The following is a 461373-nucleotide window of genomic DNA, read 5'->3' on the forward strand; positions in this document are numbered from 1 at the left end:
CCAGTTCCAGGCCGCCAAGGACGTCAACGAACAGGCCGCCTTGCAACTCTCGGCCACCGAACAGAACCTGATCCTGCAAAGTGCCGAAAGCTACTTCAACGTGCTGCGCAGCCAGGACAACCTGGCCTCGACCAAGGCCGAAGAAGCAGCGTTCAAACGCCAGCTCGACCAGTCCAACGAGCGCTTCGACGTCGGCCTGTCGGACAAGACCGATGTGCTGCAATCCCAGGCCAGTTACGACACGGCGCGGGCCAACCGGATTCTTGCTCAACGTCAGGTGGATGACGCGTTCGAAGCACTGATCACCCTGACCAACCGTCAGTACAACTCGATTCAGGGCATTGTCCACACCTTGCCGATCCTGCCGCCGGCGCCAAACGACGCCAAGGCTTGGGTCGATACCGCTGCCAAACAGAACCTGAACTTGCTGGCCAGCAACTACGCGGTGAGCGCCGCCGAAGAAACCCTCAAGCAGCGCAAGGCCGGGCATGCGCCCACTCTGGATGCAGTCGCGCAATACAAGAAAGGTGACAACGACGCCCTCGGCTTTACCAACCCGAGCGCGACCGGCGTGCGTTACGGCGGCGATGTGGAACAACGCACCGTCGGCCTGCAATTGAGCATTCCGATCTACAGCGGCGGGCTCACCAGCTCCCAGGTGCGTGAGTCTTATTCACGGCTGGATCAAACGGAACAACAACGTGAAGCCCTGCGTCGCCAGGTCGTGGAAAACACCCGCAACCTGCACCGCGCCGTCAACACCGACGTTGAGCAGGTGCAGGCACGTCGGCAGTCGATCATTTCCAACCAGAGTGCAGTGGAGGCAACCGAAATCGGTTATCAGGTGGGGACGCGCAACATCGTCGACGTACTCGATGCCCAGCGTCAGCTCTACACCTCGGTGCGCAACTACAACAACACGCGCTACGACTACATCCTCGACAATCTGCGCCTGAAGCAGGCCGCCGGCACTTTGAACCCGGGGGATTTGCAGGACCTGACGCGTTATCTCAAAGCCGACTACAACCCGGACAAGGACTTCTTGCCGCCGGATCTGGCGAAGGCTGCGGCGGAGCAGTTACGAGCTAATCCCGCTCATCAATAAAAGGTAAACCTGTGGAGAGGGAGCTTGCTCCCTCGCCACCATGGGTGGGTGACAAACTCAAGTCTTGTCGATCAACCGCCCCAACCCATCCAGCAAGCGCTGCAACGCGCCCTGATTGGTGCGCATCACCTTCAGCCCCGCCTCCGCCATCCGCTGTGCATCGCGCGGCAGTTCGAACAGCCGCTGCACCGCCAGCGCCAGACTTTCGGCATCATCGACTTCGGCCAACGCTCCGGCGCTGCGTAACTGCGCGGCGATTTCGAGGAAGTTGAACAGGTGCGGCCCGCTGAGCACCGGTTTGGCCAAGGCCGCCGGCTCCAGCAGGTTATGGCCGCCGTTGGGCACCAGGCTGCCACCGACGAAAGCACTGTCGGCCAAGGCGTAGAGAAACAGCAACTCGCCCATGGTGTCACCCAGCAGCACCGAAGTGTCTGCGGTCACCGGCTCGCCCGTCGAACGCCGCACCGTGGCGAAACCTTTTTGCCGGCACAACTCAAACACCGGGTTGAAGCGCTCCGGATGACGCGGTACCAGAATCAGCAAGGCATCGGGATGATTAGCCAGTAGCCGACGATGGGCATCGAGCACCACTTCGTCTTCACCTTCATGGGTACTCGCCGCGATCCACACCGGGCGCTCCTGCGCCTGCCATTGTCCGCGCAAGTCGACAGCACGCTGCAGCAATTGCGGGTCGATAGTCAGGTCGAACTTGATCGAGCCGGTCACTTCGACCGTTTCCGGGCGCGCACCCAAATCGCGGAAACGCTGCGCCTCGGCTTCGGTCTGCACCGCGAACAAACTCATCTCGGCGAGCATCGGTTGGGTCAGTTTATGGAAGCGACCATAGCCTTTGGCCGAGCGCTCAGACAGTCGCGCATTGGCCAGGGCCACGGGAATTCCACGTTTGGCGCACTGATGGATATGGTTGGGCCAGAGTTCGGTTTCCATGATCACTGCCAGTTTCGGCCGGGCCCGATCAAGGAATCGCGCCGCAGCGCAAGGCAAGTCATAAGGCAAATAGCAGTGCTGAATGCGCGGTTCGTTGGCAAACAGCGCCTGGATGCGCTCGGACCCGGTCGGGGTCATGCAGGTAACGGTAATCGGCAGCGTCGGATATCGCTGCAGCAAGGCACGGATCATCGGCGCCGCGGCGATGCTTTCGCCCACCGACACCGCATGCACCCAGAGGCCGTCCGGCTTCATCGCCGGCAGCGCGAGGGAGAAACGTTCGCCGATGCGTTTGGCGTATGCCGGCGCCTTGCGCGCCCGCAGCCAAAGCCGAATCGCTACCAATGGCAGCCCCAGGTAAAACAGCGCGGTGTAGAGAGTTCTATTCATGGCGGCGGAGTTTATCGGTTTTTTAGCCGATCGCCTGCAAGTGCACGGCAAAACGTTCCGCCAGCCAACGGGCTGCGGGGCCGAGAGGCTCGTCGCGGCGCCAGACCAGCTCCACAATCAATGCCGGCGGCGTCCATTCGCTGGTCAGTTCGACCATCAGATTCTTATACGCCGGGTACTGCACCACATGGCGCGGCAACCAGGCCCAGCCAAGGCCGCGCATCACCCATTCGGCCATCACATAGAAACTGTCGGCGCGCCAGACCTGCGGGCTGGCCGGCTCACTGCCGGGATAGACGCTGGACTGCGTGGACATCAGCAACTGTCGATGTTGCGCCAGTTGCTGGCAATCGACCCGCGTCTGCGGCGCCAATGGATGCCCCACGCCGCACACGGTGACCATTTCAACGCTGCCCAGCACCCGCCGTTCTAGGGCTTCGGGAATCTGCTCGTGATAGAACAGCAAGCCCAGGTCGGCCCGACGCTCTACCAGTTTGCGCGCGACGTCGCCCTGGGCGGCACTGGTCAGCTGCACTTCGAGACTGGGAAATTGTTCGGCCAGGGCTTCAAAGCTTTCAACCACTGCCTGATAAGGCATTGCCTCGTCCTGGGCCACCCGCAAACTCGCTTCCTGACCGCGCATCATCGCCAATGCCCGGCCGTTGAGGCGCTCACATTGGCGCAGCACTTCCCGCGCCTCTTCAAGCAGCGCGGTGCCGGCTTCGGTGAGTTTCGGCTGGCGACCACTGCTGCGATCGAACAGGCTGACGCCCAGGTCTTCTTCCAGCAGCGCAATCGAACTGCTGACCGCCGACTGCGCCTTGCGCTGATCCCGCGCCACCGCGGAAAAGGAACGCTGTTCCGCGACACTGACAAACAAGTGCAGCTGTTCCAGACTCCATTGCATGTTCATGGCTCAACCCATCTTCAGAACAGATAGGTAATGACTTTACCGCATCTGGCGGATCTCTAGAATGCCGACCTCAGAAGCAACACTTCATACGAGGATTGACCCATGACCGCTTACTACTATCTGGCCATCGCCATCTGCGCCGAAGTGATCGCCACCGTTTCGATGAAAGCGGTCAAGGGTATCAGCACGCCACTGCCGCTGCTGCTGGTCATCGTCGGTTACGGCATTGCTTTCGGGATGCTGACCCTGGTGGTGCGCAGCGTTCCGGTCGGCGTGGCCTACGCGGTGTGGGCCGGCATGGGCATCGTGATGGTCAGCGTCGCGGCGCTGTTTATCTACGGGCAGAAACTGGATGTGCCGGCAATGCTGGGGATGGCGTTGATTGTGCTGGGCGTCGTGGTTATTCAGCTGTTCTCCAAGACCGCGGGACATTAAAACCCGAAGCACCATTTACTGTGGGAGCACCGCACCGCCGCTCCCACAGGTTTTGCATCCGCTCTATTGATCACCAACAAATCTCCTGCGCATCGAGTCTGTATACTGCGCCCTCGTCTTGAACACTGAGGTCGCTGCATGCCATCCGTTATTTCCACCGACGTTCTGATTGTCGGCGCTGGTGTCGCCGGCCTGTGGCTGAATGCGCGCCTGCGCCGCCAGGGCTTTTCGACCGTGCTGGTGGAAAGCGCCAGTCTCGGTGGCGGGCAGAGCCTGAAGTCTCAGGGCATCATCCACGGCGGTGCCAAGTACGCGTTGCACGGTGCCCTGACCGGCGCCTCGGAAGCCATTGCCGACATGCCGCGTCGCTGGCGTGAAGCACTGGCCGGCGACGGCGAACTGGACCTGTCCGGCGTGCGCGTATTGTCCGATGCCCATTACCTCTGGTCCCCCGGCACCCTCGCTGGCAACCTCACCAGCTTTTTCGCCAGCAAAGCCGTGCGCGGGCGGGTCGATCAGGTCAAAGGTGATCAATTGCCGCCGGCGCTGCAAGACAAGCGCTTCAAGGGCAAGGTTTATCGACTGACGGAACTGGTGGTCGACGTGCCAAGCCTGATTCAGCGCCTGGCTGACCTGGCTGGCGACGGTCTGCTGGCCGGTCAACACATCGAACCGCTGCTGGAGAATGGCGAACTGGTCGGTTTGAAAGTCGACGAACGCGAAATCCGCGCCCAGCGCATCGTTCTCAGTGCCGGTGCCGGCACCGCTGACCTGCTGACCGCGCTGGGCCTGAGCCAACCGGCCATGCAGCGCCGCCCCCTGCACATGATCATCGTCAAAGGCCCGAGCCTCAAACCGCTGTACGCCCACTGCCTGGGCGGCGGGCCGAAGCCGCGCGTCACCGTGACCACTCACCCGGCCGCCGATGGCCAGTGGGTCTGGTACGTGGGAGGCGACATCGCCGAAGCCGAAGGCGTGGCCCGCGAGCCAGCCGCGCAAATTGCCGCTGCCCAGAAAGAACTTGGCCAACTGCTGCCGTGGATCGACCTGAGCACCGCACAGTGGGCGACCTTGCGGGTCGAACGCGCCGAGCCGCTGCAATCGGGCCTGACCCGCCCGGACAACGCCTTCCTCGCCGAGCAGAATCGTCTGCTGGTGGGCTGGCCGACCAAACTTGCCCTGGCACCGGACTTCGCCGACCGCGTCTTCGCCACACTGCAACGCGACGGTATTCAGCCGAGCCATCCGGCCCCGCTGCCGGAACTGCCGAAACCGCCGATAGGCGCCCCTGCCTGGGAGCAACTGCTGCCATGAGCCAACCGACCCTGCATGACCTGCATCGCCCGCTGGGCAGCACCGGCCTGCTGGTATCGCCCCTGGGCCTGGGCACAGTGAAACTTGGTCGCGATCAAGGGGTGAAATACCCCAACGGCTTTCAGATCCCCGGCGACGACGAAGCCCGCATGCTGCTCAAACTCGCGCGCGACCTGGGCATAAACCTGATCGACACCGCCCCGGCCTATGGCCGCAGCGAAGAGCGTCTCGGCCCGTTGCTGCGTGGGCAGCGTCAGGACTGGGTAATCGTCAGCAAGGTCGGTGAAGAGTTCGCCGACGGGCAGTCCCGCCATGATTTCAGCGCCGCGCATACCCGGTTCTCGGTGGAACGCAGCCTGCGACGTCTGGAAACGGATTTTATCGACCTGGTGCTGGTGCACTCCGACGGCAACGACCTGGCGATCCTTAACGACAGCGAGGTCTACGCCACCCTCGCGGAGCTCAAGACCGAAGGCAAGATTCGCGGCTTCGGCTTCTCCGGAAAAACCGTCGAAGGTGGTTTGAAGGCTCTGGAACAAGGTGATTGCGCGATGGTCACCTACAATCTGAACGAACAGAACGAGAAGGCAGTCATTGACTATGCTGCTGCTCACGGCAAAGCAATCCTGGTCAAGAAAGCCCTGGCCAGCGGCCACGTCTGCCTGAGCCCGGGCATTGATCCGGTGCGTGCCAGCTTCGAGTTGTTGTTTGAACACCCGGGTGTAGCCAGTGCTATTGTCGGGACCATCAATCCGCTGCACCTCGCCCATAACGTCGCGACCGTTGCCCAGGTCCTTCGTAGCCATTGATGCCGCCCACGCGGCCTTAAGCAGGAGCCGACATGCCGCGTACGCTGATCAGAAAGAACCCGAACAACTTCAAGACCCTGCCGCTGTTCGTCGAAGCCACACCCGAAGGCTTGAGTTATCAGAGCGTCGGGATGCCGTTGAATTTCTCCCAGACCCTGCAACGTCGTCGCCCGGTGACGGTAGCCGACAGCGAGCGGTTTGCCCTGGAGCTGGCGAACCTCGGGGTTTCGGTGCGCCTGACCCTGCATTGGCAGAGTCGCGATTACTGGGTGTTGGTGCGTCAGCGTCGACAAGACCGCGGCGATGTGGTGCTCAAGCTGATCTCCGGTTACGTGCCGGCCCATGAGCTGAACCTGCCGCTGCACACGGCAACCCAGGAAATTGCCGAAGAATGCCTGCTGGAAACGCCGGAAGGCTGGCTCAGCGGGCGCTTCAACGAAACCTGGCTGCCAGCGCCCTACTCGGCAGCCCTGCATTACCGCGAAGCCCTGCCGTTTCGCCTGACACCACTATCCGGCTCGGCGCGGCCGGTGCGCTGCGCGAACATGCCGCTGATCGAACGTCCCCGGGCCTACGTGCACTTGCCGACAGCATCGCTGCAATTGATCTACGATTTGCGCCTGGACGTGCCCAAGGAAGCCAAATCCCTGAGCCTGTTCCATGTCGACGAACGGCTGGAGGGCGATCAACTGGTGGCCCGGCTCGATCGCAAACGTCCCGATTTGTACCTGATGCCACTGCAGGACGGTCAGCCGATGGCTGAGCTCTATACCCTGAAAAAGGATCAACTGTACCCCGCGAGTACCCGCGGGCTGTATCTGGCGGAGAGTTTTGCCCGGCAGGAAGGCTGGCTGGTGAGGGATGAGCGGATTCGCTGGAAGGATTGGGTGCGGCAGCAGGGTTTGACCCCACCGGGGAAAGACTCGGGTTTAGCCCGGTTACGCGGGAAGGCGAAGCAACTGCTGAAAAGAATCGTGCCGCGTAAGAAAGTCAGCTCTTGAAGCATCACAAAAGCAAAAGATCGCAGCCTTCGGGCGCGTAGGAGCTGCCGAAGGCTGCGATCTTTTATGGCCTCACTCGGCCTGGCGAATCTTCTCGACAATCGCCGTGGTCGAGCTGTTTTCCACCAGCCCCAGTACTTTCACGGTCCCGCCGTAAGCGTTGACGATGTCCGCACCAACCACTTGGTCGATCCCGTAATCACCGCCCTTGACCAGTACGTCCGGCTTGAGCGCGCGCAGCAGGTTTTCCGGGGTGCCCTCTGAGAAGCTGATCACCCAATCCACGGCGCCTAAACCTGCCAGTACCGCCATGCGACGGTCGACGCTGTTGATCGGACGACCCGGCCCCTTCAAGCGGCTCACCGACGCATCGTCATTGACCGCCACGATCAGGCGATCACCTTGGGCGCGCGCCTGTTCGAGGTAAGTCACATGGCCGGCATGCAGGATGTCGAAGCAGCCGTTGGTGAACACGATCTTCTCTTTGTGTGCACGCGCGTCATCGACCGCCAACAGCAACTGCTCCAGGCCCAGCACACCGCGCTCAGAGCCCTCCTCGCGCTGAATCGCGCGACGCAGTTCCGGTGCGCTGATGGCCGCGGTACCGAGCTTGCCGACCACGATGCCCGCCGCCAGATTGGCCAGGGCCACCGCGTGGGGCAGCTCTTCGCCAGCGGCGATCGCCGCCGCCAGGGTAGAAATCACCGTGTCACCGGCGCCGGTCACGTCGAACACTTCACGGGCACGGGCCGGCAGGTGCAGCGCCGGATGATCCGGGCGCAGCAAGGTCATCCCGTGCTCGCCACGGGTTACCAGCAACGCACCGAGGTCGAGGTCATGCATCAGCTGCGCGCCCTTGCTCACCAGTTCGTGCTCATCGGCGCAACCGCCGACGATGGTCTCGAACTCGCTGAGGTTCGGGGTGATCAGGCTCGCGCCACGGTAGATCGAGAAATCCTTGCCCTTGGGATCGGCCAGCACCGGAATGCCACGGGCACGGGCGGCCTGGATCAGCACCTGATGGTTTTTCAACGCGCCTTTGCCGTAGTCGGACAGCACCAGCACCTTGATACCTTCGAGCAATTCGTCGACTTGCTCGCCCAGCGCCAGGGCGTCAGTTGCGAAAGACTCTTCGAAGTCGATACGCAGCAATTGCTGGTGACGGCTCATGACCCGCAGCTTGACGATGGTCGGCTGGTGCGCAATGCGCTGAAACAACGCCCGCACGCCTGCGCCCTTGAGGCTATTGGCCAGGCTGTCGGCGGCTTCGTCATCGCCAGTCACGCCGACCAGCGAGGCCGGCGCACCGAGCGCGGCAATGTTCAAGGCAACGTTGGCGGCACCGCCCGGGCGGTCCTCGATGTGCTCGACCTTGACTACCGGTACCGGCGCCTCAGGGGAGATCCGTGAGGTACCACCATGCCAGTAACGGTCGAGCATGACATCGCCGACCACCAAGACAGGGGCTTGATTGAATCGCGGCATGGACAACTTCATGGAGCAACCCACATACAAAATGAACAGGGGCGCGATATTAACACAGGGTTGGCGCTGGCTTGCGGGGCGGCTGCAACCGGATGAATCGACAGGGATTTCTGTTCATTTATTGAACAGAAATTGCGACAAACGATGGCAAGCGTCCTCAAGTTGCAGCGCCTGGGTATCAATCTCGCACTCCGCCGTCAGCGGTGCCTCATAAGGGCTGTCGATGCCGGTGAAGTTCTTGATCCGCCCTTGCCGGGCCGCTTGATACAAACCTTTTGGGTCCCGTTGTGCGCACACCGCGAAGGGCGTGCTCACATACACCTCGATGAAATCGCCCTCAGCGAACAACCGCCGGGCGGTATCACGCTCGGCGCGAAACGGCGAGATCGCCGCAACAATCACAATCAAACCAGCGTCGACCATCAGCCGTGCCACCTCGGCCATGCGCCGGATATTTTCCCGGCGACACTCAGCACTCATCCCCAAATCACGGCACAGCCCATTGCGCAGGTTGTCGCCATCGAGCAGGAACGTGTGCAGCCCGTGCTGATTGAGTTGCGACTCCAGCGCATTGGCCAGGGTCGACTTGCCCGCGCCTGACAGACCCGTCAGCCAGAGGCAACGCGGGTGCTGGGATTTGATTGCGGCGCGGTCGCGGTTCGACAGTGATAAATCGTAAGGCCTGATCTCTGGAACAGGCATCGACAGGGTCTCATTCATAACCGAGCATTTCGTAATCGCGCTGGTACACCCGTCGCACCAGCCGTCGGGTACGCACCGAGCAGAAATCGCGGGCAAGCATCGGACGCCGCTGTTGCGAGCCGTTGACGTGAGGTAACACTGCCGAGTGGCCTACTTGTTCGCAGATCAGGCGAAAATCCCGCTCCAGATGCTCCTGGTAGCCGATGAAATCCAGGGCCAAATGCCCCAGGGAGTCGGTCAGAAAATCCGTTTGCGCGGCAAAATGCATTTGTCGGCTGATCGTCTCCGAATGCAGCCAGCGAGCAACGAAATCATCGAAGTCGCGGTAGTGGCTGACCAGCCTCTGCGCCGCCTGGTCGCGCCGGCCCAACTCGTTGCCGCGCAAAAAAGCATAAGCCGAGTAGGCCCTTTCCAGCGGATCACGAACGAAGGCGAACTTGAAACTGGCGGCAAACTGCTCGGGAAATTGCTGCTCGTACCAATACAACGGCAAGTGCCCCGGGGTCCAGCCATCGAACATTGCCGCGCACACACTGCTCCCGGCACATTTGGGAACATGAATGAATAGGCAGGAATGCTGTTCGAAGGCCTTGGGAAACCCCAGATTGGCCGACATTGACTTGTTGACCACCTGACGGTCCACGACCGACAGGCGCCCCAGCAGAAAAGCCCGCTGCTGCTTGGGCAAGAGCTTCCAGAGATATCGTTGCAGCATGGCAGTACCCGCGCGAAAGGGCTGGCCCCCCTCGATTGTAGTCAACGTTCGTTCAGGAACCTTAACAAGCGCGTTGCCGAGATTTATTCCGGTTTGGTCAAGAAGCGTAAAGGTCTGGATACAATCCACCGGACGCGTTGCACGCCGGTGAACGCGAGGGTGAGCCAGGCTCACCCTCGCATCGAGTCAGGCGATGTTTTCAGTCGGGGCGTCGAGGCCCATGGCGTTCAAGCGGGCGTAGTAACCGTTCTGCGCCAGAAGCTCGGCATGGGTGCCGCGCTCGACGATCCGGCCCTGATCCATGACCAGAATCAGGTCAGCCTTCTCGATGGTCGACAACCGGTGAGCTATGACCAGCGTCGTGCGACCTTTCATGACTCGATCCAGCGCGCCTTGAATGTGCCGCTCAGACTCCGTATCGAGTGCCGACGTCGCTTCATCGAGAATCAGCAGTGGCGCGTTTTTCAGCAAGGCGCGGGCGATCGCCAGACGCTGTCGCTGACCGCCAGAGAGCAGCACACCATTCTCGCCGACGTCGGTGTCCAGCCCCCGCGGTAGCTGGGCGATAAAGTCCATGGCATAGGCGTCTTCGGCAGCTTTTTCGATATCCGCACGCGGCGCGCCGGCCAGATCACCGTAGGCGATGTTATTGGCAACCGTGTCATTGAACAGCGTGACGTGTTGCGTCACCTGGGCAACATGACGACGCAGATTGCGCAGGCGATAGTCTTCGATTTCCACGCCATCGAGCAGGATCTCGCCGGTTTCATGGTGATAGAAGCGTGGAATCAGGCTGGCCAGAGTCGACTTGCCGCTGCCGGAACGCCCCACCAGTGCGATCATTTGCCCTGGTGCCGCGGTGAAACTGATGTTTTTCAGTACTTCACGGTCGGCTCCCGGATAGGTGAAGCTCAGGTTGCGCACCTCCAGATGACCGCTGATCCGATCTTTCTCGACCGTACCCTTATCCACCTCCGGCTCGACATCCAGTTGCTCGAAAATGCTTTCGGCCCCGGCGACGCCTTTCTGGATCGTCGAACTGACTTCCGACAGCTGCCGAATCGGCTTGGGTAACAGGCCTGCGGCAGTAATGTATGCCACCAGGTCACCGGCGGTCGCATCGCCGCGCAGGAACAGCACCAGGAACATCAGCGCGGCCATGGCGCTGTAGATCACCAACTGCAGCATCGGTGTGTAGATTGCGCCGGTCTTGGTCATGCGCAACTGTTTGTCCGTGTTGCCCTGGCTGGCTTCGGCAAAGCGGCGTTCTTCATAGCTCTCGCCACCGAAACTGCGCACAACGCGATAACCCTGGATGGTCTCGGACGCGACGTGGGTCACGTCGCCCATGGCGACCTGGATCTTCTTGCTCTGCTTGCGGAATTTTTTGCTGGTGCTACCGACCATGATCGCGATGAGTGGCAAGATCGCCAGCATGACCAGCGTCAGCTTCCAGTTCATCCACAATAGGTAGGCAAACAGAAACACCACGGTCAGGCCTTCGCGGATCACCACCTTGATAGCGTCGGTGGCGGCTCCGGTAACCATGGTCACGTTGAAGGTGATACGTGAAATCAAATGCCCGGAGTTATGGGTGTCGAAATAACGGTTAGGTAGTACCAGCAACTTGTTGAACAGCTCGACGCGCAAGTCGTGCACCAACCCCAGCGAAACCTTCGCCAGATAGTAGTTGCCAAGAAACGAGCCCAGGCCTTGCCACGCGGCGATCAGAATGATCAGCAACGGCACGGCCATCAGTAGCTGCAAGTCCTTCAGATAAGGCACATTGGGGAAGAGCACTGCTTCCGGGTTGCTCAAGCCATCGACAAAATACTTGAGAATCCCGGCCAGCATGGGCTGCGTCGAAGCAAAAATCACGAAGCCGACGATACTGATGGCGAACATGCCCCAGTACGGGCGCACATACGACAGCAGGCGCAGGTAAATCTTCAAGCTCGACGGCGCAGGCGAATCAGGGCTAGTCATGAGAACCCGTTGTATGAGAAAAGAGCCCGCGAGTGTAACACAGGCCATTTTAGTCACTGAGCTGCGGTAACATTACCGGCTATCCATGCCTCACGGCGTCGAAACCTGGAGTATTGATGCAAGTGCTTGACCACCCCCGATACCTCGCCCTGCGCGAGGGAGCACAAGTCCTTGAAGCCGATGGCTCCGGGGACAAGGTTCTGCGGTTGACGGACGGCTCGATCCTCAAGCTGTTTCGTCGCAAGCGCCTGCTGACATCGGCTGCCTGGTACCCCTACGCCAAACGCTTTGCCGACAACTGCGACGCACTGCATGAGCGGCAGATTCCCTGCCCGTCGATACGTCAGGTCTACCGCATCCCCAGCATCGAGCGCGATGCCGTACATTACGACCCGTTACCGGGTCAGACCCTGCGCCAACTTCTGGATGCCCAGGACGATGCCGACCCACTGCGCGGTCAGCTGGGGGCCTTCATGGCCACCTTGCATGAGCGCGGGATCTACTTCCGTTCGGCGCACCTGGGCAATATAGTGCTCACGCCCGAGCATCAGCTGGGCCTGATCGATATTGCAGACATGCGGGTTTATCGCCGTCCGCTGCGCAAGAGCCTACGGCTGCGCAACTTCAAGCACATGGTGCGATACCCGCAAGACCGCCTATGGTTGCTCGACGGTCGCGGCGAAGTCTTCATGAAGAATTATGGCCAGACGCAGAGCACCTGCTCACCGGAAGAACTGAGCATCGCTCTGCAAAAATGATCCAGACACCTTCGTCCCTGAGGCTGGGACGAAGGTCAGGTATTACACTAGTGCCTGGCGCTGCGCCTGCAACGCACGAGAAAGGATCATCCCCGCCGGCAACAGCACCAATGGCCATAGCTCATCCGGATTGCCGATCAACAAGCTGCCGTCGAAGTTCAGCATCACCAGCGCACAGGCCAGGTACACGCCCCACTCATCACGCACACGCCAGGCCTGCCAAAGCGAGGCCGCCATCAGTGCGATGAACAACACCAGTGCGACTGCGCCGCTGTAAAGCCCCAGCGAGACGAAAATATTGTGCGGATGCTGGATCGGCATCCAGCCATCGAGTAGCTGAGTGGTTTGGAAGTCGATACCGCAACCCAGTACCCAGCCGCAATGGTGCCATTCGCCAACCATGACATCGAAAATCTCGATACGGTACGAATCGCCGCGTATCCACAGTGCCTGGTACCAGGCGTCGTTATGCACCGTCAGGAACAACAGCCCCATGAGCACCAGACCAATCGCCACGACGCCGCCGACCAGCCGCGGTTTTTGGTAAATACCGTAAAGCCCCCAGACACCCGCCAGGAACACCGCACCTACCAACGCAGTGCGTGCCTGCAGGATATAGACCACCGCGAACAACGAAAAAGCGACGGCCAGGCCAGCTTCGACGAACTTGCGTTCCCTGATCCAGAATGGCAACGCCAGCGCCAATGCGCACAACAGCCAGATACTGGCATATATAACGTTCTGCAAACGCGCAGGAAGCAATGCCACCCGACTGCCGACGGCATACTCACCGGTTACCCAGCTGTAGAGTGCGCAGGCGAAAATGTACACCGCCAGGATCCAGAACTGCGCACGAACAAACAGAGGGCTGCGGAAGAACTGGGGGTCAGTGAATGCGCCGAGCACCATGACGAACATCAGCACATAGAAAATGTGCTTGTAGAACTGCAAGTGTCCGGCAATCGCCGCAGGCACCAAAAACCACAGAAGAAATGCCAGCCAGCCCCACATCAACGGCTGCTTGAGCAAGCCATTACCGCGTTCCTTGATCAGGAAAAACAGGCCCGGCGATACCATCAGTCCGTAAAACAGGTTGTTGGTCCACTTCGACGACCAGCCCACTATGAAGCTCAACAGAAACAGACAGAGCATCGTTCCAAAATAAGACGTGACGGTGATCTTTCCAGGCTTCGCGCCGCTAAATTCCATGGAGCACCCAACCTGTTGCCAAACCGATAATAAGGGCTGCCATCAGCTTGAGCCGATCGAGACGTTTGCGCTTCAATTTGTTCACACGTTCCTGTGGAACCACCACATGCTCACCAAAGCCGGTGTGCAATACCGCGTCGTTTTCCAGAATCAACGCATAGCGGTTTTCCCCGGCATACAGACGCGACAAGTCTTTCTCACCGGACAACCCGGAATACGGTGCATGCAACAGGTAGTCCGCGCGACGGCGTAGCCCCGGGTTAAAGGAAAAACCCTGCCAGTCGGCCTTGTGCGAGCCCAGCATGTAGAAAGGAACGCCATGGCTGACTTTTCGTTCGCCCAGGAACACATAAGGGCTGTGAACCATCAGGTCATGATTGAAGCTGCGCAACCACACCTGCAGCGCCTGTGGATCTTCCTCCAACAGGCGTTGGGAATCTTCGATAAACCCTTCGCGATAAAAGTCCCAGTCGTCTTCGCAATGGAAGATCCATGACGTCTGTACCTGAGCATAGGCAGCATCGATGGATCGCAACTGACCCAGACGCGGATTGTTGATGAAGAACTGGGTGTGCGCCCTCCAGTGCTCCGGAATACAGGCCTCTACGGCACTGTCGCCGGAGTCCTCGGTAATGAACACTTTACGGATGGGAGCCGTGTTGAACCGATCAAGTGTCTCCAGTGTCCGCTTCAACAGATCGAAGCGGCCGCAACTGGTGATGACGATCGAAATGTCGCTAGTATCGCTGAACAGCATTTATTTACACCGCACCATTGATTGTTTAATCGCCCGGCTTCACAGCCCCAACGACAAGCGTAGTTTCTCTTTCCAGCTCAGCGGCACCCGCTCGCGCAACGGCGCACGCATGGCATCGACAATCGCATGCCCCATCGCCCGGAAGGTATAGCGCTGCTCTACCAGAGCCTGACCGGCCAACGAAATGGTCTCGGTCAGCTGCGAGGACGCGCGCAACACGGCGAGTTTCTCTCTGAGTTCGTCGCGTGTTCGATAGAGCACAATATTCTGCATATCAACAAAACCTAGCGCGCGATTCTCTGCTTCCCCTTGATCGTAAGCAAACAGCACGCAACCACAGGCCATGGCCTCGAAATTCTTGATCATGTATTCGCCCATGCCGACATCGGCACTCACGAAATAACGGATCCGGCTCAACGTCTCGCAGTACTCCTCACCCGATCTGGTGCGAGTGATCAGCAAGTTTTCGAGGTCGGCTACCGACTCGAGCATGGCCTTGCGACCGGCATACGCCACGCTATTGAGACTGCCAACGAAACCCAGCTCGATATCACGCTCACGTTGACGGTTTTGCAACAGCGCCTGATCGTAACCCTTGGGCACGAAATGCGCGTCAAAACCTTCATCACGCAAACGCTGGCTGATCATGAAACCTGAGCTGATCACCCGTACCCAAGGAAGCTTGCGGTAATGGGCACTGAATTTTCCGGTGTATTTGCACGGGATGTAATTCTGGTACGCATCGTGTTCAAGAATAACCAGATTGGGCAGGGTTTGTATGAACCTCACCTGTCTGATTTCTTTTTTGAAGCGCAGGAAAAACACGATCCGGTCATAAAGGGTCACATCGACATGCCTGCGAAAGTACCCACGCAAGTCGTCCTGCTCTGCACTGCTTAATTCACGCTTGTCGCACTCGCAATGCTCGGCGATCCCGTCATACAGTCGGTCAAGGATCGCTCGCTGCTCCTTCTGAACCAGAAACAGAACTTTCAATTGGACTCTCTCTTTCCAGACCGCTCTTGGACCCAAAACAACTCGTGGCGTCGCACTGTTTTACGGAAGAACTCGTTTTCGCCAAATGCCGGCCAGCGTCGGGCCGCCAGGCAACGTTGTATTGCCCGGCGAAGTAGACGCTTGAAGGGAGGCCGGGGCTGAAGGTCGTGCATCATGCCCAATGACATGGCCTTGTGCCACTGTTTTTCGGCGGACAAGCAAAGCGTCCAGGGCCGCAGCGGCTCATGCGTACCCATCTGCGGTGGCAGCGCTATGCCTGTACCGGCATCGCCCATTGGCCAACGATCGTTGTCGTGCAAATGATTGGCGTAATGCAACAACGTGTCGGGTTGCCAAGTCGTTCCGCTTAGTGCCTGCATCACTGCCTGCTGCGAGCACAGATGGTCTGGATGAGGGTCAAAGCGTGGATGCGGCAAGACAATGATCTGAGGTTCGATACGCTCGATCAACTCACGCAGATCCGCCAGCAGATTGTTCCAGGACGGCAGACCATCTACGTCACTGCCCAAGGCGAACGGATTGAACCGTCGAAAATATCGGGTATCGCCAAGCTGTGCCTCGCGGGACGCTACGGCCTCGGTCGGAGCTCTCTGCATGGCGGGCAATTGCAGGCAGAAGTACCCCAGTTGTATACAGCGCTCCTGAGGGACACCTCCCCACAATGGCACGCTTACACTGTCCCAGGCACGCAGTGAACCTTTCATCCGGGACGCTTCGACGTCATTGAGCCCCATCTGTCGATAGTGCCCGGCCTCGATTTCACCGGCGGTCAGGGTCACCACCCAACTTTGACTTGTGCTGCTGTACAGCCCGAATGCCGCCAGCTCAGCGTCGTCGGCGTGCGGGGCGATTACCATCACCCGTTGACGACTGTAATCCGGATGCTCAAACGCCCAAAGCACTGGCTCACCAAGCCATCGGCAGAAACGCCCGCGCAAACGTAATTCACCCTGTGACAGCACCCGTGCCTGGCCACTGAGATTGAGGTAACGCAAGCCGTTTACACCGCGCTCGAAGGTTTGCCGGTCGGGATTATCGCCTCCCAGCAACTCGACCACCGGATCGATAAAGCGCCCCAGCCAAGTACTTTTCACCCGCAGCGCCAGTACCAGCGTGGCGTCATCGACCAGCATGACGCCCTCATCCAGCCGCAGCCGTTCACCATCCAGATGGATCTTGGGCTGCGGGGTATACGGCGGGAAGCTGTATTGGTAATCGTCTTGGGGGGAATAAAACAGATGGTCGGCAAACCACGCCTCGTGGGCGATCCAGCCCAGCACCGCAAGCACCAGCGGCAGCCACCAGGCCACCAGCACGCCGATGGCGATCAGTAGTATCAACGCAATCAACAGGCCGATGCGTTTGTTGCGCCGATGGCGCTTGAGCAGTTGCTGTTTGCGGCTCATGGGTTGGCTCATACCGTGAAGACCGGCACAGAATTGCACCAACGGTCCTTGTACTCACGGTCGGTTCGACCAAAGGAAAACCGCAGGGGCTTATCCAACGCACGAGCATGTTCCCAGGCGCTTTGGGTGTTGAGGAAGCTCAGCACGCTGCCAGGGCTGAAATCGCGGGTCTCGGGATCGACACCGCCGTTGACGTATTCGACGCTGATCCATTCCGGCGCCTCGACGCGGTACACCAGTTGAGTCGCAATCGGTGCGTCGTTGAGGAAAATCACCGAACCGATCAGCAACTCGCGCAACAACTCGATCACCTCGCCCATGCGCTCGGCACCGGTGGCCGGAAAGCCCCAGCGACGCTGGAACAAGTCGCAATAGATCGCCGCCAGTTCACTGCTGGAAAACTCGGCAACCGGTCGCACCACACCGCCCGCCTCTTCCAGCAGGCGCAATTCGCGGCGCTGGTTGTAGCGAAACTTTTTCGACAGTTCTTCAGGTGTCCGGGCCAGGGCCAGTTGTTCGGCCTGCAGCTTGATACCGGTAAAACGACCTTCGCTCAGCGCCGACAGGTAACGCCCGCGATGGCGCAGTGGTGCCTGGGCATCAGCGGCGGCCGGCAGGATCAGTTCGGCATTGCCGAGGTCGAACAGGCCTTTTTTACCTGTGCGCTTGAGCACGTCCTTGGACAGCGCCAGGTCGCGCCCCCAGGTCGGGATGGCGGCTTTCACTTCGCCGCCCTGCTCCCAAGCCAGGTAGCGCACCGGAATGTCGGCCAACTGCGCCAGACGTTCGACCACCAGAGGATGAGTCGCGACGCTGCCGCCAAAACGTTGCCAGGCCTGGGCATAAGTCGAGGCGTCGACCTGCGCCCAGCCACGCTCGCGCCAGCCTTGAAGTCGGTTGAGCATCAGCTCCTCGGTGCCAGTTCGGTGACGTGCGGCAAATGCCAGAAAGCATCGCGCACCGCGCGATCGGAGAAGCGTTCACGCAAGCGCTCGAACATCAGCTCGGCGCACTGGCGGCGTTGTTGCTCGTCCATCGCGGCCAGATGTTGCAGCCCTTGAGCCAGGTGCCCGGCATCGCCCAGCGGAAACAGAATGCCCACGCCTTCGACCACTTCCCTGGCGCCCCCGCATGCGGTGGCGAGCAACGGCACACCGGCGGCCATGGCCTCCAGCAATACCATGCCGAACGGTTCGTGATCGGAACTCAAGGCAAATACATCAAAAGCGCGGAAGTAGCGACGCGCCTCGGGCACCTGGCCGAGGAACAACACGCGATCGCCGATACCCAGTTCACGCGCCAGGGCCTTGAGGTCCTGCTCCAGCCGACCGCTGCCCAGAATCACCAACTGACTGTTGGCCGGCAACCCCGGCAGTGCCGTGGCGAAACCATGCAGCAGCGTAGTCTGATCCTTGTCCGGATGCAGGCGCCCGACGTTGCCGACAATCCAGGCATCCATCGACAAGCCGAGGGTTTCCCGGGCTTCGCGAACCGACACTTGGCTGGTCTGCAACGCCTGCACATCAATCCGGTTATAGAGCGTCTGAATCCGCGCCTGCGGCCATTTCGGCAAGCAATGGCGCATGTCGTCACGCACCGCATCGGAGACGCCGAGCAGGCTCAGGCGCTTGCGGAAAATATGCGCGAACAGTTTGCGGGTACCGCGCTGGTAATCGCCAAACGCGTGATGCACACCAATGACCGGCAACGAAGTGCCGAGCAAGGCGATATAGGTCGGTTTGAAGCGGTGAGCGATGCAGAAACTGAAGTTGCGCGACGCGGCGATCTTGCGCAGGTCGCCGATGGCGCCCAGCTTCAGGCCACGAATGGCCTTGGAGCTGTACTCCATGAATAACACTTCGTCGGACGCGCAGCTCGCGGCGACTTCAACATCGGCAGCCCCGGTCAGAAACACCGTGGTCACGCGATAACCGGTCCCCGCGAACAGGCTGGCGTACTGCCGGGCGCAGTCCAGAAACGGCCCGTCATAGCCGTGACAGAACTGCAGCACATGGCGTTCAGCCGAGCGTGTCATAAGCGTCCGCGCCTTCTTTGACCACCAGAATGTCTTCCATGATCAGGTATTGCAGGTCGGAACCGAAGAACATGTTCAAGGCGTCGGTCGGCGAGCAGATCATCGGCTCGCCACGACGGTTGAGCGAAGTGTTCAGCGACACACCGTTGCCGGTCAGTACTTCAAGCGCCTTCATCATGTCGTAGTAACGCGGGTTGTATTCGCGCTTGAGCACCTGGGCCCGGGACGTGCCGTCTTCATGGACGACTTCCGGCACGCGGGTTTTCCACTCTTCAGCCACTTCGAAGGTGAAGGTCATGAACGGTGCCGGGTGATCGATCTTGATCATTTGCGGCGCAACGGTGTCGAGCATTGACGGGCAGAAAGGCCTCCAGCGCTCGCGAAACTTGATCTGATGGTTGATACGGTCCGCCACGCCGGCCACGCTCGGGCAGCCAATGATCGAACGACCGCCCAAGGCACGCGGGCCGAACTCCATGCGGCCCTGGAACCAGGCCACCGGGTTGCCATCGACCATGATCTTGGCGATCTGCTCCGGCATATTGTCGAGCTTGCGCCAGTTTGGCTTGTCGGCGTGACGGGCGCAGGCCGCGATCACGTCTTCGTTGCTGTAGGACGGACCGAGGTAGACATGCTCCATCTTCTCGACCGGCACACCACGGGCGTGAGACACGTAAGCTGCCGCACCCACCGCGGTACCGGCATCGCCAGACGCAGGCTGGACGAACAGCTCTTTGATGTCGTCGCGGGCAATGATCTTCTGGTTCAGCTTGACGTTCAACGCACAGCCACCGGCGAAGGCCAGCTTGCCGGTTTCCTTGAGCACATCGCCCAGGTAATGGTCGATCATCTGCAGCGCCAGTTTCTCGAACAGCGCTTGCATGCTTGCGGCGTAGTGAATGTAGGGCTCGTCGGCGATGTCGCCTTCGCGTTTCGGACCCAGCCACTCGATCAGCTTCGGCGAGAAGTAGAAACCCTTGCCCTTCTCTTTATAACGACGCAGGCCGATGACGTTGGCGTAGTCGGTGTTGATCACCAACTCACCGTTTTCGAACGAGGCCAGGCGGGAGAAATCGTATTTGCTGGCGTCGCCATACGGCGCCATGCCCATGACCTTGAATTCACCGTCGAGCATCTCGAAGCCGAGGAACTCGGTGATCGCGCCGTACAGGCCGCCGAGGGAGTCCGGATCGAAGAATTCCTTGATCTTGTGGATCTTGCCGTTTTCGCCATAACCGAAGAATGTCGTGGCGTATTCGCCCTTGCCATCGATCCCCAGGATCGCGGTTTTCTCTTTGAAACCGGAGCAGTGGTAGGCGCTGGAGGCGTGGGCCAAGTGGTGCTCGACCGGCTCGATCTTGATCTTTTTCGGATCGAAGCCCAATTGCTCGAGGCACCAGACAATCTTGTTGCGATAGCGCTTGTAGCGACGGTTACCCATCAGGATCGCGTCGAGGGCGCGGTCCGGGGCGTACCAGTAGCGTTTGGCGTAGTGCCAGCGAGCCTTGCCGAACAGGCTGATCGGCGCGAACGGAATAGCCACCACATCAACGTCGGATGGCTTGATGCCGGCCTGCTCGAGGCAGAATTTCGCCGATTCGTAAGGCATGCGGTTCTTTGCATGTTTATCGCGCACGAAACGCTCTTCTTCAGCCGCCGCGACCAGCTTGCCGTCGATGTACAAGGCTGCGGAAGGATCATGGCTAAGGGCGCCGGACAGGCCAAGAATCGTCAATGCCACAGGGGTCAAGCCTCTTTAGTCTGCATGCAGGCGCAACGCGCCTCAAAAATTAATGTGCCCTCGCAAGGGGCGAGAGACAGCTAAAGGGCGGGATTATAGCAAGGAATGTCAATCACACTGACATTGGATTGAATGTCCCAGCTCATGGTGACGGGAACGGTTTGCGCAAGGCTTGTCTGACAGAAATCGCCCCAAGCTTGCGATGGAATACCAGAGTCATCGATTTTGCATTGAAGTAGCGTTCTGCCTGATAGCAGTGGATTACAGTACCAACGCTGTTCAGCCTATGAAGCCGGTGCATCGTTTATGAATCATCGGCTCTTCTCATCCTCGACCCGGCCGCCAGTAAATCCTGATATTGCCATCCGTTGCTTGCCGGTAAATCGTGTATGGCAGGACAACGGTGTCCAGCGCACCCGACAAGGTCAAGTCCAGCAATACGAACGGCACCAGAATCCCCGTGGGATCGGGAGGCGCATGGAGGAGGCAAAAGTCGTGGGCCAAACCGCTGTAGGTACGGGGAATGGACTGACAGTAGGTCTTTTGCTTTCTGAGGCCGCGGGCGGCCTCTTCGTCATCCTGAAGCACTGTGACAGCGGTCCCGCAGCCGGATAGCGCCAGTGAAAAAGAGCTCAGCATCACAGCCATTTTTATCGTCAAAATCTGCCCTCCGAGAACGTCAGGCAAACTAGCATCGTGGCTATTCAGGGCACAGTTCATGGGCTCTGCAGATCATGTAGGACGATTCATAAGAACTTGTCCTCCAGATCTCGGGAGACTGATCTGGCGCCATCGCGGACAAGTCCGCTCCCACAGGTTCAGCGCTAACCTTGTGGGAGCGGGCTTGCCCGCGATAGGGTCGAAGACCCGATTCAAGCAGCGCCGGAGATATCTTTGGGCAGACGCTGATCAATCACTTGGTACAACGCACTGCTCTCGGGCCAGTTGCGCATGAACCGCGCCCGATCCCGCGCATACGCAGGGGCAAAGCTGCTGAGCGAACCATGCTGACACATCGAATCCAGGTCGATCAGCGCCCAGCGATCCTGTTGCCAGAACAGGTTGTGGCCCTTGAAGTCGCCATGGCTGATCCGCTCGGCAATCAGCTCGGCGAACAGGTAATCCAGAGCCTGCAGCTCAGCCTCGGGCGCGTCCCCGCTCTCCACGTACGGCGCAAAGCGCTCGATGATGTCTGGCCCCGGCAAATACTCGGTCACCAGGTACGCCCGGCTGCGCAGCCAGAGAAAACGCTTTTCCAGCAACGCCAATGGTTTTGGCGTGGCAATACCGAGGAACGCCAGGCGATTGCCTTCGCGCCAAGAGTGCCAGGCGCGGCTCGGGCGCCAAAAACGCTTGAGCCAGTGGGCAAAGCCTTTGATGTTGTAACGCTTGACCACCAACGTACGCCCGGCCACCTCGACCTTGCCAACGCTCGCCGCGCCGCCGGTCTTGTACAGATGCCCCTGATCGAGCAAGGCATCAGCCTGCGCCAGCACCGGCAGCATCGCGACTTCTTCCTCACGGCGAATCGCCCGCAAGCCGAACGCACCGCGCCGGACGCTGAACAGCGTGCATTCGCGGCCGACCTTGATCAGAAAGTCCTTCAAACGCCAGCGACGGACCTTATCGATCTGTTTTTGCAACGCCTCCATAGGCAACGCGTGTTCGCCGTTACTCAGCAGGTAATACACCAACAACTCTTCGGTGAAGGGTTCCAGCACTTTGGGCAACTGGGCGAAAAACACCCCGAGGTTCTCCAGGACTTTCTGTTGCGACAGCGGCTTGCCCGCCGTTTCGGCACAGATCCCGGCGCCATCGATCAAATACAACTGACCGCCATGGCGCAGCAGGTTGTCCAGGTGCAGGTCCTCCTGCCACAGACCTTTGCTGTGCAGTTGGCCGATGGCGCCCAACGCCTCGGCCAACACCGCGGATTGTTCATCCGCCAATGCGGGCAAGTGTTCGACCTGCTTCCAGGCATCCCCCAGACTCTCGGCGCCCTCAAGGAAATCGAACAACAGCCAGCCGCCCTCGCCGTCCTTGAGACCATCGGCCAATAACAATGGTGTGGTCAGCCCCTGAGCGGCAAGCAAGCGCACGCCGTCCAGTTCACGCTGAAAATGCCGCGCCGCTTTACCACCGACCAACAACTTGGCCAGCACCGGCCGGCCGCGCCAGACACCAGCCCCGACATAACGCTGCCCCGGCAACACCCGCAGCAGACTCAGCAGCTGCAACTCGGCAGGCCCCGCGGCATCGGCCAGAGGAATGCTCAGTGGCAGGTTCGGGCTGCGGCCGGCGTTTTTCAGTTCGGACAAACGCATCAACGCGCCTCCTTGTTACTGCGCCGCGCACTCAGACGCGATACCCAACGGCTCACCCGCGAACTGTTGAGCGGCTTATCCAGATAAACCGCCAACAACTCGCGCAGCTGACTTTCGCTCCATTCCGGCGCCCGACGCAGCAACGGCTCCAGGTCCTTGATCCGATCACGCCGGCCGAAAAACAGCGGCCGGGTTTTTTCCAGGTCAATCAATTGCGCCTGATAGCCGTCACCGGTGGCCTGAAGAAAAATGTGCTTGGGGTAGAAGCAACCGTGGACCTGACGCATACCGTGCAGGCGTCGCGCCAGTTGCCCACAAGCCTTGAGAATGGCCGAGTGCTGTGTCGCGCTCAGCTCTGACCAGCGCTGCAACAGCGAATCCAGATCATCCCAAGCGTCCAGCGCGCGGGTCAGCAGAATCGCCCGAACTTCGCCGTCGACCTTGCGCTCACCAAAAAATGCCGCCTGCAGCGCCGGAATACCCAGTGTCCGATAACGACTGATGTTGCGAAATTCACGGGCAAAACTTGGCTCGCCAAAGGGCGAATGCCGGGAGCGCGTCAGGTAGTTGCTCTGGCGCTTGAGGTAGTAGCCATGGCCGTCCAGATCCAGCCTGAACACACTGCTCCAGCCACCCCGGCCGGTGTTGGGCTCGTCCACCGCATCGAGCTGTTTGGCCCAAAGTGCGTCGAAGGTGCCGAGACCATGACGCTCGAACAGCGCACGGTCTTCAGCAGCCAGAAAATCAGTCATTCGCGTCCCTCAAAAAATCTCACCACGTGCCGAATACGTTTCTTGTCCGCGGCATTGAGCCGGGCGCATTGGCGGTATTGCAGGTAAAAGCGCAGGCGCTGGGTGGCCGACAGGTGATACTTGGCGACCTTGTCGAGGCAGGCCAGGTCTTTGGTGATACGGTATTTGAGCCAGAAGCCGCGCCAGAAATAGCCGTTGGGGCAATCGATCAGGAACAGCCGGGGCTCATCGTCGACCAACAGATTGCGCCACTTCAAATCGTTATGGGTAAAACGGTTGTCGTGCATGGTCCGGGTGTAACCGGCCAATTGGCGACTGACGGTGTCGACCCAGGCGCGGTCCGCCAGTTTCGGATCATGCCGGTTGGCCAGGGCCGACAAGTCTTCGGTATGCGACAGTTCGCGGGTGATCATCGCCCCACGGGCGTACGCCACGCCGTGCCGCTCCAGGCCCCAGGCCACCACTTCGGCGGTGGGAATGCCCCACTTGGCGAAACGCTTGAGGTTCTGCCACTCGGCTTTCACCCGGGGTGTACCCAAGTAGCGGCGCAGGCCTTTGCCGGCACTGACGTAACGTTTGACGTAATAGTTGACGCCGTTGCGCTGGACACGAATGACCTCGGACAGCGGATCACTGGTCAGTTGCTCGCCCGTGAGGGCAAAAACCGCATCAAGACTGCCAAAATCTTCTGCCAGGTCACTGTAGGCCGGCTCCAGTTTCCAACCCGACATCAGAGCGCATCCCCGTATCGCTGTTTACGCTCGTAGAGCTTGCTGGCCTTGCCCTCGAGCCACGCCAGCAACCCGGCTTCTTCAGCCAGAATCTGGCGCAGAGGCTGTTGGAAGTACCCCTTGAGGAAACGTAGTTTGTCGCGGCGGGTCAGGCCGATCTCCAGCGCCGAAAAATACAGCGCCGCCAGGTCCTTGTTGCGCCAGCGCTGGGTAATCGTCGGACGGGTCTGGGCGCGGTGAAGGTCGATCACCGACAACTTGAAATCATCGCAGGTCACCGGTTTATCGGTGTGCAGCAGGAAGTGGCAGATGTAGCAGTCGCGATGGTTGACCCCGGCGCGGTGCATCATGCCGGTCATGCGCGCGACTTCGGCGATCAGGGCGCGCTTGAGCTTTGGCTCCGGCGGGTGCTTGACCCAGTCGATGCTGAAATCTTCAAGGCTGATGGTGGGCGCCAGCTCTTCGGTGACGATGAACGAATGCTGGTCCGCCGGGTTACTGCCCTTTTCGCCGTAGGCGACAGCAGTCATGGTTGGGACACCGACTTCTTGCAGGCGCTGGATGGCCTTCCACTCCTGGCCCGCGCCAAGCACCGGCAGCTTGGCGGTCAGCAGGTTCTTGAAAATCTCGCCCCAGCCGATGCCCCGGTGGATCTTCACGAAGAACCCGTGGCCGTCCACTTCAGTTCGCAGTGTCCGGCGCGCTTCGAGCTCGCGGTACACCTCGCCCTTGAGGCCCTCGACTTCGGCGAACGGGTCGCGTCCGGCCCAGAGGCTCTTGAACGGTTCAGCCAGCATCAACTTCATTAAGCGTGCTCCGCCAGAATCACATCGGCCGCGTGCTGCGGCATGCTGTAGAGGTCGGCCGTCCCGGCGAAGGCCAGACCGTTGCGGCTCCAGGCCGCCCGTGCATCGGTGTCGTTCAACATGCCGGTCAGGTACTGAGCCAGTTGCGCCTGATCGAAGGGTTCGTCCAGCACCAGACCGGCGTCAGCCTCGGCGATGTAATGGGCGTAACCGCACACTGCGCTCACCAGCACCGGTAATCCGGCCACCAAAGCCTCAAGCAATACCGTCCCGGTATTTTCGTTGTACGCCGGGTGGATCAGCAGATCGGCACCGAGCAGGAAACGCGGGATATCGCTGCGGCCCTTGAGGAACTGCACGTTATCGCCGAGCCCCAAAGTGGCGCTCTGCAGTTGGAATACTTTGGGGTCGTCCTGGCCAATTACAAACAGCCGGGTGCGCTTTTTCAGCTCGGCGGGCAGCGCGGCCAGGGCCTTGAGACTACGGTCCACGCCTTTGGTCTTGAACCCGGAACCGATCTGTACCAACAGCAGCTCATCGTCTTTCAGGTTGAATTCGGCGCGGAACCCGGCGCGAATTTCATCGGCGTTCGCGGGGCGACGACGGTCCTGGGCGATGCCCGGTGGCAGCAGATGGAAACGTTCGATCGGCGTGTCGTAATGCTTGATGAACAGCGGCTGCTGGACTTCGGAAATCATCAGCACGTCGGTCTTGGCGTCCTTGGCGAACACCGCGCGTTCGTACTCGGCGAAGTGCCGGTAGCGGCCCCAACGACGGTACAGCGAGTTGCGCAGGTTTTGCGCCTTGTCTTCGAAGCAGCCGTCGGCGGCGTAGTAAACGTCCAGACCCGGCATTTTGTTGAAACCGATCAGACGGTCAACCGGACGCTTGGCCAGATCGGCTTCCATCCAGTCGGTGAGCTTCTCGTTGCGCCGATGATTGAAGAACGCCTTGACCGGCGCCACCAACACTTCGAAGCCCGGCGGGATGTCGCCTTCCCAGATCAACGTGTAGACACGAATTTGATGGCCGCGCTGCTGGCATTCAAGGGCGATGCGCATGAAGTCACGCTGCAAGCCGCCAAAAGGAAAGTACTTGTACAAGACAAATGCCAATTGCATCAGCGCAGCTCCTCAGCCAGTAACAACGTGCTCAGTCGGCTCGCGACACGCTCGGGATTCAGACGCGTGAAGCACAGGGGCCACTCGCGTTTCAGGTCAAACCGACGAGCATCGTCGGCCGTCGGTTGATAGGTGCATTTCTTTTGCAGGCACGGCGCACAAGGGAAGTCGCTGGCCATGTGAATCTGCGATTTGCCGTAGGCGCCGGTCAGGCCCGGATTGGTCGGGCCGAACAGCGACAAGGTCGGCACGTCCAGCGCTGCGGCCAGATGACCGAGACCGGTGTCCACCGCCACGCAGGCTTGCGCCCCGGCCAGGACTTTGCCAACACCCGCCAGGTTCAGCCTGGGCAGCACTTCGACGTGTTTCATGTCTTTGGCGATGCGCTCGGCGCGGGCCTTTTCGACCGGGTTGCCCCACGGCAGCTTCACCGCCACACCGAGATACCCCACTCGCTCGGCCAGCTCGCGCCAATAGGCTTCGGGCCAGTGCTTGGTGTCCCAGGTGGTGCCGTGGAGAAACACCACGTACGGATTTTTGCGCGGCAATTCCACCAGCCGCTCGACGTTCAGGCCGTAATCACCCAGGCCTTTAGGCAGGTCATAACCCAGTGCCACCGCGAACAGCTGACGCACTCGTTCAACCGCGTGCTGCCCACGGGCCACGGCCAGACGTCGGGAATAGAAGCGCGCGGCAATCGGTTCGCGGGCCGAGTTCTTGTCCAGCCCGGCCACCGGCGCTTTGGCATAGCGAGTCAGCAACGCACTTTTCAGCAGGCCCTGAGCGTCGATCACCAGGTCGTATTTCGTCGCGCGCACGCTTTGCTTGAAGCGCTTCCACTCGCCACTCTTGATGGTCTGCCAAATGTTCTTGCGCCAGCGACGGATCGCCACCGGAATCACCTTGCCCACGGCCGGGTGCCAGGTCGGGATCTCGGCGAAACCTTCTTCCACTACCCAGTCGAACTTGATGCCGGGGATCGCCCGTGCCGCGTCGGTCAACGCTGGCAACGCGTGAATCACGTCGCCCAGCGAAGAAGTCTTGATCAACAGTACCCGCAAACTATTTGACCTCGACCACAGTGCCCAGCAACCGCTGCAAGGCTTCGTTCACCGCTGCGGGCATGAGCTGGCGCAAGCAGTTGTAATGACCGAAACGGCAGGTGCGATCGAAGCATGGACTGCATTCGATACCCAGGCGCACGATCTCGACGTGCTCGGCCAGCGGCGGCGTGAAACCCGGCGACGTCGAGCCGTACACCGCCACCAACGGGCGGTTCAGCGCGGCGGCCACGTGCATCAGCCCGGAGTCGTTGGAGACCACCGCGTCGGCGCAGGACAGCAGATCGATGGCCTCGGCCAGGGACGTGCCGCCACTGAGGTTCACCGACTCTTCACGCAGCCCCGGAATCAGCCGCCCACGAATGTCTTCGCCCACCGCGTGATCGTTTTTCGAGCCGAACAACCAGACTTGCCAGCCTTCACGAATCTTCGCCTCGGCGACCTTGGCATAGTGCTCGGACGGCCAGCGCTTGGATTCGCCAAACTCGGCGCCGGGGCACAGCGCCAACACCGGGCGGTCGAGCGCCAGACCAAACTTGGCCAGCGCACCGTCGCGGGTCACCGGGTCGATCTGCAGGCTCGGTCGTGGATAAGGTTTCGCCAGCTCGATGCCAGGCTCAAAGGCCAGGGCCATGAAGCGCTCGATCATCAACGGATACCGCTCTTTGTCGAGCGTGCGCACGTCATTGAGCAGGCCGTAGCGGAACTCGCCACGCCAGCCGGTGCGCTTCGCAATGCCGGCAAAAAACGGCACCAGCGCCGATTTCAGGGAGTTGGGCAGCAGAATGGCCTGGTCGTACTGACCGGCCAGGGATTTACCGATGCGCCGACGCGTCGCCAACTCCAGCACGCCGTGGCCGAGCGGGAAGCTCAAGGCCTGGCGCACTTCGGGCATGCGCTCGAGGATCGGCCGGCTCCACTCGGGGGCCAGCACGTCGATTTCGCACTGCGGGTGGCGTTGTTTGAGACACTGAAAAAGTGTCTGCGCCATCACCATGTCACCGACCCAACTGGGCCCAACGATCAGAATTTTCATGTGGTTTCCAAAAACGAACCGGGGAGGCATACGCCTCCCCGCCTCGAGAATCCAGCACCTGCGGGGTGAACCGCCAGGTCATTTGGACGAGCCGGTTGGGGCTCGTCGGATAAATTTAATACACATCCATGTCAGTTAGCATAAATCTCTGTGGCGAGGGAGCTTGCTCCCTCGTCACAAAAGCCCGCCACACTCATGTCAGCTTAACCCCAACTCACGCCAGATCCGCATGACCTGCCGTCGTTCATCCACGAACTGGTCGCCCGGTATCACGCCGGCATCCTTCTGCAAGGCCTCCCGGTGAGCGGCGGAGCGGTAGGCTTTATAGGCCTCACGCAACAGGCTGGCGTCTTCGGCGGGTATCAACCCCTCCTCCTCCAGCCCTTCCAGAATGCGGATATTGTCGGTATAGCGCAGCAATGACGGATGTGTTTCAGACCACGCCAGAGCCGCGTATTGCACCATAAATTCAATATCGACGATACCTCCAGCGTCCTGCTTGAGATCGAACGGCGCCGTGGCCTCGAAGGCATTTGTCGCCATGCCCGCCGCCGTGCTCTTGCTGCCGAGATTATCGCGCATCTTGGCGCGCATCTCGCTGACCTCCTGGCGCAAGGTCGACAGATCCCGCGATTTGGCCAATACCGTCGCGCGAACCTTCTCGAATGCCTGACCTACATCCTGGCTACCCACCAGCACCCGCGCCCGCACCAGCGCCTGATGCTCCCAGGTCCAGGCCTCGTTCTCCTGATACCGGGCAAACGCCCCCAATGAACTCACCAGCAAACCGGAAGCACCGGACGGTCGCAGGCGCATGTCCACTTCATACAGCTGACCGGAGTTGGTCTGGGCCGTCAGCAAGTGAATGATCCGTTGCCCGAGCCGGGTAAAGAACTGCGCGCCGTCGATGGGTTTCGGGCCGTCGGTTTCCGCATGCGGATCCGCGTCATGGATGAACACAAGGTCCAGGTCCGAACTGTGCCCCAACTCCAGACCGCCGACTTTCCCGTAACCGACAATAATGAATCCAGGGTCGCACACGCTGCCGTCGGTGCGCAGCGGTGTACCGTACTTGGCCACTGTCTGGCGCCAGGCCAGGACCAGCACTTGTTCGAGGATCGCTTCGGCGAGCCAGGTCAGGTAATCGCTGACCTTCATCAATGGCAGGCTACCGGCGATTTCCGAAGCGGCGACGCGCAAGCGGTGCGCCAGCTTGAAATGCCGCAGGGCTTCCATTTGTTGTTCGAGATCGTCTTCGGGAATCCGCGTCAGGCGCTCGCGCAACTCGGCCGCCAGTTCCGGCGCCAGCGGCGGTTTGAACAACCGGCCTTCGTTGAGCAATTCGTCGAGCAGCAACGGAAAGCGCGTGATCTGTTCGGCAATCCACGGGCTTGCCGCGCACAGTGTCAGCAGACGGCGTAGCGCGCCGGGGTTTTCGGTCAGCAGCACCAGATAGGCGGAACGCCGCGCCACGGCCTCAACCAGCGGCAACACACGTTCCAGCACCAAATCGGGATTGGCGTGCTCCACGGCCTGAGCCAGCAAGCGCGGAATAAAAGCATCAAGGCGCTCCCGCCCCAGGCGCTGCATGGCACGCAATTGCGGGCTGCCGCGTAGACTGGCCAATGCTTTCAGCGCCTTGGCGGCATCGGCGAAACCGCCCTCTTCGAGTTGGCGGCACGCGGCTTCTTCGTCCTGGGCTTCTTCCCACAGCGGCAGCCATTCCCCACCGACCACCACTTCGCTCTCGGTGCCTTGCTCTTCGTCGGGATCGGCAATCACCTGACCGAAGTGCCAGGCCACCCGGCCACGCCAGTACATCAGTTGTTCGTGGAATGCCGTCCAGTTGGCAAACCCGAGCATGAAGGCAATGCGCGCCTGATCGTGTGCGCCGTCCGGCAACATCTGGGTCTGGCGGTCGGCAATCGCCTGAATCGCGTGCTCGGTGTAACGCAGGAATTCGTAGCCTTCGCGCAGCTCGCTGACCACCGCCGGCGGCAGGTAGCCCTGCCCCTCCAGAGTGCTCAGTACTTTTAATAGAGGACGTTGCTGCAGACTCAGGTCGCGACCACCGTGAATCAGCTGGAAGGCCTGGGCGATAAACTCGACTTCACGGATGCCGCCGGAGCCAAGCTTGATGTTGTCGGCCATACCCTTGCGCCGGACTTCCTGCTGGATCAACTGCTTCATGGTGCGCAGCGCTTCGATGGCCGAGAAGTCCAGGTAACGCCGGTAAACGAACGGCCGCAGCATCTCGAGCAACTGGGCGCCAGCCACTTGATCGCCAGCCACCACCCGCGCCTTGATCATCGCGTAGCGTTCCCAGTCGCGACCCTGATCCTGGTAATACTGTTCCAGCGCATTGAAGCTCAGCACCAGAGCGCCGGACGAACCGTAAGGCCGCAAGCGCATGTCGACGCGGAACACGAAACCGTCGACGGTCATCGGGTCCAGCGCTTTGATCAGACGCTGGCCGAGGCGAATGAAAAATTCCTGGTTATCCAGCGAGCGTTTCACGCCAACGGTTTCGCCGCCCTCGGGGTAGGCAAAGATCAGGTCGATGTCCGACGACAGGTTCAACTCCACCGCACCGAGCTTGCCCATGCCGAGGATGACCATCTGTTGCGGCTCGCCGCTGCGCCGCCCGGTGGGCACACCGAACTGCTGGCAATGCCGCGAGTACAACCACTGATAGGCCTGATCGATGCTGGCATCGGCCATGTCCGAGAGGTCGCGACACGTCTGGACCAGATCGGCCTGGCGAGTCAGGTCGCGCCAGATGATCCGCACCTGGTGACGATTACGCTGGCGGCGCAGGACACGACCAAGCTGGTCGTCAGTTTCGGCGGCGCTCACCGCCGTCGCAATCTGTGCGCACAACTCGCCTGGCGCCAAGGCACGGTCCAGTTCGCCGGACTGCACCAGTTCCAGCAACATCAAAGGGTCACGCAGACTGTGTTCAATCACAAAGTCGCTGGCAGCGGTGACGCGGGCAAATTGCGCCCAGCGCTCAGGCGTCCAGGCAGACAGGCCATGGTCGTCGGGAAGAACCCCGACAGTCGTGCGGAACGACTGCTCGGCGCGGGTGACAAACGGCAGGAGCCCATCGGGCAGTTCGGCAAGCGAAGGGAGGCTCATGGTCTATCCTTGATCGGCGTGTGAAGGGCTGCATGTAGTGATTCGTGAAAACACGCTACGTGAGTGACTGTCGAACAAAGGTTAGAAATAGCTGAAATTTCTTTATTTTTGGCAGCGGTCATCAAGCTTCCACCTTTTTCGATTGGCAAAAGACCAACCTTAACGATTATTCTCACAACGCAGCCGGAGGCCACAAGCCAATCATCTGTAGTTTTACTACTCGTCTATACATTCGAAAGGCTGAAATGCCCGAAGATTTGTAGTAAAACTACACGCCGCCGGAACAACCTATCGGCAATCCAAGAATTTATATCGTCTGCCCACAAGGCCAGTCGCAAACTCAGGCAACCGATTCTGGAAGCCTTTCCGCCCTGGAGCAAGCCATGCAAGACCTCGATCCCGTCGAAACCCAGGAATGGCTGGACGCCCTGGAATCGGTTCTCGACAAAGAAGGCGAAGACCGTGCTCACTATCTGATGACCCGTATGGGCGAACTCGCAACCCGTAGCGGTTCGCAATTGCCTTACGCCATCACCACGCCATACCGCAACACCATTCCCGTTACCCACGAAGCACGCATGCCTGGCGACCTGTTCATGGAACGCCGCATTCGCTCGCTGGTACGCTGGAACGCGATGGCCATGGTGATGCGCACGAACCTGAAAGATTCTGACCTGGGCGGTCACATCTCCAGCTTCGCCTCCAGCGCAACCCTGTACGACATCGGCTTCAACTACTTCTTCCAGGCCCCGACCGACGAACACGGCGGCGACCTGATCTACTTCCAGGGTCACACCTCGCCAGGCGTTTACGCCCGTGCGTTCATGGAAGGCCGCATCACCGAAGACCAGATGAACAACTTCCGCCAGGAAGTCGACGGTCAGGGCCTGTCGTCCTACCCTCACCCATGGCTGATGCCTGACTTCTGGCAGTTCCCGACCGTATCCATGGGCTTGGGTCCGATCCAGGCGATCTACCAGGCACGCTTCATGAAGTACCTGGAACACCGTGGCTTCATCCAGCCAGGCAAACAGAAAGTCTGGTGCTTCCTGGGCGACGGCGAGTGCGACGAGCCGGAATCCCTCGGTGCGATCTCCCTGGCCGGCCGCGAGAAGCTGGACAACCTGATCTTCGTCATCAACTGCAACCTGCAGCGCCTCGACGGCCCGGTTCGCGGCAACGGCAAGATCATCCAGGAACTCGAAGGCGTGTTCCGCGGTGCTCAGTGGAACGTGACCAAAGTCATCTGGGGCCGCTTCTGGGACCCACTGCTGGCCAAGGACGTCGACGGCATCCTGCAACGCCGCATGGACGAAGTCATCGACGGCGAGTACCAGAACTACAAAGCCAAAGACGGCGCGTTCGTGCGTGAACACTTCTTCAACACGCCAGAACTCAAGGCGATGGTTGCCGATCTGTCCGACGACGAGATCTGGAAACTCAACCGTGGCGGCCACGACCCGTACAAGGTCTACGCGGCGTACCACGAAGCGGTCAACCACAAAGAACAACCGACTGTCATCCTGGCCAAGACCATCAAAGGTTATGGCACCGGTGCCGGCGAAGCGAAAAACACTGCGCACAACACCAAGAAAGTCGATGTCGACAGCCTGAAGTTGTTCCGCGACCGTTTCGACATCCCGGTCAAGGACGACGAACTGGAAAACCTGCCGTTCTTCAAACCGGAAGAAGGCAGCGCCGAAGCCCGCTACCTGAGCGAGCGCCGTACCGCACTGGGCGGTTTCGTGCCTCAGCGTCGCGCCAAGAGCTTCAACATCCCGACCCCGCCACTGGATACCCTCAAGGCGATCCTGGACGGCTCGGGCGACCGTGAAATTTCCACCACCATGGCCTTCGTGCGGATCCTCGCGCAACTGGTCAAGGACAAGGAAATCGGCCCACGCATCGTACCGATCATCCCGGACGAAGCCCGTACCTTCGGTATGGAAGGCATGTTCCGTCAGTTGGGCATCTACTCGTCCGTCGGCCAGCTCTACGAGCCAGTCGATAAAGACCAGGTGATGTTCTACAAGGAAGACCAGAAGGGCCAGATCCTTGAAGAAGGCATCAACGAAGCGGGCGCCATGAGCTCCTTCATCGCTGCCGGTACTTCGTACTCCAGCCACAACCAGCCAATGCTGCCGTTCTACATCTTCTACTCGATGTTCGGCTTCCAGCGTATTGGCGACCTGGCCTGGGCCGCTGGCGACAGCCGTACCCGTGGCTTCCTGATCGGCGGCACCGCCGGCCGTACCACCCTGAACGGTGAAGGCCTGCAACACGAAGACGGTCACAGCCACCTGCTGGCTGCCACCATCCCGAACTGCCGCACCTACGATCCAACCTACGGCTACGAGCTGGCGGTGATCATTCAGGACGGTATGAAGAAGATGACCGAAGAGCAACAGGACGTCTTCTACTACATCACCGTAATGAACGAGTCCTACCAGCAGCCAGCCATGCCGGCCGGTGCCGAAGAAGGCATCAAAAAAGGCATGTACCTGCTCGAGGAAGACACCCGCGAAGCGGCGCACCACGTTCAGCTGATGGGCTCCGGCACCATCCTGCGTGAAGTCCGTGAAGCGGCGAAGATCCTGCGTGAAGAGTTCAACGTCGGCGCCGACGTATGGAGCGTTACCAGCTTCAACGAACTGCGTCGCGATGGCCTGGCCGTTGAACGCACTAACCGTCTGCACCCTGGCCAGAAGCCTAAGCTGAGCTATGTCGAAGAGTGCCTGAACGGCCGTAAAGGTCCGGTCATTGCGTCTACCGACTACATGAAGCTGTTCGCTGAACAAATTCGTCAGTGGGTCCCGTCCAAGGAATTCAAAGTCCTGGGCACCGACGGTTTCGGCCGCAGTGACAGCCGCAAGAAGCTGCGTCACTTCTTCGAAGTAGACCGTCATTTCGTGGTGTTGGCAGCCCTGGAAGCCTTGGCTGACCGTGGTGACATCGAACCTAAAGTGGTGGCTGAAGCCATCGCCAAGTTCGGTATCAACCCGGAAAAACGCAACCCACTGGACTGCTGAGGAGACACTCTGTGAGCGAACTCATTCGCGTACCTGACATCGGCAGCGGTGAAGGTGAAGTAATTGAACTGTTTGTGAAGGTCGGCGACCGTATCGAAGCCGACCAGAGCATCCTGACGCTGGAATCGGACAAGGCGAGCATGGAAGTGCCTGCGCCTAAGGCCGGTATCATCAAGAGCCTGAAAGTGAAGCTGGGCGATCGCCTGAAAGAAGGCGACGAACTGCTGGAACTGGAAGTCGAAGGTGCCGCTGCCCCAGCCTCTATACAGCCCCCTGCGGCGGCCGCTGCGCCAGCCAAAGCTGAAGCCAAACCGGCTGCCGCACCTGCGCCAACGGCTCCTGCTGCCGCGCCGGCGGCTGCCAGCATTCAGCAAGTGCACGTGCCGGACATCGGTTCGTCGGGCAAGGCCCAGATCATCGAGATCCAGGTCAAGGTCGGCGACACCGTCGAGGCTGATCAGTCGTTGATCACCCTGGAATCCGACAAGGCCAGCATGGAAATCCCTTCGCCCGCCGCTGGCGTGGTCAAGGCCATCAGCGTCAAGCTCAACGACGAAGTCGGCACGGGCGATCTGATTCTGGATCTGGAAGTGGCGGGTGCTGCGGCCCCTGCTGCTGCCGCTCCTGCCCAGGCTGCTGCGCCTGCTGCCGCAGCTCCTGCGCCAGCCGCCGCGGCGCCGGCTGCACCGGTTGCCGACAGCGTTCAGGACATTCATGTCCCGGACATCGGTTCGGCTGGCAAGGCCAAGATCATCGAAGTGCTGGTCAAGGCGGGCGACACCGTTGCCGCCGACCAGTCGCTGATCACCCTGGAATCCGACAAGGCGAGCATGGAAATTCCATCGCCGGCCGCTGGCGTGGTGGAAAGCGTTTCCATCAAGCTGGATGACGAAGTCGGTACCGGCGACCTGATCCTGAAGCTGAAAGTCAAAGGCGCGGCACCTGCTGCAGCCCCGGCTGCCGCTGCTGCGCCGAGTGCTCCAGCGCCTGCCGCTGCTGCTCCGGCTGCCGCCGCTCCTGCTGCTGCCCCGGCTGCTGCTCCTGCCAAGCCTGGCGCGAAAGTTCACGCCGGCCCTGCCGTGCGTCAACTGGCCCGCGAGTTCGGCGTCGAGCTGAGCGCTGTCGGCGCCAGCGGTCCGCACGGTCGCATCCTGAAGGAAGACGTTCAGGTTTACGTCAAAGCCATGATGCAGAAGGCCAAGGAAGCTCCGGCCGCTGCGGCTGGTGCAACCGGCGGCGCGGGCATCCCGCCAATTCCGGTCGTGGACTTCAGCCGCTTCGGCGAAATCGAAGAAGTGCCGATGACCCGCCTGATGCAGGTCGGCGCTGCCAACCTGCACCGCAGCTGGCTGAACGTGCCGCACGTGACGCAATTCGACTCGGCGGATATCACCGAGCTGGAAGCGTTCCGCAACGCCCAGAAAACCGTGGCCGAGAAGGCCGGCGTCAAGCTGACCATCCTGCCACTGCTGCTCAAGTCCTGCGCACACCTGCTCAAGGAACTGCCGGACTTCAACAGCTCGCTGGCACCAAGCGGCAAAGCGATCATCCGCAAGAAGTACGTGAACATCGGTTTCGCGGTCGATACCCCGGATGGCCTGCTGGTACCGGTCATCAAGAACGTCGACCAGAAGAGCCTCCTGCAACTGGCCGCCGAGGCTGCTTCCCTGGCTGAAAAGGCCCGGACCAAGAAGCTTTCGTCGGACGAGATGCAAGGCGCCTGCTTCACCATTTCCAGCCTCGGCCACATTGGCGGCACCGGCTTCACGCCGATCGTCAACGCGCCGGAAGTGGCGATCCTCGGTGTTTCCAAGGCAACCATCCAGCCAGTCTGGGACGGCAAAGCCTTCCAGCCGAAACTGATGCTGCCGCTGTCTCTGTCCTACGATCACCGTGTGATCAACGGCGCCGCTGCTGCACGCTTCACCAAGCGTCTGAGCGACCTGCTAGCAGACATCCGCACCATTCTGCTGTAACACCGGCCGGCCCTCCCTGACCGGAGGGCCAGTCGCGTTCCACGTTTTCCGAGCGCCACGCTCGTACCTCAACCCCGCCAATTTGGCGGGGCTTTTTTTGCCTGAAAAAAGCCCTCATCCGCACTTTATTCCTACATTCACGGCTTACGCCACCTACAACCCCAGTCCACTTCCGCCCGATATTTTTTTCCAGCCAATAACTAGGCTTAGTTTGGAGGTTTCATATAGAAACCTCGACGACTTAATCTGCTTAGTTAGCATTACTTCGAATGGATTCGAACATGTTCAAACCAACTGTCGGCCCAATTATCGGCCACACCACCACTCACCATGCGCGTATTTTCTTGCGCGGTGAATTACAGGGCGATGCCTTGGTATTTGCGGGCATCCGTTATCGACGCACCGGTGAGCCATACTGGTCCAAAGGAGTATTTGCAAAACTGTCCGCCTTGCGTGACATGTCCGATGTGATTGCACTCAACGATCTGGCCAGCGACACCGACTATGAATACCAGGCAGGCTGGTTCAGCCCCATGAGCCCAGTGCATACCGTGGAGACGGTTCAGGAACTGCCGCTGCAATGGCCGCGGGAGATTTACCGCTTGCGCACACAGTCCAGCAAAACCACCCAGCCGCGAGCCTATGTCATCGGCTCATGTCGTTACTTGCGATTGACCGCCGGCATTGCATTGGCCCCACAGTGGGGCGACCGGATTTTTGCCTCGATCAACAGCCTGGCGGAACGCGCCGAACCGCCCATCAGCGCCATGCTGATGACTGGCGACCAGATTTACGTCGATGACCTGAACCTTGTGGCCCCCGACCGGGAATACCAAGACATCCTCAAGAAGTACCGCACAGCCTTTTCGCAGCCTCATATTTCCAAGTTAATGTCGGGCATTGCGACTTATATGATCCTCGACGACCATGAAATTGAAGACAACTGGCCCGCGAATAAAAGCAAGGACGATGATCACTTATACAACAATGCCATTGCAGCGTATGAGTTATATCAAGCCAGTCACAGCCCCACGTATGAACTGCTGGCCAATGGGCAAGTAAGCAAAAGACTGGAACAGTATTGGTATCAGTTCTCCGAGGGTGATATCGAATGGTTTATCACCGACAGTCGAACCCGACGCAATCTGTCGGCCAGCGACCGGCGCATCCTTGATGAAGAACAGGAACAGGCGCTGCTCAAATGGCTGATCAATAGCCGGGCCCGGGTCAAATTCGTGGTCACCAGCGTCATGTTCTATCCCGACCGCAAACTTAACGGCGATGACGCCTGGAAAGCCTTCCCGGAGCAACGGCTACGGCTGCTGGAGACGATTCGTACACGCGGCATCAAGAACGTCTTGTTCATCTCCGGCGATGTTCACGGCTCCCTCACCAGTCGTCTGACCCACAGCGAAGACCCGGATTTTGAAGTCCACACCATCGTGTCTTCACCGCTGTGCAACAGCAAACTGCTGCCGTACGCCAAGGCATCGACCTTCATCCTCGAGCAGGCCCTGGCCCGAACAGCGGCGGGCGACTATCGGCATGAACTGACCAGCGAGGTGATCAGCCAGGACAACTTCGCGCATCTGATCGTCGAGGCCGAGCAGGTTCGCGTCAATTATCACGATCGGGATGGTAAGCCATTGCAGTCGATCAGCATCAAATTGCATTGATCCCTGGAAAAGATCGCAGCCTTCGGCAGCCCCTACGGGCTGCAATCTTTTGGCCCACAACATTACTTTTTGACGCCTCGCTGGAGAAAACTGTGCGCCTGCCGACATATTCTTATAGCACTTGGCCTTCATGTCTCTTGTCAGTCGGTGTCGCAATGATGCAACCTTGCTGCAGGCAACAGTAAAGAGGGCGAGAGCCCGGCGCGATCAGCATATTCGAAGCGAGTTTCCCTCAATGAAAAGCCAACCCGATGCCGCCAGCCGTATGGTGGCCGAGGTAGTGACGCAGTTGCCTGTGCCCTCGCGGCTCGGCATGCTGCGTTTCGAACGGCTGAATGAACCAAGCTGGGCGCTGCTGTTTCTCGATCCTAATTGCGAACGACAGTTCGGCCTGCCGGCGGTGGAGCTCTGTGCTCTGGTCGGTTCGCCGTACGCCAGCCTGATGGAGCCCGAAGCGCGCTATCAACTGCACGACACGATCCAGCAACAGCTCACCGAAAACCCGCATTACCTGATCCGCTACACCCTGCACACCGCCGCCGGCGTTCTGAGCCTGCTGGAACTGGGCGAAGCCTACAAACAACACAATCGACACCTGCTGCGCGGCTACCTGATGGTGGTGGACGGTCTGTTCGACGGCGAACCCTTACTGCCAGCGCTGGATCTGGAAACCCAGAACTCACGCCTGCAAATCGCCCTGGAACTCAATCAACGTGCCCAGCAGGAACAACTGCAGCACCTGGACCGGGTGCGTGCCCAGCAAGACCTGATCCTGCTGCTGACCCGCCAGCGCTACAGCACCAACAATTCCTTGCAAGAAGCCGCCGAACTGATCACCCGCAGCGCCTGCGACATCTATGAAATCGACTGCGCCAGCCTGTGGAACCTCGACGGCTCGCTACTGACGCCAATCTCGGCCTATCACCGTGCCACCCGCAATCACCAACTGCCGGAGCCCATCGACGCCAGTGGTTTTCCCGATTACCTCGACGCCTTGCACACTGGCCGCGCCATCGACGCCCACAACGCCATGCGCGACCCGCGCACCCGGGAAATCGCCGAGTACCTGCGCCCGCGCGACGTCAACGCCATGCTCGACGCCAGCATCCGTGTCGATGGCCAGGTGGTCGGCGTGCTCTGCCTGGAACAGATCGGGGCGACCCGCGCCTGGCAATCGGACGAAATCGCCTTTGCCGGCGAACTGGCGGATCAATTCGCCCAAGTCATCAACAACCACAACCGCCGTACCGCCACCAGCGCCCTGCACTTGTTCCAGCGTGCGGTGGAACAAAGCGCCAACGCCTTTCTGCTGGTCAATTGCGACGGCGTGGTGGAGTACGTCAACCCAAGCTTCACCGCGATCACCCAGTACACCACCGAGGAAGTCCACGGCCAGCGGCTGTCGGAACTGCCAGCCCTGGAAAACCTCAGCGAACTGCTGTTCGACGCTCCGTCGGCGCTGGCCAAGAGCAACAGCTGGCAGGGCGAATTCAAGAGCCGGCGTAAAAACCTCGAACCCTACTGGGGCCAGTTGTCGATTTCCAAGGTCTATGGCGACAACCGTGAGCTGACCCACTACATCGGCATCTACGAAGACATCACCCAGACCAAGCTCGCCCAGCAACGCATCGAGCGCCTGGCTTACACCGACAACCTGACCAACCTCGGCAACCGTCCGGCATTCATCCGCAACCTCGATGAACGCTTTGCCCGAGACAGCGATACGCCGATCAGCCTGCTGCTGGTGGACATCGACAACTTCAAGCGGATCAACGACAGCCTCGGCCACCAGACCGGCGACAAACTGTTGATCAGCCTGGCGCGGCGCCTGCGCAACAGCCTGAGTTCGAGCGGCAGTCTGGCGCGCTTCGCCAGTAACGAATTCGCGGTGCTGCTGGACGACACTGACCTCTCGGCGGGCCAGCTGGTTGCCAATCAATTGCTGGCAACCCTCGACAAACCGATGTTCGTCGACAACCAGTTGATCAGCGTCACCGGCTCCGTAGGCCTGGCCTGCGCGCCGCTACATGGTCGCGACCCACAGACGCTGATGCGCAACGCCGGCTTGGCGCTGCACAAGGCCAAGGCCAACGGCAAACATCAGGTGCAAGTGTTCACCGAAGCGCTGAACGCTGAAGCCAGCTACAAACTGTTCGTCGAAAACAACCTGCGCCGCGCCCTGACCCAGAACGAACTGGACGTGTTCTACCAGCCCAAGCTGTGCCTGCGCAGCGGTCGCTTGCTGGGGATGGAGGCGCTGCTGCGCTGGAACCATCCGGAAAAGGGCATGATCCGCCCGGACCAATTCATCAGCGTGGCCGAAGAAACCGGGCTGATCATCCCGATCGGTAAATGGATCGCCCGCCAGGCCTGCCGCATGAGCAAAGACCTGACCGCCGCTGGCCTGGGCAACCTGCAAGTGGCGATCAATCTGTCGCCCAAGCAGTTCTCCGACCCGGACCTGGTGGCGTCCATCGCCAACATCCTCAAAGAAGAAGCGCTGCCGGCGAACCTGCTGGAGCTGGAACTGACCGAAGGCCTGCTGCTGGAAGCCACCGAAGACACGCACTTGCAGCTCGATCAGCTCAAGCGTCTGGGCCTGACCCTGGCGATGGACGACTTCGGCACCGGTTACTCGTCGCTCAGCTACCTGAAAAAATTCCCGATCGACATCATCAAGATCGATCGAAGCTTCATCCACGAAATCCCGGACAACCAGGACGACATGGAAATCACCTCCGCCGTGATCGCCATGGCCCACAACCTGAAACTCAAGGTCGTGGCCGAAGGCATCGAGACGGCCGAGCAGTTGGCCTTCCTGCGCCGTCACCGCTGCGACGTCGGCCAGGGCTACCTGTTCGACCGTCCGATTCCGGGTTCGGAGCTGATCGAAAAGCTCAAACGCTACCCACGCGGCCCATTCGTCTGACAGCGACATCCCCTGTGGGAGCGACCTGTGGCGAGGGGGCTTGCCCCCGTTGGGCTGCGAAGCAGCCCCAAAATCTCTGATGTACCAAAGAGCTTGTGAGTGCTACGCACTCAAACGGGGCGGTGCGGTGTTCCGACAAGCCCCCTCGCCACAGGTCGCTCCCATAGAGGTAGTGCGTAACTGGACGGCATTGGGCAAACTGGCAGTCTGTATTTACATCTCAACCTGACTGAGAGGACTGATCATGGTTCTGCGCTCGGAAATTCTGGTGAACAAAAACGTGCTCCCGACTAAAGAACAAGCTCTGCCTGGCCGCGAAACCCCGATGACCGTACCGGAGAAACACTTCGTCCACGACGCCCCGCTGCTGGGCCCTTTCGCGATGGACGTGGATTTCGCGATCTTCGGCCTAGGCTGCTTCTGGGGCGCGGAGCGCAAGTTCTGGCAGCGTGAAGGCGTGGTCAGTACGGCGGTGGGTTACGCCGGCGGCTTTACGCCAAACCCGACGTATGAAGAAGTTTGCTCGGGCCTGACCGGCCACAGCGAAGTGGTACTGGTGGTCTACGAGCCGGCAAAAGTCAGCTACGAACAGCTGCTGAAGATGTTCTGGGAACTGCACAACCCGACCCAGGGCATGCGCCAGGGTAACGACATCGGCACCCAATACCGCTCGGTGATCTATGCCACCAACCCGACTCAACTGGCTGCAGCCAAGCACAGCAGGCAAATATTCCAGGCCGAGTTGACCAAGGCTGGCAAAGGCACCATCACCACCGAAATCGAAGAAGCGCCGACGTTCTACTTCGCCGAGACGTATCACCAGCAGTACCTGGCCAAGAACCCTGAAGGGTATTGCGGGATTGGCGGTACTGGCGTGACGTGCCCGATCTGATTTTCGGGCCCTGAAAAGCATCGCGGGCAAGCCCGCTCCCACAGGTTATGTGATCGGCATAAATCTCTGTGGGAGCGGGCTTGCCCGCGAAGGCGTCCGACTAGACGCCACACATGCAACTGATCAGCTCTCGGCGATCAACCAATCCATCTGCCACCCACCCTGGGTCTGCCCCAACTTCTTGGACAACCACGGCAGCAACTCACGCAATTCTTCCTCCAGCCCCCACGGCGGATTGGCAATCGCCAACCCCGAGCCGTTCAGGCTGTTCGGCGTATCCAGCGGATGCACCAACAACTCCACCCGCAACAACTTCGGCGCGCCCGAGCCGGCCAAGTCCTGATAAAACCGCCGCAACGCCCGCTGATCCTTCACCGGATACCAGATCGCCGCCACCGTCTGGCGCATCCGGCCAATCGCCTCTTTCAGCGACGCCGCACAGCGCTGCATCTCATCGAGCTGCTCGAACGGCGGATCAATCAACATCACCGCCCGCTTCTCCTGTACCGGCAACATTGCCCGCGGCACATGCCAGCCTTCGCCCAAGTGAACCTTCACCCGACGATCACCGGCCATGTTGTCCTTGAGCAGCAAGCCGTCTTCGGGGTGCTTCTCATTGAGCATCACCCGATCCTGCGGCCGCGTCAGGCGCCGCGCCAACTCCGGCGACCCCGGGTAATAGCGCAACTGGCCATCCGGGTTCATGTCGTGCAGCACCTTCATGTAATCGGCGGTCAGCGCCGGCAAATCCGGCTGATCCCACAACCGCGCGATGCCTTCCAGGTACTCACCGGTACGACTGGCCTGATCGCCCTGAAGGTCATACAGGCCAATACCGGCGTGAGTGTCGAGATAGGCAAACGGCTGCTCCTTGCGCGACATCAAGGCGATGAGGCGGGTCAAAGTCAGGTGTTTGAACACATCGGCGTGATTGCCGGCATGGAAGGCGTGACGATAATTCATGGCTGCTCCTGCGAAGGCCGGGAAGTTTACCTTGTACAGAGACGAACGTCAGGGGTTCGCGGCCGAGCGGGCAGTTGCAGCCCCACAATCCCTGTGGCGAGGGAGCTTGCTCCCGCTCGACTGCGAAGCAGTCGCCAAACCAAACCCCTCGGTACAACTGACAAAACCGGGTTGCAGGTTTTGGGGCCGCTACGCAGCCCAACGGGAGCAAGCTCCCTCGCCACAAAAGCTACTCGGCGCTAGTCCGAAGACCGAGCCCGCAACCGCCGCCCAATCACATCCAGCACATCACACCCATCGCGCAACGAAATGGCACAGAGCAAGGCAAAATCACTAAGAATGAAGGATTCGCACTCGACCGAACCGCGCATGGACATGTTTTCCAGTACCTGAGTAACGGCGCGAACTCGATAGCTGGCAGCGTCGGTCAAGATATCCAGCGGCGCGTGGGTATCGACGAACAGTGTGGGCATGTCGGTGCAGTTGCCGGTGAGCGCCATGAAGCGGTTTTCGGGATGGGGGATTGGTTTTTCGTAGGGTGGATCGGGTGTAAATGTTTTCATTTTTGATAGACCTTGGTGGATAAATTCAAGCTACCAACGGCCTTTCCTACGGGCTTGGGTGGCAGCGTACGCGAGAGTAGGAAACTGAGGATCCACCAGACTCAGCCACGCCGAAGCGTGTCCCGCGCACAGCCGCCATGAACGATCTTACGGACACGAATTAAGTGCCGCAATCAAACGACAGCGCTGACACGCGGTGAATCTCCAAGGGTTCCTACACCCTGTCACTGTGTTTTGCAGTGACAGCCAAAGATTATCCATGGAGTTCACTCCGCACCAGTTCATGAAAACCGCTACGACTTGAAGGAAACTTCCGACGACCTTGCCCAGAAATTTCGCTGCCTCCTCATGCCCCTCTCTGTCACCAAGTAGATTGGTCTTCAAGACGGGCCTTATGTAGGTCGTCTTTCCATTCTTCGATTGCCAACTTATATATATCTTCAAAAAAACCACGAGGATCGTCTATCTCTGTTTCATCCCAAGCCATAGACGTATTGGCGTCGTAGTCGCTTTCAAACTGAGTAGAAAAGTCAAAACTTTCCTGCATCAAGGCATCTTCGAGGATTTTAAACATAAAAAATCGGTGTCTATACGGCAGACACTCAAGATTACTTAACACAAACAACTTAATAATTTTTTCTCTATCAGACTTATCATTCGGATTATATACCCACAAAGCCTCGCCAAGGGTTTCCTCACGATCAAAAATAGAAATACCTCCCAACCAATACAACAGTGTCGGCTCGAAAGGAAGATCATACATAGGCCACTTTAACATTTTCACTTATCCTAATCTGGGAATGCAGTATAGGGTTTAACTACACCACCTTGACGAAACCTAACCTCTGAATAATTTAACTCATCTATATATTTCGGGTTTTGTAAATCCTTTTTATTAGGCTTATACCCTCTACCGCCACCCGGCATTTCTCTCCTTACAACGGGATCCCCTGATTGAGTAAAACCCGTGGGAGCTGGAGGCTTTCGACTCATTCTAGAAACAGCATCATTTATTGCATGCATCTGGAGCAACCAGCTTTTAAACTGGGAACTGGGGTTAATCTTCTCCTTTTTGCCTTTCTTTGTTGGGTGACTGCCATCAATAGATCTCTGCTTTAGCGCTTTGCCAGGTATTTCCGGATTATGTTTTGCCACGGTGTGCATGCCGTACTTTTTCTCAAACTCTATGACCCGCCTCTTAGCATTTGCTTCAGCCAACTCATCAATCCGCGCCCTCCGCTGATCACCTGTCAGCTTCGGCAGCGGCGGCTCACCCTCATCAACCCCAACGCCAGTCGTATCATCCGGTGCCCCACACCCCGGCTTATTCGGCGGCGGGCAATTCCCGCTCAACCCCAACGGATCAACCCACCCCGTCGGGTTCGGCGTGTACTGGTACTGGTTCAGCCCGCCCGCTAACTTGATCGGATCCGGCGTCAGATACCGACCAACCTCCGGATCATAGTATCGATGCCGGTTGTAGTGCAGGCCGCTCTCGGCGTCGAAGTATTGGCCCTGAAACCGTAACGGTTGTTCAAGTTGCTCGCCCCCGCCGAATGTTTGGCGCGTGACTTTGCCGTAGGCGTTGTACTTTGCCGACCAGACAATCTCGCCACCGAAATCCGTCAGTTCCTGCGGTGTACCGAGATGATCGAGTTGGTAGTAGAACGGGCAAGCCTTGCGCGGGCCTTTGCCGTCGAGCATGGCCAGCGGGCGGAAGCTGCCCGGTTCGTAGACGTAGCTGCGGTAATGCTCCTTGCAGCTTTCAGCGACGACTTGGTCGCCCTGCCAGAAGAACTCGGTGGTTTTGCCGTCGACGGTTTTGCTGATGCGGCGGCCGAAGGCATCGTAGCGGTAGCTTGAGCAACGACCGTCCGGCGTGGTGACGCCGATCAGCCGATGCTGGCAGTCATAGCGGTACTCGGTGACGAGTTTCTGCCCGGTGCCGCGACGTTCGCGGATGAGGTTGCCGAAGGCGTCGTAGTCGTAATGGCAGTCGCCTTGCATGAGCAGGCGATTACCCAGCACCTTCGCGGCGCCGGGGCGGTCCTGCATCAGCAGGTTGCCGGCCGGGTCGTGGGCGAAGGTTTCCGGTGGGTCGTCGCGGGTGTGGCGCACCCGCGTCAGGCGGTTGAGTGCGTCGTAGTAATAGTTGCGCTGGCCATGACGGCTGTCGGCGATGCTCGCCAGGTTGCCGTTGACGGCGTAGCTGTAGTGGCGCAAGTACAGCGGTTTGGTTGACTGGTTGATCGCGTGGGCTTGCAACCGGCCTTGTTCGTCGTAGTGGTACTGGCTGGTCAGCTGTCCTTGCTGGCGTTGCTGTTCGCGGCCGAAGACGAATTGGTGGCTGGTGAGCCGTGCGCCGTTAAGGTCGATAGCCGTGAGCGCGCCGCCCTTGGCGTGGTGGTAATCGAGTTTGCTGCCGTCCGGCAGGCGCAGGCGGTTGAGCTGGCCGCAGGCGTCGTAGCCATAGCGCAGGGTGCCCCAGCCCTGATGCTCGGTGATCAGCCGGTCCTGCTGGTCGTACTCGAACTCCAGCGGGTGATCGTGGCCGTCGTCGACGCCGGTCAGTCGGCCCAGCGAGTCGTAGCGGTATTCGACCTGGATGCCATCGGGCAACGTTTTGACCAGCAACCGTCCGGCCGAATCCCGCTCATAAGCCGTCACCAGCTGCGAGCCGTCGTCGCCGAACTCGGTTTTTTCCAGCAGGTGGCCATTGAGGTCGTAGACGTAGGCGGTGCGGCGGCCGTCGAAACCGGTTTCCTGTCGGATCAGGCCGTTGGGCGTGTAGTCCAGGCTATATTTTTCGCCGGACTCGTTTTCGATTTCCGTGAGCAGTAGCTGCGCGTTGTCGTAGCGGTATTGGAGCTGGGTGCCATCGGGGTTGATCCGGCGGCTGACCAGGTGCAAATCGTCGACGTATTCGTAACGGGTGACGCGGCCCAGTTCGTCGCGTTCGGCGGTGATCTTGCCGTAGGCGTTGTAGCTGAACGCGCGCGTGGCGCCGTTGGGTAGCGTCGTCTGGATCAGTCGGCCGACGGCGTCCCATTGGTACTGGGTGACCGCACCGTGTTCGTCCTGACGAGTAAGCTGCCGCCCCAGCACATCGTAGGAAAACCGCCGCTGACCACCGTCCGGCAAGGTTTCTTCGAGCAGTTGCCCCAAGCCATTCCAGACAAACACATGCCGGCTGGTGTCCGGGTAACGGATCGACAGCAACTGACCGTTGTCGTCGTAGTGATAATGGGTGACCTGGCCCTCCGGATCGGTCGCTTCGGTGACATCACCCTGGGCATTGCGCCGATATTTCCACACCGCTTTGCCGCAATAGCGCGCATACAGGAAACCGTTGCGGTATTCGTAGGACGTCGGTTCGTCTTCCGGCGGAATCAGCGCCACCAACCGTCCGACGTCGTCATAGCGGTATTCGGTGACAGCCCCCAACGGATCCTGCTCGGCGACCAACCGGCCCTGCTCGTCATAGGCCTTGAGGTGTTCGCCGCCGTCCAGTTCGACCTTGCGCACCAGTCGCGCTCGGTCGTCGTGGACGTAAACCTCTTCGCTGCCATCGATGTTCTGGACCGTGACGCTGCCCTGATCGTCCCAGACATAACGCGTGTCCATCTGCGCAAACGACGCCCAGTGCCGGATGCAACGCGCCGCCTTGCCAGACCGTTCCCACTCCCAGAAGAAACTCGCGCCACCGGCCAGTTGCCGCTGCAAAATTACGTGGTTGTCGTCGTAGTCGTAACGCTCGCTTTCGCCGGCGGCGTTGCTCGCTTCGATCAGTTGATCGCGTTCGTCGTAGTGGTAACTGACCAAGGTTTGTTCGGTGTGCCACGCCTCGGCGAGGGTCTGGGCCGGACGAAAACACTGGTAATCGACGGCGATCAGATGAGCGCGGTCATAACGCAACAGCAAGGCGCGGCCGGCACCGTTGTCGAGGCGCTGGATGCGTTCCTGGCGGTCGCGGGTGATGCGCAATCGGTTGTCGTACGCGTCGCTGATTGCCGTCAGCCGACCGCTATGAAAGTGGTAGAACCGCGTGTCGTCGCCAGCCTGGGCGAGGATCAGTTCCTCGGGGTCATCGCCGAGATAAATCGCCGCGCGCGACAGGCTGTTGTGGATCGCCGGGCGTTCGCTGCTCGGCAATGGAAACGTCGTGCGGCGGTTTTCGTGGTCGATCCAGATGACCGTGTCGCTGTCGATTTCCAGCCGATGGGCGAGCGAATGACTCCAGCCAAAGCCCAGGCCACAGTCGATCTCGGCGGCGCTGGTGCGGTAGAGCCGGGTGAAGTCGAACGGCAGGAGGCCGTCCAGCGAACCGTCGGTGAGGGTCAGCAGTTCTTCGCCGGTGACCATCGACACCGGGCAGCCGTTCTTGCAGGTGGACGGCACGCACGTGGCGCTGTCGCCGTTGGGATTTTTCGCCTGATCCGGGGAGTCGTCGTGGTGTTCGTCTTTTTTCAGCGTGGTATTGCGTTTGGCATCCCAGCGCAGTTGCATCCGACCTTTTTTCAGACCCGCTGCAATGCCACGGGCGGCGACTTTTTTGTAGCGGTCGACGTAGCTGATGAAGTTATTGATGATCGTGAACATCGCCTTCACGAGACGCAGAACGGCACTGAGCAACTGCGCGGCTCGATCAGCCAGACGCATCGTCAAATAGGCGATGCCGGCGCCCGCCCCGGCGAACGTCAGGACGAGGCCAATCAGGATGTCGATCAGCAACTGCACCACCACCATCGACACCGCTTCGGCGGTTTTGCCGGCGATTTCGCTCGGTGGCAGCATGTCCAGCCACAGGCTGGCGCAACGCACCAGCAGGCACAGCGCTGCTTCGTCACTGACTAGCAACTGCGCTTTTTCCATGACATCCGGTGCGGTTTTGGCGAGCTTCTCCAGCTCTGCGGCGCTTTCGCCCAACCGCTCTCCAAACTTCGCCGGATCCTTGAGAATGCCCGACAGCAGGCCGATGCTGTCCCACACGCCCTCGATCGCTGCCCAACTGCCCGCGAGCATTCCATTGCCTACAGCCACCGAAGACGATTGCGACCACTTCGGCTTGAACGTCTGCCATTCCTCACGCAGCCAGCTGTCGAGTTCCTTCGTCAGGCCATCGTAGGAAGAGAAAAGATCTTCAACGTGCTGCGCTGTGACTTCGTTGTGAATGTGAATGCGGTAGAACTTGCCGGGTGTACCGGTGAACTGTCCCTTACCGTGTTCATCGAGCGTGACCGGCGTCGACTCCCCGCTCTCCTGCGCAATCACATCGACCTGAATATTCCCCACGGGAATGTCATAAACCGATTCGAACTTGCTCTCGATCTCGAGCTTTCCGCCTTTCGGGCACTGGACGACGGTGGAGAAAAAATCATCGTCGCTGCTGCTGACTGCGGTGCTGGAGCTTCCGAACCGGATGATCCGTTCCATGCCCATCAGCGATGGCAGATCCACCACATGGCTGGCCTTGTCGGCGGCCTGGTTGAACCAGTGCTTGAGTTGTTCACGGTAGAGGGACAGGGTGTTCGGAAAACTGTCGAGCTCCTGCTCGATGCGCACAATCTGATCCATCAGTTCAGCTCCGCCATCAGGTAATCCACCAACGCTTGTTTCGGTGCATGGGGCAGGTCCGACGCCTCAAGAAAACTCGCGACCTTGTGCCGCAAAACACTTTCGGAAAACGCTTCAAACAGGTCTGGGCGGTCTTCGCTCAACCACTTCAGCAGGTTGTTGATGTGTGTTGTCGCGGACTCGGTGGCGAGGTGTTTGAGCAGCGATTCAGAAACTTCCCACCAAGGGAAAACCCTGGCGGTTTTAAGCGCACTGCCACCGACTTCAAAGGCTTGGCCATTGATCAGGCAGCGCCCGATCACCGGCATCAGTTGCGCGGCATCAACCTCGGCAGACTGCAGAATCGGCAGCCAATAACGCCCATCCCAATAGCGAAAAAACACCGCGTTGCCATTGGGCATCAGGACTTGTGTAAGGCTGCGCAAATGCTCGACCAGCGCGTCTTGAGTGGCAGAAGAAACCGCCAGCCAACCCCAATCGCGGGACTCAGCGGCGGCGACCCACTCCAGAAACTCACTGTCAGCGGCGACGATTCCGACATAGGGCATCACCGCTTCCCACTCGGCGTAGGCAGTGCCGGCCCAGATCGGGCTTGGCGCTTGTGCAGTGATCGAGCACTGCCAGGCTTTCAGCGGTTCAGCGGCACTGGCGCCGCTGAAAATCGCGAACAGTTGCTCCGACGGTTGCAGTGGCTGGCGTTCCAGCCAGGCGCGAGGGGACAGGACATCAGGCGGCACAGACACCGTCCTTGCAGCGCTCGCACTCTTCGCAGAACGGCGCGTCGCTTTGCAGGCTGAGAATCTGCGCGGCACTGAGCAGCGCCGCCGGGGCGGCTGCGAGTTTCAATGGCACATCCGGCAAGCTCGGTACTGAAGCCATGGCCGCCATCGGTGCGCCGCCGACCTGAATCGGCACGCTGCTGAAAATTCCGCCGGGGCCGATGCTGATCCACTGCCCGCCCGCCTGAATGGTCGCGCTGGCGCCGCCGTCGATGACCACTTGCTGGCCGGCGCTGACGTGGAATTGCTGACTGGCGTTGAGGGCCTGACTGGTCACGCGAATGTGTCGGTCACCGACCACCACCAGGTGATCGTCCCGCCGCACTTCGGTCTGGCGTTGAGCGTGGGTGATGCGCTTTTCGTCGGACTTCAACTCATGGCGGGCGGTGCCGGTGACGACGATGCTGCGCTGGTTATCGACCTGCACCTGTTGATCGTTCAGCACGTGCTGAGTCCAGTTTCGCTGGGCGCGCAGATAGATTTCCTCGGCGCCCTTACGATCCTCGATGCGCACTTCGTTGTAACCGCCGCCACCGGGACTGCTTTGGCTGCGGAAGATGCTGCGGGTCTTGTCGGCCGGCAGATCGAGGGGCACCGGCGTCGCAGCGTTGGGCAGACAACCCATCAGCAGCGGTTTGTCGGCATCGGCATCGATAAACCCCACCAACACTTCCATGCCGACGCGAGGAATCAACACGCTGCCGTAACGGTCGTGAGCCCAACCTGTGGCTACGCGCAGCCAGCAGCTGGAGTGTTCGTTGAGCTGACCGTCGCGGTCCCAGGCGAGCTGAACCTTGACCCGACCGTACTCGTCGCAATGGATTTCGCTGTCAGCCGGGCCGGTGACCACGGCGGGTTGATAGCCGAGCATCCGTGGTTTTTCCGGCCCCAGCGGTGGGCGAAAAGAAACGTCCCACGGCGTCGCCAGAAAGGTATTGCGGTAGCCCTGGAAATCATCCGGGCTGTCGCTGGTGGCCGACTCCTCCAGCACTTGCGGCTGACGGCCACGGTGTTCGATTTCGGTGATCAGCCACAGGTCATTCCACGTCTGACGCGGGTGTTCGGCCAGGTGTAGGAAATGCCCGCTGACCAAAGCGGATTCGTCACCTCGACCTTCGGCCTGACGGTAATCCGCGCCGTGCCGCTCCAGCGCTCGTTGAGTCAGGTGTTTGCCGTGTTCACGGTCAGTGAATTGGCCGGGGAAGTGGTAGTCCTCCAGCACTGGCCGCTGTTCGCTGTCGAGGCGGCTTTCGAGTTGCAAACGCGGTTTCTGGAAGTCGTAGTCCCGACGGGTGACTGCGGTGGTGCGGGTTTCCAGCCGTACATTGAAACGCTTGATCGCCGGTGCATCCGCGGCCATCCCGCTGCCCGGCAGATACAGCGTCGGCTCGGGCAGTCGGGGGAAAATTGTCTGGTCATCGCCAAACACCAGCAGATGCCCGTCGAGGCTGTGCTGAAAGTGGTAGTGGATGCCGACCTCGGCACACAAGCGCTGGATGAACGCCAGATCGCTTTCGGCGTATTGCACGCAGTACTCGCGATCGGGGTAGTCGCTGCCGAGCCGGAACTCGAAGGCATCGCGCTGGATGCCATGGTCTTTGAGGATTCGCGCGACGATCGCCGGCACGCTTTTATGCTGGAAAATCCGCTGATTGATACGCCGCCCGAGGTACGTCAGGCGCGGTACCAGACTGATCTGGTAGCCCGTCAGACGGTGTCCGGAATCGCTCTGGCCGACGCGAAAAATCTGACCATGAATACCGGAGCCTTGCGCATCGAAACTCAGAAACGCCTGACGATGCAGCAGGCTTTCGAGCTCTATGTCGGGCCGCTCGCTAACCAGTTCCAGGTCAAAACGGTAGGGTTGGCTGATGGCTTCCTTGCCCGTGAACTCAAGCACCTTGAGCTCATTCTGGACGCCGTCGAGGGTCAACGTGAAACGCGGTTGATTGGCAGGCGCGAACATCCGATGTGTCTCTGCAGAATGAAGGCGGGCGATTCTGCATGAGCGACAAGGGCTGTTGATGGAGGGACAGGGAAATCAGATTCTCCCTACTTTTTTAGGGATTTTTCCTTCAAAAATCGGAATAAAGCACTACAGACATTCCCTCAAAAGCGACCCCGCTCCCACAGAGGAACTTCGATGCTTCGCGCCTTGCGCCAAACGTAAAAGCGCAAAAAAAACGGCCCGCCTCCAAAAGGAAGCGGACCGTTTTCATGTTCAGCGAAAGGTCAGAGCATCAGCTCATCCCCCTCACTGGTTCAGGCGGAAATCCTTCTCGGCCGCGGCAAAGCGCAGCAACATGCCGCTGGTCGGCGCGCCCATTTTGCTGACGATGTAGATCGCCAGGCTGGCGAAGATGAACCCAGGAATGATTTCGTACAGGCCCAGCAGTTCGAAGTGTTTCCAGACGATCACAGTGATCGCGCCCACCAGGATGCCGGCCAGTGCGCCGTTGCGGGTCATGTTTTTCCAGATCACGGAGATCAGGACAACTGGACCGAACGCGGCACCGAAACCTGCCCAGGCGTAGCTGACCAGACCCAGTACACGGTTTTGCGGGTTAGCCGCCAGAGCGATAGCAATCAGCGCAACCAGCAGCACCATGGCACGGCCGACCCAGACCAGCTCAACCTGGGAAGCACTTTTACGCAGGAAGGTTTTGTAGAAGTCTTCGGTCAGGGCACTCGAGCACACCAGCAATTGGCAGCTCAGGGTACTCATCACCGCCGCCAGAATGGCCGACAGCAACACACCGGCAACCCACGGGTTGAACAGGATTTTCGCCAGTTCGATGAACACACGCTCGTGGTTTTCGCTCACCGGCAAGGCCAGGGCTGGGTTTGCCGAGAAGTAAGCGATGCCGAAGAATCCTACAGCGACGGTACCGCCCAGGCACAGGATCATCCAGGTCATGGAGATGCGACGAGCGTTGGCGATCGACTTGACCGAATCCGCCGCCATGAAACGCGCCAGGATGTGCGGCTGGCCGAAGTAGCCCAAGCCCCAGCCCATCAGCGAAATCACGCCAATGAAGGTGGTGTTTTTCAGCATGTCGAAGTTGCTTGGGTCTTGCGCTTCGATGGCCAGGAACGTGGTGTCGATGCCGCCAGTGGCCAGCAGCACGATGATCGGCGTCAGCAACAGGGCGAAGATCATCAGCGTGGCTTGTACGGTGTCGGTCCAGCTCACTGCCAGGAAACCGCCAACGAAGGTGTAGGCAATCGTCGCCGCAGCACCGGCCCACAGCGCTGTTTCGTAGGACATGCCGAAGGTGCTTTCGAACAGACGGGCACCAGCCACGATGCCGGACGCGCAGTAGATGGTGAAGAACACCAGGATCACGACCGCGGAGATGATCCGCAGCAGGCCGCTTTTATCTTCGAAACGACTGGAGAAGTAGTCCGGCAGGGTCAGTGCATCGCCGTTGTGCTCGGTCTGCACGCGCAGACGGCCGGCGACGAACAGCCAGTTCAGGTAAGCACCGACGATCAGGCCGATGGCAATCCAGCTTTCGGAAAGACCAGACATGTAGATAGCGCCCGGCAGGCCCATCAACAACCAGCCGCTCATGTCGGAAGCACCGGCAGAGAGTGCGGTCACGACGCTGCCCAGGCTACGACCGCCCAGAATGTAGTCAGAAAGGTTGTTGGTGGAGCGATAGGCCATGAAGCCGATCAGCACCATTGCTGCGATGTAGATCACGAACGTGATCAGGGTTGGATTGCTTACGCTCATTGAGTTACGCCCTGGCATTGTTTTTATGTAGCGGCGGCTGGTGAACTGCTCGCAAACGACGACGTTTGACAGACGATTCGGGGGCCCGCGCATTTATGACTGATGTTTCCCCAGGAAAGCCATCAGCCGGTGCACCGATCTTTTTGACCAGGTTGCACCTTGGCCGCGAATGCTATTCAACAAAGCAAATAAGGTGCAACCAGTTTCGCTCGAATAAGTTGCACCTAGTCGGATTTACCTGCAAACAGTCGGTTTTTGCTCCTTTTTAGGGCGTTTTCCGGATTGTGCTAGAAGCAAAAGCACCAAGCAGGCGCGGGATGGATGAACCAGAATTTATTTCCTGACGAGCTGCTTATTATTCCGGCAAAAAAAGGGTTGCACCCGGTTGCACCTCAACCAGCGCACAGCTAATCTTGCCGTCAGCTGATGCCACGCGGTCGTGGCAAACATGAGGATAAAAATATGGCTACCACCACCCTTGGGGTCAAACTTGACGACCCGACCCGCGAACGCCTCAAGGCCGCCGCGACCTCGATTGATCGCACGCCGCACTGGCTGATCAAGCAGGCAATTTTCAATTACCTGGAAAAACTCGAGGGTGGTGCAACCCTGTCCGAGCTGAATGGCTTGAACGGCAAGGAAGTTGACGAGGTGGGCGAGGTCCACGTCGATCACGCGCACCAGTGCTTCCTGGAATTCGCTGAAAGCATCCTGCCTCAATCGGTACTGCGCGCCTCGATCACTGCCGCTTACCGTCGTCCGGAACCTGAAGTGGTGCCGATGCTGATCGAACAGGCGCGCCTGCCGGCACCGATGGCCGAAGCGACCAACAAGCTCGCCGCCTCGATTGCCGAGAAACTGCGCAATCAGAAGAGCGCCGGCGGCCGTGCGGGGATTGTTCAGGGCCTGTTGCAGGAATTTTCCCTGTCGTCCCAGGAAGGCGTGGCGCTGATGTGCCTGGCCGAAGCGCTGCTGCGCATCCCGGACAAAGGCACCCGCGATGCCTTGATCCGCGACAAGATCAGCACCGGCAACTGGCAGCCACACTTGGGCAACAGCCCGTCGCTGTTCGTCAACGCCGCCACCTGGGGCTTGTTGCTGACCGGCAAACTGGTCGCCACCCACAACGAAGCCGGCCTGACCTCCTCCCTGAGCCGCATCATCGGCAAGAGCGGCGAGCCGATGATCCGCAAGGGCGTCGACATGGCCATGCGCCTGATGGGCGAACAGTTTGTCACCGGTGAAACCATCGCCGAAGCCCTGGCCAACGCGAGCAAGTTCGAAGCCAAAGGCTTCCGCTATTCCTACGACATGCTGGGTGAAGCCGCCCTCACCGAACATGACGCCCAGAAGTACCTCGCTTCGTACGAACAAGCCATCCACTCGATCGGTAAAGCCTCCCACGGTCGTGGGATTTATGAAGGCCCGGGCATTTCGATCAAGCTGTCGGCATTGCACCCGCGTTACAGCCGCGCCCAGTACGAGCGCGTGATGGAAGAGCTGTACCCGCGCCTGCTGTCGCTGACCCTGCTGGCCAAGCAATATGACATCGGCCTGAACATCGACGCCGAAGAAGCCGACCGCCTCGAGCTGTCGCTGGATCTGCTGGAGCGCCTGTGCTTCGAGCCGCAACTGACCGGCTGGAACGGCATCGGTTTCGTGATTCAGGCTTATCAGAAGCGTTGCCCGTATGTGATCGACTACGTGATCGACCTGGCGCGCCGCAGTCGTCATCGCCTGATGATCCGTCTGGTGAAAGGCGCGTACTGGGACAGCGAAATCAAGCGCGCCCAGGTCGAAGGCCTGGAAGGCTATCCGGTGTACACCCGCAAGGTGTACACCGACGTTTCCTACATCGCCTGCGCGCGCAAGTTGCTGTCGGTGCCGGAAGTCATCTACCCGCAGTTCGCCACGCACAACGCCCACACCTTGTCGGCCATCTACCACATCGCCGGTCAGAACTATTACCCCGGTCAGTACGAGTTCCAGTGCCTGCACGGCATGGGCGAACCGCTGTACGAACAGGTTGTAGGTAAAGTTTCCGAAGGCAAGCTGAACCGTCCATGCCGTGTGTACGCACCGGTCGGTACTCACGAAACACTGCTGGCGTACCTGGTACGTCGCCTGCTGGAAAACGGCGCGAACACTTCGTTCGTCAACCGCATCGCCGACCAGTCGATTTCGATCCAGGAGCTGGTGGCCGATCCAGTGGCCAGCATCGAGCAGATGGCGACGCTGGAAGGCGGCTTCGGCCTGCCGCACCCGCGCATCCCGCTGCCGCGTGACCTGTACGGTGCCGAGCGCGCCAACTCCAGCGGCATCGACATGGCCAACGAACATCGTCTGGCGTCGCTGTCCTGCGCTCTGCTCGCCACCGCTCATAACGACTGGAAAGCCGCGCCGATGCTCGGTTGCGCGTCCAGCACTGAAACCCCGGCGCCGGTGCTGAATCCATCGGATCTGCGTGACGTGGTGGGCCATGTGCAGGAAGCCACCGTCGAAGACGTCGACAACGCGATCCAATGCGCCCTGAACGCTGCACCAATCTGGCAGGCCACGCCGCCGGCCGAACGCGCCGCGATTCTGGAACGTGCCGCCGATTTGATGGAAGGCGAGATCCAGCCGCTGATGGGCCTGTTGGCTCGCGAAGCCGGCAAGACCTTCGCCAACGCCATCGCCGAAGTGCGTGAAGCCGTGGACTTCCTGCGTTATTACGCGGTGCAGGCACGCAACGATTTCACCAACGACGCCCACCGCCCGTTGGGCCCAGTGGTGTGCATCAGCCCGTGGAACTTCCCGCTGGCAATCTTCAGCGGCCAAGTGGCTGCTGCTTTGGCCGCCGGTAACCCGGTGCTGGCCAAGCCGGCCGAACAAACCCCGCTGGTCGCCGCTCAAGCCGTGCGCCTGCTGCTCGAAGCCGGGATTCCGGAAGGCGTGCTGCAACTGCTGCCGGGCCGTGGCGAAACCGTCGGTGCGCGCCTGGTCGGCGATGATCGGGTCAAGGGCGTGATGTTCACCGGCTCCACCGAAGTTGCGCGCCTGCTGCAACGCAACGTCGCCGGTCGCCTGGATGCCCAGGGCCGTCCGATTCCGCTGATCGCTGAAACCGGCGGCCAGAACGCGATGATCGTCGACTCTTCGGCACTGACCGAACAGGTAGTGATCGATGTGGTGTCGTCGGCCTTCGACAGCGCCGGTCAACGTTGCTCGGCACTGCGGGTGCTGTGCTTGCAGGAAGATTCCGCCGACCGTGTCATCGAAATGCTCAAGGGCGCCATGGCGGAATGCCGTCTCGGCAACCCGGAGCGCCTGTCCGTGGACATCGGCCCGGTGATCGACGCCGAAGCCAAGGCTGGCATCGAGAAGCACATCCAGGCCATGCGCGACAAAGGTCGTAATGTGTACCAGGTGGCGATTGCCAACAGCGAAGAAGTCAAACGCGGCACCTTCGTGATGCCGACCCTGATCGAACTGGAAAGCTTCGACGAGCTGCAACGGGAGATCTTCGGGCCGGTGCTGCACGTGGTGCGCTACAAGCGCAAAGACATCGACCAACTGATCGGCCAGATCAACGCGTCCGGCTACGGCCTGACCCTGGGCGTGCACACTCGCATCGACGAGACCATCGCCAAGGTGATCGACAACGTCAACGCCGGTAACGTCTACGTCAACCGCAACATCGTTGGTGCCGTGGTCGGCGTGCAACCGTTCGGCGGCGAAGGTCTGTCGGGTACCGGTCCGAAGGCCGGTGGCCCGCTGTACCTGTACCGTTTGCTGTCGACACGTCCTACCAATGCGATCGAACAATCCTTCGCGCGCGGCGACGCTATCGCCGCACCGGACGTGCGTCTGCGTGACGCCATGAGCAAACCGCTGACCGCGCTGCAAGCCTGGGCCGACAGCAACAAGCTCACGGACCTGAGCGCCCTGTGCGTACAGTTCGCGGCGCAATCGCAAAGCGGGATCACCCGCGTGCTGGCCGGCCCGACCGGCGAGCGCAACAGCTACGCCATCCTGCCGCGCGAACACGTGCTGTGCCTGGCGGACGTCGAAGGCGATCTGCTGACTCAACTGGCGGCGGTGTTGGCTGTCGGCGGCTCGGCGGTGTGGCCGGATGCTGAACCGGGCAAGGCGTTGTTCGCACGCCTGCCGAAGGAAATTCAGGCGCGGATCAAGCGGGTGGCCGACTGGACCAAGGACGAAGTGGTGTTCGATGCGGTTCTGCATCATGGCCATTCCGACCAGTTGCGTGCGGTGTGCCAGCAAGTGGCCAAGCGTGCCGGTGCGATTGTCGGGGTTCATGGGTTGTCCCAAGGCGAAACCAACATTGCGCTGGAACGTTTGGTGATCGAGCGGGCGTTGAGCGTGAACACCGCTGCGGCGGGTGGTAATGCCAGCCTGATGACCATCGGTTAAACCGCATCAAAACCAGGCACCCGCAATAGATGCCTGGTTCACCAAACCCTGTGGGAGCGAGCCTGCTCGCGATAGCGGTCTGTCAGCCGCATCTTTCTTGGATGTGCAGCCGTCATCGCGAGCAGGCTCGCTCCCACATTTGATTAGCGTTGCCCGCACCCCACCATCACCCTCATCAATCATCCTGTTCAACCTCTATTCCCCCGCCTAGACTCGGTCCATCCCAAATAAAGGTAGGCCGCCATGTCCGAGACGTTGCTCAGTTCCCGCAATCTGGCTTTCGAGCTGTATGAAGTCCTCGATGCCGAGGGCCTGACCCAGCGTGAACGTTTTGCCGAGCACAATCGCGAGACCTTCGATGCCGCCATCGGCACCGCCCGCAGCATCGCCGAAAAGTTCTTCGCCCCGCACAATCGTAAGGGTGACGAGAACGAGCCGCGCTATGAGGACGGTCAGGCGATTCTGATTCCGGAAGTGAAACCGGCGGTGGATGCCTTCCTCGAAGCCGGGTTCCTCAACGCCGCGCGCAGTTTCGATGCCGGCGGCATGCAACTTCCTACACTGCTGTCCCAGGCTTGCTTCGCGCATTTTCAGTCGGCCAACGCGGCGTCGACCTCCTACCCGTTCCTGACCATGGGCGCGGCCAACCTGATCGAAAGCTTCGGCACCGATGAGCAGAAGCAGCGTTTTCTGCAGCCGATGATCGACGGTCGCTTCTTCGGCACCATGGCGCTGACCGAGCCCCACGCCGGCTCGTCACTGTCGGATATTCGTACCCGCGCCGAGCCGGCGTCCGACGACACCTATCGACTCAAGGGCAACAAGATCTTCATCTCCGGCGGCGATCACCCGCTGTCGGAAAACATCGTGCACATGGTGCTGGCCAAGTTGCCGGACGCGCCGGCCGGGGTGAAGGGGATCTCGCTGTTTATCGTGCCCAAGTTTTTGGTCAACGATGACGGCAGTCTCGGCAAGCGCAACGATGTGCTGCTGGCCGGGCTGTTCCACAAGATGGGCTGGCGCGGCACCACCTCCACCGCGCTGAACTTTGGCGATAACGGCGAGTGCGTCGGCTATCTGGTGGGCAAGCCGCACCATGGCTTGAGCTACATGTTCCAGATGATGAACGAAGCGCGAATCGGCGTCGGCATGGGCGCGGTGATGCTGGGTTACGCCGGCTATCTGTATTCCCTGGAATACGCCCGCGAGCGTCCGCAAGGTCGGGTGCCGGACAGCAAGGATCCGACCATCGCACCGGTGGCAATCATTCAGCACGCCGACGTCAAACGCATGCTGCTGACCCAGAAAGCCTACGTCGAAGGCGCGTTCGACCTCGGCTTGTACGCGGCGCGGCTGTTCGACGACACCACGACCCTTGAGAGCGAGGCCGAGCGCAAACAGGCCCATGAGCTGCTGGATTTACTGACGCCGATCGTCAAATCCTGGCCCTCGGATTTTTGCCTGAAGGCCAACGAACTGGCGATCCAGATTCTCGGCGGTCACGGCTACACCCGTGAATACCCGGTGGAGCAGTATTACCGCGACAATCGCCTGAACCCGATCCATGAAGGCACCCACGGCATTCAGTCGCTGGACTTGCTGGGGCGCAAACTGGCGCAGAGCGGTGGCGCGGGACTCAAGCAACTGATCCGCCTGATCGCCGACACCGCCGAGCGGGCACAGGCGTACGAAACATTAAATGCATTGCGTGAACCACTGGAAAAACTGGTGGCTCGCCTGCAAACCGTGACCATCGGCCTGCTGACCGATCTGGCCCACGGCAAGGTCAACAGCAGCCTGGCGAACTCGGCGCTGTACCTGAAAGTGTTCGGTCATACGGTGATCGGCTGGCGCTGGCTGGAACAGGCAATTCGCGCCGAGGAAGGGTTGGCCAAGGGGAATGCGGCGGATGTGAGCTTCTATAAAGGCAAGCTGCAGGCGGCGCGGTATTTTCTGACGTGGGAAGTGCCGGGTTGCCACCATGAGCTGGCGATTCTGGAGGCGCGGGATGATGTGTGCCTGAGCATGCAGGATGAGTGGTTTTGATCGCAGCTTTGTGGCGAAGCTGACATCCAATCGCGGGCAAGCCCGCTCCCACAGGGATCTCTGTTGTTCACAGATAATGTGCTCAACACCTAAATCCTGTGGGAGTGGGCTTGCCCGCGATGGCGTCGGCACTGCCAACATAATTTTTAGCTGAGTTTGAAACGACTCATCTGCCGCGCCAAATCATCGGCCAGACGCTGCAACGTCTGACAGTCTTCACGACAAGCCCTGACTTCCCCCGCCGTGGCCCGCGCCAGATCGGAAATCCCCTGAACGTTGCGGTTGATCTCTTCCGTCACCGCCGACTGCTCTTCCGTCGCCGTGGCCACCTGATGATTCATGTCGCTGATGCGCTCGACCTGCCCGGTAATCGTCGTCAACGACACCCCGGTGCGTTGGCTCGACTCAACCCCCGTGCCGGTTGCCGATTGCCCGGCGTGCATTGAAGACACCGCGTTCTCCGCGCCCTGCTTAAGGCTGCCGATCATCTGCTGAATCTCGTCAGTGGACGACTGAGTCCGCCGCGCCAGGGTCCGCACTTCATCGGCCACCACCGCAAACCCGCGCCCCATGTCCCCGGCCCGCGCCGCTTCAATGGCAGCGTTGAGCGCCAGCAAATTGGTCTGCTCGGAAATCCCGCGAATCACCGCCAACACTTGATCGATGGACGCCACCTGATGGGCCAACTCGCCCACCGCTCCAGCGGCGACGCCAATTTCGTCGGACATGCTTTCGATGTGCCGGATCGACCCACCCACCACTTCCCGTGCCTGCAGCGCTTCATCCCGCGCGGTCTGCGAAGCGACCGCCGCATTGCCAGCGTTCTGCGCGATTTCCTGCACGGTCAGCCCCATCTCGTGAACGGCGGTGGCGACCATGTCGGTCATTTCCTGCTGACGCCCGGAACGCTCAGCGGTGTTGTCCACCACCCGCGCCACCTGACCGACCGCCGTGCGCAAACGCTCACTGGTGGTCAGCACTTCGCCGATCATGTCGCGCTGACTTTCCAGAAACCGATTGAAACCACGAGCCAGGTCTCCCAGCTCATCGGCGCGGCTGGAATCTAACCTGTGGGTCAAATCTCCACCACCGCTACCGATGGCAACCAACGCCGCTGTTACCTGACGAATCGGCCGCACCAATCCACGAGCCAGCAACACCACCAATAAAAGACAAACCAACGCCACCGCCAGACCAATGCCGCTGCTCATCCACATCGCGCGTCGGGCTTCGGCGTAGATCTGCGACTGCGGCACTTCGGCCACCAGGGTCCAGCCCAGATCACGCAGTGGCAGGCTCAAGGCCAGAAACTCTTCGCCATCGCGGGCAAAACTGCTGCTGGCAGACGCGGTGGAGGTAGAGAGCTGCCCCATCACCGCTTGCGCCGCCGAAGCGCCGATTTGCTCGACCAGCGTACGTTTGCCGCTGAACTGCGCCTCGGGATGAACCTGGATCAAACCGTCGGAACGCACGAGATAGACCTTGCCGCGCTCACCGAAGTTGAAGTGGTGGATCAGCTCCGACAGCTCTTTCATGCTCAGGCCCAGCCCGGCAACGCCCACGACTTTGCCGGCCTGCTCGACCTTGAGGTCGATGAACAGCGCCAACTCGCCAGTGGCGGTGTCATTGTCGATATTGAGGGTGCGCGGCTGATTGCTGTCGAGGAACGAGTAAAACCAGGCGTCGTTGGGATTGGAGCGGCTGAGCGTGCGGTCCAGGCCCTTTTCGGTGAAGTAATGGTTTGAAGCGGTGCCTATGATCAGCGCGGTAAAGGCTTTGTGCTCGGCACGGATGCCTTCCAGATAACTGACGAAGCCGACGGTTTGGGCGCTGTTTTCGCCCCCGGCCAGCCAGTCACGCACCATGCTGTTACTGGCAATGTCCTTGGCGGCGGTGAGGGGTTGAACGAGGATGCGTTCGATGTCGTTGCGCATCGCTTCGATGCTCGACGGCAGCGCCTGCTCGACCAGATAGCGCTGGGCGAGGCGGTTGACCACGAGGGTATAAATGCCAACCACGATCAGAATACTGACCAGCAGGGCGGCGCCCATGCTCAGAATCAACTGCCATTGAATACTGCGTCGCCAGAACTGCATGGAGCACCCCCAAAGAATAAAGGGCTGAAACACTGCAACAGCCATGCCGATTGTATACAACTAAATCGACAATTTATTCTTTGGTTGTGCGCAAAGCCGCTCAGGCCTGGTTGATCGTCTTGGCGATCACTTCAACCGTGGCGCTGACTTGCTCTTGGTAACGGTCGAGTTCCTGCTGGTGACGCTTTTGCATTTCGATCTGCTGCGAGCACAGATTCATCGCCGCCAGCACCAGCAAGCGGTCACCGATCAGCGTCGGGTATTTCTTTTTGGTCTCGGCCAGAGCGGCCTTCAACATTAAGGCGGCGTCCAGCAGGGTCTGCTCTTCCCCGGCCGGCGCCTTGATCGAATAGTCTTCACCCAGAATCGAGACGACTTTTACCCCTGCGGCGCCGTAACTCATGCGCTGACAGGGCCGGCGCTGACGCGCTCAACCAAGGCCTGAATGCGTGCAACGGTGGCGCCTTGTTTCTCTTCCTGTTCCATCAGGCTCAGTTGCAGGCTTTCATTTTCATCCTTGACCTGGGCCAGCTCCGCACTCAGGGATTGGTTGGTGCCGAGCAGAGCTTGGTTCTGTTGCACCAGGTCACTGACCAGTTGTTCCAATTGGCTTAGGGATGCTTCTAACATTTTGATTTTCCGGGCATTTTCGAAGGGCGCGTACGATAAAGAAAAGTCACTGTGGATGCCAGGGTTATGCAGGCGCAAGGCCTTGATTTTCCTGGCGGTCGACCTTCCTCGTGAGCTTTAGAGACTGTGATTGGCGGTTCTGGTTCCTGCACTTCGTCGTCGCGGCCCTTCTGCGACAAATGCGCACAGCGACTCAAGACTTTAGTCGTATGACCGATAAGTCATTCATACAACAGTCTCAGCCTCGCACGGAGGCGCTTTTTTCGGTGAACACCATGTCCCTACGAAATATGAATATCGCACCGCGGGCGTTCCTCGGTTTCACCCTGATTGGCGCCATGATGCTGATCCTGGGTGTGTTCGCCCTGAACCAGATGAGCAAAATCCGCGGCGCCGCCGAGGAGATCACCTCGAACAGCGTACCGAGCATCAAAAGCCTCGACGAATTCACCCAGCTGACCCTGCGCCTGCGCGTCCTGGCTTACCGCCTGTTGGTGAATCGCGAACCGGACGTCCAGCAGAAAACTATCGAGCTGCTGGAAACCCGAAACCAGCAGATTCGGGCGGCTCAGGCCGGCTACGAAAAACTGATCGCCAGCCCGCAGGAGCGTGCAGCCTATGATCAGTATGTGCAGTTGCTGGGGCAGTACCGCCAGATCGAAGACCGGATGAAGAGCCTGTCGCGCAACAATCAGATCGACGAACAGCGCACACTGGTCAATACCGATTTGCTGAACAACTCTGAAGCCATGAACACCGTGCTCAATCGCTTGCTGGAGATCAACACCCAGCAGACCATCGACACCAACCAACAAGCCGCCGACCAGTATTCCTCGGCGTTCAACCTGGTGGTGACCCTGTTGGTCATCGCCACCGGCCTGACCCTGCTGTTCGCCTGGCTGCTGACTAACAGCATCACCCAGCCGATCGCCAACGCCCTGAGCGCCGCCGAAGAAATCGCCGAAGGCAACCTGACGCGGCCGATCACCGTCGATGGCGAAGATGAAGCCGGTCGTCTGCTCGCCGCGATGGCGAAGATGCAGGAAAAACTGCGTGACACCCTGCAACGGATTTCCGGTTCGGCCACACAACTGGCCTCCGCCGCGGAAGAGCTCAACAGCGTCACCGACGAAAGCGCCCGTGGCCTGACCCAGCAGAACAACGAAATCGAACAGGCCGCCACCGCCGTCAACGAAATGACCAGCGCCGTGGAAGAAGTCGCTCGCAATGCCGTGAGCACTTCCGAAGCCTCGAAGAACGCCACCACTTCGGCGGGCGACGGCCGTGACCTGGTACAGGAAACCGTCAGCGCCATCGAACGCATGAGCGCCGACGTGCAGAGCACCGCCACCCTGATCGGCGATCTGGCTAACGAGTCGCGAGACATCGGCAAAGTGCTGGACGTGATTCGCGGCCTGGCCGACCAGACCAACCTGTTGGCGTTGAACGCTGCCATCGAAGCGGCCCGTGCCGGTGAAGCCGGTCGTGGTTTTGCGGTGGTCGCCGATGAGGTGCGTGCCCTGGCCCATCGCACCCAGCAGTCAACCAGCGAAATCGAACGCATGATCGGCAGCATCCAGAGCGGCACCGAACACGCCGTGGATTCGATGCGTAACAGCACCGAGCGTGCCGAGTCGACCTTGAACATCGCGCGTGGTGCCGGCCTGTCGCTGGACACCATCAACAGCGCCATCGTCGAAATCAACGAGCGCAACCTGGTGATCGCCAGCGCGGCCGAAGAGCAGGCGCAAGTGGCCCGTGAAGTGGACCGCAATCTGGTGAACATTCGCGATCTGTCGGTGCAATCGGCCACCGGTGCCAACCAGACGAGTGCGGCCAGCAACGAACTGTCGCGCCTGGCGCTGGACCTGAACAACATGGTTGGGCGGTTTAGCCTGTAACGGCTGCCCCCTGTGGCGAGGGGGCTTGCCCCCGTTCGGCTGCGAAGCAGTCGCAAATTAACCCACGCGTTGAACCTGGCGCACCGCAGCGCCGGCTTTGGGGTCGCTGCGCGACCCAACGGGGGCAAGCCCCCTCGCCACAGGGGATGATCGCCGTCAAAAGCTTTTTGACAGCATCACATTTCAACAGGTTAGAATCGCTGGCACGCGGACTGCATGGTCAGTGTGCGCCCGCCTTTACGCTTCTGGAGTACTGCCTTTGAATGCAACAACCATCAACAGCCTGTTCTTGATCGGCGCGTTGCTGGTAGGTGCGAGCATTCTGGTGAGCTCACTTTCATCGCGCCTCGGGATCCCGATTCTGGTGATCATCCTCGCGGTGGGCATGTCGGCCGGTGTCGACGGCGCCGGTATTATTTTCGATAACTACCCCACGGCCTATCTGGTCGGCAACCTCGCCCTGGCAGTGATCCTGCTCGACGGCGGTTTGCGCACCCGGGTGGCGAGTTTTCGCGTGGCGTTGTGGCCGGCGCTGTCGCTGGCCACGGTCGGCGTGTTGATCACCACCGGACTGACCGGCATGGCAGCGGCCTGGTTGTTCGACCTTAACCTGATTCAGGGCCTGCTGATCGGCGCCATCGTCGGCTCCACCGATGCCGCGGCCGTGTTCTCGCTGCTGGGCGGCAAAGGCCTGAACGAACGGGTGACCGCGAGCCTGGAGATCGAATCCGGCAGCAACGACCCGATGGCGGTGTTCCTCACCGTAACCTTGATCGACATGCTCGCCAGCGGCCAGACCGGCCTGCACTGGAGCCTGCTCGGGCACTTGCTGCGTGAGTTCGGTATCGGCGGCGTCATCGGCCTCGGCGGCGGTTGGCTGATGCTGCAACTGGTCAACCGTATCCACCTGGCCACCGGCCTTTATCCGATTCTGGTGATTGCTGGCGGCCTGGTGGTGTTCGCCCTGACCAACGCCCTGCACGGCAGCGGCTTTTTGGCGGTGTACCTGTGCGGTCTGGTGATCGGCAACCGCCCGGTGCGCAGCCGTCACGGCATTTTGCATATGCTCGACGGCATGGCCTGGCTGGCCCAGATCGGCATGTTCCTGGTGCTGGGGCTGCTGGTCACGCCCCATGACCTGCTGCCGATTGCTTTACCGGCGCTGGGCCTGGCGCTGTGGATGATTCTGTTTGCCCGCCCGCTGTCGGTGCTGGCTGGCCTGCTGCCTTTCAAGGCATTCCATGGACGCGAGAAGGCCTTCATTTCCTGGGTTGGCCTGCGTGGCGCCGTACCGATCATTCTGGCGGTGTTCCCGTTGATGGCAGGGCTGCCCAACGCGCAGCTGTATTTCAATCTGGCGTTCTTTATCGTGCTGGTGTCGCTGTTGGTGCAGGGCACAAGCCTGCCGTGGGTCGCCAAGCTTTTGAAAGTGACCGTCCCGCCGGAGCCCCTGCCGATCTCCCGATCGGCGCTGGAAGTGCATGTCACCAGCGAGTGGGAGCTGTTCGTGTATCGCCTCGGTGCCGAGAAATGGTGCATCGGCTCCCCCCTTCGCGAGCTGAAAATGCCCGAAGGCACCCGTATCGCAGCCCTGTTTCGTGGCCAGCAACTGCTCCATCCGTCGGGTAGTACGGTGCTCGAAGTCGATGATTTGCTCTGCGTGATCGGCCATGAACACAACCTTCCGGCCCTCGGAAAACTCTTCAGCCAGGCACCGCAACGGGGGCTGGATTTGCGTTTCTTCGGCGACTTCGTACTCGAAGGAGATGCCCAGCTGAGCGCGGTTGCTGCCCTGTACGGATTGAAAGTCGAGGGCATCGATCCGAACATGTCCCTGGGTCACTTCATTGCCCAGAAAGTGGGCGGCGCTCCAGTCGTCGGTGACCAGGTGGAGTGGAACAACACCCTCTGGACCGTCGCGGTCATGGAAGGGAACAAGATTGGTAAAGTAGGCGTCAGATTCCCCGAAGGAAGTCGCCCGGGTCCCGGCTTGTTCCTCTAAACTCCATCCTTCATCTCGTTTTCGATCGGTTTCTATGTCAACTCTGCGTACTTTTTTCATCATGGCCCTGCTGGGCTTGAGTCTATCCATCGGCACACTGCAAGCCGCCGAGCCGCCGTCCAGCGAAGCCGTGCAGGCGAGCCTGGACAAGATCGCCGACCGCAAACTGCCGGAGGCCGATCAGAAAGCCCTGCAAGCGGTCCTGCAGAGCACGCTCACCCAGCTCAACAACCGACGTGATTACGACCAGAAACTGATCAATCTCAAGCAACAGTTGGCCAACGCACCAAGACAGAACATCGAGAACCAGCGTGAACTGACCCGCCTCAAGGCCACCAAAGTGGTGCCGGTGGGGCAGCGCTATACCAAAGAGACGATTCAACTGCTCGAACAACTGTTGACCGAACGCTCGACTCAGCAAAGCGATCTGCAAAAAGCCCTGGCCGAAGCGAACAGCCTGATCATTACCGCCCAGACCCGCCCCGAGCGCGCCCAGGCCGAGATATCTGCCAGCCAGACGCGCATCCAGCAGATCAACAACATCCTCAAGCTCGGCAAGGACAGCGGCAAGACCCTGACCGCCGAGCAACGCGATCAACTCAACGCCGAACTCGCGGCCCTGAACGCCTTGATCCCGTTGCGGCGCCAGGAACTGGCCGGCAACAGCCAGTTGCAGGACTTGGGCAACAGCCAGCATGACTTGCTGTCGGAAAAATCCGATCGCCTGGATCAGGAGATCCAGGACCTGCAAACCTTGATCAACCAGAAACGTCTGGCCCAGTCGCAAGAGACAGTGACCCAGCAGTCCATCGAAGCGCAAAAGGCCGGCGGCAGCAGCCTGCTGGCCACGGAAAGCGCGGCCAACCTGAAACTCTCCGACTACTTGCTCAAAAGTACCGACCGCCTCAACGAAGTCACTCAACAGAACCTGCAGACCAAGCAGCAACTGGACAGCGTGACCCAGAGCGACTCGGCGCTGGACGAACAGATCAACGTGCTCAAGGGCAGCCTGCTGCTCTCCAAGATTCTCTACAAACAAAAGCAGGCTCTGCCACGTCTCAGGCTCGACCGCGACCTGGCCGACCAGATTGCAGACATTCGCCTGTATCAGTTCGAAGTCAGCCAGCAACGGGAACTGCTCAGCAACCCGATTACCTATGTCGACAACCTGCTGGCAACTCAACCGCCCGAGCAAGTCACCCCGCAACTGCGCAAGAGCCTGCTGGACCTGGCCACCACCCGCGCGGACCTGTTGGAGCGATTGAATCGCGAATTGAGCGCGGTGCTCAATGAATCCATCACGCTGCAACTCAATCAGAAACAACTGCTCAGCACCGCGCAAAGTCTGCGGGCGACGCTGGACGAGCAGATGTTCTGGATTCCCAGCAACAAGCCGCTGGATCTTGAATGGATGCACGGCGTGCCGGAACGCCTGCAACGCCAGGTCACTACCTTGCCGTGGGCTTCGAGCCTGAGCGAACTGACCGATGGCCTGACACAGCGACCGCTGCTGTTCCTGCCGCTGGCCTTGCTGATCGGCGCGCTGCTGTGGCGCCGCAAAAATCTCTATGCCCGCCTGAACAAAGTTCACCAGGACATCGGCCATTTCAAGCGCGACAGCCAGTGGCACACGCCGCAAGCGATTCTGATCAATATTCTGCTGGCGATGCCGGTTTCCCTGGGCCTGGCCTTGTGCGGTCTGGCGTTGCAGATCGACGCCCGCGGCCAGAACGCGAACATGGGTGCGGCGCTGTTGCAGATGGCCCAGGCCTGGCTGGTGTTCTACACCGCCTACCGCATCCTCGCGCCGGGTGGCGTGGCCGAACTGCATTTCCGCTGGGAAAAGCCCCAGGTCGAATTCCTTCAGGGCTGGATCCGCCGGCTCGGGCTGGTGGTGATGGCCCTGGTGACCGTGGTAGCGGTCGCCGAACTGCAACCGGCGGCGCTGGCCGATGACGTACTCGGCATGCCAGTGGTGCTGACCTGCTACGCCTTGATGGCCTGGCTGCTGAGCCGCCTGCTGGTCAGCAGCCCGACCCACGAAAACGCCTCGCTGTTCCGCAAGGCCGTGGGGGTCATGTTCACCGTTCTGCCGATCGCGCTGTTCGTCGCCGTATGCTTCGGCTATTACTACACCGCGCTGAAACTCAGCGACCGGTTGATCAACACCCTGTACTTGCTGATGTTCTGGCTGGTGATCGAAGCCACCTTCGTGCGTGGCCTCAGCGTTGCGGCACGGCGCCTGGCTTATCAGCGCGCCCTGGCCAAACGCCAGGCCGCCAAAGAGGCCGGCGATGGTGAAGCGGTGATCGAAGAACCGACCCTGGACATCGAGAAAGTCAACGAGCAGTCCCTTCGACTGATCCGTCTGGCGCTGCTCGGCGGTTTCATCGCGGCGCTGTACTGGGTCTGGTCGGACCTGATTTCGGTGTTCTCGTACCTGGACAACATCACCCTCTACGAATACACCAGCGGCACCGGCGCCAACATGAGCATGGTACCGATCAGCATCGGCGACATGCTTGGTGCATTGATCATCATCGGCATCACCTTCGCGCTGGCGCGCAACCTGCCAGGTCTGCTGGAAGTGTTTGTGCTGTCGAAGCTGAACCTGGCCCAAGGCAGTTCCTACGCCACCACCACCCTGCTGTCTTATGTGATCGCCGGCGTCGGTTTCGTCTCGACCCTGTCCACCCTCGGCGTGAGCTGGGACAAGTTGCAATGGCTGGTGGCGGCGCTGTCGGTGGGTCTCGGTTTCGGGATGCAGGAAATCTTCGCCAACTTCATCTCCGGCATCATGATCCTGTTCGAACGCCCGGTGCGGATCGGCGACACCATCACCATCGGCAACCTGTCGGGCACGGTGAGCAAGATCCGCATCCGCGCCACGACCATCACCGACTTCGACCGCAAGGACATCATCGTCCCGAACAAGACGTTCATCACCGGGCAACTGATCAACTGGTCGCTGACCGACACCATCACCCGGGTAACCCTCAAGCTCGGCGTCGACTACGGCTCGGACCTGGACCTGGTCAAAGAGCTGCTGCTCAAGGCGGCCCGCAATAACCCGCGCGTGCTGAAGGACCCGGAACCCCAGGTGTACTTCCTGAACTTCGGCGAAAGCACCCTCGACCACGAGTTGCGCATGCATGTGCGCGACCTCGGCGACCGTAACCCGGTGCTCGATGAGGTCAACCGCTTCATCAATCGCGAATTCAAGAAGCAGCACATCAACATCTCGTTCCGGCAGATGGAGGTCTATCTCAAAAACCTGCAGGGCCAGGAATACAAAATGGTCCCGGTTGAGCCGGAAACCAAAACCAATGTTCCGGTACCCACCAGCAAACCACGGCAAGAGCCACCGACTGTCGAACTCGACTAAGCGCGCTATCCCTAGCAGAATGCTCGGACATTCTGCTGGAGATGGCCGTTGAAAGCCCTCGACGAACTGACCTTCGACAATCGCTTCGCCCGCCTGGGCGACGCGTTCTCAAGCCATGTGCTGCCTGAGCCCATCGCGGCTCCACGACTGGTGGTCGCCAGCCCCGCCGCCATGGCGCTGCTGGACCTGGACCCGGCCGAGGCCGAAACGCCGGTGTTCGCCGAGCTGTTCGGCGGCCACAAGTTGTGGGCCGAAGCCGAGCCGCGGGCGATGGTCTATTCCGGGCATCAGTTCGGCTCCTATAACCCGCAGTTGGGCGACGGTCGCGGCCTGTTGCTGGGCGAGGTCTATAACGAAGCCGGCGAGCATTGGGACCTGCACCTCAAGGGGGCCGGTCAGACGCCTTACTCACGCATGGGCGATGGACGGGCGGTGCTGCGCTCGTCAATCCGCGAGTTTCTTGCCTCCGAAGCCCTGCATGCCCTGAACATTCCCACCACGCGCGCATTGTGCGTGATCGGCTCCGACACGCCGGTCTGGCGTGAGAAACAGGAACGCGCCGCCATGGTCCTGCGCCTGTCGCCGAGCCATGTGCGCTTCGGGCATTTCGAATTCTTCTACTACACCAAGCGCCCCGAGCAGCAGAAAGAACTCGGCGAGCACGTGCTGGCCATGCACTTCCCGCACTGCCTGGAGCAGCCGGAGCCGTACCTGGCGATGTTCCGCGAAATCGTCGAGCGTAATGCCGAACTGATCGCCAAATGGCAGGCCTACGGGTTCTGCCACGGCGTGATGAACACCGACAACATGTCGATCCTGGGCATCACTTTCGACTTCGGCCCGTTCGCCTTCCTCGACGACTTCGACGCCCACTTCATCTGCAACCACTCCGATGACCAGGGCCGCTACTCCTTCAGCAACCAGGTACCGATTGGCCAGTGGAACCTCAGCGCCCTCGCGCAGGCCCTGACGCCGTTCATCAGCGTCGAAGCCCTGCGCGAAACCCTCGGCCTGTACCTGCCACTGTTCCAGGCCCACTACCTGGACCTGATGCGCCGCCGCCTCGGTTTCACCACAGCTGAAGACGACGACCAGAAGCTGCTGGAGCAACTTCTGCAACTGATGCAGAACAGCGGCGTCGATTACAGCCTGTTCTTGCGCCGCCTGGGCGATGAGTCACCGGAACTGGCTGTCGCCCGGTTGCGCGATGACTTTGTCGACATCAAGGGCTTCGATGCGTGGGGCGAGCTTTACGCCGCCCGGGTTGCCCGTGAAGGCGTGATTGATCAGGAGCAGCGCCGCAAACGAATGCATGCGGTCAATCCGCTGTACATCCTGCGCAATTATCTGGCGCAAAAAGCCATCGATGCGGCGCAAAGCGGCGACTATTCAGAAGTTCGTCGCTTGCACGCGGTATTGAGCAATCCGTTCGAGGAGCAGCCTGGAATGGAGAGCTACGCCGAGCGGCCACCGGAATGGGGCAAACATCTGGAGATCAGCTGTTCGTCGTGAGTGAACGCGGCCCTCTGCACAACTGAAAAAGGTAAGGGCCCTGAAACCTATCTCCTTGATAAAGACCACCTTCGACTCCAGATCAGTTTCATGGACTGCCCAACTGAGAGCCAATCATGACCGACCCACTCCTCATCCCCTGCCCCCACTGCAACGGCCTGAACCGCATTCCCGCCGAGCGCCTCAACGATCATCCAAAGTGCGGCCGCTGCAAGGCTGAGGTCTTGTTGAGCCAGCCGTTCGAGTTGAAACAAGGCGATTACGCCAGTCAGATCAAGGGTGACCTGCCGTTGCTGGTGGATGTATGGGCGGATTGGTGTGGGCCATGCAAATCGTTTGCGCCGGTGTTCGAGCAGGCGGCGGGGCAGTTGGCGGGCAAGTGTCGGCTGGCCAAGCTGGACAGCGAGGCGAATCAGCAGTTGTCGGCGCAGTTGGGGATTCGCTCGATCCCGAGCCTGATTCTGTTCAAGAACGGCCGGGAAGTGGCTCGTCAGAGCGGGGCCTTCCCGTTACCGCAGTTGATGAACTGGTTGCGCAGTCAGGGGATCTGATAACGATCCCGAAATCCCTGAACAATGTAGAAGTCAGGCATTTTCCAGCAGAGCATGCAGATCGACGAATTGCTGGGTCAGTTTGTGCCGTGGGTCGAGGTGGATCAGCGGCGTGTTGGCCTGATGGGATTCGCGCATGCGCACCGAACTGGCCAGGTACACCGGTAGCACCGGCAGCCCTTCGGCGATCAGTTCGTCGAGGATTTGCTGCGGCAGACTGGCGCGGGCCTGGAACTGGTTGACGACGATGCCTTCGACTTCCAGCCCTTCATTGTGGTCGTCCTTCAACTCTTCGATTTCCGCCAACAGACCATACAGCGCCTGGCGCGAGAAGCTGTCGCAGTCGAAGGGGATCAGCACACGATCAGCGGCGATCAAGGCCGAGACGGCATAGAAATTCAGCGCTGGCGGGGTGTCGAGGTAGATCCGGTCGTAATCACCGTCCAGCTCATCGAGCAACTTACGCAGCTTGTTTATCTTGTGTTTGGCCTCAAGCTTGGGCTGTAAGTCTGCCAGCTCGGCGGTGGCAGTGATGACGTGAAGGTTGTCGAACGGAGTTTCGTAGATGTCGACCTGACCTTTCTTCGAGAACGGCCCGGACGACAAGGTCTGCTTGAAGAAGTCGGCGATACCCATCGGGATATCCTCACCGGTAAGCCCCGTCAGGTATTGAGTGGAGTTGGCCTGGGCATCGAGATCCACCAACAGCGTGCGATAGCCTTCGCTGGCGCTGACCGCCGCCAGATTGCAGGCAATACTTGATTTGCCCACGCCACCTTTCTGATTGAACACCACGCGCCGCATGTCTAAACCTCCGTGTATCAAAGAATGACCGAGTGTAGTAGTCCACATCGCTGCTTAGCTACCTCGCCAGCATCTAGACTACACAGTCATAGGCAAATCTCTGGCCGGAAAAGCTGCCAACTCGTCCATTGATAGCCGACAGTGCCGACAGACATGTCCGCCGCATTGAGGATAATGGCCAAACGACAGCCTTTCGCGAACCAGACGGTACATTTCGTTGCGCAAAATGTAACCAGTATTTGCTACACGCCCGCAGCACCGGGATAATGCGCGCCACTCGGCGTTAAGCGCCATGTCAGGTCAGCCGCGGTTTTGCGACTCACCACGTCAAGGAAGCCCGCAGGGGCGGGATGAATGTCTGTGATCAACTTCAACATCGCCCAATGGCGCGCGTGGGCCCCGGGGCTTGAAAGCGTGGATGATTGGCAGGCTTGGAGCCGACAACCGGTCGTGCTCGAGCCCAGCGATGCCGCCCCGGATGTGTCGTTCCTGCCGGCCATGCAGCGCCGGCGACTCAGCCGCCTGGCGCGGATGGCGTTCAGTGTCGGCTGGCCCTTGGCCGATGGTCGCCAGGACCTACCGCTGGTCTTTATTTCCCGCCACGGCGAAACACCGCGCACCTTCGAGATTCTCAGCGATCTGGCGACCGACCAACCGTTGTCGCCCACCCAGTTCAGCCTGTCGGTGCACAACGCGGTGATCGGCCTGTGGTCGATCATGCGCGGCGAAACCAGCGAAATGACCGCCCTCGCCGCCGCCGGCGATGGCCTTGAACACGGCATGCTGGAGGCCGCGACGCTGCTTGAGGAAGGCGCGCCCGCGGTACTGCTGATCGTCACCGAAGAGCAACCGCCCGCCGCCTACTCGACCTGGATCGATGATGTGCCTTTCCCTTACGCGATCGGCCTGCTGATTACCCCCGGTAATCAGTGGCAGCTGTCGCTGAACAGCACCTCGCAAGCGTTGTCCAACCCCCACTGGCCGCATGCACTGAATCTGATGCACACCCTGCTCGGCCAGCAGACTACCTGCCAACATGCCTGGAAAAATCGTGTATGGACCTGGCAACGCAACCCGTAACCGATAAAAACCGCGACGCCTACTACTGGCGCCTGCTGGCCACTGCCGCAAGCTTCACCCTGTTCGGGTTGAGCAGCCTGTGCCTGCGACTGGTGGTGTTCCCGCTGCTGAATTGCCTGCCGGGAGGCGTCCAGGCCCATCGTCTGCGAGCGCGGCAGACGGTCAGCCGGTGCTTCTGGTTTTTCATTCGTTTCATGGCGCGCAGCGGCGTGCTGACTTATGACATACAGGGGGCGGAAAAACTCGGACGGCCAGGCCAGATGATCGTCGCCAACCACCCTTCATTGATCGATGTGGTGTTTTTGATCGGTCTGGTGCGCCACGCCAATTGCGTGGTCAAGAAAAGCCTCTGGGAAAACCCGTTCACCCGCGGTCCGCTACGCTGTACCGAATACATCAGCAACGATGGCAGCATGGACATGCTCGACGCCGCTGCCGAGGCGCTGAAAAGCGGTCAGACCCTGATCATTTTCCCCGAGGGCACCCGGACCCAGCCCGGCCAACCGCCGGCCTTTCATCGGGGGGCGGCGGCAATCGCCCTGCGCGGTGCGAGAATCCTCACCCCGGTAATTATCAAGGTCAACCCGACCACATTGACCAAGGCCGAACCCTGGTATCGGATCCCCAAACGCCGCGTGCACTTCAGTTTCTGCGTCGGGGCCGATATAGACCCACAGGCCTTCGCTACGCAAGGACCTGCACCCCAGGCCTCGCGCAAGCTCAATGACTATTTGCACTCTTACTTTATCAAGGAGCTCGCCGAAGATGAGCGATCAGAACACCGTTAGCCTGATGCAGGAAATCAAAGAGCTGATCATCGAAGCCCTGGGCCTCGAAGACATCAGCGTCGACGACATCGGCGACGACCAGACGCTGTTCGGCGAAGGCCTGGGCCTGGATTCGGTAGACGCGCTGGAACTCGGCCTGGCGATCCAGAAAAAGTACGGCATCAAAATCGATGCCGACGCCAAAGACACCCGTAAACACTTCAGCAACGTGGCGAGCCTTGCGGCGTTCGTCAGTGCAACACAGGCAGCTTGAGACCGGACCATGCAAACTCGTGACGATATTTTCAACACCCTGCGCGATGCTCTGGTCGAACTCTTCGAGCTGGACCCCGAGCGCATCAGCCTGGAATCCAACCTGTACCAGGATCTGGAAATCGACAGCATCGATGCAGTCGACCTGATCGATCACATCAAACGCCAGACCGGCAAGAAAATCGCCGCCGAAGAATTCAAATCAGTGCGCACCGTCAGCGACGTGGTCGAGGCGGTCTACCGTCTGGTTCAACCCGCCGCATGAGCCGACTGATTGGCCTTGGCCTGCTGCTCGCAGGCCTGCTGTACCCCTTTGCGGTGTATTTCGGCATGGAGCATTTTGCCCCGTGGCAGTTCGGTCTGCTGCTGGGCAGCCTGTGGCTGGCGCGAGCGCTGACCGGCGAACGGCGCCCCGGCAGCCTGTGGATGTCCACGGCCGCCATCGCGTTCTGCCTGCTGCTGGCAGTGTTCGACAGCCCGGTGCTGCTGCGCTGGTACCCGGTGCTCATCAGCGCGTTCATGCTGGCGCTGTTCGGTCTTAGCCTGAAATACGGCCCGCCGATGGTCGAGCGCCTGGCCCGCCTGCGGGAACCGGAATTACCGCCCAGGGCCATTCGCTACACCCGCCAGGTGACAATTGCCTGGAGCGTGTTTTTTCTCTGCAACGGTTTGTGCGCCGCCGCCCTGACCCTTTGGGCGCCGCTGAGCTGGTGGATGTTGTACACCGGCCTGATCTCCTATGGATTGATCGGCCTGATGTTCGCCATTGAATGGCTCATACGACAACGGGTACGAGGCCACCCATGAATTGGATAAAACTTGAGCAACTGTTGCTCAAGGCTCAGCCGGAGCGTGCCGTGACGGCCGAACCGGCGTTGAATCACGCGCAATTGTGCGACCGGGCCCTGAGCCTGGCTGCCGGCCTGCACGCCCAGGGTGTGCAGCGCATCGCCGTACACCTTGAAGACGCCGCCGACCTGGCCATTGCCCTGCTCGGCGCCTGGCGTGCCGGGGTCAGCGTATTGCTGCCCGCCGACCTGCAAGCGCAGACGCGCCAGCGCTGGTCGACCGAGGTCGATCTGTGGCTGACCGATCAGGCCGACGATGCACACCTGAGCGATTATCGGCATCCGCCGCTGCCGGCCCACCCGCTGGACCTGGATCGTTGTCAGCTGAGCCTGTGCACCTCCGGCTCCAGTGGTGAACCCAAGCGCATTGACAAAACCCTGCGCCAACTGGCCAATGAAGTCGAAGCGCTGGAGCACCTGTGGGGCGCGGATCTGGGCGAAGCCTGCATCATTGGCAGCGTCGCCACCCAGCACATCTACGGGTTGCTGTTTCGGGTGCTGTGGCCGTTGTGCGCCGGGCGTTCGTTCGTGCGCAAGCAACTGGCTTTCCCGGAAGACTTGCAACGCGCCAGCCGTGAACACCCGGCCTTCGCCTGGGTCGCCAGCCCGGCATTGCTCAAGCGCATGGGCGACAACCTCGACTGGCCAGCGCTGAGCGCAGTGCGCCGAGTGTTCTCCTCCGGTGGCGCGTTACCCGCCGAAGCCTCGCAAAGCCTTTACGAACGCCTGCAACAATGGCCGACCGAGATCCTCGGCAGCTCGGAAACCGGCGGCATCGCCTGGCGTCAGGGCCAGGATCTCTGGCAGCCCTTCGCAGGCGTGGAGTTGAGCCAGGACAGCGATGGCGCGCTGCTGATTGCGTCGCCGTACTTGCCGGCCGGCTATATCGAACACACCGCCGATGCCGCGCGCATCGCCGCCGACGGCCGTTTCGAGCTGTTGGGGCGACTGGACCGGATCGTCAAACTGGAAGAAAAACGTATCTCGCTACCGATGCTCGAACACGCGTTGATGGCTCACGCCTGGGTCGCCGAAGCGCGCCTGGGTGTGGTTCAGGAAAATCGCGCCTCATTGGGCGCGCTGCTGGTGCTCAGCGAGCAAGGCCTGCATGCCTTGCGCAATCAGGGACGACGCAGCCTCACGCAAGCGTTGCGTCAGCATCTGAACCAGCATTGTGAAACGCTGGCCCTGCCACGACGCTGGCGCCTGTTGCGACAACTGCCGCTGAACGCGCAGGGCAAACTGCCCCAGGCAGAGGTTGAAGCCTTGCTGCTGGCGCCCCGCCCAAAGGTGCCGCAAGTGCTGGAGCAGGTCGAAGTCGAAGGTGAGTGGAACCTGCAATTGGCGGTCCCGCCAGACCTGGCGTACTTCAGCGGGCACTTTCCCCGGGCGCCGGTACTGCCCGGCGTGGTGCAGGTGGATTGGGCATTGAGCCTGGCCCAGCAATTGATGACCCTGCCAGCAAAATTCGCCGGCATGGAAGTGCTGAAATTCCAGCAACTGGTGCGCCCTGGCGATGAAATCCAGTTACACCTGCGCTTCGATCCGGCGCGCGGCAAATTGTATTTCGCCTATCGCAACGAAACCGCCACCTGCTCCAGCGGGCGGATTTTGCTGGAGGCTGCCAGCGATGCATAACCCCTGCGCCATAATCCCGGTCTACAACCATGAAACCGCCATCACTGCCGTGGTCGATGCGCTGCTTGCCTGCGACCTGCCCTGCATTCTGGTGGACGATGCCAGCAGCGCCGTCTGCGCCAAGGTACTCGACCAACTGGCCCTGCGCGACAGGGTTTATCTGATCCGGCTCACCGTCAATCAAGGCAAGGGTGGCGCGGTGATGACCGGACTGCGGGAAGCTTCGCGCCTGGGCTTCAGCCATGCCTTGCAGGTGGACGCCGACGGCCAGCACGACCTGCAAGACGTCAAAGTCTTCATCGAATACTCGCGCAACCATCCCGAGGCGGTGATCTGTGGCTATCCGCAATACGACGCCAGCGTGCCGAAAGGTCGTTTGTACGCGCGCTACCTGACTCACGTCATGGTCTGGATCAACACCCTGTCGCTGCAGATTCGCGACTCGATGTGCGGTTTCCGTGTCTATCCATTGCCACCGACCCTGGCACTGATCGACTCGGCCAGGATCGGCAAACGCATGGACTTCGACTCCGACATCCTGGTGCGCCTGGCCTGGCGCAATCTGCCGATGCAGTGGCTGAAAACCAGGGTCCATTACCCGCTGGATGGCGTTTCGCATTTCCGGCTGTTCTACGACAACGTACTGATTACGAGCATGCACACCCGGCTGTTCTTCGGCATGTTGCTGCGGGCACCGGTGATCCTCTGGCGACGGTGGCGGGCATGAACGGCAACGCAGACAAACAGCACTGGGCCGACCGCCAGGAACGCGGCAGTTTCTGGCTGATGAAGTTCACCGCATTCTGCGCAAAAGTGCTGGGCCGACGACTGTTGAGCCCGCTGCTGTACGGCATCGTGCTGTACTTTTTCCTGTTCGGGCGCAGCGCCCGCCAAAGCGCCTGGCAATATCAACAGCGGCTCGCCGACTGGAGCGGACGCAACGAATTGCGCCCGACCCATTGGCGGGTGTTCGGCCAGTTCATGGCCTTCGCCGACTCGATGCTCGACAAACTCGACGTGTGGAACGGCAAGCTGAGCATCGAGCAGATCGAAATCATCGACCCGGCGCTGCTGCGCAATAAACTGCGCGGCACACGCGGGCAAATGCTGGTGGGCGCGCACCTGGGCAATCTTGAAGTCTGCCGGGCACTGGCCGAAATCGGCGAGAAAGTCACCATGAACGTGCTGGTGCACACCAAGCACGCCGAACAGTTCAACCGTCTGCTGGGCGAAGCCGGGGCGACCAATCTGCGGCTGATTCAGGTCAGCGAGCTCGACCCGATGATCATGCTGCAACTGCATGAACGCCTGGAACGCGGCGAATGGCTGGCAATTGCCGGCGACCGTGTGCCGTTGCATGGCGGGCGCAGTGTGACGGTGGATTTTCTCGGCCATCAGGCAGCCTTCCCTCAAGGCCCTTGGCTATTGGCCGGTCTGCTGAAATGCCCGGTCAATCTGCTGCTGTGCCTGAAGAAGCCCACGGGCGACTATCGACTGACCCTCGAGCCGTTCACCGAGGCGGTGGCATGGAAACGCAGCGACCGCGAACAGGTCATTCATCAGTGGGCTTCACGCTACGCCGAACGCCTGGGTCACTATTGCCTCGAAGCGCCCCAACAATGGTTCAACTTTTACCCTTTCTGGAAGACCGATGACGACGCCAACGCTTGAGCCGGTAACCTTCGGCGAACTCCCATTGCGCATCGAAGACGTGCTGGCCCTGGCCAACCGTCAGGTGCCGACGCAGTTGCAGGGCGACCCCGAGTTTCGCCAGCGCATCGCCAAGGGTCCGCAATTCCTTGATTCCCTGCTGGACAAGGAAGGCGTGATCTATGGCGTGACCACCGGTTATGGCGACTCCTGTGTGGTGGCCGTGCCGCTGCACCACGTCGAGGCGTTGCCCCGTCATCTGTACACGTTCCACGGCTGCGGTCTGGGCAAACTGCTCGACGCCCAGGCTACCCGCGCGGTGCTGGCGGCGCGTTTGCAGTCACTGTGCCACGGCGTGTCCGGGGTGCGCGTGGAGTTGCTGGAGCGCCTGCAAGCGTTCCTTGAACACGACATCCTGCCGCTGATTCCGGAAGAAGGTTCCGTGGGCGCCAGCGGTGATCTGACGCCGCTGTCCTACGTCGCCGCGACTTTGTCCGGCGAGCGAGAAGTAATGTTCCGCGGCGAACGCCGGCAAGCGGCTGATGTGCACAAGGAACTGGGTTGGCAACCGCTGGTATTACGCCCCAAGGAAGCCTTGGCGCTGATGAACGGCACCGCCGTGATGACCGGCCTTGCGTGCCTGGCTTACGCCCGTGCCGACTACCTGCTGCAACTGGCTACGCGCATCACCGCGCTGAACGTGGTCGCTTTGCAGGGCAACCCGGAGCACTTCGACGAGCGTCTGTTCGCCGCCAAACCCCATCCCGGGCAGATGCAAGTTGCCGCTTGGTTGCGCAAGGATCTGGCGATCGACGCGCCGACCGCGCCGCTGCATCGCCTGCAAGACCGTTACTCCCTGCGTTGCGCGCCACACGTGCTCGGTGTGTTGGCCGACAGCCTGAACTGGCTGCGCTCGTTCATCGAGATCGAGCTCAACAGCGCCAACGACAACCCGATCATCGACGCCGAAGCCGAACGCGTGCTGCACGGTGGACACTTCTACGGCGGCCACATCGCGTTCGCCATGGACAGCCTGAAAAACCTGGTGGCCAACGTCGCTGACTTGCTCGACCGTCAGCTCGCGCTACTGGTGGACGAACGCTACAACCACGGTTTGCCGAGCAACCTGTCGGGCGCCCCCGCCGACCGAGCGATGCTCAACCACGGTTTCAAGGCGGTGCAGATCGGCACCAGCGCCTGGACCGCCGAAGCCCTGAAGAACACCATGCCAGCCAGCGTCTTCTCGCGCTCCACCGAGTGCCACAACCAGGACAAAGTCAGCATGGGCACCATTGCCGCCCGCGACGCCATCCGCGTGCTGGAGCTGACCGAACAGGTCGCCGCTGCCACGCTGCTGGCCGCCAATCAAGGCGTCTGGCTGCGCGGCCAGGCTGAAGACGCGCGTCCACTGCCACCGGCCTTGGCCGCGATGCACGAAGAATTGGCCAAAGACTTCCCGCCAGTCATCGAAGACCGTGCCCTGGAAGGCGAATTGCGCCTGTGCCTGCAACGCATCGCCGAGCAACACTGGAGGCTGCATGCGTAGCAAGGGAGTGCTTCACACCGATACGGAAATCCTCGTCCCGTTCTTTGACGTCGACACCATGAACGTGGTCTGGCACGGCCATTACGTCAAATACCTGGAAGTCGCCCGTTGTGCGCTGCTGGACAGGATCGGCCACAACTACGACGCCATGGTTGCGTCGGGTTACGCCTGGCCGGTGATCGACTTGCAATTGCGCTATGTGCGCGGCGCCGTGTTCGGCCAGAAGCTGAATGTGCGCGCCAGTCTGGTGGAGTGGGAAAACCGCCTGAAGATCAGTTATCTGATCAGCGATCTGAGCACCGGCGAACGCCTGACCCGCGCCTGTTCCGTGCAGGTCGCGGTCGACATGAGCAGCCGCGAAATGCAGTTGGCTTCACCCAAGGTGTTTACCGACGCGGTTGAAAGGGTGCTGTCATGAATGCAGTTTTCAAATACCTAGGCGCTTTCGCGTTGCTCGGGCTTTCATCATTGGCGCAGGCCTTCGATCTGCAGCAACTGAGCGATCAACTGGCCAAACCCGATGTGATCCACGGCAATTTCATCCAGGAAAAACACCTGCGCGCCCTACCCCAGCCGCTGACCAGCAAGGGCACCTTCGTTCTGGCGAAAAATCACGGCCTGCTCTGGCTGCTGAAAACGCCGCTGCAACAGGACTACCGCATCAGCGACAAGGGCATTGCCCGGCGGGATACCAGCGGTTGGCAAATGCTGCCGAACAAGAGTGCCGGCGCCGAACAGAACCGTTTGTTCCTCGCCGTGTTGCAAGGCGACAGCAGTGGCCTGCAACGGGATTTCGAGCTGTCGCTGAGCGGCGATGCCCAGAACTGGAAACTGACCCTGACCCCGCGCTCGATGCTGCTCAAGCAGGTGTTCAATCAGATCAACATTGACGGCGGCGAGCTGGTGCACAACATCGAGCTGCTCGAAACCCAGGGTGACCGAACCCTGTTGCGCATGCAGGACAGTACCAGCGCCCAACCTTTGAGCGATGCGGAGCAACATGACTTTGCCGAGTGAACGGATGCTGCCACGGCTGTTTCTGATCCTGCTGCTGGCGGTGCTCGCGCTCGCCGGTTGGCAGTGGCGCGACGGCGCTCCGCTGTCCGCCAACCTGATGGAACTGGTGCCAGGCAGCGCGCCGGACGCCCTGGAACTGCGCGCCGAACAACGCATGCAAGAACCGTTGAACCGGGAAATGCTGGTGCTGGTCGGCCATAAGGATCGCCAGCAAGCCATCGCCATGGCGCAAAAACTCGGTGAACAGTGGCAAGCCAGCGGTGTGTTCGAAAAGGTCAAATGGAACCTGCAAGCCGACTTGCCGGCACTGCGCACGCAATTGCTGCAAGGCCGACTGGCGATGCTGTCCGCAGCCGATCGCCAGCAACTCATCGAGCATCCAGACGCCTTTATCCAGCAACGGGTGCAAGCCCTGTTCGACCCGTTCAGCGGGTTCAGCCTGGTGCCGAGCCAGGATGACTGGCTTGGCTTGACCGGGCGCATCCAGAACAGCCAGCCACAGCGCGGTTCGGTGCAACTGGACATCGGGAGCGGCGCATTGGTCGCCGATGCCGATGGCAAGAGCTGGGTGATGCTGCGGGCGCGAACCGCCGGCAACGCGTTCGACATGAACCTGCCGCTGCAAGTGGCCGACCTGCTCCAGCACAGTCGCGAAGAAGCCGCCCAGGCGGATGTGCAACTGCTCGCCGCCAGCGGCCTGCTGTATGCCGCCAGCGGTCAACGGCAAGCCGCTCGTGAGATTACCTGGGTCGGTGGCGGCGCCACCATGGGGATTCTGTTGTTGCTGTTGCTGGCCTTCCGGCGTTGGCGGGTGTTGCTGGCGTTCGTTCCGGTGTTGGTGGGCATGCTGTTCGGCGCGGTGGCCTGCGTGGCGCTGTTCGGTCAGATGCATGTGATGACGCTGGTGCTGGGCTCAAGCCTGATCGGCGTGGCGGTGGATTACCCGCTGCATTACCTGTCCAAAAGCTGGAGCCTGAAACCCTGGCACAGCTGGCCGGCCTTGCGCCTGACCCTGCCGGGGCTGACGCTGAGCCTGATCACCAGTTGCATCGGCTACCTGGCACTGGCCTGGACGCCGTTCCCGGCCCTGACTCAAATTGCCGTGTTCTCCGCCGCCGGCCTGCTCGGCGCCTATCTGTCGGCGGTGTGCCTGCTGCCGGCGCTGCTCAAGGGCGTGCAGTTGCGTCCGGCGCAATGGCCGATGCGCATTGCCGAATTTTTGCTGAATCTGCGTGAAACAGTACTCAAATACGTTCGCACGCCAGTGCTGCTGGCGCTGCTGATCGCTTTCTGTGTCGGAGGGCTGTTGCAGCTGCAGACCAAAAACGACATTCGCCAATGGATCGGCACACCGCAGCAGTTGACCGACGAAGCCCAGGCCATCGCACGCATCACTGGCTATCAACCCACCAGCCAGTTCTTCCTGATACGCGCGGCCAATCAGCAGGAACTGCTCGAACGCCAGACGGCCCTGAACGAGCGCCTGGATCAGTTGGTCAACCTGGAGAAACTCCAGGGCTACCTGTCGCTCAACCAACTGGTCAGCCAGCCGAGCGAACAGCGCAAAGTGCGTGAAGCACTGAGCAAGCTGCCGCAGTTCTGGCAACCGTTGCTCGACCTTGGCGTGCCTGTTGACGCCTTGCAAGCCGAGTTGGCGAAGTTGCAGGCACTGCCCGTCGAAGACATCGACACAGCGTTGGCCGGCCCATTGGCCGAGCCCTATCGCACCCTGTGGCTGGGGCCTGCCGATGACGGCGTGGCCGCGATGGTCAGCCTGCAAGGCTTGAACAATCCCGCGCTGTTGCAGGTCCAGGCGCTGGACTTGCCGGGTGTGCAACTGGTCGACCGCCTCGGCGACCTGAACAAGGTGTTCGCCGCAACTCAAATCAGCGCCGCTGAATTGAAACTCGCCTCCTGCGTATTGATCGTGCTGGTGCTGATCCTGCCATTCGGTCTCGGCGGCGCGTTGCGAATCGTCTCCCTGCCACTGCTGGCGGCCCTGTGCAGCCTGGCAAGCCTCGGCTGGCTCGGTCAGCCGCTGACGCTGTTCAGCCTGTTCGGCCTGCTGCTGGTGACGGCCATCAGCGTCGACTACGCGATCCTCATGCGCGAACAGATCGGCGGCGCCGCGGCGAGCCTGTTGGGCACCATGCTGGCAGCCGCAACCACATGGTTGTCGTTTGGCCTGCTGGCAGTGTCCAGCACGCCGGCGGTGAGCAACTTCGGCCTGTCGGTGAGCCTCGGCCTGGCGTACAGCTTCATCCTGGCGCCGTGGGCCGGACGCCAAGCCCACGCCGCCCCGGTTGCGGAGCCTGCAGCGTGATGGTCGCGGCGTTTTGGCTGATGGCCCTGGTGTTGTTCGCCGTGGCCACCCGCGTAGGCCGACGTTTCGGTCTGATTCCGATCGTCAGCCAGTTATTGCTGGCAACCTTCGGCCTGCCGCTGCTGATGTACTTCTGGATCGAACCGGGCTGGCAATTGAGCGGTGCCGAACTGATCTCGCCGGGTTGGCTGAAAAACCTCTACAGCCTGAGCTTTGCCTTGCTGCTGGGGCACATCCTCAGCGACGTGATCGACCTGCGACTGGATCGCCAGAGCCTGAAAATCGCCCTGCCGAGTTTCTGCATTCCGTTTGCCTGCGGGCTGGCGACAGCGGTCTGGCTGCTGCCGCCGCAGCCGTGGATCAGTTCGTTGGCGGTCGGCCTGCTGTTCGCCATCACCGCGATTCCGGTGTTGTACCTGTACCTGCGACACATCAATTACCCGCCCGCCGCCACCCGGCGGCTGGTGCAGACCGCGATCCTGATCGACCTGACTTGCTGGACCCTGTTCGCGTTCGCCCAAGGCAGCCTGCATTTGAGCAGCCTGTTGCTGCCGCTCGCCGGTGCCTGCCTGCCGTTGTTGCTGCGACTGCTCGGTTTGCGCCAACCGTTGCTGTACTGCGGCTGCTTCTTCGCACTGCTGGTGGTCGCCGAACACTTCAAGCTCAATGCGCTGATTTTCGGCATCGGTTACCTGCTGTGCATGGCCGCGCTCAAGGTGCCATTGGTGCTGCCATTGCCGACGGCGTGGATGAGTCGCTTGCAGACCTGGATCGCCATCCCGCTGATCCTCACGTTCGGCATCGTGCAGATCAACGTGCACAGCGCCCTCGACAGCCTCGGCGGTATGCAACTGGTCGCCCTTTTGCTGTTGCCGATTGCCAGCAAACTGTTGGGCAACTGGCTGGGCCTGGGCTGGGCCGGTGTCTCGTTTGAAGGTGCCAGCCGCTGGCGGGAAAGCCTTTTACTGAATATCCGCGGCTTGAGCGAGATCGTCTTTCTCAACCTGCTGCTGCAACAACAACTCATCAGCCCGGCACTGTATTTCGCGCTGATGTTGATGGGCCTGATCGCAACCCTGCTGCCGGCACTCGCCGGCATGCACCGAATTCCTTTGAACATCGCCGCCCCGGCAAGGAGCTCCCGTGCCAACAGTTGAAATGGAACATCGTCAGGTGGTGGTGATCGGTGCCGGCCCCTCGGGGGCCATCGCCGCTGCGCTGCTCAAGCGCAAAGGTCATGATGTGCTGATGATCGAACGCCAGCATTTCCCACGGTTTTCCATCGGTGAAAGCCTGCTGTCCCACTGCCTGGATTTCGTCGAAGAAGCCGGCATGCTCGAGGCGGTAAACGCGGCCGGTTTCCAGTTGAAGAACGGTGCGGCATTCGCCTGGGGCGATCAGTACAGCACCTTCGATTTCGGCGAGACCTTCAGCAACGGCAAGCCGACCACTTTCCAGGTCCAGCGCGCCGACTTTGACAAGCTGCTGGCCGATCAGGCTGAGCTGCAAGGTGTCGATGTCCGCTACGGCGAGGCCATCGTCAGCGTCGATTTCAGCTTGGCGAAACCGCAGCTCGATGTGCTTCGCGAAGACGGCAGCCAATACCGCGTCGAGGCCGATTTCGTGCTCGATGCCAGCGGCTACGGTCGCGTGCTGCCGCGCTTGCTGGACCTTGAAGCACCGTCAAACTTTCCGGTGCGCCAGGCGGTATTCACCCACGTCGAAGACTGTATCGACAGCCCGGCTTTCGAACGGGAAAAAATCCTCATCACCACCCATCCGACCCAACGCGACATCTGGTTCTGGACCATTCCGTTCAGCAACGGCCGTTGCTCGGTGGGCGTGGTGGCGGCCGCCGAACACTTCGCAGGCCGCACTGAGAATCTGGACGATTGCCTGCGCGGCTTCATCAATGAAACCCCAAGCCTGGCCGGGGTGCTGAACAACGCCGTATGGGATACCCCAGCGCGGACCATCGGCGGCTATTCGGCCAACGTCAAAACCCTGCATGGCCCTGGCTTCGCCTTGTTGGGTAATGCCGCAGAATTTCTCGACCCGGTGTTCTCCTCCGGCGTGACTATCGCCATGCGCTCGGCGAGCATGGCCGCCGGCGTACTGCACCGCCAACTGCAAGGTGAAAGCGTCGACTGGCAAACCGAGTTCGCCGAACCGCTCAAGCGCGGCGTCGACACCTTCCGCTGCTACGTCGAAGGTTGGTACGCCGGGACCTTTCAGGATGTGATTTTCTATCAGGGCGGCACAGCAGATATCCGCCGCATGATCAGCTCGATCCTCGCCGGTTACGCCTGGGATGAACGCAACCCGTTCGTCAGCGAAGCCAAACGTCGACTGCGGATGATCTCGGACCTGTGCGCCGGGGATGCGACATGAGTTACTTGAGCGATAACTACGTCGAAGAAACCCGTTTCGGTTTCTGGTTCCTGCGCAGCCATACCTGGCAGCACCATGTATTGCGAGTGGCGATCAATGATTTACGTGGTCTGTTCAGCACACCGTTGCCCAGTCATCCGGTCTTGCTGGATGCCGGTTGCGGTCAGGGCAAGTCGTTCCAGTACCTGCGCCAGACCTTCGCGCCCAAGCATCTGATCGGGCTGGATGCCGACCCTCACAGCCTGAACCTGAGCGGCGAAGAAGCAGCCCGCCAGGGCATGGAGGTAGAGCTGATCGGCAGCGACTGCGCCAGCATCAACGTGCCGGACGCCAGCGTCGATTTGCTGTTCTGTCACCAGACCTTCCATCACCTGGTCGAGCAGGATCAGGCCCTGGCCGAGTTCTATCGGGTGCTCAAGCCGGGCGGCTATTTGCTGTTCGCCGAGTCCACCGAGGCTTACATTGATACGTGGGTGATTCGCTGGCTGTTCCGCCACCCGATGCACGTGCAAAAGAGCGCCGCTGGCTACCTGGAGATGATTCGTCGGCAGGGTTTTGAATTCGGCCCGCAGAACGTGTCTTACCCTTACTTGTGGTGGAGTCGCGCCAAGGATTTCGGCCTGCTCGAACGCTTCGGCCTGCGCCAGCCAAAACCCTTTGGCCAACGGGAAGAAACCCTGGTCAATGTGGTCGCGCGCAAGCCCCTTGAAGAGGGTGTCTGATGATCCGTTTGCTGCTTCTGGGTTGTGTCCTGTTGCTGAGCGCCTGCGCCAGCCAGACGCCGTTGCCCGAGCGAACCCCGAACCTGGCGTTGCCGCTGCAATTGCACATCGAACGGCAGATGGCCGAGCAGCGTCAGGACTGGCTGCTGGTGATCCAGCGTGAAGGCCCGGGCATTCGCTGGTCGATGATGGACCCGCTGGGGATTCCCGTGGCACGACAGAAACTGATCGATGGCCAATGGCAAGCTGACGGTCTGCTACCGCCCAATCCGGAAGCACGGGAGCTGTTCGCCGCCCTGTTGTTTGCATTGACCCCTGAAGGCGAATTGCACGGCAACTATCCCACCGCCCGGCAGCATGACGGACAACGGTCGTTGTCAGCGCGCTGGAACATCCGCTATTCACAACCAAATCTTTCGCAACCACCGAGCTTTGAATTGAACGTGTCCCAAGGCCCGCACTATCGCGTCACTCCGTTAGGCGAAAACACGCCATGACCGCTTACCTGAACGCTCTCGGGATAATCTGTGCCCTCGGCCGCGACAAGCAGGAAGTCGCCCGCAACCTGTTTGCCGGCGATTGCTCGGGCATGCGCAGCGAGGCCGGCTGGGTGATGGAACGCTCGTTGCCAGTGGCGGCGGTGCGCGGTGAACTGACGCCGATTCCGCCTGAGCTGGCTCATCAAAGCAGTCGCAACAATCAATTGCTGCTGGAGGCCGCGCTGCAAATTCGCCAAGACATCGAGCAGGCGATCCAGACCTATGGCCGTGACCGTATCGGCGTCGTTCTGGGCACCAGCACCTCGGGCATCGACGAGGCCAGCCGCGGCCTGGCCCATTACATCCGCGAACATCAGTTCCCCGCCGATTATGACTATCAGCAGCAGGAGCTCGGCGCACCGGCGACATTTCTCGCCGACTGGCTGCAATTGAGCGGTCCGGCCTATGTGATCTCCACCGCCTGCACCTCCAGTGCCCGGGCGCTGATGAGTGCCCAGCGACTGCTCGACCTGGGCATGTGCGATGCCGTGTTGTGCGGTGGAGTCGACAGCTTGTGCAAGCTGACCCTCAACGGTTTCTCGGCCCTGGAAGCCGTATCCGAACAGCGCTGCAACCCGTTTTCGGCAAACCGCAACGGCATCAATATCGGCGAAGCCGCGGTGCTGTTCCTGATGAGTAAAACCGCCGGTAACGGCCAGCCAATTGCCCTGCTCGGCAGTGGCGCCAGCTCCGATGCGCACCATATTTCCGCGCCGGAACCCACCGGCCGTGGCGCCCGGCAAGCGATGCACAAAGCCTTGAGCCGTGCAGGCCTGCAACCCCAACAGATCAGCTATCTGAACCTGCACGGCACCGCCACCCAACACAACGACGCCATGGAAAGCCTGGCCGTGACGGCTCTGTTTCCGCAAGGCGTACCCTGCTCGTCAACCAAACCGATGACCGGCCATACCCTCGGCGCGGCTGGTGCCCTGGAAGCGGCGTTCTGCTGGTTGAGCCTGAGCGCGGATAACCACGAGCATGCCCTGCCGCCTCATGTCTGGGATAGTCAGCCCGACCCCGAGTTGCCGGCGTTGCATTGGGTGACCCCGACCGACCACCTGACGTCCATTGCACGCCGCTACCTGATGAGTAATTCCTTTGCCTTTGGTGGCAATAACGTCAGCCTGATTATCGGAGACGCCCCATGATTGCCTGGCCGATCGCCGAACTGTTGCCCCATGCCGGCGACATGATCCTCATCGATCAGATCCTGTCGTTCGACGACGAGCAGATCTACACCCGACTCACCGTCAAGCCCGGCGGCCTGTTCAATCGCCCCGACGGCAGCCTGCCGGCCTGGGTCGGCATCGAGCTGATGGCCCAGAGCGTCGCCGCTTACGCCGGCTGCCATGCGCGCCAGAAAGGCAATGCGGTGGAACTGGGCTTCCTGCTCGGCAGCCGCAAATTCGAATGCAACGTAGAACACTTCCCTGCCGGCACCGAGCTGACCATCCATGGGATACGCTCGCTGGAAGACGACAACGGCATGGGCGTGTTCGAATGCCACATCACCGCCCCCGGCATCCACGCGACCGCCCGGCTGAACGTGTTCCGCCCGCCTCAAGCCGCTCAATATCTACATGAATCCCAAGGAGTCGAGTGATGACTGAATCCGTACTGGTCACCGGTTCCAGCCGTGGTATCGGCCGCGCTATCGCGTTGCGTCTGGCCCGGGCCGGGCATGACATCGTGCTGCACTGCCGCAGCGGCCTGGCGGACGCCGAAGCTGTCAAAACCGAAGTGCAAGCCTTGGGCCGTAACGCGCGCATCCTGCAATTCGACGTCAGCAACCGCGCCAGCTGCAAAGCCATCCTTGAAGCCGATGTCGAAGCCCATGGCGCTTATTACGGCGTAGTGCTCAACGCCGGCCTGACCCGCGACGGTGCTTTTCCGGCCCTGAGCGAGGACGATTGGGACGTGGTGATGCGCACCAACCTCGACGGTTTCTACAACGTGCTGCACCCGGTGATGATGCCGATGATCCGTCGTCGCGCCGCCGGGCGGATTGTCTGCATTACTTCGGTGTCCGGATTGATCGGCAATCGTGGACAGGTCAATTACAGCGCATCCAAGGCCGGTTTGATCGGCGCGGCCAAGGCGTTGGCGATTGAGCTGGGCAAGCGCAAAATCACAGTTAACTGTGTCGCACCCGGCCTGATCGACACGGCGATGCTCGATGAAAACGTGCCGGTGGAAGAACTGATGAAAATGATCCCCGCACAACGCATGGGCACCCCGGAAGAGGTGGCCAGCGCAGTGAATTTCCTGATGTCGGCGGAAGCCTCGTACATCACCCGCCAGGTTCTGGCCGTCAACGGAGGCCTGTGCTGATGAAGCGCGTCGTCGTCACCGGCATGGCCGGCATCACCTCACTGGGCAGCGACTGGGACACCATCGCCGGCAACTTCGCCGCCAACCGCAGCGGCATCCGTCGCATGCACGAGTGGGATCGCTTTACCGAACTCAATACCCGCCTGGCCGGCCCGATCGACGACTTCCAGGTGCCCGGCCACTGGACGCGCAAGCAACTGCGCAGCATGGGCCGGGTATCGCGGCTGGCCGTCGGCGCAGCGGAAAAAGCCCTGGAGGACGCCGGGCTGCTGGGTGATGAGTCGATCAAGGACGGGCGCATGGGCGTGTCCTGCGGCTCGTCCACCGGCAGCACCGACGAGATCAAGGCGTTCGGCAAAATGCTGCTCAATTCGGTGGCCGAAGGCCTGAACGCCAACTCCTACGTGCGGATGATGCCGCACACCACGGCAGCGAATATCAGCATCTTCTTCGGCCTCACTGGCCGACTGATCCCGACCTCCAGCGCCTGCACCAGCGGCAGCCAAGGCATCGGTTACGCCTACGAGTCGATCAAGTTCGGCCGCCTGCCGCTGATGCTCGCCGGCGGCGCCGAAGAGCTGTGCCCGACCGAGGCCATGGTGTTCGATGCGCTCTACGCGACCAGCCTGAAAAACGATGCCCCGCAAACCAGTCCACGACCTTACGACAGCGGCCGCGATGGCCTGGTCATTGGTGAAGGCGGCGGCATGCTGGTGCTCGAAGAACTCGAACACGCCCTGGCGCGTGGCGCCCGCATCCACGCCGAGATCGTCGGTTTCGGCAGCAACGCCGACGGCCAGCATGCCACCCGTCCCGAGCTGATCACCATGCGCAGGGCCATGGAGCTGGCTTTGGAAGACGCCGGGCTCGACCCAAGCGCCATCGGCTATGTAAATGGTCACGGCACGGCGACAGAACAGGGCGACATTGCCGAAACACTGGCGACCAACAGTTTGTTCGGCGAACACATGCCGATCAGCTCGCAGAAGAGCTTCCTAGGCCACACCCTGGGAGCCTGCGGCGCGCTGGAATCCTGGTTCAGCATCGAAATGATGAACCGCGACCTGTACGTGCACACCTTCAACCTCGATGAGGTCGATCCACAGTGCGGCAAGCTCGATTACCTGCGCGGTGAATTCCGGCAGATGAGCAACCAGTACGTGATGAACAACAACTTCGCTTTTGGTGGGGTCAACACCTCGTTGATCTTCCGCCGCTGGTCGTAAACGAAATACCAGGGTCAAGGAGACCAGCATGCCGGCGCCAACGCCGTGACCAACATCGTCAGCTTCTACAAGCGCAACGAGCGCAACGAGCGCAACGAGCGCAAGGATGCCAAGACCTATGAATGCCACGCAGGGGCGATCATGGCTGGGGTTGCGTTGAGGGGGGATTTGGCGAAGGTTTAGTAACTCAAGACTCGCCCCCTGTTCCGATCAGTCTGGTTCTACCTGAGGTGCACGAATCTTCCCTTCTAATACCGCTGGGCCCTCGAACTCTGTCTGCAGTAGCGCCAAAAACGCCTCCCGAGCAGGGTGTCGACCTGAGTTTTCATGCCAGTAAAACAGGTTGTCGATACTCGTCAGCTCCGGGAATTCGTATCCTTGCCAACCTGCAGTGTGGCGGTATTGCTCATAGATCCCGCGAGGTACCAGCGAAACGCCGGCACCGGCACTGACACAGCCAACTATGGCGCCATAGCTTGCGATGCTGACAATCGGCAACACCTGGTCATGGCGCAACAGCCATTGTTCGAGCGCGAAGCGGTATGGGCAGCCTGGAGGCCACATGAAAATCTCCTTGCCTTGCAGATCCGCCGCCGTGCGTAAAGGCCCATGGGATGCGGACGCGATGAGGATTAAATCTTCACGGTACACCACTGCACGCTTGAGCCCGGGGCGTTCAATGTTCACCGCCACGATCACCCCATCAAGTCGGTGATGCTGCGTATCATCCAGCAGTTGAGCCCAAGTGCCAGTGCTCAACTCCAGCGACACCTGCGGGTACAGCGCATGGTACTTGGCCAATAACCGGGGCAGCCGTCCCGTAGCACTAGACTCAATGGCGCCAATGCGCAGAGGGCCGCCAGGCGTATTGGTAGGCGCTACCGCGCGCCGGGCCTCATCAGCCAAACCCAGGATTTTCGTCGCGTAATCAAGAAATACCTCCCCGGCAGGAGTGATCCGCAGCCCTCGACCGTCGCGGAAAAACAGTGGCGTGCCAAGCTCCCGCTCCAAGGACTTGAGGCGTGCGGTGATATTGGACGGCACGCAGTGCAACAACTCGGCGGCGCGCGCGATGCTGCCAAGGTCGTAAACCGTCTTGAACATGCGCAGTTGGGACAATTCCATGACTCACCCAGAGTGAATGTTTAGATCAGTTTAAGTCACTTGTAGTGAGGTGACGTGTTTTTGATACTCCAATTAGCACGCATCGCGTGACGCCGTCGCCCTTTCATATCCCTTGATGAGCAGGAGTTTTTTATGGAGTTAGTTGAGCGAAAAATCCAGTCCCTCGCCGAAAGTGTGTTCACCCATAAAGCATTGAATAACGCGTTCTACCAACGATGGATGGGTGGCTCGCTCCCCCTCGCCGACGTTGAGGTGTTTGCTCGAAACTATCTGGCCCGTACCACGCAGACCTCTCGTATGGTTGCCCTGTCATTTATAGGCACTGACGACCTATACGCTCAGGTCGAAATCGTCAAAAACCTGTACTCCGAGATGGGCTACGGCAACCCGGAAAAGGCCCACCTTGCCCTGCTGGAAAGTTATTTGATTGACCTTCTCAGTCGTCTCGCTGATCGACCGTACAGCATGGATGAACTTATGTCCGTGCCTGTGCTTGAAAGCACTATTGCGTTCAGCCGCGAGCAGTTGAGTCTTTATACCGACGGTGGTGACAGCAATAATCCGCGCCACGTGCTCGGCACATTGTTGGCTCAGGAGTGGCTGGCCTATTCGATGCTCACCCGTTTGTACGAAGGAGCACGTAACTATCAGCACCTGTATGCCAATAACGACGACTTTCATGAGCACTGCGAGTATTTCTACATCCACATCGGGGATGCAGAAAAAGAACACAAGATCCAGGCCGTAAAAGCCGCCACCCAGGAATGCACCACCGACCAACACATAGAGGAAGTCAGCACGTCATTCAACCGCTTCCTGGTCATCACCGAGCAGTACTGGAACGGCATAGCCCATGCCATGCCCAGCATGCAAAATCGTGTTGCGTCCGGGATGACGATTTGATGAATACAAGGCCCAGCGTAAAAGTCGCTTTGGCGGCGGTTTTTGTAATCCTTTGCTGGGCCTATTCCCCCATTGGAATCCACATCGGGCTAAAGGCTTACGAGCCCGGTCATCTCGCGCTGGTGCGATTTCTCATCGCCTCAACGTTCATGGCCGGGGTCGCGTTGGTGGTGCGTATTTCCCTGCCCCGCCTTAAAGACCTGCCACTGCTGGCCGTGCTGGGATTCCTCGCCGTCAGCCTGCATCACATAGCCCTCAACTATGGCCAACAAGGCGTTAGCGCCGGGGCCGCCAGCGTACTGGCACAATCCACGCCGCTGTTCAGCACGCTATTGGCGCATTTCGCGTTCAAGGACCGGGTGAACGGCTGGCAATGGATCTGTGTGCTGTGCGGCCTACTCGGTGCCGCTGTGGTAGTCACCGGGGACCGTGGTTTTGGTGAGCTGGACGCGCACGGGCTGCTGATCCTGTTGGCGGCGCTGTCCTGGAGTCTGTATTTCGCCTTGCAAAAACGCCACTCCCAACGTTACGACGGGCTGACGATGGTGTGTTACACCATTTGGTCCGGCACGGTGCTGCTCCTTGTGTATGTCCCGGGCCTGTGGAGCGAAGCGCAAAACGCTTCAACTTCGGCCAACTTGGCGGTGCTCATTCTGGGCATCTTCCCCAGCGCCCTTGCGTACCTCGCCTGGGCATACGTACTGGCGCACAGCAATGTGAGCCGCGCCTCCATTTCGCTTTACCTGATACCGCCCACAGCGATGTTGATGGCCTCGTTGGTTCTGAGTGAACGCCCTTCGGCCATGGTCATCGTCGGAACGATCATTGTGCTGACGAGCGTACTCGCCCTCAATCTGGAACCATCGCAAGTCGCGGTTCCTGCCGACAAAGTTTGAACAGAGATCGTGACCACCTATGAATGATGCAGAAAATCCGACCCTGGCCTACGAACACCATGTGCTGATCTGCACCAACCTGCGCCCTGATGGTCGCCGTAGTTGCTCGGGCTCAGGCGCTCATGAATTGCTCAGCGCAGCAAAACGCAAGCTCGCCAAAATGGGTGCACCAGGAACATCGCGCGCCAACGCATCGGGCTGCCTTGGCCGCTGCGACCACGGCCCGGTCATGGTGATTTACCCAGCTAACCTGTGGTTCTCGTGCAAGACGCCGCAACAGGTTGAACGCATTCTCAATCAACACCTCTTCCGTCCCGATAAGCCGTTGTGACCCAAGTGGCCTAAGCAGGAATCCACGCCATGACCTGGACAGATGAAGACATGCGCATCGCCCAATGGATGTTGGCCGAATACCGTAAACAAGACTATCTACCGCAAGCCTTCGCCGTGCGGGAGATCCGTCTGATGTTCGGTGAAGCTCATGTGTACCAAAATCGCCACGGCAACTGGGCCGTGAACAAGCCGATCCTCGAAGCCTTTAAAGCACTGACTGCTGAGTACGTGGTATGGAGCCGAAGCTTTCAACGATGGAGGCAAAGAACCGCACAAGATCCGGTAGGCATACGCGTGAGCCGCTGACAGGATATCCCGACGGCAATCATCAGTCTGCATCAAACGACAAACAACGCTGTGACCAACATCGTCTGTTTCTACAAAAGCAATGAACGCAAGGATGCCAAGAAACAAAAGGAAAGCGGAGCATGTCATTTCGGAAACGTCCCACAGCCAGAGTTTTAGCTTCCCGGTAGGGTCCATGTTCCCCAGCGACATGTCGGGATTACCCCAAGGATGAGAACAACATGAATAACAAGGCAGTCATTGTTTTTAGTGGCGGACAAGACTCAACAACCTGTTTGATCCATGCATTGCAAACTTATGATGAAATACACTGCATTACGTTTGATTACGGTCAGCGCCATCGCGCAGAAATTGAAGTGGCGCAACAGCTTTCGGCAAAACTTGGTGTGACAGTGCACAAGGTGCTCGACGCTTCATTATTAAATGAGTTAGCGATCAGCAGCCTGACTCGCGACAACATTCCCGTCCCAACCACCGCCAGTTCAGGGGGGAGCCTGCCAAACACTTTCGTACCCGGTCGAAATATTCTTTTTTTAACGCTGGCTTCTATTTATGCCTATCAAGTTGGCGCCACATCTGTAATCACAGGTGTTTGTGAAACCGACTTTTCAGGCTATCCGGATTGCAGGGATGAATTCATCAAAGCGATGAATACAGCCGTTGAATTGGGGATGGACTATAAACTACGAATTGAAACACCGCTCATGTGGCTGAACAAGTCTGAAACTTGGGCTCTGGCCGATCATTATGGAAAGCTTGAATTGATTCAGCACCACACACTGACTTGCTACAACGGAGTAAAAGGCAGTGGATGTGGTGACTGTGAGGCGTGCAATCTTCGAGCAAAAGGCTTTAATGTGTATCTCGAAAACAAATCAACGGTGATGAAAAGCCTGAAGGAAAAACTGCAAATTAAATAGCGTTTAACCGTGCAGGGGGGAGCCTCATCCCCTGCCTTTTACGCAGCCTGTGTTCCAGCCACATACCTCTTAAACAAGGATCTTGCTCCATACGCAGGCAAAACGTTAAAAACAGCGAAACACATTTTTATGGCGATCTGGACATAAACGATATTAAGTAACTCCGCATTCGTCATGGTGCCGTAAAACGCAACAAAACAAAAAATAAAACTATCTATTATCACCGCAAAAAACGTACTTAAAAACACTCGCAAAAATAACAACCTTGCATTCGTAAGCTCCTTTATTTTGCTCAGCAAAAATGAATTTACATATTCAGAAAAAATAAAAGACACTGAGGATGCTATCAACACCGAGGACACGTGCGTCATGACCTCGCCGTAAGGCGCATCAAGCTTCCAACCTGACAAGCCAGGAAGATAGCTGGTCGCACTCAGCAAAACAGTAATGAGCGCATTACTTGCGAATGCAAACAATATGGCTTTTCTTGCCAATCTAAGACCATAAAACTCATTTAACATATCGACTATTAAAAATGTCAGCGGGTACAGAAAAACTCCAGGCGTCACGACAACACCAAGCAATCCAATATACACAAGCTTTGTCGCGGCAATATTAGTGAAGATATATAGTGCAAACAGCAGTAGATTGAGAGCGACATAAACCATCCACGACCTTTCATGCCGATCATTTACCTCATACGCTGTCAATGCAGCTCCGCCAGAATAAAACTTCCTGTACACCGACTTCATCTCTGACCTGCTTAAATCATCCAGTATTTCACTTTTCAATAAATCATCGAGCCTAACTTTGATGACCTTTCCCGTTGAGACAATCATGACAACGGCAAGTCCCTTACTATTCTCAAACCCTAACAGCTTATACTTTTTGTTTTCCGAAACACTATCCATTGAACCTCTCCCCCATTAACTCCCCAATTACAAGAACAACGTCAGAGCAACAGCAAGGTTCACTGGTTATGGACAACCGTTTCGTCGTCTTGTCGTACACCAATTTTTCTTTATTGCTACTCGGCAAGCCCTTTTTAACTATTAACAAATCCCCCGGATCATTTACACCGCTAATTTCATTTTCCAGAAGCACACCGATTAAATTGCAGGCCGTACCGAAGTAGTAAGTCAGCGGATGGGTTGCGACCAATTCGCCAATCCTCTTGCCAAGACTCTGCTCAAGCAAGCTCTCTTTAATAATAGGGACAGCTGCTGGGTTCATATTGCCTTGCAAAGATACGCTATTTTCTATGATTTCCTTTTCTTCAAAATCAACAGTTTCTATCTCTTTATAAGACACTCCAAAAAAATCAGAAATCTTGCGAATTGTAGATTGTTGAACATTCACCACCCTCCCTTCCAGGATATTGTATATCGTAGTTCGGGTTAGCCCACTTGCATTGCACAAGGACAGCTGCGTCTCCCCACGACTTTTTATCAAGTATTTAATATTATTCTTCAAGTTTTCTGTTTTTTCTTTCTTATACATTAAATATCAACCACTTATTGCCTGAGCCAACTGCACCCTTGCTGAAGCTACAGAGGCGCCGCTGTGAGATACCAGCATCCTACACCTCCAGGAGCTGTACAAAAATTAATGTCGCGAACTTGGCAAACAATCGTTAAATAATATTTCACTCCCGACTCTTGAAATGCCATCCCGTTGTTATTGATCACTCAACCTTGCGAAACTTCCCACATTCATTTCTTACAGCAAATCCCTACAGAATTTACTTGACAAGAAATGAATCATTTAATTGTGCAAATGTTCATTTATTTGATTAATTAAATAGAATTTTCTGGTAATAAATCTACCGCTCCACTCTCCTTTGCACGCCGCCAATCAATCTTGGCTTACTGCATGGGGTTAGTGGCTTCTTAAATCTTGAAGGGAATTCCAATATGAAAAAGATCCCCCCTACCCCCTCGGATTCGCAAAATTCATCATCCGACAACACCGTCGACTTACCCAAGCTCTCCGAAATCACCGAACGCCGCGTCAGCGCCCGCCTGCGCAATCCAGACCGTCCCGATCCTGTCAGCCACGTCTTCACCATCGTCCCCGATGCCGACACGGAATCCCTGCTCTGTCATGCCTGCGAAACCCTCGCATCGCTGAATGTCATGAGCACCGATCTGGCCGGCGAACTCGAAGGCTCGCGCCGCAATGTGGCGTTGGCAATCCAGCAACTGGCCGTGCTGGGGGAGTTATTGGTCAATCGGGTGCTAGACAAACTGGACCTGTCCGATGGGTCGGCAGCTCCCTCAAACAGCCAATGCTGAGTAGTACCGTTCTGTTACCAAATGGAGGTTTTTTGTCATGGATCGATACATGCCTATCACCGGCATCGACTGCACCATCGCATCGTTGGTGATCGACACCGAAGCACCGCTGGACGTGTTGCACGAAACCGCGGCCTACCGCATTCGCACCGCGACCCAACTGCTGGAAAATTTCGCGTCTAGCGAGGGCATTTACAGTGAGCTGGCGCGGGTGTTGGTGACGTCGTTGCGCGATGGCTGCGATTTGATGGATGTCATTGGTCGACGATTGCAGGTGCAGGTCTCGGTGTAGTGCCTGGTAAAGAAAAACGGGTGACCTCAGTGAGGTCACCCGTCGTTACCGCTTCAAAGGCTCAATCTTACGCGTCAACAACTCCACAAACGCCTTCGCCATCGGCGACTTTTGATCCTTGCGCTGCACCAGCCACACCGCCGACACTGCTTCCGGATCGAGCAACGGCCGATACACCACACCATCGATACGCATCCGCTGATACGACGCCGGCAACACCGACACCCCCAAACCCGCCGCCACCAGCCCGATGATGGTCATTGCCTCGCCAGCCTCCTGAGCAAAGTGCGGGCTGAAGCACGCGTCCCGCGCCAGGCTGAGCAGCTGTGCGTACAGACCGCTGCCATAGCTGCGTGGGAAAAAGACAAACGGTTCGAGGGCCAGGGCTGACAGGAACAGGCCTTCTTCGCTGCCATCCACCAGCGGATGCTTGGAACTGAGCACCGCCACCAATGGCTCGCGCATCAGTTCCACCACGCTGAGGGAGTCCGGCAAGCCCAACGGTCGCATGATGCCGACTTCGATCGACTCATCCACCAACGCATCGGCCACTTGCGTGCTGCTCATTTCCCGCAGATTCAGGTGCACCGCCGGGAAGCGCTGGCGAAACGAGAAAATTGCCTGGGGAATGGTCGAGTTGAACGGTGCCGACGAGGTGAAGCCGATCTTCAGTTCACCCAGTTCACCGAGTTGTGCCCGCCGTGCCACATCCGCCGCTTTGTCGACCTGTGCCAGCACCAGCCGCGCCTCTTCCAGAAACAACCGACCGGCCTCGCTGAGTTCGACCCGACGATTGGTCCGTTCGAACAGACGCGCCCCCACTTCCTGCTCCAGCGCCTGAATCTGCTGGCTCAGCGGCGGCTGCGAGATGCCCAGCACTTGGGCGGCGCGGCCAAAATGCAGCTCTTCGGCGACGGCGATGAAGTAGCGCAGGTGACGCAATTCCATGAAAACTCCATTAGGTCGTTAAACCTATCAAACAGGTCGAACAATATATTGGATAGAAACATTAGCCAGCTATATGATTTTTTCACTGCCTGATCGGCTGCACCCTCCGAGGTCCGAAGTGAAAACTGCTGTCGCCCCACTCGTCCATGAAACTCCGCCCGCCGCGCTGAATGATGTTGTCGCTGAACGAAACGACATTTACATCGAAAAAGGCACACCGATGTTCATGCGCACGGTGCTGGCGCTGTTCTGCGGCGGCTTCGCGACCTTTGCCCTGCTCTACTGCGTGCAGCCGATGATGCCGCTGCTGTCGCGAGAGTTTTCCATCAATGCGGCCCAGAGCAGCCTGATCCTGTCGGTCGCCACCGGCATGCTTGCCATCGGCTTGCTGATCACCGGCCCCATCTCCGATCGTATCGGACGCAAACCGGTGATGGTCGCCGCACTGTTCGCTGCCGCACTGTGCACCATCGCCAGCGCGATGATGCCGAGCTGGCAAGGCGTGCTGGTGATGCGGGCACTGGTGGGGCTGTCGTTGAGCGGTCTGGCGGCGGTGGCGATGACTTACTTGAGCGAAGAGATCCACCCGCAGCACATCGGCCTGGCCATGGGCTTGTACATCGGTGGCAACGCCATCGGCGGTATGTGTGGACGATTGATTGTCGGGGTGCTGATCGACTTTGTCAGCTGGCATACGGCAATGCTGGTCATCGGCGTCCTGGCGCTGGTTGCCGCAGCGGTGTTCTGGAAAATCCTTCCCGAGTCGCGCAACTTCCGCGCTCGTTCATTGCACCCGCGCAGCCTGCTCGACGGCTTCGCCATGCACTTTCGCGACGCCGGCCTGCCGCTGTTGTTTGTCGAAGCGTTCGTGCTGATGGGCGCGTTCGTTACCCTGTTCAACTACATCGGCTATCGCTTGCTGGCCGAGCCGTATCACATGGACCAGGCCTTTGTCGGGCTGCTCTCGGTGGTGTACCTGTCGGGCATCTACAGCTCGGCGAAGATCGGCGCCCTGGCCGACCAGCTCGGCCGGCGCAAAGTGCTCTGGGCAACCATTGTGGTGATGCTCGCAGGCCTTGCGTTGACGATGTTTACCCCGCTGCCGGTGGTGATCATCGGCATGCTGATCTTCACCTTTGGCTTCTTCGGCGCGCATTCGGTGGCCAGTAGCTGGATCGGCCGCCGGGCGGTCAAAGCCAAGGGCCAGGCATCATCTCTGTACCTGTTCAGCTATTACGCCGGCTCGAGTATCGCGGGTACGGCGGGCGGTGTGGCCTGGTACTTGGGTGGCTGGAGCGGGATCGGGCTGTTCATCAGCGGATTGCTGGTGATTGCACTGTTGGTGGCGTTGAAGCTGGCGAAGTTGCCGCCGTTGGAGAATTTGAAAGCCTGACGCACAACCCTGTGGAAGCGGGCTTGCCCGCGATAGCAATGGTCGGTCCAGCATATGTGTTGTATGAAATGACGCCATCGCGGGCAAGCCCGCTCCCACAATGAACTGCATCCACTTATCATTTTCTGAACCACACACAAAAACGCCCGGCAGATGCCGGGCGTTTTTGTTATTGGGCGACGATCACTCGTGATACTGCGCCGACAGCTCATGCACCGCGCGCAAGAAGGCGCCTGCGTGCTCCGGATCAACTTCCGGCGTAATGCCATGGCCGAGGTTGAACACGTGGCCGCTGCCCTTGCCGTAACTGGCGAGGATCCGACCGACTTCGGCGCGGATGGCTTCTGGCTTGGCGTAAAGCACGGTCGGGTCCATGTTGCCTTGCAGGGCGACTTTGTTGCCGACGCGTTGGCGGGCTTCGCCAATGTCGCAGGTCCAGTCCAGGCCCAGTGCATCAGCGCCGGCGTCGGCGATGCTTTCCAGCCACAGGCCGCCGTTCTTGGTGAACAGGATGACTGGCACTTTGCGGCCTTCATGTTCGCGGATCAGGCCGCTGACGATTTTGCGCATGTAGGCCAGGGAGAATTCCTGGTACGCCGCCGCCGAGAGATTACCGCCCCAGGTGTCGAAGATCTGCACCGCTTGCGCGCCGGCCATGATCTGGCCGTTGAGGTACGAAGTCACCGACTGCGCCAGCTTATCCAGCAGCAGGTGCATGGCTTGCGGGTTGTCGTAGAGCATGGCCTTGGTCTTGCGGAAGTCTTTCGACGAACCGCCTTCGACCATGTAGGTGGCCAGGGTCCATGGGCTGCCGGAGAATCCGATCAGCGGCACGCGGCCGTTCAGTTCGCGGCGGATGGTGCTGACTGCGTCCATGACGTAGCCGAGGTCTTTCTGTGGATCAGGAATCGGCAGGGCTTCGATGTCAGCCAGGGTGCTGACGACTTTTTTGAAGCGCGGACCTTCACCGGTCTCGAAGTACAGGCCTTGGCCCATCGCGTCGGGAATGGTGAGGATGTCGGAGAACAGGATCGCCGCGTCCAGTTGTGGATAGCGGTCGAGCGGTTGCATCGTGACTTCGCAAGCGAACTCCGGATTCATGCACAGGCTCATGAAGTCACCGGCGTGGGCACGGCTGGCGCGGTATTCCGGCAGGTAGCGGCCGGCCTGACGCATCATCCACACGGGGGTGACGTCTACGGGTTGCTTGAGCAGGGCGCGGAGGAAACGGTCGTTCTTCAGGGCAGTCATGTCGGCATCCGGAAAAAAAGTGCGGGCATTTTCTCAGAGCGCGACGCAAAAGGCACGGTAAGAGCCGTTCCTTTTGTCTATCGGGTCAATTTGTCGCGGCGAAAATGCAGTTTCGTCACACCGCAAAGCACTGTGGGAGCTGGCTTGCCTGCGATGCAGACAACTCGGTTTGTCAGGCTGACCGAGGTGATGCTATCGCTGGTAAGCCAGCTCCCACAGGTATTGCATTTCAATCAGGTGGAACGTGATCAGACGCCCAGGTAATCCAGGATCCCTTCAGCGGCATTGCGGCCTTCGAAGATCGCCGTCACCACCAGGTCGGAACCGCGCACCATGTCGCCACCGGCGAAAATTTTCGGGTTGCTGGTCTGGTGCTTGTACTGACCTTGTTCCGGGGCCACCACGCGGCCCTGGCTGTCGGTCTGGATGCTGAACTGCTCGAACCACGACGCCGGGCTTGGGCGGAAACCGAACGCGATGACCACGGCATCGGCCGGGATGATCTCTTCGGAACCCGGAATCGGCTCGGGGCTGCGACGACCACGGGCGTCCGGTTCGCCGAGACGGGTCTCGACTACCTTTACGCCTTCGACACGCTCTTCACCGACGATCGCGATCGGCTGGCGGTTGTAGAGGAATTTCACGCCTTCTTCCTTGGCATTCTTCACCTCTTTACGCGAGCCGGGCATGTTCGCTTCGTCACGACGATAGGCACAGGTCACCGACTTGGCGCCCTGACGAATCGAGGTACGGTTGCAGTCCATCGCCGTGTCGCCGCCGCCCAGTACCACCACTTTCTTGCCTTTCATGTCGACGAAATCTTCCGGCGACTTTTCAAAGCCCAGGTTGCGGTTGACGTTGGCGATCAGGAAGTCCAGCGCGTCATAGACGCCCGGCAGGTCTTCACCGGCAAAGCCGCCCTTCATGTAGGTGTAGGTGCCCATGCCCATGAACACGGCATCGTATTCTTCGAGCAGTTGCTCGATGGTCACGTCCTTGCCCACTTCGGTGTTCAGGCGAAACTCGATGCCCATGCCGGTGAAGACTTCGCGGCGATTGCTCAGCACGGTCTTTTCCAGCTTGAACTCGGGGATGCCGAAGGTCAGCAGGCCGCCAATTTCCGGGTTCTTGTCGAACACCACCGGGGTCACGCCACCGCGTACCAGCACGTCGGCACAGCCCAGGCCCGCAGGACCGGCGCCGATCACTGCGACACGCTTGCCGGTCGGCTTGACCTTGGACATGTCCGGGCGCCAGCCCATGGCGAACGCGGTGTCGGTGATGTACTTCTCGACCGAACCGATGGTCACCGCACCGAAACCGTCGTTGAGGGTGCAGGCACCCTCGCACAGACGATCCTGAGGACATACCCGGCCGCAGACTTCCGGCAAGGTGTTGGTCTGGTGCGACAGCTCGGCGGCCTGGAGGATGTTGCCCTCGGCCACCAATTTGAGCCAGTTGGGAATGAAGTTGTGCACCGGGCACTTCCATTCGCAATACGGGTTGCCGCAACCCAGGCAGCGGTGGGCCTGATCGGCCGACTGCTGGGGTTTGAACGGTTCGTAGATTTCCACGAACTCTTTCTTGCGTTGACGCAACAGTTTCTTCTTCGGATCCTTGCGCCCGACATCGATGAACTGGAAGTCGTTATTCAGACGTTCAGCCATTGTTAAAACCTCATCAAACTCTTCAGGCGCATATCACTGCGGGTTGGCACGGGTGCTGGAAAGCAACGATTTCAGGTTGGCAGCCTTGGGCTTGACCAGCCAGAAACGACGCAGATAGTCATCGAGGTTTTCAGCGAGGTTACGACCCCACTCGCTGTCGGTTTCCTCGACATATTCGTTCAGCACGCGTTGCAGGTGGCTGCGATAGGCTTCCATCGCCTCACCGCTGATCCGCTGGATTTCCACCAGTTCGTGGTTGACCCGGTCAACGAAGGTGTTGTCCTGGTCAAGCACGTAGGCGAAACCGCCGGTCATGCCTGAGCCGAAGTTGTAACCGGTCTTGCCTAGGACGCAGACGAAACCACCGGTCATGTATTCGCAGCAGTGATCGCCCGTGCCTTCCACCACAGTGTGAGCACCGGAGTTGCGCACCGCGAAACGCTCGCCCGCGGTGCCGGCGGCGAACAGCTTGCCGCCAGTGGCGCCGTACAGGCAGGTGTTACCGATGATGGCACTGTCCTGCGTCTTGTAGAGGCTGCCTTTCGGCGGAACGATGACCAATTTGCCGCCGGTCATGCCCTTGCCGACGTAGTCGTTGGCGTCGCCCTCCAGGTACATGTTCAGACCACCGGCGTTCCACACACCGAAGCTCTGACCCGCCGTGCCTTTGAAGCGGAAGGTGATCGGCGCATTGGCCATGCCCTGATTGCCGTGCTTGCGCGCGATTTCGCCGGAGATCCGCGCGCCGATGGAACGATCGCAGTTACAGATATCCAGGGCGAAATCGGCACCGCTCAGGTCGTTGATGGCCGAGGTGGCCATGTCGACCATTTTCTCGGCCAGCAGGCCTTTGTCGAACGGCGGGTTGCGGTCGACCTGACAGAATTGAGGCTTGTCTGCCGGGATGTGATCGCTGCCGAGCAACGGGGTCAGGTCCAGGTGGTGCTGCTTGGCGGTCTGGCCTTCGAGGACTTCCAGCAGATCGGTACGGCCGATCAGCTCTTCGAGGGAGCGCACACCCAGCTTGGCCAGCCACTCACGGGTTTCCTCGGCGACGTAGGTGAAGAAATTCACCACCATGTCGACGGTCCCGATGTAGTGATCCTTACGCAGCTTCTCGTTCTGAGTCGCGACGCCTGTGGCGCAGTTGTTCAGGTGGCAGATGCGCAAGTATTTGCAGCCCAGGGCGATCATTGGCGCGGTGCCGAAGCCGAAGCTTTCAGCGCCGAGGATCGCGGCCTTGATCACGTCGAGGCCGGTTTTCAGGCCGCCGTCGGTTTGTACCCGGACTTTGCCGCGCAGGTCGTTGCCACGCAGGGTCTGGTGGGTTTCGGCCAGGCCGAGCTCCCACGGCGCACCCGCGTATTTGATCGACGTCAGTGGCGATGCACCAGTGCCGCCGTCGTAACCGGAGATGGTGATCAAGTCCGCGTAGGCCTTGGCCACACCGGCGGCGATGGTGCCGACGCCTGCTTCAGCCACGAGTTTCACCGAAACCAGTGCCTTCGGGTTGACCTGTTTCAGGTCGAAAATCAGCTGCGACAAGTCTTCGATCGAATAGATGTCGTGGTGCGGCGGTGGCGAAATCAAGGTCACGCCAGGTACTGCATAACGCAGCTTGGCGATCAGACCGTTGACCTTGCCGCCTGGCAGTTGACCACCTTCGCCGGGCTTGGCGCCCTGGGCGACTTTGATCTGCAGCACTTCAGCGTTGACCAGGTATTCCGGGGTCACACCGAAACGGCCGGTCGCCACTTGCTTGATTTTCGAGCTCTTGATGGTGCCGTAGCGCGCCGGGTCTTCGCCGCCTTCGCCGGAGTTGGAACGCGCACCGAGGCGGTTCATGGCTTCAGCCAGGGCTTCGTGAGCTTCCGGCGACAGGGCGCCCAGCGAAATACCCGCGGAGTCGAAGCGCTTGAGCACCGATTCCAGCGGTTCGATCTCGCTGATGTCCAGCGGCGTGTCCAGGGTTTTGACCTTGAGCAGGTCGCGGATCATCGACACCGGGCGGTTATCCACCAGTGACGTGTATTCCTTGAATTTGGCGTAGTCGCCCTGCTGCACTGCGGCTTGCAAGGTGTTGACCACGTCCGGGTTGTAGGCGTGATATTCGCCACCGTGGACGAACTTCAACAGACCGCCCTGCTGGATCGGCTTGCGCGGGCTCCAGGCTTCGGCCGCCAAGGCTTTCTGCTCAGCTTCGATGTCGACGAAACGCGCACCCTTGATGCGGCTTGGCACGCCACGGAAGCTCAGTTCGCAGACTTCTTCGGAGAGGCCGATCGCTTCGAACAACTGCGCACCGCGATACGACGTGATGGTCGAAATGCCCATCTTCGACAGGATCTTGAGCAGGCCCTTGGTGATCCCTTTGCGGTAGTTCTTGAACACCTCATAGAGGTCGCCCAGCACTTCACCGGTGCGGATCAGGTCGCCCAGCACTTCGTAAGCCAGGAACGGATAAACCGCCGAAGCACCGAAGCCGATCAGCACCGCGAAGTGATGCGGGTCGCGAGCGGTAGCGGTTTCCACCAGGATGTTGGAGTCGCAACGCAGGCCTTTTTCGGTCAGGCGATGGTGTACCGCGCCGGTGGCGAGCGAAGCGTGAATCGGTAGCTTGCCCGGGGCGATATGACGGTCACTCAGCACGATCTGGGTGCGACCGGCGCGCACGGCTTCTTCAGCTTGATCGGCGACATTGCGCACTGCGGCTTCGAGGCCGACGCTCTCGTCGTAGTTGAGGTCGATGATCTGGCGTTCAAAGCCTGGACGATCGAGGTTCATCAGCGAGCGCCACTTGGCCGGCGAAACGACCGGCGAGCTGAGGATCACGCGCGAGGCGTGTTCCGGCGACTCCTGGAAGATGTTGCGCTCGGCGCCGAGGCAGACTTCCAGCGACATGACGATGGCTTCGCGCAGCGGGTCGATCGGCGGGTTGGTGACCTGCGCGAACTGCTGACGGAAATAGTCGTACGGCGTACGCACGCGCTGGGACAGCACGGCCATTGGCGTATCGTCGCCCATCGAGCCGACAGCTTCGTAGCCTTGCTCGCCGAGCGGACGCAGCACCTGGTCGCGCTCTTCGAACGTGACCTGGTACATCTTCATGTATTGCTTGAGCTGATCGACGTCGTAGAACGCCGAACCGTGGTCGTTGTCTTCCATGGTCGCCTGGATGCGCAGGGCATTCTTGCGCAGCCATTGCTTGTACGGATGACGGGACTTCAAGCGGTTGTCGATAGCGTCGGTGTCGAGGATCTGACCGGTTTCAGTATCCACGGCAAAGATCTGCCCCGGGCCAACACGCCCCTTGGCGATCACGTCTTCAGGCTGGTAGTTCCAGACACCGATTTCCGAGGCCAGGGTGATGAAACCGTTCTTGGTGGTGACCCAACGCGCCGGACGCAGACCGTTACGGTCGAGCAGGCACACCGCGTAACGACCATCGGTCATGACCACGCCGGCCGGGCCGTCCCACGGTTCCATGTGCATCGAGTTGTATTCGTAGAACGCACGCAGATCCGGGTCCATGGTTTCGACGTTCTGCCACGCAGGCGGAATGATCATCCGCACGCCACGGAACAGGTCGATGCCACCGGTGACCATCAGCTCGAGCATGTTGTCCATGCTGGAGGAGTCGGAACCGACACGGTTGACCAGCGGGCCGAGCTCTTCCAGATCCATCAGATCGTTGGTGAACTTGGTGCGACGAGCCACAGCCCAGTTGCGGTTGCCGGTGATGGTGTTGATCTCGCCGTTGTGGGCGAGAAAACGGAACGGCTGCGCCAGCGGCCATTTCGGCAGCGTGTTGGTCGAAAAGCGCTGGTGGAACACGCAGATCGAGGTTTGCAGGCGCTGATCGCTCAGGTCTGGATAGAAGGCGGTCAAGTCCGCCGGCATCATCAGGCCTTTATAAATAATGGTCTTGTGGGAAAAGCTGCAGATGTAGTGATCGACGTCGGCGGCGTTGGCCACGGACGAGCGACGACGAGCGCTGAACAGCTTGATCGCCATGTCCTGATCGCTCAGGCCTTCACCACCGATGAACACTTGCTCGATCAGCGGCAGGCGCTCAAGGGCCAGGCGGCCGAGTACGCTGGTGTCGATCGGCACTTTGCGCCAGCCGATCAGCGTGAGGCCTTCGGCCAGGATCTCGCGGTTCATGTTCTCGCGAGCGGCTTCGGCTTTCACCGGATCCTGGTTGAAGAAGACCATGCCCACGGCATATTGCTTGGGCAGTTCGACGCCGAAGGTTTCCTGGGCGATGGCACGCAGGAACACATCCGGCTTTTGAATCAGCAGACCGCAACCGTCACCGGTCTTGCCGTCGGCGTTGATCCCACCGCGGTGGGTCATGCAGGTCAGGGCCTCAATGGCCGTTTGCAAAAGGGTATGACTGGGCTCGCCCTGCATATGGGCTATCAGGCCAAAACCGCAGTTATCCTTGAATTCATCTGGTTGGTACAGACCTGCTTTCATAGACACTTTCTCACCAGGCTGCCTCTTACCGAGGCAAATTTCTTTTCAATTCAACCAGTTACCATCCACGCCGAACGTACGCCAGCTTTGCGGGGCAAAAGGGAGGTCATTGTACACACCGACACAGAGGCTCACAAATTTGACGACGAAATGTCGCAAATCTATGTCGCATTTGTGAAAGGTTTAAAGCGATATGCTGTGCTAGTCAAAACTTTTTTAATTTTGACCGCCGCGACTCAAAGACTACTGTGACGCAGACACCACAAGGCACGCGGCCTGTGGAGGCGGCATGCGCTTGTAGAAATTTTGAGGTGCTTGGAGAGGCGGCCTGGGTAAGGCCGCCGAATCTTCAGCGAGTTGTTGCCAGTTCCTGTTGGACGCTGGCGACAGTGCGAGGCCAAGGTTTACCAGCCTGAACCTTCGCTGGCAAGGCCTTGATGGCAGTAACGGCTGCATCGCGGTTGGCGAAACTACCGTAAGTGATGACGTAAAGCGGTTTGCCGTTGAGCACTTTCTTGAAGTAGCGGTACTCCCCGCCCTGCTCTTTGACGAAACTTTGCGCGGCCGATTCGGAGCTGGTGCCAAGGATTTGCACCACGTAGCTACCCGGTGCCTGGCCCGCGTACCAGTTGCCACCGGCGGCTTTGGCCACGGCAGCTGGCTTCTCGACAGGTTTGGCCACGACGGCTGGCTTGGCGGGCGCTGGAGCCGGTTTGGCCACAGGCGCAGGGGCTGGCTTGGCCACAGGCGCTACAGGCTTGGCAATCGCGACCTGAGTCGGGGCAGGTGTCGGTTTGGCGGCTGGTGCTGGCGCTGGCCCCGCTGGAACGCCAACCGGCGGCGCAGTGGTGGTCACGGTCGGCGGTGTGGCGCTGGAGCCTTCGACCGGCACGCCATCATCGCCTTCGGTAATGCCACCAGCCGCTTCGGCCAATGGACCACGCATCACCGGCTGCGAGTTACCGACCAGCGGTAATGGCATCGGTTGTGAGTTACCGGCGAACTCCACGGAGGGAGCGCCTGCACTGTTAGGTTTTGGCGTGCCCTGGCCCAGCGGCAGTTGCGCCTGTTCGTTGGCAGGTGCGCCGGTGGTCGGTGCTTTGTTGCGACCCGGCATCAACCAGGCGGCAGCTACCGCGACCACGACGACGGCGGAAATCGCCAATACGTGTTTCTTCGGCATGTTGAACCCCATACTTGGACGCTTGACCGCTGAGCGGCTGGCAATCATGGCTTCGATCATTGCATCGCGGGCGACCTGGTTGATTGCGCCAGGCCAACCGTCGGAGCTTTCGTGAATATCAGAGATCTGATCCGCAGTGAAAAGTTCGATTCCCCGGCCAGCGCCTTCGAGACGCTGATCCAGATATTCGCGGGTTTCTTCTTCGGTGTAGGGCTGTAACTCGATGACGTGAAAGCGCTCTTCCTCAAGGCTCAGCGCATCAAGTTGAGCGATCAGCGAGGACTCGCCGAACAGGAATACGTGCGGACGACCCTCCGGCGCGCCGGCAGCCAGGGCCAGCAAGGCTTCCAGAGCGGACTCGTCGAGTTGCTCGGCGTCATCCACCAGCAAATAGACTTCCTGCCCCGTAAGCGCAAGCTGCACCACTTGAGCCAGGATCGCACCGATCTCGGCCTGGGCAATATTCAGCGCCTGGGCCACTTGATTAAGCACCCCAGCCGCATCGCCGGCACCACGGGCGGAAACCACCACGCTCTGCACTGACTGTTTGTTGGTGCTGGCCACCAGGGCCTGACGCAACAGGGTTTTGCCACTGCCTTGCGGGCCGGTGACCACCAGCAACAGCTGACTGTAACGAGCCAGGTGGTGCAGCTGTCCCAGCACCGGCTTGCGCTGGGCCGGGAAGAATTTGAAGCCAGGCACCCGTGGAGCGAAAGGGTCATGACTTAACTGGTAATGGCCGAGGAAAGCCTCGTCGGCATGCAAACTAGTCATCGGGATCTTATTAACCTTTAAGCTGAGCCAGGGCGCGGTAATCCGCTCCCAGCGTGGCCTGTAAAACCTCTTTCGGATAATCGTCGGTCACCACTGCTTCGCCCATGTGGCGCAGCAGCACCAGGCGCAAACGACCGTCGATCACTTTCTTGTCAATTGCCATGTGTTCGAGAAAATCGGCTTCGGTCATCTCTTGCGGCGGGATGACCGGCAGACCGGCGCGCTGGAACAGGCGAATACCGCGATCACGTTCCTCTTCGCTGATCCAGCCCAGGCGCGCGGACATCTCCAGAGCCATTACGGTGCCAGCAGCGACTGCTTCACCATGTAGCCAGACACCATAGCCCATATGGGTTTCGATCGCGTGGCCGAAGGTGTGGCCGAGGTTGAGCGTGGCGCGCACGCCGGTCTCTTTCTCGTCGGCACCGACCACCGCAGCCTTGGCCGCGCAGGAACGTTCGATGGCGTAGGTCAGGGCGGCCTGGTCCAGGGCGCGCAGGCGATCGACGTTTTCTTCGAGCCAGGTCAGGAACGGCTCGTCGCAGATCAAACCGTACTTGATGACTTCCGCCAGCCCGGCAGACAGTTCGCGGGCCGGCAGGGTGTTGAGGGTGGCGGTATCGATCAGCACCACGTTGGGCTGATAGAAGGCGCCGACCATGTTCTTGCCCAACGGGTGATTGATCCCGGTCTTGCCACCCACCGAGGAATCGACTTGCGACAGCAACGTGGTCGGCACCTGGATGAAGTCGACGCCACGCTGGTAACAGGCGGCGGCAAAACCGGCCATGTCACCGATCACACCGCCACCGAGGGCGATCACCGTGGTGCGGCGATCGTGCCGCGCGGTCAGCAGACCGTCGAAAATCAGTTGCAGCGTTTCCCAGGTCTTGAAGGCCTCGCCGTCGGGCAGCACCACGGAAATGACCGAGAACTGCGCCAGACTACGGGTCAGACGCTCGAGGTAGAGCGGCGCGACAGTCTCGTTGGAAATGATCGCCACCTGCCGCCCGCGAATATGCGGGGCCAGCAGCTCAGGCTTGTCCAACAAACCTTCGCCAATATGAATCGGGTAGCTGCGCTCGCCTAGATCGACCTTGAGTGTCTGCATGTGTCCCCACAGTGAAGATGGAATCAGGCGTCCTGCCTTGAGTTTACGAATTCCATGGCGTCTGCTGGTGTGACGCCGTCCGGTAGCCATCCGCCACAAACTTGAGCGGCTGCGACAGGACGCCGAGGATAGCGCATTTCGCCCCGCGCATTAACGGGGCGGCAGCTGCTGCAAGCGCTCGAGAATATCGAGCACCACCATACGCGGTGGCCGCTCATCGGTTTCCACCACCAGATCGGCGATTTCCCGATACAGCGGATCACGGATCGCCAGCAAATCCCGCAGGGTCTTGGCCGGATCGGCGGTGCGCAACAGCGGCCGATTGCGATCGCGAGCCGTTCGGCCCACTTGCTGCTCGACAGACGCATGCAGATAGACCACCCGTCCACCGGCGTGCAGCGCCCGGCGATTGGCTTCACGCATCACCGCTCCGCCACCGGTCGCCAGCACCACGCCGTCGGACGCGCACAGCTCGGCAATCATCGCCTGCTCGCGATCACGAAAGCCCGGCTCGCCTTCCTTATCGAAAATCCACGGGATATTGGCGCCCGTGCGCAATTCAATTTCCTTATCGGAATCTTTGAACGGCAGGCGCAGCTCTTTGGCCAGCAACCGGCCGATGGTGCTTTTTCCAGCCCCCATCGGTCCAACAAGAATCAAATTTCGCACAGAATCAATGACTCACAGCAATCGCCTGATTGTTCATGATACGCGGAGTGAGAAATACCAGCAGCTCGGATTTTTTCTCCGAAACCACGTCACGCCGGAAAAGGCGGCCAAGATACGGCACATCACCGAGAAATGGCACCTTATCTACAACCTTGCTCTGAGTATTTGAGAAAACCCCACCAATCACGATGGTCTCGCCGTCGTTAACCAATACCTTGGCGTTGACTTCGTTTTTCTTGATCGGCGGTACATCCTGCACTTTGTTCAGGTAGTCCGGTTCGTCCTTGGTGACCTTGACCTCCATGATGATGCGGTTGTCCGGGGTGATCTGCGGCGTCACTTCCAGGGACAGCGAGGCCTCCTTGAAGGACACGGAAGTGGCACCGCTGGAGCTGGCTTCCTGATAGGGGATTTCGGTGCCCTTGAGGATTTTCGCGGTTTCCTTGTCGGACGTGACCACCTTGGGCTGCGAGACGATTTCCCCGTTGCCGGTTTTCTCCATGGCCGTCAGCTCAAGGTCTAGCAGCACATTGTCGGTAATGAAGGCGATGCCGATCCCTGAGGTGTTGGAGGAAGTGCCAAGGTCGACGAACGGCGAGTTGGTGCTGGTGCTGCCCGGCGTGCCGACGGTGGTCGAAGAGCCGTTGACCCCGGAGCCGTTCCAATTACCCTTCTGCACCGAACCGCCCCAGCGCACGCCGAGGCTTTTGTCGTAATCGACGTTGGCTTCGACAATGCGCGCCTCGATCATCACCTGACGCACCGGAATATCCAGTTGCGCCACGATGCGACGCAGTTCGTCGAGGCGGTCCTGGGTCTGGTAGGCAATGATGTTGTTGGTCCGCTCATCGACAGTGATTGAACCGCGCTCGTCGACTTTCGCCTCGGCACTGGTCACCGACTGGAACAGCTTGGCGATATCGGCAGCCTTGGCGTAGTTGACCTGCAACAGTTCGCGACGCAGAGGCGCCAGTTCGGCGATTTGCTTCTGCGACTCCAGCTCCTGACGTTCCCGGGCGGCGATTTCATCGGCCGGTGCCACCAGCAGCACATTGCCGATCTTGCGCTTATCCAGGCCTTTGGTTTTCAACACCAGATCCAGCGCCTGATCCCACGGCACATTCTGCAGACGCAACGTGATGCCGCCCTGCACCGTGTCACTGGCCACCAAATTGAGGTTGGTGAAATCGGCGATCAGTTGCAGCACCGAGCGCACATCGATGTCCTGGAAATTCAGCGAGAGTTTTTCGCCGCTGTAGGCAAAACGTTCGGCGTTACGTTTTTGCAAATCATTGACAGTCATCGGCCGGATGCTGATGGTCAGTTTGTTATCGGTCTGATAGGTCGAATAATCGAAGGCGCCGCTGGGCTCGATGCTGATAATGGCCCGGTCGCCTGCAGCGCTGGCGTTGACGAACTGCACCGGGGTAGCGAAATCCTTGACGTCGAGGCGCACGCGCAACCGTTCAGGCAATTGAGTCTTGGTGAAGCCGACGATGATCTTGCCATCACGCTCCAGGATGTCCGGGGCAATGGACGGATCCGACAGATCGATAACCACATTGCCCTCACCCTGGGTGCCGCGCTGGAAATCCACGCCACGGATGGCCTTGCCCACAGGAGCACTGACTCTGGCGGGCGTCGGCACCGCAGCGGCTGCGCGCGGCGCGCTGGCAATCGGTTTTGACGCCTTGTTGCCGGCCGCCTGCCCGACGACCACGAACAGATTATTGCCTTCGACGCGCGCGTTATACGGCGTCAATTGCGTCAGGTTGATGATCAGCCGTGTGCGGTCCTTGGCCTCGACCACCGTGGCGCTGCGGGCATTGCCGCCGCCCAGATCACGACTCTTGTTCGCCAGCTGATTGGTCACCCCCGGTAAATCAAGCGCAATCCGCGCAGGCTGCTCAGTCGTATAGCCATGAGGCTGCGGTGGCGGTCCGTCGAACGACAACTTCAGCTCGACACGGTCACCGGGCAACGCGGCGACATCCAGCGCTTTGAGGTTGGCCGCCTGTACCATCGGCGACAGAAACGCTATCCATAGCGAAATACCGAAGGTTGAGAAAATCCTGTTCATTGTTCGAGTTCCACTATGAGTGCTCTTTCAAAGGGATGGTCCGCGGCCGCTCCAGCCAGGCGCCTTCGCCATCGGGAACGATTTCGACCACATCGACTTGCGAACCGCTGATGGCAACGATCCGCCCGTCGTTGCGCCCCAGGTAATCGCCGACTTTCAGCCGATGCACACCGCCCGCCCCGCGCAACAGCGCAAAGGAGCCGGAGGCATTGGAGATTGTGCCGACCATTTCAAATTGCTCGATGTTGAAGCCTTCGAGGTACTGCTTGACCCGGTTGGGGTCGGGCTTGACGTTGCGCGAGCCATGCTTCTGGCCAGCCAGATCGACTCTGACCTGGCGAGAAAACGGGCTACGCAAGTTGGCAGCGCTGTAGGTGAATGTCGGATAAGACTGGAATGTCGGCGTTGGCTCAATCTTGCCGGGGGCCCGCAGGCGCACTTCATTCAGGTAGGCGTCGATGTCGCTGAAACCATTATCGCCGCCACAACCGGCCAGGACGACCAGACACATAAGCATCGACAGGCAACGAATCGGGCTCATTTCTGCAACCCCTTGTCGTTGTAGCGGTAGGTCTTGGCAAGGATGCTCATGCGCAACTTAGGACCGCCGTCGGGATTGGCCGGCACCAGGTCGAAATCATGCAGAGTGACGATCCGCGGCAATCCCGCCACGCCGCTGACGAAAGTGGCCAGGTCGTGATAAGCGCCGGTGACGGTGATCTGGATAGGGAGTTCGATGTAGAACTGCTGGGTGACCTCCGGCAGCAGCTTGATCTCTTCGAACTCCAGGCCGCTGCCCAGCCCGGTGCGGGTAATGTCCTCCAGCAGGCCGGGCACTTCGGTGTCACTGGGCAATTGCCGTAATAACATGCCGAAGGAGTTCTCCATCTCCTTCATCTGCTGGGTATACAGCTCCAGATTGGCCGCCATGTGGGCTTTGGTCGCGAACTGCTCCTTGAGCGTCGACTCTTCCTCACGCTTGAGTTCGAGGTGGCTTTGCAGGTCGCTGATCAAAAAGCTGTAACCCAGGGCCAGCACCAGAACCATCAGCAGAACGCTCGCCAGGACCTTGATCGCCGCTGGCCAGGAACCCATGTTGTTGGTGTCCAGATCGTTGAAGTCGATCTGGCGCAACCCTTTGAGCCATTCGGACGGCCTCATTTAGCCACCCCCACAATTGCCGGCTGAGTCTGACGGACGGTCAACTGAAAAATATTGGCCTGATCCAGCTGACCGGCAGTGGTCGCTTTGACTTCCGTGAGATTGGGCGCATCGAACCAGTCGGACGCATCAAGATTGCGCATCAAATCCGAAACACGATTGTTGGACTCCGCCGCGCCGGTGATGGACAAGGTTTTGCCAACCATTTTCACTTCGGTGAAATACACACCGTCCGGCAAGGTCCGCGCCAACTGATCGAAAATCCTCCCGCTGATCGGTCGGTTACCTTGCAGGTCCTGGATGATGCGCATGCGCTCGACGAGTTGCTGGCGACGGGCCTTCAGGTCGCTGATCTGTTTGATCCGCTCGTCAACCACGGCAATCTGCTTGGCAATGTAATCGTTACGGGCAACTTGCCGATCAATGCCGCCGTTAATGATCTGGTCTGTGATCAGCAGCGCCCCGACCGATCCCACCAGCACACCGACCAACGCCAGTAAAAAGCGTTTGCGACGCGCTTCGCGCAGCTCTTCACGCCAGGGTAAAAGATTGATCCGTGCCATCAGTCGAAACTCCTGAGGGCCAGCCCGCAGGCGATCATCAGTGCCGGCGCATCGCTCGCCAGGGCACTGGCGTTGACCCTGCTGCTCAGAGTCATGTCGGAGAATGGATTGGCGACCTGCGTCGGCGTCCCCAGACGCTGCTCGATCAACCGGTCCAGCCCCGGGACCGAGGCAGTGCCGCCGGCCAGGAGAATGTGATCGACCGAACTGTATTGGCCGGAGGCAAAGAAAAACTGCAATGAGCGCGAAACCTGTTGCACCAACGCATCACGAAACGGCTGCAAGACCTCACTGGCGTAATCGTCCGGCAAACCGCCCTGCTTCTTCGCCAACCCTGCCTGCTCGACCGTCAAGCCATAACGGCGCTGGATTTCTTCCGTCAGTTGTCGGCCGCCGAACAATTGTTCGCGGGTGTAGATGATCCGCCCGTTATGCAACACGCTCAGGGTGGTCATGGTGGCGCCGATATCGACCACCGCCACGGTCAGATGCTCCTGAGAGGCGGCCAGCTGGGTTGCCAGCAGGCCGAACGATCGCTCCAGGGCATAGGCTTCGACATCGACCACTCGCGCGGTCAGCCCGGCCAGGGCAAGGGCCGCTTCACGAACCTCGACGTTTTCCTTGCGACACGCGGCCAACAGCACATTGACCCGCTCGGGGTTGCGCACCGACGCGCCCTGGACTTCGAAGTCGATCGCCACTTCATCCAGCGGATACGGGATGTACTGATCGGCCTCGATCTTCAGCTGGTTTTCCATCTCGTCGTCGGAAAGACCGGCGTCCATCTCGATGGTCTTGGTGATCACCGCCGAGCCGGCGACCGCCACGGCGACGTTCCTCTGGCTGGTTTTGGCCTTGAGCAGCACGCGCGCAAGCGCCTGCCCCACGCCTTCTAGCTCGGCGATATTTTTTTCGACCACGGCACTGGCGGGCAGCGGCTCGACCGCATAGGCCTCGACCCGATAACGGTCGCCCTGGCGGCTTAACTCCAACAGCTTCACCGACGTTGAGCTGATGTCGATCCCCAGAAGCGCATTGGTTTTTTTATTGAAGAGTCCTAGCACTACCAATTCCCTATGACTATCCGTGAGTTACGGACTCTGTAATATCCATTGCGTTCAATACCCCCGTCTTGACAGAAGCGCAAATGACGCTTCCCGCGGAAAAATGCTTATAATGCCGGGCGTTTTTCCGCTTTCACTGCAAGCGCGGGTCATTCTCTTTATAGCCTGAACCCTGATGCCTAATTCATTCTTTGCCCTGGATATCCAAAAGCCTTGATTCGTCTGCTGAAATTTTTCGGTTGGTCCATCGTCGCCGTTTTCTGCGGACTGCTCCTGGGTCTGAGCGGCGCTTTTCTTTACCTTAGCCCTGGATTGCCATCTGTGGAGGCGCTGAGAAGTATTCAGTTGCAGATTCCTTTGCGGGTGTACAGCAGCGACAACAAGTTGATCGCAGAATTTGGCGAAATGCGCCGTACGCCGATCCGTTTCGCCGACATTCCCCCCAATTTCATTAATGCGTTACTAAGTGCTGAAGACGACAATTTCGCCAACCACTACGGCGTCGATCCCAGCAGCCTGATGCGTGCCGCCACCCAGCTGGTAAAAAGCGGACACATTCAGTCCGGTGGCAGCACCATCACCATGCAGGTGGCGAAGAACTTCTTCCTGACCAGCGAACGCAGCTTCTCGCGCAAGACCACCGAAATCCTCCTGGCCCTGCAGATCGAACGGCAGTTGACCAAGGACGAGATCCTCGAGCTGTACGTCAACAAGATCTATCTGGGTAACCGCGCCTACGGCATCGAGGCGGCGGCACAGGTCTATTACGGCAAGTCGATCCGTGACGTCAGCCTGGCGCAGATGGCGATGATCGCCGGTCTGCCAAAAGCCCCGTCGCGCTTCAACCCGCTGGCCAACCCGGCCCGCAGCAAGGAACGTCGCGACTGGATCCTGGGGCGCATGTACAAACTCGGCAAGATCACCGAAGCCGATTACACCGCGGCGATCAACGAACCGCTGAACGCCAGTTACCATGTGCCGACCCCGGAAGTGAACGCACCGTACGTCGCCGAAATGGCCCGCGCCGAAATGGTCGGTCGCTATGGCAGCGATGCGTACACCGAAGGTTTCCGCGTCACCACTACGGTGCCGAGCGATTTGCAGGAAATGGCCAACAGCGCGGTTCACGAAGGTTTGATGACCTACGATCAACGGCACGGTTATCGCGGCCCCGAGTCACGCCTGCCAGGTAAAACCCGAGAGGCCTGGACCCTGGAGTTGACCAAGCAGCGGACCATCAGCAGCCTGGAACCGGCGATCGTGACCCAGGTCGACAAGAACGGCGTGCAGGTGTTGACCCGCACCGGCGAAGAACACGTCGCCTGGGACACCATGAAGTGGGCCCGTCCGTTCCTGAACACCAACAGCATGGGCGCCAATCCGAAGCAGCCGTCGGATGTCGCACAGGTCGGTGATCTGATTCGCGTACAACGTCAGCCAGACAATTCGCTCAAATTCAGCCAGATTCCGCAGGCCCAAGGCGCACTGGTGTCCCTCGATCCGCAGAACGGCGCCATTCGTTCGCTGGTCGGCGGTTTTGCCTTCGAGCAGAGCAATTACAACCGCGCCATGCAGGCCAAGCGTCAGCCGGGTTCGAGCTTCAAGCCGTTCGTCTATAGTGCCGCTCTGGATAACGGCTACACCGCCGCCAGCCTGGTGAACGACGCACCAATCGTGTTCGTCGACGAATACCTGGACAAGGTCTGGCGCCCGAAGAACGACACCAACACCTTCCTCGGCCCGATCCGTATGCGTGAAGCGCTCTACAAGTCGCGCAACCTGGTCTCGATCCGCCTGCTGCAAGCGCTGGGCGTCGACCGCACCATCGACTACATCAGCAAGTTCGGCTTCAACAAGCAGGACCTGCCACGCAACCTGTCCCTGGCACTGGGCACCGCGACCCTGACGCCGATGGAGATCGCCACTGGCTGGAGCACCTTCGCCAACGGCGGCTACAAGATTTCCCCGTATATCATCGACAAGATCGAAAGCCGCAACGGCGACACACTGTTCGTTGCCAACCCGCCGAGCGTTCCGAAAGGCAACGTAGTCAGCGACGGCATCGCCGTGCCGGCCGCCAATACCTTCACGGTCAACGCCATCCCAGGCGAAGCGCCGGGCACCCAGCCAGTGTCACAAGCGCCAGCGGTGGCCGAACGTATCATCGATGGTCGCACCACCTACATTCTCAACAGCATGCTTGAGGACGTGATCAAACTCGGTACTGGTCGTCGTGCGCTGGCCTTGGGCCGCAGTGACATTGCGGGCAAGACCGGTACGACCAACGAATCCAAGGACGCCTGGTTCTCCGGCTACAACGCCGACTACGTGACCACCGTCTGGACCGGCTTCGACCAACCGGAAAGCCTGGGCAAACGCGAGTTCGGCGGCACCGTCGCCCTGCCGATCTGGATGAACTACATGGGCGCCGCTCTCAAAGGCAAGCCACCTCATACCCAACCGGAACCGGAAGGCATCCTCAGTCTGCGGGTCGACCCGGTCAGCGGCCGTGCAGCCACCCCAAGCACGCCAGGCGCCTACTTCGAACTGTTCAAGGCCGAAGACACGCCGCCGTCGGTGAACGAGCTGGGTAACGGCAACGCACCGGGTAGCCCGCTGCCTGCGGACGAAGCGGCGCCGATCGATTTGTTCTGATCGCCGCACACCAAAAAGCCCCGCCTTCGACAGAAGTGCGGGGCTTTTTATTGCCTGTCGGTTATGCGTTGAATGACCTGCCCCCTTCGCGGGCAAGCCCGCTCCCACAAGGTTCTGTGGCGTTCTCAGGAGCTGTGAATCACCGCGATCCCTGTGGGAGCGGGCTTGCACGCGTGAAGAGGCCCTTACAAACGATGCAAATCTCTCAGATATAAAAAAGCCCCGACTCAGAATGAGCCGGGGCCTTTGGTTGAAGCGTTACAACGGCTTAGCCGTTGAACACGTCATCCACGCTTTTCAGCGGGTAGTTCTTCGGATACGGCAGCGTCGCCACACCAGTCTCGATCGCAGCCTTGGCCACGGCATCGGAGATCAGAGTGATCAGACGGGCATCCATTGGTTTCGGAATGATGTACTCACGACCGAATTCCAGCTTGATACCACCGTAGGCGTCGCACACTTCCTGAGGCACTGGCAGTTTGGCCAGTTCACGCAGGGCGTTGGCGGCAGCCACTTTCATTTCTTCGTTGATGCGCTTGGCGCGAACGTCCAGGGCACCACGGAAGATGAACGGGAAGCCCAGTACGTTGTTGACCTGGTTTGGGTAGTCCGAACGGCCGGTGGCCATGATCACGTCGTTGCGAGTGGCGTGTGCCAGTTCCGGGGAGATTTCCGGATCCGGGTTCGAGCATGCAAACACGATCGGGTTGGCCGCCATGGACTTCAGGCCTTCAGCGCTCAGCAGGTTCGGACCGGACAGGCCAACGAACACGTCAGCGCCTTGCAGCGCGTCAGCCAGGGTGCGCTTGTCGGTCGCGTGAGCGAACACAGCCTTGTACTGGTTCAGGTCGTCACGGCCGGAGTGGATCACACCGGTACGGTCAACCATGTAGATGTTTTCGATGTTGGCGCCCATGCTCACCAGCAATTTCATGCAGGAGATGGCGGCAGCACCGGCGCCCAGGCAGACGATCTTGGCTTCCGGCAGGGTTTTACCGGCGATTTCCAGGGCGTTGATCATGCCGGCAGCGGTCACGATCGCGGTACCGTGCTGGTCATCGTGGAATACCGGAATGTCGCACTGCTCGATCAGAGCGCGTTCGATTTCAAAGCACTCAGGTGCCTTGATGTCTTCCAGGTTGATGCCACCGAAGGTGATGGAGATACGCTTGACGGTGTCAATGAAGGCTTGCGGGCTTTCGGAGTCGACTTCGATGTCGAACACGTCGATGCCGGCGAAGCGCTTGAACAGAACACCTTTACCTTCCATCACCGGCTTGGAAGCCAATGGACCGAGGTTACCCAGGCCCAGAATCGCGGTGCCATCGGAAATGACTGCAACCAGGTTGCCTTTGCCGGTGTATTTGTAGGCCAGTTCAGGATCGCGGGCGATTTCGCGTACTGGTTCGGCTACGCCGGGGCTGTAGGCCAGCGACAGGTCGCGGGCGGTAGCAGTGGCCTTGGTGAGCTCGACACTCAGCTTCCCTGGACGAGGATTGGCGTGATATTCGAGAGCGGCAGTTTTCAAATCAGACATGTGGGCATTCCGCTTTTTACTGTTGGACAGACGGACCGCCGAGGATACTCGTGTCGCAAAGTCCCTACAAGACTGACCAGTCACCCCTGTCAAGCGCCCTGCCCTACGACTTTGGGCCAAGAGCCACGGAACACAAGGGATAGACTGTTCACAATCGATAGAATAAATGTCTACAATTTTTTCTTACGGTGCGACCTGCAACATCGCCGGATCGGTCAGCGGCAAAAGCCAGCGTGCCTGTCCAGGTTTCAGCCCGCCACGGCGCGAACGATCCACGACCCAGCCACGAGCCTCGATTTGCTTGCCTTTGAGCTGTTCAAGCGACGCGCCATCGAATTGCCCCAGCATATTGGGTGCAACCCGCAATACAACTGAATCCTGCAACTCGATCCAAACCCCGCCGCGATTGCGCTGAACCTTGCTCACACGGCCACTGAGCACGGCAAAGCCGGACGCGTTGATCTGCTCCGCTTTCAGCACAGGTGACTGTCGCCACAGCCCGAGGCCGGCCTGACGAGCACTGCGTTCCGCCGCCTGCTGGCAGCCGACCAATTCGACGTTCGGTGCTACCGCGACCTGAAAACCGAGACCTTCAGCAAGCATCTGCGCTTCGAGGTTGGCGCCATCGACGCTGTAGACATGGGCCAGGGTGCGGCCGTAATGGTCCTTGCTTTCTTTACCCGGCAGCAAACCGACCCGCCCGTCGCTGGCGGCCACCAAGGCTTCCAGGCGTTTGCGCGCGGCCACGGCGAACGGCTCGTCGGAACGCCCCTGCTTACCCAGCTCCGGTGTGTTCAAACCGATCATGCGCACGCTGCGCCCATCGCTCAGACGCAAGGTGTCGCCATCCACCACCCGCTGCACCGCGACTGGCGTCAGCCCGCTCGGCGCCGGGCAGAAGGCCTGGGCACCGGAAAGCCAAATCGCAGACATAAAAAAGGCGCCCGCGAGGGACGCCTTTTTCATCAGCATGGAAAAACCGTAACGGCTTCCCAAGTTGATCGGCCTTAGGCCTTTTTCGCGCCGAAAGCACCGAAACGGTCTGCGAAACGCTGAACGCGGCCGCCAGTGTCCAGAGTCTTTTGCTTACCGGTGTAGAACGGGTGGCATTCGTTGCAAACGTCGATCGCCAGGGCTTTGCCGTAGGTCGAACGGGTTTCGAACTTGTTGCCGCAGCTGCAGGTAACAGCAACTGCTGGGTATTCTGGATGGATATCAGCTTTCATGGTGTCTTCCTCAGGCTAGCGTGCCGCCACCCAACACTATTGTTGAATACCGCACGTAATTAGGCCGCGGATTCTACCAGACAATGCCGATCACGCAAGCTGTCATGGGTACCCTCCATCAGGAAAGACTGTTCAATGTTGACGGCGTCTTATAATGCCATGCTGCGTTGCTACTCCTCCCCATAGCGCGCTATGGGTCGTCGTAGCGCCTTGCCTGGCATCAAAATCCACTCGCCAACACTTGAACGCTTTCCTGATGGAGGACACCGATCCGACCGTCTGCTAGGCTCCCGGCCTTCGTCATCGCTCCCCTATCGAGAAAACAATCGCGTGCCCAACGCCATTCTGCGCCTCGCCCTGCCTTCGCCCCTGCGCCGCCTGTTCGACTATCGCGCCCCGGCCGGAGTCCTGCGCGCCCAGTTACACCCGGGCATGCGTTTGCGGGTGCCGTTCGGCCGGCGGGAGATGATCGGGATTCTGGTGGAGATCACCGACCACAGCGAAGTCCCGACAGAAAAGCTCAAACCGGCGCTGGCCCTGCTCGATGCCGTACCGCCGCTGCCACCCGCGCTGTTCAAGCTGTGCCTGTGGACCTCCCAGTATTATCAGCACAGCCTCGGCGACACGTTGAGCTGGGCGCTGCCGGTGTTGCTGCGTCAGGGTGAGCTGGCCGAAGCCCGTCAGGAGCGGTTCTGGTCCGCCGCGCCCGGCGCCAGCCTCGATGACCCGCGCATCGCACGCGCCCCGCGGCAGCGTGAAGCCTTGGCGACCCTGGCTCAACATCCCCACGGCGTCGCCCATCAGTTGCTGAGCAAACTGATGCTGAGCAAGGACAGCCTCGATCTGTTGCTGGCCAAGGATCTGGTGCAGGTAGACATCCGCAGGCACGCGCCCGGCGCTCGCCACGAACACTGGCTGGCACAACCGGAATTGCCGCTCAACCCGGAGCAGCGCGCCGCTTATGAAGCGATTCGGGCCGGGTTCGACAGTTATCACGCGTTCCTGCTGGCTGGCGTCACCGGCAGCGGCAAGACCGAAGTCTATTTGCAGCTGATCCGCGAAACGCTGGAGGCCGGCAAGCAAGCCTTGGTGCTGATCCCGGAGATCAACCTCGGCCCGCAAACCCTGGCGCGCTTCGAGCAGCGCTTCAATGCACGCATCGCGCTGATCCACTCCGCCGTCAACGACCGTGAGCGCCTGGACGCCTGGCTGGCCGCACGGGACGGCGAAGCCGACATTATTATCGGCACCCGCTCGGCGCTGTTCACGCCAATGAAGAACCCCGGCCTGATCATCATCGATGAAGAGCACGACGGCTCCTATAAACAGCAAGAAGGCTTGCGCTACCACGCCCGCGATCTGGCGCTGGTTCGTGCCCGACAGGAAAACATCCCGATCGTGCTCGGCTCCGCCACGCCGTCGCTGGAAAGCCTGCAAAACGCCTACACCGGCCGTTACGGTCTCTTACGCCTGAATGAGCGGGCCGGTGGCGCCAAGCAACCGCGCTTCCTGCGCCTGGACGTGAAAAGTCGTCCACTGGACAGCGGCATTTCCGGACCGATGCAGCAAGCCATCGGTCAGACCCTCGCCGCCGGCCAGCAGGTGCTGGTGTTCCTCAACCGCCGAGGGTTCGCCCCGACGCTGCTCTGCCACGACTGCGGCTGGATGTCCGAATGCCAGCGCTGCGACGCGCGAATGACCGTGCACCAGCGTTCAGGCGAACTGCGTTGCCACCACTGTGGCTACGTCGAACGAGTGCCCCGGCATTGCCCGAAGTGCGGCAAGGTCGATTTGCGGCCCGTGGGCGCCGGTACCGAGCGCGCCGAGGAACGCCTGGGGATTCTATTCCCGGACGTCCCGGTGCTGCGGGTCGACCGCGACAGCACTTCGCGCAAAGACGCGATGAATCAATTATTCGCAACCATCCAGAAAGGCCAGCCGTGCATTCTGGTCGGCACACAGATGCTTGCCAAAGGGCACCACTTTCCTCGCGTGACCCTGGTGTCGATTCTCGATGCCGACGGCGGACTGTTCTCTGGTGACTTCCGCGCCAGCGAGCGCATGGCGCAGTTGATCGTCCAGGTCGCCGGGCGCGCGGGCCGAGCCGAAGAGCCGGGCAAAGTGATCATCCAGACGCACTTGGCGGACCACCCACTGCTGGTACAACTGACCGAGCAGGGCTATTTCGCCTTCGCCGAACAGGCATTGAGCGAACGCCGCTCCGCCGGGTTACCGCCATTTGCGCATCTCGCGCTGCTGCGGGCCGAAGCGCATAAACCGGGGCAGGCCGAAGGTTTTCTGGATGAGGCGTGCAGCGAGGCCGAGCGACTTCTGGGCGAGCAGCATCTGACCGGTATCGAGTTGCTGGGGCCGGTGCCGGCACCAATGGAGCGCCGGGCCGGGCGTTATCGCGCACAATTGCTGCTGCAAGCCACGGCCCGAGCGCCGCTGCATCGATTGCTGAGCAGTTGGTTGCTGGCGTTGGAGCAGATGCCGAGCGGGCGGGCGGTGCGTTGGTCTCTGGATGTGGACCCCGTCGATTTGTATTGAATTCAAGATCGCCATCGCGGGCAAGCCCGGCTCCCACAGGGATCTGCGTTGTTTACATGCTCCACGTCATACCACTTACCCTGTGGGAGCGGGCTTGCCCGCGAAGGCGGCCGATTTGTCACCACATATCCATAACCTGCCCGCTATAGTTGGCAAGCCCGTCTTCGCAACGGATAATGCCCAGTTTTTCCACCAGCGCACTGAAGCGCCGCCGCGCCTGCGGTCGAAAGAGAAGACCATGAAAGACACCATTCGCCAGCTGATCCAACAAGCCATCACCCAACTCGTCAACGAAGGTGTGTTGCCTGAAGGCCTGTCGCCGGCGATCCAGGTGGAAAACTCCCGTGACAAGACTCACGGCGACTTCGCCAGCAACATCGCGATGATGCTGGCCAAGCCAGCCGGCATGAAACCCCGTGACCTGGCCGAGAAAATCATCGCCGCGCTACCGGCTGACGAGAACGTCTCCAAAACCGAAATCGCCGGCCCTGGCTTCCTGAACTTCTTCCAGAACACTCAAGCCCTGGCGACTCGTCTGGACGCGGCCCTGGCCAACGACCACATCGGCGTACGCAAGGCCGGTCCAGTGCAGCGCACCGTGGTTGACCTGTCAGCACCGAACCTGGCCAAAGAGATGCACGTCGGCCACTTGCGCTCGACCATCATCGGCGACGGCGTGGCCCGGGTGCTGGAATTCCTCGGCGACACCGTGATCCGTCAGAACCACGTCGGCGACTGGGGCACCCAGTTCGGCATGTTGATGGCTTACCTGCAGGAAAACCCGATTACCAGCGACGAACTGTCGGACCTGGAAAACTTCTACCGCGCCGCCAAGCAACGCTTCGACGAATCCGAAGCGTTCGCCGACCGCGCCCGTGGCCTGGTGGTCAAGCTGCAAGCCGGCGACCCGGACTGCCTGGCGCTGTGGACCAAGTTCAAGGACATCTCGCTGTCCCACTGCCAGAAAATCTACGAATTGCTGAACGTCAAACTGACCATGGCCGACGTGATGGGTGAAAGCGCCTACAACGACGACCTGATCAACGTGGTCAACGACCTCAAGGCCAAGGGCATGCTGGTCGAGAGCAACGGCGCTCAATGCGTGTTCCTCGACGAGTTCAAGAACGCCGATGGCGATCCGCTGCCGGTGATCATCGTCAAGGCCGACGGCGGCTACCTCTACGCCACCACCGACCTGGCGGCCGTGCGCTACCGCAGCGGCAAGCTCAAGGCCGATCGCGCACTGTATTTCGTCGACCAGCGCCAGGCCCTGCACTTCCAGCAAGTGTTCCAGGTCGCGCGCCTGGCCGGTTTCGTGACGCACCCGATGGAAATGGAACACATGGGCTTCGGCACCATGAACGGCGCCGACGGTCGTCCATTCAAGACCCGTGACGGCGGCACCGTGAAGCTGATCGACCTTCTGACCGAAGCCCAGGAACGCGCCTACACACTGGTGAAGGAGAAGAACCCGGAGCTGGCCGAAGACGAGTTGCGCAACATCGCCAAAGTCGTGGGCATTGGCGCGGTGAAGTACGCCGACCTGTCCAAGCACCGCACCAGCGACTACAGCTTCAACTTCGACCTGATGCTGAACTTCGAAGGCAATACCGCGCCGTACCTGCTGTACGCCTACACCCGCGTGGCCGGCGTGTTCCGCAAACTCGGCAAGGACTTCAGCGAAGTCGAAGGGCAGATCGTCCTCGAAGCGCCGCACGAACATGAGCTGGCGGCGAAACTGGCGCAGTTCGGCGAAATCCTGAATAACGTGGCGGACAAAGGTACACCGCACATCCTCTGCACCTACCTGTACGATGTTGCCGGCCTGTTCTCCAGTTTCTACGAGAACTGCCCGATCCTCAGCGCCGACACCCCGGTGCAAATGCAAAGCCGTCTGCGCCTTGCCGCACTGACCGGCCGCACTCTCAAGCAAGGCCTGGAACTCTTGGGTCTGGAAACTCTGGAGCGTATGTAAGTTGGCTGCCAAGAAAAAACCTGCACCCAAGCGTGGCGCCAGCCGTTACCAAGCTCCTGCAAAGCAACCGATTCCGGGCTGGCTGTGGATGGCCATCGGCCTGACGGTCGGCGCGTTCATTGTGTTCCTGATGAAACTGGAGCCGGGCAAGGGCAGTGACAGCGTCAAGCGCGAGAAGGTCGAGCAGCAGCAGAAAGCCACCAAGATCGCCGAAGCCAACAAGACCCCGCCGAGCCCGACGCAGCCAGTGAAGCCGAAGTACGACTTCTACACCTTGCTGCCGGAATCGGAAGTGATCGTACCGCCGGATGCGGTGCCGGAGAAAACCCTGCCGACGCCACAAGTGCCGGCCGTACCGACCACGCCAGTGACGCCTGCGGAAGCGGCGAAGATCGACACGGCCCGGGCTCAGGCGGCATTGGCCGGCATCACCCCGCCGCCAGCGCCACCGGTGGCTAAAGCGGCGCCGGTGACCAAGTTCTTCCTGCAGGCCGGCTCGTTCCGCAAGCAAGCCGATGCCGACAAGGTTCGGGCACAGATCATCCTGTTGGGTCAGGCCGTGGCGGTTGAGTCCGGCACGGTGAAGGACGAGACCTGGTACCGGGTGCTGGTCGGCCCGTTCAGCAACCGCGAACAACTGACCACTGCCCAGAAACAATTGGCGGGCAGCGGCTTCAGCAACTTGTTGTTACAGCAACGCCAGAGCCGTTGATTACTTCCTCAACTGAGGGAGCAATCTGTTTTTGTGGCGAGGGGGCTTGCCCCCGTTCGGCTGCGAAGCAGTCGTAAAATCGACCGCCAAGGTCTGTCTGGCCAATCGCGGCGACCGATTTAGGGCCGCTTCGCGCCCCAACGGGGGCAAGCCCCCTCGCCACAGGGATTCACTTGCATCCCCCTTCACCAGTGACAAACCACTCGTCCCCCGCCGCATCCTACAGTTGAAAAACGCTCCACCACCCCCATATGAGTTGGCATAAGGCATTTTCGCCCCGCTGCGTGGAGACTCTCCCTTGACCACCATCGTTTCAGTTCGCCGCCACGGCAAAGTCGTCATGGGCGGCGACGGCCAGGTTTCGCTCGGTAATACCGTGATGAAAGGCAACGCGAAGAAAGTTCGCCGCCTGTACCACGGTCAGGTTATCGCCGGCTTTGCCGGGGCCACCGCTGACGCCTTCACCCTCTTCGAACGTTTCGAAGGCCAGCTCGAGAAGCATCAAGGCCACCTGGTTCGCGCCGCTGTCGAACTCGCCAAAGAATGGCGCACCGACCGCTCCCTCAGCCGCCTCGAAGCCATGCTCGCGGTCGCCAACAAAGATGCCTCCCTGATCATCACCGGCAACGGTGACGTGGTTGAGCCCGAAGAAGGCCTGATCGCCATGGGTTCCGGCGGCGGCTACGCCCAGGCGGCGGCCAGCGCGCTGTTGAAAAAGACCGACCTGTCAGCCCGGGAAATCGTCGAAACCGCTTTGGGCATCGCTGGCGATATCTGCGTGTTCACCAACCACAACATCACCATCGAGGAGCAGGATCTCGCTGAGTAAGCCTGTGTTGGCCTAGCGCCACGGCTCACTTTTGCTTGAGGACCGCCAATTACTATGCCCATGACCCCCCGTGAAATCGTCCACGAACTCAATCGCCATATCATCGGCCAGGACGATGCCAAACGCGCCGTCGCCATTGCCTTGCGCAACCGCTGGCGCCGGATGCAGCTGCCCGAAGAGCTGCGCGTCGAAGTCACCCCCAAGAACATCCTGATGATCGGCCCGACCGGTGTCGGTAAAACCGAGATCGCCCGTCGCCTGGCCAAACTCGCCAACGCGCCGTTCATCAAAGTCGAAGCGACCAAATTCACCGAAGTGGGCTATGTCGGCCGCGACGTCGAATCGATCATTCGTGATCTGGCGGACGCTGCGATCAAGCTGCTACGCGAACAGGAAATGACCAAGGTTCGCCACCGCGCCGAAGACGCCGCCGAAGAGCGCATTCTCGACGCCTTGCTGCCCCCGGCACGCATGGGCTTCAGCAACGACGACGCCGCCCCGTCCCAAGACTCCAACACCCGTCAGCTGTTCCGCAAACGCCTGCGTGAAGGTCAGCTGGATGACAAGGAGATCGAAATCGAAGTAGCCGAAATCACCGGCGTCGATATCTCCGCGCCACCGGGCATGGAAGAAATGACCAACCAGTTGCAGAGCCTGTTCGCCAACATGGGCAAGGGCAAGCGCAAGAGCCGCAAGCTCAAGGTCAAGGAAGCGCTGAAACTGGTTCGCGACGAAGAAGCCGGTCGCCTGGTCAACGAAGAAGAGTTGAAGGCCAAGGCGCTGGAAGCTGTCGAACAGCACGGCATCGTGTTCATCGACGAAATCGACAAGGTCGCCAAGCGCGGCAATACCGGTGGCGTCGACGTATCCCGTGAAGGCGTACAGCGCGACTTGCTGCCGCTGATCGAGGGCTGCACGGTCAACACCAAGCTGGGCATGGTCAAGACCGACCACATCCTGTTCATCGCCTCCGGTGCGTTCCATCTGAGCAAGCCGAGCGATCTGGTGCCGGAGCTGCAAGGTCGCCTGCCGATTCGCGTCGAACTCAAGGCCCTGAGCCCGGAAGATTTCGAACGCATCCTCAGCGAGCCGCATGCATCGCTCACCGAGCAGTATTGCGCGCTGCTGAAAACCGAAGGGCTGCTCATCGAATTCCAGCCCGATGGCATCAAGCGTATTGCCGAGATTGCCTGGCAGGTCAACGAGAAAACCGAGAACATCGGCGCCCGTCGCCTGCACACCTTGCTGGAGCGCCTGCTTGAAGAGGTGTCGTTCAGCGCCGGCGATCTGGCCAGCACCCACGAGGACAAGCCAATCCTGATCGATGCCGATTACGTCAACAGCCACTTGGGCGAATTGGCACAGAACGAAGACCTGTCCCGTTATATCCTGTAAGCCATACTTACAGCGATAGCGGATCTGCAGGGATAAAAATGTGGGAGCGGGCTTGCCCGCGAAGGCGTCCTCAAGGGCGATAGAAGCTTCGCGGGCAAGCCCGCTCCCACAGGTTCAGCGTCGACCCGCAATCCCTGTCGATCCACTCAGAACGGACGCCAGGCCATGACCCAACTCCCCACCGACATCAAACTGCACAAAGCCTCGAAAACCCTGACGCTCAAATACGCGTCGGGCGAGGAGTATCACCTGCCCGCCGAATTCCTTCGCGTGCACTCCCCTTCCGCCGAGGTTCAGGGCCACGGCAAACCCATCCTGCAATTTGGCAAGATCGGCGTAGGCCTGAGCAAGGTCGAACCGGCCGGTCAGTACGCACTGAAATTGACCTTCGACGACGGCCACGACAGCGGACTGTTCACCTGGGAATATCTGTACCAGTTGGCCGTACGCCAAGAGGATCTGTGGAACGATTATCTTGCCGAACTCAAAGCGGCTGGAAAGACCCGTGATCCGAACGAATCGGTCGTCAAGCTGATGCTCTAGGTCAGGCCTCGGGGTATTTAGAGGGCATTTTCTAATTCCATCTGTTTGAATGCTTGGCTGCCGGGTCAACGATTGGCCCGCTTGCGAAAAAAATTAAACTCGGGTAACCAATGGAGCTGGCAAGTTCCGTGCAGTGCTCTCTGAACTGAAAAGCAGCTATGCAATTAACGGTCACCCGAGCAGTAGTACCTGGCGTTTGCTGTGTGACTACACAGCTGGGCTCAGGTACTCGCCTCAGGACAATGGAGCGTCGTAGATGAGTAACAAGCAAAACGATGACCTGAAATTCCAGGCTTCAGAAAATACCTTGGGACTGAATCCTGTTGTTGGGCTGCGTAGAAAGGATCTACTGGGCTCCGCTCGAATGGTGCTGACCCAGGCCATCAGACAACCCATCCACAGTGCCAGGCACGTCGCCCATTTCGGCATCGAACTCAAGAACGTGCTGTTCGGAAAATCCGAACTTCAGCCGCAAAGCGACGACCGCCGTTTCCTCGACCCGGCCTGGAGTCAGAACCCTCTCTACAAACGTTATTTGCAAACTTATCTGGCGTGGCGCAAGGAGCTCCACACTTGGATCGACAAGAGCAACCTCTCGCCCAAGGACGTCGCCCGCGGGCATTTCGTGATCAACCTCATGACCGAAGCCATGGCCCCGACCAACACGGCGGCCAACCCGGCGGCGATCAAACGCTTCTTTGAAACCGGCGGCAAAAGCCTGCTCGATGGCCTCTCCCATATGGCCAAGGATCTGATCCACAACGGCGGTATGCCGAGCCAGGTCAACATGGGCGCGTTCGAAGTCGGCAAGAGCCTGGGCGTGACCGAAGGCGCGGTGGTCTTTCGCAACGACGTGCTGGAGCTGATCCAGTACAAGCCGATCACCGAGCAAGTGCATGAACGCCCACTGCTGGTGGTGCCGCCGCAAATCAACAAGTTCTATGTTTTCGACCTCAGCCCGGACAAGAGCCTGGCGCGCTTCTGCCTGCGCAACAACGTGCAGACGTTCATCGTCAGCTGGCGCAACCCGACCAAGGAACAACGCGAGTGGGGTCTGTCGACCTACATCGAAGCGCTCAAGGAAGCGGTCGACGTGGTCACCGCGATCACCGGCAGCAAAGACGTGAACATGCTCGGTGCCTGCTCCGGCGGCATCACCTGCACCGCCCTGCTGGGTCATTACGCAGCGATCGGCGAGAAGAAGGTAAACGCCCTGACGCTGCTGGTCAGCGTGCTCGACACCACCCTCGACAGCGACGTGGCCCTGTTCGTCGACGAGCAGACCCTCGAAGCCGCCAAGCGTCATTCCTATCAGGCCGGCGTGCTGGAAGGTCGCGACATGGCGAAAGTCTTCGCCTGGATGCGCCCCAACGACCTGATCTGGAACTACTGGGTCAACAACTACCTGCTGGGCAACGAGCCACCGGTGTTCGACATTCTGTTCTGGAACAACGACACCACTCGCCTGCCGGCCGCCTTCCACGGCGACCTGATCGAGATGTTCAAAAACAACCCATTGATCCGCCCCAACGCACTGGAAGTGTGCGGCACGCCGATCGACCTTAAACAAGTCGATGCCGACATCTTTTCCCTGGCCGGCACCAACGACCACATCACCCCGTGGAAGTCTTGCTACAAGTCGGCACAACTGTTCGGTGGCAAGGTCGAATTCGTGCTGTCCAGCAGCGGGCATATCCAGAGCATTCTGAACCCGCCCGGCAATCCGAAAGCGCGCTACATGACCAGCACCGACATGCCGGTCAAAGCCGAGGACTGGATGGAAAACTCCACCAAGCACACCGACTCCTGGTGGCTGCACTGGCAGGCGTGGCAGGCCGAGCGTTCGGGCAAACTGAAGAAGTCCCCCGCCAACCTTGGCAACAAGGCCTATCCCGCGGGTGAAGCGTCGCCAGGCACGTATGTGCATGAGCGGTAACTGACACACCTCACCCTGTGGGAGCGAGCCTGCTCGTGATGACGGCGGTACATCCAACCATTGTGTTGACTGTCACACCGCAATCGCGAGCAGGCTCGCTCCCACAGTGGATGAGGAAGAATTAGAGATAGCGACCCACAGGGCCCCGAAGCATGCCGCAACCGTTCGTATTTCGTACCGTCAACCTGGATGGGCAGACCCTCCGCACCGCGGTACGCCCCGGCAAGCCTCACTTGACGCCCTTGCTGATTTTCAACGGCATCGGCGCCAACCTGGAGCTGATATTTCCGTTCGTCCAGGCTCTGGATCCGGATCTGGAAGTCATCGCCTTCGACGTACCCGGTGTCGGCGGCTCATCGACGCCCAGCCGGCCGTATCGCTTTTCGGGCCTGGCGAAACTGACGGCGCGAATGCTCGACTATCTCGATTACGGGCAGGTCAATGTGATCGGCGTGTCATGGGGTGGCGCCCTGGCGCAGCAATTTGCCTATGACTATCCCGAGCGCTGCAAGAAGCTGGTGCTGGCAGCCACGGCGGCCGGCACAGTGATGGTGCCGGGCAAACCGAAAGTGCTGTGGATGATGGCCAGCCCACGACGCTACATCCAACCGTCCCATGTGATTCGCATCGCGCCGATGATCTATGGCGGCTCGTTCCGTCGCGATCCAACCCTGGCGGCCAGTCACGCCGCGCGGGTTCGCTCGGCAGGCAAACTGGGCTACTACTGGCAGCTGTTCGCCGGGTTCGGCTGGACCAGCATTCACTGGCTGCACAAGATCCAACAGCCGACCCTGGTGCTGGCCGGCGACGACGACCCACTGATCCCGCTGATCAATATGCGCATGCTGGCCTGGCGAATTCCCAATGCCCAACTGCACATCATCGACGACGGGCATCTGTTCTTGATTACTCGGGCCGAAGCGGTGGCACCGATCATCATGAAGTTTCTCGAAGAGGAACGTCAGCGCGCAGTGATGCATCCGCATCCGGCGCCATCGGGCAGTTGACCGCCCCGGCTTTGGTTCAGGAAAAGAGCGTCGACAGGACGTCGTACCGCGCAACAATCCGCAACAACGTCTATGGTGTTTTGTTCGGTGAGTTTGTTTTTGGCCTGATGACGAAGGAGTGTTGACTCATGCGCGACAAACCAGCGAAGGGCTCCTCGCCCACTCCCGCTGCATTCATTAACGCACAGAGTGCGGTTACCGGTCTGCGCGGCCGGGACTTGCTTTCAACCTTGCGCAGCCTGGCCGCCCACGGCCTGCGCAATCCGGTGTACACGGCCCGGCACGCCTTGAAACTGGGCGGCCAGCTCGGCCGCGTGCTGTTGGGTGAGACCCTGCACCCGATCAATCCGCAAGACAGTCGCTTTGCCGACCCGACGTGGAGCCTCAACCCTTTTTATCGTCGCAGCTTGCAGGCCTACCTGAGTTGGCAGAAGGAGGTCAAAAACTGGATCGACGAGAGCAACTTGAGCCCGGACGACCGCGCCCGCGCCCACTTTGCCTTTGCCTTGATCAACGATGCCGTGGCGCCGTCCAACACCCTGCTCAATCCGCTGGCGATCAAGGAGATCTTCAACTCCGGCGGTCACAGTCTGGTGCGGGGTATCGGCCACCTGCTTGACGACTTGCTGCACAACGACGGTTTGCCCAGACAAGTCACCAGGCAAGCGTTCGAGGTGGGCAAGACAGTCGCCACCACCACCGGCTCCGTGGTGTTTCGCAATGAGCTGCTGGAACTGATCCAGTACAAGCCAATGAGCGAAAAACAGTATTCCAAACCGTTGCTGATCGTGCCGCCACAGATCAACAAGTTCTACATTTTCGACTTGAGCCCCAACAACAGCTTCGTCCAGTTCGCCCTTAAAAACGGCTTGCAGACCTTCATCATCAGCTGGCGTAACCCCGATGTGCGTCACCGCGAATGGGGGCTGTCGTCTTACGTCCAAGCCGCCGAAGAAGCCATGAATGTATGCCGGGCGATCACCGGTGCGCGCGAGGTCAACCTGATGGGCGCCTGCGCTGGCGGGCTGACCATCGCCGCGCTGCAAGGGCACTTGCAGGCCAAGCGACAACTACGGCGGGTGTCCAGCGCGACCTATCTGGTGAGCCTGCTCGACAGTCAGATTGAAAGCCCGGCAACCCTCTTCGTCGATGAACAGACCCTGGAAGCGGCCAAGCGCCGCTCGTATCAGAAGGGCGTTCTGGAAGGTCGCGACATGGCCAGGGTTTTTGCCTGGATGCGCCCCAACGACTTGATCTGGAATTACTTCGTCAATAACTACCTGTTGGGCAAAGAGCCGGCGGCGTTCGACATCCTCTACTGGAACAATGACAACACACGCCTGCCGGCAGCGTTTCATGGCGACCTGCTGGATTTCTTCAAGCACAACCCGCTGAATCATCCGGGCGGACTGGAAGTGTGCGGCACACCGATCGACCTGCAGAAAGTCACCGTCGACAGTTTCAGCGTGGCCGGCATGAACGATCACATCACCCCGTGGGATGCGGTGTATCGCTCGACCTTGCTGCTGGGTGGCGAGCGGCGCTTCGTGCTGTCCAGCAGCGGCCATGTGCAGAGCATTCTCAACCCGCCGCACAATTCGAAAGCCAACTACGTCGAGAACCTGAAACTGAGCAGCGACCCGCGGGCCTGGTATTACGACGCTAAACGCGTCGATGGCAGTTGGTGGACGCAATGGCTGAGCTGGATTCAGGAACGCTCCGGCGCACTGCGCGAAACCCAGATGACCCTCGGCAACCAGAACTATCCACCGATGGAGGCGGCACCCGGTACTTACGTGCGCGTGCGCTGACGTTCAACGAACCACGGCCGACAATGGCCGTGGTCTGACTCGACCATTAAGAAGACTGGATGAAAACCCGCGACCGGATTCTCGAATGTGCCCTGCAGTTGTTCAATCAGAAGGGCGAACCGAACGTTTCCACCATGGAGGTGGCCAACGAAATGGGCATCAGCCCGGGCAACCTCTACTACCACTTCCACGGCAAGGAGCCGCTGATCCTGGGGCTGTTCGAACGCTTCCAGACCGAACTGACGCCCTTGCTCGATCCACCGTCCGATGTGGAATTGGCCCCCGAAGATTACTGGCTGTTCCTGCACCTGATCGTCGAACGCCTGGCCCAATACCGGTTTCTGTTCCAGGACCTGTCGAACCTTGCCGGCCGCCTGCCGAAACTGGCCAAGGGGATACGCAACCTGCTCAATGCGTTGAAGCGCACACTGGCTTCATTGCTGGCGCAGTTGAAGGCTCTGGGGCAGTTGGTCAGTGACACCCAGGCGCTGGGGCAACTGGTGGAACAAATCACCATGACCTTGCTGTTCTCGCTGGACTATCAGCGGATTCTCGACCGTGAAGGTGAAGTGCGACTGGTGGTGTACCAGATCATGATGCTGGTGGCGCCGCATTTGTTGCCGCCGGTGAAAGTCGCGACCGAGCGGTTGGCGTTGCAGTATCTGGAAGAGCATTAAGATCTTTTCAACGCTCAAACAAAAACGCCCGACCTTTACAGGCCGGGCGTTTTTTTGCGTCCTGGAAATCAGGACTGACTGGTTGGCGCCGATGGAGTCGGTGCGACAGTCGGGGTTACAGCAGGGGTCGGCGCAGTGCCGGAGTTTGCCGTACTGACCGGGGTTACCGGCTTGGCGGCAGCCACTGCTGGTTTCGGGGCGACCGCTTTCGGGGCTGCCGGTTTTTTCACTGCTGGTTTTTTCGCAGCAGCGGGTTTGGCCGCTGCGGTTTTAGCTGCAGGCTTGGCCGCCGGTTTAGCGGCTGGTTTAGCAGCAGCTTTTGCAGCGGGTTTAGCGGCCGCTTTGGCTGCAGGTTTCGCAGCAGCAGTTTTGGCTGCAGGTTTCGCGGCAGCCTTGGCCAATGGTTTGGCAGCGCTTTTAGCTGCCGGTTTGGCCGCCGCGGTTTTCGCCGCAACAGGCGCAACCTTGGCACCGGTGAGTTTTTCGATTTGCTTGGTCAGGGTATCGACCTTGCTGTGCAGTGCTTTGACTTCATTGCGGCTCGGCACACCCAGGCGCGAAATGGCGCTGTTCAGGCGCTTGTCGAAAGCCCCTTCCAGCTCATCCCACTTGCCCAGTGCGCGATCTTTCACGCCGCTGATGCGCGACTTGGCCGACGAAGCGGAGTCCTTGGCAGCATCGACTTTCTTGCCGACAGCGCTCTTGGTGAGCTTCTCGGCTTTCTCGCCGTCCTTAACCAATGCATCGAAGAGTTTGCTGCCGTCAGAATCAATCTTCGAGTACACGCCTAAACCAGCCAGCCAGATCTTGCGGGAGTAGTCTTCGACCTTCCCGATCCACGAGCTGCCTTCTTTTTCAGTATTCTTTTTGCCAGCCATCCCGTTCTCCTTAAGATTTACGCGCGACACGTTCGAGCAATGCTGTCAGCTCATCGAGCTTAGCAGAGAGTGTCTCCACGTCATGTTTAGACGGAATGCCGATACGATTCAAGGCACTTGCGATACGCGTATCGAAAGCCTTCTCGACTTTGTCGAGTTGAAGTTCGACTTTGCCTTTGAAAGTAGTCACTTCACTCTTGGCTTCATCGATCTCGGCATTAGCCGCTTCAAGTTTCTCAGCAACTACTTTTTTTCCTTTCTTTTCAACAGCTTGACCAGCCTTGATCAACTCTTGAACGTACTCGCCACCCTCTTGACCGACCTTGGTGTAAGCACCCAGGCTCGCCAGCCAGATCTTGCGGGCATACGATTTGACGTCGTTCAGAGTGCTGGTCTCAACGTCGACTTTTTTCTTCAAAATAACTTTGGCCATGGTCCACCTCACGCGCAGAAGGGTTGAGGAACTGCCCGCGAAAGTGTCGGGCTCAGGCACAAAGTAGGGAGAAAAATTAGAAACAGCACCCTAACAAATGACATAAACAAGTAGGTAGGAACGCCACCGAACCTGTGGGAGCGGGCTTGCCCGCGAAGGGGTCGGTACATCCACCACATATTCTGTGACTGGAACACTGCCTTCGCGGGCAAGCCCGCTCCCACAGAGATCGCATTTCACGATTAGATCGAGTTACGCGAGGGCTTTGTCGAGAGCCCTTTCGATTTCCGATTTGATGGTGCCGCTCATGGCGGACATCAACAGCCCCAGTTCGACATCGACCCTGATCGAATCCTCGCCCACATGCACCGCGCCTTTCACACCGGAACGCTTGAGGTTCAGGGTGTCGCCGGACCACTGCGGCTCCAGGCCATATTGATCGGACAACTTCTGCGCCAACTTGTCGGCCTTCTCGCGGGCCGCTTCCTTACCCAGGCCGTGGGCACGCTCAACACTGATATGGGCCATCGAATGACTCCTGCTTTATGAATACTTCCTGAGGCATCTTGACCGTTACTGCGTCAAAACGTCCCGGCTTCTCTATATCTTACCTTCAGCCTTGCCAAGACAAAGCAGGCCACCGGGATTAGAATGCCCGCATTCTCTTTTGGTGACAGCGATATGACTGATCAGCGCAAAGGCAGCGATGCCGAACCCACCACTCACTTCGGCTTCAAAAACGTTCCGGAAAGCCAGAAAGCGGAAAAAGTCGCCGAGGTTTTCCACTCGGTAGCCGCCAAGTACGACTTGATGAACGACCTCCTGTCGGGCGGCATGCACCGTCTGTGGAAGCGTTTCGCGATTGAACTGTCGGGCGTGCGTGCCGGTAACCGCGTGCTGGACATCGCCGGCGGCACTGGCGACCTGACCAAAAAGTTTTCGCATCTTGTGGGACCGACTGGTCAGGTAGTGTTGGCCGACATCAACGAATCCATGCTCAAGGTCGGTCGTGACCGCCTGCTGGATCTGGGTGTGTCCGGCAATGTCGAATTCGTCCAGGCCGACGCTGAAAAGCTGCCCTTCCCGGACAACCACTTCGACTGCGTGACCATCGCTTTCGGCCTGCGCAACGTGACGCATAAAGAAGACGCCCTGCGCTCGATGCTGCGCGTGCTCAAGCCCGGCGGTCGTCTGCTGGTGCTGGAGTTCTCCAAGCCGACCAACGCTCTGATGTCCAAAGCCTACGATGCCTATTCGTTCGCCTTCATGCCGTTGATGGGCAAGCTGATCACCAATGACTCGGAAAGCTATCGCTACCTGGCCGAATCGATCCGCATGCACCCGAATCAGGAAACCCTGAAGTCGATGATGGTCGAGGCCGGTTTCGACCGCGTGACCTACCACAACATGACCGCTGGCATCGTCGCCCTGCACCGCGGCATCAAACCCTGATGTTGCTGGCCGGCCTGCTCGCCAGCGTTGAGCTCGGTCTGAACCGGGTGCTGCGTCTCGACAGCACGGCGCTGCCACGGCTGGCGCATTTGAGTGGCAAGGTAATTGCCGTCGACTGCCGCAGCCCGGCGCTGCAAGTGTTCATCCTGCCCAGCGATGAAGGCCTGATGCTCGCCTCCCAGTGGGAAACCGGTGCCGACTGCACCTTGCGCGCACCGGCCTCAAGCCTGCTGAAACTGGCGACGAGCAAAGACAAGACTTCCGTGCTGCATGGCCCGGAAGTGGAACTCGACGGCGACAGCGGCGTACTGCTGGAACTCGCGGCGATCCTGCAGGACCTTGAGCTGGACTGGGAGTACGAACTCTCACGCTGGCTGGGACCTGTGGCCACGCAACTGGTTGGCGGTCACCTGCGCAGTCGTGCACGCTGGTATCAGCAAGGGTTCGCCAGCCTCAACCAGAACCTGGGCGAGTACCTGGCCGAAGAATCGCGCACCCTCGTCGGTCAGCGCGAAGCCGAAGCCCGTTTCAGTGAACTGGACCAGATCAAGCTCGATCTGGAACGACTCGAGGCGCGTTTCGAGCGCCTTTCCCGATCCCTCGACCCAAGCGATAACGCATGAAGCTGCTTGCCGTCCGCCGTTTGTTGCGCATCCAGCGCGTCGTGATCCGCTACCGCCTCGATGACCTGCTGTTCGCCCTGCCATTGCCCTGGTTTCTGCTGGCGCTGCGCTATGCCTTGCCGTGGCGCTGGTTCCCGCGCAAGCCCCTGGACCTGAGCCGTGGCGCACGATTGCGCCTGGCGTTGCAGGACCTTGGGCCGATTTTCATCAAGTTCGGCCAGATCCTTTCGACACGCCGCGACCTGCTGCCCGAAGACATCGCCGATGAGCTGATGATGTTGCAGGACCGCGTGCCGCCGTTCGACTCGCAAGTGTCGATCCGGCTGATCGAAGAGCAACTCGGCAAGAAGATCAGTGAAGTCTTCTCACGTTTCGACGTCGAACCGCTGGCCTCCGCCTCGGTGGCGCAGGTGCACGCTGCGCAGCTGAAAACCGGTGAAGAAGTGGTGGTCAAGGTGATCCGCCCGGGCCTGAAACCGGTGATTGCCCAGGACCTGGCATGGCTGTTCATTCTTGCCCGCGCTGCGGAAAAACTCTCCGCCGATGCCCGCTTGCTGCACCCGGTGGACGTGGTCAGCGACTACGAAAAAACCATCTACGACGAACTCGACCTGCTGCGCGAGGCGGCCAACGCCAGCCAGTTGAAACGCAACTTCGACGGTTCGCCGCTGCTGTATGTGCCGCAAGTCTATTGGGACTGGTGCCGACCGAAAGTGCTGGTGATGGAGCGCATCTACGGGATTCAGGTCACCGACCTCGCGACCCTGGCCGATCAGCGCACCGACATGAAAATGCTCGCCGAGCGTGGTGTGGAGATCTTCTTCACCCAGGTATTCCGCGACAGCTTCTTCCACGCCGACATGCACCCCGGCAACATTTTCGTCAGCACCGTGCAGCCCTGGAGCCCGCAGTACATCGCCATCGACTGCGGCATCGTCGGCAGCCTGACCCCGGAAGACCAGGACTATCTGGCGCGCAACCTGTTCGCGTTCTTCAAACGTGATTACCGGCGCGTCGCGCAGTTGCACATCGACTCGGGCTGGGTACCGGCGGAAACCAAACTCAACGAGTTCGAAGCGGCGATCCGCACCGTGTGCGAACCGATTTTCGAAAAACCGTTAAAAGATATTTCCTTCGGTCAGGTGCTGATGCGCCTGTTCCAGACCGCCCGACGCTTCAACATGGAAGTGCAGCCGCAGTTGGTCTTGCTGCAAAAAACCCTGTTGAACATCGAAGGCCTGGGCCGTCAGCTGTACCCGGACCTCGATCTGTGGAACACCGCCCAGCCGTTCCTCGAACGCTGGATGCGCGAGCGCGTCAGCCCCAAAGCCTTGCTGGGCAACGTGCAAAGCCAGTTCGAGCAAATCCCGCACCTGGCCAACATGGCCCGCGACCTGCTTGAGCGTGTGTCCCAACCTCCCGCCAACGACCCGACGCCGCCGTGGCACAGGCGCAAGGACGACGTGTTCCTGCGCCTGCTCGGTACCGCTCATCTGGCGGGTGGCACGATACTCGCAGCCGGTGGCCCGTTACACGAACTGGGGCATTGGCCCGCCGGAATCATGGTGGCTATCGGCTTGTATCTGGTCGTTCGCCGATAGCCAGTTGGATCATCGGCTGGCACACTGTTTGAACGCCTGGGCTCAGCTATAGAAGTAGAGCCCGCTGTCGGAGTCGAAGATGAAAAACTGGCTGGACGAGATCAAGTGGGACGCCGATGGACTGGTGCCGGCGATTGCCCAGGATCACAAGACCGGACGCGTCCTGATGATGGCCTGGATGAACCGCGAAGCACTGCAATTGACCGCCGCCGAGAACCGTGCCATTTACTGGTCACGTTCCCGTGGCAAGCTGTGGCGCAAGGGCGAAGAGTCCGGCCACGTGCAAACCCTGCATGAGATGCGCCTGGACTGTGACGCTGACGTGATCATCCTGATGGTCGAGCAGATCGGCGACATCGCCTGCCATACCGGCCGTCAGAGCTGCTTCTACCGAGTCTTCGAAAACGGCGACTGGAAAACCGTCGACCCGGTTCTCAAAGACCCGCACGCTATCTACTGCGCAGGACATACTCATGAGTGACACTTTGACCCGTCTGGCCCAGGTGCTGGAAGAGCGCAAAGGCGCCGCCGCCGACAGCTCGTACGTCGCCAGCCTGTACCACAAAGGATTGAACAAAATTCTGGAAAAAGTCGGCGAAGAGTCGGTCGAAACCATTATTGCCGCCAAGGATGCCGCCATCAGCGGTGACTGCAGCGATGTGATCTACGAGACCGCCGACCTGTGGTTCCATAGCATGGTCATGCTTGCCCAGTTGGGGCAACATCCACAGGCTGTGCTCGATGAACTGGACCGTCGCTTCGGTCTGTCCGGACACGCCGAGAAAGCCTCGCGTCCGTCCGCCTGAATAATTATTAGAGGAACGCAACATGGGCATTTTTGACTGGAAACACTGGATCGTCATCCTGGTTGTCGTGGTGCTGGTGTTCGGCACCAAGAAACTGAAAAACCTCGGCACTGACGTGGGCGAGTCGATCAAGGGCTTTCGCAAGGCCATGAACGACGAAGAGAAACCGGCCGACCCGACTGCGACTCCGGCCCAACCGGTTCCGCCGACCCAGCCACAGGCCACAACGTCTGTGAACCCGCCGCACACCATCGATGTGCAGGCGCAAAAAGTCGAAGAGCCGATCCGCAAAGACTCGTGAGCACTGACTAATGTTTGGTATCAGCTTCTCTGAACTGCTGCTCGTCGGCCTCGTCGCCCTACTGGTGCTGGGCCCCGAGCGCCTGCCGGGCGCTGCGCGCACCGCTGGCCTGTGGGTCGGGCGGCTGAAGCGCAGCTTCAACGCGATCAAACAGGAAGTTGAGCGTGAAATCGGTGCCGACGAGATTCGCCGGCAACTGCACAACGAGCACATTCTGTCCCTGGAGCAGGAGGCGCGGAAGATTTTCACGCCGACTCAGCAGGAGACGACGCCGGTTGAACCTGAGGCGACGCAGACGATTCATGCGCCGGTCGCCGAGGCTGCGCCGGTCACTGCACCGACGGAAACCGCAAAAGCAGCTGAAGCGGCAGCGGTTATCGCGCCGGTCGAACCCGTTCCTCCTGCGGCGGCGTCGACAGCCCCCGCCCCTCATGACCCAACATTGCCGCCGCGAGCCCCATGAGCGATCTCCCCGAAAACGACCAGCACATGCCACTGGTCTCGCACCTCACCGAGTTGCGCACCCGTCTGCTGCGCTGTGTAGCGGCGATTTTCATTATCTTCGCCGGGTTGTTTGCCTTCACCCAGCAGATTTACACCTTCGTCTCCACGCCGCTACGCCAATACCTGCCGGCTGGCGCGACGATGATCGCAACCGACGTGTCTTCGCCGTTCCTCACGCCGCTGAAGCTGACCATGATGGTCTCGCTGTTCCTGGCAATCCCGGTGATCCTGCATCAGATCTGGGGGTTCATCGCGCCTGGCCTGTACAAGCATGAGAAGCGCATCGCAGTGCCGTTGCTGGTCTCCAGCATCCTGCTGTTCTACACCGGCATGGCCTTCGCCTATTTCCTGGTGTTCCCGCTGATCTTCAAGTTCTTCGCTGCTGCCACCCCGGCCGGCGTGGAAATGATGACCGACATCACCAGCTACCTCGATTTCGTCATGACACTGTTCTTCGCCTTCGGTGTGGCGTTCGAAATCCCGGTGGCCGTGGTGCTGCTGGTGTGGATCGGCGTGGTCAACGTCGCCTACCTGAAGAAAATCCGCCCGTACGTGGTCATCGGCTGCTTCGTGGTCGGCATGATCCTGACACCGCCGGACATCTTCTCGCAGACGCTGTTGGCCGTACCGATGTGGTTGCTGTTCGAGATCGGTGTCCTGTTCGGCAGCCTGATCAGCAAACGCAGTGAGCACCCGGACGAAAAACCGGCTGACGATCACAACGACCAGCCGCCAGCGACCCAAGCGTGAACCTGCTGCTCCTCGAGGAGGCCGATTTCATTGCGGCCGACCGGGCGATCCTGCGCGATCGCCGCTTGACCCATATGCAGGAAGTCCATCGCTGTGAAGTGGGTGACAGCATGCGCGTCGGGCGTATCGGCGGGCTGATGGGTGCCGCCGAAGTACTGCGCCTGGACGCCGACGAAGCCGAATTGCGCGTCACCCTCGATCAACCGCCGCCGACCAAGCTGCCACTGACCCTGGTACTGGCCTTGCCACGCCCGAAAATGCTCCGCAGGGTGTTCCAGACCGTGGCCGCCATGGGTGTGCCGCGCATCGTGCTGGTGAACAGCTATCGCGTCGAGAAGAGCTTCTGGCAAACCCCGTTCCTCGAACCTGAGGCGATTCGCGAGCAGTTGATCCTGGGGCTTGAACAAGCCCGGGACAGCGTGCTGCCGGAAGTCGTCATCGAGAAGCGCTTCAAACCTTTTGTCGAAGATCGCCTGCCAGCGATCACCGAAGGCACCCTCGGTCTCGTCGGCCATCCCGGCCACTATCCGCCCTGCCCCCGTGGCCTGGACGAGCCGGTAACGCTGGCCATCGGCCCCGAAGGTGGCTGGATTCCTTACGAAATTGACCTGCTGGCCAAGGCCGGCCTGCAACCGGTGCAGCTTGGCGAGCGCATCCTGCGGGTCGAAACCGCCGTCACTGCGTTGCTCGCACGCCTCTTCTAACCCCAGACACTTACCTTGTGGCGAGGGAGCTTGTCGGATCGCCGCACCGTCCCGCTCGGCTGCGAAGCAGTCGTAAATCCGGTGAATGCGGTCTTGCTGGAAAAAAGCGGTGGCCGCTTCGCGCCCAAGCGGAAGCAAGCTCCCTCGCCACAAGTGTTTACTCGCCTACAGAAGCTCGTCTGCCTGCCGATACAGTCCCCATAAAACCGATTAATGGTCCGAGGGGAGTAGCAGCATGTACCGTTGGCTAGCCGAGAAACTGGGAAATGTAAGCGTCAATCGCAAGTTGAGTGTCGGCTTTGGCCTCGTGCTGCTCATGACTCTGCTGATCACCTTCACTGGCTGGAATAGCCTGGGCAGTGTGATCAGTCGCGCAGACAAGCAGAGTTACATCTCCAATCTCAACGAGTTGGGCAAGGATTTGCGAACTGCCCGTCTCGACTACGAAATGCGCCGTGGCGAACAAGGTCCAGCAGCCGTCAGCGAACTCGTGGGCAAGCTCGATGATGGCATACAGGTTGCTCTCAAAATGTTTGTGCTCCCCGCGAGCAAGGAAATACTCAGTCAACAACTGGCCGCCCTCGGTGAGTACAAACGCGCCTTTGCCGACATGAATCAGGCGACACAGAACCGTGAATCGGCCCGATCCAAGCTCGGCGCCACCGCCGACAACGCTGTGGCCAAGGTGACAGAAGTCGAAAAGTCCTTGCTGCAAGGCGACAGCGTCACTCAATTCAACAGCGTGGTCGAGCTGAGCAAACTGCTCCAGCAAGCACGCTTCCAGGTTCGCGGTTATACCTACAGCGGCAAGGCCGAAGCCGAGCAACCCGCGCTGGATGCCATCGACAACGCCCTGAAGAACCTTGAAAGCCTTCCGGGCAAACTGCCGGAACAACACACCGCCAACCTGCAACAAGCCACCGAATCGCTCAAGGGCTACCGCGTCGCAGTCAGCCAGTTCCGCGACGCGCAGGTGGCCAGCGCCGCCGCCCTCAAGAAGATGGTGGATCAAGAGATCCACTTGAATGACCTGAGTGCACAACTGACCCGCACGCAAACCGACAAGCGTGACCAAGAGACGGCCCAAGCGAAAAGCACGCTGATCATCGTGACCGTCCTGGCGTTAGCATTTGGCTTGCTCGCCGCCTGGGTCATCACGCGGCAGATCGTTGTTCCACTGCAACAGACGTTGGTAGCAGTGGAGCGTGTTGCCTCGGGCGATTTGAGCCATAACCTTGAGGTCACTCGCCACGACGAGCTGGGTCAATTACAAAGCACCCTGCAGCGGATGGTCGTCAGCCTGCGGGAGCTGATCGGCGGCATCAGTGACGGCGTGACCCAAATCGCCAGCGCCGCTGAAGAACTGTCTGCCGTCACCGAGCAGACCAGCGCCGGGGTCAACAGTCAGAAGGTTGAAACCGATCAAGTGGCCACCGCCATGCACGAAATGACCGCCACCGTGCAGGAAGTCGCGCGCAACGCCGAGGAAGCATCCGAAGCCGCCGTCGCCGCTGACCAGCAGGCCCGCGAGGGTGACAGGGTGGTCGGTGAAGCCATCGCCCAGATCGAGCGCCTGGCCCTCGAAGTCGGCAACTCCACTGCCGCCATGGGCGACCTGAAGCGCGAAAGCGACAAGATCGGCAGCGTGCTCGACGTGATCAAATCCGTGGCCCAGCAAACCAACCTGCTGGCGCTCAACGCCGCCATCGAGGCCGCCCGTGCCGGTGAGGCCGGGCGTGGCTTTGCGGTGGTCGCCGATGAAGTCCGCAGCCTGGCCCAGCGCACCCAGAAGTCCACCGAAGAAATCGAAGAGCTGATCGTCGGCCTACAAAGCGGCACTCAGCAAGTGGCGACGATCATGGACAACAGCCGCAGCCTGACCGACAGCAGCGTCGAACTGACCCGCCGTGCCGGTAGCTCACTGGAAAACATCACCCGTACCGTGTCGGCCATCCAGTCGATGAACCAGCAGATCGCCGCTGCCGCCGAGCAACAGAGCTCAGTGGCCGAAGAGATCAACCGCAGCGTGCTGAACGTGCGTGACGTGTCCGAGCAGACCTCGGCCGCCAGCGAAGAAACCGCGGCCTCCAGCGTCGAGCTGGCGCGGTTGGGGACGCATCTTCAGATGCTGGTGGGCAAGTTCAAGGTTTGAGGTGATGCAGTGATTTCGGTTCACTCAGAACCGAGGTGATGCCTTCGCGGGCAAGCCCGCTCCCACAGGGTTCAGCGGTGTTACGCACATCGCATGAACACCGAAAATACTGTGGGAGCGGGCTTGCCCGCGATGGCGGTCGTAAGGTCGCCGCCGTTAGAGAACCTGACGCAAAAACGCCTGCGCACGCGGATCTTTCGGCGCATCGAAGAACTCGGCCGGTGAGGCGTCTTCCAACAATTTGCCTTGATCGAAGAACAGCACCCGATCCGCCACTTCCCGGGCGAAGCCCATTTCGTGGGTGACGCAAACCATGGTCATACCTTCCACGGCCAGGGTCTTCATCACATCCAACACTTCACCGACCATTTCCGGGTCGAGCGCCGACGTCGGCTCATCGAACAGCATCACCTTGGGCTCCATCGCCAATGCCCGGGCGATGGCCACGCGCTGTTGCTGACCACCGGACAGGCGCGATGGAAACTCGTGGGCCTTCTGAGCGATACCGACCTTTTCCAGCAACACCATGGCCTTGGCCTCGCGCTCCTTCTTGCCGCGCTTGCGCACGACTTTCTGAGCCAGACAGAGGTTCTCCAGCACGGTCATGTGCGGGAACAGGTTGAAATGCTGGAACACCATGCCGACTTCGCGGCGGTAGGCGTTGACGTCGGTTTTCGGGTCGGCCAGTTGCAGACCGTCGATGCTCACCGAGCCGGAATCGAATTCTTCCAGGCCATTCAGACAGCGCAGAAAGGTCGATTTGCCGGAACCGGACGGGCCGATCACCACCAACACTTCGCCTTTCGCCACTTGGGTGGAGACGTTATCCACCGCGCGAACCACCTGGCCGCGGGTGTCGAAGACTTTTATCAGATCGCGGACTTCAATCACTTTGCGCGAGCCTCCGCTCAAGCCGACTGGCGATTTTCGACAGCGGCAGGTTGATCAACAGGTACAGCCCGGCCACGCAGAACAGGATTTCGAACGGCGAGAACGAAGTGGTGATGACTTCGCGACCGCTTTTCAACAGTTCGGTAATTGCGATCACCGACACCAGCGAGGTGTCCTTGACCAGACTGATGAACTGTCCCGCCAGCGGCGGCAATACGCGCTTGAACGCTTGCGGCAGCACCACGTGGCGCATCGACTGGCCACCGCTCAAACCGAGGGAGCGCGCCGCTTCGTTCTGACCACGGGCAATGGACTGCACGCCAGACCGGATGATCTCCGCCACGTAAGCACCGGTGAACAGCGACAACGCCGCGATTCCGGCGAACTCCCGGGAGAGGTTCATCACGGTGCCGATGAAGAAGTAGAAAATGAAAATCTGAACCAGCAGCGGCGTACCGCGCACCAGCTCGACGTAGATCGTCGACAGGTCGCGCAGGGTCGGGTTTTTCGACAGGCGGCACAGCCCGGTGGCCAAGCCGATCAGCAGACCAAGCACGCCAGACACCAGGGACAACCATAACGTGGTCCAGAGGCCCCATAGCAGCGGGCCGGCGGCCCAATGCCGGGTCACACCGATCACATCGCCCTCGGCCACATCATCGCCTTGCGCGACTTGCAGGCTGTTGTCGTCGACCGTCAGGTGCTGCTCATCCCCGGCATCATTGCGCAGGGTGACTTCAGCCTTGTCGCCCTTGCGTACCAACTCACTGACGGTGGAGATGTCGGCCGCGCGCAGGGACTCTTCGGCGTGGTAGGCGAAGTACTGTGGCACGCGGTTCCAGCGCCATTCGTAGGACATCAGCGAGGTGGCGTAATACAACGCGCCAGCCAGGCCGATCAGCACCAGCACGGTTAATACGTGCCAGGGCCATTGGGCTTTTTTCTGTTTCATTGCAGGTTCCGGGATTTGTATTGCCTGGGAGGCCGCCTTCGCGGGCAAGCCCGCTCCCACAGGGTCCGCGCCGGACACAAAAATTGTGTTCAGTCAGATCAACTGTGGGAGCGGGCTTGCCCGCGAATGGAGCGACGCGGTCTATGCGACCGGTCGCCTGCTCAGCCTTATTCCATGTCCTTGAGCCAAGCGGCGTCTTTAAACCACTTGTCATGGATGCGATCGTAGGTGCCGTCTTCGTGGATCTGGTGCAGGAAGTTGTTGATGAAGTTGAGGCTGTCGTAATCGCCTTTTTTCAGGCCGAAAGCCAGGGGCTCATAGGTGAACGGCTTGTCGAGAAACACCAGTTTGCCATTGCCGACCTTGTTCACCGCCACGACGTTGTAAGGCGCGTCGTAGATGAAGGCGTCGGCCTTGCCGTTGACCACGTCGAGCACCGCTTCCTGTTCGTTGTCGTAGCCGTGGTACTTGGCTTTGGAAATGAGTTTTTTGGCGACCATCTCGCCAGTGGTGCCGAGCTTGGAGGTGATGCGGTAGTCGGCGGTGTTCAGGTCTTTATAGGATTTGATGGTGCCTTCCAGCTCCTTGCGGATCAGCAGCGTCTGGCCGACCACAATGAAGGGTTCGCTGAAGTTCAGCCGCAGGTTACGTTCCTGGGTCAGGGTCATGCCGCTGCCGATCATGTCGAACTTGTCGGTCAGCAGGGCCGGGATGATGCCGTCGTAGCCGGTGGAAACCATTTCCAGCTTGACGCCCATGGCCTTGGCCATAGCTTTGAGGATGTCGACTTCGAAGCCGATGATCTCGCCGCGCTTGTTGGTCATTTCGAACGGCATATAGGTCGGGTCCATGCCGACTTTCAGCGTGCCGCGCTTGACCGCGTCATCGATGGCACCGGCCTGCGCCGCGTTGACTGCAACCAATGCCGTGACGCCGACCAGCAGCATCGACAGATACTTCTTCATCTTCAAGCCCCCAAAACCATCGCATTGTGAGGCACGCAAACCGCAGATTTCCTGTAGGAAACCGGCAGATACGAACAGAAAGCTGTCCGGGCGCACCAATTCGGGGACGGATGCTAACGCACTTGTTCGTTTGCACAAGGGGTAGAGGGGGATTTGTTTGATCGCTCCCACGCAGAACACGGGAATGATCATCAGCACAAAAAAACCCCGCTTTCGCGGGGTTTTTCATTATGCCAACTGAGGCTGCACGCTCAACGGTTTGAGCGGCAACAGCGGCGCATGCGGATCGGCATCCACCGAAGTGCGCCAGGCCTGCAGCCACTCGGCATGGCCTTCGCTCCAGACTTGCTCATGCAAGCGACCCAGTGCCACCGGATCACTCAACAGGGCCACACGCTCGTTGTTGGTCAGCCCTTCAGGCCCGGCCTTCATCGCATGACGAACCCGCTCGACACGCAGCCATTCGATCGGCTCGGCCTGACGGTGACGGGACGTCGCCAGCGCGCACGCCAACGCGTTCTGCTGTGGATCCACTACCGACCGAACGAAGCCGTCGTGCAGTGCATGCCAGCGGTTTTCGTGGGTGTACTGATCGGTCGCCAGCAATGCCTGCGGCGGATTGTATTCCTCAGGGATCAGGAACAGGCTCTCGTCACGGGACTTCAGACCCAGACCCACACGACTGGAGATCACCGACACCGGAATCGACAGCATCAGCGAACCGACGATCGGCACCAGCCACCAGAGAAAGCTCGGGTTCAGCCAGATCACCAACAGCGCCCAGAAGAAGCCCAGCACGGTTTGCGGACCGTGACGCTTGACCGCTTCGCTCCACGGTGTGGAGTCGTCGTCACGTTGCGGCGAGTTCCAGGTCGCGGCCCAGCCGAGGAACGCGGCGAGTACGAAACGGGTGTGGAAAATCATCCGCACCGGCGCCAGCAGCATGGAGAACAACATCTCCAGCAGCATCGACAGCGTCACCTTGAACCTGCCACCGAACTCTTTCGCGCCCTTGGCCCAGATCAGGATGATGCTCAGCAACTTCGGCAGGAACAGCAGCACGATGGTTGTCGAGAACAGTGCAATTGCCTTGTCCGGGTGCCATTGCGGCCACAACGGATAGAGCTGACGCGGTTCCAGGAAGTACTGCGGCTCCATCAGCGTGTTGGTCGCCAGCAGAGCTGTCGACAGCACAAGGAAGAAGAACCACAACGGCGCCGACAGGTAAGACATCACGCCTGTCAGGAACACCGCACGGTGTACCGGGTGCATGCCTTTGACCAGGAACAGTCGGAAGTTCATCAGGTTGCCGTGGCACCAGCGACGGTCACGCTTGAGTTCGTCCAGCAGGTTCGGCGGCAGTTCTTCGTAGCTGCCCGGCAAGTCATAGGCAATCCACACGCCCCAGCCGGCCCGGCGCATCAGCGCCGCTTCAACGAAGTCGTGGGACAGAATCGCACCGGCGAACGCGCCTTTACCGGGCAACGGCGCCAGGGCGCAGTGCTCGATGAACGGCTTCATGCGGATGATCGCGTTGTGGCCCCAGTAGTGGGATTCGCCCAACTGCCAGAAGTGCAGGCCAGCGGTGAACAGTGGACCGTACACACGGGTGGCGAACTGCTGCATACGCGCATAAAGAGTGTCCATGCCCGACGCACGCGGCGCGGTCTGGATGATCCCGGCGTCCGGCGTGGCTTCCATCAGGCGCACCAGGCTGCTCAAGCATTCGCCACTCATTACGCTGTCGGCGTCGAGCACGACCATGTACTTGTAGTCACCGCCCCAACGACGGCAGAAGTCGTCGAGGTTGCCGCTTTTACGTTTTACGCGACGACGGCGGCGGCGGTAGAAGATCTTGCCGAAGCCCTTGGCTTCACGGCAGACGTCCAGCCAGGCCTGCTGTTCGGCGACGCAGATATCGGCGTCGTTACTGTCGCTGAGCACGAAAAAGTCGAAGCGATCCAGGTTACCCGAGGCAGCAACCGACTCGAAGGTCGCCCGCAAACCGGCGAATACCCGCGGCACATCTTCGTTGCAGATTGGCATCACCAATGCGGTGCGTGCATCCTTGGCGATCGGCTCGTTGCCGGCGCTGGCGCCGGAAATGCGGTATTTGTCGCGGCCAGTGATCAACTCGAGGAAGCCCATCAGCGCGGTCCAGAAACCGGCCGACACCCAGCAGAACAGAATCCCGAACAGAATCAGAATGCTGGTTTGCAACGCGTAAGGCAGCACCTGGGCCGCAGTTTGCAAGAGCGGCTGGTGCAGCACCTCTTCAAGATCGACGAACGACCAGCCCTGGTACGGCATGATGCCTTTCATGTACCAGCCGGCGACGATCGTCTGACCGAGCATCAGCACCAGCAGAATGTAACGACGGATCGAACCGACGGTGCGCCAGCGAGCTGCCGGCAGCACGTTCTCGTCTTTCGGCGGATTCGGCGGGTTGGTGCGACCGGTCAGCCGACGCCAGCCACGCACCAGAATATTGGTGCGCCATGGCTCCGGAACGACTTTGGTCCGACGGATCGGCGGGGCTGCCTTGAGGCAAACCCGACCACTGGCGTCGAGTCCCAACATTTGCGCATCCGCCAGTTCTTCGGCGGTGTTCAGGGTCAGGCGCCGCCCGACCGACGCCTGGGCGGCATCGGTCGGCGAGTCGAACGCCTGGGACGACAGACGTTCGTGCAACTCACTGAAAGACTTGCAGCCCGCGAGTTCTGCGCGCTGCTCGTCGGTCATCGGCAAATGCGCCAGGTACTCGGCAAGCGTTTGTGGCTGTACTTGTGAATTACTCATCGGCAGGCAACTGATAGCTCCAGGTCTCGGTCAGGACTTGTTCAGTCGGTGCCGATTCCGGTGTGGCAGGGGCCGCTTCGGCAGCGACAGGCTGCTTGGCGTCTTTGTTGTCCTTCTCCTTGGTGTCCTTGACTTGCTGGGCTTGCGCTTCAGCTTGCTTGGCTTCCTTGTCCTTCTTCTCCTGCTGACGGGCGGCGATCTTGTCGGCCTTGGCAACGGAAGAGCTGGACGCTGGCGCCGTGGTCTTGATCGTCTCGGCAGGCGTGATGGTCTTGACCAGTGCTGCACGCATTTCGGTGGACTTGCCCGGATCCTTGATCTTCATCCGCAGGGTCAGGCGCCAGCCCTTGGTTTCAGGGTTGTAACGAACGCTGTTCTCGACCAGCTCCGCGTTGTCACCCACGCTCACCTGGCTGCGCACATCGGCATCTTCCGGCAAATCCTGCAGGGACGGACCTTGGAAATCCACCAGGTAGGCCACGCTGCCGTCCGGCTGACGAATCAGGTTCGACTGCTTCACGTCACCCGTGGAACGCAGGGTCTGTTGAACCCAGGCGCTGTCCGCCGAATGCAGGGAGGCTTCGTCGATGGTCCAGTGCATGCGATAAGCGACGTCCAGGGACTGGCCAGGCTCTGGCAGTTTTTCCGGGCTCCAGAAAGCAACGATATTGTCGTTGGTTTCGTCAGCGGTAGGAATCTCCACCAGATCGACGGAGCCCTTGCCCCAATCGCCTTTCGGTTCGATCCAGGCGCTTGGGCGCTTGTCGTAGCGGTCGTCGAGGTCTTCGTAGTGGCTGAAGTCACGGCCACGCTGCAGCAAACCGAAACCGCGCGGGTTCTCGATCGAGAAGTTGCTCACGGCCAGGTGTTTCGGGTTGTTCAATGGGCGCCAGATCCATTCACCGTTGCCGGCATGGATCGACAGACCGCTGGAGTCGTGCAGTTCGCGACGGTAGTTCAGCACTTTCGACGGCTGGTTGGCGCCGAACAGGAACATGCTGGTCAGCGGTGCAACGCCGAGTTTGGTGACCTTGTCACGCAGGAACATCTTGGCCTTGACGTCGACGACCGTGTCGCTGCCCGGACGCAGGGTCAGGCGATAGGCACCGGTGGCGCGCGGCGAATCCAGCAGGGCGAAGATCACCAGGTGCTTGTCGCCCGGCTTCGGCTGTTGAATCCAGAACTCGGTGAAACGCGGGAACTCTTCGCCGGAAGGCAAGGCGGTATCGATGGCCATGCCGCGAGCGGACAAGCCATAGGTGTGGCCCTTGCCGACAACGCGGAAGTAACTCGCGCCGAGCATGGTCATGATTTCGTCTTGCTTGTCGGCCTTGTTGATCGGGTAGAGCACACGGAAACCGGCATAACCCAGCTGTTCAGTGGCTTTAGGATCGAACTTCATATCGCCGAAATCGAAACGACTTGGGTCGTATTTGATCTCTTCGACGGTGTTGGCCGTGATTTCGTTGATTTTCACCGGCGTATCGAAGTGCATGCCCTGATGATAGAACGACAGCTTGAATGGGGTTTTCTGGTTAGCCCACTCGGCTTTTTCGGTGAGGAAGCGAATTTTTTGATAATCCGCGAATTTCATCTCACGAAATTCATTCGGCAGGTTACTGCGCGGGGCTTCGTATTTTTGCCCGGCCAGCTCTTTTGCCTTGACCGATACGTCATCCAGATTGAATGCCCAAAGCTGGCCGGCGCTGAACAGGCAGAGCAGAGCAGAGCCCGCTACCAGTGCGTTTCGAAACCGTTTGGCAGACAATTTTGGTGCATTACAGGGACTAACAATCACGAGCAACCCTCGCCGAAAACAGATCAAAAAACCAACGGCCAGTTAAAGTGCCAGCACGGTGTACGGTGGAAAAACCGACCCTGCAGACCACTCTTGCCAAGTTGGCGAGCATTGTTCCGACTCCCATGGGGCAAAATGATTCCCCAACAGGTCCCGGACAAGTCTCTACCTAAGTCAAAATGGACCAACGAACGCTGATCCCCGTAGCGCGCGATTATCTAGTAGGCCGCGTTACAACGCATCAGGGGAAACCAAGTATTTATCGGGAAAAACCCCTGTTTTCAGCCGAAATGCCCTTAAAAAGATGTTTCAAGCACTTTCACGTCTGTAACAGGAAGGTTACCGGGCCATCATTGACCAGGTGCACCTGCATATCCGCGCCGAATCTACCTGATGCCACAGTGCCATGCACCTGTTTCGCTTTGCCCAATAAATAGTCGAAAAGCGCCTCGCCCAAGGCCGGAGGGGCCGCCGTCGAAAAACTCGGACGCAACCCGTTTTTGGTATCGGCGGCCAGGGTGAACTGCGAGACCAGCAATAACCCGCCGCCCACATCCGCCAAGGACAGATTCATCTTGCCCTCGGCGTCACTGAATACTCGATAGTTAAGCAGTTTATGCAGAAGTTTGTCGGCGCTGGCCTGCGTGTCGTCGGGTTCGACCGCCACCAGCACCAGCAACCCCTGATCTATCGCACCAACCACCTCTCCCGCGACCTCGACTCGCGCGCCGCGCACGCGCTGCAGCAGGCCCTTCATGCTTCGTCAGGCGACAGGTCGAGCAAGCGACGGGCCATCTGATCGGCGGCGCGTACCAAGGCATCGGTGATCCCCGGTTCGGACGCCGCATGGCCGGCGTCGCGAATCACCTGCAGTTCGCTGTTCGGCCAGGCCTGATGCAGCTCCCAGGCGTTGTCCAGCGGGCAGATCACGTCATAACGACCATGGACGATGACACCGGGCAAATGGGCGATCTTGCCCATGTCACGGATCAGCTGGTTCGGCTCCAGGAAAGCGTTATTGGTGAAGTAGTGGCATTCGATACGGGCGATGGACAACGCACGTTGAGGTTCGGAGAAACGGTCGACCACCAGCGGATTCGGACGCAGGGTCGCGGTACGGCCTTCCCAGATGGACCAGGCCTTGGCCGCATGCATCTGGGCGATCTGGTCGTTGCCGACCAGGCGTTTGTGGAATGCCGTGAGCAAGTCGTCGCGTTCGTCCAGCGGGATCGGCGCGATGTAGTCCTGCCAGTAATCGGGGAACAGACGACTGGCGCCACACTGGTAGAACCATTCGATTTCCTGGGGACGGCAGAGAAAAATCCCGCGCAGAATCAGACCGTGTACGCGCTCCGGATGGGTTTGCGCATAAGCCAGGGCCAGGGTCGAACCCCAGGAACCGCCGAACAGCACCCATTTGTCGATACCCAGGTGTTTGCGAATCCGCTCAAGGTCGGCGACCAGATCCCAGGTGGTGTTGTTTTCCAGGCTGGCGTGGGGCGTGGAGCGACCGCAACCGCGCTGGTCGAAGGTAACGATGCGATACAGGTTCGGATCGAAATACCGGCGGCTTTGCGCATCACACCCGGCGCCGGGGCCGCCGTGAATGAACACTACCGGCAAACCTTCCGGTGAACCGCTTTCGTCGACATACAGCGTGTGGGTTTTATCGACGGCCAGATCGTGCCGGGCGTGGGGTTTGATCTGCGGGTACAAAGTCTGCATTGCGCGCTCCGTAAGGGGTCGAGGTCATCCCTGTAGGGACTTCTATTATTCTGCCGTCCGGCATCATAAACCCGAATTACTTCAATGAGCATGCCCCTCGCAGCGTCAGCGTTTGTCAGCCCGTCTTCTCAGCCAAATAGCCGAGCAGGGTTTCATAGAGTCGGTCGACCTCGGCCACCTTCCTGCGCGCCCGCAAACAACCGTGAACCAGCCCCTCGCCGTGATAAAGCGTTGCGTTAACGCTGGCGGCGTTGAGTCGTTCGGCGTAAAGCACGCCGTCGTCGCGCAGCGGATCGAACTGCGCCACGGCAACCAACGTCGGCGGCAGGCCGCTGAAATCGTCGGCGACCAACGGCATCGCATAGGCACCCGGTTGTCGGGTGCCGCGTAAATACAATGCGTGATAACAATCCAGATCGCCGCTGCTGAGCAATGGCGCGTCGGCGCACTCACTGCGCGATACCAATCGATGATCGCCGCCCAGGCCCGGATAGATCAGAACCTGTGCACAGGGCGCCGGTTCGCCGGCATCGCGCAAGGCCAGGCACAGCGCAGCGGCAAGGTTGCCGCCAGCGCTGTCGCCGGCCACCAGCGTCCGCGTCGGGTCGAGCTGAAACGGCCCCGTGCGCAACGCGCGCCAGACACTCAGGCAGTCATCGAACGCCGCCGGAAACGGATGTTCCGGCGCCAACCGATAATCGACGGCGATCACCAACGCGCCGAGCGTCGACGCCAGTTCGGCGCAGATGAAGGCGTGGGAATCCAGATCCCCCACCACCCAACCACCGCCATGCAAATACACAACGCAGGGCCAGCCGCTGGTCGGTGATTCGGCCGACGGTTGCCAGGCGCGCACCGCCACTCCCGCCAACTCGAAATCGACCACCTTAAGCCCCTCGGGACAGGGCGGAGTAAATGCCCGGCACATCTCACGGTAGGCCTGACGCCAACCGGTGAGGCTGCGGTCGGTGCTGTTGAAGCTGATGGTTTTCTCGACGAAAGCCGCCATTTGTTCAGAGAGTGGATAAGAAGCCATGTGCCGCAGCCAGCCCAATAGAGGAACTCAAAAAATTGAACGACGCTAATCCTGTGGGAGCGAGGCTTGCCCGCGAAGAATGCGCCGCAGTTTTCAGGTATTACGCGTCATCGTTCTTCACGGGCAAGCCTCGCTCCCACAGGTTCTGCGTCTTCCTCGTCACGGTGGTCTCGCTCGACCAGTCAGTGTTTCAAACTGGCTTGAACGGTTGCCACACCTTCCTTGCCATCAAAACTGCTGACACCCGCCAGCCAGCGCTGAAGGTCTTCGGGATGATCGCGCAGCCATTGCCTGGCAACGTCCTGCGGTGTCTTGCGTTCCATGATCGGCACCATCAGCTGGCTTTCCTGAGCGGCGGTGAAGGTCAGGTTTTCCAATAGACGGTTCACGTTCGGGCAACGCTCGGCATAGTCCGGCGCGGTCACGGTGGAAACGGTCGCCGCGCCTTCGTTCGGGCCGTAGACGTCTTCGCTGCCGGTCAGGTAGGCGATGTTCATGTTGATGTTCATCGGATGCGGGGTCCAGCCGACGAACACCACGAACTCCTTGCGATTGACCGCCCGTTGCACGGCCGCAAGCATCCCGGCCTCACCGGACTCGATCAGCTTGAAGTCCTTCAAACCGAAGCGGTTGGTCTCGATCATGGTTTTGATGGTGGTGTTGGCGCCGCTGCCCGGCTCGATGCCGTAAATCTTGCCGCCCAACTGATCCTTGAATCTGGCAATGTCGGCGAAGGTTTTCAGGCCGGCGGCAGCGACGTAGTCAGGTACGGCGAGCGTTGCCTGGGCGTCGGCCAGGCTCGGTTTGTCCATGACCTTCACTTGATTGGCAGCGACGAACGGGGCGATGTTCTTGTCCATCGCCGGTTTCCAGTAACCAAGGAAGATATCGAGGCGTTTGTCGCGGATGCCGGCGAAGATGATTTGCTGTACGGCGCTGGTATGCTTGCTTTCATAGCCAAGGCCATTGAGCAGCACTTCGGCCATGCCGCTGGTGGCAATGACGTCGGTCCAGTTGACCACGCCCATGCGCACGGTCTTGCAGGAAGCGGGGTCGTTGGCGAAAACGCTGGTGCTCAGAAGAGCAGTGCCGGTGAGGATTAACAGACAGCGGTTGAACAGTCGTTTCATCGGGAAGGCTCGCTCGGCAGCAGATTATTGTGGGCCCGGTGTCTTTGTGCACCGTGCCCACAACGTTACGCAGCGCCGAGTCGGCAAAAGTGACCTGTGGCGACCGTGTTTTGCACGGTGGCGACAGCCCCAATCAGTATCGAGGCAAGTTACTACTTGTGGCGAGGGGGCTTGCCCCCGTTGGGCCGCGAAGCGGCCCCAAACCATTCAATCGATTTCCGACAGATTTACCGCGCTGACCGGGTTTACGACTGCTTCGCAGCCGAACGGGGCGGTGCGGCGTTCCGACAAGCCCCCTCCCCACAGGTGAGTGTTTATGCTCGATATCGTTGTTGCCCCCACGCCAGCAACCCTTGCAGCAACTCCCGGAGCACCACCTGCGTCGGCGCCGCCAAATCCGGGCGGTAACGGAACGGCTCGAACTCTTCCATATAGGTGCACTGGCCCAACTCCAGTTGCACGGCATGAATGTTCACGGCCGGATTGCCGTAATGCCGGGTAATGTGCCCGCCCTTGAAGCGACCGTTCAGCACATGGCTGTAATCGGTGTGCTTCGCGCAGATCACTTCCAGTTGTGTGGCCAACTGCGGATCGCAACTGGCGCCGTTGAAGGTGCCGAGGTTGAAGTCCGGCAGCTTGCCGTCGAACAGATGCGGGATCACCGAGCGAATCGAATGCGCATCGAACAGCAACGCATAGCCGAACTCGGCTTTCAGCCGTGCCAGTTCTTCCTGCAAGGTGCGGTGGTACGGCGTCCAGATCTGTTCCAGATAAGTCGCCCGTTCTGCAGCCGACGGCTCCAGCCCTTCGCGGAACAATGGAATGCCGTCGAACAACGTTGCCGGATACAGACCGGTGGTGGCGCCGACATACAAAGGCTTGTCGTCGGACGGCCGGTTCAAGTCGATGACAAACCGCGAGTACTCGGCCGCCAGGATGCTGGCGCCCAGCTCAGCGGCGAATTCGTAAAGTTTGGGGATGTGCCAATCGGTGTCCGGCAGGCTTTTCGCATCGGGAATCAACCCGGCTTCGACCGCCGGGGTCAGGCGCAGGCCGGCGTGGGGCATGCTGATCAGCAGCGGCACGCGGCCTTGTTTGAAGTTCAGAACCTTATCCACAACTGCTCTCCTAAACGCTTGTTTCGACGCCGTGACGCACGACGCGTTTTTCCAGGTCGCCGCCCAGCCAATATGACAAGTCGGCCGGACGATCGATTTGCCAGGCGACGAAGTCGGCGACTTTGCCGGTTTCCAGCGAACCGTGAGTTTCGGCCATGCCCAGCGCAGTGGCGGCGTGAATTGTTGCACCCGCCAGGGCCTCTTCCGGGGTCATACGGAAACAGGTGCAGGCCATGTTCAGCATCAAGCGCAACGACAACGCCGGCGAAGTGCCCGGGTTGAGGTCGCTGGCGATGGCGATTTTTACCCCGTGTTTGCGCAGAGCTTCCATCGGTGGCAATTGGGTTTCCCGCAGGAAGTAGAACGCGCCGGGTAGCAATACCGCGACGGTGCCGGACTTGGCCATAGCGATGGCGTCGTCTTCGGTCATGAATTCCAGATGATCGGCGGACAGTGCGTGGTAGCGCGCCGCCAGGCTCGAACCGTGCAGCGACGACAATTGCTCGGCGTGCAGCTTCACCGGCAAGCCGAGGTTCTGCGCAACAACGAAAACCCGTTCGACTTGCTCCGGCGAAAAAGCCAGGTATTCGCAGAAAGCGTCCACCGCATCCACCAGCCCTTCAGCGGCCAGGGCCGGGAGCATTTCGCTGCAGATGTGATCGATGTAGGCGTCGGCGCGGTCTGCGTATTCCGGCGGCAAGGCGTGGGCGGCCAGGCAAGTGCTGCGCACGCTGACCGGTAGCTCGGCGCCGAGACGGCGGATCACCCGCAGGATTTTGCGTTCGCTGGCCAGGTCCAGGCCGTAGCCGGACTTCATCTCGACCGTGGTCACGCCGTCGCGCATCAGGCTTTTCAAACGCTTGGCAGCGCTGGCGAACAGCTCATCTTCGCTGGCAGCGCGGGTGGCGCGCACGGTGCTGGCGATGCCGCCACCGCTTGCAGCGATCTCCGCGTAGCTGACGCCTTGCAGACGTTGTTCGAATTCACCGCTGCGATTGCCGCCGAACACTGTGTGGGTATGACAGTCGATCAGGCCTGGTGTGACCCAGGCCCCATTGAGATCATTGACGGCCGGGTACTCGCCCGCCGGCAGTTCGCCGCGCGGACCCACCCATTCAATGTGCGCACCTGACGTCACGATGGCCGCGTCCTCGATGATCGAGTAGACGCCTTGCGCCATGGTTGCGACGTGGCAGTGTTGCCAGAGCGTTTTCATCCTTGGCCTCCGTTAGGTTATCGACGAGAAAAAAAAGGTTCCTGCTCCACTGGTACCGTCTTTCCTGCCGCTGGTTTCACCCACGTCAGGTACGCCAGCACCAGCAGCACGATCCAGACCACACCCACGATCAGAGCCGCCTGGGTGTCCGGGAAATAGCCCAGCACGCCGAAGATGAACAGCATGAAGGCAATCGCCGCCATCGGCGCATAGGGCCAGAACGGCACTGGGAATTTCAACTGCGCGACCTGCTCGGCACTCATGGAACGACGCATGGCCACTTGGGTGAACAGAATCATCAGCCAGACCCACACCGTGGCAAAGGTCGCGATGGAGGCGATTAACAGAAAGACGTTTTCCGGAATCAGGTAGTTCAGCAACACGCCCAGCAGCAGCGCACTGCTCATCACCATCACTGTCAGCCACGGCACGCCCCTGCGCGACAAACGGGCAAAGCCTTTGGGTGCGTGCCCTTGCTGAGCCAGGCCATACATCATGCGACCCGCGCCGAAGATGTCGCTGTTAATGGCCGACACCGCCGCCGAGATCACCACGATATTGAGGATGGTCGCCGCCGAGCTGATCCCCAGGTTGTCGAAAATCTGTACGAACGGGCTGCCTTGGCTGCCGATCTGCTGCCACGGAAAGATCGACATCAGCACCAGCATCGTCAGCACGTAGAACAGCAAGATACGCAGCGGTACGGCATTGATCGCCCGGGGCAGCACACGCTGCGGGTCTTTGGCTTCACCGGCCGTAACGCCGATGATTTCAATGCCACCAAATGCAAACATCACCACCGCAAACGATGCGATCAGGCCACCCACGCCATTGGGCATGAAGCCGCCCTGGGTCCAGAGGTTGCTGATATCGGTCGCCTGGGCACCGGGCGCACTGCTGATGCCAAACAGCATGATGCCGAAACCGCCAAGGATCATCGCGACGATGGCCGCGACCTTGAGTAGCGACAGCCAGAACTCCATTTCACCGAAGACTTTGACGTTGCACAGGTTCAAGCCGCCGACCACCGAAACGATGCCCAGCACCCAGATCCAGCGGGAGACCTCCGGAAACCAGAAGCCCATGTAAATGCCGAACGCGGTCACGTCGGCCATACCGACGATGACCATTTCAAACGCGTAGGTCCAACCGAGGATGAAACCCGCCATCGGCCCCAGATAGGTGCTGGCGTACTGGCCGAATGAGCCGGCCACCGGGTTGTGCACCGCCATCTCGCCAAGGGCGCGCATGACCATGAACACCGCCGCGCCACCAATCAGATAAGCGAGCAGGACCGCAGGGCCGGCCATTTGAATGGCCGAGGCAGAACCGTAAAACAGCCCGGTGCCGATCGCCGACCCCAGTGCCATGAAGCGAATATGTCGGGCAGAGAGCCCGCGTTTCAAACCTTTTGCTGACTGTTGCATTTTTCGTCCTTAATTATTCTTATCCAATACAAAATCGAATCGCGAGCAGGCTCGCTCCCACAGGGGTTGTGTGAACACTGGAGATCCACTGTGGGAGCGGGCTTGCTCGCGAAGAGGCCATTACAGGCTAGGCAGCAACTTCGCCGTCACCAGATCATTCAGGCAACGCGTGGACAATAGCTCACTCGCCGCGTTGATGTCCGGCGCAAAGAAGCGATCCTTCTCATAGAACGGCACTTCTGCGCGCAGGATGGCGCGAGCCTTTTCCAGTTTTGGCGAGGTTTTCAGACCGTCGCGCAAATCCAGCCCCTGGGCCGCAGCCAACCATTCCACCGCGAGAATCCCGCGAGTATTCTCGGCCATTTCCCACAGACGCTTGCCCGCCGCCGGGGCCATGGACACGTGGTCTTCCTGGTTGGCCGACGTCGGCAGACTGTCCACCGAATGTGGATGAGACAGCGCTTTGTTCTCGCTGGCCAAAGCCGCCGCGGTTACTTGAGCGATCATGAAGCCGGAATTCACACCACCATTGGCCACCAGGAACGGCGGCAGTTGCGACATGTGCTTGTCCATCATCAGCGAGATGCGGCGCTCGCTCAGGGAGCCGATTTCGGCGATGGCCAAAGCCATGTTGTCGGCGGCCATGGCCACCGGTTCGGCGTGGAAGTTGCCGCCGGAGATCACGTCACCTTCAGCGGCGAACACCAGCGGGTTATCCGATACGGCGTTGGCTTCCACGGCGAGCACTTCGGCGGCCTGACGGAACTGGGTCAGGCAGGCGCCCATGACTTGCGGCTGGCAGCGCAGGGAGTACGGGTCCTGGACCTTTTCGCAGTTCTGGTGCGAGTCGGACACTTCGCTGCGCTCACCCAGCAGATCGCGGTAAGCGGCAGCGGCGTCGATCTGGCCTTTCTGGCCGCGAGCGGCGTGGATACGCGCATCGAACGGCGAGCGCGAGCCCAGTACCGCTTCGACCGTCATACCGCCAAGGGCCAAGGCGCCGGCGAACAGATCTTCGCCTTCGAACAGACCACGCAGGGCGTAGGCGGTGGACACCTGAGTGCCGTTAAGCAGCGCCAGGCCTTCTTTCGCTGCCAGGGTCAGCGGTGTCAGACCGGCGACTTTCAGCGCTTCGGTGGCGGGCAGCCATTCGCCTTTGTAGCGCGCCTTGCCTTCGCCCAGCAGCACCAGCGACATGTGGGCCAACGGCGCCAAATCGCCGGACGCGCCGACCGAACCTTTCAATGGAATGTGCGGGTAAACCTCAGCATTGATCAGCGCGATCAGTGCATCAATCACCTGACGACGAATGCCGGAAAAACCACGGCTCAGGCTGTTGACCTTGAGCACCATGACCAGCCGCACCAAGGCGTCGCTGATCGGCTCGCCGACACCGGCGGCGTGGGACAGCACCAGCGAGCGCTGGAGGTTTTCCAGGTCTTCGCTGGCGATGCGGGTCGAGGCCAGCAGGCCGAAACCGGTGTTGATGCCATACGCGGTGCGGTTCTCGGCGAGGATCTGTTCCACGCAGGCAACGCTGGCTTCGATTTGCGCCGAAGCGCTTTCGTCGAGGGTGATTTTGACCGGTTGCTGATACACATCACGCAGTTGGGCAAGGCTCAGTTGGCCGGGAATCAAATTAAGCGCAGTCACATTCATTCTCCTTTTGAGAGCATTTTTATTAACTAACCAGACGCTCCGGAGATATCCGTTGTCCGTCGCGTCCCGCCTTTTGGAGGGGCCGCGCCTTGGCACGCTGGTGGTTGTGGAAATCAGTTGAGGTTCGGTACAGCTTTGTGCAACAAAATCGGGTCTTTCAAAACAGCAGCGGCGCTGGCGATGTCCGGTGCCAGCCAGCGGTCCTGGTCGTAAGCCGGAATACGTTCGCGCAGCAGGCGCCACGCGGCACCGGTGCCGGCGCCGAAGCCCGAGCCCGAGCCCTTGGAAAAGTCAGCTTTCAGGAATTCAAAGGCCTGGGCCGCCAGCAGGTACTCGATGGCGAGGATCTGCGTGCAGTTTTCCAACGCGCGATGCAGCTTCAGCGCGGCGTTGGTACCCATGCTCAGGTGGTCTTCCTGCAAGCCCGAAGTGACGTAGTTATCGAGCACCGCCGGTTGCGCCAACTGGCGGTTTTCCGCACACAGCGACGCGGCGACGTATTGCACGATCATCATCCCGGAGTTCACGCCCGGATTGGCCACCAGAAAGGCCGGCAAACCGCTGACGTGCGGGTTGACCAAGCGGTCCAGGCGACGCTCGGCGATGGAGCCGATTTCGGCCATGGCGATCGCTAGCAAGTCAGCCGCCAAAGCAACTGATTGGCCGTGTGGATTGGCCTGGGACATGACACGGAAATTCTCCGGCGTGCCCAGCAGCAGTGGGTTATCAGTGACGGCGTTGAGTTCGGTTTCGATCTGCTTCCTGGCGTGTTCAAGCTGATCGCGGGCAGCACCGTGCACTTGCGGAATCGAGCGGATGCTCAGTGCATCCTGAGTGCGAATGCCTTTGCTGTTGGCGATCACTTCACTGCCGTCAAGCAACGCCCGCAGATTGATACCCACCTGTTGCATGCCCGGATGCGGTTTGAGCGCGATGATCTCGGCATCGAACGCGGCAATCTGCCCGCGCTGGGCCTCGAAGCTCATGGCGCCGATCACATCGGCCCACTGCACCAGGTTCGTTGCATCGGCCAGGGCCAGGCAACTGAGGCCGGTCATGCACGGCGTGCCGTTGACCAGGCACAAACCGTCCTTGGCGCCGAGCTGAACCGGTTGCAGGCCCTCCTCGCTCAAAGCGTGTTGTGCAGAAACGATCTGCCCTCGATAGCTGACATTACCGACGCCCAACAGCGCGATGCCGATGTGGGCCATGTGGGTCAGGTAACCGACCGACCCCTGGGACGGCACTTGCGGGGTGATGCCACGGTTAAGCAGCGCCAGCAGGGCTTCGACCACCCGGCGATGAATGCCGGATTTGCCATGGCTGTAGTTGTGGATCGCGGCGCAAATGATCGCGCGGGTCTGCTCGTCGGCCAGCGGTGCACCGACGCCGCAGGCATGGCTGAGCAAGGTGTTGCGCGACAGCTGGCTGAGTTGTTCGTCCTTGAGCGAGACGTTGCACAAAGCGCCCAGGCCGGTATTGACGCCGTAGGCACGCTCGCCGCTGGCGACGATGCGCTGGACGATCGCCTGGGCATTTTCGATCCGCGCCCAGGTTTGGGCCGATAGCTCGAGCTGCGCGCCATGGCGGGCTACCGCGACCACATCCTGCCAACGCAACGGGGCATCGGCGATAACGATTTTTTCAGCCTGGGACATCATTAACCTCATGCGTACAACCTGAATATTGATGCAGCTTTACTGGCCTCATCGCGGGCAAGCCCGCTCCCACAGTGTTCTGTTGTGTGAACAAAATTTGTGCAACACAACCAATCCCTGTGGGAGCGGGCTTGCCCACGATGAGGCCCGCCCGATCACCGCAAATTTCTCAAACCACCGCCGCCCGCCGCTGTACGAACCGGTCCACATACTCATCCGCCGGCGAATGCAGGATCTCTCGTGGTGTGCCGACCTGAATCAGTCGGCCATCCTTGAGGATCGCGATGCGGTTGCCGATGCGCACGGCCTCGTCGAGGTCGTGAGTGATGAAGACGATGGTCTTGTGCAGGGTCTTTTGCAGTTCCAGCAACTGGTCCTGCATTTCGGCGCGGATCAGCGGGTCGAGGGCGCTGAAGGCTTCGTCCATCAGGATGATGTCGGTGTCCGCCGCCAGTGCGCGAGCCAGGCCCACACGCTGGCGCATGCCGCCGGAAAGCTGATGCGGGTATTTGTTTTCGTAGCCCTTCAGGCCCACGGTGTTGATCCAGTGCAGCGCGCGTTCGGCGCACATCTGCTTGCTCTCGCCACGCACTTTCAGGCCGTAGGCGACGTTATCCAGCACGGTTTTGTGCGGCAGCAGGCCGAAGCTCTGGAACACCATGCTGATCTTGTGCCGACGAAATTCACGCAGGGCTTCCATGTCGTATTGCAGGATGTCCACGCCGTCCACCAGGATCGCACCGCTGGTGGGGTCGATCAGGCGGTTGAAGTGGCGCACCAGGGTCGACTTGCCGGAACCCGACAGGCCCATGATCACGAAGATCTCACCGGTGGCGATGCTCAACGACAGGTCGTTCACGCCGACCACACAACCAGTTTCGGCCAGTACCTGATCCTTGGTTTTGCCCTGGCCAATCATGCTCAGTGCTTCCTTGGAGCGGTTACCGAAAATCTTGAAGACGTTTTTGACTTCGATCTTGCTGATGGCTGCGTTGCTCATTTGCTCACCTCATGCCGTGGCCGACCATACGCCTGTGTAATGCGGTCGATCACCACTGCCAGAATCACGATCGCCAGACCGGCCTCAAGACCACGTCCGACGTTGAGGGTCTGAATCCCCACCAATACGTCTTCACCCAAGCCACGGGCACCGATCATCGAGGCGATCACCACCATCGACAGGGCCATCATGGTGGTCTGGTTGATCCCGGCCATGATGCTTGGCAGGGCCAGCGGCAGTTGCACGCCGAACAGTTGCTGCCAGCGGTTGGCACCGAAGGCGTTGATCGCTTCCATCACTTCACCGTCAACCTGGCGAATACCCAGATCGGTCAGGCGGATCAGCGGAGGTGCGGCGTAGATCACCGTGGCGAAAATCGCCGGAACCTTGCCCAGACCAAACAGCATCAGCACCGGAATCAGGTACACGAAGCTCGGCATGGTTTGCATGATGTCCAGCAACGGCATCAACACCGAACGCAGGCGATTGCTGCGCGCAGAAAGAATGCCCAACGGAATGCCGATCAGCACCGAGATGACCGTCGCCACCATCATCAGCGCCAGGGTCTGCATCAGCTTGTCCCAGAGACCGACCGCGCCCACCAGGAACAGCAGGCCGACGATGACCGCCGTGGTCACGACTTTGCGGGTCGCGTGCCAGGCCACGCCCGCCACGATTGCCAGCATCAGCCACCAGGGCGCCGCACGCAGCAGCCCTTCAAGATTGACGATGGCCCACAGCAGGGTGTCGGAGATGCTGCGGAACACGTCGCCGTAGTTGGTGACCAGCGAATCGACCCAACCGTTGACCCAGTCGGCGATGGAAAAGGTAAAGCTTTCGGGAAACATAAGAGACTCTCAATCAAGGGGTTGCGATCAAGCATCCGACTGCCGTTGCCGACAGTCGGAGAGGCTCAACCTACAAGGCCGCGTCGATTTTCTTGGCTGCGTCTTCGCTCACCCACGCGTGCCAGACTTCAGGATGTTCCTTCAAGAAGATCTTGGCCAGTTTTGGCGACTCGATCCGCTCTTTGGCCATACGCCCCAGGTTCTGATTCAGCAGGTCGATCGGCAGGTTGACCTTTTCCAGCACGGTCACCAGTTCCGGGGCCTGCTCGTGGAAAGTCTTGGAGAGGCCGACCTTGATGGTCACGCGCTTGTCGACACCCGGTTTTTCTTCCAGTTTGACCACGTCGATCTGGCCCATCAGCGGGGTTGGCGACCAGTAGTAGAACAGGATCGGCTCGCCACGCTTGTAGCTCGACAGCACCGCCGCATCCAGCGCCGGGCCGGTGCCTGGACGGAAGTTGGTGTAGCTGTTTTCCAGGCCGTAGCTTTTCAGCATTTCGCTGTTATCCAGCTCGCAGGTCCAGCCGGCCGGGCAGTTGTAGAAACGGCCTTTGGATGGCTCTTCGGCGTCCTTGAACACCGCGGAATATTTGGCCAGGTCGGCAATGTTTTTCAGGTCCGGAGCCTTGGCTTCCAGTTTGCGCTTGACGTCGCCTTCGATCACGTAGCGCGGCACGTACCAGCCTTCGACAGCCCCCACCACCGGCGCACCGACACCGACGACTTTGCCGGCCTTCTCAGCCTTGTTCCAGACTTCGCTGCGGCCGACCCACTCTTCGGCGAACACTTGGATGTCGTTGCTGCTCAGGGCGTTTTCCATGGTGATGGAGTTGCCCGGCAGGCTGTCGGTCTTGCAGTCGTAGCCTTTCTCCAACACAACTTGCAGCACGTCGGTCAGCAGCATGGCACTTTCCCAGTTCAGGCCGGCGAATTTCACCGGTTTGCCCGACTCGCACCAACCAGCCGCCTGAGTGGCGCCGGCACTGGCCAGCAGGCCCATGGAAAGCAATGTGGTCAGCAGGGTCTTGTTCGATTTCATTGTGTGACGCTCCTAATCATGAGTTGGCTTACGGCAGTCAAGAGGCATCCAGCCCTGTCCACGTCCAATCAGGCCTGCGCCGCAGCGCGACCGGTCCCGCTTGTTTTAGGTTGTACAACGCTGTCCTGCTCGACCGGCAGGATCAGTTGATCGGGTACTGCGCTGTGCCATTTTTTCGCGCACACGTAATACAGGGCTGCGGGAAGCACCAGACCGATGATCCAGGAAATATCCACACCCCCCAGATCGTCCACCAGCGGACCGGTATAGAACTTGGTAGAGATGAACGGCAGTTGCACCAGTACACCGAAGACATAGACGCTGATACCGAGAGGATTCCAACGGCCGTAGCGACCGTTCGGATCGGCCAGCGCCGGCACGTCATAGCGCTCGCGAGTGATGCAGTAGTAGTCCACCAGGTTGATCGCGCTCCATGGCGTGAAAAAAGCCAGCAAAAACAGGATGAAGGACTTGAAGGCACCGAGGAACGAGTGCTGACCGAGCAATGCGATCAGGGTCGCAGTGCCGACGATGACCAGCACGAAGACCAGACGCTGCAAGCGCGTTACCCGCAGGTCACCACGGAAACCGCTGATGACGGTCGCAATGCACATGAAGCTGCCGTAGGAGTTCAGCGTAGAGATGGTGACCTTGCCGAATGCGATGCTGAAGTACAGCAGCGCAGCGGTGGCACCGCTGCCGCTCAAACCAACGATGTAAGCCACTTCGTGGCCGGCGAATTGCCCGTTGGCCATGGCGGCGGCAAACACGCCGAGGATCATCGCCACCTGCGCACCAATAACCGAACCGGCGCCGGCGGCGAAAAAGGTTTTCACCGAAGACGTGCTGCTCGGCAGGTAGCGTGAATAGTCAGCCACGTAGGGGCCAAAGGCGATCTGCCAGGACGCCGCGAGCGACACCGCGAGCAGAAAGCTGGTCCAGCTGAAGTGGCGGATTTGCAGGAGTGCGCCAACGTCAGTCTGGCTCATCAGGCGACTGAACAGGTAAACGAAGGCAATCACGCCAATGACGCTGGCGACACGGCCGATGAAATGAATCACCCGATAACCGAGCACCGTGACCAGCACGATGACACTGGCGAAAATGAGGATACCGACGCTGTCGCTGACGCCAAACAACTGGCCCAGCGCCTGGCCGGAAAGCACGGTGCCCGTTGCGGTGAAGCCCAGGTACATCAGGCACACCAGTACGATCGGGATGGCCGCGCCATAAACACCGAACTGCACCCGGCTAGAGATCATCTGCGGCAGGCCAAGCTTGGGCCCTTGCGCCGCATGCAGTGCCATCACGCCGCCGCCGAGCAATTGCCCGATCAGCAAACCGATCAACGACCAGAACACGTCACCGCCCAGCACCACCGCCAATGCACCCGTGACAATCGCGGTGATTTGCAGGTTGGCACCCATCCACAGGGTGAACTGGCTCAACAGACGACCGTGTCTCTCCGCTTCCGGGATGTAGTCGATCGAACGTTTCTCGATCAACGGTTTACTGCCTGCACGATCGTCATTAACAGCCATTGTTCAACCTCTGTGGATTGTTATTCGGTGTTGGTTTGACCTCTGTAGGAGCGAGACTGCCCGCGAAGGCGTGCTTTCTGACACACCGAGGCGCATCGTTCGCGGGCAAGCCTCGCCCCTACAGCTTTTGTGTATGGCCACCCACTGAGGGTGGCTGGTTTTTTATTTGCCGGTGATCATCGGCAGGTTCAGCCCCTGTTCCTTGGCGCAGTCGATCGCGATCTGGTAACCGGCATCGGCGTGACGCATGACGCCGGTGGCCGGGTCGTTGTGCAGCACGCGAGCGATACGCTCGGCCGCTTCGTCAGTGCCGTCGCAGACAATCACCATGCCCGAGTGCTGGGAGAAGCCCATGCCGACGCCGCCGCCGTGGTGCAGGGAAACCCAGGTCGCGCCGCTCGCGGTGTTCAGCAGGGCGTTGAGCAGTGGCCAGTCGGACACAGCGTCGGAACCGTCCTGCATCGATTCGGTTTCGCGGTTCGGGCTGGCAACCGAACCGGAGTCCAGGTGGTCGCGACCGATCACGATAGGCGCGGACAATTCACCGCTGCGCACCATTTCGTTGAACGCCAGACCGAGCTTGGCGCGCAGACCCAGGCCAACCCAGCAGATACGTGCTGGCAGCCCCTGGAAGCTGATGCGTTCGCGGGCCATGTCCAGCCAGTTGTGCAGGTGGGCATCGTCCGGGATCAGTTCTTTGACTTTGGCGTCGGTCTTGTAGATGTCCTGCGGGTCGCCCGACAGCGCAGCCCAACGGAACGGGCCGATGCCACGGCAGAACAGTGGACGGATGTAAGCCGGTACGAAACCTGGGAAGTCGAATGCGTTTTCCACGCCTTCTTCTTGCGCCATCTGACGGATGTTGTTGCCGTAGTCGAAGGTCGGCACGCCCATTTTCTGGAAGTCCAGCATCGCTTTAACGTGCACGGCCATCGATTGCTTGGCGGCTTTGACCACGGCAGCAGGTTCGGTCTTGGCGCGAGCGCGGTATTCGTCCCAGGTCCAGCCGGCTGGCAGGTAACCGTTGAGCGGGTCGTGGGCGCTGGTCTGGTCGGTGACCATGTCCGGGCGTACGCCGCGACGAACCATTTCCGGGAGGATTTCAGCGGCGTTGCCACACAGGGCGATGGAGATCGCCTTGCCTTCGGCGGTGTATTTGGCGATACGGGCCAGTGCGTCGTCGAGGTCTTTGGCTTGCTCGTCGACGTAACGGGTTTTGAGGCGGAAATCGATGCTCACTTGCTGGCATTCGATGTTCAGCGAGCACGCACCAGCCAGGGTTGCAGCCAAAGGCTGAGCGCCGCCCATGCCACCGAGGCCTGCGGTCAGGACCCAACGACCTTTCAGGTCATCGTTGTAATGCTGGCGACCGGCTTCGACGAAGGTTTCGTAGGTGCCCTGGACGATGCCCTGGCTGCCGATGTAGATCCAGCTGCCGGCGGTCATTTGGCCGTACATGGCCAAGCCTTTGGCGTCGAGTTCGTTGAAGTGTTCCCAGCTCGCCCAGTGCGGTACCAGGTTGGAGTTGGCGATCAGCACTCGCGGGGCGTTGCTGTGGGTCTTGAACACGCCGACCGGCTTGCCGGATTGCACCAGCAGGGTCTCATCGTCGTTCAGGTTGGTCAGGCTTTCGACGATCTTGTCGTAGCATTCCCAGTTACGTGCCGCACGACCGATACCACCGTAAACCACCAGTTCTTTAGGGTTCTCGGCGACTTCCGGGTCGAGGTTGTTCATCAGCATGCGCAGCGGCGCTTCGGTCAGCCAGCTCTTGGCGGTCAACTTGTTACCACGGGCAGCGCGGATTTCAACATCACGGTGCTTAGTAAAAGAAGCGGTCGTAGGTTTATTCTCAGTCACGAAAAGAACTCCTCAGCAATCAATCCAAACCAACCCAGGCAGTGGGTGAGCAAGCCGATGGGCATCAGTGCACATCAGCGAATCAGTGGACGATGGTTGAGTCTTCGTGACTCATACACATACGTCTTTACTTGTACATACAAGCATATGCAATCAAGCGGCCAACTTGTTGGATAAGCATTCAAGAAAAATTCTGAAAGGGCTGGAAAGCGCCTGGATCAAGGGTTCTGGCGCAGATGAAATTTTTCGAGGGGATTTTGCGGAAGGGGCGAAGGCTGTTACTTGAGCGTGGTTTTGTGCCACGCTGGGGCGTTCGGTAACAAAGTGGTGCGCGGCGGGGAACGGATTTGCGAGGACGAAAAGCATCGCGGGCAAGCCCGCTCCCACAAGGACGATGATATTCCTGTGGGAGCGGGCTTGCCCGCGATAGAGGCGACCCGGTATTGGATCAGCGTGCAGTCAGCTCAATGACACAGCATGAGCCATTGATGGCGACGTCCAGCAGACCGACGTTACCGTCCAGTTGCAGGCAATCATGGCGACCGAGGCGCGATGCGCTGTTACCGACCTTCACTTCAAGCGCTTCACTGATACTGAACACCAGCAGAGTCCTGGCTTCACTAAAAAACCGCTGTTTGCCTTCCTGCCACTGCAACCGCGCACTGTAACGGTCCGGCGCATAAATCAGGTTGAAGTCGCGAATCGGCCCACCGAGCAATGCGCAGGACACATGACTTTCACCACTGAAAGCAAACGGGTCCAGGGGTAACAACGCCCGCGTGTCCTGACCATCGACGCGCAAGGTCATGCCCTCGCCTTGCAGTACGGTGATCACCCGCTCATAACCGGCAAAGGTGGAAAAACCGCCCGACTCGCCGATGTCGGCAATCGACAGGCGCCAGCCAAAACCATCAAGACCTACACCCGTATCGCGAGTAATTTCTTCAGTGCTGCCACCGCCGTTTTTCCACGGCATGCGCGGGTAATCTGCTGCGCGTAAAACTTTCAACTGGCTCATTTATGGCTCTTTATTTATGGAACCGTCCTTCCAGACGATGACGGGAACCGGGGTGGATCAAACGGGCGGCGGTCACTGGCTGACGGCCGGACCAGGTGCGACGACGAATCAGCAGGCACGGCTCGCCCTTTTCAATCTGTAGCAACTTGCACTCGGACGGCTCGGCGAGAATCGCTTCGACCACATGCTCGCCTTCGGTCAATGGCGCGACCTGATTCAGATAGGCGTAAGGCGTTTGCAGGGTGAAGTCTTGCTTGAGGTAGTCCGGCGCCACCAGCGCGTTGACGAAACGATCTTCGATTTGCACCGGGATATCGTTTTCGAAATGCACGATCAGCGAGTGGAACACCTTCTGGCCTTCACGCATGTCCAGGGCCAGGGCACGCTCGGAACCGGCGGCCTCTTCTTCGAGGGTGATCACCTTGCACGTGTGACGATGGCCACGGGAGGCGATCTCGTCGGCGATGTTGTGTACTTCAAACAGCGCAGACTGACTTTTCGGCTCAGCGACGAACGTTCCGACCCCTTGCATACGCACCAACAGGCCGTCGGCCGTCATCTCGCGCAGGGCGCGGTTGATGGTCATGCGGCTGAAACCCAGCTGGTTGACCAGCTCGCTTTCCGATGGAACGCGGTAGTGCGGCGGCCAGTTTCCACTGTCGATTTGCTGGGTGATCATCTGTTTGACGCGGGCGTACAAGGGCGCCGGACTGTCGCCCATGTTCGCGGCCAACGGGGAGACTGCAGGCGGAGTCGGCACGGTTAATCCTTGTTCATCGGTTAGAAGTTGCTAGCTTGCCGGAGTTTACCGAGCAGGCAAACGTCTGTATATGTATATACAAATAACACACGATGGGGTGCTGAACCATGTCCGCCTTCTTTGCCGAACGCGCGCTGCTGCCTAGTGGATGGGCCAACAATGTACGTCTTGAAGTCAACGCCGATGGCGTACTGACCCATATCCAGGCCGATTCCCACGCAGATGGCGCCGAACGGTTGAGCGGTCCGCTGCTGCCAGGAATGCCGAATTTACACTCCCACGCCTTCCAGCGGGCCATGGCCGGCTTGGCGGAAGTGGCGGGTAATCCAAATGACAGTTTCTGGACCTGGCGCGATCTGATGTATCGGCTCGTCGGAAAAATCAGCCCGGATCAACTCGGCGTTATCGCCCGTCAGCTGTACATCGAAATGCTCAAGGCCGGTTACACGTCGGTCGCGGAATTTCATTACGTCCATCACGACAATAATGGCCAGCCGTATGCGGACCCGGCCGAACTTGCACTGCGCATCAGCCAGGCGGCCAGTTCCGCCGGTATCGGGTTGACCTTGCTGCCGGTGCTCTACAGCCACGCAGGTTTCGGCGGCCAGGCCCCGAACGAAGGCCAGCGCCGTTTTATCAACAGCACCGAGAATTATCTGAAACTTCAATCGCGCTTGCAGCCGATCCTGGCGCAGCAACCGGCGCAGTCGCTCGGCCTGTGTTTCCACTCATTACGCGCGGTCACACCGCAGCAGATCAGCGAAGTACTGACGGCCAGCGACAAGCAGTGCCCAGTGCACATTCACATCGCCGAACAGCAGAAGGAGGTCGATGACTGCCTGAGCTGGAGCGGTCGCCGTCCGCTGCAATGGCTGTACGAAAACACCGAAGTCGATCAACGCTGGTGCCTGGTCCACGCCACTCACGCCAACCCGGAAGAAGTCACGCTCATGGCCAAGAGCCGCGCCATCGCCGGCCTGTGCCTGACCACGGAAGCCAACCTCGGCGACGGAATTTTCCCGGCGGTGGACTTCCTGGCGCAGGGCGGGCGCATGGGCATCGGTTCCGACAGCCATGTGTCGTTGAGCGTGGTGGAGGAATTGCGCTGGCTGGAATACGGCCAGCGTCTGCGTGATCAGCGGCGTAATCGTTTGTATGGCGCGAATCAGCCGATGGTCGGCCGCACGCTGTACGACGCGGCACTGGATGGCGGCGCCCAGGCGTTGGGCCAGTCGATCGGAGCCCTGGAAGTCGGCAAGCGCGCGGATTGGTTGGTGCTCGACGGCAACGATCCGTACCTGGCAACCGCCAGTGGCGACGGGATTCTCAATCGTTGGTTATTTGCCGGTGGCGATCGCCAGGTGCGAGATGTGCTGGTCAATGGCCAGTGGGTCGTGCGCGATGGGCGGCATGCCGGCGAAGAAGAGAGCAATCGGGCATTCACCCAAGTCCTGCGCGATATCTTGGGCTGACGCAAAAAATGTGGGAGCGAGCCTGCTCGCGATAGGACCGTCAGATTCAACAGAAATGTTGACTGACATTCCGCTATCGCGAGCAGGCTCGCTCCCATCGTTTTTGCTCTTCGATGACCGTTAGTTCGAGGTCTTGGCCATCTTGCTATCCGACGTACGCCAGATCAGCCGTGTCGTGTCATACCCCTGCTGACGCGCCCTGCTCAGCAGTTCTTCACGCGCCACGCCATTGACCGTTGGGGTCCGTGACAGCAGCCAGAGGTGATGGCGACTCGGGTCGCCAACAATCGCGGTCTTGTAATCATCGCTGACGTACAACACCCAGTATTCTCCCTTCGACACACCGGGTATCAGTCGCGAGAACCAGGTATCGAATTCGACCCACAGTTTGTCGGCCTTGCCAGGCACCTGTGGATAAGCCTTGCCCTTGGCCTCTTCCCATTGCCATTCCGAGGTCAGACAGCGGTTGAGCACCGCCATCTCACCGTCAGGCTTAAGACTGTAATGGGCTTCGGATTGCGCACAGTTGCGCTGGAAATACACCGGCAAACGCGCCAATTCGTACCAGGTTCCCTGGTAGCGCTTGAGGTTGACGCTGTTGACGGTCTTGGGCGCCAACGGATCTACGCCAGAAGAGGCGCAGCCGGCCAATACCAGGCCGGCAAAAAGAACGATCAGGAACCGCTTCATTATTTTTTTCTCCCGTGGGCGAAAAGCCCCGGTTTACTTCAGGCCTTGGCCCGAAAACATCAGCACTTTGTCACCGGCATACTGCACGCTGATAAAGCTGTTTTTGTCGCCCCAGGTGCAGCTGGACATGCCGAGTGCGCCCGAGCAGTCGGCGGGTTTGCCCAGCAAGGTTTCAACCTCGGCCTTGGGCATGCCGGTCGACAGCTTCGAGTAATTTTCCTGATTGATCTTGCTGCATGCGGCCAACAACACGCAGAACGAGAGCAAGGCGATAGAACGCAGCGACATGGTGTAACTCCTGGAACGGAAGAGGGGTGGCATGTTGCCAACCAGAAGCTTAGAAGAGAAAACCCTAATCTGGTTCCCCGACCGTCCGGCTATTTATTAGGCCACTCGTCCGCCTTTTACCGATAAATCAGCCACTTTCTCGCGTCGTTGAGTATTTCGTCGGTTTTCGTCAAAACCCACCTAATCTTTGGCGCTGGCCAGTCGACATAAAAGCAGCGCCAAGCCCTCGACTGTGGCAAATTGACGCCCCCTTGTTGACCAGCCACTGCGCGGTAGATCATTTAATGACTAGAAACATGAAATTCAGCCACAAGATCTTGTTGGCAGCCGCTCTCGTGGTGGCCGTGGCATTCGCCTGTTTCATCCTGTTCAACGATTACCGCCAGCGACAAACCCTACGTAGCAGCACCGAGTCCTCGATGCAGGAACTCGGCAGCCTGACCACCAGCAACATCCAGACCTGGCTGGAAAGCCGCATCCAATTGCTGCAATCACTGTCCCAGCAGATCGCCATGGATGGCAGTGCCCAGGCCAACCTCAAGCGCGCCATCGACCTGCCGGCCTACACCGGCAACTTCCAGTTGAGCTACTTCGGCGGCACCGATGGCGTGATGTTCTCGGTCCCGACCGGCAACCGCGCCGCGGACTATGATCCGCGCGCCCGTGGCTGGTACAAGGCGGCCGACAACGCGCAACAGACCATCGTCACCGAACCCTACATCGCGGCGTCATCGGGAAAACTGGTAATCACCGTGGCCACGCCGGTGAAGCACCAGAACCAGATGATTGGCGTCGCCGGTGCGGACATCGACCTGTCCAGCGTCAGCACAATCATCAACTCGCTGAACTTCGGTGGTCATGGCCATGCGTTCATTGTCAGCGCCGACGGCAAGATCCTGATCCATCCGGACAGCAAACTGGTGCTCAAGAGCCTGACCGACGCCTACCCCAACGGCGCGCCGAAAGTCAGCCCGGGCTTGAAGGAAGTCGAACTGAACGGCAAAACCCAGTTCATCTCATTCACCCACGTTAACGGTGTACCGTCGGCCGACTGGTACGTGGCGCTGGTGCTGGATCAGGAAACAGCATTCTCGATGCTCAGCGAGTTCCGCACCTCGGCAATCATCGCCATGGTCATCGCCGTGGTCATCATCATCGCGCTGCTGAGCATGTTGATCCGCGTGCTGATGCAGCCGTTGCTGATCATGGGCCGTGCCATGCATGACATCGCCGAGGGCGAGGGCGACCTGACCAAACGCCTGACCATTCACGGCCAAGATGAATTCGGTGCACTGGGCACCTCGTTCAACCGTTTCGTCGAGCGTATCCACACCTCGATCCGCGAAGTCTCTTCGGCTACCGGTCAGGTCAACGAAGTTGCCTTGCGCGTAGTGGCAGCCTCGAACTCGTCGATGTTCAACTCCGATCAGCAGGCGTCGCGCACCAGCAGCGTCGCGGCAGCGATCAACCAGCTCGGTGCCGCCGCCCAGGAAATCGCCCAGAACGCCGCCCTCGCCTCGCAACATTCAAGCGACGCGCGCAGCCTGGCCGAAGACGGTCAGCAAGTTGTGGATAAAACCATCGCCGCGATGCACCAGCTGTCGGCAAAAATCAGCGATTCGTGCGGCAACATCGAAACCCTGAACAGCAACACGGTGAACATCGGGCAGATTCTTGAGGTGATCACCAGCATCTCGCAACAGACCAACCTGCTGGCCCTCAACGCCGCCATCGAAGCGGCCCGTGCCGGTGAAGCCGGCCGTGGTTTTGCCGTGGTGGCCGACGAAGTACGCAACCTCGCCCACCGCACTCAGGATTCGGCGCAGCAAGTGCAGAAGATGATCGAGGAGCTGCAAGTCGGCGCCCGGGAAGCGGTCAGCACCATGACCGACAGCCAGCGCCAGAGCGAAAGCAGCGTCGGCATCGCCAACCAGGCCGGCGAGCGCCTGAGCAGTGTGACGCAGCGCATCGGTGAAATCGACGGGATGAACCAGTCGGTAGCTACCGCGACCGAGGAACAGACCGCCGTGGTGGAGTCGATCAACGTCGACATCACCGAGATCAACACGCTGAACCAGGAAGGTGTGGAGAACTTGCAGTCGACTTTGCGTGCATGTGCGGATCTTGAACAGCAGGCGGCGCGGTTGAAGCAGTTGGTGGGTAGTTTCCGGATCTAAGGCACTCTCACTGGCCTCATCGCGGGCAAGCCCGCTCCCACAGGTTCCGTGGTGTGCACAAGTTTTGAGTTCGACGCCGAACCCTGTGGGAGCGGGCTTGCCCGCGATGGCGGCATCAGCAACAACGACAAGCTAGAAGCGCGATCCTGGCCCAGAGAGAAACTCCAGCTCCTCAGCCGTAGATTCACGCCCCAACACTGCATTGCGATGGGGAAACCGACCAAACCGCGCAATGATCTTCTGATGCCGTTCGGCGTAATCCAGGTTGCTGGCAAACACCGCCCGATCCACCTCGGGTTGCTGTTCAACCAGATCGAGAAACCGCGCAACCGCTTCGTTCTGCACCGCCAGATTTTCGCAGTGTTCGAACACCAGATAGATAAACACCCGCTGGATCGGTCGCAGTTGCCGATCGAAATCCGCGGCAATGCCTTGCGCTACCAGTGCCTGAGCCCTGGGATCGCCGGAAAAGGATTTGGGGGTGTCGCGAAAGATCATTCGCGGCAGTTGATCGAGCAACAGCACCAGTGCCAGCCAACCTTCGGGGCGTTGCGCCCATTCGGTCAATCCGCCGGCCAGTGCCTGCTCGACCAGGTCCCCGAAACGCATCCGCGCCTCGAGGTCCTGACTGTCGCGCTTACCGAACCACAACTTGCCCTTGTCAGCCGCTATTTCGTTGGGTGATTCGAAAGATCCAAACCACCATTCGAGCAACGGCTGCCAGGGCGCTGTCATGGTTTATTCCTTGTGGTACGCCGTGACGCGAGCAACTTCTTCTTTCGAACCGAGGAACACCGCAACACGCTGGTGCAGGCCTTCCGGCTGGATGTCGAGGATGCGCTGGTGGCCGTCAGTGGATGCGCCACCCGCTTGTTCAACCAGGAACGACATCGGGTTGGCTTCGTACATCAGGCGCAGTTTGCCCGGCTTCGACGGCTCGCGGCTGTCGCGTGGATACATGAACAGACCGCCGCGGGTCAGGATGCGGTGCACGTCGGCCACCATCGCGGCGACCCAACGCATGTTGTAGTTCTTTTTCAGCGGGCCTTCTTCGCCTGCCAGTAATTCGCCCACGTAGCGCTGTACCGGAGCTTCCCAGTGACGCTGGTTGGACGCGTTGATGGCGAATTCCTGGGTGGCTTCAGGAATGGTGATGTCTTCATGGGTCAGGACGAAGCTGCCCATTTCACGGTCCAGGGTGAAGCCTTTTACGCCGTCGCCCAAGGTCAGCACCAGCATGGTCTGCGGGCCGTAGATGGCATAACCGGCGGCTACCTGCTCGGTGCCTGGCTGCAGGAAAGCCTTTTCGTTCAGAGGTTCGTTCTGGCTCAGGTATTCGTTCGGGCAACGCAGCACCGAGAAGATGGTGCCGACCGGGGCGTTGATGTCGATGTTCGACGAACCGTCCAGTGGGTCGAATACCAGCAGGTAGGCGCCTTTCGGGTATTTGCCCGGGATCTGGTAGGCATTGTCCATCTCTTCGGACGCCATGCCGGCCAGGTGACCGCCCCATTCGTTGGCTTCAAGCAGGATCTCGTTGGACAGCACGTCGAGTTTCTTCTGCACTTCGCCTTGAACGTTTTCGGTGCCCATGCTGCCCAGGACACCACCCAGGGCGCCTTTGGAGACGGCGTGGCTGATTTCCTTACAGGCACGCGCCACCACTTCGATCAGGAAACGCAGATCGGCAGGAGTGTTGTTGCTGCGGGTCTGCTCAATCAAATAGCGACTCAGGGTAACGCGGGACATGGAAGACTCCGGAGGAAGGGGGCTAAAAAACCCGCGCAGTTTAACGCGAGTCGAGGCGCATTTCCTCCTATCAGACGTGATACACCCGATAGAGTTCATGCGCGGGGTTGAGCGTAGTTCGAAATGGGCATTTTTACCGCCCGATAAACCGCTATCGCGAGCAGGCTCGCTCCCACATTGATCGCAATCCACTGTGGGAGCGAGCCTGCTCGCGATTGGGTGCAAAGCACCCGCCTTCAGGATTTTACGGGTGGCTTGCGCAGCAAACTGAACGCCATCGCTCCCAGAAACAGCACACTGAGCAGCAACACCGCCCACAGCCCGATCTTTTTCCAGTTCGTGCCCAGCACCGTCGGCGCTGTCGCCACCGGGGTCACCACTGCCCCACCGTCCACCGTCGCCCTGCCCAACGCCGCCAGTTTCGCCGCGCTGTAATCGGGAATCAGTGTCGACAGCGGCAAGCTTGCAGCCTTCACCGTCGCACTCCCCAGCGCCAGCGCATAAGGCCCGGCCCCGCGCGCCAGGAACACCAATTGAGTGGAGCGCACGGCATACCGCACAGTGGGTGCTTCTGCGCCCAGGCCACCGCCGCGTTCATCCACTGTCAGCTTCAATTGCTGCACAGTCTGACCCGGCAACTGCAATTCGTTCTGCACCACGTCCTGGCCATTCTGGGTCAGGCGATAGAGCAAACCGCTGGTCAGCGGTTGCCACGGCAAGCTGGTCTCCCTGCGCCCCGACAACGTCACCGGTGCCAGGCTGTTGGGCTGATTCAACTCGATCTGCAAACGCTGGACGTTCAACCCCATCGGCAATTGCCAGATGTACTCACCAGCCTTCGCGCTGCTGCCGGCTAATGGTTGCGACCAGACCAACGGCAGCGGCAAGGTGCGAGGGTTAGTGCTTTCCAGCTGCGCCGAGGTCAGCACCGGCGCCGACTGCGGTGAACTCCACAGCAAACGCAGATAGCGCGCGGATTGCCCCGGCAGGCCGACTTCATGTTGTTCGACCCGTTCGTCGGCAAACGTCAGACGCGCCACCTGCCCTTCACCCCACGACTGCCAATGCTGCAGATCGTTGCTGGCTTCGATGCTGAAACGCTGGAAGCCGTCGCGTTCGCTGGTCCAGTCGAGGATCAATTGCTGCAACGGCGCCTTGATGCCGCTGGCATCGAGCAACCAGCCGCGCAGTTCTTCTTCACCTGCCTCCAGCTGGCTGGACGGCTGCACTTCGACCAACGTGCCATTGGCGCTCGATTGCACCCGCACACTTGGTGCGCGCTCTGTGTCGTCCGCCGAGTTGTACAACGGGAACCACTTTACGTCCGTCAACGAGCGGTTTTCGTGGGTCTGCGCAGGTTCTCGGGCCAGGGCGTACGCCTGAGGTTCACCGGCGGCGTTGAACACGCGCACATCGCTGAGATCGGTTTGCCGCGCGTTCAATTGCACGCCCAAGGGTAATTCCAGGCGATACCACGGCCCCTCGCCACTCACGTACAACGGCACCTGCGTGGCGAAATCCGAAGGTTTTTCCTGCGCGCCGACCGACAGCGTCACACCCAGCACAACAGCACCGCACCAGCCCAGGTTCAGCTTCTGACTCAAGACGACACTCCTTCGGTTTCAGGGGCCGGTTTCTCGGCACCCGGCATGGCTTCGGCACGCTTGGGTGGCAACGGGGCGAAGTAGCCCACCACCAACAGCAGCACACCAACCCCGATAAACGATACGATCCGCGCCAGCCCGCCACGGTTGCTCAATTCAACGAAGAACAATTTGGCGACCACCAGCGCGATCAGCGCCGCGCCGATCAGCCAGACTTCGCGGCGATGACGCAGATGCCCACCGATCATCAGGCTCAGGGCCATCAAGGTCCAGACGATGGACAGGCCGGCCTGCACCAGCATCGACTCCAGCAACAGATCCAGCGCGAACGGCACGCCACCCCAGTGATGGGCCGCGCGCATCACCATCGCGGTGAAGAAGGCGAACAGTGAAACACCGGCAATCACCTGCGTGGCGTTATCGGCGTAATCCTCTCGGATCGCCAGTTGCATGACTGCGTTGCGGGACCAGACATAAACGCCGAACAGGGCGAACAACAGGCCCAGCTCCAGCGGATTGATCAGCGGCACATATGGCAACGGCTCGGCGGTGCCGTCGCTGGCAATGTTCGCCAGCCAGAACCAGCCGAGCATCAACAACGCCAACGGCGTGGCGGCATACACCCGGTACTCGCGGGAATAGGTCGACACTGGCCATGGCCACGCCCGTGGTGCAGCCATCAGCACCAGATACAGGCTCGGCAGAATCGCCCAGCCCAACCAGCGCCAGGCGTTGTACTGCTCCGACAACAGCAGCAAGCCGTAACGCAGCTCCAGGGCGAGCACCCCGATCAACAGCCAGCAACCGAGCACGTGGGCGGTGCTCAGGGCTTTTTCGGGCAACATCGGCGCCAGTCGCCGCAGCGAGATGAAATGCACGACGAACACCGCCGCCCAAACCAGCCAGCCGAAATTGGCGGCCGGGTGATACCGCGAATACCAGGCCGCGAGTAACACCAGACCGGCAGCAGGAATCAGCAAGGTGCAGAGCAAGCCCAGCGACGACCACTTCAGGCGCAGCGCCAGCACCGTCCACAACGCCACACTCACCGCCGCGACTGCCAGTAACAATGTCGCTTGCAGATTCACAGGTGCAAAGCGCAGCACTTCGCTGATCCACGCCAGCGCCCACCAACCCGCACCCCATACCAGTAACACCTCGGACAAACGCTGCAAACTCAACACATCGAAAGCCGAAGCATGATTGCCGAGCTGCAAACGCCAGGCCCCGACGAATGCCGCCAGCCCCAGCACCAACGGTGTCCAGAAACCGCTATGCGCCAGTGGTCGCAACCCTTCGCTGAGCAGCGGCCCGAACAAGTCCGGCCCGGCGAACAGGAACGCTACGCCGCCAATCACCTGCAACAGCAGGCCAAAGACAAAACTCACGCGCTGCTTCAGGTACAGGCTCAACCAGATGATGAACAAACCACTGGCCGCCCATACCGCGCTTGCGGTTTGCCATGGCAACACGAACAGCACGGCGAGGTTGATCAGCACCAGACCGGCCAGCAACACCACCGACAAGCCGCGCAGCAAACGCACGTCACTGCGCACCATTTCGTCGCGAGCCGCCAGCAGCATGCCGGCGATCAACGCCAATCCGATCAGGGACGCGCTGAGCAAACCGCTCCAGCCGGCGCTGAACACCGCAGCCGACTCACCACTCGCCCCTTGCAGCCGCACCAGGAACAACGCACCACCGAGCAGTTGCACGGCGAATGCGCTGAACAGGAACGCCCGCGATTGCAGACGCAGGCCGATGAACAGCGTCGCCAACCCGGCCAGCGCCCAACTGATCGCCGTGCCATGCGTGAAGAAAAACAGCGGCGCCAGCAGATAGAGGAACGTCAGCCCCAGGCAGGCCAGCACCGGCAACCCTTGGCGTTCCCACGGTGATGTCTGTTCGGGTGACGCTTTGCGCAATTGGTAGAAACTGAACAGCAGCGCCACGCCGAGCATCAACGCTCCCAGCGGCGCACCATCGAGCAGGCTGCCCTCGCCGCTACGCAATTCACTGATAAAGGCCAGTGCCGAGCCCAGTTGCAGCAGCAAGGCAAAGGCGCGCGCCAATGGTCGTTGTTGACGCAGGCCGAGCCAGAAAATCCCCGCGCCTTCCACCGCCCAGGCTGCGGCAGTCCAACGCGCGTCGAGCCCCAGAGGGATCGCCAGGCTGGCGAAGATCACCCCCAGTGCCAGACAGGTTTCCGCCAACAACAGCGCTCGTCCGCTCATCAGCAACCGGGCCAGGCCCATGTAAATCACGCCCAGGCCCAAGGCACTGAAGGCGGCGGCAAATTCAAAGTGCTCCACCAGCGCGAACTGCAGACCGAAGCCCACCAACGGTGGCGCGAACAGCATCATGCCGTCGACGTAATCGCCCTTGTGCGCCGACCAGCGCAGCAGTGCTTCGCGGCTGTTGTCCTCGGGCGCATCGCTCATTTCCAGCAACTTGCGCCGGGTGAACAGCAAACCGATGGCCAGGTACATCAGGAAAAACAGAATCAGGAACGGCTCCGTGCTCCACAGCAGTTCCGGTTTATAGGAACGCAGGCCCCAGGCAAACCCGATGCCGAAGGTGCCGACGAAACCGATCAGGTTGAGCAGCCGCCAAGCCTTGAACCAGGCGATGGCGAGGATGCCGGCGTTGAGCAGGGCGAAATAGCTGAACAGCGCGACGTGATTGCCGGCGCCGGTGGAGGTCAGGATCGGCGCCGCGAAACCGCCCAGCGCGGCAGCGGCGGCCAGACCCAATGCGTTTTGGGTAATGGCGAGAATCGCCGAGAACACCGTCACTACCACCAACAGGCCCAATGCCGCCTTGGGATCAAGCAACGGATGCAAACGCATCGCGGCAAATACCGTGAGGTACAACACTGCAATCCCGGTGCCTTGCAGCATCAGCGCGTAGTTGCTGTTGCGCAGTCGCAGCCACCAGCCCAGAGCGAGCAGGCCCAACGCCGCCGCCGCGACACCGGCGTAACGCAACTCGATCGGTACCACCATGCCTTCGGTGGCATAGCGCAACAGGAAGGCCAGGCCGAGGAACAACAACACCACGCCAACCCGCAACACGGTATTGCCGCCGAACAGCCAGTTGCGTGCGCCACTGATGGCACGCTCGATGAAGTTCGGGCCACGCGGCTCGGCCGGTTGCTGTGGTTCGCGGGCGACCGGCTCGGGTTGCCAGACATCAGCGGGCAGCGGACGACTGCTTTCGGCGGCGACCGCGGTGATAGGTTCGAGCTCGGGAGGTAGTTCCCAGACCAACTCCTGGGTTGCGACAGGGGCTTGTTCAAGAATGATTTCTGGGGAGGAAACGGGCTCACTGGCAACCGTTTCGCCTGGCTCAGGTGCCTTGACACCCGACACCTCCAGCAACGCCAGTCGCTGCTCGACTGCATTCAGCGCAATCTGCGCCTGATCAAGTAAGCGCCGCTGCTCGGCAGTTTGAGTGCTCAAGCGGCCGATGCGAATGGCCTGGCCGAGACCCAGCCCGAGCAACGCACCCAACAGCGCGTCGCTGAACGACTCGTCAAGCATCCAGCCCAGCAGCAGCCCAATCAGCATGAACATCCATTGCATGGTCGATATCCCTAAGCGGCCCATTGCTTTGTGACGCTTGCACTGACGTCAATCGCGGGCAAGCCTTGTTCCTATCCTGTAGGAGCGAGGCTTGCCCGCGATTGACCGCGCAACGGCCACAGAAACATCCGGTAAAACTGGCGCTTAGTATATCGGTCCGGCCCGACAACCGTCGGGCCTCGCTCGCATTTATTGCTAAAAGTTACTCCAAAGCCTTCCAGATATCCGTGGCGTACTCGCGAATAGTCCGGTCGGACGAGAACCAGCCCATCCGCGCGGTGTTCAATACCGCCGAACGCCACCACTCTTTCGAGTCGTGCCAGTGAGCTTCGACCAGCATCTGCGCGTTCCAGTAAGAGTCGAAATCGGCGCAGACCAGGAAGCGGTCGTAGTCCACCAGTGAATCGATCAGCGCGGTATAACGGGACGGATCGTCAGGTGAAAACACCCCGCTGCGAATCGCTTGCAGCACGTCACTGAGTCGATGGGAGGCAGCAATGTCCGGCGCAGCGTTGAATTCATGGTTGCGCTTACGCGCCTCCACTTGCTGGGAGCTGAGACCGAAGATGAACATGTGCTCGGCACCGATGCGCTCGCACATTTCCACATTGGCCCCGTCCAGGGTGCCGATGGTCAACGCGCCGTTGAGGCCGAACTTCATGTTGCTGGTGCCCGAGGCTTCGAAGCCGGCGGTGGAAATCTGCTCCGACAAATCCGCCGCCGGAATGATGCTTTCGGCCAGGCTGACGTTGTAGTTGGGCAGGAACACCACTTTGAGCAAACCGCGCACCGTCGGGTCATTGTTGACCACCCGCGCAATGTCGTTGGTCAGTTTGATGATCAGCTTGGCCTGGTGATAACTGGCTGCCGCCTTGCCGGCGAAGATTTTCACCCGCGGCACCCAATCGATTTCCGGCGCGGCACGAATCGCCTGATACAGCGCGACGGTGTGCATCAGGTTAAGCAACTGACGTTTGTATTCGTGGATCCGCTTGACCTGCACATCGAACATCGCCGCCGGATTGACCGCGATCCCCAGCCGCTCATGAATCAGATACGCCAGGGCTTTCTTGCTGTGCAGCCGCTGCTCGGCGAACTGCTTGCGAAAGGCAGTCTTCTCGGCAAACGGCTCCAGAGCGAGCAAGCGCTCCTCGGGGTTGTCCAGCAGACTCGGGCCCAGGGCCTCGACCAGCATGGAGGTGAGCTCGGGGTTGGCCTGATAGAGCCAGCGGCGGAAGGTGATGCCGTTGGTCTTGTTGTTGATCCGGTCCGGGTAAAGCTTGTGCAGCTCGGAGAACACCGTGCTGCGCATCAGCTGCGTGTGCAGGCCGGACACGCCATTGACGCTGTGGGAACCGAGGAACGCCAGGTTACCCATGCGCACGCGGCGACCGTTGTCTTCCTCGATCAGTGAAATCGCACGCAACACGTCGAAGTCGTGGACGCCCTTGGCGCGCAACGAATCGATGTGCTGGGCGTTGATCAAATAAATGATCTGCATGTGCCGTGGCAGCATTCGCTCCATCAAACCGACCGGCCAGGTTTCCAGCGCTTCCGGCAGCAGCGTGTGGTTGGTGTACGACAGCGTGTCGACCGTGATCTGCCACGCCGCATCCCACGCCACGTCATAGACGTCGACCAACTGACGCATCAGCTCGGCCACGGCGATCGAGGGGTGAGTGTCGTTGAGTTGAATGGCGGCGTGATCGCCCAAGGTCAGCACCGAGGTGTGCATGTTGCGATGGCGGCGCAACAAATCCTGCAAGGACGCGGCGACGAAGAAATACTCCTGACGCAGGCGCAATTCCTGGCCGGCCTCATTGCTGTCGGCCGGGTAGAGCACACGGGAGATACTTTCTGCCCAGGCCACTTCCGCCACCGCGCCCAAGTGGTCGCCAGCGTTGAAGCGCTCCAGATGCAATTCTTCCATGGCCCGGGCGCGCCACAGCCGCAGGGTGTTGACACTCGCACCACGCCAACCGACCACCGGGGTGTCGTAGGCAATGGCCCGCACGGTTTCTGCCGGGGACCAGACTTGCCTGGACTTGCCGGCCTCATCGGTCACGGTTTCGACACTGCCGCCGAAGCCGATCGGGTAGGCCACCTCTGGTCGTTCGAACTCCCACGGGTTACCGAAATCCAGCCAGTGTTCGGTCTGCTCCTGCTGCCAGCCGTCGACGATGGCCTGGCGGAACAAACCATGTTCGTAACGAATGCCATAACCATGGCCGGCGATGCCGAGGGTCGACATGCTTTCCATGAAGCACGCCGCCAGACGCCCGAGGCCGCCGTTGCCCAGCGCCGCATCGGGCTCCAGCAGACGAATGCGTTCGATGTCGACGCCCAGTTCGGTCATGGCCTCGCGGGCCACATCGAGCAGGCCAAGGTTGCTCAGGCTGTCGTAGAGCAAGCGACCGATAAGGAATTCCAGGGAGAGGTAATAAACCCGTTTCTGGCCTTTGCGGTAGATCTGCCGGGTATGGTCCATCCAGTGCTCGACCATGTGATCACGCGCCGCCAGGGCAATGGCTTCGAACCAGTCATGGTCGAAGGCGTGATCCGGGTCTTTGCCCACCGCGTAGGTGAGCTTGGTCAAGACGGCGTCGCGGAATGCGGCCACCTCTGCTTCGCGAACAAGTGGTTCTTGAGTCATCGATAAGACCTCGAGCGAGCGTGGAATTGTCTGAGCCTAGTCGGTCTGACAGACCGTAGAGACTCTGGTTCGGCAGTTTTTCCTGTTGGTGCGAGATAGATCGGCATTAGGTTATCGCGTGCCTGAAACAATGCAGGGGTCGTGCCGGACACAGGACTATTTTGCGACAAGCAAAAAAATCTGGCGAAAGGTTGTTCAAAAATCCACCAGTCCCGGTATGATCGCGCGCCCTGATGCACACGCTGGTAACAACCGATGATGAAGCCCAACCTGATCGCCGCCGCGGAAATCGATCGCCTCGATACCTGGGCCAAGTACTCTGCCCCAATGTGCGGCTCGTGCATGTCCAGCTGCTGCACGCTGCCGGTCGAAGTCAAGATCAAGGATCTGATCCGCATCGGCATCGTCGACGAATTCGAACTGGGCGATCCACCCAAGAACATCGCCAAGCGCTTGCAGAAGGAAGGGATTGTCGAGCGCTACAATCAGAAGTCCGAGATCTTCACCCTCCAGCGCATGAGCAACAACGATTGCCTGTACCTGGATCGTAAAAGCCGTTTGTGCACTATTTATGATAAGCGCCCGGACACCTGCCGCAACCATCCGAAAATCGGACCGCGGCCGGGGTATTGCGCGTACAAGCCCAAAGAAGTGGTGCGCGAAAACAATCCACGGACGCTGGACAAGTTCTGATCCAGGATCTCACTGCCTGACAGCCCCCCATCGCGGGCAAGCCCGCTCCCACAGGGTTCGGCGCTGAACACAGACTTTGTAGACACCACCAATCACTGTGGGAGCGGGCTTGCCCGCGATGGGGCCGACACAAACACCGCACAAAACCCAGACAAACAAAAACGCCCCCGGCCTTTCGACCGGGGGCGTTTTTCATTCAGCCTGAGTTAACTCAGTTCTTGGCTTTCTTGGCAGCGCGGGTACGCTCGCCTTCGTCCAGGATCTTCTTACGCAGGCGGATCGACTTAGGTGTCACTTCACACAGCTCGTCGTCCTGGATGAATTCCAGGGCCTGTTCCAGGGTGAAGCGAACAGGTGGAACCAGGGCGATAGTTTCGTCTTTACCCGAAGCACGCATGTTGTCGAGCTTCTTGCCTTTGGTTGGGTTGACGCCCATGTCGTTGTCACGACTGTTCAGACCAACGATCTGACCGTTGTAGATCTCTTGACCGTGTTCAACGAACAGCTTGCCACGCGCCTGCAGGGTTTCCAGGGAGTAGGTCAGTGCCTTGCCGGTTTCTACCGATACCAGAACACCGTTCTGACGGCCGGACATGTCGCCGGACTTCATGGTGTCGTAGCGATCGAAGATCGAGGTCAAGATGCCAGCACCGTTGGTCAGGGTCAGGAACTGGTTACGGAAACCGATCAGACCGCGAGCAGGGATGTTGTATTCCAGACGAACACGGCCTTTGCCATCCGGCACCATGTTGGTCAGGTCGCCTTTACGCAGGCCCATCTCTTCCATGACCTTGCCCTGGGATTCTTCAGGGGTGTCGATGGTGACGTTTTCGAACGGTTCCTGCTTCACGCCGTCAACTTGACGGATGATCACTTCCGGACGACCAACGCCCATTTCGAAGCCTTCGCGACGCATGGTTTCGATCAGTACCGAGAGGTGCAGCTCACCACGGCCGGAAACCTTGAACTTGTCGGCCGAGTCGCCTTCTTCAACGCGCAGTGCAACGTTGTACAGCAGCTCTTTGTCCAGACGTTCCTTGATGTTACGGGAAGTCACGAACTTGCCTTCTTTACCGCAGAAAGGCGAGTCGTTTACCTGGAAGGTCATGGAAACGGTTGGCTCGTCGACAGTCAGAGGCTTCATCGCTTCGACCGCGTCCGGGTGGCACAGGGTGTCGGAGATGAACAGCGAGTCCATGCCGCTGATGCACACGATGTCGCCTGCGGCAGCTTCTTCAACGTCGATGCGGTGCAGACCGTGGTGACCCATCAGTTTCAGGATACGACCGTTACGCTTCTTGCCGTCGGCACCGATAGCCACGACTGGAGTGTTCGGCTTGACGCGACCACGAGCGATACGGCCAACACCGATAACACCCAGGAAGCTGTTGTAGTCCAGAGCGGAGATCTGCATCTGGAACGGACCTTCACGGTCAACAGCCGGCGCAGGTACGTTGTCGACGATCGACTGGTACAGCGGGGTCATGTCTTCAGCCATGTCGGTGTGGTCCAGACCGGCAATACCGTTCAGGGCCGAGGCGTAGACGACTTTGAAGTCCAGCTGTTCTTCGGTAGCACCCAGGTTGTCGAACAGGTCGAAGATCTGGTCCAGAACCCAGTCCGGACGCGCGCCTGGACGGTCAACCTTGTTGATGCACACGATTGGACGCAGGCCGGCTTCGAACGCCTTCTTGGTCACGAAACGGGTTTGCGGCATAGGGCCGTCTTGAGCGTCAACCAGCAGCAGAACGGAGTCGACCATCGACATTACGCGTTCAACTTCACCGCCGAAGTCGGCGTGGCCCGGGGTGTCCACGATGTTGATGTGGTAGCCGTTCCAGTTGATGGCGGTGTTTTTCGCCAGAATGGTAATACCGCGCTCTTTCTCCTGGTCGTTGGAGTCCATCACGCGCTCGTCGTTGAGCTCGTTGCGCTCCAGGGTGCCGGATTGACGCAAGAGTTTGTCTACCAGGGTGGTTTTACCATGGTCAACGTGAGCAATGATGGCGATGTTGCGTAGATTTTCGATCACTTGTGTATCTCGATCAGAGGATTCGGTGTGCTGACAAGTCTTGGCAGCGATTTACAGTAGAGTCAGGCCTTGCCGTTACAGCTTGACGGCAGAGTCGGGGGGCCGGTGACGCAGGCCACAGGCAAACAGCCCCGGGCTCTTAGCTCGGTCGATAAACGCGCACATTGGCATGCCCCTCACTGAGCAAATGGTGGGCATGCAGGCGACTCATCACGCCTTTGTCGCAATACAGCAGGTACTGGCGAGTAGGGTCCAGTTCCTTGAAACGAGCGTTCAGTGCATAAAACGGCATCGTTTGTACCTCAATGCCAGCAAGCTCCAGCGGGTCGTCTTCGGCGGCATCCGGGTGACGGATGTCGATGATGATCTGACCCGCCAGCGCTTCGCTGACTTCTTCAATCTGCAAGTCCTGGCCCAATTCGTCGATCACGCGATCGATCGGCACCAGCTTGGCGTTCTCGAGCGCACGCTCAAGCACCGCCATGTCGAATTCTTTCTCTTCATGCTCCACGCGCGGACGCTTGGCGTGGGTCTTGGGGTTCACCGAGATGACCCCACAGTATTCCGGCATGTGCTTGGCGAAGTCGGCGGTGCCGATTTCGTTGGCCAGGTCGATGATGTCCTGCTTGTGACTGGCAATCAGCGGACGCAAGACCAGCTTGTCGGTCACGCAGTCGATCACGGACAGGTTCGGCAGCGTCTGGCTCGACACCTGGGAAATCGCTTCGCCGGTGACCAGCGCTTCGATGTCCAGCCGATCGGCAATACGGGAAGCCGCGCGCAACATCATACGCTTCAAAACTACACCCATATGACTGTTATCGACTTTGCCGAGAATTTCTCCCAGGACTTCCTCGAACGGCACACTGACAAATAACACGCGTTGGGAGCTGCCGTACTTCTTCCAGATGAAGTGCGCGACTTCCATCACGCCCAGCTCGTGGGCACGTCCGCCCAGATTGAAGAAGCAGAAATGGCTCATCAGCCCGCGGCGCATGATCTGGTAGGCCGCAACAGTGGAATCGAAGCCGCCGGACATCAGCACCAGCGTCTGCTCCAGGGCACCCAGCGGATAACCACCGATGCTGTTGTGCTGGCTGTGGATCACGAACAACCGTTTGTCGCGAATTTCGATGCGAACTTCGATTTCAGGCTCTTTCAGCGAGATTCCGGCGGCGCCGCACTGACGACGCAGTTGGCTGCCGACGTATTTCTCCACGTCCATGGAGCTGAATTCGTGTTTGCCGGCACGCTTGCAGCGCACCGAAAAAATCTTCCCGGCCAGCGCATCGCCGAAGTGCAGCTTGCACTTCTCGACGATGTCATCGAAGTCGCCCAATGGGTACTCATCGACCTGCAGGAAATGCGCGATGCCCGGCATGCAGCTCAGGCGCTCGGTCATCTCCTTCAGGGCCTTCGGGTCACTAACGCGGGTTTCCAGCTCGAGATTGTCCCACACACCGTTCACCACCACGGCCGGGTCCAGATCGCGGAGCACGGTACGGATATTTTTGGCCAACTGGCGGATGAAACGCATCCGTACCGGGCGGCTCTTGATGGTGATCTCGGGGAAGACTTTTACGATTAGTTTCATGAAAACAGCGCGCGCAGGGCCAGCCGAAAAAGGGGGGCGCGGATTATAGCGGAAATTGCTCAAGGTTTAACCAGTTAATGTGCAGAAGGTTTTTCGCGCACCAAAACAGGTCATTTACGGAATTCGACGCTACATTACAGGGCGATATTTTGCAGTTTACGGCGCCGTGCACCTTTATAAGCGTGATATTGGGGCAAAAAACCCATGATGAGGCACTGGCATGCAATTTGCTCCCTTGTGAGGCAGGTTGCCATGGCAGAGTATTCGCGCCGGCATCACCCACATTTAAGGGCATCCATTACTAAGCCCGAAGCCACCCGGAGGACACTATGTCGAAGTCGGTTCAACTCATCAAAGATCATGACGTCAAGTGGATTGATCTGCGCTTCACGGACACCAAAGGCACTCAGCACCACGTGACCATGCCGGCTCGCGATGCGCTGGATGAAGCTTTCTTCGAAGAAGGCAAAATGTTCGACGGTTCCTCCATCGCTGGCTGGAAAGGCATCGAAGCTTCCGACATGATCCTGATGCCGGACGACACCACTGCCGTTCTCGACCCGTTCACCGAAGAGCCGACCCTGATCCTGGTTTGCGACGTGATCGAGCCTTCGACCATGCAAGGCTACGACCGTGACCCACGGGCGATCGCCAAGCGTGCCGAGGAATACCTGAAGTCGACCGGTATCGGTGACACCGTATTTGTGGGTCCGGAGCCTGAGTTCTTCATCTTCGACGAAGTGAAGTTCAAGTCCGACATCTCCGGTTCGATGTTCAAGATCTACTCCGAACAAGGTTCGTGGATGTCCGACCAGGACGTGGAAGGCGGCAACAAAGGCCACCGTCCAGGCGTCAAAGGCGGCTACTTCCCTGTTCCGCCGTTCGACCACGACCACGAAATCCGTACCTCCATGTGCAACGCCATGGAAGAAATGGGCCTGACCATTGAAGTTCACCACCACGAAGTGGCGACTGCCGGTCAGAACGAAATCGGCGTGAAGTTCAACACCCTGGTTGCCAAGGCTGACGAAGTTCAGACCCTGAAATACTGCGTACACAACGTAGCTGATGCCTACGGCCGCACCGCGACCTTCATGCCTAAGCCTCTGTACGGCGACAACGGTTCGGGTATGCACGTTCACCTGTCCATCGCCAAAGATGGCAAGAACACCTTCGCTGGCGAAGGCTATGCCGGCCTGTCCGACACCGCTCTGTACTTCATCGGCGGCATCATCAAGCACGGTAAGGCCCTGAACGGCTTCACCAACCCGTCGACCAACTCCTACAAGCGTCTGGTCCCAGGTTTCGAAGCTCCAGTGATGCTGGCCTACTCGGCTCGCAACCGTTCCGCTTCGATCCGTATTCCTTACGTGTCCAGCCCTCGCGCTCGCCGTATCGAAGCCCGCTTCCCGGATCCAGCAGCTAACCCGTACCTGGGCTTCGCTGCACTGTTGATGGCTGGCCTGGACGGCATCCAGAACAAGATCCACCCTGGCGACGCAGCTGATAAAAACCTGTACGACCTGCCGCCTGAAGAGGCGAAAGAGATCCCACAAGTTTGCGGCAGCCTGAAAGAAGCCCTGGAAGAGCTGGACAAAGGTCGTGCGTTCCTGACCAAAGGCGGCGTTTTCAGCGACGACTTCATCGACGCTTACATCGCTCTGAAAAGCGAAGAAGAAATCAAGGTTCGCACCTTCGTACACCCACTGGAATATGAGCTGTACTACAGCTGCTGATCCGGTAGCGCCGCGACACGCGGCGTGACAAAAGAGAGGCCTCCTTCGGGAGGCCTTTTTTGTGGGCGAACGTCTGTCATCGGATGCCCGGTTGCGTGCATCATGGCCTTCATCCGATAAAGCCGAGACCTTCCATGCGCCTATGCTCATCCCTTGCCTTGCTTACTGCCCTGCTGGCTAACAGCGCTTTCGCCAGCCCGGCCCCTGCCGCCCTCGCCCCACTGCTGGGCACCATCGAGGAGCGCCTGGCGATTGCCGATCAAGTCGCGCTGAGCAAATGGGACAGCGGCAAACCCGTCGAAGATCGTCAGCGCGAACGTGAGGTAATTGCGGGTGCTGTCGCCTTGGCTCCTGACTATAAATTGAGCAACGAAGCCGTCGAACAGTTTTTCTCGGCGCAAATCGAGGCCAACAAACTGGTGCAATACGCGCATTTGTCTGACTGGCATGCGCAAGGCAAGGCTCCCAACGACCCTCGCCCGGATCTCGTCGGGCAGATTCGCCCGCATCTTGATCAGTTACAAAAACGCCTGCTGCAACAACTGGCCGATTTCAGCCCTTATCGCAACGACCCGCAGTGCCCGTCCTGGCTGGCCAAGGCCAATAAATCCGGCACCCAAGTGTCGCTGCGCGAGCTAGCCCGGGTACGCGCCACTGCCGAGTTGTGCAGCGCCAGCCGTTGAGCCTGCCTGCCGACAGGCGCTGATGTGCTCTATGCTCAGCGCTGAGTCGCCACGAACGGAACAGGGCTGGACACTTGCCCAACGGCCAATGGAAGCCTGCAATGCGCTCATTGTTGTTATGCCTGCTCACACTGATCGCCCTGCCCGCCGCCGCGCAGATCTACAAGTACACCGACGCCAACGGCAACACGGCCTACAGCAATCAACCGCCCGATGGCGTTACAGCCCGGCCGGTCGAATTGCCACCGCTCAACAGCGTCGAGCGTCAGTCGCCAAGCGAGCCGGTAGCGCCTGCGCAGGCCAGTGGCCGTGACCAGCCCCACAGCGCGTATCAAGTGCTGGAACTGACCAGCCTGCCCACCGAAGAAGCCTTGCGCGCCAACAACGGCACATTCACCGTCAGCGTATTGATTAATCCGCGCCTGCAAGGCGCTCATCGATTGAGGCTGCTACTGGACGGCCAATCCTACGGCCAGCCGAGCAACGTGCCGATTCTGCAACTGGTGAACATCGACCGTGGCGAGCATAACCTCGCGGTTCAGGTGATCGACGGGCAAAACGTCGTGCAACAGAGCCCCACCGTGACCTTTACTGTGCAACGAGTGCATAAGCCTTGAGGGTATGGCTGCTGGCCGCGTGCCTGGTCTGCCTGCCGGCAATGGCCGAGGTCTTCACCTATATCGACGCCCAGGGCAATCGGGTTTTCACCGATCAGCCGGGCACCCGCAACGCCAAGCGAGTGCCGTTGGCGACCAGCAATCGAATGCCGGCCAACCCGAGTGGCGCGGCGCCCATGACGGCGACAAAATCAAAACCGGCCAAACCACTGTTTCATTACGACATGCTTCGGGTGCTGGTGCCGGAACCGGATGCCACGATCCGTAGCAGTGCCGGTGAATTGATCGTCAGCGTTACCAGCGAACCCGGCCTGCAACAGGGTCATCGTTATCGTTTGCTGCTGGACGGCCAGCCCACTGCCGAGCCCGGCCCCAGCCCGGTGTTCGCCCTGAGCAACATCGACCGCGGCAGTCACAACCTGTCGGTGGAAATCCTCGACGAACAGGGCCGCACCGTCGAACGCACGGCCAATCAACCGTTCCATATGCTGCGCATTTCCCTGGCGCAGAAACGCCAGGTCAAACCCTGCACCCTCACCGACTACGGCCAACGGCCGGAATGCCCCCTTAAAGACAAGCCTGAAGAAGAAAAAAGCGCCTTCTTGCCCTTCTTCTAACTTCGTTCAGGTTTACGCACTATATTGGTGCAAACATCTGCACCATACCCACATTCCAACCCATTTTGGTTCAAAAGTACCCGTAAAAGCTGGCAAAACGCCACGCAAACGAGCGTAAAACGCCCGTTTCAGGCTCTAAACGCTTCTTTTCGGAGCCTTGGTTTGGTTTTTGCATTTTCCTCGCATCAGCGCTTGTTTCCTTTCGCGCGCCCTGCTCCAAAAGAGGTCCTGATGACCATTAGCGACGCACTACACCGCTTGCTACTCGACAACCTGACCACCGCCACCATCCTGCTCGACGCCGAATTGCGCCTCGAGTACATGAACCCGGCGGCGGAGATGCTCCTGGCCATCAGCGGCCAGCGTAGCCATGGGCAGTTCATCAGTGAGCTGTTCACCGAATCCACCGAAGCGCTGAACTCCCTGCGCCAGGCGGTCGAGCAGGCGCACCCGTTCACCAAGCGCGAAGCGATGCTCACCGCCCTCACCGGCCAGACCCTGACCGTCGACTACGCCGTGACGCCAATCCTGAGTAATGGCGACACGATGCTGTTACTGGAGGTTCACCCTCGTGACCGCTTGTTGCGGATCACCAAGGAAGAAGCACAGCTGTCGAAGCAGGAAACCAGTAAAATGCTGGTACGCGGTCTCGCCCACGAGATCAAGAACCCTCTGGGCGGGATTCGCGGCGCGGCTCAGCTGCTCGCCCGTGAGTTGCCGGAAGAAAGCCTGCGCGATTACACCAACGTCATCATTGAAGAGGCCGATCGCCTACGCAACCTGGTGGATCGCATGCTCGGCTCCAACAAATTGCCGTCGCTGGCCATGTGCAACGTGCACGAAGTGCTGGAGCGCGTTTGTCAGTTGGTGGAAGCCGAAAGTCAGGGCTGCATCACTTTGGTGCGTGACTATGACCCAAGCATTCCGGATGTCCTGATCGATCGCGAACAGATGATTCAGGCCGTGCTGAACATCGTGCGCAACGCGATGCAGGCCATCAGCGGCCAGAACGAGCTGCGCCTTGGCCGCATCAGCTTGCGTACCCGCGCCATGCGCCAGTTCACCATCGGCCACGTGCGCCATCGCCTGGTGACCAAGATCGAAATCATCGACAACGGCCCGGGGATCCCCGCCGAGCTGCAGGAAACCATCTTCTTCCCCATGGTCAGCGGCCGCCCGGACGGTACCGGGCTGGGCCTGGCCATTACCCAGAACATCATCAGCCAGCACCAGGGCCTGATCGAATGTGACAGCCATCCAGGCCACACCACGTTCTCGATCTTTCTGCCACTGGAACAAGGAGCCACATCGACATGAGCCGTAGTGAAACCGTGTGGATCGTCGATGACGACCGTTCTATCCGTTGGGTCCTGGAAAAAGCCTTGCAACAGGAAGGCATGACCACGCAAAGCTTCGACAGCGCCGATGGCGTGATGAGCCGCCTGGCGCGCCAGCAGCCGGACGTGATCATCTCCGACATTCGCATGCCGGGTGCCAGCGGCCTGGACCTTCTGGCGCGGATTCGCGAACAACACCCACGGCTGCCAGTCATCATCATGACTGCCCACTCCGACCTGGATAGCGCTGTCGCGTCCTATCAGGGTGGCGCGTTCGAATACCTGCCCAAGCCGTTCGATGTCGACGAGGCCGTTTCCCTGGTCAAGCGCGCCAACCAGCACGCTCAGGAACAACAAGGCCTGGAAGTCGTCCCGACGCTGACCCGCACCCCGGAAATCATCGGCGAAGCGCCGGCGATGCAGGAAGTGTTTCGCGCCATCGGGCGCTTGAGCCACTCCAACATCACCGTGTTGATCAACGGCGAGTCCGGTACGGGTAAAGAACTGGTGGCCCACGCCCTGCACCGCCACAGCCCACGGGCAGCCTCGCCGTTCATTGCACTGAACATGGCGGCGATCCCCAAGGACCTGATGGAATCCGAACTGTTCGGTCATGAAAAAGGCGCGTTCACCGGCGCGGCTAACCTGCGTCGCGGGCGTTTTGAACAGGCCGACGGCGGCACGCTGTTCCTCGACGAAATCGGCGACATGCCGGCGGACACCCAGACTCGCTTGCTGCGGGTACTGGCCGATGGCGAATTTTACCGTGTCGGCGGTCACACGCCGGTGAAGGTCGATGTACGCATCATCGCTGCGACTCACCAGAATCTGGAAACCCTGGTGCACGCTGGAAAATTCCGTGAGGACTTGTTCCACCGCCTCAATGTGATCCGCATCCACATTCCACGGCTGTCGGACCGTCGCGAAGACATCCCGACCCTGGCCAAGCACTTCCTCAGTCGCGCCGCGCAGGAGCTGGCGGTGGAACCGAAGCTTCTGAAAAGCGAAACCGAGGAATACCTGAAAAACCTGCCGTGGCCAGGCAACGTGCGCCAGCTGGAGAACACCTGCCGCTGGATCACCGTGATGGCTTCGGGTCGCGAAGTGCACATCAGCGACCTGCCACCCGAACTGCTGAGCCTGCCGCAGGATTCGGCACCCGTGACCAACTGGGAGCAAGCGCTGCGCCAGTGGGCCGACCAGGCGCTGGCACGCGGCCAATCGAGCCTGCTCGACAGCGCCGTGCCGAGCTTCGAGCGGATCATGATCGAAACCGCCCTCAAACACACCGCCGGCCGCCGTCGCGACGCCGCCGTGTTGCTGGGCTGGGGGCGTAATACCTTGACGCGCAAGATCAAGGAATTGGGGATGAAGGTTGATGGCGGGGATGATGATGAGGGGGATGAGGGCTAAGCAGCCTTTAGATTTGCGCTGATCTCCAGATCCAATCGCGGGCAAGCCCGCTCCCACAGAACCTTTCAGTGGTTTCACTATCGGGTGAACACCATTGAACCTGTGGGAGCGGGCTTGCCCGCAATGCTTTTGAGGGCTTGATGCACCGCCTGAATGCAGCGTGAACCGCAATCGCGCACAACAAACCGTCCCATACCCCGCCTTCACCGGCACAAAAACCATATCACAAAAACACAAAAGCCCCGGATTACGGGGCTTTCAGCACGACTCGGCGACTTTCTGTTTCGACCTGTTAAAAACTGGCACGCTCCCTGCATTAGTCCAATCAGTGATTCGATTCACTACCCAGTTTCGGGGACCTTGGTACAGGCAGGCCGGGGATTCCCCCCTTTACACCGGGCTCATACCGCAACAGCGACGAGCCCACCCCGTTTTGGGGTCCTTGGTACAGGCAGGCCGGGGATTCCCTCTTTACACCGGGCTCACGACGCAATGCGCGAGCCCTCCCGTTTTGGGAACCTTGGTACAGGCAGGCCGGGGATTCCCTCTTTTATTGCTCTCGGAGATGGATCTCCAGCCGCCAGCGGTCATCGACCTCACTACCGGCCCACTCGCCCTGCAGTGGCCGGGCCGCCACCACCGTCAGCAACAATCCCCCATCACTCAAACGCGTTCGCCAGTTCACGTCCTTGCCGTTGAGCTTGAGCTGACCTTTCTGTGCACGACCTTCAGCCTCAAACAGCAATGCAACACTGCCGTCGACCAACTCGCCGTGGGTCTTGGGTTCGTTGTTGAACCACACCACCAGCCCATCGTTGGTCACCTCGACCTGCTGCAAAACGCTGGGGTCGGGCGCGGTCAGGCGACCGATCATCAGGCCCACCATCACCCCGACAATCGCCAGCGAAGCCATCACCCGCGAGAATAGTTTCGAACGGGGATCCGCTTGCGGCGTAGAATGCTGCTCATCTTTACCTTCGGAGCCGTGCATGTTTCACGTCATCCTTTTCCAACCAGAAATTCCGCCGAATACCGGCAACGTTATCAGGCTGTGCGCCAACAGTGGCTGCCACCTGCATTTGATCGAACCGCTGGGCTTCGAGATGGACGACAAGCGCCTGCGCCGGGCGGGCCTCGATTACCATGAGTATGCCACCCTGCAACGCCATGCGGACCTCGCCAGCTGTCTGGAAAGCCTCGGCCACCCTCGGCTGTTCGCCTTTACCACCAAGGGCTCGCGGCCGTTTCACGACGCCAGCTTCGCCGAGGGCGATGCGTTCCTGTTCGGCCCGGAAAGCCGTGGCTTGCCAGCCGAAGTGCTCGACGCCCTGCCCGGCGAACAACGCCTGCGCCTGCCCATGCGCGAAGGCTGTCGCAGCCTGAACCTGTCCAACACCGTGGCCATCGCGGTGTACGAAGCCTGGCGCCAGCTCGGGTTCAAGTAGCTCGAAGATCATTTTCGCCTGACAGAAACAATCGCGGGCAAGCCCGCTCCCACAGGCTCTGCACAATCCTGTGGGAGCGGGCTTGCCCGCGATCTTCAGCAGCGCAGCTTATTGAACGGTTGGAGTCTCGCCAGCCGTCTGCATGCGTTGCAGCTCTTGTGCGTACAGCGCGTCGAAGTTCACCGGGGCCAGCATCAGGGCCGGGAACGAACCGCGGGTCACCAGGCTGTCCAGGGTTTCGCGAGCGTACGGGAACAGGATGTTCGGGCAGAACGCGCCCAGGGTGTGGCTCATCGAAGCGTCGTCCAGATTCTTGATCAGGAAGATCCCGGCCTGTTGTACTTCAGCAATGAACGCCACTTCTTCACCGTTTTTCACAGTGACCGACAGGGTCAGTACGACTTCGTGGAAGTCGCCTTCCAGCGCCTTCTGACGAGTGTTCAGATCCAGACCGACGCTCGGCTCCCACTGCTGGCGGAAGATTGCCGGGCTTTTCGGGGCTTCGAAGGACAAGTCACGTACGTAGATGCGCTGCAAGGAGAATTGCGGTGCGTTTTCTTCTTCGCTAGCTGCAGTGTTCTGTTGGTCAGTCATCTCAGATCCTTTCTGATCTCGGGTCTTATAGGGGTGGCTATTTCTAAGTAAGGCAGTCAGGCCTTGAGCATGGCGTCGAGCTTGCCGGCGCGCTCCAGGGCAAACAAATCATCACAGCCGCCAACGTGGGTGTTGCCGATCCAGATCTGCGGCACGGACGTACGCCCGGCCTTCTGAGCCATTGCGGCACGCACCTGCGGCTTGCCATCGACCTTGATCTCTTCGAAGGCTACGCCTTTGTTCTCGAGCAGGTACTTGGCTCGCGAGCAATAAGGGCAGTAATCGCTGGAATAGACGACGACGTTGTTCATATCACTTCACCAGCGGCAGATTGTCGGCTTTCCAGCTGGAAATACCGCCAGACAGCTTGGCGGCGGTGAAGCCGGACTTCATCAGTTCGCGGGCATGAGTACCGGCAGTCTGACCCATGGCGTCGACCAGGATAATGGTCTTGGCCTTGTGTTTTTCCAGTTCGCCGACGCGAGCGGCCAGTTTGTCCTGAGGAATATTCAACGCGCCAACGATGTGACCGGCGGCGAAATCCTTGGTCGGACGAATGTCGACCACCACGCCTGCGTCCTTGTTGACCAGCCCGGTCAGTTCACCGGTGCTCAGGCTGCGGCCGCCGCCTTGCATCTGATAGGCCAATAGCAGGGCCGCCAGTACAACGAAGATACCCACGAGAATGTAGTGGTTGGTGGCGAATTGAATCAGGTGATCAACCATCGAAGGAGGTTCCAGGGCGTTAAAATGTCGGCCAGTATACACAGCCACTATGGTGGGCCAAACCCCGTCCGGCGGTGACGGCGTCGGAACTTAGCTTTAAACTCCTACTCCCTTTTCCATCGCCCTCTTTTAATTCAGCCACGAGTGGAATCCATGACTACCACGCCTAAACCTTTGGTCCTGATCATTCTCGACGGCTTCGGTCACAGTGACAGCCAGGAATCCAACGCCATCTATGCGGCGAAAAAACCCGTACTGGACCGCCTGTGGGCCACCGTGCCGAACGGCCTGATCTCGGGCAGCGGCATGGACGTCGGCTTGCCGGACGGCCAGATGGGCAACTCCGAAGTCGGCCACATGAACCTCGGCGCCGGCCGGGTGGTGTATCAGGACTTCACCCGCGTGACCAAAGCGATCCGCGACGGCGAGTTCTTCGAGAACCCGACCATCTGCGCCGCGGTGGATAAAGCCGTTGCTGCCGGCAAAGCCGTGCACTTCATGGGCCTGCTGTCCGATGGCGGCGTTCACAGCCACCAGGACCACCTGATCGCCATGGCTGAACTGGCCTTCAAGCGCGGCGCCGAAAAAATCTACCTGCACGCCTTCCTCGACGGCCGCGATACGCCGCCGAAAAGCGCCCAGTCGTCGATCGAATTGCTGGATGCGACCTTCGAAGCCCTCGGTAAAGGCCGGATCGCCAGCATCATTGGCCGTTATTACGCCATGGACCGCGACAACCGTTGGGACCGCGTGTCCCAGGCCTACAACCTGATTGTCGATGGCGCCAGCGAATTCAACGCTGCCACCGCTCAGGAAGGCCTGCAAGCCGCCTACGAGCGTGGCGAGAGCGACGAATTCGTCAAAGCCACCAGCATCGGTGAGCCGGTGAAGGTCGAAGACGGCGACGCCGTGGTCTTCATGAACTTCCGTGCCGACCGTGCCCGCGAACTGACCCGCGTGTTCGTCGAAGACGATTTCAAGGAATTCGAACGCGCACGCAAGCCTGCGCTTGCCGGTTTCGTCATGCTGACCCAATACGCCGCCAGCATCCCCGCGCCATCGGCCTTCGCCGCGGGCAGCCTGGAAAATGTGTTGGGTGATTACCTGGCGAAAAACGGCAAGACACAGCTGCGCATCGCCGAAACCGAGAAGTACGCTCATGTGACCTTCTTCTTCTCCGGCGGTCGCGAAGAACCGTTCCTGGGCGAAGAGCGCATCCTGATCCCGTCGCCGAAAGTCGCCACCTACGACTTGCAACCCGAGATGAGTGCCCCGGAAGTCACCGACCGCATCGTCGATGCCATTGAAAACCAGCGCTACGACGTGATCGTGGTCAACTACGCCAACGGCGACATGGTCGGCCACAGCGGCGTGTTCGAGGCGGCGGTGAAAGCTGTGGAATGCCTGGACACCTGCGTCGGCCGCATCGTCACGGCACTGGAAAAAGTCGGCGGCGAAGCCCTGATCACCGCCGACCACGGCAACGTCGAGCAAATGTCCGACGCCTCCACCGGCCAGGCCCACACTGCCCACACCACCGAGCCGGTGCCGTTCATCTATGTCGGCAAGCGTGACTTGAAGGTTCGCGAAGGCGGCGTTCTGGCCGACGTGGCACCGACCATGCTGATGTTGCTGGGGCTTGAGAAGCCAGCGGAAATGACCGGGGCTTCGATTCTGGTGTAATCCGCCTCATCAAACACCGCCAAACCCTGTGGGAGCGAGCCTGCTCGCGATAGCAATCTGACAGCCAACATCTTTGTTGATTGTACTGATGCCATCGCGAGCAGGCTCGCTCCCACATTGGTTTTCAGTGTTTTTCAGTCCAGTTATCACACAGCCCCAATTGGGCATTTTTTTTGCTGCGCTTGGCGGGCATACTAGGCCGTCCCTTTCCCTGGTGTCGCCCGCCTCTATGCTTCGCGTCCTGATAGCCCTCGCTCTGACTTGCCTGCTCCAACCGGCCTTTGCCGACGAGCGCGCGCAAACCCAACAACAGTTGGACGCCACGCGTCAGGACATCGCTGAGCTGAAAAAACTGCTGGGTAAACTCCAGGAAGAAAAATCCGGGGTGCAGAAAGACCTCAAAGGCACCGAAACCGAGATGGGCACGCTCGAGAAGCAGGTCGAAGCGCTGCAAAAAGAGCTGAAGAAAAGCGAATCCGAGCTGCAGCGACTCGATGGTGAGAAAAAAAAACTCCAGAGCGCGCGCATTGAACAGCAACGGCTGATCGCCATTCAGGCCCGCGCGGCCTATCAGAATGGCCGCCAGGAGTACCTGAAACTGCTGCTCAACCAGCAGAACCCGGAAAAATTCGCCCGCACCCTCACCTATTACGACTACCTGAGCCAGGCCCGCCTGGAGCAGCTGAAGAATTTCAACGAGACCCTGCGCCAACTGGCCAATGTCGAAAAAGACATCTCGATGCAGCAAGCCCAGTTGCTGGTGCAGAAAAGCAGCCTCGACAGCCAGCGCGACGAACTCGACAAGGTCCGCAAAGAGCGCCAGCAAGTCCTGGCCAAGTTGAATGACGACGTGAAGGCTCGAGACCAGAAACTGGCCGCCCGCGAGCAGGATCAGGCGGACCTGTCTAAAGTCCTTAAAACCATTGAAGAAACCTTGGCCCGTCAGGCCCGTGAGGCAGAAGAAGCGCGGCAAAAAGCGTTGATCGCCCAGCAGGAAGCTGAAAAAAAGCGGTTACGTGAGGCTCAGGCTCAAGCAGACGCCACTGACGCCCCACGCAAACCCGCCAAATCGACGCCCGGCGCTCTGGTTTCAAGTTCAGGTGAGACCTTCGGCGGCCCTTTTGCTTCAACTCGCGGCAAACTTCCATGGCCGGTTGATGGTCGACTGCTGGCGCGCTTCGGTGAAACCCGTGGCGACGATGCCCGAACCAAGTGGGACGGCGTGATGATCAGCGCCTCCGCCGGCAGCCAGGTGCATGCCGTTCACGGCGGCCGCGTGGTGTTTGCCGACTGGCTGCGCGGTGCCGGGCTGCTGGTGATTCTCGACCACGGCAACGGTTTTTTGAGTCTTTATGGTCACAACCAGACGCTGCTCAAGTCTGCCGGTGACGTGGTAAAAGCCGGTGAGTCCATCTCCACTGTCGGTAACAGTGGCGGGCAGGACACACCAGCACTGTATTTCGCTATTCGTCAGCAGGGTCACCCGAGTGATCCAGCGCAATGGTGCCGTGCGCAAGGATAAGCACGTTACCTAATTCAGGAGTTTGTTCGACATGCTGCATTTGTCCCGCCTTACCTCGCTGGCCCTGACGATCGCCCTGGTGATCGGCGCGCCTCTGGCGTTTGCCGCTCAACCGGCCCCGACGGTCGCGCCTGCCGGCACCGCTGCGACCACCAAGGCGCCATTGCCGCTGGACGAGTTGCGCACCTTTGCCGAAGTCATGGACCGGATCAAGGCAGCCTATGTAGAACCGGTGGATGACAAGACCCTGCTGGAAAACGCCATTAAAGGCATGCTCAGCAACCTTGACCCGCACTCCGCCTATCTGGGCCCGGAAGACTTCACTGAACTGCAGGAAAGCACCAGTGGCGAATTCGGTGGCCTGGGCATCGAAGTCGGCGCTGAAGACGGTTTCATCAAAGTGGTTTCGCCCATCGATGACACCCCGGCTTCCAAGGCCGGCATCCAGGCCGGCGACTTCATCGTCAAGATCAACGGCCAGCCGACTCGCGGCCAGAGCATGACCGAAGCCGTGGACAAGATGCGCGGCAAGATCGGCCAGAAGATCACCCTGACCCTGGTGCGCGACGGCGGCACGCCGTTCGACGTGACTCTGGTCCGCGCCACCATCCAGGTGAAAAGCGTCAAGAGCCAGTTGCTGGAGTCCGGCTACGGCTATATCCGCATCACCCAGTTCCAGGTCAAGACCGGTGAAGAGGTCTCCAAGGCCCTGGCCAAGCTGCGCAAGGACAACGGCAAGAAACTCAGCGGCATTATCCTCGACCTGCGTAACAACCCGGGCGGCGTGCTGCAATCGGCGGTGGAAGTGGTCGACCACTTCATCACCAAGGGCCTGATCGTCTACACCAAGGGCCGCATTGCCAACTCCGAGCTGCGCTTCTCCGCCACCGGCAAGGACGAAAGCGAAGCCGTGCCAATGGTCGTGCTGATCAACGGCGGCAGCGCCTCGGCCTCGGAAATTGTCGCCGGCGCCCTGCAGGATCAGAAACGTGCGGTAGTCATGGGCACTACCAGTTTCGGCAAAGGCTCGGTACAAACCGTGTTGCCACTGAACAACGACCGCGCACTGAAAATCACCACGGCGCTGTACTACACGCCGAACGGCCGCTCGATTCAGGCTCAGGGCATCGTCCCGGACATCGAAGTGCGCAAGGCCAAGATCACCAACGAGCAGGACGGCGAGTACTTCAAGGAAGCCGATCTGCAAGGTCACTTGGGCAACGGCAACGGCGGTGCCGACAAACCGAGCGGTTCGGGCAGCAAAGCCAAGGCCATGCCGCAGGATGACGATTACCAGTTGGCCCAGGCCCTGAGCCTGCTCAAAGGGCTGAGCATCACCCGCGGCCACTGAGATGCGCTTGCGGTTGCTACTCGGTCTGCTGTGCAGTCTGGCGGGTGTTGCTCACGCGGCGCCCGTCACGACAGCGACCACACCTCACAAGGCTTATCTGAGCCTGATCATCGATGACTTGGGGCAGAACCTGCCCCGGGATCGGCGCGTGCTGGCCCTGCCCGGCCCGGTCACCACGGCGATCATGCCCGATACACCCCACGCCACCGAATTCGCCCGCCAAGCCCATCGTGCCGGCAAGACTGTCATTCTGCACATGCCCATGGACCCGGCCACCGGGCCGTTCGCCTGGCACCCCGAGTTACCCATCGAAGAGCTCGAGAAGCGCCTGAACGCAGCATTCGAGGCGGTGCCATACGCCGCGGGCATCAATAACCACATGGGCAGCCGCATGACCGCTCAGCAACCGGCCATGGCCTGGCTGATGGCGGATTTGCAGCGTCGGCACAAGTTCTTCGTCGACAGCCGCACCAGTGCGCAAACCGTGGCCGCCGCCGAGGCGCAGAAGATTGGTTTGGCGAGTGTTTCGCGGGATGTATTTCTGGATGATGAACGCACCGAAGCGGCGATCTTCACCCAGCTTCAAGCGGCGATCAGCCTGGCGCGCAAGCAGGGCTCGGCGGTGATGATCGGACATCCATATCCGCAGACCCTGGCGGTACTGGAGCGTGAGTTACCCAAGCTCAAGGCGCAGGGTATTGACTGGATCGACATCAAATTGATGATCAGCGTGCGCGGCAATCGCGCGACGGCTGCTCATGGCAATGATGGGCAATACCGTCTACCGCCCGGTAAATAATCAAGCCCCCTTCTGTCTCTCGATATCTATATATGCCTCTTGGTATCCAGCGTCGTGCCACGATTGCGCACACCTGAATTTCATCACCAAGGAATGGCCATGAAATACCTTCGCTACTTTTGCCTGACGGCCCTGATCGGACTGGCAACAACTACCCCTGTACAGGCGCGCGACCTCGGAGAAGGCGCCGTCAATGGCTCAATGTCTAGAGCGCTGCAAAACAGCGAGCATCATTATGAACTCTGGAGCGGCATCGGACGCCTGAGCCTGCAATCTGGAGAATCCTGCAGCGCCGTTCTTCTAGACACGCGAAACAGCCAAGGCCATGCCACTGGCCCTGGCTATCTACTCACCAGTGGCCATTGCGTGTTCTTTCAGTTCGGTTCGGCGCGGACCCACCTGCCTGTGGTGGCCAACATCACCTTCAGCTACTTTTTTGATACGCCCCAGCGTCATCACCGATACGCTGTCCACACGGCCCGGTGGAGCAGCCTGGTGGGCACTGATCTGGCAGTACTTGAGGTCGACGCCACCTTGGCCTCGCTGATACAGGCCGGAGTCAACCCGCTGAAGCTGGCGCCCCATCAAACCTATGAGAGTCATGATGTGCTTAACGTCAGCGCGCCGAGCGGCTTCACTGAACACGGGCTTCGATTGAGCGCTTGCGCCGAGCAAACCGCCGGAACGTTCATCGATCACCCCGGGGTCTTCCCTTTGGCCATGAGAAACCGTTGCGACCTTCACGCTGGCAGCTCCGGCAGCCCGATGCTGAACCGCCGCACCAACGAAATCACCGGTATCGTCAGTCAAGTCGCAGCCTACCGCAATACGCCAGCGCCGCCCGACTGCGAACATTCGCCATCCTGCCAAGCTGCGCGCTTCAACTACAGCTACTCTGCCAACTTCCTCTACCACTGCTTTATTGACGGTGTCTTCACCAGCAACGGGACGAACTGTTCGTTGGAACCGGTCGAGCTGACTGTCACGGAGCCCTGGAATCTCAAGTCAAATGTGCATAGAACGCAAAGTGCGTCTGGGCAGATCGTATTGCCTGCCTGGGACTTCGGGTTCTCCCTCCAGACACCTTTCTATCGTTACAAAGCGGTCCGTAACGCCAGAGATTGCAAGATTCCCGACCATTACAGCGCCGCCATCAGCGCTGAAGACGCTTTCATCAATGCTGCAATAGGACCACAAAACGGTGCGCATGCACTCTGCATTATCGGCGTCGATTCCGAACAACAGAGCCTGACAAGGGCAACATTGAATAATGTGTTCACGAGAGCTGTGTACTTGAGCCCGGTGCCGGTCGCTTCCGTTCAGGCCAGGTCCAGGTAATGACTACAAATACCGCCCCATGATGTCGTCCACCACACCTTCCTTGCGCAACTGATCCAGCGCGGCTTGCAGTTTGGCCACGGTCTCATCCGGCACATCCCTGTTCAGTGCCAGGTACAGTTCGGCGCTGTTGAAGCGCAGCACGGTCTTGAGCCCGGTCACCCCGTCCTGCCGCGCCAGGTAACGTCCGGCCGGATCGCCAGTGGCCCACAGGTCAATCTGACCGTTAGCCAGCTTCTTCGCGTTGTCCTGATCGCGCAGCACCACAATCGGCTTCAGCCCTTGCTTGGTCAGTGTCTCGGCAATCGCATCACCCTTGTAGGCGCCGATTTTGTATTTGCGCGCCTGCTCCAGCGACTCGAGGGTGATCTTGCTATCGGCCTTGGCCAGCATGACCCAGTCGTCCGGGCCGATCGGGCCAACCCACTTGAAGAGATTCTCGCGGTCCGGCAACCGCGCCATCACAAACACGCCATAACCGGGCTTTTCCAGGGCGAGTTTGTAGATTCGCTCCCAAGGGAAACGCAGCGTCAGGCTGTAGGGGATGTCGGCACGCTTGAACATCTCGCGGACGATGTCCACGGCGATGCCGTTGATGTTCTCGCCCTGAGCGAAGTTCTTGCCGTTCTTCGCCATGTTGTACGGCGGGAAGTTTTCCGTCAGCAGCACCAGGCCGGAGTCGGGACTTTCTTCGGCATGAACTCCGTTGATGAACAACAGAGAAGCGCTGGCGAGGACAAGAAGAAGTCGTTTAAGCATGTCGGGCTACCGGAATCCATGGCGTGCCCAAGAGTGCCTTGAGCCCGCCATACTGTCCACTGGCCTGTATGTTTAACGCATCACGATTCCGCGATGAGCCATGTAGGCCTTGGCTTCCTGAACGGTGTATTCGCCGAAGTGGAAAATACTCGCCGCCAATACCGCGCTGGCGTGGCCTTCGAGAATGCCATCCGCCAGGTGCTGCAGGTTTCCGACGCCACCGGAGGCGATCACCGGAATCCCCAGCGCATCACTGATAGCGCGGGTGACACCCAGGTCGAAACCGTTTTTCATGCCGTCCTGGTCCATGCTGGTCAGCAGGATTTCGCCGGCACCGAGGCCTTCCATCTTCTTCGCCCACTCAACGGCGTCGAGGCCGGTTGGCTTGCGACCACCGTGGGTGAAGATTTCCCAGCGCGGGGGTTCGCCCGGGCCGGAAACTTTCTTGGCGTCAATGGCGACAACGATGCACTGCGAGCCGAAATGCTGGGCTGCTTCACCGACAAATTCCGGATTGAACACCGCGGCGGTGTTAATCGAGACTTTGTCCGCGCCGGCATTCAGCAGATTGCGAATGTCCTGCACGGTGCGCACACCACCGCCCACGGTCAGCGGGATGAACACCTGGCTGGCCATGCGCTCGACGGTGTGCAGCGTGGTGTCGCGGCCGTCGACGCTGGCGGTGATGTCGAGAAAGGTAATCTCGTCGGCACCCTGCTCGTCGTAGCGACGGGCGATTTCCACCGGGTCACCGGCGTCGCGAATATTCTCGAACTTGACGCCCTTGACCACCCGGCCGTTATCCACGTCCAGGCAAGGGATGATGCGTTTGGCCAGCGCCATGGTCAGTCCTCAGCCTTTGTACGAATCGCAGAAAGCTTGCGCTTCAGCAACATCGAGGGTGCCTTCGTAAATCGCCCGGCCGGTGATGGCACCGATGATGCCTGGCGCCTTGGCGTCGAGCAGCGACTTGATGTCACCCAGATTGTGGATACCGCCGGACGCAATGACCGGGATCTTCGTCGCAGCAGCCAAAGCAGCGGTGTAAGAGACGTTGCAGCCCTGCATCATGCCGTCTTTGGCGATGTCGGTATAAACGATCGCGGACACGCCGTCGGCTTCGAATTGCCTGGCCAGGTCGATGACCTGCACGGTGCTGATTTCAGCCCAGCCGTCGGTGGCGACAAATCCGTCCTTGGCATCCAGGCCGACAATCACCTTGCCAGGGAACGCGCGGCAGGCTTCGGCGACGAAGGCCGGATCTTTCACGGCTTTAGTGCCGATGATCACGTAGCTCACGCCCGCTTTCACGTAGTGTTCGATGGTTTCCAGGGAACGGATACCGCCGCCGATCTGAATCGGCAGGTTCGGATAGCGCTTGGCGATAGCGGTGACCACTTCGCCGTTGACCGGCTGGCCTTCGAATGCGCCGTTCAGGTCGACCAGATGCAGACGACGGCAACCGCCCTCCACCCACTTGGCAGCCATGCTCACCGGGTCATCGGAGAACACTGTGGAATCTTCCATGCGGCCCTGGCGCAGACGAACACAGGCACCGTCTTTGAGATCGATAGCGGGAATAATCAGCATCTGGCAAACCTTCAAATTCGAGTGTTCAGCTTCGCTCGGAAATCAGTTTTTCTCGAGCGCCCACAGGTCGCTTTCGATGCTTTCGAACCTCTCTTTGAGGTGCGTCTGCACATCGAAAATCGCCCTGTTGTAATAGTGCGGAGCAATTTCGCGGGTAAACAGCTCAAGGATTTCAGCCGCTTCGAACGAACCCAGGTCCAGTTCGAAGCGATCTTCCATGAAGCGTTTGATCTTCTGGTTCGCCTCGTTCTCCTGTTCAGGAGTGAGGGTCAGGATCGGCGGCTTCTTCTTGACGGCCATTTACCAGCGACCATCCCACGCAGCGAAGTTCTGCAGCAATTGCAGGCCATGGGTATGGCTCTTCTCCGGGTGGAACTGCACGGCGAAACGCGAGCCATCGGCCAGCGCGGCGGCGAAATCGACCCCGTAATGACCGCTACCGACCACCTGCCGCGCATTGCCGGCAGCGATGTAGTAGCTGTGCACGAAGTAGAAACGCGCCAGGTCCGGAATGTTGTGCCACAGCGGGTGCGTTACCGTCTGCTTCACTTCGTTCCAGCCCATGTGCGGCACTTTCAGGTGCTCGCCGTCTTCGTGCAGATCCTTGCCGAAGAACTTCACCTGGCCCGGGAACAGGCCGATGCAATCGACGCCGTCATTCTCTTCGCTGCGGTCGAGCAAGGCTTGCATGCCCACGCAAATGCCGAGGAACGGACGGTCCTGGCTGACTTCACGCACCAGCGAATCGAAGCCCAGACGACGGATCTCTGCCATGCAATCGCGAATCGCGCCAACGCCGGGGAATACCACCCGGTCGGCTTCGCGAATCACGTCGGCATCGCTGGTGATCAAGACCTTGCCAGCTCCGACGTGCTCGAGGGCCTTGGCCACCGAGTGCAGGTTGCCCATGCCGTAATCGATAACCGCGACCGTCTGCATTACAGAACGCCTTTGGTCGAAGGCATTTGCCCGGCCATGCGGTCATCCAGCTCCACGGCCATGCGCAGCGCGCGGCCGAAAGCCTTGAACACGGTCTCGATCTGGTGGTGGGTGTTGTGCCCACGCAGATTGTCGATGTGCAGGGTGACGTTGGCGTGGTTGACGAAGCCCTGGAAAAACTCCTGGAACAGGTCAACGTCGAAGCCGCCGACGGTCGCGCGGGTATACGGAACATGCATCTGCAGGCCAGGACGGCCGGAGAAGTCGATCACCACACGCGACAGCGCTTCATCGAGCGGCACGTAGGCGTGGCCGTAGCGACGGATGCCTTTCTTGTCGCCGATGGCTTTGGTGAAGGCCTGACCCAGGGTGATACCGACGTCTTCCACCGTGTGGTGGTCGTCGATATGCAGGTCGCCCTTGCTGACAATATCCAGGTCGATCAGCCCGTGACGGGCGATCTGGTCCAGCATGTGCTCAAGAAAAGGCACACCGATATCAAATCGGGCCTTTCCGGTGCCATCCAGGTTGATCGAGGCTTTGATCTGGGTTTCCAGAGTGTCGCGCTCGACAGACGCCATACGTTCGGCCATCACCAGCTCCGCAAAAAATCATTGGGGCGAAAAAGGCAGCCATTATAGGGTCGCGGGCGCTAAACAGAAACACGGGAGGTGATATCACTGACGGAGTGAACCCCGTGCTGTCGGGGATAGACATGTCCATACAAGCATTTGGCTGGACCACAAACAAATGTGGGAGCGAGCCTGCTCGCGAAGGGGCCATGACATTCAACATCCCTGTCGACTGTCAGACCGCTATCGCGAGCAGGCTCGCTCCCACAAGGGTGATGCGTTTACTTAGTGAAACAGCACCGCCGTTTTCTGCAAGGTCACCCAAACACCCCACGCCAACGGAATCCCCACCACCAGCCACGCAGCCACCGCCAACGGCTTGGTGCCGGCATCCGCTTTCCACTCCAGCACAGTGCTGGCGTCAGCACCCTTGTCGTGGCCGAGCGCCTGTTCGGCGGCCAGCTCGGCGTCGGTCATGAAGTACTTGTCGGCCACCGGACGCACCAGCAGGTTGCAGATAAAACCCAGCACCAGCAGGCCCGCGAGGATGTACAAGGTGATGTCGTAAGCCGCGGCACGTTCAACGCCGATGCTCAGCTGATATTCACGCAGGTAGTTCACCAACACTGGCCCCAACACACCCGCCGCCGCCCACGCCGTCAACAAACGACCGTGGATCGCGCCGACCATTTGCGTACCGAACAAGTCCGCGAGATAGGCAGGAACAGTCGCAAAACCACCGCCGTACATCGACAGAATGATGCAGAACGCCGCCACGAACAGCGCAACGCTGCCCAGGTGACCGAGGTTCGGGATCAGCGCGTACAGGGCGAACCCCAGGGCGAAGAACACAAAGTAGGTGTTTTTGCGGCCCAGATAATCCGAGAACGAAGCCCAGAAAAACCGGCCACCAATGTTGAACAGGCTCAGCAAACCGGTGAAACCGGCAGCAATCGCAGCGATCGAAGCCAGTTGCGAAGCGTCCAGTTGACCGAACGTCAGGTCGTTGCCAAGCAATTTACCGGCGAACACTTCCTGCAACAGTGGCGAAGCCATGCCGAGGATGCCGATACCCGCCGAAACGTTCAGACACAGCACCAGCCATACCAGACGGAATTGCGGGGTCTTCCACGCCACATTCACATGCACATGACGGTGAGTGATCATCGCGTTCGAGGCTTTTTTCGCCGGAGCCGTCCAGCCTTCAGGCTTCCAGCCGGTTGGCGGAACGCGGTAGGACAGCGCACCACCGATCATGAACACGAAGTAGATCGCGGCCATCACCAGGAAGCTCTGCCATACACCCACGCTGGTTGGCGAAGCGAAATGCCCCATCAGGGCTGCAGCCAGTGGAGCACCGACCATCGCGCCGCCGCCGAACCCCATGATCGCCATGCCGGTTGCCATGCCGCGCTTGTCCGGGAACCACTTGATCAGGGTCGAGACCGGCGAGATGTAACCCAGCCCCAGGCCGATACCGCCAATGACCCCGGAGCCGATCCACATCAGCCAGATCTGGTGGGTATAGACCCCCAGCGCCGACATCAGCAGACCGCCACACCAGCACAGCGCCGACACAACACCTGCCTTGCGCGGACCTGCGTGTTCGAGCCAGCCGCCCCAGATCGCTGCCGAGCAGCCAAGGAAGATGAAGAACAGGGTATAAATCCAGCCGAGCATCGAGATCGGCCAGTCACATTGCGACGAAAAGACCTGGGCGATAAAGCTCATGTCCGGTGCGCAGGCCACGGCTTTGGTGACACCCAGGGCTTTGGACAGCGGCAGCCAGAACACCGAAAAGCCGTAGGCCATGCCGATGCACAGGTGGATGGCCAGAGCGGCCGGTGGTACAAGCCAGCGGTTGAAACCGGGCTTGGCGATGATGCGCTCCTTGGACAGGAACGCAGGCCGGTCGGCAAAGCCGTCCGCCGTGATGCTCGTAGTCATGGTGTTTCCCCCAATTATTAGTAGGGTTCGCCAGCCGCCCCTCACCCCCAGCCTTTATGCACGCAGACATGACTGTTTTTAGGTGAAGCTTCATTTTGGTGCGACATCACGTCGCAGAAGGACGGACGAACGGGCAGAGGTTACCATTTGCACGTGACAGAAAAACCAAACTGATATCACCTTTTGTATGTCATCTGATCTCGTACCACTGGATGAACATTGTTTTCACGGGGAATGGCTCCGTATAACTTCACAGGAATCTCCATGCCGATCATTGTCGAGCCGCTGAACCAGGCCACTTATCAGGATCAGCAAGATCTACAGAAGATCTACCACGACGCCCCGAACTGGCTGTTTGCGCCATTTGCAGCGGATAGCGAACTGATCGAAGCGTGCCTGCTGGACGGTTCGCTGATCGCCGGACGCTTCAATGATCGATTGCTGGGCGCAGCACGGCTGCAACGGCACCATGACACCTGGCATTTGTCCCATCTGTGCGTACGAAAAATCACCCGTCGTCGTGGTGTTGCCGAGCGCCTGGTGAGCGAAGCGCAGAAAATGGCGGCGCAATCGGGCGCGACATTGCGCCTGCTGGCGCCTGCCGGGCACCTCGAAGTCCAGGCGCTGGCGGCTAAGCTGAAGGTGCCGCTGGATGTGCTTCCGACGTGATCGTCTGACCGGTCTGCCACTTCGGAGCGCTATACTCCCCGGCTAAATTTCGAATTCGACTAATACAAGGACTCGCCCATGAAAGCGTTCGGCAAAATCCTGGGTCTGGTACTTCTCGGGCTGTTGCTGATCATTGTGGCGCTGGGCTTTGCCCTGACCCACCTCTTCGATCCCAACGACTATAAAGACGAGATTCGCCAGATTGCCCGCGACAAGGCCCACATCGAGCTGACGCTCAATGGCGATATCGGCTGGAGCCTGTTCCCTTGGCTGGGCCTGGAATTGCATGAAGCCAGTGTGGCAACCCTGGCCAAGCCCACCGAGCCGTTTGCTGACCTGCAGATGCTCGGTCTGTCGGTCCGTGTGATTCCGCTGCTGCGCCGCGAAGTGCAGATGAGCGATGTGCGCGTCGAAGGCCTGAACCTGCGCCTGAACCGCGACAAGGACGGCCACGGCAACTGGGAAGACATCGGCAAGGTGCCGGCGCCTGCCGCGCCAACAACCTCGACCACAACGCCCGCCACCACCGGCGAACCCGCGCCAACGACCACCGCCCAGGCAGAAAAACCGGCTCAGCCAGTCCGCCTGGACATCGACAGCCTGACCGTCAACAACGCCCGCGTTGAGTACAGCGATGAGAAAACCGGCAAGCAGTTCAGCGCCGAAAGCATCCAGCTGAGTACCGGCCCGGTACATGACTCGACCAACATCCCGGTCAAACTTACTGCGTTCCTCGGCACCAACCAACCGGTTCTGCGGGTGCGGACCGAGCTGGCCGGCGAGCTGCGTTTCGAGCGTGCGCTGCAACGCTACAAATTCGAAGACATGAAACTCTCCGGCGAAGTCTCTGGCGATCCGCTGGAAGGCAAGACCATGACCTTCGCCGCTCAAGGTCAGTTGCTGCTGGACAAGGCCGCCAACGTCGCCGAATGGACCGGCATCAAGATCTCCGCCAACCAGTTGCGCGCCCTGGGTGAGCTGAAAGCCAACGACCTCGACAAGACTCCGCAAATCAGCGGCGGCCTGTCGATTGCCCAATTCGATCTGGCGAAATTCGTCGACGGCATCGGCCAGAAACTGCCGGCGATGGCCGAAGGCAGCCTGAGCAAAATCGAACTGGTCAGCCAGGTTACCGGCACACCGACCAGCCTGTCGCTCGACAACCTCAACCTGAAACTCGACGACAGCACCTTCAGCGGCCGCATCGCCATCGAAGACTTCGCCAAGCAATCACTGCGGGCAACCCTCAAGGCTGACACCTTCAACGTCGACCGTTACCTGCCGCCGAAATCCGCCGAAGCCAACAGCGCCACACAGGTGCGCAAGGCCGAAGTGGCCAGCACCGAAGCCGATGCCCTGGCCGGCGCGGGCAGCACACCACTGCCGCCATCACCGACCAAAGGCCCGTGGAGCAGCGACCGTCTGTTCCCGGTGGAGCGCCTGAGCAAACTCGATGTGGACGCCGACCTGACCTTCGGCCAACTGACCCTCGACAAACTGCCGATCCAGAACGCCGTGCTCAAGGCTAACGGCCAGGGCGGCTTGCTGACCCTGGAGAACCTGCGCGGCGATCTGTACGACGGTGACTTCGAAGCCAAGGGCACCCTGGATGTGCGCCAGCAAGTGCCGGCGCTGAACGTGCAGACGCGCATCAGCAAAGTGCCTGTGGAAAAAATCCTCGAAAGCCAGGGGAAAAATCCGCCGGTCAAAGGCCTGGTCACGCTCAACAGTGCCCTGACAGGCAGCGGCAATAGCCAGAGCGCGCTGATCGACAGCCTCAATGGCAACGCCAGTTTCGTCATCAACAACGGTATGTTGCTCAATGCCAACCTTGAGCAACAACTGTGCAAAGGCATCGCCACCCTGAATCGCAAAACCCTCAGCGGCGAACCGCGGGGCAAGGACACCCCCTTCGAGGAGCTCAAGGGCAACCTGATTTTGCGCAACGGCGTGGCCAATAACCCGGACCTGAAAGTGCGCGTCCCAGGTATGACCGTCAACGGTAACGGTGACATCGACCTGCGGGTGCTGGGCATGGATTACCGCCTGGGCATCATCGTGGAAGGCGACAAAAGCGACATGCCGGACCCGGCCTGTCAGGTCGGCGAGAAATTCGTCGGCATCGAATGGCCGCTGCGCTGCCGTGGCCCGCTGGAGCTGGGCGCCAAAGCTTGCCGCCTCGACAACGAACGCATGGGCCAAGTCGCCAGCAAACTGGCCGGCGAGCGCATCAGCGAAAAAATCGACGAGAAGCTTGGCGATAAAGTCAGCCCGGAACTGAAAAACGCGCTCAAGGGGCTGTTCAAGCGATGAGAGCCGAGCAGTTTTCAACAGCCGTGCTGGATTGGTACGACCGCCACGGTCGCCATGACTTGCCGTGGCAACAGGGCATCACCCCTTACCGGGTGTGGGTCTCGGAAATCATGTTGCAGCAGACCCAGGTCAGCACCGTGCTGAACTACTTCGACCGGTTCATGGCCTCGCTGCCAACTGTCGAAGCCCTGGCCGCCGCGCCGGAAGACGAAGTGCTGCACCTGTGGACCGGCCTCGGTTACTACACCCGCGCGCGCAACCTGCAAAAGACCGCGAAGATTGTCGTCGCCGAACATGGCGGCGAGTTTCCCCGTGATGTGGAAAAACTCATCGAGCTGCCGGGTATCGGCCTGTCCACCGCCGGGGCGATTGCCAGCCTGAGCATGGGCATCCGCGCGCCGATCCTCGATGGCAACGTCAAACGGGTGCTGGCGCGCTTTACCGCGCAAGAGGGTTATCCGGGCGAGCCGAAGGTCGCCAAACAACTGTGGGCCAACGCAGAGCGCTTCACACCGCATGATCGGGTCAACGCCTACACCCAGGCGATGATGGATCTGGGCGCGACACTCTGCACCCGCAGCAAGCCGAGCTGCCTGCTTTGCCCGCTGGAAAAGGGCTGCGAAGCGCACATGCTCGGCCTGGAAACCCGCTACCCGATCCCCAAGCCACGCAAAGCCGTGCCACAGAAGCGCACGCTGATGCCGATGCTCGCCAACGGCGACGGCGCGATTCTGCTTTACCGACGCCCTTCCACGGGCCTGTGGGGCGGTCTCTGGAGCCTGCCGGAGCTCGATGACCTCGACGACCTGCAACATCTGGCTTCGCAGCACTCGCTGGAACTGGGCAGCCAGCAGGCACTGCCGAGCCTGGTGCACACCTTCAGCCACTTTCAGTTATCCATCGAACCCTGGCTGGTGCAGGTCCAGGAGGCCGGCCATCACGTGGCCGAGGCCGACTGGCTCTGGTATAACCTCGCCACCCCGCCGCGCCTGGGCCTTGCCGCCCCGGTCAAAACCTTGCTCGAACGCGCGGCCGCCGTATTGAACGCAGGAGAGTCGTCATGACCCGCACCATCATGTGCCGCAAGTACAAAGAAGAACTGCCCGCCCTGGAGCGCGCTCCATTTCCGGGTGCAAAAGGTCAGGACATTTTTGACCACGTCTCGGCCAAGGCCTGGGCCGACTGGCAGAAACACCAGACCCTGCTGATCAACGAAAAACGCCTGAACATGATGAACGCCGAAGACCGCAAATATCTTCAGGGCGAGATGGACAAGTTCTTTTCCGGCGAGGAATACGCCAAGGCTGAAGGCTACGTTCCACCTGCTCAATAATTGATCAAAATCCGGGGTCGGCACGTAAGCGACGGTAATAATTAAATATTTTTTGAAAACTTGCTTGACGACCCCCTGAAAAACCCGTTTAATGCGCCCCGTTGCCCAGATAGCTCAGTCGGTAGAGCAGGGGATTGAAAATCCCCGTGTCGGCGGTTCGATTCCGTCTCTGGGCACCAAATACCGAAAACCCTGAATCGCAAGATTCAGGGTTTTTTTATGCCTGCGATTTGATCGGACATCACGCAAGCCACCTCTCCTGACTAGTTTTCGCCGCCCCAGTGGAAAACCAGATTGCGAGCGGCACCACTGCCCACATCCGCTGTATTACGCCGCACCTCACCTTTATGCGTGGCGACAACGGTGTACTTGCCGGCAGGCAGTTGAACGTAAACCAGCGGCCCGGCCTGACTCAGCGTCAGCACGGTCTGCCCTGCGGCTTTCTGAATAACCAGGTCCACATCGGGAACGTATTCATCCTGAGGCCCGGTGGAGAAGGTCATGTGCAGGTTATAGCCCTTGGTTTGCTGAATGGCCTTAGCCTCGTCCTCTCCGATCCCCCCGGACAGGTAGGCAATCCCGTTTTGCTGTTGCTGTTGGACTTGCACGGCTGAACTGTCGATCGGCTCAAGGCTGGCGGCGTTAAGCGCGACCGGCAACATCAGCACGCCGACAGCGGCAAGGGGCAGCATGAATGAATGGACGTACTTCATGATGGCGACTCCCGGGGTTGCGCAGAACCCACTCGTTACTCCTTTTAGATTTGTTGCTGAACACTCAAGTTTTAGATCGATTCGGAATGGGGCTCACTGCGAATCGGACTACACGATTTGCTCCTCAAGTACGAGCTGTAGTCGGCAGCGTCCTGCAAAATGAATCCGGTATTTCCTGCCGACTCACCAGCAGCGCCCGGCATCGCTGACTATCGCTCTCTTGCCATTCTCTTCCGTCTGTTTCCTTCAACCGCGGAAGACGTCATGAGCCACCTCAAACCCGATAACACTCAAGATCCACAAATGGCTTCACTGCTCGGCAGTCTTGGCGAACTGATCCGCGAAGCGCGTCAGAAGGTGCTGCGAGCGGTCGATACCGTTCAGGTGCAAACCTGTTGGCAGATCGGGCGGCATATTGTGGAGTTCGAACAGGAAGGGGCTCGGCGGGCGGCTTATGGCAAGCAGCTGCTATCAACACTGGCCAAAGTCCTCACTTCCGAGTTTGGAAAAGGTTTTGACGAACGCAACCTGCGATACATGCGGGACTTTTATCAGACCTTTCCAATTTGGAACGCAGTGCGTTCCGAATTGAGCTGGACCCATTACCGCAGACTGCTGCGCGTCGACAACGAGAGCGCTCGCCACTGGTACATGAACGAATCAGCGCTCCAGAACTGGTCAAGTCGTGCCCTCGAGCGCCAGATCAACACCCTCTACTACGAACGTCTGCTGGCGAGCCGCGACCGGGCCGCCGTCAAACAGGAAGCCGCCACCAACATCCAGCAAATGAACGCCAGCCCTCGGGATTTCATCCGGGACCCGGTGCTGCTTGAGTTTCTCGGCCTGCCCAATGCAGGCCGGGTTCAGGAAAGCGATCTTGAGCAAGCACTGATCGATCAACTTCAGGGTTTTCTGCTCGAACTGGGCAAAGGCTTCGCCTTCATCGCTCGCCAGCAACGTATCAGTACCGACAGCAAAGACTTCTACATCGACCTGGTGTTCTACAACTACCTGCTCAAGTGCTTCGTCATTTTCGATCTCAAGCGCGGCGAACTGACCCACCAGGATGTCGGCCAGATGGACATGTATGTGCGCATGTACGACGACCTCAAGCGCGGACCGGAGGATGGCCCCACCGTCGGCCTCATTCTCTGCGCGCAAAAGGATGAATCGGTGGTGCGCTACTCAGTGCTGCAAGGCAACGAACAACTATTCGCCAGTACATACAGACTGGTGCTGCCGAGCGAGGAGGAACTCCGCGCAGAACTGGATCGGGAATGGGCGGTAGTTGAGGAGCGGTTACTCAAGCAGAGGCTCCGATAAGCACGGGTGGATTGTTCATAAACGGCGTGAAGACTATGGTGGATAGCTAGCCGAAAAGGTTAAGAGCCGATGAATTTGCAGGACATCCCCTCACTGGCCCCGACTCAACTCGAGTTGCCGTTGCCCACCCGCACACCCGGCGAATCCTTCAAGGAGCCCGCCGCCGACGGTTTCCTCCTTGGCGGCTTCACCTGGCAGCATACCCATCAAGACCCGACCCGTCCGGTAGTGATCATCAACGCCGCCACTTCAGTCCGTTGCCGACACTACTCGCGCTTCGCCGATTACCTGTTCGCCAACGGCTTAGACGTGATCACTTATGACTACCGTGGCATTGGCGAGTCGCGCCCCGCATCGCTGAAAGGGCTTGAGGCTTCATGGTCTGACTGGGGCGCGCTGGATTTCGAGGCGATGTTGCAAAGGGCGCAACGTGAGTTTGCACAACAACCCATCAATGTCGTCGGCCACAGCTTCGGCGGCTGTGCTGCGGGGCTGGGCGCTTCCGGGCATGTGATCCGACGCTTGGTGACGGTGGGCGCGCAGTTCGCTTACTGGCGCGACTACGCCCCTGCCCATCGTTGGCGGATGCTTGCCAAATGGCACGTGATGATGCCGCTGATCACGATGCTTTGCGGCTACTTCCCGGGCAGACGCCTGGGCTGGCTCGAAGACACCCCTGCCGGCGTGGTTCGCGATTGGAGCATGCCCAGCGCCCGATATGAAAAACGCCCCAGCGGTCGTCTCATGCACGCCAGAACCGGTCAGCTCCCCTTCTCCAAGGTCAGCGCACAAACCCTGGCCATCAGCCTCAGCGACGACCCCTACGGCACGACTCCAGCCATCGAGCGCCTGCTTGACTACTTCACCGGCAGTACAAATACCCACTTGAGAATCACGCCTGAGGACATCGGCGAAGAAGAAGTCGGACATTTCGCCTTTTTTCGCAGCGCATACCAAGCCACACTATGGCCCATTGCATTGTCCTGGCTGCAGACCGGCGAGCTGGCCCCCGACACACCCGGGCGGCGAGTGCCACGCAGCTGATTGATGCGCCCTCTCAACGAATTACGGAACGACACCCATGGCCTCCGCCAACAAGCAGAACAAACGCGCCTCCCGCGCCAAAGCCAAGGCCAAGCAGAACCGCACCCAGCGGGCCGCCGCGCCGGTCGAGCTGGACCCGAACGACGATCGCATCGACTTCGAATCAGTGGACCTGACCGAGCTGTTCAAAAAAATGATCGACGCCGAAAAGTCCAGCCAGCAGGCAATGTGCACAGCCTTCCTTGAAGACCCGCTGCTGGAGCTGGTGTACGAACAGGAAGGCGAAGAGGGTGCGATGGACTTCATCCTTGCGGCGCTCATCGAGTACCGTCAATGGTCCACCGAGACCGACGAAGCCGGCGCCCTGGCGTGGATCGAATCCCCGGCCTTCCAGGCTGATTACGTGGCGGCGTCCGACGCCATCGCGACCCAAACCCAACAGAAAACCCACTGAGTTCCCATGGCATCCCTGAACAAGCAGCAGAAACGCGCCAAACGTGCAAAAGCCAAAGCCAAGCAAATCCGCATGGTCGGCAGAAAACCCGCCGATCTGAACGATGACCTGGGTGAGATCGGCGAACCGATCCCGGAATACACCCTGGCGATGTTCAGCAAAATGCGTGACGCCGAAGCCACCAGCCGCAACGACATGCTGTTGACCTTGCTGTCGAACCTTGCCGGAATCATCAGCGACCACCCAGAACTGCTGGACATGGAAAACGCCGACAACGAAGCCATGGCCGCCACGCATCTGGCCGCCGACATGCTGATCGACTACCGCATGTGGGCCGATGGCATGGACCGCGACGCCGCCCAGGCCTGGCTGACCGATCCGCAATTCATCACCGACTTCGGCGATGCGCTGGACAGTTATCGTCAGTCACTGGATGCGCTGGAAGAAAAGGGCGAGTAAACACCCCTCCCCTTCAGAACCAAAAACGGCCGCGTGTCATCACTGACAGCGGCCGTTTTGCGTTACGCGGTACGAATCAGTTCAGCACCACCGCACCCACCTTCTGCAGCTTGCGACGACGAGCCACAATCAAACCGGCCGCTACCACCAACACACTCAGCAGACCCGTCGCGAGGATCTCCACGCGATGCGCTTCCTGGAACAGCATGATGGTCAGGGCCGCGACGATGAATACGATCACCGCGTAGGTCAGGCCCGGGAACAGCCACATGCTGAAGGCGATTTTTTCGCCGCGAGCCATACGCTGTTTGCGCATACGCAGTTGCGAAAAGGCGATCACCAGATACACCAGCAACGCGATGGCGCCAGAGCTGGCCAACAGGAATTCGAACACCGCAGCCGGGGCCACGTAGTTGGCGAATACGGCAACAAACGCAGCCGCGGTCGACAGCATCACAGCCCAGTAAGGCGTGCCGCTCTTGTTGGTGCGCTGGGAAACGGCCGGCGCGTCGCCACGCTTGCCCAACGAGAACATCATGCGCGAAGCGGTGTAGAGCGCCGAGTTCAGGCAGCTGGTGACCGCAACCAGCACCACGATATCGACGATCAGCTTGGCATTCGGGATACCCATGCGCTCGAGCACGGTCTGGTAGGAACCGACACTGGCGAGAATCGGGTCGTTCCATGGCACCAAGGCCACCACGATGAAGATGGAGACGAGGTAGAACAAACCAATCCGCCAGATGACCGAGTTGGTAGCCTTGGAAATCTGCTGGCCAGGGTTCTTCGATTCCGCGGCCGCGATGGTCACGATCTCAGTACCCATGAAGGAAAACATGGTGGTCAGAATGGCGCCCAGCACGGCGCCCATACCGTTTGGCAGAAAGCCTTGAGTGTCAAACAAATGCGACACACCGCTGACCTGGCTGGAGGGCAGGAAGCCAAAGATCGCCAGAATGCCAAGACCGATAAAGCCGATGATCGCGACGACTTTGACCAAGGCGAACCAGAACTCAAACTCTCCATAGTTCTTCACGCTGAACAGGTTGGTCACCGTCAGCAGCAACGTGATGATCAAGGTGAAGGCCCAGATCGCCACATTCGGGAACCAGGCATGCAGGATGGTTGCGGCAGCATTAGCCTCCAGCGGGATCACCAACACCCAGAACCACCAGTAGAGCCAGCCGATGGTGAAACCGGCCCAGTGACCGATTGCACGATCGGCGTACGTCGAGAAGGAGCCTGTGTCTGGCGATGCAACGGCCATCTCGCCGAGCATACGCATGACCAGAACCACCAGCGCACCGGCGGCAGCATAGGCCAACAGCACGGCCGGGCCTGCAGCGGCGATGGCGTGGCCGGAGCCGACGAACAGCCCGGCGCCGATTACCCCGGCGATCGACAGCATGGTCACATGACGCGGTTTAAGCCCCTGTTCGAGGCCATTGGAGCTTTGCGTACTGCTCATTGAAACTACCTTTGCCTGGAAATCGATTCAGTCCACCCCGCCTGAAAATCCCTTCTCGTAAAAAGAATCCAACAGAGTGTTCCTTATTCTGCACGCAATAATTGCGCCAAAATGTTTCACATCCCCGGTATACGCGGCCTGAGCGCCGACGGAGCGTTTATCGCAAGTCATTGAGATTAATGGCATTTAGCCAGAGCGTTACCTTGCCACCCACTTCAGGAACGAATCTGCGCACCAGAAACACACTAAAAAAGGCAAGCACGCACAATAAAAGTGCAGATCAGGAACGTTTGGCCGGTTAGCGCTTCCAACACCCCGCCAAAGCTGGCAACATCGCGCCTTTTTTTACGCGACAGCCGTGCCGAAGCGTGTTCAAACGGCTGTTCGGTTGTTGATGGGGCGACAGTCTGCTGTGTCGATGCGACAACCTGCCACATGCCATCCGTTTACCGCCCGTAGCGCTGTTGGCTGCCATTCGAACGCTATGCTAGCTTGGCCGCCTCGCCAGGAAGGCTGCCAACAGCAGGAGCGCAACACACTATGAGGAACGCACATGGCTGAGGCCACGCCCGCGCTTGAAATCCGCAACTTGCACAAACGCTACGGACAGCTTGAGGTGCTCAAAGGCATCTCGCTGACCGCCCGCGACGGCGACGTGATCTCGATCCTCGGCTCCTCCGGTTCCGGCAAGTCCACGTTCCTGCGTTGCATCAACCTGCTGGAGAACCCGCACCAGGGCCAGATCCTGGTGGCTGGCGAAGAACTCAAGCTCAAGTCCGCCAAGAATGGCGAACTGGTCGCTGCCGACGGCAAGCAGATCAATCGCCTGCGCAGCGAGATCGGTTTTGTATTTCAAAACTTTAATCTCTGGCCGCACATGAGCGTGCTCGACAACATCATCGAAGCCCCGCGCCGCGTGCTCGGCCAGAGCAAGGCCGAGGCCATCGAAGTCGCCGAAGCCTTGCTGGCCAAGGTCGGCATCGCTGACAAGCGCCACGCCTACCCGGCGCAACTCTCCGGCGGCCAGCAGCAACGCGCGGCCATCGCCCGCACCCTGGCGATGCAACCCAAGGTGATCCTGTTCGACGAGCCCACCTCCGCCCTTGACCCGGAAATGGTCCAGGAAGTACTTAATGTCATCCGCGCGCTGGCCGAAGAAGGCCGCACCATGCTGCTCGTGACCCACGAAATGGGCTTCGCCCGTCAGGTTTCCAGCGAAGTGGTGTTCCTCCACCAGGGCCTGGTAGAAGAACAAGGATCGCCGCAGCAGGTGTTCGAAAACCCGCTTTCGGCGCGCTGCAAACAATTCATGTCCAGCAACCGCTAACGGAGCTACCCGCATGCAGAACTACAAAAAAATCTTCCTGGCCGCAGCCGCCACCCTGGCCTTCAGCGCCGGTGCCGCCGCCGAGACCTTGAAGATGGGCATCGAAGCGGCCTACCCACCGTTCAACAACAAAGATGCCAGCGGCAATGTCGTCGGCTTCGACAAAGACATCGGCGACGCCTTGTGCGCCAAGATGAAAGTCGAGTGCACCGTGGTCACCTCCGATTGGGACGGCATCATCCCGGCCCTGAACGCCAAGAAGTTCGACTTCCTGATCTCCTCGATGTCGATCACCGACGAGCGCAAGCAAGCGGTGGACTTCACCGCACCGTACTACTCCAACAAACTGCAGTTCATCGCCAAAAAAGACGTCGACTTCAAAACCGACAAGGCTTCGTTGCAAGGCAAGGTAATCGGCGCCCAACGCGCGACCCTGGCCGGCACTTGGCTGGAAGACAACATGAAAGGCGTCGAAGTCAAACTCTACGATACCCAGGAAAACGCCTACCTGGACCTGACTTCCGGTCGTCTGGACGGCATCCTGGCCGACAAATATGTCAACTATGAGTGGCTGAAAAGCGACGCCGGCCGTGCTTACGAATTCAAGGGCGACCCGGTGGAAGAAAGCGACAAGATCGGTATCGCCGTTCGCAAGAACGACCCGATCCGCGAGAAGCTGAACGCTGCGCTGAAAGAAATCGTCGCTGACGGCACCTACAAGAAGATCAACGACAAGTACTTCCCGTTCAGCATCTATTGATTCTGACCTGCCTGACCGGCGCCGCTCGCTAACGGCGCCAGTCCTTGGCATTGCCTGCCGCGATTTGAAAAGAAATCCATGATTATCGACCTCTACGGATTCGGCCCGGCGCTCGCCGCTGGCGCGCTGATGACAGTGAAACTGGCACTCTCGGCCTTGTGCCTGGGGCTGGTGCTCGGTCTGCTCGGCGCCTTGGCCAAGACTTCCCCGTACAAGCCGCTGCAATGGCTTGGCGGCACTTATTCAACGCTGGTTCGCGGCATCCCGGAATTGCTCTGGGTGCTGTTGATCTACTTCGGTACGGTCAACCTGATGCGTGCGCTGGGTGAGTTTTTCGGCAATCCCGACCTCGAACTCAACGCCTTCGCCGCTGGCGTAATTGCACTGGGGCTATGCTTCGGCGCTTACGCCACGGAAGTGTTTCGCGGTGCAATTCTGGCCATCCCCAAAGGTCACCGTGAGGCCGGCGTGGCCCTGGGCCTGTCGAAGTTCCGCATCTTCACCAAGCTGATCATGCCGCAGATGTGGCGCATTGCCCTGCCGGGCCTGGGCAATCTGTTCATGATCCTGATGAAAGACACCGCGCTGGTATCCGTCATCGGCCTGGAAGAAATCATGCGTCACGCACAAATCGGCGTGACCGTGTCCAAGCAACCGTTCACCTTTTATATGGTGGCCGCCTTCATGTACCTGGGCCTGACCATTCTGGCCATGACCGGCATGCACTTCATGGAACGACGTGCCGCTCGCGGCTTTGCGAGGAGCAGCCAATGAATTGGGAAGTCATCATCAAGTGGCTGCCAAAACTGGCTCAGGGCGCGACGCTGACCCTGGAACTGGTGGCCATCGCCGTGATTGCCGGGTTGCTGCTGGCAATTCCGCTGGGCATCGCTCGCTCATCGCGGCTCTGGTATGTACGGGCATTCCCCTACGGCTACATCTTCTTTTTCCGTGGCACGCCGTTGCTGGTTCAGCTGTTCCTGGTCTACTACGGCCTGGCGCAATTCGACGCAGTGCGTAACAGTTCGATGTGGCCGTACCTGCGCGATCCGTTCTGGTGCGCCACCGCAACCATGACCTTGCACACCGCCGCCTACATCGCCGAGATCCTGCGCGGCGCGATCCAGGCGATTCCACCGGGCGAGATCGAAGCGGCGCGGGCGCTGGGCATGTCCCGGGCCAAAGCACTGTTCTACATCATGCTGCCGCGTGCTGCGCGCATCGGCCTGCCAGCGTATAGCAACGAAGTGATTCTGATGCTCAAGGCCAGCGCCCTGGCCAGCACCGTGACGCTGCTGGAACTGACCGGCATGGCCCGCACCATCATTGCCCGCACCTACCTGCCGGTGGAGATCTTCTTCGCCGCGGGCATGTTCTATCTGCTGATGGCTTACGTGCTGGTGCGCGGCTTCAAGCTGCTGGAGCGCTGGCTGCGCGTCGATGCCTGCCAAGGGCGTTGATGCCTGCGTGCTGACGGGCGAGACCCTGCTCGCCCGCTTCGCTGCGCTGGATGCTTTTCTGATTGAGCATCAGGCGTTGTGGAAGCCCCGACCGTTTACCCATCTGCAACTGCCCTGGGAAGCGTCCTACCCGGAGTTGGCGCTCTGGCTACGCGGGCGGTCGCTGGAAGATGCGGAAAACAGTCATAACCAGCCTGGCTGGCTCGATGCGCCGGAGCCGTTTGCTTCATTGGCAGCGATGTCTCTTGAGCTGAGTGCGGTGGGTGAGTTACCGGTTCGCGCACTCGAAGCGGCGGGCCATCGGTTGAATGTGGATGTGCCGGGGCGCAAGTGGCAGCAGATTGAAGCATTCGCCGGTTGCTTGCAGTTTGCCCGTGCACCGACGCATTGGCTGGACTGGTGTTCGGGCAAAGGGCACTTGGGGCGACGCCTGCTGCAAACCGGTCAACAACTGACCTGCCTGGAATACGACCCGGCGCTGGTCGTCAGCGGCCAGGCCCTGAGCCAGCGTCATCAGTTGCATGCGCTGCATGTCGAACAGGATGTACTCGCGCCTGGCGCAGCCTCTTTATTGAACGCCGATCACACACCGGTCGCGCTGCATGCCTGCGGAGATCTGCACGTGCGGCTGATCCAGCTCGCCAGTGCCGCCGGTTGCAAACAACTGGCTATCGCCCCTTGCTGCTACAACCGGATCAGTCAGAACACCTATCAGCCGCTTTCCCCTGCGGCTGAGCGCTCCGACCTACACCTGGCCCTCGATGATCTTGCGCTGCCGATGAGCGAAACCGTCACCGCCGGCGCTCGCGTCCGACGCCAGCGCGACACCTCCATGGCCCGGCGCCTGGGGTTCGACCTGCTACAACGGCAACTGCGCGGTGTCGACGAATACCTGCCCACCCCTTCCCTGCCCAGCGCCTGGCTGGACAAACCCTTCGCCGATTACTGCCGCGATCTGGCCGCCCTCAAAGATTTATCCACAGTCGGCACGCCAGATTGGACCGAACTGGAAGCCGCCGGTTGGCAGCGATTGGCCAAAGTGCGCAACCTGGAGCTACTGCGAGGCCTTTTCCGACGGCCGCTGGAGCTGTGGCTGGTACTCGATCGGGCACTTTTCCTCATTGAGCAGGGTTATATCGTTCGTCTCGGCACCTTCTGTGAAACCCCGCTCACACCACGCAATTTCCTGCTCCTGGCAGAACGCCCTTAAACAGCCGCAGCCTGTGGATAACTCTGTTGATGGAATTTTCGTGGATCCAATATCCACGTTGTTTTACGCCTAAAACACTACTGGTCATTTTTTGTTCACAAAAATAAAAAACCCATAAAACAGGCATTTGCGGACAAATGAGAACGAGTCCACAAAAGTGCAATGAACAAGCAGATTCCGCCAGCCCGTTGTGCATAAGCATTCAATCAAAACGACATAACCGCCGAATTCCGGACATCACGGGCGGAAAATTGCGCCTGGCAATGCCCCTTGCTATACACGCATACGAAGGCGCCGACAGTGCGGCCATGAACAAGAAAAATCTTCGACCGTTACGTTCTGCATAGGCCATCAATTCAGCCACCCCCGTCACCAACGCCGAAACCACCTCCCCGCCGCCCTGCAACGCGCCGAACACGCCGAAGCGCAACTGCGGGCGATGCAAAACAGCCGAGCCTGGCGCACCCTGCAAAAACTCAAGAAAGTACTGCATCGCGCCTGACCGAAAGCCTGCGCAAAAATAGTCTGAATTCAGGGGTTTACAGAACCAACCCAATCGCTATAATCGTCGCCCTGACACGCCGGTATAGCTCAGATGGTAGAGCAACTGACTTGTAATCAGTAGGTCCCGGGTTCGATTCCTGGTGCCGGCACCATACAAAACAAAGCCCTCGCAGCAATACGAGGGCTTTGTTGTTTCTGGCATCTAGAAAAACAACCCTTGTAGATACCGTCTTACCCCTCCCCTGCGCCAAATCTACTTGCACACCGCCCCATCACAATTTCACTTCAGCGCTAAGCACTTAACTGCCTGATCCAGTCAAGACTCGCCACGGTAGAACCGGAAGGCCGGTATTCACACCCGATCCATCCTGTGTAGCCACGCTGCTCCAGCGCCGCGAACAAGGCTGCAAAGTCGATGCTCCCCGTTCCCGGCTCGTGACGCCCCGGGCAGTCGGCAATTTGCACATGGACTGTTCTGTCATAAAACCGAGCCAGAACATCTGCTGCGTCTCCAGTCAGACGCTGGGCATGGTAAAGATCGAGGATCAGCCCGACACTCGGGAAGGTTTCCAGCACCTGTTGCGCCTTGCTGAAGTCAGACATGTAATAGCCCGGCACCTCCTGCGTACAAATTACTTCGATAAGCGGCCGCAACCCCTGATCCTCGAAGTACTTGACGGCATACTCCAGGTTGCCCCCGAAGATACGCCCAGCGTCATCCTGCGTCGTAACGCCAGACATGATGTGGACATCCGAACATGCCAGCGCTTTTGCATAGCCGGTGGCCTGGAGCAGCCCGTTGCGAAACTCTTCTTCCTTGCCCTGCAAGGCAGCGACGCCTTTGGTAACGCCAGCCGGTGCAGCGAACTGAATCAACGGCAGACTGTATTGAGCCAGGTGGTCGGCCAGGAGACTCGCGTCGAATTCATAGGGCGACGGGAACTCCACCGCCCGAAAACCAGCTGCGGCGGCTGCTTCGATGCGTTGCAGAAAAGGCAATTCATTGAATTGGAAGCCGAGATGAGCATTGAACTTGAGCATTGGGTAAATATCCATCCTGGGAAGAAAACCATCAGCCTGGAGCATCCTTTGCAACTCCAGCACGGCACTATAGGTTGACGTTATCAGCAAGCTCAAATCGTGCGGGTCTTTTTTGCTCAAAACCATGGGATAAACGATGATTTCCATTTGGGGAAGAAGTTGTCCCTTTCCACTTCTCAGAAGCCATGGCTCCCGGATGCCGCTCCTGGCTGGGGCTCTTTGCCGAGAAAAGGGGCAGTTTCCACTTCCAGCATCAGCAACACCATTTCCGTCAATTCGGCGTCGGACTTCTGTCCCGCATAGAGGTCATGGAGTGCTTTGGCGAAGGGGATGCGCAGGTCTTGGTTTTCTTCGCGGGCGGTATCGCTGTATTGCATGAGTTCGCTGATGGCTCGCAGCACAGCCGCTTGCCACCGAGCGGTGGTCCTGGGACCATCGCTGGTGATTGCAATCAACTTATCCTTCGTCAGCTGGCGAAGGGCAGGTTCTCGCAACGGCTTAAGCGGCTTTGGGTTGCGAGTGATCTTTGACATACCGGACGATACTCAGCGTTTCCTGCCGGAACTGCTCGTAGTCGATCTGCTGGGCGTTAATAAAGGTGCTGCCCATCATGGTCAGCGAGCCCATAAAGCTGGCTTCGGAAATTTCCTCGTCGCTCGCGCCAAACAAGCGCGCGGCTTCGGTATGGAACAGGGCACAATACTTACAACGGGTCGCCCCGGACACCGCCAGACCTATCAACTCCTTGTACTTATTAGGAATCTTGGTATCTGCCAGCCAGAAATCCCGGGCCACGCCCCAGAATCCGATCGCTCCGCCTTCCGGCATCTGCTTGATCCACTCCGGAACCAGACCCAGGGTCTGTTCAATTTCCTGATAGGTATCACGAATGGCCATTTGACACCTCCTTACCTCTGTAGAGACATCTTCTATAGAGATATAACTAGTTTAGTTCGCTGGCGGCCATGCCAGAGCCGGCTGCAGCACGACTTCAGCAAATGAACTCTTAACCATCGTAGAAACAACAGGATGGATTTAGACTTTTCGGGCGCAATGACGTACCGCTCAGTACCTGGAGTTATCAGACTTGGCGGGTTGGCTAAGAGACGATCTTCGGATGATGCACGTGCTGGTAAAGCGTGCGCCATACAAAACAAAGCCCTCGCAAAAAAGCGAGGGCTTTGTTGTTTCTGATGTTTAGAAAACAGGTCTTAGTGACCCGCACTCTGCCCACCATCAACGTGCAGGATTTCCCCGGTGACAAAGTTAGCGCTGTCCAGATACACAACAGCCTGAGCAATATCGCTGATCTCGCCCATGTGCCCAACCGGGTGCAAATTCCCCAGCGCTGCATGAGTTTCCTCATCATGCATTGGCGTCTTGATGATGCCAGGGGAAACCGCATTCACCCGAATCCCACGCTTGGCGTACTCAATCGCCAGGGACTTGGTTGCCGCGTTCAAGCCACCTTTGGTCAACGACGCCAGTACTGATGGCACACCGTCAATCGCGTGGTCCACCAGGCTGGTGGTGATGTTGACGACGTGGCCTTTGCCCTGCTTTTCCATCTCGGTGATCGCGAGTTGGGTGATGTAGAAGAAACCATTCAGGTTCACCGACAGTACCGCGGCATAGTCTTCAGGTGTGTAGGCGGTGAACGGCTTGGCAACGAAGATCCCGGCGTTGTTGACCAGGGTGTCGATGCGGCCAAAACGTGTGATCGCTTCACGAATGACTTGCTGAGCCACTGCCGGGTCGCCAATGTCGCCCGCCACGGTGAGGATGTCCGGGTCGGTGGACGGTTTGATCGAACGCGAGGTGGCGACAACCTTGTAATCGAGATCACGGAAAGCCTTGACCATGCCTGCACCGAGACCTTGCGATGCGCCCGTAATAACGATGACTTTTTTCGAATTGCTCATGATGAACCTCTACTGATAAATGATGGTTTGAAAAGGTGGTAAATCAGGCTTCAACAGGCGCCTGCGCCATTTGTCTCAACATCTGTTCGTAGTACTCGACCGATTGCGAACCGGACACCAGGTGACGGCCGTTCAGCACCATGGCCGGTACCGAATTAATCCCGCGCTCGCGGTAAAACGCCTCAAGCTCACGCACCTCGTTGGCGAACGCTCCGGACTCCAGCACCTCGCCCGCCCGCTCCGCATCTAGCCCCGCCCCAGCCGCCAGACGCACCAGCGTCGCGTGATCGCTCGGGTTCTGGCCGTCGGTGAAATAAGCACGCAGCAAGGCTTTCTTGAGTGCGACCTGCCGCCCTTCCTGCAACGCCCACAACAGCAATCGGTGAGCATCGAAGGTGTTATGGAAGTGGGTGCGCTTCTCCAGATCGAACTTGAACCCGATGGCCTCGCCCCGAGCGATCTGCATCGCTTTGCCGGCGGCGACGTCCTCGGCGCTGCGCCCGTACTTGCGCATCAAGTGCTCGACTGCCTTCTCGCCTTCCGCCGGCATGTCCGGGTTCAACTCGAAAGGCTTGAAGGTCAGATCGACCGAGACCTCACCCGCGACGTTCTCGATCGCTTGCTCCAGCGCCGTCGCACCCAAGGCGCACCACGGGCACACCACATCGGAAATGAAATCGATGGTGACGGAGGCGGTCATGACTGCCCCTCCGCCTCAGCCAGCTGCTTGCGGTACTGGGTGGTGGTGATACCGGCATAGCCCCAGTTATCGGTGTCGACTTCTTCGATCACGATGTGGGTCAGGTCCGGGCGCTTGTTGAGGACGCGCTCCAGGGTTTCAGTGATTTCGGCGATCACCTGAGCTTTCTGCTCTGAGGTAACACCATCGCGGGTAATGCGTACGCTGACAAAAGGCATGATGAGTCTCCGGTGACCTGCCCTTCGGGATGAGGGGTAGGTAGGTGGAGCTCAATGTAAGAGGTTGGCTTGGGGGGATAAAGGTGGGGGCGGGAACATCATTAGTGATGCGATGTAATGAATCCGCACTCAGGCCAGACCTTAACCTTTATGCTAAATTATGGCTGGCCAATAATTATGGCGTATCCATAAAAAGAGGTAATTGTATGAGCAGCATTTTTCAGCGCCCTGAACTGGCTGAACAAATGGCAAATCAGCTTCTCAATCCGGGTGTTCTCGATGAGGGTCTGCGCTCAGGTCTGTTTCTGTCCGGCCTGCGCAGGACCGGTAAAACGACATTCCTGAGAAACGACCTCATCCCTGCCCTGGAAGAAGCGGGCGCTCTGGTCATTTACGTCGACTTATGGAGCGACACACTGGCCAATCCTGCGACGCTCGTGCATAACGCGATCCGTCAGCGCCTGGAAGAACTCCAAACGCCCGGCTCCAGTCTGCTCGAAATGCTCAAACGTGTTAGTGGTGCAGATATTGGCGTAGCCGGATTCAAGTTTGGTTTCAAGCTCGACAGCATTGGCAATACAGGTGGGCCAACGTTGGCACAGGCGCTGACTGAGGTGGTCGACCAAGCGAAAACAGATTTGGTGCTGATCATCGACGAAGTGCAACACGCCATTTCCTCTGACGATGGCAATCAATTGCTTTTGGCACTCAAGGCTGCACGTGATGCAATCAATCCGCGCCCGAATACACCGGGTTACTTTCTGTTCATCGGAACAGGATCGCACCGGGCGCAAGTCAGCGAACTGACTGCAAAGCGGAACCAGGCGTTTTCCGGTGCAACGTCGGCGGCTTATCCGGTGTTGAAGGGGGATTACGTTGAGTACCTGCTGAACCGCCTCGCAATGACGGTGAAGAAGGAGAAGTTGCCGTCTCTTGAGGTTGCCATTGAAGCATTCAATACCTTGGGGAATCGGCCAGAGGAAATGCTCAAGGCGCTGCGACAGTTGATGCAGCAAGAAGGTGATCCCGATCTATTTCTGCCAGTAATTGCCAGTACTTTGCGCTCTGCTGCGGCCAGTATTGAGCTTGAAAAGGTTGAGCAGTTGGGAAGTCTGGCTCAGGCTATTTTCAACAAAATCGCATCCACGGAAGGTGATGCACGGGGGATTTTCTCCACCGATGCGGCGGCTGAGTATTCGAAGACTGTCGGTCGCGAGGTACGTGTTGAAGAGATTCAACCGGTAGTGATTGCGCTGGTTGCCGAGAATATCATCATGCGGCGAGGGCATGGAATCTATGCGATTACGGATCAGTTTGTTCAAGAAATCTGGCTTGAAGAACGAGCGTTGATTGACGCCAGTTAGAATCTAACTGGAGGAATTGCGTTTCTCCGGGCTTCACATCTCGCTGACTTCAAATACAAACGAGATCCTGCGACTGCTTGCACTCCACACATACCGAATGTGCTTCCCTTGCTTGGGAATGGACACAGCCGGCGGTCGAAACGCGGCCACACATTCATGCCCAGGTAATCGAACGCTGTTGTAGAGCAATCCCCAGGACAACGTTTCGCGCAGTTGTCGGGCAAAGGCCTGGGCCGGACCGTAGGCGTTGGGATCCGGGTCGTGCAGGTGCGGGTAGTCGGCGCGGATGTCGTGCAAGGGTTTGACGACCCGGTTGACGTACGTGCGCATGGTCAACTCAAGATCCGGTTCGTTGGTTGCGGCGAGGAATCGCTCCTGGTGATAACTCGTCTCGGCAATGGCCGCGGCCTGGCTGCTGGCGGCGTAGTAGACGCCGAAGGTGCCGTCGGTGAAGCGGCTGGTTTTGCCGATGTGGGTGAAAGCAGCCATCACCGGTGTGGAGCCGGGGCCGGAGATGCGGTCTTCGGGGCGTACGCGGGTGAGCACGCCGGCTTCTTCCATCAACCGATCATTGGTCAGAGCTTCCAGCGCATAGGCGATGGGCAGGTCTTCGGGGTCGAGGACGTCTTCGAACAACGAGATCGGCGGAAAGCAGCTGTTGACGATCCGATAGGCCCGCGGCCACTGCGGGTCGGCCAGTTCCGGCGCCATCAACCGCGCACCCCGTCGAGATAGCGGCGTACGTCAGCAATGTCGACCACGCGACCGGCCAGCATGTAGCTCAATGCCGACTGGCCATTGAACGGTGCGGCGGTGTTGGGGCTGCTGACCCATGTGTAGGCGCGTTCGCGACTGTTGCTGAAGATGATGCTCAGCGCTTTGTGGATGCCCATCAAATACGAGATGCGCTCCAGGGTGTCGTGGGGCAGGCGCACGTTGGGCGGCAAGTGCTTGTACTTGTAGAAAGTCGTATTGCCGACCTTGCCCAGGAGCGTGCGTTGTTGCTCGGCGGTACAGCCCCAGCGTTCCATGAGGTTGAAGAAAAACTTCAACGCGACTCGACCGGCTTCGGGGGAGTCGAGCTGTTGCTGTGGGCTGAGGACAGAGGATGAGGCAGGCACGGGAATAGCCTCCTTGGGTATGATGTCTTGATTTCAGACTAGTACAGTTGCGAACAAAAATGAATTTTTAATTCGCAAATATATTGATCTATTCCCCCGTTGAAAAGCGCATCCACGCCAGCTTTTCCGCAGTCTGAAAAGACACCGACACACGGTCCGACACACACGTTGACACCCACGCTGTAGGGGCAGAAAATTAAATCGAGAGCGCGAAACCGACTGCCTCCAAGTGGCAATAGTCGGCGTAGGAACCTCGTTGATGACTTGGAAATCAGCGCCTGGTGAGACCTCTTCTCCCCTGCTTGAGGGAGCACAATATCAAGCACCTTTTCATGAAAGCAGCCTGATCAGGCTGCTTTTTTTTCCTTGTGAAAAGGTTTCGTTGATAAACAAACACCCACACTCCCCCTATCCGGGCCACTTCTTGACCCCGATCACCTACCCCCCAGCAAAAATCTCGATTCTGTGTAACCCCCAGCCATCGGACGCAGAATCATTTCGCTACTAAACTCGGGACAAGCATGCTCTGGTGCAGGATCATAGCCAGCACGCGACCGACGCCCACTGGGCGGCAAGGTACACAACAATAACCAGCCCACTTTAGAGGGCATGACCCAAATGGATAGCAGAACCTTACGCAACCTCATGCGCATCGTGCAGACCGGCTCGTTGTCGGCGGCGGCAGAGCACTCCTTTTTGACCGTGCAGGCATTGGCCGCGCAGTTGAACAAGGTCGAAGAGCAGTTCGGTTTTCGGTTGTTTCGTCGCTCCAACAAGGGGCTGACCCTAACCACTCAGGGCACGGAGCTCACGCCCTACATGGACAAAGTGCTGGTTGCGACGCGGCAGCTGGAAGAGAAAGTCGCCGCGCTCAAAGTGCCCGGGCAGCGCACGCTCAAGGTTGCGCTTAATACCACGCTTCCGGCCGACTTCAACCGGCGAATGATCGGACGCCTCATCGAGGTGTTTCCTGATTATCAGCTGGAATTCAGCTACGCCGAGTCGATGGAAAACCTCAGCAAGTTGAAGAATGAGGACTTCGACCTGGCCGTGCTGATCGGGCCGCAACAACCGGGATTGCCCAGCATTGCCCTGCCTGATGTGCAGGTGCAGGTGGTGGGCGCTCATTGCGGTCAGGAGAATGATCCGCTGATGCTGCTGGGCAATAAGGTTCAGGTTCGGCCGGCCGACGATTGTCCGTATTCCCATAGTTTCTTGCGCTTTCTCGACGCCGGTCTTGGCAACTACGAGTCAGGCAAGCGGATGATCTATTCCTGCAGTGAAACCCTGACCCTGTCGTTGATCACGCAAATGGACGGCCTGGGCATGGTTTCCCGTGAGGCGGCCCTGCGTAATGGCCTGACCATTTTCCCGGGGTTCGAGGATTCCCTCGAAGTGCGGTTGGCGATCAATAATCCCGAGTTGTCAGGCCAGGCCTTGAACGACGTGGTCGATCTGCCGCTACATGAACGAGCCGAGCGCAATGTACGCAGCCGTTCCCACCGCAACGGAGAGAAAGAGGTTTTTGCTGAAATACGCACATAACAACGTCGGAATGGCCGCATAAAATTCCGGGCGATCGAGCTGCACACGCTGATCCTTGATCAACAGGGGCGTAAGGCTGATGGCAGCCACGATCGCCACCGGCAGGTATTCCAGCGCTCGGGCGACCAAGGGTGGCCAATGATCGGTGTTCACCTGCAGCGGCAACGCGCGCGGCAGGAATGTCACGGCCATCATCAGCACGACGACCAGGATCAGGAACGTTTGGTCAGGCATACACCCACTCCGCAGCCCACGAATGTGGCGATGAATACGTTGAAGGGTGAGTTGCCAATCAGGCTCAGTGCCCCCATGCAAGCGACCGCGGCCAGTGCGGCAATCAGTTTGTTGCGGGTGTTGCAGAGCGATACCAGCACGTAGAGCATCATCGCGGTCAGCGCATAGTCGAGCTGATATTTGATCAGGTGCGCTGCGTACTGCGCACAGATCGCCCCCAGCAAACCACCGAGTACCCACGAGGTGTGGCAATACAAATTGAAGCCGATCAGGTAACGCACATTGACCGGCGTGCCCTTGCCCAGTTTGACGCTGTGGAAGGCGAACGATTCATCGGTCAGCCCACCGGCATAACACCAGCGCTCCAGACGACTGAGCCCCAGCGCTTGCAAGGCCTTGGCCATATAGACCGACATCAGCATGTGCCGCGCATTGATCAGAAACGTGGTGAGGATGATGGTGGTCAACGACGCGCCGCTGGAGATCAACGCCAGAGCGGCGAACTGCGAGGCTCCGGCGTAGACAAACAGGCACATCGCGACCGGCAGCCACACGGGCAACCCGGCATTGACGGCCATCAAACCGAACACAAACGACACCGTGAAGTAGCCCGCAACCACCGGGCTGGCTTCGGCAAACGTGCGTGAGGGCTGGGGTTCGACCATCAGCGGCTGGCTGCTGGACGTCTCATTCATAGGTCCCTCTCAAAGGTCGTTTCGCCGCGCGGCTCACAAAAGCCCTGGGCACTCCAAAAACGTTTGCCGGCAAGGTTAGCATCGTCGACGAACAGGAACATCCGCAGCACTCCCACCCGTTTCATGTCCGCCGAGGCCGCTTCCACCAGGCGCTGACCAACGCCCTGGCTGCGATATAGCGGGCTCACCGCCAGGTGATTGATGGTGCCGCGACTGCCGAGCATACCGCCCAACACCGCGCCGACCACTTCGCCACGGACATCGAGCGCGAGAAACGCGGTGGTGGTTTTCTGCACCAACACACCTCGCAGGCATTTGGCGTCCTGCCACTCACAGAACGACACTTCTTCGAATTGCCGAAAGAAGCGTTCCAGGCGTTGGGCATCCTGGGCCATCGCGCGCAGCAGCATCACTGGTGCAGGGCACTCGGCAATGTTCATCATGGGCTCGAGCTGTTCAGCGAACAATGTCGAAAGCGGTCCCGGGCCGCGAGAAGGAAATGGCCAGAATCTGCCGATAGGCCATTTCGTGAGCATGGGTGTTGCGTGCCGGTGTCACGTAGTGACGCATCTCGCGATCGAGGAAGTAGGTGGTGTCGAGGATTTCCATATAGGTCGTCGCCGCCAACTGCTCCTCTTGGGCCGAATACAAACGGCTCTGCGCCCCGTCCACGTTGTTACGGCCCCAGAAGTGCACACCGCTGAACGGATAACCGTCGCAATGAATACCTTCCGGGGTGATTTCCAGTTGCTTGCCCGGCTTGATCTCGATGCGGATCTGATGAATCTGGCATTGCCAGATTTCATCGTGCAATTCCGGCGGCAATACGTTTTTGTACACCTCGAAATCCGCATCGATGAGGCTGCGCATCACCGGCGAATTGATGACTTCATTGGAGAAGTCCTGGAAGTGCCGCTCCAGTCCACCGACATAGCTGTTGTTGGCCTTCGATTGCACGTAGGCGCGGTGTTCCAATTGCTTCAGGTCACGGGTGACCGGGTTGTATTCGAAATCGCTGTAGCGACGAAAACGCATGCCCGCATCGGCCTGGCCGTAATAACTGTCCGGCTCCATGTTTTCCCAACTTTTGGTCAACCTGACGAAGTCGGAAAAATGACCGAAGAGATTGAAGTCGGCTCCCTGGACGTTGACATACTTGTCGCGCCGTAGCGATTCGCCAACTTCTTTGTTCAACACGATCATTACTAGGTCTCCGCTACATTTAGCGGCCTAATCTAGTAGGTGCCGGATTGACGGCCCATGAGAAAGAATTTCAGGCATATCAAGCGTTGCTTGAAACGCGGGATGAAGTTGCTTCAATTCGACTTTTTACGATCAAAAACAGCCGTTTTCAGTGTTTTTCTACGGTCATTAGGCAAAAAACCCCGAACCGGTCAGGGTTTTTTATCGAGTTCGAGCAACTCAGCCGATCATCAGAAGAGATACGCGCTGTGCCGAACAGCTGAAACGGCGCTATCGCGCTCTTTTTTCACCGCGAAAACAAAAAGGCCCGCACACGAACATTCGCGGCGGGCCTTTTATTGTTTTGTCAGTCGTGGCGGTTAGCCACAGGCGTTGGGGCGCATCCTATCTGTGCGTTTAACGACGTGTCAATTTCGTTAATCGTCTGTAAATAGGCGAAAAACGTCTAAGAAATCACTTGTCAGCGATAGCCAATTGCACGGTATGGCTGTCGACAAACTGTTCAAAATGGGTGACTTTGCCGTCGGCCAGAGTCCACAAATGCGCGACCCGGGCATTCATTGCACGGCCGGTGGCTTTATAGACGCCGCTGTAATTGCCGTAGGCAAATACCTTGTCGCCCTGGGCGACATAGTTCTCGACCTTGAACTGAAAATCTTCCCACTCAGTGGCCAGCCGCTTGAAGACGTTTTCGACGATAGCGTCAAAGCCGACGTAGGTGCCGGCATACGGAAAACCCGCCGCTTCGGTCCAGCGGGCGTCATCGGCCAGCGCCGCCGCGGTGTTGCGCGCATTCTCCTGGGAGTTGGCGCCTTCGTAGGTGCTTTTGATCAGGCTCAGGTTATCCATGGTGACTCCAGGTGAGTTCAATGGGCGCAGCCGTCGAGGCCACAGGTTTCAAACACGGATGAAGACGCTGTTGCCGCAAGCGACTGGCTCAACCATTGGGCGAAGGCTTGCGGCTTGCCGAGCCAGGGGCCGATATCGACCACGGTGAACTGGCCATCCTGCTCCAGCGCGAAGGTCGGGAAGCCCTGGCCGCCGACACGGACCAACAGTGCGCGGCTGTCCTTTATATGCCGCTCGGTGTCGGCGGTATTAAATGCCTGTTGGAAAGCCTCAGGTTCAAGACCTGTCTGTGCAGCGAGTTCAAGCAAAACGGCCTCGTCAGCGATGCGTCGACCTTCCACGTAATGGGCCGTCTGCAAACGCCCCAGCAACTCCAGTCCGCGCCCGGCGATCTGCTCGGCAGCCAGCACGGCGGCAATCGGCGGCGTGGAATCGAACAGCGCCGTCTCATCACGCAGCAATCCCTCAAAATACGCCTCGCCAAACGGCTGGCCGGTGTACTCGGCGATACGTCGGTCGTGGGGCATGACGTAATTGCGCAGTTGTGGCGAAACGGTTTGGCGATTGGCACCGCTCATCATGCCACCACCGTGGCCGATCACCGGCAACACGGCTTGGGCAGCTTGCACCAAGGGTTTGGCGCCGTAGCACCAACCGCACAATGGGTCGTAAATGTAGTGAAGGGTCATGGGAAGACTCCGGCAAAAAAGTAGGAAAACTCAATGCCGGCAGACTAATACCCGGATCGTTTTGGAAAAACGCCGGAATCGATTTCAGTCTGTTTCAAGAATCGGTCGAATGCCCCTCGTGACCGACACCTCCGATCTTGCAGGCATCCACTTTTCTGACGGGCATAAAAAAGCGCCACCTTTCCGGCAGCGCTTTTATCAATCCGTTGTTTTTCTTCTTATCCTTCCATCACATCCCACAACGCCTCCAGTTCCGCCTCGCTGAATAAACCAGCGGGATAGCGCTCGATCATCATCCGGCGCGGATCAGGTTCCCTGATCTGACGCGTTCCATTGGACTTCAACCACTGTGCCAGGACCTGGAGCGATTCGCTGTTAACTGCCAGGGGATGCAGTGCCCGATCGCTCACTACGTTCATTTCGGCGTTCATCTAAGCGCTCTCTCCTGGTTTGTGAGCGGCTAACTTATCCAAGGTTTATGACAGAACATCGAAGTTCTCTCCCTCCCCGTGTTGCGCCATCGAAGATACAAGAGCTATGCCAATGTTTTCGAAGTGTCGATAAGTGGATACAAAAAAGCCCGCAGTCCTGATGGGCTGCGGGCTTTCTGCGAGATAAGGAGGCCAAAATCGTTGCTCAATCGATTTTTCAATCAACTCAAGCTGTTACGTCCTCACTCACTCCTTGTGCGGTGCGGGCTGTTGTTGGGTAAGGCAATGGATGTTACCGCCCCCAAGTAACAGTTCGCGACCAGGCACCATGACCACTTCATGCTGCGGAAACACGCTCTGCAAAATCTCTTTGGCCGGACCATCCAGTGGGTCGTCGAAGCTCGGCGCAATGATGCCGCCGTTGACGATCAGGAAGTTCACATAAGAGCCGGCCAGACGCACGGTCGGATTGCGCTCCTGAGTGCCGTCCACCGGGTCCACGCCTGCGCACTCTTCTTCGGTCGCATACAGCGGCCCCGGAATCGGCATTTTGTGCACCGTGAATGGGCGACCCTTGGCATCAGTGCTGTTTTGCAGCACGTTCATGGCCGCCTGGCAGCGCGCAAAGTTCGGGTCCTGCGGGTCGTCGGTCCAGGCCAGCAACACTTCGCCTGGACGCACGTAGCAGCAGAAGTTATCCACATGGCCGTCAGTTTCGTCGTTGAACAAACCGTCCGGCAGCCAGATGATCTTATCCACAGCCAGATTTGCGCTGAGCACCGCTTCGATTTGCTCACGGCTCATGTGCGGATTGCGATTGCGGTTGAGCAGGCATTCTTCGGTGGTGATCAGGGTGCCTTCGCCATCGACATGAATCGATCCACCCTCGAGCACAAAACCCTCGGTGCGGTAGCGCGGGCTGCGCTCGATTTCGAGGATCTTGCCCGCCACCTGCAAGTCACGGTTCCATGGCGAATACAAACCACCGTCGAAACCGCCCCACGCATTGAAGTCCCAATCCACGCCACGGACTTCGCCGCTGTCATTGATGACGAACGTTGGGCCGGTATCCCGAACCCAGGCGTCATCGCTGGACATCTCCACCACACGAATATTTGGCACGTCGAGACGGGCGCGGGCATTTTCGTACTGGCCCGCGGAAACCGCCACGGTCACCGGTTCGAAACGCGCGATGGCCTTGGCTACCGCGACGTGCGCGGCTTGCGCCGGTTTACCCCCCAGGCGCCAGTTGTCCGGGCGCTCGGGCCAGATCATCCAGGTCTGGGTTTGGGGTGCCCACTCAGCGGGCATGTAAAAGCCGTCGGCGCGAGGGGTGCTGTTCAAAGTGGTCATGGCTTCAGGACTCCAGGGTACCGTCGAGGGTTTTGATCGCGCCGTACAGGTTCGGACGACGGTCACGGAACGAACCCCAGGCGCTGCGAATGTGCTCCAGCTCATCGAGGTCGAAGCTGTGAACCAGAATGCCTTCTTCGGTTTTGTTCAGCTCTTGGACTTTTTCGCCAAACTGGTTGGCGATGAACGACGAGCCGTAGAAGGTAATGTCGTAGCCGTCCTGCTCTTCGTTACCGATACGGTTGCTGGCGATCACCGGCATCAGGTTGGCGCCGGCATGGCCCTGTTGCACACGCTGCCAGTGGTCGCGGGACGAAATGGTCTTGTCGTGCGGCTCACTGCCGATGGCGGTCGGGTAGAACAGGATTTCCGCGCCTTGCAGCGCCATGCTCCGGGCACACTCAGGGAACCACTGATCCCAGCAGATGCCCACGCCGATTTTCGCGTAACGGGTATTCCAGACTTTGAAACCGGTATCGCCTGGATTGAAGTAGTACTTTTCGTGGTAGCCAGGGCCATCCGGGATGTGGCTTTTACGATAAATCCCGAGGTTGCTGCCGTCGGCATCGATGATCGCGATGCTGTTGAAACGCGCGCGACCGGCCAATTCGTAGAAGCTGATCGGCAGCACCACTTGCAGTTCTTTGGCGACTTTCTGGAAGTGTTTGATGGCAATGTTGTCTTCAACCGTCGTGGCCAGTTGCAGGTAGTCCGGGTTCGGCTTCTGGCAGAAGTACGGAGCCTCGAACAGTTCCTGGATCAGGATGATTTGCGCACCTTTGGCCGCCGCTTCACGGACCAGCTTCTCAGCGGTCTCGATGTTGGCTTCAAGGTCCCAGGAACAAGCCATCTGGGTAGCGGCGACGGTAACGATACGGCTCATGAATCATCTCCTGGGCAACGCTTGAGGGTCGAGTGTGGCATCGACCGATGACAGAAATGGGAAGTACCGGGCGTGGTTCATCCACACCGTGGGCAGTGGCGACTTTATAGCCGATAAAAATCGGCTTTCAAAGCAATAAATACCACTCCATCAGAAAACAACCCAACTTAAACCGATAACAATCGAGTTAAACACCTTCTCTGTGGGAGCGAGCCTGCTCGCGATAGCGGTGGGTCAGTCGACATCAATATTGCCTGCTCGACCGCCTTCGCGAGCAGGCTCGCTCCCACAGGGATATGTGTTTACAGATCCTCTGCGAGAACGTTCGACAGCATGTCGACAAAGAAATCCACGCTCTGCCGCGAGGTGACCATCGGCGGTTTGATCTTGAGGATGTTCAGGTGATCGCCCGTCGGCTGCATGAAGATCCCCAACTCACGAAGCCGATCGCACAGCGCCGTGGTTTCTTCGGTCGCCGGTTCAAGGGTTTCGCGATTGCGGACCAACTCCACGCCCAGATAGAAGCCGGAACCATGCACCGCTCCCACCAACGGATGCCGGTCGATCAACGCTTCAAGACGCTCCTTGAAGTACCCACCCACCACCTGGGCGTTCTCCCAGAGTTTTTCTTCTTCCATCACATCCAGCACCGCCATGCCGATCCGGCAACTGACCGGGCTGCCGCCAGCGGACGAGAAGAAATAACCCTCGGCCTCCAGCGCTTCGGCGATCTCCCTACGGGTAATGACAGCACCCAACGGCTGGCCGTTACCCATGCCTTTGGCCATGGTGATGATGTCCGGCACCACGCCCTGCTCTTCGAAGCCCCAGAAAAATTTACCCATGCGGCCGTAACCGACCTGCACCTCATCGGCGATGCACACCCCGCCCTGAGCACGGACCAGCGCATAAACCTGCTTCAAATAGCCCGGCGGTAGCGAGATGCCGCCGGCATTGCCGTACACCGGTTCGCAGATGAAACCGGCGAGTTGGCGTTTCTGTCCGGCGATTTTCGCCAGGTTGTGTTCGACGCTGCGCACGTAGTCCGGCGCGCTGTCCGGGCCACGAAATTCGCCGCGATAGGTGTTCGGCGCGGTCACCGGGTGCACCCAATCGGGACGGCTGCTCAAAGCCTTGGGGTTGTCGGCAATCGAGGTCGAGACCGCATCCGCCGCCACCGACCAGCCGTGATACGCCTCCAACACACTGAGCATGTCGCGACCGCCGCTGTAGGCCCAGGCCAGACGAATCGCCAGGTCATTGGCCTCGGTGCCGCTGTTGACCAGAAACACCCGGTCCATGTTGTCCGGTGCCAGCTTCAGCAAGCGCTCGGAAAACTCGGCAATCGCTGCGTAGTGAAAACGCGAGTTGGTATTGAGCAATGACCATTGACGACCGGCGACGGCGGCCATGCGCGGATGGCCATGCCCCAGAACTGCGACGTTGTTGAGCATGTCGAGGTAGGAGCGGCCCTGCATGTCGATCAGGTGATTGCGCCAGCCACGCTCGATGCGCGGCGGATCAACGTAATAATGCTTCTGGGATCGGGCGAAACTGGCATCGCGGCGAGCCAACAACGTCTGCGGGTCGAGCTCCTCTTCTGCATCGCAGGCCAGGCCCAGCAATGCCGCCGGCGAAGGGCACAATGCCTGCCAGGCAGCGGCGCGCGAAGGTGTGCAAAACAACGGTGCGTCGAGCTGAGCGCCTCGACACAATTGCACGATCAACGGCCCGTTGACCGAACCCAGCACCTGACCTTTGACCAGGGCTGCGCCCGCGTGCAGCGACGGCGTCACACCCCACAGCCGTAAACTCAGTTGCGGCCCATCCAGTTGCAGTACACCCGCCGCCGGCTGGTGAATCACTCCGGCAAACGGCGATTCGACCGCCGTGCCATGGGGCACTCGCAGCTCTACGTGCAGTGGGCAAGTGGCCGGTTCAGTGGCGCTGTCCGGCCGGGTGCGAGACAGACGATATTGCCCATAACGACTGGCCGCCAGACCGTGGGCCGCAGCGGCCTCGGTCAGCAGACGCTGGTCGATCCCCTCCTGCTCCCAGTTACCCGCTTCGAAATGCGGGCTGAGCACGCCCAGATCGATCAAGGCAAACTCACGCCCCACCAGACTCGGCAACAAGGGTGCAAGGCCTTCGCTGCCGATGCTCGGCAGGCCTTGACCGACCGCGGCAAGAATCGCCGCCTCCATCAACGCCAGCGGCACCGATGTGGCCACGCGGAAAATTTCCCACTCATGGGTCAGGTTGTCGCGACTGTACTCATTGCCCGGATCAATGCTGACCTGCTGTTCGCCACTCAGCACCAACACCGTCGAACGCGCAACGATCAGCGGCCAGAGCGCCAGCAGTTCTTCATGTTGCAACGGATTGACCGCATGATAGGCCCGAACCGCCGGCAAAATGTAGAACGGATCGCCATCGGCATGGTGCAGCAGCGCGGCACAGGTCACCGACAGATCGGTGATCCGCCAGGTGCGGACCAGGTCGCCGAAATCGATGACACCCTGCAACTGCCATTGGCGCTGCGAATCCCGCTGCCAGACCACGTTGTCGTCGGTGATGTCCATGTGAATCGCCTGCACCGGCAGCTTATCCACCAAGGGCTGCAAATGGCGCTCGGCCTGTTCGGCCGCTTCAGCAATCCGCTTGCGTTGCTGGTCATCCTTGATCACCGGCAGCAAATGCGCGATCAACGCGTTGGCGTGGCGGGCGTCCCATTGAAGGGTGCGCTCAAGGCCAGGATGGTCAAAATCGGCCAGCGCCAGATCCATCTCGCCGCAGAGCCGACCGAAACCGGCGACCACTGCCTGGCTCAGATGGTCGAGGTGCGTCAGGGATTGGCCGTCGATGTAATCGAGCAGACGTACATGCACCGCTTGACCGCCGACATCGAGAGAGAGCAAGTCTGCGCCGTTTATGGCCGGGATCACTCGCGGCACCTGCACGTCGGCGTGTTCAGCCAGATGCTTGAGCCCTGCGTGTTGGGCTTGCAGCTCCAGCACCGAGTAATCGCCACGGCAGATTTTCAAGACGAAACGCCCCTGCTCGCTGTCGACGCGGTAGTTGAGATCCTGCTGGCTGCCCAGGGCCTGCAATCGCCCACTCAGCCCGTAATGCTCCTCCAGCAGCTCAAGCGCTTGCGCCGCGGACACTTGTGGGCTGGGCAGACTGGCGCGATGAATCAACGTGGCGAGCGGCATACAACGACCCCTGAAATTTTGTTAGGCGCTTATATCGCCACTGCCCGGGGCGATACGCAACCCCCTCCCTGATCGGCGCGAATCAAACACCCGCGCAACTCTCTTCACCGCACCACTCGCACCAACTGCCACTTTGCTTAAGAATGTCGGCCATCAACGTCTATTGCTGGAGAAACACCATGAATGTAGTCACCACCGACCTGCCCGGTGTTCTGATCATCGAACCCAAGGTATTTGGTGACGAGCGCGGCTTCTTCTATGAGAGCTTCAATGCCAAGGCTTTCGAAGAGGCAACCGGCCTGAACACCCAATTTGTTCAGGACAACCATTCCCGTTCGCAAAAAGGCGTACTGCGCGGCTTGCACTATCAGCTGGAAAACACTCAGGGCAAACTGGTCCGCGTCACCGCCGGTGAAGTACTCGACGTGGCAGTGGACATCCGCCGCAGCTCGCCGCATTTTCGCAAATGGGTCGCTGTGCGTCTGTCTGCCGACAACCATCGCCAACTCTGGGTGCCGGAAGGTTTTGCCCATGGTTTCGTGGTGCTGAGCGATTTCGCCGAGCTCCTCTACAAAACCACCGACTACTACACCCCGTCGGCCGAGCGCAGCATTCGCTGGGACGACCCGGACCTGGGCATCGACTGGCAGCTGGACGAAGCACCGCTGCTGTCGGCCAAGGATCAGTCCGCGGCGTTCTTCAAGGACGCTGAAGTCTTTTCCTGAATTGCTGTCTGAATTTTCACCGCCAGCGCGCACTTGATCCAGGTGCGCAGACTGCGCCCGCAAGCCTAGGCATAATGCGTCTGTACCCACAGGCGCTTGATGCTCATGACACCGACCCTCCCCCCCAGACCCCGCTGGCGCAGCCTGGCCCTGCTTGCGCTATGCCTGGCACCCTTGCTGTGGCCGCTGGAGCATCTGGCCGAGCGTTATTACCGCAGTGAACTGGCGGGGCAAAACCGTCAGACCCTCGACCTCTACGTCGCCAACCTGTTGGGCACCCTGCACCGTTATGAAGTGTTGCCGCAGATTCTCGGCGAACTGCCCGCCCTGCGCGCGACATTGGCCACCCCCGACGAAGGTGTGGTGCAAGGCAACGCCAATCGTCTGTTGAAAAACATCAGTGCCCAGACCGGCGCCGAAGTCATGTACCTGATGGACGCCACAGGCAAGACATTAGCCGCCTCCAACTGGGACAAACACGACAGCTTTGTCGGCCGTAATTTCGCCTTCCGCCCTTATTTCAGTGAAGCCATGGCCGGGCGCCTGGGGCGCTTCTTCGGCCTGGGTACCACCTCGGCCAAGCGCGGCTACTTCTTCGCTGCAGCAGTACGTGATCGCGAAAAAATCATCGGGGTATTGGTGGTCAAGGTCGACCTCGATCACACCGAAAGCCTCTGGGGCAAAACCCCGGAACAACTGTTGGTCACCGACCATAACGGCGTGGTCATCCTCACGTCGCGGCCAGAGTGGCGTTTCCGCTCGACCCGTCCATTGAGTGATGAAGAGAACAAGGCAGTCGCCGCGATTCAACCCTATCCAACCCGCTATCCAAAGACATTGAGTCTTGACCCCAATGCCTGGTTGACCCAAACCCGGCAGATCGAAGAAACCGGCTGGAGCGTCAGTATCCTTGCACCGCGCACCCTGATCGACCGTCCGGTGCGCACAGTCGTGGCCATCGGCGGAGCAACGCTGCTGGTATTAATGCTGCTGCTGGGCTTGATGATGCAACGCCGACGCCATTACCTGGACCGGATCGCCTTCGAAGCCAAGGCCCGCCAAGAGCTGGAAGGCCGGGTCGCCGAACGGACCAGCGACCTCGAAGGCCTCAACCGTCGACTGAAACAGGAAGTGCTGGAGCGCGAACACGCCCAACAAGAACTGGTACGCGCTCAGGATGATCTGGTACAGGCCGGCAAGCTCTCGGCGCTGGGGACGATGTCGGCGAGTATCAGCCATGAACTCAACCAACCGCTGGCGGCCATCCGCAGCTACGCGGAAAACGCCGAAGTGCTGCTCGATCATCAGCGCACCGAGGATGCTCGCGGCAACCTCAAGCTGATCAGCGAATTGACCGGGCGTATGGCGTCGATCATTGCCCACCTGCGCGCCTTCGCCCGACGTGATCGCCACGCCCCGGAAAGCGTGGCCCTGCAACCGGCGCTGGACGATGCCCTGGCGTTACTGGCCAAGCGTCGGCGCAGCATGGAAGTCGAGCTGATCCGCGACCTGCCGGCCGCCACCCTGTGGGTCGAAGCCGGGGAGACCCGTCTGCGCCAGGTACTCGGCAATCTGCTGGCCAATGCGCTCGATGCGCTGACGGAAAAAGGCCCGCCGCGTAAACTCTGGTTGAGTGCCCAATCCACCGCCGACGGCGTCAATCTGTACATTCGCGACAACGGCCCCGGGTTCTGCCTGGAAGCGCTGGGTCGTGCCGGTGAGCCCTTCTACACCACCAAGACCCGCACACAGGGGCTTGGGCTGGGGCTGGCGATCTGCGACACCCTGATGCGCGCCTTCGGTGGTGAACTGTCGTTCTCCAACCATAAGGAAGGCGGCGCCCTGATTACCCTGAAGCTGCGCGCCGGCGCGCCGGGTGTGAGCCTGCAACCGTCCGAGGACCGAAGTGCATGACCATCGACAACCGCATCCAGGTCGTGTTGATCGACGACGATCCCCACCTGCGCCAAGCCCTGAGCCAGACCCTAGACCTGGCCGGTCTGAAGATCCTGCCACTCGCTGAAGCCAAGGGCTTGGCCGGGCAACTGGAACGTGACTGGCCAGGCGTGGTGGTCAGTGACATCCGCATGCCGGGCATGGACGGCCTTGAACTGCTGACCGAACTCCACGCCCAGGACCCGGAGCTGCCTGTGCTGCTGATCACCGGCCACGGCGATGTGCCGCTGGCGGTACAAGCCATGCGCGCCGGGGCTTATGACTTTCTGGAAAAACCTTTCGCCAGCGACGCCTTGCTCGACAGCGTACGTCGCGCCCTGGCCCTGCGCCGTCTGGTACTGGACAACCGCAGCCTGCGTCTGGCCCTGAGCGATCGCAACGAACTGAGCGCCCGACTGGTCGGGCAATCGGCGCCAATGCTGCGCCTGCGCGAGCAGATCGGGGCTCTGGCGGCGACCAAGGCTGACGTGCTGATCCTCGGTGAAACCGGCGCGGGCAAAGAAGTGGTGGCCCGGGCGCTGCACGATTTGTCGAGTCGACGTAACGGCCCGTTCGTGGCAATCAACGCCGGGGCCTTGGCCGAGTCAGTGGTGGAAAGCGAGCTGTTCGGCCACGAACCCGGCGCGTTTACCGGCGCGCAGAAGCGCCGCATCGGCAAGTTCGAATTCGCCAACGGTGGCACGTTGTTCCTCGATGAAATCGAAAGCATGAGCCTGGACGTACAGGTGAAATTGCTGCGCTTGCTGCAAGAGCGGGTCGTCGAACGCCTGGGCGGCAATCAGTTGATCCCGCTGGACATCCGCATCATCGCCGCGACCAAGGAAGACCTGCGGCAATCCGCCGATCAGGGGCGCTTCCGTGCCGACTTGTATTACCGCCTGAACGTTGCGCCGTTGCGCATTCCGCCACTGCGCGAACGGGGCGAAGATGCGCTGATGCTGTTCCAGCATTTCGCCGACGAAGCCAGCGCCCGCCACGGCTTACCGCCCCATGAACTGCAACCGGGGCAACGGGCGCTGCTGCTGCGTCACAGCTGGCCGGGTAACGTGCGGGAACTGCAGAACGCCGCCGAACGCTTTGCCCTGGGCCTGGAACTGGCACTGGACAACAGCGCGCCGGATGGCGGTGTCGGCACCACGGTTGAAGTGGTCAGCGGCGGCTTGAGCGAGCAAGTCGAGAACTTCGAGAAGAGCCTGATTGCCGCCGAACTGGCGCGCTCGCACAGCTCCGTGCGCAGCCTCGCCGAAGCGCTTGGCATCCCGCGCAAAACCCTGCACGACAAGCTGCGCAAGCATGGCCTGAACTTCGCCGATGGCGGCACCAGCAGCCATACCGACGACCTCGATTGAGCTACCGTAAAATCATCCTCATCAAACAAAAGGCCCGCGAATGAACCGCGACAGTCGTCACCTGGAATCGATCCTCTATCGCGACATCCCCCTCACGCGGGACATGGGCCTCAAAGTGCTCGACTGGCATGACCAACAACTGCGCCTGCATCTGCCGCTGGAGCCCAACGTCAATCACAAGAGCACCATGTTCGGTGGCAGCCTGTACTGCGGCGCGGTGCTGGCCGGCTGGGGCTGGCTGCATTTGCGTTTGCGTGAAGAAGGCATCGAAGACGGGCACATCGTGATTCAGGAAGGGCAGATCAACTACCCGCTGCCGGTCACCATGGACGCGACAGCGATTTGCCAGGCGCCGAATGCAGCAGTGTGGAGGAAATTCCTGGCGATGTATCGACGCTATGGGCGGGCGCGGTTGACGCTGCATTCGCGGATCGTGAATGCCGGGAGTGAAGAGGATGCGGTGAGGTTCGTGGGGCAGTACGTACTGCACCGCTAGGAACCAGGGCCAATACAGAACCTGTGGCGAGGGGGCTTGCCCCCGTTGGGCTGCGAAGCGGCCCCAAATCCAGCCGCCGCGAATCAGTTAATTTCCATTGTCTGAATTGCGACTGCTGCGCAGCCGAACGGGGCGGTGCGGCGTTCCGACAAGCCCCCTCGCCACAGAAGTTCGGCGTGCTCAGGAACGAGCGAGCGCCAATAGTTTCTCCCGCCAAGCCGCTTTGGCCGGCAGCGCCAGGAAGAACTCATTCAGCAACGATTCCCGCGCCGGATAACAGAACGGCGCGCCGCTCAAATCCAGCACCTCACCGCCGGCGCCTTCCAGTACACCTTGAGCCGCGGCCGTGTCCCACTGCGAAGTCGGCGCCAATCGCGGATAACAATCCGCAGCCCCTTCAGCCAGCAGGCAAAACTTCAGCGAGCTGCCGATATTCGCCAGTTGCAGCTCACCCAGGCTGTCGCTCAACCCCGCGAGTAGTCGCTCCTGCTCAGGGCTCGAATGCCGACGACTGGCGACCACCGTGAAAGCTTCACCCGCAGCCGGAACCTCACGCACCTGAATCGGCAACGGCTCGGCGCCTTTATCGCCACGCCAGGCTCCCAACCCGGCACCGCCGACATAAAAACGCCCGTTGGTCGGCATCGACACCACACCGAACACCACACGCCCCTGCTCGATCAGCGCAATGTTGACGGTGAACTCTTCGCTGCCGGAGATGAACTCCTTGGTCCCGTCCAGCGGATCGACCAGCCACCAGCGTTGCCAGCCGGCACGCACGCTCCGGGGGATGTTGGCGTCCTCTTCGGACAGCACCGGAATAGTCGGGTCCAGCGCCGTCAGCCCGGCCAGGATTACATGGTGAGCGGCCATGTCGGCAGCGGTGACCGGAGAATCATCGGACTTTGCAGTCACGGCAACGTTGACGCGCCAGAACGGCAGGATCGCCTCGCCAGCTTTCAATGCCAGCTCGACCACCGGCGCCATCAACGGATGGGGAAAACTCATGAACGTCTCACTCATAATTGAAAAATACCGCGCTGGCTCAACAAGTCCCGGGCCAGATACAGCGCCGCCAAGGCACGACCCTCGGTGAATCGCGGGTTCTGCGCCAATGCCGACAGTTCCCGCAGGTTGATCTTGTCCACCCCCATCGGCTCGGGCTCGTCACCCTCCAGGCGCTCTTCGTACAAATCGGTGGCCAGCACCACTTGGATCTTCTGGCTCATGTAGCCGGGTGACAACGACAACTCGGTCAGATGCTCCAGTTGCCGCGCGCCATACCCGGCCTCTTCCTTTAGCTCCCGCTCGGCCGCCGCCAGCACGTCTTCGCCCGGCTCGATCAAGCCTTTGGGCAGGGACAATTCGTAGGCATCGGTGCCACCGCAGTATTCCTCCACCAACACTGCGTGGTCCGCGTCGAGCATCGCCACGATCATCACCGCACCATAACCAGCGCCTTTGCCGACCAATCGCTCGTAAGTACGTTCCACGCCATTGGAAAAGCGCAATTTCAGCTCTTCGACACAGAATAATCGGCTGGTGGCGACGATCTCGCGGGCGAGTACGGTGGGTTTCTGGCGCATGGGAAGCTCCTTGGCGTAAGCGGGTTACTATACCCGGCCTATCCTGATTGTTTATCTCGGATATCTTTTTTACCGCTGGAGAAGTTTTTTATGTCCCTGCTGCCCTGGCGCGACATCGATACCGTTCTGCTGGATATGGACGGCACGCTGCTGGACCTGCACTACGACAACCATTTCTGGCTGGAGCACCTGCCAAAGCGTTATGCCGAGTTGCACGGAGTGAGCCTGGCCATGGCGGAGCTGGAACTGCAGCCACTGTTCGAGCGCCATGCCGGTCAGTTGCAGTGGTATTGCCTGGACTTCTGGAGCGCCGAACTGAAGTTGTCAGTGCGCGAGCTGAAACTGGAAACCGCGCACCTGATCGCCCTGCGTCCGGATGCGGACACTTTTCTGGCGGCGATCAAACAGGCCGGCAAGCGCGTGGTACTGATCACCAACGCCCATCGCGACTCGTTGTCATTGAAACTGGAAAGAATCGAACTGGCGCCGTATTTCGAGCGCTTGATCAGCTCTCATGATTACGGTTTCGCCAAAGAAGACCCGCAGTTCTGGAATGCCTTGCAGGCCGATATCGGCTTCGACCCGGCACGCTGCCTGTTCATCGACGACACCCTGCCGATCCTGCGCAGCGCACGCAATTTTGGGGTGGCGCACCTGCTGGCCGTGAGCGAGCCGGACAGCCGCAAAGGGCCGAAGGACACGGCAGAGTTTGCAGCGGTGGGGGATTATCGGGAGCTCATTGCCGGGCTTTAGACCGAGTCGCCTGCGATAGCGATCTCAAGCCTTATTGAGGAATCCGCAACACCTGCCCCGGATAGATCTTGTCCGGGTGCGAAAGCATTGGTTTGTTGGCTTCAAATATTTTGTTGTACGTGTTCGCGTCGCCGTACGCCGCCTTGGAAATCGCGCGCCCAAGACTAGATCAGCCCTCTGAAGGGCGGTTCCCAGCCGACCAATGACCCAACCCCGCGCAGGCGCTAGAATCACAAACCTTGCCGGCGCCCTGGAGCGAAGATGGACATCAAGCAGCTGAAATTCCTCATCGCTCTCGACGAAACCCGACACTTCGGCCAAGCCGCCGCGCGTTGCCACATCACCCAGCCGACCCTGTCCATGCGCCTGCGCAGCCTTGAGGAAGAACTCGAGCTGCCGCTGGTCAATCGCGGCCAACGCTTCGAAGGTTTCACCGCGCCGGGCGAACGCGTGCTGGCATGGGCGCGTACGGTGCTGGCGGCCTATGACGGTTTGCAGGCCGAAGCGGCGGCCTGTCGCGGCAACCTTGTGGGTACGTTGCGACTGGGGGTGGTGCCGCTGTCGAGTTTCGACCCGGTGCCGCTGATGCAACGCCTGCATGTCGAACACCCGAACCTGCGTTTCGAACTCTCGGCCCTCAGTTCCGAGCAGATCCTCGAACAGCTGGCGAATAACCGTCTCGACATCGGCGTCTCCTATCTGGAACGTCTGGACGGCGAGCGCTTCGACTCCCTGGCGTTCAGCGAAACCCGCATGGGTCTGCTCTACGATCAACGCTTTTTCAGTTTCGGCGAGGCGCCGCTGAGCTGGGAGTCGCTGATCGAACTGCCCATGGGCATGCTCACCAGCGGCATGCATTTTCGCCAGTCCATCGACCATAACTTCCACAGCCGTGGCTTGACCCCACAGCCGTTGCTGCAAACCGATGCGGTCCACCAATTGTTACAAGCGGTACACGGTGGCCTGTGCTGCGCGGTGATGCCGCTGAACAGTGGCCTCGAAAACCTCACCGATCACTTGCGCCTGCAACCCATCGAAAGCGCCCAGACCCTCGCCCGGCTGGGGCTGATCATGCGTCGCAGCGCTCCGCGTTCGGCCTTGGCAGAAGCCTGTTTTGCGATCTATCAGAAATCACTGACAGATTCTTGATCGACGCCATCTATCGGTAGATCAGTAATAGCGATTAGACGCGACATGTTGACGCGCCTAGGCTTAAAGCTGACCAAACCGTCGGTGATGCCTAATGAACGCCAAGCGCCCCGGCTGCGCGGCGCCCGCTCTCGAAACGCCCGCGCCCGCCGCAAGCCAGACATACAGCTACTGCAACCTTGAAGACTCCGAATCGTCCAGCACCGCGCTGGCTGAGGAAGTCGCGTTGGCGATCGCCTACAACGGCATCAGCCAGGCCGTCATGTTGGTGACGCCGACGGACCTTGAAGACTTCATCGTCGGCTTCAGCCTCGGCAGCGGCATCATCGAGGACGCTACAGACATCTATGACCTGCAACTCAGCGGCACGGGTTCGGCGCAATACGCGCAGGTGACCATCGCCAACCGCGCCTTCTGGAACCTCAAGCAGCAGCGTCGGCAACTGGCCGGCACCAGCGGTTGCGGGCTCTGTGGCGTTGAAGCGGTGGAGCAAGCGCTGCCCGATCTCAAGGTGCTGCCCGGCGCCCCGCTGCCCCCGGCCGAATGGCTGGACGGCCTGCGCCATCGCATCGGTGAATTCCAGCCTTTGGGCCAGCATTGCGGTGCGGTGCATGCGGCGGTGTTCATGAACGGTAAAGGCGAATTACTGCTGGGCCGTGAAGACATCGGCCGACACAACGCCCTCGACAAGCTGATCGGCGGGTTGATCCGCCAGAAAATCCCGACCAGTGATGGGCTGGTAATTGTCACCAGCCGTTGCAGCCTCGAATTGATCCAGAAAGTTTTACGCGCCGGCATCCAGACCCTGGTCAGCCTGTCGTCGCCCACGGGCCTGGCTGTGCAATGGGCCCGTCGACACAAACTCAATCTCATCCACCTGCCGCAGAAAAGTGCGCCGCGGGTCTATAGCCCCGCGACGGAGAAACAAGCGTGAGCCAACACCAACAAGCCGACCAGAAGCCCGTTCCACGTTACAAGCCCTATAAGGGTGCCGCCGGTGGCTGGGGCGCGCTGGCCAGCGTTGCCCGGGCCTGGTTGACCAGCGACAACGCGTTGAAAAATCTGCGCATGATGCTCAAGACCAACAAGAACGGCGGGTTCGACTGCCCCGGTTGCGCCTGGGGCGATTCTCAGGAAGGCGGCATGGTGATGTTCTGCGAGAACGGCGCCAAAGCAGTGAACTGGGAAGCGACTAAACGGCGTGTCGATAGTGCGTTTTTCGCCAAGCACAGCGTTAGCTCGCTGCTGGAGCAAAGTGATTATTGGCTCGAGTACCAGGGCCGTCTGACCGAGCCGCTGAGCTACGACGCCGAAACGGATCGTTACAAACCGATCAGCTGGGAAGCCGCCTTCGCCCTGATCGGCAAACACCTGCAAGGGCTGTCGAGTCCGAATCAGGCCGAGTTCTACACCTCGGGCCGCGCCAGCAACGAAGCGGCGTTCCTCTATCAATTGTTCGTGCGCGCCTTTGGCACCAATAATTTCCCCGACTGCTCGAACATGTGCCACGAAGCCAGCGGTGTGGCATTGGCCCAAAGCGTCGGAGTCGGCAAAGGCACTGTGACCTTCGACGATTTCGAACATGCAGATGCAATTTTTGTCTGGGGCCAAAACCCTGGCACCAACCACCCGCGGATGCTCGAGCCACTGCGTGAAGCGGTGAAACGCGGTGCGCAAGTGGTGTGCATCAACCCGCTGAAAGAGCGCGGCCTGGAACGCTTCCAGCACCCGCAACACCCGATCGAAATGCTCACCAACGGCGACAAGCCGACCAATACCGCGTACTTCCGTCCGGCATTGGGTGGCGACATGGCGATCATGCGCGGCATGGCCAAGTTCCTGCTGCAATGGGAGCGCGATGCACAGAAGGCTGGTGAGCCTGCGGTGTTCGATCACGACTTCCTCAATGAACACAGCGTCAACGTTCTGGAATACCTCGGCATCGTCGATGACACCCCGTGGGAGCAAATCGTCGAGCAATCCGGCCTGCCCCTGGTGGAAATCGAGCAAGCGGCGCGCATGTACGCCAAAGGCAAGAACGTGATCATGTGCTGGGCAATGGGCATCACCCAGCATCGCCATTCGGTGGCGACCATTCAGGAAATCGCCAACCTGATGCTGCTGCGCGGCAACATCGGCCGGCCGGGGGCCGGTCTGTGCCCGGTGCGCGGCCACAGTAACGTGCAGGGCGACCGGACGATGGGCATCAACGAACGTCCGCCGGCGGCGTTCCTCGACTCCCTGGAGCGGCGCTTCCAGTTCAAGGTGCCGCGCGAAAATGGCCACAACGTGGTCGAGGCGATTCACGCCATGGCCGAAGGCCGTTCGAAAGTCTTCATCGGCCTGGGCGGCAACTTCGCCCAAGCCACCCCGGACAGCCCTCGGACCTTCCAGGCCCTGAGCAACTGTGATCTGACCGTGCAAATCAGCACCAAGCTCAACCGCAGCCATTTGGCCCACGGTAAAGACGCGCTGATCCTGCCGTGCCTGGGCCGTACCGATATCGATATCCAGACCGAAGGCGCCCAAGCGGTGACCGTGGAAGACTCCTTCAGCATGGTCCACGCCTCCAACGGTCAGTTGCAGCCGTTGTCGAACCTGATGCGCTCGGAGCCTGCAATCATCGCCGGTATCGCCGCCGCGACCCTGGGCAGCAAACCGGTGGACTGGAACTGGCTGGTGGCCGATTACAGCCGTATCCGCGACCTGATCGCCGACACCATCCCGGGCTTTCGGGACTTCAACGAGAGAGTCCAGAACCCTGGCGGTTTCTACCTGGGCAGCAGTGCCGGCGCACGCCGATGGAATACCCCATCGGGTCGGGCCAATTTCCGTCCGAACATCCTGCCCAAAGACCTGGTGCACGAACGCACCCGCGCCACCGGCGTACTGCCAGACTTGATCATGCAGTCGATGCGCTCCCATGATCAGTACAACACCACCATTTATGGTCTTGATGATCGTTATCGCGGGGTGAAAGGTCAGCGGGATGTGTTGTTCGTCAATGAAGCCGACATCATTCGCCTGGGGTTAAAACCAGGGCAGAAGGCTGACATCGTATCGATCTGGGATGATGGCCGTGAGCGGCGGGTGAAGGGCTTTACCCTGCTGGCGTTTGATATTCCTGCCGGGCAAGCGGCCGCTTACTATCCGGAAGTGAACCCGCTGGTGCCGCTGGAAAGCACCGGGGATGGCAGCCATACGCCGACATCGAAGTTTGTGGCGATCCGGCTGGAAGCGGCGAGTGAGACCGGGTTGATCATGGCCAAGTCAGCTTGACGCAGCGATGGCGGTAGCCCACTCAACAAATTCTTCCGATTCGTACTTTCCAATCGCCCACAAAAAAGGCCGTTTTCCTATGAAAACGGCCTTTGATAAGTAGCTAAAGACCGGTGAAAAATACTTAAGTTCCGCCCAAAAAACAGTAACTTATAGAAATGTGCTCAAGTCGTGTTACTCGTCGGATTTCTATTGTCACAACCATGACACAGCCTCAGGATCGCGCCGTCATCCCCTTGAGGTTCCTCTATGAAGTTCTCCTCGATTCTCTTGTTGTCCCTTGGCCTGGTCAGTGGCTTCGCGTCTGCTGGCGGCACCACCGAAGCAGGTGTGGGCGGCGCATTGGGCGGGGTTCTGGGCTCGGTCGTCGGTCAATCGCTAGGCGGCAGTACAGGTTCAACCATTGGCGCGGCCCTGGGCGGCGCGGGTGGTAGCGCAGTTGGCGCAGACAGACGCAGCCGTGGCGAAGCCGCCATTGGCGGTGCGTTGGGCGCCGCTGGCGGTAACGTGGTCGGCCGCAGCATGGGCGGCACCACCGGTAGCCTGATCGGCTCCGCAGCAGGCGGCGGCCTCGGTGGCGCGCTGGGTAATCACATGGGCAACAGTAGCAATGACGACGATGATCGTCGTTCCTATCGTCGTGGTTATGATGACGATGATCGTCGCTACTACCGTGACGACCATCCGGGTCGTGGCCATGCCTACGGCCATCGCAAGCATCACCATCGCTATCGCGACTGAGGCTTGAATCGCCTCGCTTGCCGGTAGATCAAAAAATCGCAACCTTCGGGTTGCGATTTTTTTTGCCCTTCAAACCAACAACGCTTCCAATGCCCCGCGCAACCTCGCAGGAATCGCCACCGGCTGATTCGACACCCGATCTACAAACACATGCACGAAACGCCCCGCCGCGCAGGCTTCGTCTTCGCCAGCTTTGAACACCGCCAGCTCGTATTGCACCGAGCTGTTGCCCAACTTGCCGACCCGCAGACCAATCTCGATCCGGTCCGGGAAGGCGATAGACGCGAAATAATCACAGGCCGAACTCACCACAAAACCCACCACCTCACCGTCATGGATATCCAGACCGCCGACTTCGATCAGGTAGGTGTTCACCGCCGTATCGAAAAAACTGTAGTAGGTGACATTGTTGACGTGACCGTAGGCGTCATTGTCGTGCCAGCGGGTGGTAATGGGCTGGAAATGGGGGTAGTCGGTGCGGTGGGGCATCGAGTTGGACATCAGCGTCGGTTCCTGGAGTTGGATGGCCAGTTTAAGGTGAAACTGCGAAGGTGCCGTCACAGGCACTACCTGAATCACATGTCGGCAAACCCTCTGCCCTGCGCCGCCAACTCCCCAATCAACCGCGCCGGGGCCCAGTGATCCCCCTGCTTGGTCTCAAGCTGCAATAACCGCAGATGAATATCCGCCAACCCTTGCTGATCCGCCCAGGCCATCGGCCCGCCCTTGTCCGCCGGGAAACCATAACCGTTGAGGTACACCAGATCGATGTCGTGCGCCGACGCCGCAATGCCTTCCTGAAGGATCTTCGCCCCTTCGTTGACCAGCGCCAGCAAACAGCGCTCCAGAACCTCTTCAGGGCCAATTTCGCGACGCTGGAACCCCAACCCTTCGCTGATTTCCAGCACCAGTGCATCGACTTCCACATCGTGCTCAGCCTGACGACTGCCCGGTTCGTAGTGGTAATACCCGTCGCCACTCTTCTGACCGAAACGCCCGCACTCGCACAAACGATTGTCCACCTGAACCTCCGGCGCATCCTGGCCTCTGCCAGCCAGTTCCCGCGCGCGCCATTCCAGGTCGATACCAACCACGTCGTACATGCGGAACGGCCCCATGGCGAAACCAAAACCTTGCAGCGCCGCATCCACCTGATAAGGCAACGCCCCCTCCAGCAGCATCTTGCGCGCTTCGAGCACGTACGGATGCAGCATGCGGTTGCCAATGAAACCGTGGCAGTTGCCCGCGACCACGCTGACCTTGCCCATGCGCTGACCCAGTGCCAGGGCTGCATCAAGCACCGTCGGTGCCGTCTTGGCACCGCGTACGATCTCCAGCAATTTCATGATGTGCGCCGGGCTGAAGAAGTGCAGGCCCAGAACCAGCTGCGGGCGGCGAGTGGCGGCGGCGATGGCGATGGCGTCGATATCCAGCGCCGAAGTATTGCTGGCCAGAATCGCTTCAGGTTTGAGCAGGCCGTCGAGTTCGCGGAAGATTTTCTGCTTCAGCTCGAGGTTTTCGTAGACCGCTTCGATAACCAGATCAACATCACGGATCGCTGCGTAATCGGCAGCCGCCGTCACCCGAGCAACGCACGCATCCGCCTCGGCCTGATCGATCCGCCCCTGACGCATGTTATGGGCGTAAGTATCAGCCACGCTGGTCAGCGCCTGCTCAAGCATCTGTGGATTGTTATCGACCCACTGCACCGGCACCCCGGCACTGGCCAGGCACATGACAATGCCACGGCCCATGGTGCCCGCACCAATCACAGCGGCACGCTGAATATCGAACGATGTCTGGCTCATGGTTATTCTCTTGTTGGCGATCCAAAGACAGTCCTCACCATAGTCAGCCGATGCATGTTTTTGAAGTTTATTCCTGTGATGGGCGACATTCAGCGGATGGATTGCCTCGAAACACCGACGCCCTCTGTAGGCTTAGAGGTTCGCCTCAGCCCACGTCCGGACGTCGGCATACGGATAATCCTCCAGCGCCGCAAACCCCGGAATCGACCGCGCCTTGAGCTTGGTAAACAGCGGCACGCTGATCCCGCACAAAAACCGCGTCACACGCTCCGCCGATGGAACACTCCCCGTATGCTGCTGGTGCCTGTGGATAAAATCACCGCACAGCGCCTCGAAATTTTTATCCACAAGCGCCGGCAATTCCGGTGGTTCGGGTAGCCGCGCTACGTGGCCGTGACACACCGAGCAATGCCCGCACTGCTGTGGCGCGTTTTCGTCGCCGAAGTACTCGGCCAGGCGATAGCCCAGGCAGTGCTCGGTGGCGAACAGATCCAGCATGGCGTGAATCCGCGAGATCTCGGTACGTTCGTGCTGGGTGAAGTAGGCATGCAATTCGGCACTCAAGGCCTGAGAGTCAAAGTCGGCTTGCAGCAGGCTATAGACCTCGGTCATCTGCTTGCTTTCAAGCTCCACCCAGCCCTTTTCCTGGAAGTAATCCAGCGCCTTGACCACCCGACTGCGCTCGGCGCAATGCTGCTGATACAGTGCGTCGAAATTCACCGTGGCCCAGGTCCGGGCGCGGCTGGAGGTCTGGATGATCGCCGAGACGAAGTCCCTGCGCTCACCCTCGAAACGGGCCAGCAACGCTTCCGGCTCCTGCAAATACTTGAAGCGGTATTCGGCGTAATAGGCATAGCGCGGCGCGATCAGCCCACGCAACTCTAGCTGTACCAGCAGGGTCTTGAGCGGTAACTGGCGGATGTTGCTCTGATCGGCCAACGGCCCCAGCAGAAACTCCCACTGCCCTTCGGGCGCGGCGGCTTGCAACTCGTCGAGCACACAACGAATGCCGTCCCGCTCCGGCGTGTCGCCGTAGACGAAGTTCTCCAGCACGTTGAGGCTGTCGCGGTTGGCCAGCACCAGGCAATCGGACGGCTGCCCGTCACGCCCGGCTCGGCCGATTTCCTGGCTGTAGTTTTCGATGGATTTTGGCAGGTCGAAATGCACCACGTTGCGGATATCGCTTTTATCGATGCCCATGCCGAAGGCAATCGTGGCGACGATGCAATTGGACTGCCCGCCCATGAACCGGCGCTGAATCGCTTCCCGTTGCTCGTGGGGCAAACCGGCGTGATAGGCCTCGGCCTGTATGCCGTTGCGCCCCAAGTGTTCGGCGATGTGCTCAGCGGTTTTCTGCAGGGTGACGTAGACGATGCTTGGCTGGCCGGGACGCTGGCTCATCCACTCGACCAGGCGGCGGCGCTTGTCCTGGCCACGCACCGGTTCCACCAACAGATTGAGATTGGGCCGGTAGAAACCGGTGGTCACCACATCCTCAGGCGCAATGGCGAACCTGGCCTCCATGTCGGCGATCACCTTGGGTGTCGCGGTGGCGGTCAGCAACAGCGCTTGAGGGATGTTGAACTGGCGCTGATAGTCCGGCAGCTTGAGGTAGTCGGGGCGGAAGTTGTGACCCCACTCGGAGATGCAGTGGGCCTCGTCCACCACCAACAGCGAGATCGGCACCTGCTGCAGAAAATGGCGAAAGCGCTCGTTCTTCAGGCGCTCCACGGAAATCATCAGAATTTTCAATTCGCCGGACTTTGCCCGGGCCATCACATCGCTGGCGTCATCGCGACTCTGAGCCGAATCGATACTGCCCGCCGCGATGCCGTGGCGTTGCAAAAACGCCAACTGATCCTGCATCAACGCCAGCAACGGCGAGACCACCAGCGTCAGGTGCGGCAGCAAGATAGCCGGTAACTGATAGCACAGGGATTTGCCCGAGCCGGTAGGGAAAATCGCCGCCGCCGAGCGCCCGGCCAACACCGCGCTGATCGCCGCCTCCTGGCCGGGTCGAAACTGTGGATAACCGAAAACCTGTTCCAGGGTGTTGTGCATAAGCTGTCACTCCGTTGACCGCTGCGAAGCCCAAAGCCTAGCCGGCGAACGCAGCGAGTCGAGAAAAGGTCGGGGGCAAAAACGATACGGGATGATACAGCGTCAACCCATCGATTCCTTCGCCACAGATTGAAACAAACGAGGCACTTTGCCCCCTGACATCAGTCCCCTGTCAGCCGGTAAGGTTCACCCCGAGAAAAACCATTATCCGCGAAGTTTTCATCAAGGCAGGACGCCTGCACGCGGATCCTTATGAAGGAACAATCATGCCCAACACTCTGTTTTTTCCAATCGCCCTTGTCTTGGCATCCCTGCTGCTGAGCGGGTGCATGAAGCTCCCTGACGAACCTCCCCTCCTCGCTGCCCCCACAATGCTGGGCGGCGCCTCACAGACTTAGTCATCGATCGACTGACGTCGGGTGGAGGGCACCAATACCGCCACCCGCAATTGCTCATCCAGCGCCTGTTCATGAAATACCCGGCTCTTGCTCGCCCACACCGCATAAGCCGGGCTGACTTCCCCCGTAAACGCCGCCGCCAGCTGACGCAAATCGGCGACGCTACGTACACGAGGACAGAAGAGTTGGTCGTCGCAGTTCTGACTGGCACTGCGATAGGTGATCAGCAACCGATCCCACAACCCGTCACGCACCTGCCTGACCGACTTGAGCGTCACAACCTGCACGCCCAGTCGCTGTTTCAGACCCTGTTCATCCAGCGCTTCGCTGGCCAGCAGCGCCTTGCCCACCATCAACACCTCGGCGCGAGATGCGGTGTCGATATCCGCCTGAGTGGTCAGTGCATCCGGCCAACCGGTGCGGTCCATGTTGGCGAAGATCAACGGATGGGCGGCATCGGCAGCGCCTGCCATCCGACAGATTCCCGCCCACAGCAAAAAAATCGAGGCCATACGTAGCCACTGCATACCTAATTCCCTTTAAGAGTCGACTCAGACACTTCGAAACGTCCTACAAATTCTGACGCGCACCCTCCAGAGGTTGGATGCGTTACGCCTGACAATCCCGTAGGAATATCGACCTCCAGGAGAAAAGCTTAAAAAATGGTCGAGAGCTGCGTAGGCAAAGGGCGATAACACCGATAAACCCCCTACAAAACCTGTCCACTTGCACCACCTTGCGACGCCTCGCTGCGGCCCTCTATAGTTTTCGACGCGGCTGAAAACACTGTGTCGGCCCGCCGGAGCGACTTCGTACAGGACACGCCTCAACCATGAACACGTTCAACCCGTTGACCAACCGCTATCGTCCACTCAAGACCAGCTACAGCGACACCCCGGTGCTGGTCATCGATACCAATGCCAGCCATGGCGACCTGCTCGATGCCGCCCACCAGCGCCTGCGCGCGGCCAGCGATCTGCTCGAAACACTTTACTGCTTATGTTTCAAACAGGCCGATGTGAAAGACATCCCCAATATCGTCAATGCGCTTTATTTATTGACACAAGACGGTTGCGAACTACTTGAAGTTGCAAAACAACAACAAATACATCCAACCTGAAACAACCAAACTACAAACCCCGCAACAACCCATTGCTTTATTATTATAACGACCCGCACTAGCCTGCCTGCTCTTACATTAACTAAGGGCAACACCATGACCGTATTAACCATTTTCTTTTGCGGCACCGGCTCGACAAAATTCGACAGTCAGAACCCAACTTACTGGAACGGTGAGTTGGTCTCGACACTGGCATCCCATCACGGTGGTCGCGAATTTGCCGAATGGGTCGTGATCGATGGTCCCGGCACCAGCAACCTGCAAGCTGACGAGCTGTTCACCCAATCCAAGGACTACGGACTGAGCGGTACGCTGTTCGGCAAAGGCTGGGAAGAGAACGTCCGGCACGCCATCAACATCATCAAAGGCAAGTGCGACTGGGAGCGCGAGAAGCTGACCGAGACTGAATACAACCGACTCAAGGCTGCCGGCATTCCCATTGAAGACGTAATCGTCGAAGGTTCCTGGATGTGGCGCAAGTACAACTACGGCGACCGCAGCGTGACCCAACAAAAGTTGCAGGAACAAATCATCAAGACGTTTCGTAAAGATGGCGTTATCCCCACAAAAGTTAACTTGGTAGGCTGGAGTCGCGGCGGTATCAGTTGCCATATGCTGGCCAATGCCATGTTCAAGGACAGCGCACTGAAGAACATCCCGGTGAATATTTTTGCGATTGATCCAGTACCGGGCATCGGCAACTTTCAGGAAGACAAAGTAAAACTCAATACCAACGTAAAAGAATATGTCGGTTTCTACGCCCGAGACGAGCGCTCCAAAGGCTTCAGCTGCGTCGTCCCACAAACGGCCACCGGCACCCGAACCCACATTTACCCCATGCCCGGCCGCCATGGCACGCTGGTCGGTAACGCCGCAGCAGATGGTGTCAGCGGCCCTAAAGCATTGGCCGAACCAGGCCGCATCGTCCGCCACTTCGCCGAAGTCTGCCTCCAGCGTTGGGGTGTGCTGCTAAACAAGCCGCTGAACCTGACCCAGGCCGATCTGGATAACCTGCGCAAGGCCATGGTCGACAACGAAGCGAAGTACCAGCTGATGCACAAGTATTCCTACACCTACTTCACCGAACTGGATCAAGGCGAACGCTACGTTTCGCTGGGCAGCAAAGGGGTCAACTTCTCGGCGGTCAAAGGCCCGATCTACACCCCGGCGACCGGGCTGACTACCAGCGCGCTGGATGGTGCGGCGTATCGGCTTATTTGTTGAAAACGATGGCGTATCGGTAGGAACGGCCTATGAAATCTTCATACCGTTCCTACAACAGAAGGCACCTTGTCGCCTATCGCCACCCTGTAGCTCAAATCTATAGTTGTGACTGTCGCTGCCAAATCAGCGGCTCGGGCTTGGTCACCCGATGGAATACATAAACGCGTCCGTTGTATGCTGCCGGCACTCAAGTGTCTGCACGCTTATGGTGGCTGTGTTTGGGACGCCTTAGGCGTGCCGGTCTTATGTATTCCTCCGGTTGACCAACCCGAACACAGTCCGCCTCCATCGCTTGGTCACGATGGCGGTGCTTTCATCTGATGCATTAGGAATACATAAAATGAATACATGGAATCCGCTCACAAACGATCGTTACCTTCCGCTCCAATCCAACCTCACCGACACCCCGCCCCTGATCATCGACACAGAGGCCAACCCCCAAGACATCCTCGAAGCCGCCCTCCAGCGCATCCGAGCCTCCAGCGATCTCCTCAAAACCCTGCACTGCGTTTGCTTCAAACACGGTGACGTCGAAGATATTCCCCACATCACCCATGCACTCTTCCTCCTGACCCAGGACGGCTGCGACCTGCTGAAAGTCGCCCAGCAACGCATGATGAACTGGACAGCGCCTGCCTGACGCCGAATGAAGATCGTTCCCACGTTCTGCGTGAGAACGATCAACTGAACAGATGAATGAAAGCCGTTATCGAACACTGGAGATAACCATGGGCAAGTTTTTTGATGAGCTGATGGAAAGCGTCCAAGAGAACGCCAGCCTCTCGCGAGTTCACTGTTGACGCCCTACACGTCAAAGAAATCCGCAAGGCTACCGGTCTGACTCAGGCCAAGTTCGCAGCATTGATCGACGTTCAACTCGGCACGTTGCGCAACTGGGAGCAGGGCCGCCGCGAACCGACAGGACCGGCCAAAGCCCTGCTGAAAGCCATTCATAATGACCCTGTCCACGTGTTGAATGCGTTAGCCGGTTGAGCAGCGCAAGGTAGACCACATCCCATCGCTTGGTCCCAGAACGCGGGAACGATCAAAGATCTTGACTCTCCACGAAACCGTTTCTCCAACTATCCACATTCCATAAAACGTGGACAGCTCCAAATGCATCAACGCTGAAAGTCAAGATCAGCAGCGGAGCTGGAGCACGCTCCTCACTCCCTCTTCCCGCTCAGCCAGAAGACGTTAGATAAAGATCCAGCCCTTGAGGGAAAGCCAACGATGCCAAGCGCTCAATCTCAAGCGCCTGTGTCGTCGTGAGTCGAAAATCCACGCCAATGCACTCATTGCTGCTCGTCCATTGCATTATCGGAATCAAGTCCTCCACCGACAAGCTAATGCTCTGTTCGAATACCAATTCATCCTTGCCTGGATGAAAACCAATCACCGAAAAATTCATGGTTCTACCTCTCGCGTCTTATCCGCACTTTTTGTCTGTTCGCCCGTGACATGATCAAACTCACCTAGATGTTTCCCGCGCTTGTTGTATTTCTCCAGAGCGCCATGCTGCCGGTCCCACTCATAAATATTCCCCGCCCGATCAGTCCAACGTGGACGTAGGCCACCTCCTCCTTGTACGGAAGTTTTTGATCGCCCGCGAACAAGATCAGGAAAAGCAGGAAGGACACCTTGAGGGGTTGGATGGTATTTGTGATCGGAAATACTCAGCACGATATAAAGCGGCTGAACACCCGAATCAGCCGGAAACAGCAGAATGAAATCCTGATACTCCGGCGGATAAACCGGGCTGACCATGATGCTATCAGCCGCATCAGTAGGCGGAAAAATCCACACCTGAGGCGCTTGCGGTGCCGCTTCCAGCGCCGGGATACCCAGCGTATTTGCCGGGTTCTCTGCGGGAGTCCAAATCAACTCAACTCCGCCGCCAAAGTCAGCCACCTGCTGAGATCCGCGCGTTTCAAACGTCACGACAGGGACCATTTCCCAATCACGCCGGCTCTGGGTGTTGTAGCCGTACCCCTTGAGCGTTCCGTCAGCTTGCTCCTCTACCCGCAAACGAACCCGTGTTCGAGCTTGTTTGAGTGACCTCAGTTGATCGTCGGTATACAACGCACCGTCGCCCAGACTCGATGGAGCAAGCAAAGCAACCAATCCCACTAATGCCCCCGCAGCAACGCCGGCAGTGACGACTCCAGCTCCAGTACTTGCGACGGAAACCGTTGCCGGAATCGCTGCCCCACCCAATGCCAAAGAGCCGATGCCTGCTGGCAAAACACCACTGATCTTCTTGAGCTGCAAACGGCCGGAGCCATCGGCCTGACGACCTCCCAGCAAGGTGAACTCACCATACTCACCGACGCTGTCCGTCGGCACAAACCCGGATGGGCTGGTGTAGTCGATGATTGAATCCGGCAACTTGCAAGACTTGGCAAAGACACAACCGGTGAGCGACTGGCGCTTTTTCTGAAACGCCACTTCCCGACTATTTTCGAATGCATCCTGCCTGGCGAGCATGGCTTCGTAGGCTTTTTGCCTGGCCTCCCTCTCCGCCAATTCAGTAGCGGTCATGTCCCGTAGGCGGCGATAACCACCACCATCGGTGTCGTAGTGCTGCCACACTTGCGGTGTGTCCTTGCCCATCCATTCCCCTCTCGGTCACTACTAAAACCACGGCTCAATGCCGAGGCCGGTGAAGTTACCGAGTGTTGGAAAGTGCGGTTGTAGGGCTAATCTGACTCTGTCGTGCGATCCTTCTTCATCGTCTATTTTGGATGATTCCAGTCCAAACTTGCCGCAAAATCCGGCCCAAGCCGATTCATCGGCATGCCCCTAACGGAAGATGCACCATGAACCTCGCCCCCAACTTCCCCGACGATCACGCCATGCACCTGCTCATGCAGCTGCTGCACGAAGAACTCGGCCTGCCCGAACGCAAAACCATCAGCCTCAACACCTCAATCAACCTCGATCTGGGTTGCGACGGCGCCGATGCGCGGCAGCTGATGGAAGCGCTGGAAGAACAATTCGCCATCGAATTTATCGACTACGACGCCTATCGCTATTTTCAGCCTGAAGGATTTGATGTGTTTCTCAAGCGCCGGGCCAAGGGACGTGGCGACAAAGTCCCGCTGACCATTGGCATGCTCTACAAAGCAGTCAAGAAGCAACGGTGGGACACGCGGGAAGTGGAAGAGGTCTAGGGGACCTGAACAACAGAAGTGGAATTATTCTGGCTGTTTAGCGTGTTTACTGCGGGAATAATGCCAGTTCTGTCTCGTAGAGAACTGAATCGCGCCCACAAAAAAGCCGCCCTCAAAGGGCGGCTTTCTCTTACCTCAAACCACCACCGATTCTTACAACTTCGGCCCAGCAGCCTTGATCGCGTCGCTCACGTCGAACTTCTTGAAGTTCTCAACAAACAACCCAGCCAGTGCTTTCGCGGCTTCATCATAAGCAGCCTTGTCAGCCCAGGTGTTACGTGGGTTCAACAGGCCAGTCTCAACGCCCGGTACGGCTTTTGGCACGTTGAGGTTGATGATGTCGAGGTGTTCGGTTTCAGCACCGATCAACGCGCCGCTCTGGATCGCTGCGATCACGCCGCGGGTGGTCGGGATGTTGAAGCGTTTGCCGACGCCGTAGCCGCCGCCGGTCCAGCCGGTGTTGACCAGGTAGACCTTGGAGCCGAAGCCGCGGATGCGTTTGATCAGCAGTTCTGCGTATTCGCCAGCCGGACGCGGGAAGAACGGTGCGCCGAAGCAGGTGGAGAAGGTCGACTTGATGCCGCTGCCGGAACCCATTTCGGTCGAGCCCACCAGTGCGGTGTAGCCGGACAGGAAGTGGTAGGCCGCTTGTTCTTCATTGAGGATCGACACTGGCGGCAGCACGCCGGTCAGGTCGCAGGTCAGGAAGATCACTGCGTTTGGCTCGCCGCCCAGGTTCTTCTCGGAACGCTTGGCTACGTGCTCCAGCGGGTAGGCGGCGCGGCTGTTCTGGGTCAGGCTGACATCGGTGTAGTCGGCGTGCTTGGCGTCGTCGATAACAACGTTTTCCAGGACTGCGCCGTGTTTGATGGCTTTCCAGATGACCGGCTCGTTCTTCTCGGACAGGTCGATGCACTTGGCATAGCAACCGCCTTCGATGTTGAACACCACGCCCTCGCCCCAGCCGTGCTCGTCGTCACCGATCAGGTAACGGCTTTCGTCGGCGGACAGGGTGGTCTTGCCGGTGCCGGACAGACCGAAGAACAGGGTCACGTCGCCCTCTTCGCCGATGTTGGCGGCGCAGTGCATTGGCAACACGTCGGCGGCCGGCAGCAGGAAGTTCTGCACCGAGAACATGGCTTTCTTCATTTCACCGGCGTAGCGCATGCCGGCGAGCAGCACTTTCTTCTGGGCGAAGTTGATGATCACGCAGCCGTCGGAGTTGGTGCCGTCACGCTCTGGCACGCACTCGAAGTTGGCGACGTTCAGAACTTGCCACTCTTCACGACCGGCCGGGTTGTACTGGGCCGGGTTGATGAACAGGCAACGACCGAACAGGTTCTGCCAGGCAGTCTGGGTGGTCATTTTCACGGCCAGGTAATGCTCTTCAGCCGAACCTACGTGCACATGGGAAACGAAATGCTCTTGCGCGTTGTTGAACGCCTCGACGCGAGCCCACAGGGCATCGAACTTGTCGGCCGGGAACTTGCGGTTGATCGGGCCCCAGGCAATGGCGTCCTGGGTGGTCGGCTCTTCAACGATGAAACGATCGACTGGCGAACGGCCGGTACGGTGACCGGTGCGAACAACCAGCGCGCCGGTATCGGCAAGCTCGCCTTCACCGCGATTGAGGGCTTGTTTAACCAGATCATCAACACTCAGATCGGTGTACACGGCGTTATTGGCTTGCGTCATGAGGTTCCCCGTCGGCCAGTGGCCGAGTGCTCCAAACGTTTTGTAGTAGAAAGTCGTGCACTACTACCGCGAAAAAAGTGGGCCGGATTATGCCAGAAAAGCCCAAAAAGTGTAGGGCCCTCCCGTCAGAACGGCGTTATTCCGGCGTTAAGCAGTGAATTTACCTGCGCTGAAACGTTTTAGTGACGGGTATCTGACGGCGTATCAACCCCTGCACCGGCGAATAATTGGGTGATATCGGCCGCGTCGAACAGGTAGCGCTCGTTGCAAAACTGGCAATCGACCTCGATGCTGCCGCCATGTTCGACGACTAGCTGCTGCGCATCTTCCAGACCCAGACTGACCAACGCATTGCCTGAGCGTTCCCGGGAGCAACTGCAATGGAAGCGCAGTTTCTGCACATCGAACAGACGCACTTGCTCTTCATGGTAGAGGCGATGGAGCACGGTTTCGTTGTCCAGGCTCAGCAATTCGTCGGCGGTCAGGGTGCTGGCCAGGGCGGTGATGTGCTGCCAACTGGCGGCGCGATCTTCTTCATCTTTCAGACGGTCGGCAGGCAATTGCTGCAACAGCAGGCCACGGGCACGACGGCCGTCGGCGTACAGCTTGAAGCGGGTGCCAACCTGCTGCGACATGACGAAATAGTTGGTGAAGCAATCGGACAAGGTTTCGCCGTCGAGATCGACGATGCCCTGATAACGCTGGCCTTGAGTCGGGTCGACCGTCAGCGCCAACACGCCATTGGGCATCAGGTCGGCGAGCGTCGCATCGGGCGCGATCTGCTCGGCGTGGTAACGGGCCAGGCCGCGAATTTCGCGCTCGCTGGAGCACTCGATCATCAGCATCGGCACCGGGCCTTCGGAACGGGCCTGAAGAATCAGCAAGCCATCGAACTTCAAGGTGCCTACCAGCAACGCTGCAGCCGCCATCAGCTCGCCCAGCAGTTGCGCGACCGGCTCCGGATAGGTGTGTTTGGCGAGGACTTCGGCATAGCTACGCTCCAATGCCACCAGTTCGCCGCGGGTGTCGCTGTCATCGAAGATGAAGCGTTGGGTGTAGTCGGTATCCGGTAGATCGGTCATAGGTCTGGGTATCTGAAGTGGTGACAAAAAAGGTTACAAAAAAATGAAACACGCCGTAGCAGCACTTTTGGGGGTGAGCTTAGCCATAGCGGCATTTTATGAACAATTCGGGGTTGTTCCAAGCAAGGTCAAACCTCGGTTTTCGACGAGCGGTGCTTTCACCTGCGAAATGCGCCGTTGGCGAATATCCCCCATATGGCTGCACAGGCAGGCGATTACAAGTCTGCGCCCGACGGCCGTCACGACTCGTCGTTGCTGTTGCCGCGAAACTTGAACAAATCCCGGCGCTGTTTCTTGCTCGGTTTGCCGTCGGTACTCACGCCCAACGCCCCGGCCTTGCGCATGGCCGCCGCCGCTTCGCGCTTGGCAATGCTGGCTTCGGTTTCGGCATACAGGGCCTGAGCTTGCGGTGCGCCACGACGCACGATCGACAACGCCTGGACCACCACCGTACGCTCCTCGAAGCCGGCACGGATCTGAAACTCGTCACCGATCCTCGGCTCCTTGCCTGGCTTGCAGCGCTCACCCCGGCAATGCACCTTGCCGCTTTCAATCGCGGCCTTGGCCAAGGCACGTGTTTTATAAAAGCGCGCGGCCCACAACCATTTATCGAGACGGACCTTGTCGTCCTCTTCGCTTTTTTGTGCCATTGGATGACCTCATTCTGAAATATCGATGAACTGTACTACCGTTTCTGTCGTGCCATGAATCACAACGCTGTGGATTAGAATGCAGGCATTCCCCCCCTGTTTGAGGGATGAAATTCCGGGCCGTAGATATCTGTCGCCTTTTACCCATTATTCTGCGTGAATACCGCGAATTCGGCCGCACACGGCCTGAGCGGTTTTTTGCCGGTTGAGCACTTTTGAAGACATTTGACCATTTGACCGTTGTCGGTCTGCGCGAGTGGGTGGCGCTCCCGGATTTGGGAGTCGCGGGCCTTCGGGCAAAAATCGACACCGGCGCCAGCACCTCCAGCCTGCATGCCACCGACATCGAGCCGTTCGAGCGCGACGGCGAACAGTGGGTGCGCTTCACCGCGCACCTGGGCACGGTGGTGCAATTACGGCACCGGCGCTGCGAAGCACCGCTGGTGACGATGAAAACCATTAAAAGCTCCAACGGCCACGCGCAGATGCGCTATGTGGTCAGTACCACCCTGGCCCTCGGTGATCGGGTCTGGCGGGTCGAGTTCACCCTCGCCTGCCGCAAGTCCATGCGTTATCGCCTGTTACTCGGTTCCAAAGCCCTGATCGACGGCCAGTTGGTGGTCAATCCGGGCATCAAATATGTACAAGACAAGCCGGTGTTCCCGGTATCTACCCTCTCCACAGGTGTTGCATGAAGATCGCTGTGCTGTCGCGGAACCCGCGTCTGTATTCCACCCGTCGTCTGGTCGAAGCCGGTATAGAGCGTGGCCATGAAATGGTGGTGATCGACACCCTGCGCGCCTACATGAACATTGCCAGTCACAAGCCGCAAATCCACTACCGCGGCAAACCTCTGGAGGGTTTCGATGCGGTGATCCCGCGGATCGGCGCATCGGTCACGTTTTACGGCTGCGCGGTGCTGCGCCAGTTCGAAATGATGGGGGTGTTTCCGCTCAACGAATCGGTGGCTATCGCCCGTTCGCGCGACAAACTGCGTTCCCTGCAATTGCTGTCGCGCCGGGGGATCGGTTTGCCGGTCACCGGTTTTGCGCACTCCCCGGATGACATTCCCGACTTGATCGAGATGGTCAACGGCGCGCCGCTGGTGATCAAGGTGCTGGAAGGCACCCAGGGCATCGGCGTGGTGCTGTGTGAAACGGCCACGGCGGCGGAATCGGTGATCGAGGCCTTCATGGGCTTGAAGCAGAACATCATGGTTCAGGAGTACATCAAGGAAGCCGGCGGCGCGGACATTCGTTGCTTCGTGGTCGGCGACAAAGTGATCGCGGCGATGAAGCGCCAGGCCAAGCCAGGGGAATTTCGCTCCAACCTGCATCGCGGTGGCAGTGCGAGCCTGATCAAGATCACCCCGGAAGAACGCATGACCGCGTTGCGTGCAGCGAAGGTCATGGGTTTGGCGGTGGCGGGTGTGGATATCCTGCGCTCCAATCACGGCCCGTTGGTGATGGAAGTGAACTCGTCGCCGGGGCTGGAAGGGATTGAAACCACCACCGGGAAGAACGTGGCGGGGATCATCATTGAGCATCTGGAGAAGAATGGCGGACCGAATATGACGCGGACCAAAGGTAAAGGGTGAAGCTTACTCAGTCCCTGTGACGAGGGAGCTTGCTCCCGCTGAACCGGGCTGGTGGTCCCGGCCGAAGGGCTCCCGAAACCGGCAACCGTGTTTTTTCATTGAAATACGGTTGCCTGATTTCACGGTCGCTGCGCAACCGAGCGGGAGCAAGCTCCCTCGCCACAGAGGTTGTGTACGACGCTTAAACAGCATCCCGTGGCAACATCAACCCCAGCGGCAACCGCACCCGCGCTTCCAGCCCACCGCCGGACCGGTTGCGCAGCTCGACATTCCCGCCATGCATTGAGGCGATCCGCTTCACGATCGCCAGCCCCAACCCAGTCCCCTTCCCGCCCCGGGCCCGATCACCGCGGGTGAACGGGTTGAAAATCGCCTCCAGCTCTGACGGATCGATCCCCGCGCCACGGTCCATGACACTTAGCACCACATACGGCGCACTGGTATCCCCGGACACATAAGCCGCCACTTCCACTCCGCTGCCAGCGTGATGCAGGGCATTGCCGATCAGGTTGTTCAGCAGTCGCTTCATCGACACCCGACGCAACGGGAACGGCTGGATCGGCTCCAGGCGCAGGTGCACTTTCTCTTCGTTCTGGTTGTACGGCGCGGCGACTTCGCGAACCAGATCGCTCAGGTCCACTTCTTCCACCAACTCGTCACGACCGTCGCGAATGAAGGCCAGGAACTGGTCAAGAATCGCGTCCATGTCTTCGATGTCGCGGATCATGTCGTCCGTCAGGTCGCTGTGATCGCCCATCAGTTCCAGGGACAGCCGCAAACGGGTCAGCGGCGTGCGCAGGTCGTGAGACACCCCGGCCAGCATCAGCTCGCGCTCACGCCCCGCCTGTTCGACGTCTTCGGCCATCTGGTTGAAGGCGCGATAGACCTCGGTCATCTCGCTTGGCGTGTCGCTGATCGGCAGGCGCACACTGCGGCCCTGACCAAGTTGCCGCGCGGCATAGACCAGACGTTTCAACGGTTGATTGAGCTGGCTGACGAAAATCCACGCCGAGGCGGTGGATAGCAGACCAATGGCGAGGAACCAGCCGAGCACGTTCCAGATTTTCTGGCCGCGCAACGGATGCGGGTACAGCGGCACTTTCAGCCAGCCATCGCCCAGGCTGGGCGCCCGGACCCACAGCGCCGGCGGCGAGTGCATGCGTAATCGTACTTCGGTGTCGGCACCCAGTTCGGCCTGCATCTGTCGCTGGTAGATCTCGCTGTACGGCCAGTGCTGCTCGCCTTCCGGCACACCGGCGCCTACCACCCGGATCAGGGTCGCAGCATCGGCAATTTTCGCGCGGTTTTCTTCATCGGCGGCCCAATAAGCACGCAGCGTCAGGGCGACACCGTGGCTGTATTGGCGATCCACCAGCACGTCTTCGTTCATCAACAGATAAACCAGGGTCAGCGCCTTGGAGAACAGGACGACGATCAGCACCAGCCACAGGGTGCGGGAGAAGAAGCTCTGGGGGAACCAAACAGGGGTTTTCATGGGTAACCGCTACACACTTGCAGGAGCGAGCGATGCTCGCATATTGCGGATCGCGAGTCTGCGGGAAAGGTCATCTGACCCATTACCCGCAGGACCCGCTCCTACAAATCACCGATCACTTCGTGGCGGTGCCATCCGGAACGAACACGTAGCCCACGCCCCAGACGGTCTGGATGTAGCGCGGTTTGGACGGATCGGGCTCGATCATCCGGCGCAGACGGGAGATCTGCACGTCGATGGAACGCTCCAGGGCATCCCACTCGCGGCCACGGGCCAGGTTCATCAGCTTGTCGCGGGTCAGCGGTTGACGGGCGTTCATGACCAGCGCCTTGAGCACCGCGAACTCACCGGTGGTGAGCATGTGCACTTTGTCGCCGCGCTTGAGTTCGCGGGTGGCCAGGGACAGTTCGTAGTCACCGAAGGTCACGCTTTCGTCTTCGCTGCCCGGCGCACCCGGCACCGGTGCTGCCTGGCGCCGCAGCACCGCTTTGACCCGGGCCATCAGCTCGTCCGGGTTGAACGGCTTGGCCAGGTAATCGTCGGCGCCCAGTTCCAGGCCCTTGATACGGCTCAGCTCGTCGCCCTTGGCGGTGAGCATGATGATTGGAATCTGATTGTTCGCCGTACGCAGACGGCGGCAGGCGGTCAGGCCGTCTTCGCCGGGAAGCATCAGGTCGAGGACGACCAGGTTGAACACTTCACGCGCCAGCAGGCGGTCCATTTGCTCGGTGTTCGGGACGGCGCGGGCACGGTAGCCCTTGCTGACGAAAAAACGCTCCAGCAGGCTGCTCAGCCCCGGATCGTCGTCAACGATAAGAATTTTTTCGCCTTCAGCAGTTTGTGCAGTGCTGCTCATTGGATGCTCCTTTGATCTCGGCGCGCATTATGGCGTAGCTGCCGTTATACGCACCGAGTGCATTGTTAGCAGATTTTTCCTTCACCGCCAGAAAACCGGCCTTTTTGCCTACAGCCTGCAATGCCCCCGAATGACAGAACGCTGGTTATAATGCGCGGCCTTTTGTGTCAGGCAACGTCTGATCGTTATTGCCGGCAGCCACTTTTTATTTTCATGGCGCAAGCAGTAACTGTTCGATTTCACGGGTCAACGGCAAGCCTGTTGATCCAGGTAGCGGCGCTCGCCAGGCCGCTCAACCAGACTCGCCGAGCCTTTATCTCTGCGCCTGCGAGCCTGCTTTCACAATTTGTCAGGTGGTTTTATGGACAGCATCAACAGCCGCATCGCCGAGGAACTGGGCGTGCGCCCTCAACAGGTCGAAGCGGCCGTCGCGCTACTCGATGAAGGCTCCACGGTACCCTTCATCGCCCGCTACCGGAAAGAAGTGACCGGCAGCCTCGATGACACGCAACTGCGTCATCTGGAAGAGCGTCTGCGCTACCTGCGAGAACTCGACGAACGGCGTATCAGCATCCTCGCCAGCATCGAGGAGCAAGGCAAGCTGACCCCGCAACTTGAGCGCGACATCAAGCTCGCCGACACCAAGACCCGCCTCGAAGACTTGTACTTGCCGTACAAGCAGAAGCGCCGCACCAAGGGCCAGATCGCCCTGGAAGCCGGCCTCGGCGAACTGGCCGATGGCCTGTTCAACGATCCGACCCAGAACCCGGAAACCGAAGCCGCGCGTTTCATCGACGCCGAAAAAGGCGTGGCCGATGTGAAGGCCGCCCTGGAAGGTGCCAAGTACATCCTCATGGAGCGCTTCGCCGAAGACGCGGGCCTGCTGGACAAGCTGCGTAGCTATCTCAAGCAGGAAGCCACCCTCAGTGCCCGCGTGATCGCCGGCAAGGAAGAGGAAGGCGCCAAGTTCCGCGACTACTTCGAGCACGACGAACCGCTGAAAAGCATGCCGTCCCACCGCGCGTTGGCGATTTTCCGTGGCCGCAACGAGGGCATTCTCAGCTCCGCGCTGAAAGTCGGCGACGAACTGCCGGGCACCATGCACCCGTGCGAAGGCATGATCGGCCAGCAGTTCGGCATCCAGAACCAGAACCGCGCCGCCGACAAATGGCTGGGCGAAGTGGTGCGCTGGACCTGGAAGGTCAAGCTCTACACCCACCTGGAAACCGACCTGCTGGGCGAACTGCGCGATGGCGCGGAAACCGAAGCGATCAACGTGTTCGCCCACAACCTGCACGACCTGCTGCTGGCCGCTCCGGCCGGCCCGCGTGCCACCCTGGGCCTCGACCCGGGCCTGCGCACCGGCTGCAAGGTCGCCGTGGTCGACGCCACCGGCAAGCTGCTGGACCACGCCACGGTTTACCCGCACGTGCCGCACAACAAGTGGGACCAGACCCTCGCCGTGCTCGCCGCCTTGTGCGCCAAGCATTCGGTGGACCTGATCGCCATCGGCAACGGCACCGCCAGCCGTGAAACCGACAAACTGGCTGCTGAGCTGATCAAAAAATACCCAGCCATGAAGATGACCAAAGTCATGGTCTCCGAGGCCGGTGCATCGGTTTACTCGGCCTCGGAACTGGCTTCCAAGGAATTCCCGGACCTGGACGTGTCGATCCGTGGCGCGGTGTCCATCGCTCGTCGCTTGCAGGACCCGCTGGCCGAGCTGGTGAAAATCGATCCGAAATCCATCGGCGTTGGCCAATACCAGCACGACGTGTCGCAGCTGAAACTGGCGCGCGGCCTGGACGCAGTGGTCGAGGACTGCGTGAACGCCGTGGGCGTGGACGTCAATACTGCGTCCGTGGCGCTGCTGGCGCGCATCTCCGGCCTCAACGCGACCCTGGCGCAGAACATCGTTGCCCACCGCGACGAGTACGGTGCGTTCAAAACCCGTGCGGCCCTGAAGAAAGTCGCCCGCCTGGGTGAAAAAACCTTCGAACAAGCCGCCGGCTTCCTGCGCGTAATGAATGGCGACAACCCGCTGGATTCGTCGGCGGTTCACCCGGAAGCCTATCCGCTGGTGCAGCGCATTGCCGCTGAAACCGACCGCGATATTCGTTCGCTGATCGGCGACGCCGCGTTCCTCAAGCGCCTGGATCCGAAGAAATACACTGACGAAACGTTCGGCCTGCCGACGGTCACCGACATCCTGCAAGAGCTGGAGAAACCTGGCCGCGACCCACGTCCCGAGTTCAAGACCGCCGAGTTCCAGGACGGTGTCGAAGACCTCAAGGACCTGCAACTGGGCATGATCCTCGAAGGCGTGGTCACCAACGTGACCAACTTCGGTGCCTTCGTCGACATCGGCGTGCATCAGGACGGTCTGGTGCACATTTCCGCGCTGTCGGAGAAGTTCATCAAGGATCCACGCGAAGCGGTGAAGGCCGGTGATGTGGTCAAGGTGAAGGTCATGGAAGTCGATATCCCGCGCAAACGCGTCGGCCTGTCGATGCGCATGAGCGACACCCCGGGCGAGAAGATCGACGGTGCCCGTGGTGCACGTCCGGGGTCGGCTCCGCGCCAATCCCAGAACACCGCGCCGCGCAAGGAAACCCCGGCAGCGGCTCCGACCAACAACGCCATGGCGTCGCTGTTTGCCAACGCCAAGCAGTTGAAGAAACGTTGATGGAGATCCCGGCCGGCTTGATCGAAAGCGCGTTTTTCAAGCTGCTGGGGTGTCGCTTGCACAGCCTGGAGGCCGGGGTGGCGCAAGTCGCCCTGGCGCTGGAACCAGAACTGCGCAATCGCGGCGGCAAGCTGCACGGCGGCGCCTTGTTCAGTCTGGTGGACATTGCCATGGGGCTGGCCTGCTCCAGCACCCACGGCTTTGACCAGCAGAGCGCGACCATCGAGTGCAAGATCAACTACATCCGCGCCGTCGCCGACGGTGAAGTGATGTGCACGGCCAGGGTGATCCACCCGGGCCGTCGCACGCTTGTCGTCGAGGCCGATGTGATGCAAGGCGACAAACTGGTCGCAAAAGCACAAGGCACGTTCGCTGTCCTGTAGCCCCCAATCATCAATTTGAGTTAATTTCGGCGCTGTGACTACAGCGTCGGAGTTTCTGTGGGAGCGCTTGTGGCGAGGGGGCTTGCCCCCGTTTGAGTGCGTAGCACTCACAAGATCTTGGAACATCAGAGGTTTTGGGGCTGCTTCGCAGCCCAACGGGGCGATGCGGCGTTCCGACAAGCCCCCTCGCCACGGGCCCGCTCCCAGCGGGGATTGCGGCGCTGGCTGACAGCAGGCCAGTGCGGCCCGAAAACCAGGCGAAAACGCCAGTTTCAACTTCACCCTTGTAGACCGTCTTGCCCACCCCCATATTGGGGCGACTGACGCGTGAAGGAATCCAACTTGAGCGAACTTCTCAACCGCCGCCTGGCTCTGCTCGGCGAGCGCGCTAACCTCTCTCTGCTCGAACAGTGCCTTCACGGCATCGAACGTGAATGCCTGCGCGTGACGGGCGAAGGGCGCCTGGCGCAAACGCCGCACCCCGAAGCATTGGGTTCCGCGCTGACCAACGAACAAATCACCACTGACTACTCCGAGTCACTGCTGGAGTTCATCACGCCGGCCCTGCCAGACCCGGCGGATACGCTGGCGAGCCTGGACAAGATACACCGGTTTGCCTATAGCAAACTCGGCGACGAGTACCTGTGGAGTCCGTCGATGCCGTGCCCGTTGCCGGCCGAGGAAGACATCCCGATCGCCTATTACGGCACCTCCAACATCGGTCAACTGAAATACGTCTATCGCAAGGGCCTGGCCCTGCGTTACGGCAAGACGATGCAGTGCATCGCCGGGATTCACTACAACTTTTCCCTGCCGGAAAAGCTCTGGCCGCTGCTTAAAGAGGCTGAAGGCTTTGTCGGCACCGACCGCGATTATCAGTCGTCAGCCTACATCGCGCTGATCCGCAACTTCCGTCGCTACAGCTGGCTGCTGATGTACCTGTTCGGCGCGTCCCCTGCGCTGGACGCCGGTTTCCTGCGCGGTCGCTCGCATCAGCTGGAACAACTGGATCCGGACACCTTGTACCTGCCGTACGCCACCAGCCTGCGCATGAGCGATCTGGGTTACCAGAGCAACGCCCAGGCCGGTCTGACGCCGTGCTACAACGACCTGACCAGCTACACCGACAGCCTGCGCAAAGCGGTGGCTACGCCGTATCCAGCGTACGTCGAGGTGGGTACACACAAGGACGGTGAGTGGGTTCAGCTCAACACCAACATCCTGCAGATCGAAAACGAGTACTACTCCAACATCCGCCCCAAGCGCGTGACCTACACCGGCGAACGGCCGATTCAGGCGCTGGTGGCCCGCGGCATTCAATACGTAGAAGTGCGCTGCCTGGACATCAACCCGTTCCTGCCGATGGGCATCGACCTCACCGAATCACGGTTCCTCGACGCATTCCTGCTGTACTGCGCGCTGAACGACAGCCCGCTGCTGACCAGTACCAGCTGCGGTAACGCAACCTCGAACTTCCTCAGCGTGGTCAAGGAAGGTCGTCGTCCGGGCCTGCAGCTGCAACGCGACGGGCAAGCGGTGGACATGAAGGAATGGGCCGGCGAATTGCTGGAGAAGATTGCACCATTGGCGGCGTTGCTGGATCAGAGCCATGGCGGCGATGCCCACAGCAAGGCGCTGGACGCCCAAATGGCCAAGGTCCAGGACTCGTCCCTGACGCCATCGGCCCAGGTGCTGGCAGCGATGGCCGAGCACAAGGAAAGCTTCGCCCGGTTCTCCTTGCGCCAGAGTCAGGTGCATGCAGAGTTTTTCCGCAGCGAGCCGCTTTCCAGCGAAGAACAGGCTAAATTTGAAGCGTTGGCGCGTTCATCGCTGGCTCAGCAGACGGAGCTGGAACAGAACGAAGTCGGCGATTTCGATGTGTTTGTCGGGGCGTATCAGGCGAGCATTCTGGCGATCAGTAACTAATCTGCCAGAGCAGGTCCCCCTGTGGCGAGGGGGCTTGCCCCCGTTCGGCTGCGCAGCAGTCGTAATGCAGGCGACTCGGTTTATCCGAAATATTACGCGTGTCGGTTTTGGGACTGCTGCGCAGTCCAACGGGGGCAAGCCCCCTCGCCACAACGGTCTCCCTTAGAATTTTCCGCTCATAAGCTCATTCTAAAAAGTTATTTATTTTAGGTTTCTTATATCATTTAGTCTCCTTTCACGCCGATTCTCGGTCGTCTGAAAAGGAGCTTCCCGATGAAACTGACTTTCCCCCTTCGCCTCCTGGCGGCCGCGTCGTTGGCTGCGGCGAGTTTCCTGGCTCAGGCGGCAGACGTGACCGTCGCCTACCAGACCACCGTTGACCCGGCCAAAGTCGCCCAGGCCGACGGCGCCTACGAAAAAGCCACCAACGCCAAGATCGACTGGCGAAAATTCGATAGCGGCGCCGACATCATCGCCGCCATCGCTTCCGGCGATGTGCAGATCGGCTACCTCGGCTCCAGCCCCCTGACGGCGGCAATCACCCGCAAAGTCCCGGTGGAAACCTTCCTCATCGCCACCCAGATCGGTGCCGCCGAAGCACTGGTCGCCCGCGATGGTTCCGGGATCAAGACCCCGCAAGACCTGATCGGCAAGAAAGTTGCCGTACCATTCGTCTCCACCGGCCACTACAGCCTGCTCGCCGCGCTGAAACACTGGAACATCGACCCGTCGAAAGTCACCGTACTCAACCTCGCGCCGCCAGCCATCATCGCGGCATGGAAACGCGGTGACATCGACGCCACCTACGTGTGGGACCCGGCCCTCGGTGTGGCCAAGGAAAACGGCAAAGTACTGATCACTTCCGGCGAGCTGGCCAAGTTCGGCGCTCCGACCTTCGATGCCTGGATCGTGCGCAAGGACTTCGCCGAGAAGCATCCGGAGATCGTCACCGCATTCGCCAAAGTGACCCTTGATGCCTACGCCGACTACCGCAAGGACCCGCAAGCCTGGCTGGCCAATCAAAGCAACGTCGACAAACTGGTGAAACTCTCCGGTGCCAAGGCCAGCGATATTCCGCTGCTGCTGCAAGGCAACGTGTATCCACTGGCGGCTGATCAGGTGATCACCCTCGGCGCACCCACCACCAAGGCCATCACCGACACCGCTGTGTTCCTCAAGGAACAGGGCAAGGTCGAGGCCGTGCTGCCGGACTACGCGCCGTACGTCAGCGCCAAGTACATCACCAACTGATCGGGAGTTAACCGCGATGGCTTTGCTACAGCTGGAGCGCATCAGCGCACAGTACCCCGGCAGCCCGGAACCTGTGCTGGCGGATATTTCCCTGAGCCTTGGGCCCCGGCAGTTGCTGGTCGCCCTCGGCCCTTCCGGCAGTGGCAAGACTTCGCTGTTGAACCTGATTGCCGGTTTCGTCGAGCCCAGTGCCGGGCGCATCACCCTTGACGGCGTGCCGGTCAAAGGCCCGAGTGCCGAGCGCGGCGTGGTGTTTCAGGATGATGCCCTGCTGCCTTGGCAGGACGTTCTGGCCAACGTCGGATTCGGTCTGGAACTGGCCGGCGCTGCGCGGGAAAAACGTGAACAGCGCGCCCGGGAAATGCTCGCACTGGTGGACCTTTCCGGTTTCGAGAACCGCCGCATCTGGCAACTTTCGGGCGGGCAGAAACAGCGTGTCGGCCTGGCTCGTGCCCTCGCCGCCAACCCTCGGGTGTTGCTGATGGACGAGCCCTTCGGCGCCCTCGACGCCTTCACCCGCGAGCAGATGCAGGAGCTGCTGTTACAAGTGTGGCAACGCACCGCCAAACCGGTGTTTCTGATCACCCACGATATTGAAGAAGCGGTGTTCCTCGCCACCGACCTGATTCTGCTGGCGCCGAATCCCGGGCAAATCGTCGAGCGTCTAAGCCTGGATTTTGGTCAGCGTTACGCCGCCGGCGAGTCGGCGCGCGCGATCAAATCCGACCCGCGCTTTATCGAAACCCGCGAACACGTGCTCGCCAAAGTGTTCTCCCAACGCAGTGCCGTTCAGCGGCAGGAGCGCGCATGAGCAGCTATCACATTCCCGCCACGACGGTGAAACCGGGCTCGACGGTGATTGTGCTGCGTCGCAGCATCGGCACACGCGCAATCAGCGTATTGACCTTGATCGCATTGTTAGCGATCTGGTGGGCCGTCACCGCCACCGGTTTGATCGAACCGCTGTTCCTGCCGCCCCCCTCCGCCGTGCTGCAAAAAGGTTGGTTGCTGGTGACCACCGGCTACATGGACTCGACCTTGTGGCAGCACTTGGGCGCGAGCCTCAGCCGCATCGGTTTGGGTCTGGGCTTCGCGGTGCTGACCGCCGTGCCGGTCGGCATTGCCATCGGCCACAACCGCATTGCTCGCGGCATTCTCGATCCGCTGATCGAGTTTTACCGCCCGATTCCACCCCTGGCCTATTTACCGCTGATCGTGATCTGGTGCGGCATCGGTGAGCTGTCAAAAGTGTTGCTGATCTACCTGGCGATCTTCGCCCCGATCGCGATTGCCACCGCCACAGGCGTGCGCACCGTCGATCCGGCGAAATTGCGCGCCGCGCAGTCGTTGGGCGCGACTCGGGCACAGTTGATTCGGCATGTGATTCTGCCCAGTGCCCTGCCGGATATTTTGACTGGCGTGCGCATTGGTTTGGGTGTGGGCTGGTCGACACTGGTCGCCGCCGAATTGATCGCCGCCACCAGCGGTTTGGGCTTCATGGTGCAGTCGGCCGCACAGTTCCTGGTCACCGATGTGGTGGTGCTGGGGATTCTGGTGATCGCGCTGATCGCCTTCGCCATGGAAATGGGCCTGCGTGCCCTGCAACGCAAACTGGTGCCGTGGCATGGCCAGGCTCACTGAATATTCATGTGTCGACACCCCGGATTGAAGAGAGCCACCATGAGCCACCTGACTATTGTCCCTTTAAGCTGCGCCCTCGGCGCGCAAATCAGCGGCGTCGACATCAGCCAGCCACTGACCGTGGAACAACGCGACGCCATCGAACAAGCGCTGCTCAAGCATCAGGTGCTGTTCTTCCGTAATCAGCCGATCGAGCCACCGCAGCAAGCGCGATTCGCCGCTTATTTCGGCGACCTGCATATTCATCCGATCTACCCGAACGTGCCGGAACAGCCGGAAGTGCTGATCCTCGACACCGCCGTCACCGACGTACGGGACAACGCCATCTGGCACACCGACGTAACGTTCCTGCCGACCCCGGCGATGGGCGCGGTACTCAGCGCCAAGTTGCTGCCGGAGTTTGGCGGCGACACGTTATGGGCCAGCGGCGTTGCGGCGTATGAAGCGCTGTCCGCGCCGATGAAAACCTTGCTCGAAGGGCTGACCGCCACTCACGACTTCACCCGTTCGTTTCCACTGGAGCGCTATGGCAACACGCCGCAAGCCTTGGCCCAGTGGGAAGAAGCTCGCCGCAAAAATCCACCGCTGTCGCACCCGGTGATTCGTACGCACCCGGTGAGCGGGCGTCGTTCGTTATTCGTCAACGAGGGCTTCACGTCGAAGATCAACGAGTTGTCGGAAACCGAGAGCGAAGCCGTTCTGAGGTTTTTGTTCACCCACACCACACGGCCGGACTTCACCATTCGCTGGCGCTGGCAGAAAGACGACATCGCGTTCTGGGACAACCGCGTGACCCAGCATTACGCGGTGGATGATTACCGCCCGGCACGGCGGGTGATGCAGCGAGCGACGGTGTTGGGGGATGTGCCGTTTTTTCGGTGATCAGCCTGTTTTTTGTACTGAAATTGATGGCCCCATCGCGGGCAAGCCCGCTCCCACAAAGTTATCGGTTGACCGCAAAATATTGGTCAATACAAATCCACTGTGGGAGCGGGCTTGCCCGCGATAGCGATATTACAGACGCCAGAAAATCCGGCGCCAAACACTTATTCAGCCATCGAAGGCTTCTCCCACAAATTGATCCCGCCCTCCTGGGCAAATCGATCAATCTCCGCCAGTTCTTCCACGCTAAAACTCAGGTTCTTCAATGCCCCGACGTTCTCGATGATCTGCTCCGGCCGGCTCGCACCGATCAGCGCCGAGGTCACCCGTGAATCGCGCAGGGTCCACGCCAACGCCAGTTGCGCCAGACTCTGGCCGCGACGCCTGGCAATTTCGTTGAGCCCACGTACATGGGCGATGTTGGCTTCAGACAGGTGCGAAGACTGCAATGAGTCACCGCCCGGACGATTGACCCGCGCATCCTTCGGGATGCCGTTGAGGTATTTGTCGGTCAGCAGGCCCTGAGCCAACGGCGTGAAGGCGATCACACCGGTACCGAGTTCGTCGGTGACATCCAACAGGTCCTTCTCCACCCAGCGGTTGAGCAAGTTGTAGGCGGGTTGGTGGATCAGCAGCGGGACTTTCCACTCCTTGAGCAACGCGGCCATTTCCCGGGTTTTCACCCCGGAGTAAGACGAGATACCAATGTACAAGGCCTTGCCCTGTTGTACGGCCGTGGCCAGTGCGCTGGCGGTTTCTTCCAGCGGCGTATCCGGGTCGAAGCGGTGGGAATAGAAGATGTCCACATAATCGAGGCCCAGCCGTTGCAGGCTCTGGTCGAGACTGGCCAGCACATATTTGCGCGACCCGCCGCCTTGGCCGTAAGGGCCGGGCCACATGTCCCAGCCGGCCTTGCTGGAGATGATCAACTCGTCGCGGTACTGCTTGAAGTCTTCTCGCAGCAAACGGCCGAAGTTGATTTCGGCGCTGCCATACGGCGGGCCATAATTGTTGGCCAGGTCGAAGTGGTTAATCCCTGAGTCAAACGCCGTGCGCAGCAACGAGCGCTGGGTGTCGATCGGCGTACTGTCGCCGAAGTTGTGCCATAGCCCCAGGGACAGTGCCGGCAGTACCAGCCCGCTGCGGCCTACGCGGCGGTAAGGGATGGAGTCGTAGCGGTTTTCGGCAGCGGTGTAGGTCATCGAATCCTCTCTTGTCTGTCTTGAATGTGATATCGACTGCTTTGCAAGTGGCCCAGCATACGCTTGGACAAACACCGATAAACCTCGGACTCGACTCATTGCTGAAACGTTTCACAGATTATTTAAAACTGACCTGCCTCCATAGAATCGATATCCACGCCCAACGCTTACGCCGACAACTCACGTAGCGCGGCAGCCGCCAAAAAGCCAGACCTTGAGCTATATCGCTGATCTCGTCTGACCGTCTGGTCGATACGCTCAAGCAACTGCTCAGGAAGCGTGGCATTGAAGCGCACCGACTTGCCGAAATAAGGCGTGATATCGAATTCGACCACACCCCACACGCCGCCAGCGTAATCAGGGTTATCCAGATGAGCGTCAATCTCACGCACCTGCGGAAGTGGATCACCATCGGCGACCAGACCTTCGTAGTGCAAAGCCAACGCTTCTTTCACATTTTCAAATGCCTGCGCCACAGTAGCGCCCGCGGAGAAGCACCCCGGCACGTCCGGGATAATCACTCCGTATTCTGAGTCGGCATCCTTGTGCAGAACGACCGGGAATTTCATTTCGATGAGTCCTTCCTGTGATGCGGCCCCTTCGAGGCTCTCGTTTCCGATGTCGGGCCTCATTTCAGACCCGCCTGTTTCAATATGCTATTGATCGTTCCTTTTGGAAGATCCGAATCAGGGTGTTTTATCGTCACCCTGCCTGACTTGCACGAGTGCTTGTACTGATGATGGCTACCTTTCACGGCCACCAGATACCAACCATCCTCCTCGATCATCCTGATCATTTCCCGACTTCGCATCACCTTCGTCCTTGTGGGCAGCATCTGCTGAGCACATTACGCGATGATCACATCTTCAATACACACGATACACACCCTGATAAATATTAGCCGAACACAAGTAGACCAGATTGCCCGCTGACCACCGGTCACTGGCAACAAAACCGGATTCCCCCGCCAAACCGTCGATCAACGCACTAAATGCAAGAACTGCATATGCCGCTCGTACTGGTCGAGGATGTCGTTGATCACCTGATCCTTGGTGTAACCCACCAGATCGTAGTCCTGGCTGCCCTCGCTCAAATGCACTTCGGCGCGGTGGTAGCGACGGTTGTTGAGTTGCTTGGAACCCATGCCGCCACGGGCGAAGGACGGCGTGAAGTAACCGCGCATCTGCACCTGATAGATGAACGGATGCAGTTCGCCGTGACCGATTTCCAGGCTGACGTTATCGTTGGCCGGGTCGGGCTGAGTGACCACGTGCAAGCCCTTCTCGACGAACACGGCGGTCACTTCCTCGATGGCCGGACGGACTGTCGTATCAAGGAAGCGATAGACCTCATCCCGGGACGGGAAATGCACCGCCTGACTCAAGCGCTGACGCCAGCCGCCGCGCCGTGATCCAGACACCGGCGCGAGGGAATGCAGTTGCGCGATCTGCTTCTGCGACTCCAGATAAAACGCCTTGTGCAGCCCCCACATCATCAGCAGCAAAATCAGCGAAAACGGCAACGATGTCAGCACCACCGCTGACTTCAAGGCATCGATGCTGCCGGAGAACAACAGTGCGCTGGTCACCAGCGCGGTCATTGCGCCCCAGAACACTCGCAGCCATTTCGGCCCGTCCTCATCGGGATTGCCACCCTTGGCGGACAAGGTCGACAACACCACGGTGCCGGAGTCGGCGGAGGTGACGAAGAACACGAAGCTGATGAACACCGTGACCGCGATAACGGTTTTGCTCCACGGGTAGGTTTCCAGCAGCAGGTACAGCGTCATCGATGGGTTGTCGATGGCCGACATGCCGAGCGCGCTCATACCGTGGTTGAGGACCTGATCGATGGCGCTGTTGCCGAAGATCGACATCCACGCCAGGGTGAAACCGAGCGGGATCAGCAACACGCCGAAGACGAATTCGCGAATGGTCCGGCCACGGGAAATCCGCGCAATGAACAGACCCACGAACGGCGACCATGCAATCCACCAGGCCCAGTAGAACACCGTCCAGCCGCCCAGCCAGTCGCTGGGTTTGTCATAGGCGTAGAGGTCGAAACTCTTCATCGGCAAGGCGCCGAGGTAATCACCGAGGTTCTGGATCAGGGTATTGAGCAAGTGCTGGGTGGGGCCGGCGAACAACACGAACAGCAGCAGCGCACAGGCCAGCAGCATGTTGATGTCGGACATCACCCGCACGCCTTTATCGACGCCGGACACCGCGACGATGATCGCCGCGCCCATCATCAGCGTGATCAAGCCGACCTGAATCCACTGGGTGTGGGCGATGCCGAACAGGTAGTCCAGACCGGAGTTGAGGTGCAATACGCCGAAGCCCATGTCGGCGCCGAGGCCGAACACCGTGGCGATGATGCCGAAGCCGTCCACCGCGTAACCGATGGGGCCATTGATGCGCTTGCCGATCAGCGGGTACAGCGCCGAACGCAGGGCCAGCGGCAGGTTATGTCGATAGGCGAAATAGGCCAGCGCCATGCCAACGAAGGCGAACACGCCCCAGCCGTGCAGGCCCCAGTGCAGAAACAGAATCTGCATCGCCTGACGCGCCGCCTCCGCCGTACCGGCCTCGCCTTGCGGCGGTTGCGCCAGGTGCGTCAGCGGTTCAGACACGCAAAAGAAAAACAGCGTGATGCTGATCCCGGCGGCGAACAGCATGCCGGCCCAGGACAGGTAACTGAATTCGGGCTCGTCGTGGTCGGCACCGAGCTTGATCTTGCCGTAGCCGGACAAGGCGGTGACCACCACGAAGACCAGATACAGCGTCATCGCGAGCATGTAGTACCAGCCGACCGTGTTGGCCGCCCAGTTTTGCGCTTCCAGAAGCCAGGCGCCGGCCTGTTCGGGGATCGCCATGACCACGACGGCGAACAACAAAATGAAGGTCGCCGCGAAATAAAACACCGGCGGATTCATGCGGACCAGGCCGCTTGCGGGGATGGACGATGCACTCATGAACGGTGCACCTCAAGGGGGGGAAACGTGGCTGTAAAAATCGGACTCAGCAAAGGCAAGCCTCCTGTTGTGAGCGGGCGGCGAACCACCGGTTTAACTTGAATGAACGTTCAAGTTAAACATGGATAGGGTGCTAAGGACTAATCGCAAGGCTTGGCGGTCGCTTCGTGGCGAGGGGGCTTGCCCCCGTTGGGGCGCGAAGCGGCCCCAAAAATCGCGACCGCATCTATGTGGATATAACTGGTTATCTATATTGCGGTTGCTGCGCAACCGAGCGGGAGCAAGCTCCCTCGCCACAAAAGCGCAATGTGTCACCTGGCTTACTTCTGCGTCCCATCATCATGTTGCAGATTCGCCTGGGTCAGATTGCACCCCGCTGGCACGCTGCGGGTCAGCCAGACGTTGCCACCAATCGTCGAGCCCTTGCCGATGGTGATCCGCCCCAGAATCGTCGCACCCGCATAAATCACCACGTCGTCCTCGACGATTGGATGCCGCGGATGGCCCTTCTGCAACTGACCGTCCTCGTCCGCCGGGAAGCGCTTGGCGCCCAACGTCACGGCCTGATAAATCCGCACACGCTCGCCAATGATCGCGGTCTCGCCGATCACCACACCCGTGCCGTGGTCGATGAAGAAACTGCGACCGATCTGCGCGCCAGGATGGATGTCGATACCGGTGGCCGAGTGGGCGATTTCCGCGCTGATCCGCGCCAGCAACGGCAACCCGGCGCGATACAAATGGTGGGCCAGGCGATGGTGAATCACCGCCAGAATCCCCGGATAGCACAGCAGCACTTCATCGACACTGCGAGCCGCCGGGTCGCCGTGATAGGCCGCCAGCACATCGGTGTCCAACAGACTGCGCAATCCCGGCAAAGCGAGGGCAAAGTCCTGAATGATCTGAATGGTTTTGGCCTCGACTTCAGTGTCGGCCTGGGCACTGTGGCGCGCGGCATAACGCAGTTCGAGCCGCGCCTGAGCGAGCAACGCGTTCAGCGCCACGTCGAGCGTGTGGCCAACGTAGAAGTCTTCACTTTCCTCGCGCAAATCCACCGGGCCCAAACGCATCGGGAACAGCGCACCGCACAAGGCTTCAAGAATGTCCGCCATGGCCGCTCGGGACGGCAACTCGCGACCGCCCTGCTCGCCGCTGGCGCGACCGTTTTGTGCGCGCCACTGGTCGCGCGCCGTACGCAGTTGGCTGACGATGGTCTGCAATTGCCAATGGCTGGAACGCTCGCTCACGGTAAAAACTCCTCATGGGCGGCCGGACTGTCTGGCCGCGCTGACGGCGATTACTTTACGGCAACGACTTGCAGCCGAATTAAGAACCAATAGTGCTGTGTTCAATACTTTTGGCTATAAGCGATTGGCAGTTGCCCCGCTAAATACCCGTGCCTATAGTCCTGACATCTTCCTGCGCCAGTACGGACCCATGATCAAACAACAGCTTGCCCGTTTTAACCGCCTCGACCTGCTCGGTCACGCTACCCCTCTGGAAAAACTCGAACGCCTGTCGACCTGGCTGGGCCGCGATGTGTACGTCAAACGCGATGACCTGACGCCATTGGCACTGGGCGGCAACAAGCTGCGCAAGCTCGAATACCTCGCCGCCGATGCCCTGGCCCAGGGCGCCGATACCTTGATCACCGCTGGCGCGATCCAGTCCAACCACGTACGCCAGACCGCCGCCGTTGCGGCCAAGCTTGGCTTGGGCTGCATAGCGCTGCTGGAGAACCCGCTCGGCACTGACGATAGCAACTACATTGGCAATGGCAATCGGCTGTTGCTGGACCTGTTCGATGCCAAGGTCGAGTTGGTGGAAAATCTCGACAATGCCGATGAACAATTGGAAGCGCTGGCCGCACGTCTGCGCAGCAACGGCAAGAAGCCTTATCTGGTGCCGATTGGTGGCTCCAATGCAGTGGGCGCTTTGGGTTATGTCCGTGCGGGTCTGGAACTGGCCGAGCAGATCAAGGACACCGGGCTGCAATTTGCCGCGGTGGTCCTGGCTTCCGGCAGTGCCGGCACCCATAGCGGCCTGGCGCTGGCATTGAGCGAAGTGCTGCCGGAATTGCCAGTGATCGGCGTGACCGTTTCCCGTAGCGATGAAGCGCAACGACCGAAAGTCCAGGGTCTCGCCGAGCGCACTGCCGAACTGTTGGGCGTGAGTTTGCCGGCGAGTTTCAAAGTCGAACTGTGGGACGAATATTTCGGCCCGCGTTATGGCGAGCCGAATGCCGGGACGCTGTCGGCGGTGAAGCTGTTGGCGAGTCAGGAAGGGTTGTTGCTGGACCCGGTGTATACCGGCAAGGCCATGGCCGGTTTACTCGACGGCATCGGGCGTCAGCGCTTCGATGAAGGCCCGATCATCTTCCTGCACACCGGTGGGGCGCCGGCGTTGTTTGCCTATACCTCCGTATTTTAGATTCCCTGTGGCGAGGGGGCTTGCCCCCGTTGGGCCACGCAGTGGCCCCAAAACCTGCGATCAGGTTCTTTCAGATTGACCGTGTTAGCTGGCTTTGCGCCTGCTTCGCAGCCGAACGGGGGCGAGCCCCCTCGCCACAGGAATGCATCGCACCAATATTCATTTGAAGAATAACAAACTAAATATTTATTATTTTCTAATCTAAAAAACCCATCATATAGTCGCGCCGCAGGCGAATTTGCAGCAAGACGCATAAGCTGCTTTAGGGCAGGATATCGCAGTCGTTCAAATCCCGAATTTGCCAACTTTCCTTAAGCGTGTTCCATAAGAAAACACAGGGGCTTGTCATGAATTTTTCCGCATTACGTCGAAATCTGCTGGTGGGTTCGCTGGGCCTGGCGCTGAGCGCCGGTCTGCTCGGGCAGGCAGTGGCCGGTGAGCAGCTGCAAAAAATCAAGGACGCAGGCGTGATCAACGTCGGTCTGGAAGGCACTTATCCACCGTTCAGCTTCGTCGACGAGGCCGGCAAACTGAGCGGCTTCGAAGTCGAGTTCTCCGAAGCCTTGGCCAAAGAGTTGGGCGTGAAGGTCAAACTGCAGCCGACCAAATGGGAAGGCATCCTCGCAGCCCTGGAATCCAAGCGTCTGGACGCGGTGATCAACCAGGTGACCATCACCGAAGAGCGCAAGAAGAAGTACGACTTCTCCACACCTTACACCGTTTCCGGGATTCAGGCGCTGACCCTGACCAAAAACAAAGACACCATCAAGACCGCCGCCGATCTGGCCGGCAAGAAAGTCGGCGTAGGTCTGGGCACCAACTACGAGCAGTGGGTGAAAGAGAATGTGCCTAAGGCTGACGTGCGCACCTACGATGATGACCCGAGCAAGTTCCAGGATCTGCGCGTCGGCCGCATCGACGCCATTCTGATCGACCGCCTCGCCGCGCTGGAATACGCCAGGAAGGCTAAGGACACTGCCGCCGCCGGCGAAGCGTTCTCCCGCCAGGAAGCCGGTATTGCCCTGCGCAAAGGCGAGCCTGAGCTGCTGGCCGCGGTGAACAAAGCCATCGACAAGCTGCGTGCCGACGGTACGCTGACCAAGCTTTCGGAAAAATACTTCAGCGCTGACGTCACTAAATAATGGAAGCGGCTTTCCAACTTGTACTGGAGTCCATGCCCTTCCTGCTGAAGGGCGTGTACTTTACGGTCATCCTCAGCCTGGGCAGCATGTTCTTCGGCTTGCTGCTGGGCTTCGGCCTGGCGTTGATGCGCCTGTCACGCCTCAAACTGGTGAGCTGGCTGGCCCGCATCTACGTGTCGTTCTTTCGTGGCACGCCGTTGTTGGTGCAACTGTTCATGATCTATTTCGGCTTGCCGCAATTGGGTCTCGAACTGGATCCGATACCGGCAGCCCTGATCGGCCTCTCGCTGAACATGGCCGCTTATGCCTGTGAAATCCTCCGTTCCGCGATCAGTTCGATTGAACGCGGCCAATGGGAAGCCGCTGCGAGTATCGGTATGACTCGCGCGCAGACCCTGCGCCGGGCCATCCTGCCGCAAGCAATGCGCACGGCGTTGCCGCCGCTGGGCAACAGCTTCATTTCGCTGGTCAAGGACACCGCGCTGGCGGCCACCATTCAAGTACCGGAGCTGTTCCGTCAGGCGCAGTTGATCACCGCCCGCACCTTCGAAATTTTCACCATGTATCTTGCCGCCGCGGTGATCTACTGGATTCTGGCAACGGTGCTGTCGCACTTCCAGAACCAGTTGGAAGCGCGGGTCAATCGGCACGACCAGGAGTCCTGACCCCATGATTGTCGTGGAAAAACTGACAAAGCAGTTCAAGGGTCAGGTGGTGCTCAACGGCATCGATCTGCAGGTGAAGGAAGGCGAGGTGGTGGCGATCATCGGCCCCAGCGGCTCGGGCAAGACCACCTTCCTGCGTTGCCTGAATTTTCTGGAGGAGCCCACCAGCGGCCGGATCAAGGTCGGCGACATCGAGATCGATGGCAGCCGTCCCCTGAACCAGCAGCAGAGCCTGGTACGACGCTTGCGCCAGCATGTAGGTTTCGTGTTCCAGAACTTCAACCTGTTCCCGCATCGCACGGCCCTGGAAAACGTCATCGAAGGACCGATCGTGGTGAAAAAAATTCCACGGGCCGACGCCGTTGCCTTGGGTAAAAAGCTGTTGGCCAAGGTCGGCCTGGCGGGCAAGGAAGATGCTTACCCGCGACGCCTCTCCGGTGGTCAGCAACAACGTGTGGCGATTGCCCGGGCCCTGGCGATGGAACCGGAAGTGATCCTGTTCGATGAACCGACCTCGGCGCTGGACCCGGAACTGGTGGGCGAAGTGTTGGCGACCATCCGCGGCCTGGCCGAGGAGAAACGCACCATGGTGATCGTCACCCACGAAATGGGTTTTGCCCGGGACGTGGCCAATCGCGTGGTGTTTTTCGACAAGGGTGTGATCGTCGAACAAGGCGAAGCCAAGGCGCTCTTTGCCAACCCGAAAGAAGAACGGACCAAGCAGTTTCTCAGCAAGTTCCTTAACAACGCTTAGTTGCGTCCTTTCAAAAGAATGTCAACTTCCACGGATGGAAGTGCCCCCCCTTCTTCTAAAAACCTCATGCCCCTCCCCCCTGACCTCTTTGATTCATCCAAATCATAAACAACTTCCAGCCCTCCCGTGCGGTACATATATATGTCCTGCAACAGATTCACTTCTCTTAAAATCCATGAAATCCCTCACCACCCTCACTCAACGGGTTGCTGACTCCAGGGCGTAAAACCCACCAAATATTGGACTAAATTCGACAGCACGATGCGGTTTACTAACTACACTGCGTAGGAAATTTCTGAATAACCCATGAACCAGCCTTTAGCCAATCAGTTCTATTGACACCTATTCGAACGCACTCTTATCTAGTCTCCAACAGGCGACTACCACCACACTCGATCATTCTTAAAACACACAAACAGTGAATCGTTTTGTTGCCTGGTAATTCACGCCTTTCGATCTTTCAGAAACGGACTTCGCGGTAAGGCTTCAAGGAGAGAACCCCATGACAAGCACTTCGAACAAACCCGAGCTTGCAGCCCCGACCCTGGCGCAAACTCACAAGACTGGTATCAACATCACCTCGGCCGCTCACCTGATAATCGACGTGCCGCCCTATCCCGGCATGTACGAAGGCGACCTGATCGAGCTGTTCTGGAACAACTGCTACGTGGCCTCCAGCGTATTGGGAGTGGATCATGGCGACAAAGCGGTGAGCCTGCGGGTGCCGGAAAGCTTCATCGCCAATGGTTCTGCCCGCGTCCATTACAAAGTCATGCAGGTCGGGCAAGGGCCTGCGGTATCACCAGCGGCGCGCATCCAGATCAAACTCGATTGCCCGGGCGGCCTGCTTCTTTGCGACGAGGAAAACCAGAGCCTGGCACCCGTGTTCATCCCCGAGACCATTCGCCGTCAGGGGGTCAATCCAAACCAGGTCAAACGCGGTGTCCCGTTGACCATCGAACCGTACCTGAACATGGCTGCCGACGACGAAATCACCCTGCGCTGGGGCGATGTGCGCATGGACCTGCCCAAACTCAAGGCCGACGATGTGGGTCAGCCGATTCATGTTTGGGTGCCACCGGCAATCATTCTCGAAGCCGGCGAAGACCTTCGACTGGAAGTGACTTACTGCATCCTCGACCGGGTGGGTAACAACTCGCGCTGGGCACCGGCCCGCACGCTGAAGATCGGCTGTGCCAATCCATACCTGAAAGTGCCGCCCAAAGAAGTGCTCAACGCTGCTGAGCCCAGAAAGAAGTGAAGCGCCTGTAGTGCGCGATATGAGGGCTTTTTGTGGCGAGGGAGCTTGCTCCTGCTGAGGTGCGAAGCGCCCCCCCAAAACTGGCTCACGTGTTTGTGCAATTGAATCGTGATAGCCGATTTTGCGACTGCTTCGCAGCCGAGCGGGAGCAAGCTCCCTCGCCACAGGGATCTCGACCGCCCAGGCGATGCCATCCTTCTATGCATATTCCTAAAAGTTAGTTTATTAATTATTTATACACGTTTAGGGTATATACACCGGACCACCGGACATTCGTGCTTTCGTTCGCCGCAACCCTTGCGGCGCTTTCATGAGATGTGAGGTAGGTATGGTCCGAAACACAATCACCCCAGTGCAAATCGCCAGGGCATTGCGTGCAGCCAAGGAGCGGCACTGATGTCCAGTCTGGCAGATGCAATCGTCCAGAGTGATCTGGACATCGCCCCATTGTTGTTGCCCGCGCAGGTCTTGCGCAACGACGCACAAGCCATCAAGGCTGCCCAGGAGCTGGCGCAAGTCGCCCGCCTGCACGCCGCCAAACGCGACCAGCAGCGCAAGTTGCCCTGGTCGGAAATCGAACAGTTCACCCGCAGCGGCCTGGGCAGCATTGCCATCCCGCGTGAGTACGGCGGCCCCCAGGTTTCATTCGTCACCGTTGCCGAAGTGTTCGCGATCATTTCCGCAGCCGACCCGGCCTTGGGCCAGATCCCGCAGAACCAGTTCGGGATTCTCAACCTGATACTCGGCACCGCCACCGAGTCGCAGAAAAAACAGCTGTTCAAAAGCGTGCTCGAAGGCTGGCGAATTGGTAATGCGGGGCCGGAGCGCGGGACTAAAAATACCCTGGAGCTCAAGGCGCGGATCACTGCCGACGGCGATGGCTTCGTCATCAACGGGCAGAAGTTCTATTCCACCGGCGCCTTGTTCGCTCACTGGGTGGCCGTCAAGGCGCTGAACGACGATGGCAAGCAAGTGCTGGCCTTCGTCCGTCGCGGCACGCCGGGCTTGCGCATCGTTGATGACTGGTCGGGCTTCGGCCAGCGCACCACCGCCAGCGGCACCCTTTTGCTCAATAACGTGCGGGTCGACGCCGAACTGGTGGTGGATAACTGGAAGATCAATGACAGCCCGAACACTCAGGGCGCCGTATCGCAACTGATTCAAGCGGCCATCGACGCCGGCATCGCCCGGGGCGCTATCGATGACGCCATCGAATTCGTAAAAACCCGTGCCCGGCCCTGGATCGATGCCAAGGTCGAACGGGCCAGCGACGACCTCTACGTGATCGCCGATATCGGCAAGCTGAAAATCGAACTGCACGCCGCCGAAGCGCTGCTGCGCAAGGCCGGGCAGGTGCTCGATCAGGTCAACGCCGCGCCGCTCACCGCCGAGTCTGCGGCACGCGCCTCGATTGCCGTGGCCGAGGCCAAAGTGCTGACCACCGAGATCTCGCTGCTGGCCAGCGAAAAGCTCTTCGAACTGGCCGGCAGCCGCGCCACCCTCGCCGAATTCAACCTCGACCGCCACTGGCGCAACGCCCGAGTGCACACGCTGCACGACCCGGTGCGCTGGAAATATCACGCGGTCGGCGCTTATCACTTGAACGGCACGTTGCCCGCTCGCCACTCCTGGATTTAACGACCAGATCTCTGGAGAAACACATGTCTCTTTCTCACCACGTCGCGGTCATCACCAGCGATGAGCAAGCCCTGATCGTCGCCAGTGACCTGGCCGACGACTTCAAACGCGACAGCGTCCTGCGCGACCGCGAACGTCGTTTGCCGTACCCGGAACTGGAGGTGTTCTCCCGTTCAGGTCTTTGGGGCATCAGCGTGCCAAAAGAATACGGCGGCGCCGGAGTTTCCAACGTCACCCTGGCCAAAATAATCGCGTTGATCGCCCAGGCTGACGGTTCACTCGGACAGATCCCGCAAAACCATTTCTACGCCCTCGAAGTGCTCCGTGTGAACGGCAGCCATGAGCAGAAAAAACGCCTGTATGCAGAGGTATTGGCCGGTCAGCGCTTCGGCAACGCACTGGCGGAACTGGGCACCAAAACCGCCCATGACCGCGTCACTAGCCTGACCCGCGACGGTAGCGGCTATCGCATCAATGGCCGCAAGTTCTACGCCACCGGCGCGATTTACGCCCAACGCATCCCCGCCTCAGTAGTGGACGAAAACGGTGTGCAGCAACTGGCCTTTGTCCCGCGCAACAGCAAAGGTCTGACGGTCATCGACGACTGGAGCGGCTTCGGCCAGCGCACCACCGGCAGCGGTTCGGTGGTGTTCGAGGATGTCTACGTCGCCGCCGAAGATGTGGTGCCGTTTCAAAGCGCGTTCGAACGCCCGACCACTGTCGGCCCATTGGCGCAGATTCTCCACGCCGCCATCGATACCGGCATTGCCCGCGCAGCCTATGAAGATGCATTGCATTTCGTGCGCACCAAAACCCGGCCGTGGATCGACGCCACGCATGAAACAGCCACCGAAGACCCGCTGACCCTCAAGAGTTTCGGCCACTTGAGTATTCGTCTGCACGCCACCGAAGCCTTGCTGGAACGCTCCGGCGAATTCCTCGACCGGGCCCAGGCCGACACCAATGCCGAGACCGTCGCCGCCGCGTCGATTGCGGTTGCCGAAGCCCGGGCCATCAGCACAGAAATCTCGCTCGCCGCCGGCAGCACGTTGTTCGAATTAGCCGGTAGCCAGGCAACTCTGATCGAGCACGGCCTGGATCGCCACTGGCGCAACGCCCGGGTACACACCCTGCACGACCCAGTGCGCTGGAAATATCACGCGGTGGGCAATTACTACCTCAACGATGAAAACCCTCCATTGCGAGGGACGATCTGATGGCCGATGCCAAAAAGAAGATCCTGCTCAACGCGTTCAACATGAACTGCATCGGGCACATCAACCATGGTCTGTGGACCCATCCGCGGGACACGTCCACCCAGTACAAGACGATCGAATACTGGACCGAACTGGCACAGCTGCTGGAGCGCGGGCTATTCGACGGTCTGTTCATCGCCGACATCGTCGGCGTGTACGACGTCTACCAGAACTCGGTCGACGTGCCGCTCAAAGAGTCGATCCAGTTGCCGGTCAACGACCCGCTATTGCTGGTATCGGCCATGGCTGCGGTCACCAAAAACCTCGGCTTCGGCCTGACCGCCAACCTGACCTACGAGCCGCCGTATCTGTTCGCCCGACGCCTGTCGACCCTCGATCACCTGAGTCGTGGGCGGGTCGGCTGGAACATCGTCACCGGCTATCTCGACAGTGCCGCCAAGGCCATGGGCCTGAGCGAGCAGGTGGAGCACGACCGCCGCTACGACCAGGCCGACGAATACCTGCAAGTGCTCTACAAACTCTGGGAAGGCAGCTGGGAAAACGGCGCGGTGCTCAACGACCGTGAGCAACGGATCTACGCCCAGCCGGATAAAGTGCACAAGGTCGAGCACAAGGGCGAGTTCTATCAGGTCGAGGGTTATCACCTCTGCGAGCCGTCGCCGCAACGCACGCCGGTGCTGTTCCAGGCTGGCAGCTCGGATCGCGGTTTGCTGTTCGCCGGGCGGCATGCCGAGTGCGTGTTCATCAGCGGCCAGAACAAACCGGCGACCCGGATTCAGGTGGACAAGGTTCGCGCCAGCGCCGTCGAGGCCGGGCGCAAGCCTGAGGACATCAAGGTGTTCATGGGCTTGAACGTGATCGTTGGCGCTACCGAAGCGCTGGCCTGGGCCAAGCATGCCGAGTACCTGAGCTACGCCAGCGCCGAGGCCGGCGTGGCGCACTTTTCGGCGTCCACCGGGATCGATTTTTCCGAATACGAACTCGACGAACCGATCCAGTACGTGAAGAGCAACGCCATCCAGTCCGCCACCAAGAACCTGCAAAACAACGACTGGACCCGCCGCAAACTGCTGGAACAACACGCCCTCGGCGGCCGCTACATCACCGTGGTCGGCTCGCCTGAGCAAGTGGCCGATGAGTTGGAATCGTGGATCGCCGAAACCGGCCTCGACGGCTTCAACCTGACACGGATCGTCACCCCGGAAAGCTATGTGGATTTCATTGAGCTGGTGATTCCCGAGTTGCAACGCAGGGGCTCGTACAAGACCGCTTACGACGACGGCAGTCTGCGGGAAAAGCTGTTTCACGGCGAAGCGCATTTGCCTGAGCAACACACCGGCTCGGCGTTCAGACGCTAAAAGCATCGCGGGCAAGCCCGCTCCCACAGTGGATCTCGGGCGTTCACAAAATCCCTGTGGGAGCGGGCTTGCCCGCGATGAGGCCCTACCAAACACCAAAAATTCAATGCACTGACTGGAAACCTAATCATGACCAAAAAACTCTTATCCCACCCAGTCAAAGCACTGGCCCTGGCCCTCGGCCTCTTCAGCTCCGTCACCTTCGCCGCCGACGCGCCGCTGAAGGTCGGCACCACCGCCGCCTTCGCCATTCCCCTGGAGGCCGCCGTAGAGGAAGCCAGCAAACAAGGCCTGAAAGTCGAACTGGTGGAATTCAGCGACTGGATCGCCCCCAACGTCAGCCTCGCCTCGGGCGACATCGACGTGAACTATTTCCAGCACATCCCGTTCCTGGAAAACGCCAAGGCCGCGGCCGGATTTGACCTGGTGCCGTTCGCCCCGGGCATCATCAACAACGTCGGCCTTTATTCGAAGAAATACAAAAGCTTCGATGAGTTGCCCGAAGGCGCCAGCGTGGCCATCGCCAACGACCCGATTAACAGCGGTCGCGGTCTGCAACTGTTGGCCAAGGCCGGCCTGATCACCCTCAAACCGGGCGTCGGCTACAAGGCCACCGAAGAAGACATCACCGCCAACCCGAAGAAAATCAAGATTCTCCAGGTCGAAGCCGTGCAACTGGTACGCGCCTACGATGACGCCGATCTGGTCCAGGGCTACCCGGCTTACATCCGTCTGTCGAAGACCTTCGATGCCAGTTCCGCCCTGCTGTTCGATGGCCTCGATCACAAGGAATACGTGATCCAATTCGTGATCCAGCCGAAAAGCAAAACCGACCCGCGCCTGATCAAGTTCGTCGACATCTATCAGCACTCGCCAGCCGTTCGCGCGGCACTGGATAAAGCCCACGGCAAGCTCTATCAAGCCGGCTGGGAAAGCTGAGCATGACCGCCGCCCTCCAACGGCGACTGGAGACTCCAGAGCCGCACAGTGCTGCACGCACCGAGCTGCACCCCGAGCTCAACCGTGCCCATGTGCGCTTCATCGGCCTGGGCAAAACCTACACCGGCCAGCAAGGTCCGGTGGCGGCCCTGCACGGTATCGACCTGGCAATCCAGCGCGGCGAAGTGTTCGGCATCATCGGGCGCAGCGGCGCCGGCAAGTCGTCGCTGATCCGCACCATCAACCGCCTCGAACAACCGAGCAGCGGGCGCGTGCTGATCGATCAAGTGGACATCGGCGAGTTCGATGAAGAGCGCCTGGTGGCGCTGCGCCGGCGCATCGGCATGATCTTCCAGCACTTCAATCTGATGTCGGCCAAAACCGTTTGGCAGAACGTCGAGTTGCCGCTGAAAGTCGCCGGTGTGCCCAAGGAAAAACGCGAGCAGAAGGTCCGTGAATTGCTCGAACTGGTCGGCCTACAAGGCAAGCACAAGGCTTATCCGGCGCAGCTTTCCGGCGGGCAGAAACAACGTGTCGGCATCGCCCGTGCGTTGGTGCATGACCCGGAAATTCTGCTGTGCGACGAGGCCACTTCGGCCCTCGACCCGGAGACAACCCAATCGATCCTCGGCCTGTTGCGCGAGATCAATCAGCGACTGGGCCTGACCATCGTGCTGATTACCCACGAGATGGCGGTGATCCGCGATATCTGCGATCGGGTCGTGGTGCTGGAGCACGGACGAATCGTCGAGCAAGGGCCGGTCTGGGAAGTCTTCGGCAACCCGCAGCATGAGGTCAGCAAGACCTTGCTCGCACCGCTGCAACACGGCCTGCCGGACGAACTGCAAAGCCGCTTACGGGCACAGCCGCAGTCTTCGGACGCCGCCGTGGTGCTGCGTTTGCAGTTCACCGGCAATACACGCGACGAGCCAGACCTGGCGGCGCTGTTCGGCGCCCTCGGTGGCCGCGTGCGTTTGCTGCAAGGGGGTGTGGAACGGATTCAGGGCCATGCGCTGGGGCAATTGCTGCTGGCGGTGACCGGTTCGTCCCTCGATGCCGAGCAATTGCGTCAGCGCGCCGGTCATTGGGCGCAACAGGTGGAGGTGCTGGGTTATGTGGTTTGATCGGTTGCTGCAAGGTTTCATCGACACCTTCCTGATGGTCGGCGTGTCGTCGCTGATCGCGCTGCTGGCGGGCATTCCGTTGGCAGTGATCCTGGTTACCAGCGCCAAAGGCGGGATCTACGAAGCACCGGCCCTGAACCGCGCACTGGGCGCGTTCGTGAACCTGTTCCGCTCGATTCCGTTTCTGATTTTGATGGTGGCGCTGATTCCGTTCACCCGGCTGATCGTCGGCACCACGTATGGCGTGTGGGCGGCGGTGGTGCCGCTGACCATCGCCGCCACGCCGTTCTTTGCGCGCATCGCCGAAGTCAGTTTGCGCGAGGTCGACCACGGGTTGATCGAAGCGGCACAAGCGATGGGCTGCCGACGCTGGCATATCGTCTGGCATGTGCTGTTGCCTGAAGCGCTGCCGGGGATTGTCGGTGGTTTCACCATTACATTGGTGACGATGATCAACTCCTCGGCCATGGCCGGGGCGATTGGTGCCGGTGGGTTGGGCGACATTGCGTATCGTTATGGGTATCAGCGGTTTGATAGCCAGATCATGTTGACGGTGATTGTGCTGCTGGTGGTGTTGGTGGCGGGGATTCAGTTGGGCGGGGATCGGCTGGCGCGGGGGTTGAACAAGCGCTGAACACTTATTGCGGTGATTACCTGTAGCGAGGGGGCTTTTGTGGTGAGGGGGCTTGCCCCCGTTCGGCTGCGCAGCAGTCGCAAACCGGCCGACCTGTTTTGCCTGATATACCTCGTTGAATGCCTTGGGGCCGCTTCGCGGCCCAACGGGGGCAAGCCCCCTCGCCACAGGTAATTACCCACCTTCGAAGGGAAGTTTTCGCACAGGAAAATCAGGGTGCCAGCAGGCCCGATCCCTTTCATTTGCAGGACATTTCCTAGATCATTCCGCTCGCTTGCGCCTTCCAAATCTGCTGGCTAGTCTCGGTTCGTCACTGCTCATCAGTGATCGGGTTTAGTAGCCCGGATCAATAGGCGCATAGCGTTTCATGCTCATGTCTGGCACTTTTTGTCGGATGTTGAATATGGTGGCTGTGCGTGGGGCACCCTCGGGTGCACCGGTTTTCCTATTGACCGGCCTACTAACCTGCGTACAGCCGCCACCCATCGTTTAGTAGGCGAAAAGTGACGGCTCCCATGCAGCAATAGGAGCAACACTCATGGAAAGATCCATCCCCGATCCACCTCCCGAAACATCCTCCCACAAAGCCTTCACCGACGACCTGCTCAAGGACCGTTCCGCGCTTTACCGTGCGATCGATTTCCACCTCACTGGCAAGCAACCTTCGGCCCCTGATGAACTGCGCTTCTACAACGTCAGCAAGGACGTGAGCTTCGAAGACGCCCAGCTCTATGTGGCGGATCTGCTGCGATGTGCGTCGGTCACGGCGTATCAGTGTGGCGATCAACTCAAGGGGGCCGATCGGGCATTGGTGTTTTCCGTCTGGCATTTGCTGGAGATCGCCAAGGCGATGGTGGATCGGTCCATTGAATGCCTGGGGATGAAACAGAGCTGAGTCGTCAGTGATACCGCCCTCGCGAGCAGGCTCGCGCCCACCATGGATCGCACCGTACACAAACTTTATGTTCGCTGAAGATCAACTGTGGGAGCGAGCCTGCTCGCGATGGCTGCGAAGCAGCCCCTGGCGTCATGGCGTATATTCGGCGAATCCCAATTGCCTGTGCAGCCAACCATGAAACAGACCCCCGATGACCTGGAGCAGATCACCTCCACCACTCTGAGCCATTACAACTCGGTGGCCGAAGACTTCCGTGAAGGCACTCGCGATCACGATGTCAGCCAGAACATCGATGCCCTGCTGCGACATATTCAGGGTGAGGCGCCCTTCAGCATTCTCGACTTTGGCTGCGGCCCTGGCCGCGACCTGAAAACCTTCACCCGCATGGGCCACATCGCCATCGGGCTCGACGGTTCGCAAAAGCTTGCGCAGATGGCCCGCGATGACAGCGGCTGCGAGGTCTGGCAGCAGGATTTTCTGAAACTCGATCTGCCGGCCGAGCGGTTTGACGGGATATTTGCCAACGCGGTGCTGTTTCATGTCCCGAGTCAGGAATTGCCGCGGGTGTTGAAGCAACTGCGCGAGGCGTTGAAACCAGGCGGGGTGTTGTTCAGTTCCAATCCGCGTGGCGAGAATCAGGAAGGCTGGAACGGGCCGCGGTATGGGGCGTATTACGATCTTCAGGTGTGGCAGGACATGCTGACCGAGGCGGGCTTTGTGGAGTTGGAGCATTACTACCGGCCAGCAGGGCTGCCGCGGGAGCAGCAGCCCTGGTTGGCGAGTGTCTGGCGTAAGCCGGTGTAGTCTGACAGAACGCCATCGCGGGCAAGCCCGCTCCCACAGGAACCGAGTTGTCCAGGCGGACGCGATCCAATGTGGGAGCGAGCCTGCTCGCGATGACGCTAAGCGCTCGTCCTTACTCTCCCTCAAGGACCGAGCTTGCCTGAACGACTCGATCACTGTGGGAGCGGGCTTGCCCGCGATGAGCGCGCAGCGCTCGCCTTACTGCGCTTGTTTGTTCGGCTCGCGAACCTTGTACCAGGCCACGTACAGCGCCGGCAAAAACAGCAGCGTCAGCAACGTCGCAATGATGATCCCGCCAATCATCGCGTAGGCCATCGGCCCCCAGAACACTTCCCGGGCAATCGGGATCATCCCCAGGCTCGCTGCCGCCGCCGTCAACAGAATCGGCCGACGTCGATGTTCCGTGGCTTGTACCACCGCGTCCCACGGCGTGTAACCGTCCTTCTCGAAGGCGTCGATCTGGGTCACCAGAATCACCGAGTTGCGGATGATGATGCCGATCAGCGCCAGAATCCCGAGGATCGCCACGAAGCCCATGGGCGTGCCCGTCGGGATCAGCGCCAGCACCACACCGATCAAACCGAGCGGCGCGACGCTGGCCACCAGGAACAGTTTCTGCACGCTGTGCAGCTGGATCATCAGGAAGGTCGCCATCAAAAACAGCATCAACGGCACCACTTTGGCAATCGGCCCCTGGGCCTTGCCGCTTTCCTCCACCGTGCCGCCAGTGGCGACTTTGTAGCCCACCGGTAAACCGGCGGCGAACTTGTCGATGTCCGGTTGCAGCTGTTTCACCAGGTCGGTCGGCTGAATCTCGTCACGCACGGCGGCCTTGATAGTGATGGTCGGTTTGCGGTCACGACGCCACACCAGCGGCTGTTCAAGTTCATAACCTATCGTGGCAAACGCCAGCAGCGGTATCGAAGTGCCGCCGGGGGTGACGATCTGCAAATTCTGCAAGGTTTCCGGGCTACCGCGCTCGGCATCTTCAGCGCGGCCGACCACGTCGATCAGGTAGATATCGTCATCGACCTGCGTCACCGGCGAGCCGACGACGATGCTGTTCATCAGGTTCGCCACGTCTTCCGACGACAGCCCCAGTTGCCGTGCCTTGTCTTGGGCGATGTCGATGCGCAGGACTTTGCCCGGCTCGTTCCAGTCGTAAATGATCTCGCCGATGTGCGGGTTTTTATCCAGTTCGGTGGCCAGGGCGATCGCGTGTTTACGCACTTGATCGATGTCTTTGCCGCTGACCCGGTATTGAATCGGGCGCCCCACCGGCGGGCCCATTTCCAGGGCCTGGACGTAACTGCCGACACCAACGAACTCCTCACGCAGGCGCTTTTGCAGACGTGCGGTCAGGGCCGTGCGTGACGCCAGGCCTTTGCTGACGATCACCAGTTGCGCGTAGTACGGGTTCTGCAATTGCTGGTCGAGGGGCAGGTAGAAACGGATCGCACCCTCGCCGATATAGGTGCTCCAGCGCACGATGTCCGGGTCGCCCTTGAGCGTCGCTTCGAGCTTGTCCACCACCTTGCGGGTTTCGGCAATCGAGGCGTTTTGCGGCAGGTTCAGGTCGACGAGAATCTCCGGGCGGTCCGAGGACGGGAAGAACTGGTTCTGCACGAACTGCATCGAGAACACCGAGAGCACAAACAGCGCCACGGTGATGCCGATGGCCCACCAGCGATTGCGCATGGCCCACAGCAGGCCACCATTGAACGCCCGACCGATGCGCCCTGGCTCTGCGTCGTGGGGTTTCACGTTGGTGCTCAGAATGTGCACACCAAGCACCGGGGCGAACAGCACCGCGACGATCCACGACACCAGCATGGCCACCGCGATCACCGCGAACAGCGTGAAGGTGTACTCACCGGCCGAGCTTGCGTTCAAGCCGATCGGCACGAAACCGGCCACGGTAACCAGCGTGCCGGTGAGCATCGGGAACGCCGTCGAGGTATAGGCGAAGGTCGCCGCCTGCTCTTTGGTTTCGCCCATTTCCAGGCGCGTGACCATCATTTCCACCGTGATCATCGCGTCGTCCACCAGCAGGCCAAGGGCGATGATCAGCGCACCGAGGGAAATCCGCTGCATGGTGATGCCACTGTATTCCATGAAGAGGAAGACCATCGCCAGCACCAACGGAATCGAGCACGCCACCACCAGCCCTGCGCGCACGCCAAGGCTGACGAAGCTGACGATCAGCACGATCACCACGGCCTCGAACAACGCACTGGTGAAGCCGCCGACGGCTTCTTCCACCACTTCGGCCTGATCAGACACGTTGTGCACGCCAACGCCCACCGGCAGGTCGGCGGTCAGCTCGTTCATGCGCAGGTGCAGCGCCTTGCCGAATGCCTGAATGTTGCCGCCCTTTTTCATGGCGATTGCCAGGCCAATGGCCGGCTGACCGTTGAAGCGAAATTCCGGAGTGGTCGGATCGACGTAACCACGGCTGATGTCGGCAATGTCGGCCAATCGGTAGAAGCGGTCGTTGAGCTTCAGGTTGACGTTGGCCAGGTCTTTCTCAGAGGCAAACTGCCCCGAGGTCCGCACCGAAATCCGCTCCGGACCAGCCTCGATCACTCCCGCCGGGGTCACGGCATTCTGCGATTGCAGGCTCTGCACCACCTGGCGCTGATCGATGCCGAGGGCGGCGAGTTTGCGGGTGGAGAAGTTCAGGTACAGCACTTCATCCTGCTCGCCGATCATTTCGACCTTGCCCAACCCTGGCACTTCACGGATTTCGGCACGCACCTGTTCCACGTAATCGCGTAGCTGGCGCATCGACAGGCCGTCAGAGGTAAAGGCATACACCGAACCGAACACGTCACCGAACTCATCGTTGAAGCCCGGCCCTTGCAGGCCTTGCGGGAAGTCGCCGCGGATGTCGTTGATCTTCTTGCGCACCTGGTACCAGATTTGCGGAATGTCCTTGGCGCTGGTGGTGTCGAGCAGATTAACGAAGACCGTCGATTCACCGGGGCGGGTGTAGCTTTTCACGTAATCGAGCGAGTCGAGTTCTTCGAGTTTTTTCTCGATCCGGTCAGTGACCTGCTTGAGGGTTTCTTCCTGGGTCGCGCCGGGCCAACGGGTCTGGATCACCATGGTTTTGATGGTGAACGACGGGTCTTCTTCGCGCCCCAGGTTCAGGTAGGAAAACACGCCCATCAACAGCGCGACGAACATCAAATACCAGACAAACGACTGATGCTTGAGGGCCCACTCGGATAAGTTGAAACTCCCTTTCATTGCGGGCTGCCCTCGTCAATTCTTACTTTCTGCCCCGGTTTGAGGCTATTCACACCGGCACTGACCACCCGCTCGCCGGACTTCACGCCGTTGGCCACGACCACCGTGTCGTCGGTCCGGCTGATCAGGCTGACTTCCCGTGGGGCAACGGTTTGCGTCTGCGGATCGACGATCCAGATCCGCGTCTTCCCATCAACCTCCTGCAATGCACTCGCCGGCAGTTCGAGGCGTGGTTTGATGGCGGAGCTGAGGGTCACGCTGATCGCCGTGCCAAGGTGAAAACCCGGCGGCGTATCCGTCAGGCTCAGACGAGCGCGACGGGTACGGGTCGCGCTTTGGGCCTGAGGTTCGATTTCGCGCACGACGGCGGTGCTGGTGATGCTCGGGTCCAGTTGTGAGGCGACCTGGAACTCCACGTCGGCCGGCAAATCATCGATCAGGGTGTCGGGCAAGTCGATCACCGCTTCCTTGATGTCCGGCTGCGCCAGGGTCACCACTTGCTGGCCGGCGGTCACCACTTGCCCGGCTTCGGCATTCCACGCGGTGACAACGGCTTTGTGATCGGTGCGCAGCTCGACGTAGTTGAGTTGGTCCTTCGCCTGGTTGACTGCGGCCCTGGCTTGATCGAGGGACGCCTGGGTGGTTTTCAAATCGGTCTGGGCGATGTCCAGTTGCGCCTGCGCGCCGACCCCGCGATTGAACAATTCCTGCTGACGCCGGGCGTTGGCCTGGGCGTTGATGAGCTGCGCCTGGACACGCGCCAGATCACCCTGGGCCGAGCGCAACTGGTTCTGCTGATCGGTGGGGTCAAGGGTGGCGAGCAAGGCGCCCTTCTGTACTTCGGCGCCGACATCGACGTTACGGCTGGCGATACGCCCCGGCACCCGGAAACCGACATTGCTTTCGTAACGAGCCTGAATGCTGCCGGCGAACCGGCCGAGGTCCTCTTGATTGAGCGCTTTCACTTCCACAGACAACACCGGCCGCACCGGTTCTGGCGGCGCTTCTTCCTTGGAACAGGCGCCCAGCAGTATGGCGGCGGATAACAGCAACAGGCGTTTCATGGTTGGGCTCCTGTCGCTGGGGTCTGATCGGTATTCTCGACGATTTCCACCCGCACGCCCGGGTGCAGCAACTGGCCGCCCGCGGTGACAACTTTTTCACCACCGGTGAGGCCAGCGCTGACAATGACTTTGCCGGTCAGGTAACGGCCAACGGTGACGGTGTGCAACTGCGCCTTGCCCTCGGCGTCCACCAGCCACACAGCCGGGTCGCTGAGATTTTTGGTCAGGGCCGCCCAAGGCAGCTCCACCGCGGTTTTGCCCGCTGGCTTGGCGGTGGCGCTCACCACCGAGCCGAGCTGCATGCCTTCAGGGAGACTGTCGAGGCTGACTTTGACTTGCACCGTGCCGGTCTGCGCGGACACTGCCGGCGTGACTTCGCGAACGGTGCCCGTGGTCTTGATCTTCGGATTGTCGAGCAGGCTCACCACAATCGATCGGTCCGACGGCGGCTCGGCCAACAGCGATTCATAAACGTTGAACACCGCGTCACGCTCGCCATCCCGGGCCAGGCTGAAAATTGGCACCGTGGCCTGCACCACCTGGCCGACCTCGGCCTGGCGCGCAGTAATCACGCCGGGTGCATCGGCAATCAGCGCGGTGTAGCTCAGCTGATCGCGAGCGTTGGCCAATTGCGCTTGAGCCGCGCTCAATGCACTCTGGCTGCTGCGCAAGGCCGCTTGGGCGGAGTCGTATTCGCTCTGGCTGGTATAGCCCTTGGGCAGGAGTTTTTGCTGGCGAACGAAGGCCGCGGCAGTCTGTTTGACCCGTGCCTGTTCGGCGACCACCTGGGCCTGGGCCGAATCGACATTGGTTTGCAGGTCTTTGGGATCAAGCTTGGCCAGCACTTGCTTGGCCGACACCCGGTCACCGACGTCGACCATGCGCTGGATGATCTTGCCGCCCACGCGAAACGACAACTCGGTCTGGACTCGCGCCTGGACGTCACCGGTGAGTGTCACCGCCGCGGCGTAATCAGTTGGTTTGACCTCTTGCACGAAGACTCGCGGACGGTCCTTCTCGACCGGCTTTTTATCGCCACAAGCAGTCAGCAAGGCAAAGAGGCTCAGGCCAACCACTAATTTCAATCCGGGACCCGCCATGCAGACTCCTTTGCGTTGTACGTACGTGCCAGTGACGATACGACTGTGAGCTTAGAACAGGGTTCAACAGGTGCACGGGCTTGCTGCATTCCCTGTGGCTGAGGGGCTTGACTGTGGCGAGGGGGCTTGCCCCCGTTCGACTGCGCAGCAGTCGTAAGCCGGCTAACGCAGTGATCCTGAAAGAAACGCGGTGACTGGTTTAAGGGCTGCTTCGCAACCCAACGGGGGCAAGCCCCCTCGCCACAGGGATCACCGTGTTGCTGACAATAAGGCAGAATGACGAACCCTGCAGCAGGAAGCTTCCCATGCTCAAAACCCTCGCGGTGGCCAACTACCGCTCGATCAATAAATTGGTGATACCGCTTCAACGGTTGAACCTGATCACCGGCCCCAACGGCAGCGGCAAGTCCAACCTCTACCGCGCCTTGCGCCTGCTGGCGGAAACTGCTCAGGGTGGAGTGGTCAATGGCTTGGCACGCGAGGGTGGACTGGACTCGACCTTCTGGGCCGGACCGGAAACCATCACCCAGCGCATGCGTAATGGTGAAATCCCGGTCCAGGGAACCGTGCGACACGGCGTCAAGCGCCTGCGCCTGGGGTTTGCCGGCGAAGACTTCAGCTACTCGATCACGTTGGGCCTTCAGGAGTCGAGTCTTTCCGCGTTTTCTCTGGACCCGGAAATCAAAAGGGAATGCATCTGGTCCGGGCCGTTCTATCGCCCGGCCAGCCTGCTGGTGGATCGCGACGGCCCGATGATTCGCACACGGGCCGGACGCGGCTGGGAGGTGCAGGCCCAGCGCACACCGAATTTCGACAGCCTGTTCGATCAGGTCGGTAGCTTGCGCACCTCGCCGGAAGTCTTGCAGCTGCGTGAATTCATCCGCCGCTGGCGCTTCTACGATCACTTTCGCAGCGATGCCGATGCCCCGGCGCGACAACCACAGCTGGGCACTCGCACGCCGGTGTTGCACCACGACGGTCGCGACCTCGCAGCGGCGTTACAGACCATCCGCGAAATCGGCGATCCCGAAGCCTTGCAGGCGGCGATCAGCGATGCCTTCCCCGGCGCGACGCTGAACATTGCACTGCTGCAGGGCGGGCGATTTTCGATCGAGTTTTATCAGGAAGGGTTGCTGCGGCCATTGTCCGCCGCCGAGTTGTCGGACGGGACGTTGCGCTATCTGTTGTTGGTCGCGGCACTGCTGACACCCCGACCGCCGACGCTGATGGTGTTGAACGAGCCGGAAACCAGTCTGCATCCGGACCTGTTGCCGGCGTTGGCGCGGTTGATTATACGAGCGTCCGAGGAGTGTCAGGTCTGGGTGGTGTCCCACGCACGGCGCTTGATCTCGGCGTTGCAGCAAGACCCGGAGTGCAATTGCATTGTGCTGGAGAAAGATTTCGGCCAGACCGGGATGGTCGGGCAGCGGATGCTGGATGAGCCGGTGTGGCATTGGCCGGATTAGAGGGTGCCTGATAAACCGCCATCGCGGGCAAGCCCGCTCCCACAATGTTCTTCAATGGACACAAAATCTGCGTCCACACCAAACCCTGTGGGAGCGGGCTTGCCCGCGATGACGGTCGTGAGATCGCCGCAAAGGTTAGAGACTCACCCCTGCCACTTCCCTCCCTCGACAATCACGCTCTCAGGCCTGGTGTCATCGCTCAGCTCTTTACGCACATACTGGTCGTACAGCTTGAGCAGGTACTTCTCCTCCCCCAGCTTCGCCAACTCCGCATTCACCCAGTCACGCAGTTCGATGTTGCCTTTCTTCACCGCCGGGGCGATCGGTGCTTCGGCGCCCAGTTTTTCCTCCAGCACGCGGTAGCCCGGGTTCTGCTTGGCCCAGCTGAACAGCACCAGATTGTCCTGCGCATAAGCATCGCCGCGACCGTTAGCCAGAGCTTGCAGGGACTCGGAGTTTTTCTCGAACTTCAGCAGTTTCCAGTCCGGATGATTTTTGGTCAGCCAGATATCCGCCGTGGTGCCCGTGGTGACAATGGTGGTGCGGGTCGCCAGGTCATCGAGGGTCTTCACCGAACTCGCCTGCGGCACCAGCGCCTGCACCGCCACCTTGAGGTTCGGGTTGGTGAAGTCCACTGCTTCCTTGCGCTCCGGGGTGACGGTCATGTTGGCCAGGATCAGGTCGACCTTGTCGCTTTGCAGGAACGGAATCCGGCTCGCCGGCTCCACCGCCACGAACTCGACCTTGTTTTCATCGCCCAACAGATCCTTGGCGAATTGGCGACCAATGTCGGTATCGAACCCCACGTAGCGCCCGGCCTCATCGACAAAACCGAACGGCGGTTTGTCGGTGAACACGCCGACAATCAGCTTGTCCCGGGCTTTGATTTTTTCCAGGTAACCGGTTGGTGCAGTGCTGACGCTGGCGACTTTCGGCTTGGCCGGTTCTTCGGTTTTGTTGCAGCCGACCAATAGCGCCAGGCCGAACAGCGGGAGCAGCAGCAGAGAAGACTTGGCAGTTTTCATGGCAGTTCCAGTTCCTTTGTTTGAGTCGTTTTGGGTAGTGCGGCGACATAGGAGAACTTCTCCAGGAACTGCTGCGCTCGTGCGGTTTGCGGGTTCGTAAAGAAAATCTCGGGGGGGTGTTGCTCAAGGATGCGCCCGGCGTCCATGAACACGATGCGGTCGGCCACGGCGCGGGCGAAGGCCATTTCGTGGGTGACGATCAACAGGGTCATGCCCTCGCGGGCCAGGCCCTGAATCACTTCGAGTACCTCCTTGACCATCTCCGGGTCGAGGGCGGCGGTGACTTCGTCAAAGAGCATGACTTGGGGATTCATGCACAGCGAACGGACGGCGGCGATGCGTTGCTGCTGACCACCGGAGAGCTGACGCGGGAACGCATCGCGCTTGTCCAACAGGCCTACGCGCTCCAGCAAGGCTTCGGCCTGGGCACGGGCTTCGCGGCGGTCGCGCTTCTGCACTTTCAGCGGGCCAAGCAGCACGTTATCGAGCACGCTCATGTGCGGAAACAGGTGATAACTCTGGAACACCATGCCGATCTGCTGCCGCACTTCACGCCAGTCGGTGCCCTTGTCCAGCAGCTCGCGCCCGGCAAAATTCAAGCTGCCGCTGTGAGCGACTTCCAGGCCGTTGAGGCAGCGTAGCAAGGTGCTTTTGCCGCAGCCGCTGGGGCCAAGGATGACGATCACTTCGCCCGGTTTCACCTTCAGGTCGATGCCATTGAGCACCTGCTGCTCGCCGAAAAACTTGTTGAAACCCTTGAACTCGATCAATGCGCTCATGCTTGCGTCCAGCGCCGCTCCAGCACGCGGGAAGCGGCTGACAGCGGGTAGCAGATGAAAAAGAAAAACAGAAACAGCGCGCCATAGATCAATACCGATTCGTAGGTGCGCTCGATGATCTGCTGGCCGACCTTGATCACGTCCACCACGCCGATCAGCACCGCCAGGGAGCTGGTCTTGATGATCCGCGTGTAGACGTTGATGGTCGGTGGCGTCATGCGTTTCAGCGCCTGGGGCAGCAGCACGTAGCCGTAGAGTTGCGGGCCGTTCAAGCCCATCGACAACCCCGCCTCACGCTGCCCACGGGGCAATGAATGCAAGGCGCCGCGCACCACTTCCCCGACTTCACTGGCGCCCCACAGCGACAACACCAACACCGCGCACCAGAAGCTTGGAATGCTCAGGCCGAAAAAGATCGGCAGGCCGAAGAACAGCAAATACAGCCAGACCAGCACCGGGATCGCCCGGAACAGCTCCAGATAAACCCGAAGAATTGCGTTGAGCCATGTTGAATTCAGCGTACGCAACACGCCGTAGAGCACGCCGCCGACGGTGCTGAAGGCGATGCTCAAGAAAGAAATCGACAAGGTTTGCGCAGCGCCCCTACCCAGTTGCGGCAACGACACCCAGAGCAATTCAAGACCCGAACTGGCCATGCTGGAGCCTCCTTTCCAGACGGCTGAGCAGCAGCGACAACGGCAAAAACAACAGCACACAGATCAGCGTCAGCACGGCGAGCATTTCGTAGGTTTTGTAATAGAGCGCGATGTAGCTCTTGGTGGTGTAGAGAATCTCCGGCACCGCCACCGCCGAGACCACCGTGGTTTCCTTGAGCAGGAAAATGAAATTGGCGAACAGCGACGGCAGGCTGAGGAGCCCGGCCTGCGGCAGGATCACGTGGCGCAGCAATTGTCCGTGGGACAAGCCGATTGAACGACCCGACTCAAGTTGCGCCTGGGGCACGGCGTCCACCCCGGCGCGCAGGACTTCAGTGAGGTAAGCGCCGCCGAGAAAGGTCATGGTGATGATCGCCGCCGCGAAGCCCGAGACTTTGATGCCCAGGGCCGGCAAAGCGAAGTAGACGAAGAACAGCTGGATCAGCAGGGGCGTGTTGCGCGCCAGCTCCACATACAGCCCGACCAGGCGTTGCAGGTAAGGCGTGCGAAACACCAGAATCGTCGCGTTGATCAGCGCCACCAGCAACGAAGTACCGATGGCGATCAAGCCGACCTGCAGCGTCACGCCCACGGCTTTGAGAAACGCCGGCAGGGTACTGAGGATAAATGCGTAATCGAAGGTCATTGAACATCCTGTACGCCGCTCGGTAAGCGACGATGGCGCAGTCCATGGGCGGTGGGTAACCACTCGGCAGACACCAACTTTAAAGGTATAAAAATAAGAATTTAAATACCGATAACGCATATAGATATCACGCAAAAAACTATCCTGCGGATTTGCGGCGGCAGTGGAAGACGGCTATTTTCCTTTGCGCTGCAGGAAGGATCTTTTTTTCAAAATACTCCTCCAAGGACGTGCAGCTTTTGGCCAGACTCCCCCGGCCGAACCATCACAAGGAAGAGAACATGGCTGACGTAAAAGTGCCGCCGCGACTGGATCCGCAGGACATCGTGAAATTGCTGGTGGCGCTGCGCAGCGCGCTGAAGGCCAGAGAGGCCTAGACCGAGAGCAGGTTCCCTGTGGCTGGGGACTTGTTGTGGCGAGGGGGCTTGCCCCCGTTGGGCTGCGAAGCGGCCCTAAAACCTGCATTCCAATTCCCTCTGACACACCTCATGAACTGATCGGCGACTGCTGCGCAGCCGAACGGGGCGATGCGGCGTTCCGACAAGCCCCCTCGCCACGAAAGCCCCTCGCCACAGGTGAAACACACCCCAATAAAAACGCCGACGCTGTAGTAGCCGTCGGCGTTTGAAACCTTGAAGGGGTTCGAGACGGCAGTGAATCAGAACGCCGGCAGTACCGCGCCGCTGTACTTCTTGGCGATGAATGCTTTCACTTCAGGACTGGTCAGGGCCTTGGCCAGTTTCTGGATGGCAACACTGTCCTTATTGTCTGGACGAGCCACCAGGAAGTTCACGTAAGGCGAATCGGCACCTTCGATCACCAACGCGTCTTTAGCCGGGTTCAAACCTGCATCCAGCGCGTAGTTGGTGTTGATCATGTCCAGATCGACCTGATCCAGAACACGCGGCAGCATGGCCGATTCCAGTTCCTTGAACTTGAAGTTGTGCGGGTTCTTGGCGATGTCTTTCGGAGTGGCCACGGCGTTTTTCGGGTCTTTCAACTCGATCAGACCAGCCTTCTGCAGCAGGATCAGGGCTCGGCCGCTGTTGCTGCCTTCGTTCGGGATGGCGATAGTTGCGCCGTCTTTCAGCTCAGCCAGGCTTTTGACTTTCTTCGAGTAGCCGCCGAATGGTTCGACGTGTACACCGATCACGGTCACCAGATTAGTGCCTTTGCCTTCGTTGAAGTTTTTCAGGTACGGCAGGGTCTGGAAGTAGTTGGCGTCCAGACGCTTCTGGTCGACCTGCACGTTCGGCTGAACGTAGTCGGTGAAGACTTTGATCTCCAGATCCACGCCTTCTTTGGCGAGGGTTGGCTTGATCAGTTCAAGAATTTCGGCATGTGGAACCGGGGTCGCCGCAACCACCAGTTTCTCGCCGGCCTGGGCCAGGCCCGCGGTCAGGGCAGCCGCCAATGCGGTGAACAACAGAACCTTTTTCATACAGTGTCCTTATCGAAAATCACGGTCGTCATCGACGACGGCTAAATAGTTAGGTGCCAGTGAAGTGCCATCGCTGGCGTGAGGCGGACAATACCGGGATTTTTTATTCCAGAACAATATCTTTTATTCACTTTCATATTCCATTTTGTTCATACAGCCGCCACCTTCGTGAAACTGCACGACCTCTGTAGGAGCGAGGCTTGCCCGCGAAGGGGGAGTGTCAGTCGACGTTAATGTTGCCTGACACACCGCGTTCGCGAGCAAGCTTCGCTCCTACAGAATCCCGGTGTCTTTGAGCAGTTTTTTCAAGGCCTCTTTTTCGGCGGTGGTACCGTTGACGAGGATTTTTTTGAGTTGCTGCTCGATCTGCAGCAACGACGCCGGCGCCTCGGGCAAATTCAAATGCTCCGGCAAAATCTCGTCGCCGGTACTCACCAACAGCGCAAAGTGAATGACGTTCTCCAGCTCCCGGGTGTTGCCCGGCCAACTGTGTTGCTCCAGCAGATGCTGCGCGGCTTCGCTGATCAGTGGCACCGGCAGGTCGAGGCGTTGGCTGTAGATGCCGAGGAAATACTCGGCCAGCGACAAAATATCGCCCACCCGTTCACGCAAGGCCGGCAGTTCGAGCTGACCTTCACTGAGGTAGTGATAAAGCCGTTCATGGAATTTTCCGGCAGCCACCGCCTGGGCCAGATCGATGCTGGTGGCCGCTACCAGACGCACGTCCACCGGGCTCGGCTGGTGCGCGCCGACGCGGGTGACTTCATGGTTTTCCAGGGCCGCGAGCAATTTGATCTGGATTGGCAGCGGCAGGTCGCCGATCTCGTCCAGGTACAAGGTGCCGCCGTTGGCCGAGCCAAACCAGCCGGCACGACTACTGGCCGAACCGCTGTAACTGCCGGCGGCGTAGCCGAACAGTTCAGCGTCGGCGTACGTCGGGCTGATCGCCCCGCAATTGACTGAAACGAACAACCCGCCGCGATCACTGGCGCGATGGATGTGCCGTGCCAGCAGCTCTTTACCGCTGCCGGTTTCACCGCGAATCAACACCGAGATCGAACGTGGCGCCAGTTGTTCCAGCTCCTGACGCAATTGCCGGGAACGCGGATCGACGAACACCAACGCTTTGGCGCGGATGCTCAGCGGGCTTTTTTCCGCGTCGGGAAAGGTCAGCAGCGGCTGACCGAATGTTTCATGCAAGCTCATGGCAGACTCCCGCCCAAAACCGCCGGGAGGCGGGGGCCGATTCAAAAAAAGAAAAAAAGAAAGGGCTCAAGCGCGACGCAGGGCGTGCTGTTCCATGCGGTTCTGCAGCCGATAGAGGTAGGCAAAACCCTGCTCCCAGCGCCGATGACCGGACTTCACGTTGATGTGCCCTGCCCCCGATAAAATCCCCGCCTCGGCGCCCCACTGACGCGCCAATTCAAGTGCACGGGGCGCGCTCACAGCGGCGTCGTTATCAGAGCTGACGACCTGGCTCGGGAACGGCAATAGATGGGTCGGAATCGGCGCGAAGTTGCGCAGGGCCGGCGCGCAGGCCGGGCGCTCGACGTCTGCCGGCGCGACCAGCAAGGCGCCGCGCACCTGACGCAAGAATTGCAAGGGTGCAGTAGCTGCCCAATGGGCGACGGTGATGCAACCCAGGCTATGGGCGATCAGAATCACAGGCGTGCTGTCGGCGGCAATCGCCTCGGCCAGTGCCGCGACCCAGTCTTCGCGACGTGGCGTCAGCCAGTCGGCCTGCTCCACCCGCGCGCTGTTTGGCAGACTGTTCTGCCAGTGGGTTTGCCAATGATCTTCTGGCGATCCTTGCCAGCCCGGCACAATCAGGTAGCGAATTGATTCGTTGCGCATGGGGAGCTCTCCTGCTGCGTGTCTGTTCCTGATCGAGTATAGGGAGGAGAGTTATATTCGCTAAGGAATAAGAAGCTATTTATTAAGATCTATATCGAATATATAAAATCCCTGTGGGAGCGGGCTTGCTCGCGATAGCGGTGTATCAATCACCACCAATGTTGGATGTGACGACGCCATCGCGAGCAGGCTCGCTCCCACAGGGTATGGGTGTTCGCCCAAAAAAAGGGGCCGCACCCTGCCAAGGAAACGGCCCCGGAAACTCAAAATCTGCTTGCGCTGTTCAACAATCCTGAAGCCGATGATTGGCGAAATCAGTTATCCAATAAAGGAATATTTAATTACTTTAATAGGCCTGAATTGCATATACCAATCACCCTCGCTGCTTGCGTCACAACGTAGCGTCCCTTTGGGTCAAATTGATGACGAACGTTTTTGCCTTTGAGTTTCCGCAGGCATTGCTTAGACCTGAGCAGCACGCACCTGCCGGGGTTCTGTGGTCTCTTTACGCGCAAATCGGTTCGCTCGAGTAAACGTTCCGAAATCATTGAACCGAACCCCCATCTCACGCATCACCTCATGGGCCACCGGAACGCTCATCTGGCGGATGTAAAACGGTTCCTTCACCACAAAATGATGGATCCCGTGGCTGCTGCCGAAGTTGAAGCAGAACGCCTGCAACGGCCACAGCCACCAAGGGTTCAATACCTGAGTCTGCTGAATCACATTGCCCGGCTCCACATCACCGTAGTAGTGCATGTTCGAGCTGACAAAGTGCAGGCAGAACGTGCGCAACACGTTCGGGCCAATGATCACCACGGCAGCGATGTCGATCACCTGCATCACCGCCAATGTCGCCGCCGACCATTCGATGGGCGCCGCCAATAGATGCGCGATGCCGTTGGCGGCGTGAAAACCGAGGAACACGTACCACGCCCCCCAATGCACCAACGCCAGCGGCGCGTAAACCTTCAGGGAGCGCTTGAGGATGCTGAACTTGTGTGCCCAGGTCTTGGCTCGCAGCAGACGGATGAACGCCGACATCACGTTGTCGCCGACCATCAACAGCCGCGCGATCCCCCAGGGCTCACCGTTGGTGATCGCCCGCTCTTCCATGTCGGCTTCGGTGCCGGAGACCTTGTGATGGTTGAGGTGCAATTGGCGGCGGATCCACGGGTTGATGGTGCTCGGCCGCGCCAGCCACACCAGGCCCATCATCAGGTTGTGCGGTACCCGCTGTTTGCGAAAATACATGCTGTGGATCAGGTCATGCTCAAGTTCATGGGTCAGCGAGGCGAAAAACGCGTTGAGCAATAGGCACGCCCACCAAGCCATGCAGCCGTTGATGTAGAGCACCGCCGAACCGATCATCCCGGCCAGGGCGAAGGCCAGAATGCCCGCGCCCAAGGCGTCCTGATGATTGAGAATCGGGTAGCACCGACGCAGTTCGACGCCTTTGGCCAATACCACCTGGCGAATATGCGCTGATCGTTGTGCTGCATTCAGTCGCTGGGGACTTGCAGAAGTACCGTCCATGCTTCCATCCTCTGGTTATTGATGTTCGCATCCTGCCCTGTGATGCTTCACACAGCGGTAGCCGTGAACGCCAACCTGTTGACCGGACGCGCCAATCGACATGACTGAACCGACCTCCCTCGCCAGCTGGACCCGTGCCCTGCGCAAGCAGCTCGATGCGCTGGGACTCGACAGCACCGCCCTGTGCCAACAGGCGGGGCTCGACCCGCAGTTGATGGACGACCCGAACGCCCGTTACCCGTTGTCCGGCACCACGCGCCTGTGGGAAATCGCGGTGCAGGTCAGCGGCGACCCGGCGATTGGCTTGCGCGTGTCGCGGTTTGTCAGCCCGACCACGTTTCATGCGCTCGGTTATGCGTTGGTGGCCAGCGGCAGCTTGCGGGAAGTGTTCGAGCGCATCGTGCGTTATCACCAAGTGGTCAGCGATGCGCTGGACCTGGAGTTGACCCGCGCCGAGGATCGCTACCGCTTCCGCCTGAAAATTCCCCAAGGCAATCCCGCGCCTGCCTTCGAAGCCATCGACGCCTTCGCGGCGATTTACGTGCGCACCTGCCGTAATCGGCTGGGCCGTGACTACGCGCCGCTGGCGGTTTATCTGCGCCGTCCGGAACCTGCCGACCCGCATCAATGGCACAAAGTGTTCCGCTCACCGGTGTATTTCGCCGCCGAGGAAGATCGACTGGAATTCGCTCTGGTGGATTTCGACAGTCACCTGGACGACGCCAACCCGGAACTGGCCGAACACAACGAAACGGTGCTCAAACGCACCCTGGCGCAACTCAAACCCCTGACCTGGGAGCGCAAGGTTCGCGACGCCATCGAAGAGCAATTACCCGAAGGCGAACCGTCGGCCGAACGCATCGCCGAAGCCCTGCATTTGAGCTTGCGCAGCCTGCAACGGCACTTGGCCGACGAAGGTTGTCGGTTCGATACGCTGCTCAACGAAAGTCGGGAAAACCTGGCGTTGCTGCACCTGCGCGACCCGCACTGTTCGTTGAGCGAGGTCAGTTACCTGCTGGGATTCGCCGACACCAGCAGCTTCAGCCGCGCGTTCAAGCGCTGGACCGGAATGACGCCGGGGCAGTTTCGGGATGGGTTGCGGTGACAGATCCGGAAGGTGTTTTGTATGTTCCGGCCCCATCGCTGGCAAGCCCGCTCCCACAGGGTTTTCGGTTGTTCACAACATGGTGATTCACACAGGTCCACTGTGGGAGCGGGCTTGCCCGCGATAGCAATGTCTCAAACGCCACAGAACCACTATCGCCCCCGATCCCGCCGCAACAGCTTGCGCACCCGCTTCACCAGCTCACTGACGGTAAACGGCTTGAGCAGGTAATCATCCTCATGCAGCTCCAGCCCGCGCAGGCGATCTTCGATGCCGTCCGTGGTGGTGAGCAACAGCACCGGCGTATCGCCGAGCTTGCGGATCTGCTGCAGCAACTGCCAGCCGTTGAGCCCCGGCAGCATTACGTCGAGGATGATCAGTTGGTACTCGCCGGACTCGATAAAGCGACGGCCGTCCATGCCATTGAGCGCCACATCCACCGCATAACTCGCCTCGCTCAGGCCTTTGGCCAGGAGCCTCGCGGTCTCGGGTTCGTCTTCCACTAACAGCACACGCATGGCACACCTCGATTGTCGTCGTTACAGGCTAGGCGCGTTCGGGAACAAAGCCCACCAATACCGTGGCGATCTTTTTTTCAAATCACCGCCAACGCCCGCAATCGCTGCGCATCCAGAATCTCGATCTCGCCGTACTTGAGATTCAGCACGCCTTGCCCCTGCAAATCCTTGAGGATCTGATTGGTGGTCTGACGCGACAGCGCCAGCATCGACGCCAGTTGCTCCTGCGGCAATTGCAGGACACGGCGCGGCGGGTCGATTTCACCATAGCCCTCGGCGATCATCAGTAAACGATGGGCCAGGCGCGCCGGGGCCGGCATCAGGCTCAACTGCTCAAGGTTGATGAAGGTCAGGCGCAGTTTTTGGCTCATCAACAACGCCAGTTGCCGCCAGTACGCCGGCTGTTCGTCGAGCAACGCCAGCAGTGCCGTTTGCGGGATGTGCAACAGGATGCAATGGCCTGTACCGAACGCGTCGTGGGTTCGCGGCTGACCATCGAACAGGCAGATTTCGCCAAACCAGTGCGGTGGTTCCACCAGGCTGAGCAACGCTTCCTTGCCCTGCTCGCTCACCGCGCCAATGCGCACCGAACCTTCAAGCACCGCATACAACCCGCACGGGGGATCGCCACGTTTGAACAACCGCTGCCCCGGCGATAGGCGCCTGACCCGGGCGGCGGCCAGCAGACTATCCTGAAAGGAAACAGGCAAGTGACTGAACCATTGCCCCGTCATCAGGCGCGAACGCCAAACCTGCATGTCCATGAAAACTCCTGGAGATTGTCGCTTGGCTGACAGAGTAAGAGATGAACCCGGGGCATCATCAATCACCCTACAGGAGGAATAACAATGAAAAGCCTCGTTGACCATCTCAGTCAATACGCCGCCTACCACCGTGATCCGCGCAATATCGCCAGCCACTTCGTGGGCATTCCACTGATCGTCGTGGCGGTCGCGGTATTGCTGTCACGGCCAGAGTGGTCGCTGGCCGGGGCTTGGCTGTCACCGGCGGTGCTTTTGGCGTTGGCCTCGGCGTGGTTTTATTTGCGCCTGGAACTGCGGCTGGGGGTGTTGATGACGGTATTGCTGGGCCTGTCGGTCTGGCTGGGGCATGTGCTTGCGCAGCAGAGCACGTTCGTCTGGCTTAGCGCCGGCATCGGGATGTTTGTGGTGGGTTGGGCGATTCAGTTTGTCGGTCATCATTACGAGGGGCGCAAACCGGCGTTTGTCGATGATGTGACCGGGTTGATTGTCGGGCCGCTGTTTGTGGTGGTGGAAGCAGGTTTCCTGCTGGGGCTTCGAGGTGAACTGAAACGGGCCATCGAAGAACGCGCCGGGCCTGTGGCCTTGCGCAATCAACGCTCCGCCGCCTGAAAAAAGAGCGGTAACGGATTGATGCCGTTACCGCTCATGGTTTCACAGCGTGCCGAACTCGACCCGAACCGTCAGTGCACCGAGGTTGTCCTTCAAACCCGCACCGTAGAGGCCTAGCAGGTCATCATTGATACACAACTGCAGCTCGCCTTGCTGGCCGGCCGGAATCTGCGCCAGATCACCGATCAGAAAGGGCATGCCAAAGTCACCAACACGGCCGATCAAAGCACCTTCGGCAGCCCCCATCAGTGTATAGCCGAACTTGGCGATGTAGTCCGGATTGCCTTTTCCATCCACCCAGTTACTCGCCGGGCTGGCGCACCATAGGCCAAAGACACAACGAGCCAGACGTGGCACCAGACCGTTGATCTGTACACCGGTGCCCTGCCAGGGCAGATTGGCCAGAACCTCCACCGTCGCAGCTTTCAGGTCGTTGGCCAGCGTATCCCCGGCCTGGAACGACAACGCGGCAATCGTCAGGCTCGGGTTCGAAGTGCCCGTGCTGGGGAAGACGCCATCGCCGACCAGGAACAGGTTCTTGTGGTCCCAACTGCGCTGGTATTTGTCGACGACCGATTGGGTTGGATCATCGCCCATGCGATAGGTCCCCATCAGGTGCCCGGCGCCCTGGAAACTGTAAGGCTCATTATCGTAGATGAACGTCCCGGGCGTGAGAGGCTTCGTCAGCTCCACCGCGCCGAGCAGTTCGGTGATGATGTGAGTCGCCAACTTCTTCGCCTGCTTGAAGCCCTCCTTGGTGTATTTGGACAGGTCATAGTGAATTTCCGGCCGGGGAATGCCGAGCCGGTCCTTGTACTCGGTCGACGGCACGATGTAACACGTGGGGTGATCGGGATCGTCCTCGACCTGCTCCACCAGAAACGCGATCCGGAACTGACGGATGAACAGGTCGTTGAGCTTTTGAACCAGCGCTGTCCCGTAGAGCACTTGCTGTGGTTTCACGGCCGGCGGTAGCGGGTTGGTTTGACTGTGATTCGCCCCGTCGATGAAGTCAGCCACGGTGGTGTAAGGATCGGTGACCGGCCAGTTCCAGCCCTCGTTACCGATTTCAATGCGCCACGCCGCTCGAGAGCTGCGAAAGTCACCGTCACGCAAACTCTCGATGCCCGCCGTGGACAGAGGACCACGGTACGGAAAAACCGCCTTGCCTTCAGGCATCAGCCCCCATGCGAGGTAGATCGGGTGATCGGCCAGGCTGCGCCCTACTTGCCCGCTGCTGTTGGCCACACCGTTGGGCCAGGCCGGACTCGTGGAGTTAAGCAATAGCTTGGGTGTCTCGATGGCATGGGCGGCGATCACATAACGCTGCCCGACAGCGACGCCGGTTCCAGTGGGCGGGCCGTCGCCCAGCTGATACTGGATGAATTCGATGCCGTTGATATTGCTGTCCGCCCCGACGGTCACTTTGCTCGCCACGGTTCGGTACAACACCTTGACCTTGCCGGTGGCCAGGGCTTTGTTCATTGTCACTGTCGCATCGTACTTGGCCTGGATCGGGCAGATCGGTGTGCAGTTGGTGTTGCCGGCACACACGCGGCGCCCCGCGTAAGGTTGGGAATTACGCCCGGCCGGCGTCGGGCTGACCACCAGCGGCAAGCCGTCGAACGTCTGCCCCGTCACGGCCGTGACAAAACTGCCATCGACCAGCGACAACGGAATGCTGTGCATCGGGAATGAATAACCTTCGGGGAAGGTCATGCCCAGATAGGCCTGGTCGGCGACATTGGCCGCCACGCCGATTTCCGCCTCGGCCCGGCAGTAGGCACTTTGCAGATCGTCGTAGCCGATAGGCCAGTCCACCCCGACGCCGTATTTTGATTTCAAGCAAAAATCATTCGGCACCATGCGCAGGCACGTCCCGACCCAATGCCAGGTGGTGCCGCCACCCACCCGTTCATAAGTGCTGGTGAAGGGCAGCGGGCCTTTCTGTACCAGGTAGCTGATCGCCGGCTTGTCCCAGCCCAGGATCAGATCGGCGATGGTCGCACGCGGGGCGTTCTCGTTGGCCGGATCACGGGGTGTGTCCAGGCTCGTCACCGGAGGGTAAGGGGCTTCGGGAGTTTTCAGCGTGGCCGTATAGAAGCGCTCCAGGTATTGAGTACGGTTGGCCGGGATTTCCGGGCCTGATTCGAGCACCAGCACCTCCACCCCGGCCATGCCCAGTTGATAAGCGATGATGCTGCCGGCCAGCCCCGCGCCAACGATCACTACCTCGGCTTGTTCGGTACTCATGACAAGGCTCCTTGCTGTCCGCTGGCGGGTACCCCGGTGTAATCCTCAAGGCTCGGCGGCGTGGTATTCCAATAGCCGAAAAACATCTCGCTGTAGCCCATGGGATGGGCCTGGGCAATTTTCCAGGCCCAGCTGTTGATATAGGCCTGATCGGACACCACCAGCGAATCGGTCGATTTGTAGCTCCCGGTGGCATAGGGCTGATACCAGACACCCAACAACCATAGCTTCATGATCGAACGCGCCGCTTGGGCCGTTTGCGTGGTCGCCGGTAGCGCCCCATTCATCAGTACCGCCTGGGCGATCCGGTCCGGGGGCTCAAGGTCCGCCGCCATCGTGGCGTACTGAGTCAGCAAGGCGTTGAGCACATCAGGCGTGATGCGCGGCGTGATGAACTCGAGAAAGATCGGCGGCAAGCCCACCTGGTCGATGGCCGGCGCCAGCCGATCGGCGGGAATGCCGGTGAGGGCCGATGAAAGGCCAATGAAGTTCTGCAGATCACTGCTCATGGCTGACTCCTTGTCCACCCGTGGACTGTGCGCGTTCAAGCAGGTAGGTGAAATCCGCGAAGCTGGTGCGCGGGGATTCGGTGACATGGGTGGCCGCATTGCCGTGGCACGCCATGCAACTGGAAGACGCCTGGGGCACGGTGCCCTGGATGTAGGTTTCCAGCGTGGCGTTGGCCAGGAACAACGGCGCGGGGCTGCCCAGTGGGTTGGTCGCCGATATCTGGCAATTGGGCTGTGGAGCGGCTGACGGCCACTGGGTGCTGATCAATTGATAGTTCGCCCAGACGCTCTGCGGATTGGCCGTCCGCAGCAGGGCCTGGTACGTGGCGTTCAGGGTTTTGGTGGCATCGGTCAGCGGCGCGTCACGCTCGATCTGCGAGGGCGTCGCCTTGACTGCCGGGTTCCACGGCCGTGGCGGAGGCTGGTTGACTTCGCTCTTGCTGTTGGCGTTGTAGAACAGGTACGGGCCCACCCGCTGGGCAGGAGGCGTGGATTTCTCCGGTACGTTTTTCACATGTTCAAAGGTTGACCAGACCCACTGCGCAGCATTGGCGGTCTTATGAACGATGTGCAACCCCACCAGCCCGACCGGCTCGGATACGCACGACTCCTCGACAATCGGCCCATGACTCGGATCATTGTTGCCCGGTGTATAGACCAGTGCATCGACGGTGTGGAAATCCTCCCGGCGATCATTGGGGCCAAGCACTTTCCACGACGCCTTCACCATCACCGCACCGACCTGCTTCGCCTCAGCCGAGCCACAGCTGAAAGCCACGGCGTTGCTCGGGCTCGCGGCGAAAAACTTCTGCTGGCCTTCGATGCTGTACAGCCCGTTGTTGACGATCCCGTCGAACATCGATTGGTTGACCACGATTTCGTTGCGCGTATAGACGCCGTTCTGATCCACCAGCGGGCCACTCTCGAAGGGCTGGATAAACTCATTCAGCACATCAGGCACCTTGCCCATCTGCTGCAGCAGGCGACCAGGCTTGAGCGACTTGCACGCTTCGGGGAGGGTTGCCGGGGCATTCCAGGGCAGCGGTGTCTGGCCCTTGGCCCGGAATACCTGGTAGCTCTCTTTCCAGCTTTCCCACACCGTGGCCCCATCCTGCTTGCCGATGGGGGTGCCGGTATTTGGATCGCCGTTGTCCAGCGCCGGCCAGTTCAGGGCGATGAAGGTCTGCCACGACAAGTCATCGAAATTGGCCTGCAGGCTGGGCAGAGTAACCGGTTGGGTAACCGTGACATCGAAGGGTATCTGCGGCGACAGCGAGGGGGCGGCACTGGCGCACGGGCTCAGCAAAACGCTCAACAAGACACAGCCAAACGGGCCATGCCGACTGACTTCCTTTCTCATGCTTTATCTCCTTGGCATCAGGGCGCCAGGAGATAACACCGGTCCGTCATGGACTCTCACTGCCTCCTGGCAAGTCAGAGTCTAGGTAGGGTTTGAGGCAAAAAAATCACGGGGGTAGAACCGATCGAAGCAAGGCCGGTTGGTGTTATTACAGATTGGGCGGGGTGTTCTTGGAGACGCCATCGCGCAGGCTCGCTCCCACAAGGACGTTGGTTTGCCGACAGATTTTTGGTCAACACCCATCCACTGTGGGAGCGAGCCTGCTCGCGATGCTTTTGATCTTAGAGGTTGGCGACTTTCTGCCAGACCTTCGGCTTGAAGAACAATGTCTCGCCCTTCGCCAGGCCCACCAGGCTGTCGTGGTCCTTCACCACTTCCGCTTCAATCAACTCGCTCTGGCCTTCGACCTTCAGCGTCACCCGCGTGGTGGCGCCCAACGGACGAATATCCCGCACTTCAGCGGCGTGGTGGTCTTCCAGTTCATGCCGCGACAGCGACACTTCGTGGGGACGGAACAGTACGTGCCGGTCTTCGCCCAAATGCAGACGGTTCGAATCGCCGAGGAAGTGATAGACGAAATCGCTGGCCGGATTTTCGTAGACGTCGCCCGGTGAGCCGATCTGCTCGATCACGCCTTTGTTCATCACCACGATCCGGTCGGCCACTTCCATCGCCTCTTCCTGGTCGTGGGTCACGAATACCGAGGTCAGGTTGATGTCCTCGTGCAGCCGTGCGAGCCAGCGCCGCAGTTCTTTACGGACCTTGGCGTCGAGGGCGCCGAAAGGCTCGTCGAGCAGCAGCACTTTCGGCTCCACCGCCAGGGCGCGGGCCAACGCGATGCGCTGACGCTGGCCGCCGGAGAGTTGTTCCGGGTAGCGATCGGCCAACCAGTCCAGTTGCACCATGTTCAGCAGTTCGTGGACTTTCGCCGCGATCTGGCTTTCGTTTGGACGCTGGTTTTTCGGCTTCATACGCAGGCCGAACGCGACGTTGTCGAACACCGTCATATGGCGGAACAAGGCGTAGTGCTGGAACACGAAACCGACGTTGCGATCACGCACGTCGTGGCCGGAAACGTCTTCGCCATGGAACACGATGTTGCCCTGATCCGGGGTTTCCAGGCCGGCGATGATTCGCAGCAACGTGGTCTTGCCGCAGCCGGACGGCCCCAGCAGCGCCACCAGCTCGCCGCTTTGAATGTCCAGGCTGATGTTGTCCAGCGCCTTGAACGCGTGGAAGTTCTTGCTGACGTTACGCACTTCGATCGACATGACTTATTCCTCCGCGGCGCTGGCGCGCAGGCGGTTAATACGGTTTTCGCTCCACTGCTTGAGCAGCAGGATGAAGAGCGCCAGGATCAGCAACAGGCTCGCCACGGCGAACGCGGCCACGTGGTTGTATTCGTTGTAGAGAATCTCGACATGCAGCGGCAAGGTGTTGGTCACCCCGCGAATGTGCCCGGACACCACCGACACCGCACCGAACTCACCCATGGCCCGCGCGGTACACAGCACCACGCCATAGATCAGGCCCCATTTGATATTCGGCACGGTGACGTGCCAGAACATCTGCCAGCCATTGGCGCCAAGCAAACGCGCGGCCTCTTCCTCCTGAGTACCTTGTTCCTGCATCAGCGGGATCAGCTCACGGGCCACGAACGGCACGGTGACGAAAATCGTCGCCAAGACAATGCCCGGCAAGGCGAAGACGATCTGGATGTCGTGATCCTGCAACCATGGGCCGAACAAGCCCTGGGCGCCGAACATCAGCACGTAGACCAGACCTGCGATCACAGGCGACACCGAGAACGGCAGGTCGATCAGGGTCACCAGCATGCTCTTGCCACGGAACGAGTATTTGCTCACGCACCACGCGGCGCTGACACCGAACACCAGGTTCAGCGGCACCGAAATCAACACCGCAATTACCGTGAGTTTCAACGCTGACAAAGCGTCCGGTTCAAAAATCGCAGTGAAGAATGCACCCAGGCCCAGCTTCAGGCCCTGGGACACCACGATGAACAGCGGCAGCAATAGAAACAGCGCAAAGATCAGCCAGCCGAGGCCGATCAGGATTCGTCGCGAAGCGGCACTGCCACGGCGGGCGGCGTTCGAGGAGGCCGCTGCAATAGACGATTGGGACATTTTTCGCGCCTCCTTATGGGGTTTCGATGCGCCGCTGCAACAAGTTGATCAGCAGCAACAGGACAAAGGAAACCACCAGCATCAGTACACCAATGGAGGTGGCGCCGGTGTAATCGTACTGGTCGAGTTTGACCATGATCAGCAGCGGCAGAATTTCGGTTTTCATCGGCATGTTGCCAGCAATGAAAATCACCGAGCCGTACTCGCCGACCCCGCGGGCAAAGGCCAAAGCGAAACCGGTCAGCCAGGCTGGGAGCAGCGCCGGCATCAGAATATGGCGGAAAACCTGCAACGGTTTTGCCCCCAGGCACGCCGCCGCCTCTTCCACTTCACGGGGGATATCGGCCAGTACAGGCTGTACAGTACGTACCACGAATGGAAGCGTCACAAAAGTCAGCGCCAGAGTGATGCCGAGGGGGGTATACGCGATCTTGAAACCGAGGTCCGCCGCGAACTGCCCCACCAGGCCGGTGGGGGTGTACAGCGCGGTGAGCGCGATACCGGCCACGGCAGTGGGCAATGCGAAGGGCAAGTCGATCATCGCATCGATGACTTTGCGCCCCGGGAAGGTGTAGCGCACCAGCACCCAGGCCAGCAGCGTACCGATCACGCCGTTGATGACTGCGGCGTACAACGCGGTGCCGAAGCTCAGCTTCAACGCGGCCAGCACCCGAGGTGCCGAGATGATTGCCCAGAACTGGTCCCAGGTCAGTTGAGCGGCGTGCACGAACATCGCCGCCAGTGGAATGAGCACAATCAGGCTGAGGTACACCAAGGTGTAGCCCAGCGTCAGCCCGAAGCCGGGTATGACGGGGGAGATACGACGCGACATAAAAGTCCTTGGTTGAGAACGCGCTAAGCCCCGACGGTGAAATCGGGGCCCGTTGGCTAATGCCTGCCAGTTAAGGTGCTCCCACATGGATTGCATTTAACTGACAGGCATCAGCCCCGTTGGATGATCCATTTCAGGCTACTGCGCCTGATAAATCTGGTCGAACACGCCACCGTCATTGAAGAATTTCGGCTGCGCGGTTTTCCAGCCGCCGAAGTCCTTGTCGATGGTCACCAGTTCCAGGGTCGGGAACTGCTTGGCGTACTTGGCAGCGACGTCCTTGTCACGTGGACGATAGAAGTTTTTCGCCGCGATTTCCTGGCCGGCAGGGCTGTATAGGTGCTTGAGGTACGCCTCGGCGATCTCGGTGTTGCCCTTTTTCTCGGCGTTCTTGTCGACCACGGCCACCGGCGGTTCAGCAAGGATCGACAGCGAAGGCACTACGATGTCGAACTTGTCGGCGCCGCCGTCTTCTTTCAAGGCCAGGAAGGCTTCGTTTTCCCAGGCCAGCAACACGTCGCCCTGACCGTTGTTGACGAAGGTGATGGTCGAACCGCGAGCTCCGGTGTCCAGCACTGGCACGTGTTTGAACAGGGTCTGCACGTACTCTTTGGCCTTGGCTTCGTTACCGCCGTTGGCTTTCAGGCCATAAGCCCAGGCCGCAAGGAAGTTCCAGCGTGCGCCGCCAGAGGTTTTCGGGTTCGGGGTGATGACTTCCACGCCGTTTTTGGTCAGGTCGCCCCAGTCCTTGATGCCTTTCGGGTTGCCCTTGCGCACCAGGAACACGATGGTCGAGGTGTAAGGCGTGCTCGCTTCCGGCAGACGCTTCTGCCAGTCAGCCGGCAGGCTCTTGCCGAGCTTGGCGATTTCGTCGATGTCACCGGCCAGAGCCAGGGTCACCACGTCAGCCCGCAGACCGTCGATCACCGCCCGGCCCTGCTTGCCTGAGCCACCGTGGGACTGCTGGATCTTCACGTTGTCGCCAGCGTGATCCTTTTTCCAGAAGTTGATGAACTCGGCGTTGTAGTCCTGATACAGCTCACGGGTCGGGTCATACGACACGTTGAGCAGTTCGTAATCCTTGGCAACCGCGGAACCAGCAAACAGTGCACTGGCCAGGGCGGCCAAGGCAAAATGGCGAATCGACGACATGGTGAAAGCTCCTGGAATTCTTGGTGTGATGGCTTTTTCTTATGGTCTGGAACGGGTTGCCTGACTCAAGGATCGCAGCCTTCGACGCTCCCGCAGGAGCTGCCGAAGGCTGCGATCTTTTGATCTTTACTTCAGCTCGGCTTGTTGCTCGGATTCTGCAAACGGAATTTTTCTTTGCGTTCGATCTGTACCACCTGGGCGTTGTGCACGGTGATTTCCACCGCGCCAAAGCGTAGATCGCGCAAGGCGCTTTGGATTTCACGCAAAATGGTGGCTTCGTCCTGCCCGTCAACACTACGTAGGGATGCGCTCATGGTGCTGCTCCTTTAATGAGATATGCCTGGCAGTGGCGGCACTGCGTACGGCGTGAGAGCAATAGTAGATAGGCGCAGATATTCTTAAAAAGACTATTTAAGAATGTTTATATAACCAAAACACATTATTTGATGGCGCAGGGATTTGCAGGGGGTTCTACTACTTTCAGGGGCGCGCAAATCCTGTGGCGAGGGGGCTTGTCGGAACGCCGCACCGCCCCGTTCGGCTGCGTAGCAGACGCAAAGATTTGGGGCCGCGATGCGCCCCAACGGGGGCAAGCCCCCTCGCCACAACTAACCTTCTCGCCACAAGAAGGTCAGGCGCTCATCCAATCAACGGCGCACGAGCCCAATTCAATGAAGCCGCCGGCACGGGCCGCCCAAACCAGTACCCCTGCCCCAGATCGCAATCGTGCTCGATCAGGAAACCCGCCTGCTCAACCTGCTCGATCCCCTCGGCATGCACCTGCATTCCCATGCTTTGCGCCAGCGCAATGATCACCCGTGCGATTGCCGCATCATCCTCATCACCCGGCAAGCCTGCGACAAATCCCTGATCGATCTTGAGCTTTTGCACCGGCAAACGCTTGAGTCGCAGCAACGACGAATAACCCGTGCCGAAGTCATCGATGGCCAGCCGCACGCCTAACTCACGCAAGCGGTGCATCTGCTCCAGCGCCACTTCCGGGTCCTCCATCACCGCGCTTTCGGTGACTTCCAGCTCCAGATACGCCGGATCCAGCCCGGTGTCGTGCAGCACCTGAGCCACCTGCTGGTACAACTCACGGCGAGCGAACAGGCGCGAAGAAACGTTCACCGCGACAAACGACAACACCACGCCCGCCGCTTGCCATTGACACATTTGCTGACAGGCCTGGCACATGACCCAGGCATCGATCTCGGCAATCAGCCCGGTGCGCTCGGCAATGGGAATGAATTCAGCCGGCGACACCAGCCCGCGCTGTGGATGCTCCCAGCGCACCAGGGCCTCGACGCCGATCAGACGGCTGGTTTTGAGGTCGTGCACGGGTTGGTAATAAACCCGCAACTCCTGCTGCTCCAGCGCTCGGCGCAATTCGAAGGCAATTTCTACACGTTGCTGGGCATGGGCAGTCAGCTCTTCGGTGTACAGGGCATAACCGTCGCGACCGGCGCTCTTGGCCTTGAACAGTGCCGAGTCGGCATTGCGCAACAGTTGCTCGGCGCTCAACGCATCGCTGGGGAACAGGCTGATGCCGACACTGGCGTTGATGAACAACGAATGCCGGTCAATCAGAAACCGCTCCTTGAGACCATCGATGACCCGCTGGGCCAGCGCCGCGGCATGCCCCGGTTGCGGGCAATTTTCAGCCAATAGGGCAAATTCGTCGCCACTGAGCCGCGCCAGGGTGATGCCCGGGCCGAACAAGGTGTTCAGCCGCTCGGCCACGCCCTTGAGCAGTTGATCCCCGACACTGTGACCGAGACTGTCGTTGATCAATTTGAAGTGATCCAGGTCGATCATCAGCAACGCACAACCGCGCTTATGAGCCTGCGCCGAGGCCACGGCCTGCCCGGCACGGTCGGTAAACAGCAGGCGATTGGGCAGATCGGTCAGCGGGTCGTGGTGCGCCAGGTGCGTCAGTTCATGCTCGGAGTTCTTGATCGCGCTAATGTCGGAAAACACCGCAACGTACTGGCTGCGCCGTCCCTCCTCGTCGTGAACGAGGCGGATCGTCTGCCATTGCGGGTAAATCTCGCCACTTTTGCGACGATTCCAGATTTCCCCGCTCCACTCGCCGAGGCTGTCGAGTGTCGCGAACATCGCCTGGTAGAAACCCGGCGGGTGATGGCCCGACTTGAACATGCTCGGTCGCTGGCCCAACACTTCCTCATACTGGTAGCCGGTGATTTCCATGAATGCACGGTTTACATGGACGATCAGCCCCTTGCTATTGGTGACCAGCACCCCTTCGCGAGTGCAATCGAACACCGCGGCCGCTTGTCGCAAACGCTCCCGGTCGGCAGTGCGCTCACGCAATTTGGCGCCGACGCCCAGGCAACGAAACAACCGTGCCCGTGCAATGAAAATCAGCCCGGCACTGAAGGCCACCCAGGCATAACCGTTGATCAGTTGCCAGCGCAGCAGGTCGGTGGAGTTATCGAAGAAACTGTTCAATAAATAACCACTGAACTGCAGCCAGACGACGGAAAGCACCAAGTAAAGCAACGCTGCACGCAAGGCATCACGATATGTGGCTGACATTCGAGCTTCCATGTCCCAACACAAAAGGCTGGAATTATAGTTTAAAGAAACATCCGGCCACTCTTATCTGAAAGGGCGACTGGTTTTATCTGTGGGCTAAGTGATAATGCAACGGCTGTTTTTTTCTTTATCGAGGGTCCTATAGGCTATGTGGTACGAAGGTTTTCTTGGCTTATCGCCCTGGTCACTAGTGGCAGTCACCCTGCTGATGACCCATGTCACGATCGTCGGCGTCACAGTTTATCTGCATCGCTATTCAGCCCATCGCTCGCTTGAGCTCAATGCCGGCCTGAAACATTTCTTCCGCTTCTGGCTGTGGCTGACCACGGCGCAGAACACCCGCGAGTGGACCGCTATCCACCGCAAGCATCACGCCAAATGCGAAACCGCCGATGACCCGCACAGCCCGGTCATCAAAGGGTTGTCCACCGTTCTACGCAAAGGCGCCGAGCTGTACCGCGCCGAAGCGGAAAACCCCGAGACCCTACGCATCTACGGCAAGAACTGCCCCGAAGACTGGATCGAACGCAACCTCTACAGCCGCTTCCCGCTGCTGGGCGTGGCATTCATGGGCGTCATCGACCTGCTGCTGTTCGGCACCATCGGCATCACCATCTGGGCCATCCAGATGATGTGGATCCCGGTCTGGGCCGCCGGCGTGGTCAATGGCCTGGGCCATGCCATCGGCTACCGCAACTTCGAATGCCGCGATGCGGCGACCAATCTGGTGCCCTGGGGCATCCTGATCGGCGGCGAAGAACTGCACAACAACCATCACACCTACCCTAACTCGGCCAAACTCTCGGTGAAGAAGTGGGAATTCGACCTCGGCTGGGCCTGGATCCAGGTCTTCAGCTTTCTGCGTCTGGCCAAGGTCCAGCGAGTGGCGCCGATCGCCCACCGTGTCGAAGGCAAAGGTAGCCTGGACATGGACACCGCCATGGCGATCCTCAACAACCGCTTCCAGATCATGGCCCAGTACCGCAAGCTGGTGATCGCGCCGCTGGTCAAGCAAGAGCTGGAAAAGGTCGATCACTCGGTCCGTCACCAGTTCCACCGGGCCAAACGCCTGCTTTCGCGGGAAACCAGCCTGCTGGACGACAAGCACCACATGCGCATCCAGACCATGCTCGAACACAGTCAGGCGCTGAAGGTAATTTACGAGAAACGCCTGGCCCTACAGCAGATCTGGGTCAAGACCAGCTCAAATGGTCACGACATGCTGGCCGCCATCAAGGATTGGGTGCACGAGGCCGAGGCCAGCGGGATTCAATCCCTGCGCGACTTCGCCGACCAACTGAAAACCTACTCCCTGCGCCCTGCCGCTGCCTGATTGTGGCTAGGGGCTTGCCCCCATTCGGCTGCGCAACCGCCGCAATACCTGATGACGCGTTTTAACTTAAAAAAACGCGTCGCCAGTACCGCCCAGCGGGAGCAAGTGCCCTCGCCACATAAAGCGGGAACTTCGTCCCAAATCCCCAATCTCAAAGACACTTCGCCATCCCGGCGGGCTTTGTGTTGGCCGCTGTCGAAATAGCGGCACGCCCTTGAGATTTGTGCCGATGGTCAATAAAAACCTACAAGACACGTCCCTTCCACAGTGGCCCGAGGCCGCGCAAACGCTGATGGCGCTGATGCATGCGCAAGGTGAAGTGGCGCGCCTGAGTGAACGCGAACAGCTGTTCAGCTCCCTGCTGGTCAGCGTCAACGCCGTGCTTTGGGCATTCAACTGGAAAACACGTCAGGTGCTCTACGTCAGCCCGGCCTATGACCGTATCTTCGGCCGCCCTGCCGGTTTGTTGCTGTCCGACTACAACCACTGGCGCGACAGTGTTTATCCCGACGATCTGGACTATGCCGAGCACAGCCTGGCGCAGGTGCTGGTCAACGGCGCTGTTGAAGACCGCGAGTACCGCATCATCGCGGCCGACGGCCAGGTGCGCTGGCTCAGCGACAAGTGCTTCATCAACCGTCACGCCGAGCCGGGCCAACCGATAATCATCGTCGGCATTGCCGAAGACATCACCGAAAAGAAGCAAATGGAAACCGAACTGCACCGCCTGGCCACCACCGACGTACTGACCCAAAGCAGCAACCGCCGACACTTCTTCGAATGCGCCAATCGCGAATTCGAGCAGGCGCGCCAGCAAGGCAAGCCGCTGGCCTTCCTGCTGCTGGACATCGATGACTTTAAAGTGATCAACGACACCTACGGACATCCGGAAGGCGATAAGGTACTGCAACGCATCGCCGAGAGCGGTCGTGCGGCCCTGCGGCGCGGTGATCTGTTCGGGCGGATTGGCGGTGAGGAATTCGCCGCCGTATTCCCCGGCTGTGCACCGGACATGGCCATGCAAGTGGCCGAACGCCTGCAACGGGAGATTCAGCGGTTGAGTTTCAGCCATGACGACCAGACGTTCGGCATCACCGTCAGCCAGGGCCTGAGCAGCCTCATGCCTGAGGATGAAAACCTCGACAGTCTGTTCGCCCGCGCCGATGCGGCGATGTACCAGGCCAAGCGCCAGGGCAAGAACCGGATAATCTCTGACTGAGTTCGAATCAAAACTCAACACAAAACTTGTGGGAGCGGGCTTGCCCGCGATAGCGGACTATCAGCCTACATTGATGCTGCATGTCAGCCCCTCATCGCGGGCAAGCCCGCTCCCACAGGTATTGCGTAAAGCCTATTTTTTGCGCAAACGCATCAACTCCGGCAAGCCAATCTTGAGCAACCGCGCCGTGCGGCTCTTGGACAACGCCTCGATCCCTTCATGCTCGGTCAGGCGCGCCAGTTGCGCGGCCATGTTCATCACCAGCGCTTCGCGGGAGTAAACCCCGCCGCCGAGCTGATAAACCGCCGCAATCAGCTCACGCAGCTCCAGCGGCAGGCGCCAGCGGGTGCGCAGCGCCGAACCGTAGGCCGCGCCGAATTCAGCCAGGGCATCGCCGACTTCCTCCCATTCATCCAGCTCACCGCCGGCCTGCTTCCACTCCTGCAAACAGCGCAGCAACGCCAAGTCGCCGAGGCGATGCAGCATGCCTGCGCAATAACAACGCTCCTGATCCAGATCCAGCAAGCGCGCCAGCGTCCGCGCGTATTCGGCGGTGTGCAGGGACAATTCCCAATAACGCTCGGCATAGTCCGCCAGTTGCGGATCGCTGAGTCGGGCGCTGCGCTTGAGAGCGAGACCCAGAATCAGGTTCATGCTTTGCGCGGTGCCCAAGCGATGCAGCGCCTGGGCCAGGGTTTGCACAGCCGCGCCATGATGCTGGGCCGCGCTATTGGCGGCGGCAATCAGGACCGCGGTGATTTGCGGGTCGGTGCGGACTTCGTCTTCAAGCCGCGTCAGATCGAGGCCATCGGGATTGAGGCCACGTTTGATCGCCACCTGCACATCGGTCATCAGCGGCGCACCGTCCGCCAGTTCACGCCGCCGCTCCAGGTACACCGACAAGGTCATGCCCGGCGCCAGCGAGGGCACTTCGCAAGATACCTCTTCACCCGCGTTCAGCAGCAAATCCTGCAGGCGCTGGGTCAGGTTTTCCATGTTCAGGGGTTTGGTCAGGTACGCCGTGGGCGCCAGGGGCAAGACCTCACGCACGCTGGCGCTGTCGTTGCGGCTGCTCATCAGAATGAAGGGCAGCGGCGGATTACGTTGGCGCTGACGAACACTGCGCAACACATTCAGGCCATCGACGCCGGGCAACTCCCAGTCGACGATCACCAGGTCATAAGGATTTTCCGCCAACAGCTTCAAGGCCTCCTGGCCATCGGCACACACGTCCAGCCGTGCGTCGCAGCGCACATTCAACAACACCTGCTTAAGCAAGTCGCGGGACCAAGGGTCAGCCTCGGCAATCAGCACACGCGGCACAGCGGGTAACACCACAACAGTCATCTGCACACTCCAACGGCAATGCTTGCACCTTAGTCAATGATGGCCATTCGATACAGCGCAATTGCCCTGATGTGTTTCAAGTGGCATAAAAAAACCCGCCGAAGCGGGTTTTTTGTCGATCAGTTCACAAACGGATCAGAGCTCGGCGAAGCACTCTTCGATGATCGCCAGGCCTTTGTCCAGTAGCTCGTCCGGCGCGGTCAGCGGTACCAGCACGCGCAGAACGTTGCCGTAGGTGCCGCACGACAGCAAGATCAGACCCTTGTCGCGAGCCTTGGCCACAACGGCGGCTACAGCAGCAGGGTTCGGCTTGTGGCTGTCGCCGTTTTCGAACAGCTCGACGGCGATCATTGCGCCCAGGGCACGCACGTCGCCGATCACTGGGTATTTGGCCTGAATGGCTTTCAGGCCGGTCACCAGACGTTCGCCAACCGCTTTGCAGCGATCCAGCAGGTGCTCTTCTTCGAACACTTCCATCACGGCCAGGGCCGCAGCGCAAGCGATCGGGCTACCGGCATAAGTGCCGCCCAGGCCGCCTGGAGCGATGGCGTCCATGTATTCGGCCTTACCGCACACACCGGCCAGCGGGAACCCGCCAGCGATGGATTTGGCGAAGGTGGTCAGGTCGGCGGCAACGCCCATCTGTTCCATGGCGAAGAAGGTGCCGGTACGGCCAGCGCCCGTCTGTACTTCGTCGGCGATCAACAGGATGCCGTGCTGGTCGCACAGGGCACGCAGACGCTTCATGAATTCTTTCGGCGCGACGTAGAAACCGCCTTCACCCTGCACCGGCTCGATGATGATCGCGGCGATGTCACGCGGCTCGGCGTCGTTCTTGAAGATGCGCTCGATGCTGGCGATCGAATCGTCGATGCTCACACCGTGCAGCTCGTTCGGGTACAGCGCGCGGAAGATGCCGCCTGGCATCAGGCCCATGCCGGCCGAGTAAGGCACGACTTTACCGGTCAGGCCCAAGGTCATCATGGTGCGACCGTGGTAAGCGCCGGTGAACGCAATCACGCCGGCACGGCCAGTGGCGGCGCGGGCGATTTTCACGGCGTTTTCCACGGCTTCGGAGCCGGTGGTCACCAGCAGGGTTTTCTTGGCGAAATCACCCGGCACCTTGGCGTTGATTTTTTCGCACACTTGCACGTACGGCTCGTAGGCCAGAACCTGGAAGCAGGTGTGGGTCAACTTGTTCAACTGCTCGGTGACGGCGGCGATGATTTTCGGGTGCACGTGACCGGTGTTCAGCACGGCGATACCGCCGGCGAAATCGATGAACTCGCGACCTTCAACGTCGGTCACGGTAGCGTTCTTCGCGTGGTCGGCGAAGATCGGGTGAATCTGGCCAACACCACGCGGTACAGCAGCGGTGCGGCGGGCCATCAACTCAGCGTTAGTCTTGCTCATACATTCCTCATTCGCCGCTCATCGGTCGGCGTGGTTCAAGGATTAAGCGGCGGGGAAGCAACTACGGCAGCATGCGATGATCGACTGCCACAGCGTTCCCGGCCGCAGAGAAAATTCCGTTTGAAGCGCGCAAAGGGACAGCGCTCTCGTGCCCTTTGCGCTTGAAGCAATGCCTTGCCGGGCTTATGTCTTCGGAGCTTAGATGCCCAGGCAGAGGTATTTGATTTCCAGGTAATCTTCGATGCCGTACTTGGAGCCTTCACGGCCCAGGCCCGACGCCTTGATGCCGCCGAACGGTGCGACTTCGTTGGAGATCAACCCGGTGTTAACGCCGACCATGCCGTATTCCAGGGCTTCAGCCACACGGAACACACGGCCCAGGTCACGCGCATAGAAGTACGAGGCCAAGCCGAATTCGGTGTCGTTGGACATCGCGATCACATCGGCTTCGTCTTTGAAACGGAACAGTGGCGCCAATGGACCGAAGGTTTCTTCCTTGGCCACGGCCGCGTTGTTCGGCACGTTGGTCAGGATGGTCGGCTCGAAGAAGTTGCCTTGCATGCTCTTGCCGCCCGCCAGCACGGTGGCGCCTTTGCCGACGGCGTCAGCAATGTGCTCTTGAACCTTGGCCACGGCTTTTTCGTCGATCAGCGGGCCAGTGGTGGTGCCGTCTTCCAGACCGTTGCCGATCTTGAGTTTGGCCACGGCCACTTTCAGTTTTTCGGCGAACGCGTCGTACACCGAATCTTGAATGTACAGGCGGTTGGCGCAGACGCAGGTCTGGCCGTTGTTGCGGTATTTGGAAATGATCGCGCCTTCGACGGCCTTATCCAGGTCCGCGTCGTCGAACACGATGAACGGCGCGTTGCCGCCCAGTTCCAGCGAGACTTTCTTGATGTCCTTGGCGCACTCGGTCATCAACTGACGACCGATTTCGGTCGAGCCGGTGAACGACAGTTTGCGCACGATCGGGTTGCCGGTCAGCTCGCTGCCGATGTCGCCGGCGCTGCCGGTCACCACACTGAACACGCCGTTCGGAATACCCGCACGCTGAGCCAGTTCAGCCAGGGCGAATGCAGAGAACGGAGTTTGCGAAGCAGGCTTGAGCACCATGGTGCAACCGGCGGCCAAGGCCGGGCCGGCTTTACGGGTGATCATCGCGGCCGGGAAGTTCCACGGAGTAATCGCCGCGGTCACGCCGATCGGCTGCTTGATCACGATCAGGCGCTTGTCTGGCTGGTGGCCCGGAATCACGTCACCGTAGACGCGCTTGGCTTCTTCAGCGAACCACTCGATAAAGGAAGCGGCGTAAACGATTTCGCCCTTGGCTTCAGCCAATGGCTTGCCTTGTTCCAGAGTCATCAGGCGAGCCAGGTCGTCCTGATTCTCGATGATCAGCTCAAACCAGCGACGCAGCTTGTTCGCGCGCTCCTTGGCGGTCAGTGCACGCCAGGCCGGCAGCGCTTTATCAGCGGCTTCGATCGCACGGCGGGTTTCGGCAGCGCCCATTTTCGGCACAGTGCCCAGAATTTCGCCCGTTGCCGGGTTGTTGACCTTGATCGTCTGACCGTTGTCCGCATCAACCCAAGCGCCATCGATAAAGGCTTGCTGGCGGAACAACTGGGTGTCTTTAAGCTGCATGTCGGCTTTCCTTAACAGCACCGCGCAGGCGCGGAGCGAATTATGATTGTAGAAAGGCGCCTTATAGGCTGCCGTCAGGGAAATCATTCACCGGGCTGAAGCACATAAATAGCGCACGGAACGAACTCGTGCGGTTCAGCACCCAGACAAGAGCGTTTGAAATCTCAAACGAATCCTAGGATCAAAGGGGGTAAAGGACAATAGGCTGTTCGAAAAAAAGAACGAAAACGCCGCATTTGCCTATTTTTTCGGATCAGCGTAGCAATCGTAGGTTACGCTTTGGAAAAACGCAGACGATTCAGCAGCATGGACGCCCGCAACGCATATGAGTATCATGGCGCCCGCATTGCACCAGTAGCTCAGCTGGATAGAGTACTGCCCTCCGAAGGCAGGGGTCGTGGGTTCGAATCCCGCCTGGTGCACCATCTGTAGAAACGAGAAAGCCTCAGGCCGTTGGGTCTGGGGCTTTTTTGTGGGTGTTGTCTCAGGGCGCACAGCCAGCTCGGACAAATGCCGCAAAACTATTTTTTTCCTAGCGCGCTTCACGCTCTCCAGAATGCCTCCCCGAGGACTTAACCAAAGGGAACGCCATGCGTTTGATAAGGAATGCCGACAAGGGCCTCGAACAAACCGAAAGCCCCAGCGCTGCTGCCCGATTGGTGAACGACGCACTGATGCGAGGTCGCCACAACATCGAAGGACTCGCTAATTTTGGGAGCCATTCCCGCATCAGCAGCGACAGCGAAATTGTCGAAGCCGTCCGCAAGGGTGATTTGCTGCTGGTAAAGGAACGCTTCGCCAGCTCGGGCAGTGGCTTCATCGCGAGATCAGCGCCAGCGCCTGAACCGGTCTACATCCCCCCAAAAGATCCATGGCCACAGACCAGGCCGCGCGACGATCAGGTCTTTGCCAAATCCTGTATCCCCGATAACTGGTGTAGCACCGACGCCGGTACCGTCCCGGAGCCCGCTTCGAACTTCGGCAAGGTGATGGTGGCGGGCGCCATGCTTTTTCCGTCGGCCAGTACCGCCATAGCGACCGCACTCGGCGCCGATCTGGCACTAGGTCGCATGGCCGGTGGCGGCATCCTGCAACAGCGTCTCAATTGGGTAATACGCGGTGCGGGCGGGCCAGCCGGTGTTTTCATACTGGGCATGCTCCCGACCAAGATGGGCGACGGCACTCTCCACACCGACACTCAGTTACGCAGCATGACCCATGCACCTACCCGTGTGCGTTTTCAGTTTCGTCATGATGCTGAGGGTGCATTACAGATCTACGGCATCCACACCACCGCATCAGGCGACGACACCGTACGCACGGTGCAGGCCAACTGGAACGCCGATAAAACCGCCATGGAAGCCAAGCTCAATGGCATCACTATTCTATGGACGCCCCAGCGCGGGCCACTAGGAGAATTGCCGCCGCTGATCTATCCCGACAGTAGCGGAGAACAGCTCGGCACTATCCTGGTACACCCGATCCCGGAAAACACAGACAGTCAGATCGAAGGCCTCCCCGGTGAAGACATCACCACCGACGACTGTATTCTGGTGTTTCCAGTGGACACTGGGTTGAAGTCGCTGTACGTGGTGTTTGCTCGGCCTATTGGTGGGGATCACAGCTATCACCCTGCCCCCAAAGGGCTGACGGCCTTTCCGGATGCAGTGCTCAGCCCCTCAAAGAGTTCGGTCAAAGGTGGCGGGCATAAACGCAAACGCTGGAAAGACCGTAAGGGGCGCATTTATGAGTGGGATTATGAGAACGGCCGGGTTGAGCTGTATGACAAACAAGGCAAGCATCTGGGAGAGTTCGACCCTGACACGGGAGAACGCACAAAAGACGCCGAGCCGGGTCGATTCACGCCAAAGTAATCTTGAGAGGAACCCGAAAAATGCAGCATGAGATTCTTGCATTCGACAAGAAAACCGAACAACTGGCATTCAGTATCGAGATACCTGCCGACCAGTTCGATATATTAGCGGAGCTCATGGCCTGGAGTGAGCCAGAGGATGCGATCTATGAATACGAACTATCGTCTGAGCAGGTAAGTCGCCTTGAAAGCATGACTGGCAAGACCTTCGGCAGTCCGGATTATATTTTTCAGTTGTCTTGTAGTGCTTAAGCCGGGAGATGCGGCGTTTTTCGCTGCCGATGCTCATCGCCGTAACCCACAATATTTTCTGGGTAGGTCTTGGGCAATTTCTTGGGTAGTTTCTTGGGTAGTCAGCGGCGTTGCTGCTACCGCCCCCCTACACCCGTTGCGTAAAACACGCCTAGATGGACTCAAGGTCAAACAGCATTTCTTAAAGACAAAAAACCGCCAAAGCGGTTTTTTCATTCTGTTGTCCAATCAAACTCGTCGTACTCATCATCGTCTTCTTCGTCCTCGATCAACTCATCATCAAGAACGTCTTCCTCAAGATCATCTTCTGCCTGCTTCGCCAGAAGAAACTCCTTACGACTCTCAGTCACTGCTCGCCGTAATTCCTCACCCTTCACCGGGCAGTTGAGCATTTGGGCGATGCGGTCGATTTTTTGGGCCACGGCATCCTCCAACGCATCGGCTATAGGCCGATAGTGCGCGCTTTCAGGTGTCGTTGCCAAATCGTCGACCGCTGTTCAGCTCATTTTTTCTGCAAATCCTTGAGTTTTTCCGCAAGGTTTTCCTTGGGAAAGCGCTTGTGCAATGTCGTCATCAGCGCTTCGGCGGCTTGGGTTTGACCGGCGTCTTGCAGGCGTATCACTTCCCGTAATTGATCATCCAGCGACTTAGCCGGCGCGGCGGCGCGTTTGCTGAGTTTGGCTTCGTCAGCCATCTCGCTGTTGATCGACTCTCGTTGCATCGGTGCAGAAAACTCCGCCATCGGCGCAGCCGGCGCGGGAGCGGACATAGCGCCGGTCGGTTCATCCTGGGAGCGCGCCGCGGCCTCCGGTTTGGCGGCCGGTGCGGAGGCTTTCGGCGCAGGCGCGAAGTCGTAACTCGGCAATTGCTCGGGCGTGCGTTGCACCAGCGCCAGCATCAGCGCGACGCCGACGAGGCTGGCGAATGCCACTTGCCAGCGGGGTTGTTGGCAGGCGTGGAGCCAGCGTTTCCACAGGTTCGGCTTCGGCGTGGGGGCTTCGCGGTGTGCGGTGGCGAGGATGAAGGCGTCGAGATGCGCCGGCGGTTCGCCGCTGCTGTGGTCACGAAAATGCTTGAGCACTTCATCGTCGGGCGATGGCGGTGTTTGTTTGGCGTCAGTCATGTCAGTACCTCCTCGGCCAGCAGCCGACGCAGTTTTTGCTGGGCGTAGCGCAAGCGGCTTTTAACGGTTTCCAGCGGGGTTTCGGTGAGGGTGGCGATCTGTGGCAGGTCGAGGTCGCCGTGGGCGCGCAGCAGGAACACCTCGCGCTGGTCGGCGGGCAGGGTTTGCAGGGCGGCTTCGAGACGCTGGCCGTCACGGCTCAAGCTCAGCAGTTGTTCGGGGTCGGCTGCGTTATCGATCAGGGCGTGGGCCAGTTCGTCATAGCTGTCGTGCAAGGGGTTGTGAATGCCATGTTTGCGCCAGTGATCGATCAGGCGGTTGCGGGCAATCTGGTAGAGCCACGTGCGAAAGTTCGCCCGGCCTTGTGGCTGACTGGTGCTGCGGATCAGGCTCAGCCAGGTTTCCTGATAGACCTCTTCGGCCAGCTCGGGTTTACCGCTGAGGCCGAGAAGGAATCGATACAGGCCCTGGCGGTGGCGGGCGTACAAAACTTCGAACGCGGGCCCCTCACCAGAGCGGTAGCGCGCCAGCAGCGATTCGTCGCTGCTGGCGGTTGAGCTAATTGCTAGATCGGACATGTCAGCTTTCACTCTATCCGGTTGTCGCTGGGCGGTTGATTGGAGGCGGTGGAGGTTCGCAGGCTCTGCGCCAATTCCACCAATTGCACGAACTCACCGCGCAGGCCGAACTGATCGTCACCCCGTGCGCCACGGGCCAGGGCTTCGGTGTCTTTCAGGCTGAAATCACCGGTGTAACGCCCGTCCTTGAGCTGCTGGGAAAACGCAGCGACGGCGGCGGCAAAGCGCAGGTCATCGCTGGCGGCCGAGAGTTTGCCAGCATCACCACTTCGTACTGGCCGCTCAATCAAGCGACTGCTCCCACCTTCCGGCAACTGATAACGCACCCGCAACATCGCCAGTTCCTCGTTTTTGGCGGAAACTTCTGCCCCGGAATTGCCGTAGCGCAACGGTTCCAGCCAGCCCTTCTCGCCCTTGGGCGCAATTTCGTACAGCGCCGTCACCGTATGCCCTGCGCCGATTTCTCCGGCGTCGACTTTGTCGTTGCTGAAATCCTCACGCTTCAAAGCGCGATTCTCATAGCCCAACAGCCGATATTCGCTGACCTGAGCGGGGTTGAACTCCACCTGCAACTTCACGTTCTTCGCCACCACCGCCAGGGTCGAGCCGAGTTGATCCACCAGCACTTTGCGCGCCTCGCGCAGGTTGTCGATGTAGGCGTAGTTGCCATCACCCGCGTCGGCTAGTTGTTCCATCAGGTGTTCATTGTAGTTATCCACACCAAAACCCAGGGTGGTCAGGGACACGCCGGTCTTGCGTTTATCCACAGCCATTTGCTTGAGGCTGTCGAAGTCGCTGATGCCGACGTTAAAGTCACCGTCAGTGGCCAGCAGGATGCGGTTGATGCCTTTGGGGATAAACGCCTGTTGCGCCATTTGATAAGCCAGTTCGATACCTGAGGCGCCGGCGGTCGAGCCGCCCGCCGTCAATTGCTCGATGGCGGTACGAATTTTCGCTTTTTCCCGTCCGGAAGTCGGCTCCAGCACCACACGGGATTCTCCAGCGTAGACCACCAGTGAAACCCGGTCCTGTTCACGCAGTTGATCGACCAGCAATTTCAGGGTGCTTTTGACCAGGGGCAAGCCTTCGCGACGGTCCATGGAGCCGGACACGTCCACCAGAAACACCAGGTTCGCCGGGGCCAGCTCCGCCACCGTGCGGTCGGAGGCCTTGATGCCGATGTGCAGCAACCGGGTATGCGGGTTCCAGGGTGATGGCGCCAGTTCGGTGGTCACGCCGAATGGCGAGCCGTCGGTGGGCAAGGCGTATTCGTAGGGGAAGTAATTGACCATTTCTTCCAGCCGCACCGCCCCTTCCGGAGGCAAACGCCCCTGATTGAGCAAGCGCCGGACATTGGCGTATGCGCCGGTATCGACGTCGGCGCTGAAGGTCGAAACTGGCGCCTCGGTCACGCTGTGGATCGGGTTATCGGCCAGCGCCTGATATTGCTCGCGCTGTTCATCCCGGTAGCCCTGTGGATAAGTTTCACCGGCGGGCATTGGCGCCAAAGCGACCAACGGGCCCGGTCGTGCGCTGCGCTTGGCCATCGCGGTGTCCGCCATGGCCGATTCGCGCACTAATGCTTCAGTTTTCGGCGCATTTTGAGCCGGGGGCGCAACCGCTGCCGGGTTGTCCGTCTCGGAGGGTGGCGTGGATGTAGCGCCGCAACCGGCAACGGCCAGCAGCAACCCGGCGGCGAAACCCTGGGCGGCCGGGCGGAGGACATGCAGAGGGAGGGACATGGGGGCTGACCTCAGGAGGAAATTGACTCATTCATCCTCTGAGACGGACAGCCCGCCGGGTTCGGGTTAAGCCGACGTGAAAAATCTTCAGCGGTGATAACGCCGCACCACGCTGCTGTTCTTCAACACATGGCCTTTGATCTGCTCCAGCAGCTGCGCGCGGGTCAGGCCGGCAGGCAAGGCTTCTGGCGCCAGGTCCAGGGCGTAGATCTGGATGACGTAGTGATGGATGCTGTCACCGATGGGCGGGCACGGGCCAACGTAGTTAGTGGTGCCTTTGATGTTGGTGCCACCCACGCCTTCAAGGGTGGCTTTGGCGCCGACGCCGGCCGGAATCTGCCGCGTCGTGGCTTTGATGCCGTAATGAATCCAGTGATCGACGCCCAGGCCTTTCTGGCCGTCCGGGTCGTGCATGACGATGGCATAGCTGAGGGTGCCTGGGGGGCCGGCGCTCCAGTTCAGGGCCGGGGACTGATTCTTGCCGCCGCAACCGCTGGCATCGCTGGCTTCCGCCGACGTGAACAGCCGATTGTCCGAAACACCGGGGATGCTGAGGGTGAAACGCTCCTGGGCCTGCGCCGGTAACTGCACGCAAAGGGCGACTGCAACGGCCGCCAGCCAAGGGTTCAAAGAGGTCAATCGGGTCATACCGGAGCACCTTGTGCGGGGTGGGGCCGTCGTCGGCACGCAAACTATAGCCGGACCGTTCGTGCGGTGGCAGTGGGAATTGGCTGAACCTGTGAATAAGCACCAAACTCCTAAGTGAAACACCTGCCTGGAGATCGATCATGGCACTGCACCGCGTCGCCCGTTTTGCCGATGTGCCCCTCGACCGTGGCCTTGAGGTCCGGATCGACAAGATGAAAATCGTCTTGCTGCGGGTCGGCGATCAATTGCGCGCCTATCAGGGTAGATGTCCCCACGCCGGGGCTCCCTTGGCCAAAGGTGCGCTGTGTGAGGGCCGGCTGATCTGCCCGTGGCACAAAGCGGCTTACCGGCTCGAAGACGGCGCGCTGTGCGAGCCACCGTCCCTGGACAGTTTGCGGCGCTACCCGCTGGAGCTGCGCGACGATGAGGTCTGGGTCGATGACCAGCCGATGCCCAGCCCCAGTACCCCGCCGGCGGACGACAAACGCACCTTTGCGATTATCGGCGCCGGTGCAGCGGGTACGGCCTGTGCAGCGGCGCTGCGGGAGAAAGGCTTCGGCGGCCGGGTGTTGCTGATCGACCGTGAGCCTGAAGCCGGTTACGACCGTACGGTATTGAGCAAATTCGTGATTGCCGGGGAAATGCCACCGGACGAAGTTCCGCCGCTGCGCGATGAAGATTTTTATCGTGAACAGCGCATTGAACGGATAAACAGCGATGTGATGGGCCTGGATGCACCGAACCGGACGCTGCGCCTGGCCGATGGCCAATCGCTGAGCTATGACGCCGCCGTGATCGCCACCGGCGGCATCCCCAAGCCCTTATCGCTGCCTGGCGCAGACCTGCCGCAAGTATTCGTGCTGCGCTCAAAAGCGCAGGCGCAAAAGATTCTGATGACCGCAAAACCCGGTCAACGGGCAGTGATTGTCGGCGCCAGTTTCATTGGAATGGAATCCGCTTCATCCCTGCGTCAGTACGGCCTGGACGTCACCGTCCTGGCCCGCCACGCCATCCCCTTCGAGGCGCAATTCGGCGAGGCCGTCGGCAAGGCGATTCGCGCCCTGCACGAGGCCAATGGTGTGGTGTTTCATACTGATGGCGAAGCGGCGAAGATCGAAGGCACAGGCAAAGTCGAAGCGGTGCTGCTGGACAACGGTCAGCGCTTGCCGGCGGATCTGGTGCTGGTTGGCATTGGCGTCACCCCGGCAACCACCCCGTTTACCGATCTGCCGAAGGAAAAAGATCAGTCATTGAAGGTCGACGGCGGAATGCGCGTGACCGACGGGCTCTGGGCCGTCGGCGACATCGCGACCTTCCCGCTCAACGGCCAGCCCCAACGGATCGAGCACTGGCGCCTGGCCCAGCAGCAGGCGCGGATTGCAGCGGCGAATATGCTCGGCGGCGACGAACGCTACCTCGACGTGCCGTATTTCTGGACCTGGCACTTCGGCAAAAACTACGACTACCTCGGACACGCCGAAGCCTGGGACGAGGTTGAATTCAAAGGCGACCCTGAGCATCCACCGTTTATTGGTCTGTTCGCCAAAAACGGCGTGGTGGCGGCGGCCATTGCCTGCGATCAAGAACGAGCCATGGCGATGCTCGCCGAACGGATGAAACAGCCGCTGTCGATGGACGAGGCGTGGCGCCTGGTTCGGGATTTTGCCTGACACACCTCTTCAACGCGTCAGGCTCAGACGTGGCTCATCGGCTCGCGGTTGTCGTCATCTTCGGCCGGCAGGCGGATCACCAGCGGATGTTCCAATGGCGCCAGAGGCGGCGGCAGTTGGGACGGGTCCACCGGGGTGAAGTGCGTAACAACATGACTGACATCGCCGTCCTGATTGTTGTGAATGGTCATCGAACCCGGCGTGCGCAGTTTCGCCAGCCCGTCGCCGGTCAGCTTGAAGCTTTTGCTGAGCCCTTGATCATCCACCACCGGCGCCGGCAAGCGGCGCTGGGCGAAGCTCTTGCTTTTGCGTTGTTGGTAACGCGCCCAGCCAATCAGGATCACCGCGTTCACCAGCGCGACCCATAAGTAAATCTGCAATGTGCCGAGGGCATCGAAAAATGATCCATCGATGCGCGGGCCGTCATGGGTATCGATCAACGGCCACAAACCCCGCGCCAGTAAATACAGCAGCCCGATCCAGGCCAGCACGGTGAAGAAAACATCGAGAACGACCAGAAAGGGCCGCTGCCGGGTTCTGATGATTTTCATTTGATGACCTCCTCTTCATCGTCATCCAGCGGCTTGATGCCCCGGTCCGGACTGACCCAGCGCGCGCGCTTCTGATGTTGGCCGAACAGCACTTTGGGGAAGCTGACCAAGGTGGTGAGCAGGCTGATGAACCAGAACACCAGCGGGTACCAGACCACCCAGAACATGGTCCTGCCGAGCCCCTTTTCGTAACGGCGATCGATCATGATGCTGACCGCGAATTGCACCAGGCAGACCACCGCCAACAACAGCCCGGTAAAGGCCGGTGGCATCAGGTGATGGACGGCAATGGCGGGCGGCATTTCGACGAAGTTGCCGACACCCCAGAAGATCACCGACAACAGGAAGGTGAAGGCCCAACCGGTGGACAGGCAGTATTCGAACAACAGCGGCCACAGATAACGATGGCGGTATTGCCAGATGCCCCGGATGTTTTTGAACAACACCTCGGCGCCGCCCTGGGCCCAGCGCAGGCGCTGCTTCCACAGGCCGCCGAGGGTTTCGGGCATGAGGATCCAGCACAACGCGCGGGGCTCGTAGAAAATGCTCCAGTGATCCAGTTGCAGCTTCCAACTGATGTCGATGTCTTCGGTGATCATGTCCGGGCTCCAGTAGCCAACCCGGTTCAGGGCCGTGCGACGGAAGGCGACGATCACCCCGGAGACGGTAAAGATCCGCCCGAACACCCGCTGGGTGCGCTTGATCAGGCCGATGATCGAGGAGAACTCGCCAACCTGTACCCGGCCGATCAAGGTCGAACGGGTGCGGATGCGCGGGTTGCCGGTCACCGCGCCCAGTCGCGCGTTGTCGAGCATCGGCGCCACCAGATAGGCCGCGGTGTTCGGCGCCAGCAGCGCATCGCCGTCGATGCACACCAGGTACTCGCTGCGCGCCGCGATGGCCCCCATGCGCAGGGCAACGGCTTTGCCCTGGTTTTCCGCCAGGTGCAGCACTCGCAAACGCGGATCCTGCGCCGCCAGTGCGTCAAGCACCGCGGCGGTGTTGTCCTTGGAGCCGTCGTTGATCGCGATCACTTCGATGTTCGGGTAATGCTGGGCCAGCGCCGCATGGATGGTATCGGCGGCGTTATCGCCTTCGTTGTAGCAAGGGATCAGGATCGAGATCAGCGGTTCGCCGGGCAGCGGTGGCGGCAAGGTGTCGTCCTGCCACGGCCAGTGCCGCTCCCAGTGCAGCCAGAAATACAGGCCGCCGGCGATCCACAGCCCCGACATGAACAGTGGGTAGAAGAACACGAAGTCCATCAGGAATTGCCCGGTGACCAGAAAGATCAGCCCGAGGGGAACCCCAAGGACGATCGCCAGAACCAATAGGGCCAGAAGTCTGTCCAGCATGTTATGGATTCCACTTGTTGGAGAGCGCGGGCCGCACGGTTTTCAGGTCCGGCTGGTTTTCGAGAAAGTCGTCCGGGTAGTAGCCGAAACTGGTGGCGCCCTGACGCTTGAGGCGGCCCATCCAGTCGGCCAACTGCGCGCCGTCGATGTCGGAGTCTTTGTTTTTCGTCCAGTCGCGGGCCTGCAACTCGAACACCGTGCGATCGAGGGCGCCGGGACGCGATTTGACCGTCGCCACCAGCGCTTCGAGCCAGGGGCCGGATTGCTGGAGGCTCTGTTTCTCCATCAGTGGCATGGCCATCGGTGCCGTCCAGTCGTAGGCACCCAGGAAGTCGTCGAGGTTCTGCGCAAACCAGGCTTCGCTCTCGGGGTTGAGCATCGGCTCGGCGAAAATATTGCGCGCCGTGCTTACCTGCGGGCCGCGAATGGCGCGGACCTTGGCGGTCAGCTCATGGGTGAAATCGATCAGGTAGCGGCTCTTGAACCGCGTCCAGCGTTGCAGGGTGGCTGGGTCGTCGCGCAGGGCGGCAATCGAACCGGGCAGACCGTTGGCGGCATAGACCTTCAGGGCTTCGGGGCCAGCGTCTTCGAAGTCCGACAGCACGGCGTCATCGTGATAGAGGATGCCGTCGACCGAGGTCAGGCGTGCCACGTCTTCGTAGATTTCACCGATGATGCGCCGCACGTTCGGGTCGAATGGCGACAGGCGCTTGTACTGGTCTGGATCGATCGACGTGGTGCCGGTTTTCGGGTCCCAGCGAGTAACGCGCGGCAACTTCGAATCCAGGGCAAAACTCAGCACCGGCATCCAGGCATAGACTTTGACGTGAGCCCGGGTGCGCAACTGCCAGGCCACGCGATCGAAGATATCGGCGCGCATCGGCAGGTGGCGGTTGGGGAAGTACAGCGAGCGCACCAGGCCATCGCCCGCGGGGTCGGCGAAGGCTTGCAGGAACACCGTGTTGGCGCCCATGTCGGCCATGCGCTGGACCAGTTTGCCGAGATTGATTTCCTGTTGGGCCGGATCCGGGTCGTAAACGTTGTCCAGATCCACATGCACCACGCGCATCGGCGACTCGGACTGCACCGCGACGATGCTGTTGGCGAAGTGTTCGCCATCCGGGTCCGAGGCCACCAGAAAGCGCGGGCTGCTCATCAGGTTGTCGAGGGCATCGAGGCCGTCGTCCAGGGTCAGGGCCATCTGATACCCCTGGTCGTTGATCACTTGCAGCGAGGTGCCATCCGCAGTGCCGTATGGCCAGACCCAGACCCGCGGCTTGTAACCGGTGGCCTTGCGGATCTTCTCCGAGATGGCCGCCACATCGGCGCGCATCCGCGCCTGGAATTGGGCTTCGGTTTCATAACGACCGGTCGCGGCGTCATAGCGCCGGGTCGCGGCCGCCGGCTGCAGGTTGCCTTGAGGGTTGGCCAATACGCCTTTGTGGCTGGCGTCGGTGTGGGCGGCGATTTCCACCAGGCCAGACCGGGAAATCTCGCGGATCTGCTCCCAGGTCAAAAAATCCGAACGCTTGCGCGGTGTGCCGGCGAAGTCCACTGGCTGGTTCAGCGGCGTGTCGATCCACACCCCGACCGGCGCCAGCAAGGCGTGCCAGTTATAGGCACGCAGCACCGGCAACACGCGGGTGTAGAAACTCGAATAGCCGTCGTCGAAACTCAGCAGGATCGCCCGTGGCGGCAATTCAGGGCCGCCTTTGCGAGCGGCGATGATCTGGTCAACGGTGACCGGGTGGTAGTTGTTCTCCCGCAACCATGCCAGTTGCTCGATCATGCGCTCGGTGCGCACGGCCACCACCGCCTGATCGGGGTCGCGGTCTTCGACATCGTGGTAAGCGATCCCCAATACATGGTTTTTCGGCCACGGCTTTTCATTGGCCGACACTGTGCGTTCAGACGGCGGTGCGAAGGTCGGGGCTTGCTGGGCACAGGCGCTGATCAACAGCACTCCCAGCAGGAGGATGAAACGCGAAATAAAAGGCATCTTCAAACTCTTCTAGAAGCGGTAAGTAAGGTCGACGAGCAAGCGCAGATCAGTTTCGCGATCACCGTCAAAAGGCCGATTGATCGCACTCAGCAGGCCGCCCACCTCGAACACGTCGTTCCAGCTATAACGCTGGCCGTAGCCCAGCAGGGCGATGCCGCCCGTACCGTGATCACGCTGGCTGTAAGTGCCCGCACCGGCCTGGAACTGCTGGCTCCAGGAGGTTTCGTAACGGTGGTAAAGCACGTGATTGACGTTCACCGTCGGCAGCACGCTGAAGTCGGATTTGGGATTGAAATACGGTACGTCGCCGGACTTGGAGTTATGGCTGCTGCCGACTTCCAGGCCGAGGTCGACTTGCAACCCCGGCGCGCGGTAAATGCCCTCGCGACCGGTGAGCATCGCTTCGACACGGTTGTTGCCGTCGCTGAAATGCGAGGGGCTGACCGCCAGTCTCCACTCGCGGCTTTCATTGGCGCGCCAGCGGATAAAACCGCTGCCGCCGTTGGCCGTGATGTCGCTGTTCAACGCTCGCAACGGTGTTTGTGCCGACAGGTACTCGAGGCTGCCGCCGTACTGCCAGTGATCGTCGATGTCTCGGGCAATCGCCAGGCGCGCGCCCTGTTTGTCACCGAAGCCGTAGGAATGGTTGGAGACTTCCGCTTCCAGGCTCATGTCGCGAGTCCGGCGTTCGAGCCCGACACGCTGGAAGCGATGGTGGCCAGTGCCTTCCTGGAAATCGCCGGTGGCGTAACCGGCACCGGCGAACAGGCGCCAGTCTTCATCGATGGGCGGGCTGTACAGCGTGGTTTCGATGCCGAAGTCGCGGCTGCCGTTGACCGCCCCGACGTTGCCGTTGCCACCGCCATAACTCTTGCCGCCGTAGGCCTGCACTCGCAGCTCGGCCATGTCGTGGACCGCACGCTGACGCTGTAAACGCTGCACCTGACGGTTGTCCGGAAAGCGCGCGACCACATCGTCGGTCAGTGCATCCATCTGCCGCCACTCCTGCAGGTCCATGGCGGTGTGGCCCTGAGCGACTTCCAGCCCGATATCCCGCGGGGCCATGCTCTCGGTTTCCTTGAGCTGATTCTCGGCGCGTCGTGGCCAGTCCCGGGCCAGGTACAGATCGGCCTGGGCCAGGCGCAGGCCGATGTTGCCCGGCGCCTGATCCACCAACGCCTGTAAACGCTGCTCGCCCGACGGCAGATCGGCGCCGTAGGTGCCGGCCTGGGCGGCGAGTTGCTGCGCGTCCATCCATTCATCGTTGGGATTGCCCACCGGCAAGCCCTTGAGCTCGACCCGTGGCTTTTGGGTCTTGGCCAAGTCCTCGGCGACCTTGCGCGCGTCATCAGCCTTGTCACTTTCAAGCAAGGCGTAATAGAGCGCGGTGCTGTCTTCCAGGCGGTCGCCGACATCGGCATCCGGCGCCACCAGCACCTGGCGATACAACTCGGTGGCGATTTCCGGCTGACGCTGATCCAGATAGGACGACGCCACCCAACGCAGGGCATAGGTCGGAATCTTCACGCCTTCGGCGAGCAGTTTCTGGTATTCGGCGATCACTTCAGCGGTGCGTGCACGGGCCTTGAGGGCGCCCATGCGGTCGATTCGCCAGCGGATGACGTCATCGTGGGCCGCAGGGTCCGGCGTCCAGGTCGCCAGTAACTGGTCGTAATCGGCCAGGGCCCGATCGGCGATCACATAACGTTCTTTTTCGCTGCGGGTGGCCAGTTCGGCCAGGCGCACGCGTTCAGCGGCCAGGTCACCTTCGAGACGGCGTTGCGTGACCGGATCAATCAATCCCGGCCGCTGACGCGCCAGGCGCAAGGCCGGTTCCGGCAAACGGGCGCGTTGCAGGGCAACCACGTATTCCCGAGCGACTTCGGGTTTGCTGCCGGCGCGGGTGAAGGCCTGGTCGTACTCAAATAACGCATCGTAGTTGGCACCGGCGCGGGTCAAGGCGTAGGCCAGGGCCAGGCGGCGGGAAGGATCATCCGGTTTCGCCGCCACCAGTGCCCTGGCGCGGGCAACCGCCTCGTCAGGTTTACCGGCGTCGGCCTGGGTCATCGCCAGGCCCAGCTGCAGGTCGGCATTTTGCGGTTCAAGGGCCAGGGCCTTGTTGTACACCTGGGTCGCTGAGTCCCAGCGCTTGAGGTTGCGATAGGCCCGCGCGGTGGCGGTCAGGGCCTGGACCGGCAACGCCCGATCACGTCCCTGGGTTTCATAGACCTGTACCACTTCCGCATCCAGACCGGCCCAACTGGCGATCTGCAGGTGATCGCTGATCTGGCCAGTGGAGGCCTGGCTTACCGGCACCTGGCGCAACACCGTCAGCGCAGGCGTGTAGTTGCCGGCCCGCGCATCGCGAACCATTTGATCGTAAGGGGTATCGGCGAGCGCCAGCACCGGCCACAACAATTGGCCGCACAGCGCAACGCGAAACAAGGGGCGCAGCCCACGATGAATAAAGGGACCAGCAATACGCGGCATTCGTCAGCATCCTTACATGGCCAGCCGGGTCACAATGCCCCTTGCCCACTCGTAACGGAAAGCCGGATCGAAAGACCCAGCCAAGCTTTATCGAAGCAGTCTTGCATGCAAGCGTAGTCAATAATTCAGGAAACAATATTTCTTCAGATTCGTGGCGGGCCTCCACCTCACCCCGTTTCGAAACCCCAGACAGCAAAACGCCCGGCGTCTGCGTGTTGCAGAGGCCGGGCGTTGTGCTCAAGCCTGCGGTGTTACTGGATGGTGGTAGTGCCACCGAGTTTGCCCATCACGAAGCCGACAAATTCCTCAAGGGTCATTTTCTGGCCGTTGAAGTCCACTTGATTGTTGGCGTAATGCAATTTGGTGACGACGTTGTTACCGTCCAGTTTCGCCAGTTGCGTACCGACCGCCATGCTGCTGAACATATCAGCGGTTGCGCTCGCCTGATCGGCGATGAGCTTGGCGTCGGTCTGGCCGTCGATTTGCGACTGCACGGTGAGCACGTCAACGAGCATTGGCTTGGACACCAGTACGTTGAAATCCAGCAACGCGATCAACTGCTTGACCAACTGGTCCGGCGGCAGGTCCATGGATTGCGGTTTGGTCAGGTCCAGCACCAGGTTGGCGCGGCTTTCGCCGTTGCTGGTGTTGAACGACAGGTTTTCCAGGGCCACCTGGGGACCTGCGGCCAGCAGTTTCTCCAGACCCGTCTTGACCTGTGCTTCTTCGGCCGGGGTCAGGTTCAGCGGCGGCGCCGGTAGACCGGCGGCAGTGGCTTCGGCGGCGGCCCGCTCGTACGGTTGCAGTTTGGTCTGGTAGATCTGCATCAGCGACATCGTGGACGGGATGTCGAGGTTTTTCAGGCTCATGGCCATCTGCGCGGAGCCGATTACCTTGCCGTTCAAGGACACTTCACCGACCTTGTAATCGCCGCGCCCCGAAGCGTTGGTGCCTGATTCCTCGGTCTGGTTCTTGATTTCGAAATTCTTGAAGCCGAGCACCGATTGCTTGGCGCCGAAGGTGGTTTTGCTGTTGCTCAGCTCGACGGTGTTTTCACCGACGTAATAGCCGTAGGTGCTCTTGTTCAGGTTGCTGGCCAGGGTCAAGCCATTGAGTTCAAACTGCACGGGGGTCTGGTCTTCAGCCACGGTGGTGAGCTTCAAGCTGTCCATGTAACCGTCGGCTTTGACCTTTTGCGCCTGGGCGCTGGCGGCCACATCAAGTTTCAACCCAGAGAACGTCAGATTGGATTTGTCATCCAGTGCTGCTTCCAGCGGCAGGAATTCGAGGGAGCCCTTGGTGGAGTTGTCGTAGCCGATGTTGACCACACCTTTGACCGGGGATTTGTCCTTGGCGGCAGCGAACCACTTCTCGGTCAGTGGCGTTTTTTCCAGCTCGTAGTGACTGGTGGCCAGGACTGGCAACAACTTCAGCGACACCAGGCGCGAGAACGGCAGTGGGCCGTGTTCGATGCGGTCGACGAACAGCATCTCCATCGGCGCTTCACCAAACATCTCGCCCTCACCCTTGAGGCGGTAGTGCGCGGTGCTGCTGAACACATGACGTTCCAGCGATACCAGTTCCAGCGACGCCGTGCCGTTGGAGCCTGCCAGCGCGGCTTGCAGTTCTTTGTTGGCGTCGGCGATCGAGCTGTTCAGCACCCCATCGAGTTTGCTGCCGGTGTACCAGGCGCCGCCAGCGCTGATCGCACCGATGGCCACGATAATTCCTAGAAACACGCCTGCTGATTTATTCATGAAATACCCGATCAATGTCCGTTGTTGAGAGTGTGGTCGTCTTCCCTGAACCCATGACGGGTCGCGGCTCGACTGCGCTGAAAGTGGCGAGGAGATTAGCATTTGCGCCGCGGGGCGGCCCAATGATTAAAGGTGAAAGAGTGTCTATGGACCGCGCATGGGGGGCGATAGTTTTGGTGGTCATGAGATCGCCATCGCGGGCAAGCCCGCTCCCACAGGTTTAACGCAGTCCTTGTGGGAGCGGGCTTGCCCGCGATGGCGTCAGTGCAAACGACATCGACTCAGGAATACTGCACTTCAATTTCATCAAGCTGATGATCAAAGCTTTTCAGCCGTGCGGTCCACGTATACACCAGCACTTCAAAATCCCGATTGATCACCGCCCCGCCGGTCACCTCCCCGCGTGGGTCACAGAAGTCCAGCTGATAGCGTTCGCGGGCCATAGCGGTGGCGACATCGGACAGCTCGCGGGCATTGTTGAGCCAGTGCCAGCCCTCGTCGGCCACTTGCTTGTCCAGCGCCTGGCATTGCTTCTTCAAGGTTTCGAGGCTTTTTTCCAGCGGCGTGCCAGTGAGTTCGCCCATGACCTCCTGAAACGTGCGCCCCGGTTGCCAGTAACTGCCCCAGAAATACCGGTCGAACACCGTTTCTACCCGGCGCAAAGCCACCTTGGTGTCCCAGATCAGCACCAGGGTTTTGCCTTGTTCAAGTTGTCGTTTCTTGATGCGCTGGTTCTGGAGCGAAGCCCAGGCGACCACCACGATGGCCATCACGGCGATCAGTGCCGCCGCGCTGTCGAGGAAGATCAGCGCCTTGTCGATCTGGTGGGCCAGCATGACGCCATAGAAATAGGTGGCCGACAGCAAAACCAATGCCGCAATGGCGCACCAGAAGCCGGGAGCGTAAGGGTTTTTCATTATTAGATCCCCATGACCAACGCAAGCCTTGATCGACGGGTTCACCGCGCGACCCCATCAAATCAAAGCATAGCAACGGCCTCAGGGTTTGCCGGGTTGTGAGCCTTGCGTTCGTCCGCTTTCCCAGCCACCGCCCAAAGCGAGGAACAAATCGATCTGGCTCATGGCAACCTGGGTGTTGGCCGAGGCCAGTTGCGCCCGTACATCGGTGTAGGTGCGGGTGGCTTGCAAGTCCGCCAGGAACGACGCACGACCGGCCTGGAAGAAGCGGTGGGTCTGGTCTGCCGCCAGTTGCGCCGACTGTTCGGCGTCAGCCAACGCTTCGCGACGTTGAAGTTGCGCGGAATATTGCGCCAGGCCGGTCTGAGTCTCGCGGATGGCGTTGAGCACCACGCCATCGAAATGCGCCAGCGCGCCTTGGGTTGCGAACTCGGCCTCACGGATTCGCGCGCGGGAGCCGTTGGACGGTACGGTCCAGGTCAGCAACGGACCGAAGCCCCAGCGATTGGTCGACGGTTTGCCAAGGTTTTCCAGGGTGCCGACCGTACCCACGGTCGCGCCGATGCTGATGTCCGGGTACAACTCGCCGGTGGCAATGCCGATGCCAGCGGTTGCTGCAGCCAATCTGCGCTCGGCCTGGCGCACGTCGGGTCGGCGTTTAAGCAGCGCAGCGCCGTCACCCACCGGCAACAATTGGGCAATTTTCGGCAACTCGGCGCAATCACGGGTACCCGCCGGCAGTTGCTCGACCGGTTTGGCCAGCAGCATCGACAAGCGGAACAACCCGGACTGACGTGCGGCTTCATAACGCGGCAATTCGGCGCGCAAGGATTTGAATTGGGTTTGCGAACGGGTGACCTGGGTTTCATCGCCGCGTCCGGCATCTCGCAAGCGCTGAGTCAACGTGGTGCTCTGGGCTTGCAAGTCGAGGGAGTGCTGCGCGATCTCCCGTTCTTCGTTGGCCGCGCAGACCTGGGTGTAAGCCCGCACCACATCGGCCACCAGCGTAATGCGCGCGGTATCCGCTGCCGCCTGGGTCGCATCGGCATTGGCCTTGGCCGCTTCGATGCCGCGCTGCAAGGTGCCGAACAGGTCGAACTGGTACGAGGTCGTGATGCCGATATCGCCGACGTTGGCCACGGGCACTTTCTCCGGTAGCAAGAACGCTTCGCCGGACTCCTGCAGACGCTGGGCGCCGACCTTCACGCCGCCACTCCAACCGCCCGCCGCCTGCGCTTCGTCGACCTGAGCGCGAGCCCGCGAAAGATTCGCCGCCGCCACCCGCAAATCGGTGTTGGAGGCCATGGCTTGCTGCACCAATTGGTCCAGACGCGGATCCTGATACAGCCGCCACCAATCGGCGGGCACCGGCGCCGAGACGACATGTTTGCCGTTCACCGCCAGGTCGCCCTGAAAGTCTTCACGGTGCACGGCGGCCTCGTCCGGCAAGTGATAATCCGGCCCCACCACCTGACAGGCCGACAGCAACAAGCCCAATCCGGCAACCGCCAAACCCGAGGCCCTGCTCATTTCGCCGGCCCCCCGGTTTGATCGTCAATGATCGATACGGTGGCTGTACGCCCGGCAATCATGCGGAAATCCTCCGGCACCTCATCAAACGCGATTCGCACCGGAATCCGCTGGGCCAGCCGCACCCAACTGAACGCTGGGTTGACGTTGGGCAACAGGTTGCTGCCGCTGCTGCGGTCGCGGTCTTCGATGCCGGCGACGATGCTTTCGACGTGCCCGCGCAGGCGCGCACGGTCGCCGATCACGCGAATATCGACGCTTTGGCCGACATGAATGCCGTCCAGTTTGGTTTCTTCGAAATAACCGTCGATGTGGAAGGAGTTGCTGTCGACCACCGACAACACCGGGTGCCCGGCGCTGACGAACTCCTGGGAGCGCGGCGCCCGGTCGTTGACGTAACCATCCACCGGGCTGCGGATCACTGAGCGGTCAAGGTTGAGCTGGGCGCTGTCCACCGTCACTTGCGCCTCCATCAACGCTACTTCGGCGCGGGCCACCCGGGACTGGCTTTCTTCCAGTTGCTCGGCCGGGACCAGATTGCCCAAGCCACGGTTACGCTTGGCCTCGCGCTGAGCCTGGGCCAGGGTTTCCTGACGGTCGGCGACTGCCGCTTTGGCTTGACGCAGGGCCAGTTTGAAGCGGTCCTGATCGATGCTGAACAGCACCTGGCCGCGTTTCACCCACTGGTTGTCGCGCACGTCCACTTGCTGGATCAGCCCGGAGACGTCCGGGGCAATCTGCACGATGTCGGCACGGATGTGCCCGTCCCGGGTCCAGGGCGCGAACATGTAATACATGACCATGCGCCAGACCACGACAAGGGCGAAGGTCACGATCAACAACGTCAGGACCACACGGCCGAGGGTCAAAAAAGGTTTTTTCATGTCATCAGGTATCGACTGAGTGAGTCCACGGCGCCGAGCAGCACAGCGTAGAGAGCCACGTTGAACAATGCCCGGTGCCAGACCAGACGGTAAAAGTGCAGGCGCGTCAGCGCCCCGTGCACCAACAGGAACAACACATAGGTAATACCCATCAGCACCAGCAGCGTGGGCAGGAACACCCCGCTGATATCCAGATCACCGATCATAAAGGCGCTCCATCGATGCCATGGGGAAGCGGTTCCTCGAGCTCGTCCGTGCCGACAAATTCGACGCCCGGCAACAGCGCCAGACGCAGGCCGCTCAAGGCGTGCAGCAGGTGCAGACGGGTTTCGTCATCACCTTGGCCGCCGAGAGCGCGGCGGGTGCGGTCGAGGGTCATCAGCAACGGACTCGGCGCCGGCAAGCGTTCGCCAGCCTTGAGACAGGCCTTGAAGTACTCGCCGACTTCAGCCACCACCTGGCGCAACAGCGCTTGCGGGGCGCCAGGCACTCGCGGCGAATAGGCGAGCAGGTCCAGCAGATTGAGGGCCACGCGCACTTCGCGCAGGGCGATGCCGGTGTCCTGACCGGTCATGGCCAGTCGCGGCAAATGCTGCATCAGGCGATCGAGCATCTGCACGCCCATGTGCCGGTGCTCGGCCAGCGTGGCCGGCTCGGTCAGGCCGACGATGTCGTGCCAGCTGAAACGGGTCAGGCGCTTGGCCGCCAGTTCCGCCCCGAATGGCCGGGCGATCAGGGTCCAGATGAACGCGAACAGCAACCCCATGGGCCCGGCCAGGTTGGAGTTGGTGAAGCTGAGGAAATCCGCGTCGTAGGCGCCCTGAATGCTGATGAAGGACGAGGTGTTGACGATGGTCAGCAACATCCCCAGGTAAAAACGCGGCTGCACCGTCAAGGTGCCGACGCAGATGAACGGGATGGCAAACGCCAGCACCAGCATCGGGAAGTCATGCAGGTTCGGCAGGATCAGAAACAGATAAAGGCCAGCAAACAGTACCGACATCGCGGTCCAGAAAAAGAATCGGTAGATCTGCGGCGCCGGGTCGTCCATTGACGCAAAGAAACTGCACGCCACCGCCGCCAGGATCACCGCGCTGCCGCCGTCGGTCCAGCCGAGCAGAATCCACAGCACCGAGGCGACGATGATCGCGGTGACCGTAGAAGCTGCCGAATACAGCATCAAACCACGGTCGAGAAACGGTGACAGTCGCCCCAGCCGCCAGTGCCGATACACCGCGCGCCAATTGTCCTGGCTCTCGCACTGAATGGCGTATTGCAGGCTGCGGCAGTCTTGCCACAGATCGATCCACTCGCCGAGGCGATACAGCGCGTTGGAAAACAGCAATTGCTTGCGATCGTCCAACGCCTCGGCACTGGGTTGCAGCGCCTGGAGCCGGTTTTTCAGGGCCTGCCAGCGATCGAGGTCGGCGTCTTTGTGATTGAGCCATTCGCTGGTTGCGGTCAGCAGTGGCGCGAACTTATCCACAAGCTCTGGTGTGCGTCGTTCAAGGGCATAGAGCGCATCGTCGAGGGCGTCGATCACCGGCAACAGGTGGATCATTCGCCCACGCAGCTCCTTGGTATTGCGCACCGTTTGCGCTCGCGCGCCTTCGTGGGGCAACTGACCGATCATCAATTCCAGGCTGTTGAAGTTCGCCACCATCGATGAACGCAGGGCGCTGACTTCCTCCGGCTGCACGTTGCGGCTAAGGAAACGCAGGCTGTAGGTCGAGGCATCGGCAAACCATTTGTTCACCGAATCGTTGAACACCGGCCCCAGCCGCCGTGGCCAGAAAATGGCGCCGACGACTGCCGCGCAGGCGATGCCGAGGAAGATTTCTTCGGTGCGCGCTTCGGCCACGTCCCACACCGCCAACGGATTATTCACCACCGGCAAGGCGATCAGCGGCAAGGTGTAACCGGCGAGCATCAAGGCATAGCTGTTGGCGGTGCGCAGATGCAGGGACAGGAACAGCAAAATCCCGGTCCACAGCGCGATGACCACCACCAGCACATAAGGGCTCTGAACGAACATCGGCACAAACAACACCGCCGCCGCGGCACCGAGCAAGGTACCCGCCGCGCGGTACAACGCTTTGGAGCTGGTAGGGCCGAGGAACGGACTGGAAACGATATACACCGTGGCCATCGCCCAATACGGACGAGGCATTTGCATGAGCATGGCGATGTATAGCGCAATCATCGAGGCTGCGAACGTGCGCACACCGTAGAACCAGTCTCGCGCCGGGGGCACGCCGGTGAAAAAACCGCTCAAGGGTGAATCACCGGCGGATGATTGGCCGCTTCGAAGGCTTTGAGTACCCGCAGTGCCGCTTCCAGATCACTCTGGTCGATCCCGGCGAGCACGTCCTGGCGCAAACGCACCAACTCGGCTTCCACCGACTGCACCAACTCACGACCGGTCGCCGTCAGACTCAGGCATTTGGCGCGCCGGTCATGGCTGTCTTCGGTACGGCAGACGTAACCGGCGTGACACAACTGATCCAGCAGCCGCACCAGCGACGGACTCTCCATCCCCGCCGCCTGCGCGACCGTCACCTGCCGCACACCCTCGCCCAAGCGCCCGATCATCAACAGCGGCACGGCGCAGGCTTCGGAGATTCCATAGTTGACCAGCGTGGTCTGGCAGATCTTGCGCCAATGCCTGGCGGCCACCACCATGGAGCTGCTGATGTTCATCTGGAGAGCGGCGAGGTTCTTTGGCACGAGGGAATGCACACAATGTTAGTTTGCTAACTATCAATATGGCATTGGCGGGGAAAGCTGGTCAAGTTTTGAAACAATTCTCATGCTGGCAAACGAGTTTTCACAGCTCATCCAGTTTGATTGGTTCGCCAGTTTCCTGACTGCGGGCGCATATGAGAGCCGAAAGGTCAAAATCGTCCAGACGGTTCAGAATTGCTTCATAGAGATCTGCCGAAACCAGATACGCCGTGATTCGATTGTTATCCAGCACCGCAATAGGCCCGATTTGTGTATCCCGCATGACAGCATCGGCGTTTTCAGCAAGCTCGGAGATGCTGATCATCCTTTCGGCCAAAACACATTGCATGAATCAGTCTCATCTCGGGTTTTGTCGCCATGGAAGCTACTTCAACCCAGTTGGCAAGGCCCAGAAGAAACCTGTGACGAGGTTTTTCGTCCAGCTTTACACCCCCCGCCCCTTCCTCAGCATTACATCCAGTTGATCCACCACCTCCGCCCAATCCGCGTCATCCAGAATTTCCTCGCGCAGCAACTCCGCCTGGCTCTCGCTCCAGAAGAACGCGTCCGCCAGGTGCAGTTCGGGTTTGAGCGGCGAGTGGGTGGCGATGAATTTATCAATGCTTTCGGCGTCGTCAGGCAGGCCGAGTTGTTTGAACAGGGCCGGGAGGCTGTGGGTGGGGGATTGCATGTCGGGCTCCTTCGTGATGGCTGAATGAGGGTGACCGCGGCGCGGCCATTCGCGGGTAAGCCCGCTCCCACAGGGTTTTCGCAATTCCTGTGGGAGCGAGCTTGCCCGCGATGATGACGGTTACGCCGACAGACTCAACTCGCAGACCTCGGCATGCGGCACCATTTTCAAATATTCCGGTACGCTCATGTGTACCAGGTTGTTGTGGTTGCCGGCTTCGAGGTAGATGTCTTGCTGCCGGGTCAGCATTGGGTCGATGACCATGTCCAGTCCATAGGATTCGCCCAATGCAGGCACGGCGCCACGTTCGCAATCGTCGAACAGGCGCGGCAAGTTGCTTTCCCGGGTGACTTGCCATTCGCTGCTGCCACGGACTTTGCTCAGGTCCAGGTGACGGCTGGCGGGCAGTACGGCCATCAAGAAATGTCCGTGGTGGTCGTCAAGGATCACCGATTTGGCCACCCGTTCGGCAGGAATACCTGCGAGCCGCGCCGTTTCAAGGCTGCTGGCCGAGTGCGGATGGGAAACGATGTCATATTCGCAGTGCGCCTTTTCCAGGCTGTTCTGCACGGTTCTTGCCATACGCATGATGCACCTCGGTGTCCGCACCCACGGATGGCGGACGATGGTTGAAGTTTTTCTCTCCATTAAAAGTCTAGGCCCGCCAGTAGGATCCGGCGGGAAATCCGCCCGTCGGATGCTGTCGATAACTGGTCAAAATTCATACAGCCGCAGGCTCAACTAGACTTGTATACAGAGCCACGAACGGCTCGCGGACGGATGACTCTCCCGGAGGGTCAAGTGAACATTCGTTGCTGTGTAATTGCGCTGCTGCTGGCCCTGAGCGGACGGGTTTTCGCAGCGGACACCCTCGTCGTGCTGGTTCCCGACCCGATCGGGATCTGGCTGATCACCTTTGGCATCGTGTTTATGATCGCCGAGGCGGCCTTGCCCAATTTCGGCGTGGTCGGTTTGGGCGGCATTGTGATGTTCGTGATCGGCGCGGTGATTCTGACCAACGCCGAAGTTCCCATTCCCTTGATCATCGGCCTGGGGCTGATCAGTGGGCTTCTGTTGATTTTCCTGCTGATCCGCGCCTTGAAAACCCGGCCGCGCCGCAACTTCAGCGGCGACGCCGAATTGCTGGGCAGCGTGACGCCGATAACCTCGTTGCAGGCTGGCAATGCTTATGTCGGCTGGGTGCACCTGCAAGGCGAACAATGGCAAGTCATGAGTGCCACACCGCTGAAACCGGGACAACAGGTCCGGGTGGTGGCACGCAAGGGTCTACTGCTGCAAGTGGCCGCGACTGACGCGGTACCGGGTGGAGAATAGTCATGGGTCTGCAATTGGGTTTTGCCGCGCTGCTGTTATTGCTGATTGCACTGGCCGGGTCGACTTTCCGCATTCTGCGCGAATACGAACGCGGCGTGGTGTTCCAGCTCGGACGCTTCTGGCAGGTCAAGGGTCCGGGTCTGATCCTGCTGATTCCGGCGGTTCAACAAATGGTTCGTGTCGACCTGCGGACCGTGGTGCTCGACATACCGCCACAAGACGTGATCACCCGCGACAACGTCTCGGTCAAGGTCAATGCAGTGCTGTATTTCCGCGTGCTCGACCCGCAAAAAGCGATCATTCAGGTCGAAGACTTTCTCATGGCCACCAGCCAACTGGCTCAGACCACGTTGCGGGCGGTGCTCGGTAAACATGAACTCGATGAGTTGCTGGCCGAACGGGAACGACTGAACGTCGACGTCCAGCAAGTGCTCGATGCCCAGACCGATGCCTGGGGTATCAAGGTGGCCACCGTCGAGATCAAGCACGTAGACCTCAACGAATCGATGATTCGCGCCATCGCCAAACAGGCCGAAGCCGAACGGGAACGTCGGGCCAAGGTGATCCACGCCGAAGGCGAATTGCAGGCCTCGGAAAAACTCATGCAGGCTGCCGAAATGCTCGGGCGCCAGCCGGGAGCCATGCAGCTGCGCTACATGCAGACGCTGAGTTCGATTGCCGGGGACAAGAGTTCGACCATCGTCTTCCCGCTGCCGATCGAATTGCTCAAGGGGATGGCGGATTTGTCGTCAAAATCCTGATACACCGATAACCTGTGGCGAGGGAGCTTGCTCCCGCTGGGTCGCGAAACGGCCCCAACATCTGCGACTGCTACGCAGCCGAGCGGGAGCAAGCTCCCTCGCCACAACAAGATTATATTTTGCGCAATTGTTCCAACGCCTCATACGGTTCCCGCGCCCAGCGTTCCACCCGCTCACGAAGCAGCGTTGAGGCTTCGCGATGCTTGCCTTCGCTGTCGTCGACAAACACCTGCGACGGCTGCTTGGCATGCTGCCCCGCCGCCGCAAACACCTGCGACGGCTGCTTGGCATGCTGCCCCGCCGCCGCAAACACCTGCCTGCGCTGCTCGAAGTCCAAAGCAAAGAGCGCTGCCAACCGCCCCGCCATGGCCTGCGGCAGTTCACTGTAATTCACCGCCCAGCCGCCAAATGCCTGGCATTGCGCCAACCCCGACACCAGCAACCGCGCCAACCGCCGAGCGATGTAATCCTCACGGCTGCTGAATGGAAATTCGTCATCCAGCACACTGGCGCCGATCATCCCCGGCACCATGTGCACGCCCGGGCGACGCAGATGCGAGACAGCAATTTCCAACGGGTCACGATAAAGAAACAGCCACGGCGTTTCAGGGAAGCATTCACGCAGCAACGGCAGTTCACCGATGTTCCAGGCGTCGAGTTTGATCACCAGCCGTTGCTCCACGCCGCGCCGGCATTGCCCGTAGGCCGACAGTAATCCTTTGATCGCGGCACGGCGCTCGACGGTGGGTAGATCGCTACGCAGAAACGCATCCAGCGGCGGTGGTTCGCTGATGACAATATGATTGTCGAGTTGCGCCAGCATCTGGCTGATCAGGGTCGAGCCACAGCGGGAGGCGTGAAAGATAAAGGCGCTCGGCGGTAGACTTGGGCTGCAAGCCTGCCAGTCAGCGAGGGTCGACAATGCCGTCGTTCGGCGAAACGCCTGATTGAACGGCAGCCGCAGCGCATCCTCCACGGCGTCACGAAAAAACGGCTGGTGCAGCCGCGCGTCACCGAACCAGCACCAGTCGACTTGCCATTGCCCGGCGTCTTGCCACACGCGAATCGGCAACCAGCCTTCGAGGTTCAGGCGCTCCATTGTTCAGTCCACTGGCGGCGACCGTCGCGCATCGCCGCGCGCAGTTCTTCACGGGTAAACGCAAGGTCACGCTCGGCGGCCAACTCCAGGGTGCGGGCGATAAAGGCTTCGTTGTCCTGCAATCCCTGCAAGGTCTTGCACAATTGCGGATCGCTGACCAGCAGCGCCTTGAACTGCGCAAAAGCGTTATGACCGATGTCGGGCGACGGCGTGGTTGCCACCCCGTCGATAATCGCCTGCTCCAGCCAGGCACCGGGCCGGCAATCAAGCACCAGATGAACCCGTGCCCGGGTATCGCGATTGTCCACGCGATGCGGCCTCGCCAGGTCGAGATACCAGCATTCGCCAGCGGTCATCGGCATGCGCTGGCCGTCCAGCATGAAGTCCACTTGAGGTGGGCTGAGCAGCGGAATGTGCAGACGCAAGTCCGCTCCCGGTTCGCCCAGGTCATAGTCGCGATGCTCGTGGATACGCCCGCCAGGGCCAAGTCGCAACAGGCGCGCGCAGACGATCTCCAGCGGCAGATCCCGCAGCCCTTGCTGCCATCTGACATCCCGTCGCCAGGGTTCGCGCCATTGCGGCTCACCGCGGCCGGGTGCCAGTTCCGTCAAGGCATCGGCTGCGGAAATCAGCGCCACGCCGCTCCAGTCGCCCGTGTAATAAGCGCTGTTGAAATGACCGTGCCAGTCGCCCTCACCAATCGCCGCCAGCGCCTGCAACAGCAACGGCAAATCTACCGTTACCGGCAACCGTGAGAATGCCGGCCGGCTCATCGTTTTGGCAGCACCGCGCATTCACCGAGCCAGGTCAGTAAGCGGTCGAGACAGGCCTCCACCGACAGCGCGCCCGTGTCGAGCACCAACGACGCGCATGGTGGTGGTTCGTAAGGCGCGGAGACGCCGGTAAACCCCGCCAACTCACCCCGTCGAGCCCGGGCGTAATGACCTTTGGGATCACGCTGCTCACATACCGCCAAAGAAGCGCTGCACCAGACTTCGCGATAATCCTCGCCCAACCGTCCGGCGAACAATTCACGCAGTTCCACTAGGGGAGCGATCATCGCGAGGATGACGATCTGCCCGTTCTCGACCAACAGCGCCGCGAGTTCGCTGGCGCGGCGGATGTTTTCCAGACGATCGCCGTCGGTAAACCCCAGATCACGATTGAGCCCGACCCGCAGTCCGTCTCCATCGAGCACCACACTGTGCACGCCGTGCTCAAACAGTTCGGCGTGCAGTGCCTGGGCCAATGTCGACTTGCCCGCAGCCGGTAAACCGGTCAGCAGAATCGCCGCGCCACGATGGCCGTTGCGGGCCTCCCGTTGGGCGCGGCTGATGCTCGCCGTCGGCGCCAGCAGATTACCGGACCGGGTCATGAGCCACCGGCACTGAGATGTTGCCCGCCGCCCACGCCTCTTCGCGATTGGCCAGTGCCGTGGCGATAGACTGGACTTCGGTTGATTGCACCTCGTCCGGCAGCGGATCGAGACCGGCGCTGGCGAAGATTTGCCCGTAAGCGTTGCGCAGGTCCGCGTAGGACAGGTCGCGACGCAGATCCGCCTGCAACGTGTTCAACTCGCCCTGGATCAGATCCAGTTCGCCCAACCCTGCCGCCTGATATCGGTTGCGCAGTTGACCGACGATTTGCCCATCGATGTTCGACAGTTGCTGATTGGTCTGGAACTGCCGCAACGCTTCGCGGTAGTTGGCGTTGGCCACATAGAGCTGGGCCAGCACTGCGATGGACATCGCCTGACGACGTGCCGTGGCGACTTCTTCGCCGGCCTTGGCGACGTCGATCGCGGCGGGTGCGGAGATCACATTGAACAGGTTCCAGGTGACCTTCACCCCGTAATCCGCCCAGCCCTGCTCCACCAAAAACGAGTTGCTGTCGTAATGCCCGCCAGCGGAGAACTCCAGCCCTGGTAACAGGCGCAGCATGGCTTTGCGGGTTTCGGCGGCGCTGATGCGGGTCTGGTAATCCTGCTCTCGCAGCTCCGGCCGACTGGTCAAAGCTTCCTGTTCCAGGCTGGCGAGGTCGACCTTGAGTTCCGGAATGACATAATCGTCCTGGGTCGCCAGTGTCAGCTCGGTGTTCAGCGGCAGGTTGATCAGGGTCGCCAGCTCGGTTTTCGCCAGCGACAGCGCACGGCGTTGCTCTTCCAGTTGCCGGGTGGCTTCGATCAGCGAGCGTTGATAAGCCAACGACTGAATCGGATCGCCGATGCGCTGCTGGCTCATGCTCTGGCTATTCTCACGGGCGGTGTCGACTCGGGCCATGAGGCTGTCGATCTGCTTGAGCAAGCGTTCGGCAGCCACGGCTCGCCAATAGGCCGAGCGCACGTCCTGAACGATGGTGTTGATCACCTTGCGCCGCCGCTCCTGCACGATCAGCCGCTGATCGCCCTGCTGCTTGGCGCTGATGTAGCTGACGCCGAAGTCGAGCACGTTCCAGACCATGGTCAGGTCCGCCACGTCACGGTCGCGGTCCTGGGAGGTCGACGGCTCCAGGGACTGGGTGCCGGTGCGCACGCTCCGGCTGCTGGAGGCGTTGACGTTGTTGCGCCCCACGTAACCGGCATCCAGCGCCATGCGCGGCAGCATGTCGAAACTGGCGAGGTCAAATTGGCGCTTGGCCAGGGCTTCTTCCATGATCTTGAGCCGGCCTTCGAGGTTGTATTTCACCGCGCGGGCCATGGCCTGGTGCAGGGTCAGCGGGCCGCTAAGGGGCTCCTGACCCTTGTACATGTTTTGCAGATCGCTTTTGGCGCGCTGTTGGCTGACGCTGCGTTCGATCGGTTGACTGGTGACTGCACATCCGCTGATCGCCAGCGCCAGCAGGCTGGCGCCGAACAACTTATGACTTCTTTTCATCCTTGTATTGCCCCCGGTGCCGCACTGCTTTTAATGGTTCTTTCAGGCCTGCATTTCACTGATGCCGACCTGTTGCAAAGCCGCGGCCAGGCTGTCGACCTGCCGTTGCTCGGTGTCTTTGAGCTGTTGTAATTGCTGGCCAAGACTCGGTGCGCCAAACACGCCGCGCAGCCCTTGGGAAGCATCCCCCGCTTTGATTGACTGATTACCAAAGGTGTTCAGCGAATCCCCCTCGCTACTGGTGGCCTGATTGAACAGGCTCGACAGCGTGCTGCTGCCGAAGACCCCGCCATCGCCCCCGCCAAAGCCGAGGAAGCCGTGGCCTGAGCCATCGCCACCGTTGTTACTGCTGCTGAATACCTGGGCGATAAAGCTTGGCGCCAACGCCCCGTGGTTCATGAAGATGTCACCCAGAGGGCGAATGCCATTGCCGATCACCCGTTGTTCAAACAGCGGGGCAAAGGTCAGCGGCGAGCCTAGATCGCCAGTGGGTGGGGTGAAGATGATCGGTTGCAATGGCACGTTCGGTGGATCGGCCACGACCACCGGTGTCAACACCAAGGGGGGTGGCGTCGGTACGGTGTCGATTGTGTAGTTATTGGATACCGCGACGCTGGCGCCCAGGTTGCCCGCCAGGTCCGTCACATTGCTGGTGTCCAGCGCAATGAAATTACTTGGGTCGGTGATGTTCGCGGTGGGCGTGAAGGTGCCGGTCCAGGTCTTGCCGCCATCGCTGCTGGCCAGATTGGTCAGTTCACCGTTGGTCACGCTCAGGTCCGACAAGTCGAAGTTGCTGACCGCTTCGCTGAACGTGAAGGTCACCAGTGTCGTCTGGCCAATTCCCAGCACCGGATTGGCAACCACGATGCTGACGGTCGGGCGGGTCGCATCGAGCGCATAGTTGTTGGAGATGGCGATGCTGGCGCCGGCATTGCCCGCGGCGTCGAGCACATTGCCGGTGTCGAGCAGGATCAGGTTGGTCGCATCGTTGATGCTTGCGGTCGGCGTAAGTGTGGCGGTCCAGGTCACTCCGCCGTCGCTGCTGGCCAGGTTGGACAACACGCCATTGGCCACGCTGAGGTCGGACAGGTCGAAACCGGACACCGCTTCGCTGAAGGTAAAGGTCACCGTGGTGGTCTCGCCGATACCCAGTTTATTGTCCGCGACCACAATGGTCGCGGTCGGACGCACGGTGTCGATGGCGTAGTTGTTGGAGTCAGTCACACCGACGCCGCTGTTGCCCGACACGTTGGTCACACCGCTGTTGTCCAGGCGGATCAGGTTAGTGGTGTCCGTGACGCTGGCGGCAGGCGTGAACGTCGCCGTCCAGGTCACGCCGCCATCGCTGGACGACACGCTGCTAAGGGTGCCGTTGGCAACGGTAAGGTCAGCGTTGCTGAAACCGCTGACCGCCTCAGAGAAGGTGATGGTGACCAACGAGGTTTCACCGACTTTGAGGGCGTTATCGGCGACCACGATGGTGGCGGTCGGCACCTGGGTTTCCACCACATAGTTGGCCGAGTTGGTGGTGCCCGACCCGGTATTGCCGGCCACGTCGGTCACACCGGTATTGTTCAGAGTGATGAGGTTGCTGGCGTCGGTAATCCCGGCAGTCGGGGTGAAGGTTGCGGTCCAGGTGATGCCACCGTCGCTGCTGCTCACCGCGCTCAAGGTACCGTTGGCAACGCTCAAATCACTGTTGTCGAAACCCGTCACCGCTTCGCTGAAGGTGATGGTCACCAGGGCGGTTTCCCCCGGTTTCAGGGTCGAATCACTCAACACGATGGTCGCCGTCGGACGCTGGCTGTCGATGGCGTAGTTGTTGGAATCAGTGGTGCCGCCGCCGGCGTTGCCCGCCAGGTCGCTGATCCCGGTGTTGTCCAGGGTGATCAGATTGGTGGTGTCGTTGATGCCCGCCGAAGGCGTGAAGGTCGCCGTCCAGGTGATGCCGCCATCGCTGCTGCTCACCGCGCTCAGCGTACCGTTGGCGATGGTCAGGTCGGCGTTGGTGAAACCGCTCACCGCTTCGCTGAAGGTGATGGTCACCAGCGAGGTTTCGCCGATTTGCAGCGCCGTGTCCGCGACCACGATGGTGGCCGTCGGGCGCACGGTGTCGATGGCGTAGTTGTTGGAATCGGTGGTGCCGTTACCCACGTTACCGGAGGCGGCCGCCTGCACGCCGGTGTTGTCCAGTGTGATCCGGTTGGTCGCGTCGGTGATGCTGGCGGTCGGGGTGAACGTGGCCGTCCAGGTGATGCCGCCATCGCTGCTGCTCACTGCCGTGAGCGTACCGTTGGCGATGGTCAGGTCGGCATTGGTGAAACCGGTCACCGCTTCACTGAAGGTAATGGTCACCAGCGACGTTTCACCGATTTTCAGCGCGTTGTCGGCCACCACGATGGTGGCCGTTGGCGGCACCGTATCGATGGTGTAGTTGCCCGAGTTGGTGGTGCCACTGCCGGTGTTGCCGGCCACATCGGTCACACCGGTATTGTTCAGGGTGATGACGTTGCTCGTGTCATTCACGCCGGCGGTTGGGGTGAAGGTCGCGGTCCAGGTGATGCCGCCATCGCTGCTGCTCACCGCCGTGAGCGTACCGTTGGCGATGGTCAGGTCGGCATTGGTGAAACCGGTCACCGCCTCGGAGAAGGTGATCGTCACCAACGATGTTTCTCCGGCACTCAGGGCGGCGTCCGCCAGGACGATGGTGGCCGTCGGGCGTTGGCTGTCGACAGCGTAGTTGTTGGAGTCGGTGGTGCCACTGCCGGTGTTGCCTGCCCCATCGGTCACTCCGGTGTTGTCCAGGGTAATCAGGTTGGTCGCATCGGTGATGCTCGCTGCCGGTGTCAGGTTGGCGGTGTAGGTGATGTTATCGCTGGTGCTCAGACTGCTCAGGGTACCGTTGCTCACCGTCAGGTCGGCGAGGCTGAAGCCCGTCACCGCCTCGGAGAAGGTGATGGTCACCACTGATGTCTGACCCACCGCCAGCGCCGAGTCCGCGACCACGATGGTGGCCGTCGGGCGCACGGTATCGATGGCGTAGTTGTTGGAATCGGTGGTGCCGCTGCCGGCATTGCCCGAGCCATTTTGCACCCCGCTATTATCCAGGGTGATGACGTTGGTGGTGTCGGTAATGGCGTTGGTCGGGGTGAACGTGGCCGTCCAGGTGATGCCGCCGTCGCTGCTGCTGACGGAGGTCAAGGTGCCGTTGGCAATGGTCAGGTCGGCATTGGTGAAACCGCTCACTGCTTCACTGAACGTAATGGTCACCAGCGACGTTTCACCGATTCTCAGCGCATTGTCGGCCACCACGATGGTGGCCGTCGGCAGCACCGTATCGATGGTGTAGTTGCCGGAGTTAGTGGTGCCGCTGCCGGTGTTGCCGGCCACATCGGTCACACCCGTGTTGTTCAGGGTGATGACGTTGCTCGAGTCACTCACGCCAACGGTCGGGGTGAAGGTCGCGGTCCAGGTGATGCCGCCGTCGCTGCTGCTCACCGCCGTAAGTGTACCGTTGGCGATGCTCAGGTCGGCGTTGGTGAAACCGCTCACCGCTTCGCTGAAGGTAATGGTCACCAGCGAGGTTTCGCCGGCACTCAGGGTAGCGTCTGCCAGGACGATGGACGCGGTGGGTCGGACCGTGTCGATGGCGTAGTTATTGGAATCGGTGGTGCCGCTGCCGGCGTTGCCCGCCAAATCGCTGATCCCGGTATTGTCCAGGGTGATCAGGTTGGTGGTGTCGTTGATGCTGGCGTTCGGGGTGAAGGTCGCCGTCCAGGTGATGCCGCCGTCGCTGCTGCTCACCGCACTCAACGTGCCGTTGGCGATGGTCAGGTCCGCATTGGTGAAACCGCTCACCGCTTCGCTGAAGGTGATGGTCACCAGCGAGGTTTCGCCGATTTTCAGCGCTGTGTCCGCGACCACGATAGTGGCCGTCGGGCGCACGGTGTCGATCGCATAGTTGTTGGAATCGGTGGTGCCGCTGCCCACGTTACCGCTGGCGACGGCCTGCACGCCGGTGTTGTCCAGGGTAATCAAGTTGGTCGCGTCGGTGGTGCTGGCGGTCGGGGTGAACGTCGCCGTCCAGGTGATGCCGCCGTCACCGCTGCTCACCGCGGAGAGCGTACCGTTGGCAATCGTCAGGTCAGCGTTGGTGAAGCCGGTTACGGCCTGATCGAAGGTGATGGTCACCAGTGACGTTTCGCCGATTTTCAGTGCGTTGTCGGCTACCACGATGGTCGCGGTCGGCGGGGCGGTGTCGATCACGTAGTTGTTCGAGTTGGTGGTGCCGCTGCCGGTGTTGCCCGCCAGATCACTGACCCCGGTGTTGTTCAGGGTGATCAGGTTGGTAGTGTCGTTGATGCCCGCCGAAGGCGTGAAGGTCGCCGTCCAGGTGATGCCGCCATCGCTGCTGCTCACCGCACTCAGCGTGCCATTGGCGATCGTCAGGTCGGCGTTGGTGAAACCGCTCACCGCTTCGCTGAAGGTAATGGTCACCAGCGAGGTTTCGCCCGCGGTCAGCGTCGTATCGGCCAGCACAATCGCGGCGGTCGGGCGTACGGTGTCGATGGCGTAGTTGTTGGAGTCGGTGGTGCCGCTACCAGCGTTACCCGACAGATCGCTGACCCCGGTGTTGTCCAGGGTGATCAGATTGGTGGTGTCGTTGATGCTGGCGCTCGGGGTGAAGGTCGCCGTCCAGGTGATGCCGCCGTCGCTGCTGCTCACCGCCGTGAGTGTCCCGTTGGCGATGGTCAGGTCCGCATTGGTGAAACCGCTCACCGCTTCGCTGAAGGTAATGGTCACCAGCGAGGTTTCGCCGATTTTCAGCGCCGTGTCCGCGACCACGATAGTGGCCGTCGGGCGCACGGTGTCGATCGCATAGTTGTTGGAATCGGTCGTGCCGCTGCCGGCATTGCCGACAGCATCGATGACCCCGGTGTTGTCCAGGGTGATCAGGTTGGTCGTGTCGGTGATGCTGGCGGTCGGGGTGAAGGTCGCGGTCCAGGTAATGCCGCCGTCACTGCTGCTCACCGCCGTGAGTGTACCGTTAGCGATGGTCAGGTCGGCATTGGTGAACCCGCTCACCGCCTCGGAGAAGGTGATGGTCACCAGTGAGGTTTCGCCGATTTTCAGCGCATTGTCTGCCACCACGATGGTCGCGGTTGGACGGAGCGTATCGATCGCATAGTTGTTCGAATCGGTGGTGCCGCTGCCGGCGTTACCCGCGAGATCGCTGACCCCGGTGTTGTTCAGGGTAATCAGGTTGGTCGTGTCATTGACGCTTGCCGAAGGCGTGAAGGTCGCGGTCCAGGTGATGCCGCCATCGCTGCTGCTCACTGCGGTAAGTGTACCGTTGGCAATCGTCAGGTCGGCGTTGGTGAAACCGCTGACTGCTTCACTGAACGTAATGGTCACCACCGAGGTTTCACCAATGCTCAGGCTGGTATCGGCCACCACCAGGGTCGCGGTCGGGCGCACGGTATCGATGGCGTAGTTGTTCGAATCAGTGGTGCCGCTCCCGGCGTTGCCCGCCGAGTCGCTGACCCCGGTGTTATCCAGAGTGATCAGGTTGGTCGTATCGGTGATGCTGGCGGTCGGGGTGAAGGTCCCCGTCCAGGTGATGCCGCCATCGCTACTGCTCACCGCCGTGAGCGTACCGTTGGCAATCGTCAGGTCCGCGTTGGTGAGACCGGTGACCGCTTCATTGAAGGTGATGGTCACCAGCGAGGTTTCGCCGACTTTCAGCGCATTGTCCGCCACCACGATGGTCGCGGTCGGGCGTACGGTGTCGACCGTGTAGTTATTGGAGTTGGTGGTGCCGACGCCGGCGGTGCCCAGCCCGTTTATCACCCCGGTGTTATCCAGGGTAATGACGTTGGTCGTATCGGAAATACTGGCGGACGGGGTGAACGTTGCCGTCCAGGTGATGCCGCCATCGCTGCTGCTGACGGCGCTGAGGGTGCCGTTGGGGATAGTCAGGTCCGCGTTGGTGAAACCGGTCACGGCCTCGGAAAAGGTGATCGTCACCAAGGACGTTTCGCCGATGCTCAGTGTGGTATCAGCGACCACAATGGTCGCGGTCGGCGGTGGCGAATACGCGGTGTTGAGTACACCGCCGTCGTTGTAGATGGTCGAGAAGGAGGTCGGCGAAGTGCCGGTTGTACCTCCGCCCAACGCGGCACCACCGGCACCACTGCCCGCGGCATTACCGGCCAGGGCCGCAAAGTTGGCGGCGGTGATCAGCAGCGTGCCTTTGTTCCAGATCGCCCCGACGCCCCGGCCACCCACGCCGCCATTGCTGGCATTGCTGCCGTAGCCGCCACCGCCACCACCGCCACCACCGGCGCCGATGTTGTTGCTGATGGTCGACGTGCCGATGACGGTTATGGTGCCGCTGCTGGCGTTGTAGATCCCGCCCACTGCGTTGCCGCCGGCGCCACCCACCTTGTCCCAGCCGGCCCCGCCGCCGCCACCGCCAATGGAAATCGTGCCATTGGTGGCCGTCGCACCGTTACCGCCGTTGCTGTAATAGGAAACGCCCACCCCGCCAGCACCGCCAGTGGTGGTACCGCCGCGACCGCCCATGTGGATGGCGTCATAACCGCCGCCATAACCACCGACACCGCCGCTGCCCGCCTGGCCGCCCAATGTGCCGGTGCCCGGCCCTGCCGAACCGCCGTGCCCGCCGCCCTGGCCGCCCAAACCGCCACCGCCACCGCCGCCACCGCCGTAAAAAGCGCCCGTGACACCGCCGCCGCCACCACCACCGGAAGCGGCGTTGGAGGTCACGGTAACGTTTTTCAGGGTCAGATTCCCTGCGTTGAAAATCCCCCCGGCCATTGCGCCCGTGGCGCCGTAGCCACCGTTGCCACCGTTGCCCGACACCAGGCCACGGGTGATCACCAGGCCATCGAGCGTCACGGTACTGCCAGACGCCACTTCAACCACTCGGGTCTTGTACTGACCATCAAGAGTCACATCCGCCGCACCGTCGTTGTTCAAGTCGCCATCAACGTAGACGTTCTTGTTGATCAGCAATTCGGAGGTCAACTGCACCGTCATGCCGGTGCTGAAGGTGACGATATCGCCGTTCTGCGCCGAAGCGAGGGCGGCACGCAGCGAGCCGACGCCAGTGTTGGCGTTGTTGGTGGCGGTCCAGGTGGCCAGGCCCCACTGATACTCGCTCATGGCCGTGGTCGAGAGCACGTTGGCGCTTTCGATGTTGCCGGTGGCAATTTCCAGATTCCAGTCGCCACCGACCCCGGTGCGGTTGCTGGAAGCGGCGATATCACGGCCGGTCAGTTGCGCCAGCGAGTCGACGAAACTCAAGCCGCGCTCGCCTTCGGCGGTGTAGCAGCCGTAGATCAAGATATCGCCGCCGACGTTCATGTCCTTGCCGATTTCCGCCAGCACGGCGCTGCGGGCCGCGACGTTATCGGCCGACAGATAACTATTACCCAGCCACAGATCACCGGCGTTGCCGTGGGCGATGATCTGTACTGAACTGATGCCCTGATGGGTATCGAGGTAGTCGGCAATCTGCTGCAAGCCGTCCTTGCCCGCGTCCAACTGGACCACCTGAGTGCCGGGTGCGACGCCTTTAAGCAGACTGTCGGCGTCCTTGACCCGCGAATCGACGAACACCACGCTCTGCCCCGGTACCGCAACAGGGGTCGGTGTTGGCGTGGCATCGGCCTGGCCGTGGGTGTCCTTGCTGGCGACCGGATGATCGGCAGTCGGTGCCTTGACCGCGTCGGCCGTGGTATGGCTGTCAACCTGGGCAGTATCGGCAACCGTGGCGGCCACCGCGCCGTCGAACAGCATGCGCGGCTCCAGGGACATAATCATTGGCGAGGCCAGCGCTCGTGCGCCTTGAGTAACCCGCGACTTGCCTTTGCTCCACCACATGCTGCTCACCCGGACTCGAACTTTTTGACAGATCAATGAAAACGCCGCGATCAACTGATCGCAGCGTCGGCTTTCATACGAATGACATTGGCGGCGCTGGCTGAGCCATCGAGCCAAAAGGACAACTCGGCGTACTGCTGGAACAAGTCCGGCGGCAGGATCGTGCGCCGGGACTGCAATTGGACCTTGGCCTTCACCTTGTGCAGCCCCGAGAGGCCAAGGGCCTGGTCGAATTCCGGTGCGTCGTAGGCCAAATGGTTGAAGTCATGTTCGAACCAGGGCTCGCCGATGAAGTCGTAGACCAGCCGCATCACCCGCTCGGGCGCCTGGCTCAGCAGGTCGTAATCGATGATCAGCAACGAGTCGGCGTGTTCGCCGTAATAGGCTTCCTTGAGGGCGGCCCAGGAAAACCCTACCAGCCGATTGCGCTGGGCCAGGGTTTCGCAGCGGCTGTAGACTGTATTGCGTTCGACTGCGTCGCCGAACAGCTTGGTGTTCTCGAAAGGATTGGCGCGGTACAGGCGCTCAAGGCTGTCCATGACCCAGGCGACATTGCGCACGCAGGCAATGATTTTGGCTTGAGGGAACAGATCGCTGATTGCCGGCAGGCGCGAACTCCACAAGCGGTTGGTGTCGAACACCACCGGTTTGTCGGCCTTGTCGGCGTAGAAAGAATCGAACAGGCCGCGCAACAGGCGGCGACGCAGGTCGGTGTTGATCACCGCGCCGAATTCGCTGCCTGCGCTGCATTGTTCCAGAACACCGGAAAAGAGTGCGCCCACAGGGCTGGTCATGCCGGCATGAAAACGCGGATTCTGCAAAAGAATCGCAGAAAGCAGGGTCGAGCCCGAGCGCGGCAAACCGGAGATAAAGTGGAATTGCTGCAATCCATTCACCCGTCATTCAGTCCTTTGTACGACGGAGCGTAGACCATGAATGGCCTTACGACTAGTGGTGCTTTGATATCAATTCGGAGCTAAATCGACTGAAAAACACCCTCTATATAACGACCTGAAAGATGAATCGTTTAAGCCTTGCCTCACCGGATTACTTCAGCACATACAAACGCGCCTCGGCGCCTCCCGCCCGGGCTTCGCTGACGCGCTCCCAGCCCGCAGGCAAGGGGGCGAACTCGTCCGGCCCCTCGATGCTACCGACCAGCCATACTCGACCCGTGCCTTTGGGCAAAGCGCCGAGGCTATCCAGATAGATGTCCTTGGTCACCAGCGTACCGAAACCGTAGGCATTCGGCCGGCTCGACCTGCCATCGGTCAACGGCGGCGTGTACAGCAGCGGTTTGGTGCCTGTCCGGTTGTAATAGACGTAACTCAGGTACCAGAGCATGTCGCTGGTGACGATTCGGTCGCCGGGCATGAAGTGCTGGTTCACGTAGCTGACCATGACGCTGATCTGATCGTCGGTATCCACCGTGGCATTGTTCTTCAGCCCCACCAGTTCGACGCCGGCAAACAGCAGCAGTACGGCCAGCGCCAATACCTTGAAGTCTGTGTACAAGCGATCGACGGCCAGCGCGACAACCATCGGCAGGCCCAAGGCATAAGCGGTCAGGTAACGCTCAATGAACACCGGTGAGATGAACGACACCGCAAACACCAGTAATAACGGAAGCGCGGTGTAGATCACCGCCAGCGCACTGCCACGGAACACACTGCGATCGCGGTCCAACGCCACGCCCGCCAGCGCCGCCAATGCCAGTGGCAGCGTGATAAAAATCAGCGTGGGCAGGTTCTCGCCATCGTCCTGGATCAGGAGCGACCAGATCATCGACGGCAATGAGCCGATCGTGACGGGGGGCTCCCACCCCACATCGCCATTGGCCTTGAGCAGATCCATGTGCTGGATCAGATCGATCAGGCTGGGCACCCACGGCAGATACAACAGCACAATGGCCATATTGGCCATCCACCAGCCCGAGCGCTGAATGTGCCGCAGTCGATAGCCTGGCTGGACACGAATCAGGCCCAGATACAACCAGTGACACACCACGCACAGCGCGGTGAAGTAATGGGTGTAGAACGCCGCTGTCATCAGCAGGGTGTAAATCACCAGATAGCGCGTGCGTTGCGGCCGCTTTATCCAACACATCAAGGCGATCGTGGCCCCGATCAGCCACAACCCCAGCAGCGAATACATCCGCACTTCCTGGCTGTAACGCACCGCCGTGGGCAACAGCGCCAGCAGAACCCCGGCCAGCAACGCGGCGCGGCGGGTCGCGAGCAGGTCCACCAGCCAGACGCCAAGCCCGACCGTGACAATCCCTGGCAGCGCGCTGAGGCTGCGAATCGAAAAAATGCCGTCGCCGAACAGTTCGATCCAGCCGTGCAGCAGCATGAAATACAGTGGCGGATGCACATCATGGGCCGCGTGCTCCCAGATCCCGGCCAGGGAATACTGGCTCAGTAACAGGCTGGAACCTTCATCGCCCCAGATCGCCGCCGCCGTCAGGTCGTAAAACCGCACCAGTGCGGCCAATGCCAGGATCGGCAGCAGCCAGTGCTCCCGCGCCCATCGAAGCAAGCGACGGGCAGCCGCCCACGAGCCCGGCATCGCGTGCGGATCCTGCGTATCGCCCAACGGTGTTTCTCTACGCGCCTCCATTGCCTCCCCTTGTTTTGACCCAGTGAATGATGACCCAGTGAATACGGAAATTTCCCGAGCACTGTAGGACAGCCGCAGGCCCGCCGTCGATGATGACTTTGCGACGGACGACGTCCGGCAATCATTGCGATCAGAGTCTACGCTTTGGCGTGGCGTGACCCAGCCACGGAGATGAATGGAGTCGGCTGATCACTGCGAACTGCCCGGATAACCGGGCCTGCAACGTGACGCATCAGACACTAACCTGAGGGATGAGGAACTATGGAAGTATTCATGGGCACTATCCAACCTTTCGCCTTTAACTTCGCCCCCAACGGCTGGGCCCTGTGCTATGGCCAGACGCTGGGGATCTCACAATACCAAGCGCTTTTCTCACTGCTGGGAACCTACTATGGAGGCAATGGCACCACCAATTTCATGCTGCCCAACCTGCAGGGCCGTATGCCGATAGCCCAGGGCAACGGCCTGGGCCTGACCCCGCGCGTCATCGGCGAAGTCTCCGGGACCGAGAACGTCACCGCGACCATCACCAACCTGCCCAACCATACCCACGCCCTGTCCGGGCTCACGGCCACCACCACCCTGCAACTGGCCAGCCCGGCGAGCAACCCGGTCACCAACCCGACCGCGACCAACTCGTACATCGGCGCCTCGGGCGGCGGGCCCGGCTCGGCGAGCATTTACTCCGATCAGCAAGGTGCCGCGGCCGTGCCGCTCAAGGGCGTAACCAGCACGGTGACGGGGGAAATCTCGTCCACCGGCAACGGTTTGCCCATGGAAGTGATGAACCCGTTCCTGGTGCTCAACTTCAGCATCGCCCTGAACGGATTGTTCCCTTCGCGTAACTGAGGGTCTGGCCGGGGGATGTACATCCCCCGGCCACTTTGCTTGATGGAGGGATGCCATGCTGCAACAGGTTCAAAGCCAACACTTTCAGGCACTGCTGGGCAAGACCGGGACGCTGCGGCTGCCCGATGGCAGTGAATTGCCGATCCATATCGACACCCTGAAAGAAACACCCCATTCACAGATGCCCAAAAGCGAGCGCATGCCGTTCAGCGTCGAGCTCAACAGCCTGCAACCCACTGACTTTGTCGATGGCTTGTGTGCGCTGGAGTTACCGGAATTGGGCCAGGTGGAAAATATTTTTGTCTCGCGAGTGCCGACCATGGGGCGGGATCCGCAACTGGGCTACTTTTACATCGCGTTCAACTGAGAACTTTGTGGGAGCGGGTTTGTGGTGAGGGGACTTGTCGGACCGCCGCACCGCCCCGTTGGGCCGCGCAGCGGACCCAGGATCGGCGAGCGCTGCGCACTCGAACGGGGGCAAGCCCCCTCGCCACACAAGCCCGCTCCCACAGTTTTTTGTATTGCTCTTAACCCTGCGGGTACCACACCAACCGCTCCGCCGCCGGGTTGCGCTCTTCAACCTGAAACCCCAGCGCCAGGTAATGCTGGCGCGCATGGAGATTGTTGGCCCAGACCACCGTCGCCACCGGGCAGCGAATTTGTTGCGCGGCTTTTTGCACGCCTTGCAGCACCGTCCGCCCGTAACCCCGGCCTCTGGCCTGGGGGATGAACGCCAGGTACAACACGCGAATTTCATTGGGGCCGAAGTCGGTGGTCAGCGCGCCGATGGCCGTGTCGAGTTTCTCGATCACGTAATGCATGGCGTCGGGAAAATTCTCCCCCAGCCCTTGTTCCTGCACATTGAATTGCTGAGCAACCAGATGCTCAACCACTTCCTGCTCGCCGTCGATCCATTGCAGATCCGGCCGCGCCGCCTGGTAAAGGCTGTGCAGAAAAGGTCCATCGCTGGTGCGCGAAGGCCTGACCACCAGGCCGTCCGCTGCCACTGAATCGCTGTTCGCCATCGCTGTTCTCCCTAGAAACCGCTTTCCCTGACCCCCAGGGCTGCCATGCGCCGCCAGGCAACGCCCAACAACGATTCGCCGCTGCCCTGCAACACCACAATGCCGCGCAAAGGTTGCACCGGCGTCGGCGTTTCTTCGAGGACGCTCAACCGCGCGCCATACTGCGCCTGCACCGGCTCGGCGCGCTGATGCTGATCCCGGCGCACGGCAATCGGCCCGTGGTGATCGGAGGTCAGGGCTTCCTGATCGACATATTCCACGCCGTTGGTATCGATTTCGCTCAATTGCACGGCAATCGCCGGGTGCATCGGGTCGTCGGCGATGAACCGTCCGCTGGCACCCGGGGCGACACGCCAGAGCTCGGCTTCGGCCAGATAACCGCGTAGCCGCGCGCCGTCTTCGACCACCCGCGCCAAAGGATCTTTAGTCGAAAGCCAGCGACCGACTGTTAACTGCGGCAGCAGATCGCGCACCTTGCCGGCGTGGGGCGCCCGCAACAACAGACGCTCACGCTGGGCGACCAGGCCTCGGTACTCGGCCACAGCTTCGGCCAGACGCTGTTCGACAATTCCGGCGTCGGCCGCGGTTTCGCTGCGGCTGGCCTGACGACGCATCTGCAACTGCTGAATCTGGATCTCGCGGCGAACGATGGCCTGGCGTGAGTCCAGGTCCGGTGATTCCAGCTCGATCAGCACCTCCCCTTGGGCAACGACCTGGCCGTCGTGCACATTCACCGTTTTGACCCGCGCCGCCACTGGCGCGTGCAGGGCACTGGCGCGGCCAGCTTCCAGCATCGTCGGCAATTCAACCGCGCTGCGCCATGGCAGCGCCAGCAGCAACAACAGCCCAAGCAACGTCAGGCCGCTGAGCAGAACCCTAGGCGTATGCGCCTGTTCGCGACGGCTCCACCATTGCCGCCACTCGCTCAGAATCGGCAGGAAGATGAACCACACCAGTTCCACCAGCATCAGGAAGATCCCCAATACCTTGAAGAACAGGTGATAAACCGCCAGCGCAATCCCGAAAAACAACGCCGCGCGCCACAGCCACGAGCCGTATCCCCAGATCAACAAACGCCGCTGCATCTTCGGCGACCACGGCTCCGGCGCAGGGGCAGCGTAGCCGAACAGAAACTCGCGCAATCGCCAGCGACACAAGGCAAAGGCCCGCCCCTGAAGGTTGTCCACTTCCCAGAAGTCGCTGAGCAAGAAGTAGCCGTCGAAACGCATGAACGGGTTGAGGTTGATCACCAGCGTGGTGATCCAGGTCGCACTGGCGAGCATGAACGCCGCCGTGCGCCCGGGGCCATCGGGCAGTAGAGACCAGGCAAGCAGCGCGATACACGCCAACACCAGCTCCGCCAGCACCCCGCCGGCGCCGATCAGCAACCGCGCTCGTCGATCATTGACGCGCCAGGCATCGCTGACGTCCGTGTAAAACATTGGCAGCAGCACCATGAACGCCACCCCCATGCTCTGCACCCGACAACCGGCGCGCTTGGCCATGAAGGCATGGCCAAACTCGTGGCACAGCTTGGCGAAAAACAGCGCCACCGCGAACGCCAACGCACCGCCGAGGCTGAACAGGTGCGGAAAGGTGGCGATGAATCGCTGCCAGTCCCGCGACACCAGAAACACCCCGAGCCCCAGCGTCGCGGGCAATCCGTAGCGCAACGCGCGCGGGCCGAAACGCTCCAGCCACGGCCAGGCGCGATTGAGAAAAGCGTCCGGTCGCCACAACGGAATCCGGAAAAACAGGTATTGATGAAGCAGGATTTTCCATAGGCTTTGGCGTTGAGCCGCGGCCTTCAGGCTGTAACTGGCGCGCTGCGATGGGTCGAGGGCGCTGATCAGGTCGTGGCCACGCAAAAACTCCAGTAATTGTTCAAGCGCCGCGCCGTCCAGTGGCAGCCCTGGCTCGCGGTTGGCGGCACGCAGCACCTGCTCGGGATCACCCAGGGACCAATGACGCAGCAAGCGCATCGCCGCCGCGCCGAGTTTGAAATAACGTCCACGCACCGGGTCGGCCAGGGTCCAGCACGGTGACCCGTCGAGGGCCGGCGCCGCCGTCGACAATTGCAGGTCTGCCCGCAGGCTCGGCAGGCTCATCTAAAGGCCCACGCTCTGACGCAACCCGGCCAGCGGTCGACGCAACAGGTACAGCGCCAGCGGCGCACGGTCACCGAAGACTTTCGCCGTGCCACGCAGGCCAATGCGCGGCGGTGCGCCGTCGAATGTCGCATCCAGTCGATAAGCCAGTTGCCCGCCAGCTGTTGGCTGCGCTTCATAGGCCGAACGTTCGAGTCTGGCCTGGTGCCGCTGCAGTGGATCGCTGTCGAGAAACAGTGCGACCTGCGCCCCAGGCTCCAGGGCGATCGCATCGCCCACGGCCAATTCGATGCGCAACTCGGCCTGATTCGGGTCGGCGAGTTCCATCAAGCGCTCGCCGGTCTGTACCGGTTTGCCGGTCCAGCGTTCGGCATCGGCGAACACCGCAATACCGTCCCGCTCGGCACGCACTTCGCTGCGCTTGAGCAGTTCACGGGCGTAATCCCGTTCGGCGCGTTTCTGCTCGACGCGGGCCGCCAGCAGATCGATTTTCGAACTGGATTCGGCATCGGCGAAGGAGCGTTGGGAGTTGGCCTTGAGTTCCGCCTCGGCAACGCCCAGGGCGCGCTCGGCCACATCAGCCTGAGCCTTGAGCGTGGTGCTTTCGAAGCGCAGCAACAAGTCGCCGGTCTTCACCGTCTGATTGGGTTTGACCAGGAACTCGACGATCACTCCGTCCAGTGGCGCGGCGACCACCCGGCCGCCCAACGGGACGACCTCGGCCGGTGCCAACACCGATTGGCGCACTGGAATCAGTAACCCGAGCAACAACACGGCGACCAGTGCCACCTGACGCTTGCGCGTCCAGCGCAGTCGCCAGGGTTTGCGCGGTAGCTGCGCCAGCCAGGCATGGCTGTAGGTGTCGCCCAGTTGCGACAACAGCACCTGCTCGGCAGGGTTCCATGGCACATCCCGCGCCAGCCACAGCCCGCCGAAGATCTCGCCCTGATGATCAATCAGTGGCAACCAGAACACCTGAGCGGCTGACAGACTTTGCCAATCGGCCTGAATCGATTCACTGAGCAGATCGGGCGCGATCACCCGCGCCTGTTTCAGCACCTCGAGCTTGAACAGCTGCGCGACCGCTTGCTCGACAAACGCCACGAACGGTCCATTCGGCTCCACCGCACTGACACCGGTCACCGCCTGCACCTTGCCGGCGATCAACAACGCGGCATGGCGAAAACCGAACAGCGCCTGGCCGTCATTGACCAGGCTGTAAGCCAGTTGCGCAGGATTACGAGCCGCGCGGGTCTGGCGTTCGAGGTCGAGAAACCTGGCGAACACCTGCTCGGCGCCGCCCGTTACCGGGGCGTTCACTTGAGCTCCGCGAAACGCGCCGTTCCGCTCATCCCGGCCAACAGGCCGCTGGCGTTGGGCAGCGTCGCCACCAGCAGCAAGGTCTGGCTGCCTTCGTCGATCCGCGCACCGAGGCGCTTGACCGTGGCATCCAGCGGCTGACCGGTTTCATCGGGGACAAAACTGAACGTCTGGCCGGGCTTGAGCTTGCCCATCCAGCGTGACGGCACCAACAGGTGAATTTCCAGGGTGCGGTTATCGACCACATCCAGCAACGGCGCACCGGCGGCAACGCTTTCGTAGCGCTTGACCTTGCGTTCGACGACCTGGCCATCGAACGGCGCGACTACGCTGCAGCGCTTGACCTGAACCTGATAAACCTGAGATTGCGCCTGGGTCTCGCTGACCTTGGCCTCGGCCCGCGCCACTTCAAAGCGCCCGACCGAATTCAATGCCGCCAGTTGCCGGTTATGGGCCAGCTCCTCACCGGCGCCACGATTGGCGGCCTGAGCCGCGTTGAGCTGAGCCTGATAAGCCGAACAGTCGAACCGCGCCAGGGTGTCGCCCTTTTTGAACGACTCGCCCTCACTGAACGGCAACTCGACAATCCGGCCGGACAACTCGCTGGCGAGCACCGCCTGATCCCGGGCTCGCAGCACGCCACGGGCTTCACTGCTGGCTGACGCGTTACCGCCGACCGCGTTGCTTTCCAGCAACGGATCGTCTGGCGCAGGCGTTTGCGCCTGTACTACGTACGTTACAAAGGTTAATCCCGCAACCCAAATACGAAAACGCCGCATAACCGTAACTCCCTGACGGATGAGCGGAGTCTACGACAGCGGGGGGGCGCGTCAAGCGGATGGCCATCATTGGTTGGAAGAGCGCGTTGGCGGATAGGTATTAATTTCCTTACAAATCATCCGGAAGGTTCCCACACCATCACCGGACAGCCACTCATTGTAGACGCAGGAATATCACCTTAATCTCGCCGAACTGAACCCTACACGCAGCGATTAATTTCGCTGGCAGTCAGGGTGAAGAAACCGGCTCCGACCGGTTTTTTCGTTTTTCTACGAGCAGATTAACGCTGCGCCATCTCCGCCACCGGATACACCGACTCCCACCCCCTACCCAACGCCTTGTACAACCCCACCATCGCCAACGACACCCCGGTCGAGCTCTCGACCCACTACTGCTCGGTCGCCAGCAATTCGCCTTGCACGGTGAGGATGTTGATCTGATCTGGATTGATTCAGACGCAATGCTAGCAAACATCCTTCTGACTGATGTATTGGCAGGTCTGCCGCCATCGCGGGCAAGCCCGCTCCCACAGTGATCTTCAGTGGATGCGGACTATGTGTTCAACACAGAACCCTGTGGGAGCGGGCTTGCCCGCGAAGGGGCCAGATCAGACACCACAAAACTCAGCGTTGCATCCCCCAACGCTTCACCGTCACCCGCTCCAACGTATCAAACACCAGATTCTCCACCAGCAACCCAATCAAGATCACCACCGCCAACCCGGCAAACACCTTGTCCGTATACAGCTCATTACGGTTCTGGAAAATGTACCAACCCAAACCGCCCTTGCCACTGGTAGCGCCAAACACCAATTCAGCAGCGATCAGCGTGCGCCAGGCGAAGGCCCAGCCGATTTTCAGCCCGGCGAGGATCGACGGCAGCGCGGCCGGGATCAGGATGAACAACACGAAACGCATGCCCTTGAGCCCGTAATTGCGCCCGGCCATGCGCAAGGTTTCCGAGACACCGAGAAACCCGGCATAGGTGTTCAAGGCCAACGCCCAGAGCACCGAATGCACCAGCACAAAAATCAGGCTGTTCTGCCCCAGCCCGAACCACAGCAACGCCAGCGGCAACAGGGCGATGGCCGGCAGCGGGTTGAACATTGAGGTCAGCGTGCTCAGCAGATCGCGACCCAATTGGGTCGACACCGCCAACGTGGTCAGCGCAAACGCCAGCACAATCCCGATCAGATACCCCTTCAACAACACCACCAGCGAAATCCACACCTTGCCCAGCAATTCACCGCTGAGCAGGCCGTCGTACAGCGCGCTGGCGGTTTGCAGAAAACCCGGCAGCAGCAGGTCGTTATTCTGGTATCGGGCAACGGCTTCCCAGAGCACCGCAAGCAAAATCAGAATCAGGCTTTTGCGCAACCAACCCTGCTGCCAAAGACGCCGGCCGAGGGGTAGTTCACGCTCCAGAGGGACGCTTGTCAGCGGCTGCAAAACGGTTTCAAATTCTTGACGTGCAGAGGATAGCTGGCTCATCGAGCACTCCTTTCAATGACTCAATAAGCGATGCGAATATCAGCGAAGTCCAGCTCACGCACGGTTTCAGCGGACTGACCTTCATCGAACAACAGCCGATGAATCCGCCGCGCCGATTCCTGGAACGCCACGCCGCCGAGGCTGTGCAAATCGTATTGATGGCTGTGGACTTCGGCCCGTACCCGACCCGGATGAGGCGACAGCAGCAAGATCCGATTGCCCACCACCAACGCCTCTTCGATGGAGTGGGTGACGAACAGCAACGTGAAACGCACCTCTTCCCAGAGCAGCAGCAACTCTTCCTGCATTTTGCGCCGGGTCAGCGCATCGAGGGCGGCGAAGGGTTCATCCATCAACAGGATTTTCGGTTGCATCGCCAACGCCCGGGCAATCGCCACACGCGCCTTCATGCCACCCGACAAGGTATGCGGATAGGCATCGGCAAACGCCGCCAGACCAACCTTGTCCAGATAGTGCAGCGCCCGCTCTTCAGCCTCTTTGCGCTTGAGGGTTTTGGAAGCGAGCAGCGCAAACATCACGTTCTGTTTGACGGTTTTCCACGGCGGCAGCTGATCGAACTCCTGGAACACCACGATCCGGTCCGGCCCCGGCGCATCGACCCGCTGGCCTTGCAGGCGAATCTCGCCCTCACAGGGCGGGATGAACCCGGCGACCGCTTTGAGCAACGTCGATTTGCCGCAACCGGACGGACCGAGCAACACAAAGCGGTCCGCCGGATCGACCTCGAAACTGACCTGATGGGTTGCTCGAACCACACGCGCCGGCGTGCGGTATTCCAGGCTGACCTTGTCGACCGACAGCAGCGCTTGAACGGCCGAGATCGGATTGCTGGCCATGTGGCCTTGCAAAGGGGCATTCATGTCGATCAGCTCCCTTGCAACGGTTTGGCGTCCTGGAAGAAGTAGTCCTTCCACGAATCCGGTTTGTTTTTGATCGCGCCGACGCGGTAGAGGAACTCGGCCAGCGGGTAAGTGTTTTTCGGCGTGACGGTAAATTCGAACTGCGGGTTGTCGATGATTTTCAGCAACGCCGCACGATCGATTTTTGCCTGGGTGACACGGATGTAAGTGTCGGCCGCCGCGCCTTTATTGTTCTGAGCGAACTCGGCCGCTTCAGTCAGCGCCGCGATGAAGGCCTTATAGGTTTTCGGGTTCTCGTTGCGGAATTTCTCGGTGGCAAACAGCACAGTCGGCGAGTTCGGGCCAAGCAGGTCATAGGTATTGAGCACCACATGCACGTTGGGGTTTTCCAGCGCCTGATCCTGGAATGGCGGATTGGAGAAGTGCCCGGTCAACTCGGTGCCGCCGGCGATCAGTGCCGCCGTGGCATCCGGGTGCGGAACGGCGATGGTGAATTTGTCGAGGCGATTGAATTCCTTGTCGCCCCATTGCTTGGCCGCCGCGTATTGCAGGAAGCGCGACTGCACCGAAACCCCGACCGCCGGCACCGCAATGCGGTCCTTCTCGGTGAAATCGGCAATGGTTTTGACCTTCGGATTATTGCTCACCAGGTAGTAAGGGAAGTTGCCCAGGGAAGCCACGGCCTTGACGTTCTGTTTGCCGTGAGTGCGGTCCCAGATGGTCAGCAGCGGCCCGACGCCAGCACCGGCAATGTCGATGGAACCGGAGAGCAACGCATCGTTGACCGCCGAGCCGCCGGAGAGCTGGGTCCAGTCGACCTTGATGTCGATGCCTTCCTGCTTGCCGTATTTCTCGATCAGGTTCTGATCGCGCACCACGTTGAGCAGCAGATAAACGATACCAAACTGCTCGGCGATACGGATTTCACCTTCGGCATGGGCCATGGTTGGCGCCACCAGGCTGCCGGCGAGCAGGCTGAAACCCAGGCCGATAGCAGCGGCCAACGATGCAAATGGAAGACGTTTGGACATGAGAGTTCTCCGAAATCAGAAAGGCACGTCGCCCTGGATGGTGGTGCGATACAACTTGCGGCGCAGATGGCTGGGGCATCCGGCGGCGAGGTGAATCAGCGAGCGGTTGTCCCAGAACACCAGGTCGTGGGCCTGCCATTGATGGCGGTAAATGTTTTGCGGCAACACGCTGTGGGTGTAGAGCTCGTCGAGCAATTGTTTGCTCTCGTCTTCCGGCAAACCGACGATGCGGGTGGTGAAACCCTCGCTGACGAACAACGCCTTGCGGCCCGTTTCCGGGTGAGTGCGGACGATCGGGTGAACCACTTCGGCGACCTGAGCGAGCTGTTCCGGCGTCAATATCGGGCGCCAGTTGCCCTCGAATTTGGTTTCGCTGTAGCGCGCCGTGTAGGAATGCGCGGCCGAACGACCTTCGACGGCTTTACGCAGCGCCTCGGGCAAGTTGTCCCAGGCTTTGTGCATGTCGGCGAACAGCGTGTCGCCGCCTTCGGACGGCAGCTCCTGGGCATGCAGCATCGACCCCAGGCTCGGCAGTTCTTTATAAGAGAGATCGGAGTGCCAGAACTTGCCGGCATCACCGAGGCCGATGGATTGGCCGTTCTCGATGATGTTGGAAACGATGAGGATTTCCGGATGCCCGGCCAGCAGGAATTGCTTGAGTACATGGATCTGCAACACGCCGAAACGGCGGCTGAAGGCGATCTGCTGTTCGGGGGTTATGCGCTGGTCGCGGAACACCACCACGTGATGATCCAGGTGTGCACGGTGGATGCGGGTGAAGTCCAGGTCAACGATTGGGCGGGACAAGTCCAGGCCGATGATTTCGGCACCGACGGCGCCACTGAATGGGCGGACTTCGAAGGTTTGCGACGCGAGGGTGGCGGCGCTTGCTGATGCAGGCTTTGGAGAAAAAGAGACGGCTGACATAAAAATCACTCCCACGCACGGCGCGCTCAAGGGCGCGCATCGATCAGAAACTCACGGAGGTCCCGTGTTGGTTCGTGTCGTGCGGCGCGCCGATTGGTCGGCAGGTACGCAGAGGAGTGACTTTATAGATATAAGAATTTAAATTTAAATACCGTTAATGAATAACGATATGGCTTTTGGCATGCACCGTCTGTGAGGCTTGCCCGCGATGAGGCTATCAGCCTCAATAAAAAACTACCGCTCGTGCAACGCCTCGGCCCGAGCCCGGATAATCGGCTTGAGCAAGTAACTGAGCACGGTTTTCTTGCCGGTAATGATGTCCACCGACGCCACCATCCCCGGAATGATCAGCAACGGCTTTTCATCCGTCCCGAGGTGACTGCGCTCAGTGCGCAGTTTGATGATGTAGTAAGTGGTCTTCTTGTCTTCGTCGGTGATGGTGTCGGCGCCGATCTGCTCCAGCTTGGCTTTCAGCCCACCATAAATGGTGTAGTCGTAAGCCGTGAACTTCACCGTGGCGTCTTGCCCCGGATGCAGGAAGGCGATGTCTTGCGGGCGAATCTTGGCTTCCACCAGCAAGGTGTCGTCCAGCGGCACGATTTCCACCAGGTCGCTGCCCGGCTGGATCACGCCACCGATGGTGTTTACCAGCAACTTGTTGACGATGCCACGTACCGGCGATGTCACCAGCGTCCGACTGACCCGGTCTTCCAGCGCCTTGCCGGTAGCCTGGGCCTTATTCAGATCGGTGCGCGCTTCGTTGAGCTGAGTCAGGGCTTCGCTGCGGAATTTGCCGCGAGTCTCGTCGATCTTGCGCTGCACTTCCTTGATTGCCGATTCGGCGCGAGGGATCGCCAGGGTGGTGGCGTCCAGTTGGCCGCGAGTTTCGACCTCGGCACGCTTGAGTCGCAAAACCTCAACCGGGGACACCGCGCCCTGAGCCACCAACGGCTCGGACATGGCGATTTCCTGACGCTGCAAGGACAAACCACTGCGGTACTGAGCCTGTTTGGAGGTGAACTCGCGCAGCTCTTGCTGCTTCTGAATCAATTGCTCCTGCAAGCCACCGATCTCATCATGCAGTTGCTGACGACGACTGATATACAACGATTGTTCGCTGGCGGCCTGGCCGGGTACGGCTTTGAGCACATCGGCGGGGAAATTCAACGGGCGGTCATCGACCTCGGCACTCAAGCGCTCAACACGCAACAGCATCGACAGCCGATCGGCCTCGGTTTCACCAACGTTGGAGGCGAACCGTGTGTCGTCCAGACGTATCAGCGGCGCGCCAGCCTCGACGATTTGCCCCTCCTTGACGAACAGCTCGGAAACGATGCCGCCCTCAAGGTTCTGGATTTTCTGGATCTTCGACGACGGAATCGCCTTGCCGTCGCCCTTGGTGACTTCATCGATCACCGCGAAATTGGCCCAGAGCATCAGGAACACGAAGAAGCCGATGATCGCCCAGGTCGTCAACCGCACCACGCGCGGGGCGTCTTCGATCAGCGCTTTGTTGACCTCGGGAAGAGGCTGGCCTTGCAGCGACGCGGAGCCTTTGAAGTAGCGGCGGATGGATTCTTTGACCCCGGACTTAAGCAACACTGATCTGCCCCTTTTTCAACGCTTCCATCACGGCGGCTTTCGGGCCATCGGCGAGAATCTGCCCACGGTCGATCACCAGCAGGCGATCCACCAGCGACAACAGCGAAGCCCGGTGCGTCACCAGCACCACGGTCTTGTTTTCCACCACGGCAGCGAGGCGTTGTTTCAGACGCTCTTCGCCAGTGTTGTCCATGGCGCTGGTGGGTTCGTCCAGCAACAGGATCGGCGGATTGAGCAGTAGCGCTCGGGCCAGGGCGACATTCTGACGCTGACCGCCGGACAGGTTCTGCCCACGCTCACCGACTTGCAGTTCATAACCTTGCGGGTGCAGGCGGGCGAATTCGTGGACACCGGCCAGTTCCGCGGCTTGCAGCACCAGTTCGTCTTCGACATAGCGCGCGCCCGACACCAGGTTGTCGCGCAACGTACCGGCGAGCAACTGGATGTCCTGGGGCACGTAGCCGATGTTGTGGCGCAGCTCACTGACGTCGATCTGCCGGATATCCACACCATCCACCAGCAGCGCGCCGTCGTCTGGCTGATAGAGGCCCACCAGCAGTTTGGCCAGGGAGCTTTTGCCCGAGCCGCTGCGGCCGATGATGCCGATCTTCTCGCCCGGCTTGATGATCAGGTTGATGCCCTTCAGCGCGGGGTTCTGCTGATTCGGATAGGTGAAGGTCAGTTGACGGCATTCAATGGCGCCTTGCAGGACCTTGCGGCTCAGCGGACGCTCGTCGAAATTGCGCTCCTGAGGCAGCTCCATCATCTGATCGACCGAGGTCATGGTCACCCGGGCTTGTTGATAGCGGGTCAGCAGACCGGACAGCGAGGCCAACGGGCTGAGGGCACGACCGCTGAGCATGTAGCAGGCGATCAAACCGCCCATACTCAGGTTGCCGGCAATGATCTGGTACACGCCGAAGACGATCATGATCACCCCGGCCAGTTGCTGGATCAGCAAGGTGATGTTCATCGCCAGACCGGACAGCATCTTCACCCGCAGCTCGAGGCGGCTGAGGGTGCCGATGGTCTGCTCCCACTGATACTGACGTTCGCTTTCGGCATTGTTGACCTTGACCGCATCAAGACCGGCGAGGGTTTCGATCAGGCTCGACTGGCGCTCGGCGCCCAGGGCCATGGTTCGTTCCATGGTCGCCACCAGCGGCTTCTGCAAGGCATAACCGATCAGCAGTGCAATCGGGAATGCCAGCACCGGAATCCACACCAGATGCCCGCCGAGGATCGCGATGACCAGGAAGATCAACAACGTAAACGGCAGGTCGATCAGGCTGGTGAGGGTCAGCGACGCAAGGAAATCGCGCAGGCTCTGAAACTCATGGATGTTCTGGGCGAAGCTGCCGACTCGCGCCGGACGGTACTTCATGGCCATGCCGACGATGCGCTCGAACAGCGTCGCTGAAATGATCAGGTCGGTTTTCTTGCCGGCCAGGTCCAGGCACAGGCTGCGCAGGCTCTTGAGAATCAGGTCGAACACATAAGCGCCGGTGATGCCGATGGCCAGCACCCAAAGGGTCGATTCAGCCTGGTTCGGCACCACGCGGTCGTAGACATTCATCACGAACAGCGGCGCGGCCATGGCGATGATGTTGATCAAAAAACTGGCGGCGATGGCGTCGGCGTACAGCCAGCGCGAACGCTTGAGGGTGTCGCGAAACCACGAACGCGCGCGCGGGATCAGCGTGCCGTGGTTAATGTCGAATTTGTGTTGGGGTTGGGCGAAGAACACTTTGCCGCTGTAGTCGTCGGCGAGCAGTTCACGACTGACGCAGACTTCGCCACCATCGCTTTCGCTAAGCAGCAAGCGGGCCTGGTCTTCACCGTGCCAGCCGAGCAGCACCGCGCTGCGCCCGTCTTTGAGCAGCAACAGCGCCGGCATGGCAATCGCCGGAATCTGCTCCAGCTTGCGTTGCAGCACCCGCCCCTGCAGCCCGGCGCGAGCAGCTGCGCGGGGCAGCAGCTCGACACTCAGACGCTGCTTGGGCAACGGCAGGCCGGTGGTCAGCATTGCCGCGCTGGCCGGCTTCTGGTGCAACGTGCAAAGGGCTAGCAGACCGTCCAGCAATGGATCGTCATGCAGCGCGCGTGGATCATGAATGAGTTGAACTCGACTGACTTCTGATTCCACGCTCGACACTCTTGGCTAACAGTTGAAATGGGGCAGGACTCAATTCATCCCAGGCAGCTGGACCTTGGGCTTCACGTCATTTTGCACAACGGATGCCAACGGTGCGACTACGCCCTGACTTTTGAGCAATTCGCCCATGGTCGCCTTGATTCGGTACTGAGTAAATAACTGAATGTTTTTGATCTCGACCAGCCGACGGGAAGCGGTGAACAGCTCGTTTTCACTGTCGAGCAGGTCGAGCAGTGTCCGCTCGCCGAGGCTGAACTGCTTCTGATACGCGCCACGCACGCTGGCACTGCGATCGACATATTGCTGGGCGATCGGCACCTGGGCGTTGGCGTTGTTCAAGGCATTCCAGGCCAGGCCCAGTTCTTCGTTCAGCACGCGCAGGGCGTTGTTGCGAATATCCAGCGCCTGGTTCGACAGGTAGGACTTGGATTCCAGATCGGCTTTGTTGCTGCCACCGGCAAACAAATTGAAACGCATGCGCAACATGGCCTGCCATTCATTGTTGTGCCCATTCTGACCATCAAGGTCGTTGTCGGCGGTGCGGCCCAGCTCAGCATCGAAGCGTGGATAGAAGCTCGACTTGGCGGCTTCGTACTGTTTCTCGGCAGCAGCGATATCGGATTCGGCGGAACGCAGGATCGGGCTGTTTTCCAGCATCTGCGCCCGTGCTTCATTCAGGTTGGCCGGCAACAGCGCCATGAAATCGGCAGGCCGCTCCAGTTGATCGGGCATCTGGCCGACGGCGCTGAGGAAGTTGGTCTCGGCGTCAGCCAGGTTGGTCTGCTCGGTAATCAGGTTGTTGCGGGCCTGGGCCATACGCGCTTCGGCCTGATCGAGGTCGGCGCCGCTGCCCACGCCGCGCTGGGTGCGCAACTTGATCTGGTCAAAAATCCGTTCATGGTTTTTCAGGTTGTCTTCGGCCAGGCGCACGAATTCGCGGCGCGTCAGCACGTCGAGATAGACCTGAGCGACAGTCAGCGCGGTCCGCTCCGAGGTGCCCAGCAAGGAATAAGCACGGGAGTTAACGGTGGCTTGTTGACGCCCTACTTCGCTGGACGTCGCAAAACCGTCAAAAACCATCTGCGACAGACGTAAACTTGACTCGCTACGGTTCAGCGTTTCCCAGTGGTTGCTGTTGCCAGCGGCACGGGTGGTAACGCTGTCGGTGCCTTCACGGCCATAACCGCCCAGCAGATCGACCTTTGGCAGGTATCCACCTTTGGCAGCCTTTAATTGATAATCCGCGGCCAGCCGACTGTTGACCGCTGCCTGGATTTCCGGGTGGACATCCAGTGCCTGTTGCATGGCCTGCGGAAGGGTTTGCGCCTGAACAACGCTGGCGGCAAAGGCGAAGGGTAGAACCTTGAACAGGTGCAAACGCATAGTTGGAATTTCCCGGGACTTCTTGTCTTGAATCACTGCAGAACATGGCGCTGCATCGCATGGTGGCAACCGGAATGACCGTATGTCGGAAAGTTCAAAATCGGAACTGGATCACACGCTGTAGGACAGGTCGCCGCTTAAATATCAATGTGACATTACCTTGACGATTGTTTAGGATGGCTCCCATAAGGTCAATAGTTTGGCATAAAGTTAATTTCGAAAAAATATAGCCAAATTATTGACGATTGCGCGTCAAAGTTATGTATCGAATTTTGTAAGAACGTCCAGCCCGATCGGCGAACACGCCCGAGCGGTTCATGGAAGTCAACTGAACGTGACACCCGGAGAGTCTTCAATGAGCAGTGTTGTTGCCATCGTCAAAAGCATTGTTGGTCAGGTTTTCGCGGTGTCCCCAGAGGGCATCCGCCGTGTACTCGTTGAAGGCGACCGGTTGTTTGTGGGCGACCAGGTCGACACCGGTGCCGCCGGCGCCATCACCCTCGAACTGGCTGACGGCCGGACCCTGGACCTGGGCCGCGACACTCAGTGGAGCGGCAGCAATCCGGACTCCAGCACCGACCTTGCGCAAGCCACCGCACAAGCGGCGCCATCGGTTGACGAACTGCAGCAAGCCATCGCCGCCGGCGCCGACCCGACCACCGCGCTTGAAGCCACCGCAGCCGGCCCTACTGCCGCGGGCGCGGGCGGCGCCGCCGGTGGCGGCCACAGCTTCGTGGCTCTGGAGGCAACCGCTGCCCGGGTCGACCCGACCATTGGCTTCCCTACCGCAGGCCTCGCCACTGCGGCTTTGGCAACACAAAACACCACTGGCGGCCAGACCGCCAATACCAGCTCCAATGCTCTGCGCGAATCGACCCTGAGCCTGAGCGCCACGCCGACCATCACCGAGGCCGGTGGTGTACTGGTTTACACCGCGACCCTGACCCAGGCACCGCTGACCGACCTGACCATCACCCTGTCCAACGGCTCGGTGATCGTGATCACGGCCGGCCAGACCACCGGCATCGTCAACGTTCCCCTGGCCCCGAACGACACTGTTTATAACGATCCGACCCAGATCGACGTAACCGTCACCGGAACCACGGGCGGCAGCGGTATCGTGGTCACCCCGCCGACTGCTCCGGCCGTGACCCAGGTCACCGACACCGTCGACACCACCACCGTCACGCTGACGGCCGGCTCGACTGTCACCGAAGGTGGCCAGATCACCTACACCGCAACATTGACCAACCCGGCGCAGACGCCGGTTACCGTGACCTTGTCCAACGGCTCGACCATCACCATCGCCGCTGGCAACACCACCGGCAGTGTGAACGTCCCGACACCGGCCAACGACGTCTACAACAATGGAAGTTCTGTCAGCACCACGATCACCGGGACTACCGGCGGCAATTTCGAAAACCTGGTGCCGAACCCGACGCCGGCCGTCACCACCATTACCGACTCGGTCGACAATACCGGCCTGACCCTGACCGCCACCGGCAGCGTCACTGAAGGTGGCCAGATCACCTACACTGCCACGCTGACCAACCCGGCGCAGACGCCGGTCACCGTCACCCTGTCCAACGGTTCGACCATCACCATCGAAGCCGGTAAAACCACTGGCTCCGTGAACGTCGACACCCCAGCCAACGACGTCTACAACAACGGCAGCACCGTCAGCACCACCATCACTGGCACCACCGGTGGCAATTTCGAGAACCTCGTACCGAGCACCACGCCGGCCGTTACCACCATTACCGACTCGATCGACAACACCGGCCTGAGCCTCAGCGCCACCGGCACCGTTGTCGAAGGCGGCCAGATTACCTACACCGCTACCCTGACCAACCCGGCCGGCACACCGATGACCGTAACCTTGAGCAATGGCTCGGTCATTACCATCGAAGCGGGCAAGACCTCCGGCAGCGTGACGGTCGAGACCCCGGCCAACGACGTCTACAACAACGGCAGCACCGTCGGCACCACCATCACTGGCGCTACCGGTGGCAACTTCGAGAACCTCGTACCGAGCACCACGCCGGCCGTTACCACCATTACCGACTCGATCGACAACACCGGCCTGAGCCTCAGCGCCACCGGCACCGTTGTCGAAGGCGGTCAGATCACCTACACCGCTACCCTGACCAACCCGGCCGGCACGCCGATGACAGTGACCTTGAGCAATGGTTCGGTCATTACCATCGAAGCGGGCAAGACCACCGGCAGCGTGACGGTCGAGACCCCGGCCAACGACGTCTACAACAACAGCAGCACCGTCAGCACCACGATCACCGGCACCACCGGTGGCAATTTCGAGAACCTCGTACCGAGCACCACGCCGGCCGTTACCACCATTACCGACTCGATCGACAACACCGGCCTGAGCCTCAGCGCCACCGGCACCGTTGTCGAAGGCGGTCAGATCACCTACACCGCTACCCTGACCAACCCGGCCGGCACACCGATGACCGTGACCTTGAGCAATGGCTCGGTCATTACCATCGAAGCGGGCAAGACCACCGGCAGCGTAACGGTCGAGACCCCGGCCAATGACGTCTACAACAACGGCAGCACCGTCAGCACCACGATCACCGGCACCACCGGTGGCAATTTCGAGCAACTGACCCCGAGCACCGAGCCGGCGCTCACCACCATCACCGATTCGAAAGACGACACCGGCCTGAGCCTGTCGGCGTCCACCGAAGTGGCCGAAGGTGGTCAGATTCTGTACACCGCGACCCTGACCAATCCGGCGGGCACGCCGGTCACCGTGACCTTGAGCAACGGCGCCGTGATCACCATCGACGCCGGTAAAACCACCGGCAGCGTCACCGTTCCGGCGCCATCCGATGACGTTTACAAAGACGCCGGCACGGTTCAGGCCACCATCTCCACCGCCACCGGTGGCAATTTCGAGAACCTGGTGCCGAGCACCACCCCGGCAGTCACCACCGTCACCGACACCATCGACACCAGCACCGTTTCGCTGAGTGCCACCGCGAACGTCGCCGAAGGCGACACCGTGGTGTACACCGCGTCCGTGTCGGCACCGGTCACCGGCTCGCCAGTCGTCGTGACCCTGTCCAACGGCCAGACCATTACCATCCCGGTCGGTTCGAGCAGCGCCAGCGTGAATTTCACCGCGCCGAACGATGCCCTGGCCGGTGGCAGTTCCTTGAGCGTCAAGATCGACGACGCCAAGGGCGGCAACTACGAGAAGCTGGAAGTCGACGGCAAGTCGGCCGATACCTCGATCACCGATACTCCAGACACCACAACCCTCAGCCTGAGCGCCACCGACTCGGTCGCTGAAGGCGGTTCCATTGTTTACACCGCGACCCTGACCAACGCCGCCGGCACCCCCGTGACCGTGACACTGAGCAACGGCGCCGTGATCACCATCGACGCCGGCAAAACCACCGGCACCGTGACCGTTCCGGCACCGTCCGATGACGTTTACAAAGACGCAGGCACGGTCCAGACCACCATCTCCACCGCCACCGGTGGCAATTTCGAGAACCTGGTGCCTAGCACCACCCCGGCAGTCACCACCGTCACCGACACCATCGACACTTCGACGGTCAACCTGACCGCGACCAGCACTGTGGCTGAAGGCGGCACCGTGGTGTACACGGCTTCCGTGTCTGCTCCGGTCACCGGTTCGCCAGTCGTCGTGACTCTGTCCAACGGCCAGACCATTACCATCCCAGTCGGCGCCAGCAGTGGTTCCGTCAATTTCGTTGCACCCAACGATGCGCTGGCCGGCGGCGGTTCGCTGAGCGTGAAGATCGACGACGCCAAGGGCGGCAACTACGAGAAGCTGGAGGTCGACAGCAAGTCGGCGGATACCTCGATCACTGACACGGCGGATACCACCACCCTCAGCCTGTCGGCGACCGATTCGGTGGCCGAAGGCGGCTCCATCGTTTACACCGCGACCCTGACCAATGCCGCCGGCACGCCAGTCACCGTCACCCTGAGCAATGGCGCGGTGATCACCATCGCCGCCGGTGCCACCAGCGGCAGCGTGACCGTCGATGCACCGAAGGACGACGTCTACAAGGACGCCGGTCAGGTCGAAGTGACGATCAAGGATGCGGCGGGCGGTAATTTCGAGAACCTGGTGCCTAGCACCACTCCGGCGGTTACCAGCGTCACCGATACCATCGATACCTCGACGGTGAATCTGACCGCGACCAGCGCTGTCGCCGAAGGCGGCACCGTGGTGTACACCGCGTCCGTGTCGGCACCGGTCACCGGTTCGCCAGTGGTTGTGACCCTGTCGAACGGCCAGACCATCACCATTCCGGTCGGTTCGAGCAGCGGTTCTGTCAACTTCGTTGCACCCAACGATGCCCTGGCCGGTGGCGGTTCCCTGAGCGTCAAGATCGACGACGCCAAGGGCGGCAACTACGAGAAGCTGGAAGTCGACAGCAAATCGGCCGATACCTCGATCACCGACACTCCAGACACCACGACCCTCAGCCTGTCGGCAACCGACTCGGTCGCTGAAGGCGGTTCCATTGTTTACACCGCCACCTTGACCAATGCCGCCGGCACGCCAGTCACCGTGACCCTGAGCAACGGCGCCGTGATCACCATCGACGCCGGCAAAACCACCGGCACCGTCACCGTTCCGGCGCCATCCGATGACGTTTACAAAGACGCCGGCACAGTCCAGGCAACCATCTCCACCGCCACCGGTGGCAATTTCGAGAACCTGGTGCCGAGCACGGCCCCGGCGGTCACCAGCGTCAACGACACCATCGACACGAGCACTGTTTCGCTGAGTGCCACCGCGAACGTCGCCGAAGGCGGCACCGTGGTGTACACCGCGTCCGTGTCGGCACCGGTCACCGGTTCGCCAGTGGTTGTCACCCTGTCGAACGGCCAGACCATCACCATTCCGGTCGGTTCGAGCAGCGGTTCTGTCAATTTCGTTGCACCCAACGATGCCCTGGCTGGTGGCAGTTCGCTGAGCGTGAAGATCGATGATGCCAAGGGCGGCAACTACGAGAAGCTGGAAGTCGACGGCAAGTCGGCCGACACCTCAGTGACTGACACGGCGGACACCACGACTCTCAGCCTGAGCGCATCCAACTCGGTCGCCGAAGGTGGCCAGATCACTTACACCGCGACCCTGACCAATGCCGCCGGCACACCCGTGACCGTGACACTGAGCAACGGCGCCGTGATCACCATCGACGCCGGTAAAACCACCGGCACCGTGACCGTCCCGGCACCGTCCGATGACGTTTACAAAGACGCCGGCACCGTTGAAGTGACCATCAAAGACGCAACCGGCGGCAACTTCGAGAACCTGGTACCGAGCACCACCCCAGCAGTGACCAGCGTCACCGACACCATCGACACCAGCACCGTTTCGCTGAGTGCTACCGCGAACGTCGCCGAGGGCGGCACCGTGGTGTACACCGCGTCCGTGTCGGCACCGGTCACCGGTTCGCCAGTCGTCGTGACTTTGTCCAACGGCCAGACCATTACCATCTCAGTCGGCGCCAGCAGTGGTTCTGTCAACTTCACCGCCCCCAACGATGCGCTGGCCGGCGGCGGTTCCCTGAGCGTCAAGATCGACGATGCCAAGGGTGGCAACTACGAGAAGCTGGAGGTCGACAGCAAGTCGGCGGATACCTCGATCACTGACACGGCGGATACCACCACCCTCAGCCTGTCGGCGACCGATTCGGTGGCCGAAGGCGGTTCCATCGTTTACACCGCCACCCTGACCAACGCCGCCGGCACGCCGGTCACCGTGACTTTGTCGAACGGTGCAGTGATCACCATCGCCGCCGGCGCCACCAGCGGCTCCGTGACTGTCGATGCACCGAAGGACGACGTCTACAAGGACGCCGGTCAGGTCGAAGTGACGATCAAGGATGCGGCGGGCGGCAACTTTGAAAACCTAGCGACCAATCCGGCAGCGGCGGTCACCGAGATCACCGATACCATCGACACTTCGACGGTCAACCTGACCGCGACCAGCACTGTGGCTGAAGGCGGCACCGTGATTTACACGGCGTCCGTGTCTGCTCCGGTCACCGGCTCGCCAGTCGTCGTGACCCTGTCCAACGGCCAGACCATCACCATTCCGGTCGGTTCGAGCAGCGCCAGCGTGAACTTCACAGCGCCGAACGATGCGTTGGCCGGCGGCGGTTCGCTGAGCGTGAAGATCGACGACGCCAAGGGCGGCAACTACGAGAAGCTGGAAGTCGACGGCAAGTCGGCGGACACCTCAGTGACTGACACGGCGGACACCACGACTCTCAGCCTGAGCGCATCCAACTCGGTGGCTGAAGGCGGTTCCATCGTTTACACCGCGACCCTGACCAACGCCGCCGGCGCGCCGGTCACCGTGACATTGAGTAACGGTGCCGTGATCACCATCGACGCCGGTAAAACCACCGGCACCGTGACCGTTCCGGCACCGTCCGATGACGTTTACAAAGACGCCGGCACGGTCCAGGCGACCATCTCCACCGCCACCGGTGGCAATTTCGAGAACCTGGTGCCGAGCACCACCCCGGCAGTGACCACCGTTACCGACACCATCGACACCAGCACCGTTTCGCTGAGTGCCACCGCGAACGTCGCCGAAGGCGGCACCGTGGTGTACACGGCTTCCGTGTCGGCGCCAGTCACCGGTTCACCAGTCGTCGTGACCCTGTCCAACGGCCAGACCATCACCATTCCGGTCGGTTCGAGCAGCGCCAGCGTGAACTTCACAGCGCCGAACGATGCGTTGGCCGGCGGCGGTTCCCTGAGCGTGAAGATCGACGACGCCAAGGGCGGCAACTACGAGAAGCTGGAAGTCGACGGCAAGTCGGCCGATACCTCGGTGACAGATACTCCAGACACCACGACTCTCAGCCTGAGCGCATCCAACTCGGTGGCTGAAGGCGGTTCCATCGTTTACACCGCGACCCTGACCAACGCCGCCGGCGCGCCGGTCACCGTGACATTGAGTAACGGTGCCGTGATCACCATCGACGCCGGTAAAACCACCGGCACCGTGACCGTTCCGGCACCGTCCGATGACGTTTACAAAGACGCCGGCACGGTCCAGGCGACCATCTCCACCGCCACCGGTGGCAATTTCGAGAACCTGGTGCCGAGCACCACCCCGGCAGTGACCACCGTTACCGACACCATCGACACCAGCACCGTTTCGCTGAGTGCCACCACGAACGTCGCCGAAGGCGGCACCGTGGTGTACACGGCTTCCGTGTCGGCGCCAGTCACCGGTTCACCAGTCGTCGTGACCCTGTCCAACGGCCAGACCATCACCATTCCGGTCGGTTCGAGCAGCGCCAGCGTGAACTTCACAGCGCCGAACGATGCGTTGGCCGGCGGCGGTTCGCTGAGCGTGAAGATCGACGACGCCAAGGGCGGCAACTACGAGAAGCTGGAAGTCGACGGCAAATCGGCCGATACCTCGATCACCGATACTCCAGACACCACGACCCTCAGCCTGTCGGCAACCGACTCGGTCGCCGAAGGCGGTTCCATCGTTTACACCGCGACCCTGACCAATGCCGCCGGCACGCCCGTGACCGTGACCCTGAGCAACGGCGCCGTGATCACCATCGACGCCGGTAAAACCACCGGCACCGTGACCGTTCCGGCGCCATCCGATGACGTTTACAAAGACGCCGGCACAGTTCAGGCAACCATCTCCACCGCCACCGGTGGCAACTTCGAGAACCTGGTGCCGAGCACCACCCCGGCAGTCACCACCGTCACCGACACCATCGACACCAGCACCGTTTCACTGAGTGCTACCGCGAACGTCGCCGAGGGCGGCACCGTGGTGTACACCGCGTCCGTGTCGGCACCGGTCACCGGCTCGCCAGTGGTTGTAACCCTGTCGAATGGCCAGACCATCACTATTCCGGTCGGTTCGAGCAGTGGTTCTGTCAACTTCGTTGCGCCAAACGACACCCTGGCCGGTGGCAGTTCCCTGAGCGTCAAGATCGACGACGCCAAGGGCGGCAACTACGAGAAGCTGGAAGTCGACGGCAAGTCGGCCGATACCTCGATCACTGACACGGCGGATACCACCACCCTCAGCCTGAGCGCGACCGACTCGGTGGCTGAAGGCGGCTCCATCGTTTACACCGCGACCCTGACCAACGCCGCCGGCACACCAGTGACCGTGACGCTGAGCAACGGAGCTGTGATTACCATCGCCGCCGGCGCCACCAGCGGCAACGTGACCGTCGATGCACCGAAGGACGACGTCTACAAGGATGCCGGTCAAGTCGAAGTCACCATCAAGGATGCCGCGGGCGGCAACTTTGAAAACCTGGCCACCAGTCCGGTGGCAGCGGTTACCAGCGTCACCGATACCATCGATACCTCGACGGTGAATCTGACCGCGACCAGCACTGTGGCCGAGGGCGACACCGTGGTGTACACCGCGTCCGTCTCCGCCCCCGTCACCGGTTCGCCAGTGGTTGTGACCCTGTCCAACGGCCAGACCATTACCATCCCGGTCGGTTCGAGCAGTGGTTCTGTCAACTTCGTTGCGCCCAACGACGCCCTGGCGGGCGGCGGTTCGCTGAGCGTCAAGATCGACGACGCGAAGGGCGGTAACTACGAGAAGTTGGAAGTCGACGGTAAGTCGGCCGACACCTCGGTGACAGATACTCCAGACACCACGACCCTCAGCCTGTCGGCAACCGACTCGGTCGCCGAAGGCGGTTCCATCGTTTACACCGCGACCCTGACCAATACCGCCGGCACGCCCGTGACCGTGACCCTGAGCAACGGCGCCGTGATCACCATCGACGCCGGTAAAACCACCGGCACCGTGACCGTTCCGGCGCCATCCGATGACGTTTACAAAGACGCCGGCACAGTCCAGGCAACCATCTCCACCGCCACCGGTGGCAACTTCGAGAACCTGGTGCCGAGCACCACCCCGGCAGTCACCACTGTCACCGACACCATCGACACCAGCACCGTTTCACTGAGTGCTACCGCGAACGTCGCCGAGGGCGGCACCGTGGTGTACACCGCGTCAGTGTCGGCACCGGTCACCGGTTCGCCAGTGGTTGTGACCCTGAGCAACGGCCAGACCATCACCATTCCGGTCGGGTCGAGCAGCGGTTCTGTCAACTTCGTTGCACCCAACGATGCCCTGGCCGGTGGCGGTTCCCTGAGCGTCAAGATCGACGACGCCAAGGGCGGCAACTACGAGAAGCTGGAAGTCGACGGCAAATCGGCCGATACCTCGATCACCGACACTCCAGACACCACGACCCTCAGCCTGTCGGCAACCGACTCGGTCGCTGAAGGCGGTTCCATCGTTTACACCGCGACCCTGACCAACGCCGCCGGCACACCCGTCACCGTGACCCTGAGCAACGGCGCCGTGATCACCATCGACGCCGGCAAAACCACCGGCACCGTGACCGTCCCGGCTCCATCCGATGACGTTTACAAAGACGCAGGCACAGTCCAGGCGACCATCTCCACCGCCACCGGTGGCAATTTCGAGAACCTGGTGCCGAGCACTGCCCCGGCGGTCACCAGCGTCACCGATACCATCGATACCAGCACCGTCTCACTGAGTGCCACCGCGAACGTCGCCGAAGGCGGCACCGTGGTGTACACCGCGTCAGTGTCGGCACCGGTCACCGGTTCGCCAGTCGTCGTGACTCTGTCCAACGGCCAGACCATTACCATCCCAGTCGGCGCCAGCAGCGGTTCTGTCAACTTCGTTGCACCCAACGATGCCCTGGCCGGCGGCGGTTCGCTGAGCGTCAAGATTGATGATGCGAAGGGCGGCAACTACGAGAAGCTGGAAGTCGACGGCAAGTCGGCCGATACCTCGATCACCGATACTCCAGACACCACCAACCTCAGCCTGAGCGCCACCGACTCGGTCGCCGAAGGCGGTTCCATCGTTTACACCGCGACCCTGACCAATGCCGCCGGCACGCCCGTGACCGTGACGCTGAGCAACGGCGCCGTGATCACCATCGACGCCGGTAAAACCACCGGTACCGTGACCGTCCCGGCGCCGTCCGATGACGTTTACAAAGACGCCGGCACCGTTGAAGTGACCATCAAAGACGCAACCGGCGGCAACTTCGAGAACCTGGTACCGAGCACCACCCCAGCAGTGACCACCGTCACCGACACCATCGACACCAGCACCGTTTCACTGAGTGCTACCGCGAACGTCGCCGAGGGCGGCACCGTGGTGTACACCGCGTCCGTGTCGGCACCGGTCACCGGCTCGCCAGTGGTTGTAACCCTGTCGAATGGCCAGACCATCACTATTCCGGTCGGTGCCAGCAGCGGTTCTGTCAACTTCGTTGCACCCAACGATGCCCTGGCCGGTGGCAGTTCCTTGAGCGTGAAGATCGACGACGCCAAGGGCGGCAACTACGAGAAGCTGGAAGTCGACGGCAAGTCGGCGGACACCTCAGTGACTGACACGGCGGACACCACGACTCTCAGCCTGAGCGCATCCAACTCGGTCGCCGAAGGCGGCTCCATCGTTTACACCGCGACCCTGACCAACGCCGCCGGCACACCGGTGACCGTCACGCTGAGCAACGGTGCCGTGATCACCATCGACGCAGGCAAAACCACCGGCACCGTGACCGTTCCGGCGCCATCCGATGACGTTTACAAAGACGCAGGCACGGTCCAGGCCACCATCTCCACCGCCACCGGTGGCAATTTCGAGAACCTGGTGCCGAGCACTGCCCCGGCAGTCACCACCGTTACCGACACCATCGACACCAGCACCGTTTCGCTGAGTGCCACCGCGAACGTCGCCGAAGGCGGCACCGTGGTGTACACGGCTTCCGTGTCGGCGCCAGTCACCGGTTCACCAGTGGTTGTGACCCTGTCCAACGGCCAGACCATCATCATTCCGGTCGGCGCCAGCAGCGGTTCTGTCAACTTCGTTGCACCCAACGATGCCCTGGCCGGTGGCGGTTCCCTGAGCGTCAAGATCGACGACGCCAAGGGCGGCAACTACGAGAAGCTGGAAGTCGACGGCAAGTCGGCGGATACTTCGGTGACCGACACCGTCGACACCACCAACCTCAGCCTGAGCGCCACCAACTCGGTCGCCGAAGGCGGCTCCATCGTTTACACCGCGACTCTGACCAACGCCGCCGGCACCCCGGTGACCGTGACGCTGAGCAACGGCGCCGTGATCACCATCGACGCCGGTAAAACCAACGGTACCGTGACCGTCCCGGCGCCATCCGATGACGTTTACAAAGACGCAGGCACAGTCCAGGCGACCATCTCCACCGCCACCGGTGGAAATTTCGAGAACCTGGTGCCGAGCACCACTCCGGCGGTTACCAGCGTCACCGATACCATTGACACTTCGACGGTCAACCTGACCGCGACCAGCACTGTGGCTGAAGGCGGCACCGTGGTGTACACGGCGTCCGTGTCGGCCCCGGTCACCGGCTCGCCAGTCGTCGTGACTCTGTCCAACGGCCAGACCATTACCATCCCAGTCGGCGCCAGCAGCGGTTCTGTCAACTTCGTTGCACCCAACGATGCGCTGGCCGGTGGCGGTTCTTTGAGCGTCAAGATCGACGATGCCAAGGGCGGCAACTACGAGAAGCTGGAGGTCGACAGCAAGTCGGCGGATACCTCGATCACTGACACGGCGGATACCACCACCCTCAGCCTGTCGGCGACGGATTCGGTGGCCGAAGGCGGCTCCATCGTTTACACCGCAACCTTGACCAACGCCGCCGGCACACCCGTGACCGTGACGCTGAGCAACGGCGCCGTGATCACCATCGATGCAGGCAAAACCACCGGCACCGTCACCGTCCCAGCGCCATCCGATGACGTTTACAAAGACGCGGGCACAGTCCAGGCCACCATCTCCACCGCCACCGGTGGCAATTTCGAGAACCTGGTGCCGAGCACTGCCCCGGCAGTGACCACCGTCACCGACACGATCGACACCAGTACCGTTTCGCTGACTGCGACCGCGAACGTCGCCGAAGGCGGCACCGTCACTTACACCGCGACCGTCGGCGCACCGGTGACTGGCAGCCCGGTCACCGTGTCTCTGGCCAACGGCCAGACCATCACCATCGACATCGGCAAAACCACCGGTACCGTGACCACCGCCGCGCCGAACGACGCCTTGGCCGGCCATGCTCCGCTGACCAACTCGATCACCAACGTCAGCGGCGGCAACTACGAAAATCTGGTGGCGGACAAAACGCCGGTCAGCACCACCGTGACCGACACCGTCGACACCACCAGCCTCAGCCTGAGCGCCACCAACTCGGTCGCCGAAGGCGGCTCCATCGTTTACACCGCGACCCTGACCAACGCCGCCGGCACACCGGTGACCGTCACGCTGAGCAATGGCGCCGTGATCACCATCGACGCTGGCAAAACCACCGGCACCGTGACCGTTCCGGCACCGTCCGATGACGTTTACAAAGACGCCGGCACGGTCCAGGCCACCATTTCCACCGCCACCGGTGGCAATTTCGAGAACCTGGTGCCGAGCACTGCCCCGGCAGTGACCACCGTCACCGACACCATCGACACCAGTACCGTTTCGCTGACTGCGACCGCGAACGTCGCCGAAGGCGGCACCGTCACTTACACCGCGACCGTCGGTGCACCGGTGACGGGCAGCCCGGTCACCGTGTCCCTGGCCAACGGCCAGACGATCACCATCGACATCGGCAAAACCACCGGCACCGTGACCACCGCCGCGCCGAACGATGCACTGGCCGGTCATGCTCCGCTGACCAACTCGATCACCAACGTCAGCGGCGGCAACTACGAAAATCTGGTGGCGGACAAAACGCCGGTCAGCACCACCGTGACCGACACCGTCGACACCACCAACCTCAGCCTGAGCGCCACCAACTCGGTCGCCGAAGGTGGCCAGATCACCTATACCGCGACCCTGACCAATGCCGCCGGCACCCCGGTGACCGTCACGCTGAGCAACGGCGCCGTGATCACCATCGACGCCGGCAAAACCACCGGCACCGTGACCGTCCCAGCTCCATCCGATGACGTTTACAAAGACGCCGGCACAGTCCAGGCGACCATATCCACCGCCACCGGTGGCAATTTCGAGAACCTGGTGCCGAGCACCACCCCGGCAGTCACCACCGTCACCGACACCATCGACACCAGCACCGTTTCGCTGAGTGCCACCGCTTCGGCGGCTGAGGGCGGCACCGTCACTTACACCGCGACCGTCGGTGCACCGGTGACGGGCAGCCCGGTCACCGTGTCCCTGGCCAACGGTCAGACGATCACCATCGACGTCGGCAAAACCACCGGTACAGTGACCACCGCCGCACCGAACGACGCCTTGGCCGGCCACGCTCCGCTGACCAACTCGATCACCAACGTCAGCGGCGGCAACTACGAAAATCTGGTGGCGGACAAAACGCCGGTCAGCACCACCGTGACCGACACCGTCGACACCACCAACCTCAGCCTGAACGCCACCAACTCGGTCGCCGAAGGCGGTCAGATCACTTACACCGCGACCCTGACCAATGCCGCCGGCACCCCGGTGACCGTGACGTTGAGCAACGGCGCCGTGATCACCATCGACGCCGGTAAAACCACCGGCACCGTGACCGTCCCAGCTCCATCCGATGACGTTTACAAAGACGCAGGCACGGTCCAGGCCACCATCTCCACCGCCACCGGTGGCAATTTCGAGAACCTGGTACCGAGCACCACCCCGGCAGTCACCAGCGTCACTGACACGATCGACAAAACCGAAGTCAGCATCAGCGGCAGCACCTCGGTGACTGAAGGCCAGACCGCCAGTTATACCGTCAGCCTGACCCACCCGGCGCAGACCGAAGTGACCCTGAAGATCGTCTACAGTGGCACCGCCGCCGACGGCTCGGACTTCACCGGTGTGTACACCGTGAAAATCCCGGCCGGCGCCAGCAGCGCGAACTTCAACGTCGCGACGCTGGACGACAAGCTCACCGAGGGTACCGAGAACTTTGTGGTCAAGATCGACTCGGCCACCGGCGGCAACTTCGAAAACCTCGCGGTCAGCAGCACCAACGGCAGCGTCAGTACCTCGATCATCGACAACGATGCCGCGCCGGTTCTCGACCTGGACGCCAACAACTCCAGCGGGGCCACCGGGGCTAACTACAACGTGACCTTCACCGAAGGCACCACCGGCCAGGGCGTCTCGATCGGCGATACCGACCTGAGCATCACCGACCCGGACAGCACGATGCTGACCGGCGCCACCATCGTGCTGACCAACCGTCAGCCGGGCGATGCGCTGAACCTGGGTAACAGCGTCAATGGCATCAGCATCAACGCCAACAGCCAGAACGGCACGGTGACCCTGACGCTGTCGGGCAACGCGACGCTGGCCGACTACATGCAGCAAATCAAAAACATCAGCTTCACCAATAGCAGTGAGGATCCGAGCACCGTGCCGCGGATCATCACCGTGACGGTGACCGATGGCAGCAATTACTCCAACACCGCGACCACCACCGTCAACGTGGTGGCCGTGAACGACGCGCCGACCGCCGCGCCGGTTAACGTCACCGGCACCGAAGACACCCCGCTGATCCTCGGTTGGTCGACCTTCGGCGTCAGCGATGTCGACAGCCCGGCCGCCAACCTGGGGGTGAAAATCACTCAGCTGCCGGGCGACGGCAAATTGCAGTACCTGGACGGTGCGACCTGGAAAGACGTAACGACCAACCAGACCATCAGCAAGGCCGACATTGATGCTGGCAAGTTGCGCTTCACACCGGATGCCAACGAATCAGGCGTTGACGGCTACGGTGGCAGCAGCGTGGGCAATAACCAGGCGGACTACGCGCAGATCAAGTTCCAGCCAACCGACGGTCAACTGCTGGGCAACACCGGCACGGTGAAAATCGACATCACGCCGGTTGCCGACGCGCCATCCCTGAGCGTCGCGGACAACAGCGTCAAGTCCACCGGACTGATCAAGGAAGTCTGGACCGGTCTGTCGGGCCTGGGCACCGATGGCAGCGGTGCGCCGTCCGGCACGCTGAAATCGGTCATCGACGCCGCAGGCACCCCGAACTCCACCGGCACCGTGACCAACGTTCAGTCCGACGGCGGCGTCACCGCTGGCACGGCCTCGAAAACGTCCGGCCTGATCTACCTCGAAGCCGGCAAGACGTACACCTTCAGCGGCACCGGCGATGACAGCCTGTTGGTGACCATCGGTGGCCAGAACGTGGCCGCGACGACTTGGGGCGCAGGCGGTAACCTGAACGGTTCGTTCACCCCGACCACCAGCGGTTATTACACCCTGGACATTTACCACCATAACCAGAAGGGCCCGGGCAGCTATGACGTCAACCTGTCGGTCAACGGCGGTGCGGCGGTCGACCTCAGCAGCGCCGGCGTGCCGCTGTACACCGGCGTGGCGGATCTGGCGGCGTCTGGCGTGACAGTGTCCGACCTGCACGGCACCAATGGCGAAGGCTACTACAACGGCTACAAACTCAACGAAGGCGCTGAAGGCACCAGCGTTCACCTGTCCGCGATCAAAACCGCACTGACCGACACCGACGGCTCCGAAAGCCTGAGCGTGAAGATCAGCGGCATTCCGGCGGGCTCGGTGCTCACCGATGGCGCGGGCCACACCTTCACCGCCAGCACCACCTCCGGCGAAGCCAACGTCACCGGCTGGAACCTCGGCACCCTGACCGTCACGCCACCGCCGTACTACAACGGCCAGTTCACCCTGACCGTCACCTCGACGTCCACCGAAGCACTCGGCGGTTCGGCACTGAGCACCGCGCAGATCCCGGTCACGGTGTACCCGGCGGTCTACAACGCCGTGACCGCCACGGCGGCCGATGACACGATCACCGGCACCGACGGCAACGACATCGTGGTCGCCGACATTGGCGGGCTGACCGTGGTGCCGGGCACCAATTACAACATCGCGTTCATGGTCGACAGTTCGGGCAGCATGAGCAGCACGTCGATCAACGCCGCCAAGGATTCGCTGACGGCGGTGTTCAACACCCTCAAGCAAAGCCTGGGCGGCAACTCCGGGACCGTGAATATTTTCCTGGTGGACTTCGATACCCAGATCAACAAATCGGTGTCGGTGAACCTGAACGACCCGAACGCGCTGACCTTACTCAAATCCGTTCTGGACTCGATGTCGTCCGGCGGCGGCACCAACTACGAGGACGTGTTCAAAACCACGGCCAACTGGTTCCAGAGTGCCGACGCCCTTGCCAACACCGGCGCGAAGAACCTCACGTACTTCATCACCGACGGCAAGCCGACCTACTACCAGAGCGGCGAACAAACCAACCCGACCTTGTATGGCAACGTGAAGCTCGATGACGTCGTCACCACCACCAATTACAAGTTGGGGCAGACCTATTCCAGCAACTTGGACAGCACTCACTCCCTGACCATCGACAGCGCCGGCAACGTCACGCTGCAGACGCTGAAAAGCTCGGGGCGCTGGAGCAGTTCTGAACTGGGCACCCTGCATGCCGAGGGCAACGGCACGTACGAACTGTCCTATCGCGATGGCACCGGCTACAGCACCGATTCCACCGCCATCGACAACTCCACCAGCAGCTTCACGTTGCTGAGCAACGTGTCGACGGTGGAGGCCATCGGCCTGAACAAGGACGTCACTCTCACCGACCTCAAACCGTACGACTCGGATCAAACGCCACAAACCAACATCGACCCCAAAGACCTGGCCAACTCGATCATCGGCCATACCGAAGCGACGATGCCTGGTGCCGATACGGTCAGCGGCGGTGACGGCAACGACATCCTGTTCGGCGATCTGGTGAGCTTCAATGGCATTGCCGGTGAGGGATATCAGGCGATGCAGGCGTTCGTCGCCCAGCAAACCGGTGTCGACGTCAGCAAAGTCACTACCAGCAACGTGCACCAGTACATCACCGAGCACTACACCGCATTCGACGTGTCTGGCGCTCACGATGGTAACGACACGCTGCTGGGTGGCGCGGGCAACGACATTCTCTTCGGCCAGGGCGGCAACGACCTCCTCGACGGCGGCAAGGGCAATGACATCCTGCTCGGCGGCACCGGCAATGACTCGTTGATCGGCGGTCAAGGCAACGACATTCTGATTGGCGGCTCGGGTGCCGACACCTTCATCTGGAAGGCTGGCGACACCGGCAGCGACGTGATCAAGGACTTCAAGGCCAGTGAAGGCGACCGCATCGACCTGCGTGATTTGTTGCAGGGTGAAAGTGGCAGCACGATCGACCACTTCCTGAAGATCACCACCGTGGACGGCGTGTCGTCCCTGCAAGTCAGCTCCGCCGGCAAGTTCAACGGCGCCGACGCCGCAGCGGCCACCCCTGATGTGACGATCAAACTGGAAGGTAACAATTGGTCCAGCGCCAGCATCAACTCGTTGATCGCCGGCAGTGACCCGACCATCAAGATCGATCACAACAACAGCTGATACGTAGGCTGAAGGCCGCCCACAACGGGCGGCCTTCACGTATGCGAACACCTCACGGGTGACGATTTCGTCTTCGCACCGCATACTCGCCTGCGTTGGCCTATGCTGCTGACAGCATGACGCTGGTCCATTTCCGAGGGATGCTCAATGTTTTACGTGCAACGCGATGCGCAAGGTCAGTTAGTGCGCGTGGAAGCCACGGCCTATGCCGAGGCCACGGAAACGCTGCCGGCCGATCACCATGAAATCCAGGCCTGGTTTGCCCACGAAGTGGTAGAAACCAGCCTCAAGCAGCTCAAGCAGAGCGACCTGGAAATGATCCGGGTACTCGACGACTTGATTCAGGTGCTGACTCAAAAAGGCGTGATCCGCGTCACCGACCTGCCCCCGGCCGCGCAAGCCAAGCTCATGGACCGGACCCAGGCCCGTGAGGCGCTGGGCGGGTTGAGCCAGTTGATCGATGATGATGAGACGGGGTTGATTTAAGTCTCCTGCCCTCTTTGGTGTTTGCATTGACGCCATCGCGAGCCTGCTCGCGATGACGACATCAGCCTCACCGCCAAGGCTTCGGCTCACCCAACAACTGCCCCTGAACCCCATACAACCCCATCTCACGAATCACCGACAACTCCCCTTCGGTCTCGACCCGCTCGGCAATCAACGGCAAATCAATGCTGTGCGCTGCCCGCTGAATCGCTTCGATGAACAGACGCTTGTCGCTCTCCTGATCGATCGCCCGGATGTAACTGCCATCGATCTTCAGATACGCCAGCCCCAGTCGTGCCAGGTTACCGATCATGCTGAAGCGCCCACCAAAACGCTGCAGGCTCAGCGAGAACCCAAGCTCGCGCAGACGCCGTGTCAGCTGTTCCAGCACCGCTTGCTCGGGCAATTGTTCTTCGCCGATTTCCAGGGTCAGTCGTTCCCCGAGATTCGAATGAGAACGCAGGATTTCAAAAACCTTGTTCAGCGCCTGCGGATCCGCCAACGTCGCGGAAGACAGGTTCAGCGCCAGCGACTCCTCATGCTCGGCCATCTGTTCGAGCACCAACTCCAGCATCAAAAGGTCCAGCCGCGCGGTCCAGCCAAAACGCTCAAGCCATGGCAAGAAACGTCCGGCGGGAATGGTCTGGTCCTGCTCGTCGAGCAGGCGCGACAGCACTTTGTAATGCAGCACCAACTTCGAATCGTGGCTGGCCACCACTGGCTGGAAGTACAGCTCAAAACGCTGATGGTCCAACGCCTGATCCAGCAGGGTGTGCCAGGCATGGTGATCGTCGCCAACCCGCGTCAGTGCACCCTGGTCGAGGCACGCCCAGCTCGGCTCGCCCTGACTTTCCGCCTGGGCCAGCGCCTGATCCGCCAACCCGATCACCGCTTGCGGCGAGTCGCCATGGGCAAACGGCGCCAGCCCGATCGAAGCCACCGAAGCCACGTCCGTGGCGCCCGTGGCATACAGGCTCGCCAGAGCACTCTCGAGGTTGCTCGCCAGTTGCAGCGCTTCTTCACGCACCAGCCCCGGCGCCAACACGGCGAATTCGCCGCCACGAATGCGCGTGACCAGGTTCTGGGTTTCCGGGTATTTGGCGCACTCGCGGGACAGCTGCTCGCCGACCGCTTTCAACAATTCATCGGTACGCTGACCGCCCAACCGCTGGTTCAATCCGGCCAGATCTTTCACTCGCAACAGCAGCAAATAACCCGAGCTGGCCTGCTCCGGGTTGCTCACTCGCGCGTTCAATTGCATTTCGAAATAGCGCCGGTTGGCCAGGCCGGTCAGGTTGTCCTGGTAGGACTCGGCTCGCAGCTTTTCACTGCGTTCGGCTTGCTCCTGGAACAGCGCCTTGAGCTTTTCGACCATCTGATTCATGGCCTGCACCACCCGGCGCAGTTCCGGGGTGCGCGGCAGTTCCGGCAGGCTGAGGAATTCGCGGCGAGCGATGGCGTGGGATTGCTTGACCATATAGTCCAGCGGCTTGAGTTGCCGACGCAGCAACAACGCGCCCAGCACCGCACTCACCGCACCGCAGAGCAGCAACCAGCCGAGGCTGCCCAACGCGCTCTGCCACAGCTTGGCCAACGCGAACATCGGATGGCTGACCACCTCGACCCGCGCGGCCTGCTCCCAGCCACGGCTGACAATTGCGTCGCCACCGGCCGGCTCCAGGCCGATCAGTTTGACGAACCAGTCGGGTACGTTGGTGACCGCCGGAATGCCGCTGCGTTCGACAATCGTCTTGTCATTGGCCAGATCGACCACGCGGATGCTCGCGTAGTAACCGCTGTCGAAGATCGAGCTAACCAGCAACTCGACCATCGCCGGGTCGTCGACGTTCGGCGTCAGGGACAGCGCCAATGCCGTCGCGGCGTCCTGGGCGTGAGAACGCAACTGATTGACGTACTGGGTGCGCGAGCTTTCCAGACTGACCATGAAGCTGCCGGTGAAGGCGACCACCAGGAACAGACAGATAGCGATCAACAGCTGTTTGAACAAAGACATCTGAGCGCGTGCTCCTAGTTAATCGTCTCGACCGGGAAACCTTCGGCCTGCATTTTCTTCAACACGTCCTGCCAGCGAGACAGGCGTTTGGTGTCTCCGACCTTCTTGTTGCCCTTGGCGCCCGGCAGCCACAACCCTTCAGCATTGAAAGAGTAGACCGGCAGCAAATCGGTTCGCTGGTTGGCGGGTTTGATCGCATCGATCAGGCTGTCGAGCACCAAAGGCATGGCCTCGGGGCTCGCGTAATAGGTCAGCACCATATGCGCGCGGTTCAGGCGCAAAGCCTTGACGTAGGTAATGCGCAGCTTGTCACTGGAAACCCCAAGATGACGCAAGCTGAAATATTTCGCGATAGCGTAGTCTTCGCAATCGCCGGCGCCCTTCCACAAGGCTTCGATAGGGGTTTCCCAATAATCGACCTCGTGCCACAGATCGATGTCTTCTTCGTAGCGCATCTGCCTGTTGAAGAACTGGTTGACTACGTTGAGCTGCTCCAGCTCGCCAACCTGTTTTTGCGTGGCCAGCAACTGCTGCCAGGCATCGATGCGCTGCCGCCCTTCACCCAAAGGCCCGTACAATGCCTGCGCACGACGGCTGATCAGCGAAAAATCCCATTCGGCATGCAGCCCGCCCAGCATGACGCCGGCCAGCAGCAGTGCGCAGCCTAGCCAGCGCAAAGTCCGAGGAATCGCGAAACGTACCGCCAATGCGAGGCATCCAGATCAGGCAGATGGAAATCTGGCTTGATGGTGAAGGTTAGTCTGCTAAAAGACAATGGCACGGTGAGATCACTGGCGACGCGCTAAACTTTGAATGGCGGGTGCAATACAAAGATCGAAGGCAGCGATCTTTCGACTTTTGACTGTTTGACAACCCGTCAGGCAGTCTCTAGTGTCCATTTGGATCCAAATATTTCAGCCAATCAGGGTGCGTTTGTCGTGACACAGAAGCCCAACCCTCTCAGCAGCATCAAGGTCAACGGGCCGATTCCCGCTCATCTAGCGCGCTCGGTGATTGAAGAAACCCTGCGCGCGGCCATCCTCGACGGTCGCATTCCTTGCGGCACCGCCCTGCGTCAGCAAGACCTCGCCGACCTGTTCGGCGTTAGCCGCATGCCGGTACGCGAAGCCTTGCGCCAGCTCGAAGCGCAATCGCTACTCAACGTAGTCGCCCATAAAGGCGCGGTGGTCGCACCGCTGGTTCAGGGCGATGCAACAGAAACCTATGAGCTGCGGATTCTGCTGGAGTCCGAAGCCCTGCGTCGGTCGATGCCTCTGCTCGACGCCACCGATTTCAAACAGGCAGCGGACTATATCGACGAGTTGGAAACGGAACACGACTACACCGAGATCGGCCGACTCAATCGGCTGTTCCACATGGCGCTTTACAGCAAGGCTCCCAATAAGAGGCTGCTAAGACTGGTCGAAGACGGGTTGAACGAAGAGGAACGCTTCCTGCGTTTCAACCTGGAAGCCATGGGTCTGGGCAAACTGTCCCAGGAAGATCACCGGGCATTGCTGCGAGCCGCCGAGAGCCGGGATGTCGAGCACGCGGTGATGTTGCTCGCAAATCACCTCAACCGGGGTGTCGAAGCCATCACACACTACCTCGCAAGCCCTGAGGCACAGCGCCGGAAAATCTCGAAGTAAACCGCAGTAACAGCCCCGAGCGCGCCCATTGAACGATTCGCTTTTGTTTACCGCATTTCCGAGCTGATCCGCACCGGAACTACTCCACGAACAATCTGCTTACAAATCCCCATTCACTCACACCGGACCGGTGTGCGGCGACTTCATGCCAGCTCCCCAACGCCCCTGCCACCCTCAAGCCCGATAATTGCACCTATCAGATCATGCAGGGGCGATAGCGACTGCCGTGAATTACGCTCACTCTTGAGCTGCCAACGAATAACGACGGGCGACGCACCGCACCCGCGGAGCAGTCACCCGCACCAAGAACCAACGGAAGGAGTCTTGTCACGGGAAAGGAAGAATCGGCGTCGCTCCCAGCCCACTTCCCCCCCTCAGATCACGTTAAAGATCCAAGTAGAAAGTTGCTTTGAGTGAGGCATTCACTCTTTATTTGAATTTTGGCTAATATCAGCTGAAAGGAGCAACTACGCCCAAATAAAACTTTACACAAAAGTCTTATTGGAACTTGTCGCACCCAACAAAGTTAAACTTTAAATTAATTAAAAAATAACTTGCCCGAAACTTTATTCGTGTATTAGTTTTTCTCCGCCGCCCCATAGACACTGGGGCAACCAGGCACTAATTAGCGACAACTCAAACCTGAAAAGCATCAATTTAATTGAGGCCCCCGTTCGTCAATAGAAAACTTCAAACAACCGTTATTTATTGATCAACACCACCTCAGTGGTATTCCCGGATCACTTATAGGCTCGCTCATGAAACCGACTAAAGATCGTCTAAATCAAAAGAAAGCAGAACTTAGTTCGCACCCGATCTTCTCTGAAATACATTCGTTATCGGTGCTTCAACGCTTCATGGAAACCCATGTGTTTGCGGTGTGGGATTTCATGTCATTGACCAAGCGCCTGCAGCAGGAACTGACCTGCGTTCAGTTGCCCTGGCTGCCGCCGCGAGATCCGCAGGCTGCGCGCCTGATCAACGAGATCGTGCTCGGTGAAGAGTCCGATGATCGTCCCGCCCAAGGTCACTACAGCCATTTCGAGTTGTACCTGGATGCGATGCGCGAAGTCGGTGCAAGCACGGTCGCCGTCGAACGCTTCGTGGCGCTGCAAAAAGAAGGTGTGAGCTACGACGTGGCCTTACAAAGCGTGGACGTCGACCCGGCGGCCGCGCAGTTCGTGCGCCACACCTTGCACACCGCGTTGCACGCGCCGGGGCACAGTGTGGCAGCGGCGTTTCTGCATGGTCGCGAGAGTGTCATCCCGCAGATGTTCCAGCGAATTCTCGATGACTGGGGCATCGGTATCGAACAGGCGCCTACCTTCCGTTACTACCTGGAGCGGCACATCGAAGTCGACTCCGAAGACCATGGCCCGGCGGCAGAAAAACTCCTCGCCCGCCTGGTCGATGGCGATCCGCAGCGTGAAGAAGACGTTTATGCCAGTGCCATTGCCGCCGTGGAAAGTCGCATCGCCCTGTGGGACGGCTTGCGCCTGAGCATGAGCGAACCGGTTGCAGAGGTGAACGCATGAACGCCGCCGACTACCAATCCTTTGCCGACGCCTGGGAAAACCGCGCGACCATTCGCACCCGCCCCCGACGCGTGCTGGAGAACGACGACAAGCTGATCTATCCGCTGAGCCGGCAGCCGCTGGTGCTGAGCGAAACCTTCCTGCGCGAGTGCCCGGAACAACGGGACTTCGCCCTGGTGCAGACGCTGTACAAGTTCATCAACGACGTGGTGATTTTCGAAACCGAGATCGTCGACAAGACCGCCCGCAGCATCGCTAAAAACCGCTTCAGCGTGGCGTTCCCGTTCGCCTGTCGCTACGACGCCATGACCGTGGTGGTGGACGAGGACTATCACGCCCTGGTGGCGATGGATTTCATGCAGCAGACCGTCGCCATGACCGGCATTGCGCCGATCGAGTTGCCCGATGAAATCGAACTGAGCCGTGCCATCCCGGCGGCCGTGGCGCTCGCACCGGAGCACCTGCGCAGCGCCGTGGAGCTGATCTGCGTGGCCATCGCCGAGAACACCGTGACTGGCGATGTGGCGGCATTCGCCAAGGACGATACGGTCAAGCAGTCGATCAAGGGCCTGATGGCCGACCACTTGCTCGACGAGGGCCGTCATTCCGGGTTCTGGTCGCGGCTGGTGCGCATCTATTGGCACACCGCAAGCGAAGACGATCGCCAGTGCATCGCGCACATCCTGCCGGTATTCATCAGCCATTACCTGACCAACGACATCCAGAAGTCCTTCGACTTCCGCCTGATCGACGCCTTGCAGGTCAGCGACGCGACGCGTCGGGCACTCAAGAGCGAAGTGTCGGGGCTGGCCTTCCCGATCAATCGCCATCACCCGCTGGTCGCCAACATCGTGCGGTTTTTCCGCAGCAGTTCGCTGCTCGATTCACCGTGCGTGCAAAGCGCCCTGAGCGACTACCTGGTTTAACGAGGAGAACATCATGAGACGTCTCGATATTTTGCTCATCGGGCAAAGCCAGGCCCTGACCGAACTGGCGCAGGAGCTCGAACAACACGGTCATTCACTGGCACGGATTTCGAATCCGGTGGAGCAGCCGCTGGGCACGTTTGATCTGCTGATCGATGATGCGAGCCTACCGTTTCGGGACTTCGGCAATACGCCGCGCCTGACGCTACAGCTGGGTGTCGGGCTAGCGGGCGCCTGCGGCCTGCCACCGCTGGACCTGCTGTGCACGTACAACTCGACGCTACTGAGTCGCGTGCCGGTCGCCGAAGAGTTGTCCGGCAACGGCCAGGCATTGCGCCTGCGGGTAGTGGCCGAGCTGGTCGATCACGTGGCACTGCAGGTCAGCCGCTTCTCCCGGGATGCCGACTATTTCCTGCAGGCCGAGCCGACAGCTTCCGCTCATTTCGAGCAGGTAGAAAACCTGCCGTTTTTAGAGCACCTGGCCTTCGTCCATCGGCTCAACACCACGACTGAACCACAGCTGCTGCAACTCGGGCAGGTCCCGATGATCGAACGGCTCGAACAGCGCTTCATTCAGGCTGCCGAGCGTGCGGCGCTGAACATCGCCGGCATGTCGCTGAGCTATCGGCAACTGCACGCCCACAGCCGCGCCATCCAACAGCGTTTGCAACCGTTACTCGATCAGCATCAAGGGCCGTTGGTGGTCGGAGTCTGCCTGCCAAAATGCAGCGCGTTGTATGCAGGGATTCTGGCGATCCTCGGCAGCGGCGCGGTGTACCTGCCGCTGGAGCCAAGCCATCCGCTGCAGCGTCAACAGTACATTCTGGAAAACGCCGGGGCGGTGTTGTTGCTGCATGACGGAGAACACCCGCTCAGCGACGCGATGCCGGGGCTGGACATCAGCGCTATCGACATCGATGACGTGAACCTCGAACACCCCTTGATGCGCCAACGCCCCGCTCTCGACGCACCGTGCATGGCGCTTTATACCTCGGGCACCACAGGTCATCCCAAAGGCGTATTACTCAGCCAGGCCAACCTGGCGCACTTCACCGCGTGGTACGCCGACTATGTGCAGCTGACCGAACACAGCCGGGTGTTGCAGTTTTCATCGTTGAGCTTTGACTCGTCGCTGATCGATATTTTCCCGACATTGCTGCAGGGCGCCGAGCTGATCGTGCCCAACGAGGATCAACGTCGCGACCCGTTGCAACTGGTCGAGCTGATCCGTCATCAGCAACTCAGCCATGCCTTTTTGCCGCCAGCCTTGCTGAGCATCCTGCCGCTGGACCAGTTGGAGGTCCTCGATCATGTGATGACCGGCGGCGATGTCTGCGAACCCTACGTGGTCCAACAACTGACCCGCCAAGGCAATCTCTACAACCTCTACGGACCCACCGAAGCCACGGTGCTGATCACCGCGCGCCAACTGCGTACCGGCGACAGCAACCGGACCCTCGGCGCACCGATTGCCAACAGTCAGGTGCTGATCCTCGATGAGGACATGCAACCGGTAACCGAGCAAACCGTTGGTGAGTTGTACATCGTCGGCCCGGGGGTGTGCCTGGGTTACCTGAACAACCCGCAGCAGACAGCCGAACGTTACCTGAACCTGAGCCTGCCAAACGGCGAGAGCTTGCGTGCCTACCGTTCTGGCGACATGGCCAAGTGGACCCCCGAGGGTATCGAGCTGTGCGGACGACGAGACAATCAGGTGAAGATTCGCGGCTTTCGGGTCGAGCCGGAAGAGATCGAACGCTGCCTGCGCGACAGCCAACTGTACCGTCAGGTGGCGGTGGTCATCGATTGTCATCGGCGGATTCTGGCCTTTCTCGCGCAACCTCAGGAAGCGCAACCCGGTGCCGCTCGCGAAGCCTTGAAAGCCCATGCGATGCAGTTTCTGCCGGACTACATGCAGCCGACCGCCTGGACCGAACTGGCGAGCATGCCGTTCGCCAGCAACGGCAAGGTCGACCGCAAAGCGCTGCTGGAACTACCCGTCAACGTAACCGAAAACAGCCCACGGCGTTTACCCACCAGCGCCGATGAAGCGCTGTTGCTGGAGATCTGGGCCGAGCTGCTGGAACTGCCTGCCAGCGCCATCTCCACCGACGAAAGTTTCTTCAACCTCGGCGGGCACTCAATCCTGCTGTCGCGCATGCTCCTGCGTTTGCGTGAGGAGTTCGGCCGCAGCATCTCGATCAACCGTTTCATCGAGCTGCCGACGATTGCGAAGCTGGCGACGTTGGTGCGCGGTTCCGGGACCGAGGAAGTGCTGAGTGAAAAAGCCCTGGCCGACGCGTTCCGCGAATTGGACATTGAGCCGTTGCCGGTCAGCCGAATGGGCGATGTGCACAAGGTGATCGTCACCGGTGCTAACAGCTTTGTCGGAGCGCATATCGTTGAGGCGCTGCTGGCCTGGGGCGCCAGCGAAGTGGCGTGCCTGGTACGCGATGGCGGCGGGCAATCGGCGGCGCAACGCTTCGATGATGCGTTGCGGGAAAACCGCCTGGAGCATCTGGATCTGAGCCGGGTACGGGTTTACGCAGCAGACATTACACGCCCGCAACTGGGGCTTAACGAAGATGTATACCAACGACTGGACCGAGAGTTCGGTGCGCTGGTGCACAACGCCGCCAACGTCAATCACGTCCTCGATTACGAGTCGTTGGCGCGGGATAACGTCGAGCCGATTTTCGAGTGCCTGCGCCTGTGTGAAGGGCGTAGCAAGAAGATCTTCAACTTCGTCTCGACGCTCTCGGCGTCCAGCACGATTTCCGACGATGGCCGGGTGCTGGAATTACCCGCCGCGCAGACACCGCCGATCTACATCAAGAACGGCTACAACCTGTCCAAATGGGTGGGCGAGCGGATTCTCGAAAGGGCGCGGGAACGTGGGGTGCGGGTCAATCTTTACCGCCCCGGCAATATCAGTTTCAACAGCCTCACCGGCGTCTGCCAGCCTCACAAGAATCGCCTGATGCTGATGCTCAAGGGGTCGATCCAGCTCGGTCAGGTGCCGGAGTTCGCACTGAATTTTGACCTGATGCCGGTGGATTTTCTCGCCCGTTTCATCGCCTTCCATGCCAGCCGTTACCAGGCCGAAAAAGCGGTTTTCAACCTGCACAACCCCGAGCCTCTGAGCTGGGACACCTACGTGGCGTCCTTTCGCGAGGCTGGTCGGGAGTTCTCGATGGTCAGCGTCGCCGACTGGCAGCAGCAACTGGGCCGGGTCGACAGTGATAACGCGCTGTTTGGCGTGCTGGGTTTCTACCTCAACGGCTTCGAAGAAGACATCGGCGACATCTCGATGATCGGCCACGACAACGCTCTGGCCGGCGTACGGCAGATGGGCGCGCGCTACCCGGAAAAATCCCCGGCGCTGCTGCGACGCGGCTGCAACTACCTCAAAGAAATTAACTTCATCTGATTCACCCTGACCCAGCACGGAGCAAAACCATGAGTACTCTGCAACCCGATACCCTGATCAAAAACCCTCACGGCTGCCACGTCGTGTCTTCAGTGGAAGTACCGGCCGATGCGGCGCAAGTCTGGGCGGTGGTCGGCGACTTTGCCGGCTTCGACCGATTCATTCCAGCGCTGTCGCACATCGAGATGACAGGCGAAGGTGTGTCGTCGCTGCGTAAGAAGTTCTTTAAGGACGGCAACCTGGTGGTCGAGCAGCTCAACTCCCGGGACGACCAAGCGCTGAACATGACATGGACCACGATCTACAACACCTTGGGTGTGGCCAATTTGTGGGCGGCGATGAGTGTGGAATTCCTGAGCACAGACAAGTCACGGGCGACCTGGACCATCATCGCCGAACCGTCCCAGGGCGGAGCCGAGGCTCTGCCGGGGTTCAAGGATTTCGTTCAGGGGTTTGCCGATGATGCGATGGGAAATGTGGTGAAGCTGTTTGTGTAAGGCTTCGGTTCAGCGGTGACTGATCTACCGCTATCGCGGGCAAGCCCGCTCCCACATGGTTTGTGTCGTACACACATCCCCTGTGGGAGCGGGCTTGCCCGCGATTGAACGATAACGCGGTTCAACTGACCCTGATCAAATCTTGAAGCTATCAACCAGTTGCTTCAACCGATTGGCCTGCTGGGACAGCGCATCGCAATCCTTCAATGTCTCATTGAGGTTGGCCACGCTCTGCTGGTTCAGCAGGTTGATCTGATTGACATCGACGTTGAGGGTTTCCACCACGGCCGTCTGCTCTTCGGTCGCAGCGGCCACCGATTGGTTCATGCCGTCGATTTCGCCGATGCGCTGGGTCACGCTGACCAGTCGCAGCCCGGCCTGGTTCGCCACTTCGACACTCTGCTCGCTGGACACCTGACTGGCGTTCATCGTGGTCACCGCTTCGCGAGAACCGATCTGCAGCGAGCTGATCATCTTGTGGATCTCTTCCGCCGATTCTTGGGTGCGATGCGCCAGGTTGCGCACCTCATCCGCCACCACCGCAAAACCACGACCAGCCTCACCGGCACGGGCCGCTTCGATGGCCGCGTTGAGCGCCAGCAAATTGGTCTGCTGGGAGATGCCTTTGATCACGTCCAGAATGTGGCCGATGTTGTCGGTGCTCGCGTTCAGGGTTTCGATCTGCGTGCAGGACAAGCTGATTTTCTGCGACAGTTCGGTCATGGCCAGGATGGTTTGTTCCACTACCTGACGGCCGTCATCGGCCTGCTCGCTCGCGCCGCTGGCGTGTTGCGAAGCATCGGCGGCATTGCGGGCGATTTCCTGGGTGGCGGCGCCCAATTGGTTGATCGCCGCAGCCACGCTGTTGGTGCGGGCGCTTTGTTCGTCGGAGCCGATGATCGAGGCGTTGGACGATGCCATCACCCGTTGCGACAGATCATGAACCTGGCGGGTCGCCGAGGACACTTCGCAAATCGATGCGTGAATCCGCTCCACGAACTGGTTGAAGGCCCCGCCCAACTCGCCGAACTCGTCTTTGCTTTCTACGACCAGACGACGGGTCAGGTCACCCTCACCCTGAGCGATGTCCTGCATCGCACGGCCCATCGTGGTCAGCGGACGCATCAGCACGCTGATCAGCAAACTCAGCAGCACGGCAATGGCGGTCACGGCGACGAACATCGCGATCAACGCCGAAGTACGGAACTGGCTCAGTGGTGCGTAGGCCTTAGCCTTGTCGATCGACAGGCCTACGTACCACTCGGCATTCGGCAAACCGCTCACCGGCGTGAACGAGAGGATGCGGTCCTGCTTGTTCAGTTCGACTTCCTGGATGCCTTTCTCGAAGCGGACACTGGAACCTGGATAGATGTCTTTCAGGTTCTTCATCACCTGATCCTTGTCCGGACTGACGATCACCTGACCGTCGGCACTGACCAGGAATGCGTGACCGATGCCACCGAAGTCCACCGAGTTGATGATCTTCACCAGAGTTTCCAGGCTCAGGTCACCGCCGACCACGCCCAGCAGTTCACCGTTCTTTTTCACCGGCATGGCGATGGTCACCACCAGCCCGCCGACTGCGGCCATATAAGGCGGAGTCAGCATGGTTTTGTCAGCGACTACGGCTTGTTTGTACCAAGGGCGCTGACGCGGATCGTAGCCGTCCGGCATCTTCGCGTCAGGGCGCTGGGTGAACATGCCATTGGCCTGCCCAACGTAGGTGAACTGGAAGTTCGAGGTGAGGGCCGGTTGATCGACCAGCCCCGGCAGGTCGGCATTGGCACCTTGATGGGCAACGTTTTGCGCAAGGTTTTCCAGGACCAACACGCGGCCGCTCATCCAGTTCTGCACGCTGCTGGCGGTCAGATCGCCGGCTTGCTCAACGGAGGACTCGAGGTTTTGCCGAATGGTGTTTCGCTGCAGATAGTCGTTGTACAAAGTGAACAACGCAAACGCCAGCACCACGACGCCTGAAGCGGCCAGCAGGATTTTATGGCTGAATTTGAGATTCATTTCATGGGACTTCTTATGCCAAAAGTGGGGATGCGTTCTGGGTTGCAACATTCCATGTAACAGCGCAGACGGCATTCTGGAGCCGCTCTACTTTGGTGCGCGCATGTGTCATCAGTCTTTCGGCACGAGCAGGAGAAAACTTAGGGATTTGTACAAAACCCATCGGATAACCGCCGAACGGCGTACTAGAGGGACGAATTATTGGGCTCACCGCAAGCCATGATCGCGGTGTTGGGTGTTTGGGTTGGGATGTTATTGGTGAGGGGGGTCTATATCTGGTGATACGGGTTCGAAGGAGTAGCGAGGCACGCAGACCTGGATTTGACCCGCTTTGAACTTAAACTTCTGTAAGCCCAGAAAGACAAAACCCCTGTCTGCATAAGCAGACAGGGGTTTCGGAATTCAATCTTGACGATGACCTACTCTCACATGGGGAAACCCCACACTACCATCGGCGATGCATCGTTTCACTGCTGAGTTCGGGATGGGATCAGGTGGTTCCAATGCTCTATGGTCGTCAAGAAATTCTGTGACCAGCTCGTTACAGGGGTAACGCGCCAGAAAATTTGGTGACTTCTACTAAAAACAAAACCCCTACCTGCATACGCAGATAGGAGTTTCGGAATTTAATCTTGACGATGACCTACTCTCACATGGGGAAACCCCACACTACCATCGGCGATGCATCGTTTCACTTCTGAGTTCGGGATGGGATCAGGTGGTTCCAATGCTCTATGGTCGTCAAGAAATTCGGGTACCGAACCGTCTTTCGACGCTTCAGCAAATTGGGTATGCGATAGTTTGTGTGTTGTGCGAACTTTCGGTTCATTGCGTCTTCACACACCGCAATCTGGCCTTTCGACTCAAATTGCTTGGGTGTTATATGGTCAAGCCTCACGGGCAATTAGTATTGGTTAGCTCAACGCCTCACAGCGCTTACACACCCAACCTATCAACGTCGTAGTCTTCGACGGCCCTTCAGGGGACTCAAGGTCCCAGTGAGATCTCATCTTGAGGCTAGTTTCCCGCTTAGATGCTTTCAGCGGTTATCTATTCCGAACATAGCTACCCGGCAATGCCACTGGCGTGACAACCGGAACACCAGAGGTTCGTCCACTCCGGTCCTCTCGTACTAGGAGCAGCCCCTCTCAAATCTCAAACGTCCACGGCAGATAGGGACCGAACTGTCTCACGACGTTCTAAACCCAGCTCGCGTACCACTTTAAATGGCGAACAGCCATACCCTTGGGACCGGCTTCAGCCCCAGGATGTGATGAGCCGACATCGAGGTGCCAAACACCGCCGTCGATATGAACTCTTGGGCGGTATCAGCCTGTTATCCCCGGAGTACCTTTTATCCGTTGAGCGATGGCCCTTCCATACAGAACCACCGGATCACTAAGACCTACTTTCGTACCTGCTCGACGTGTCTGTCTCGCAGTCAAGCGCGCTTTTGCCTTTATACTCTACGACCGATTTCCGACCGGTCTGAGCGCACCTTCGTACTCCTCCGTTACTCTTTAGGAGGAGACCGCCCCAGTCAAACTACCCACCATACACTGTCCTCGATCCGGATAACGGACCTGAGTTAGAACCTCAAAGTTGCCAGGGTGGTATTTCAAGGATGGCTCCACGCGAACTGGCGTCCACGCTTCAAAGCCTCCCACCTATCCTACACAAGCAAATTCAAAGTCCAGTGCAAAGCTATAGTAAAGGTTCACGGGGTCTTTCCGTCTAGCCGCGGATACACTGCATCTTCACAGCGATTTCAATTTCACTGAGTCTCGGGTGGAGACAGCGCCGCCATCGTTACGCCATTCGTGCAGGTCGGAACTTACCCGACAAGGAATTTCGCTACCTTAGGACCGTTATAGTTACGGCCGCCGTTTACCGGGGCTTCGATCAAGAGCTTCGCGTTAGCTAACCCCATCAATTAACCTTCCGGCACCGGGCAGGCGTCACACCCTATACGTCCACTTTCGTGTTTGCAGAGTGCTGTGTTTTTAATAAACAGTCGCAGCGGCCTGGTATCTTCGACCGGCGTGGGCTTACGCAGTAAATGCTTCACCCTCACCGGCGCACCTTCTCCCGAAGTTACGGTGCCATTTTGCCTAGTTCCTTCACCCGAGTTCTCTCAAGCGCCTTGGTATTCTCTACCCAACCACCTGTGTCGGTTTGGGGTACGGTTCCTGGTTACCTGAAGCTTAGAAGCTTTTCTTGGAAGCATGGCATCAACCACTTCGTGTTCTAAAAGAACACTCGTCATCAGCTCTCGGCCTTAGAATCCCGGATTTACCTAAGATTCCAGCCTACCACCTTAAACTTGGACAACCAACGCCAAGCTGGCCTAGCCTTCTCCGTCCCTCCATCGCAATAACCAGAAGTACAGGAATATTAACCTGTTTTCCATCGACTACGCTTTTCAGCCTCGCCTTAGGGACCGACTAACCCTGCGTCGATTAACGTTGCGCAGGAAACCTTGGTCTTTCGGCGTGGGTGTTTTTCACACCCATTGTCGTTACTCATGTCAGCATTCGCACTTCTGATACCTCCAGCAAGCTTCTCAACTCACCTTCACAGGCTTACAGAACGCTCCTCTACCGCATCACCTAAGTGATACCCGTAGCTTCGGTGTATGGTTTGAGCCCCGTTACATCTTCCGCGCAGGCCGACTCGACTAGTGAGCTATTACGCTTTCTTTAAAGGGTGGCTGCTTCTAAGCCAACCTCCTAGCTGTCTAAGCCTTCCCACATCGTTTCCCACTTAACCATAACTTTGGGACCTTAGCTGACGGTCTGGGTTGTTTCCCTTTTCACGACGGACGTTAGCACCCGCCGTGTGTCTCCCATGCTCGGCACTTGTAGGTATTCGGAGTTTGCATCGGTTTGGTAAGTCGGGATGACCCCCTAGCCGAAACAGTGCTCTACCCCCTACAGTGATACATGAGGCGCTACCTAAATAGCTTTCGAGGAGAACCAGCTATCTCCGAGCTTGATTAGCCTTTCACTCCGATCCACAGGTCATCCGCTAACTTTTCAACGGTAGTCGGTTCGGTCCTCCAGTCAGTGTTACCTAACCTTCAACCTGCCCATGGATAGATCGCCCGGTTTCGGGTCTATTCCCAGCGACTAGACGCCCTATTAAGACTCGCTTTCGCTACGCCTCCCCTATTCGGTTAAGCTCGCCACTGAAAATAAGTCGCTGACCCATTATACAAAAGGTACGCAGTCACCCAACAAAGTGGGCTCCCACTGCTTGTACGCATACGGTTTCAGGATCTATTTCACTCCCCTCTCCGGGGTTCTTTTCGCCTTTCCCTCACGGTACTAGTTCACTATCGGTCAGTCAGTAGTATTTAGCCTTGGAGGATGGTCCCCCCATATTCAGACAAAGTTTCTCGTGCTCCGTCCTACTCGATTTCATGGCCAAGAGATTTTCGCGTACAGGGCTATCACCCACTATGGCCGCACTTTCCAGAGCGTTCCGCTAATCTCAAAGCCACTTAAGGGCTAGTCCCCGTTCGCTCGCCACTACTAAGGGAATCTCGGTTGATTTCTTTTCCTCAGGGTACTTAGATGTTTCAGTTCCCCTGGTTCGCCTCTTGCACCTATGTATTCAGTACAAGATAACCATCTTATGATGGCTGGGTTCCCCCATTCAGACATCTCCGGATCAAAGTCTGTTTGCCGACTCCCCGAAGCTTTTCGCAGGCTACCACGTCTTTCATCGCCTCTGACTGCCAAGGCATCCACCGTATGCGCTTCTTCACTTGACCATATAACCCCAAGCAATCTGGTTATACTGTGAAGACGACATTCGCCGAAAATTCGCGATTAAACTCACAAATTTTACCTTAGCCTGAATAAACACCAGTGAAAGTGCTATCCAGTCTATCTTTCTATCACATACCCAAATTTTTAAAGAACGATCTAGCCAAAGACTAGAAATCAACATTCACCATCATCACAATGGAATGCTCATTTCTAAGCTTTCAACAACAGAAGCAGTAGTGGTGGAGCCAAACGGGATCGAACCGTTGACCTCCTGCGTGCAAGGCAGGCGCTCTCCCAGCTGAGCTATGGCCCCGTATTTCTACAGGTTTTCCCACACAAAATTGGTGGGTCTGGGCAGATTCGAACTGCCGACCTCACCCTTATCAGGGGTGCGCTCTAACCAACTGAGCTACAGACCCAATTTCGGGCTGCTTCTTATCGTCTTCTTCAATGAATCAAGCAATTCGTGTGGGAACTTATGGAGCAGCTGATGTCGTCGATTAAGGAGGTGATCCAGCCGCAGGTTCCCCTACGGCTACCTTGTTACGACTTCACCCCAGTCATGAATCACACCGTGGTAACCGTCCCCCCGAAGGTTAGACTAGCTACTTCTGGTGCAACCCACTCCCATGGTGTGACGGGCGGTGTGTACAAGGCCCGGGAACGTATTCACCGCGACATTCTGATTCGCGATTACTAGCGATTCCGACTTCACGCAGTCGAGTTGCAGACTGCGATCCGGACTACGATCGGTTTTGTGGGATTAGCTCCACCTCGCGGCTTGGCAACCCTCTGTACCGACCATTGTAGCACGTGTGTAGCCCAGGCCGTAAGGGCCATGATGACTTGACGTCATCCCCACCTTCCTCCGGTTTGTCACCGGCAGTCTCCTTAGAGTGCCCACCATTACGTGCTGGTAACTAAGGACAAGGGTTGCGCTCGTTACGGGACTTAACCCAACATCTCACGACACGAGCTGACGACAGCCATGCAGCACCTGTCTCAATGTTCCCGAAGGCACCAATCCATCTCTGGAAAGTTCATTGGATGTCAAGGCCTGGTAAGGTTCTTCGCGTTGCTTCGAATTAAACCACATGCTCCACCGCTTGTGCGGGCCCCCGTCAATTCATTTGAGTTTTAACCTTGCGGCCGTACTCCCCAGGCGGTCAACTTAATGCGTTAGCTGCGCCACTAAGAGCTCAAGGCTCCCAACGGCTAGTTGACATCGTTTACGGCGTGGACTACCAGGGTATCTAATCCTGTTTGCTCCCCACGCTTTCGCACCTCAGTGTCAGTATCAGTCCAGGTGGTCGCCTTCGCCACTGGTGTTCCTTCCTATATCTACGCATTTCACCGCTACACAGGAAATTCCACCACCCTCTACCATACTCTAGCTCGACAGTTTTGAATGCAGTTCCCAGGTTGAGCCCGGGGATTTCACATCCAACTTAACGAACCACCTACGCGCGCTTTACGCCCAGTAATTCCGATTAACGCTTGCACCCTCTGTATTACCGCGGCTGCTGGCACAGAGTTAGCCGGTGCTTATTCTGTCGGTAACGTCAAAACAATTACGTATTAGGTAACTGCCCTTCCTCCCAACTTAAAGTGCTTTACAATCCGAAGACCTTCTTCACACACGCGGCATGGCTGGATCAGGCTTTCGCCCATTGTCCAATATTCCCCACTGCTGCCTCCCGTAGGAGTCTGGACCGTGTCTCAGTTCCAGTGTGACTGATCATCCTCTCAGACCAGTTACGGATCGTCGCCTTGGTGAGCCATTACCTCACCAACTAGCTAATCCGACCTAGGCTCATCTGATAGCGCAAGGCCCGAAGGTCCCCTGCTTTCTCCCGTAGGACGTATGCGGTATTAGCGTTCGTTTCCGAACGTTATCCCCCACTACCAGGCAGATTCCTAGGCATTACTCACCCGTCCGCCGCTCGCCACCAGGTACAAGTACCCGTGCTGCCGCTCGACTTGCATGTGTTAGGCCTGCCGCCAGCGTTCAATCTGAGCCATGATCAAACTCTTCAGTTCAAACATCTTTGGGTTTTTAAGAAACCCTAAACTTGGCTCAGCAATCGTTGGTTACATCTTTGATTTCTCGCGGAGTAACTTGTGATGCTGATAATCTTGTTGACTATCAGTCTGACTCCACAAGCACCCACACGAATTGCTTGATTCAGTTGTTAAAGAGCGGTTGGTTAAGATCTTTCGTCTCAACCGAGGCGCGCATTCTACAGCAGCCTCTGTTACTGTCAAGCGGTTATTTTCAGAAGTTTTCAAAGTTTCCCGTAAGAAACATCAGCAACTTCAACCACTTGCGCTTCCGATCTCTCGTTAGCGGGAGGCGAATTCTACAGCATTAGTCGCTGCTGTCAACACCTCTTTTTCTCCGCTTTCGACCGAGAGGATCGAACCGTCAATAAGGCGACAACACTCTGCCTTATCAACTCCTTCTGGCCTCGATGAACTGAAGCGTAGCTGCTGCCGAAAACTTCGTAACTCATTGTTTACCAAGGAGTTTTCCGTTTCGACTGCGCCGGAATTGGGGCGAATTATAGACGTCCAGAATCTGCCGTCAACCTCTAATTTGGCTTTTCTATCAATAGCTTGCAGGAAACCGAAAAACCACCCGTTCTCCTTCTATATAGGAGAGCAAAAACCCTCCCTTTATATAGAAGAGGACTTCAGAGCACCCCCGCCTCTTTGAAAGCAGCGACTGCGCCGGCATCCAGACCCAATACCCGCTGCAGAACCTCCAGTGTGTGCTCACCCAATAAAGGAGGTGCGCTGCGGTACTCCACTGGCGTCTCGGACAGGCGTATCGGGCTCGCAACTTGCGGTACGATCCCGGCCAAAGCATGAGGCAGCTCAATAGCCAACCCACGAGCCTGAACCTGAGGATCGGCAAACACTTGGGCCAGATCATTGATCGGCCCACACGGCACACCTGCCTGCTCCAACAGCGTCACCCATTCAGCAGTGGTCTTGAACACAGTTGCCTGGCGGATCAGTGGAATCAGTACAGCCCGATTTGCCACCCTTAACTTATTGGTCGCAAAACGCGGATCATCCGCCCACTGCGGCTGCCCGGCCACCTCCGCAAATTTGCGGAACTGCCCATCGTTTCCCACTGTGAGGATGAAATCGCCATCGGCTGTAGGAAAGTCCTGATAAGGCACGATATTCGGGTGAGCGTTGCCCAGACGTTTAGGGGCAATGCCCGTAGTCAGGTAGTTCATCGCCTGGTTCGCCAGACACGCCACCTGAACGTCCAGCAATGCCATATCAATGTGCTGACCGCCACCGTCATGATCCCGATGAGCCAGCGCAGCCAGGATCGCTACCGTTGAATAGAGCCCAGTCAGAATGTCTGTCAGCGCCACGCCGACTTTCACCGGGCCTGCACCTTCATCTCCTTCGGGGCGACCGGTCAAACTCATCAGACCGCCCAAGCCCTGAATCATGAAGTCATAACCCGCACGCTTGGCATACGGACCGGTCTGACCGAACCCGGTGATCGAGCAATAGATCAGCTTCGGATTGGCCGCCTTAAGCGACTCGTAGTCCAGCCCATACCCCGCAAGACCACCGACCTTGAAGTTCTCGATGAGGATGTCCGACTTCGCCGCCAACTCACGCACCAGCTGCTGCCCCTCTGACCGCGTGAAGTCGATGGTCACCGATTGCTTATTGCGGTTGGCGGACAAGTAATAGGCCGCCTCGCTGGTATTCTCACCATAAGCGTCTTTAAGGAACGGCGGCCCCCAAGCGCGCGTGTCATCACCATTGCCAGGGCGCTCAACCTTGATGACGTCAGCGCCAAGGTCCGCCAGGATCTGCCCGGCCCAAGGCCCGGCGAGTACCCGCGATAAATCCAGTACCCTTAGATGCGAAAGCGCGCCCATGGCCGTTCTCCTATTAATAGAACGCCTGGATGCCGGTCTGCGCGCGACCGAGGATCAGCGCGTGGACGTCATGCGTACCTTCATAGGTATTCACCACTTCCAGGTTGACCAGGTGGCGAGCCACACCGAACTCATCGGAGATACCGTTGCCACCCAGCATATCGCGCGCCATGCGCGCGATATCGAGGGACTTGCCGCAGGAGTTGCGCTTCATCATCGAAGTGATCTCGACCGCAGCAGTACCTTCATCTTTCATACGCCCCAGACGCAGGCAGCCTTGCAGCGCCAGAGTGATTTCGGTCTGCATGTCGGCCAGCTTCTTCTGGATCAACTGAGTGGCCGCCAATGGACGACCAAACTGCTGGCGATCCAGGGTGTACTGACGAGCGGTGTGCCAGCAGAACTCGGCAGCGCCCAGTGCGCCCCAGGAAATGCCGTAACGCGCCGAGTTAAGGCAGGTAAAAGGGCCCTTCAAACCACGGACATCCGGGAAGATGTTCTCTTCAGGAACAAATACGTTGTCCATGACGATCTCGCCGGTAATGGATGCACGCAGGCCGACCTTGCCATGAATCGCCGGGGCGCTCAGACCTTTCCAGCCCTTCTCCAATACAAAGCCGCGAATATCGCCCGCATCGTCCTTAGCCCAAACTACGAATACATCAGCGATCGGGCTGTTGGTGATCCACATCTTGCTGCCGGTGAGGCTGTAGCCACCTTCCACTTTGCGTGCACGAGTAATCATCGCGCCCGGGTCGGAACCGTGATTGGGCTCGGTCAGACCGAAGCAACCAATCCATTCACCCGTGGCCAGCTTCGGCAGGTATTTCTGCTTCTGTGCTTCGGTACCGAATTCATTGATCGGAACCATGACCAGCGAGGACTGCACACTCATCATTGAGCGATAGCCGGAGTCGACACGCTCGACCTCACGGGCAATCAGGCCATAGCTGACATAGTTCAGGCCGCTGCCACCGTATTGCTCAGGGATGGTCGCACCCAGCAGACCCACCTCACCCATCTCACGGAAGATCGCCGGGTCAGTCTTCTCATGACGGAAAGCCTCGAGAACACGCGGCGCGAGCTTCTGCTGAGCGAACTGCTCGGCCGTGTCGCGAATCATGCGTTCTTCTTCAGTGAGCTGTTGATCCAGCAACAGGGGATCGATCCAGTTGAAGCTAGCTTTACCGCCCATGAGTGAGTCCTCTCGAATCGGGTCAAATAACGTGGGTTGATCCTAGGCCGGGTTCGGCGTCCCGGCAAACGAGGTTTTCGCATACTGTTGTGCTAATTTCTCACTTCGAAACGTTGCAAAATCGCTTTTATGCGGTGCATTAGTGAGGTTGACGTACATGCGCAGGAAGATCCCCAGTACAACGGCCCTGATCAGCTTTGAAGCGGCAGCGCGCCACGAGAGCTTTACCAAGGCTGCCCAGGAGCTCTCGCTCACTCAGGGAGCGATTTGCCGACAGATCGCCAGCCTTGAGGAGTTCCTCAATGTCGAACTGTTCCGACGCTCGCGGCGCGGAGTGAAGCTGACGGAAGCCGGGCTTTCCTACAGCCGCAGGGTAGCTACCCAACTCGACGCGGTTGAACGGGACACCTTGTCAGTGATGGGCCAGCAAGGCGCCAACGCGATCGAACTGGCAGTGGTTCCGACCTTCGGCACTCAATGGCTGCTGCCACGACTCAAGGACTTCCAGCACAAACACCCGGAGGTGACGGTCAATCTCACCAACCGTACGCGCCCCTTCCTGTTTGCCGACACCGACTTCGATGCCGCCATTTATTTCGGCGACGCTGACTGGCCAGGTACCGAGTCCCACAGACTAATGGGTGAGAATCCGATGCCGGTGTGCAGCCCCACGCTGCTGGGCCAAAAAACCGACCTGAGCCCAAGTGAAATCGCCGAGTTGCCCTTGCTGCAACAGACCACTCGCCCTTATGCCTGGCGCCAATGGTTCAACTCCCAGAACCTGAATATCCCGCGAGACATGACAGGACCGCGTTACGAGCTATTCTCCATGCTCGCCCAAGCGGCGATGCATGACATGGGGATCGCGCTGATTCCGCCATTCCTGATTCAGCGCGAGTTGGTGGAGAAGCGTCTGGTCATTGCCAATGCTCAAGCACTATCGAGCATCAAGGCCTACTACCTGATGATTCCTGATCGAAAGGTCGAATCAGCCTCTTTGAAGGCATTTCGCGATTGGCTGGTGAATCAGGCACACAGCTACAACCTAGAAGGATAAAGGCTTACACCCATTAGCTGATCACGTAGTCAGCAAAACAAAAGCACTACAGATATAAGTATTTGTCGCATATTGACAGACTGTGCCCACAAACAGCACAAACGTCCCACAAGCGTTTGAGTACGTGGCTTTGAGCCTCTATTGGCAAGCAATGACAACCTATTCACTGTGCGGATATGTAAATTCTTGAATTTTGGCAAAAATCCTTATAAGCCACGGCCTGCAAGGGATTTAACGGAAAGGTGCGACATTCGGTCACGGGGTGACTTGTAGTTAATTTTCCGTCACCCGTCATAATCCCTTGAAGGGCACAAAGTTCGCCTGCAAAATGCCGCGCCCCGCCCTGATTCGGCGGGATCGTGCTGATCGGCCGCCCCAGCCGCACCATCCGAAGTGCCTGGGTTTACTCAATAAGATCACGCAGGAGATTTGACGTGCACATTGGTGTTCCTCTCGAAACCCAAACGGGTGAAACACGGGTTGCTGCAACCCCGGAAACCATCAAGAAGCTGATCGGCCAGGGTCATAAGGTCACTGTACAAAGCGGCGCAGGCATTAAAGCCAGCGTTGTCGACAGTGCTTATGAAGCGGCAGGCGCAACCATTGGCAGCGCCAACGATGCGTTTGGTGCCGAGCTGATTCTCAAGGTGGTCGCCCCCAGCGACAGCGAACTGACACTGATCAAGAGCGGCACCGTCGTGGTGGGCATGCTCAACCCGTTCAGCAATGAAACCATCGCCAAACTGGCCGAGTGCGGCATTACCGCGTTTGCGCTGGAAGCCGCACCGCGTACTTCCCGCGCCCAGAGCCTGGATGTGCTGTCCTCCCAAGCGAACATCGCCGGTTATAAAGCCGTGCTGCTGGCCGCTCATTACTACCCACGCTTCATGCCGATGCTGATGACCGCCGCAGGTACCGTAAAAGCGGCACGCGTGCTGATTCTCGGCGCTGGCGTCGCCGGCTTGCAGGCGATTGCCACCGCGAAGCGTCTGGGTGCTGTGATCGAAGCGTCCGATGTGCGTCCTGCGGTGAAGGAGCAAATTGAATCCCTGGGTGCGAAATTCGTCGACGTGCCGTACGAAACCGATGAAGAGCGCGAATGCGCCGTCGGTGTCGGCGGTTACGCGCGACCAATGCCTGCCAGCTGGATGCAGCGTCAGGCCCTGGCCGTGCACGAGCGCGCCAAGCAGGCTGACATCGTTATCACCACCGCATTGATCCCGGGCCGCAAGGCGCCGACGCTGCTCAGCGCAGAAACCGTGGCGCAGATGAAGCCAGGCTCGGTGGTCATCGACCTCGCCGCAGCCCAGGGCGGCAACTGCCCGTTGACCGTGGCGGATCAGGTCGTGGTCTCGAATGGCGTGACCATTGTCGGCCCGACTAACCTGGCCGGCGCGGTCGCGGCAGACGCTTCGGCACTGTACGCGCGCAACCTGCTGGACTTCCTGAAGCTGATCTTCAACAAGGAAGGCCAGTTCGAAGTGAACCTCGAAGACGATATCGTCGCCGCGTGCCTGATGTGCCGCGATGGCCAAGTCATCCGCAAAAACGCCTAAGCAGGGATTCAGACGATGGAAGAGCTTATCTCCCCCGGTATCTACAACCTGATCATCTTCGTGCTGGCGATTTATGTCGGTTATCACGTGGTCTGGAACGTTACACCTGCACTGCACACGCCGTTGATGGCGGTGACCAACGCCATTTCGGCGATTGTGATCGTCGGCGCGATGCTGGCGGCCGCTTTGACCGTAACACCACTGGGCAAAACCATGGGCACCCTGGCGGTGGCTCTGGCAGCCGTGAACGTGTTCGGTGGTTTCCTCGTCACCCGTCGCATGCTTGAGATGTTCAAGAAAAAAGCCCCGAAAGCCGTACAAGAAGAGGCGCCCAAGTAATGAGCATGAATCTGGTAACGACGCTGTATCTGATCGCGTCGATCTGCTTCATCCAGGCCCTCAAAGGCCTGTCGCACCCGACCACCTCGCGGCGCGGCAATGTTTACGGCATGCTCGGCATGGCCTTGGCGATCCTCACCACCATCGGTCTCATCTATAAGCTGGCGGCGCTGTCTATTGAGCAAGGCGGTGCTACCGCCGGCATTGGTTATGTCATCGTCGGCCTGCTGGTCGGCGGCACCGCCGGTTCGATCATGGCCAAGCGCGTTGAAATGACCAAGATGCCGGAGCTGGTCGCCTTCATGCACAGCATGATCGGTATGGCCGCAGTGTTCATCGCTATCGCGGCAGTGGTCGAACCGCAGTCCCTGGGTATCGTTAAACACCTGGGTGATTCGATTCCGGCGGGCAACCGTCTGGAGTTGTTCCTCGGCGCGGCCATCGGTGCAATCACCTTCTCCGGTTCGGTGATCGCCTTCGGTAAACTCTCGGGCAAGTACAAGTTCCGTCTGTTCCAGGGCGCACCGGTACAGTTCAGCGGTCAACACAAGCTGAACCTGTTGTTGGGCATGGCGACACTGGCATTGGGCATCACCTTCATGCTGACCGGCAATCTCAGCGCGTTTGCTCTGATGCTGGCCCTGGCCTTCGTGATGGGTGTGCTGATCATCATCCCGATCGGCGGTGCCGACATGCCCGTCGTGGTGTCGATGCTCAACAGCTACTCCGGCTGGGCAGCAGCGGGTATCGGCTTCTCGCTGAACAACTCGATGCTGATCATTGCCGGCTCGCTGGTGGGTTCATCCGGTGCGATCCTCTCGTACATCATGTGCAAGGCGATGAACCGTTCGTTCTTCAACGTGCTGCTCGGCGGTTTCGGCAATACCGCGGACGCTGGCCCGGCAGGCTCCAAGGAGGCCCGTCCGGTGAAGTCCGGTTCGGCTGACGACGCCACCTTCCTGCTGACCAACGCCGACACCGTGATCATCGTTCCGGGCTATGGCCTGGCGGTGGCTCGCGCGCAGCATGCGTTGAAAGAGCTGACCGAGAAGCTGACCCACCGTGGCGTGACCGTGAAGTATGCGATTCACCCGGTTGCCGGCCGGATGCCTGGCCACATGAACGTATTGCTGGCCGAGGCCGAAGTGCCTTACGACCAGGTGTTCGAGATGGAAGACATCAACTCCGAGTTCGGCCAAGCCGACGTGGTGCTGGTGCTTGGCGCCAACGACGTGGTGAACCCGGCGGCCAAGAACGACCCGAAATCGCCGATTGCCGGCATGCCGATTCTCGAAGCGTTCAAGGCCAAGACCATCATCGTCAACAAGCGGTCGATGGCCAGCGGCTATGCCGGTCTGGACAACGAGCTGTTCTATCTGGACAAGACCATGATGGTGTTCGGCGACGCGAAGAAAGTCATCGAAGACATGGTTAAAGCCGTCGAGTAAAACCCTTCGACAACCTGAACGCCCCGACTCATCGGGGCGTTTTTGTTTGCGTCTATTACCGATCCTGTAAAGGTGTTTTGCCTGAAAGCACCGGAATAGACGCCTCGAATGCGACCTTGGTAGCGGGACGGAAATCGCTCGAATTCACTAGACTGCGCATCTTGCTTCCGTTGCCCGAGATAACAATCATGTACCGTGACCGTATTCGCTTGCCTTCATTGTTGGACAAGGTGATGAGCGCCGCCGACGCAGCCGCTCTGATTCAAGACGGGATGACCGTCGGTATGAGCGGCTTTACCCGAGCCGGCGAAGCCAAGGCAGTGCCTCATGCACTGGCCGAGCGCGCCAAGGTCACGCCACTGAAAATAAGCTTGATGACCGGCGCCAGCCTGGGCAACGACCTCGACAAACAGCTGACTGAAGCCGGCGTACTGTCGCGGCGCATGCCGTTCCAGGTGGACAGCACCCTGCGCAAGGCAATCAATGCCGGCGAAGTCATGTTCATCGACCAGCACCTGTCGGAAACCGTAGAGCAGCTGCGTAACCAGCAACTCAAGCTGCCGGACATCGCGGTGATCGAAGCTGTGGCGATCACCGAGCAGGGCCATATCGTGCCGACCACCTCGGTGGGCAACTCGGCCAGCTTCGCGATTTTCGCCAAACACGTGATCGTCGAGATCAATCTCGCGCACAACCCGAATCTCGAAGGCTTGCACGACATCTATATCCCTACCTACCGGCCGACCCGCACGCCTATTCCACTGGTAAAGGTCGATGACCGCATCGGCAGCACCGCCATCCCGATACCGCCGGAAAAAATCGTCGCGATCGTGATCACTAATCAATCCGACTCGCCCTCTACTGTGCTGCCGCCGGATGTGGACACCCAAGCCATCGCTGACCACCTGATCGACTTCTTCAAGCAAGAAGTGGCTGCCGGTCGCATGACCAACAAGCTCGGCCCGCTGCAGGCCGGTATCGGCAGTATCGCCAACGCAGTGATGTGCGGCTTGATCGACTCGCCATTCGAAGACCTGACCATGTACTCCGAAGTCCTGCAGGATTCGACTTTCGATTTGATCGACGCCGGCAAGTTGAGCTTTGCTTCGGGTAGTTCGATCACCCTGTCGAGCCGGCGCAATGCCGATGTATTCGGGAATCTGGAGCACTATAAGGACAAGCTGGTACTACGCCCTCAGGAAATCTCCAATCACCCCGAAGTGGTGCGACGCCTGGGTATCATCGGCATCAACACCGCGCTGGAGTTCGACCTGTACGGCAACGTCAACTCCACCCACGTCTGCGGCACGCGGATGATGAATGGCATCGGCGGCTCGGGCGACTTCGCGCGCAATGCGCACCTGGCGATCTTTGTCACCAAGTCGATCGCCAAGGGCGGCGCGATTTCCAGCGTGGTCCCCATGGTCAGCCACGTCGATCACACAGAACATGATGTCGACATCCTCGTGACCGAGATCGGCCTGGCCGACCTCCGTGGCCTGGCGCCGCGTGAGCGGGCCCGCGTCATCATCGACAACTGCGTTCACCCGGACTATCGCCCGGCCCTGAACGACTACTTCACCGCTGCTTGCGCAGTCGGCGGGCACACCCCGCACATCCTGCGCGATGCCCTGAGTTGGCACATCAACCTGGAAGAAACCGGGCGCATGCTGACGATGTAATTGATACAGATAGCAGCTGACGCAAACACAGTTTCGTCAGCTTGCCGTTGCAGCATTCTTTTTAATCAAAAACTGTACTGCTGTACCGGTCTTTTCCTACCGTAACGGACTACCTTTTCCAGCCAAATACCTAAAAATGCACCATATCGGTGCCGACAAGTACAGTTGCCTCAATTTAGACCAGTACACCACCGTTTAACAGTTAACTGGTCTCTCACAATACAGGTGAACTGTATCTACAGAGACTGGCCAAACGAGAGGATCATTGGCATCAGTTAAACCACTACCTAATCCCGCCACAAGCGGAAGGATGTCAACCATGGAACGTACAATCAGTTCCGAACTGTTCTTCGAAGACACTGCTGCAAAAACCCAGGCTTCCCTGCCTTTGCGCGTTATCGCCAACCTGATGCTGTGGCAGCGCCGCATCTCCAGCCGCCATCAACTGGCTCGTCTGGATTCGCGTCTGCTGGCTGACGCCGGGATTAGCGAAGCACAACGCTACGAAGAGCTGAGCAAGCCGTTCTGGCGCTAAGTTAGCGTCGCTGGCTCTGACCCACCGGGTCCACCGCCAGCAACCCGAATTGAACAAACAAAACCCGTCGTGGGAAACCACGACGGGTTTTGTCGTTTTGGGCTTCATTTTGGGTCGTACAGAGGAAATAGCCACCAATAGGTACAGTTTTTAATTTACACGAAATGACCAGTACAATTTAATTTGGGCGTGTCTGGAGGTGCAAAGAGATCACCATCGATTCCCGCCCCGCTCGAAAAGGGCTCAAACCCGGCGTTTGCTGGTCCAACTCAAAGACCAACAGCTCTCGGAGCCGAACATCAGTCGTGCCGACCGGCTCAACGAATTGGACTAACCGTTCTGCATGAACAGACGGGGCTGTTCTAACCGAGGTGCTCAGGCCTAATATCCAGATAAACGTGGCGAACGCTTTAAGACAGGCGTCTGATCCTGCGCCACCTCCCTATCGGTCTATCCAAAGGAGCTACCTCATGTCCCGCCTTCGTCTGCTCAGCGCTGCCGCCCTGCTTGCCATGGCTGCCAATGCCCATGCCACCAGCTTTATCGTGACCACCGACTCCATCGTGGGTGGCCTGAAGGCTTCCTCCGACGCGACTTCGGATGTCTCGTCCTCCTTTCGCGACAACAAAATCGTTCGTGCTGCCCGTGACGATGCCGCCAGCTTCGTTGCCAGTGAAGGTGCCATCCGTGGCGCGAAACTGGAAAGCGCGCTCAACCATATCCGCCAACAGGCTCCACAACTGAATGCGACCGACGCACAGCTGGCCCAGGCCATCCTGACGATCTAGGCAACTGCGCTGAACCGGGACACGCCCGTCGTGTCCCAATGTTTCGGCGCTGGCTCTAGCCCGGGCATTGCGCTAGCCTTGGGGCTCGCTTTCAGCTATCGAGCCTCATGCGCTTTCTTTCAAGTCTGTTGATCACTCCGGTTTTTCTCGCGGCCTGCTGGTCGGGTTCGGCCCATGCCTTCGACGCTTTCAACCTATCCACACAAGGCACCGTAGCCAGTGGTTACGCCACCAGCATGGTGACCTCCGCCCCCTTCGACCATAAAATGCTGATCGCCGCCCGGGATGACGCTGCAGCGTTCATCGCCACTGACGGCCAACTGCGAGGAGCACAACTGGAATCGGCCTTGATCTACCTGCGCCGGACCCAGCCAAAACTTCATGCCAGCGACCTTGAACTGGCGCAGGCAATTCTCGTCCAATAGTTATCCTTGTTTCTCCGGAGTCACTCCATGCGTAGCCCGCTGATTGCTGCCACCCTTGGCCTGCTGTTATTGGCCGACGTGGCCCAGGCCCACACTCTGGTAGCCACCAGTAACATGATCATTCGCGCCTCCCAGCGCACGCTTGATTTCACTTCCGATACCACCACGTCCATCCGCGATTCGAAGATCGTTCGTGAAGCCCACGACGATGCGGCCAGTTTCGTCGCCAGCGAGGGTGAAATCCGTGGTGCACACCTGGAGGCGGCCTTCGACACCTTGCGCACCCGCGTACCGGAAGCCCGCGACGCCAGTGATCAGGTTCTCGCCGAAGCCATCCTCGCACTGTGAAATCACTAAGCGCCTGGCTGCTGGCCGGGGTCGTGTTGCTGCTCGGCAACACGGTTCAGGCCAGTCTGCAATTACGGCTCAAGACCGACGGCCTGAGCCCCGCGCAACAGCAGGCCAGTCAGGCGCTGCTTGATGAAGCCATGCAGGCGTTACCGCCACGCTTCATCGAGCAGCTGGACCGACGCATCGATGTCGGCTGGACCGACAACATGCCGAGCAATGCCTATGGCCAGGCATCGCTGGTGTCTGAGCTCGACCTGAATCGCAACCTGCTCGCCAGCCTCACCGACGGCAGCGCCGCGACCAAAAAAACCTATCGCCCCCACGGCACCGTGCGCCAGGAAATGCTCGCCACGGTGTTGCATGAGCTCACCCACATCTACGACCGCGCACGCCTGTGGCCGGACGCCGAACGCACACTGATCCAGCGCTGCACACAACGTAACAGCAGCTCCGGGCTGATCGGCATCCCGGATCAGTGCCGCGGGCAGACCGACCGACGCTGGACCCTCAGCGACGACCCTCGCCTGCTCGATCTGGCCGGCTGGCCGCAATACGTCGGTCGGCGCGGCGAGCGCGAGCAGCACAACCGGCAGATTGCCCGCAGCCCGGACATCTACGAGACGAGCAGCCCGAAGGAGTTCGTCGCGGTCAACATGGAGTACTTCCTCCTCGACCCAAGCTATGCTTGCCGTCGCCCTGCACTGTATCGCTACTACAAAGAACACTTCGGCTGGGCGCCCGCCGCCAAAAACACATGCGCCCGATCATTCGCCTTCCTCAATGCAGGCAACGATTTCGCCAAACAGCCCTTGGGCCAGGTCGATCCGGAACGGGTGTATGCCGTCGACTATCTGCTGGCAGAAGCCAACCAGAACTGGGTCAGCCGCTGGGGTCACAGCATGCTGCGACTGGTGATCTGCGCGCCCGGTCGGCCTCGCGGGCCGGATTGCCGCCTCGATCTGGATCAACATCTGGTGCTGTCCTACCGTGCTTTCGTCGGTGACGTGCAGTTGTCGAGTTGGGATGGGCTGGTGGGTAAATACCCATCGCGCCTGTTTGTGTTGCCGCTGGCCCAAGTGATCGACGAATACACCAAGACCGAACTGCGCAGCCTGGCCTCGGTGCCACTGAATCTGTCGCGTAGCGAGATCGAAGACGTGGTGGAACATGCCGCCGAGATGCACTGGAGTTACGACGGCAATTACTTCTTCCTGTCCAACAACTGCGCCGTGGAAAGCCTGAAACTACTGCGCAGCGGCAGCAATAATACCCAGCTGACAGGGCTCGACAGCATCATGCCCAACGGCTTGCTGGAAGTGCTCAAGGGCCGCGGACTGGCGGATACCCGTGTGCTTGACGACCCTCGCGAAGCATTACGCCTGGGCTATCGCTTCGACTCCTTCCGCGATCGCTATCAAGCGATGTTCGAGGTGCTGAAAAAGCATTTGCCGATCAAGCAGGAAAAGGTCGAAGACTGGCTGGCATTGAAAGCGGATGAGCGCCGCAAATGGATTGACCAGGCTGATTTGCGCACCAGCGCGGCATTGCTGCTGCTGGAGCAAGCCAGTTTTCGCCAACAAATAGTGTTGGCCCAAGACGAAGTGAAACAACGCTACCTGGGCGCTCGGGAGTTGAACAACGGCGGCATGGATAAAGCCAACGCAACCTTGCAGCAGATTCTCGCCAACAGCGGCTTCCTCAGCCGTCCGGCCGAACTGCTTGGCACTGGTGGTTATGGCTTGCCGCAGCCGAACGAGTGGACGCGCCTGGAGTCAGAAAGCAACTTGCGCCAGAAACAGCTTCAAGCGCTGACCGGGGACCTCGACAAGGAAGTGCGAGCACTACTCGATCCGAGCCGCGCGGCTGAAATGGCCGCCAACGAAGAGAACCTGAAACAGGTTGGCGAACATTTGAGAAAGTTGCACAAGGCCGCGGGTGGGTTGGAGTTGCCCTAGTTGAAACATCACGGGCTATGTAGCAGCTGCCGAAGGCGGCTGCTACATAAGTCGGGGGTTGCCTGTTGAGATCCGGTCGATCAGTAGAGCACCCCTTCGAGAATTTCATAAACAATCCCGGTCCCTATGGCGATCAGCACAATGTCGCCGCCCGCACGGCGCCACTCATAACCCGGATAATGCGGCAGTCGGCCCAACGCACGGTTATCCAGGCGCTCGCCGTAATAACCGTGGGGCAGCGGCCGGCCACGGACCAGATGAATACCCGGGGGTGGCGGCGCACCGCGCACAAAATAGCCATGGTTGTCGTGGATAGTCTGGCGCACCGGACCGAAGTCCCGTGGTGGACCGCCGTGACGATAGTCATGCGGGCCCCGGTGATCGTCGCCACGATTGTCGTACTGGCCCTGCTGCGGGCCGCCGCGGTCGTGATCGTCGCGCTGATCGGCGCTGGCGTGCAGCAACGGCGTCGCACTGAGCATCAGCACACCCAGGCTGGCAATCAGACGTTTGGGCATTTTCATCGGGTCTTCCCTCACTGCACATACAGCAAAAAGGGCTTCAGAACGTAGTCCTGAAGCCCTAGGTCTTGCTATTTAGTCTGTGCGGTGCGGCGCTAATTCCTCTGTATCAGGAACTTTACCTTCAGCTGACCCGCGCTTTACGCACGCCGTCGGACAAAGCCGCGCACAGGCTGAGTACGCCCTCCACAGCCTGATCCGGCGTTGAGGCATTGGCGATGTGATCGATCAGCGCCGACCCCACCACCACACCATCAGCCAGACGTGCGATGGCCGCTGCCTGCTCCGGTGTGCGAATACCGAAGCCGATGCTGATCGGCAGATCGGTATGGCGACGCAGACGGGTGACGGCTTCTTCGACATGTTCCAGAGTCGCCGCGCCCGCACCGGTCACACCCGCCACCGACACGTAGTAAACAAATCCGGAACTGCCATTCAGAACGGTCGGCAGACGCACGTCGTCAGTCGTCGGAGTGGTCAGACGGATAAAGTCCAGACCCGCCGCCTGTGCCGGGTCGCACAACTCAGCATTATGCTCCGGCGGCATGTCGACCACGATCAGGCCATCGACACCGGCTTCTTTGGCTTCAGCGATAAAACGTGGCACACCGTACATGTGAATCGGGTTGAAGTACCCCATCAGCACTAGCGGGGTCTCGCTGTTGCCTTCACGGAACTCGCGAACCATTTGCAGGGTTTTCGCCAGGTTCTGTTTGGCGCCCAAGGCACGAATGTTGGCCAGCTGGATCGCCGGGCCGTCGGCCATCGGATCGGTGAAGGGCATGCCCAACTCGATCACGTCGGCACCCGCACCGGGCAAGCCTTTGAGGATAGCCAGGGACGTGTCATAGCTCGGGTCACCGGCGGTCACGAAGGTCACCAGGGCGGCGCGGTTCTGTTCCTTGAGTTCGGCAAAACGCGTTTGCAGGCGGCTCATCAGTGTTTCTCCTGCTTGGATTGCTCTTGTTGAGAGTGTTCCATGTGGTGCATCACAGTTTGCATGTCTTTGTCGCCACGGCCGGACAGGTTGACCACCATCAAGTGATCTTTGGGCAGGGTCGGTGCGCGCTTGAACACTTCGGCCAAGGCGTGGGCGCTTTCCAGTGCAGGAATGATCCCTTCCAGGCGGCAGCATTTATGAAACGCGTCGAGGGCTTCGTCGTCGGTCACCGAGGTGTACTGAACGCGGCCGATGTCATGCAACCAGGCGTGTTCCGGGCCGATGCCTGGGTAGTCGAGACCGGCTGAAATCGAGTGTGCGTCAATGATCTGGCCATCGTCGTCCTGCAACAGGAACGTACGGTTGCCGTGCAGCACGCCCGGCACACCGCCGTTAAGGCTGGCCGCGTGCTTACCGGTTTCGATGCCATAACCGGCGGCTTCGACGCCGATGATCTCGACACTCTTGTCATCGAGGAACGGGTGGAACAGGCCCATGGCATTGGAACCACCGCCGATGCACGCCACCAGACTGTCGGGCAGACGGCCTTCCTGGGCTTGCAACTGCTCACGGGTTTCCTTGCCGATAACGGCCTGGAAATCGCGAACCATGGCCGGGTACGGGTGCGGGCCGGCCACGGTGCCGATCAGATAGAAGGTGGTGTCGACGTTGGTCACCCAGTCACGCAGGGCTTCGTTCATTGCGTCTTTGAGGGTGCCGGTGCCAGCGACCACCGGGATCACTTCGGCGCCCAGCAGCTTCATGCGAAACACGTTGGCTTGCTGACGCTCGATGTCAGTGGTGCCCATATAGATCACGCATTCGAGGCCGAAACGCGCGGCCACGGTGGCAGTCGCCACGCCGTGCATGCCGGCGCCGGTCTCGGCGATGATGCGTTTCTTGCCCATGCGCCGCGCCAGCAGGATCTGACCGATACAGTTGTTGATCTTGTGCGCGCCGGTGTGGTTCAGCTCTTCGCGCTTGAGGTAAATCTTCGCGCCGCCGCAGAACTCTGTCAGGCGCTCGGCGAAATACAGCGGGCTTGGACGTCCGACGTAATCACGCTGGAAGTAGGCCAATTCTTCTTTGAATGCCGGATCTTCCTTGGCCGCTTCGTATTCGCGGGCCAGATCGAGGATCAACGGCATCAAGGTTTCGGCGACGTAGCGGCCACCGAATGCGCCAAACAGGCCGTTGGCGTCGGGGCCGTTGCGCAGATTAGTCTGGGTCATGGGTCGCTCCAGTTGTATTCGAGAGGTGACGATGGGTTTCACTCTACCCCTGACATCCCATGCTGAAAACCGATAAGATCGCCGCAACCTGTCAGGAAAACTCACAGATCCCATGAGCCATGACCTCCCCCCGCTGAACGCGCTTCGCGCCTTCGAAGCCACAGCCCGGCTGAACAGCGTCAGCCAAGCCGCCGAACAGCTGCACGTCACCCATGGCGCGGTCAGCCGGCAACTCAAGGTGCTGGAAGAACACCTCGGCGTGAGTCTGTTCATCAAGGATGGACGCGGCCTTAAACTCACAGATGCCGGCGTTCGTTTGCGCGATGCCAGCGGCGAAGCCTTCGAGCGTTTGCGCAGCGTTTGCGCCGAGTTGACCCAAAGCACCGCCGATGCGCCGTTCGTGCTCGGTTGCTCGGGCAGCCTGCTGGCACGCTGGTTCATTCCGCGTCTGGGACGACTCAACGCGGACCTGCCGGATCTGCGTTTGCACCTGTCGGCTGGCGAAGGCGATCTCGACCCTCGGCGGCCCGGCCTGGACGCCTTGCTCGTCTTTGCCGAGCCGCCATGGCCGGCAGACATGCAGGTCTATGAATTGGCCAGCGAACGCATCGGCCCGGTCATGAGCCCGCGATTCATCGGCTACGAAAGGCTGCAGAACGCACCGGCAAATGCACTGTTGACCGAACCTTTGCTGCACACCACCTCACGCCCGCAAGCCTGGCCGAGTTGGGCACAGCAAAGCGGCCTCGACGCCAAGGCGCTGAAGTACGGTCAGGGTTTCGAGCATTTGTATTATTTACTGGAGGCGGCTGTGGCCGGGCTCGGCGTGGCTATCGCACCCGAGCCGTTGGTGGCCGAAGACTTGAAGGCCGGTCGCCTGGTTGCGCCATGGGGCTTCCGTGAAACCCCGGCGCAACTGGCGTTGTGGCTACCCAAGCGCGCCGCGGACGGGCGCGCTCGGCAACTGGCGCAATGGCTTAAAAACGAACTGCGCCAGACACCTTAATGACCGCGCCTGACCAATAAGAAGGCCGCAAGCAGGCCCAATGCACCGACAGCGACACCGGCGGTCGTCCAAGGGTGTTCCTGGGCATAGTCACGTGTTGCGATCCCGGTTTCGCGGGTTTTGACCTTGACCTCTTCATAGGCATCGGCGAGCAGGTGGCGCGAATGTTTCAGCGCGTTCTCGGCGTTGCTTTTCAGCGTTTTCAGGGTTCTACGCGACTCGTCCGAGGCGTCGTCCTTCAGGCTTTCCAACGATTTCAGCAGACTCTCGATCTCGGCTTCCATGCTTTGCAATGAGGCTTTGCGTAACGAGGTGTTGGCCATGATGGCTCTCCTGCATTGTTGATGAGTGGCGTGTGTTGGTTGGGACTTCAGGGGTTCGAGAAAGTGCAGTAAATCTGAACTTCTGCCGAGGATTGGTCGACAGAAGTAATCAGAAAAATCACTGCTAGGCTGTATTTCACACCCTTAGGAGAACGCCATGACTGACCATCACACCTACAAAAAAGTCGAGCTGGTCGGCTCGTCTACCTCCAGCATTGAAGACGCCATCAACAACGCCCTGGCCGAGGCCAGTAAAAGCCTCAAGTACATGGAATGGTTTGAAGTGACCGAAACACGCGGGCACATCAAGGACGGCAAAGCGGCACACTTCCAGGTGACGCTGAAAGTCGGGTTCCGGATTGCCAGCAGCTGAGTTTGAGCTAGTCTTCTGAACTTGCGCGCTGGCCGAATGCCATAGGGAAGGGCAAAAGCGCTACATGGCGAGCGCATCCGGTCGACGACTGGATGCCCTCCCCCTCATTTATCCGACCAGGGAGTGCACCCCATGAAGAGGTTTATTTTGGCGGTAGGTTTGTTGAGCCTTGCGGGAACAGCCTTTGCCCAAGGCAAACCGTGCGAAGAACTGAAAGCCGAAATCGCAGCGAAACTGGATGCCAAGGGTATTTCCAATTACTCACTGGAGATCGTCGACAAAGGCACTGCTACCGGTGGAAAAGTCGTCGGAAAATGTGAGCAGGGCTCCAAGGTAATCGTTTACAAGCAAGGTTGACCGCCCTTAAAAATGAAAAAGCCGACGCGATGGCGTCGGCTTTTTTGTGGGTGCCGTTTAAGTGTCAGCCCTTCATGACCTGCGCCAACAGTTCATAGGAGTGCACGCGATCGGCATGTTCGTACAGGTCACAGGTGAAAATCAGTTCATCCGCCTGGGTCTGTTCGATCAGCACCTCAAGCTTGGCGCGGATTTTCTGCGGGCTGCCGACCATGGCCAGCCCCAGAAAATCACCGACCGCTTCTTTCTCATGGGGCAGCCACAGGCCGTCCATGGTCTTCACGGGTGGGCGTTGCACCAGGCTCTGGCCCCGCATCAACGCGAGAATCCGCTGGTAAACCGAAGTGGCCAGGTAATCAGCCTGCTCGTCGGTGTCTGCGGCCACCAGTGGCACGCCGAGCATTACGTAAGGCTTATCCAACACCGCCGAAGGCTTGAAGTGGTTGCGGTAGACGCGAATCGCCTCATGCATGAAGCGCGGTGCGAAATGTGAAGCGAAGGCGTAGGGCAAACCGCGCTCACCGGCCAGCTGCGCACTGAACAGGCTCGAACCCAGCAACCAGACCGGGACATTAGTGCCGGTGCCCGGCATGGCAATGATTCGCTGGTCCGGTGTCCGCGGGCCGAGGTAGCGCATCAGTTCGGCGACGTCTTCCGGGAAGTCATCGGCACTGCCGGAACGCTCACGGCGCAAAGCGCGGGCGGTCATCTGGTCGGAGCCGGGCGCGCGCCCCAGGCCCAGATCGATCCGACCCGGATACAGACTTTCAAGGGTGCCGAACTGCTCGGCGATCACCAGTGGAGCATGGTTGGGCAGCATCACGCCCCCCGAACCGACGCGTATGGTCGAAGTGCCGCCGGCCAGATAGCCCAGCAGCACCGAGGTCGCCGAGCTGGCGATCCCGTCCATATTGTGGTGTTCGGCGACCCAAAAGCGGTTGTAGCCGAATTTTTCGACGTGCTGCGCCAGGTCCAGGGAATTGTGCAAAGACTGGGCCGCACTGCCGTTCTCGCGCACGGGCACCAGATCGAGGGTCGAAAACTTGATCTCAGACAGTCGTTTCATAAACCTGCTTCTCCAATGGGTAAGCAGGTTTTTCACTAACGAAAACCTGCCGAGTCTATAAGCGTGTTCTATGCAATGAGGGCATATACCCGAGTTTCAATAGACGAGACAAAATTCCTACGCGATTAGGGGACTGATCAGATGAGGTGAACTTTGCCTGACGGTCTATCCTCAGAACCCTGGTAACCGAAAACCACGAAGGCGCGACGTTTCGCGCCGGATCTTGAGGAGGCAGACATGGCTATCACAAAGAAAGCATCGGCTCATTGGGAAGGTGACCTGAAAACCGGCATCGGCTCGATCTCCACGGAAACCGGTGTACTCAGAGAAGCCCCCTACGGCTTCAAGGCCCGTTTCGAAGGCGGTAAAGGCACCAATCCGGAAGAGTTGATCGGTGCGGCCCACGCGGGCTGTTTCTCCATGGCATTTTCAATGATTCTCGGCGATGCCGGCCTCAAGGCCGACAGCATCGACACCAATGCCGAAGTCACTCTGGACCAGGTGGACGGCGGCTTTGCAATCACCGCAGTGAAACTGATCCTCAAGGCGAAAATCCCTGGGGCGACCCAGGCGCAATTCGAGGAACTGAGCAACAAGGCCAAAGAGGGCTGCCCGGTGTCCAAGGTTCTGAATGCGAAAATCAGCCTGGATGCGACGTTGGTCAGCTAAACCAATAAAAAATCGCAGCCTTCGGCAGCGCCTACAGGTCAATCGATGCAGGCGCAGCCGTAGGCTGCGATCTTTTTTGCGCAGAAACAAAACCTGGCTGGCGTAATTGTGGTCGAATAAATGACAGCAGCTTTAGCGCATTACTGTGCGCGCTGCCTCAAGGGAGCTTCAACCATGAAACGTTTTGCCTTGGCGGTTATCTGTTGCATGTTGGCCACATCGGCTCTCGCGGCACCGAAATCCTGTGAGGAGCTCAAGTCCGAGATCGAAGCCAAGATCCAGGCCAATAACGTCTCGTCCTACACCCTGGAAATCGTCACCAACGACGAAGTGCACGATAAGAATATGGTGGTCGGCACGTGCGAATACGGCACCAAGAAAATCATCTACCAAAAAAATGACAGTTGATTCGCCTCACATGAGGCAGTAGCTCTCGCGATCTTCGGCGACAATCTCCCGCTTGGCGTTATACAGCCGGGCGCTGGGGGTGAACGCCATGGAGCGAGCTTCCAGCAGATAACGCTGGCCAGCTTCGAAATGGTCGTAATTGATGGTCAGGTAGCATATTCGCTCCAGAGGAGTGTTCAGCAAACCCGGCCCCCCGCCAAACACTTCAAAGTCAAAACGTACCCTGAGCTCATGACTACCCGGGGTGACCTGAAAGTAACGGCCATCGCTCAACCGCTGGTTGTCCAGACGATCGGCCATCAGCAGTTTCCCGCCGGGAACTGGCGTAGCGAAGTCGACCCAGGCCATCTGCGGATTGACCGCCGGCAACGGACTCGTGCAGCCGACAAAGGCACCTGCAGCGAGCAACAGCAACAACCTGCGCATGATCAATATCCCAAGGACTGATCATTCAGCATAGCGCCGATCAGGTGCGTTGGCAGCCCGCTGGCTTACCCTGCCCAATCACTTTTCGCTGCTGATCATAGAGCTTTGCCCACGGCCGAAAACCGATGTTCCCCGCTTGCAACTGATACCGCTGCCCGGCGTTGAAGTCCTTGAACTTCACATTCAGCTGGCAATCGCGCCACAGCGGCTCGGCGTCGGGGCCAATGTTGGTCGGCTGGACCGCGAACAAATAGCGAACCTTCAGCTCATGGCTGCCGGGCTGTACCTCGAAGTAACGCTTGTCGACGGAAGCCTTGTCATCGACTTTCAGCGCTTGCAGCGCGGCGTCTTGCTGTAATGGATCAAGATCGATCCGGGCCTGCGAAGGATCAGGGGTGGGCAATCCGGCACAACCGGCCAGTATCAGCAGGCCTCCCGTCAGCATCAACTTGCGCATAGCGGAGCTCCAATAGGCGGGATAGTCTTGCGGGCAGACTTTCCAGGGATGTTTTTATTTTGATCAGGCCGAGTCCAAGCCTTGGGTTACTTGATCGCGTTTTACGCATTTTGTTTCCGGGTGTGATTCTTTTGTTGCTCAACGGCTGTTCAAGCGTCAGCTATTACGGCCAATTGGCCAGTGGTCAGCTGCATCTGCTATGGGCGCGGGAGCCGGTTGCCAGCGTGATTGCCGACCCCGACCGCGATCGGCAATTGCGTGCGCGTCTGGCCCAATCACAAAAGGCGCGAACGTTCGCCAGCCAACACCTGCATCTGCCGGACAATCAGAGCTACCGCCTGTACGCCGACATCGGCCGACCGTTTGTAGTCTGGAATGTCTTCGCCACGCCGGAGTTTTCGCTGAAGCCGCAGACCCATTGCTTCCCCGTCGCCGGCTGCGTCGCTTATCGCGGTTTTTACAGTCAGAGCGCTGCCCGCGGTGAGGCCGCCTTGCAACGCCTGCAAGGTATGGACGTGTCGATTGGCGGCGTCGAGGCCTATTCGACGCTCGGTTGGTTCAACGACCCGATCATTAGCTCAATGATGAGTTGGGGCGACGAACGGTTGGCCACGCTGATTTTTCACGAGCTCTCCCATCAACGCTTCTATGTGAAGGACGACTCTGAGTTCAACGAGTCTTTCGCCACGTTTGTCGAACAGGAAGGCACTCGCCAATGGCGCGCATTCCAAGGCCTGCCACCAGATGATGGCGCGTTGGCGCGGCAGCAAGAACAGTTCATCCAGTTGCTTCTGGGCACTCGCACCAAACTCGAACAGCTCTACACCCTGCCGCTTTCTGCCGACCAGATGCGCGAGCGGAAAGCGGCAGCGTTCGAACAGTTGCGCCGTGAATACCGGACGCTGCGCGACAGCCAATGGGCGGGCAACAAACGCTACGACGCCTGGATCAACGCCCCCATGAACAACGCCCGATTACTGCCGCTTGGTTTGTATAACCAGTGGGTGCCAGCGTTTGCCGCACTGTTCAGGCAGGTCGATGGGGATTGGATGAAGTTTTATGCGGCCGTGGAGAAGCTGGGCACATTGCCGGTTGAGGAGCGTAAAGCGGCGTTGAGGGCGTTGGCAGGATCAGCGAATGCCGCTGGCTGAGCAGGCCTCTTCCGCGGGCAAGCCTCTTCCGCGGGCAAGCCTCGCACCTACAGGGGCGAGGTCGTGCTACCAGTCCGTAGGAGCGAGGCTTGCCCGCGAAGGCGTACTGATCAGCGCTGCAAAAACGCCTGATGCAACTCATCCAGCGTCTCGAAGTGATACGCCGGTGCTTGGCCGCTCAATTCTTCCCGGCTGCCAAACCCATAACCCACCGCCGCCGCGTCCAGCCCATTGCTGCGAGCACCGATCAGGTCATGCTTACGGTCGCCGATCATCAGCGTATTGGCTGGGTCGAGGCCTTCTTCGGCCATCAGGTGCGCAATCAGCTCGACCTTATTGGTCCGCGTGCCATCCAGCTCACTGCCGTAAATCATCTTGAAATGCTTGGCGAAGTCGAAGTGCCGGGCAATTTCCCGAGCGAAAACCCATGGTTTGGAGGTCGCGATGTACAGCTGTCGCCCTTGCCCGTCGAGGGTTTCCAGCAGCGGCGTGACGCCGTCGAATACGCGGTTCTCATACAGGCCGGTGACCTTGAAGCGTTCGCGATAGAAGTTCACCGCTTCCCAGGCCTTGGGCTCGTCGAAGTCGTAGAACTGCATGAACGCCTGCAGCAACGGCGGGCCAATGAAGTGTTCGAGCCTGGTCAGATCAGGTTCATCGATGCCCAGTTTGCTCAGGGCGAACTGGATGGAGCGGGTGATGCCTTCGCGCGGGTCCGTCAGCGTGCCATCGAGGTCGAACAGTACGGTTTGGTAATGCATGGAAATTCCTGAGCAATCGCGAGACGCTTTCCGTTATCAAGAGGCCTAGAGCGGGTCATAGCCTTCGGCCAGATGCAGGTCCTTGAGCTTCACGTAGTTCGCCGCGCTGTAGGTGAAAAAGGCCTTTTCCTTGTCCGTCAGCGGCCGGATCTGTTTCACCGGGCTACCGACGTAGAGGAAACCGCTTTCCAGGCGCTTGCCCGGTGGCACCAGGCTACCGGCACCGATGATCACATCATCCTCGACCACCGCACCGTCCATGACGATGCTGCCCATGCCGATCAGAATCCGGTTGCCCACGGAGCAACCATGAAGCATGACTTTATGCGCGATGGTCACATCGTCACCGATCAGCAATGGATAGCCATCGGGATTGAATGGTCCTGCATGAGTGATGTGCAACACGCAGCCGTCCTGCACGCTGGTGCGCGCACCGATTCGGATGCGGTGCATGTCGCCGCGGATCACCGTCAGCGGCCAGACGGAGCTGTCTTCGCCGATTTCGACGTCGCCGATCACCACCGCCGAGCCGTCGACAAAAGCGCCTTTGCCCAGCAGCGGCGTGTGATTCTGATACTTGCGAAGGGTCACGATAGGCTCTCTCTCTTTTGCTGATAGCTGCGGTCGGTGTCGATTGTAATTAAGATGGGGCTTTGTTTCTTCCAGCATGTTTTCCAGCCAAGGTGCCAACCGTGAGCGTGAACAACCCTCTTCTGCAGTCCTACGACCTGCCGCCGTTCTCGGCGATCCGTGCCGAGCACGTGCAACCGGCCATTGAAAAGATCCTGGCTGACAACCGCGCCGCCATTGTCGAAATCCTCAAGGCCCAGGGCAAACAACCGACCTGGGCCGGCCTGGTGCTGGCGATGGACGAACTCAACGATCGTCTGGGCGCCGCCTGGAGCCCGGTCAGCCACCTCAATGCCGTATGCAACAGTGCCGAATTACGTGAGGCTTACGAGTCCTGCCTGCCGGCCCTGAGCGCCTATGCCACCGAACTGGGCCAGAACCGTGAACTGTTTCAAGCCTATGAAGCGCTAGCGAACAGTCCTGAGGCCGCCGGTTTCGACGTGGCGCAGAAAACCATCCTGGAGCACGCCCTGCGTGACTTCCGTCTGTCGGGTATCGACCTGCCTGCGCCTGAGCAAAAACGCTACGCCGATGTGCAGAGCAAACTGTCAGAGCTGAGCAGTCGCTTCTCCAATCAGTTGCTCGACGCCACCCAGGCCTGGACCAAACACATCACCGACGAAGCGGCCCTCGCCGGCCTGACCGACTCGGCCAAGGCGCAAATGGCCGCCGCCGCGCAAGCCAAAGACCTCGACGGCTGGCTGATCACCCTGGAATTCCCGAGTTACTACGCGGTGATGACCTACGCCCAGGACCGCGCCCTGCGCGAAGAAGTCTACGCCGCCTACTGCACCCGTGCGTCGGACCAAGGCCCGAATGCCGGTCAGAACGATAACAGCCCGGTCATGGAAGAAATCCTCGACCTGCGTCAGGAGCTGGCAAAACTGTTGAGCTTCGCCAGCTTCTCGGAGCTGAGCCTGGCGACCAAAATGGCCGAGTCCAACGATCAGGTGCTGAGTTTTCTGCGCGACCTGGCCAAGCGCAGCAAGCCGTTCGCCGTCCGGGATCTGCAACAGCTCAAGGCCTATGCCGCCGAACAGGGTTGTCCGGATCTGCAAAGCTGGGACAGCGGTTTCTACGGTGAAAAACTCCGCGAGCAGCGCTACAGCGTTGCCCAGGAAACCCTTCGCGCGTACTTCCCGATCGATAAGGTTTTGGGTGGGCTGTTCGCTATCGTCCAGCGTCTGTACGGCATCGAAATCGCCGAGCTGAAAGGCTTCGATACCTGGCACTCGGACGTTCGCCTGTTCGAAATCAAGGAAAACGGCCAGCACGTCGGTCGGTTCTTCTTCGACCTCTATGCCCGTGCCAACAAGCGTGGCGGTGCCTGGATGGACGGCGCCCGCGATCACCGCCGCACGATCAATGGCGTGCTGCAAAGCCCGGTGGCGAACCTGGTGTGCAACTTCACCCCGGCCGACAGCGGTAAACCAGCCCTGCTGACCCATGACGAAGTGACCACCCTGTTCCATGAATTCGGTCACGGCCTGCATCACCTGCTGACCCGTGTCGAGCACGCTGGCGTGTCCGGCATCAACGGCGTGGCCTGGGATGCGGTCGAACTGCCAAGCCAGTTCATGGAAAACTGGTGCTGGGAGCCGGAAGGTCTGGCACTGATTTCCGGTCACTACGAAACCGGTGAGCCACTGCCTCAAGATCTGCTGGAGAAAATGCTCGCGGCGAAGAACTTCCAGTCCGGCCTGATGATGGTCCGTCAGTTGGAGTTCTCGCTGTTCGACTTCGAGCTGCACGCCACTCACGGTGACGGCCGCAGCGTGCTACAAGTGCTCGAAGGCGTGCGCGACGAAGTCTCGGTCATGCGTGCGCCGGCCTACAATCGCTTCCCCAACAGCTTCGCCCACATCTTTGCCGGTGGTTACGCGGCGGGTTACTACAGCTATAAGTGGGCAGAAGTATTGTCTGCCGATGCCTTCTCGAAGTTCGAAGAAGACGGCGTGCTCAATGCCGAGACCGGTCGTGCGTTCCGTGAAGCGATTCTGGCGCGAGGTGGTTCCCAAGAGCCAATGGTGCTGTTCGTCGACTTCCGTGGCCGTGCGCCATCGATTGACGCACTCTTGCGTCACTGCGGCCTGACCGAGGACGCGGCAGCATGAGTGAGGGATCTGTGATTACCAAAAAACGCTTTATCGCCGGGGCGGTCTGCCCGGCCTGCAGCGAGCCGGACAAATTGATGATGTGGAACGAAGATACCGTTCCGCATCGCGAGTGCGTGGCCTGCGGTTATTCCGACACGCTGAATGAACAAGGCCTGTCGGTGCCCAAGGAATTGGGCACCCGGGTCAACACCTCGGCACTCAAGGTGCCGGACGCCAAGGTTCAGGCCGTGCAGTTTTTTCCGAACCCGAAGCTGAAGAAAAAGCCTGACGAGCAAAACTGACTGGAACACCACCTTTCACTCCCGTGAAAGGTGGTATCTATCTACCACCTTTCCCCTGCGCTTCCTTTTAGGCTGACCACATTCAGCCTCCAGTCAAGGAAGACACCATGCCAAATACCAATCCGCTTCTGCAGCACTGGGGCCTGCCGCCCTATTCGAACGTTCGTGCCGAGCATCTCGTGCCGGCCATTGAAAAAATCATTAGCGACAACCGTCAGGCCATCCCCGACATTATCGCCAGCCAATCAACATTCCCGACCTGGGACGACCTTGTGCTTGCAGTCGATGAAACCGATGCACGCCTGGATGAAGCCATGGGAATCATCGAAACCCTCGCCATGGTGAAGCACGACGGTGACACCTGGGAGTTGGCAATCAGTACATGTCGTAATGCCGTGACGCAGTACAAAACCGAAAAAATGAGCAATCAGGCGCTGTTCCGGACCTATCAAAGGCTTGCACAAAGCCCGATCGCCGCAAATTTCGATGAGTCTCGCAAAGCCGTGCTGAACAAGGCTCTGCGCAGGTTTCGTTTCTCCGGAATCGAGTTGTCCCTCGATCAACAGCAGCAACTCGCTCACCTGAACCGCGAAATCAGCGCGCTCGAGAGTCTGTTCCTAAAGCACCTGGAGAATGCGAGCTCAGCCTGGAGCAAGCGCATCGACAACGTCGCTCAACTCAACGGCTTACCCCTGGCGACCCACGATCGTCTGGCACTCAACGCCCGGCAGGCAGGGCATGCGGGCTGGCTGATAACCCTGGATCAGGACACCTACAATCAAGTCATGGCCTATGCCGAAGACCGCCCACTGCGTGAAGAGTATTTCGTTGCCTTCAGCACTCGAGCCTCCGATCAGGGGCCCCATGCCGGGCAATTCGATAATGGTCCGGTATTGGAATCGCTGTTGGCCAAGCGTCATCGCAAAGCCCAACTGCTGGGGTATGAAAACTTTGCCCAACTGAGCCTGACGAACCGGATGGCGGACTCAACCGTACAGGTTAGTGGATTTCTGCGTCGACAAGTGGCACTGAAAACACCGAGTTTCGAGGAGGATGCACAAGCGCTCAAGGCTTTCGCGACCAGCCTGGGTATCGCTGAGGTAGAGCCCTGGGACCACGAGTTTCTTGCCGAAAAGCTGCGCCAGCAATACCTCGATATGCCCCTGAAAAGCCTTCGCGATTATTTTCCACTGGACGCAACCCTGCGCCGAATCTTCCTGTTCAGCGAGCGCATGTTCGGGGTCCAGATCGTTGAGCAATCAGAGTTCAATCGCTGGCATGACAACGTCCGTCTATTTGAAGTCAGCGAGCATGGGCAGGTGATCGGGCACATTTACCTCGACCCGTTCCATCGCAAGGAGGCCCCTGACTTTCCATGGACCGCAACACCGCGTAACCGACGAGTGGACGCCGAAGGTCGATTGACCCTGCCAATTGCCGTTATTCATGCCAACTTCACTGAGGTTTTGGCTGATCAACCTTGTTTGCTGACTCATCTGGATCTGCGTGTGCTTTTCCATGAGTTTGGCCACTGCCTGCACCACACTCTGACTCGTTCACCGCATTACACTCTTTCCGGCATCTCTCAGCTGGGACGCGACACGGCGGAATTTGCCGGGCAACTATTCGAACGCTGGTGCTTTTCAGGAGAGTTTCTACTGTGGCTGGCGGCCCACTACCGCACCGGTGAACGCTTGACCGAGGCTCAAATCGATAAAGCACTGACATCGCTTCAAGCCCAAAGCAGCTGGCAGACGGCCAGATTGCTGATGGCTGGCTTGTTTGATTTCCAATTGCACCTTTCTCAAGGTGATGGCCGTAGCGCTCAGCAGGTATTCGAAGACGTACAGCGGGAAATTCCTCACTTGAAACTGTCTTCCTATAGCCGACTCGCCAACAGCTTCGATTATTTGGTGACCGGTTATGGCGCCTCGGTTTACGCCTACAACTGGTCAGATGTACTCGCCACCGAAGCCTTCAAACGCTTTGAGCGGGATTGGGTTTTCAATATCCAAACAGGTAAGGCCGTTCGCGAAGCCATTTTTTCACCTGGGGATTCACACTCTCTGTTGTTATCCCTGGCGGCGTTTCTGGAGCGGCCGCTTGCCGAGGATCTTTTCCCAGTCGCAGTGAGTAGCTGAGACAACGATTACTCGATGTGAGCCGAGTTGAACCAACTCTTCATCGAACACATGGCAAACGGACTTGTGCTGCAGTCACCGTTGGCCAGCGCCGTACGAAGTTTGTCGACATCGGCCTGCATCATGTAGCGGATGCCGTCCTTGAAGTGGGTGCTATCGCCAAAACCGCCCTGAGTCATTTCACTCAGCGCATCTTCCTTACTCCAACCCTGCACCACCACCCGGTACATCGCCGCCATCAAGCCAGTGCGATCCGAGCCGTGTTTGCAGTGCATAAGCACAGGCCCTTTGGCCTCGGCTGTCTGAATCGCGCGAAGGGCCTTGAGCACATCACTGTCATCCACGTGATTGGTGCGGTAGGGCAGCTGTATCTGAGTGATTCCGGGTTTGGACAACCAGCTTGAGTCCGGTTCAGGCAGGAAGTTGATGACGGTGGCAACCTTGAGTTTTTCCAGCAACGGCACCGCCCCTTTGTCCGGCAACGCACTGCGATAGAGCGTCGGGGACATCTGATAGAGGTTGTACTGAACCTCCACCGATTGAGCCCAGTCCGCGGGACGGGGTAAAGCAGCGTCGTCAGCATGGGCCAGCGTCAGATTGAAAAGTGCGGCCAGCGACAAAAGGAACGTCGCAGGTAGAAGGCGCAGTAGGGACATGCTCAGGCGACCGTGAAGTGGTGAATAAGTGATCGACAGCCTGAACCGTGAACAGTCAAAGACCTGTGAGGGAGTTGTCAAAGAATCGTGAATAAAACAGCATGAATCAGTAAAAGCAGATAAAGCCAGGCCAGCATGTAGTCTGATGCTGGCCTGGAAACTTCAAGGATTTACGATACTGGAGTAAGCCTTGGCCAAGGCCAGTAGCTTTGCCTTGTCGTCAGCATCGATATCGCCATCACCATCTACATCGTGATTAATGGTCTTGATCGCGAAGGACTGGCCACTATCGCTGGAAACCGCTGTGACATAGACTGAATCGACCAGGGCTTCTGTCTGCACTTCATTTAGCGCATCCCACCCCAACTCTTTACGGGCGAGTTGCATAGATACTTGCGCTTCGCGAGGGTGGGTTATGCTGGGAGCCAACAATTGTAAAAAAATACCGCGCTGATTAAAAAACGACATCATTAAATCCTTTTAATTACTAACTCACGACAACTTCGTGCAAGATGGATAGTAATGATGGTCACTGTAAGCTCGCCACCTTTCATCTGTTTCCAGTGATGACTATTACCATCTACAACTCATCTAATTAGTTTATTTATGTCGTCTTGAATATAAAGTTGCCGAGCGGTACTGGCTTATTGCTTGAGCTCCCCTGATACTGTATGCACGTACAGCTACCGGGCTTTTATCGATGAACACGCCTCTGCCACCCCGCGGTCGCGGCACCGCCACCAACCCGCACAACCGTTTCGCGCTGAACCGTTCGGTGGCCGAGGATGACGGCTGGTATCAGGAAGCGCCGATCACCCAAGGCACCGAGGTGCGCATCGAGACGGCGAAAACCATTATTACCCGCAACAACTCGCCGGACTTGCCCTTCGACCGCTCGATCAATCCCTATCGTGGCTGCGAGCATGGCTGCATCTATTGCTACGCACGGCCAAGCCATGCTTATTGGGACATGTCGCCGGGGCTGGATTTCGAAACCAAACTGATCGCCAAGACCAACGCCGCCGATGTGCTGGAAGAACAACTGTCCAAACGCGGCTATCAATGCGCGCCGATCAACCTGGGCTCCAACACCGACCCTTATCAGCCGATCGAGCGTGAACACAGAATCACCCGTAAAACTCTGGAAGTGCTGCTGCGCTACCGCCATCCAGTGACCATCGTCACCAAGGGCTCGCTGATTCTGCGCGATCTCGACCTGCTGGCCGAACTCGCCGAACAAAGGCTGGTGGCAGTAATGATCAGCCTCACCACCCTGGACGATGAGCTCAAACGCATCCTCGAACCCCGTGCTGCTGCACCCAAGGCACGACTGCGGGCGATCCGGGTGATGCGCGAAGCCGGGATTGCGGTGGGCGTTTTGTGTTCGCCGATGATTCCGATGATCAACGACAGCGAACTCGAAAGCCTGCTGGCCGAAGCCCATGCTGCAGGAGCACAGAGTGCGGCTTACATGATGTTGCGTTTACCTCTGGAAGTGGCGCCGTTGTTCGAAGAGTGGCTGGCCGCCCACTATCCTCAGCGTGCGGCTCATGTGTTGAGCCTGATCCGTCAGAGTCGTGGTGGCGAACTCTATGACAGTCGGTTCGGCGCCCGTATGCGCGGTGAAGGACCGTTTGCCGATCTGCTGGCACAGCGTTTTTCCAAAACCATCAAACGCCTGGGGCTCAACCGTCGTGAAGGTTTCGATCTGGACTGCAAAGCCTTTTGTCCGCCGGGTCGCCAGATGTCGTTGATTTAGGGACAATTTGCCCTATGGTGGAGTAGTGGAAAAGGCACGTGGCATTTAGGCTGGTCACGTTTCCTGGGACCTGGAACACACGTTCTAGAGGGCTTGATTCAGTTTGAATTAAGTTTCGACGGCTACCTTGTTCATCGAGTGACTGACGGGTCTGATTTCTTGACCTGGATGTTTTTTAAACAGCCACTGGCTTCACATCGGACAAAACGGGAAAATTCCCTGACTCCGCCAAAGAGGATGAATCATGAGTGACAAGGATAAACAGCCGTTGGCTGCGTCGGCTTCAGCCCAACCCGAGGCGGAAACCGCCGATGCAGCGCTGCAGCATATCGTTGACGGTTTTTTGCACTTTCATCACGAGATCTTTCCGCAGCAGGAAGAACTCTTCAAAAAACTCGCCACGGCCCAGCGGCCTCGGGCGATGTTCATCGCGTGCGCCGATTCGCGCATAGTTCCCGAACTGATTACCCAAAGTGCCCCCGGCGACTTGTTCGTGACCCGTAATGTCGGCAACGTCGTGCCACCTTATGGGCAAATGAACGGCGGTGTTTCCACGGCCATCGAATACGCGGTGCTGGCCCTCGGCGTGCAGCACATCATCATCTGCGGCCACTCCGACTGTGGTGCGATGCGCGCGGTGCTCAACCCGCAGAGCCTGGAAAAAATGCCGACGGTCAAAGCCTGGTTGCGCCATGCGGAAGTGGCGAAAACCATGGTCCAGGACAACTGCCATTGCTCGAATGAAAACGAGAGCATGCACATCCTCACCGAGGAGAATGTGATCGCTCAGTTGCAGCATTTGCGCACGCACCCGTCGGTGGCCTCGCGGATGGCCAACGGTCAGCTGTTTATCCATGGTTGGGTCTACAACATCGAAACCAGCGAAATCCAGGCTTACGACGCGGATAAGGGTTGTTTCTTGCCGCTCGACGGCAGTCATCCGATTCCGGTGGCGACGCCCAAAGCGCGCTTCTAAATCCTCTTCGTAACCTGTCTCACAACTTCCGTTTGCGAGACAGGTCACCAGACCCCTGTGTGGTTTAGCCGAGGCTGCTGATCAGACAGCCGGCTTTGCCATGCCTGAAGAAAACTTCGGGAGAGTCACCATGCGTGCTGCTCAACTAAAAGCTGTTCTGCCACGGGAGCTACTGGCTTCGGTGGTTGTGTTTCTCGTCGCCCTGCCCTTGTGCATGGGCATCGCCATCGCCTCGGGACTGCCACCGGCCAAAGGCCTGATCACCGGCATCATTGGTGGCCTGGTGGTCGGCTGGCTTGCCGGGTCGCCGCTGCAAGTCAGCGGCCCGGCGGCGGGTCTGGCGGTATTGGTGTTCGAACTGGTGCGCCAGCATGGTATTGCCATGCTCGGACCGATCCTGTTGCTGGCGGGTTTTCTGCAATTGGTGGCAGGGCGCCTGAAGCTGGGTTGCTGGTTTCGGGTCACGGCGCCGGCGGTGGTGTACGGCATGCTCGCCGGCATCGGTGTGTTGATCGTGCTGTCACAGGTACACGTCATGCTCGATGCCGTGCCCAAGCCCTCAGGGCTGGATAACCTGGCGGCTTTCCCCGCCGCAGTGATTCAGGCTGTGCCTTCGTTTGGCTGGCAAGCGGGTTTGCTCGGGCTGTCGACCATTGCCGTGATGTGGCTGTGGGAAAAATTCCGCCCGCATTCCCTGCGCTTCGTTCCCGGTGCATTGCTTGGGGTCGGTCTGGCAACGATCGCCAGCCTGGCGCTCGCCTTGCAGGTCAAACGTGTGGAAGTCCCAGCCAACCTGGCGCAAGCCATCGATTGGCTACGTCCGGCAGATCTGCTCAACCTGGCTGACCCAACCCTGCTGATCGCCGCCTTCGCCGTGGCCTTTATCGCCAGCGCCGAAACCCTGCTCTCGGCCGCCGCCGTGGATCGCATGCACAGCGGTCAACGCTCGGACTTCGACCGCGAATTGTCCGCACAAGGTGTGGGCAACATGTTGTGTGGTCTGCTCGGCGCGCTGCCGATGACCGGAGTAATCGTGCGCAGCTCGGCCAACGTTCAAGCCGGCGCCACCACCCGCCTGTCGGCAGTGTTCCATGGCCTGTGGTTGTTGGCTTTTGTGCTGCTGCTATCGAGCGTGCTGCAAAGCATTCCGGTGGCGAGTCTGGCGGGCGTCCTGGTTTACACCGGCTTTAAACTGGTGGACCTCAAAGCCTTTCGCGGCTTGGCCCGTTATGGCCGGATGCCGATGTTCACCTATGCGGCGACCGCACTGGCAATCATCTTCACCGACCTGCTGACCGGCGTGTTGATCGGCTTCGGCCTGACACTGGCCAAACTGGCCTGGAAGGCTTCGCGTCTGAAAATCAGCCTGATCGATCTGCCGGCGGACGGCGAGATGGAACTGCGACTGGTAGGGGCGGCAACCTTCC

385 protein-coding genes, 5 tRNA genes, 4 rRNA genes and 5 pseudogenes (2 of these 399 running past the window's edge) are annotated in these 461373 nt (G+C 59.8%); 180 read left to right on the top strand and 219 right to left on the bottom strand.

Annotated features, from left to right (window positions below; all coding sequences use genetic code 11):
* On the top strand, positions 1 to 1105 hold the 3' portion of the coding sequence (locus J3D54_RS05755) for a TolC family outer membrane protein (RefSeq protein WP_253417057.1). Its footprint begins 338 nt before the window's first position; the window shows 1105 of its 1443 coding nt (coding positions 339-1443); its start codon lies beyond the left edge, outside the window; the stop codon is at positions 1103 to 1105.
* Positions 1106 to 1162: 57 nt separating this feature from the next.
* On the opposite strand, the gene waaA is transcribed toward J3D54_RS05755, so the two are convergent.
* Together waaA and J3D54_RS05765 are read right to left on the bottom strand one after the other, a co-directional pair.
* Positions 1163 to 2443 carry a lipid IV(A) 3-deoxy-D-manno-octulosonic acid transferase gene (waaA, locus tag J3D54_RS05760; RefSeq protein WP_253417058.1) on the bottom strand — a complete coding sequence of 427 codons (1281 nt, stop codon included), beginning with the start codon at positions 2441 to 2443 and terminating at the stop codon, positions 1163 to 1165.
* Positions 2444 to 2465: 22 nt separating this feature from the next.
* Entirely contained in the window at positions 2466 to 3356 is an 891-nt protein-coding gene (locus J3D54_RS05765) for a LysR family transcriptional regulator (RefSeq protein WP_253417059.1), read from the bottom strand.
* 102 nt (positions 3357 to 3458) lie between these two features.
* Between J3D54_RS05765 and J3D54_RS05770 the strand changes: the two genes are divergently transcribed.
* The 4 genes from J3D54_RS05770 (at position 3459) to J3D54_RS05785 (ending at position 6915) form a co-directional block, all read left to right on the top strand.
* Positions 3459 to 3791: a multidrug efflux SMR transporter gene (locus J3D54_RS05770; protein WP_007939639.1), complete on the top strand. Its 333-nt coding sequence runs from the start codon at positions 3459 to 3461 to the stop codon at positions 3789 to 3791.
* A gap of 138 nt (positions 3792 to 3929) precedes the next feature.
* On the top strand, positions 3930 to 5105 hold the full coding sequence (locus tag J3D54_RS05775) for an FAD-binding oxidoreductase (RefSeq protein WP_253417060.1): 1176 nt from the start codon (positions 3930 to 3932) through the stop codon (positions 5103 to 5105).
* Complete coding sequence (locus J3D54_RS05780) at positions 5102 to 5914, top strand: aldo/keto reductase (RefSeq protein WP_253417061.1); 813 nt, start codon at positions 5102 to 5104, stop codon at positions 5912 to 5914. Before J3D54_RS05775 ends, J3D54_RS05780 begins: the two co-directional genes overlap by 4 nt.
* Before the next feature lie 32 nt (positions 5915 to 5946).
* Complete coding sequence (locus tag J3D54_RS05785; RefSeq protein ID WP_253417062.1) at positions 5947 to 6915, top strand: metal ABC transporter ATPase; 969 nt, start codon at positions 5947 to 5949, stop codon at positions 6913 to 6915.
* Positions 6916 to 6987: 72 nt separating this feature from the next.
* Here the strand turns inward: J3D54_RS05785 and hldE are convergent, their stop codons facing one another.
* From hldE to msbA, 4 genes are all read right to left on the bottom strand, one after another.
* The gene (gene hldE / locus J3D54_RS05790) at positions 6988 to 8412 is read right to left on the bottom strand and encodes a bifunctional D-glycero-beta-D-manno-heptose-7-phosphate kinase/D-glycero-beta-D-manno-heptose 1-phosphate adenylyltransferase HldE (protein ID WP_253417063.1); all 1425 of its coding nucleotides are present in this window, start codon (positions 8410 to 8412) and stop codon (positions 6988 to 6990) included.
* Positions 8413 to 8514: 102 nt separating this feature from the next.
* Positions 8515 to 9120 (bottom strand): adenylyl-sulfate kinase, encoded by a 606-nt coding sequence (gene cysC / locus J3D54_RS05795; RefSeq protein WP_253417064.1) that lies wholly within the window; start codon positions 9118 to 9120, stop codon positions 8515 to 8517.
* A complete protein-coding gene (locus tag J3D54_RS05800; protein ID WP_253417065.1) occupies positions 9113 to 9817 on the bottom strand; it encodes a sulfotransferase family 2 domain-containing protein in 705 nt (234 codons plus the stop codon). Before J3D54_RS05800 ends, cysC (J3D54_RS05795) begins: the two co-directional genes overlap by 8 nt.
* Positions 9818 to 10003: 186 nt before the next feature.
* A complete protein-coding gene (gene msbA, locus J3D54_RS05805) occupies positions 10004 to 11803 on the bottom strand; it encodes a lipid A export permease/ATP-binding protein MsbA (protein WP_253417066.1) in 1800 nt (599 codons plus the stop codon).
* A gap of 116 nt (positions 11804 to 11919) precedes the next feature.
* Between msbA and J3D54_RS05810 the strand changes: the two genes are divergently transcribed.
* Complete coding sequence (locus J3D54_RS05810; RefSeq protein WP_253417067.1) at positions 11920 to 12561, top strand: toluene tolerance protein; 642 nt, start codon at positions 11920 to 11922, stop codon at positions 12559 to 12561.
* A 42-nt stretch (positions 12562 to 12603) separates the two neighbouring features.
* On the opposite strand, the gene J3D54_RS05815 is transcribed toward J3D54_RS05810, so the two are convergent.
* The 16 genes from J3D54_RS05815 to glnE form a co-directional block, all read right to left on the bottom strand.
* Positions 12604 to 13770, bottom strand: coding sequence for an O-antigen ligase domain-containing protein (locus J3D54_RS05815; protein ID WP_253417068.1), 1167 nt, complete (start codon positions 13768 to 13770; stop codon positions 12604 to 12606).
* Positions 13760 to 14527 carry a glycosyltransferase family A protein gene (locus J3D54_RS05820; RefSeq protein WP_253417069.1) on the bottom strand — a complete coding sequence of 256 codons (768 nt, stop codon included), beginning with the start codon at positions 14525 to 14527 and terminating at the stop codon, positions 13760 to 13762. The genes J3D54_RS05815 and J3D54_RS05820 overlap by 11 nt, the downstream gene beginning before the upstream one ends.
* A 39-nt stretch (positions 14528 to 14566) precedes the next feature.
* Positions 14567 to 15523, bottom strand: coding sequence for a glycosyltransferase (locus J3D54_RS05825; protein ID WP_253417070.1), 957 nt, complete (start codon positions 15521 to 15523; stop codon positions 14567 to 14569).
* Positions 15520 to 16950, bottom strand: a complete 1431-nt coding sequence (locus tag J3D54_RS05830) for a PIG-L deacetylase family protein (RefSeq protein ID WP_253417071.1) — start codon at positions 16948 to 16950, stop codon at positions 15520 to 15522. The genes J3D54_RS05825 and J3D54_RS05830 overlap by 4 nt, the downstream gene beginning before the upstream one ends.
* A gap of 8 nt (positions 16951 to 16958) precedes the next feature.
* Complete coding sequence (locus tag J3D54_RS05835) at positions 16959 to 17855, bottom strand: antimicrobial resistance protein Mig-14 (protein WP_253417072.1); 897 nt, start codon at positions 17853 to 17855, stop codon at positions 16959 to 16961.
* On the bottom strand, positions 17855 to 18985 hold the full coding sequence (locus J3D54_RS05840; RefSeq protein WP_253417073.1) for a glycosyltransferase: 1131 nt from the start codon (positions 18983 to 18985) through the stop codon (positions 17855 to 17857). The genes J3D54_RS05835 and J3D54_RS05840 overlap by 1 nt, the downstream gene beginning before the upstream one ends.
* Positions 18969 to 20726: a carbamoyltransferase gene (locus J3D54_RS05845; protein ID WP_253417074.1), complete on the bottom strand. Its 1758-nt coding sequence runs from the start codon at positions 20724 to 20726 to the stop codon at positions 18969 to 18971. Before J3D54_RS05845 ends, J3D54_RS05840 begins: the two co-directional genes overlap by 17 nt.
* A gap of 324 nt (positions 20727 to 21050) precedes the next feature.
* The gene (locus J3D54_RS05850; protein WP_253426517.1) at positions 21051 to 21386 is read right to left on the bottom strand and encodes a YceK/YidQ family lipoprotein; all 336 of its coding nucleotides are present in this window, start codon (positions 21384 to 21386) and stop codon (positions 21051 to 21053) included.
* A gap of 212 nt (positions 21387 to 21598) precedes the next feature.
* Positions 21599 to 23050, bottom strand: a complete 1452-nt coding sequence (locus J3D54_RS05855) for a lipopolysaccharide kinase InaA family protein (protein ID WP_253417075.1) — start codon at positions 23048 to 23050, stop codon at positions 21599 to 21601.
* Positions 23050 to 23802 (bottom strand): lipopolysaccharide kinase InaA family protein, encoded by a 753-nt coding sequence (locus tag J3D54_RS05860; RefSeq protein ID WP_253417076.1) that lies wholly within the window; start codon positions 23800 to 23802, stop codon positions 23050 to 23052. The genes J3D54_RS05855 and J3D54_RS05860 overlap by 1 nt, the downstream gene beginning before the upstream one ends.
* Positions 23799 to 24533 (bottom strand): lipopolysaccharide kinase InaA family protein, encoded by a 735-nt coding sequence (locus J3D54_RS05865; protein WP_253417077.1) that lies wholly within the window; start codon positions 24531 to 24533, stop codon positions 23799 to 23801. Before J3D54_RS05865 ends, J3D54_RS05860 begins: the two co-directional genes overlap by 4 nt.
* A complete protein-coding gene (rfaP, locus tag J3D54_RS05870; protein ID WP_253417078.1) occupies positions 24533 to 25339 on the bottom strand; it encodes a lipopolysaccharide core heptose(I) kinase RfaP in 807 nt (268 codons plus the stop codon). Before rfaP ends, J3D54_RS05865 begins: the two co-directional genes overlap by 1 nt.
* A complete protein-coding gene (locus tag J3D54_RS05875; protein ID WP_253417079.1) occupies positions 25339 to 26460 on the bottom strand; it encodes a glycosyltransferase family 4 protein in 1122 nt (373 codons plus the stop codon). Before J3D54_RS05875 ends, rfaP begins: the two co-directional genes overlap by 1 nt.
* Positions 26460 to 27521, bottom strand: coding sequence for a lipopolysaccharide heptosyltransferase I (gene waaC, locus J3D54_RS05880; protein ID WP_007939663.1), 1062 nt, complete (start codon positions 27519 to 27521; stop codon positions 26460 to 26462). Before waaC ends, J3D54_RS05875 begins: the two co-directional genes overlap by 1 nt.
* A 1-nt stretch (position 27522) precedes the next feature.
* Complete coding sequence (gene waaF, locus J3D54_RS05885; RefSeq protein ID WP_253417080.1) at positions 27523 to 28557, bottom strand: lipopolysaccharide heptosyltransferase II; 1035 nt, start codon at positions 28555 to 28557, stop codon at positions 27523 to 27525.
* A gap of 198 nt (positions 28558 to 28755) precedes the next feature.
* Complete coding sequence (gene glnE, locus J3D54_RS05890; RefSeq protein WP_253417081.1) at positions 28756 to 31695, bottom strand: bifunctional [glutamate--ammonia ligase]-adenylyl-L-tyrosine phosphorylase/[glutamate--ammonia-ligase] adenylyltransferase; 2940 nt, start codon at positions 31693 to 31695, stop codon at positions 28756 to 28758.
* A 383-nt stretch (positions 31696 to 32078) separates the two neighbouring features.
* Here glnE and aceE point away from each other — a divergent pair, with 383 nt between their 5' ends.
* The 5 genes from aceE (at position 32079) to msrA (ending at position 42197) form a co-directional block, all read left to right on the top strand.
* Positions 32079 to 34724: a pyruvate dehydrogenase (acetyl-transferring), homodimeric type gene (aceE, locus tag J3D54_RS05895; protein WP_253417082.1), complete on the top strand. Its 2646-nt coding sequence runs from the start codon at positions 32079 to 32081 to the stop codon at positions 34722 to 34724.
* A gap of 11 nt (positions 34725 to 34735) precedes the next feature.
* Positions 34736 to 36700 carry a dihydrolipoyllysine-residue acetyltransferase gene (gene aceF, locus J3D54_RS05900; protein ID WP_253417083.1) on the top strand — a complete coding sequence of 655 codons (1965 nt, stop codon included), beginning with the start codon at positions 34736 to 34738 and terminating at the stop codon, positions 36698 to 36700.
* Positions 36701 to 36981: 281 nt separating this feature from the next.
* Positions 36982 to 38376 (top strand): alkaline phosphatase D family protein, encoded by a 1395-nt coding sequence (locus tag J3D54_RS05905; RefSeq protein ID WP_253417084.1) that lies wholly within the window; start codon positions 36982 to 36984, stop codon positions 38374 to 38376.
* A gap of 235 nt (positions 38377 to 38611) precedes the next feature.
* Positions 38612 to 41305, top strand: coding sequence for a bifunctional diguanylate cyclase/phosphodiesterase (locus tag J3D54_RS05910; protein WP_253417085.1), 2694 nt, complete (start codon positions 38612 to 38614; stop codon positions 41303 to 41305).
* 244 nt (positions 41306 to 41549) lie between these two features.
* Positions 41550 to 42197: a peptide-methionine (S)-S-oxide reductase MsrA gene (msrA, locus tag J3D54_RS05915; protein WP_253417086.1), complete on the top strand. Its 648-nt coding sequence runs from the start codon at positions 41550 to 41552 to the stop codon at positions 42195 to 42197.
* Between the two features lie 123 nt (positions 42198 to 42320).
* Here the strand turns inward: msrA and J3D54_RS05920 are convergent, their stop codons facing one another.
* The 7 genes from J3D54_RS05920 to putP all read right to left on the bottom strand — a co-directional run bounded on the left by J3D54_RS05920 (position 42321) and on the right by putP (position 53815).
* Entirely contained in the window at positions 42321 to 43160 is an 840-nt protein-coding gene (locus J3D54_RS05920; protein ID WP_253417088.1) for a 23S rRNA (adenine(2030)-N(6))-methyltransferase RlmJ, read from the bottom strand.
* A 239-nt stretch (positions 43161 to 43399) separates the two neighbouring features.
* Positions 43400 to 43723 (bottom strand): hypothetical protein, encoded by a 324-nt coding sequence (locus tag J3D54_RS05925; RefSeq protein WP_253417089.1) that lies wholly within the window; start codon positions 43721 to 43723, stop codon positions 43400 to 43402.
* Positions 43724 to 44084: 361 nt separating this feature from the next.
* Entirely contained in the window at positions 44085 to 44501 is a 417-nt protein-coding gene (locus tag J3D54_RS05930) for a hypothetical protein (RefSeq protein WP_253417091.1), read from the bottom strand.
* A gap of 11 nt (positions 44502 to 44512) precedes the next feature.
* Complete coding sequence (locus J3D54_RS05935; protein ID WP_253417092.1) at positions 44513 to 49297, bottom strand: RHS repeat-associated core domain-containing protein; 4785 nt, start codon at positions 49295 to 49297, stop codon at positions 44513 to 44515.
* Entirely contained in the window at positions 49297 to 50034 is a 738-nt protein-coding gene (locus tag J3D54_RS05940; RefSeq protein ID WP_253417093.1) for a DUF4123 domain-containing protein, read from the bottom strand. The genes J3D54_RS05935 and J3D54_RS05940 overlap by 1 nt, the downstream gene beginning before the upstream one ends.
* On the bottom strand, positions 50024 to 52042 hold the full coding sequence (locus J3D54_RS05945; protein WP_253417094.1) for a type VI secretion system tip protein VgrG: 2019 nt from the start codon (positions 52040 to 52042) through the stop codon (positions 50024 to 50026). The genes J3D54_RS05940 and J3D54_RS05945 overlap by 11 nt, the downstream gene beginning before the upstream one ends.
* A gap of 288 nt (positions 52043 to 52330) precedes the next feature.
* A complete protein-coding gene (gene putP / locus J3D54_RS05950; protein ID WP_253417095.1) occupies positions 52331 to 53815 on the bottom strand; it encodes a sodium/proline symporter PutP in 1485 nt (494 codons plus the stop codon).
* Positions 53816 to 54277: 462 nt separating this feature from the next.
* Here putP and putA point away from each other — a divergent pair, with 462 nt between their 5' ends.
* Complete coding sequence (gene putA / locus J3D54_RS05955; RefSeq protein WP_253417096.1) at positions 54278 to 58231, top strand: trifunctional transcriptional regulator/proline dehydrogenase/L-glutamate gamma-semialdehyde dehydrogenase; 3954 nt, start codon at positions 54278 to 54280, stop codon at positions 58229 to 58231.
* 243 nt (positions 58232 to 58474) lie between these two features.
* Positions 58475 to 60277, top strand: a complete 1803-nt coding sequence (locus J3D54_RS05960; RefSeq protein WP_253417097.1) for an acyl-CoA dehydrogenase — start codon at positions 58475 to 58477, stop codon at positions 60275 to 60277.
* Between the two features lie 146 nt (positions 60278 to 60423).
* Here the strand turns inward: J3D54_RS05960 and J3D54_RS05965 are convergent, their stop codons facing one another.
* The 3 genes from J3D54_RS05965 to J3D54_RS05975 form a co-directional block, all read right to left on the bottom strand.
* Entirely contained in the window at positions 60424 to 62373 is a 1950-nt protein-coding gene (locus J3D54_RS05965) for a methyl-accepting chemotaxis protein (protein WP_253417098.1), read from the bottom strand.
* 100 nt (positions 62374 to 62473) lie between these two features.
* Positions 62474 to 62776 carry a cell division protein ZapA gene (locus tag J3D54_RS05970; RefSeq protein ID WP_007903196.1) on the bottom strand — a complete coding sequence of 101 codons (303 nt, stop codon included), beginning with the start codon at positions 62774 to 62776 and terminating at the stop codon, positions 62474 to 62476.
* Positions 62773 to 63003 (bottom strand): hypothetical protein, encoded by a 231-nt coding sequence (locus J3D54_RS05975; protein ID WP_253417099.1) that lies wholly within the window; start codon positions 63001 to 63003, stop codon positions 62773 to 62775. Before J3D54_RS05975 ends, J3D54_RS05970 begins: the two co-directional genes overlap by 4 nt.
* A gap of 275 nt (positions 63004 to 63278) precedes the next feature.
* Here J3D54_RS05975 and J3D54_RS05980 point away from each other — a divergent pair, with 275 nt between their 5' ends.
* From J3D54_RS05980 to trxC, 5 genes are all read left to right on the top strand, one after another.
* Positions 63279 to 64904: a methyl-accepting chemotaxis protein gene (locus J3D54_RS05980; RefSeq protein WP_253417101.1), complete on the top strand. Its 1626-nt coding sequence runs from the start codon at positions 63279 to 63281 to the stop codon at positions 64902 to 64904.
* A gap of 259 nt (positions 64905 to 65163) precedes the next feature.
* Entirely contained in the window at positions 65164 to 66906 is a 1743-nt protein-coding gene (locus J3D54_RS05985) for a potassium/proton antiporter (protein ID WP_253417102.1), read from the top strand.
* Positions 66907 to 66940: 34 nt separating this feature from the next.
* A complete protein-coding gene (gene mscK, locus J3D54_RS05990; RefSeq protein WP_253417103.1) occupies positions 66941 to 70291 on the top strand; it encodes a mechanosensitive channel MscK in 3351 nt (1116 codons plus the stop codon).
* A gap of 48 nt (positions 70292 to 70339) precedes the next feature.
* Positions 70340 to 71803 (top strand): protein adenylyltransferase SelO, encoded by a 1464-nt coding sequence (selO, locus tag J3D54_RS05995; RefSeq protein ID WP_253417104.1) that lies wholly within the window; start codon positions 70340 to 70342, stop codon positions 71801 to 71803.
* Between the two features lie 116 nt (positions 71804 to 71919).
* Positions 71920 to 72354, top strand: coding sequence for a thioredoxin TrxC (gene trxC / locus J3D54_RS06000; RefSeq protein WP_253417106.1), 435 nt, complete (start codon positions 71920 to 71922; stop codon positions 72352 to 72354).
* 33 nt (positions 72355 to 72387) lie between these two features.
* Here trxC and J3D54_RS06005 read toward each other — a convergent pair whose 3' ends face one another.
* The gene (locus J3D54_RS06005) at positions 72388 to 73158 is read right to left on the bottom strand and encodes a ParA family protein (RefSeq protein WP_253417107.1); all 771 of its coding nucleotides are present in this window, start codon (positions 73156 to 73158) and stop codon (positions 72388 to 72390) included.
* 354 nt (positions 73159 to 73512) lie between these two features.
* On the opposite strand from J3D54_RS06005, the gene J3D54_RS06010 reads away from it, so the two are divergent.
* The 21 genes from J3D54_RS06010 to J3D54_RS06110 are packed head-to-tail and all read left to right on the top strand — an operon-like array spanning position 73513 to position 91695.
* Positions 73513 to 74238: a beta-ketoacyl synthase chain length factor gene (locus tag J3D54_RS06010; RefSeq protein WP_253417108.1), complete on the top strand. Its 726-nt coding sequence runs from the start codon at positions 73513 to 73515 to the stop codon at positions 74236 to 74238.
* Positions 74214 to 75026: a 1-acyl-sn-glycerol-3-phosphate acyltransferase gene (locus J3D54_RS06015; RefSeq protein ID WP_253417110.1), complete on the top strand. Its 813-nt coding sequence runs from the start codon at positions 74214 to 74216 to the stop codon at positions 75024 to 75026. Before J3D54_RS06010 ends, J3D54_RS06015 begins: the two co-directional genes overlap by 25 nt.
* Positions 75004 to 75279 (top strand): phosphopantetheine-binding protein, encoded by a 276-nt coding sequence (locus tag J3D54_RS06020; protein WP_253417111.1) that lies wholly within the window; start codon positions 75004 to 75006, stop codon positions 75277 to 75279. The genes J3D54_RS06015 and J3D54_RS06020 overlap by 23 nt, the downstream gene beginning before the upstream one ends.
* Positions 75280 to 75288: 9 nt before the next feature.
* The gene (locus tag J3D54_RS06025; RefSeq protein ID WP_007936741.1) at positions 75289 to 75543 is read left to right on the top strand and encodes an acyl carrier protein; all 255 of its coding nucleotides are present in this window, start codon (positions 75289 to 75291) and stop codon (positions 75541 to 75543) included.
* The gene (locus J3D54_RS06030) at positions 75540 to 76085 is read left to right on the top strand and encodes a membrane protein (protein WP_019581882.1); all 546 of its coding nucleotides are present in this window, start codon (positions 75540 to 75542) and stop codon (positions 76083 to 76085) included. The genes J3D54_RS06025 and J3D54_RS06030 overlap by 4 nt, the downstream gene beginning before the upstream one ends.
* Complete coding sequence (locus J3D54_RS06035) at positions 76082 to 77764, top strand: acyl-CoA synthetase family protein (protein WP_253417112.1); 1683 nt, start codon at positions 76082 to 76084, stop codon at positions 77762 to 77764. The genes J3D54_RS06030 and J3D54_RS06035 overlap by 4 nt, the downstream gene beginning before the upstream one ends.
* The gene (locus tag J3D54_RS06040) at positions 77757 to 78491 is read left to right on the top strand and encodes a glycosyltransferase family 2 protein (protein ID WP_253417113.1); all 735 of its coding nucleotides are present in this window, start codon (positions 77757 to 77759) and stop codon (positions 78489 to 78491) included. Before J3D54_RS06035 ends, J3D54_RS06040 begins: the two co-directional genes overlap by 8 nt.
* Positions 78488 to 79435 carry a glycosyl transferase gene (locus tag J3D54_RS06045; RefSeq protein ID WP_253417114.1) on the top strand — a complete coding sequence of 316 codons (948 nt, stop codon included), beginning with the start codon at positions 78488 to 78490 and terminating at the stop codon, positions 79433 to 79435. Before J3D54_RS06040 ends, J3D54_RS06045 begins: the two co-directional genes overlap by 4 nt.
* Entirely contained in the window at positions 79416 to 80960 is a 1545-nt protein-coding gene (hutH, locus tag J3D54_RS06050; protein ID WP_253417116.1) for a histidine ammonia-lyase, read from the top strand. The genes J3D54_RS06045 and hutH (J3D54_RS06050) overlap by 20 nt, the downstream gene beginning before the upstream one ends.
* Positions 80953 to 81378 carry a thioesterase family protein gene (locus tag J3D54_RS06055; RefSeq protein WP_253417117.1) on the top strand — a complete coding sequence of 142 codons (426 nt, stop codon included), beginning with the start codon at positions 80953 to 80955 and terminating at the stop codon, positions 81376 to 81378. Before hutH (J3D54_RS06050) ends, J3D54_RS06055 begins: the two co-directional genes overlap by 8 nt.
* Entirely contained in the window at positions 81375 to 81977 is a 603-nt protein-coding gene (locus tag J3D54_RS06060) for an outer membrane lipoprotein carrier protein LolA (protein ID WP_253417119.1), read from the top strand. Before J3D54_RS06055 ends, J3D54_RS06060 begins: the two co-directional genes overlap by 4 nt.
* Entirely contained in the window at positions 81961 to 84300 is a 2340-nt protein-coding gene (locus J3D54_RS06065) for an MMPL family transporter (protein WP_253417120.1), read from the top strand. Before J3D54_RS06060 ends, J3D54_RS06065 begins: the two co-directional genes overlap by 17 nt.
* A complete protein-coding gene (locus J3D54_RS06070; protein ID WP_253417121.1) occupies positions 84300 to 85457 on the top strand; it encodes a sodium:proton antiporter in 1158 nt (385 codons plus the stop codon). The genes J3D54_RS06065 and J3D54_RS06070 overlap by 1 nt, the downstream gene beginning before the upstream one ends.
* The gene (locus tag J3D54_RS06075; protein WP_253417122.1) at positions 85444 to 86691 is read left to right on the top strand and encodes an NAD(P)/FAD-dependent oxidoreductase; all 1248 of its coding nucleotides are present in this window, start codon (positions 85444 to 85446) and stop codon (positions 86689 to 86691) included. Before J3D54_RS06070 ends, J3D54_RS06075 begins: the two co-directional genes overlap by 14 nt.
* Positions 86688 to 87413, top strand: coding sequence for a class I SAM-dependent methyltransferase (locus tag J3D54_RS06080; RefSeq protein ID WP_253417123.1), 726 nt, complete (start codon positions 86688 to 86690; stop codon positions 87411 to 87413). Before J3D54_RS06075 ends, J3D54_RS06080 begins: the two co-directional genes overlap by 4 nt.
* Positions 87413 to 87910, top strand: coding sequence for a hypothetical protein (locus J3D54_RS06085; protein ID WP_253417124.1), 498 nt, complete (start codon positions 87413 to 87415; stop codon positions 87908 to 87910). Before J3D54_RS06080 ends, J3D54_RS06085 begins: the two co-directional genes overlap by 1 nt.
* Positions 87907 to 89103 carry a beta-ketoacyl-[acyl-carrier-protein] synthase family protein gene (locus tag J3D54_RS06090; RefSeq protein WP_253417125.1) on the top strand — a complete coding sequence of 399 codons (1197 nt, stop codon included), beginning with the start codon at positions 87907 to 87909 and terminating at the stop codon, positions 89101 to 89103. Before J3D54_RS06085 ends, J3D54_RS06090 begins: the two co-directional genes overlap by 4 nt.
* Complete coding sequence (locus J3D54_RS06095) at positions 89100 to 89558, top strand: hotdog family protein (RefSeq protein ID WP_253417126.1); 459 nt, start codon at positions 89100 to 89102, stop codon at positions 89556 to 89558. Before J3D54_RS06090 ends, J3D54_RS06095 begins: the two co-directional genes overlap by 4 nt.
* Positions 89558 to 90286, top strand: a complete 729-nt coding sequence (locus J3D54_RS06100; RefSeq protein ID WP_253417127.1) for a 3-ketoacyl-ACP reductase FabG2 — start codon at positions 89558 to 89560, stop codon at positions 90284 to 90286. Before J3D54_RS06095 ends, J3D54_RS06100 begins: the two co-directional genes overlap by 1 nt.
* Entirely contained in the window at positions 90286 to 91512 is a 1227-nt protein-coding gene (locus tag J3D54_RS06105) for a beta-ketoacyl-ACP synthase (RefSeq protein ID WP_253417128.1), read from the top strand. Before J3D54_RS06100 ends, J3D54_RS06105 begins: the two co-directional genes overlap by 1 nt.
* Before the next feature lie 45 nt (positions 91513 to 91557).
* Positions 91558 to 91695 (top strand): hypothetical protein, encoded by a 138-nt coding sequence (locus tag J3D54_RS06110; protein WP_253417129.1) that lies wholly within the window; start codon positions 91558 to 91560, stop codon positions 91693 to 91695.
* Between the two features lie 27 nt (positions 91696 to 91722).
* On the opposite strand, the gene J3D54_RS06115 is transcribed toward J3D54_RS06110, so the two are convergent.
* Positions 91723 to 92637: a LysR family transcriptional regulator gene (locus J3D54_RS06115; protein ID WP_253417130.1), complete on the bottom strand. Its 915-nt coding sequence runs from the start codon at positions 92635 to 92637 to the stop codon at positions 91723 to 91725.
* A 132-nt stretch (positions 92638 to 92769) separates the two neighbouring features.
* On the opposite strand from J3D54_RS06115, the gene J3D54_RS06120 reads away from it, so the two are divergent.
* From J3D54_RS06120 to queC, 6 genes and pseudogenes are all read left to right on the top strand, one after another.
* The gene (locus J3D54_RS06120; RefSeq protein WP_253417131.1) at positions 92770 to 93540 is read left to right on the top strand and encodes an iron-containing redox enzyme family protein; all 771 of its coding nucleotides are present in this window, start codon (positions 92770 to 92772) and stop codon (positions 93538 to 93540) included.
* Positions 93540 to 94436 (top strand): DMT family transporter, encoded by an 897-nt coding sequence (locus tag J3D54_RS06125; protein ID WP_253417132.1) that lies wholly within the window; start codon positions 93540 to 93542, stop codon positions 94434 to 94436. The genes J3D54_RS06120 and J3D54_RS06125 overlap by 1 nt, the downstream gene beginning before the upstream one ends.
* A gap of 19 nt (positions 94437 to 94455) precedes the next feature.
* Positions 94456 to 94767 (top strand): ferredoxin, encoded by a 312-nt coding sequence (locus J3D54_RS06130; protein ID WP_253417133.1) that lies wholly within the window; start codon positions 94456 to 94458, stop codon positions 94765 to 94767.
* Positions 94768 to 94796: 29 nt separating this feature from the next.
* Positions 94797 to 95075: a hypothetical protein gene (locus J3D54_RS06135; RefSeq protein WP_253417134.1), complete on the top strand. Its 279-nt coding sequence runs from the start codon at positions 94797 to 94799 to the stop codon at positions 95073 to 95075.
* A gap of 6 nt (positions 95076 to 95081) precedes the next feature.
* A pseudogene (locus J3D54_RS06140) lies at positions 95082 to 95177 on the top strand (excinuclease); the annotation flags it as partial.
* Between the two features lie 119 nt (positions 95178 to 95296).
* Positions 95297 to 95995: a 7-cyano-7-deazaguanine synthase QueC gene (gene queC / locus J3D54_RS06145; RefSeq protein WP_253417135.1), complete on the top strand. Its 699-nt coding sequence runs from the start codon at positions 95297 to 95299 to the stop codon at positions 95993 to 95995.
* A 38-nt stretch (positions 95996 to 96033) separates the two neighbouring features.
* On the opposite strand, the gene J3D54_RS06150 is transcribed toward queC, so the two are convergent.
* Entirely contained in the window at positions 96034 to 96906 is an 873-nt protein-coding gene (locus J3D54_RS06150) for a queuosine precursor transporter (protein ID WP_253417136.1), read from the bottom strand.
* Entirely contained in the window at positions 96899 to 97495 is a 597-nt protein-coding gene (locus tag J3D54_RS06155) for a helix-turn-helix transcriptional regulator (protein WP_253417137.1), read from the bottom strand. The genes J3D54_RS06150 and J3D54_RS06155 overlap by 8 nt, the downstream gene beginning before the upstream one ends.
* Positions 97496 to 97908: 413 nt before the next feature.
* Here J3D54_RS06155 and J3D54_RS06160 point away from each other — a divergent pair, with 413 nt between their 5' ends.
* Both J3D54_RS06160 and J3D54_RS06165 read left to right on the top strand, forming a co-directional pair.
* Complete coding sequence (locus J3D54_RS06160) at positions 97909 to 98289, top strand: DUF6124 family protein (RefSeq protein WP_253417138.1); 381 nt, start codon at positions 97909 to 97911, stop codon at positions 98287 to 98289.
* Positions 98290 to 98326: 37 nt separating this feature from the next.
* On the top strand, positions 98327 to 98581 hold the full coding sequence (locus J3D54_RS06165; protein WP_253417139.1) for a hypothetical protein: 255 nt from the start codon (positions 98327 to 98329) through the stop codon (positions 98579 to 98581).
* A gap of 45 nt (positions 98582 to 98626) precedes the next feature.
* Here the strand turns inward: J3D54_RS06165 and J3D54_RS06170 are convergent, their stop codons facing one another.
* Entirely contained in the window at positions 98627 to 99529 is a 903-nt protein-coding gene (locus tag J3D54_RS06170) for a LysR family transcriptional regulator (RefSeq protein WP_253417140.1), read from the bottom strand.
* 118 nt (positions 99530 to 99647) lie between these two features.
* On the opposite strand from J3D54_RS06170, the gene J3D54_RS06175 reads away from it, so the two are divergent.
* Positions 99648 to 100922, top strand: a complete 1275-nt coding sequence (locus J3D54_RS06175; protein ID WP_253417141.1) for an MFS transporter — start codon at positions 99648 to 99650, stop codon at positions 100920 to 100922.
* A 183-nt stretch (positions 100923 to 101105) separates the two neighbouring features.
* Here J3D54_RS06175 and hemE read toward each other — a convergent pair whose 3' ends face one another.
* The 11 genes from hemE to J3D54_RS06230 all read right to left on the bottom strand — a co-directional run bounded on the left by hemE (position 101106) and on the right by J3D54_RS06230 (position 116924).
* The gene (gene hemE / locus J3D54_RS06180; protein ID WP_253417142.1) at positions 101106 to 102173 is read right to left on the bottom strand and encodes a uroporphyrinogen decarboxylase; all 1068 of its coding nucleotides are present in this window, start codon (positions 102171 to 102173) and stop codon (positions 101106 to 101108) included.
* Positions 102174 to 102421: 248 nt separating this feature from the next.
* Positions 102422 to 103840, bottom strand: coding sequence for an FAD-dependent oxidoreductase (locus J3D54_RS06185; RefSeq protein WP_253417143.1), 1419 nt, complete (start codon positions 103838 to 103840; stop codon positions 102422 to 102424).
* 33 nt (positions 103841 to 103873) lie between these two features.
* Entirely contained in the window at positions 103874 to 108319 is a 4446-nt protein-coding gene (gene gltB / locus J3D54_RS06190; protein WP_253417144.1) for a glutamate synthase large subunit, read from the bottom strand.
* Between the two features lie 349 nt (positions 108320 to 108668).
* The gene (locus J3D54_RS06195) at positions 108669 to 110276 is read right to left on the bottom strand and encodes an AAA family ATPase (RefSeq protein WP_253417145.1); all 1608 of its coding nucleotides are present in this window, start codon (positions 110274 to 110276) and stop codon (positions 108669 to 108671) included.
* Between the two features lie 10 nt (positions 110277 to 110286).
* The gene (aroB, locus tag J3D54_RS06200) at positions 110287 to 111387 is read right to left on the bottom strand and encodes a 3-dehydroquinate synthase (RefSeq protein ID WP_253417146.1); all 1101 of its coding nucleotides are present in this window, start codon (positions 111385 to 111387) and stop codon (positions 110287 to 110289) included.
* Between the two features lie 150 nt (positions 111388 to 111537).
* On the bottom strand, positions 111538 to 112056 hold the full coding sequence (gene aroK / locus J3D54_RS06205) for a shikimate kinase AroK (protein WP_019581860.1): 519 nt from the start codon (positions 112054 to 112056) through the stop codon (positions 111538 to 111540).
* A 4-nt stretch (positions 112057 to 112060) separates the two neighbouring features.
* Positions 112061 to 114136: a type IV pilus secretin PilQ gene (gene pilQ / locus J3D54_RS06210; RefSeq protein ID WP_253417147.1), complete on the bottom strand. Its 2076-nt coding sequence runs from the start codon at positions 114134 to 114136 to the stop codon at positions 112061 to 112063.
* 13 nt (positions 114137 to 114149) lie between these two features.
* The gene (locus tag J3D54_RS06215; RefSeq protein WP_253417148.1) at positions 114150 to 114677 is read right to left on the bottom strand and encodes a pilus assembly protein PilP; all 528 of its coding nucleotides are present in this window, start codon (positions 114675 to 114677) and stop codon (positions 114150 to 114152) included.
* On the bottom strand, positions 114674 to 115297 hold the full coding sequence (gene pilO, locus J3D54_RS06220; RefSeq protein ID WP_253417149.1) for a type 4a pilus biogenesis protein PilO: 624 nt from the start codon (positions 115295 to 115297) through the stop codon (positions 114674 to 114676). Before pilO ends, J3D54_RS06215 begins: the two co-directional genes overlap by 4 nt.
* Positions 115294 to 115860 (bottom strand): PilN domain-containing protein, encoded by a 567-nt coding sequence (locus J3D54_RS06225; RefSeq protein ID WP_253417150.1) that lies wholly within the window; start codon positions 115858 to 115860, stop codon positions 115294 to 115296. Before J3D54_RS06225 ends, pilO begins: the two co-directional genes overlap by 4 nt.
* Positions 115860 to 116924 (bottom strand): pilus assembly protein PilM, encoded by a 1065-nt coding sequence (locus J3D54_RS06230; protein WP_253417151.1) that lies wholly within the window; start codon positions 116922 to 116924, stop codon positions 115860 to 115862. Before J3D54_RS06230 ends, J3D54_RS06225 begins: the two co-directional genes overlap by 1 nt.
* A gap of 213 nt (positions 116925 to 117137) precedes the next feature.
* Here J3D54_RS06230 and J3D54_RS06235 point away from each other — a divergent pair, with 213 nt between their 5' ends.
* Positions 117138 to 119579, top strand: coding sequence for a penicillin-binding protein 1A (locus J3D54_RS06235; protein WP_253417152.1), 2442 nt, complete (start codon positions 117138 to 117140; stop codon positions 119577 to 119579).
* 268 nt (positions 119580 to 119847) lie between these two features.
* Here J3D54_RS06235 and J3D54_RS06240 read toward each other — a convergent pair whose 3' ends face one another.
* The 3 genes from J3D54_RS06240 to rpmE form a co-directional block, all read right to left on the bottom strand.
* Positions 119848 to 121116 (bottom strand): malic enzyme-like NAD(P)-binding protein, encoded by a 1269-nt coding sequence (locus tag J3D54_RS06240; RefSeq protein ID WP_253417153.1) that lies wholly within the window; start codon positions 121114 to 121116, stop codon positions 119848 to 119850.
* Positions 121117 to 121299: 183 nt separating this feature from the next.
* On the bottom strand, positions 121300 to 122088 hold the full coding sequence (locus tag J3D54_RS06245; RefSeq protein WP_253417154.1) for a thermonuclease family protein: 789 nt from the start codon (positions 122086 to 122088) through the stop codon (positions 121300 to 121302).
* Positions 122089 to 122123: 35 nt separating this feature from the next.
* Positions 122124 to 122342, bottom strand: coding sequence for a 50S ribosomal protein L31 (rpmE, locus tag J3D54_RS06250; RefSeq protein WP_018929146.1), 219 nt, complete (start codon positions 122340 to 122342; stop codon positions 122124 to 122126).
* A 330-nt stretch (positions 122343 to 122672) separates the two neighbouring features.
* Here rpmE and J3D54_RS06255 point away from each other — a divergent pair, with 330 nt between their 5' ends.
* From J3D54_RS06255 to J3D54_RS06300, 10 genes are all read left to right on the top strand, one after another.
* The gene (locus tag J3D54_RS06255) at positions 122673 to 124892 is read left to right on the top strand and encodes a primosomal protein N' (protein ID WP_253417155.1); all 2220 of its coding nucleotides are present in this window, start codon (positions 122673 to 122675) and stop codon (positions 124890 to 124892) included.
* 238 nt (positions 124893 to 125130) lie between these two features.
* On the top strand, positions 125131 to 126867 hold the full coding sequence (argS, locus tag J3D54_RS06260; protein WP_253417156.1) for an arginine--tRNA ligase: 1737 nt from the start codon (positions 125131 to 125133) through the stop codon (positions 126865 to 126867).
* 1 nt (position 126868) lies between these two features.
* Positions 126869 to 127579, top strand: coding sequence for an SPOR domain-containing protein (locus J3D54_RS06265; RefSeq protein WP_007936813.1), 711 nt, complete (start codon positions 126869 to 126871; stop codon positions 127577 to 127579).
* A 298-nt stretch (positions 127580 to 127877) separates the two neighbouring features.
* Entirely contained in the window at positions 127878 to 128408 is a 531-nt protein-coding gene (gene hslV / locus J3D54_RS06270; protein WP_007936812.1) for an ATP-dependent protease subunit HslV, read from the top strand.
* Positions 128409 to 128462: 54 nt separating this feature from the next.
* Positions 128463 to 129803, top strand: a complete 1341-nt coding sequence (hslU, locus tag J3D54_RS06275; RefSeq protein ID WP_253417157.1) for an ATP-dependent protease ATPase subunit HslU — start codon at positions 128463 to 128465, stop codon at positions 129801 to 129803.
* A gap of 165 nt (positions 129804 to 129968) precedes the next feature.
* Positions 129969 to 130346, top strand: coding sequence for a gamma-butyrobetaine hydroxylase-like domain-containing protein (locus tag J3D54_RS06280; RefSeq protein ID WP_019581848.1), 378 nt, complete (start codon positions 129969 to 129971; stop codon positions 130344 to 130346).
* A gap of 256 nt (positions 130347 to 130602) precedes the next feature.
* Positions 130603 to 132282, top strand: a complete 1680-nt coding sequence (phaC, locus tag J3D54_RS06285; protein ID WP_253417158.1) for a class II poly(R)-hydroxyalkanoic acid synthase — start codon at positions 130603 to 130605, stop codon at positions 132280 to 132282.
* Between the two features lie 152 nt (positions 132283 to 132434).
* Complete coding sequence (gene phaZ, locus J3D54_RS06290) at positions 132435 to 133289, top strand: poly(3-hydroxyalkanoate) depolymerase (protein ID WP_086944125.1); 855 nt, start codon at positions 132435 to 132437, stop codon at positions 133287 to 133289.
* A gap of 128 nt (positions 133290 to 133417) precedes the next feature.
* Positions 133418 to 135100 carry a class II poly(R)-hydroxyalkanoic acid synthase gene (gene phaC / locus J3D54_RS06295; protein ID WP_253417159.1) on the top strand — a complete coding sequence of 561 codons (1683 nt, stop codon included), beginning with the start codon at positions 133418 to 133420 and terminating at the stop codon, positions 135098 to 135100.
* Positions 135101 to 135159: 59 nt separating this feature from the next.
* Positions 135160 to 135777 (top strand): TetR/AcrR family transcriptional regulator, encoded by a 618-nt coding sequence (locus J3D54_RS06300; RefSeq protein WP_253417160.1) that lies wholly within the window; start codon positions 135160 to 135162, stop codon positions 135775 to 135777.
* A 68-nt stretch (positions 135778 to 135845) separates the two neighbouring features.
* On the opposite strand, the gene J3D54_RS06305 is transcribed toward J3D54_RS06300, so the two are convergent.
* The 3 genes from J3D54_RS06305 to J3D54_RS06315 all read right to left on the bottom strand — a co-directional run bounded on the left by J3D54_RS06305 (position 135846) and on the right by J3D54_RS06315 (position 137616).
* Positions 135846 to 136655 (bottom strand): phasin family protein, encoded by an 810-nt coding sequence (locus J3D54_RS06305; RefSeq protein ID WP_253417161.1) that lies wholly within the window; start codon positions 136653 to 136655, stop codon positions 135846 to 135848.
* 10 nt (positions 136656 to 136665) lie between these two features.
* Positions 136666 to 137088 (bottom strand): phasin family protein, encoded by a 423-nt coding sequence (locus tag J3D54_RS06310; protein ID WP_253417162.1) that lies wholly within the window; start codon positions 137086 to 137088, stop codon positions 136666 to 136668.
* Positions 137089 to 137340: 252 nt separating this feature from the next.
* Positions 137341 to 137616: a polyhydroxyalkanoic acid system family protein gene (locus J3D54_RS06315; protein ID WP_018929158.1), complete on the bottom strand. Its 276-nt coding sequence runs from the start codon at positions 137614 to 137616 to the stop codon at positions 137341 to 137343.
* Between the two features lie 153 nt (positions 137617 to 137769).
* Between J3D54_RS06315 and ubiE the strand changes: the two genes are divergently transcribed.
* From ubiE to J3D54_RS06365, 10 genes are all read left to right on the top strand, one after another.
* Positions 137770 to 138540: a bifunctional demethylmenaquinone methyltransferase/2-methoxy-6-polyprenyl-1,4-benzoquinol methylase UbiE gene (gene ubiE, locus J3D54_RS06320; RefSeq protein WP_007936800.1), complete on the top strand. Its 771-nt coding sequence runs from the start codon at positions 137770 to 137772 to the stop codon at positions 138538 to 138540.
* Positions 138540 to 139163 (top strand): SCP2 domain-containing protein, encoded by a 624-nt coding sequence (locus J3D54_RS06325; RefSeq protein ID WP_105340598.1) that lies wholly within the window; start codon positions 138540 to 138542, stop codon positions 139161 to 139163. Before ubiE ends, J3D54_RS06325 begins: the two co-directional genes overlap by 1 nt.
* A complete protein-coding gene (ubiB, locus tag J3D54_RS06330) occupies positions 139160 to 140764 on the top strand; it encodes a ubiquinone biosynthesis regulatory protein kinase UbiB (protein ID WP_253417163.1) in 1605 nt (534 codons plus the stop codon). Before J3D54_RS06325 ends, ubiB begins: the two co-directional genes overlap by 4 nt.
* A gap of 79 nt (positions 140765 to 140843) precedes the next feature.
* Complete coding sequence (gene hisI / locus J3D54_RS06335) at positions 140844 to 141245, top strand: phosphoribosyl-AMP cyclohydrolase (RefSeq protein ID WP_253417164.1); 402 nt, start codon at positions 140844 to 140846, stop codon at positions 141243 to 141245.
* The gene (locus J3D54_RS06340) at positions 141238 to 141570 is read left to right on the top strand and encodes a phosphoribosyl-ATP diphosphatase (protein ID WP_007899279.1); all 333 of its coding nucleotides are present in this window, start codon (positions 141238 to 141240) and stop codon (positions 141568 to 141570) included. Before hisI ends, J3D54_RS06340 begins: the two co-directional genes overlap by 8 nt.
* 22 nt (positions 141571 to 141592) lie before the next feature.
* On the top strand, positions 141593 to 141871 hold the full coding sequence (locus J3D54_RS06345) for a twin-arginine translocase TatA/TatE family subunit (protein ID WP_018929163.1): 279 nt from the start codon (positions 141593 to 141595) through the stop codon (positions 141869 to 141871).
* A gap of 10 nt (positions 141872 to 141881) precedes the next feature.
* A complete protein-coding gene (tatB, locus tag J3D54_RS06350; protein WP_253417165.1) occupies positions 141882 to 142334 on the top strand; it encodes a Sec-independent protein translocase protein TatB in 453 nt (150 codons plus the stop codon).
* Positions 142313 to 143125 carry a twin-arginine translocase subunit TatC gene (gene tatC, locus J3D54_RS06355; RefSeq protein WP_253426520.1) on the top strand — a complete coding sequence of 271 codons (813 nt, stop codon included), beginning with the start codon at positions 142313 to 142315 and terminating at the stop codon, positions 143123 to 143125. Before tatB ends, tatC begins: the two co-directional genes overlap by 22 nt.
* The gene (locus tag J3D54_RS06360) at positions 143122 to 143829 is read left to right on the top strand and encodes a 16S rRNA (uracil(1498)-N(3))-methyltransferase (RefSeq protein WP_253417166.1); all 708 of its coding nucleotides are present in this window, start codon (positions 143122 to 143124) and stop codon (positions 143827 to 143829) included. The genes tatC and J3D54_RS06360 overlap by 4 nt, the downstream gene beginning before the upstream one ends.
* A 235-nt stretch (positions 143830 to 144064) precedes the next feature.
* Complete coding sequence (locus J3D54_RS06365; RefSeq protein WP_253417167.1) at positions 144065 to 145981, top strand: methyl-accepting chemotaxis protein; 1917 nt, start codon at positions 144065 to 144067, stop codon at positions 145979 to 145981.
* Between the two features lie 156 nt (positions 145982 to 146137).
* Here the strand turns inward: J3D54_RS06365 and J3D54_RS06370 are convergent, their stop codons facing one another.
* From J3D54_RS06370 to hutC, 21 genes are all read right to left on the bottom strand, one after another.
* Complete coding sequence (locus tag J3D54_RS06370) at positions 146138 to 146872, bottom strand: amino acid ABC transporter ATP-binding protein (RefSeq protein ID WP_253417168.1); 735 nt, start codon at positions 146870 to 146872, stop codon at positions 146138 to 146140.
* Entirely contained in the window at positions 146865 to 147824 is a 960-nt protein-coding gene (locus tag J3D54_RS06375; protein ID WP_253417169.1) for an amino acid ABC transporter permease, read from the bottom strand. The genes J3D54_RS06370 and J3D54_RS06375 overlap by 8 nt, the downstream gene beginning before the upstream one ends.
* A gap of 167 nt (positions 147825 to 147991) precedes the next feature.
* Positions 147992 to 148789 carry a transporter substrate-binding domain-containing protein gene (locus J3D54_RS06380; protein WP_253417170.1) on the bottom strand — a complete coding sequence of 266 codons (798 nt, stop codon included), beginning with the start codon at positions 148787 to 148789 and terminating at the stop codon, positions 147992 to 147994.
* A 228-nt stretch (positions 148790 to 149017) separates the two neighbouring features.
* A complete protein-coding gene (gene mdoH / locus J3D54_RS06385) occupies positions 149018 to 151588 on the bottom strand; it encodes a glucans biosynthesis glucosyltransferase MdoH (protein WP_253417171.1) in 2571 nt (856 codons plus the stop codon).
* On the bottom strand, positions 151581 to 153386 hold the full coding sequence (locus J3D54_RS06390; RefSeq protein ID WP_253417172.1) for a glucan biosynthesis protein G: 1806 nt from the start codon (positions 153384 to 153386) through the stop codon (positions 151581 to 151583). Before J3D54_RS06390 ends, mdoH begins: the two co-directional genes overlap by 8 nt.
* A 319-nt stretch (positions 153387 to 153705) precedes the next feature.
* A complete protein-coding gene (gene dtd, locus J3D54_RS06395; RefSeq protein ID WP_253417173.1) occupies positions 153706 to 154143 on the bottom strand; it encodes a D-aminoacyl-tRNA deacylase in 438 nt (145 codons plus the stop codon).
* Positions 154140 to 155111 carry a prolyl aminopeptidase gene (pip, locus tag J3D54_RS06400; RefSeq protein ID WP_018929173.1) on the bottom strand — a complete coding sequence of 324 codons (972 nt, stop codon included), beginning with the start codon at positions 155109 to 155111 and terminating at the stop codon, positions 154140 to 154142. Before pip ends, dtd begins: the two co-directional genes overlap by 4 nt.
* 115 nt (positions 155112 to 155226) lie before the next feature.
* Positions 155227 to 156147 carry an alpha/beta hydrolase gene (locus J3D54_RS06405; RefSeq protein WP_253417174.1) on the bottom strand — a complete coding sequence of 307 codons (921 nt, stop codon included), beginning with the start codon at positions 156145 to 156147 and terminating at the stop codon, positions 155227 to 155229.
* 182 nt (positions 156148 to 156329) lie between these two features.
* A complete protein-coding gene (locus tag J3D54_RS06410) occupies positions 156330 to 157277 on the bottom strand; it encodes a choline ABC transporter substrate-binding protein (RefSeq protein WP_253417175.1) in 948 nt (315 codons plus the stop codon).
* A gap of 314 nt (positions 157278 to 157591) precedes the next feature.
* Positions 157592 to 158395 (bottom strand): N-formylglutamate deformylase, encoded by an 804-nt coding sequence (hutG, locus tag J3D54_RS06415; RefSeq protein ID WP_253417176.1) that lies wholly within the window; start codon positions 158393 to 158395, stop codon positions 157592 to 157594.
* A gap of 10 nt (positions 158396 to 158405) precedes the next feature.
* Positions 158406 to 159611, bottom strand: a complete 1206-nt coding sequence (gene hutI, locus J3D54_RS06420) for an imidazolonepropionase (protein ID WP_253417177.1) — start codon at positions 159609 to 159611, stop codon at positions 158406 to 158408.
* Positions 159612 to 159628: 17 nt separating this feature from the next.
* Positions 159629 to 161038 (bottom strand): amino acid permease, encoded by a 1410-nt coding sequence (locus J3D54_RS06425; RefSeq protein ID WP_253417178.1) that lies wholly within the window; start codon positions 161036 to 161038, stop codon positions 159629 to 159631.
* Positions 161039 to 161158: 120 nt separating this feature from the next.
* Positions 161159 to 162697 (bottom strand): histidine ammonia-lyase, encoded by a 1539-nt coding sequence (gene hutH, locus J3D54_RS06430; RefSeq protein WP_253417179.1) that lies wholly within the window; start codon positions 162695 to 162697, stop codon positions 161159 to 161161.
* A gap of 113 nt (positions 162698 to 162810) precedes the next feature.
* The gene (gene hutH, locus J3D54_RS06435) at positions 162811 to 164355 is read right to left on the bottom strand and encodes a histidine ammonia-lyase (protein WP_253417180.1); all 1545 of its coding nucleotides are present in this window, start codon (positions 164353 to 164355) and stop codon (positions 162811 to 162813) included.
* A gap of 169 nt (positions 164356 to 164524) precedes the next feature.
* Positions 164525 to 165355, bottom strand: a complete 831-nt coding sequence (locus J3D54_RS06440; RefSeq protein WP_253417181.1) for a glycine betaine/L-proline ABC transporter ATP-binding protein — start codon at positions 165353 to 165355, stop codon at positions 164525 to 164527.
* Complete coding sequence (locus J3D54_RS06445) at positions 165352 to 166203, bottom strand: proline/glycine betaine ABC transporter permease (protein ID WP_053153259.1); 852 nt, start codon at positions 166201 to 166203, stop codon at positions 165352 to 165354. Before J3D54_RS06445 ends, J3D54_RS06440 begins: the two co-directional genes overlap by 4 nt.
* A gap of 70 nt (positions 166204 to 166273) precedes the next feature.
* A complete protein-coding gene (locus tag J3D54_RS06450; protein WP_253417182.1) occupies positions 166274 to 167242 on the bottom strand; it encodes an ABC transporter substrate-binding protein in 969 nt (322 codons plus the stop codon).
* A gap of 68 nt (positions 167243 to 167310) precedes the next feature.
* Positions 167311 to 168783: a cytosine permease gene (locus J3D54_RS06455; protein ID WP_253417183.1), complete on the bottom strand. Its 1473-nt coding sequence runs from the start codon at positions 168781 to 168783 to the stop codon at positions 167311 to 167313.
* A 162-nt stretch (positions 168784 to 168945) separates the two neighbouring features.
* Positions 168946 to 170643, bottom strand: a complete 1698-nt coding sequence (hutU, locus tag J3D54_RS06460; RefSeq protein WP_253417184.1) for a urocanate hydratase — start codon at positions 170641 to 170643, stop codon at positions 168946 to 168948.
* A 448-nt stretch (positions 170644 to 171091) separates the two neighbouring features.
* Positions 171092 to 171661, bottom strand: coding sequence for a HutD family protein (locus J3D54_RS06465; RefSeq protein WP_253417185.1), 570 nt, complete (start codon positions 171659 to 171661; stop codon positions 171092 to 171094).
* A 10-nt stretch (positions 171662 to 171671) separates the two neighbouring features.
* Positions 171672 to 172382: a histidine utilization repressor gene (hutC, locus tag J3D54_RS06470; protein ID WP_161793960.1), complete on the bottom strand. Its 711-nt coding sequence runs from the start codon at positions 172380 to 172382 to the stop codon at positions 171672 to 171674.
* Between the two features lie 146 nt (positions 172383 to 172528).
* Here hutC and J3D54_RS06475 point away from each other — a divergent pair, with 146 nt between their 5' ends.
* Entirely contained in the window at positions 172529 to 173893 is a 1365-nt protein-coding gene (locus J3D54_RS06475; protein ID WP_253417186.1) for a formimidoylglutamate deiminase, read from the top strand.
* A gap of 120 nt (positions 173894 to 174013) precedes the next feature.
* Here the strand turns inward: J3D54_RS06475 and J3D54_RS06480 are convergent, their stop codons facing one another.
* The gene (locus tag J3D54_RS06480; protein ID WP_253417187.1) at positions 174014 to 174583 is read right to left on the bottom strand and encodes a lipocalin family protein; all 570 of its coding nucleotides are present in this window, start codon (positions 174581 to 174583) and stop codon (positions 174014 to 174016) included.
* A gap of 33 nt (positions 174584 to 174616) precedes the next feature.
* Entirely contained in the window at positions 174617 to 174871 is a 255-nt protein-coding gene (locus J3D54_RS06485; RefSeq protein ID WP_007933963.1) for a hypothetical protein, read from the bottom strand.
* Between the two features lie 284 nt (positions 174872 to 175155).
* Between J3D54_RS06485 and J3D54_RS06490 the strand changes: the two genes are divergently transcribed.
* A complete protein-coding gene (locus J3D54_RS06490) occupies positions 175156 to 177048 on the top strand; it encodes a methyl-accepting chemotaxis protein (protein ID WP_253417188.1) in 1893 nt (630 codons plus the stop codon).
* 132 nt (positions 177049 to 177180) lie between these two features.
* On the opposite strand, the gene J3D54_RS06495 is transcribed toward J3D54_RS06490, so the two are convergent.
* The 5 genes from J3D54_RS06495 to J3D54_RS06515 all read right to left on the bottom strand — a co-directional run bounded on the left by J3D54_RS06495 (position 177181) and on the right by J3D54_RS06515 (position 186638).
* On the bottom strand, positions 177181 to 177783 hold the full coding sequence (locus J3D54_RS06495) for a DUF924 family protein (RefSeq protein WP_253417189.1): 603 nt from the start codon (positions 177781 to 177783) through the stop codon (positions 177181 to 177183).
* Between the two features lie 3 nt (positions 177784 to 177786).
* Positions 177787 to 178797, bottom strand: a complete 1011-nt coding sequence (locus J3D54_RS06500; RefSeq protein WP_105340627.1) for a class 1 fructose-bisphosphatase — start codon at positions 178795 to 178797, stop codon at positions 177787 to 177789.
* A gap of 236 nt (positions 178798 to 179033) precedes the next feature.
* On the bottom strand, positions 179034 to 180401 hold the full coding sequence (locus J3D54_RS06505; RefSeq protein ID WP_253417190.1) for a DUF3999 domain-containing protein: 1368 nt from the start codon (positions 180399 to 180401) through the stop codon (positions 179034 to 179036).
* Positions 180398 to 183985, bottom strand: coding sequence for a DUF2339 domain-containing protein (locus tag J3D54_RS06510; protein WP_253417191.1), 3588 nt, complete (start codon positions 183983 to 183985; stop codon positions 180398 to 180400). Before J3D54_RS06510 ends, J3D54_RS06505 begins: the two co-directional genes overlap by 4 nt.
* Positions 183986 to 184187: 202 nt before the next feature.
* Positions 184188 to 186638 carry a glycogen/starch/alpha-glucan phosphorylase gene (locus J3D54_RS06515; protein ID WP_253417192.1) on the bottom strand — a complete coding sequence of 817 codons (2451 nt, stop codon included), beginning with the start codon at positions 186636 to 186638 and terminating at the stop codon, positions 184188 to 184190.
* Positions 186639 to 186893: 255 nt separating this feature from the next.
* On the opposite strand from J3D54_RS06515, the gene J3D54_RS06520 reads away from it, so the two are divergent.
* The gene (locus J3D54_RS06520; RefSeq protein WP_138866653.1) at positions 186894 to 187331 is read left to right on the top strand and encodes a YkgJ family cysteine cluster protein; all 438 of its coding nucleotides are present in this window, start codon (positions 186894 to 186896) and stop codon (positions 187329 to 187331) included.
* A gap of 211 nt (positions 187332 to 187542) precedes the next feature.
* Here the strand turns inward: J3D54_RS06520 and typA are convergent, their stop codons facing one another.
* Positions 187543 to 189363, bottom strand: coding sequence for a translational GTPase TypA (gene typA / locus J3D54_RS06525; protein ID WP_025859468.1), 1821 nt, complete (start codon positions 189361 to 189363; stop codon positions 187543 to 187545).
* Positions 189364 to 189502: 139 nt separating this feature from the next.
* Positions 189503 to 190957, bottom strand: coding sequence for a tRNA uracil 4-sulfurtransferase ThiI (thiI, locus tag J3D54_RS06530; RefSeq protein WP_253417193.1), 1455 nt, complete (start codon positions 190955 to 190957; stop codon positions 189503 to 189505).
* Positions 190958 to 191286: 329 nt separating this feature from the next.
* On the opposite strand from thiI, the gene glnA reads away from it, so the two are divergent.
* The 6 genes from glnA to ntrC all read left to right on the top strand — a co-directional run bounded on the left by glnA (position 191287) and on the right by ntrC (position 197360).
* Complete coding sequence (gene glnA / locus J3D54_RS06535) at positions 191287 to 192693, top strand: glutamate--ammonia ligase (protein ID WP_018929197.1); 1407 nt, start codon at positions 191287 to 191289, stop codon at positions 192691 to 192693.
* A 134-nt stretch (positions 192694 to 192827) separates the two neighbouring features.
* The gene (locus J3D54_RS06540) at positions 192828 to 193376 is read left to right on the top strand and encodes a chorismate mutase (protein ID WP_253417194.1); all 549 of its coding nucleotides are present in this window, start codon (positions 192828 to 192830) and stop codon (positions 193374 to 193376) included.
* Positions 193377 to 193477: 101 nt separating this feature from the next.
* Positions 193478 to 193993, top strand: coding sequence for a DUF4124 domain-containing protein (locus J3D54_RS06545; protein WP_253417195.1), 516 nt, complete (start codon positions 193478 to 193480; stop codon positions 193991 to 193993).
* On the top strand, positions 193990 to 194610 hold the full coding sequence (locus J3D54_RS06550) for a DUF4124 domain-containing protein (protein ID WP_253417196.1): 621 nt from the start codon (positions 193990 to 193992) through the stop codon (positions 194608 to 194610). Before J3D54_RS06545 ends, J3D54_RS06550 begins: the two co-directional genes overlap by 4 nt.
* A gap of 231 nt (positions 194611 to 194841) precedes the next feature.
* Positions 194842 to 195927, top strand: coding sequence for a nitrogen regulation protein NR(II) (gene glnL / locus J3D54_RS06555; RefSeq protein WP_253417197.1), 1086 nt, complete (start codon positions 194842 to 194844; stop codon positions 195925 to 195927).
* A complete protein-coding gene (gene ntrC, locus J3D54_RS06560; RefSeq protein WP_253417198.1) occupies positions 195924 to 197360 on the top strand; it encodes a nitrogen regulation protein NR(I) in 1437 nt (478 codons plus the stop codon). Before glnL ends, ntrC begins: the two co-directional genes overlap by 4 nt.
* 550 nt (positions 197361 to 197910) lie before the next feature.
* Here ntrC and J3D54_RS06565 read toward each other — a convergent pair.
* Entirely contained in the window at positions 197911 to 198351 is a 441-nt protein-coding gene (locus tag J3D54_RS06565; RefSeq protein ID WP_253417199.1) for a hypothetical protein, read from the bottom strand.
* Here J3D54_RS06565 and trmL point away from each other — a divergent pair.
* The gene (trmL, locus tag J3D54_RS06570; RefSeq protein WP_007939438.1) at positions 198350 to 198805 is read left to right on the top strand and encodes a tRNA (uridine(34)/cytosine(34)/5-carboxymethylaminomethyluridine(34)-2'-O)-methyltransferase TrmL; all 456 of its coding nucleotides are present in this window, start codon (positions 198350 to 198352) and stop codon (positions 198803 to 198805) included. The two genes, J3D54_RS06565 and trmL, sit on opposite strands and share 2 nt — an antisense overlap.
* A 108-nt stretch (positions 198806 to 198913) precedes the next feature.
* On the opposite strand, the gene secB is transcribed toward trmL, so the two are convergent.
* From secB to J3D54_RS06585, 3 genes are read right to left on the bottom strand one after another with little or no spacing between them, the layout of a single operon-like run.
* On the bottom strand, positions 198914 to 199399 hold the full coding sequence (gene secB / locus J3D54_RS06575) for a protein-export chaperone SecB (protein WP_253417200.1): 486 nt from the start codon (positions 199397 to 199399) through the stop codon (positions 198914 to 198916).
* Between the two features lie 56 nt (positions 199400 to 199455).
* Positions 199456 to 199710 (bottom strand): glutaredoxin 3, encoded by a 255-nt coding sequence (gene grxC, locus J3D54_RS06580; protein ID WP_018929204.1) that lies wholly within the window; start codon positions 199708 to 199710, stop codon positions 199456 to 199458.
* Position 199711: 1 nt separating this feature from the next.
* Positions 199712 to 200125: a rhodanese-like domain-containing protein gene (locus J3D54_RS06585; RefSeq protein ID WP_253417201.1), complete on the bottom strand. Its 414-nt coding sequence runs from the start codon at positions 200123 to 200125 to the stop codon at positions 199712 to 199714.
* Positions 200126 to 200278: 153 nt separating this feature from the next.
* On the opposite strand from J3D54_RS06585, the gene gpmI reads away from it, so the two are divergent.
* From gpmI to J3D54_RS06610, 5 genes are all read left to right on the top strand, one after another.
* Positions 200279 to 201808: a 2,3-bisphosphoglycerate-independent phosphoglycerate mutase gene (gene gpmI / locus J3D54_RS06590; protein WP_253417202.1), complete on the top strand. Its 1530-nt coding sequence runs from the start codon at positions 200279 to 200281 to the stop codon at positions 201806 to 201808.
* Between the two features lie 229 nt (positions 201809 to 202037).
* On the top strand, positions 202038 to 203330 hold the full coding sequence (locus J3D54_RS06595) for a murein hydrolase activator EnvC (protein WP_253417203.1): 1293 nt from the start codon (positions 202038 to 202040) through the stop codon (positions 203328 to 203330).
* 31 nt (positions 203331 to 203361) lie between these two features.
* A complete protein-coding gene (locus J3D54_RS06600) occupies positions 203362 to 204681 on the top strand; it encodes a S41 family peptidase (protein WP_253417204.1) in 1320 nt (439 codons plus the stop codon).
* Position 204682: 1 nt separating this feature from the next.
* Complete coding sequence (locus tag J3D54_RS06605) at positions 204683 to 205480, top strand: divergent polysaccharide deacetylase family protein (RefSeq protein WP_253417205.1); 798 nt, start codon at positions 204683 to 204685, stop codon at positions 205478 to 205480.
* 99 nt (positions 205481 to 205579) lie between these two features.
* Positions 205580 to 206818: a serine protease gene (locus J3D54_RS06610; RefSeq protein WP_253417206.1), complete on the top strand. Its 1239-nt coding sequence runs from the start codon at positions 205580 to 205582 to the stop codon at positions 206816 to 206818.
* 3 nt (positions 206819 to 206821) lie between these two features.
* Here the strand turns inward: J3D54_RS06610 and J3D54_RS06615 are convergent, their stop codons facing one another.
* From J3D54_RS06615 to J3D54_RS06645, 7 genes are all read right to left on the bottom strand, one after another.
* The gene (locus J3D54_RS06615) at positions 206822 to 207577 is read right to left on the bottom strand and encodes an ABC transporter substrate-binding protein (protein WP_253417207.1); all 756 of its coding nucleotides are present in this window, start codon (positions 207575 to 207577) and stop codon (positions 206822 to 206824) included.
* A 72-nt stretch (positions 207578 to 207649) separates the two neighbouring features.
* On the bottom strand, positions 207650 to 208420 hold the full coding sequence (gene hisF / locus J3D54_RS06620) for an imidazole glycerol phosphate synthase subunit HisF (RefSeq protein WP_018929212.1): 771 nt from the start codon (positions 208418 to 208420) through the stop codon (positions 207650 to 207652).
* Positions 208421 to 208429: 9 nt separating this feature from the next.
* Positions 208430 to 209167 carry a 1-(5-phosphoribosyl)-5-[(5-phosphoribosylamino)methylideneamino]imidazole-4-carboxamide isomerase gene (gene hisA / locus J3D54_RS06625; protein WP_007939449.1) on the bottom strand — a complete coding sequence of 246 codons (738 nt, stop codon included), beginning with the start codon at positions 209165 to 209167 and terminating at the stop codon, positions 208430 to 208432.
* A gap of 42 nt (positions 209168 to 209209) precedes the next feature.
* Positions 209210 to 209467 carry a DUF2164 domain-containing protein gene (locus J3D54_RS06630; RefSeq protein WP_050682512.1) on the bottom strand — a complete coding sequence of 86 codons (258 nt, stop codon included), beginning with the start codon at positions 209465 to 209467 and terminating at the stop codon, positions 209210 to 209212.
* Positions 209468 to 210106, bottom strand: a complete 639-nt coding sequence (gene hisH, locus J3D54_RS06635; protein ID WP_253417208.1) for an imidazole glycerol phosphate synthase subunit HisH — start codon at positions 210104 to 210106, stop codon at positions 209468 to 209470.
* The gene (hisB, locus tag J3D54_RS06640) at positions 210106 to 210699 is read right to left on the bottom strand and encodes an imidazoleglycerol-phosphate dehydratase HisB (protein ID WP_007939452.1); all 594 of its coding nucleotides are present in this window, start codon (positions 210697 to 210699) and stop codon (positions 210106 to 210108) included. Before hisB ends, hisH begins: the two co-directional genes overlap by 1 nt.
* A gap of 264 nt (positions 210700 to 210963) precedes the next feature.
* Positions 210964 to 212625, bottom strand: coding sequence for an OFA family MFS transporter (locus J3D54_RS06645; protein WP_253417209.1), 1662 nt, complete (start codon positions 212623 to 212625; stop codon positions 210964 to 210966).
* 264 nt (positions 212626 to 212889) lie between these two features.
* Between J3D54_RS06645 and J3D54_RS06650 the strand changes: the two genes are divergently transcribed.
* The 5 genes from J3D54_RS06650 to J3D54_RS06670 all read left to right on the top strand — a co-directional run bounded on the left by J3D54_RS06650 (position 212890) and on the right by J3D54_RS06670 (position 217119).
* Positions 212890 to 213294, top strand: a complete 405-nt coding sequence (locus J3D54_RS06650) for an acetyl-CoA sensor PanZ family protein (protein WP_253417210.1) — start codon at positions 212890 to 212892, stop codon at positions 213292 to 213294.
* A gap of 78 nt (positions 213295 to 213372) precedes the next feature.
* Positions 213373 to 215607 (top strand): AsmA family protein, encoded by a 2235-nt coding sequence (locus J3D54_RS06655; RefSeq protein WP_253417211.1) that lies wholly within the window; start codon positions 213373 to 213375, stop codon positions 215605 to 215607.
* The gene (gene mutY / locus J3D54_RS06660) at positions 215604 to 216671 is read left to right on the top strand and encodes an A/G-specific adenine glycosylase (protein WP_253417212.1); all 1068 of its coding nucleotides are present in this window, start codon (positions 215604 to 215606) and stop codon (positions 216669 to 216671) included. Before J3D54_RS06655 ends, mutY begins: the two co-directional genes overlap by 4 nt.
* Complete coding sequence (locus J3D54_RS06665; RefSeq protein ID WP_007939458.1) at positions 216668 to 216940, top strand: oxidative damage protection protein; 273 nt, start codon at positions 216668 to 216670, stop codon at positions 216938 to 216940. Before mutY ends, J3D54_RS06665 begins: the two co-directional genes overlap by 4 nt.
* Positions 216941 to 217043: 103 nt before the next feature.
* Positions 217044 to 217119: transfer RNA gene (locus J3D54_RS06670), tRNA-Phe, on the top strand.
* Positions 217120 to 217203: 84 nt separating this feature from the next.
* On the opposite strand, the gene J3D54_RS06675 is transcribed toward J3D54_RS06670, so the two are convergent.
* Positions 217204 to 217653, bottom strand: a complete 450-nt coding sequence (locus J3D54_RS06675; RefSeq protein WP_253417213.1) for a carboxypeptidase regulatory-like domain-containing protein — start codon at positions 217651 to 217653, stop codon at positions 217204 to 217206.
* Positions 217654 to 217917: 264 nt separating this feature from the next.
* Between J3D54_RS06675 and J3D54_RS06680 the strand changes: the two genes are divergently transcribed.
* The 4 genes from J3D54_RS06680 to J3D54_RS06695 all read left to right on the top strand — a co-directional run bounded on the left by J3D54_RS06680 (position 217918) and on the right by J3D54_RS06695 (position 220933).
* Positions 217918 to 218976, top strand: a complete 1059-nt coding sequence (locus J3D54_RS06680) for a YhcG family protein (RefSeq protein ID WP_253417214.1) — start codon at positions 217918 to 217920, stop codon at positions 218974 to 218976.
* Positions 218977 to 219045: 69 nt separating this feature from the next.
* A complete protein-coding gene (locus J3D54_RS06685) occupies positions 219046 to 220020 on the top strand; it encodes an alpha/beta fold hydrolase (RefSeq protein ID WP_253417215.1) in 975 nt (324 codons plus the stop codon).
* A 37-nt stretch (positions 220021 to 220057) separates the two neighbouring features.
* Positions 220058 to 220474 carry a hypothetical protein gene (locus tag J3D54_RS06690; RefSeq protein WP_253417216.1) on the top strand — a complete coding sequence of 139 codons (417 nt, stop codon included), beginning with the start codon at positions 220058 to 220060 and terminating at the stop codon, positions 220472 to 220474.
* A 6-nt stretch (positions 220475 to 220480) separates the two neighbouring features.
* Positions 220481 to 220933: a hypothetical protein gene (locus tag J3D54_RS06695; RefSeq protein WP_253417217.1), complete on the top strand. Its 453-nt coding sequence runs from the start codon at positions 220481 to 220483 to the stop codon at positions 220931 to 220933.
* 76 nt (positions 220934 to 221009) lie between these two features.
* Here the strand turns inward: J3D54_RS06695 and gabP are convergent, their stop codons facing one another.
* Positions 221010 to 222401 (bottom strand): GABA permease, encoded by a 1392-nt coding sequence (gene gabP / locus J3D54_RS06700; RefSeq protein WP_253417218.1) that lies wholly within the window; start codon positions 222399 to 222401, stop codon positions 221010 to 221012.
* Between the two features lie 553 nt (positions 222402 to 222954).
* Here gabP and J3D54_RS06705 point away from each other — a divergent pair.
* The 7 genes and pseudogenes from J3D54_RS06705 to J3D54_RS06735 all read left to right on the top strand — a co-directional run bounded on the left by J3D54_RS06705 (position 222955) and on the right by J3D54_RS06735 (position 227814).
* Positions 222955 to 223728: an ABC transporter ATP-binding protein gene (locus J3D54_RS06705; RefSeq protein ID WP_019651465.1), complete on the top strand. Its 774-nt coding sequence runs from the start codon at positions 222955 to 222957 to the stop codon at positions 223726 to 223728.
* 13 nt (positions 223729 to 223741) lie between these two features.
* Positions 223742 to 224488, top strand: a complete 747-nt coding sequence (locus J3D54_RS06710) for an ABC transporter substrate-binding protein (RefSeq protein ID WP_253417219.1) — start codon at positions 223742 to 223744, stop codon at positions 224486 to 224488.
* Positions 224489 to 224566: 78 nt separating this feature from the next.
* A complete protein-coding gene (locus J3D54_RS06715; RefSeq protein ID WP_253417220.1) occupies positions 224567 to 225262 on the top strand; it encodes an ABC transporter permease in 696 nt (231 codons plus the stop codon).
* Positions 225259 to 225948: an ABC transporter permease gene (locus J3D54_RS06720; protein ID WP_007897471.1), complete on the top strand. Its 690-nt coding sequence runs from the start codon at positions 225259 to 225261 to the stop codon at positions 225946 to 225948. Before J3D54_RS06715 ends, J3D54_RS06720 begins: the two co-directional genes overlap by 4 nt.
* A complete protein-coding gene (locus J3D54_RS06725; protein ID WP_253417221.1) occupies positions 225929 to 227158 on the top strand; it encodes a methyltransferase in 1230 nt (409 codons plus the stop codon). Before J3D54_RS06720 ends, J3D54_RS06725 begins: the two co-directional genes overlap by 20 nt.
* Before the next feature lie 337 nt (positions 227159 to 227495).
* Positions 227496 to 227660 (top strand): annotated as a pseudogene (locus J3D54_RS06730) (FkbM family methyltransferase); the annotation flags it as partial.
* Between the two features lie 78 nt (positions 227661 to 227738).
* Positions 227739 to 227814, top strand: a tRNA-Thr gene (locus J3D54_RS06735).
* Positions 227815 to 227953: 139 nt separating this feature from the next.
* Here J3D54_RS06735 and J3D54_RS06740 read toward each other — a convergent pair.
* The 6 genes from J3D54_RS06740 to J3D54_RS06765 all read right to left on the bottom strand — a co-directional run bounded on the left by J3D54_RS06740 (position 227954) and on the right by J3D54_RS06765 (position 231543).
* Positions 227954 to 228703, bottom strand: coding sequence for a hydroxypyruvate isomerase family protein (locus J3D54_RS06740; RefSeq protein ID WP_253426523.1), 750 nt, complete (start codon positions 228701 to 228703; stop codon positions 227954 to 227956).
* Between the two features lie 176 nt (positions 228704 to 228879).
* Positions 228880 to 229236, bottom strand: coding sequence for a hypothetical protein (locus tag J3D54_RS06745; protein WP_253417222.1), 357 nt, complete (start codon positions 229234 to 229236; stop codon positions 228880 to 228882).
* Entirely contained in the window at positions 229202 to 229600 is a 399-nt protein-coding gene (locus J3D54_RS06750; RefSeq protein ID WP_007939479.1) for a carboxymuconolactone decarboxylase family protein, read from the bottom strand. Before J3D54_RS06750 ends, J3D54_RS06745 begins: the two co-directional genes overlap by 35 nt.
* Before the next feature lie 314 nt (positions 229601 to 229914).
* Positions 229915 to 230625: an SDR family NAD(P)-dependent oxidoreductase gene (locus J3D54_RS06755; RefSeq protein ID WP_253417223.1), complete on the bottom strand. Its 711-nt coding sequence runs from the start codon at positions 230623 to 230625 to the stop codon at positions 229915 to 229917.
* Positions 230626 to 230668: 43 nt separating this feature from the next.
* Positions 230669 to 231325: a DsbA family oxidoreductase gene (locus J3D54_RS06760; RefSeq protein WP_253417224.1), complete on the bottom strand. Its 657-nt coding sequence runs from the start codon at positions 231323 to 231325 to the stop codon at positions 230669 to 230671.
* Positions 231322 to 231543, bottom strand: a complete 222-nt coding sequence (locus J3D54_RS06765) for a 4-oxalocrotonate tautomerase family protein (protein ID WP_007939483.1) — start codon at positions 231541 to 231543, stop codon at positions 231322 to 231324. Before J3D54_RS06765 ends, J3D54_RS06760 begins: the two co-directional genes overlap by 4 nt.
* Before the next feature lie 206 nt (positions 231544 to 231749).
* On the opposite strand from J3D54_RS06765, the gene J3D54_RS06770 reads away from it, so the two are divergent.
* Complete coding sequence (locus tag J3D54_RS06770; protein ID WP_253417225.1) at positions 231750 to 232907, top strand: ATP-binding protein; 1158 nt, start codon at positions 231750 to 231752, stop codon at positions 232905 to 232907.
* A 33-nt stretch (positions 232908 to 232940) separates the two neighbouring features.
* Here the strand turns inward: J3D54_RS06770 and J3D54_RS06775 are convergent, their stop codons facing one another.
* Both J3D54_RS06775 and J3D54_RS06780 read right to left on the bottom strand, forming a co-directional pair.
* Positions 232941 to 233618, bottom strand: a complete 678-nt coding sequence (locus J3D54_RS06775; protein WP_253417226.1) for an RES family NAD+ phosphorylase — start codon at positions 233616 to 233618, stop codon at positions 232941 to 232943.
* Entirely contained in the window at positions 233618 to 234028 is a 411-nt protein-coding gene (locus tag J3D54_RS06780) for an MbcA/ParS/Xre antitoxin family protein (RefSeq protein WP_253417227.1), read from the bottom strand. The genes J3D54_RS06775 and J3D54_RS06780 overlap by 1 nt, the downstream gene beginning before the upstream one ends.
* Before the next feature lie 618 nt (positions 234029 to 234646).
* Here J3D54_RS06780 and J3D54_RS06785 point away from each other — a divergent pair.
* Positions 234647 to 235573, top strand: a complete 927-nt coding sequence (locus J3D54_RS06785) for a LysR family transcriptional regulator (protein ID WP_253417228.1) — start codon at positions 234647 to 234649, stop codon at positions 235571 to 235573.
* On the opposite strand, the gene J3D54_RS06790 is transcribed toward J3D54_RS06785, so the two are convergent.
* The 10 genes from J3D54_RS06790 to J3D54_RS06835 all read right to left on the bottom strand — a co-directional run bounded on the left by J3D54_RS06790 (position 235490) and on the right by J3D54_RS06835 (position 245125).
* Positions 235490 to 235807 (bottom strand): AzlD domain-containing protein, encoded by a 318-nt coding sequence (locus J3D54_RS06790; RefSeq protein ID WP_253417229.1) that lies wholly within the window; start codon positions 235805 to 235807, stop codon positions 235490 to 235492. The two genes, J3D54_RS06785 and J3D54_RS06790, sit on opposite strands and share 84 nt — an antisense overlap.
* Complete coding sequence (locus J3D54_RS06795) at positions 235786 to 236502, bottom strand: AzlC family ABC transporter permease (protein WP_253417230.1); 717 nt, start codon at positions 236500 to 236502, stop codon at positions 235786 to 235788. Before J3D54_RS06795 ends, J3D54_RS06790 begins: the two co-directional genes overlap by 22 nt.
* Complete coding sequence (locus J3D54_RS06800) at positions 236499 to 236912, bottom strand: GNAT family N-acetyltransferase (RefSeq protein WP_253426526.1); 414 nt, start codon at positions 236910 to 236912, stop codon at positions 236499 to 236501. The genes J3D54_RS06795 and J3D54_RS06800 overlap by 4 nt, the downstream gene beginning before the upstream one ends.
* A 46-nt stretch (positions 236913 to 236958) precedes the next feature.
* Positions 236959 to 237705, bottom strand: coding sequence for a 2OG-Fe dioxygenase family protein (locus J3D54_RS06805; protein ID WP_253417231.1), 747 nt, complete (start codon positions 237703 to 237705; stop codon positions 236959 to 236961).
* A gap of 453 nt (positions 237706 to 238158) precedes the next feature.
* A complete protein-coding gene (locus J3D54_RS06810) occupies positions 238159 to 238554 on the bottom strand; it encodes a nuclear transport factor 2 family protein (protein WP_253417232.1) in 396 nt (131 codons plus the stop codon).
* Positions 238555 to 238571: 17 nt separating this feature from the next.
* Positions 238572 to 239243, bottom strand: a complete 672-nt coding sequence (locus J3D54_RS06815; RefSeq protein ID WP_253417233.1) for a DsbA family protein — start codon at positions 239241 to 239243, stop codon at positions 238572 to 238574.
* A gap of 218 nt (positions 239244 to 239461) precedes the next feature.
* A complete protein-coding gene (locus J3D54_RS06820) occupies positions 239462 to 239674 on the bottom strand; it encodes a hypothetical protein (protein WP_253417234.1) in 213 nt (70 codons plus the stop codon).
* Between the two features lie 246 nt (positions 239675 to 239920).
* Positions 239921 to 241027 carry an agmatine deiminase gene (aguA, locus tag J3D54_RS06825; protein ID WP_253417235.1) on the bottom strand — a complete coding sequence of 369 codons (1107 nt, stop codon included), beginning with the start codon at positions 241025 to 241027 and terminating at the stop codon, positions 239921 to 239923.
* Positions 241028 to 241031: 4 nt separating this feature from the next.
* Positions 241032 to 241910, bottom strand: a complete 879-nt coding sequence (gene aguB / locus J3D54_RS06830; RefSeq protein ID WP_253417236.1) for an N-carbamoylputrescine amidase — start codon at positions 241908 to 241910, stop codon at positions 241032 to 241034.
* Between the two features lie 302 nt (positions 241911 to 242212).
* On the bottom strand, positions 242213 to 245125 hold the full coding sequence (locus J3D54_RS06835; RefSeq protein WP_253417237.1) for an aminotransferase: 2913 nt from the start codon (positions 245123 to 245125) through the stop codon (positions 242213 to 242215).
* A 179-nt stretch (positions 245126 to 245304) separates the two neighbouring features.
* On the opposite strand from J3D54_RS06835, the gene rfbC reads away from it, so the two are divergent.
* The 4 genes from rfbC (at position 245305) to J3D54_RS06855 (ending at position 249651) form a co-directional block, all read left to right on the top strand.
* Complete coding sequence (gene rfbC / locus J3D54_RS06840) at positions 245305 to 245850, top strand: dTDP-4-dehydrorhamnose 3,5-epimerase (protein WP_253417238.1); 546 nt, start codon at positions 245305 to 245307, stop codon at positions 245848 to 245850.
* 105 nt (positions 245851 to 245955) lie between these two features.
* On the top strand, positions 245956 to 247764 hold the full coding sequence (locus tag J3D54_RS06845) for an ATP-binding protein (protein WP_253417239.1): 1809 nt from the start codon (positions 245956 to 245958) through the stop codon (positions 247762 to 247764).
* Positions 247761 to 249155, top strand: coding sequence for a sigma-54 dependent transcriptional regulator (locus J3D54_RS06850; RefSeq protein WP_253417240.1), 1395 nt, complete (start codon positions 247761 to 247763; stop codon positions 249153 to 249155). Before J3D54_RS06845 ends, J3D54_RS06850 begins: the two co-directional genes overlap by 4 nt.
* 40 nt (positions 249156 to 249195) lie before the next feature.
* A complete protein-coding gene (locus J3D54_RS06855; protein WP_253417241.1) occupies positions 249196 to 249651 on the top strand; it encodes a YiiD C-terminal domain-containing protein in 456 nt (151 codons plus the stop codon).
* A gap of 180 nt (positions 249652 to 249831) precedes the next feature.
* Here J3D54_RS06855 and cysQ read toward each other — a convergent pair whose 3' ends face one another.
* Together cysQ and nudE are read right to left on the bottom strand one after the other, a co-directional pair.
* The gene (gene cysQ, locus J3D54_RS06860; protein ID WP_253417242.1) at positions 249832 to 250659 is read right to left on the bottom strand and encodes a 3'(2'),5'-bisphosphate nucleotidase CysQ; all 828 of its coding nucleotides are present in this window, start codon (positions 250657 to 250659) and stop codon (positions 249832 to 249834) included.
* A gap of 11 nt (positions 250660 to 250670) precedes the next feature.
* A complete protein-coding gene (gene nudE / locus J3D54_RS06865; protein ID WP_253417243.1) occupies positions 250671 to 251237 on the bottom strand; it encodes an ADP compounds hydrolase NudE in 567 nt (188 codons plus the stop codon).
* 90 nt (positions 251238 to 251327) lie between these two features.
* Between nudE and yrfG the strand changes: the two genes are divergently transcribed.
* Complete coding sequence (yrfG, locus tag J3D54_RS06870; RefSeq protein WP_253417244.1) at positions 251328 to 251990, top strand: GMP/IMP nucleotidase; 663 nt, start codon at positions 251328 to 251330, stop codon at positions 251988 to 251990.
* Positions 251991 to 252021: 31 nt separating this feature from the next.
* Here yrfG and J3D54_RS06875 read toward each other — a convergent pair.
* A pseudogene (locus J3D54_RS06875) lies at positions 252022 to 252168 on the bottom strand (LysM peptidoglycan-binding domain-containing protein); the annotation flags it as partial.
* Between the two features lie 83 nt (positions 252169 to 252251).
* Here J3D54_RS06875 and J3D54_RS06880 point away from each other — a divergent pair.
* The 4 genes from J3D54_RS06880 (at position 252252) to J3D54_RS06895 (ending at position 257159) form a co-directional block, all read left to right on the top strand.
* A complete protein-coding gene (locus J3D54_RS06880) occupies positions 252252 to 253139 on the top strand; it encodes a LysR family transcriptional regulator (RefSeq protein WP_253417245.1) in 888 nt (295 codons plus the stop codon).
* A 94-nt stretch (positions 253140 to 253233) separates the two neighbouring features.
* Entirely contained in the window at positions 253234 to 254073 is an 840-nt protein-coding gene (gene fdhD / locus J3D54_RS06885; RefSeq protein ID WP_253417246.1) for a formate dehydrogenase accessory sulfurtransferase FdhD, read from the top strand.
* Positions 254070 to 256418, top strand: a complete 2349-nt coding sequence (locus J3D54_RS06890) for an FdhF/YdeP family oxidoreductase (RefSeq protein WP_253417247.1) — start codon at positions 254070 to 254072, stop codon at positions 256416 to 256418. The genes fdhD and J3D54_RS06890 overlap by 4 nt, the downstream gene beginning before the upstream one ends.
* 249 nt (positions 256419 to 256667) lie before the next feature.
* Positions 256668 to 257159 carry a glycine zipper domain-containing protein gene (locus J3D54_RS06895; RefSeq protein ID WP_253417248.1) on the top strand — a complete coding sequence of 164 codons (492 nt, stop codon included), beginning with the start codon at positions 256668 to 256670 and terminating at the stop codon, positions 257157 to 257159.
* 69 nt (positions 257160 to 257228) lie between these two features.
* On the opposite strand, the gene J3D54_RS06900 is transcribed toward J3D54_RS06895, so the two are convergent.
* The 4 genes from J3D54_RS06900 to J3D54_RS06915 all read right to left on the bottom strand — a co-directional run bounded on the left by J3D54_RS06900 (position 257229) and on the right by J3D54_RS06915 (position 261953).
* Positions 257229 to 257660 carry a thioesterase family protein gene (locus J3D54_RS06900; RefSeq protein WP_253417249.1) on the bottom strand — a complete coding sequence of 144 codons (432 nt, stop codon included), beginning with the start codon at positions 257658 to 257660 and terminating at the stop codon, positions 257229 to 257231.
* A 74-nt stretch (positions 257661 to 257734) separates the two neighbouring features.
* The gene (locus tag J3D54_RS06905) at positions 257735 to 258967 is read right to left on the bottom strand and encodes a 3-hydroxyacyl-CoA dehydrogenase (RefSeq protein ID WP_253417250.1); all 1233 of its coding nucleotides are present in this window, start codon (positions 258965 to 258967) and stop codon (positions 257735 to 257737) included.
* Positions 258968 to 259099: 132 nt separating this feature from the next.
* Positions 259100 to 261028 (bottom strand): ATP-dependent DNA helicase RecQ, encoded by a 1929-nt coding sequence (locus J3D54_RS06910; RefSeq protein WP_253417251.1) that lies wholly within the window; start codon positions 261026 to 261028, stop codon positions 259100 to 259102.
* Between the two features lie 394 nt (positions 261029 to 261422).
* The gene (locus tag J3D54_RS06915; protein WP_253417252.1) at positions 261423 to 261953 is read right to left on the bottom strand and encodes a polysaccharide deacetylase; all 531 of its coding nucleotides are present in this window, start codon (positions 261951 to 261953) and stop codon (positions 261423 to 261425) included.
* Between the two features lie 305 nt (positions 261954 to 262258).
* On the opposite strand from J3D54_RS06915, the gene J3D54_RS06920 reads away from it, so the two are divergent.
* From J3D54_RS06920 to J3D54_RS06935, 4 genes and pseudogenes are all read left to right on the top strand, one after another.
* The gene (locus J3D54_RS06920; RefSeq protein WP_253417253.1) at positions 262259 to 262546 is read left to right on the top strand and encodes a hypothetical protein; all 288 of its coding nucleotides are present in this window, start codon (positions 262259 to 262261) and stop codon (positions 262544 to 262546) included.
* Between the two features lie 96 nt (positions 262547 to 262642).
* Positions 262643 to 263770, top strand: a complete 1128-nt coding sequence (locus J3D54_RS06925; RefSeq protein WP_253417254.1) for a hypothetical protein — start codon at positions 262643 to 262645, stop codon at positions 263768 to 263770.
* 340 nt (positions 263771 to 264110) lie between these two features.
* Positions 264111 to 264410, top strand: coding sequence for a type I-C CRISPR-associated protein Cas8c/Csd1 (locus tag J3D54_RS06930; protein WP_253417255.1), 300 nt, complete (start codon positions 264111 to 264113; stop codon positions 264408 to 264410).
* 88 nt (positions 264411 to 264498) lie between these two features.
* Positions 264499 to 264763: pseudogene (locus J3D54_RS06935) on the top strand (helix-turn-helix domain-containing protein).
* Between the two features lie 190 nt (positions 264764 to 264953).
* Here the strand turns inward: J3D54_RS06935 and J3D54_RS06940 are convergent.
* Both J3D54_RS06940 and J3D54_RS06945 read right to left on the bottom strand, forming a co-directional pair.
* Positions 264954 to 265181: a hypothetical protein gene (locus J3D54_RS06940; protein WP_253417256.1), complete on the bottom strand. Its 228-nt coding sequence runs from the start codon at positions 265179 to 265181 to the stop codon at positions 264954 to 264956.
* Positions 265178 to 266383 carry a colicin E3/pyocin S6 family cytotoxin gene (locus J3D54_RS06945; protein ID WP_253417257.1) on the bottom strand — a complete coding sequence of 402 codons (1206 nt, stop codon included), beginning with the start codon at positions 266381 to 266383 and terminating at the stop codon, positions 265178 to 265180. Before J3D54_RS06945 ends, J3D54_RS06940 begins: the two co-directional genes overlap by 4 nt.
* A gap of 206 nt (positions 266384 to 266589) precedes the next feature.
* Between J3D54_RS06945 and J3D54_RS06950 the strand changes: the two genes are divergently transcribed.
* Positions 266590 to 266943, top strand: coding sequence for a DUF1493 family protein (locus tag J3D54_RS06950; RefSeq protein ID WP_253417258.1), 354 nt, complete (start codon positions 266590 to 266592; stop codon positions 266941 to 266943).
* Between the two features lie 153 nt (positions 266944 to 267096).
* Here J3D54_RS06950 and J3D54_RS06955 read toward each other — a convergent pair whose 3' ends face one another.
* The 3 genes from J3D54_RS06955 to J3D54_RS06965 form a co-directional block, all read right to left on the bottom strand.
* Complete coding sequence (locus tag J3D54_RS06955) at positions 267097 to 268638, bottom strand: phosphoenolpyruvate carboxykinase (protein ID WP_253417259.1); 1542 nt, start codon at positions 268636 to 268638, stop codon at positions 267097 to 267099.
* 179 nt (positions 268639 to 268817) lie between these two features.
* On the bottom strand, positions 268818 to 269720 hold the full coding sequence (gene hslO / locus J3D54_RS06960; protein ID WP_019651505.1) for an Hsp33 family molecular chaperone HslO: 903 nt from the start codon (positions 269718 to 269720) through the stop codon (positions 268818 to 268820).
* A gap of 239 nt (positions 269721 to 269959) precedes the next feature.
* Positions 269960 to 270370 (bottom strand): RNA-binding S4 domain-containing protein, encoded by a 411-nt coding sequence (locus J3D54_RS06965; protein ID WP_253417260.1) that lies wholly within the window; start codon positions 270368 to 270370, stop codon positions 269960 to 269962.
* A gap of 233 nt (positions 270371 to 270603) precedes the next feature.
* On the opposite strand from J3D54_RS06965, the gene J3D54_RS06970 reads away from it, so the two are divergent.
* Positions 270604 to 271065, top strand: coding sequence for an ATP-dependent zinc protease (locus tag J3D54_RS06970; RefSeq protein WP_172901254.1), 462 nt, complete (start codon positions 270604 to 270606; stop codon positions 271063 to 271065).
* Entirely contained in the window at positions 271062 to 271967 is a 906-nt protein-coding gene (rimK, locus tag J3D54_RS06975; RefSeq protein WP_007903081.1) for a 30S ribosomal protein S6--L-glutamate ligase, read from the top strand. The genes J3D54_RS06970 and rimK overlap by 4 nt, the downstream gene beginning before the upstream one ends.
* A gap of 181 nt (positions 271968 to 272148) precedes the next feature.
* On the opposite strand, the gene J3D54_RS06980 is transcribed toward rimK, so the two are convergent.
* Together J3D54_RS06980 and ompR are read right to left on the bottom strand one after the other, a co-directional pair.
* On the bottom strand, positions 272149 to 273462 hold the full coding sequence (locus J3D54_RS06980) for an ATP-binding protein (RefSeq protein WP_007939543.1): 1314 nt from the start codon (positions 273460 to 273462) through the stop codon (positions 272149 to 272151).
* A 115-nt stretch (positions 273463 to 273577) separates the two neighbouring features.
* Positions 273578 to 274318, bottom strand: a complete 741-nt coding sequence (gene ompR / locus J3D54_RS06985) for a two-component system response regulator OmpR (RefSeq protein ID WP_253417261.1) — start codon at positions 274316 to 274318, stop codon at positions 273578 to 273580.
* A 361-nt stretch (positions 274319 to 274679) separates the two neighbouring features.
* On the opposite strand from ompR, the gene J3D54_RS06990 reads away from it, so the two are divergent.
* The 7 genes from J3D54_RS06990 (at position 274680) to tauD (ending at position 283087) form a co-directional block, all read left to right on the top strand.
* Complete coding sequence (locus tag J3D54_RS06990; RefSeq protein WP_253417262.1) at positions 274680 to 277004, top strand: Tex family protein; 2325 nt, start codon at positions 274680 to 274682, stop codon at positions 277002 to 277004.
* Positions 277004 to 277387: a PaaI family thioesterase gene (locus tag J3D54_RS06995; RefSeq protein WP_253417263.1), complete on the top strand. Its 384-nt coding sequence runs from the start codon at positions 277004 to 277006 to the stop codon at positions 277385 to 277387. The genes J3D54_RS06990 and J3D54_RS06995 overlap by 1 nt, the downstream gene beginning before the upstream one ends.
* A gap of 342 nt (positions 277388 to 277729) precedes the next feature.
* A complete protein-coding gene (gene gshA / locus J3D54_RS07000; RefSeq protein ID WP_253417264.1) occupies positions 277730 to 279313 on the top strand; it encodes a glutamate--cysteine ligase in 1584 nt (527 codons plus the stop codon).
* A gap of 273 nt (positions 279314 to 279586) precedes the next feature.
* A complete protein-coding gene (tauA, locus tag J3D54_RS07005; RefSeq protein WP_253417265.1) occupies positions 279587 to 280564 on the top strand; it encodes a taurine ABC transporter substrate-binding protein in 978 nt (325 codons plus the stop codon).
* Positions 280565 to 280580: 16 nt separating this feature from the next.
* Positions 280581 to 281375 (top strand): taurine ABC transporter ATP-binding subunit, encoded by a 795-nt coding sequence (tauB, locus tag J3D54_RS07010; protein WP_253417266.1) that lies wholly within the window; start codon positions 280581 to 280583, stop codon positions 281373 to 281375.
* Positions 281372 to 282205: a taurine ABC transporter permease TauC gene (gene tauC, locus J3D54_RS07015; protein ID WP_253417267.1), complete on the top strand. Its 834-nt coding sequence runs from the start codon at positions 281372 to 281374 to the stop codon at positions 282203 to 282205. The genes tauB and tauC overlap by 4 nt, the downstream gene beginning before the upstream one ends.
* A 39-nt stretch (positions 282206 to 282244) precedes the next feature.
* On the top strand, positions 282245 to 283087 hold the full coding sequence (gene tauD, locus J3D54_RS07020; RefSeq protein ID WP_253417268.1) for a taurine dioxygenase: 843 nt from the start codon (positions 282245 to 282247) through the stop codon (positions 283085 to 283087).
* Between the two features lie 164 nt (positions 283088 to 283251).
* On the opposite strand, the gene mgrA is transcribed toward tauD, so the two are convergent.
* The 5 genes from mgrA to epsC all read right to left on the bottom strand — a co-directional run bounded on the left by mgrA (position 283252) and on the right by epsC (position 288510).
* The gene (gene mgrA / locus J3D54_RS07025; protein WP_253417269.1) at positions 283252 to 284289 is read right to left on the bottom strand and encodes an L-glyceraldehyde 3-phosphate reductase; all 1038 of its coding nucleotides are present in this window, start codon (positions 284287 to 284289) and stop codon (positions 283252 to 283254) included.
* A gap of 167 nt (positions 284290 to 284456) precedes the next feature.
* The gene (locus tag J3D54_RS07030) at positions 284457 to 284858 is read right to left on the bottom strand and encodes a type II toxin-antitoxin system HicB family antitoxin (RefSeq protein WP_007903104.1); all 402 of its coding nucleotides are present in this window, start codon (positions 284856 to 284858) and stop codon (positions 284457 to 284459) included.
* Between the two features lie 59 nt (positions 284859 to 284917).
* On the bottom strand, positions 284918 to 285100 hold the full coding sequence (locus J3D54_RS07035) for a type II toxin-antitoxin system HicA family toxin (protein WP_008005171.1): 183 nt from the start codon (positions 285098 to 285100) through the stop codon (positions 284918 to 284920).
* 168 nt (positions 285101 to 285268) lie between these two features.
* Positions 285269 to 287224, bottom strand: a complete 1956-nt coding sequence (gene betT / locus J3D54_RS07040; RefSeq protein ID WP_253426529.1) for a choline transporter BetT — start codon at positions 287222 to 287224, stop codon at positions 285269 to 285271.
* A 359-nt stretch (positions 287225 to 287583) separates the two neighbouring features.
* On the bottom strand, positions 287584 to 288510 hold the full coding sequence (gene epsC, locus J3D54_RS07045) for a serine O-acetyltransferase EpsC (protein WP_253417270.1): 927 nt from the start codon (positions 288508 to 288510) through the stop codon (positions 287584 to 287586).
* 190 nt (positions 288511 to 288700) lie between these two features.
* Here epsC and J3D54_RS07050 point away from each other — a divergent pair, with 190 nt between their 5' ends.
* The 13 genes from J3D54_RS07050 to J3D54_RS07110 all read left to right on the top strand — a co-directional run bounded on the left by J3D54_RS07050 (position 288701) and on the right by J3D54_RS07110 (position 302127).
* Entirely contained in the window at positions 288701 to 289693 is a 993-nt protein-coding gene (locus tag J3D54_RS07050; RefSeq protein WP_253417271.1) for a D-cysteine desulfhydrase, read from the top strand.
* Positions 289694 to 290040: 347 nt separating this feature from the next.
* On the top strand, positions 290041 to 290835 hold the full coding sequence (tcyJ, locus tag J3D54_RS07055) for a cystine ABC transporter substrate-binding protein (RefSeq protein WP_253417272.1): 795 nt from the start codon (positions 290041 to 290043) through the stop codon (positions 290833 to 290835).
* Positions 290835 to 291500 (top strand): cystine ABC transporter permease, encoded by a 666-nt coding sequence (gene tcyL, locus J3D54_RS07060; protein WP_253417273.1) that lies wholly within the window; start codon positions 290835 to 290837, stop codon positions 291498 to 291500. The genes tcyJ and tcyL overlap by 1 nt, the downstream gene beginning before the upstream one ends.
* Positions 291501 to 291504: 4 nt before the next feature.
* On the top strand, positions 291505 to 292254 hold the full coding sequence (gene tcyN / locus J3D54_RS07065; RefSeq protein WP_007939567.1) for an L-cystine ABC transporter ATP-binding protein TcyN: 750 nt from the start codon (positions 291505 to 291507) through the stop codon (positions 292252 to 292254).
* A 502-nt stretch (positions 292255 to 292756) separates the two neighbouring features.
* Positions 292757 to 293515 (top strand): hypothetical protein, encoded by a 759-nt coding sequence (locus J3D54_RS07070; RefSeq protein WP_253417274.1) that lies wholly within the window; start codon positions 292757 to 292759, stop codon positions 293513 to 293515.
* Between the two features lie 396 nt (positions 293516 to 293911).
* Positions 293912 to 295153 carry an SfnB family sulfur acquisition oxidoreductase gene (locus tag J3D54_RS07075; RefSeq protein ID WP_253417275.1) on the top strand — a complete coding sequence of 414 codons (1242 nt, stop codon included), beginning with the start codon at positions 293912 to 293914 and terminating at the stop codon, positions 295151 to 295153.
* Positions 295154 to 295176: 23 nt separating this feature from the next.
* A complete protein-coding gene (locus J3D54_RS07080) occupies positions 295177 to 296370 on the top strand; it encodes an SfnB family sulfur acquisition oxidoreductase (RefSeq protein ID WP_253417276.1) in 1194 nt (397 codons plus the stop codon).
* The gene (locus J3D54_RS07085; RefSeq protein WP_253417277.1) at positions 296370 to 297728 is read left to right on the top strand and encodes an LLM class flavin-dependent oxidoreductase; all 1359 of its coding nucleotides are present in this window, start codon (positions 296370 to 296372) and stop codon (positions 297726 to 297728) included. Before J3D54_RS07080 ends, J3D54_RS07085 begins: the two co-directional genes overlap by 1 nt.
* Positions 297729 to 297857: 129 nt before the next feature.
* Positions 297858 to 298667, top strand: coding sequence for a MetQ/NlpA family ABC transporter substrate-binding protein (locus J3D54_RS07090; RefSeq protein ID WP_253417278.1), 810 nt, complete (start codon positions 297858 to 297860; stop codon positions 298665 to 298667).
* Between the two features lie 2 nt (positions 298668 to 298669).
* A complete protein-coding gene (locus J3D54_RS07095; RefSeq protein ID WP_253417279.1) occupies positions 298670 to 299791 on the top strand; it encodes a methionine ABC transporter ATP-binding protein in 1122 nt (373 codons plus the stop codon).
* The gene (locus J3D54_RS07100) at positions 299781 to 300425 is read left to right on the top strand and encodes a methionine ABC transporter permease (RefSeq protein ID WP_149416629.1); all 645 of its coding nucleotides are present in this window, start codon (positions 299781 to 299783) and stop codon (positions 300423 to 300425) included. The genes J3D54_RS07095 and J3D54_RS07100 overlap by 11 nt, the downstream gene beginning before the upstream one ends.
* A gap of 538 nt (positions 300426 to 300963) precedes the next feature.
* Positions 300964 to 301320 (top strand): hypothetical protein, encoded by a 357-nt coding sequence (locus J3D54_RS07105; protein WP_253417280.1) that lies wholly within the window; start codon positions 300964 to 300966, stop codon positions 301318 to 301320.
* Positions 301321 to 301497: 177 nt separating this feature from the next.
* A complete protein-coding gene (locus J3D54_RS07110) occupies positions 301498 to 302127 on the top strand; it encodes a bifunctional 2-polyprenyl-6-hydroxyphenol methylase/3-demethylubiquinol 3-O-methyltransferase UbiG (RefSeq protein ID WP_253417281.1) in 630 nt (209 codons plus the stop codon).
* Positions 302128 to 302325: 198 nt separating this feature from the next.
* Here the strand turns inward: J3D54_RS07110 and J3D54_RS07115 are convergent, their stop codons facing one another.
* The 3 genes from J3D54_RS07115 to J3D54_RS07125 are packed head-to-tail and all read right to left on the bottom strand — an operon-like array spanning position 302326 to position 307543.
* Complete coding sequence (locus J3D54_RS07115; protein ID WP_253417282.1) at positions 302326 to 305379, bottom strand: efflux RND transporter permease subunit; 3054 nt, start codon at positions 305377 to 305379, stop codon at positions 302326 to 302328.
* The gene (locus tag J3D54_RS07120) at positions 305376 to 306443 is read right to left on the bottom strand and encodes an efflux RND transporter periplasmic adaptor subunit (RefSeq protein ID WP_253417283.1); all 1068 of its coding nucleotides are present in this window, start codon (positions 306441 to 306443) and stop codon (positions 305376 to 305378) included. Before J3D54_RS07120 ends, J3D54_RS07115 begins: the two co-directional genes overlap by 4 nt.
* The gene (locus tag J3D54_RS07125; RefSeq protein WP_253417284.1) at positions 306440 to 307543 is read right to left on the bottom strand and encodes an efflux RND transporter periplasmic adaptor subunit; all 1104 of its coding nucleotides are present in this window, start codon (positions 307541 to 307543) and stop codon (positions 306440 to 306442) included. Before J3D54_RS07125 ends, J3D54_RS07120 begins: the two co-directional genes overlap by 4 nt.
* A 305-nt stretch (positions 307544 to 307848) precedes the next feature.
* On the opposite strand from J3D54_RS07125, the gene J3D54_RS07130 reads away from it, so the two are divergent.
* Positions 307849 to 309009 (top strand): AAA family ATPase, encoded by a 1161-nt coding sequence (locus J3D54_RS07130; protein WP_253417285.1) that lies wholly within the window; start codon positions 307849 to 307851, stop codon positions 309007 to 309009.
* Positions 309010 to 309152: 143 nt separating this feature from the next.
* Here the strand turns inward: J3D54_RS07130 and J3D54_RS07135 are convergent, their stop codons facing one another.
* The 8 genes from J3D54_RS07135 to J3D54_RS07170 all read right to left on the bottom strand — a co-directional run bounded on the left by J3D54_RS07135 (position 309153) and on the right by J3D54_RS07170 (position 316946).
* Positions 309153 to 310034: a transporter substrate-binding domain-containing protein gene (locus J3D54_RS07135; protein WP_253417286.1), complete on the bottom strand. Its 882-nt coding sequence runs from the start codon at positions 310032 to 310034 to the stop codon at positions 309153 to 309155.
* Complete coding sequence (locus J3D54_RS07140) at positions 310031 to 310813, bottom strand: amino acid ABC transporter ATP-binding protein (protein WP_253417287.1); 783 nt, start codon at positions 310811 to 310813, stop codon at positions 310031 to 310033. Before J3D54_RS07140 ends, J3D54_RS07135 begins: the two co-directional genes overlap by 4 nt.
* Complete coding sequence (locus J3D54_RS07145) at positions 310810 to 311469, bottom strand: amino acid ABC transporter permease (RefSeq protein WP_253417288.1); 660 nt, start codon at positions 311467 to 311469, stop codon at positions 310810 to 310812. The genes J3D54_RS07140 and J3D54_RS07145 overlap by 4 nt, the downstream gene beginning before the upstream one ends.
* Positions 311450 to 312115, bottom strand: a complete 666-nt coding sequence (locus J3D54_RS07150; protein WP_253417289.1) for an amino acid ABC transporter permease — start codon at positions 312113 to 312115, stop codon at positions 311450 to 311452. The genes J3D54_RS07145 and J3D54_RS07150 overlap by 20 nt, the downstream gene beginning before the upstream one ends.
* Positions 312116 to 312773: 658 nt before the next feature.
* Positions 312774 to 313556: a MetQ/NlpA family ABC transporter substrate-binding protein gene (locus tag J3D54_RS07155; protein ID WP_217855125.1), complete on the bottom strand. Its 783-nt coding sequence runs from the start codon at positions 313554 to 313556 to the stop codon at positions 312774 to 312776.
* 273 nt (positions 313557 to 313829) lie between these two features.
* On the bottom strand, positions 313830 to 314762 hold the full coding sequence (locus tag J3D54_RS07160; RefSeq protein ID WP_253417290.1) for a sigma 54-interacting transcriptional regulator: 933 nt from the start codon (positions 314760 to 314762) through the stop codon (positions 313830 to 313832).
* Between the two features lie 66 nt (positions 314763 to 314828).
* Positions 314829 to 315410, bottom strand: a complete 582-nt coding sequence (locus J3D54_RS07165; protein WP_064615794.1) for an alpha/beta hydrolase — start codon at positions 315408 to 315410, stop codon at positions 314829 to 314831.
* 462 nt (positions 315411 to 315872) lie between these two features.
* Positions 315873 to 316946 (bottom strand): fatty acid desaturase, encoded by a 1074-nt coding sequence (locus J3D54_RS07170; RefSeq protein ID WP_253417291.1) that lies wholly within the window; start codon positions 316944 to 316946, stop codon positions 315873 to 315875.
* Between the two features lie 100 nt (positions 316947 to 317046).
* Here J3D54_RS07170 and J3D54_RS07175 point away from each other — a divergent pair, with 100 nt between their 5' ends.
* Positions 317047 to 318051, top strand: a complete 1005-nt coding sequence (locus tag J3D54_RS07175; protein ID WP_253417292.1) for an AraC family transcriptional regulator — start codon at positions 317047 to 317049, stop codon at positions 318049 to 318051.
* Positions 318052 to 318203: 152 nt separating this feature from the next.
* Here the strand turns inward: J3D54_RS07175 and J3D54_RS07180 are convergent, their stop codons facing one another.
* Both J3D54_RS07180 and J3D54_RS07185 read right to left on the bottom strand, forming a co-directional pair.
* The gene (locus J3D54_RS07180) at positions 318204 to 318569 is read right to left on the bottom strand and encodes a response regulator (protein ID WP_253417293.1); all 366 of its coding nucleotides are present in this window, start codon (positions 318567 to 318569) and stop codon (positions 318204 to 318206) included.
* A gap of 77 nt (positions 318570 to 318646) precedes the next feature.
* Positions 318647 to 319333, bottom strand: coding sequence for a Crp/Fnr family transcriptional regulator (locus J3D54_RS07185; RefSeq protein ID WP_253417294.1), 687 nt, complete (start codon positions 319331 to 319333; stop codon positions 318647 to 318649).
* A gap of 84 nt (positions 319334 to 319417) precedes the next feature.
* Between J3D54_RS07185 and J3D54_RS07190 the strand changes: the two genes are divergently transcribed.
* Positions 319418 to 319942, top strand: coding sequence for a DUF962 domain-containing protein (locus J3D54_RS07190; protein ID WP_253417295.1), 525 nt, complete (start codon positions 319418 to 319420; stop codon positions 319940 to 319942).
* Positions 319943 to 319984: 42 nt separating this feature from the next.
* On the opposite strand, the gene J3D54_RS07195 is transcribed toward J3D54_RS07190, so the two are convergent.
* The 9 genes from J3D54_RS07195 to dibA form a co-directional block, all read right to left on the bottom strand.
* A complete protein-coding gene (locus J3D54_RS07195) occupies positions 319985 to 322195 on the bottom strand; it encodes a GMC oxidoreductase (RefSeq protein WP_253417296.1) in 2211 nt (736 codons plus the stop codon).
* The gene (locus tag J3D54_RS07200) at positions 322192 to 322704 is read right to left on the bottom strand and encodes a sorbitol dehydrogenase (RefSeq protein ID WP_253417297.1); all 513 of its coding nucleotides are present in this window, start codon (positions 322702 to 322704) and stop codon (positions 322192 to 322194) included. The genes J3D54_RS07195 and J3D54_RS07200 overlap by 4 nt, the downstream gene beginning before the upstream one ends.
* Positions 322694 to 324064, bottom strand: coding sequence for a cytochrome C (locus J3D54_RS07205; protein ID WP_253417298.1), 1371 nt, complete (start codon positions 324062 to 324064; stop codon positions 322694 to 322696). Before J3D54_RS07205 ends, J3D54_RS07200 begins: the two co-directional genes overlap by 11 nt.
* Before the next feature lie 281 nt (positions 324065 to 324345).
* The gene (locus J3D54_RS07210) at positions 324346 to 325335 is read right to left on the bottom strand and encodes a sulfate/molybdate ABC transporter ATP-binding protein (RefSeq protein WP_253417299.1); all 990 of its coding nucleotides are present in this window, start codon (positions 325333 to 325335) and stop codon (positions 324346 to 324348) included.
* A gap of 3 nt (positions 325336 to 325338) precedes the next feature.
* Positions 325339 to 326208: a sulfate ABC transporter permease subunit CysW gene (gene cysW / locus J3D54_RS07215; RefSeq protein ID WP_007941037.1), complete on the bottom strand. Its 870-nt coding sequence runs from the start codon at positions 326206 to 326208 to the stop codon at positions 325339 to 325341.
* Positions 326209 to 326221: 13 nt separating this feature from the next.
* A complete protein-coding gene (cysT, locus tag J3D54_RS07220) occupies positions 326222 to 327040 on the bottom strand; it encodes a sulfate ABC transporter permease subunit CysT (RefSeq protein WP_253417300.1) in 819 nt (272 codons plus the stop codon).
* A 138-nt stretch (positions 327041 to 327178) separates the two neighbouring features.
* Positions 327179 to 328192: a sulfate ABC transporter substrate-binding protein gene (locus J3D54_RS07225; RefSeq protein ID WP_018929363.1), complete on the bottom strand. Its 1014-nt coding sequence runs from the start codon at positions 328190 to 328192 to the stop codon at positions 327179 to 327181.
* Positions 328193 to 328323: 131 nt separating this feature from the next.
* Positions 328324 to 328506: a sulfur starvation response protein OscA gene (oscA, locus tag J3D54_RS07230; protein WP_007945260.1), complete on the bottom strand. Its 183-nt coding sequence runs from the start codon at positions 328504 to 328506 to the stop codon at positions 328324 to 328326.
* A 325-nt stretch (positions 328507 to 328831) separates the two neighbouring features.
* The gene (gene dibA, locus J3D54_RS07235) at positions 328832 to 330751 is read right to left on the bottom strand and encodes a phosphodiesterase DibA (RefSeq protein WP_253417301.1); all 1920 of its coding nucleotides are present in this window, start codon (positions 330749 to 330751) and stop codon (positions 328832 to 328834) included.
* Between the two features lie 148 nt (positions 330752 to 330899).
* Between dibA and desA the strand changes: the two genes are divergently transcribed.
* Together desA and J3D54_RS07245 are read left to right on the top strand one after the other, a co-directional pair.
* Positions 330900 to 332084 (top strand): delta-9 fatty acid desaturase DesA, encoded by a 1185-nt coding sequence (desA, locus tag J3D54_RS07240; protein WP_253417302.1) that lies wholly within the window; start codon positions 330900 to 330902, stop codon positions 332082 to 332084.
* 229 nt (positions 332085 to 332313) lie between these two features.
* Positions 332314 to 333303: a sensor domain-containing diguanylate cyclase gene (locus J3D54_RS07245; RefSeq protein ID WP_253417303.1), complete on the top strand. Its 990-nt coding sequence runs from the start codon at positions 332314 to 332316 to the stop codon at positions 333301 to 333303.
* A 132-nt stretch (positions 333304 to 333435) separates the two neighbouring features.
* On the opposite strand, the gene J3D54_RS07250 is transcribed toward J3D54_RS07245, so the two are convergent.
* The 3 genes from J3D54_RS07250 to gabD all read right to left on the bottom strand — a co-directional run bounded on the left by J3D54_RS07250 (position 333436) and on the right by gabD (position 337704).
* Positions 333436 to 334650, bottom strand: a complete 1215-nt coding sequence (locus J3D54_RS07250) for a response regulator (protein ID WP_253417304.1) — start codon at positions 334648 to 334650, stop codon at positions 333436 to 333438.
* A gap of 135 nt (positions 334651 to 334785) precedes the next feature.
* The gene (gene gabT / locus J3D54_RS07255) at positions 334786 to 336063 is read right to left on the bottom strand and encodes a 4-aminobutyrate--2-oxoglutarate transaminase (RefSeq protein ID WP_253417305.1); all 1278 of its coding nucleotides are present in this window, start codon (positions 336061 to 336063) and stop codon (positions 334786 to 334788) included.
* 198 nt (positions 336064 to 336261) lie between these two features.
* Positions 336262 to 337704, bottom strand: coding sequence for an NADP-dependent succinate-semialdehyde dehydrogenase (gene gabD, locus J3D54_RS07260; protein WP_019581696.1), 1443 nt, complete (start codon positions 337702 to 337704; stop codon positions 336262 to 336264).
* 348 nt (positions 337705 to 338052) lie between these two features.
* Between gabD and J3D54_RS07265 the strand changes: the two genes are divergently transcribed.
* The 3 genes from J3D54_RS07265 (at position 338053) to J3D54_RS07275 (ending at position 339829) form a co-directional block, all read left to right on the top strand.
* Positions 338053 to 338129: transfer RNA gene (locus tag J3D54_RS07265), tRNA-Arg, on the top strand.
* 165 nt (positions 338130 to 338294) lie between these two features.
* Positions 338295 to 339578, top strand: a complete 1284-nt coding sequence (locus J3D54_RS07270) for an S-type pyocin domain-containing protein (protein ID WP_253417306.1) — start codon at positions 338295 to 338297, stop codon at positions 339576 to 339578.
* A 20-nt stretch (positions 339579 to 339598) separates the two neighbouring features.
* Positions 339599 to 339829: a hypothetical protein gene (locus J3D54_RS07275; protein WP_237886208.1), complete on the top strand. Its 231-nt coding sequence runs from the start codon at positions 339599 to 339601 to the stop codon at positions 339827 to 339829.
* A gap of 212 nt (positions 339830 to 340041) precedes the next feature.
* Here the strand turns inward: J3D54_RS07275 and J3D54_RS07280 are convergent, their stop codons facing one another.
* From J3D54_RS07280 to J3D54_RS07300, 5 genes are all read right to left on the bottom strand, one after another.
* A complete protein-coding gene (locus J3D54_RS07280; RefSeq protein ID WP_253417307.1) occupies positions 340042 to 340311 on the bottom strand; it encodes a hypothetical protein in 270 nt (89 codons plus the stop codon).
* 20 nt (positions 340312 to 340331) lie between these two features.
* Positions 340332 to 340952, bottom strand: coding sequence for a hypothetical protein (locus J3D54_RS07285; protein ID WP_253417308.1), 621 nt, complete (start codon positions 340950 to 340952; stop codon positions 340332 to 340334).
* Positions 340949 to 341530, bottom strand: coding sequence for an RNA polymerase sigma factor (locus J3D54_RS07290; RefSeq protein WP_253417309.1), 582 nt, complete (start codon positions 341528 to 341530; stop codon positions 340949 to 340951). The genes J3D54_RS07285 and J3D54_RS07290 overlap by 4 nt, the downstream gene beginning before the upstream one ends.
* Positions 341531 to 341538: 8 nt before the next feature.
* Entirely contained in the window at positions 341539 to 343272 is a 1734-nt protein-coding gene (locus J3D54_RS07295) for a VWA domain-containing protein (RefSeq protein WP_253417310.1), read from the bottom strand.
* An 87-nt stretch (positions 343273 to 343359) separates the two neighbouring features.
* The gene (locus J3D54_RS07300) at positions 343360 to 343920 is read right to left on the bottom strand and encodes a YbhB/YbcL family Raf kinase inhibitor-like protein (RefSeq protein ID WP_253417311.1); all 561 of its coding nucleotides are present in this window, start codon (positions 343918 to 343920) and stop codon (positions 343360 to 343362) included.
* Positions 343921 to 344060: 140 nt separating this feature from the next.
* Between J3D54_RS07300 and J3D54_RS07305 the strand changes: the two genes are divergently transcribed.
* Positions 344061 to 345590, top strand: coding sequence for an apoptosis inducing factor family protein (locus J3D54_RS07305; RefSeq protein ID WP_253417312.1), 1530 nt, complete (start codon positions 344061 to 344063; stop codon positions 345588 to 345590).
* 23 nt (positions 345591 to 345613) lie between these two features.
* Here J3D54_RS07305 and pgaD read toward each other — a convergent pair whose 3' ends face one another.
* From pgaD to J3D54_RS07375, 14 genes are all read right to left on the bottom strand, one after another.
* The gene (gene pgaD, locus J3D54_RS07310; RefSeq protein WP_253417313.1) at positions 345614 to 346141 is read right to left on the bottom strand and encodes a poly-beta-1,6-N-acetyl-D-glucosamine biosynthesis protein PgaD; all 528 of its coding nucleotides are present in this window, start codon (positions 346139 to 346141) and stop codon (positions 345614 to 345616) included.
* Entirely contained in the window at positions 346138 to 347493 is a 1356-nt protein-coding gene (gene pgaC / locus J3D54_RS07315) for a poly-beta-1,6-N-acetyl-D-glucosamine synthase (RefSeq protein WP_253417314.1), read from the bottom strand. The genes pgaD and pgaC overlap by 4 nt, the downstream gene beginning before the upstream one ends.
* A gap of 1 nt (position 347494) precedes the next feature.
* Positions 347495 to 349492, bottom strand: coding sequence for a poly-beta-1,6-N-acetyl-D-glucosamine N-deacetylase PgaB (gene pgaB, locus J3D54_RS07320; RefSeq protein ID WP_253417315.1), 1998 nt, complete (start codon positions 349490 to 349492; stop codon positions 347495 to 347497).
* Between the two features lie 12 nt (positions 349493 to 349504).
* Positions 349505 to 351985 carry a poly-beta-1,6 N-acetyl-D-glucosamine export porin PgaA gene (pgaA, locus tag J3D54_RS07325; protein ID WP_253417316.1) on the bottom strand — a complete coding sequence of 827 codons (2481 nt, stop codon included), beginning with the start codon at positions 351983 to 351985 and terminating at the stop codon, positions 349505 to 349507.
* 251 nt (positions 351986 to 352236) lie between these two features.
* On the bottom strand, positions 352237 to 353742 hold the full coding sequence (locus tag J3D54_RS07330; protein ID WP_253417317.1) for a YdgA family protein: 1506 nt from the start codon (positions 353740 to 353742) through the stop codon (positions 352237 to 352239).
* Positions 353743 to 354023: 281 nt separating this feature from the next.
* Positions 354024 to 354659 (bottom strand): NADH:ubiquinone oxidoreductase subunit N, encoded by a 636-nt coding sequence (locus J3D54_RS07335; RefSeq protein ID WP_253417318.1) that lies wholly within the window; start codon positions 354657 to 354659, stop codon positions 354024 to 354026.
* A gap of 81 nt (positions 354660 to 354740) precedes the next feature.
* Positions 354741 to 356189: an efflux transporter outer membrane subunit gene (locus J3D54_RS07340; protein ID WP_253417319.1), complete on the bottom strand. Its 1449-nt coding sequence runs from the start codon at positions 356187 to 356189 to the stop codon at positions 354741 to 354743.
* Entirely contained in the window at positions 356186 to 357073 is an 888-nt protein-coding gene (locus J3D54_RS07345; protein WP_253417320.1) for an HlyD family secretion protein, read from the bottom strand. The genes J3D54_RS07340 and J3D54_RS07345 overlap by 4 nt, the downstream gene beginning before the upstream one ends.
* On the bottom strand, positions 357070 to 357279 hold the full coding sequence (locus tag J3D54_RS07350) for a DUF1656 domain-containing protein (RefSeq protein WP_253417321.1): 210 nt from the start codon (positions 357277 to 357279) through the stop codon (positions 357070 to 357072). The genes J3D54_RS07345 and J3D54_RS07350 overlap by 4 nt, the downstream gene beginning before the upstream one ends.
* Positions 357276 to 359348: an FUSC family protein gene (locus J3D54_RS07355; RefSeq protein ID WP_253417322.1), complete on the bottom strand. Its 2073-nt coding sequence runs from the start codon at positions 359346 to 359348 to the stop codon at positions 357276 to 357278. The genes J3D54_RS07350 and J3D54_RS07355 overlap by 4 nt, the downstream gene beginning before the upstream one ends.
* A complete protein-coding gene (locus tag J3D54_RS07360; protein ID WP_253417323.1) occupies positions 359345 to 359773 on the bottom strand; it encodes a MarR family winged helix-turn-helix transcriptional regulator in 429 nt (142 codons plus the stop codon). Before J3D54_RS07360 ends, J3D54_RS07355 begins: the two co-directional genes overlap by 4 nt.
* A 127-nt stretch (positions 359774 to 359900) precedes the next feature.
* A complete protein-coding gene (locus J3D54_RS07365; RefSeq protein WP_253417324.1) occupies positions 359901 to 360146 on the bottom strand; it encodes a type II toxin-antitoxin system Phd/YefM family antitoxin in 246 nt (81 codons plus the stop codon).
* 96 nt (positions 360147 to 360242) lie between these two features.
* Positions 360243 to 360488 carry a DUF2789 domain-containing protein gene (locus tag J3D54_RS07370; RefSeq protein ID WP_253417325.1) on the bottom strand — a complete coding sequence of 82 codons (246 nt, stop codon included), beginning with the start codon at positions 360486 to 360488 and terminating at the stop codon, positions 360243 to 360245.
* 120 nt (positions 360489 to 360608) lie between these two features.
* On the bottom strand, positions 360609 to 361076 hold the full coding sequence (locus J3D54_RS07375) for an aminoacyl-tRNA deacylase (RefSeq protein ID WP_253417326.1): 468 nt from the start codon (positions 361074 to 361076) through the stop codon (positions 360609 to 360611).
* 213 nt (positions 361077 to 361289) lie between these two features.
* Between J3D54_RS07375 and J3D54_RS07380 the strand changes: the two genes are divergently transcribed.
* Entirely contained in the window at positions 361290 to 361823 is a 534-nt protein-coding gene (locus J3D54_RS07380) for an NfeD family protein (RefSeq protein WP_253417327.1), read from the top strand.
* A gap of 2 nt (positions 361824 to 361825) precedes the next feature.
* Entirely contained in the window at positions 361826 to 362584 is a 759-nt protein-coding gene (locus tag J3D54_RS07385) for a slipin family protein (RefSeq protein ID WP_111454005.1), read from the top strand.
* A 112-nt stretch (positions 362585 to 362696) separates the two neighbouring features.
* Here the strand turns inward: J3D54_RS07385 and J3D54_RS07390 are convergent, their stop codons facing one another.
* The 7 genes from J3D54_RS07390 to J3D54_RS07420 all read right to left on the bottom strand — a co-directional run bounded on the left by J3D54_RS07390 (position 362697) and on the right by J3D54_RS07420 (position 377083).
* Positions 362697 to 363683: a sulfotransferase family protein gene (locus J3D54_RS07390; RefSeq protein ID WP_253417328.1), complete on the bottom strand. Its 987-nt coding sequence runs from the start codon at positions 363681 to 363683 to the stop codon at positions 362697 to 362699.
* Complete coding sequence (locus J3D54_RS07395; RefSeq protein WP_253417329.1) at positions 363671 to 364456, bottom strand: aspartyl/asparaginyl beta-hydroxylase domain-containing protein; 786 nt, start codon at positions 364454 to 364456, stop codon at positions 363671 to 363673. Before J3D54_RS07395 ends, J3D54_RS07390 begins: the two co-directional genes overlap by 13 nt.
* Positions 364453 to 365058, bottom strand: a complete 606-nt coding sequence (gene cysC, locus J3D54_RS07400) for an adenylyl-sulfate kinase (protein WP_253417330.1) — start codon at positions 365056 to 365058, stop codon at positions 364453 to 364455. The genes J3D54_RS07395 and cysC (J3D54_RS07400) overlap by 4 nt, the downstream gene beginning before the upstream one ends.
* A complete protein-coding gene (locus tag J3D54_RS07405; protein WP_253417331.1) occupies positions 365042 to 366556 on the bottom strand; it encodes a TolC family protein in 1515 nt (504 codons plus the stop codon). The genes cysC (J3D54_RS07400) and J3D54_RS07405 overlap by 17 nt, the downstream gene beginning before the upstream one ends.
* A gap of 42 nt (positions 366557 to 366598) precedes the next feature.
* The gene (locus J3D54_RS07410; RefSeq protein WP_253417332.1) at positions 366599 to 374464 is read right to left on the bottom strand and encodes an Ig-like domain-containing protein; all 7866 of its coding nucleotides are present in this window, start codon (positions 374462 to 374464) and stop codon (positions 366599 to 366601) included.
* Positions 374465 to 374514: 50 nt separating this feature from the next.
* Positions 374515 to 375360: a sulfotransferase gene (locus J3D54_RS07415; protein ID WP_253417333.1), complete on the bottom strand. Its 846-nt coding sequence runs from the start codon at positions 375358 to 375360 to the stop codon at positions 374515 to 374517.
* Positions 375361 to 375511: 151 nt separating this feature from the next.
* Complete coding sequence (locus J3D54_RS07420; protein WP_253417334.1) at positions 375512 to 377083, bottom strand: glycosyltransferase family 39 protein; 1572 nt, start codon at positions 377081 to 377083, stop codon at positions 375512 to 375514.
* Between the two features lie 261 nt (positions 377084 to 377344).
* On the opposite strand from J3D54_RS07420, the gene J3D54_RS07425 reads away from it, so the two are divergent.
* Both J3D54_RS07425 and J3D54_RS07430 read left to right on the top strand, forming a co-directional pair.
* Positions 377345 to 377932, top strand: a complete 588-nt coding sequence (locus tag J3D54_RS07425; RefSeq protein ID WP_253417335.1) for a phage tail protein — start codon at positions 377345 to 377347, stop codon at positions 377930 to 377932.
* 55 nt (positions 377933 to 377987) lie between these two features.
* Positions 377988 to 378299: a hypothetical protein gene (locus J3D54_RS07430; protein WP_253417336.1), complete on the top strand. Its 312-nt coding sequence runs from the start codon at positions 377988 to 377990 to the stop codon at positions 378297 to 378299.
* Positions 378300 to 378459: 160 nt separating this feature from the next.
* Here the strand turns inward: J3D54_RS07430 and J3D54_RS07435 are convergent, their stop codons facing one another.
* The 12 genes and pseudogenes from J3D54_RS07435 to J3D54_RS07490 form a co-directional block, all read right to left on the bottom strand.
* Positions 378460 to 378957 carry a GNAT family N-acetyltransferase gene (locus J3D54_RS07435; RefSeq protein ID WP_253417337.1) on the bottom strand — a complete coding sequence of 166 codons (498 nt, stop codon included), beginning with the start codon at positions 378955 to 378957 and terminating at the stop codon, positions 378460 to 378462.
* Positions 378958 to 378968: 11 nt separating this feature from the next.
* Positions 378969 to 381065, bottom strand: coding sequence for a biotin/lipoyl-binding protein (locus tag J3D54_RS07440; RefSeq protein ID WP_253417338.1), 2097 nt, complete (start codon positions 381063 to 381065; stop codon positions 378969 to 378971).
* Positions 381066 to 382385: an HlyD family efflux transporter periplasmic adaptor subunit gene (locus J3D54_RS07445; RefSeq protein WP_253417339.1), complete on the bottom strand. Its 1320-nt coding sequence runs from the start codon at positions 382383 to 382385 to the stop codon at positions 381066 to 381068.
* Entirely contained in the window at positions 382382 to 383164 is a 783-nt protein-coding gene (locus tag J3D54_RS07450; RefSeq protein ID WP_253417340.1) for an efflux RND transporter periplasmic adaptor subunit, read from the bottom strand. Before J3D54_RS07450 ends, J3D54_RS07445 begins: the two co-directional genes overlap by 4 nt.
* A 281-nt stretch (positions 383165 to 383445) precedes the next feature.
* Positions 383446 to 383601 (bottom strand): annotated as a pseudogene (locus J3D54_RS07455) (RND transporter); the annotation flags it as partial.
* A 187-nt stretch (positions 383602 to 383788) separates the two neighbouring features.
* The gene (locus J3D54_RS07460) at positions 383789 to 384655 is read right to left on the bottom strand and encodes an ABC transporter permease (RefSeq protein WP_253417341.1); all 867 of its coding nucleotides are present in this window, start codon (positions 384653 to 384655) and stop codon (positions 383789 to 383791) included.
* 20 nt (positions 384656 to 384675) lie between these two features.
* Positions 384676 to 385536, bottom strand: a complete 861-nt coding sequence (locus tag J3D54_RS07465) for an ABC transporter ATP-binding protein (RefSeq protein ID WP_253417342.1) — start codon at positions 385534 to 385536, stop codon at positions 384676 to 384678.
* Positions 385537 to 385541: 5 nt separating this feature from the next.
* The gene (locus J3D54_RS07470) at positions 385542 to 386567 is read right to left on the bottom strand and encodes an ABC transporter substrate-binding protein (protein ID WP_253417343.1); all 1026 of its coding nucleotides are present in this window, start codon (positions 386565 to 386567) and stop codon (positions 385542 to 385544) included.
* 15 nt (positions 386568 to 386582) lie between these two features.
* Positions 386583 to 387494: a TauD/TfdA family dioxygenase gene (locus tag J3D54_RS07475; RefSeq protein WP_253417344.1), complete on the bottom strand. Its 912-nt coding sequence runs from the start codon at positions 387492 to 387494 to the stop codon at positions 386583 to 386585.
* 234 nt (positions 387495 to 387728) lie between these two features.
* Positions 387729 to 389096: an HlyD family type I secretion periplasmic adaptor subunit gene (locus J3D54_RS07480; protein WP_253417345.1), complete on the bottom strand. Its 1368-nt coding sequence runs from the start codon at positions 389094 to 389096 to the stop codon at positions 387729 to 387731.
* Entirely contained in the window at positions 389086 to 391242 is a 2157-nt protein-coding gene (locus J3D54_RS07485; protein WP_253417346.1) for a type I secretion system permease/ATPase, read from the bottom strand. Before J3D54_RS07485 ends, J3D54_RS07480 begins: the two co-directional genes overlap by 11 nt.
* A gap of 39 nt (positions 391243 to 391281) precedes the next feature.
* Positions 391282 to 392634 carry a TolC family outer membrane protein gene (locus J3D54_RS07490; RefSeq protein ID WP_105347515.1) on the bottom strand — a complete coding sequence of 451 codons (1353 nt, stop codon included), beginning with the start codon at positions 392632 to 392634 and terminating at the stop codon, positions 391282 to 391284.
* A gap of 355 nt (positions 392635 to 392989) precedes the next feature.
* On the opposite strand from J3D54_RS07490, the gene J3D54_RS07495 reads away from it, so the two are divergent.
* Together J3D54_RS07495 and J3D54_RS07500 are read left to right on the top strand one after the other, a co-directional pair.
* Positions 392990 to 410125, top strand: coding sequence for a LapA family giant adhesin (locus tag J3D54_RS07495; RefSeq protein ID WP_253417347.1), 17136 nt, complete (start codon positions 392990 to 392992; stop codon positions 410123 to 410125).
* Between the two features lie 147 nt (positions 410126 to 410272).
* Positions 410273 to 410611, top strand: coding sequence for a hypothetical protein (locus tag J3D54_RS07500; RefSeq protein ID WP_018930300.1), 339 nt, complete (start codon positions 410273 to 410275; stop codon positions 410609 to 410611).
* Positions 410612 to 410678: 67 nt separating this feature from the next.
* Here the strand turns inward: J3D54_RS07500 and lapD are convergent, their stop codons facing one another.
* Positions 410679 to 412625 carry a cyclic di-GMP receptor LapD gene (lapD, locus tag J3D54_RS07505; RefSeq protein ID WP_253417348.1) on the bottom strand — a complete coding sequence of 649 codons (1947 nt, stop codon included), beginning with the start codon at positions 412623 to 412625 and terminating at the stop codon, positions 410679 to 410681.
* Positions 412626 to 412639: 14 nt separating this feature from the next.
* The gene (gene lapG, locus J3D54_RS07510) at positions 412640 to 413332 is read right to left on the bottom strand and encodes a cysteine protease LapG (RefSeq protein WP_253417349.1); all 693 of its coding nucleotides are present in this window, start codon (positions 413330 to 413332) and stop codon (positions 412640 to 412642) included.
* A gap of 231 nt (positions 413333 to 413563) precedes the next feature.
* On the opposite strand from lapG, the gene J3D54_RS07515 reads away from it, so the two are divergent.
* The 5 genes from J3D54_RS07515 (at position 413564) to J3D54_RS07535 (ending at position 420662) form a co-directional block, all read left to right on the top strand.
* The gene (locus J3D54_RS07515) at positions 413564 to 414274 is read left to right on the top strand and encodes a GntR family transcriptional regulator (RefSeq protein WP_253417350.1); all 711 of its coding nucleotides are present in this window, start codon (positions 413564 to 413566) and stop codon (positions 414272 to 414274) included.
* A 758-nt stretch (positions 414275 to 415032) separates the two neighbouring features.
* Positions 415033 to 415809, top strand: coding sequence for a DUF3050 domain-containing protein (locus tag J3D54_RS07520; RefSeq protein WP_253417351.1), 777 nt, complete (start codon positions 415033 to 415035; stop codon positions 415807 to 415809).
* Complete coding sequence (locus J3D54_RS07525; protein ID WP_253417352.1) at positions 415806 to 416735, top strand: diiron oxygenase; 930 nt, start codon at positions 415806 to 415808, stop codon at positions 416733 to 416735. Before J3D54_RS07520 ends, J3D54_RS07525 begins: the two co-directional genes overlap by 4 nt.
* Before the next feature lie 13 nt (positions 416736 to 416748).
* A complete protein-coding gene (locus J3D54_RS07530; protein WP_253417353.1) occupies positions 416749 to 420165 on the top strand; it encodes a non-ribosomal peptide synthetase in 3417 nt (1138 codons plus the stop codon).
* A 29-nt stretch (positions 420166 to 420194) separates the two neighbouring features.
* The gene (locus J3D54_RS07535; protein WP_253417354.1) at positions 420195 to 420662 is read left to right on the top strand and encodes an SRPBCC family protein; all 468 of its coding nucleotides are present in this window, start codon (positions 420195 to 420197) and stop codon (positions 420660 to 420662) included.
* A 135-nt stretch (positions 420663 to 420797) separates the two neighbouring features.
* Here J3D54_RS07535 and J3D54_RS07540 read toward each other — a convergent pair whose 3' ends face one another.
* From J3D54_RS07540 to J3D54_RS07580, 9 genes are all read right to left on the bottom strand, one after another.
* Entirely contained in the window at positions 420798 to 422678 is a 1881-nt protein-coding gene (locus J3D54_RS07540) for a methyl-accepting chemotaxis protein (RefSeq protein ID WP_253417355.1), read from the bottom strand.
* Between the two features lie 406 nt (positions 422679 to 423084).
* Positions 423085 to 423200 (bottom strand): 5S ribosomal RNA (rrf, locus tag J3D54_RS07545).
* 108 nt (positions 423201 to 423308) lie between these two features.
* Positions 423309 to 423424: ribosomal RNA gene (rrf, locus tag J3D54_RS07550) — 5S ribosomal RNA — on the bottom strand.
* A gap of 137 nt (positions 423425 to 423561) precedes the next feature.
* Positions 423562 to 426453, bottom strand: a 23S ribosomal RNA gene (locus J3D54_RS07555).
* Between the two features lie 235 nt (positions 426454 to 426688).
* A tRNA-Ala gene (locus J3D54_RS07560) sits at positions 426689 to 426764 on the bottom strand.
* A gap of 29 nt (positions 426765 to 426793) precedes the next feature.
* Positions 426794 to 426870: transfer RNA gene (locus tag J3D54_RS07565), tRNA-Ile, on the bottom strand.
* Positions 426871 to 426952: 82 nt separating this feature from the next.
* Positions 426953 to 428491 (bottom strand): 16S ribosomal RNA (locus J3D54_RS07570).
* The 16S, 23S and 5S rRNA genes sit together here with 2 tRNA genes alongside, the layout of an rRNA operon.
* A 653-nt stretch (positions 428492 to 429144) precedes the next feature.
* Positions 429145 to 430365, bottom strand: a complete 1221-nt coding sequence (locus J3D54_RS07575; protein ID WP_253417356.1) for a CaiB/BaiF CoA-transferase family protein — start codon at positions 430363 to 430365, stop codon at positions 429145 to 429147.
* Positions 430366 to 430378: 13 nt separating this feature from the next.
* Positions 430379 to 431560, bottom strand: a complete 1182-nt coding sequence (locus tag J3D54_RS07580; protein WP_019651177.1) for an acyl-CoA dehydrogenase — start codon at positions 431558 to 431560, stop codon at positions 430379 to 430381.
* A 157-nt stretch (positions 431561 to 431717) separates the two neighbouring features.
* On the opposite strand from J3D54_RS07580, the gene J3D54_RS07585 reads away from it, so the two are divergent.
* From J3D54_RS07585 to J3D54_RS07630, 10 genes are all read left to right on the top strand, one after another.
* Positions 431718 to 432617, top strand: coding sequence for a LysR family transcriptional regulator (locus tag J3D54_RS07585; protein ID WP_253417357.1), 900 nt, complete (start codon positions 431718 to 431720; stop codon positions 432615 to 432617).
* 434 nt (positions 432618 to 433051) lie between these two features.
* Entirely contained in the window at positions 433052 to 434173 is a 1122-nt protein-coding gene (locus J3D54_RS07590; protein WP_253417358.1) for a Re/Si-specific NAD(P)(+) transhydrogenase subunit alpha, read from the top strand.
* Between the two features lie 15 nt (positions 434174 to 434188).
* Complete coding sequence (locus J3D54_RS07595; protein WP_007940759.1) at positions 434189 to 434512, top strand: NAD(P) transhydrogenase subunit alpha; 324 nt, start codon at positions 434189 to 434191, stop codon at positions 434510 to 434512.
* Complete coding sequence (locus J3D54_RS07600; RefSeq protein WP_253417359.1) at positions 434512 to 435960, top strand: NAD(P)(+) transhydrogenase (Re/Si-specific) subunit beta; 1449 nt, start codon at positions 434512 to 434514, stop codon at positions 435958 to 435960. The genes J3D54_RS07595 and J3D54_RS07600 overlap by 1 nt, the downstream gene beginning before the upstream one ends.
* A gap of 188 nt (positions 435961 to 436148) precedes the next feature.
* Entirely contained in the window at positions 436149 to 437642 is a 1494-nt protein-coding gene (locus tag J3D54_RS07605) for an acetyl-CoA hydrolase/transferase family protein (RefSeq protein WP_253417360.1), read from the top strand.
* A gap of 319 nt (positions 437643 to 437961) precedes the next feature.
* Positions 437962 to 438177 (top strand): DUF1127 domain-containing protein, encoded by a 216-nt coding sequence (locus J3D54_RS07610; RefSeq protein ID WP_253417361.1) that lies wholly within the window; start codon positions 437962 to 437964, stop codon positions 438175 to 438177.
* A 470-nt stretch (positions 438178 to 438647) separates the two neighbouring features.
* Positions 438648 to 438965: a DUF2388 domain-containing protein gene (locus J3D54_RS07615; protein ID WP_253417362.1), complete on the top strand. Its 318-nt coding sequence runs from the start codon at positions 438648 to 438650 to the stop codon at positions 438963 to 438965.
* 107 nt (positions 438966 to 439072) lie between these two features.
* Positions 439073 to 439390 carry a DUF2388 domain-containing protein gene (locus tag J3D54_RS07620; RefSeq protein ID WP_253417363.1) on the top strand — a complete coding sequence of 106 codons (318 nt, stop codon included), beginning with the start codon at positions 439073 to 439075 and terminating at the stop codon, positions 439388 to 439390.
* A gap of 27 nt (positions 439391 to 439417) precedes the next feature.
* A complete protein-coding gene (locus J3D54_RS07625; protein ID WP_018927234.1) occupies positions 439418 to 439738 on the top strand; it encodes a DUF2388 domain-containing protein in 321 nt (106 codons plus the stop codon).
* Positions 439735 to 441696: a DUF4105 domain-containing protein gene (locus J3D54_RS07630; protein WP_253417364.1), complete on the top strand. Its 1962-nt coding sequence runs from the start codon at positions 439735 to 439737 to the stop codon at positions 441694 to 441696. Before J3D54_RS07625 ends, J3D54_RS07630 begins: the two co-directional genes overlap by 4 nt.
* A gap of 80 nt (positions 441697 to 441776) precedes the next feature.
* Here J3D54_RS07630 and J3D54_RS07635 read toward each other — a convergent pair whose 3' ends face one another.
* The 3 genes from J3D54_RS07635 to trpB all read right to left on the bottom strand — a co-directional run bounded on the left by J3D54_RS07635 (position 441777) and on the right by trpB (position 444389).
* The gene (locus J3D54_RS07635) at positions 441777 to 442220 is read right to left on the bottom strand and encodes an anti-virulence regulator CigR family protein (RefSeq protein WP_253417365.1); all 444 of its coding nucleotides are present in this window, start codon (positions 442218 to 442220) and stop codon (positions 441777 to 441779) included.
* Between the two features lie 121 nt (positions 442221 to 442341).
* Positions 442342 to 443154, bottom strand: coding sequence for a tryptophan synthase subunit alpha (trpA, locus tag J3D54_RS07640; protein ID WP_105342748.1), 813 nt, complete (start codon positions 443152 to 443154; stop codon positions 442342 to 442344).
* Complete coding sequence (gene trpB / locus J3D54_RS07645) at positions 443154 to 444389, bottom strand: tryptophan synthase subunit beta (protein WP_253417366.1); 1236 nt, start codon at positions 444387 to 444389, stop codon at positions 443154 to 443156. Before trpB ends, trpA begins: the two co-directional genes overlap by 1 nt.
* A gap of 112 nt (positions 444390 to 444501) precedes the next feature.
* Here trpB and J3D54_RS07650 point away from each other — a divergent pair, with 112 nt between their 5' ends.
* Complete coding sequence (locus tag J3D54_RS07650; protein WP_253417367.1) at positions 444502 to 445395, top strand: LysR family transcriptional regulator; 894 nt, start codon at positions 444502 to 444504, stop codon at positions 445393 to 445395.
* Here J3D54_RS07650 and J3D54_RS07655 read toward each other — a convergent pair.
* Positions 445392 to 445718 carry a YqjD family protein gene (locus tag J3D54_RS07655; RefSeq protein WP_253417368.1) on the bottom strand — a complete coding sequence of 109 codons (327 nt, stop codon included), beginning with the start codon at positions 445716 to 445718 and terminating at the stop codon, positions 445392 to 445394. The two genes, J3D54_RS07650 and J3D54_RS07655, sit on opposite strands and share 4 nt — an antisense overlap.
* A 157-nt stretch (positions 445719 to 445875) precedes the next feature.
* On the opposite strand from J3D54_RS07655, the gene J3D54_RS07660 reads away from it, so the two are divergent.
* Entirely contained in the window at positions 445876 to 446091 is a 216-nt protein-coding gene (locus tag J3D54_RS07660) for a dodecin (RefSeq protein ID WP_008027736.1), read from the top strand.
* A 132-nt stretch (positions 446092 to 446223) separates the two neighbouring features.
* Positions 446224 to 446448: a DUF1161 domain-containing protein gene (locus J3D54_RS07665; RefSeq protein ID WP_253417369.1), complete on the top strand. Its 225-nt coding sequence runs from the start codon at positions 446224 to 446226 to the stop codon at positions 446446 to 446448.
* A gap of 64 nt (positions 446449 to 446512) precedes the next feature.
* Here J3D54_RS07665 and J3D54_RS07670 read toward each other — a convergent pair whose 3' ends face one another.
* Positions 446513 to 447514 carry an LLM class flavin-dependent oxidoreductase gene (locus tag J3D54_RS07670; protein ID WP_253417370.1) on the bottom strand — a complete coding sequence of 334 codons (1002 nt, stop codon included), beginning with the start codon at positions 447512 to 447514 and terminating at the stop codon, positions 446513 to 446515.
* A gap of 237 nt (positions 447515 to 447751) precedes the next feature.
* On the opposite strand from J3D54_RS07670, the gene J3D54_RS07675 reads away from it, so the two are divergent.
* Positions 447752 to 448183, top strand: a complete 432-nt coding sequence (locus J3D54_RS07675; protein WP_008152515.1) for an OsmC family protein — start codon at positions 447752 to 447754, stop codon at positions 448181 to 448183.
* A gap of 174 nt (positions 448184 to 448357) precedes the next feature.
* Positions 448358 to 448591: a DUF1161 domain-containing protein gene (locus tag J3D54_RS07680; RefSeq protein ID WP_253417371.1), complete on the top strand. Its 234-nt coding sequence runs from the start codon at positions 448358 to 448360 to the stop codon at positions 448589 to 448591.
* A gap of 6 nt (positions 448592 to 448597) precedes the next feature.
* On the opposite strand, the gene J3D54_RS07685 is transcribed toward J3D54_RS07680, so the two are convergent.
* The gene (locus J3D54_RS07685; protein WP_253417372.1) at positions 448598 to 449017 is read right to left on the bottom strand and encodes a hypothetical protein; all 420 of its coding nucleotides are present in this window, start codon (positions 449015 to 449017) and stop codon (positions 448598 to 448600) included.
* Positions 449018 to 449057: 40 nt separating this feature from the next.
* Positions 449058 to 449474 (bottom strand): hypothetical protein, encoded by a 417-nt coding sequence (locus J3D54_RS07690; RefSeq protein WP_253417373.1) that lies wholly within the window; start codon positions 449472 to 449474, stop codon positions 449058 to 449060.
* Positions 449475 to 449533: 59 nt separating this feature from the next.
* On the opposite strand from J3D54_RS07690, the gene J3D54_RS07695 reads away from it, so the two are divergent.
* On the top strand, positions 449534 to 450625 hold the full coding sequence (locus J3D54_RS07695) for an aminopeptidase (RefSeq protein ID WP_253417374.1): 1092 nt from the start codon (positions 449534 to 449536) through the stop codon (positions 450623 to 450625).
* Positions 450626 to 450735: 110 nt separating this feature from the next.
* On the opposite strand, the gene J3D54_RS07700 is transcribed toward J3D54_RS07695, so the two are convergent.
* Together J3D54_RS07700 and J3D54_RS07705 are read right to left on the bottom strand one after the other, a co-directional pair.
* A complete protein-coding gene (locus J3D54_RS07700) occupies positions 450736 to 451386 on the bottom strand; it encodes an HAD family hydrolase (RefSeq protein WP_253417375.1) in 651 nt (216 codons plus the stop codon).
* Positions 451387 to 451431: 45 nt separating this feature from the next.
* Positions 451432 to 451977 carry a gamma carbonic anhydrase family protein gene (locus J3D54_RS07705; RefSeq protein ID WP_253417376.1) on the bottom strand — a complete coding sequence of 182 codons (546 nt, stop codon included), beginning with the start codon at positions 451975 to 451977 and terminating at the stop codon, positions 451432 to 451434.
* A 101-nt stretch (positions 451978 to 452078) separates the two neighbouring features.
* On the opposite strand from J3D54_RS07705, the gene prlC reads away from it, so the two are divergent.
* The 3 genes from prlC (at position 452079) to J3D54_RS07720 (ending at position 456555) form a co-directional block, all read left to right on the top strand.
* Entirely contained in the window at positions 452079 to 454130 is a 2052-nt protein-coding gene (prlC, locus tag J3D54_RS07710; protein WP_253417377.1) for an oligopeptidase A, read from the top strand.
* The gene (locus tag J3D54_RS07715) at positions 454127 to 454414 is read left to right on the top strand and encodes a YheV family putative zinc ribbon protein (RefSeq protein WP_253417378.1); all 288 of its coding nucleotides are present in this window, start codon (positions 454127 to 454129) and stop codon (positions 454412 to 454414) included. The genes prlC and J3D54_RS07715 overlap by 4 nt, the downstream gene beginning before the upstream one ends.
* Positions 454415 to 454521: 107 nt before the next feature.
* Entirely contained in the window at positions 454522 to 456555 is a 2034-nt protein-coding gene (locus J3D54_RS07720; protein ID WP_253417379.1) for a M3 family metallopeptidase, read from the top strand.
* A gap of 8 nt (positions 456556 to 456563) precedes the next feature.
* Here the strand turns inward: J3D54_RS07720 and J3D54_RS07725 are convergent, their stop codons facing one another.
* Positions 456564 to 457211: a dual specificity protein phosphatase family protein gene (locus tag J3D54_RS07725; protein WP_253417380.1), complete on the bottom strand. Its 648-nt coding sequence runs from the start codon at positions 457209 to 457211 to the stop codon at positions 456564 to 456566.
* 162 nt (positions 457212 to 457373) lie between these two features.
* Positions 457374 to 457679: a hypothetical protein gene (locus J3D54_RS07730; protein ID WP_253417381.1), complete on the bottom strand. Its 306-nt coding sequence runs from the start codon at positions 457677 to 457679 to the stop codon at positions 457374 to 457376.
* 232 nt (positions 457680 to 457911) lie between these two features.
* On the opposite strand from J3D54_RS07730, the gene J3D54_RS07735 reads away from it, so the two are divergent.
* The 3 genes from J3D54_RS07735 to J3D54_RS07745 all read left to right on the top strand — a co-directional run.
* On the top strand, positions 457912 to 458970 hold the full coding sequence (locus J3D54_RS07735; protein WP_253417382.1) for a PA0069 family radical SAM protein: 1059 nt from the start codon (positions 457912 to 457914) through the stop codon (positions 458968 to 458970).
* A 244-nt stretch (positions 458971 to 459214) separates the two neighbouring features.
* Positions 459215 to 459946 carry a carbonic anhydrase gene (locus tag J3D54_RS07740; protein ID WP_253417383.1) on the top strand — a complete coding sequence of 244 codons (732 nt, stop codon included), beginning with the start codon at positions 459215 to 459217 and terminating at the stop codon, positions 459944 to 459946.
* Positions 459947 to 460076: 130 nt separating this feature from the next.
* On the top strand, positions 460077 to 461373 hold the 5' portion of the coding sequence (locus J3D54_RS07745; protein WP_253417384.1) for a SulP family inorganic anion transporter. 230 nt of this gene lie beyond the right edge of the window; 1297 of the gene's 1527 nt are visible here — the first part of the coding sequence; its start codon is at positions 460077 to 460079; the stop codon falls past the right edge of the window.

The organism is Pseudomonas sp. GGS8 (assembly GCF_024168645.1).
GTDB lineage: Bacteria > Pseudomonadota > Gammaproteobacteria > Pseudomonadales > Pseudomonadaceae > Aquipseudomonas.

Coding starts and splice junctions, on each gene's coding strand:
- J3D54_RS06515 (WP_253417192.1), bottom strand. CDS start 186,638: ATGACTCAAGAACCACTTGTTCGCGAAGCAGAGGTGGCCGCATTCCGC.
- J3D54_RS07345 (WP_253417320.1), bottom strand. CDS start 357,073: ATGAAAAAACCTTTTTTGACCCTCGGCCGTGTGGTCCTGACGTTGTTG.
- J3D54_RS07740 (WP_253417383.1), top strand. CDS start 459,215: ATGAGTGACAAGGATAAACAGCCGTTGGCTGCGTCGGCTTCAGCCCAA.
- J3D54_RS06785 (WP_253417228.1), top strand. CDS start 234,647: ATGGATAGCAGAACCTTACGCAACCTCATGCGCATCGTGCAGACCGGC.
- pgaC (WP_253417314.1), bottom strand. CDS start 347,493: ATGCTGGACAGACTTCTGGCCCTATTGGTTCTGGCGATCGTCCTTGGG.
- J3D54_RS06990 (WP_253417262.1), top strand. CDS start 274,680: ATGGACAGCATCAACAGCCGCATCGCCGAGGAACTGGGCGTGCGCCCT.
- cysT (WP_253417300.1), bottom strand. CDS start 327,040: ATGTCGCGTCGTATCTCCCCCGTCATACCCGGCTTCGGGCTGACGCTG.
- ubiB (WP_253417163.1), top strand. CDS start 139,160: ATGAAGCTGCTTGCCGTCCGCCGTTTGTTGCGCATCCAGCGCGTCGTG.
- aroB (WP_253417146.1), bottom strand. CDS start 111,387: ATGCAGACACTCAAGGTCGATCTAGGCGAGCGCAGCTACCCGATTCAT.
- hisF (WP_018929212.1), bottom strand. CDS start 208,420: ATGGCGCTGGCCAAACGCATCATCCCTTGCCTGGACGTGGATAACGGC.
- J3D54_RS06225 (WP_253417150.1), bottom strand. CDS start 115,860: ATGGCACGGATCAATCTTTTACCCTGGCGTGAAGAGCTGCGCGAAGCG.
- J3D54_RS05935 (WP_253417092.1), bottom strand. CDS start 49,297: ATGGATCAGATTGTGCGCATCGAGCAGGAGCTCGACAGTTTTCCGAAC.
- J3D54_RS07170 (WP_253417291.1), bottom strand. CDS start 316,946: ATGGACGGTACTTCTGCAAGTCCCCAGCGACTGAATGCAGCACAACGA.
- J3D54_RS07685 (WP_253417372.1), bottom strand. CDS start 449,017: ATGCGCAGGTTGTTGCTGTTGCTCGCTGCAGGTGCCTTTGTCGGCTGC.
- tauD (WP_253417268.1), top strand. CDS start 282,245: ATGAGCCACCTGACTATTGTCCCTTTAAGCTGCGCCCTCGGCGCGCAA.
- pip (WP_018929173.1), bottom strand. CDS start 155,111: ATGCAGACTTTGTACCCGCAGATCAAACCCCACGCCCGGCACGATCTG.
- J3D54_RS07440 (WP_253417338.1), bottom strand. CDS start 381,065: ATGAGCCTGCCGAGCCTGCGGGCAGACCTGCAATTGTCGACGGCGGCG.
- J3D54_RS06925 (WP_253417254.1), top strand. CDS start 262,643: ATGACCGTATTAACCATTTTCTTTTGCGGCACCGGCTCGACAAAATTC.
- J3D54_RS07185 (WP_253417294.1), bottom strand. CDS start 319,333: ATGGACATGCAGGTTTGGCGTTCGCGCCTGATGACGGGGCAATGGTTC.
- J3D54_RS07725 (WP_253417380.1), bottom strand. CDS start 457,211: ATGTCCCTACTGCGCCTTCTACCTGCGACGTTCCTTTTGTCGCTGGCC.
- J3D54_RS05920 (WP_253417088.1), bottom strand. CDS start 43,160: ATGAATTATCGTCACGCCTTCCATGCCGGCAATCACGCCGATGTGTTC.
- J3D54_RS06465 (WP_253417185.1), bottom strand. CDS start 171,661: ATGAGCCAGTTGAAAGTTTTACGCGCAGCAGATTACCCGCGCATGCCG.
- J3D54_RS07245 (WP_253417303.1), top strand. CDS start 332,314: ATGGTCAATAAAAACCTACAAGACACGTCCCTTCCACAGTGGCCCGAG.
- J3D54_RS07030 (WP_007903104.1), bottom strand. CDS start 284,858: ATGAAATTCCCGGTCGTTCTGCACAAGGATGCCGACTCAGAATACGGA.
- J3D54_RS07575 (WP_253417356.1), bottom strand. CDS start 430,365: ATGGGCGCGCTTTCGCATCTAAGGGTACTGGATTTATCGCGGGTACTC.
- J3D54_RS07495 (WP_253417347.1), top strand. CDS start 392,990: ATGAGCAGTGTTGTTGCCATCGTCAAAAGCATTGTTGGTCAGGTTTTC.
- J3D54_RS06615 (WP_253417207.1), bottom strand. CDS start 207,577: ATGCTTAAACGACTTCTTCTTGTCCTCGCCAGCGCTTCTCTGTTGTTC.
- trpA (WP_105342748.1), bottom strand. CDS start 443,154: ATGAGCCGCCTGCAAACGCGTTTTGCCGAACTCAAGGAACAGAACCGC.
- J3D54_RS06745 (WP_253417222.1), bottom strand. CDS start 229,236: ATGTCAAAGATCACTCGCAACCCAAAGCCGCTTAAGCCGTTGCGAGAA.
- J3D54_RS06010 (WP_253417108.1), top strand. CDS start 73,513: ATGTCTGTGATCAACTTCAACATCGCCCAATGGCGCGCGTGGGCCCCG.
- J3D54_RS05910 (WP_253417085.1), top strand. CDS start 38,612: ATGAAAAGCCAACCCGATGCCGCCAGCCGTATGGTGGCCGAGGTAGTG.
- J3D54_RS05970 (WP_007903196.1), bottom strand. CDS start 62,776: ATGAGTTACGGCGCCGCAGGGGTAAAAGTCGTCTCGATTCTGGGTGAA.
- gabP (WP_253417218.1), bottom strand. CDS start 222,401: ATGAGCAGTACGCAAAGCTCCAATGGCCTCGAACAGGGGCTTAAACCG.
- tcyN (WP_007939567.1), top strand. CDS start 291,505: ATGATTGTCGTGGAAAAACTGACAAAGCAGTTCAAGGGTCAGGTGGTG.
- J3D54_RS06500 (WP_105340627.1), bottom strand. CDS start 178,797: ATGTCCCGCGTTACCCTGAGTCGCTATTTGATTGAGCAGACCCGCAGC.
- J3D54_RS06880 (WP_253417245.1), top strand. CDS start 252,252: ATGGACATCAAGCAGCTGAAATTCCTCATCGCTCTCGACGAAACCCGA.
- J3D54_RS07730 (WP_253417381.1), bottom strand. CDS start 457,679: ATGTCGTTTTTTAATCAGCGCGGTATTTTTTTACAATTGTTGGCTCCC.
- J3D54_RS06900 (WP_253417249.1), bottom strand. CDS start 257,660: ATGTCCAACTCGATGCCCCACCGCACCGACTACCCCCATTTCCAGCCC.
- J3D54_RS06945 (WP_253417257.1), bottom strand. CDS start 266,383: ATGGGCAAGGACACACCGCAAGTGTGGCAGCACTACGACACCGATGGT.
- tcyJ (WP_253417272.1), top strand. CDS start 290,041: ATGAATTTTTCCGCATTACGTCGAAATCTGCTGGTGGGTTCGCTGGGC.
- hutC (WP_161793960.1), bottom strand. CDS start 172,382: ATGGGCGACAGTCCGGCGCCCTTGTACGCCCGCGTCAAACAGATGATC.
- J3D54_RS06815 (WP_253417233.1), bottom strand. CDS start 239,243: ATGACCCTTCACTACATTTACGACCCATTGTGCGGTTGGTGCTACGGC.
- J3D54_RS06995 (WP_253417263.1), top strand. CDS start 277,004: ATGGAGATCCCGGCCGGCTTGATCGAAAGCGCGTTTTTCAAGCTGCTG.
- J3D54_RS07680 (WP_253417371.1), top strand. CDS start 448,358: ATGAAACGTTTTGCCTTGGCGGTTATCTGTTGCATGTTGGCCACATCG.
- J3D54_RS07145 (WP_253417288.1), bottom strand. CDS start 311,469: ATGGCCAGTTCGGGTCTTGAATTGCTCTGGGTGTCGTTGCCGCAACTG.
- J3D54_RS07420 (WP_253417334.1), bottom strand. CDS start 377,083: ATGGAGGCGCGTAGAGAAACACCGTTGGGCGATACGCAGGATCCGCAC.
- J3D54_RS06600 (WP_253417204.1), top strand. CDS start 203,362: ATGCTGCATTTGTCCCGCCTTACCTCGCTGGCCCTGACGATCGCCCTG.
- J3D54_RS06930 (WP_253417255.1), top strand. CDS start 264,111: ATGAATACATGGAATCCGCTCACAAACGATCGTTACCTTCCGCTCCAA.
- J3D54_RS07625 (WP_018927234.1), top strand. CDS start 439,418: ATGCGTAGCCCGCTGATTGCTGCCACCCTTGGCCTGCTGTTATTGGCC.
- J3D54_RS06605 (WP_253417205.1), top strand. CDS start 204,683: ATGCGCTTGCGGTTGCTACTCGGTCTGCTGTGCAGTCTGGCGGGTGTT.
- phaZ (WP_086944125.1), top strand. CDS start 132,435: ATGCCGCAACCGTTCGTATTTCGTACCGTCAACCTGGATGGGCAGACC.
- J3D54_RS07405 (WP_253417331.1), bottom strand. CDS start 366,556: ATGAAAAGAAGTCATAAGTTGTTCGGCGCCAGCCTGCTGGCGCTGGCG.
- J3D54_RS07525 (WP_253417352.1), top strand. CDS start 415,806: ATGAACGCCGCCGACTACCAATCCTTTGCCGACGCCTGGGAAAACCGC.
- mdoH (WP_253417171.1), bottom strand. CDS start 151,588: ATGAGTAATTCACAAGTACAGCCACAAACGCTTGCCGAGTACCTGGCG.
- J3D54_RS07410 (WP_253417332.1), bottom strand. CDS start 374,464: ATGTGGTGGAGCAAAGGCAAGTCGCGGGTTACTCAAGGCGCACGAGCG.
- J3D54_RS07295 (WP_253417310.1), bottom strand. CDS start 343,272: ATGTCCCTCCCTCTGCATGTCCTCCGCCCGGCCGCCCAGGGTTTCGCC.
- hutH (WP_253417180.1), bottom strand. CDS start 164,355: ATGTCCCAGGCTGAAAAAATCGTTATCGCCGATGCCCCGTTGCGTTGG.
- J3D54_RS05865 (WP_253417077.1), bottom strand. CDS start 24,533: ATGTCGGGTTGGAAACTGGAGCCGGCCTACAGTGACCTGGCAGAAGAT.
- J3D54_RS06820 (WP_253417234.1), bottom strand. CDS start 239,674: ATGAACGCCGAAATGAACGTAGTGAGCGATCGGGCACTGCATCCCCTG.
- J3D54_RS07475 (WP_253417344.1), bottom strand. CDS start 387,494: ATGTCAGCCGTCTCTTTTTCTCCAAAGCCTGCATCAGCAAGCGCCGCC.
- J3D54_RS06610 (WP_253417206.1), top strand. CDS start 205,580: ATGAAATACCTTCGCTACTTTTGCCTGACGGCCCTGATCGGACTGGCA.
- J3D54_RS06060 (WP_253417119.1), top strand. CDS start 81,375: ATGAATGCAGTTTTCAAATACCTAGGCGCTTTCGCGTTGCTCGGGCTT.
- J3D54_RS06450 (WP_253417182.1), bottom strand. CDS start 167,242: ATGAAATCGAACAAGACCCTGCTGACCACATTGCTTTCCATGGGCCTG.
- J3D54_RS06495 (WP_253417189.1), bottom strand. CDS start 177,783: ATGACAGCGCCCTGGCAGCCGTTGCTCGAATGGTGGTTTGGATCTTTC.
- J3D54_RS06375 (WP_253417169.1), bottom strand. CDS start 147,824: ATGAAACAGAAAAAAGCCCAATGGCCCTGGCACGTATTAACCGTGCTG.
- J3D54_RS07540 (WP_253417355.1), bottom strand. CDS start 422,678: ATGAATCTCAAATTCAGCCATAAAATCCTGCTGGCCGCTTCAGGCGTC.
- gltB (WP_253417144.1), bottom strand. CDS start 108,319: ATGAAAGCAGGTCTGTACCAACCAGATGAATTCAAGGATAACTGCGGT.
- J3D54_RS06585 (WP_253417201.1), bottom strand. CDS start 200,125: ATGGTTGATCACCTGATTCAATTCGCCACCAACCACTACATTCTCGTG.
- J3D54_RS07175 (WP_253417292.1), top strand. CDS start 317,047: ATGACTGAACCGACCTCCCTCGCCAGCTGGACCCGTGCCCTGCGCAAG.
- trpB (WP_253417366.1), bottom strand. CDS start 444,389: ATGACCCAGACTAATCTGCGCAACGGCCCCGACGCCAACGGCCTGTTT.
- rimK (WP_007903081.1), top strand. CDS start 271,062: ATGAAGATCGCTGTGCTGTCGCGGAACCCGCGTCTGTATTCCACCCGT.
- J3D54_RS06805 (WP_253417231.1), bottom strand. CDS start 237,705: ATGATCGTGTTGAACAAAGAAGTTGGCGAATCGCTACGGCGCGACAAG.
- trmL (WP_007939438.1), top strand. CDS start 198,350: ATGTTTCACGTCATCCTTTTCCAACCAGAAATTCCGCCGAATACCGGC.
- J3D54_RS06770 (WP_253417225.1), top strand. CDS start 231,750: ATGAGCAGCATTTTTCAGCGCCCTGAACTGGCTGAACAAATGGCAAAT.
- J3D54_RS06940 (WP_253417256.1), bottom strand. CDS start 265,181: ATGAATTTTTCGGTGATTGGTTTTCATCCAGGCAAGGATGAATTGGTA.
- dtd (WP_253417173.1), bottom strand. CDS start 154,143: ATGAAGGGCCTGCTGCAGCGCGTGCGCGGCGCGCGAGTCGAGGTCGCG.
- J3D54_RS06040 (WP_253417113.1), top strand. CDS start 77,757: ATGCATAACCCCTGCGCCATAATCCCGGTCTACAACCATGAAACCGCC.
- J3D54_RS06800 (WP_253426526.1), bottom strand. CDS start 236,912: ATGCTGCTGCGCGCGATGGCCCAGGATGCCCAACGCCTGGAACGCTTC.
- J3D54_RS06630 (WP_050682512.1), bottom strand. CDS start 209,467: ATGGCCGTCAAGAAGAAGCCGCCGATCCTGACCCTCACTCCTGAACAG.
- J3D54_RS07225 (WP_018929363.1), bottom strand. CDS start 328,192: ATGTCGTCGATTCGCCATTTTGCCTTGGCCGCCCTGGCCAGTGCACTG.
- J3D54_RS07490 (WP_105347515.1), bottom strand. CDS start 392,634: ATGCGTTTGCACCTGTTCAAGGTTCTACCCTTCGCCTTTGCCGCCAGC.
- J3D54_RS06080 (WP_253417123.1), top strand. CDS start 86,688: ATGAGTTACTTGAGCGATAACTACGTCGAAGAAACCCGTTTCGGTTTC.
- J3D54_RS06725 (WP_253417221.1), top strand. CDS start 225,929: ATGCCTGCCAAGGGCGTTGATGCCTGCGTGCTGACGGGCGAGACCCTG.
- J3D54_RS06380 (WP_253417170.1), bottom strand. CDS start 148,789: ATGAAGAAGTATCTGTCGATGCTGCTGGTCGGCGTCACGGCATTGGTT.
- hslU (WP_253417157.1), top strand. CDS start 128,463: ATGCCCATGACCCCCCGTGAAATCGTCCACGAACTCAATCGCCATATC.
- J3D54_RS05810 (WP_253417067.1), top strand. CDS start 11,920: ATGCAAGTGCTTGACCACCCCCGATACCTCGCCCTGCGCGAGGGAGCA.
- hutH (WP_253417116.1), top strand. CDS start 79,416: ATGACGACGCCAACGCTTGAGCCGGTAACCTTCGGCGAACTCCCATTG.
- J3D54_RS06905 (WP_253417250.1), bottom strand. CDS start 258,967: ATGAGCCAGACATCGTTCGATATTCAGCGTGCCGCTGTGATTGGTGCG.
- J3D54_RS06065 (WP_253417120.1), top strand. CDS start 81,961: ATGACTTTGCCGAGTGAACGGATGCTGCCACGGCTGTTTCTGATCCTG.
- J3D54_RS06510 (WP_253417191.1), bottom strand. CDS start 183,985: ATGCAATGGATGTTCATGCTGATTGGGCTGCTGCTGGGCTGGATGCTT.
- J3D54_RS07330 (WP_253417317.1), bottom strand. CDS start 353,742: ATGAATAAATCAGCAGGCGTGTTTCTAGGAATTATCGTGGCCATCGGT.
- J3D54_RS05855 (WP_253417075.1), bottom strand. CDS start 23,050: ATGCGTTTGTCCGAACTGAAAAACGCCGGCCGCAGCCCGAACCTGCCA.
- tatB (WP_253417165.1), top strand. CDS start 141,882: ATGTTTGGTATCAGCTTCTCTGAACTGCTGCTCGTCGGCCTCGTCGCC.
- oscA (WP_007945260.1), bottom strand. CDS start 328,506: ATGAGCGCATCCCTACGTAGTGTTGACGGGCAGGACGAAGCCACCATT.
- J3D54_RS06170 (WP_253417140.1), bottom strand. CDS start 99,529: ATGGAATTGCGTCACCTGCGCTACTTCATCGCCGTCGCCGAAGAGCTG.
- J3D54_RS06480 (WP_253417187.1), bottom strand. CDS start 174,583: ATGAAGCGGTTCCTGATCGTTCTTTTTGCCGGCCTGGTATTGGCCGGC.
- J3D54_RS06215 (WP_253417148.1), bottom strand. CDS start 114,677: ATGAGCCCGATTCGTTGCCTGTCGATGCTTATGTGTCTGGTCGTCCTG.
- J3D54_RS06070 (WP_253417121.1), top strand. CDS start 84,300: ATGGTCGCGGCGTTTTGGCTGATGGCCCTGGTGTTGTTCGCCGTGGCC.
- J3D54_RS06325 (WP_105340598.1), top strand. CDS start 138,540: ATGTTGCTGGCCGGCCTGCTCGCCAGCGTTGAGCTCGGTCTGAACCGG.
- J3D54_RS06300 (WP_253417160.1), top strand. CDS start 135,160: ATGAAAACCCGCGACCGGATTCTCGAATGTGCCCTGCAGTTGTTCAAT.
- J3D54_RS05765 (WP_253417059.1), bottom strand. CDS start 3,356: ATGAACATGCAATGGAGTCTGGAACAGCTGCACTTGTTTGTCAGTGTC.
- J3D54_RS06685 (WP_253417215.1), top strand. CDS start 219,046: ATGAATTTGCAGGACATCCCCTCACTGGCCCCGACTCAACTCGAGTTG.
- cysQ (WP_253417242.1), bottom strand. CDS start 250,659: ATGAGTTTTCCCCATCCGTTGATGGCGCCGGTGGTCGAGCTGGCATTG.
- J3D54_RS07160 (WP_253417290.1), bottom strand. CDS start 314,762: ATGAGCTTGCATGAAACATTCGGTCAGCCGCTGCTGACCTTTCCCGAC.
- betT (WP_253426529.1), bottom strand. CDS start 287,224: ATGAATCCGCCGGTGTTTTATTTCGCGGCGACCTTCATTTTGTTGTTC.
- J3D54_RS05770 (WP_007939639.1), top strand. CDS start 3,459: ATGACCGCTTACTACTATCTGGCCATCGCCATCTGCGCCGAAGTGATC.
- J3D54_RS06720 (WP_007897471.1), top strand. CDS start 225,259: ATGAATTGGGAAGTCATCATCAAGTGGCTGCCAAAACTGGCTCAGGGC.
- argS (WP_253417156.1), top strand. CDS start 125,131: ATGAAAGACACCATTCGCCAGCTGATCCAACAAGCCATCACCCAACTC.
- putP (WP_253417095.1), bottom strand. CDS start 53,815: ATGAGCGTAAGCAATCCAACCCTGATCACGTTCGTGATCTACATCGCA.
- J3D54_RS07085 (WP_253417277.1), top strand. CDS start 296,370: ATGGCCGATGCCAAAAAGAAGATCCTGCTCAACGCGTTCAACATGAAC.
- J3D54_RS05840 (WP_253417073.1), bottom strand. CDS start 18,985: ATGACACGCTCGGCTGAACGCCATGTGCTGCAGTTCTGTCACGGCTAT.
- J3D54_RS07350 (WP_253417321.1), bottom strand. CDS start 357,279: ATGATCGGTGATCTGGATATCAGCGGGGTGTTCCTGCCCACGCTGCTG.
- J3D54_RS06280 (WP_019581848.1), top strand. CDS start 129,969: ATGACCCAACTCCCCACCGACATCAAACTGCACAAAGCCTCGAAAACC.
- J3D54_RS07135 (WP_253417286.1), bottom strand. CDS start 310,034: ATGAAAACTGCCAAGTCTTCTCTGCTGCTGCTCCCGCTGTTCGGCCTG.
- thiI (WP_253417193.1), bottom strand. CDS start 190,957: ATGAAACTAATCGTAAAAGTCTTCCCCGAGATCACCATCAAGAGCCGC.
- J3D54_RS07735 (WP_253417382.1), top strand. CDS start 457,912: ATGAACACGCCTCTGCCACCCCGCGGTCGCGGCACCGCCACCAACCCG.
- J3D54_RS07365 (WP_253417324.1), bottom strand. CDS start 360,146: ATGCAATGTGTTTTGGCCGAAAGGATGATCAGCATCTCCGAGCTTGCT.
- J3D54_RS07500 (WP_018930300.1), top strand. CDS start 410,273: ATGTTTTACGTGCAACGCGATGCGCAAGGTCAGTTAGTGCGCGTGGAA.
- J3D54_RS07530 (WP_253417353.1), top strand. CDS start 416,749: ATGAGACGTCTCGATATTTTGCTCATCGGGCAAAGCCAGGCCCTGACC.
- J3D54_RS07150 (WP_253417289.1), bottom strand. CDS start 312,115: ATGACCTTCGATTACGCATTTATCCTCAGTACCCTGCCGGCGTTTCTC.
- J3D54_RS06405 (WP_253417174.1), bottom strand. CDS start 156,147: ATGGCTTCTTATCCACTCTCTGAACAAATGGCGGCTTTCGTCGAGAAA.
- J3D54_RS07105 (WP_253417280.1), top strand. CDS start 300,964: ATGGAAAGATCCATCCCCGATCCACCTCCCGAAACATCCTCCCACAAA.
- J3D54_RS05975 (WP_253417099.1), bottom strand. CDS start 63,003: ATGTTAGAAGCATCCCTAAGCCAATTGGAACAACTGGTCAGTGACCTG.
- J3D54_RS06760 (WP_253417224.1), bottom strand. CDS start 231,325: ATGACCGCCTCCGTCACCATCGATTTCATTTCCGATGTGGTGTGCCCG.
- J3D54_RS06105 (WP_253417128.1), top strand. CDS start 90,286: ATGAAGCGCGTCGTCGTCACCGGCATGGCCGGCATCACCTCACTGGGC.
- J3D54_RS06790 (WP_253417229.1), bottom strand. CDS start 235,807: ATGCCTGACCAAACGTTCCTGATCCTGGTCGTCGTGCTGATGATGGCC.
- J3D54_RS05875 (WP_253417079.1), bottom strand. CDS start 26,460: ATGCAATTGGCATTTGTCTTGTACAAGTACTTTCCTTTTGGCGGCTTG.
- J3D54_RS07095 (WP_253417279.1), top strand. CDS start 298,670: ATGACCGCCGCCCTCCAACGGCGACTGGAGACTCCAGAGCCGCACAGT.
- J3D54_RS07340 (WP_253417319.1), bottom strand. CDS start 356,189: ATGAGCAGGGCCTCGGGTTTGGCGGTTGCCGGATTGGGCTTGTTGCTG.
- J3D54_RS05800 (WP_253417065.1), bottom strand. CDS start 9,817: ATGCTGCAACGATATCTCTGGAAGCTCTTGCCCAAGCAGCAGCGGGCT.
- hisH (WP_253417208.1), bottom strand. CDS start 210,106: ATGCAGACGGTCGCGGTTATCGATTACGGCATGGGCAACCTGCACTCG.
- J3D54_RS07535 (WP_253417354.1), top strand. CDS start 420,195: ATGAGTACTCTGCAACCCGATACCCTGATCAAAAACCCTCACGGCTGC.
- tcyL (WP_253417273.1), top strand. CDS start 290,835: ATGGAAGCGGCTTTCCAACTTGTACTGGAGTCCATGCCCTTCCTGCTG.
- pgaB (WP_253417315.1), bottom strand. CDS start 349,492: ATGCCTTTTATTTCGCGTTTCATCCTCCTGCTGGGAGTGCTGTTGATC.
- J3D54_RS06195 (WP_253417145.1), bottom strand. CDS start 110,276: ATGACTAGTTTGCATGCCGACGAGGCTTTCCTCGGCCATTACCAGTTA.
- J3D54_RS07385 (WP_111454005.1), top strand. CDS start 361,826: ATGGGTCTGCAATTGGGTTTTGCCGCGCTGCTGTTATTGCTGATTGCA.
- J3D54_RS07305 (WP_253417312.1), top strand. CDS start 344,061: ATGGCACTGCACCGCGTCGCCCGTTTTGCCGATGTGCCCCTCGACCGT.
- J3D54_RS07300 (WP_253417311.1), bottom strand. CDS start 343,920: ATGACCCGATTGACCTCTTTGAACCCTTGGCTGGCGGCCGTTGCAGTC.
- queC (WP_253417135.1), top strand. CDS start 95,297: ATGAATAACAAGGCAGTCATTGTTTTTAGTGGCGGACAAGACTCAACA.
- J3D54_RS06135 (WP_253417134.1), top strand. CDS start 94,797: ATGACCTGGACAGATGAAGACATGCGCATCGCCCAATGGATGTTGGCC.
- J3D54_RS07360 (WP_253417323.1), bottom strand. CDS start 359,773: ATGAACATCAGCAGCTCCATGGTGGTGGCCGCCAGGCATTGGCGCAAG.
- J3D54_RS06750 (WP_007939479.1), bottom strand. CDS start 229,600: ATGGCCATTCGTGATACCTATCAGGAAATTGAACAGACCCTGGGTCTG.
- J3D54_RS07425 (WP_253417335.1), top strand. CDS start 377,345: ATGGAAGTATTCATGGGCACTATCCAACCTTTCGCCTTTAACTTCGCC.
- J3D54_RS06595 (WP_253417203.1), top strand. CDS start 202,038: ATGCTTCGCGTCCTGATAGCCCTCGCTCTGACTTGCCTGCTCCAACCG.
- J3D54_RS06440 (WP_253417181.1), bottom strand. CDS start 165,355: ATGAGCAACGCAGCCATCAGCAAGATCGAAGTCAAAAACGTCTTCAAG.
- J3D54_RS05785 (WP_253417062.1), top strand. CDS start 5,947: ATGCCGCGTACGCTGATCAGAAAGAACCCGAACAACTTCAAGACCCTG.
- J3D54_RS07690 (WP_253417373.1), bottom strand. CDS start 449,474: ATGCGCAAGTTGATGCTGACGGGAGGCCTGCTGATACTGGCCGGTTGT.
- J3D54_RS06690 (WP_253417216.1), top strand. CDS start 220,058: ATGGCCTCCGCCAACAAGCAGAACAAACGCGCCTCCCGCGCCAAAGCC.
- J3D54_RS06850 (WP_253417240.1), top strand. CDS start 247,761: ATGACCATCGACAACCGCATCCAGGTCGTGTTGATCGACGACGATCCC.
- putA (WP_253417096.1), top strand. CDS start 54,278: ATGGCTACCACCACCCTTGGGGTCAAACTTGACGACCCGACCCGCGAA.
- J3D54_RS07675 (WP_008152515.1), top strand. CDS start 447,752: ATGGCTATCACAAAGAAAGCATCGGCTCATTGGGAAGGTGACCTGAAA.
- J3D54_RS07390 (WP_253417328.1), bottom strand. CDS start 363,683: ATGGAGCGCCTGAACCTCGAAGGCTGGTTGCCGATTCGCGTGTGGCAA.
- J3D54_RS07650 (WP_253417367.1), top strand. CDS start 444,502: ATGAGCCATGACCTCCCCCCGCTGAACGCGCTTCGCGCCTTCGAAGCC.
- J3D54_RS07430 (WP_253417336.1), top strand. CDS start 377,988: ATGCTGCAACAGGTTCAAAGCCAACACTTTCAGGCACTGCTGGGCAAG.
- J3D54_RS07035 (WP_008005171.1), bottom strand. CDS start 285,100: ATGCGAAGTCGGGAAATGATCAGGATGATCGAGGAGGATGGTTGGTAT.
- J3D54_RS06240 (WP_253417153.1), bottom strand. CDS start 121,116: ATGTCTGATTTGAAAACTGCCGCTCTCGAATATCACGCCAATCCTCGT.
- J3D54_RS06305 (WP_253417161.1), bottom strand. CDS start 136,655: ATGGCTGGCAAAAAGAATACTGAAAAAGAAGGCAGCTCGTGGATCGGG.
- J3D54_RS07635 (WP_253417365.1), bottom strand. CDS start 442,220: ATGAAAATGCCCAAACGTCTGATTGCCAGCCTGGGTGTGCTGATGCTC.
- J3D54_RS06855 (WP_253417241.1), top strand. CDS start 249,196: ATGAACCGCGACAGTCGTCACCTGGAATCGATCCTCTATCGCGACATC.
- J3D54_RS07075 (WP_253417275.1), top strand. CDS start 293,912: ATGTCCAGTCTGGCAGATGCAATCGTCCAGAGTGATCTGGACATCGCC.
- J3D54_RS06025 (WP_007936741.1), top strand. CDS start 75,289: ATGCAAACTCGTGACGATATTTTCAACACCCTGCGCGATGCTCTGGTC.
- J3D54_RS05960 (WP_253417097.1), top strand. CDS start 58,475: ATGTCCGAGACGTTGCTCAGTTCCCGCAATCTGGCTTTCGAGCTGTAT.
- J3D54_RS07080 (WP_253417276.1), top strand. CDS start 295,177: ATGTCTCTTTCTCACCACGTCGCGGTCATCACCAGCGATGAGCAAGCC.
- J3D54_RS06540 (WP_253417194.1), top strand. CDS start 192,828: ATGCGCCTATGCTCATCCCTTGCCTTGCTTACTGCCCTGCTGGCTAAC.
- hemE (WP_253417142.1), bottom strand. CDS start 102,173: ATGACTGCCCTGAAGAACGACCGTTTCCTCCGCGCCCTGCTCAAGCAA.
- J3D54_RS07130 (WP_253417285.1), top strand. CDS start 307,849: ATGCTCAAAACCCTCGCGGTGGCCAACTACCGCTCGATCAATAAATTG.
- J3D54_RS07090 (WP_253417278.1), top strand. CDS start 297,858: ATGACCAAAAAACTCTTATCCCACCCAGTCAAAGCACTGGCCCTGGCC.
- J3D54_RS06150 (WP_253417136.1), bottom strand. CDS start 96,906: ATGGATAGTGTTTCGGAAAACAAAAAGTATAAGCTGTTAGGGTTTGAG.
- hutH (WP_253417179.1), bottom strand. CDS start 162,697: ATGAATGTGACTGCGCTTAATTTGATTCCCGGCCAACTGAGCCTTGCC.
- J3D54_RS06035 (WP_253417112.1), top strand. CDS start 76,082: ATGAATTGGATAAAACTTGAGCAACTGTTGCTCAAGGCTCAGCCGGAG.
- cysC (WP_253417064.1), bottom strand. CDS start 9,120: ATGAATGAGACCCTGTCGATGCCTGTTCCAGAGATCAGGCCTTACGAT.
- J3D54_RS07615 (WP_253417362.1), top strand. CDS start 438,648: ATGTCCCGCCTTCGTCTGCTCAGCGCTGCCGCCCTGCTTGCCATGGCT.
- J3D54_RS07125 (WP_253417284.1), bottom strand. CDS start 307,543: ATGGCGGGTCCCGGATTGAAATTAGTGGTTGGCCTGAGCCTCTTTGCC.
- J3D54_RS07210 (WP_253417299.1), bottom strand. CDS start 325,335: ATGTCGATCGAAGTGCGTAACGTCAGCAAGAACTTCCACGCGTTCAAG.
- J3D54_RS07605 (WP_253417360.1), top strand. CDS start 436,149: ATGTACCGTGACCGTATTCGCTTGCCTTCATTGTTGGACAAGGTGATG.
- J3D54_RS07275 (WP_237886208.1), top strand. CDS start 339,599: ATGCAGCATGAGATTCTTGCATTCGACAAGAAAACCGAACAACTGGCA.
- J3D54_RS07195 (WP_253417296.1), bottom strand. CDS start 322,195: ATGAGTACCGAACAAGCCGAGGTAGTGATCGTTGGCGCGGGGCTGGCC.
- J3D54_RS06475 (WP_253417186.1), top strand. CDS start 172,529: ATGTCCGCCTTCTTTGCCGAACGCGCGCTGCTGCCTAGTGGATGGGCC.
- hisI (WP_253417164.1), top strand. CDS start 140,844: ATGAAAAACTGGCTGGACGAGATCAAGTGGGACGCCGATGGACTGGTG.
- J3D54_RS06425 (WP_253417178.1), bottom strand. CDS start 161,038: ATGCAACAGTCAGCAAAAGGTTTGAAACGCGGGCTCTCTGCCCGACAT.
- aguB (WP_253417236.1), bottom strand. CDS start 241,910: ATGAGCCGTATCGTTACCGTCGCCGCTACCCAGATGGCTTGTTCCTGG.
- J3D54_RS05945 (WP_253417094.1), bottom strand. CDS start 52,042: ATGTTCGCGCCTGCCAATCAACCGCGTTTCACGTTGACCCTCGACGGC.
- J3D54_RS06120 (WP_253417131.1), top strand. CDS start 92,770: ATGGAGTTAGTTGAGCGAAAAATCCAGTCCCTCGCCGAAAGTGTGTTC.
- J3D54_RS06005 (WP_253417107.1), bottom strand. CDS start 73,158: ATGCGGCGCGTGGTGTTCAATCAGAAAGGTGGCGTGGGCAAATCAAGT.
- J3D54_RS06845 (WP_253417239.1), top strand. CDS start 245,956: ATGACACCGACCCTCCCCCCCAGACCCCGCTGGCGCAGCCTGGCCCTG.
- nudE (WP_253417243.1), bottom strand. CDS start 251,237: ATGCGCCAGAAACCCACCGTACTCGCCCGCGAGATCGTCGCCACCAGC.
- J3D54_RS07070 (WP_253417274.1), top strand. CDS start 292,757: ATGACAAGCACTTCGAACAAACCCGAGCTTGCAGCCCCGACCCTGGCG.
- J3D54_RS07660 (WP_008027736.1), top strand. CDS start 445,876: ATGACTGACCATCACACCTACAAAAAAGTCGAGCTGGTCGGCTCGTCT.
- J3D54_RS07050 (WP_253417271.1), top strand. CDS start 288,701: ATGATCAAACAACAGCTTGCCCGTTTTAACCGCCTCGACCTGCTCGGT.
- hutI (WP_253417177.1), bottom strand. CDS start 159,611: ATGAAAACGCTCTGGCAACACTGCCACGTCGCAACCATGGCGCAAGGC.
- J3D54_RS06915 (WP_253417252.1), bottom strand. CDS start 261,953: ATGCAGTGGCTACGTATGGCCTCGATTTTTTTGCTGTGGGCGGGAATC.
- J3D54_RS07180 (WP_253417293.1), bottom strand. CDS start 318,569: ATGCGTGTGCTGTTAGTGGAAGACGAACCCGAGACCGCGAGGCTCCTG.
- glnE (WP_253417081.1), bottom strand. CDS start 31,695: ATGAGCCTCCCTTCGCTTGCCGAACTGCCCGATGGGCTCCTGCCGTTT.
- J3D54_RS07205 (WP_253417298.1), bottom strand. CDS start 324,064: ATGAGAAAGGAAGTCAGTCGGCATGGCCCGTTTGGCTGTGTCTTGTTG.
- J3D54_RS06445 (WP_053153259.1), bottom strand. CDS start 166,203: ATGTTTCCCGAAAGCTTTACCTTTTCCATCGCCGACTGGGTCAACGGT.
- J3D54_RS06315 (WP_018929158.1), bottom strand. CDS start 137,616: ATGGCCCATATCAGTGTTGAGCGTGCCCACGGCCTGGGTAAGGAAGCG.
- J3D54_RS07665 (WP_253417369.1), top strand. CDS start 446,224: ATGAAGAGGTTTATTTTGGCGGTAGGTTTGTTGAGCCTTGCGGGAACA.
- glnA (WP_018929197.1), top strand. CDS start 191,287: ATGTCGAAGTCGGTTCAACTCATCAAAGATCATGACGTCAAGTGGATT.
- J3D54_RS06765 (WP_007939483.1), bottom strand. CDS start 231,543: ATGCCTTTTGTCAGCGTACGCATTACCCGCGATGGTGTTACCTCAGAG.
- J3D54_RS06545 (WP_253417195.1), top strand. CDS start 193,478: ATGCGCTCATTGTTGTTATGCCTGCTCACACTGATCGCCCTGCCCGCC.
- J3D54_RS05830 (WP_253417071.1), bottom strand. CDS start 16,950: ATGAGCCGCAAACAGCAACTGCTCAAGCGCCATCGGCGCAACAAACGC.
- mutY (WP_253417212.1), top strand. CDS start 215,604: ATGAGAGCCGAGCAGTTTTCAACAGCCGTGCTGGATTGGTACGACCGC.
- J3D54_RS06160 (WP_253417138.1), top strand. CDS start 97,909: ATGAAAAAGATCCCCCCTACCCCCTCGGATTCGCAAAATTCATCATCC.
- J3D54_RS06675 (WP_253417213.1), bottom strand. CDS start 217,653: ATGAAGTACGTCCATTCATTCATGCTGCCCCTTGCCGCTGTCGGCGTG.
- lapD (WP_253417348.1), bottom strand. CDS start 412,625: ATGTCTTTGTTCAAACAGCTGTTGATCGCTATCTGTCTGTTCCTGGTG.
- J3D54_RS06775 (WP_253417226.1), bottom strand. CDS start 233,618: ATGGCGCCGGAACTGGCCGACCCGCAGTGGCCGCGGGCCTATCGGATC.
- J3D54_RS06095 (WP_253417126.1), top strand. CDS start 89,100: ATGATTGCCTGGCCGATCGCCGAACTGTTGCCCCATGCCGGCGACATG.
- J3D54_RS06310 (WP_253417162.1), bottom strand. CDS start 137,088: ATGGCCAAAGTTATTTTGAAGAAAAAAGTCGACGTTGAGACCAGCACT.
- rpmE (WP_018929146.1), bottom strand. CDS start 122,342: ATGAAAGCTGATATCCATCCAGAATACCCAGCAGTTGCTGTTACCTGC.
- J3D54_RS05905 (WP_253417084.1), top strand. CDS start 36,982: ATGTTCAAACCAACTGTCGGCCCAATTATCGGCCACACCACCACTCAC.
- J3D54_RS06155 (WP_253417137.1), bottom strand. CDS start 97,495: ATGTATAAGAAAGAAAAAACAGAAAACTTGAAGAATAATATTAAATAC.
- J3D54_RS06715 (WP_253417220.1), top strand. CDS start 224,567: ATGATTATCGACCTCTACGGATTCGGCCCGGCGCTCGCCGCTGGCGCG.
- fdhD (WP_253417246.1), top strand. CDS start 253,234: ATGAACGCCAAGCGCCCCGGCTGCGCGGCGCCCGCTCTCGAAACGCCC.
- J3D54_RS06165 (WP_253417139.1), top strand. CDS start 98,327: ATGGATCGATACATGCCTATCACCGGCATCGACTGCACCATCGCATCG.
- phaC (WP_253417158.1), top strand. CDS start 130,603: ATGAGTAACAAGCAAAACGATGACCTGAAATTCCAGGCTTCAGAAAAT.
- J3D54_RS05820 (WP_253417069.1), bottom strand. CDS start 14,527: ATGCTGTTCAGCGATACTAGCGACATTTCGATCGTCATCACCAGTTGC.
- secB (WP_253417200.1), bottom strand. CDS start 199,399: ATGACTGACCAACAGAACACTGCAGCTAGCGAAGAAGAAAACGCACCG.
- J3D54_RS06950 (WP_253417258.1), top strand. CDS start 266,590: ATGAACCTCGCCCCCAACTTCCCCGACGATCACGCCATGCACCTGCTC.
- J3D54_RS06665 (WP_007939458.1), top strand. CDS start 216,668: ATGACCCGCACCATCATGTGCCGCAAGTACAAAGAAGAACTGCCCGCC.
- J3D54_RS07200 (WP_253417297.1), bottom strand. CDS start 322,704: ATGAGCAGTGATCTGCAGAACTTCATTGGCCTTTCATCGGCCCTCACC.
- J3D54_RS06810 (WP_253417232.1), bottom strand. CDS start 238,554: ATGGATAACCTGAGCCTGATCAAAAGCACCTACGAAGGCGCCAACTCC.
- ompR (WP_253417261.1), bottom strand. CDS start 274,318: ATGAGCAGCACTGCACAAACTGCTGAAGGCGAAAAAATTCTTATCGTT.
- J3D54_RS06695 (WP_253417217.1), top strand. CDS start 220,481: ATGGCATCCCTGAACAAGCAGCAGAAACGCGCCAAACGTGCAAAAGCC.
- J3D54_RS07465 (WP_253417342.1), bottom strand. CDS start 385,536: ATGAATGCCCCTTTGCAAGGCCACATGGCCAGCAATCCGATCTCGGCC.
- J3D54_RS06115 (WP_253417130.1), bottom strand. CDS start 92,637: ATGGAATTGTCCCAACTGCGCATGTTCAAGACGGTTTACGACCTTGGC.
- J3D54_RS07595 (WP_007940759.1), top strand. CDS start 434,189: ATGGAAGAGCTTATCTCCCCCGGTATCTACAACCTGATCATCTTCGTG.
- J3D54_RS06090 (WP_253417125.1), top strand. CDS start 87,907: ATGACCGCTTACCTGAACGCTCTCGGGATAATCTGTGCCCTCGGCCGC.
- ubiE (WP_007936800.1), top strand. CDS start 137,770: ATGACTGATCAGCGCAAAGGCAGCGATGCCGAACCCACCACTCACTTC.
- J3D54_RS05780 (WP_253417061.1), top strand. CDS start 5,102: ATGAGCCAACCGACCCTGCATGACCTGCATCGCCCGCTGGGCAGCACC.
- J3D54_RS07715 (WP_253417378.1), top strand. CDS start 454,127: ATGAGTGAGGGATCTGTGATTACCAAAAAACGCTTTATCGCCGGGGCG.
- J3D54_RS05860 (WP_253417076.1), bottom strand. CDS start 23,802: ATGACTGATTTTCTGGCTGCTGAAGACCGTGCGCTGTTCGAGCGTCAT.
- waaA (WP_253417058.1), bottom strand. CDS start 2,443: ATGAATAGAACTCTCTACACCGCGCTGTTTTACCTGGGGCTGCCATTG.
- J3D54_RS06340 (WP_007899279.1), top strand. CDS start 141,238: ATGAGTGACACTTTGACCCGTCTGGCCCAGGTGCTGGAAGAGCGCAAA.
- J3D54_RS06795 (WP_253417230.1), bottom strand. CDS start 236,502: ATGAATGAGACGTCCAGCAGCCAGCCGCTGATGGTCGAACCCCAGCCC.
- J3D54_RS06680 (WP_253417214.1), top strand. CDS start 217,918: ATGAGCCACCTCAAACCCGATAACACTCAAGATCCACAAATGGCTTCA.
- J3D54_RS06920 (WP_253417253.1), top strand. CDS start 262,259: ATGAACACGTTCAACCCGTTGACCAACCGCTATCGTCCACTCAAGACC.
- pilO (WP_253417149.1), bottom strand. CDS start 115,297: ATGAGGCCGTCCGAATGGCTCAAAGGGTTGCGCCAGATCGACTTCAAC.
- J3D54_RS07580 (WP_019651177.1), bottom strand. CDS start 431,560: ATGGGCGGTAAAGCTAGCTTCAACTGGATCGATCCCCTGTTGCTGGAT.
- tauB (WP_253417266.1), top strand. CDS start 280,581: ATGGCTTTGCTACAGCTGGAGCGCATCAGCGCACAGTACCCCGGCAGC.
- mscK (WP_253417103.1), top strand. CDS start 66,941: ATGTCAACTCTGCGTACTTTTTTCATCATGGCCCTGCTGGGCTTGAGT.
- msrA (WP_253417086.1), top strand. CDS start 41,550: ATGGTTCTGCGCTCGGAAATTCTGGTGAACAAAAACGTGCTCCCGACT.
- J3D54_RS07335 (WP_253417318.1), bottom strand. CDS start 354,659: ATGAAAAACCCTTACGCTCCCGGCTTCTGGTGCGCCATTGCGGCATTG.
- aceE (WP_253417082.1), top strand. CDS start 32,079: ATGCAAGACCTCGATCCCGTCGAAACCCAGGAATGGCTGGACGCCCTG.
- J3D54_RS07165 (WP_064615794.1), bottom strand. CDS start 315,410: ATGCGCAACGAATCAATTCGCTACCTGATTGTGCCGGGCTGGCAAGGA.
- hslO (WP_019651505.1), bottom strand. CDS start 269,720: ATGACCGATCTACCGGATACCGACTACACCCAACGCTTCATCTTCGAT.
- yrfG (WP_253417244.1), top strand. CDS start 251,328: ATGTCCCTGCTGCCCTGGCGCGACATCGATACCGTTCTGCTGGATATG.
- J3D54_RS05930 (WP_253417091.1), bottom strand. CDS start 44,501: ATGTTAAAGTGGCCTATGTATGATCTTCCTTTCGAGCCGACACTGTTG.
- J3D54_RS07670 (WP_253417370.1), bottom strand. CDS start 447,514: ATGAAACGACTGTCTGAGATCAAGTTTTCGACCCTCGATCTGGTGCCC.
- hisB (WP_007939452.1), bottom strand. CDS start 210,699: ATGGCCGAACGTATGGCGTCTGTCGAGCGCGACACTCTGGAAACCCAG.
- J3D54_RS07375 (WP_253417326.1), bottom strand. CDS start 361,076: ATGCGTATGGCAAGAACCGTGCAGAACAGCCTGGAAAAGGCGCACTGC.
- J3D54_RS06965 (WP_253417260.1), bottom strand. CDS start 270,370: ATGGCACAAAAAAGCGAAGAGGACGACAAGGTCCGTCTCGATAAATGG.
- J3D54_RS06045 (WP_253417114.1), top strand. CDS start 78,488: ATGAACGGCAACGCAGACAAACAGCACTGGGCCGACCGCCAGGAACGC.
- J3D54_RS06650 (WP_253417210.1), top strand. CDS start 212,890: ATGCCGATCATTGTCGAGCCGCTGAACCAGGCCACTTATCAGGATCAG.
- J3D54_RS06020 (WP_253417111.1), top strand. CDS start 75,004: ATGAGCGATCAGAACACCGTTAGCCTGATGCAGGAAATCAAAGAGCTG.
- J3D54_RS06410 (WP_253417175.1), bottom strand. CDS start 157,277: ATGAAACGACTGTTCAACCGCTGTCTGTTAATCCTCACCGGCACTGCT.
- tauA (WP_253417265.1), top strand. CDS start 279,587: ATGAAACTGACTTTCCCCCTTCGCCTCCTGGCGGCCGCGTCGTTGGCT.
- phaC (WP_253417159.1), top strand. CDS start 133,418: ATGCGCGACAAACCAGCGAAGGGCTCCTCGCCCACTCCCGCTGCATTC.
- J3D54_RS06895 (WP_253417248.1), top strand. CDS start 256,668: ATGAAGTTCTCCTCGATTCTCTTGTTGTCCCTTGGCCTGGTCAGTGGC.
- J3D54_RS05815 (WP_253417068.1), bottom strand. CDS start 13,770: ATGGAATTTAGCGGCGCGAAGCCTGGAAAGATCACCGTCACGTCTTAT.
- J3D54_RS07720 (WP_253417379.1), top strand. CDS start 454,522: ATGCCAAATACCAATCCGCTTCTGCAGCACTGGGGCCTGCCGCCCTAT.
- gabT (WP_253417305.1), bottom strand. CDS start 336,063: ATGAGCAAGACTAACGCTGAGTTGATGGCCCGCCGCACCGCTGCTGTA.
- J3D54_RS07285 (WP_253417308.1), bottom strand. CDS start 340,952: ATGACTGACGCCAAACAAACACCGCCATCGCCCGACGATGAAGTGCTC.
- J3D54_RS06710 (WP_253417219.1), top strand. CDS start 223,742: ATGCAGAACTACAAAAAAATCTTCCTGGCCGCAGCCGCCACCCTGGCC.
- J3D54_RS07250 (WP_253417304.1), bottom strand. CDS start 334,650: ATGACTGTTGTGGTGTTACCCGCTGTGCCGCGTGTGCTGATTGCCGAG.
- J3D54_RS06485 (WP_007933963.1), bottom strand. CDS start 174,871: ATGTCGCTGCGTTCTATCGCCTTGCTCTCGTTCTGCGTGTTGTTGGCC.
- J3D54_RS06980 (WP_007939543.1), bottom strand. CDS start 273,462: ATGAAAACCCCTGTTTGGTTCCCCCAGAGCTTCTTCTCCCGCACCCTG.
- aguA (WP_253417235.1), bottom strand. CDS start 241,027: ATGACCACTTTGAACAGCACCCCTCGCGCCGACGGCTTTTACATGCCC.
- J3D54_RS06740 (WP_253426523.1), bottom strand. CDS start 228,703: ATGCTCAAGTTCAATGCTCATCTCGGCTTCCAATTCAATGAATTGCCT.
- J3D54_RS06835 (WP_253417237.1), bottom strand. CDS start 245,125: ATGCCGCTCGCCACGTTGATTCATCGCGCCAGTCTGCCCAGCCCACAA.
- J3D54_RS07120 (WP_253417283.1), bottom strand. CDS start 306,443: ATGAAACGCCTGTTGCTGTTATCCGCCGCCATACTGCTGGGCGCCTGT.
- rfaP (WP_253417078.1), bottom strand. CDS start 25,339: ATGAAGTTGATGCTGGCTGAACCGTTCAAGAGCCTCTGGGCCGGACGC.
- rfbC (WP_253417238.1), top strand. CDS start 245,305: ATGAATGTAGTCACCACCGACCTGCCCGGTGTTCTGATCATCGAACCC.
- J3D54_RS07460 (WP_253417341.1), bottom strand. CDS start 384,655: ATGAGCCAGCTATCCTCTGCACGTCAAGAATTTGAAACCGTTTTGCAG.
- ntrC (WP_253417198.1), top strand. CDS start 195,924: ATGAGCCGTAGTGAAACCGTGTGGATCGTCGATGACGACCGTTCTATC.
- J3D54_RS06245 (WP_253417154.1), bottom strand. CDS start 122,088: ATGCTGATGAAAAAGGCGTCCCTCGCGGGCGCCTTTTTTATGTCTGCG.
- J3D54_RS06655 (WP_253417211.1), top strand. CDS start 213,373: ATGAAAGCGTTCGGCAAAATCCTGGGTCTGGTACTTCTCGGGCTGTTG.
- glnL (WP_253417197.1), top strand. CDS start 194,842: ATGACCATTAGCGACGCACTACACCGCTTGCTACTCGACAACCTGACC.
- waaF (WP_253417080.1), bottom strand. CDS start 28,557: ATGAAAATTCTGATCGTTGGGCCCAGTTGGGTCGGTGACATGGTGATG.
- J3D54_RS07520 (WP_253417351.1), top strand. CDS start 415,033: ATGAAACCGACTAAAGATCGTCTAAATCAAAAGAAAGCAGAACTTAGT.
- J3D54_RS07585 (WP_253417357.1), top strand. CDS start 431,718: ATGCGCAGGAAGATCCCCAGTACAACGGCCCTGATCAGCTTTGAAGCG.
- J3D54_RS05980 (WP_253417101.1), top strand. CDS start 63,279: ATGTCCCTACGAAATATGAATATCGCACCGCGGGCGTTCCTCGGTTTC.
- J3D54_RS07155 (WP_217855125.1), bottom strand. CDS start 313,556: ATGAAAAAGGTTCTGTTGTTCACCGCATTGGCGGCTGCCCTGACCGCG.
- dibA (WP_253417301.1), bottom strand. CDS start 330,751: ATGTCAGCCACATATCGTGATGCCTTGCGTGCAGCGTTGCTTTACTTG.
- grxC (WP_018929204.1), bottom strand. CDS start 199,710: ATGAACAACGTCGTCGTCTATTCCAGCGATTACTGCCCTTATTGCTCG.
- J3D54_RS06055 (WP_253417117.1), top strand. CDS start 80,953: ATGCGTAGCAAGGGAGTGCTTCACACCGATACGGAAATCCTCGTCCCG.
- J3D54_RS06955 (WP_253417259.1), bottom strand. CDS start 268,638: ATGACGCAAGCCAATAACGCCGTGTACACCGATCTGAGTGTTGATGAT.
- J3D54_RS06365 (WP_253417167.1), top strand. CDS start 144,065: ATGTACCGTTGGCTAGCCGAGAAACTGGGAAATGTAAGCGTCAATCGC.
- J3D54_RS06030 (WP_019581882.1), top strand. CDS start 75,540: ATGAGCCGACTGATTGGCCTTGGCCTGCTGCTCGCAGGCCTGCTGTAC.
- J3D54_RS06345 (WP_018929163.1), top strand. CDS start 141,593: ATGGGCATTTTTGACTGGAAACACTGGATCGTCATCCTGGTTGTCGTG.
- J3D54_RS05925 (WP_253417089.1), bottom strand. CDS start 43,723: ATGAAAACATTTACACCCGATCCACCCTACGAAAAACCAATCCCCCAT.
- J3D54_RS07115 (WP_253417282.1), bottom strand. CDS start 305,379: ATGAAAGGGAGTTTCAACTTATCCGAGTGGGCCCTCAAGCATCAGTCG.
- J3D54_RS06565 (WP_253417199.1), bottom strand. CDS start 198,351: ATGCACGGCTCCGAAGGTAAAGATGAGCAGCATTCTACGCCGCAAGCG.
- J3D54_RS05835 (WP_253417072.1), bottom strand. CDS start 17,855: ATGCTCAACCGACTTCAAGGCTGGCGCGAGCGTGGCTGGGCGCAGGTC.
- J3D54_RS06755 (WP_253417223.1), bottom strand. CDS start 230,625: ATGAGCAATTCGAAAAAAGTCATCGTTATTACGGGCGCATCGCAAGGT.
- J3D54_RS05775 (WP_253417060.1), top strand. CDS start 3,930: ATGCCATCCGTTATTTCCACCGACGTTCTGATTGTCGGCGCTGGTGTC.
- J3D54_RS06490 (WP_253417188.1), top strand. CDS start 175,156: ATGACTAGAAACATGAAATTCAGCCACAAGATCTTGTTGGCAGCCGCT.
- J3D54_RS07190 (WP_253417295.1), top strand. CDS start 319,418: ATGAAAAGCCTCGTTGACCATCTCAGTCAATACGCCGCCTACCACCGT.
- pgaA (WP_253417316.1), bottom strand. CDS start 351,985: ATGCCGCGTATTGCTGGTCCCTTTATTCATCGTGGGCTGCGCCCCTTG.
- J3D54_RS06455 (WP_253417183.1), bottom strand. CDS start 168,783: ATGGCTGTTAATGACGATCGTGCAGGCAGTAAACCGTTGATCGAGAAA.
- J3D54_RS06015 (WP_253417110.1), top strand. CDS start 74,214: ATGGACCTGGCAACGCAACCCGTAACCGATAAAAACCGCGACGCCTAC.
- desA (WP_253417302.1), top strand. CDS start 330,900: ATGTGGTACGAAGGTTTTCTTGGCTTATCGCCCTGGTCACTAGTGGCA.
- J3D54_RS07395 (WP_253417329.1), bottom strand. CDS start 364,456: ATGAGCCGGCCGGCATTCTCACGGTTGCCGGTAACGGTAGATTTGCCG.
- J3D54_RS07140 (WP_253417287.1), bottom strand. CDS start 310,813: ATGAGCGCATTGATCGAGTTCAAGGGTTTCAACAAGTTTTTCGGCGAG.
- J3D54_RS07600 (WP_253417359.1), top strand. CDS start 434,512: ATGAGCATGAATCTGGTAACGACGCTGTATCTGATCGCGTCGATCTGC.
- gpmI (WP_253417202.1), top strand. CDS start 200,279: ATGACTACCACGCCTAAACCTTTGGTCCTGATCATTCTCGACGGCTTC.
- J3D54_RS07270 (WP_253417306.1), top strand. CDS start 338,295: ATGCGTTTGATAAGGAATGCCGACAAGGGCCTCGAACAAACCGAAAGC.
- cysW (WP_007941037.1), bottom strand. CDS start 326,208: ATGTCCCAATCGTCTATTGCAGCGGCCTCCTCGAACGCCGCCCGCCGT.
- J3D54_RS06130 (WP_253417133.1), top strand. CDS start 94,456: ATGAATGATGCAGAAAATCCGACCCTGGCCTACGAACACCATGTGCTG.
- J3D54_RS05965 (WP_253417098.1), bottom strand. CDS start 62,373: ATGCAGTTCTGGCGACGCAGTATTCAATGGCAGTTGATTCTGAGCATG.
- hisA (WP_007939449.1), bottom strand. CDS start 209,167: ATGCTGATTATTCCCGCTATCGATCTCAAAGACGGTGCCTGTGTTCGT.
- trxC (WP_253417106.1), top strand. CDS start 71,920: ATGACCGACCCACTCCTCATCCCCTGCCCCCACTGCAACGGCCTGAAC.
- J3D54_RS06125 (WP_253417132.1), top strand. CDS start 93,540: ATGAATACAAGGCCCAGCGTAAAAGTCGCTTTGGCGGCGGTTTTTGTA.
- pgaD (WP_253417313.1), bottom strand. CDS start 346,141: ATGAAAATCATCAGAACCCGGCAGCGGCCCTTTCTGGTCGTTCTCGAT.
- J3D54_RS06100 (WP_253417127.1), top strand. CDS start 89,558: ATGACTGAATCCGTACTGGTCACCGGTTCCAGCCGTGGTATCGGCCGC.
- J3D54_RS07655 (WP_253417368.1), bottom strand. CDS start 445,718: ATGGCCAACACCTCGTTACGCAAAGCCTCATTGCAAAGCATGGAAGCC.
- J3D54_RS06910 (WP_253417251.1), bottom strand. CDS start 261,028: ATGCACAACACCCTGGAACAGGTTTTCGGTTATCCACAGTTTCGACCC.
- J3D54_RS06085 (WP_253417124.1), top strand. CDS start 87,413: ATGATCCGTTTGCTGCTTCTGGGTTGTGTCCTGTTGCTGAGCGCCTGC.
- J3D54_RS07110 (WP_253417281.1), top strand. CDS start 301,498: ATGAAACAGACCCCCGATGACCTGGAGCAGATCACCTCCACCACTCTG.
- J3D54_RS06645 (WP_253417209.1), bottom strand. CDS start 212,625: ATGACTACGAGCATCACGGCGGACGGCTTTGCCGACCGGCCTGCGTTC.
- J3D54_RS07450 (WP_253417340.1), bottom strand. CDS start 383,164: ATGCGGCGTTTTCGTATTTGGGTTGCGGGATTAACCTTTGTAACGTAC.
- pilQ (WP_253417147.1), bottom strand. CDS start 114,136: ATGAACAGGATTTTCTCAACCTTCGGTATTTCGCTATGGATAGCGTTT.
- J3D54_RS07435 (WP_253417337.1), bottom strand. CDS start 378,957: ATGGCGAACAGCGATTCAGTGGCAGCGGACGGCCTGGTGGTCAGGCCT.
- J3D54_RS06520 (WP_138866653.1), top strand. CDS start 186,894: ATGATGAAGCCCAACCTGATCGCCGCCGCGGAAATCGATCGCCTCGAT.
- hldE (WP_253417063.1), bottom strand. CDS start 8,412: ATGAAGTTGTCCATGCCGCGATTCAATCAAGCCCCTGTCTTGGTGGTC.
- J3D54_RS07470 (WP_253417343.1), bottom strand. CDS start 386,567: ATGTCCAAACGTCTTCCATTTGCATCGTTGGCCGCTGCTATCGGCCTG.
- cysC (WP_253417330.1), bottom strand. CDS start 365,058: ATGACCCGGTCCGGTAATCTGCTGGCGCCGACGGCGAGCATCAGCCGC.
- J3D54_RS06705 (WP_019651465.1), top strand. CDS start 222,955: ATGGCTGAGGCCACGCCCGCGCTTGAAATCCGCAACTTGCACAAACGC.
- J3D54_RS07100 (WP_149416629.1), top strand. CDS start 299,781: ATGTGGTTTGATCGGTTGCTGCAAGGTTTCATCGACACCTTCCTGATG.
- J3D54_RS07610 (WP_253417361.1), top strand. CDS start 437,962: ATGGAACGTACAATCAGTTCCGAACTGTTCTTCGAAGACACTGCTGCA.
- msbA (WP_253417066.1), bottom strand. CDS start 11,803: ATGACTAGCCCTGATTCGCCTGCGCCGTCGAGCTTGAAGATTTACCTG.
- J3D54_RS07370 (WP_253417325.1), bottom strand. CDS start 360,488: ATGCAATCCCCCACCCACAGCCTCCCGGCCCTGTTCAAACAACTCGGC.
- tauC (WP_253417267.1), top strand. CDS start 281,372: ATGAGCAGCTATCACATTCCCGCCACGACGGTGAAACCGGGCTCGACG.
- J3D54_RS07290 (WP_253417309.1), bottom strand. CDS start 341,530: ATGTCCGATCTAGCAATTAGCTCAACCGCCAGCAGCGACGAATCGCTG.
- gabD (WP_019581696.1), bottom strand. CDS start 337,704: ATGCAGCTTAAAGACACCCAGTTGTTCCGCCAGCAAGCCTTTATCGAT.
- J3D54_RS06185 (WP_253417143.1), bottom strand. CDS start 103,840: ATGGCTGAACGTCTGAATAACGACTTCCAGTTCATCGATGTCGGGCGC.
- J3D54_RS07620 (WP_253417363.1), top strand. CDS start 439,073: ATGCGCTTTCTTTCAAGTCTGTTGATCACTCCGGTTTTTCTCGCGGCC.
- J3D54_RS07700 (WP_253417375.1), bottom strand. CDS start 451,386: ATGCATTACCAAACCGTACTGTTCGACCTCGATGGCACGCTGACGGAC.
- mgrA (WP_253417269.1), bottom strand. CDS start 284,289: ATGACCTACACCGCTGCCGAAAACCGCTACGACTCCATCCCTTACCGC.